The 444,124-nt window shown below is 71.4% G+C and carries 432 protein-coding genes, 1 tRNA gene and 11 pseudogenes (2 of these 444 cut by a window edge); 196 read left to right on the top strand and 248 right to left on the bottom strand.

Annotated elements, in window-relative coordinates:
* Together ACFYYJ_RS09115 and ACFYYJ_RS09110 are read right to left on the bottom strand one after the other, a co-directional pair.
* A protein-coding gene (locus tag ACFYYJ_RS09115; protein WP_389130219.1) for a class I SAM-dependent methyltransferase crosses the window boundary here: on the bottom strand, nt 1-373 show its 5' portion. It extends 347 nt beyond the left edge of the window; only the first 373 of its 720 coding nucleotides appear in the window; its start codon is at nt 371-373; its stop codon lies beyond the left edge, outside the window.
* 38 nt (nt 374-411) lie between these two features.
* On the bottom strand, nt 412-1,614 hold the full coding sequence (locus ACFYYJ_RS09110) for a lycopene cyclase family protein (RefSeq protein ID WP_389130216.1): 1,203 nt from the start codon (nt 1,612-1,614) through the stop codon (nt 412-414).
* A 204-nt stretch (nt 1,615-1,818) separates the two neighbouring features.
* On the opposite strand from ACFYYJ_RS09110, the gene ACFYYJ_RS09105 reads away from it, so the two are divergent.
* The 4 genes from ACFYYJ_RS09105 to ACFYYJ_RS09090 are packed head-to-tail and all read left to right on the top strand — an operon-like array spanning nt 1,819 to nt 6,693.
* Nucleotides 1,819-3,153, top strand: coding sequence for a polyprenyl synthetase family protein (locus ACFYYJ_RS09105; RefSeq protein WP_389130214.1), 1,335 nt, complete (start codon nt 1,819-1,821; stop codon nt 3,151-3,153).
* Nucleotides 3,150-4,670: a phytoene desaturase family protein gene (crtI, locus tag ACFYYJ_RS09100; protein WP_389130211.1), complete on the top strand. Its 1,521-nt coding sequence runs from the start codon at nt 3,150-3,152 to the stop codon at nt 4,668-4,670. The genes ACFYYJ_RS09105 and crtI overlap by 4 nt, the downstream gene beginning before the upstream one ends.
* Nucleotides 4,667-5,674: a phytoene/squalene synthase family protein gene (locus ACFYYJ_RS09095; RefSeq protein WP_389130209.1), complete on the top strand. Its 1,008-nt coding sequence runs from the start codon at nt 4,667-4,669 to the stop codon at nt 5,672-5,674. The genes crtI and ACFYYJ_RS09095 overlap by 4 nt, the downstream gene beginning before the upstream one ends.
* Nucleotides 5,671-6,693, top strand: a complete 1,023-nt coding sequence (locus tag ACFYYJ_RS09090; protein WP_385127257.1) for a DUF5914 domain-containing protein — start codon at nt 5,671-5,673, stop codon at nt 6,691-6,693. Before ACFYYJ_RS09095 ends, ACFYYJ_RS09090 begins: the two co-directional genes overlap by 4 nt.
* An 892-nt stretch (nt 6,694-7,585) precedes the next feature.
* Here ACFYYJ_RS09090 and ACFYYJ_RS09085 read toward each other — a convergent pair.
* The 3 genes from ACFYYJ_RS09085 to ACFYYJ_RS09075 all read right to left on the bottom strand — a co-directional run bounded on the left by ACFYYJ_RS09085 (nt 7,586) and on the right by ACFYYJ_RS09075 (nt 9,960).
* Nucleotides 7,586-8,122, bottom strand: a complete 537-nt coding sequence (locus ACFYYJ_RS09085; protein WP_389130206.1) for an RICIN domain-containing protein — start codon at nt 8,120-8,122, stop codon at nt 7,586-7,588.
* 641 nt (nt 8,123-8,763) lie between these two features.
* The gene (dmpI, locus tag ACFYYJ_RS09080; RefSeq protein WP_042811709.1) at nt 8,764-8,946 is read right to left on the bottom strand and encodes a 4-oxalocrotonate tautomerase DmpI; all 183 of its coding nucleotides are present in this window, start codon (nt 8,944-8,946) and stop codon (nt 8,764-8,766) included.
* A 114-nt stretch (nt 8,947-9,060) separates the two neighbouring features.
* A complete protein-coding gene (locus ACFYYJ_RS09075; protein WP_389130202.1) occupies nt 9,061-9,960 on the bottom strand; it encodes a LysR substrate-binding domain-containing protein in 900 nt (299 codons plus the stop codon).
* 347 nt (nt 9,961-10,307) lie between these two features.
* On the opposite strand from ACFYYJ_RS09075, the pseudogene ACFYYJ_RS09070 reads away from it, so the two are divergent.
* Nucleotides 10,308-10,688: pseudogene (locus tag ACFYYJ_RS09070) on the top strand (transposase); the annotation flags it as partial.
* Between the two features lie 39 nt (nt 10,689-10,727).
* On the opposite strand, the gene ACFYYJ_RS09065 reads toward ACFYYJ_RS09070, so the two are convergent.
* On the bottom strand, nt 10,728-11,063 hold the full coding sequence (locus tag ACFYYJ_RS09065; RefSeq protein WP_389130538.1) for a hypothetical protein: 336 nt from the start codon (nt 11,061-11,063) through the stop codon (nt 10,728-10,730).
* A gap of 374 nt (nt 11,064-11,437) precedes the next feature.
* On the opposite strand from ACFYYJ_RS09065, the pseudogene ACFYYJ_RS09060 reads away from it, so the two are divergent.
* Nucleotides 11,438-11,643: pseudogene (locus tag ACFYYJ_RS09060) on the top strand (leucine zipper domain-containing protein); the annotation flags it as partial.
* Here ACFYYJ_RS09060 and ACFYYJ_RS09055 read toward each other — a convergent pair.
* The 5 genes from ACFYYJ_RS09055 to ACFYYJ_RS09035 form a co-directional block, all read right to left on the bottom strand.
* A complete protein-coding gene (locus ACFYYJ_RS09055) occupies nt 11,565-11,831 on the bottom strand; it encodes a hypothetical protein (RefSeq protein WP_389130536.1) in 267 nt (88 codons plus the stop codon). The pseudogene ACFYYJ_RS09060 and the gene ACFYYJ_RS09055 sit on opposite strands and share 79 nt — an antisense overlap.
* Nucleotides 11,832-11,962: 131 nt before the next feature.
* The gene (locus ACFYYJ_RS09050) at nt 11,963-12,532 is read right to left on the bottom strand and encodes an SMI1/KNR4 family protein (RefSeq protein WP_389130200.1); all 570 of its coding nucleotides are present in this window, start codon (nt 12,530-12,532) and stop codon (nt 11,963-11,965) included.
* Nucleotides 12,533-12,854: 322 nt separating this feature from the next.
* Entirely contained in the window at nt 12,855-13,382 is a 528-nt protein-coding gene (locus ACFYYJ_RS09045; protein WP_389130197.1) for a hypothetical protein, read from the bottom strand.
* A gap of 460 nt (nt 13,383-13,842) precedes the next feature.
* Nucleotides 13,843-13,983, bottom strand: a complete 141-nt coding sequence (locus ACFYYJ_RS09040) for a hypothetical protein (RefSeq protein WP_389130195.1) — start codon at nt 13,981-13,983, stop codon at nt 13,843-13,845.
* 544 nt (nt 13,984-14,527) lie between these two features.
* On the bottom strand, nt 14,528-14,803 hold the full coding sequence (locus ACFYYJ_RS09035) for a winged helix-turn-helix transcriptional regulator (protein WP_389130193.1): 276 nt from the start codon (nt 14,801-14,803) through the stop codon (nt 14,528-14,530).
* A gap of 114 nt (nt 14,804-14,917) precedes the next feature.
* On the opposite strand from ACFYYJ_RS09035, the gene ACFYYJ_RS09030 reads away from it, so the two are divergent.
* A complete protein-coding gene (locus ACFYYJ_RS09030; RefSeq protein WP_389130190.1) occupies nt 14,918-15,481 on the top strand; it encodes a carboxymuconolactone decarboxylase family protein in 564 nt (187 codons plus the stop codon).
* 21 nt (nt 15,482-15,502) lie between these two features.
* On the opposite strand, the gene ACFYYJ_RS09025 is transcribed toward ACFYYJ_RS09030, so the two are convergent.
* Nucleotides 15,503-15,796, bottom strand: coding sequence for a transposase (locus tag ACFYYJ_RS09025; RefSeq protein ID WP_389130187.1), 294 nt, complete (start codon nt 15,794-15,796; stop codon nt 15,503-15,505).
* On the opposite strand from ACFYYJ_RS09025, the pseudogene ACFYYJ_RS09020 reads away from it, so the two are divergent.
* Nucleotides 15,787-16,315: pseudogene (locus ACFYYJ_RS09020) on the top strand (alpha/beta fold hydrolase); the annotation flags it as partial. The gene ACFYYJ_RS09025 and the pseudogene ACFYYJ_RS09020 sit on opposite strands and share 10 nt — an antisense overlap.
* A gap of 874 nt (nt 16,316-17,189) precedes the next feature.
* On the opposite strand, the gene ACFYYJ_RS09015 reads toward ACFYYJ_RS09020, so the two are convergent.
* A complete protein-coding gene (locus ACFYYJ_RS09015; protein ID WP_389130184.1) occupies nt 17,190-17,705 on the bottom strand; it encodes a TetR/AcrR family transcriptional regulator in 516 nt (171 codons plus the stop codon).
* A 154-nt stretch (nt 17,706-17,859) separates the two neighbouring features.
* Between ACFYYJ_RS09015 and ACFYYJ_RS09010 the strand changes: the two genes are divergently transcribed.
* From ACFYYJ_RS09010 to ACFYYJ_RS09000, 3 genes are all read left to right on the top strand, one after another.
* Nucleotides 17,860-19,032 (top strand): FAD-dependent monooxygenase, encoded by a 1,173-nt coding sequence (locus ACFYYJ_RS09010; protein ID WP_389130181.1) that lies wholly within the window; start codon nt 17,860-17,862, stop codon nt 19,030-19,032.
* A gap of 190 nt (nt 19,033-19,222) precedes the next feature.
* On the top strand, nt 19,223-19,780 hold the full coding sequence (locus tag ACFYYJ_RS09005) for a GNAT family N-acetyltransferase (RefSeq protein WP_389130178.1): 558 nt from the start codon (nt 19,223-19,225) through the stop codon (nt 19,778-19,780).
* Nucleotides 19,781-21,286: 1,506 nt separating this feature from the next.
* Nucleotides 21,287-21,727 (top strand): transposase, encoded by a 441-nt coding sequence (locus ACFYYJ_RS09000; protein WP_389130175.1) that lies wholly within the window; start codon nt 21,287-21,289, stop codon nt 21,725-21,727.
* 25 nt (nt 21,728-21,752) lie between these two features.
* Here the strand turns inward: ACFYYJ_RS09000 and ACFYYJ_RS08995 are convergent, their stop codons facing one another.
* Together ACFYYJ_RS08995 and ACFYYJ_RS08990 are read right to left on the bottom strand one after the other, a co-directional pair.
* Entirely contained in the window at nt 21,753-22,481 is a 729-nt protein-coding gene (locus ACFYYJ_RS08995; RefSeq protein WP_385365638.1) for an HAD family hydrolase, read from the bottom strand.
* Between the two features lie 91 nt (nt 22,482-22,572).
* The gene (locus ACFYYJ_RS08990) at nt 22,573-22,809 is read right to left on the bottom strand and encodes a hypothetical protein (RefSeq protein ID WP_389130172.1); all 237 of its coding nucleotides are present in this window, start codon (nt 22,807-22,809) and stop codon (nt 22,573-22,575) included.
* Nucleotides 22,810-23,265: 456 nt separating this feature from the next.
* Between ACFYYJ_RS08990 and ACFYYJ_RS08985 the strand changes: the two genes are divergently transcribed.
* The 5 genes from ACFYYJ_RS08985 (at nt 23,266) to ACFYYJ_RS08965 (ending at nt 27,117) form a co-directional block, all read left to right on the top strand.
* A complete protein-coding gene (locus ACFYYJ_RS08985; protein WP_389130169.1) occupies nt 23,266-23,772 on the top strand; it encodes a hypothetical protein in 507 nt (168 codons plus the stop codon).
* 608 nt (nt 23,773-24,380) lie between these two features.
* Nucleotides 24,381-24,779 (top strand): YybH family protein, encoded by a 399-nt coding sequence (locus tag ACFYYJ_RS08980; RefSeq protein WP_385127291.1) that lies wholly within the window; start codon nt 24,381-24,383, stop codon nt 24,777-24,779.
* Nucleotides 24,780-25,594: 815 nt separating this feature from the next.
* Nucleotides 25,595-25,993, top strand: a complete 399-nt coding sequence (locus tag ACFYYJ_RS08975) for an STAS domain-containing protein (RefSeq protein ID WP_385127336.1) — start codon at nt 25,595-25,597, stop codon at nt 25,991-25,993.
* A gap of 248 nt (nt 25,994-26,241) precedes the next feature.
* A complete protein-coding gene (locus ACFYYJ_RS08970) occupies nt 26,242-26,568 on the top strand; it encodes a DUF4288 domain-containing protein (protein ID WP_389130167.1) in 327 nt (108 codons plus the stop codon).
* Between the two features lie 141 nt (nt 26,569-26,709).
* Nucleotides 26,710-27,117 carry a hypothetical protein gene (locus ACFYYJ_RS08965; protein WP_389130165.1) on the top strand — a complete coding sequence of 136 codons (408 nt, stop codon included), beginning with the start codon at nt 26,710-26,712 and terminating at the stop codon, nt 27,115-27,117.
* Nucleotides 27,118-27,354: 237 nt separating this feature from the next.
* Here the strand turns inward: ACFYYJ_RS08965 and ACFYYJ_RS08960 are convergent, their stop codons facing one another.
* Nucleotides 27,355-27,879, bottom strand: coding sequence for a transposase (locus ACFYYJ_RS08960; protein WP_389130163.1), 525 nt, complete (start codon nt 27,877-27,879; stop codon nt 27,355-27,357).
* Between the two features lie 265 nt (nt 27,880-28,144).
* On the opposite strand from ACFYYJ_RS08960, the gene ACFYYJ_RS08955 reads away from it, so the two are divergent.
* Nucleotides 28,145-28,324, top strand: coding sequence for a hypothetical protein (locus ACFYYJ_RS08955; RefSeq protein ID WP_385127309.1), 180 nt, complete (start codon nt 28,145-28,147; stop codon nt 28,322-28,324).
* A 275-nt stretch (nt 28,325-28,599) separates the two neighbouring features.
* The gene (locus ACFYYJ_RS08950; protein WP_389130161.1) at nt 28,600-28,773 is read left to right on the top strand and encodes a CsbD family protein; all 174 of its coding nucleotides are present in this window, start codon (nt 28,600-28,602) and stop codon (nt 28,771-28,773) included.
* A gap of 72 nt (nt 28,774-28,845) precedes the next feature.
* On the opposite strand, the gene ACFYYJ_RS08945 is transcribed toward ACFYYJ_RS08950, so the two are convergent.
* From ACFYYJ_RS08945 to ACFYYJ_RS08935, 3 genes are all read right to left on the bottom strand, one after another.
* Nucleotides 28,846-29,250 (bottom strand): DUF2267 domain-containing protein, encoded by a 405-nt coding sequence (locus ACFYYJ_RS08945; protein WP_389130159.1) that lies wholly within the window; start codon nt 29,248-29,250, stop codon nt 28,846-28,848.
* A gap of 89 nt (nt 29,251-29,339) precedes the next feature.
* The gene (locus tag ACFYYJ_RS08940) at nt 29,340-29,735 is read right to left on the bottom strand and encodes a DUF2267 domain-containing protein (RefSeq protein ID WP_389130157.1); all 396 of its coding nucleotides are present in this window, start codon (nt 29,733-29,735) and stop codon (nt 29,340-29,342) included.
* A gap of 106 nt (nt 29,736-29,841) precedes the next feature.
* A complete protein-coding gene (locus tag ACFYYJ_RS08935) occupies nt 29,842-30,273 on the bottom strand; it encodes an Hsp20/alpha crystallin family protein (RefSeq protein ID WP_389130154.1) in 432 nt (143 codons plus the stop codon).
* A 129-nt stretch (nt 30,274-30,402) separates the two neighbouring features.
* Here ACFYYJ_RS08935 and ACFYYJ_RS08930 point away from each other — a divergent pair, with 129 nt between their 5' ends.
* Together ACFYYJ_RS08930 and ACFYYJ_RS08925 are read left to right on the top strand one after the other, a co-directional pair.
* Nucleotides 30,403-31,074 (top strand): HSP18 transcriptional regulator, encoded by a 672-nt coding sequence (locus ACFYYJ_RS08930; RefSeq protein ID WP_389130152.1) that lies wholly within the window; start codon nt 30,403-30,405, stop codon nt 31,072-31,074.
* A 1,052-nt stretch (nt 31,075-32,126) separates the two neighbouring features.
* Nucleotides 32,127-32,870: an SDR family NAD(P)-dependent oxidoreductase gene (locus ACFYYJ_RS08925; protein WP_389130150.1), complete on the top strand. Its 744-nt coding sequence runs from the start codon at nt 32,127-32,129 to the stop codon at nt 32,868-32,870.
* Nucleotides 32,871-33,418: 548 nt separating this feature from the next.
* On the opposite strand, the gene ACFYYJ_RS08920 is transcribed toward ACFYYJ_RS08925, so the two are convergent.
* The gene (locus ACFYYJ_RS08920) at nt 33,419-33,694 is read right to left on the bottom strand and encodes an isoamylase early set domain-containing protein (RefSeq protein ID WP_385127317.1); all 276 of its coding nucleotides are present in this window, start codon (nt 33,692-33,694) and stop codon (nt 33,419-33,421) included.
* Nucleotides 33,695-34,051: 357 nt separating this feature from the next.
* On the bottom strand, nt 34,052-34,657 hold the full coding sequence (locus tag ACFYYJ_RS08915; RefSeq protein WP_389130147.1) for a dihydrofolate reductase family protein: 606 nt from the start codon (nt 34,655-34,657) through the stop codon (nt 34,052-34,054).
* A gap of 722 nt (nt 34,658-35,379) precedes the next feature.
* Here ACFYYJ_RS08915 and ACFYYJ_RS08910 point away from each other — a divergent pair.
* Nucleotides 35,380-35,730, top strand: coding sequence for a hypothetical protein (locus ACFYYJ_RS08910; protein ID WP_389130144.1), 351 nt, complete (start codon nt 35,380-35,382; stop codon nt 35,728-35,730).
* 29 nt (nt 35,731-35,759) lie between these two features.
* Here ACFYYJ_RS08910 and ACFYYJ_RS08905 read toward each other — a convergent pair whose 3' ends face one another.
* Entirely contained in the window at nt 35,760-36,653 is an 894-nt protein-coding gene (locus ACFYYJ_RS08905) for a YihY/virulence factor BrkB family protein (RefSeq protein WP_389130510.1), read from the bottom strand.
* A 93-nt stretch (nt 36,654-36,746) separates the two neighbouring features.
* Here ACFYYJ_RS08905 and ACFYYJ_RS08900 point away from each other — a divergent pair, with 93 nt between their 5' ends.
* The 4 genes from ACFYYJ_RS08900 to ACFYYJ_RS08885 all read left to right on the top strand — a co-directional run bounded on the left by ACFYYJ_RS08900 (nt 36,747) and on the right by ACFYYJ_RS08885 (nt 38,957).
* Nucleotides 36,747-37,307 (top strand): VanZ family protein, encoded by a 561-nt coding sequence (locus ACFYYJ_RS08900; RefSeq protein WP_389130141.1) that lies wholly within the window; start codon nt 36,747-36,749, stop codon nt 37,305-37,307.
* Between the two features lie 193 nt (nt 37,308-37,500).
* Nucleotides 37,501-37,800, top strand: a complete 300-nt coding sequence (locus tag ACFYYJ_RS08895) for a serine hydrolase (protein WP_385365388.1) — start codon at nt 37,501-37,503, stop codon at nt 37,798-37,800.
* Nucleotides 37,721-38,248: a serine hydrolase gene (locus tag ACFYYJ_RS08890; protein WP_389130138.1), complete on the top strand. Its 528-nt coding sequence runs from the start codon at nt 37,721-37,723 to the stop codon at nt 38,246-38,248. Before ACFYYJ_RS08895 ends, ACFYYJ_RS08890 begins: the two co-directional genes overlap by 80 nt.
* 403 nt (nt 38,249-38,651) lie before the next feature.
* Nucleotides 38,652-38,957, top strand: coding sequence for an ATP-binding protein (locus ACFYYJ_RS08885; RefSeq protein ID WP_389130135.1), 306 nt, complete (start codon nt 38,652-38,654; stop codon nt 38,955-38,957).
* Between the two features lie 38 nt (nt 38,958-38,995).
* On the opposite strand, the gene ACFYYJ_RS08880 is transcribed toward ACFYYJ_RS08885, so the two are convergent.
* The 6 genes from ACFYYJ_RS08880 to ACFYYJ_RS08855 form a co-directional block, all read right to left on the bottom strand.
* Nucleotides 38,996-39,442 (bottom strand): hypothetical protein, encoded by a 447-nt coding sequence (locus ACFYYJ_RS08880; RefSeq protein WP_389130132.1) that lies wholly within the window; start codon nt 39,440-39,442, stop codon nt 38,996-38,998.
* Between the two features lie 166 nt (nt 39,443-39,608).
* On the bottom strand, nt 39,609-40,322 hold the full coding sequence (locus ACFYYJ_RS08875; RefSeq protein ID WP_389130507.1) for a phosphatase PAP2 family protein: 714 nt from the start codon (nt 40,320-40,322) through the stop codon (nt 39,609-39,611).
* A 157-nt stretch (nt 40,323-40,479) separates the two neighbouring features.
* Nucleotides 40,480-41,460 carry a YihY/virulence factor BrkB family protein gene (locus ACFYYJ_RS08870; RefSeq protein WP_389130129.1) on the bottom strand — a complete coding sequence of 327 codons (981 nt, stop codon included), beginning with the start codon at nt 41,458-41,460 and terminating at the stop codon, nt 40,480-40,482.
* Between the two features lie 5 nt (nt 41,461-41,465).
* Nucleotides 41,466-43,298, bottom strand: coding sequence for a diacylglycerol kinase family protein (locus tag ACFYYJ_RS08865; RefSeq protein ID WP_389130126.1), 1,833 nt, complete (start codon nt 43,296-43,298; stop codon nt 41,466-41,468).
* Between the two features lie 86 nt (nt 43,299-43,384).
* Nucleotides 43,385-43,525 (bottom strand): hypothetical protein, encoded by a 141-nt coding sequence (locus ACFYYJ_RS08860; RefSeq protein WP_389130123.1) that lies wholly within the window; start codon nt 43,523-43,525, stop codon nt 43,385-43,387.
* Nucleotides 43,526-43,706: 181 nt separating this feature from the next.
* The gene (locus ACFYYJ_RS08855) at nt 43,707-44,081 is read right to left on the bottom strand and encodes a carboxymuconolactone decarboxylase family protein (RefSeq protein WP_389130120.1); all 375 of its coding nucleotides are present in this window, start codon (nt 44,079-44,081) and stop codon (nt 43,707-43,709) included.
* Nucleotides 44,082-44,285: 204 nt separating this feature from the next.
* On the opposite strand from ACFYYJ_RS08855, the pseudogene ACFYYJ_RS08850 reads away from it, so the two are divergent.
* The 3 genes and pseudogenes from ACFYYJ_RS08850 to ACFYYJ_RS08840 all read left to right on the top strand — a co-directional run.
* Nucleotides 44,286-44,420: pseudogene (locus ACFYYJ_RS08850) on the top strand (LysR family transcriptional regulator); the annotation flags it as partial.
* Between the two features lie 366 nt (nt 44,421-44,786).
* Nucleotides 44,787-45,380 (top strand): GNAT family N-acetyltransferase, encoded by a 594-nt coding sequence (locus tag ACFYYJ_RS08845; RefSeq protein ID WP_389130117.1) that lies wholly within the window; start codon nt 44,787-44,789, stop codon nt 45,378-45,380.
* 516 nt (nt 45,381-45,896) lie between these two features.
* Entirely contained in the window at nt 45,897-46,259 is a 363-nt protein-coding gene (locus ACFYYJ_RS08840) for a PRC-barrel domain containing protein (RefSeq protein ID WP_384729578.1), read from the top strand.
* Between the two features lie 578 nt (nt 46,260-46,837).
* Here ACFYYJ_RS08840 and ACFYYJ_RS08835 read toward each other — a convergent pair.
* From ACFYYJ_RS08835 to ACFYYJ_RS08820, 4 genes are all read right to left on the bottom strand, one after another.
* Entirely contained in the window at nt 46,838-47,695 is an 858-nt protein-coding gene (locus ACFYYJ_RS08835) for a patatin-like phospholipase family protein (protein WP_389130113.1), read from the bottom strand.
* 270 nt (nt 47,696-47,965) lie between these two features.
* On the bottom strand, nt 47,966-48,376 hold the full coding sequence (locus ACFYYJ_RS08830) for an STAS domain-containing protein (RefSeq protein ID WP_389130110.1): 411 nt from the start codon (nt 48,374-48,376) through the stop codon (nt 47,966-47,968).
* The gene (locus tag ACFYYJ_RS08825; protein ID WP_389130107.1) at nt 48,373-49,458 is read right to left on the bottom strand and encodes a B12-binding domain-containing protein; all 1,086 of its coding nucleotides are present in this window, start codon (nt 49,456-49,458) and stop codon (nt 48,373-48,375) included. Before ACFYYJ_RS08825 ends, ACFYYJ_RS08830 begins: the two co-directional genes overlap by 4 nt.
* Nucleotides 49,455-51,101 (bottom strand): PP2C family protein-serine/threonine phosphatase, encoded by a 1,647-nt coding sequence (locus ACFYYJ_RS08820; RefSeq protein ID WP_389130104.1) that lies wholly within the window; start codon nt 51,099-51,101, stop codon nt 49,455-49,457. Before ACFYYJ_RS08820 ends, ACFYYJ_RS08825 begins: the two co-directional genes overlap by 4 nt.
* Nucleotides 51,102-51,338: 237 nt before the next feature.
* Here ACFYYJ_RS08820 and ACFYYJ_RS08815 point away from each other — a divergent pair, with 237 nt between their 5' ends.
* Complete coding sequence (locus tag ACFYYJ_RS08815) at nt 51,339-51,686, top strand: STAS domain-containing protein (RefSeq protein ID WP_389130101.1); 348 nt, start codon at nt 51,339-51,341, stop codon at nt 51,684-51,686.
* The gene (locus ACFYYJ_RS08810) at nt 51,683-52,108 is read left to right on the top strand and encodes an ATP-binding protein (protein ID WP_389130098.1); all 426 of its coding nucleotides are present in this window, start codon (nt 51,683-51,685) and stop codon (nt 52,106-52,108) included. Before ACFYYJ_RS08815 ends, ACFYYJ_RS08810 begins: the two co-directional genes overlap by 4 nt.
* A 12-nt stretch (nt 52,109-52,120) precedes the next feature.
* Here ACFYYJ_RS08810 and ACFYYJ_RS08805 read toward each other — a convergent pair whose 3' ends face one another.
* The 8 genes from ACFYYJ_RS08805 to ACFYYJ_RS08770 form a co-directional block, all read right to left on the bottom strand.
* Complete coding sequence (locus tag ACFYYJ_RS08805; RefSeq protein ID WP_389130095.1) at nt 52,121-53,359, bottom strand: phosphatidylserine/phosphatidylglycerophosphate/cardiolipin synthase family protein; 1,239 nt, start codon at nt 53,357-53,359, stop codon at nt 52,121-52,123.
* Between the two features lie 42 nt (nt 53,360-53,401).
* Nucleotides 53,402-54,145, bottom strand: coding sequence for a restriction endonuclease (locus ACFYYJ_RS08800; RefSeq protein ID WP_384591187.1), 744 nt, complete (start codon nt 54,143-54,145; stop codon nt 53,402-53,404).
* Nucleotides 54,146-54,280: 135 nt separating this feature from the next.
* The gene (locus tag ACFYYJ_RS08795) at nt 54,281-54,649 is read right to left on the bottom strand and encodes an STAS domain-containing protein (RefSeq protein WP_384591184.1); all 369 of its coding nucleotides are present in this window, start codon (nt 54,647-54,649) and stop codon (nt 54,281-54,283) included.
* Between the two features lie 58 nt (nt 54,650-54,707).
* Nucleotides 54,708-55,160, bottom strand: a complete 453-nt coding sequence (locus tag ACFYYJ_RS08790; protein ID WP_384591181.1) for a response regulator — start codon at nt 55,158-55,160, stop codon at nt 54,708-54,710.
* Nucleotides 55,157-56,683 (bottom strand): ATP-binding protein, encoded by a 1,527-nt coding sequence (locus ACFYYJ_RS08785; RefSeq protein WP_389130505.1) that lies wholly within the window; start codon nt 56,681-56,683, stop codon nt 55,157-55,159. Before ACFYYJ_RS08785 ends, ACFYYJ_RS08790 begins: the two co-directional genes overlap by 4 nt.
* 104 nt (nt 56,684-56,787) lie before the next feature.
* Nucleotides 56,788-58,083: a PP2C family protein-serine/threonine phosphatase gene (locus ACFYYJ_RS08780; protein WP_385364576.1), complete on the bottom strand. Its 1,296-nt coding sequence runs from the start codon at nt 58,081-58,083 to the stop codon at nt 56,788-56,790.
* Nucleotides 58,084-58,257: 174 nt separating this feature from the next.
* The gene (locus tag ACFYYJ_RS08775) at nt 58,258-58,878 is read right to left on the bottom strand and encodes a MarR family transcriptional regulator (protein ID WP_389130089.1); all 621 of its coding nucleotides are present in this window, start codon (nt 58,876-58,878) and stop codon (nt 58,258-58,260) included.
* Between the two features lie 34 nt (nt 58,879-58,912).
* A complete protein-coding gene (locus tag ACFYYJ_RS08770; protein ID WP_389130086.1) occupies nt 58,913-60,076 on the bottom strand; it encodes a PP2C family protein-serine/threonine phosphatase in 1,164 nt (387 codons plus the stop codon).
* Nucleotides 60,077-60,194: 118 nt separating this feature from the next.
* Here ACFYYJ_RS08770 and ACFYYJ_RS08765 point away from each other — a divergent pair, with 118 nt between their 5' ends.
* Entirely contained in the window at nt 60,195-60,692 is a 498-nt protein-coding gene (locus ACFYYJ_RS08765) for a MarR family winged helix-turn-helix transcriptional regulator (RefSeq protein ID WP_385125341.1), read from the top strand.
* A gap of 185 nt (nt 60,693-60,877) precedes the next feature.
* Nucleotides 60,878-61,192 carry a hypothetical protein gene (locus tag ACFYYJ_RS08760; protein WP_389130081.1) on the top strand — a complete coding sequence of 105 codons (315 nt, stop codon included), beginning with the start codon at nt 60,878-60,880 and terminating at the stop codon, nt 61,190-61,192.
* A 67-nt stretch (nt 61,193-61,259) separates the two neighbouring features.
* Here the strand turns inward: ACFYYJ_RS08760 and ACFYYJ_RS08755 are convergent, their stop codons facing one another.
* Nucleotides 61,260-61,736, bottom strand: a complete 477-nt coding sequence (locus ACFYYJ_RS08755; RefSeq protein WP_389130078.1) for a hypothetical protein — start codon at nt 61,734-61,736, stop codon at nt 61,260-61,262.
* 255 nt (nt 61,737-61,991) lie between these two features.
* Between ACFYYJ_RS08755 and ACFYYJ_RS08750 the strand changes: the two genes are divergently transcribed.
* A complete protein-coding gene (locus tag ACFYYJ_RS08750; protein WP_385360521.1) occupies nt 61,992-62,447 on the top strand; it encodes an ATP-binding protein in 456 nt (151 codons plus the stop codon).
* A 121-nt stretch (nt 62,448-62,568) separates the two neighbouring features.
* Here ACFYYJ_RS08750 and ACFYYJ_RS08745 read toward each other — a convergent pair.
* Nucleotides 62,569-62,820, bottom strand: a pseudogene (locus ACFYYJ_RS08745) (SsgA family sporulation/cell division regulator); the annotation flags it as partial.
* An 806-nt stretch (nt 62,821-63,626) separates the two neighbouring features.
* Between ACFYYJ_RS08745 and ACFYYJ_RS08740 the strand changes: the two are divergent.
* The gene (locus tag ACFYYJ_RS08740) at nt 63,627-64,085 is read left to right on the top strand and encodes an ATP-binding protein (RefSeq protein WP_389130073.1); all 459 of its coding nucleotides are present in this window, start codon (nt 63,627-63,629) and stop codon (nt 64,083-64,085) included.
* On the opposite strand, the gene ACFYYJ_RS08735 is transcribed toward ACFYYJ_RS08740, so the two are convergent.
* Nucleotides 64,080-64,427 carry an STAS domain-containing protein gene (locus tag ACFYYJ_RS08735; protein WP_389130070.1) on the bottom strand — a complete coding sequence of 116 codons (348 nt, stop codon included), beginning with the start codon at nt 64,425-64,427 and terminating at the stop codon, nt 64,080-64,082. The two genes, ACFYYJ_RS08740 and ACFYYJ_RS08735, sit on opposite strands and share 6 nt — an antisense overlap.
* A gap of 235 nt (nt 64,428-64,662) precedes the next feature.
* Here ACFYYJ_RS08735 and ACFYYJ_RS08730 point away from each other — a divergent pair, with 235 nt between their 5' ends.
* The 5 genes from ACFYYJ_RS08730 (at nt 64,663) to ACFYYJ_RS08710 (ending at nt 68,541) form a co-directional block, all read left to right on the top strand.
* Nucleotides 64,663-65,580 (top strand): SigB/SigF/SigG family RNA polymerase sigma factor, encoded by a 918-nt coding sequence (locus ACFYYJ_RS08730; RefSeq protein ID WP_389130067.1) that lies wholly within the window; start codon nt 64,663-64,665, stop codon nt 65,578-65,580.
* Between the two features lie 9 nt (nt 65,581-65,589).
* Entirely contained in the window at nt 65,590-66,018 is a 429-nt protein-coding gene (locus tag ACFYYJ_RS08725; RefSeq protein WP_389130064.1) for an STAS domain-containing protein, read from the top strand.
* Complete coding sequence (locus tag ACFYYJ_RS08720; protein WP_385360510.1) at nt 66,015-66,962, top strand: anti-sigma factor RsbA family regulatory protein; 948 nt, start codon at nt 66,015-66,017, stop codon at nt 66,960-66,962. The genes ACFYYJ_RS08725 and ACFYYJ_RS08720 overlap by 4 nt, the downstream gene beginning before the upstream one ends.
* A 94-nt stretch (nt 66,963-67,056) precedes the next feature.
* Entirely contained in the window at nt 67,057-67,500 is a 444-nt protein-coding gene (locus tag ACFYYJ_RS08715; RefSeq protein WP_389130059.1) for an ATP-binding protein, read from the top strand.
* A gap of 537 nt (nt 67,501-68,037) precedes the next feature.
* Entirely contained in the window at nt 68,038-68,541 is a 504-nt protein-coding gene (locus tag ACFYYJ_RS08710) for a GNAT family N-acetyltransferase (protein WP_389130056.1), read from the top strand.
* 189 nt (nt 68,542-68,730) lie between these two features.
* Here ACFYYJ_RS08710 and ACFYYJ_RS08705 read toward each other — a convergent pair whose 3' ends face one another.
* Nucleotides 68,731-69,915 (bottom strand): PP2C family protein-serine/threonine phosphatase, encoded by a 1,185-nt coding sequence (locus tag ACFYYJ_RS08705; RefSeq protein WP_389130053.1) that lies wholly within the window; start codon nt 69,913-69,915, stop codon nt 68,731-68,733.
* A 180-nt stretch (nt 69,916-70,095) separates the two neighbouring features.
* Here ACFYYJ_RS08705 and ACFYYJ_RS08700 point away from each other — a divergent pair.
* The 3 genes and pseudogenes from ACFYYJ_RS08700 to ACFYYJ_RS08690 all read left to right on the top strand — a co-directional run.
* Nucleotides 70,096-70,226: pseudogene (locus ACFYYJ_RS08700) on the top strand (phosphotyrosine protein phosphatase); the annotation flags it as partial.
* On the top strand, nt 70,209-70,484 hold the full coding sequence (locus tag ACFYYJ_RS08695) for a TOBE domain-containing protein (protein WP_389130503.1): 276 nt from the start codon (nt 70,209-70,211) through the stop codon (nt 70,482-70,484). The pseudogene ACFYYJ_RS08700 and the gene ACFYYJ_RS08695, both read left to right, overlap by 18 nt.
* 272 nt (nt 70,485-70,756) lie before the next feature.
* The gene (locus ACFYYJ_RS08690; protein ID WP_389130050.1) at nt 70,757-71,104 is read left to right on the top strand and encodes an STAS domain-containing protein; all 348 of its coding nucleotides are present in this window, start codon (nt 70,757-70,759) and stop codon (nt 71,102-71,104) included.
* A 259-nt stretch (nt 71,105-71,363) separates the two neighbouring features.
* Here the strand turns inward: ACFYYJ_RS08690 and ACFYYJ_RS08685 are convergent, their stop codons facing one another.
* On the bottom strand, nt 71,364-71,984 hold the full coding sequence (locus tag ACFYYJ_RS08685) for a TetR/AcrR family transcriptional regulator (protein ID WP_385125360.1): 621 nt from the start codon (nt 71,982-71,984) through the stop codon (nt 71,364-71,366).
* A 67-nt stretch (nt 71,985-72,051) separates the two neighbouring features.
* Between ACFYYJ_RS08685 and ACFYYJ_RS08680 the strand changes: the two genes are divergently transcribed.
* Nucleotides 72,052-73,272, top strand: a complete 1,221-nt coding sequence (locus ACFYYJ_RS08680; RefSeq protein ID WP_389130045.1) for an amidohydrolase family protein — start codon at nt 72,052-72,054, stop codon at nt 73,270-73,272.
* A 394-nt stretch (nt 73,273-73,666) separates the two neighbouring features.
* On the opposite strand, the gene ACFYYJ_RS08675 is transcribed toward ACFYYJ_RS08680, so the two are convergent.
* Nucleotides 73,667-74,431, bottom strand: a complete 765-nt coding sequence (locus tag ACFYYJ_RS08675) for a hypothetical protein (protein ID WP_389130042.1) — start codon at nt 74,429-74,431, stop codon at nt 73,667-73,669.
* A 432-nt stretch (nt 74,432-74,863) separates the two neighbouring features.
* Here ACFYYJ_RS08675 and ACFYYJ_RS08670 point away from each other — a divergent pair, with 432 nt between their 5' ends.
* Both ACFYYJ_RS08670 and ACFYYJ_RS08665 read left to right on the top strand, forming a co-directional pair.
* The gene (locus ACFYYJ_RS08670) at nt 74,864-75,076 is read left to right on the top strand and encodes a hypothetical protein (RefSeq protein WP_389130039.1); all 213 of its coding nucleotides are present in this window, start codon (nt 74,864-74,866) and stop codon (nt 75,074-75,076) included.
* 241 nt (nt 75,077-75,317) lie between these two features.
* Entirely contained in the window at nt 75,318-75,506 is a 189-nt protein-coding gene (locus ACFYYJ_RS08665; RefSeq protein ID WP_389130036.1) for a hypothetical protein, read from the top strand.
* A 352-nt stretch (nt 75,507-75,858) separates the two neighbouring features.
* On the opposite strand, the gene ACFYYJ_RS08660 is transcribed toward ACFYYJ_RS08665, so the two are convergent.
* From ACFYYJ_RS08660 to ACFYYJ_RS08625, 8 genes are all read right to left on the bottom strand, one after another.
* Nucleotides 75,859-79,023, bottom strand: a complete 3,165-nt coding sequence (locus ACFYYJ_RS08660) for an amidohydrolase family protein (RefSeq protein WP_389130032.1) — start codon at nt 79,021-79,023, stop codon at nt 75,859-75,861.
* Between the two features lie 46 nt (nt 79,024-79,069).
* Nucleotides 79,070-80,383: a PLP-dependent aminotransferase family protein gene (locus ACFYYJ_RS08655; protein ID WP_389130029.1), complete on the bottom strand. Its 1,314-nt coding sequence runs from the start codon at nt 80,381-80,383 to the stop codon at nt 79,070-79,072.
* Nucleotides 80,380-81,804, bottom strand: a complete 1,425-nt coding sequence (gene dpgC / locus ACFYYJ_RS08650) for a (3,5-dihydroxyphenyl)acetyl-CoA 1,2-dioxygenase DpgC (RefSeq protein ID WP_389130026.1) — start codon at nt 81,802-81,804, stop codon at nt 80,380-80,382. Before dpgC ends, ACFYYJ_RS08655 begins: the two co-directional genes overlap by 4 nt.
* Before the next feature lie 16 nt (nt 81,805-81,820).
* Nucleotides 81,821-82,546 carry an enoyl-CoA-hydratase DpgB gene (gene dpgB / locus ACFYYJ_RS08645; protein ID WP_389130023.1) on the bottom strand — a complete coding sequence of 242 codons (726 nt, stop codon included), beginning with the start codon at nt 82,544-82,546 and terminating at the stop codon, nt 81,821-81,823.
* Nucleotides 82,547-82,575: 29 nt separating this feature from the next.
* Nucleotides 82,576-83,676, bottom strand: coding sequence for a 3,5-dihydroxyphenylacetyl-CoA synthase DpgA (dpgA, locus tag ACFYYJ_RS08640; RefSeq protein WP_389130501.1), 1,101 nt, complete (start codon nt 83,674-83,676; stop codon nt 82,576-82,578).
* A 44-nt stretch (nt 83,677-83,720) separates the two neighbouring features.
* Nucleotides 83,721-84,965, bottom strand: a complete 1,245-nt coding sequence (locus ACFYYJ_RS08635) for an aminotransferase class I/II-fold pyridoxal phosphate-dependent enzyme (protein ID WP_389130020.1) — start codon at nt 84,963-84,965, stop codon at nt 83,721-83,723.
* 50 nt (nt 84,966-85,015) lie between these two features.
* Nucleotides 85,016-86,293 (bottom strand): phenylacetate--CoA ligase family protein, encoded by a 1,278-nt coding sequence (locus ACFYYJ_RS08630; protein ID WP_385360484.1) that lies wholly within the window; start codon nt 86,291-86,293, stop codon nt 85,016-85,018.
* A 104-nt stretch (nt 86,294-86,397) separates the two neighbouring features.
* On the bottom strand, nt 86,398-87,228 hold the full coding sequence (locus tag ACFYYJ_RS08625) for an enoyl-CoA hydratase/isomerase family protein (protein WP_389130016.1): 831 nt from the start codon (nt 87,226-87,228) through the stop codon (nt 86,398-86,400).
* Between the two features lie 348 nt (nt 87,229-87,576).
* Between ACFYYJ_RS08625 and ACFYYJ_RS08620 the strand changes: the two genes are divergently transcribed.
* Nucleotides 87,577-88,587 (top strand): LuxR C-terminal-related transcriptional regulator, encoded by a 1,011-nt coding sequence (locus ACFYYJ_RS08620; protein ID WP_385360477.1) that lies wholly within the window; start codon nt 87,577-87,579, stop codon nt 88,585-88,587.
* A gap of 38 nt (nt 88,588-88,625) precedes the next feature.
* On the opposite strand, the gene panD is transcribed toward ACFYYJ_RS08620, so the two are convergent.
* The 4 genes from panD to ACFYYJ_RS08600 form a co-directional block, all read right to left on the bottom strand.
* The gene (gene panD / locus ACFYYJ_RS08615) at nt 88,626-89,033 is read right to left on the bottom strand and encodes an aspartate 1-decarboxylase (RefSeq protein WP_384731468.1); all 408 of its coding nucleotides are present in this window, start codon (nt 89,031-89,033) and stop codon (nt 88,626-88,628) included.
* Nucleotides 89,034-89,049: 16 nt separating this feature from the next.
* Nucleotides 89,050-90,285 (bottom strand): hypothetical protein, encoded by a 1,236-nt coding sequence (locus ACFYYJ_RS08610; RefSeq protein WP_389130010.1) that lies wholly within the window; start codon nt 90,283-90,285, stop codon nt 89,050-89,052.
* Between the two features lie 2 nt (nt 90,286-90,287).
* Nucleotides 90,288-91,265: a RimK family alpha-L-glutamate ligase gene (locus tag ACFYYJ_RS08605; RefSeq protein ID WP_385125379.1), complete on the bottom strand. Its 978-nt coding sequence runs from the start codon at nt 91,263-91,265 to the stop codon at nt 90,288-90,290.
* A gap of 478 nt (nt 91,266-91,743) precedes the next feature.
* A complete protein-coding gene (locus ACFYYJ_RS08600; protein ID WP_389130006.1) occupies nt 91,744-92,670 on the bottom strand; it encodes a DMT family transporter in 927 nt (308 codons plus the stop codon).
* A gap of 83 nt (nt 92,671-92,753) precedes the next feature.
* Between ACFYYJ_RS08600 and ACFYYJ_RS08595 the strand changes: the two genes are divergently transcribed.
* Entirely contained in the window at nt 92,754-93,677 is a 924-nt protein-coding gene (locus ACFYYJ_RS08595) for a LysR substrate-binding domain-containing protein (RefSeq protein ID WP_385360470.1), read from the top strand.
* Between the two features lie 252 nt (nt 93,678-93,929).
* Here ACFYYJ_RS08595 and ACFYYJ_RS08590 read toward each other — a convergent pair whose 3' ends face one another.
* A complete protein-coding gene (locus ACFYYJ_RS08590; RefSeq protein ID WP_389130002.1) occupies nt 93,930-94,406 on the bottom strand; it encodes a tRNA adenosine deaminase-associated protein in 477 nt (158 codons plus the stop codon).
* Nucleotides 94,407-94,992: 586 nt separating this feature from the next.
* Between ACFYYJ_RS08590 and ppk2 the strand changes: the two genes are divergently transcribed.
* Nucleotides 94,993-95,787, top strand: a complete 795-nt coding sequence (gene ppk2 / locus ACFYYJ_RS08585; protein WP_389129999.1) for a polyphosphate kinase 2 — start codon at nt 94,993-94,995, stop codon at nt 95,785-95,787.
* Nucleotides 95,788-95,857: 70 nt separating this feature from the next.
* Nucleotides 95,858-96,223 (top strand): iron chaperone, encoded by a 366-nt coding sequence (locus tag ACFYYJ_RS08580; protein ID WP_389129996.1) that lies wholly within the window; start codon nt 95,858-95,860, stop codon nt 96,221-96,223.
* Between the two features lie 221 nt (nt 96,224-96,444).
* Here ACFYYJ_RS08580 and ACFYYJ_RS08575 read toward each other — a convergent pair whose 3' ends face one another.
* Nucleotides 96,445-97,569: a Kelch repeat-containing protein gene (locus tag ACFYYJ_RS08575; RefSeq protein ID WP_385360462.1), complete on the bottom strand. Its 1,125-nt coding sequence runs from the start codon at nt 97,567-97,569 to the stop codon at nt 96,445-96,447.
* Nucleotides 97,570-98,043: 474 nt separating this feature from the next.
* On the opposite strand from ACFYYJ_RS08575, the gene ACFYYJ_RS08570 reads away from it, so the two are divergent.
* A complete protein-coding gene (locus ACFYYJ_RS08570) occupies nt 98,044-98,334 on the top strand; it encodes a hypothetical protein (RefSeq protein WP_389129993.1) in 291 nt (96 codons plus the stop codon).
* Nucleotides 98,335-98,441: 107 nt separating this feature from the next.
* On the opposite strand, the gene ACFYYJ_RS08565 is transcribed toward ACFYYJ_RS08570, so the two are convergent.
* Complete coding sequence (locus ACFYYJ_RS08565; RefSeq protein WP_389129990.1) at nt 98,442-99,851, bottom strand: HEAT repeat domain-containing protein; 1,410 nt, start codon at nt 99,849-99,851, stop codon at nt 98,442-98,444.
* 268 nt (nt 99,852-100,119) lie between these two features.
* Between ACFYYJ_RS08565 and ACFYYJ_RS08560 the strand changes: the two genes are divergently transcribed.
* Both ACFYYJ_RS08560 and ACFYYJ_RS08555 read left to right on the top strand, forming a co-directional pair.
* Complete coding sequence (locus tag ACFYYJ_RS08560) at nt 100,120-100,461, top strand: hypothetical protein (protein WP_385125389.1); 342 nt, start codon at nt 100,120-100,122, stop codon at nt 100,459-100,461.
* Nucleotides 100,458-101,516 carry a zeta toxin family protein gene (locus ACFYYJ_RS08555; RefSeq protein ID WP_389129986.1) on the top strand — a complete coding sequence of 353 codons (1,059 nt, stop codon included), beginning with the start codon at nt 100,458-100,460 and terminating at the stop codon, nt 101,514-101,516. The genes ACFYYJ_RS08560 and ACFYYJ_RS08555 overlap by 4 nt, the downstream gene beginning before the upstream one ends.
* 691 nt (nt 101,517-102,207) lie before the next feature.
* Here ACFYYJ_RS08555 and ACFYYJ_RS08550 read toward each other — a convergent pair.
* Nucleotides 102,208-102,591, bottom strand: a complete 384-nt coding sequence (locus ACFYYJ_RS08550) for a peptidoglycan-binding protein (protein WP_385125391.1) — start codon at nt 102,589-102,591, stop codon at nt 102,208-102,210.
* Between the two features lie 605 nt (nt 102,592-103,196).
* Between ACFYYJ_RS08550 and ACFYYJ_RS08545 the strand changes: the two genes are divergently transcribed.
* Nucleotides 103,197-104,573, top strand: coding sequence for a S41 family peptidase (locus ACFYYJ_RS08545; protein WP_389129983.1), 1,377 nt, complete (start codon nt 103,197-103,199; stop codon nt 104,571-104,573).
* A gap of 56 nt (nt 104,574-104,629) precedes the next feature.
* On the opposite strand, the pseudogene ACFYYJ_RS08540 reads toward ACFYYJ_RS08545, so the two are convergent.
* Nucleotides 104,630-104,926, bottom strand: a pseudogene (locus ACFYYJ_RS08540) (oxidoreductase); the annotation flags it as partial.
* A 269-nt stretch (nt 104,927-105,195) separates the two neighbouring features.
* Here ACFYYJ_RS08540 and ACFYYJ_RS08535 point away from each other — a divergent pair.
* A complete protein-coding gene (locus tag ACFYYJ_RS08535) occupies nt 105,196-105,705 on the top strand; it encodes a hypothetical protein (protein ID WP_389129980.1) in 510 nt (169 codons plus the stop codon).
* 33 nt (nt 105,706-105,738) lie between these two features.
* Here ACFYYJ_RS08535 and ACFYYJ_RS08530 read toward each other — a convergent pair whose 3' ends face one another.
* Together ACFYYJ_RS08530 and ACFYYJ_RS08525 are read right to left on the bottom strand one after the other, a co-directional pair.
* A complete protein-coding gene (locus tag ACFYYJ_RS08530) occupies nt 105,739-105,870 on the bottom strand; it encodes a hypothetical protein (protein ID WP_385125399.1) in 132 nt (43 codons plus the stop codon).
* A gap of 245 nt (nt 105,871-106,115) precedes the next feature.
* Nucleotides 106,116-110,237: a hypothetical protein gene (locus ACFYYJ_RS08525; protein ID WP_389129976.1), complete on the bottom strand. Its 4,122-nt coding sequence runs from the start codon at nt 110,235-110,237 to the stop codon at nt 106,116-106,118.
* 360 nt (nt 110,238-110,597) lie between these two features.
* On the opposite strand from ACFYYJ_RS08525, the gene ACFYYJ_RS08520 reads away from it, so the two are divergent.
* Nucleotides 110,598-110,852 carry a hypothetical protein gene (locus ACFYYJ_RS08520; RefSeq protein ID WP_389129973.1) on the top strand — a complete coding sequence of 85 codons (255 nt, stop codon included), beginning with the start codon at nt 110,598-110,600 and terminating at the stop codon, nt 110,850-110,852.
* 88 nt (nt 110,853-110,940) lie between these two features.
* Here ACFYYJ_RS08520 and ACFYYJ_RS08515 read toward each other — a convergent pair whose 3' ends face one another.
* On the bottom strand, nt 110,941-111,393 hold the full coding sequence (locus ACFYYJ_RS08515) for a GNAT family N-acetyltransferase (RefSeq protein ID WP_385125402.1): 453 nt from the start codon (nt 111,391-111,393) through the stop codon (nt 110,941-110,943).
* A gap of 243 nt (nt 111,394-111,636) precedes the next feature.
* Between ACFYYJ_RS08515 and ACFYYJ_RS08510 the strand changes: the two genes are divergently transcribed.
* Nucleotides 111,637-112,050, top strand: coding sequence for a hypothetical protein (locus ACFYYJ_RS08510; protein ID WP_389129969.1), 414 nt, complete (start codon nt 111,637-111,639; stop codon nt 112,048-112,050).
* Nucleotides 112,051-112,164: 114 nt separating this feature from the next.
* Here ACFYYJ_RS08510 and ACFYYJ_RS08505 read toward each other — a convergent pair whose 3' ends face one another.
* The 3 genes from ACFYYJ_RS08505 to ACFYYJ_RS08495 all read right to left on the bottom strand — a co-directional run bounded on the left by ACFYYJ_RS08505 (nt 112,165) and on the right by ACFYYJ_RS08495 (nt 113,849).
* The gene (locus ACFYYJ_RS08505; RefSeq protein WP_389129967.1) at nt 112,165-112,716 is read right to left on the bottom strand and encodes a hypothetical protein; all 552 of its coding nucleotides are present in this window, start codon (nt 112,714-112,716) and stop codon (nt 112,165-112,167) included.
* A 360-nt stretch (nt 112,717-113,076) separates the two neighbouring features.
* Nucleotides 113,077-113,352, bottom strand: coding sequence for a hypothetical protein (locus tag ACFYYJ_RS08500; RefSeq protein WP_389129964.1), 276 nt, complete (start codon nt 113,350-113,352; stop codon nt 113,077-113,079).
* 8 nt (nt 113,353-113,360) lie between these two features.
* The gene (locus tag ACFYYJ_RS08495) at nt 113,361-113,849 is read right to left on the bottom strand and encodes a hypothetical protein (protein WP_385125408.1); all 489 of its coding nucleotides are present in this window, start codon (nt 113,847-113,849) and stop codon (nt 113,361-113,363) included.
* 205 nt (nt 113,850-114,054) lie between these two features.
* On the opposite strand from ACFYYJ_RS08495, the gene ACFYYJ_RS08490 reads away from it, so the two are divergent.
* Complete coding sequence (locus ACFYYJ_RS08490) at nt 114,055-115,617, top strand: serine/threonine-protein kinase (protein WP_389129961.1); 1,563 nt, start codon at nt 114,055-114,057, stop codon at nt 115,615-115,617.
* A 371-nt stretch (nt 115,618-115,988) separates the two neighbouring features.
* On the opposite strand, the gene ACFYYJ_RS08485 is transcribed toward ACFYYJ_RS08490, so the two are convergent.
* From ACFYYJ_RS08485 to ACFYYJ_RS08470, 4 genes are read right to left on the bottom strand one after another with little or no spacing between them, the layout of a single operon-like run.
* Nucleotides 115,989-116,990, bottom strand: a complete 1,002-nt coding sequence (locus ACFYYJ_RS08485; protein ID WP_389129958.1) for a GNAT family N-acetyltransferase — start codon at nt 116,988-116,990, stop codon at nt 115,989-115,991.
* A gap of 11 nt (nt 116,991-117,001) precedes the next feature.
* Entirely contained in the window at nt 117,002-118,246 is a 1,245-nt protein-coding gene (locus ACFYYJ_RS08480; protein WP_389129955.1) for an MFS transporter, read from the bottom strand.
* Nucleotides 118,243-119,532, bottom strand: coding sequence for an ATP-grasp domain-containing protein (locus ACFYYJ_RS08475; RefSeq protein WP_389129952.1), 1,290 nt, complete (start codon nt 119,530-119,532; stop codon nt 118,243-118,245). The genes ACFYYJ_RS08480 and ACFYYJ_RS08475 overlap by 4 nt, the downstream gene beginning before the upstream one ends.
* Nucleotides 119,533-119,535: 3 nt before the next feature.
* Nucleotides 119,536-120,783, bottom strand: coding sequence for an ATP-grasp domain-containing protein (locus ACFYYJ_RS08470; RefSeq protein ID WP_389129949.1), 1,248 nt, complete (start codon nt 120,781-120,783; stop codon nt 119,536-119,538).
* 218 nt (nt 120,784-121,001) lie between these two features.
* Here ACFYYJ_RS08470 and ACFYYJ_RS08465 point away from each other — a divergent pair, with 218 nt between their 5' ends.
* The 3 genes from ACFYYJ_RS08465 (at nt 121,002) to ACFYYJ_RS08455 (ending at nt 126,186) form a co-directional block, all read left to right on the top strand.
* On the top strand, nt 121,002-122,450 hold the full coding sequence (locus ACFYYJ_RS08465; RefSeq protein ID WP_389129946.1) for a coproporphyrinogen-III oxidase family protein: 1,449 nt from the start codon (nt 121,002-121,004) through the stop codon (nt 122,448-122,450).
* A complete protein-coding gene (locus ACFYYJ_RS08460) occupies nt 122,447-123,511 on the top strand; it encodes a DUF1152 domain-containing protein (protein WP_389129943.1) in 1,065 nt (354 codons plus the stop codon). Before ACFYYJ_RS08465 ends, ACFYYJ_RS08460 begins: the two co-directional genes overlap by 4 nt.
* A 1,046-nt stretch (nt 123,512-124,557) precedes the next feature.
* A complete protein-coding gene (locus ACFYYJ_RS08455; protein WP_389129940.1) occupies nt 124,558-126,186 on the top strand; it encodes an alpha/beta hydrolase in 1,629 nt (542 codons plus the stop codon).
* Between the two features lie 172 nt (nt 126,187-126,358).
* On the opposite strand, the gene ACFYYJ_RS08450 is transcribed toward ACFYYJ_RS08455, so the two are convergent.
* Nucleotides 126,359-126,973, bottom strand: coding sequence for a CGNR zinc finger domain-containing protein (locus tag ACFYYJ_RS08450; protein WP_385362865.1), 615 nt, complete (start codon nt 126,971-126,973; stop codon nt 126,359-126,361).
* A 103-nt stretch (nt 126,974-127,076) separates the two neighbouring features.
* Between ACFYYJ_RS08450 and ACFYYJ_RS08445 the strand changes: the two genes are divergently transcribed.
* Nucleotides 127,077-127,925, top strand: a complete 849-nt coding sequence (locus ACFYYJ_RS08445; RefSeq protein ID WP_389129936.1) for an SDR family NAD(P)-dependent oxidoreductase — start codon at nt 127,077-127,079, stop codon at nt 127,923-127,925.
* A 715-nt stretch (nt 127,926-128,640) separates the two neighbouring features.
* On the opposite strand, the gene ACFYYJ_RS08440 is transcribed toward ACFYYJ_RS08445, so the two are convergent.
* Nucleotides 128,641-128,883 carry a hypothetical protein gene (locus ACFYYJ_RS08440; RefSeq protein WP_385362869.1) on the bottom strand — a complete coding sequence of 81 codons (243 nt, stop codon included), beginning with the start codon at nt 128,881-128,883 and terminating at the stop codon, nt 128,641-128,643.
* 679 nt (nt 128,884-129,562) lie between these two features.
* A complete protein-coding gene (locus ACFYYJ_RS08435) occupies nt 129,563-130,087 on the bottom strand; it encodes a peptidylprolyl isomerase (RefSeq protein WP_385362873.1) in 525 nt (174 codons plus the stop codon).
* Nucleotides 130,088-130,872: 785 nt separating this feature from the next.
* On the opposite strand from ACFYYJ_RS08435, the gene ACFYYJ_RS08430 reads away from it, so the two are divergent.
* A complete protein-coding gene (locus ACFYYJ_RS08430) occupies nt 130,873-131,295 on the top strand; it encodes an ester cyclase (protein WP_389129931.1) in 423 nt (140 codons plus the stop codon).
* 19 nt (nt 131,296-131,314) lie between these two features.
* Here ACFYYJ_RS08430 and ACFYYJ_RS08425 read toward each other — a convergent pair whose 3' ends face one another.
* The 7 genes from ACFYYJ_RS08425 to ACFYYJ_RS08395 all read right to left on the bottom strand — a co-directional run bounded on the left by ACFYYJ_RS08425 (nt 131,315) and on the right by ACFYYJ_RS08395 (nt 141,850).
* On the bottom strand, nt 131,315-131,527 hold the full coding sequence (locus ACFYYJ_RS08425) for a hypothetical protein (RefSeq protein ID WP_389129928.1): 213 nt from the start codon (nt 131,525-131,527) through the stop codon (nt 131,315-131,317).
* Nucleotides 131,528-132,091: 564 nt separating this feature from the next.
* A complete protein-coding gene (locus ACFYYJ_RS08420; protein WP_389129925.1) occupies nt 132,092-132,631 on the bottom strand; it encodes a hypothetical protein in 540 nt (179 codons plus the stop codon).
* 206 nt (nt 132,632-132,837) lie between these two features.
* A complete protein-coding gene (locus ACFYYJ_RS08415) occupies nt 132,838-133,146 on the bottom strand; it encodes a hypothetical protein (protein ID WP_389129922.1) in 309 nt (102 codons plus the stop codon).
* Between the two features lie 824 nt (nt 133,147-133,970).
* Nucleotides 133,971-137,783 (bottom strand): CHAT domain-containing protein, encoded by a 3,813-nt coding sequence (locus ACFYYJ_RS08410; protein WP_389129919.1) that lies wholly within the window; start codon nt 137,781-137,783, stop codon nt 133,971-133,973.
* A gap of 12 nt (nt 137,784-137,795) precedes the next feature.
* Nucleotides 137,796-139,778 (bottom strand): caspase family protein, encoded by a 1,983-nt coding sequence (locus ACFYYJ_RS08405; protein WP_389129916.1) that lies wholly within the window; start codon nt 139,776-139,778, stop codon nt 137,796-137,798.
* 746 nt (nt 139,779-140,524) lie between these two features.
* Nucleotides 140,525-141,448 (bottom strand): class A beta-lactamase, encoded by a 924-nt coding sequence (gene bla / locus ACFYYJ_RS08400; RefSeq protein ID WP_389129913.1) that lies wholly within the window; start codon nt 141,446-141,448, stop codon nt 140,525-140,527.
* A gap of 237 nt (nt 141,449-141,685) precedes the next feature.
* Entirely contained in the window at nt 141,686-141,850 is a 165-nt protein-coding gene (locus ACFYYJ_RS08395) for a hypothetical protein (protein ID WP_389129910.1), read from the bottom strand.
* Nucleotides 141,851-141,940: 90 nt separating this feature from the next.
* Here ACFYYJ_RS08395 and ACFYYJ_RS08390 point away from each other — a divergent pair, with 90 nt between their 5' ends.
* Nucleotides 141,941-143,101 carry a copper resistance D family protein gene (locus ACFYYJ_RS08390; RefSeq protein ID WP_389129907.1) on the top strand — a complete coding sequence of 387 codons (1,161 nt, stop codon included), beginning with the start codon at nt 141,941-141,943 and terminating at the stop codon, nt 143,099-143,101.
* Between the two features lie 164 nt (nt 143,102-143,265).
* On the opposite strand, the gene ACFYYJ_RS08385 is transcribed toward ACFYYJ_RS08390, so the two are convergent.
* Nucleotides 143,266-143,727, bottom strand: a complete 462-nt coding sequence (locus ACFYYJ_RS08385) for an ArsI/CadI family heavy metal resistance metalloenzyme (protein WP_389129904.1) — start codon at nt 143,725-143,727, stop codon at nt 143,266-143,268.
* 83 nt (nt 143,728-143,810) lie between these two features.
* Here ACFYYJ_RS08385 and ACFYYJ_RS08380 point away from each other — a divergent pair, with 83 nt between their 5' ends.
* The 8 genes from ACFYYJ_RS08380 to ACFYYJ_RS08345 all read left to right on the top strand — a co-directional run bounded on the left by ACFYYJ_RS08380 (nt 143,811) and on the right by ACFYYJ_RS08345 (nt 150,323).
* A complete protein-coding gene (locus ACFYYJ_RS08380; RefSeq protein ID WP_389129901.1) occupies nt 143,811-144,197 on the top strand; it encodes an ArsR/SmtB family transcription factor in 387 nt (128 codons plus the stop codon).
* The gene (locus tag ACFYYJ_RS08375) at nt 144,194-144,970 is read left to right on the top strand and encodes an aquaporin (RefSeq protein ID WP_389129898.1); all 777 of its coding nucleotides are present in this window, start codon (nt 144,194-144,196) and stop codon (nt 144,968-144,970) included. The genes ACFYYJ_RS08380 and ACFYYJ_RS08375 overlap by 4 nt, the downstream gene beginning before the upstream one ends.
* Nucleotides 144,967-145,386, top strand: a complete 420-nt coding sequence (locus ACFYYJ_RS08370; protein ID WP_389129895.1) for an arsenate reductase ArsC — start codon at nt 144,967-144,969, stop codon at nt 145,384-145,386. The genes ACFYYJ_RS08375 and ACFYYJ_RS08370 overlap by 4 nt, the downstream gene beginning before the upstream one ends.
* Nucleotides 145,387-145,418: 32 nt before the next feature.
* The gene (locus ACFYYJ_RS08365) at nt 145,419-145,892 is read left to right on the top strand and encodes a GNAT family N-acetyltransferase (RefSeq protein ID WP_389130498.1); all 474 of its coding nucleotides are present in this window, start codon (nt 145,419-145,421) and stop codon (nt 145,890-145,892) included.
* A gap of 554 nt (nt 145,893-146,446) precedes the next feature.
* Complete coding sequence (locus ACFYYJ_RS08360; RefSeq protein WP_389129892.1) at nt 146,447-147,085, top strand: hypothetical protein; 639 nt, start codon at nt 146,447-146,449, stop codon at nt 147,083-147,085.
* 75 nt (nt 147,086-147,160) lie between these two features.
* Nucleotides 147,161-148,750, top strand: a complete 1,590-nt coding sequence (locus ACFYYJ_RS08355) for a molybdopterin-dependent oxidoreductase (protein WP_389129888.1) — start codon at nt 147,161-147,163, stop codon at nt 148,748-148,750.
* Between the two features lie 88 nt (nt 148,751-148,838).
* Nucleotides 148,839-149,489 (top strand): fasciclin domain-containing protein, encoded by a 651-nt coding sequence (locus ACFYYJ_RS08350; RefSeq protein WP_389129885.1) that lies wholly within the window; start codon nt 148,839-148,841, stop codon nt 149,487-149,489.
* Nucleotides 149,490-149,750: 261 nt separating this feature from the next.
* A complete protein-coding gene (locus ACFYYJ_RS08345; RefSeq protein ID WP_385129372.1) occupies nt 149,751-150,323 on the top strand; it encodes a GNAT family N-acetyltransferase in 573 nt (190 codons plus the stop codon).
* A 418-nt stretch (nt 150,324-150,741) separates the two neighbouring features.
* Here ACFYYJ_RS08345 and ACFYYJ_RS08340 read toward each other — a convergent pair whose 3' ends face one another.
* Nucleotides 150,742-151,881: a PucR family transcriptional regulator gene (locus ACFYYJ_RS08340; RefSeq protein WP_389129881.1), complete on the bottom strand. Its 1,140-nt coding sequence runs from the start codon at nt 151,879-151,881 to the stop codon at nt 150,742-150,744.
* Between the two features lie 87 nt (nt 151,882-151,968).
* Between ACFYYJ_RS08340 and ACFYYJ_RS08335 the strand changes: the two genes are divergently transcribed.
* Together ACFYYJ_RS08335 and ACFYYJ_RS08330 are read left to right on the top strand one after the other, a co-directional pair.
* Entirely contained in the window at nt 151,969-153,024 is a 1,056-nt protein-coding gene (locus ACFYYJ_RS08335; RefSeq protein ID WP_389129878.1) for a ferredoxin reductase, read from the top strand.
* A 7-nt stretch (nt 153,025-153,031) separates the two neighbouring features.
* The gene (locus ACFYYJ_RS08330) at nt 153,032-154,150 is read left to right on the top strand and encodes a fatty acid desaturase family protein (RefSeq protein ID WP_389129875.1); all 1,119 of its coding nucleotides are present in this window, start codon (nt 153,032-153,034) and stop codon (nt 154,148-154,150) included.
* A gap of 178 nt (nt 154,151-154,328) precedes the next feature.
* Here the strand turns inward: ACFYYJ_RS08330 and ACFYYJ_RS08325 are convergent, their stop codons facing one another.
* The gene (locus ACFYYJ_RS08325) at nt 154,329-155,849 is read right to left on the bottom strand and encodes a glutamate synthase subunit beta (RefSeq protein ID WP_389129872.1); all 1,521 of its coding nucleotides are present in this window, start codon (nt 155,847-155,849) and stop codon (nt 154,329-154,331) included.
* A 239-nt stretch (nt 155,850-156,088) separates the two neighbouring features.
* Here ACFYYJ_RS08325 and ACFYYJ_RS08320 point away from each other — a divergent pair, with 239 nt between their 5' ends.
* From ACFYYJ_RS08320 to ACFYYJ_RS08310, 3 genes are all read left to right on the top strand, one after another.
* Nucleotides 156,089-156,286, top strand: a complete 198-nt coding sequence (locus ACFYYJ_RS08320) for a hypothetical protein (protein ID WP_389129869.1) — start codon at nt 156,089-156,091, stop codon at nt 156,284-156,286.
* 358 nt (nt 156,287-156,644) lie between these two features.
* Nucleotides 156,645-156,968 (top strand): plasmid stabilization protein, encoded by a 324-nt coding sequence (locus ACFYYJ_RS08315; RefSeq protein WP_389129866.1) that lies wholly within the window; start codon nt 156,645-156,647, stop codon nt 156,966-156,968.
* 339 nt (nt 156,969-157,307) lie between these two features.
* A complete protein-coding gene (locus ACFYYJ_RS08310; protein ID WP_389129863.1) occupies nt 157,308-157,550 on the top strand; it encodes a hypothetical protein in 243 nt (80 codons plus the stop codon).
* 17 nt (nt 157,551-157,567) lie between these two features.
* Here the strand turns inward: ACFYYJ_RS08310 and ACFYYJ_RS08305 are convergent, their stop codons facing one another.
* Nucleotides 157,568-157,885: a hypothetical protein gene (locus tag ACFYYJ_RS08305; RefSeq protein ID WP_389129860.1), complete on the bottom strand. Its 318-nt coding sequence runs from the start codon at nt 157,883-157,885 to the stop codon at nt 157,568-157,570.
* Between the two features lie 269 nt (nt 157,886-158,154).
* On the opposite strand from ACFYYJ_RS08305, the gene ACFYYJ_RS08300 reads away from it, so the two are divergent.
* Complete coding sequence (locus ACFYYJ_RS08300; protein ID WP_385129362.1) at nt 158,155-158,661, top strand: DinB family protein; 507 nt, start codon at nt 158,155-158,157, stop codon at nt 158,659-158,661.
* 303 nt (nt 158,662-158,964) lie between these two features.
* On the opposite strand, the gene ACFYYJ_RS08295 is transcribed toward ACFYYJ_RS08300, so the two are convergent.
* On the bottom strand, nt 158,965-159,483 hold the full coding sequence (locus ACFYYJ_RS08295) for a cupin domain-containing protein (RefSeq protein ID WP_389129857.1): 519 nt from the start codon (nt 159,481-159,483) through the stop codon (nt 158,965-158,967).
* A gap of 81 nt (nt 159,484-159,564) precedes the next feature.
* Here ACFYYJ_RS08295 and ACFYYJ_RS08290 point away from each other — a divergent pair, with 81 nt between their 5' ends.
* Nucleotides 159,565-160,173: a TetR/AcrR family transcriptional regulator gene (locus ACFYYJ_RS08290; protein ID WP_389129854.1), complete on the top strand. Its 609-nt coding sequence runs from the start codon at nt 159,565-159,567 to the stop codon at nt 160,171-160,173.
* 34 nt (nt 160,174-160,207) lie between these two features.
* On the opposite strand, the gene ACFYYJ_RS08285 is transcribed toward ACFYYJ_RS08290, so the two are convergent.
* Complete coding sequence (locus ACFYYJ_RS08285) at nt 160,208-161,719, bottom strand: protein kinase (RefSeq protein ID WP_389129851.1); 1,512 nt, start codon at nt 161,717-161,719, stop codon at nt 160,208-160,210.
* A gap of 127 nt (nt 161,720-161,846) precedes the next feature.
* On the bottom strand, nt 161,847-162,398 hold the full coding sequence (locus tag ACFYYJ_RS08280; RefSeq protein WP_389129848.1) for a YciI family protein: 552 nt from the start codon (nt 162,396-162,398) through the stop codon (nt 161,847-161,849).
* A gap of 248 nt (nt 162,399-162,646) precedes the next feature.
* Between ACFYYJ_RS08280 and ACFYYJ_RS08275 the strand changes: the two genes are divergently transcribed.
* The gene (locus ACFYYJ_RS08275) at nt 162,647-163,348 is read left to right on the top strand and encodes a bleomycin resistance protein (RefSeq protein ID WP_389129845.1); all 702 of its coding nucleotides are present in this window, start codon (nt 162,647-162,649) and stop codon (nt 163,346-163,348) included.
* A gap of 39 nt (nt 163,349-163,387) precedes the next feature.
* On the opposite strand, the gene ACFYYJ_RS08270 is transcribed toward ACFYYJ_RS08275, so the two are convergent.
* Nucleotides 163,388-164,128 (bottom strand): SDR family oxidoreductase, encoded by a 741-nt coding sequence (locus ACFYYJ_RS08270; RefSeq protein WP_389129842.1) that lies wholly within the window; start codon nt 164,126-164,128, stop codon nt 163,388-163,390.
* A 93-nt stretch (nt 164,129-164,221) separates the two neighbouring features.
* Here ACFYYJ_RS08270 and ACFYYJ_RS08265 point away from each other — a divergent pair, with 93 nt between their 5' ends.
* Together ACFYYJ_RS08265 and ACFYYJ_RS08260 are read left to right on the top strand one after the other, a co-directional pair.
* Nucleotides 164,222-164,704, top strand: a complete 483-nt coding sequence (locus ACFYYJ_RS08265) for an RrF2 family transcriptional regulator (RefSeq protein ID WP_389129839.1) — start codon at nt 164,222-164,224, stop codon at nt 164,702-164,704.
* Nucleotides 164,705-165,052: 348 nt separating this feature from the next.
* Nucleotides 165,053-165,940 carry an aldo/keto reductase gene (locus tag ACFYYJ_RS08260; RefSeq protein WP_389129836.1) on the top strand — a complete coding sequence of 296 codons (888 nt, stop codon included), beginning with the start codon at nt 165,053-165,055 and terminating at the stop codon, nt 165,938-165,940.
* An 81-nt stretch (nt 165,941-166,021) separates the two neighbouring features.
* On the opposite strand, the gene ACFYYJ_RS08255 is transcribed toward ACFYYJ_RS08260, so the two are convergent.
* The 5 genes from ACFYYJ_RS08255 to ACFYYJ_RS08235 form a co-directional block, all read right to left on the bottom strand.
* Nucleotides 166,022-166,612, bottom strand: a complete 591-nt coding sequence (locus tag ACFYYJ_RS08255; protein ID WP_389129833.1) for a TetR/AcrR family transcriptional regulator — start codon at nt 166,610-166,612, stop codon at nt 166,022-166,024.
* A 102-nt stretch (nt 166,613-166,714) separates the two neighbouring features.
* Complete coding sequence (locus ACFYYJ_RS08250; protein ID WP_389129830.1) at nt 166,715-167,566, bottom strand: NmrA family NAD(P)-binding protein; 852 nt, start codon at nt 167,564-167,566, stop codon at nt 166,715-166,717.
* Nucleotides 167,566-167,997: a nuclear transport factor 2 family protein gene (locus ACFYYJ_RS08245; RefSeq protein WP_385129341.1), complete on the bottom strand. Its 432-nt coding sequence runs from the start codon at nt 167,995-167,997 to the stop codon at nt 167,566-167,568. The genes ACFYYJ_RS08250 and ACFYYJ_RS08245 overlap by 1 nt, the downstream gene beginning before the upstream one ends.
* 248 nt (nt 167,998-168,245) lie before the next feature.
* Complete coding sequence (locus ACFYYJ_RS08240; protein ID WP_389129826.1) at nt 168,246-168,686, bottom strand: nucleoside deaminase; 441 nt, start codon at nt 168,684-168,686, stop codon at nt 168,246-168,248.
* Nucleotides 168,683-169,501 (bottom strand): LLM class flavin-dependent oxidoreductase, encoded by an 819-nt coding sequence (locus ACFYYJ_RS08235; protein ID WP_389129823.1) that lies wholly within the window; start codon nt 169,499-169,501, stop codon nt 168,683-168,685. Before ACFYYJ_RS08235 ends, ACFYYJ_RS08240 begins: the two co-directional genes overlap by 4 nt.
* Nucleotides 169,502-169,594: 93 nt before the next feature.
* Here ACFYYJ_RS08235 and ACFYYJ_RS08230 point away from each other — a divergent pair, with 93 nt between their 5' ends.
* Nucleotides 169,595-170,041 (top strand): Lrp/AsnC family transcriptional regulator, encoded by a 447-nt coding sequence (locus ACFYYJ_RS08230; protein ID WP_385129335.1) that lies wholly within the window; start codon nt 169,595-169,597, stop codon nt 170,039-170,041.
* A 34-nt stretch (nt 170,042-170,075) separates the two neighbouring features.
* Here the strand turns inward: ACFYYJ_RS08230 and ACFYYJ_RS08225 are convergent, their stop codons facing one another.
* Together ACFYYJ_RS08225 and ACFYYJ_RS08220 are read right to left on the bottom strand one after the other, a co-directional pair.
* The gene (locus tag ACFYYJ_RS08225) at nt 170,076-170,729 is read right to left on the bottom strand and encodes a response regulator (RefSeq protein ID WP_385361892.1); all 654 of its coding nucleotides are present in this window, start codon (nt 170,727-170,729) and stop codon (nt 170,076-170,078) included.
* Nucleotides 170,726-171,919, bottom strand: coding sequence for a sensor histidine kinase (locus ACFYYJ_RS08220; RefSeq protein WP_389129818.1), 1,194 nt, complete (start codon nt 171,917-171,919; stop codon nt 170,726-170,728). The genes ACFYYJ_RS08225 and ACFYYJ_RS08220 overlap by 4 nt, the downstream gene beginning before the upstream one ends.
* Nucleotides 171,920-172,049: 130 nt before the next feature.
* Here ACFYYJ_RS08220 and ACFYYJ_RS08215 point away from each other — a divergent pair, with 130 nt between their 5' ends.
* The gene (locus ACFYYJ_RS08215) at nt 172,050-173,012 is read left to right on the top strand and encodes an SDR family NAD(P)-dependent oxidoreductase (RefSeq protein ID WP_389129814.1); all 963 of its coding nucleotides are present in this window, start codon (nt 172,050-172,052) and stop codon (nt 173,010-173,012) included.
* Between the two features lie 322 nt (nt 173,013-173,334).
* Here ACFYYJ_RS08215 and ACFYYJ_RS08210 read toward each other — a convergent pair whose 3' ends face one another.
* Nucleotides 173,335-174,672: a PLP-dependent aminotransferase family protein gene (locus ACFYYJ_RS08210; protein WP_389129811.1), complete on the bottom strand. Its 1,338-nt coding sequence runs from the start codon at nt 174,670-174,672 to the stop codon at nt 173,335-173,337.
* Between the two features lie 89 nt (nt 174,673-174,761).
* Here ACFYYJ_RS08210 and ACFYYJ_RS08205 point away from each other — a divergent pair, with 89 nt between their 5' ends.
* Both ACFYYJ_RS08205 and ACFYYJ_RS08200 read left to right on the top strand, forming a co-directional pair.
* A complete protein-coding gene (locus ACFYYJ_RS08205) occupies nt 174,762-175,385 on the top strand; it encodes a DJ-1/PfpI family protein (protein ID WP_389129807.1) in 624 nt (207 codons plus the stop codon).
* Nucleotides 175,386-175,591: 206 nt separating this feature from the next.
* The gene (locus tag ACFYYJ_RS08200) at nt 175,592-176,278 is read left to right on the top strand and encodes a hypothetical protein (protein ID WP_389129804.1); all 687 of its coding nucleotides are present in this window, start codon (nt 175,592-175,594) and stop codon (nt 176,276-176,278) included.
* Nucleotides 176,279-176,349: 71 nt separating this feature from the next.
* On the opposite strand, the gene ACFYYJ_RS08195 is transcribed toward ACFYYJ_RS08200, so the two are convergent.
* Both ACFYYJ_RS08195 and ACFYYJ_RS08190 read right to left on the bottom strand, forming a co-directional pair.
* Entirely contained in the window at nt 176,350-177,309 is a 960-nt protein-coding gene (locus tag ACFYYJ_RS08195; RefSeq protein WP_389129801.1) for a hypothetical protein, read from the bottom strand.
* A 249-nt stretch (nt 177,310-177,558) separates the two neighbouring features.
* The gene (locus ACFYYJ_RS08190; protein ID WP_389129798.1) at nt 177,559-178,953 is read right to left on the bottom strand and encodes a S8 family serine peptidase; all 1,395 of its coding nucleotides are present in this window, start codon (nt 178,951-178,953) and stop codon (nt 177,559-177,561) included.
* A gap of 396 nt (nt 178,954-179,349) precedes the next feature.
* On the opposite strand from ACFYYJ_RS08190, the gene ACFYYJ_RS08185 reads away from it, so the two are divergent.
* Together ACFYYJ_RS08185 and ACFYYJ_RS08180 are read left to right on the top strand one after the other, a co-directional pair.
* Entirely contained in the window at nt 179,350-181,389 is a 2,040-nt protein-coding gene (locus ACFYYJ_RS08185) for a M4 family metallopeptidase (RefSeq protein ID WP_389129795.1), read from the top strand.
* Nucleotides 181,390-181,650: 261 nt separating this feature from the next.
* The gene (locus ACFYYJ_RS08180) at nt 181,651-182,118 is read left to right on the top strand and encodes a hypothetical protein (RefSeq protein ID WP_385361874.1); all 468 of its coding nucleotides are present in this window, start codon (nt 181,651-181,653) and stop codon (nt 182,116-182,118) included.
* A gap of 86 nt (nt 182,119-182,204) precedes the next feature.
* On the opposite strand, the gene ACFYYJ_RS08175 is transcribed toward ACFYYJ_RS08180, so the two are convergent.
* From ACFYYJ_RS08175 to ACFYYJ_RS08145, 7 genes are all read right to left on the bottom strand, one after another.
* Nucleotides 182,205-182,348 (bottom strand): hypothetical protein, encoded by a 144-nt coding sequence (locus tag ACFYYJ_RS08175; protein ID WP_389129792.1) that lies wholly within the window; start codon nt 182,346-182,348, stop codon nt 182,205-182,207.
* Nucleotides 182,349-182,597: 249 nt separating this feature from the next.
* Nucleotides 182,598-183,560: a prolyl aminopeptidase gene (pip, locus tag ACFYYJ_RS08170; RefSeq protein WP_389129789.1), complete on the bottom strand. Its 963-nt coding sequence runs from the start codon at nt 183,558-183,560 to the stop codon at nt 182,598-182,600.
* Nucleotides 183,561-183,730: 170 nt separating this feature from the next.
* Nucleotides 183,731-184,951, bottom strand: coding sequence for an alpha/beta hydrolase family protein (locus tag ACFYYJ_RS08165; RefSeq protein WP_389129786.1), 1,221 nt, complete (start codon nt 184,949-184,951; stop codon nt 183,731-183,733).
* A gap of 278 nt (nt 184,952-185,229) precedes the next feature.
* Nucleotides 185,230-186,021 (bottom strand): DUF2785 domain-containing protein, encoded by a 792-nt coding sequence (locus ACFYYJ_RS08160; protein ID WP_389129783.1) that lies wholly within the window; start codon nt 186,019-186,021, stop codon nt 185,230-185,232.
* Between the two features lie 265 nt (nt 186,022-186,286).
* A complete protein-coding gene (locus ACFYYJ_RS08155) occupies nt 186,287-188,224 on the bottom strand; it encodes an amino acid transporter (RefSeq protein ID WP_385129307.1) in 1,938 nt (645 codons plus the stop codon).
* 228 nt (nt 188,225-188,452) lie between these two features.
* On the bottom strand, nt 188,453-188,923 hold the full coding sequence (locus tag ACFYYJ_RS08150) for a hypothetical protein (protein ID WP_389129779.1): 471 nt from the start codon (nt 188,921-188,923) through the stop codon (nt 188,453-188,455).
* A 151-nt stretch (nt 188,924-189,074) separates the two neighbouring features.
* On the bottom strand, nt 189,075-190,967 hold the full coding sequence (locus ACFYYJ_RS08145; RefSeq protein ID WP_389129776.1) for an APC family permease: 1,893 nt from the start codon (nt 190,965-190,967) through the stop codon (nt 189,075-189,077).
* A 344-nt stretch (nt 190,968-191,311) separates the two neighbouring features.
* Here ACFYYJ_RS08145 and ACFYYJ_RS08140 point away from each other — a divergent pair, with 344 nt between their 5' ends.
* The 6 genes from ACFYYJ_RS08140 (at nt 191,312) to ACFYYJ_RS08115 (ending at nt 196,845) form a co-directional block, all read left to right on the top strand.
* A complete protein-coding gene (locus ACFYYJ_RS08140) occupies nt 191,312-191,467 on the top strand; it encodes a hypothetical protein (protein ID WP_385129301.1) in 156 nt (51 codons plus the stop codon).
* On the top strand, nt 191,464-191,553 hold the full coding sequence (gene kdpF, locus ACFYYJ_RS08135; RefSeq protein ID WP_069744080.1) for a K(+)-transporting ATPase subunit F: 90 nt from the start codon (nt 191,464-191,466) through the stop codon (nt 191,551-191,553). Before ACFYYJ_RS08140 ends, kdpF begins: the two co-directional genes overlap by 4 nt.
* Nucleotides 191,554-191,559: 6 nt before the next feature.
* Nucleotides 191,560-193,224 carry a potassium-transporting ATPase subunit KdpA gene (kdpA, locus tag ACFYYJ_RS08130; RefSeq protein ID WP_389129771.1) on the top strand — a complete coding sequence of 555 codons (1,665 nt, stop codon included), beginning with the start codon at nt 191,560-191,562 and terminating at the stop codon, nt 193,222-193,224.
* Nucleotides 193,221-195,326: a potassium-transporting ATPase subunit KdpB gene (gene kdpB, locus ACFYYJ_RS08125; protein WP_389129769.1), complete on the top strand. Its 2,106-nt coding sequence runs from the start codon at nt 193,221-193,223 to the stop codon at nt 195,324-195,326. Before kdpA ends, kdpB begins: the two co-directional genes overlap by 4 nt.
* Nucleotides 195,327-195,332: 6 nt before the next feature.
* Entirely contained in the window at nt 195,333-196,049 is a 717-nt protein-coding gene (locus tag ACFYYJ_RS08120) for a potassium-transporting ATPase subunit C (protein WP_389129767.1), read from the top strand.
* Between the two features lie 106 nt (nt 196,050-196,155).
* Nucleotides 196,156-196,845 (top strand): response regulator, encoded by a 690-nt coding sequence (locus ACFYYJ_RS08115; protein WP_389129764.1) that lies wholly within the window; start codon nt 196,156-196,158, stop codon nt 196,843-196,845.
* Nucleotides 196,846-197,045: 200 nt separating this feature from the next.
* On the opposite strand, the gene ACFYYJ_RS08110 is transcribed toward ACFYYJ_RS08115, so the two are convergent.
* The 3 genes from ACFYYJ_RS08110 to ACFYYJ_RS08100 form a co-directional block, all read right to left on the bottom strand.
* On the bottom strand, nt 197,046-197,459 hold the full coding sequence (locus ACFYYJ_RS08110; protein WP_389129762.1) for a contact-dependent growth inhibition system immunity protein: 414 nt from the start codon (nt 197,457-197,459) through the stop codon (nt 197,046-197,048).
* Between the two features lie 98 nt (nt 197,460-197,557).
* Nucleotides 197,558-198,184: a class I SAM-dependent methyltransferase gene (locus ACFYYJ_RS08105; RefSeq protein ID WP_389129759.1), complete on the bottom strand. Its 627-nt coding sequence runs from the start codon at nt 198,182-198,184 to the stop codon at nt 197,558-197,560.
* 111 nt (nt 198,185-198,295) lie between these two features.
* Nucleotides 198,296-198,369, bottom strand: a tRNA-Met gene (locus tag ACFYYJ_RS08100).
* A gap of 405 nt (nt 198,370-198,774) precedes the next feature.
* Between ACFYYJ_RS08100 and ACFYYJ_RS08095 the strand changes: the two genes are divergently transcribed.
* A complete protein-coding gene (locus ACFYYJ_RS08095) occupies nt 198,775-200,322 on the top strand; it encodes an alpha/beta hydrolase (protein WP_389129756.1) in 1,548 nt (515 codons plus the stop codon).
* A gap of 109 nt (nt 200,323-200,431) precedes the next feature.
* On the opposite strand, the gene ACFYYJ_RS08090 is transcribed toward ACFYYJ_RS08095, so the two are convergent.
* On the bottom strand, nt 200,432-200,938 hold the full coding sequence (locus ACFYYJ_RS08090; protein WP_385125043.1) for a MarR family winged helix-turn-helix transcriptional regulator: 507 nt from the start codon (nt 200,936-200,938) through the stop codon (nt 200,432-200,434).
* Between the two features lie 117 nt (nt 200,939-201,055).
* Between ACFYYJ_RS08090 and ACFYYJ_RS08085 the strand changes: the two genes are divergently transcribed.
* Nucleotides 201,056-201,181: a hypothetical protein gene (locus ACFYYJ_RS08085; RefSeq protein ID WP_385125058.1), complete on the top strand. Its 126-nt coding sequence runs from the start codon at nt 201,056-201,058 to the stop codon at nt 201,179-201,181.
* Between the two features lie 74 nt (nt 201,182-201,255).
* Nucleotides 201,256-202,497 carry an MFS transporter gene (locus ACFYYJ_RS08080; RefSeq protein WP_389129753.1) on the top strand — a complete coding sequence of 414 codons (1,242 nt, stop codon included), beginning with the start codon at nt 201,256-201,258 and terminating at the stop codon, nt 202,495-202,497.
* A 101-nt stretch (nt 202,498-202,598) separates the two neighbouring features.
* Here the strand turns inward: ACFYYJ_RS08080 and ACFYYJ_RS08075 are convergent, their stop codons facing one another.
* Nucleotides 202,599-202,736 carry a hypothetical protein gene (locus ACFYYJ_RS08075; RefSeq protein WP_389130533.1) on the bottom strand — a complete coding sequence of 46 codons (138 nt, stop codon included), beginning with the start codon at nt 202,734-202,736 and terminating at the stop codon, nt 202,599-202,601.
* 7 nt (nt 202,737-202,743) lie between these two features.
* Between ACFYYJ_RS08075 and ACFYYJ_RS08070 the strand changes: the two are divergent.
* A pseudogene (locus tag ACFYYJ_RS08070) lies at nt 202,744-202,941 on the top strand (MerR family transcriptional regulator); the annotation flags it as partial.
* Between the two features lie 31 nt (nt 202,942-202,972).
* On the opposite strand, the gene ACFYYJ_RS08065 reads toward ACFYYJ_RS08070, so the two are convergent.
* The 3 genes from ACFYYJ_RS08065 to ACFYYJ_RS08055 all read right to left on the bottom strand — a co-directional run bounded on the left by ACFYYJ_RS08065 (nt 202,973) and on the right by ACFYYJ_RS08055 (nt 205,559).
* On the bottom strand, nt 202,973-203,608 hold the full coding sequence (locus tag ACFYYJ_RS08065; protein ID WP_385125040.1) for a VOC family protein: 636 nt from the start codon (nt 203,606-203,608) through the stop codon (nt 202,973-202,975).
* A gap of 103 nt (nt 203,609-203,711) precedes the next feature.
* Nucleotides 203,712-204,713 carry a DMT family transporter gene (locus tag ACFYYJ_RS08060; protein ID WP_385125038.1) on the bottom strand — a complete coding sequence of 334 codons (1,002 nt, stop codon included), beginning with the start codon at nt 204,711-204,713 and terminating at the stop codon, nt 203,712-203,714.
* A gap of 87 nt (nt 204,714-204,800) precedes the next feature.
* Entirely contained in the window at nt 204,801-205,559 is a 759-nt protein-coding gene (locus ACFYYJ_RS08055) for an ArsR/SmtB family transcription factor (protein ID WP_389129750.1), read from the bottom strand.
* A gap of 171 nt (nt 205,560-205,730) precedes the next feature.
* Between ACFYYJ_RS08055 and ACFYYJ_RS08050 the strand changes: the two genes are divergently transcribed.
* From ACFYYJ_RS08050 to ACFYYJ_RS08035, 4 genes are all read left to right on the top strand, one after another.
* Nucleotides 205,731-206,255: a hypothetical protein gene (locus ACFYYJ_RS08050; RefSeq protein WP_389129747.1), complete on the top strand. Its 525-nt coding sequence runs from the start codon at nt 205,731-205,733 to the stop codon at nt 206,253-206,255.
* A 164-nt stretch (nt 206,256-206,419) separates the two neighbouring features.
* Complete coding sequence (locus ACFYYJ_RS08045; protein ID WP_389130495.1) at nt 206,420-207,469, top strand: sensor histidine kinase; 1,050 nt, start codon at nt 206,420-206,422, stop codon at nt 207,467-207,469.
* Nucleotides 207,466-208,146 carry a response regulator gene (locus ACFYYJ_RS08040; protein ID WP_389129744.1) on the top strand — a complete coding sequence of 227 codons (681 nt, stop codon included), beginning with the start codon at nt 207,466-207,468 and terminating at the stop codon, nt 208,144-208,146. Before ACFYYJ_RS08045 ends, ACFYYJ_RS08040 begins: the two co-directional genes overlap by 4 nt.
* A gap of 113 nt (nt 208,147-208,259) precedes the next feature.
* Nucleotides 208,260-208,832 (top strand): GNAT family N-acetyltransferase, encoded by a 573-nt coding sequence (locus tag ACFYYJ_RS08035; RefSeq protein WP_389129741.1) that lies wholly within the window; start codon nt 208,260-208,262, stop codon nt 208,830-208,832.
* 47 nt (nt 208,833-208,879) lie between these two features.
* On the opposite strand, the gene ACFYYJ_RS08030 is transcribed toward ACFYYJ_RS08035, so the two are convergent.
* The 3 genes from ACFYYJ_RS08030 to ACFYYJ_RS08020 all read right to left on the bottom strand — a co-directional run bounded on the left by ACFYYJ_RS08030 (nt 208,880) and on the right by ACFYYJ_RS08020 (nt 214,706).
* Nucleotides 208,880-212,284, bottom strand: a complete 3,405-nt coding sequence (locus ACFYYJ_RS08030; protein ID WP_389129738.1) for a choice-of-anchor D domain-containing protein — start codon at nt 212,282-212,284, stop codon at nt 208,880-208,882.
* Nucleotides 212,281-212,532, bottom strand: a complete 252-nt coding sequence (locus tag ACFYYJ_RS08025; RefSeq protein ID WP_385125028.1) for an ABC transporter permease — start codon at nt 212,530-212,532, stop codon at nt 212,281-212,283. The genes ACFYYJ_RS08030 and ACFYYJ_RS08025 overlap by 4 nt, the downstream gene beginning before the upstream one ends.
* A 197-nt stretch (nt 212,533-212,729) precedes the next feature.
* Entirely contained in the window at nt 212,730-214,706 is a 1,977-nt protein-coding gene (locus ACFYYJ_RS08020; RefSeq protein ID WP_389129735.1) for an ATP-binding protein, read from the bottom strand.
* A 403-nt stretch (nt 214,707-215,109) separates the two neighbouring features.
* Between ACFYYJ_RS08020 and ACFYYJ_RS08015 the strand changes: the two genes are divergently transcribed.
* Complete coding sequence (locus ACFYYJ_RS08015; RefSeq protein ID WP_385125024.1) at nt 215,110-215,748, top strand: carbonic anhydrase; 639 nt, start codon at nt 215,110-215,112, stop codon at nt 215,746-215,748.
* Between the two features lie 42 nt (nt 215,749-215,790).
* Here the strand turns inward: ACFYYJ_RS08015 and ACFYYJ_RS08010 are convergent, their stop codons facing one another.
* The 7 genes from ACFYYJ_RS08010 to ACFYYJ_RS07980 all read right to left on the bottom strand — a co-directional run bounded on the left by ACFYYJ_RS08010 (nt 215,791) and on the right by ACFYYJ_RS07980 (nt 222,246).
* The gene (locus tag ACFYYJ_RS08010; RefSeq protein ID WP_389129732.1) at nt 215,791-216,435 is read right to left on the bottom strand and encodes an L-threonylcarbamoyladenylate synthase; all 645 of its coding nucleotides are present in this window, start codon (nt 216,433-216,435) and stop codon (nt 215,791-215,793) included.
* A gap of 299 nt (nt 216,436-216,734) precedes the next feature.
* Nucleotides 216,735-217,325, bottom strand: coding sequence for a hypothetical protein (locus ACFYYJ_RS08005; RefSeq protein ID WP_389129730.1), 591 nt, complete (start codon nt 217,323-217,325; stop codon nt 216,735-216,737).
* Nucleotides 217,289-218,662: a molybdopterin-dependent oxidoreductase gene (locus tag ACFYYJ_RS08000; protein ID WP_389129727.1), complete on the bottom strand. Its 1,374-nt coding sequence runs from the start codon at nt 218,660-218,662 to the stop codon at nt 217,289-217,291. The genes ACFYYJ_RS08005 and ACFYYJ_RS08000 overlap by 37 nt, the downstream gene beginning before the upstream one ends.
* Nucleotides 218,663-218,700: 38 nt before the next feature.
* Nucleotides 218,701-220,137, bottom strand: coding sequence for a glycosyltransferase 87 family protein (locus tag ACFYYJ_RS07995; RefSeq protein ID WP_389129723.1), 1,437 nt, complete (start codon nt 220,135-220,137; stop codon nt 218,701-218,703).
* On the bottom strand, nt 220,134-220,910 hold the full coding sequence (locus tag ACFYYJ_RS07990; protein ID WP_389129720.1) for a class I SAM-dependent methyltransferase: 777 nt from the start codon (nt 220,908-220,910) through the stop codon (nt 220,134-220,136). The genes ACFYYJ_RS07995 and ACFYYJ_RS07990 overlap by 4 nt, the downstream gene beginning before the upstream one ends.
* Nucleotides 220,907-221,536, bottom strand: coding sequence for a DUF2064 domain-containing protein (locus tag ACFYYJ_RS07985; RefSeq protein WP_389129718.1), 630 nt, complete (start codon nt 221,534-221,536; stop codon nt 220,907-220,909). The genes ACFYYJ_RS07990 and ACFYYJ_RS07985 overlap by 4 nt, the downstream gene beginning before the upstream one ends.
* Nucleotides 221,533-222,246 carry a glycosyltransferase family 2 protein gene (locus ACFYYJ_RS07980; RefSeq protein ID WP_389129715.1) on the bottom strand — a complete coding sequence of 238 codons (714 nt, stop codon included), beginning with the start codon at nt 222,244-222,246 and terminating at the stop codon, nt 221,533-221,535. Before ACFYYJ_RS07980 ends, ACFYYJ_RS07985 begins: the two co-directional genes overlap by 4 nt.
* A 125-nt stretch (nt 222,247-222,371) precedes the next feature.
* Between ACFYYJ_RS07980 and ACFYYJ_RS07975 the strand changes: the two genes are divergently transcribed.
* Entirely contained in the window at nt 222,372-223,136 is a 765-nt protein-coding gene (locus ACFYYJ_RS07975; protein ID WP_385125011.1) for a response regulator transcription factor, read from the top strand.
* Complete coding sequence (locus ACFYYJ_RS07970; protein ID WP_389129712.1) at nt 223,133-224,251, top strand: sensor histidine kinase; 1,119 nt, start codon at nt 223,133-223,135, stop codon at nt 224,249-224,251. The genes ACFYYJ_RS07975 and ACFYYJ_RS07970 overlap by 4 nt, the downstream gene beginning before the upstream one ends.
* A 56-nt stretch (nt 224,252-224,307) precedes the next feature.
* Here the strand turns inward: ACFYYJ_RS07970 and ACFYYJ_RS07965 are convergent, their stop codons facing one another.
* The gene (locus tag ACFYYJ_RS07965; protein ID WP_389129709.1) at nt 224,308-225,369 is read right to left on the bottom strand and encodes an NAD-dependent epimerase/dehydratase family protein; all 1,062 of its coding nucleotides are present in this window, start codon (nt 225,367-225,369) and stop codon (nt 224,308-224,310) included.
* A 198-nt stretch (nt 225,370-225,567) separates the two neighbouring features.
* On the opposite strand from ACFYYJ_RS07965, the gene ACFYYJ_RS07960 reads away from it, so the two are divergent.
* Both ACFYYJ_RS07960 and ACFYYJ_RS07955 read left to right on the top strand, forming a co-directional pair.
* A complete protein-coding gene (locus ACFYYJ_RS07960; protein ID WP_389129707.1) occupies nt 225,568-226,902 on the top strand; it encodes a HEAT repeat domain-containing protein in 1,335 nt (444 codons plus the stop codon).
* 9 nt (nt 226,903-226,911) lie between these two features.
* Entirely contained in the window at nt 226,912-227,754 is an 843-nt protein-coding gene (locus ACFYYJ_RS07955) for a hypothetical protein (RefSeq protein WP_389129704.1), read from the top strand.
* A 35-nt stretch (nt 227,755-227,789) separates the two neighbouring features.
* Here the strand turns inward: ACFYYJ_RS07955 and ACFYYJ_RS07950 are convergent, their stop codons facing one another.
* From ACFYYJ_RS07950 to ACFYYJ_RS07935, 4 genes are all read right to left on the bottom strand, one after another.
* The gene (locus ACFYYJ_RS07950) at nt 227,790-229,163 is read right to left on the bottom strand and encodes a carotenoid oxygenase family protein (protein WP_389129701.1); all 1,374 of its coding nucleotides are present in this window, start codon (nt 229,161-229,163) and stop codon (nt 227,790-227,792) included.
* Nucleotides 229,160-229,789: a TetR/AcrR family transcriptional regulator gene (locus ACFYYJ_RS07945; RefSeq protein WP_385362023.1), complete on the bottom strand. Its 630-nt coding sequence runs from the start codon at nt 229,787-229,789 to the stop codon at nt 229,160-229,162. Before ACFYYJ_RS07945 ends, ACFYYJ_RS07950 begins: the two co-directional genes overlap by 4 nt.
* 92 nt (nt 229,790-229,881) lie before the next feature.
* Complete coding sequence (locus ACFYYJ_RS07940) at nt 229,882-230,787, bottom strand: arginase family protein (RefSeq protein ID WP_389129697.1); 906 nt, start codon at nt 230,785-230,787, stop codon at nt 229,882-229,884.
* A gap of 66 nt (nt 230,788-230,853) precedes the next feature.
* Nucleotides 230,854-232,410, bottom strand: a complete 1,557-nt coding sequence (locus tag ACFYYJ_RS07935) for a putative glycoside hydrolase (protein ID WP_389129694.1) — start codon at nt 232,408-232,410, stop codon at nt 230,854-230,856.
* A 276-nt stretch (nt 232,411-232,686) separates the two neighbouring features.
* Here ACFYYJ_RS07935 and ACFYYJ_RS07930 point away from each other — a divergent pair, with 276 nt between their 5' ends.
* The 3 genes from ACFYYJ_RS07930 (at nt 232,687) to gap (ending at nt 236,035) form a co-directional block, all read left to right on the top strand.
* Complete coding sequence (locus ACFYYJ_RS07930; RefSeq protein WP_385362017.1) at nt 232,687-233,694, top strand: polysaccharide deacetylase family protein; 1,008 nt, start codon at nt 232,687-232,689, stop codon at nt 233,692-233,694.
* A 268-nt stretch (nt 233,695-233,962) separates the two neighbouring features.
* Complete coding sequence (locus ACFYYJ_RS07925) at nt 233,963-234,919, top strand: GlxA family transcriptional regulator (RefSeq protein ID WP_385125054.1); 957 nt, start codon at nt 233,963-233,965, stop codon at nt 234,917-234,919.
* A gap of 117 nt (nt 234,920-235,036) precedes the next feature.
* Nucleotides 235,037-236,035 carry a type I glyceraldehyde-3-phosphate dehydrogenase gene (gap, locus tag ACFYYJ_RS07920; RefSeq protein ID WP_385124995.1) on the top strand — a complete coding sequence of 333 codons (999 nt, stop codon included), beginning with the start codon at nt 235,037-235,039 and terminating at the stop codon, nt 236,033-236,035.
* 100 nt (nt 236,036-236,135) lie between these two features.
* Here gap and ACFYYJ_RS07915 read toward each other — a convergent pair whose 3' ends face one another.
* The 3 genes from ACFYYJ_RS07915 to ACFYYJ_RS07905 form a co-directional block, all read right to left on the bottom strand.
* Complete coding sequence (locus ACFYYJ_RS07915; RefSeq protein WP_385359949.1) at nt 236,136-238,607, bottom strand: hypothetical protein; 2,472 nt, start codon at nt 238,605-238,607, stop codon at nt 236,136-236,138.
* A 189-nt stretch (nt 238,608-238,796) separates the two neighbouring features.
* Nucleotides 238,797-239,513, bottom strand: coding sequence for a DUF6333 family protein (locus tag ACFYYJ_RS07910; protein WP_385359947.1), 717 nt, complete (start codon nt 239,511-239,513; stop codon nt 238,797-238,799).
* A 127-nt stretch (nt 239,514-239,640) separates the two neighbouring features.
* The gene (locus ACFYYJ_RS07905) at nt 239,641-240,507 is read right to left on the bottom strand and encodes a MurR/RpiR family transcriptional regulator (RefSeq protein ID WP_385359944.1); all 867 of its coding nucleotides are present in this window, start codon (nt 240,505-240,507) and stop codon (nt 239,641-239,643) included.
* Nucleotides 240,508-240,559: 52 nt separating this feature from the next.
* Here ACFYYJ_RS07905 and ACFYYJ_RS07900 point away from each other — a divergent pair, with 52 nt between their 5' ends.
* Entirely contained in the window at nt 240,560-241,438 is an 879-nt protein-coding gene (locus ACFYYJ_RS07900; protein ID WP_389129687.1) for an EamA family transporter, read from the top strand.
* Between the two features lie 201 nt (nt 241,439-241,639).
* On the opposite strand, the gene ACFYYJ_RS07895 is transcribed toward ACFYYJ_RS07900, so the two are convergent.
* Complete coding sequence (locus ACFYYJ_RS07895) at nt 241,640-242,164, bottom strand: DUF4240 domain-containing protein (RefSeq protein ID WP_389129684.1); 525 nt, start codon at nt 242,162-242,164, stop codon at nt 241,640-241,642.
* A gap of 174 nt (nt 242,165-242,338) precedes the next feature.
* Here ACFYYJ_RS07895 and ACFYYJ_RS07890 point away from each other — a divergent pair, with 174 nt between their 5' ends.
* Nucleotides 242,339-242,920 carry a hypothetical protein gene (locus tag ACFYYJ_RS07890; protein ID WP_389129681.1) on the top strand — a complete coding sequence of 194 codons (582 nt, stop codon included), beginning with the start codon at nt 242,339-242,341 and terminating at the stop codon, nt 242,918-242,920.
* A gap of 55 nt (nt 242,921-242,975) precedes the next feature.
* On the opposite strand, the gene ACFYYJ_RS07885 is transcribed toward ACFYYJ_RS07890, so the two are convergent.
* Together ACFYYJ_RS07885 and ACFYYJ_RS07880 are read right to left on the bottom strand one after the other, a co-directional pair.
* The gene (locus ACFYYJ_RS07885) at nt 242,976-244,022 is read right to left on the bottom strand and encodes a S66 peptidase family protein (RefSeq protein WP_389129678.1); all 1,047 of its coding nucleotides are present in this window, start codon (nt 244,020-244,022) and stop codon (nt 242,976-242,978) included.
* 153 nt (nt 244,023-244,175) lie between these two features.
* Nucleotides 244,176-244,751, bottom strand: a complete 576-nt coding sequence (locus ACFYYJ_RS07880) for a DUF6817 domain-containing protein (protein ID WP_385359935.1) — start codon at nt 244,749-244,751, stop codon at nt 244,176-244,178.
* A gap of 193 nt (nt 244,752-244,944) precedes the next feature.
* On the opposite strand from ACFYYJ_RS07880, the gene ACFYYJ_RS07875 reads away from it, so the two are divergent.
* From ACFYYJ_RS07875 to ACFYYJ_RS07860, 4 genes are all read left to right on the top strand, one after another.
* Complete coding sequence (locus ACFYYJ_RS07875) at nt 244,945-245,499, top strand: DM13 domain-containing protein (RefSeq protein WP_389129676.1); 555 nt, start codon at nt 244,945-244,947, stop codon at nt 245,497-245,499.
* Nucleotides 245,500-245,650: 151 nt separating this feature from the next.
* Nucleotides 245,651-246,541 carry an SDR family NAD(P)-dependent oxidoreductase gene (locus ACFYYJ_RS07870; protein WP_389129674.1) on the top strand — a complete coding sequence of 297 codons (891 nt, stop codon included), beginning with the start codon at nt 245,651-245,653 and terminating at the stop codon, nt 246,539-246,541.
* Nucleotides 246,542-246,609: 68 nt separating this feature from the next.
* Entirely contained in the window at nt 246,610-247,215 is a 606-nt protein-coding gene (locus tag ACFYYJ_RS07865) for a TetR/AcrR family transcriptional regulator (protein WP_385359929.1), read from the top strand.
* Nucleotides 247,216-247,762: 547 nt separating this feature from the next.
* Nucleotides 247,763-249,826, top strand: coding sequence for an ABC transporter ATP-binding protein (locus tag ACFYYJ_RS07860; RefSeq protein ID WP_389129671.1), 2,064 nt, complete (start codon nt 247,763-247,765; stop codon nt 249,824-249,826).
* A gap of 23 nt (nt 249,827-249,849) precedes the next feature.
* Here the strand turns inward: ACFYYJ_RS07860 and ACFYYJ_RS07855 are convergent, their stop codons facing one another.
* Nucleotides 249,850-250,956, bottom strand: coding sequence for a substrate-binding domain-containing protein (locus tag ACFYYJ_RS07855; RefSeq protein ID WP_389129668.1), 1,107 nt, complete (start codon nt 250,954-250,956; stop codon nt 249,850-249,852).
* A 353-nt stretch (nt 250,957-251,309) separates the two neighbouring features.
* On the opposite strand from ACFYYJ_RS07855, the gene ACFYYJ_RS07850 reads away from it, so the two are divergent.
* The 3 genes from ACFYYJ_RS07850 to ACFYYJ_RS07840 all read left to right on the top strand — a co-directional run bounded on the left by ACFYYJ_RS07850 (nt 251,310) and on the right by ACFYYJ_RS07840 (nt 253,937).
* Entirely contained in the window at nt 251,310-251,858 is a 549-nt protein-coding gene (locus ACFYYJ_RS07850; protein ID WP_389129665.1) for a hypothetical protein, read from the top strand.
* Nucleotides 251,859-251,938: 80 nt separating this feature from the next.
* Nucleotides 251,939-252,604 (top strand): hypothetical protein, encoded by a 666-nt coding sequence (locus tag ACFYYJ_RS07845; protein ID WP_389129662.1) that lies wholly within the window; start codon nt 251,939-251,941, stop codon nt 252,602-252,604.
* Nucleotides 252,605-252,767: 163 nt separating this feature from the next.
* Complete coding sequence (locus ACFYYJ_RS07840) at nt 252,768-253,937, top strand: aminotransferase class V-fold PLP-dependent enzyme (protein WP_385359919.1); 1,170 nt, start codon at nt 252,768-252,770, stop codon at nt 253,935-253,937.
* A gap of 102 nt (nt 253,938-254,039) precedes the next feature.
* On the opposite strand, the gene ACFYYJ_RS07835 is transcribed toward ACFYYJ_RS07840, so the two are convergent.
* Nucleotides 254,040-254,777 (bottom strand): VOC family protein, encoded by a 738-nt coding sequence (locus ACFYYJ_RS07835; RefSeq protein WP_389129659.1) that lies wholly within the window; start codon nt 254,775-254,777, stop codon nt 254,040-254,042.
* Nucleotides 254,778-254,832: 55 nt separating this feature from the next.
* A pseudogene (locus ACFYYJ_RS07830) lies at nt 254,833-255,159 on the bottom strand (helix-turn-helix transcriptional regulator); the annotation flags it as partial.
* Here ACFYYJ_RS07830 and ACFYYJ_RS07825 point away from each other — a divergent pair.
* Nucleotides 255,149-255,511: a hypothetical protein gene (locus tag ACFYYJ_RS07825; protein WP_389129656.1), complete on the top strand. Its 363-nt coding sequence runs from the start codon at nt 255,149-255,151 to the stop codon at nt 255,509-255,511. The pseudogene ACFYYJ_RS07830 and the gene ACFYYJ_RS07825 sit on opposite strands and share 11 nt — an antisense overlap.
* Before the next feature lie 154 nt (nt 255,512-255,665).
* Nucleotides 255,666-256,142 (top strand): hypothetical protein, encoded by a 477-nt coding sequence (locus ACFYYJ_RS07820; protein WP_385359958.1) that lies wholly within the window; start codon nt 255,666-255,668, stop codon nt 256,140-256,142.
* Nucleotides 256,143-256,296: 154 nt separating this feature from the next.
* Here ACFYYJ_RS07820 and ACFYYJ_RS07815 read toward each other — a convergent pair whose 3' ends face one another.
* The 3 genes from ACFYYJ_RS07815 to ACFYYJ_RS07805 all read right to left on the bottom strand — a co-directional run bounded on the left by ACFYYJ_RS07815 (nt 256,297) and on the right by ACFYYJ_RS07805 (nt 258,478).
* Nucleotides 256,297-257,430, bottom strand: a complete 1,134-nt coding sequence (locus ACFYYJ_RS07815) for an FAD-dependent oxidoreductase (RefSeq protein ID WP_389129653.1) — start codon at nt 257,428-257,430, stop codon at nt 256,297-256,299.
* Between the two features lie 191 nt (nt 257,431-257,621).
* Nucleotides 257,622-257,981, bottom strand: a complete 360-nt coding sequence (locus tag ACFYYJ_RS07810) for a DoxX family protein (protein WP_389129650.1) — start codon at nt 257,979-257,981, stop codon at nt 257,622-257,624.
* Entirely contained in the window at nt 257,978-258,478 is a 501-nt protein-coding gene (locus ACFYYJ_RS07805) for a cupin domain-containing protein (RefSeq protein WP_385359905.1), read from the bottom strand. The genes ACFYYJ_RS07810 and ACFYYJ_RS07805 overlap by 4 nt, the downstream gene beginning before the upstream one ends.
* Before the next feature lie 81 nt (nt 258,479-258,559).
* On the opposite strand from ACFYYJ_RS07805, the gene ACFYYJ_RS07800 reads away from it, so the two are divergent.
* Nucleotides 258,560-259,411, top strand: coding sequence for a LysR family transcriptional regulator (locus ACFYYJ_RS07800; RefSeq protein WP_389129647.1), 852 nt, complete (start codon nt 258,560-258,562; stop codon nt 259,409-259,411).
* A gap of 36 nt (nt 259,412-259,447) precedes the next feature.
* Here the strand turns inward: ACFYYJ_RS07800 and ACFYYJ_RS07795 are convergent, their stop codons facing one another.
* Entirely contained in the window at nt 259,448-260,149 is a 702-nt protein-coding gene (locus tag ACFYYJ_RS07795) for a DUF4232 domain-containing protein (protein ID WP_389129644.1), read from the bottom strand.
* Between the two features lie 389 nt (nt 260,150-260,538).
* Between ACFYYJ_RS07795 and ACFYYJ_RS07790 the strand changes: the two genes are divergently transcribed.
* Nucleotides 260,539-260,766 carry a hypothetical protein gene (locus ACFYYJ_RS07790; RefSeq protein WP_389129642.1) on the top strand — a complete coding sequence of 76 codons (228 nt, stop codon included), beginning with the start codon at nt 260,539-260,541 and terminating at the stop codon, nt 260,764-260,766.
* A 246-nt stretch (nt 260,767-261,012) separates the two neighbouring features.
* Nucleotides 261,013-261,474 (top strand): hemerythrin domain-containing protein, encoded by a 462-nt coding sequence (locus tag ACFYYJ_RS07785; RefSeq protein WP_389129640.1) that lies wholly within the window; start codon nt 261,013-261,015, stop codon nt 261,472-261,474.
* A 127-nt stretch (nt 261,475-261,601) separates the two neighbouring features.
* Here the strand turns inward: ACFYYJ_RS07785 and ACFYYJ_RS07780 are convergent, their stop codons facing one another.
* The 4 genes from ACFYYJ_RS07780 to ACFYYJ_RS07765 all read right to left on the bottom strand — a co-directional run bounded on the left by ACFYYJ_RS07780 (nt 261,602) and on the right by ACFYYJ_RS07765 (nt 264,772).
* Nucleotides 261,602-262,456, bottom strand: coding sequence for a C40 family peptidase (locus ACFYYJ_RS07780; RefSeq protein ID WP_389129637.1), 855 nt, complete (start codon nt 262,454-262,456; stop codon nt 261,602-261,604).
* 212 nt (nt 262,457-262,668) lie between these two features.
* Nucleotides 262,669-263,259: a DUF4291 domain-containing protein gene (locus ACFYYJ_RS07775; RefSeq protein ID WP_389129635.1), complete on the bottom strand. Its 591-nt coding sequence runs from the start codon at nt 263,257-263,259 to the stop codon at nt 262,669-262,671.
* An 86-nt stretch (nt 263,260-263,345) separates the two neighbouring features.
* Complete coding sequence (locus ACFYYJ_RS07770; RefSeq protein WP_389129632.1) at nt 263,346-263,924, bottom strand: O-methyltransferase; 579 nt, start codon at nt 263,922-263,924, stop codon at nt 263,346-263,348.
* 230 nt (nt 263,925-264,154) lie between these two features.
* The gene (locus ACFYYJ_RS07765) at nt 264,155-264,772 is read right to left on the bottom strand and encodes an SMI1/KNR4 family protein (RefSeq protein WP_389129629.1); all 618 of its coding nucleotides are present in this window, start codon (nt 264,770-264,772) and stop codon (nt 264,155-264,157) included.
* A 306-nt stretch (nt 264,773-265,078) separates the two neighbouring features.
* Between ACFYYJ_RS07765 and ACFYYJ_RS07760 the strand changes: the two genes are divergently transcribed.
* The 3 genes from ACFYYJ_RS07760 (at nt 265,079) to ACFYYJ_RS07750 (ending at nt 266,932) form a co-directional block, all read left to right on the top strand.
* Complete coding sequence (locus tag ACFYYJ_RS07760) at nt 265,079-265,657, top strand: hypothetical protein (RefSeq protein WP_385124950.1); 579 nt, start codon at nt 265,079-265,081, stop codon at nt 265,655-265,657.
* 368 nt (nt 265,658-266,025) lie between these two features.
* Nucleotides 266,026-266,412: a hypothetical protein gene (locus ACFYYJ_RS07755; protein ID WP_389129626.1), complete on the top strand. Its 387-nt coding sequence runs from the start codon at nt 266,026-266,028 to the stop codon at nt 266,410-266,412.
* 52 nt (nt 266,413-266,464) lie between these two features.
* Entirely contained in the window at nt 266,465-266,932 is a 468-nt protein-coding gene (locus ACFYYJ_RS07750; protein ID WP_389129623.1) for an HIT family protein, read from the top strand.
* Between the two features lie 81 nt (nt 266,933-267,013).
* On the opposite strand, the gene ACFYYJ_RS07745 is transcribed toward ACFYYJ_RS07750, so the two are convergent.
* The 5 genes from ACFYYJ_RS07745 to ACFYYJ_RS07725 all read right to left on the bottom strand — a co-directional run bounded on the left by ACFYYJ_RS07745 (nt 267,014) and on the right by ACFYYJ_RS07725 (nt 270,035).
* Nucleotides 267,014-267,757, bottom strand: a complete 744-nt coding sequence (locus tag ACFYYJ_RS07745) for a leucine-rich repeat domain-containing protein (RefSeq protein ID WP_389129621.1) — start codon at nt 267,755-267,757, stop codon at nt 267,014-267,016.
* An 81-nt stretch (nt 267,758-267,838) separates the two neighbouring features.
* Nucleotides 267,839-268,654 carry a hypothetical protein gene (locus tag ACFYYJ_RS07740; protein WP_389129619.1) on the bottom strand — a complete coding sequence of 272 codons (816 nt, stop codon included), beginning with the start codon at nt 268,652-268,654 and terminating at the stop codon, nt 267,839-267,841.
* A gap of 87 nt (nt 268,655-268,741) precedes the next feature.
* Nucleotides 268,742-268,942, bottom strand: a complete 201-nt coding sequence (locus ACFYYJ_RS07735) for a phosphodiester glycosidase family protein (protein WP_389129617.1) — start codon at nt 268,940-268,942, stop codon at nt 268,742-268,744.
* A gap of 16 nt (nt 268,943-268,958) precedes the next feature.
* Nucleotides 268,959-269,123, bottom strand: coding sequence for a hypothetical protein (locus ACFYYJ_RS07730; RefSeq protein ID WP_389129614.1), 165 nt, complete (start codon nt 269,121-269,123; stop codon nt 268,959-268,961).
* A gap of 93 nt (nt 269,124-269,216) precedes the next feature.
* Entirely contained in the window at nt 269,217-270,035 is an 819-nt protein-coding gene (locus ACFYYJ_RS07725; RefSeq protein ID WP_389129611.1) for a maleylpyruvate isomerase family mycothiol-dependent enzyme, read from the bottom strand.
* A gap of 287 nt (nt 270,036-270,322) precedes the next feature.
* Here ACFYYJ_RS07725 and ACFYYJ_RS07720 point away from each other — a divergent pair, with 287 nt between their 5' ends.
* Nucleotides 270,323-270,847 (top strand): VOC family protein, encoded by a 525-nt coding sequence (locus ACFYYJ_RS07720; RefSeq protein WP_389129608.1) that lies wholly within the window; start codon nt 270,323-270,325, stop codon nt 270,845-270,847.
* 40 nt (nt 270,848-270,887) lie between these two features.
* Here ACFYYJ_RS07720 and ACFYYJ_RS07715 read toward each other — a convergent pair whose 3' ends face one another.
* The 3 genes from ACFYYJ_RS07715 to ACFYYJ_RS07705 all read right to left on the bottom strand — a co-directional run bounded on the left by ACFYYJ_RS07715 (nt 270,888) and on the right by ACFYYJ_RS07705 (nt 272,468).
* Nucleotides 270,888-271,259 (bottom strand): VOC family protein, encoded by a 372-nt coding sequence (locus tag ACFYYJ_RS07715; RefSeq protein ID WP_389129606.1) that lies wholly within the window; start codon nt 271,257-271,259, stop codon nt 270,888-270,890.
* A 435-nt stretch (nt 271,260-271,694) separates the two neighbouring features.
* Nucleotides 271,695-272,093 carry a hypothetical protein gene (locus ACFYYJ_RS07710; RefSeq protein ID WP_385359861.1) on the bottom strand — a complete coding sequence of 133 codons (399 nt, stop codon included), beginning with the start codon at nt 272,091-272,093 and terminating at the stop codon, nt 271,695-271,697.
* Between the two features lie 96 nt (nt 272,094-272,189).
* On the bottom strand, nt 272,190-272,468 hold the full coding sequence (locus ACFYYJ_RS07705) for a DUF6959 family protein (RefSeq protein ID WP_389129603.1): 279 nt from the start codon (nt 272,466-272,468) through the stop codon (nt 272,190-272,192).
* Nucleotides 272,469-272,658: 190 nt separating this feature from the next.
* Between ACFYYJ_RS07705 and ACFYYJ_RS07700 the strand changes: the two genes are divergently transcribed.
* Entirely contained in the window at nt 272,659-273,528 is an 870-nt protein-coding gene (locus ACFYYJ_RS07700) for a hypothetical protein (protein WP_389129601.1), read from the top strand.
* Here ACFYYJ_RS07700 and ACFYYJ_RS07695 read toward each other — a convergent pair.
* Nucleotides 273,511-275,052 carry an FAD-dependent monooxygenase gene (locus ACFYYJ_RS07695; protein WP_389129599.1) on the bottom strand — a complete coding sequence of 514 codons (1,542 nt, stop codon included), beginning with the start codon at nt 275,050-275,052 and terminating at the stop codon, nt 273,511-273,513. The genes ACFYYJ_RS07700 and ACFYYJ_RS07695 overlap by 18 nt on opposite strands.
* Nucleotides 275,053-275,139: 87 nt before the next feature.
* Between ACFYYJ_RS07695 and ACFYYJ_RS07690 the strand changes: the two genes are divergently transcribed.
* Nucleotides 275,140-275,775, top strand: coding sequence for a TetR/AcrR family transcriptional regulator (locus ACFYYJ_RS07690; protein WP_385124929.1), 636 nt, complete (start codon nt 275,140-275,142; stop codon nt 275,773-275,775).
* A 100-nt stretch (nt 275,776-275,875) separates the two neighbouring features.
* Here the strand turns inward: ACFYYJ_RS07690 and ACFYYJ_RS07685 are convergent, their stop codons facing one another.
* Both ACFYYJ_RS07685 and ACFYYJ_RS07680 read right to left on the bottom strand, forming a co-directional pair.
* Nucleotides 275,876-276,109: a hypothetical protein gene (locus ACFYYJ_RS07685; protein ID WP_385124928.1), complete on the bottom strand. Its 234-nt coding sequence runs from the start codon at nt 276,107-276,109 to the stop codon at nt 275,876-275,878.
* Between the two features lie 223 nt (nt 276,110-276,332).
* Complete coding sequence (locus ACFYYJ_RS07680; protein ID WP_389129594.1) at nt 276,333-277,106, bottom strand: class I SAM-dependent methyltransferase; 774 nt, start codon at nt 277,104-277,106, stop codon at nt 276,333-276,335.
* A 133-nt stretch (nt 277,107-277,239) separates the two neighbouring features.
* On the opposite strand from ACFYYJ_RS07680, the gene ACFYYJ_RS07675 reads away from it, so the two are divergent.
* From ACFYYJ_RS07675 to ACFYYJ_RS07665, 3 genes are all read left to right on the top strand, one after another.
* The gene (locus ACFYYJ_RS07675; protein WP_389129592.1) at nt 277,240-278,058 is read left to right on the top strand and encodes a leucine-rich repeat domain-containing protein; all 819 of its coding nucleotides are present in this window, start codon (nt 277,240-277,242) and stop codon (nt 278,056-278,058) included.
* A gap of 140 nt (nt 278,059-278,198) precedes the next feature.
* Entirely contained in the window at nt 278,199-278,543 is a 345-nt protein-coding gene (locus ACFYYJ_RS07670; RefSeq protein WP_389129589.1) for a SpoIIE family protein phosphatase, read from the top strand.
* A 90-nt stretch (nt 278,544-278,633) separates the two neighbouring features.
* Entirely contained in the window at nt 278,634-279,098 is a 465-nt protein-coding gene (locus ACFYYJ_RS07665) for a DUF2199 domain-containing protein (protein ID WP_385359954.1), read from the top strand.
* A 111-nt stretch (nt 279,099-279,209) separates the two neighbouring features.
* On the opposite strand, the gene ACFYYJ_RS07660 is transcribed toward ACFYYJ_RS07665, so the two are convergent.
* The 4 genes from ACFYYJ_RS07660 to ACFYYJ_RS07645 all read right to left on the bottom strand — a co-directional run bounded on the left by ACFYYJ_RS07660 (nt 279,210) and on the right by ACFYYJ_RS07645 (nt 281,306).
* Nucleotides 279,210-279,698 carry an NUDIX hydrolase gene (locus ACFYYJ_RS07660; RefSeq protein WP_385124924.1) on the bottom strand — a complete coding sequence of 163 codons (489 nt, stop codon included), beginning with the start codon at nt 279,696-279,698 and terminating at the stop codon, nt 279,210-279,212.
* 169 nt (nt 279,699-279,867) lie between these two features.
* Entirely contained in the window at nt 279,868-280,665 is a 798-nt protein-coding gene (locus ACFYYJ_RS07655) for a hypothetical protein (RefSeq protein ID WP_389129585.1), read from the bottom strand.
* 106 nt (nt 280,666-280,771) lie between these two features.
* A complete protein-coding gene (locus tag ACFYYJ_RS07650) occupies nt 280,772-281,035 on the bottom strand; it encodes a hypothetical protein (RefSeq protein WP_385359841.1) in 264 nt (87 codons plus the stop codon).
* Nucleotides 281,022-281,306 carry a DUF6400 family protein gene (locus ACFYYJ_RS07645; RefSeq protein ID WP_385124921.1) on the bottom strand — a complete coding sequence of 95 codons (285 nt, stop codon included), beginning with the start codon at nt 281,304-281,306 and terminating at the stop codon, nt 281,022-281,024. Before ACFYYJ_RS07645 ends, ACFYYJ_RS07650 begins: the two co-directional genes overlap by 14 nt.
* A 376-nt stretch (nt 281,307-281,682) precedes the next feature.
* Here ACFYYJ_RS07645 and ACFYYJ_RS07640 point away from each other — a divergent pair, with 376 nt between their 5' ends.
* The gene (locus ACFYYJ_RS07640) at nt 281,683-282,138 is read left to right on the top strand and encodes an RpiB/LacA/LacB family sugar-phosphate isomerase (protein WP_385124920.1); all 456 of its coding nucleotides are present in this window, start codon (nt 281,683-281,685) and stop codon (nt 282,136-282,138) included.
* A 66-nt stretch (nt 282,139-282,204) separates the two neighbouring features.
* On the opposite strand, the gene ACFYYJ_RS07635 is transcribed toward ACFYYJ_RS07640, so the two are convergent.
* Nucleotides 282,205-282,777: a barstar family protein gene (locus ACFYYJ_RS07635; RefSeq protein WP_385124918.1), complete on the bottom strand. Its 573-nt coding sequence runs from the start codon at nt 282,775-282,777 to the stop codon at nt 282,205-282,207.
* A 358-nt stretch (nt 282,778-283,135) separates the two neighbouring features.
* Between ACFYYJ_RS07635 and ACFYYJ_RS07630 the strand changes: the two genes are divergently transcribed.
* From ACFYYJ_RS07630 to ACFYYJ_RS07605, 6 genes and pseudogenes are all read left to right on the top strand, one after another.
* Nucleotides 283,136-283,792 carry a hypothetical protein gene (locus tag ACFYYJ_RS07630; protein ID WP_389129580.1) on the top strand — a complete coding sequence of 219 codons (657 nt, stop codon included), beginning with the start codon at nt 283,136-283,138 and terminating at the stop codon, nt 283,790-283,792.
* A gap of 131 nt (nt 283,793-283,923) precedes the next feature.
* A complete protein-coding gene (locus ACFYYJ_RS07625; RefSeq protein ID WP_389129577.1) occupies nt 283,924-284,733 on the top strand; it encodes a MerR family transcriptional regulator in 810 nt (269 codons plus the stop codon).
* Nucleotides 284,730-285,734, top strand: a complete 1,005-nt coding sequence (locus ACFYYJ_RS07620; protein ID WP_389129574.1) for a BtrH N-terminal domain-containing protein — start codon at nt 284,730-284,732, stop codon at nt 285,732-285,734. Before ACFYYJ_RS07625 ends, ACFYYJ_RS07620 begins: the two co-directional genes overlap by 4 nt.
* 127 nt (nt 285,735-285,861) lie before the next feature.
* The gene (locus tag ACFYYJ_RS07615; protein ID WP_385359832.1) at nt 285,862-286,257 is read left to right on the top strand and encodes a DUF3224 domain-containing protein; all 396 of its coding nucleotides are present in this window, start codon (nt 285,862-285,864) and stop codon (nt 286,255-286,257) included.
* A 168-nt stretch (nt 286,258-286,425) separates the two neighbouring features.
* A complete protein-coding gene (locus ACFYYJ_RS07610) occupies nt 286,426-287,697 on the top strand; it encodes an MFS transporter (protein ID WP_389129572.1) in 1,272 nt (423 codons plus the stop codon).
* Between the two features lie 224 nt (nt 287,698-287,921).
* A pseudogene (locus tag ACFYYJ_RS07605) lies at nt 287,922-288,191 on the top strand (DUF1295 domain-containing protein); the annotation flags it as partial.
* Here ACFYYJ_RS07605 and ACFYYJ_RS07600 read toward each other — a convergent pair.
* Nucleotides 288,170-290,287 (bottom strand): MMPL family transporter, encoded by a 2,118-nt coding sequence (locus ACFYYJ_RS07600; RefSeq protein ID WP_389129569.1) that lies wholly within the window; start codon nt 290,285-290,287, stop codon nt 288,170-288,172. The pseudogene ACFYYJ_RS07605 and the gene ACFYYJ_RS07600 overlap by 22 nt on opposite strands.
* Nucleotides 290,288-290,457: 170 nt before the next feature.
* Between ACFYYJ_RS07600 and ACFYYJ_RS07595 the strand changes: the two genes are divergently transcribed.
* The gene (locus ACFYYJ_RS07595) at nt 290,458-290,868 is read left to right on the top strand and encodes a MarR family transcriptional regulator (RefSeq protein WP_389130492.1); all 411 of its coding nucleotides are present in this window, start codon (nt 290,458-290,460) and stop codon (nt 290,866-290,868) included.
* Nucleotides 290,869-290,945: 77 nt separating this feature from the next.
* Here ACFYYJ_RS07595 and ACFYYJ_RS07590 read toward each other — a convergent pair whose 3' ends face one another.
* Together ACFYYJ_RS07590 and ACFYYJ_RS07585 are read right to left on the bottom strand one after the other, a co-directional pair.
* Complete coding sequence (locus ACFYYJ_RS07590) at nt 290,946-291,509, bottom strand: hypothetical protein (protein ID WP_389129566.1); 564 nt, start codon at nt 291,507-291,509, stop codon at nt 290,946-290,948.
* 214 nt (nt 291,510-291,723) lie between these two features.
* The gene (locus tag ACFYYJ_RS07585) at nt 291,724-291,951 is read right to left on the bottom strand and encodes a hypothetical protein (protein ID WP_385124909.1); all 228 of its coding nucleotides are present in this window, start codon (nt 291,949-291,951) and stop codon (nt 291,724-291,726) included.
* A 222-nt stretch (nt 291,952-292,173) separates the two neighbouring features.
* Here ACFYYJ_RS07585 and ACFYYJ_RS07580 point away from each other — a divergent pair, with 222 nt between their 5' ends.
* From ACFYYJ_RS07580 to ACFYYJ_RS07560, 5 genes are all read left to right on the top strand, one after another.
* On the top strand, nt 292,174-293,244 hold the full coding sequence (locus ACFYYJ_RS07580; protein WP_389129564.1) for a PI-PLC domain-containing protein: 1,071 nt from the start codon (nt 292,174-292,176) through the stop codon (nt 293,242-293,244).
* Nucleotides 293,245-293,344: 100 nt separating this feature from the next.
* Nucleotides 293,345-294,358 carry an SPFH domain-containing protein gene (locus ACFYYJ_RS07575; protein ID WP_385124907.1) on the top strand — a complete coding sequence of 338 codons (1,014 nt, stop codon included), beginning with the start codon at nt 293,345-293,347 and terminating at the stop codon, nt 294,356-294,358.
* Nucleotides 294,355-295,251, top strand: a complete 897-nt coding sequence (locus ACFYYJ_RS07570) for a hypothetical protein (RefSeq protein ID WP_385364219.1) — start codon at nt 294,355-294,357, stop codon at nt 295,249-295,251. Before ACFYYJ_RS07575 ends, ACFYYJ_RS07570 begins: the two co-directional genes overlap by 4 nt.
* A gap of 453 nt (nt 295,252-295,704) precedes the next feature.
* Nucleotides 295,705-296,721 (top strand): trypsin-like serine peptidase, encoded by a 1,017-nt coding sequence (locus tag ACFYYJ_RS07565; protein WP_389129561.1) that lies wholly within the window; start codon nt 295,705-295,707, stop codon nt 296,719-296,721.
* Nucleotides 296,718-299,012, top strand: a complete 2,295-nt coding sequence (locus ACFYYJ_RS07560) for a TCP-1/cpn60 chaperonin family protein (protein WP_385364224.1) — start codon at nt 296,718-296,720, stop codon at nt 299,010-299,012. Before ACFYYJ_RS07565 ends, ACFYYJ_RS07560 begins: the two co-directional genes overlap by 4 nt.
* A gap of 15 nt (nt 299,013-299,027) precedes the next feature.
* Here the strand turns inward: ACFYYJ_RS07560 and ACFYYJ_RS07555 are convergent, their stop codons facing one another.
* Nucleotides 299,028-301,529: a hypothetical protein gene (locus ACFYYJ_RS07555; protein ID WP_389129559.1), complete on the bottom strand. Its 2,502-nt coding sequence runs from the start codon at nt 301,527-301,529 to the stop codon at nt 299,028-299,030.
* A 226-nt stretch (nt 301,530-301,755) separates the two neighbouring features.
* On the opposite strand from ACFYYJ_RS07555, the gene ACFYYJ_RS07550 reads away from it, so the two are divergent.
* Nucleotides 301,756-302,298, top strand: a complete 543-nt coding sequence (locus tag ACFYYJ_RS07550; RefSeq protein ID WP_385364227.1) for a DoxX family membrane protein — start codon at nt 301,756-301,758, stop codon at nt 302,296-302,298.
* Between the two features lie 55 nt (nt 302,299-302,353).
* Here ACFYYJ_RS07550 and ACFYYJ_RS07545 read toward each other — a convergent pair whose 3' ends face one another.
* The 3 genes from ACFYYJ_RS07545 to ACFYYJ_RS07535 form a co-directional block, all read right to left on the bottom strand.
* Complete coding sequence (locus ACFYYJ_RS07545) at nt 302,354-303,886, bottom strand: hypothetical protein (protein WP_385364229.1); 1,533 nt, start codon at nt 303,884-303,886, stop codon at nt 302,354-302,356.
* Nucleotides 303,887-304,029: 143 nt separating this feature from the next.
* On the bottom strand, nt 304,030-304,812 hold the full coding sequence (locus tag ACFYYJ_RS07540; RefSeq protein WP_385124899.1) for a polysaccharide deacetylase family protein: 783 nt from the start codon (nt 304,810-304,812) through the stop codon (nt 304,030-304,032).
* Between the two features lie 52 nt (nt 304,813-304,864).
* The gene (locus tag ACFYYJ_RS07535) at nt 304,865-305,431 is read right to left on the bottom strand and encodes a hypothetical protein (protein ID WP_389129557.1); all 567 of its coding nucleotides are present in this window, start codon (nt 305,429-305,431) and stop codon (nt 304,865-304,867) included.
* A 112-nt stretch (nt 305,432-305,543) separates the two neighbouring features.
* Between ACFYYJ_RS07535 and ACFYYJ_RS07530 the strand changes: the two genes are divergently transcribed.
* The gene (locus tag ACFYYJ_RS07530) at nt 305,544-305,984 is read left to right on the top strand and encodes a VOC family protein (RefSeq protein WP_389129555.1); all 441 of its coding nucleotides are present in this window, start codon (nt 305,544-305,546) and stop codon (nt 305,982-305,984) included.
* A 97-nt stretch (nt 305,985-306,081) separates the two neighbouring features.
* On the opposite strand, the gene ACFYYJ_RS07525 is transcribed toward ACFYYJ_RS07530, so the two are convergent.
* The gene (locus tag ACFYYJ_RS07525) at nt 306,082-306,507 is read right to left on the bottom strand and encodes a subtilase-type protease inhibitor (protein ID WP_389129553.1); all 426 of its coding nucleotides are present in this window, start codon (nt 306,505-306,507) and stop codon (nt 306,082-306,084) included.
* A gap of 466 nt (nt 306,508-306,973) precedes the next feature.
* Here ACFYYJ_RS07525 and lanKC point away from each other — a divergent pair, with 466 nt between their 5' ends.
* The 4 genes from lanKC (at nt 306,974) to ACFYYJ_RS07505 (ending at nt 313,514) form a co-directional block, all read left to right on the top strand.
* A complete protein-coding gene (lanKC, locus tag ACFYYJ_RS07520; RefSeq protein WP_389129550.1) occupies nt 306,974-309,580 on the top strand; it encodes a class III lanthionine synthetase LanKC in 2,607 nt (868 codons plus the stop codon).
* Nucleotides 309,581-309,642: 62 nt separating this feature from the next.
* The gene (locus ACFYYJ_RS07515; RefSeq protein ID WP_385364240.1) at nt 309,643-309,780 is read left to right on the top strand and encodes a SapB/AmfS family lanthipeptide; all 138 of its coding nucleotides are present in this window, start codon (nt 309,643-309,645) and stop codon (nt 309,778-309,780) included.
* Nucleotides 309,781-309,936: 156 nt separating this feature from the next.
* Nucleotides 309,937-311,727, top strand: coding sequence for an ATP-binding cassette domain-containing protein (locus tag ACFYYJ_RS07510; protein ID WP_389129546.1), 1,791 nt, complete (start codon nt 309,937-309,939; stop codon nt 311,725-311,727).
* Nucleotides 311,724-313,514: an ATP-binding cassette domain-containing protein gene (locus ACFYYJ_RS07505; protein WP_389129544.1), complete on the top strand. Its 1,791-nt coding sequence runs from the start codon at nt 311,724-311,726 to the stop codon at nt 313,512-313,514. Before ACFYYJ_RS07510 ends, ACFYYJ_RS07505 begins: the two co-directional genes overlap by 4 nt.
* A 30-nt stretch (nt 313,515-313,544) precedes the next feature.
* Here the strand turns inward: ACFYYJ_RS07505 and ACFYYJ_RS07500 are convergent, their stop codons facing one another.
* The 5 genes from ACFYYJ_RS07500 to ACFYYJ_RS07480 form a co-directional block, all read right to left on the bottom strand.
* Nucleotides 313,545-314,153, bottom strand: a complete 609-nt coding sequence (locus ACFYYJ_RS07500; RefSeq protein ID WP_385362767.1) for a DNA-binding response regulator — start codon at nt 314,151-314,153, stop codon at nt 313,545-313,547.
* A 260-nt stretch (nt 314,154-314,413) separates the two neighbouring features.
* Nucleotides 314,414-315,103: an esterase/lipase family protein gene (locus ACFYYJ_RS07495; RefSeq protein WP_385362769.1), complete on the bottom strand. Its 690-nt coding sequence runs from the start codon at nt 315,101-315,103 to the stop codon at nt 314,414-314,416.
* 151 nt (nt 315,104-315,254) lie between these two features.
* Nucleotides 315,255-317,936, bottom strand: coding sequence for a DUF6493 family protein (locus tag ACFYYJ_RS07490; RefSeq protein WP_389129541.1), 2,682 nt, complete (start codon nt 317,934-317,936; stop codon nt 315,255-315,257).
* Nucleotides 317,933-319,360 (bottom strand): SWIM zinc finger family protein, encoded by a 1,428-nt coding sequence (locus ACFYYJ_RS07485; protein WP_385124888.1) that lies wholly within the window; start codon nt 319,358-319,360, stop codon nt 317,933-317,935. The genes ACFYYJ_RS07490 and ACFYYJ_RS07485 overlap by 4 nt, the downstream gene beginning before the upstream one ends.
* Nucleotides 319,361-319,533: 173 nt before the next feature.
* The gene (locus tag ACFYYJ_RS07480; protein WP_389129537.1) at nt 319,534-320,445 is read right to left on the bottom strand and encodes an ADP-ribosylglycohydrolase family protein; all 912 of its coding nucleotides are present in this window, start codon (nt 320,443-320,445) and stop codon (nt 319,534-319,536) included.
* 256 nt (nt 320,446-320,701) lie between these two features.
* Between ACFYYJ_RS07480 and ACFYYJ_RS07475 the strand changes: the two genes are divergently transcribed.
* Complete coding sequence (locus ACFYYJ_RS07475; RefSeq protein WP_385124887.1) at nt 320,702-320,998, top strand: hypothetical protein; 297 nt, start codon at nt 320,702-320,704, stop codon at nt 320,996-320,998.
* Here ACFYYJ_RS07475 and ACFYYJ_RS07470 read toward each other — a convergent pair.
* Entirely contained in the window at nt 320,961-322,211 is a 1,251-nt protein-coding gene (locus ACFYYJ_RS07470) for a cation:proton antiporter (RefSeq protein ID WP_389129534.1), read from the bottom strand. The two genes, ACFYYJ_RS07475 and ACFYYJ_RS07470, sit on opposite strands and share 38 nt — an antisense overlap.
* 5 nt (nt 322,212-322,216) lie before the next feature.
* A complete protein-coding gene (locus ACFYYJ_RS07465; protein ID WP_384579528.1) occupies nt 322,217-322,687 on the bottom strand; it encodes a cation:proton antiporter regulatory subunit in 471 nt (156 codons plus the stop codon).
* Nucleotides 322,688-322,966: 279 nt separating this feature from the next.
* Between ACFYYJ_RS07465 and ACFYYJ_RS07460 the strand changes: the two genes are divergently transcribed.
* The 4 genes from ACFYYJ_RS07460 to ACFYYJ_RS07445 all read left to right on the top strand — a co-directional run bounded on the left by ACFYYJ_RS07460 (nt 322,967) and on the right by ACFYYJ_RS07445 (nt 327,370).
* Nucleotides 322,967-323,926, top strand: a complete 960-nt coding sequence (locus ACFYYJ_RS07460; RefSeq protein WP_389129530.1) for a sensor histidine kinase — start codon at nt 322,967-322,969, stop codon at nt 323,924-323,926.
* Complete coding sequence (locus tag ACFYYJ_RS07455) at nt 323,923-324,588, top strand: response regulator (RefSeq protein WP_385128231.1); 666 nt, start codon at nt 323,923-323,925, stop codon at nt 324,586-324,588. Before ACFYYJ_RS07460 ends, ACFYYJ_RS07455 begins: the two co-directional genes overlap by 4 nt.
* Before the next feature lie 531 nt (nt 324,589-325,119).
* Nucleotides 325,120-326,508, top strand: a complete 1,389-nt coding sequence (locus tag ACFYYJ_RS07450; RefSeq protein ID WP_389129527.1) for an oxygenase MpaB family protein — start codon at nt 325,120-325,122, stop codon at nt 326,506-326,508.
* A 256-nt stretch (nt 326,509-326,764) separates the two neighbouring features.
* Nucleotides 326,765-327,370, top strand: a complete 606-nt coding sequence (locus ACFYYJ_RS07445; RefSeq protein ID WP_389129524.1) for a hypothetical protein — start codon at nt 326,765-326,767, stop codon at nt 327,368-327,370.
* Between the two features lie 68 nt (nt 327,371-327,438).
* Here the strand turns inward: ACFYYJ_RS07445 and ACFYYJ_RS07440 are convergent, their stop codons facing one another.
* The 3 genes from ACFYYJ_RS07440 to ACFYYJ_RS07430 form a co-directional block, all read right to left on the bottom strand.
* Nucleotides 327,439-327,837 (bottom strand): Mth938-like domain-containing protein, encoded by a 399-nt coding sequence (locus ACFYYJ_RS07440; protein ID WP_385362787.1) that lies wholly within the window; start codon nt 327,835-327,837, stop codon nt 327,439-327,441.
* A gap of 12 nt (nt 327,838-327,849) precedes the next feature.
* Nucleotides 327,850-329,019, bottom strand: a complete 1,170-nt coding sequence (locus ACFYYJ_RS07435) for an amidase (protein ID WP_389129522.1) — start codon at nt 329,017-329,019, stop codon at nt 327,850-327,852.
* A gap of 140 nt (nt 329,020-329,159) precedes the next feature.
* Nucleotides 329,160-329,795 carry a TetR/AcrR family transcriptional regulator gene (locus ACFYYJ_RS07430; RefSeq protein ID WP_385128236.1) on the bottom strand — a complete coding sequence of 212 codons (636 nt, stop codon included), beginning with the start codon at nt 329,793-329,795 and terminating at the stop codon, nt 329,160-329,162.
* Between the two features lie 173 nt (nt 329,796-329,968).
* Here ACFYYJ_RS07430 and ACFYYJ_RS07425 point away from each other — a divergent pair, with 173 nt between their 5' ends.
* The 3 genes from ACFYYJ_RS07425 to ACFYYJ_RS07415 are packed head-to-tail and all read left to right on the top strand — an operon-like array spanning nt 329,969 to nt 333,572.
* On the top strand, nt 329,969-330,778 hold the full coding sequence (locus ACFYYJ_RS07425) for an SDR family NAD(P)-dependent oxidoreductase (protein WP_389129519.1): 810 nt from the start codon (nt 329,969-329,971) through the stop codon (nt 330,776-330,778).
* Nucleotides 330,779-330,786: 8 nt separating this feature from the next.
* Nucleotides 330,787-332,001: a DUF5938 domain-containing protein gene (locus ACFYYJ_RS07420; protein WP_389129516.1), complete on the top strand. Its 1,215-nt coding sequence runs from the start codon at nt 330,787-330,789 to the stop codon at nt 331,999-332,001.
* A gap of 26 nt (nt 332,002-332,027) precedes the next feature.
* Nucleotides 332,028-333,572, top strand: a complete 1,545-nt coding sequence (locus ACFYYJ_RS07415; protein WP_389129513.1) for an AMP-binding protein — start codon at nt 332,028-332,030, stop codon at nt 333,570-333,572.
* Between the two features lie 60 nt (nt 333,573-333,632).
* On the opposite strand, the gene ACFYYJ_RS07410 is transcribed toward ACFYYJ_RS07415, so the two are convergent.
* Nucleotides 333,633-334,214 (bottom strand): ferredoxin, encoded by a 582-nt coding sequence (locus ACFYYJ_RS07410; RefSeq protein ID WP_389129510.1) that lies wholly within the window; start codon nt 334,212-334,214, stop codon nt 333,633-333,635.
* Nucleotides 334,215-334,536: 322 nt separating this feature from the next.
* Between ACFYYJ_RS07410 and ACFYYJ_RS07405 the strand changes: the two genes are divergently transcribed.
* Nucleotides 334,537-336,633: a hypothetical protein gene (locus tag ACFYYJ_RS07405; RefSeq protein ID WP_389129507.1), complete on the top strand. Its 2,097-nt coding sequence runs from the start codon at nt 334,537-334,539 to the stop codon at nt 336,631-336,633.
* 109 nt (nt 336,634-336,742) lie between these two features.
* On the opposite strand, the gene ACFYYJ_RS07400 is transcribed toward ACFYYJ_RS07405, so the two are convergent.
* From ACFYYJ_RS07400 to ACFYYJ_RS07390, 3 genes are all read right to left on the bottom strand, one after another.
* A complete protein-coding gene (locus tag ACFYYJ_RS07400) occupies nt 336,743-337,360 on the bottom strand; it encodes a hypothetical protein (RefSeq protein WP_389129504.1) in 618 nt (205 codons plus the stop codon).
* Nucleotides 337,361-337,674: 314 nt separating this feature from the next.
* Nucleotides 337,675-338,916 carry an FAD-dependent oxidoreductase gene (locus ACFYYJ_RS07395; protein WP_385362800.1) on the bottom strand — a complete coding sequence of 414 codons (1,242 nt, stop codon included), beginning with the start codon at nt 338,914-338,916 and terminating at the stop codon, nt 337,675-337,677.
* Between the two features lie 116 nt (nt 338,917-339,032).
* Entirely contained in the window at nt 339,033-339,473 is a 441-nt protein-coding gene (locus tag ACFYYJ_RS07390; RefSeq protein WP_385128244.1) for a hypothetical protein, read from the bottom strand.
* Nucleotides 339,474-339,610: 137 nt separating this feature from the next.
* Between ACFYYJ_RS07390 and ACFYYJ_RS07385 the strand changes: the two genes are divergently transcribed.
* On the top strand, nt 339,611-342,100 hold the full coding sequence (locus tag ACFYYJ_RS07385; protein ID WP_389129501.1) for an MFS transporter: 2,490 nt from the start codon (nt 339,611-339,613) through the stop codon (nt 342,098-342,100).
* On the opposite strand, the gene ACFYYJ_RS07380 is transcribed toward ACFYYJ_RS07385, so the two are convergent.
* From ACFYYJ_RS07380 to ACFYYJ_RS07360, 5 genes are all read right to left on the bottom strand, one after another.
* Nucleotides 342,090-343,349 carry an anhydro-N-acetylmuramic acid kinase gene (locus ACFYYJ_RS07380; RefSeq protein WP_389129498.1) on the bottom strand — a complete coding sequence of 420 codons (1,260 nt, stop codon included), beginning with the start codon at nt 343,347-343,349 and terminating at the stop codon, nt 342,090-342,092. The two genes, ACFYYJ_RS07385 and ACFYYJ_RS07380, sit on opposite strands and share 11 nt — an antisense overlap.
* Nucleotides 343,346-344,659, bottom strand: coding sequence for an MFS transporter (locus tag ACFYYJ_RS07375; protein ID WP_389130489.1), 1,314 nt, complete (start codon nt 344,657-344,659; stop codon nt 343,346-343,348). Before ACFYYJ_RS07375 ends, ACFYYJ_RS07380 begins: the two co-directional genes overlap by 4 nt.
* A gap of 176 nt (nt 344,660-344,835) precedes the next feature.
* Nucleotides 344,836-346,845, bottom strand: coding sequence for a hypothetical protein (locus ACFYYJ_RS07370; RefSeq protein ID WP_389129496.1), 2,010 nt, complete (start codon nt 346,843-346,845; stop codon nt 344,836-344,838).
* Complete coding sequence (locus tag ACFYYJ_RS07365) at nt 346,845-347,771, bottom strand: DUF3626 domain-containing protein (RefSeq protein ID WP_389129494.1); 927 nt, start codon at nt 347,769-347,771, stop codon at nt 346,845-346,847. Before ACFYYJ_RS07365 ends, ACFYYJ_RS07370 begins: the two co-directional genes overlap by 1 nt.
* Nucleotides 347,772-347,859: 88 nt before the next feature.
* Nucleotides 347,860-348,432 (bottom strand): SMI1/KNR4 family protein, encoded by a 573-nt coding sequence (locus ACFYYJ_RS07360; RefSeq protein WP_389129491.1) that lies wholly within the window; start codon nt 348,430-348,432, stop codon nt 347,860-347,862.
* 52 nt (nt 348,433-348,484) lie between these two features.
* Here ACFYYJ_RS07360 and ACFYYJ_RS07355 point away from each other — a divergent pair, with 52 nt between their 5' ends.
* Nucleotides 348,485-349,477, top strand: coding sequence for a sigma-70 family RNA polymerase sigma factor (locus ACFYYJ_RS07355; protein ID WP_389129488.1), 993 nt, complete (start codon nt 348,485-348,487; stop codon nt 349,475-349,477).
* A gap of 25 nt (nt 349,478-349,502) precedes the next feature.
* On the opposite strand, the gene ACFYYJ_RS07350 is transcribed toward ACFYYJ_RS07355, so the two are convergent.
* From ACFYYJ_RS07350 to ACFYYJ_RS07335, 4 genes are all read right to left on the bottom strand, one after another.
* Nucleotides 349,503-349,778, bottom strand: coding sequence for an isoamylase early set domain-containing protein (locus ACFYYJ_RS07350; RefSeq protein WP_384755568.1), 276 nt, complete (start codon nt 349,776-349,778; stop codon nt 349,503-349,505).
* 95 nt (nt 349,779-349,873) lie between these two features.
* The gene (locus tag ACFYYJ_RS07345; protein ID WP_389129484.1) at nt 349,874-350,164 is read right to left on the bottom strand and encodes a helix-turn-helix domain-containing protein; all 291 of its coding nucleotides are present in this window, start codon (nt 350,162-350,164) and stop codon (nt 349,874-349,876) included.
* The gene (locus ACFYYJ_RS07340) at nt 350,164-350,655 is read right to left on the bottom strand and encodes a DUF2975 domain-containing protein (protein WP_385128252.1); all 492 of its coding nucleotides are present in this window, start codon (nt 350,653-350,655) and stop codon (nt 350,164-350,166) included. Before ACFYYJ_RS07340 ends, ACFYYJ_RS07345 begins: the two co-directional genes overlap by 1 nt.
* A gap of 208 nt (nt 350,656-350,863) precedes the next feature.
* On the bottom strand, nt 350,864-351,784 hold the full coding sequence (locus tag ACFYYJ_RS07335; protein ID WP_389129480.1) for a hypothetical protein: 921 nt from the start codon (nt 351,782-351,784) through the stop codon (nt 350,864-350,866).
* Nucleotides 351,785-352,072: 288 nt separating this feature from the next.
* On the opposite strand from ACFYYJ_RS07335, the gene ACFYYJ_RS07330 reads away from it, so the two are divergent.
* Nucleotides 352,073-352,654 (top strand): DUF6529 family protein, encoded by a 582-nt coding sequence (locus ACFYYJ_RS07330; RefSeq protein ID WP_389129477.1) that lies wholly within the window; start codon nt 352,073-352,075, stop codon nt 352,652-352,654.
* A 27-nt stretch (nt 352,655-352,681) separates the two neighbouring features.
* Here the strand turns inward: ACFYYJ_RS07330 and ACFYYJ_RS07325 are convergent, their stop codons facing one another.
* The 3 genes from ACFYYJ_RS07325 to ACFYYJ_RS07315 form a co-directional block, all read right to left on the bottom strand.
* Nucleotides 352,682-354,916 (bottom strand): choice-of-anchor J domain-containing protein, encoded by a 2,235-nt coding sequence (locus ACFYYJ_RS07325; RefSeq protein WP_389129474.1) that lies wholly within the window; start codon nt 354,914-354,916, stop codon nt 352,682-352,684.
* Between the two features lie 178 nt (nt 354,917-355,094).
* Nucleotides 355,095-356,030: a M56 family metallopeptidase gene (locus ACFYYJ_RS07320; RefSeq protein WP_389129471.1), complete on the bottom strand. Its 936-nt coding sequence runs from the start codon at nt 356,028-356,030 to the stop codon at nt 355,095-355,097.
* On the bottom strand, nt 356,027-356,401 hold the full coding sequence (locus tag ACFYYJ_RS07315) for a BlaI/MecI/CopY family transcriptional regulator (protein WP_389129468.1): 375 nt from the start codon (nt 356,399-356,401) through the stop codon (nt 356,027-356,029). The genes ACFYYJ_RS07320 and ACFYYJ_RS07315 overlap by 4 nt, the downstream gene beginning before the upstream one ends.
* 141 nt (nt 356,402-356,542) lie before the next feature.
* On the opposite strand from ACFYYJ_RS07315, the gene ACFYYJ_RS07310 reads away from it, so the two are divergent.
* On the top strand, nt 356,543-357,148 hold the full coding sequence (locus ACFYYJ_RS07310) for a phosphatase PAP2 family protein (protein ID WP_385128264.1): 606 nt from the start codon (nt 356,543-356,545) through the stop codon (nt 357,146-357,148).
* Between the two features lie 42 nt (nt 357,149-357,190).
* Here the strand turns inward: ACFYYJ_RS07310 and ACFYYJ_RS07305 are convergent, their stop codons facing one another.
* Nucleotides 357,191-357,400: a hypothetical protein gene (locus ACFYYJ_RS07305; protein ID WP_385128265.1), complete on the bottom strand. Its 210-nt coding sequence runs from the start codon at nt 357,398-357,400 to the stop codon at nt 357,191-357,193.
* 295 nt (nt 357,401-357,695) lie between these two features.
* On the opposite strand from ACFYYJ_RS07305, the gene ACFYYJ_RS07300 reads away from it, so the two are divergent.
* Nucleotides 357,696-357,974, top strand: coding sequence for a DUF6296 family protein (locus tag ACFYYJ_RS07300; RefSeq protein WP_385128266.1), 279 nt, complete (start codon nt 357,696-357,698; stop codon nt 357,972-357,974).
* An 85-nt stretch (nt 357,975-358,059) separates the two neighbouring features.
* Here the strand turns inward: ACFYYJ_RS07300 and ACFYYJ_RS07295 are convergent, their stop codons facing one another.
* The 6 genes from ACFYYJ_RS07295 to ACFYYJ_RS07270 form a co-directional block, all read right to left on the bottom strand.
* Complete coding sequence (locus tag ACFYYJ_RS07295) at nt 358,060-359,424, bottom strand: carotenoid oxygenase family protein (protein WP_385128267.1); 1,365 nt, start codon at nt 359,422-359,424, stop codon at nt 358,060-358,062.
* 33 nt (nt 359,425-359,457) lie between these two features.
* Complete coding sequence (locus tag ACFYYJ_RS07290) at nt 359,458-359,898, bottom strand: SRPBCC family protein (RefSeq protein ID WP_389129463.1); 441 nt, start codon at nt 359,896-359,898, stop codon at nt 359,458-359,460.
* A 53-nt stretch (nt 359,899-359,951) separates the two neighbouring features.
* The gene (locus ACFYYJ_RS07285; RefSeq protein WP_389129460.1) at nt 359,952-361,460 is read right to left on the bottom strand and encodes an MFS transporter; all 1,509 of its coding nucleotides are present in this window, start codon (nt 361,458-361,460) and stop codon (nt 359,952-359,954) included.
* 124 nt (nt 361,461-361,584) lie between these two features.
* Nucleotides 361,585-363,594, bottom strand: a complete 2,010-nt coding sequence (locus ACFYYJ_RS07280; RefSeq protein ID WP_385362645.1) for an ATP-binding protein — start codon at nt 363,592-363,594, stop codon at nt 361,585-361,587.
* A gap of 45 nt (nt 363,595-363,639) precedes the next feature.
* The gene (locus ACFYYJ_RS07275; RefSeq protein WP_385128271.1) at nt 363,640-364,032 is read right to left on the bottom strand and encodes a nuclear transport factor 2 family protein; all 393 of its coding nucleotides are present in this window, start codon (nt 364,030-364,032) and stop codon (nt 363,640-363,642) included.
* 64 nt (nt 364,033-364,096) lie between these two features.
* A complete protein-coding gene (locus ACFYYJ_RS07270; RefSeq protein ID WP_389129457.1) occupies nt 364,097-365,320 on the bottom strand; it encodes a cytochrome P450, cyclodipeptide synthase-associated in 1,224 nt (407 codons plus the stop codon).
* 217 nt (nt 365,321-365,537) lie between these two features.
* On the opposite strand from ACFYYJ_RS07270, the gene ACFYYJ_RS07265 reads away from it, so the two are divergent.
* The 4 genes from ACFYYJ_RS07265 (at nt 365,538) to ACFYYJ_RS07250 (ending at nt 369,658) form a co-directional block, all read left to right on the top strand.
* Entirely contained in the window at nt 365,538-366,293 is a 756-nt protein-coding gene (locus ACFYYJ_RS07265; protein ID WP_389129455.1) for a DUF1963 domain-containing protein, read from the top strand.
* A 455-nt stretch (nt 366,294-366,748) separates the two neighbouring features.
* Nucleotides 366,749-368,173: an FAD-binding oxidoreductase gene (locus tag ACFYYJ_RS07260; RefSeq protein WP_389129453.1), complete on the top strand. Its 1,425-nt coding sequence runs from the start codon at nt 366,749-366,751 to the stop codon at nt 368,171-368,173.
* A gap of 48 nt (nt 368,174-368,221) precedes the next feature.
* A complete protein-coding gene (locus ACFYYJ_RS07255; RefSeq protein ID WP_385128275.1) occupies nt 368,222-368,866 on the top strand; it encodes a hypothetical protein in 645 nt (214 codons plus the stop codon).
* 45 nt (nt 368,867-368,911) lie between these two features.
* Nucleotides 368,912-369,658, top strand: a complete 747-nt coding sequence (locus ACFYYJ_RS07250) for a hypothetical protein (RefSeq protein ID WP_389129451.1) — start codon at nt 368,912-368,914, stop codon at nt 369,656-369,658.
* 124 nt (nt 369,659-369,782) lie between these two features.
* On the opposite strand, the gene ACFYYJ_RS07245 is transcribed toward ACFYYJ_RS07250, so the two are convergent.
* Nucleotides 369,783-370,403, bottom strand: coding sequence for a hypothetical protein (locus ACFYYJ_RS07245; protein ID WP_389129449.1), 621 nt, complete (start codon nt 370,401-370,403; stop codon nt 369,783-369,785).
* Nucleotides 370,404-370,500: 97 nt separating this feature from the next.
* Nucleotides 370,501-370,620 (bottom strand): annotated as a pseudogene (locus ACFYYJ_RS07240) (IS5/IS1182 family transposase); the annotation flags it as partial.
* Between the two features lie 58 nt (nt 370,621-370,678).
* Between ACFYYJ_RS07240 and ACFYYJ_RS07235 the strand changes: the two are divergent.
* Nucleotides 370,679-371,194 (top strand): hypothetical protein, encoded by a 516-nt coding sequence (locus ACFYYJ_RS07235; RefSeq protein ID WP_389129447.1) that lies wholly within the window; start codon nt 370,679-370,681, stop codon nt 371,192-371,194.
* Here ACFYYJ_RS07235 and ACFYYJ_RS07230 read toward each other — a convergent pair.
* On the bottom strand, nt 371,171-371,764 hold the full coding sequence (locus tag ACFYYJ_RS07230; protein WP_389129444.1) for a hypothetical protein: 594 nt from the start codon (nt 371,762-371,764) through the stop codon (nt 371,171-371,173). The two genes, ACFYYJ_RS07235 and ACFYYJ_RS07230, sit on opposite strands and share 24 nt — an antisense overlap.
* A gap of 207 nt (nt 371,765-371,971) precedes the next feature.
* Here ACFYYJ_RS07230 and ACFYYJ_RS07225 point away from each other — a divergent pair, with 207 nt between their 5' ends.
* Complete coding sequence (locus tag ACFYYJ_RS07225; protein ID WP_389129442.1) at nt 371,972-374,308, top strand: collagenase; 2,337 nt, start codon at nt 371,972-371,974, stop codon at nt 374,306-374,308.
* A 105-nt stretch (nt 374,309-374,413) separates the two neighbouring features.
* Here the strand turns inward: ACFYYJ_RS07225 and ACFYYJ_RS07220 are convergent, their stop codons facing one another.
* The 3 genes from ACFYYJ_RS07220 to ACFYYJ_RS07210 all read right to left on the bottom strand — a co-directional run bounded on the left by ACFYYJ_RS07220 (nt 374,414) and on the right by ACFYYJ_RS07210 (nt 376,155).
* Nucleotides 374,414-374,818 carry a transglycosylase SLT domain-containing protein gene (locus tag ACFYYJ_RS07220; protein ID WP_389129439.1) on the bottom strand — a complete coding sequence of 135 codons (405 nt, stop codon included), beginning with the start codon at nt 374,816-374,818 and terminating at the stop codon, nt 374,414-374,416.
* A 349-nt stretch (nt 374,819-375,167) separates the two neighbouring features.
* Nucleotides 375,168-375,536 (bottom strand): hypothetical protein, encoded by a 369-nt coding sequence (locus tag ACFYYJ_RS07215; RefSeq protein ID WP_385132335.1) that lies wholly within the window; start codon nt 375,534-375,536, stop codon nt 375,168-375,170.
* Between the two features lie 88 nt (nt 375,537-375,624).
* A complete protein-coding gene (locus ACFYYJ_RS07210) occupies nt 375,625-376,155 on the bottom strand; it encodes a MarR family winged helix-turn-helix transcriptional regulator (RefSeq protein WP_385132333.1) in 531 nt (176 codons plus the stop codon).
* Between the two features lie 97 nt (nt 376,156-376,252).
* Between ACFYYJ_RS07210 and ACFYYJ_RS07205 the strand changes: the two genes are divergently transcribed.
* Complete coding sequence (locus tag ACFYYJ_RS07205; RefSeq protein WP_389129435.1) at nt 376,253-377,563, top strand: SgcJ/EcaC family oxidoreductase; 1,311 nt, start codon at nt 376,253-376,255, stop codon at nt 377,561-377,563.
* A 118-nt stretch (nt 377,564-377,681) separates the two neighbouring features.
* Here ACFYYJ_RS07205 and ACFYYJ_RS07200 read toward each other — a convergent pair whose 3' ends face one another.
* The gene (locus ACFYYJ_RS07200; protein ID WP_385132328.1) at nt 377,682-378,539 is read right to left on the bottom strand and encodes a hypothetical protein; all 858 of its coding nucleotides are present in this window, start codon (nt 378,537-378,539) and stop codon (nt 377,682-377,684) included.
* A gap of 249 nt (nt 378,540-378,788) precedes the next feature.
* Here ACFYYJ_RS07200 and ACFYYJ_RS07195 point away from each other — a divergent pair, with 249 nt between their 5' ends.
* The 4 genes from ACFYYJ_RS07195 to ACFYYJ_RS07180 all read left to right on the top strand — a co-directional run bounded on the left by ACFYYJ_RS07195 (nt 378,789) and on the right by ACFYYJ_RS07180 (nt 380,402).
* Nucleotides 378,789-379,154 carry a hypothetical protein gene (locus ACFYYJ_RS07195; protein WP_385364352.1) on the top strand — a complete coding sequence of 122 codons (366 nt, stop codon included), beginning with the start codon at nt 378,789-378,791 and terminating at the stop codon, nt 379,152-379,154.
* 149 nt (nt 379,155-379,303) lie between these two features.
* Nucleotides 379,304-379,603, top strand: coding sequence for a hypothetical protein (locus ACFYYJ_RS07190; RefSeq protein ID WP_385132323.1), 300 nt, complete (start codon nt 379,304-379,306; stop codon nt 379,601-379,603).
* Between the two features lie 77 nt (nt 379,604-379,680).
* On the top strand, nt 379,681-379,962 hold the full coding sequence (locus ACFYYJ_RS07185; protein WP_389129431.1) for a pyrimidine/purine nucleoside phosphorylase: 282 nt from the start codon (nt 379,681-379,683) through the stop codon (nt 379,960-379,962).
* Between the two features lie 74 nt (nt 379,963-380,036).
* Nucleotides 380,037-380,402: a hypothetical protein gene (locus ACFYYJ_RS07180; protein WP_389129428.1), complete on the top strand. Its 366-nt coding sequence runs from the start codon at nt 380,037-380,039 to the stop codon at nt 380,400-380,402.
* Here the strand turns inward: ACFYYJ_RS07180 and ACFYYJ_RS07175 are convergent.
* Entirely contained in the window at nt 380,387-381,598 is a 1,212-nt protein-coding gene (locus ACFYYJ_RS07175; RefSeq protein ID WP_389129426.1) for an FAD-dependent monooxygenase, read from the bottom strand. The genes ACFYYJ_RS07180 and ACFYYJ_RS07175 overlap by 16 nt on opposite strands.
* 74 nt (nt 381,599-381,672) lie before the next feature.
* Between ACFYYJ_RS07175 and ACFYYJ_RS07170 the strand changes: the two genes are divergently transcribed.
* Nucleotides 381,673-382,230 (top strand): TetR/AcrR family transcriptional regulator, encoded by a 558-nt coding sequence (locus ACFYYJ_RS07170; protein WP_389129423.1) that lies wholly within the window; start codon nt 381,673-381,675, stop codon nt 382,228-382,230.
* A 20-nt stretch (nt 382,231-382,250) separates the two neighbouring features.
* On the opposite strand, the gene ACFYYJ_RS07165 is transcribed toward ACFYYJ_RS07170, so the two are convergent.
* Nucleotides 382,251-383,810, bottom strand: a complete 1,560-nt coding sequence (locus ACFYYJ_RS07165) for a serine/threonine protein kinase (RefSeq protein WP_389129420.1) — start codon at nt 383,808-383,810, stop codon at nt 382,251-382,253.
* Nucleotides 383,811-384,173: 363 nt separating this feature from the next.
* Between ACFYYJ_RS07165 and ACFYYJ_RS07160 the strand changes: the two genes are divergently transcribed.
* Complete coding sequence (locus ACFYYJ_RS07160) at nt 384,174-385,010, top strand: SDR family oxidoreductase (RefSeq protein ID WP_389129417.1); 837 nt, start codon at nt 384,174-384,176, stop codon at nt 385,008-385,010.
* Between the two features lie 203 nt (nt 385,011-385,213).
* Nucleotides 385,214-386,458 (top strand): SUKH-4 family immunity protein, encoded by a 1,245-nt coding sequence (locus tag ACFYYJ_RS07155; protein WP_389129415.1) that lies wholly within the window; start codon nt 385,214-385,216, stop codon nt 386,456-386,458.
* A 64-nt stretch (nt 386,459-386,522) separates the two neighbouring features.
* Here the strand turns inward: ACFYYJ_RS07155 and ACFYYJ_RS07150 are convergent, their stop codons facing one another.
* The 3 genes from ACFYYJ_RS07150 to ACFYYJ_RS07140 all read right to left on the bottom strand — a co-directional run bounded on the left by ACFYYJ_RS07150 (nt 386,523) and on the right by ACFYYJ_RS07140 (nt 388,711).
* On the bottom strand, nt 386,523-387,407 hold the full coding sequence (locus ACFYYJ_RS07150) for a hypothetical protein (RefSeq protein ID WP_389129413.1): 885 nt from the start codon (nt 387,405-387,407) through the stop codon (nt 386,523-386,525).
* A 75-nt stretch (nt 387,408-387,482) separates the two neighbouring features.
* Complete coding sequence (locus ACFYYJ_RS07145; RefSeq protein WP_385132299.1) at nt 387,483-387,914, bottom strand: hypothetical protein; 432 nt, start codon at nt 387,912-387,914, stop codon at nt 387,483-387,485.
* 89 nt (nt 387,915-388,003) lie between these two features.
* Nucleotides 388,004-388,711, bottom strand: coding sequence for a helix-turn-helix transcriptional regulator (locus tag ACFYYJ_RS07140; protein ID WP_389129410.1), 708 nt, complete (start codon nt 388,709-388,711; stop codon nt 388,004-388,006).
* Between the two features lie 372 nt (nt 388,712-389,083).
* On the opposite strand from ACFYYJ_RS07140, the gene ACFYYJ_RS07135 reads away from it, so the two are divergent.
* The 3 genes from ACFYYJ_RS07135 (at nt 389,084) to ACFYYJ_RS07125 (ending at nt 393,225) form a co-directional block, all read left to right on the top strand.
* On the top strand, nt 389,084-389,749 hold the full coding sequence (locus ACFYYJ_RS07135; RefSeq protein ID WP_385132294.1) for a deoxynucleoside kinase: 666 nt from the start codon (nt 389,084-389,086) through the stop codon (nt 389,747-389,749).
* 313 nt (nt 389,750-390,062) lie between these two features.
* Complete coding sequence (locus tag ACFYYJ_RS07130) at nt 390,063-391,274, top strand: 4-hydroxybenzoate 3-monooxygenase (RefSeq protein ID WP_389129408.1); 1,212 nt, start codon at nt 390,063-390,065, stop codon at nt 391,272-391,274.
* 118 nt (nt 391,275-391,392) lie between these two features.
* Nucleotides 391,393-393,225: a methyltransferase gene (locus ACFYYJ_RS07125; RefSeq protein WP_389129406.1), complete on the top strand. Its 1,833-nt coding sequence runs from the start codon at nt 391,393-391,395 to the stop codon at nt 393,223-393,225.
* Nucleotides 393,226-393,320: 95 nt separating this feature from the next.
* Here ACFYYJ_RS07125 and ACFYYJ_RS07120 read toward each other — a convergent pair whose 3' ends face one another.
* A complete protein-coding gene (locus tag ACFYYJ_RS07120; RefSeq protein WP_389129403.1) occupies nt 393,321-396,521 on the bottom strand; it encodes a WD40 repeat domain-containing protein in 3,201 nt (1,066 codons plus the stop codon).
* A 14-nt stretch (nt 396,522-396,535) separates the two neighbouring features.
* Here ACFYYJ_RS07120 and ACFYYJ_RS07115 point away from each other — a divergent pair, with 14 nt between their 5' ends.
* On the top strand, nt 396,536-397,006 hold the full coding sequence (locus tag ACFYYJ_RS07115) for an RICIN domain-containing protein (protein ID WP_389129400.1): 471 nt from the start codon (nt 396,536-396,538) through the stop codon (nt 397,004-397,006).
* 84 nt (nt 397,007-397,090) lie between these two features.
* Here the strand turns inward: ACFYYJ_RS07115 and ACFYYJ_RS07110 are convergent, their stop codons facing one another.
* The 3 genes from ACFYYJ_RS07110 to ACFYYJ_RS07100 all read right to left on the bottom strand — a co-directional run bounded on the left by ACFYYJ_RS07110 (nt 397,091) and on the right by ACFYYJ_RS07100 (nt 399,970).
* A complete protein-coding gene (locus ACFYYJ_RS07110) occupies nt 397,091-397,735 on the bottom strand; it encodes a dihydrofolate reductase family protein (RefSeq protein ID WP_389129397.1) in 645 nt (214 codons plus the stop codon).
* Between the two features lie 83 nt (nt 397,736-397,818).
* On the bottom strand, nt 397,819-398,874 hold the full coding sequence (locus ACFYYJ_RS07105; RefSeq protein ID WP_385131894.1) for a PP2C family protein-serine/threonine phosphatase: 1,056 nt from the start codon (nt 398,872-398,874) through the stop codon (nt 397,819-397,821).
* 112 nt (nt 398,875-398,986) lie between these two features.
* The gene (locus ACFYYJ_RS07100; RefSeq protein ID WP_385363447.1) at nt 398,987-399,970 is read right to left on the bottom strand and encodes an aldo/keto reductase; all 984 of its coding nucleotides are present in this window, start codon (nt 399,968-399,970) and stop codon (nt 398,987-398,989) included.
* A gap of 107 nt (nt 399,971-400,077) precedes the next feature.
* Here ACFYYJ_RS07100 and ACFYYJ_RS07095 point away from each other — a divergent pair, with 107 nt between their 5' ends.
* A complete protein-coding gene (locus ACFYYJ_RS07095; RefSeq protein WP_389129394.1) occupies nt 400,078-400,659 on the top strand; it encodes a TetR family transcriptional regulator in 582 nt (193 codons plus the stop codon).
* 9 nt (nt 400,660-400,668) lie between these two features.
* Here the strand turns inward: ACFYYJ_RS07095 and ACFYYJ_RS07090 are convergent, their stop codons facing one another.
* The 6 genes from ACFYYJ_RS07090 to ACFYYJ_RS07065 form a co-directional block, all read right to left on the bottom strand.
* Nucleotides 400,669-401,568, bottom strand: coding sequence for an NAD-dependent protein deacetylase (locus ACFYYJ_RS07090; protein ID WP_389129391.1), 900 nt, complete (start codon nt 401,566-401,568; stop codon nt 400,669-400,671).
* Between the two features lie 45 nt (nt 401,569-401,613).
* Nucleotides 401,614-402,318: a respiratory nitrate reductase subunit gamma gene (narI, locus tag ACFYYJ_RS07085; RefSeq protein ID WP_389129388.1), complete on the bottom strand. Its 705-nt coding sequence runs from the start codon at nt 402,316-402,318 to the stop codon at nt 401,614-401,616.
* Nucleotides 402,315-402,944: a nitrate reductase molybdenum cofactor assembly chaperone gene (gene narJ / locus ACFYYJ_RS07080; RefSeq protein WP_389129386.1), complete on the bottom strand. Its 630-nt coding sequence runs from the start codon at nt 402,942-402,944 to the stop codon at nt 402,315-402,317. The genes narI and narJ overlap by 4 nt, the downstream gene beginning before the upstream one ends.
* Nucleotides 402,941-404,575, bottom strand: a complete 1,635-nt coding sequence (narH, locus tag ACFYYJ_RS07075) for a nitrate reductase subunit beta (RefSeq protein ID WP_385363452.1) — start codon at nt 404,573-404,575, stop codon at nt 402,941-402,943. The genes narJ and narH overlap by 4 nt, the downstream gene beginning before the upstream one ends.
* Nucleotides 404,575-408,249 carry a nitrate reductase subunit alpha gene (locus ACFYYJ_RS07070; RefSeq protein ID WP_389129382.1) on the bottom strand — a complete coding sequence of 1,225 codons (3,675 nt, stop codon included), beginning with the start codon at nt 408,247-408,249 and terminating at the stop codon, nt 404,575-404,577. Before ACFYYJ_RS07070 ends, narH begins: the two co-directional genes overlap by 1 nt.
* Before the next feature lie 163 nt (nt 408,250-408,412).
* Complete coding sequence (locus ACFYYJ_RS07065) at nt 408,413-409,216, bottom strand: dienelactone hydrolase family protein (protein WP_385131917.1); 804 nt, start codon at nt 409,214-409,216, stop codon at nt 408,413-408,415.
* A gap of 110 nt (nt 409,217-409,326) precedes the next feature.
* Between ACFYYJ_RS07065 and ACFYYJ_RS07060 the strand changes: the two genes are divergently transcribed.
* A complete protein-coding gene (locus ACFYYJ_RS07060; protein ID WP_389129378.1) occupies nt 409,327-410,496 on the top strand; it encodes a GlxA family transcriptional regulator in 1,170 nt (389 codons plus the stop codon).
* 48 nt (nt 410,497-410,544) lie between these two features.
* Here ACFYYJ_RS07060 and ACFYYJ_RS07055 read toward each other — a convergent pair whose 3' ends face one another.
* A complete protein-coding gene (locus ACFYYJ_RS07055; protein ID WP_389129375.1) occupies nt 410,545-411,030 on the bottom strand; it encodes a dihydrofolate reductase in 486 nt (161 codons plus the stop codon).
* Complete coding sequence (locus tag ACFYYJ_RS07050; protein ID WP_389129373.1) at nt 411,027-411,824, bottom strand: thymidylate synthase; 798 nt, start codon at nt 411,822-411,824, stop codon at nt 411,027-411,029. Before ACFYYJ_RS07050 ends, ACFYYJ_RS07055 begins: the two co-directional genes overlap by 4 nt.
* A 275-nt stretch (nt 411,825-412,099) precedes the next feature.
* Between ACFYYJ_RS07050 and ACFYYJ_RS07045 the strand changes: the two genes are divergently transcribed.
* Entirely contained in the window at nt 412,100-413,530 is a 1,431-nt protein-coding gene (locus ACFYYJ_RS07045; protein ID WP_385363458.1) for an amidohydrolase family protein, read from the top strand.
* 37 nt (nt 413,531-413,567) lie between these two features.
* Here ACFYYJ_RS07045 and ACFYYJ_RS07040 read toward each other — a convergent pair whose 3' ends face one another.
* From ACFYYJ_RS07040 to ACFYYJ_RS07015, 6 genes are all read right to left on the bottom strand, one after another.
* Nucleotides 413,568-414,212 carry a CatB-related O-acetyltransferase gene (locus ACFYYJ_RS07040; protein ID WP_385363460.1) on the bottom strand — a complete coding sequence of 215 codons (645 nt, stop codon included), beginning with the start codon at nt 414,210-414,212 and terminating at the stop codon, nt 413,568-413,570.
* Nucleotides 414,213-414,263: 51 nt separating this feature from the next.
* A complete protein-coding gene (locus ACFYYJ_RS07035; RefSeq protein ID WP_385131932.1) occupies nt 414,264-414,773 on the bottom strand; it encodes a hypothetical protein in 510 nt (169 codons plus the stop codon).
* A gap of 86 nt (nt 414,774-414,859) precedes the next feature.
* Nucleotides 414,860-415,525 carry a CE1759 family FMN reductase gene (locus tag ACFYYJ_RS07030; protein WP_385363461.1) on the bottom strand — a complete coding sequence of 222 codons (666 nt, stop codon included), beginning with the start codon at nt 415,523-415,525 and terminating at the stop codon, nt 414,860-414,862.
* Complete coding sequence (locus tag ACFYYJ_RS07025) at nt 415,522-416,631, bottom strand: LLM class flavin-dependent oxidoreductase (RefSeq protein ID WP_385131936.1); 1,110 nt, start codon at nt 416,629-416,631, stop codon at nt 415,522-415,524. Before ACFYYJ_RS07025 ends, ACFYYJ_RS07030 begins: the two co-directional genes overlap by 4 nt.
* 253 nt (nt 416,632-416,884) lie before the next feature.
* The gene (locus ACFYYJ_RS07020; RefSeq protein ID WP_389129369.1) at nt 416,885-417,583 is read right to left on the bottom strand and encodes an alpha/beta hydrolase; all 699 of its coding nucleotides are present in this window, start codon (nt 417,581-417,583) and stop codon (nt 416,885-416,887) included.
* A 167-nt stretch (nt 417,584-417,750) separates the two neighbouring features.
* Entirely contained in the window at nt 417,751-418,866 is a 1,116-nt protein-coding gene (locus ACFYYJ_RS07015; RefSeq protein ID WP_385131942.1) for a nucleotide disphospho-sugar-binding domain-containing protein, read from the bottom strand.
* A gap of 204 nt (nt 418,867-419,070) precedes the next feature.
* On the opposite strand from ACFYYJ_RS07015, the gene ACFYYJ_RS07010 reads away from it, so the two are divergent.
* On the top strand, nt 419,071-419,862 hold the full coding sequence (locus ACFYYJ_RS07010) for a PIG-L deacetylase family protein (RefSeq protein WP_389129365.1): 792 nt from the start codon (nt 419,071-419,073) through the stop codon (nt 419,860-419,862).
* Nucleotides 419,863-419,941: 79 nt separating this feature from the next.
* Here the strand turns inward: ACFYYJ_RS07010 and ACFYYJ_RS07005 are convergent, their stop codons facing one another.
* From ACFYYJ_RS07005 to ACFYYJ_RS06990, 4 genes are all read right to left on the bottom strand, one after another.
* Entirely contained in the window at nt 419,942-420,454 is a 513-nt protein-coding gene (locus ACFYYJ_RS07005) for a DUF3291 domain-containing protein (protein ID WP_389129363.1), read from the bottom strand.
* 32 nt (nt 420,455-420,486) lie between these two features.
* A complete protein-coding gene (locus ACFYYJ_RS07000) occupies nt 420,487-421,194 on the bottom strand; it encodes a helix-turn-helix transcriptional regulator (protein WP_389129361.1) in 708 nt (235 codons plus the stop codon).
* Nucleotides 421,195-421,284: 90 nt separating this feature from the next.
* Nucleotides 421,285-421,788 carry a nucleoside deaminase gene (locus ACFYYJ_RS06995; protein ID WP_389129359.1) on the bottom strand — a complete coding sequence of 168 codons (504 nt, stop codon included), beginning with the start codon at nt 421,786-421,788 and terminating at the stop codon, nt 421,285-421,287.
* On the bottom strand, nt 421,785-422,513 hold the full coding sequence (locus ACFYYJ_RS06990; protein ID WP_389129357.1) for a cytosine permease: 729 nt from the start codon (nt 422,511-422,513) through the stop codon (nt 421,785-421,787). Before ACFYYJ_RS06990 ends, ACFYYJ_RS06995 begins: the two co-directional genes overlap by 4 nt.
* Nucleotides 422,514-422,745: 232 nt before the next feature.
* Between ACFYYJ_RS06990 and ACFYYJ_RS06985 the strand changes: the two genes are divergently transcribed.
* Complete coding sequence (locus ACFYYJ_RS06985) at nt 422,746-424,272, top strand: PucR family transcriptional regulator (protein ID WP_389129354.1); 1,527 nt, start codon at nt 422,746-422,748, stop codon at nt 424,270-424,272.
* 19 nt (nt 424,273-424,291) lie between these two features.
* On the opposite strand, the gene ACFYYJ_RS06980 is transcribed toward ACFYYJ_RS06985, so the two are convergent.
* From ACFYYJ_RS06980 to ACFYYJ_RS06965, 4 genes are all read right to left on the bottom strand, one after another.
* Nucleotides 424,292-424,756 (bottom strand): hypothetical protein, encoded by a 465-nt coding sequence (locus tag ACFYYJ_RS06980; RefSeq protein WP_389129352.1) that lies wholly within the window; start codon nt 424,754-424,756, stop codon nt 424,292-424,294.
* Between the two features lie 3 nt (nt 424,757-424,759).
* Nucleotides 424,760-426,394, bottom strand: coding sequence for a hypothetical protein (locus tag ACFYYJ_RS06975; protein WP_389129349.1), 1,635 nt, complete (start codon nt 426,392-426,394; stop codon nt 424,760-424,762).
* Nucleotides 426,395-426,472: 78 nt separating this feature from the next.
* Nucleotides 426,473-427,639 (bottom strand): alanine--tRNA ligase-related protein, encoded by a 1,167-nt coding sequence (locus tag ACFYYJ_RS06970; protein ID WP_389129346.1) that lies wholly within the window; start codon nt 427,637-427,639, stop codon nt 426,473-426,475.
* A gap of 298 nt (nt 427,640-427,937) precedes the next feature.
* Nucleotides 427,938-429,185, bottom strand: coding sequence for an NAD(P)/FAD-dependent oxidoreductase (locus ACFYYJ_RS06965; RefSeq protein WP_389129343.1), 1,248 nt, complete (start codon nt 429,183-429,185; stop codon nt 427,938-427,940).
* Nucleotides 429,186-429,367: 182 nt separating this feature from the next.
* Between ACFYYJ_RS06965 and ACFYYJ_RS06960 the strand changes: the two genes are divergently transcribed.
* The gene (locus ACFYYJ_RS06960) at nt 429,368-430,132 is read left to right on the top strand and encodes an alpha/beta fold hydrolase (RefSeq protein ID WP_385366463.1); all 765 of its coding nucleotides are present in this window, start codon (nt 429,368-429,370) and stop codon (nt 430,130-430,132) included.
* Between the two features lie 69 nt (nt 430,133-430,201).
* Here ACFYYJ_RS06960 and ACFYYJ_RS06955 read toward each other — a convergent pair whose 3' ends face one another.
* A complete protein-coding gene (locus ACFYYJ_RS06955) occupies nt 430,202-431,383 on the bottom strand; it encodes an FAD-dependent monooxygenase (protein WP_389129340.1) in 1,182 nt (393 codons plus the stop codon).
* A gap of 100 nt (nt 431,384-431,483) precedes the next feature.
* The gene (locus tag ACFYYJ_RS06950) at nt 431,484-432,293 is read right to left on the bottom strand and encodes an NPP1 family protein (protein ID WP_385128467.1); all 810 of its coding nucleotides are present in this window, start codon (nt 432,291-432,293) and stop codon (nt 431,484-431,486) included.
* A 386-nt stretch (nt 432,294-432,679) separates the two neighbouring features.
* Between ACFYYJ_RS06950 and ACFYYJ_RS06945 the strand changes: the two genes are divergently transcribed.
* Nucleotides 432,680-432,922, top strand: coding sequence for a hypothetical protein (locus ACFYYJ_RS06945; protein ID WP_385128466.1), 243 nt, complete (start codon nt 432,680-432,682; stop codon nt 432,920-432,922).
* 246 nt (nt 432,923-433,168) lie between these two features.
* Here ACFYYJ_RS06945 and ACFYYJ_RS06940 read toward each other — a convergent pair whose 3' ends face one another.
* Nucleotides 433,169-434,044, bottom strand: a complete 876-nt coding sequence (locus ACFYYJ_RS06940) for an SDR family NAD(P)-dependent oxidoreductase (RefSeq protein ID WP_385128465.1) — start codon at nt 434,042-434,044, stop codon at nt 433,169-433,171.
* Between the two features lie 100 nt (nt 434,045-434,144).
* On the opposite strand from ACFYYJ_RS06940, the gene ACFYYJ_RS06935 reads away from it, so the two are divergent.
* On the top strand, nt 434,145-434,618 hold the full coding sequence (locus tag ACFYYJ_RS06935; protein WP_385128464.1) for a MarR family winged helix-turn-helix transcriptional regulator: 474 nt from the start codon (nt 434,145-434,147) through the stop codon (nt 434,616-434,618).
* 76 nt (nt 434,619-434,694) lie between these two features.
* On the opposite strand, the gene ACFYYJ_RS06930 is transcribed toward ACFYYJ_RS06935, so the two are convergent.
* Nucleotides 434,695-435,330: a TetR/AcrR family transcriptional regulator gene (locus ACFYYJ_RS06930; RefSeq protein ID WP_389129336.1), complete on the bottom strand. Its 636-nt coding sequence runs from the start codon at nt 435,328-435,330 to the stop codon at nt 434,695-434,697.
* 64 nt (nt 435,331-435,394) lie between these two features.
* Here ACFYYJ_RS06930 and ACFYYJ_RS06925 point away from each other — a divergent pair, with 64 nt between their 5' ends.
* The gene (locus ACFYYJ_RS06925) at nt 435,395-436,999 is read left to right on the top strand and encodes an FAD-binding oxidoreductase (protein ID WP_389129333.1); all 1,605 of its coding nucleotides are present in this window, start codon (nt 435,395-435,397) and stop codon (nt 436,997-436,999) included.
* 55 nt (nt 437,000-437,054) lie between these two features.
* Here the strand turns inward: ACFYYJ_RS06925 and ACFYYJ_RS06920 are convergent, their stop codons facing one another.
* Nucleotides 437,055-439,049: a hypothetical protein gene (locus ACFYYJ_RS06920; protein ID WP_389129331.1), complete on the bottom strand. Its 1,995-nt coding sequence runs from the start codon at nt 439,047-439,049 to the stop codon at nt 437,055-437,057.
* A 220-nt stretch (nt 439,050-439,269) separates the two neighbouring features.
* On the opposite strand from ACFYYJ_RS06920, the gene ACFYYJ_RS06915 reads away from it, so the two are divergent.
* The 4 genes from ACFYYJ_RS06915 to ACFYYJ_RS06900 form a co-directional block, all read left to right on the top strand.
* A complete protein-coding gene (locus ACFYYJ_RS06915) occupies nt 439,270-440,616 on the top strand; it encodes an ABC transporter substrate-binding protein (protein ID WP_385128459.1) in 1,347 nt (448 codons plus the stop codon).
* Between the two features lie 116 nt (nt 440,617-440,732).
* Nucleotides 440,733-441,545, top strand: a complete 813-nt coding sequence (locus ACFYYJ_RS06910; RefSeq protein WP_389130486.1) for a carbohydrate ABC transporter permease — start codon at nt 440,733-440,735, stop codon at nt 441,543-441,545.
* Nucleotides 441,542-442,375, top strand: a complete 834-nt coding sequence (locus ACFYYJ_RS06905; RefSeq protein ID WP_389129330.1) for a carbohydrate ABC transporter permease — start codon at nt 441,542-441,544, stop codon at nt 442,373-442,375. The genes ACFYYJ_RS06910 and ACFYYJ_RS06905 overlap by 4 nt, the downstream gene beginning before the upstream one ends.
* Before the next feature lie 2 nt (nt 442,376-442,377).
* Nucleotides 442,378-444,124, top strand: partial view of a glycoside hydrolase family 36 protein gene (locus ACFYYJ_RS06900; protein WP_389129328.1) — the 5' portion only. Its footprint extends 38 nt past the window's final position; only the first 1,747 of its 1,785 coding nucleotides appear in the window; its start codon is at nt 442,378-442,380; the stop codon falls past the right edge of the window.

The raw sequence follows: 444,124 nt of genomic DNA, 5'->3' as shown, positions 1-444,124 counted from the left end.
AGAGGTAGGCGGCGAACACCGCGTCGAACGGGCCGTGGACGTGAGCGCCCGCCAGATGCTCGGCCGGGGCGTGGACGAAGCGTACGCCGCCCGCCCACGGCTTGGCGGCGGCCCGCGCCAGCATGCCCGCCGAGGCGTCCACAGCCGTGATGTCGGCAGCCGGGAGAACGGTCCGGAGCGCGGCCGTCGAGGCGCCGGTGCCGCAACCGAGGTCCAGTACCCGCATCCCCTCCCCGTGTCCGGGCAGCCCGAGGCGGCGCACGGAGCGCCGCAGGTGCGCGTGATAGCCGGGATTCGCGGCCACCAGCGCGTCGTAACTGCGGGACGCATGGTCGAACGCGGCGGCGAGGTCCTCGTCGCGCAGCAGGGTCATACAGGTCTCCAAGGACGGGGGAACGGGGAACGGAGGGGTCAGGCGAAGGGACGGCGCTGCAGACGGGGCAGCTCCAGAGCGGTGCGCAGCATGGGGCCCACCGGGGCGTGGCGGCCGACCGCCAGGTCCTCCAGGAGGCTCGTGGGCCCGTCGAGGAAGCGCAGCAGGCGGTCTGCCGCGACGCGGGCGAACAGCCGACAGAAGAGGTCGGGGCCGTCGACCCGGCCGCTGTCCAGGGCGCGCAGGAGTACCGCGTCCATGGTGCGGGCACGCACCGAGTGGGCCGCGGGAGGCACCGGGCGTCGGCCCCGCCGCAGCGCGGCGGCCACTGCCCGTGTCTGACGCTGGATTCCGGCGAAGGTGTACCCGGTGGACGGGCGGGTCGCACCGCCTGCGGCCCCGATCCGGAACACCGACGCGCCGACCCGTCGCGGTATGGGGGCATCCGTCATGGGGATCAGACCCGTCTCGGTCGCGACAATGTCAAGGTCACCGAGGGCCAGGACGTCCTCGACGTAGCGCCGCAGCGCCGCCTCATATCCGCTTGCCGTCAGCACCCGCGGTGAGAATTGCGTGTACTCCACGAGGGCTTCGCACGGGCCGGTGGGCAGGACGTAGCCGAATGAGAGCCCGTCGCGAGGCTGTGCCGTCCGGAAGTCCATCAGGTCGGCCGTACCGCAGTCGAAGGCGGGCCGAGCCGTGCGGACGAACCAGCCGTGGAAGTGCTGCAGCAGGGTGGTACGGGCAGCCGGAATGCTGCCCAGGGGCCGCGAGTCGAACACCCAGCGGACCCGCAGGTCCCGGGGGCGGCCGTCGGCAGGGGACATCTGCACGCGTGCGCCGCCCAGGACCTCCTCCACAGTGTCCACGGTCGCCTCGACGCGCCGGACGTTGGGGCTGCGCGCGAGGTCCTGGGCGACCAGGTCTTCGAAGTCATCGGAGCGGATCATCTTGTAGCGCAGCGGTGCGATGTCCCGCTCGACCGCGGGGCCGGCGGGCGGCCGTACACGAAGGTGGCGCCACTGGGATCGCACCGCCGCATCGAAGCGGCCGCGGCCCGACTCCCAGAAGCACCAGGTGCGCGGGCCGGGGCGCAGCGGGCCGGGCGGTGCGTCGATGAGGAACACCGAGGGGGTTCGGGCCCCTGATGGGTGCCCGCTCAAGCGGTGGGCCAGTGACAGCCCGGCTGCTCCCGCTCCGATGACTGCCACGTCCGCCTTCAGCACGGCTGGTGCCTCCATCCCGAGTCCTCGTGTGCGTATCGGGACTGTTTTCCCTCGGTAGTGCGGGATCGGATGCGGTCTTTGCTTCAGTCACCCGGTCAGCCGCGTCTGGAAGAAGGCATTACTCCATTTTTCGGGCATTGGCTTCTCACCGCATCCGTATCGAGGGAAGAAGCCGAAGACCCGTTCACAGCGATCGACACCACCATGGGAGGAACCGGGATGCGCCCGACGCAGGCGAAGGACCACCCCGCGGCCGAGCCGTCGCACGGCCCCTGTCCGGCGGCTCCCGCGGGTTCCTCACCATGGCGGAGCCTGTCGATCCAGGCATCCACCGGAACCCCGCCGGGTTCCGAGGGCCCGCACGGCGACGTCCTCCCGGCATTCCGGCCCGGCGCCGTCGACGCGGACGTGCACACCGCGATCGGGAACGTGCTGGAGCGGGTGCTGGCCGACCGGCTCACCCGGGCCGGTGCCGTGGACGCGGTGTTCGCCCGTGAACTGGGCGAGCGTGTCGCACGTTTCACCAAGGAGGGCGGCAGACGTCTCCGGTCGCAGCTCGTCTGGTGGTCGATGCGGGCCTGCGGCGGGGACGATGGGGCGACCGCCGCGGCAGCGCTGCGCATAGGGGCGGCGATCGAGCTGCTCCAGTCCTGCGCCCTGGTCCACGACGACGTGATGGACGGCGCGACGCTACGACGCGGCCGACCGGCCCTGCACGCCGACGTGCGGGAACGGTACAGCCGTGCCGCCTCGCCCGACCGCGCCGCCCGTTTCGGTGTGGCCGCCGCGATCCTGGCCGGGGACCTGGCACTCGCGTGGGCGGACGACGTGGTGGCGGAGACGGCGCTCGACGCGAGGACAGCGGCCTCGGTGCGCCGGCTGTGGAGCGACATGCGCACCGAGATGGTGGCGGGCCAGTTCCTCGACCTCCGGGGTCAGCTGACCGGGACGCGCTCCCAGGTGGAGGCGCTGCGCGCAGCACACCTCAAGAGCGCGCTGTACTCGGTCGAACGGCCCCTCGCCTTGGGCGCGGTGGTCGCGAACGCGGACGCCCGGACGATACGCGCGCTGAGCTCGACGGGACGCTGCGTAGGCATGGCCTTCCAATTGCGCGACGACCTCGACGACCTCTTCGGCGACCCTCTGCAGACCGGCAAGAGCTGTGGCGGGGACATCCGCGAGGGAAAGCCGACCTATCTGGCAGCGCTCGCGATGGCAAGGGCCGAGGCCACGGGCGACCGGCCGGCCCAAGCGGTCCTCGAACGAGCCCTCGGCGACGAGAACCTGACCCCCGCCGGCCTCGACGAGGTGCGGGAGGTGCTGGTCCGGACGGGTGCCCGGCAGGCCGTCGAGACCAAGATCGCTCACCTGGCGGCCGAAGGGCTGCGCCACTTCGACGACGCTGCGTTCACGGCCGAGGCGAAGGGCCGCCTGCGCAGTCTGCTCACCGCGGCAACGGCTCCCCGCACCGTGGACGGCCCGCCCGCCCGCTCACGTCCGACGCCCCCTGCGGCCCCGGTGGGCCTCGTCACGCCGAAGGAGGCACAACAGTGACTCGTACGCTGAGCGGCCGCACGGACCACGTGGTGATCGTCGGGGCGGGCCTGGCCGGCCTGTCGGCAGCTCTGCACCTGCTGGGCGCGGGGCGCCGGGTCACCGTCGTCGAACGGGACGCCCTGCCCGGCGGCCGGGCAGGGCGCCTGCTCCTGAACGGCTACCGCATCGACACCGGTCCGACCGTGCTGACCATGCCCGACCTTGCCGACGAAGCCTTCGCGGCGGTCGGCGACAGCTTGGAACAGCGGGTGGAGCTGATCCCCCTGCACCCCGCCTACCGGGCGTCGTTCGCGGACGGCAGCACCCTGGACGTGCACACCGACGGCGAGGCGATGGCCGCGGCGGTCGAGCGGTTCGCCGGAACCGGTGAGGCGGCGGGCTACCGGCGGTTGCGCGGCTGGCTGGAACAGCTGTACCGGGTCCAGATGCGCCGTTTCATCGACGCGAACTTCGACTCCCCCCTCAACCTGCTCACCGGTGACCTCGCCCGGCTGGCGGCGCTCGGCGGCTTCGGGAGGCTGGAGCGGCGCATCGGCGGCTTCCTGAAGGACGAGCGGCTGCAGCGGGTCTTCTCCTTCCAGGCCCTGTACGCGGGCGTGCCACCTGCGAGGGCCCTCGCCGCCTACGCCGTCATCGCCTACATGGACACGGTCGCCGGCGTGTATTTCCCGCGCGGCGGCATGCATGCCCTGCCCCAGGCCATGGCGGACGCGGCAGCCGACGCGGGCGCCGAGCTGCGGTTCGGCGAGCCGGTGACCCGGCTGGAACGCTCCGGCGAGCGGATCACGGCCGTCGTCACCGGGTACGACCGCATCCCCTGCGACGCCGTCGTCCTCACGCCGGACCTTCCCGTCGCCTACCGGCTCCTCGGCCGTCGGCCCCGCAGGCCGGTGCGGCTGCGCCACTCCCCCTCCGCCGTCGTGCTGCACGCGGGGACGGAACGCACCTGGCCCCAGCTGGCCCACCACACGATCTCGTTCGGTGCCGCCTGGCGGACCACGTTCGACGAACTCACCCGGCAGGGACGGCTGATGAGCGATCCGTCCCTTCTCATCACCCGGCCCACGGCCACCGACCCGACTCTCGCCCCACCCGGGCGACACCTCCACTACATCCTCGCTCCCTGTCCCAACACGGAGATCGGGCCCGACGGCGCCGCATGGGGCGAGCTCGGCCCGCGCTACCGGGACGACCTGCTGCGCGAGCTGGAACGGCGCGGCCTGGGCGGAATCGAGGCGGCCATCGAAGACGAATCGCTCGTCACTCCGGCGGACTGGCTGAACCAAGGTCACGCCGCGGGCACCCCCTTCTCCGCAGCCCACACGTTCCTGCAGACGGGACCCTTCCGGCCCCGCAATCTGGTCCGGGGCACCCAGAACGCCGTCCTGGCCGGCTGTGGCACCACCCCTGGCGTCGGCGTACCCACCACCATGGTGTCGGGAAAGCTCGCGGCAGCCCGGATCACGGGCGGCACGCGGCGCTCCACCCGCCGCACCGAAGGGGCGGCCCGATGACCCGACGCGAACTCGACGCGGCAGGCATCACCGACCCGGTGCTGCGAGCGGCGTACCACCTGTGCCGCGAGCTCAACGCGACGCACGGCAAGACGTACTTCCTCGCCACCCGCCTGCTGCCGGCCGAACGCAGGCCGGCTGTGCACGCGCTGTACGGGTTCGCCCGGTGGGCCGACGACATCGTCGACTCGACGGACCCCGCGGACGACGGGCTGCGCGGTGCACGGCTGACCTCACTCCAGCGGCAGCTGGAAGAGGGGTGGCAGCAGGGCGGCGACGGCGAACCGGTAGTCGCGGCCCTCGCCGACACCGCACGCCGTTACGCCATCGATCACCGCCACTTCCGGGACTTCATGACCGCGATGCGCTCCGATCTGGTGGTGACGGACTACCCCTCCTACGCCGATCTGCTCGGCTACGTGCACGGCTCGGCCGCCGTGATCGGTCTGCAGATGCTGCCGGTACTGGGCACGGTGGTGCCGCGCGAGGAGGCCGAGCCGCACGCGGCAGCCCTCGGCATCGCCTTCCAGCTCACCAACTTCCTGCGGGACGTCGGCGAAGACCTCGACCGCGGGCGCGTGTACCTGCCGGCCGACCTGCTGGCCGCGCACGGTGTCGACCGCGAACTGTTGCGCCGCTGCCGGGAAGCGGGCAGGCAGGATCGCCGTGTGCGATCCGCTCTGCGGGAGTTCGAGGCACTCACCCGCCGCGTCTACCGGGAGGCGCAGCCCGGCCTCGCCATGCTCGATCCGGTGTCCCGGCCCTGCATCCGCACCGCGTACACCCTGTACGGGAACATCCTCGACGCCGTCGCCCGGGACGGTCATGCCGCGCTGCACCGCCGAGCCGTGGTGCCGCGCCGCAGGCGCGCGACGGTCGCGACGGGCGGTCTGGTCCGGGTGGTGGCAGCCAGACTGCGCCACCGCGGCCGACCCCGGCCGGTGCACACGCCGCCGCGCTCGACGGCGCCCGCAGCACCAGCCGCCTCCGAGGAGGTCATGTGAATCCCGAGCCGAATCCCGAGCCGTCCCGGCGCCGTGCCCGCCTGCCCTTCGCACTGCGCCGCAGGCCCGTCCCGTGGGACCGGCAGCGGCCGACCTGGCGCGATGCCAGGCCGACTCTCATCGCGGAAGCGTTGAAGCGGGCGCAGGCCCGCCCGTCCGGGAACTGGTACGTGGTGGGGGCGTCCGCCGCTCTGGGGGGCGACCGCCCCCTGGCCCGTGACGTATCGGGCCGCGAAGTGGTCGTCTGGCGCGGCACGGACGGGCGGTTGCACGCCGGCCCCGGCGTCTGTCCGCACCTCGGGGCACCGCTGGCGGACAGTCCCGTCCGGTGCGGAACCCTGGTGTGCCACTGGCACGGACTCGCCCTCGACGGAACCCCGTTCGCGGGCTGGGAGCCGCTGCCCGCCTTCGACGACGGCGTGCTCCTCTGGGTACGGCTCGACGAGATCGGCGCAGAGGAGCCGCTGGACGCCCCGGCAGTACCGGCGCGGCCGGACCTCGCTCGCGGGGTGACGGCGGTGTACGAGGGGACAGGGCTGTGTGAACCCGAGGACGTCGTGGCCAACCGTCTGGATCCGTGGCACGGGGCCTGGTTCCACCCGTACTCGTTCGTCGACCTGACGGTCGTCGACTCGCCCGGTGGGGACGAGACCGCGGACCGCTTCGCCGTCGACGTCTCCTTCAAAGTGGCCGGACGACTGGTGGTGCCGGTGAGGGCGGTCTTCACCGCTCCAGGACCACGCACCGTCGTCATGCACATCACGGAAGGGGAAGGCGCGGGCTCGGTGGTGGAGACTCACGCGACCCCTCTCGGGCCGGACGAGCGGGGCCGTCCGCGCACGGCCGTGACCGAGGCCGTGGTGGCCGCCTCCGACCGGCCGGGGTTCGCGTTCGCCCGCAAGGCCGCCCCGATCCTGCGCCCCGTGATGCGCGCCGCGGCGGCCCGGCTCTGGCGGGACGACCTGGCATACGCCGAACGTCGCTGGCACTTGCGCTCGACGGGCAGATTCCCTGGATGAACCGGCTCGGCCCATCCAGGGGAAGATCACTCCCTGCGTCCGGGGCCCCGGGGGCCACGCCCGGGCCGGCCTGCCCGCCGCACCCGTCTCTACCCGATCCAGATGACGTCCAGGTCGGACAGGTCGGACAGGTCGAACAGGTCGGACAGGTGCCAGGGAAAGCGATTGTCTACGTAGACGACGGAGAGCTGCCGGCTCCTCACCCGGCTCGGCGACGAGTGGGCCGCGACCGAGGCGCAGGACCAGGCTCTCGCCGAGCTCCTCGCGACCCTGCCCCGCTTCGCCACCCACCTGGAGCTCCACCGCGAGTTGATGCTTGCCCGCTCCCGGCGACAAGGCCGGGGGCATCGCGCACGCCACCACCGCGATGGACGCCCTGCCACCCGAAAAGCACAGCCTGACCGTGCGGATGCTCATCAACGAGATCCGGGCCTGACCCGGCGCCCGGCACACCCGAGGGTGCGCCGGGGCCCTCGCACCAGACAGCAGATACGCTCTTGCGCCCTGCCGTGCGCGAGCCGCACGCAGCGCAGGCCTCCGCCCGCATGCCACGCCAGCACGGGGGTGACCTCGCCGCCATGCTCGTCGCACGACAGGACCGGGTCCAAGCCGCCGCAGTCGTGTCCCGAACGGCCTGCTGCGCAGGCCTGGATGACCTCGTTTCACGGGGTCGTGGCGTTCGGCCCGTTGGGCGGCTCCGCTCCGCTCCCCCGCCCGTCGACGCCGACCTCGCCGACCCAGTCCGAGCTCGCACCAACCACTTCGCAAGACGTCGCCCCGCCGAGCAGCAGCTCGACAGGGCGACGTAGCGGGCACGACCCTCAATGAACCCAACAGCGTCCCGTCGTTGGGCGCGTGAGAGGGAAGCCCGAGAGGTAGTGGGTGTGGCGGGTCAGCTGGTAATCGAAGGGTAGGAGACGATGTCCTCTTCGACGCTGTGGGAGCAGGGGTACAGGCGCGCCTCAGCGCCCTGGTAGAGGCCGCCCCATGAGTTGATGCAGTTGGCGGAGGCGACGCGCGGCTGAAGCTGCCGGCCGTTGCCCGCATAGACGAAGTTGAACTGGGTGTCGCCTGCGGAGCCACTGGCGCAGGGGTAGAGGCGCATGTGGTTGCCGGTGACATCGCCGCCCTCCCAGTTGTTCACGCACAGGAGGCGGCCCTGGGGGTCGTAGGTTTGGGATGCCTGGATCTCGAAGTGGGTGGCATCCTTCGTCCGCAACCACCACTGCTGAGCGGAAGTGCCGTTGCAGCCCCAGATCTGGACCTTCTGACCGACAACGAAGTTGCCGCCGGAAACGTCAAGACAGAAACCGCCGTTGAACCGGATCTCCCCCGCGGCGTATCCGGCGTGAGCGGTTCCGGCGCCGAGCGTGATGGCGAGCAGCGGAGCCGCGGCGACAGCGGCGATCTTGGCTATGCGGGTGCGCAAGTGACTTCCCCCTATGATCAACATCCACAAATTTTGATGTTGATCATAGGGGGAAGTCACCGCCGAGCCGGCCAGGCCCCTGATGCACACGCCCCAGTGGCACGCGTCACACTCGCAGCGGAGCCCGGCCTCAACGCCCTCTGGGGCGACGCTGGGTGAAGACTTCAAGGTCCCTGTGAAGCCGCACCTCGGCAGTAGACGTCATGCCCGCACACTCCCTCAGACACGATCACGGACGACGTCATCCCTACCCACCCGCTGCTCCACCCCTGCACCTCACCACCGCACCCCCGCCAGCGGAGCACAAATGCTCCAGACACCCCCTGATCGCAAGCCCGGCTGTCGAGGATCAGTGAAACTGCGCAGTACTCAACCAACCTGCGCAACCAGGCCCCGAGCTCAAGACTCCGCAGGTCAGACGCCGGGCATCCCCGGACACTACGCAGATCCAGTGAGCGAACACAGCCGCCAACCCGCTCAGTCGACCTGCACAGCGCCAGGTCAGAAGCATGACGACTGCTCACATTCACTGACCAGCGACACGATCTGCGGTTGCGGGGGTGATTGACCACGAGGGGGCGGGAGGGAGCACCAAGCGGATCTGGTGAAGTCGGTTGCGTTGTGGGGCGTCCGCGCGGCCGCTACCGGTCGGCGGTGAGCTTGCCCGCGGCGGCCCAGCTGTCGGCGGGGACCTCGTGGATCCAGACCTGGACGGTCTCGGCGGGCAGCTGCAGGGTGTCCACGAAGGCATCGGTGATCCGTGCGACCAGCTCGCGCTTGAGCTCGATGCTGCGGGGGCCCTGCTGGACGGTGACGATCGGCATGGTCTGCTCCTCAAAGTGGTTGCGCTGTCCGGCTCCTGATGTCCGGTCTGCGCTCTGAGAACAGTCCACCGCAGAGCCCGGCGGCGAACCAGACGAGCTTCGCTCTGGCAGCGATCACGATTCGTGATCGTGCGCGGCCCGCCCCCGGCAGGCCGCGACCAGCAGCTCCGGGTGCGGCACGGTGCGGCGCACCCCGAGCGCCAGCGGCAGGGCCAGCACCTGGTCCCGCAGCGGCCGGAAGGCGATCCTCGGATGGCTGGTCAGGCGGGCGTTGGCCGCGTAGACCACCGTCCACATCGGGGCACCGGTGCCGATCGCGGCGAGCGTGTCCTGCAGGGTGCTGGACGCCGGGCCGGGGACGGGCTGGAAGCCGGCCCGGTGGCAGGCGGTGAGCACCAGGTCGACCAGCGCCGGATGGTTGCGGCGTTCGGTGAGCCGCAGCGGCAGTTCGGCGAGGTCCGCCAGATCGAGCTCTGAACGCTCAGCGAGCGGGTGGCGGGCGGGCAGCGCGACCATCAACTCGTCGGCCGTCAGCGGCAGGAAGCGCACGTCGTCGGTGCCCGCGGGAATCTCGCCGCGGACGAAGGCCGCGTCAAGGCGGCCGTCCGCGAGCCTGGCGAGCCGCTCCAGCACCGGGGCCGAGTGCAGTTCGACGCGGACCTCGGGCGCGTGCCTTTGGTAGGCGTCGAGGATCCGGTCGAGCCGCTCGCCGAGCCCGGTGATGGTACCGAGCCCGAACGCCCGGGCGCCGGGAGCCGCCAGTTCGGCGGCCAGCGCCGCGGCGGCGCGCTCGGCGGCCAGCACCTCCCGGGCGGCCGGCAGGAACCGTTCGCCGGCCGCGGTGAGCCGGACGTACCGCGGCGAGCGGTCGAACAGCTCCACCTTCAACTCCCGCTCCAGCCGGCGCACCTGCTGGCTCACCGCCGGCTGGCCGAGCATCAACCGGTCGGCGGCCCGTCCGAAGTGCAACTCCTCCGCGACGGCGACGAAGCACCGCAACTGGCGCAGCTCCACGTGATCCCCCAGTTCCGGTCCCTGTCCTGATCTGCGGCGGCCTGCGAAGGCCCCCTGGCAGCGTACGGCCGGGCCGGCCCGCTCCCACCACCCGGGGACGCCCCAGCCGCACGGGAGGCCCGGCCGAGGCGGACGCGAAGGGCCTGATCACATGGGAGGTCAACGTCGACTCCACCGTCTGCCGAGCCCACCAGCACGCCGCCGGGGCCGCGAAAAGGGGGACCTCGAAAAGGAGCCGCCCGGCGGAGTCACCGTCGAGCCGGCCGACCACGGACTCGGACGCTCCCGCGGCGGCCTGACCACCAAATCCACCTGGCGGTCGAGCAGGGCCAGAAGCATTGTCCGTTGTGATCACGGCCGGGCAACGAGGCGATTCCCCGCAGTTCGAGCCGGTGCTGGAAGCGATCCGGGTGCCTCGGATCGGGCTCGGCAGGCCGCGCAAACGCCCGGACCGCGTCCGGGCCGACAAGGCCTACGACTCCCGTAGCAACCGCTCCTACCTACGTAGACGCGGCATCAAAGCCACCATCCCCGTGCCCGCGGACCGGGTCCCCAACCGGCACAAGCGCGGTTCGCTCGGTGGCCGGCCGCCGAAGTTCGACAAGGACGACTACAAGCGGCGGCACGCGGTCGAGTGCGGGATTAACCGACTCAAGAGACACCGTGCGGTCGCCACGAGGTACGACAAGCTCGCCGTCCGCTACGAGGCGACGGTGCTGGTCGCAGCCATTAATGAATGGCTGCGACCAGCACCGTCGCAACAGACCCTAGGCCAACCAAGTCAGGAGGACGAGCAGGGCGAACAGGGCGGCGCTCGCCAGCAGGAGGAGGAGAATGGTGCCCCACTCCCGGATCCGGAGCTGTCTGCGCTCAGCGCGGGACAGCGGCGGGATGGTCGCGGTGCCCGCGCGGACCTTCGCGGCCAGCGCACGGACCACCTCGGCCGGGTACTTGTCCACCTTCTGCGTGCCTTGGAAGCCGCCATGGCCCGTGACCCGGTACGGACGCAGCGCCTTCTCCAGGGCGTCCCGCGAGGTCCCCCTGGGGAAGAGCTTCCGCACCTCGTACATATCGAGAAATCGACGCTCCGGCGTATCCGTCACGGTGTCCCCCTCCGGCGTACGGACCGCCATCGTGGGTAGGGCCCGGACCGCCGGTCAAGGCCGCGGGATGACCTCCGCAGGCGGTCGCCGGCTGGTTGGGGCGCGGAGCAACTACCGCTCCTACCCTAGTGACCACACGAACTTCATCTCCCAGGCCACCCTGCGGCAGCAACGGCTCAAGCCGGGCCCCGCCATTCGTCAGGTCCCCACGTCCCACAGCACGTGATCACCAACAAACGAGATCCGCTTCCGCAACAGGCCCTAGGTGTGTTGTCCCGGTACGTTGATGACACGCCTGCTGGGTTCTTGAAATGGGTGAGGGCCTTCTGGCTCGGTGTGGATTGCGACATCTCCGTCTACCTCAGGAGGCCCTCGTGGTCCACCGCAATGCCCCGCTGACCGAGACCGGACGACTCCGGCGGGCCCGCTGTGTCGTGGAGGACGGCTGGCCGCGGAACGTTTCCAGGTCAGCCACACCGCCGCGGCCCGCTGGGCGGGCCCCTACCGCACACTGGGCGTCGCCAACATGAGTGACCGTTCCAGCCGCCCCCACCACCGGCCTGCTCGCCCGGTCTCCCGCGAACCGGCCGCCGCCTCCGCGCTCGCCGTCCGCGCCGCGTCCAGCCGTCCCCGAGCTTCCCGTACCGCGTCCTCGGCCGCCGCCAGGGCGACCGCCGTACTGTCGGCCGGCTTCCGCGCCACAGCCTGCTCCGCCTGCAGCTTCTCCGTCTCGGCTGCGGCCTCGGCCGGCTCCGGACGGGCCCTCACCACAACACAGCGGACGATGGACCGAGCCCTGTCAGCGGCACGAGCACCAGGCGAACGAAGCATCGCGCGGCTCAAGTCCTGGCAGATCCTCCGCCCGGCCTGCTGCAGCCGTCATCCAGTTGAGAACCGTCTCACGACCAGACGAGTCGACCTTCGGTGAACTGACAGACCGGAGAGCTTCCAGCGGCGATCCTCGTCAGCGTCTCCGCCACGGAGTCGAAATACTCGGCGATCGACTCGTACTCGCCCGTGACCGTGATCTCACCCACGAACCAGCTGCCGACGCGCCCGTCCCGCACATCGATGAACTTTCCGCTCCAGCCGTCCCGGTCCGACAGGAACGGGATCCACTCGTTACGCCAGAACGGGTGGTCCGGCTGGTCCGGAGGATCGAATCCGCAGGACGTGGAGCGGTTCGCGTACAGCCTCTCGATCGCCCGGACACCCAGAAAGAAGCTTCCCTCGTCGGGGAACCCATCGAAGCCGCAGCACATCACGTCGTCGTCGAAATCTTCCTCCGGCAGATCCAGGTTGTTCTGCGACAGCCACGTCCGCAGGTCCTTATGCAGGGAGATCCCCATCCGCTCTTCGGCTGCTGCGAGCATCTGCTCCGTAGCGGGCCCCGGCAGATCCGCGTGATCGGCCGGCGCGTGCTCCCGAAGAAGACTCATCACACGCGACCAACTCTCGGCCACACTCATCGCCCTCTGACCTCTGTCCTCTCTACAGGGATGTCTCCGTCCGACTACGCCACTGCGGAGGTTGAGAAACACCGGCCGGAGAACCTTGCAGGGATGGTACTTCGAGCGTGTGTTCCATCCCTCCCCACGACCGCCTTCCGTCCCGAAGCACAGGGCCGGCCTCCCAGCGAAGTGCCCGCCCGCGACACTTCACAGACAACCGACGGTGCCCAGCGGGCCCAGCGGGCCCAGCCGAAGAGTCTCCAGGACTGGGGCGAGGGCAACGGCGTCACCCTGGGGTGGCGAAGCTGAAAACGCTCACCAATCGGGCAGGCGCATCCGATCAACCGATCAGCCCGTCAAAGAGAAGCTCGCTGGAGCGCTCGTACGCAGTGAAGGGGGGCGGCGGTGGCGCGTAGTCGCTCTGGTTGGCGCCGATGAGCAGGCCCTTGTACTCGAAGATGTTGCTCGGGGCGACGCTGTCGTGGAAGCTGCGGACGTCGCGCTCCTTGCCGGTGGCGGCGTCGAGGACGTGCAGCTCCTCGTTCGCGATCGCCGATGTCGCGCTGGTCCTGACGATCACCGTGACCTTGCCGTCCTGGAGGTTCAGGCCGACACCCGGGAAGTCGTCGAGGCCGGTCTTCCAGACCTGCTCGCCGGTGGCCAGGTCGAAGGCGACCGCGCGGTGGCGTGTGCCGCCCTTCAGGTAATAGCCGGCCAGGGCGTAGAGCCGGGTGCCGTCCGTCGTCGCCCCGAGTCGTCGTTTGGCGTCGAGCGTGCCGTGGGAGCCGTTGTAGTCGATGGGCGGGTTGGCACGGCCATCCTTGACACCCCGGTCCGCACCCCGCCTGCCGGCCACGGGCCCGGCCACGCACGGCAGACGCGGCGGTCTGCTGCCGGTGCGCAGGCACGGCCGACCCTGCGGACTCTGCAAAGACCCCGAACGCGCCGCACGGCGGGGCCGCTGCCTCACCGCGATCGAGCCCGACTGGAAACCGGGCACGCTCGGGTGGAGCGTCAACTGGCGGCCCCAGTACCCCTACTGCACCCAGCTCCCGGACGAAGGCGCCTGGCCGCCGTTACCCCCGGGGTCACCCGACACGGCGAAGAGACCGGCCGCCGGCTCGCCGCCCAACGACGAGGCCGGCCGGCGCCTCGTCGGGTCTGCCACCACGCGCTTCTTGATCCATTCGGGTGGAGCGGCCACCCCCGCCCGGTGCGACCACTCTCCACATCCGATTGCATGTGACACGTAAAATTCCGTGAGAAAGTCGCGGACGTTCAGAACGCAACACAGCCGGTGCGTCAGACCCCCGAGCCCCGGCCCAAGGTCAGCTCTCCTCGGCCTCCGGCGCGGGCTCGGCAGCCGGCGCAGACGGCTCGGCCCGCAGCGGCTTGACGACGGTGTGAGTGATCACCTGACCCTTGATGGTCTTCTGCTCCAAGCGCTGGATACCGGTTTCCTCCGCCATCAGACACACCCTGCCTCTCGATCGGTGCGCGGTCGCACCCACGATCCCGCTCCCGCCGCCCCGGCCGCCAGCAACCCGTACGCCAATCCACCCAACCAAAACCTGCCAAAACGGACCCAGTGGCATGCGATGCGGCCGGCCACCGCCCGGACGGGGGCGTCCGCGCCAGGCCTGCACCATCATGGCCTCACGGAAGATCGAACAGGCCCCGACCAGAGCATGTGAGTCGACGGCGACGGGAACTCGCCGAACCCCTTCAGTTCATCGTCGGTCATGGCCGTACTACTGACTTCGGCGCGCCAGGGTGATGCTGGGGTGTCGCGGGTCAGGTCGGTGCCGGCTGTGAAACCGTCGAGGGTGCCGGACCGGTACTGCAGGCGTTCGGGGCGCCGTCCCCGTCTCGCAGGAGCCCGATTGACCCACCTGACTCGTCCGCCCGGCCCGCGGGGCCTGCACCGGCGCCGCAGCCGGGGAGCCGCGCACCGGACCAGCCGTCGCCGGACGGCACTTGACCGGGATTCCCGGCCAAGATCAGGGATGGTCGTCAGTCCTCGACCTTGGGCCGCCAGTCAGCGGCCCACGTGTCGAGCTGGGCGAGACGTTCGAGAAGGGTCCTGCCCTGCCCGGTGAGCAGGTAGCCTTCGCCGGCGTGCTCGACGAGGTCGGCCTGCCCAAGCTCACGAAGCCGGTCTGCCAGGACGCTTGAGGAGATGCCGTCGCATCGCTGCTGGAGCTGCCGGAACGTCGGCGTCGAGTCGTCCCGTAGCTCCCACAGGACTCGCAAAACCCAGCGCCGACCCAGGAGGTCGAGCAGCGCCATGATCGGGCGCCCCGTCTGTGACCCGCGAACCCGTCGGCCCGGGAGGGGTGTTGGTCGCACCATTCGCTTCCCTCGCTGCTTCTCTTTCCGAAGCGTCAATGTTAGCGTGCCGCCATGCCTCTAAAATCGAAGCGCTCGCGAATCGAACCTCTCTCGCCGCCGTACGACGAGGAAGCCGGCGCAGCCCTCGCGCTCCTCGGGCATCCGCCTATCCAGCTGTTCCGGGTGTGGGCGCGTCGGCCCGAGCTCGCCCGCTCCATCGCGGGCTGGGGAAGCTACTACTTTTCTCAGCGCTCCGCTCTCACTCTCCGTCAGCGCGAGCTCGTCATCGACCGGACGACCGCGCTCTGTGGCGCCGACTACGAGTGGGCCGTGCACGTCGCGGGCTTCGCCGAGAAGGCGGGGCTCGACGCCGCGCAGCTCGCGTCCCTCGCGGATGGAAGGCCGGCGGACGGCTGCTGGGACGCAACTGATCGTGCGGTGCTTGAAGCCGTCGACGAGCTCCACGCGACCTTCGATCTCTCCGACGACACCTGGGCGAACCTGGTCGCCGTCGCCGATGAAGACGCCGCGCTCGAACTGGTCTTGATCTGCGGTTGGTACCACGCCGTCTCGTTCTCCGTCAGGGCGCTCCGTCTGCCTCTTGAGCCCGGCACCAAGCCAATCGGCTCGCTGTAATCCGCTGCCGGCTTTCGCGCGTCAGGGCGATGTTGGGGTGTCGAGGGTCAGGTTGGTGCCGGCTGTGAAGCCGTCTAGGGTGTCGGGCCGGTACTGCAGGCGTTTGAGCCGGTTGCGGACGAGGGCCTCGATTCGGTCGAGGGCGACCACGGCGAGGTTGGCCAGGCTGTGCTTGACGTGGGCCGAGACCCACTCCACGGGGTTGAGGTCGGGCGAGTGGGCGGGAAGCAGGAACACCGTCAGCCAGGCACGATCGGCGATCAACTCGCGCATGGCGTGGGAGAGGTGGGTGTTCAGGCGGTCCCAGACCAGCACGAGTCCGGCGCCTGGTCGTCATGGAGTCCCTTCTGGGCAGGCTGCCCGGTGCCGAGGACTTCCTCACGGACGGACAGCCGTGGTGGTTCGGCTTCCAGTCCGCCGCGCCCAGCCTCGCCGAGACCGTGCTGGAGGGCCACGAGGCCGCATACGTCGACTGGTTCCTGAGCGCCGGCACACGCGGCGACGGGGTGCGCCCCGCCCTCCGGGACGCGTTCGTGCGCGCATACACCGGCCGCCAGGCGCTGAGTTGCGCGTTCTCCTACTACCGGGCCCTACCCGAGAGCGCGGTACAGATCGAGCAGGCGGTCGCCACCACCCGCCTGACGGTGCCCACGATGGCACTGGGCGCGCGGCCCGTCGGTGCCGCGTTGGAACGCCAACTCCGCCCGGTCACCGACGATCTCACCGGACACGTCATCGAGGGCTGCCGGCCACATCATCCCGCTTCACCGGCCGCACGCCCTGCTCACGCTGCTGCATCCGTTCCTGGCCGGCGAGGACGCGAAAGCAGCCTGACCGGAACGGGGCCGACATTCGATACCCCGCAGCCCCACCCCTTGGGGCACGGCCCGGCGCCTTATTGGGCGGGTGCCTTCGGGGCCGGGCCGGCGGACGTTGGTGAGCCATTGCTGATGGCGACGGCGTGGAGGATCCCCCACCCGCAGGGCTGCCACGGTGCCGTGCGGAGCAGCAGGGAATGTTCTGCCCGCTGCGGCACGGTGCCACCCGCACGATGATCCTCTGGGCGGCGCGGTGTGCGCGGCGGACGGAGGCGGCGCTTCTACCGCCCGCACGCAGCGCGCTGACCTGGGCGCTCTGTCGGGTCGTGGGTCAGACGCGGCGACAAGGGTGAGGGTGTGGCGGAGTCGGCGGCTGGCTTCTTCGGCGTCGGCGTACCGCTGAAAGGTAGGCAGGACGGCGCCGAAGGTGGGGCCGTGGTCGTGGGGCAGCGCGCGCCGGTGCAGGACGGGTGCGAGGGCGGTGGTGGCTACGCCGAGCAACCACGCGAGGCGTCCGTGGACGCCTGCGCGTGCGAGGGCCAGGACGGCGAGTGCCTCCCGCAGGTGCGCCGGCCAGTCGATCGCGGGCAGGGCCTGCTGGCGTGGGGTGTGCCGATGGCGGCGTGGAGGTCGCCGGAGCTTTCGAGGCGATGGCGCGATCGGTGAGAGTCGGGATCCACACCTGGCCTCAAATCCGTTGTTCGGCTTGGGCGCCCAGGGCCTCGATAATCGTCCGTCCGTCCATACGGTCGGCCCAAGCCCCGGGGAGTACCGGGGCCGGCTGCTACTGCGTGAACGCAGTCGGCTGATCGCCGGGAGAGTGCCGGCTGTGGGAGCCGTCCTCTGAGCCGGTCGTTTCGGGGCGCCACTGGTCCACGTGCCGTGGTGCGTCAGCGGGAGGGATGGGGGGCGAGGCCGTCCAGCAGCACGGTGAGGTAGGCGTCGACGAGGTCGGGCGAGGACGGTTCGACGCGGGCGACGGCCAGGGCTGTGGCGCCGATGAGGGCGGTGGTGACCGCGGGGTCGAGGTCGGCGCGGACCAGACCGTCCCGGCGTGCGCCGTCGAGCATTTCCTCGACGGCGCCGACCAGGTCGGCGCGCAGTGCGGTGGTGGCGGGCAGGTTCAGGCCGGTGAGCTGGTCGTGGATGGCGTGGTGTGCGGTCTGGAAGGCGATCAGTTCGCGCAGGAAGGTGCGCAGGGCCTGGTACGGCGTGTCCTGGGCGAGCAGATCTCGCGCGCGTTGGATGACGGGCCCGAGCAGGCGCGCGACCGCGGCGTCCAGCAGTGCGTCCTTGCCGCCGAAGGCGCGCACGACGGTGGCGGCACCCAGTCCGGCGCGCTTCGCGATGGTCTCGACGGTGAGGGACACACCCGGTTCGGCAAGTAGCGCAGTGGCGGAGTCCAAGACGAGGTCCCGGTTGCGCACGGCATCGGCCCGGCGTTTCGGGGCGGTGGCCGTCGTGGGGCTCGGCTGTTCCGAAGGCGTTGACAACTGAAATGACCCTTCCACATAATCATATGGAACGCGTGTTTCAATTAAGTCTAGCGGGGGCGACTTCATGAACGAGCGGATCCTGATCTCTGGAGCCGGCATCGCCGGACTCACCTTGGCCCACTGGCTGGCCCGGCACGGCATGCGGCCCACCATCGTCGAGCGCGCCCGCGAACGGCGCACCGGTGGCAACGGGGTGGACGTACGCGACGACGCTGTCACCGTGGCCGAGCGGATGGGACTCATGGACCGCATCCGCGAACTGGCCACCGACGTGAACGGCATGAAGTTCGTCGACGCCGCCGACCGCGCCGTCGCCCGGCTCGGCACCCGCGACGACGCTTCGGTAGAGGTCATGCGTGGCGACCTGGTCGCCCTGCTGCACGAGGTCACCGAAGATGCGGAAATCCTCTTCGGTGACTCGATCCGGGCCCTGACGCAGGACGACCACGGCGTGACGGTCACCTTCGAACACGCTCCCGCCCGCCACTTCGACCTTGTGATCGGCGCCGATGGGATGCACTCCCACCTGCGGCGGCTCGCCTTCGGCCCTGAGGACCGGTACCTCCGACACAAGGACCACTACTTCGCCTTCGCCGATGCCGACGGCAGGCTGGGCGAGGACCGCTGGGTGACGATGTTCAACACGCCGGGAAAGATGATCGGGATCTACCGGTCGGGCAACCACGCCCAGGCCAAGGCGTACTTCATCTTCCGCTCCGAGCAGCTGAACTACGACCACCGCGACGTCGCCCAGCACAAGAGGCTGGTCACCGAAGCATTCGCCGACCAGCCCTGGCAGCCTGCCTGGGGCCTGCTCACGGCGGCCTTGACGGACCCCGACTTCTATTTCGACGCCCTTGGCCAAGTGCACATGGACTCCTGGTCGAGCGGCCGGATCGCTCTGGTCGGAGACGCGGCCTGGTGCGCCTCCCCAGCCTCGGGCGCAGGTGCCGAACTCGCCCTGGTCGGGGCGTACCGTCTGGCGGGGGAACTGGCCGCAGCGGGCGGGAACCATCGGCTCGCCTTCGCGCGCTATGAAACCGGTCATCGGTCTCTGGTCGACCGCAAACAGCAGATCAGCCCGAATGTGCGCCTCATGGTGCCCAAGACCGAGGGCGGCCGGTGCCTGCGCGACGCGCTGGTCCGGCTGCCACTCATGAAGGCCGCCGGAGCATTCGAGCGCCGCCTGCAGGCCCGTGCTGCCGAGCCCCTGCCGATCTACCACCGCGCCGCCTGACACACGACACGTCAGCGGTCACGGTGTCCGGGCCCTGCGGCTTCAGCCGGCCCGGTGCTGCGGGAGCGGATACCTGCCGGTTCTGAGACGAGACCCCCCTCAGGCGGTGCGCCGGGGTGGGGAATTGTTCCTCGATGTGAGTCTCGACGGTTAGGCTGTTGATCAGCAGCGGAGCTGATCGGGGAGTCGTATGAGCGTCCAACTGTCGGTGGGGTCCACTGCGTCCCTGCCTGCTGTATGCCTGCGCCCTTGGCAGCTCGATGACGTCGACGCTCTTGTGTCCGCGCATCGGGATCCTGCCTTGCGTCGTTGGCTGACGAGTGTGATCAGCAGTGACCTTGACGCTCGTCGCTGGATCGACAGTCAGCGTCAGGGCTGGGCCGCCGGTACCCGGTTCAGTTTCGCGATTCTGGAAGGCGGCGGTGAAGGTTTCGGCGCGGCCATCGGCCATGTGACCGTGAAGCTCGGGGATGAGGGCTCCGCGGAGGTGGGCTACTGGACAGCGGCCGAGGTGCGAGGGCGAGGACTGGCCTCCCGGGCCCTGGAGACGGTCGTGCAGTGGGTCTTCGGCAAGGAGTCTCCAGTTGCACCGGTGCGGCTGGGTCTGTTCCACGCGGTTGGCAACCATGCCTCGTGTCGTGTGGCCGAGAGATGCGGTTTCGAACTCGAAGCACTCCTGCCTGCTCAACCGCCCGCATTTCCAACCGAGGGCCATCTGCATGTTCGTCACAAGCCCACCCTGCACTGAGCGGGTTCGTGAGGCTCGCGATCACGTGGTGAGGTTCTTTGACGGATCCCGGCCGCCGCCTGAGCTCTGGGCCGGGCCTTGCAGTCTGTGTTGCCCCTTCTAGCAGCCGTCTGGCCGCTGGTCATTGGGAATGACCAGGACCGCTACGCGGTCTGAGTGCTCTTGGACGAGGTCGTGGTGAGTGCGCGCGGGTAGGCGGTTGGTGTTTGGGCAGGCTCGCGGTACCTCGTCGGGCTCGGAGCGGGCTCCCCACCCTCGTGCCATTCGGTGCGACCCACAGGCGCTGACCGAGCCAGTCAATGCCGATTCCGCGGACGCCCAGCAGTTCGGGGGCGCGCGCCCTGAGCTGACACGGCACGACAGCGGGGCCCTGTCGCGATCGCTTTCCCATCGTCCCAAACAGCTCGCCCCACGCCGCGTCGGACAATGACCGGGGCGCCGGGCGGGAGGACGTCCGGCGCGGTCGGTAGCAGTTCGCTGGACCGCGAGAACGGACGCTTCGCCGAACCGGGTTGGGCCAAACCCTTCCCGACCTCCCGGACCGCCCCCAGGGACGTCTCCTGGACCAGGGGTAACCTCCTCGGCGTGAACATCTCCGGTGGGGGATCAGGGCCGGCGCTGACGGCATGGCTGTCGTACCGGAGGCAGCCGCGCCGGCGCTGCTGACCGTGGTGACGGTGTCGTCCTGCACGGCGGGCAGGGATGACGAGGTCGGCACGTGCAAGATGCGCCACGAGCTCGATCAGATCACCTCACGGTTCCCGTCGTTCAAGCAGCTTGAATCCACGTCGTGGTGTGGGATCGACTCGGAGAAGCCGTCCCGGTCGCTGCCCTCGCAGAACTGCATCCGCCTCGTGGGCGTGCTCAATGCGGTGGACGACCAGGCTGCGCTGAAGGAGCTGGGGAACCCCGGTCTGGACTTCAAGCCCGTCGCGCCCGAGCGCGTGCCTCCGGAGATCGTGAAGCTCCTGCCGGAGGGTGCCGAGTGGATGATGAGCGACCTGCGGATCTCGCACCCCTGCGGCCTGGTCCAGGGCGTGTCCAGGCCGGTTCGGGGGCACGCGGATACGGGCCATCACGGTCTCGAAAGCCAGTGCGTCACCCGCCCGGCCTGGAGTAGGAAGCTGTTGTCATACCGATCATGGTGGACATCGGTTCGAGTGTGGCGACTCTGTCGGGTGTTCTCTCGCTCGTGCGCGCATGAAGGCAGGGCCTCCGGTTCAGCTCATGGTTGTCGAAGCCGGAGCGCACCAGGAGGCCCTGTTGTTGCAGTCTTACGCTCTCGTGTGGGTGGAGTCCAACTGGGCTGTCCCATCGCGTCTACGCCTTCGCGCGGCGGTGGCGTGTGAAGGGCTTGCTAGCGGAACTGCACGACCGGTTGCGCGGCCTGGTCCGCGAGGAGGCCGGCCGTGATCCGGAGCCGACCGCGGCGGTGATCGACGTGCAGTCACTGCGGGCGGTGGCCACGGTGCGGGCGGCCACCCGCGGCTACGACGGGCCAAGAAGGTGCCGGGGCGCAAGCGGCACATCGCGGTCGACTGCCTGGGGCTGCTGCCGGCCGTGATGGTCACCGCGGCGAACGTGACGGACCGGGACGCCGCGATGCCGCTGCTGGAACGTGTCCGGGCCCGCCATCGCAGGATCGTCCTGGTGTGGGCCGACGGCAGCTACGCTGGTCAGCTGGGCGAAGCAGCGACTGGGGCTCGCTCTGGAGATCGTCGAGCGCAGCGACGACGCCTCGGGGTTCGTGGTGCTGCCCAGACGCCGGGTGGTGGAACGCACGCTGAGCTGGCTGATGCGATCGCGGCGCCTGGTGCGCGACTACGAGACGCTGTCCGCCGTGCACGAGCAGATGGTGCTGTGGTCGATGACGATGCTCATGAGCCGCCGGCCGGCCCCGCGGCGAGCGCGAACCGTCCCGGGGTGGGTTCGGGCCTTCACCCGTGAAGGCCCGAACCCACGATCGAGGGGGTCATACAGCACGATCTGGTTCGCGGAACGGTTGAGGATCCACAGCACGCGATGCCCAAGTGGTGTCCCGGCTCCCCCCGGGCACATACGCGCCGAATACAGAGGTATCGAGATCCTTGAGGGACTCCAGTACCAGTGTGGCAATCGCATAGCGAGGATCGCAGCGATCAGCGGCCTCGGGAACGGCGACGACCGTCATCTGGGCTGACGCGCCAGCGAGGACGCCGTTGAGCGAGTCCTCGATCACAATGCATTCGTCGGGTGACGCGCCGAGGGCGGCGGCTGCGCGGAGATAGGCGCCCGGGTGGGGCTTGCCGTGTTCGTCGTCTTCGGCCGAAAACACGGCATCGAAAGATCGGTCAAGGCCGGTGCTCGCGAGCGCATGCCGAATCACCGACTCCGGCGAAGATGACACGACGGCCATCGCCCTCGATGCACGCGCGCACGCCGCGACGGCGTGTTCGGCGCCGAGTTTCAGCGCCACTCCCTCCAACCTCCGGCACACGGCGGCCACGATCTTCTGCTCGACGTCGTCGGGGTCGGCTTGAATGGTGGCCCGATCGAACCAATAGGCCACCATGTCCCTTTGCCGCAGCCCGCGCGTCGCCGCCTGCATCTCCGTTGTGAGGTGCAGGCCAAGTGGACCGAACACTTCACGCTTCGCCGCGTCCCAGATCGGCTCGGAGTCGATCAAAAGGCCGTCTAGGTCGAATAGGACAATCGGTTGCATCGGGTGCTCTTTCGTTGGCGATCACGCGAGGACGAGACGATTCGCTGCCCCGCCGTGCATGAGCAGATGGTGCCGTGGTCGATGACGATGCTCATGAGCCGCCGGCCGGCCCGGCGGCGAGCGCGAACCGTCCCGGGGTGGGCTCGTCGGCCCAGCCCCGGTCGGCCAGCCGCTTCATCTTTGATCGAACTCCTTCCACATTAGCCGGAACCGGCTCCAGTCCGAGTACGGCGGTGATCTCCTGACAGGACATCACTGGCTTCCCGCCGGATGCTTGTTCGGTGAGCGTGGCGAGGATGCGCTGGTAGTGGGGAGCGAGCGCGTCCACGGAAAGCGCCGGCCGCCACACCGGGACGATCGAGCCCGATCGCGCGGCCCTCGGCAGGGGAACCTCGGCAGGCGCGTTCGTCGGGGGCTCCGGCCGCCACACCGGGACGATCGAGCCCGATCGCGCGGCCCTCGGCAGGGGAACCTCGGCAGGCGCGTTCGTCGGGGGCTCCGGCCCGGAAGACTCACCGCCTTCCGGGCCGGCTTCACCTGCCTGTCCGGGCCGCGGCCCGGACAGAACCTCGCCAACGCGCTGCCGGGCGATCAGCCACTCGTACCAGGCCGTCTCCGCTCGGCGAGCTCAGCGAGTACCCGGTCCGCCACCTCCCGAAGCCCCTCCACGCGCTCACGCGCGGCCGGCTCTCGCTCCTCCAGGAGACCCACCACCGACGCCATCCCGGCACCTCCACCAACGAGACAACCCAACGGCCCGAGCATGCCTCGCCATGCCGACATCATGCCTGAACTGCGGAAACCCGCCGATCAAGTTCGGTACGACAACGGCTTCTCAGGGCGCCTGCTTGATAATCCAGCTGTGGACATATCCGATGAGGGACAGCCGCTCGATCCCGTCTGGCATGAGATCAACAACAACGTGTGTGGTGGCCTCGCAGATGCCCCGAGCCCTTCGTTGGTGGCCGACCGGTTCATCGGGGCAGGCTGGAGTTCCAGACCGGCGTCGTGGGAGTCGTATGAGGTCGAGACCGACTGGTGCCGCATCGAGGTGGACCCGACCGAGGGCGACACACTCCTGAACGGAGTCGTCGATCCGCAACGGTTCGACGATCTGGCAGCACTACTGACCCGGTTCGGTCTGCGGTTCAGTCTTGAGCTCTACGACGAGGAAGGGGAACTGCTGAGGAACATAGAAGCCCGAGCTCCATCAGCGTCTCACGCCGCAATTCCCCGGCCGCTCAGCTGGCTGCTCGCTCCGCTTGGGCTCTGGTCGCGGCGAGGCCGGTAGGATCCGTTCCGGTCTGGAGGGCCGATCCCGGGCCGGTTCGGGGCGGTACCCGGGCGCACCGAGGTGGCCTGTGGACGGCCCGAGCCCACGTCACACGGAAAGCGGTGACGGAGTTGGAGCCCGACGGGCCAGTCGGTCCTGTGGGGCCCGTCGCCCCGGTCGCCCCGGGAGCACCTGGAATACCGGCGTTCCCGGGCGCGCCAGTCGAACCCGTGGCACCGGTCGGCCTGGTGGCACCTTGCGGGCCTGTCGGCCCCCGTCGCCCCGGGAGGACCCGGAATGCCCTGGGAACCCGTAGCGCCCATGGGCCGGGGCCCGGTCGGCCGAGTAGGACCGACTGGCCGCCTGACCCGCCGTTATGGCTGGGCTTGTCGTGGCCGTACCAGTCGTCATGGTGCTGCCTGCACGGGTCGCCGCCCGCGGTCGCTGCGAGCCGGTCTGCTGCCGCGGTCTGGCCGACGGAGGCGGCAACCGAGCCGGCGGCGCCCGCGACACCGTGGGCTTCAGGCGACGGGTGGGGCCCAGGCCGCACCGGGCATCCCCTCTTTCCGAAGAGCGACTGGCGCCCTGCGTAGGCCGCAAGCGCCGGGCCGAGCCATGCTGAAGGAATGAATGATCGTGACGACTTCCTGACGTGGGTCAGGACCACGCTGCGCGAGGCGGAGATCGCGCTGCACAACGGCGACGCGGCTCCCAGACGTGCGCTCTGGTCCCGCACCGAGCCTGTGAGCGTCCTCGGCGCGTGGCGCAACGCCATCGGCCGCGAGGAACTCGACACCCTCTTCACCGATCTGGCGGAGGCCTTCTCCGACTGCACGTCGTACGAGTTCGAGCTGCAGGCGTACGACGTCAGCGACAACATGGCCTACACCGTCGGCCTGGAGCACACCTCCACCTCCGTCAACGGGCAGCCCCGCACCTACACCCTGCGAGCCACCCAGGTGTACCGCAGGGAAAACGGCGCCTGGAGAGTGGCTCACCGGCACGGGGACACCATGACCACCTGAATACCCCGGGCCCGACCCGCACTCCACGCACCGGGCCGGCCAACGATGCTCTGCCGCCGACCGCGGCAGAGGCCCTGCCAACCCGGTCCCCCCGCCCCGTCGTCGTCCGCAAGCCCCACCAACCCTCCAGGCGGACCGTCCGTGTGTGCGCCGCACCCCGTCCACCAGCCAACACTCCGGCCTCCTCCCCGTGGGGCACCTCTCCCGACGCGCTGCCGGCGCGAGCACATGCGCCTACGGGGCCCGGTCGCCGCCGCGGCCAGCGGGCGGATCCGCGCCGCCGCTCTCAGCGGCCTGGGGCCGCGGGATGGTCCACCCGGTGCCGACCTTCACCGGGAGGGTAGGTCGCGGTGCCGGTACACGTCGTCTCGGGATGCCGGGCGGGCCATCAGGTCGCCCCTTCTGTCGCCGTTGACGTCATTCGGGACGTATCGTTCGGTGCCGCTCCCGATCGCGGAAGATGCACCGATGAGCAGTGAGAACGCGTCCGAGGCCGAGCCCGGTGAGGAAGCCGAGCCGCAGCCGTCGAGGGTGGTGGATGACCGGCCGATCGACGAGTTGGTGTCCCGCCACGGGGAATGGTGTCCACCTCCTACGCAAGGCATCCCCCAGCAGCCGGCCAAGGCAGGTCCCGCCCCCGGTCCACCGCTGACAAGAACTCTCCGGCCAACAGGCCTGCCCCGTCCCGATCAAAACCCCTCCCAGCCTGGTACCGGCACTTCAGCGCGCCGCGCACCAGCACAACCCCATACCGCGCCAGGATGGGGCCCCGTGGGTACGGAGCCTGCGGGGACGGGAGCAGAACCTTGATCGACGTGGACGTCCAGCACTGCGGCAGCCAGATTCTGATCAGCGCCCAAGGAGAGCTCGACGAAGGGGCTGGAGAAGTACTCCAGCGCGCGCTGGACCACGTGACCCTGGTGGAGCACGACCTCCTGGTGGACCTGCACGCTGTCACGGCCATGGACGTCAACGGCCTGCTCCACCTCTTGGTCCTGCACCGGCGCGCAGAACACATGCACCTACGGGTCCGGGTCACCGGCTGGCAACCCCAGCCCCAGCAGTGCATGGCGACCGTCGCAGGCATCCCCGGGGCCAGAGCGGGCACCGCCGAGCGCTACACCCTCGCAGGGTTCCGCCGACTCCTCGAGCAGAAGGCACAACGCGCACAGGAACACTTCGACGCCGCCGACGACTGGCTCCCCCGCGTCTGAACTCCACCTGCCATGGCGGCTCAGCACCGAGCAACACGTCAGCCTGTCGTGCTCCCCGGGTACACGGAGCACGTATGTCGGCGACTGCTTCCGCCGGTAGAACCCCACATCGGCATCCAGAGGCAGTCGCGTCACCAGCCGGCCCGGGGGGCTTCGTCCAGGGTCTCGGCGACGGTGAAGACGTCCGTGGTCTCGGTCCCCTCCAGCAGGGCGCTGAACGACAACCGCTTCAAGAAATTGCCGGGACCATGACCACTTACATCGCTGTCCTGCCGTGTGAGACCTCGGCCGACAGCAACGATCACGCTCCGCTCTACCAGGAAAGCTTCGTCCTGCTGACCGCGGCCGACGAGGCGCGGGCCCGCGAGAAGGCCGAAGTGCACGGCAAGGGCCTGGAGACGAGCTACGAGAACGAAGCCGGCGAGTTGATCACCTGGCGGCCGCGGCATGTCGTCGACGTCGGTGAGGTGCTCGACGAGCGCCTCACCGACGGCTCGGAGCTGTACGCACGGCACTTCAGGAACTACGCCGCCTACTGCTGCTTCGAACCGCTCCTCTCGGGGGAGCAGCCCTGACGTACCCGCAGGGCTGGGCGCTCAGCGTCAACGTGCGTGTGTCTCCGGCTTTCCAGGGCATACGGGAAGCCATGGTGCGGGGTGCGACAGCAGCGCCCCAAACCCCTGGCAGTCGGCCGCACGCCGTGGGATCCTCCGCAGGTGACCGACGCAGCTGGTGGGGATACGACCTCTGGACGACCGGACGACCGCACCGCGTCCGCCTTGCGCTTCGCGACGGAACTCGTCGCGTGGGTGACCACCCCCTGGGCCCTGGCCGACCACTCATGGCTGCTCGCCGCCCTATCCGTGGTGGCCCTGATCGGCCTTCCGACGTTGTTCTCCACCCCAGGGGACAAGGCCAACGTAATCATCGCGGTGCCGGGCTGGGCCACGATCCTGCTGGTGCTGCTCCAGCTCGCCGCGGCCGTTGTCGCTTCGTGGCTGGTCTGGCCCGCCTGGGCGGCGGTTCCCGTGACCCTGCTCGCCGCTGCCACACTCGTCACGGAGCGTCCGCGCTGGCGGTGGCTGCTCTCCGCGAACCGACTGCATCGCTCAGCCGCCGGCTGAAGCGCTCATACTGTCCTGTGCCGGCGATTCCCGATGCGGTCTGTCAAGCCGCGAGGACGGTCGGCGGTGTGAGCTCGTAGCACCGTCCGTCGCGGAGGAGGGCCGGGCCCAGAGGACGTTGACGCGGCGACGGGCGAGCGCGAGGACGGCCTGCGCGTGCCGCTTGTCCTCGGCGCGCTTGCGGTCGTAGAACCGGCGGGATTCCTCGGACCGTCGGCTGCTGAACAACGCGGAGGTTCAGAGCACGCGCCGGAGCCGGCGGTTGTAGCGTTGCGGGCGTCGCAAGTCGCCGCTGATCTTGCCGGAGTCGCCTGGGACTGGGGCGACTCCGCCGAAGCCGGCGAGACGGTCGGGGGTGCCGAAGACGGCCATGTCGCCGCCGGTGGCGGCCGGGAACTCGGCGCCGAGGATGATGCCGAGGCCGGGCATGCTGGTGATCACTTCGAAGTGGCGGTGGTCGCGAAACCGGGCCTCGATGACCTTGTCGAGCTCGGCGACCTGCTCGTTGACGACCAGCACCACTTTCTCCGGAGTGAGCACCATCCGGGCGGTCAGCTTCTCCCCGGGCAGGCTGGTGTGCTGCCGTTCGGCGGCCTCGACCGCGGTCTCGGCGAGCCGTTCGGCGCGGAGAACCTTTCGGTTCCGCAGCCAGGTCTCCAGGCGCTTGGCGCCGGGCCGGCGGATGGGCGCGGAGGTCTGGTAGCCGGTCAGCTGGGCCCGGAGGCGGTTGACGGTGCGGGTGCGGTCGGCGACGAGATCCATGAGCCGACCGGTGAGGATCTCGAGGTCCGTGACGGTTCCATCGCCGGTGCGTCATGGGTGTGGGTCACGGCGGATGCGGACCTGGTCGGAGACGACGGCGGCGTCCTTCGCATCGGCCTTGCCTTCAACGCGTAGCTCTCGGAGGCGCGGTGGATGGCGCGGCCGGAGATGTAGTGGACCTGGTCGTGGTTGAGGCGGATCGGGATGGCCAGGACGGCTCCGCCGTCGGCCCTATCGATTCCCCAGGTCAGGTCCTGCCTTCTCCGTGACCGAGACCGGATACCGCGGCAGGCGCAGCGTCATCACCATCGTCCTGATCAAGGACCCCAAGGCCTTCCAGACCGCCTTCAAGGCCGAGACCGACGCCAAGTGCGGCGGGAACCCGAACCAAGGATCGTCGTCGGCCAGGACTTCGCCATGGGATCCGAGAGCTCGGACGCCATGAGCGCCCTGCTCCGGCCCGAAGCCGGCCTGCTCATGGTCAACTGCCACCCCGACTCCTCGCCGTCGAACCCTGGAGTGCACTCTGCTTGGCCCCAGTACAACGGAGCAGGGCAGGGGCGCGCGAGGACGCGATGGAAAGCGGCGCGTGTGGGCGGGGTCTGACCGGTCCCGGCCGCAATCGGGTGCCGGATGTGGTCCCCCGTGCGTTTAGCAGGGGACCCATCGGTCATACGGGGCTCTGCAAGTCCTTTCCGATCGAGCAGGGAGTGATCAGCTGTGTCTGGTGAGCAGAAGGCCAAGGCGAAGGGCGAGCAGGCCAAGGGCAAGCTGAAGGAGACCGCCGGCCGCCTGACGGGCAATGAGCGGAGGGCTGCCGAGGGCCGTACGGATCAGGCCAGGGGTGATGCGCGTGAGGCCAAGGAGAAGATCAAGGGCGTCTTCAAGCACTGACCCTCACGCCCTCAGGGCCGGGACCGCGGCGCGGTCCCGGCCCTGAGGCATGCCGGCGCGGCGTCGGCCGGGTCAGGTGGCGGGCTGGGGCTGGCGCAGTTCTGCCTGGCCGAAGAGGAGGGCGTAGCCGTCGGGGAGTTGGGTGAGGATGCGGGCGAGGAGGTCGGGGCCTGCCAGGCGGGTGACGACGGCGAGTACGGCGCCGGTGTCCCAGCGGGCGGTGGCCGGGGTGGCGCCGGTGCGGGCGGCCAGGTCCTTGACGAAGCCCCAGCCGGTGCGGTGTTCGGTGTCGGGGATCTGGGCGGTGAGGGTGAGGGCGGCTTCGAAGGGGAGGCATTGGGCGAGGCCGACGCGTTCGTCGCCGGTGACCTGGCGGCCGAGGGCGGCCAGGACCTGGTGGACGGCTTCTTCGGCGCGTTCGCGGGTGGGGTAGGCGCCCTCGTAGCGCACGCGTTCCAGCATCTGGTCGAACGTCATGACGGGCTGGGGCGGGTTCACTCGAGGCTGGTCGTACACGGCTGCGGTTGCCTTTCTGTGCGAAGGATCCGACCTCGGGCCGGGAGTGGTCAGGTGGGTTCGGGGTGGCCGAAGAGGAGGTCGTAGCCGGGCGGGAGCTGCAGCAGGATCTCGCGGGTGAGGGCGTCGCCCGCGGAGTCGGCCGCGGTGGACAGGACCGCACTGATGTCCCACAGAGCCGTCTTCTCGGTGGCGCCTTCGATCCAGGCCGCGGTCGCGCGGACGAACCGCTGCGGTGACAGAGGTTCCGCGGCCTGCAGCGGGTTCAGGAGGATCAGGGCGTAGGTCTCGGGGAGCCGGGCGGCGAGCTCGGCCCGCACGGTGCCGACCAGGTGTGCGCCCAGCAGGGCCAGGACGATGCGGGCGGCTCGTTCGGCTGCTTCGGCGGTTCGGTACTCGCCGCGTTCTTGGACACAAGCCAGGAACGACTCCCTGCGCATCGACATCGACATCACCTCCGCGACGGGGTGAGGAAGGTCAGGGGGGGCGGAGGGCGGGTGCCGGAGGGGGATCGGGGCGTCCCGCCCTCCGCGTCCGGCTGGTCCGGGTGGTTCAGCCGGAGATCTGCTTGCGGCCGGACTCGCCGATGCTGATCTTGCGGGGCTTGGCGCGCTCGGCGATCGGGATCCGCAGGGTGAGGACGCCCGCCTCGTAGTCGGCCTCGATGCGCTCGGTGTCGAGGGTGTCGGCCAGCACGACCTGGCGGGAGAAGACACCGAGGGGCCGCTCGGAGAGTTCCATCTGCACGCTGTCGGCCTTCGCAGCGGGCCGGCGCTCGGCCTTGACGGTCAGCATGTTCCGCTCGACGTCGATGTCGATCGCCTCGGTGCTCACGCCGGGAAGGTCGAAGGCGATCACGTACGCGTCGCCCTCGCGGTAGGCGTCCATCGGCATGACCGACGGCTTCGACCAGGTCCCCGACGTACCCGACAGCTGCTGGACGATCCGGTCCATCTCGCGGAACGGGTCGGTGCGCATCAACATCGCGAAACACCTCCAGTTGGTTCAGGCAGAAACTGCCAATGCGCTTCAACGTGCTCCCGTTGTAGCATGTCATCGAAACGATGACAAGCAAGACGTCATCTGGAGGATGACAAGACGACGGAGCGTGCCGTGACCCCAGCAGACCCACTGAACACACCCGTGCCCTTCCATGCCGCCGCAGCGGCACTGGTAGCCATCAACGAGTCCGTGAAGAACGCGCAGCAGTCGTCAACGGGAACGCCGCCGACTGCCACGCCGCCCACAGCCGAGGGCGGCCCGCACCCGGCCCTGGCCGCACTGATGGTGCTGCGGGAGGTCCGCGAACAGCTCGCCGGCTGGGAAAGCGCCCTCATCGAGACCGCCCGCGCACAGGGCGCGAGCTGGGCCGAGCTCGCAGGCCCCCTCGGCGTCGCCAGCCGCCAGGCCGCCGAGCGCCGCTACCTGCGCCTGCGCCCCGGCACTGCGGGAAGCACCGGCGAGGAACGCGTCCAGGCAACCCGCGACTCACGCGCCGCCGACCGGACCGTCACCACGTGGGCCCGGGACAACGCAGCCGACCTGCGCCGCCTCGCCGGACAGGTCACCTCTCTCGCCGGACTGCCCGCCACCGCACAAGGGGCCGTCGGCGACCTGAACACGGCCCTCACCGACAACGACGCCGCCCGCCTCGTCCAGCCCCTCACCGACAGCCGCCCCCACCTACAACGCCCCGAAGACGCCGAGCTCGCCGACCGCATCGACGCCATGACCCGCCACACCCAGCAGCTCCGCCAGGACACCCACGACCAGCGCAACAGGTAGTCCCAGCCCGACGAGAACCCCTCCGCGCCCACTAGTGCGCCACCAATGCTCTCTTCCCCGACCGGTACCTGACCCGCCCGGCGGCGGCCCGCTCCGGCGGGGTTGCCGGGCCGGCCTGCACCTGTAAGCCCTGACGAGCAGCACGGGCCGGTCCGTGCCACGGTGGCAGGACGACGAGAAGGTCCACGCACGCGGGGCCCGGCCGGTTCGTGAGCCCCGGCCGGGCCCCGCCCTGGAGCCGGTCCCCCCTCGCCGGCGTCACCGTTGCGGACCCCGGTCCGGGACCCCGGTCCACGTCGGCAGCCAGGTGTTCGAACACGGCGGAGCGGGTGCACCCAAATCTTCGGCACCTGCCCGTACCCGTCCTGTTCTGAGACCGGCCGTATCCAACCGCACAAGGGGGTGATCGCCTTGTTCCCAGTGCAAGGTCCCCGACTACCGCCCCGGCCACCGCGGCCGGCACTGGACCCCACCTCCGGTAACGCTTCCGAACCCCGCGGCTCCCGCCGCGTGGGGTGCCGGTCACCTGTCAGTGCCCGAGGGCTCGCTTGAGTTCCACCCTGTCCACTTCGAAGCGGCCCGTGATGTTGCCGACGCTCCGCACACCTCCTCCTACCATCGGCCCCACCGAGGACGGAGCGGAACCGTCCTCAGTCACCACTCGTCCCCGGCGATCCGCGCCGTCTGCGGCAACGCGGGATCCGGGCAGTGATCCCGCAGCCCGCCGACCGGGCCGCGAACCGCAAGCGGCTGGAGCGCCGTGGTGACCGTCCACCGGACTCCACGAACGGGACCCGCGCGATCGCCCCCGGCGGGGCCCGTCCCTCCTGTGTGTCAGGCCTTCCTGCGGGCCGTCCTGTACAGCTCGGCGGTCAGGCGGCGACCAGCAGCGCGGCGCGTCCTGACCGCCCCCTGAAGGCCACGGCCACTCGGGCGGAACTCGACGGCTCTCCGCTTCGTGCGAGGGCCGTCCGCCCCGCTCATGCCAGGATGCGGACCACACCCGCCCCACGGCGCACGCAATGGCAGCTCCTGCCTCCACGAGGAGACCCGTGACCCACACGACCCGCCGGATTCTGGTGACCGGTTCCGCCGACGGCTTGGGACGCGCCGCGGCGCAGTCGCTGCTGTCGGCGGGACACGAGGTGGTGGTACACGTCCGCAACCAGAAACGCGCGGCCGACATCGGGCCACTGCTGGACCAAGGAGCAGGGATCGTGGTGGGCGACTTCGCCGACCGCGACGCCGTACGCCGCATCGCCGCGGAGCTGAACGCCGCACAGCCCCTCCACGCCGTCATCCACAACGCCGGCGTGTGGAGCGGGCCGGCCGTCATGCCCGTCAACATCATCGCGCCGTACCTGCTCACAGCCCTGCTGCCCGCACCACGACGGCTGGTGTACCTGAGCAGTGGCTCGCATTTCGGCGGACACCCGCACTCCTCGCTGGCCGGCATCGACTGGCGCGGCGAACACGCGGGGTCGTACGCGGACAGCAAGCTGTTCGTCACGGCTCTCGCCGCCGCGGTGGCCCGTCTGCGCCCCGGTGTGATGAGCAATGCCGTGGATCCGGGCTGGGTGCCGACGAGAATGGGAGGCCCGAACGCGCCCGACGACCTCGAACTAGGCCACCGGACGCAGGAGTGGCTGGCGTCGAGCGACGATCCCCAGGCCCTGACGAGTGGCGGGTACTGGTACCACCGTCAGCGGCAGGAACCACATGAAGCAGTCCACGACCACGTGTTCCAGGACCGCCTGCTGCACGCACTGGCCCACGAGACGGGAGTTCATCTTTGAACCGACGCGCCCAACAGGGCGCCAGCAGAATCCGACCGCAGGGCCCGCCCGGCCCCTGCGGGCGGCGCGCGGGGCACCATGTGGCCTGGCCGCCCCGAAAGGAGCCCGAACCGGCATCCCCCCACCTTGCTGCACCTCGGCACGGAGCAGCCTTCCCGCCAACCCCCTCCCCGGGTGCAGGAAGCACTCAGGGAGAGGGTCCCGCCTCGGTCCGGCGCCTCGCCACTCCACGAAGTCGGGTTCGGTGAGGTCCACGTCCTCCGCGTTCTCCACCGGCCACCGTGAGGAGAACGAGGATGCCGGGCGGTGCGCGACGCCGTCGTAGCGCACCCGGCGCCATCCCTGCCCGTCGGGTGAGTGGACGATCAGTTTGGCGACCCGGCCGCGTCCGAACGGGTGACGCACGGCCCGTGAGGCAGATCGCGGCCTCTCACATACCCGCACTGAGGTCTTCGGCGGCCTTGGCCACTGGGGACGCGGCGGGGCCGTGCCCCGACATCGCGAGGGCGTCCGGCCGTGTGGTGCCGGCGGCGGGAGCCAGATTCCAGTCAGGTGTGGAGCCGGCTGTTGGGCCCCTCCAGATCGCCGGCGCCTTCGTCGTTGAACCAGTAGTCCCCGGCGGCCAGATACCGGAACAAGTGGACACTCTCCCTTGGCAGAGCCACCATGACCGCGCGCCGGCCGTCCTTACGGAGCTGGAGGGTGTGGACACCCGGCTGCCAGTCGTTGAAGTCACCCACCACACTGACCGGCCCTGCCGGAGTGTCCGCGGGAAGGATGAAGGTGACCTCGGTGCGGTCCTTCTTCAGCGTGCGCTCCAGCATGGGCAGGACTCCTGACGGCAGCGGATGGATGCTCTGCCCATCGTCCGGGGCAGACGCCCCGCCCGCACGCCGACCGACCTCCCTGTAGCGGAGCGTCAGTCGCCTAGGAGCCCCTCCCCACCGAAGTGGAACGCGCCGACCGCGACCGCGCCGACATCGGCTGGGCCGATCAATTCCTGCGCGTCATCGAGCAGGCGCGTGCCACGGACGCCACCGCCCTTTGGGCGTGTCCCGGTTTCCGGCTCACCGCGTCATGCGGGTTGCGACTCAGCACCGTAGTCGGCCGGTTCGGCCGTGTAGCGCGCTCGGCTCGCGAGGCTCTGCCCGAGTATGCGCCCAGCGGCGGACGGGGCGGCGTCAGGCACGGACGCCGAGTGGCGGGTGCTCGAGCACACTGGGCTTGTACTCGACCAGCTGGATGCGGCCGTCGAAGGTACGGTGCTCGATCATCTCAAGGGCAACGTCCGGATAGCCGTCATAGATGCGCTCTTCGCCCGTGGCCCCGGTGATCACCGGGAACATCACGACCCGGAAGCGGTCGACGAGCCCCGCTCGCAGCAGGGACCGGCACAGACTGAGGCTGCCGATCGTACTGAGGAGCCCCGCGCCACTCGACTTCATGGCGCGGACCGCCTTGACGGCATCGTCGCGGACGAGCGTGGAGTTGGCCCACGTCAGTGGCTCCTCGAGTGAGGATGAGAACACCACCTTGGACGCTTGCGTGAGCTCGTCGACGGACGCCTCTTCTTCGGGCCTGAACTCGTCTTGGCCAGGCGGGACCTCGCCTGCGGCGAACCCCGACATGAGGCGGTAGGTGTTCGCTCCCATCAGGTAGGTGGCCTCGGGCTGCTTGCTGAGCCATGCGAGGTACTCCGGGCCCTCGAGGCCCCAGAACCCAGGCCACCCCTCTCCCGATGCGTGGCCGTCGAGGGAGGTGATGAAGTCGACGAGAAGCTCCGACATGGCGTGTCCTTTCCTGGGGTGACACGAGCTTGGACCGGCCGGGAGCCACAGACTCATCGGCCGCGCTGTCGGGTAACGAGAAACCATGAGGCTGCAGCCGATCAGCTCAGCGGAGTACCACCCGCGAACGGCCTGGGCCAACCGTCACGCTCAGCCGGGCCAAGTACAAACGCTCAGGGGCCAACTGAATCGCTCAGTCACGGGTGTGACCGAGCGCGCTCGTCTCTGAGCGGCGCAGCCCACCGGCGGGCTACGGCCCTGGACAACCGGGACCAGGCCGTCCACCCCGAGGCCTTGGCCGCCGCGGTGGACTCCAACGCCGCCTACGACGCCGTCTTCACCTCCTGGACCGGCATGGCCACCCTCTGGCTCTCCCGCTGCGTCACCCTGCGCGGCGAGCGCCGCCTGACCGGCGTCCGCGTCACCGACCCCGACGACCTCCACGACGGCGTGCGCAAGGCGTTCAAGACCCCGGGGCCCGTCCTGCTCGACGTACTGACCAACCAAGACGAGGTCGCCGGTCCAGCGAAGCCGACCGTCGGCCAGGCCTGGGGGGCTTCGCCGTCGCCACGGCCACGGAGATCTTCCCCGGCGGAGCGGGCTGACGGGCCGTGTCGCGGCCCGGCGCGCGTGATCCGGGCATTGCCGGGTACCCGCGCATCACACAGCCGAACGCCGACAACTCGCTGTCGAGAAGGCGTACTTCAAGGAGAGGCATCGCCATGACGCTGATACCGCACGCCAACCACAAATCCGTCCCCGGTCCGGCGGAGCTCCGGGGGCGCTTCATACGCGCCACCGGCCGGCTCAGGGAAACGGCCGTGCACCTCGGGCGTCTCATGGAGGACAAGACACCCGATCCCGTCCGCGCCGGGGCGCTCCGGACGGCGACGCGCGTTCGGGACACCGCCGCCCGCGCCGGACGGCTCACCGGGCACCGCAACCTCGCCTCCGCCAAGGCCAGGGCCGGCCGCGCCGCGACCCTGGCACGGGCCAACCGCACCGCGCTGGCCACCGTCGCCGGCGTCCTGACGGCCGCCGTGCTCGCCCGCCGCGCCCGCCGGATGAAGTAACGGCCCCGGGGCGGCCGGGCCGCAGGGCCTCAAGCCCGCACCCCGGCCGCCGGCCGCCGCGCCCTTTCCGCGTTGAACTGGGCGCCGGTGACCAGCGCGAGATTGGCGAACCAGAGCCAGATCACGAAGACCACGATCCCGGCCAGCGACCCGTACAGCCGGCCGTACGTGTCCAGTTGCGTGTACAGCGTGAAGAGACCCGAGGCGGCCAGCCACAGCAGCGCCGCCAGCACCCCGCCGGGCAGCCCCCGCCGGGTGCCCCGGCTCTGGGCCGGCCCGGTCCGGAACAGGACCAGCACCAGAAGGGTCACCACCACCAGGAGCACCGGCCAGCGCAGGAACGCGACGGCCTCCGCACCGCCCGCCCCCACGGCCCGCGCGGCCCACCGGGCCGGCGGCCCGGACACGACCAGACCCACGGCGCCGACGACGAGCAGCACCAGCAGCAGCGCCGCGTGGACGACGAGGGTGTGCGCGGCACGCAGCGGCCGCCGCGTGTCCGGCACCCGGTGCATCGTGTGCAGGGCGCGGCGGAACACCGCCAGGTAACTGCACGCCGACCACAACGCGCTCACCACTCCGCCGAGCAGCAGGGCCCACATCGAGGAATGCCCCTCGGGGATGGCGCCCAGCGCCTCGCGGAGCACCTGCGCCGACTGCGGGGGCGCGTAGGCGGTCGGGTCGGCGATGAGCCGGTCCCGCCTCGCCCCGCCCAGCAACCCCACGACGGAGACGGCGATGACGAGCGCCGGCAGCAGCGCCAGCAGCGCGTAGTAGGTGAGGGCGGCCGCGTGATCGGCCAGGTTGTCCGTCCACACACGGACGGCCGTGCGCCGCAACTCGGCGCGGGTTCGCGCCGCGAGGCCGCAGGCGGTGGAAGCGGCGGCGGGCGGAGCGCCTCGCCGCGCAGTGGTGCGGGGGATGTCGGTCACCCCGTGCGCGTGCCCTCCCGGGCCCGCGCCCATGCGCCGGCGCGGCCCCGCGTACCGATCCGCCCACCGGGTAGACGCGCCCACATGACGTGGAGCCACGCGCGACGGCGCGACGAAAAGCCGCAGGAAGCGGTCCGACAGGACACCGGTACGAAGAGCAGCCGGGCCCACCCGGCCCACCCGGCCGTACGGGCCCTCGCCATGCTGGCCGCCTTCGCCGGAACCGTCCTGTTCAGCGTGGTCCTGGCCCGGCTGACCCTGGAACCCTCCGCCGCCTCGGCGGACCTGGTGCACGCCAACCTCCGGCCCGGCCGCTCGATCGGCGCCTACTTGGAAGGGGCGTCGACGGTCGAGGCGGCCCGCCAAGTGGGCGGCAACCTGCTGCTGGGCGTTCCGTTCGGCGTGCTCCTGCCCGTCCTGCTGCCGCCCGCCCGCGGGCTGCTGAGGGTCGCCGCGGTGACCGTGTGCCTGATGACGCTGGTGGAACTGATCCAGGGCGCCCTCGTCACCGGACGCGTCTTCGACATCGACGACGTCATCCTCAACACCATCGGGGCACTGCTCGGTTACCTCCTGATCGGCCTGCGGCTGGGCCGCGCCGTGCATCCGCGACGCAGGCACTGGTGGCACCGCCGCGCTTCATGACTCGTGAGTACTGCACAGGCGCGGCGCCCGCCCCGCGCCATGGCGCCCCTGGGGTCGGTTCCTTCGAAATACCCGACCTCGTCGGCAACTCTCCTTCGTATCGGGCTCGCTCCTTCTCAAGTCGCAATGCGCACGCCGGGAATCATCATCACGACGCTGTCGGCGGGTGTTCGTCCGTCCGCATGATTCGGGTATGGACAACGCTCAGAGACTCGGTGCACTCGCTCTGACGTCCGCGGAGCAGCTCGCCCGACGGCACGTCGGTGTCGTGGTCGCCGCCGTCGCCGACGGGCATGTGGGGTTCGCGGGTGCGGGGAACACCGCACGCGGCGGCACCGAAACACCGGGTACCGACACGCTGTTCGAGATCGGTTCGGTCACCAAGACCTTCACCTCGCTCGCCCTCGCCCCGGATGGCGGTCGCCGGCACGGTGGATCTCGACGAGCCGCTTGCCAGTCTCCTCCCCGAAGGCGCAGTCGTACCGTTCCTTGACGGCCAAGAGATCACCGTGCGGCACCTGGCCACCCACATGTCCGGGCTCCCCCGGCTGCCCAAGGGCATGGTGCTGCGGGCCCTGCTGCGCCCCGGTCGGCTCGCCCAGGGACACGACGGCCGGCTCCGCCCCACCCCTCCGTGGAACCTGGCAGATCTCGCCGGGGCGGGAGGCTTGTGGTCGACCGCGGCCGACCTGGCGGCCTACGTACGAGCCCAACTGGACTGTGGTGGTCCCGCCGAGCTCGCGGAAGCGATCCGGCTCTTCCGGCAGGTCGAGCACCGCAGCAACCGTTTCGCCTGGATGCACCTCGGCTGGACGGCCCACCGTCTGCATCCCCGGCAGGGCGCCCGTCTGCAGATCTGGCACAACGGAGGAACCGGCGGCCTCTCCTCCTTCGAACTGCTGCGCACCCTCCGGAACGAGGCCTCCTCCCGCGCGGTCTGAGGTGCACCGGCACCCCGGCCAACGAGCCCTGACCTGCGCGTCATCGAGCACCCGCCGGGGAGGGCCGTGATGCCGCGGACCGATCTGGTTGTTCTCGGGGTTTCGGGGGCGGCCCTGCGGAAACACGCGAAAGGGCCTGAGAAGTACCGATCGCGAGGAGACGAATCACCATGGGGACCATGATTCTGCTGATCGCACCAATGCTGCTCGCCCTCCTGTTGGTGACCCGCCGGGAAGGCCACCGTCCCCGTCACCGGGCCGGGCGTTCCTGACCGACGGAGGCATCGACCGCAGGTGAATCGAGGGTGAGGTGGCACCGTGAAGCTTCGAGCAGTGGATTGGGCGCGGTCGTTCCCCGTGGGCCGAGGACGCCCCTGACACCGTCCGTTCCGTCCTGCTCACGGTGTCCGAACTGGTCACCAACGCACACGTGCACGCTCCCAGTGCCGCCCGGCCCATCCCGACCTGGGACGGATGCTGTCTGCACGTCAGCGTCGCGGACCGCGACCCGCACCTCCCGGCCCCGAGCGACGCCTCGACGCAGGCGACCTCCGGACGGGGCCTCGCCATCGTCGACGCCCTCTCCGACCGGTGGGACGCCCACGCCTTTCGCGGCGGCAAGGCGATCACGGCCTGCTTCCTGCCGCCCGGGGAGCCTTCCCCCCACCCGACAGCGGATGGGGAAGGCTCCCCGCCTCCCGAGGCCTGAGCGGCGGCCCCGCTTCCGGCCGGTTCCCTCCCCCGAACTCAGGTCTGGCACTGCTTCGTGGATGCGGTGGACCAGCCGCTCCAGGACGCTCCGTCGGCGCGGGCATGTACGCGGATCTCGACCTTCACCGGGCCGCACACGCGCGTCGTCGCCCCCACCTCGACGGGGCCGAGGGCCTCGCCCGGCTGAAGGTAGGTGCGGCCGCTGCCTAGTTTCACCCAGTGGCCACCGTCGACGACACGGAAGAACGCTTCGTACGAGATGTTCAATCCCTTCTTTCCCGTGTTCCGTGCCTTGAGGTGTGCCGTGATCTCCCGGGTGATGACCTTTCCGAGGGACCCGCGCTGGGCGCTGATGCAGCCGTTGACGGCCACTCGGCCGGTGGACGTGCCTCCGCCACATGCGATTGCCGCTGCTTGCGCGTTGGCCGGCATGGTCAGCACGGCGAGCGCGGCTGCTGCCAGGATCGTTGCGGTGCGCCTCACGTCTGATGTCCCTTCGGTCCGGCGGTCTTCCTTCTGGAGAGACCATGGCCCGAACGGGCGCCACAAGGGCAGGTGGATTGCGGGCTTTTCACCCGAACAGGCGGCAATGCGATCACCGACATGTCCCCCACGACCTCCAGGCCGCCTTTCTCGTCGATCAGCCCGTTCAGGGACGCTCCGCGGCACCCACCGGCGGCTCCGGGCGTCCGGAGCGGATCTCCGGTTCCAAGCCCTGCGCGGGGGTGGTGCGGCGCCGTCCGACGTCCGCCCGCCAGGCCTCGAAGGCCGCCGTCGTCGCGGTCACCACGGCCAGACCGAGCAGCCAGCCACCCAGCACATCGCTCACCCAGTGCACGCCGAGCGCCACCCGCGTATAGCCGACGCCCACCACCGAGACGGCCGCGAGCGCCCACGGCAGCGGACGCCATGGCCGGGGCACCAGCGGCAGCAGCGCAAGCAGCAGCACCGCGCAGGACGTGGTGGCCGTCATGGCGTGCCCGGAGGGGAAGGAGAACCCGGGCGCCTGGGCGACCGGGTCGGGCAGATGGGGCCTGGCCCGTGCGACCACGTTCTTCAGCAGCAGGCCGAGGAGGCCCCCGACCGTCGCGGTGACGGCCGCCCACAACGCCAGCCGCACCGCACCACGCACGAGGAGCCACACCACCAGCGCCGCCACCAGCAGCCTCATGGCCAGGGGATCCCACACCACGTCGGTCAGGAACTCGAGTACCCGCACCCACGAGGGATGCTCCAATGCGGCCGCGTGCAGCCGCTCGGCCGCCCCCTGGTCAAGCCGGCGCAAGGGCGGCCATCGCGATTCGACCAGCATCAGGGCGAGCGTGAAGGGCACGGAAGCGAGCGTGGCCGCGGCCACCGTCATCAGCAGCCGAGCGCCGAAGCGGGCGTCCGGTCCCGGGCGGCCGGAGACGAGCCGGGCGAGCAGGTGCCCTGGGCGGGTGCGAAGTCGTCGGCGGGTGGAGAGTCGTGCCATGGTCGCCGTGCTCCTCTCGTGGTTTCCCCTGCCGCACGCTTCGCGCTCAGACGCCGGGATCCTCCTTGACCGGCTCCCTCACCCCGGCCCGCACGGCTTCCAGCTGGGCGGCGAAGGCCAGCCCCAGGAAAAGGGCCAACGCGGTCAGGTAGGACCACAGCAACAGCGAGACGAAGGCGCTGAGGGGGCCGTACACGGTGTCGAAGGAGCCACCGGCCCCGACGTACAGGCTCAGTCCCCACGTCGCCAGCAGCCACAACCCCAGGTACACCAGCGCTCCGAAGGCCAACCAGGTGTAACCGGGCTGGGCGCGGCGAGGGGAGAGCTTGAAGATGGCACTGGTGGCGAGGAGGGCCAGCACCACCCCCACGGGCCAGCGCAGTACGTCCCACGCGCGGAGGGTGCCCGCGCCGAGGTCGTACACATCCGCCACGGCGCGGCCCAAGTGGTCGCCGAGGACGGTGACCGCGAAGCTGAGGCCGAGCGGCAGGCCCGCCAGCACGGACATGACCAGACCACGCGTGTACTTGTACAGGAAGGGCCGGTCGCGTTCCGTTCCGTAGATGCGATTGGCGCCGCGCTCCACCTGGCACAGGGCGGTGGTCACGTTCATGACGGCGAACAGCAGGCCGAGCCAGAGGGCGAACTGACTGCCGTCCCCGGTCCGGTGCCTGCTCCGCGCGAGCGCGTCGTCCACCAACTCCCGGCTGGGCCCGCTCACCAGTCTGCGAATCGTCAGTTCCGCCACCCGGCCGATGTCCTCGGTGTGCAGCACGCCGGACAGTCCGATGACGGCGATGGCCATCGGTACGATCGACAGCACCGTCGGCAGGGCGAGCGCCCTGGAGTGACTGAAGCCGTCGGCGTAACGGAACCGGACGAAGGAGTCCCGTACGAGGCTCCAGCCTCCGTAGCGTGACAGTGTGGCCAAGGCCTCCTCCGCGGACAGTTCCTCGCCGTCCACCTCCGGTATTGCCGCCACCGCATCCACGTCACAGCGCTGCGGTACCCGGGTCGCGGTTCCCACGGCAGTCATCCCCCGTCCGAGTCGTGTGTCCGGCCGGCCGGTCCGGTCATGGAGGTCGTACGCGGCTCGTCGGCGCGCCCCGCTCCCCCGGTCACCTCCGTCGTCCGGGCCGTGGGCGTGCGTTGCCGCTCCTCCAGCGCACTTGGCGGCAGCCAGACGCACAGCACGCCGGGCTCCACCTGCGCGCTCAGGCGGGTGCCGGAGCCGATGACGTCACCGTCGAGTTCGCGGGGCTGGGGCCGGGCGAAGCGGATGTCGACGCGTGCGGCGCTGAAGTACTCCAGCGCGCCGCCGGCCACCCTGCCGTACCCCCTTAGGGGACCGGCCGCCGCCCGGCCGGGCAACATGCGCGCCCCGAGGTGTCCTGCGGTCGCGAGCCAGCCGCGGGCGCCCCGCGGGTCGAGCAGCACGACCTCCAGCCGGCCGCTGTCGGGCCGGGCGTCGGGCAGCAGCGGCACGCCTCCCTGCAGGGTGCCGACGTTGCCGATGACGACCATGCGGGCACGGCGCTCCCGTACAGGGCCCTCGTCGAGCCGGATCGACAGACGCATCCTGGGGTCCCGGAGGTGGCGGACGGCCGACAGGACGTACGCGACCCAGCCGGCGCGCTCCTTCACCCGCTCCGAGGCGTCGCCGACCATGGCGGCGTCGATACCTGCTCCCGCCATCACGGTGAACCGGGTGGTCCGCAGCCCGTCGCCGGCCACCCTGCCCATGTCGATCCGAGCCTTCTCCCCCGACAGGGCCGACTCCAGCGCCGCGGCCGGATCTGCGGGCAGCCGCAGGTTGCGGGCCAGCAGGTTGCCGGTGCCGCAGGGGACCACCACGAGCGGGGTCCCGGTGCCGGCCAGCAGCTCGGCGCAGGCGCGCACGGTACCGTCCCCACCGCAGACCACTACGAGCGCGGCGCCCGCGTCTGCCATCAGCTCGGCGAGACCGCCGGAGGCGTGCTCCGCGGAGGTCTCCGTCCACGCCTGTTCGCTGTAGCCGTGGCGACTCAGTACGCCCCTCACGCGACCGGCGAGTTCCGCCCCGCAGCCGTGCGGGTGACGCACCACCACGGCCCGTCGGGCCGCCGGGGCTTCGTCGACGGTGGCAGGAGTGGTGCGGGCGGCCGGAAGCCTGTCCTCGGCGACCGCGCCGAAGAAGCGAGCCGAGGACGGCCGGGGGCGCGGCAGCAGGAACACGTGCGCGACGACGAGCAGGGTGCAGGCCCCGTTGAGCAAGCCGCCCATCACGTCGGACGGGTGGTGCATCCCCCGGTAGAGCCGGGAGAACGCCACGGCAGACGGCACGAGGAGCAGGGAAACGATCACGAGGCACCGCGCCCAACGGCGGGTGCCGCGCAGGTGGAGCGCCGCGATCACGGCGAGACCGCCGAACAGGGCCACCGACGCCCCGACGTGCCCGGAGGGGAAGCTGGAAGTCGGCGGCGCGGCGTCCAGCTGAACGTCCGGACGCGGCCGCTCGACGACGAGGGTGACCAGCAGGAAGACGGCCGACTGCGCGGCCACTGCCACGGCCAGGAACAGCGCCTCCGGCAGCCACCGCCCCCGGGAGAACCCCAGGATCGCGGCGACGGCGACGACGGTCAGCCCGATGATGCTCCGGGTGCCGGCCAACAGGGACACCCAGTCCGAGAACGAGACGGCGAGGACGCCTCGGTGCGCGGCCAGGGCCCGGTTGACGGCGTCTTCTGCCGCCACCGGCCAGTGGTCCGCGAGCGGGCCGGTGACCATCAGCCCCACACCGATCATGAAGGCCGCCTGCACCGGCAGGAACAACAGGACGGACAGCCCGCCGGAACCTCGTCCGACTGTGCCGCTTTCAGGTCTCATTTGACCCCGTGTTACCCGTGCCGGCCGACTCATGCGCGTCCGCCCGTGATCGGAGGACGGAGGCGATGCGCCGAGTCCATGAAGGGTCAGCCGTCGTCACGGCCTACGCGGGTTCGCTCGCGCAGGGAGATGCGGTTGCCGTCCGGGTCCGTCGTCTCGATGCGGACGCCGAAGCCGTAGTCCACTTGCTCCGGCTCGTCGAAGGTCACGCCGCCGTCTCGGAACACCGTGAAGTCCGCGCGCAGATCGTCCCATTCGAGGATGACCGGTCCGGGCCTCGAGCCCGGCTCGGCCGGCTGCGCGTGTCCGCCGCACCCTGGACCACACGGGCCGCGGTGTCCGAACCCCGCTCCCGGCCGGAAGAGCGGGCGTGATGGTCGCCCTGGGTGCATGCGGCCCGACGGGCCGTCAGCAGGATGGGGCCGCCGCACTGGCCGACGTGACGGACGGGACGTGATGGCCGTGCTGTTCGAAGAGCCGGTCGGCGAGAAGGGCGTGGGCGAGGGTACCGCCGGCGCGCACGGAGGCCGTGACAAAAGCGGTCTCGGCGAGTTCCTCGGCCGTGACGCCGTGTCGGCGCGCAGCCGCGGTGTGAACGTCGAGGCAGTACGCGCACTGGGTGACGAGTGCCACCGCCACGGAGATCAGCTCGCGGTAGCGGCGTGGGACGGCGCCGTCCTCGCGGTCCACCGCCTTCTGGAGGGCGAGCCAGGCCTCGAACTCGGGCCTGGCGGCGGCGCCGACGGAGCGGGCGCGGTGGAGGTCGTCAGGATGCGCGTACATGGGTACTCCTTGCGGAAGGCCGTGGGGCGGAGGGGTATCGGGGGATGGACGGGGCAGTTTTGCCCTGGGCAGAGGGTTTGGTCCGGGAACGGCTCCACTTCACCCCGCATCCCGCGGCCGCGTCCAAGACCGATTCCGCAGGAGCGGGGCTGTTGTCGGTATCGTGCCTGCTCATGGACTTGAGGGCGTTGCGCTGTTTTTTTCGTGGCGGTGGCGGAGGAGGGGCACTTCGGCCGGGCCGCCACGCGGCTCCACCTCGCCCAACCGCCCCTCAGCCGCCGGATCCGCGACCTGGAGGCGGACCTGGGGTGCCGCCTGTTCGACCGGATCCCGACGGGTGGGCTACACGTCCTGAGAACGCCATCGGCGGTCTCCTCGCCGGTGCGGGCGTGACTCGTGGTCGCGCTCGCCGTCATCGGTAACGGGCCGTGTCCATGATTGCGGCCGATAGTGGTCGTCTGCGGGCGCACGTGCCTCGTCGAACAGCGCAACGCGAACCAGAGGCCGGCGGATCAGGGCGGCATCGAAAGGTCGGCTCTGCCACGGGACCGTCATCCCAACCAGAAACGGGCACCACGAGCACCCGCTCACACGGAGATCAGAGGTCGATCGGCAAGCTACGCACACGCGGGACGCGACGTCGTTCCTTGCGGGCGGTGCGCAAAATCGATGGTTGCCCGGCTCCGGAGGCCGTAGCATCCGCCCGTGATCGAGAACGAGTGGGAAACAGCGGCCGCGGCGACGGGCCGAGTGCCGTGCCAGCGGGGCAGGACGGTCAGCCTCGCACCGCTCGACGCCGAAGACGCAGAGTTGATGCACGCCTGGCGGTCCGATCCGGTGGCCGCTCACGAAATCGGTTTCTGGCCGCGCTCCCTCGCCTCACTCCGCGAGCGCATGGAGCGCGACAGCGAGGCTCACGACCGGGACGACTTCTTGGTGCTACTCCCTGACGGCACCCCGATCGGCCACATCGCCCTGGTGGACCAGGACGTGGTCGAGGGCACGGCGGAGGTTCACCTGATGTTGGATCCCCGGCACCGGGGGCAGGGCCACGGAACCGACGCGCTGGACGCGTTGACCGATCTCGCCTTCGGGGAACTGCCGATGCAGCGCGTCCAAGCCGTCACCCACACCACCAACACGGCCGCGCTCGCGGTATTGGCCAAGGCCGGATTCGTATCCGAGGGTGTGCGCCGCTCTGCGTGTCTGCACCGCGGGCGCCGCTTCGACGTCGCCGTCCTGTCCCTGCTCCGTGCGGAGTGGGAGGCACTGGAACGCCCGAGGTCCTGGGACCACTGACCGGCGCCCCCGGGACGTCTTGCGTCGACTCCGAGGACCACTCCAGGAGACTGTGTGGCCTCTGCGCGCCTCAACCACAACGGGTAGCGGCCCCCTGGGGCACAGCGCGGCCGCTGCCCCGATGCGCTCTCCGGCTTCGCCGGCGGCGCCACCTACCGGGAAAAGCGGCAGGTGGATCGGCCGCCAGGAACGAAAGAGTGCCCCGCCGGATCTCTGAAGCGGCGTACGGGGCGCGGTCCGTCCTCAAGGCGCGCGTCCACCACGAGATCGCCGTGCGCGCCGACCTCGCCACCCCCTGCCACCCTCGGCCCCGGGAACCGGTGTGCATCGTTCCGCCGATCCGGGGCAGGCGAGCCGCATGGCGACCCACCTGCCCGGCGCAAGCCGCTCACGCCGGCCGTCCGGATCCGGCACGATCCCGCGGCAACTGCACTGGCGCGCGCCCGTGTTGCCCGGCCGGTCCGCTCGGCCTGGGCGTCCGCATACCGACCAGCACCGAGAAGGGAACCCGCACCCGTGAACGACAACATCTGGGCCTACCACCTGACCGTCGCCCACTTCGAGGACAGGGACCTCACCGGTTACAGGGTGGAAGCCCTCGACGGCACCATCGGCAAGGTCGACAAGCATTCGTACGAAACCGACGCCTCCTGGATCGTCGTCGACACCGGCCCCTGGATCTTCGGCAGGGAAGTACTCCTGCCTGCCGGCACGATCACCCGTGTCGACACCACGGAGGAAAGGGTCTACGTCGACCGGACCAGGCAACAGGTCAAGGACGCCCCGGACTTCGTCCGGGAAGAACACCTCGATGACGCCGCATACCACCATGAGGTCGGCGGCTACTGGGGCGACACGGTACGCCGCCAGCAGCAGTGAACGCACCGCCCCCGGAGGGGCGGACCGTCCACGGGGCCGGTCCGCCCCTCCGCCGGTGCCGCGGTCACACGCCTGCGCCGAGGACGCCGCGGACCAGTTCCCGACGCTCTGCAGGTCGCCGACCCGCTCCACCTTGGCAGAGCCTGGGCCGGGCCCGACCAGCTTCCGGTCGGTCGCAGAACGGCTCCGCAGGAACGTCCGAACGCCCCAGCCGGGGCCGGTCGGTGGCGGGTGCCGTCGCGCGGAACAGTCGGTGCACCGCCGGGTGCAGGACAGGACGGAGAATCCCGCCGGCAGCCGCGGAGGCGCCTCATCGGCCGATACGGACCGGGTCGGCCGTGGGGCGCGAGGCACCGTCCGGCCGGGGCCTACTCGTCGCGGTCGAACCGGCGGCACACTCCAGTCTTGTCCGGCGCCTCGCACGCCACCCCGCGCGAGCTCATCCGCCTGTAGAACTGTCCGAGGTACGCGTAGCCTGGCGGGTCACTCCAGGGTGATGCGCAGGCCTGCCGACCCCGAACTGGATCATTCGGTCATCCGGGCCTCGGCGAGACGGCGAGCGGGCCTGCGCGGGGTGCTCACTCGCAGCCGCGGTCCGCGACGGGCCGCCAGTGCGCGCGTAGTTCCTCGGCTGCCGCGCGGGCCTGGGTCTCACCGGCTTGGTAGGCGGCTGCCCAGGCTTCGAGGTCGTGCCGCTCGGAATCGAGCAGGCGCACCATGGCCGCATCAGGAGCCACGAAGTGGGCGTCCTCCGTCACAGGGTGGGGATGGCGGTGGGCGAGCGGATCGATGACCACCACGCTGCGGGCCCCGGCCGCCAGGTCGATGTTGACGCCGTCTCGCAGAGCACCGTCCATGTAGCGGCGGCCGTCTACGGTGACGGGCGGCTCGATCCCGGGGAACGCGCTGGACGCGGCGACCGCGTGCACCAGTGCGACCCCCGCGGCGGCGTCCCACACGATCGGCTCGCCCGTTTCGGCGTCGACGGCCGGGATCAGCAAAGGACGCCGCGGCCAGCTCTCAGCGGTGATCAGTGCGGCGCGCTGGGCGATCGCACGCTTCTCGGCTACCGCGTCAACCGTCTTCAGGGCGATGCGGCCAACCCGCCGACGGGCTTCGGTCGGGTCCAGGGCCGGGTCTCCGAGGACGGCGAACACCGCGCCCATCACGGCCGGATCAGGGCGGCGCGGCACGGACGAGGCATCGGCGGGCCGTCGGGCCGGGAGGGTGGCGAGCCGGCTCGGATCCTGGCCAGTGGCGAGGACCGCGCCGACGATCGCCCCGGCGGAGGTCCCCACGACGAGGTCGGCCTCTCCCAGGTCCAGCCCGAACTCGCGTAACCCCGCTGCCAGTCCGGCCGTCCATGCGGTGCCCAGCCGCCCGCCGGGCCCCAGGACCAGTGCCTGGTCGACGGCTTGCTTGCGGTCGTTCTCCATGGCTGTCCCCCATTACCGAAGCCTTTTCCTCAGATACTGACACAGCGCTGTCAGCGCGGGCCGCTGACGGGGTGCCAGTGCATTTCGGCTGTACGTCGTCGGACCGGAAGGTCACGCCGAACTGAGGCACCGCTCGCAGCCGCCGGACCGGAGTGGCGGCCCCGGCCCGAGTTTCGGCACGGCCCTGCCCCGGCACTTCGGGCGAGCGCCGGGGCGGGGCCGGGACGTCGCGCGCGCGACGTCCGGGCGGGGGCGGCCGCCGAGGTGAGGTCAGGCCGTGGGGTTCGGGGTGGACGAGGGCGAGGGGGCGGGGGCCTCGGCCGGCCCGGTCAGCGGAGTGCGCGCACCGGCGCCCCCCGTGAAGTGCGCGAGGGTGCCGGTCTGTTCCAGCAGCCGCTCCATCTGCCGGGGGCGACCGTCGAGGTGCAGCGCCGCCCCGACCGCGTCGGTACGGCGGCGGACCATCAGCAGGGCCGACAGGCCGCTCGCGTCGACCCCGGTCACGCCCGAGCAGTCCAGCCGGACCTCGAGCGGCGCGCCGCCCTCCCCCAGCACACGGCTGACGTCGTGGACCAACAGGTCGGCGTACCGGTGGTCGAGGTCGCCCCGCAGCTCGATGCGGAGGGCGCCGTCGGCCCGGCGGCACGACAGGCGGAGCGGAGTGGAGGGCGAGCTGGTCATTCGGCGTTCCCGGCGACGGTCAGGAGGGTACGGGTGAGGCGGTCCGCGCCGGCGCGGAGCCCGGCGACGGCACGGGGGAAGTCCACGAGGCGGCGGCGCAGCAGCGTCAGGGCGGACAGCAGAGAAGCCGCCGGGACCCCTCGGGCGTGCAGGACGTCGGCGGTCCAGAGCAGGAAGCCGCCGAAGAGTTCCTCGTCGTCGGTGTAGAGGGCGGTGGCGAGGAACTCCACGATGTGGGAGAGGTCTTCGGCCGCGCGCTCGCGCTGCGCCTCGGTGTAGTCGCGCACCGCGGGGTAGGCGTCCTCCAGTTCGGCGAGCACCTCGCGGACCAGGCGGGGCCGGCTGCGCACGACGAGCGTGTACTCCTGGTCCTTCAGGTGGGGGAGGTCGTCGATGGCCTGGTGGCCGGGGCGGGGCCGGGGCAGCGGCCGACGGGCGAGCTCGTCCGCGGCGGTGCGGGCGTCGGGCGCCCACGCGTCCGCGCCCAGGAGCCGGGCGTAGCGGCCGCCGGGCCCGAAGGCGGCGCCGCCGGCGATCACAGGGGTACCGACGGCCTGGCAGGCGGTGATCGTCGCGTGTGCGACGGGCAGGCGCGTGGGGATGGAGCCGGAGAGGGCCACCGCGTCGGGGCCGGTGCGGTGCACGTGCGCGATGAGATGAGGGGCGGGTACCTGGGCGCCGAGGTAGTCGACGTGCCAGCCGCGGATCCGCAGGACCTCCGCGAGCAGGCGGGCCGGCAGGGCGTGCCATTCACCGTCCACACAGGCGACCGTGATCCGGCCGTGCCGGGGTTCCGTTCGTGCCGCGGGATGCAGGGCAAGCGCCGCCACGGCCCGCTCGTTCATGGCGGTGGCGGCGTGCTCCTGGGCCACGCTGATGCGGTTCGCGACCCACTCCTCGCCCACCCGGCCCTGGACCCGGCCGATCACCTCCAGCAGGACGGACTCCGGGTCGACGCCGTCGTCGAGCGCCCGTAGGACCGACCCCACCGCGGCGGGTTCGTCGAGGGCCGTGACGGATTCCCATACTTCTTCGGCAAGGGCGTCCGTGCTCGGGATCGGGGAGGTGCTCTGTGATCTCATGCGGTGAACCTGCCCCGGGTGCGGCCGTCCACCGCGCTGAGGTGGTTGGTGCGCGGCGCGGAGATCACCACGATGGCCATGTCGTCGTGACGGCCCTGGCCCACCCACTGGGCGGTGAGCATCTGCACGTGTTCGACGACGGCCTGGGCGGGCATCGCCGCGCACTCGGACAGGGCTCGCCGCAGCCGCTCCTCGCCGAACATCGCCCCGCCCAGTGGTCCGCCGCGGGCCTCGCTGATCCCGTCGGTGTACAGGACGCAGGCGTCCCCGGGTGCCAGCGTGACCGAGGCCGTCTCGGCGGAGACGGCGGGGAGCACCCCCACCAGGGTGCCCTGCGTGGCCGCCGCCTCGATCCGGCCGTCGGAGCGCAGGAGCAGCGGGGCGGGGTGGCCTGCGCTGGTGAGCCGCAGCCGCACGCTGTTGCCTTCGCGTGTGGCGGAGGCGAGCACCATGGTGGCGAAGCGGGTGCTCTCGGAGTTGAGGAGCGCGGAGTTGAGGAGGCTGAGCATCCGGTGGTGGTCGTCTGCCATGGGGAGCAGCGCGTGCAGCGTGTTGCGGATCTTCCCGGTCATGACGGCGGCTTCCAGGCCCTTGCCGCAGACGTCGCCGAGCACGACCAGCGACGCGTCGCCCTCGTCGACGGCCGGGTGGACGTCGTAGAAGTCGCCGCCGACCCGCTCGTGGTCCTTGGAAGGGCGGTAGCCCCCCGCGTACTCGACGCCGGCCACCTGGCCCAGCCGGGGCGGCAGCAGCTCACGCATCAGGGTCTCGGTGACCGACGCCTGCTCTGCGTAGAGGCGTGCGGCCGACATCGCCGCGCCGGCGCGGGCCGCGAACAGTCTCGCGAAGACCTCTTCTCCCTCCGTGAAGGCGGGGGCTCCGGTGCCGCGCAGCAGGACGAGTGCGCCGGCCGGCACCCCGTGGCCGGGCAGGGGGGTGACGACGATCGACCCGACACTGTCCAGGCCTTCGGGGAGCAGCCAGTCGGGCGCGGCCGCGGGATCGATCCAGCGGGAGGGAACGGGCGGGAAACCCTGGAGCGCCTCCGCCAGACCCGGGACTTCGTCGGGGTCGACGGCCCGCAGCGAGACCGAGGGCGTGCCGCCGCGCACGCAGGCCACCACCGGCAGGCCGGTGTCGCGCGCGGGTGCGATCACCAGGGCGGCGTCGGTGAGGTGCTCGGCGGCCAGCTGTGCCGTGACGTCCATGCAGCGGTCCAGATTCAGCGAGGACAGCAGCAGGTTGGACGAGCGGACGAGGAACGCCGTGCGTTCCTGTTCCGTCCGCAGGGCTTCCCGGGCCAGCCGGTGGTCCGTGTCGTCCACGAGCCACCACACCACGCTTCCGTCGTCCCTGCGGGTGGGGTGCGCCTCGAACGATCCCTCGCCCACCGGGCCCTGTACGAACCGGGCCGCGTCGGGCGCCGGCGGGGTCGCGGGGACGGGGTCGGCCCGGTGCCGCGCGTGCGCTGCGGCCAGCCAGGCGGGCACCACGTCGGCCAGGGCCGCGCCGGGTCGCGCCTGCGGGAAGACCAGCCGGGCCGCCTCGTTGGCGAAGACCACCTTGGCCTGGGGGTCGGCAGCGAGAACAGGGTACGGGGCCTCACTCCACGGGAGGGCCGCTGCCGGTGGACCGGACGTCATCTGCGGGAAAGGAACCACACATCCAAGGCCCGCTGCGCGAACCCCTCACCTCTTCCTCTTCAGGACGGAGACATAGTTGCCTTACGGCAACCATCCTCCACAGAGCACGTCGGCCGCAACCGGGCACCCTTCCGACATCATGACGAACCGTCACCCGCACGGGTGGGGGCGCCCGGCTCCCACGTACCCCCGTACCCCCCTTGCCCCCTCCGGCCTCCCATGTAGGAGGATGTCGGGGTGACCGGAGACGAAGCGGTCGTCACGACGACCACCGAACAGGGCGTCGCAGTCGTCCGCCTGCAGGGCGACATCGACGAGGTACAGGCACCCGCCCTGAACCGGGCCCTCGCGGCCACGCCTGCGAGCGGTCTCGCCCGTACAGTGGTCGACCTCTCCGGTACGTGCTTCGCGGACTCCTCGGTCCTGCACGCCCTGCTGGACGCCCAGCGTGCCCACCGGAGTGCCGGAGCGATCCTCGTGCTCGCCGGTCCTCTGCAGACCGCGGTGCAGCGGTTGTTCGAGGTCACCGGGGCCGCATCCGCCTTCACGATGGCGGACAGTCTGGAGGCAGCGCTGACGTCATGAACACCTCACCGGATTCGGGCGACGTCCTGGGCAACGGGCGGACGCGGGAGGACGCGCCGCGGTCCGCCCGCCCGCCCGCCTCCGCGGCGGCCGCCCGCGCCCGTGTCAGCGAGGTGCTGCTGCGCGCCGGGGTGGGGCTCGACACGGCCACCGCCGCGGACGCACTCCTCGTCACGTCGGAGCTCGTCACCAACGCGATCCGCCACGGCGGCGGGGTCACCGCCTTCCGTGCCGACGTCATCGAGGACCTCCTGAGCCTGTCCATCGGCGACGCCAGCCCCCTGGTCCCCGCCGCCCGGACCGGTACGGTCGAGCGTCCGGGCGGGTACGGGTGGCCACTCGTACAACGCCTCGCGGAGCACGTGGAGTGCCGGACGCACGCCGACGGCAAGACGATCAGCGCCGTCCTGCGCCTGTCCTGACCGCCCGGCCCCTCACAGATAGCGGCGCAGCGGGCGGACCGACAGCTCCCGGGCGCGCTGCAGCAGGGAGCGGCGCTTCCAGCGGCGCCGGACGATCCGTGTGCTGACCTCCAGGTCCTGGTCGTAGTGCTCGTCCAGGGTCCGGGTGAGGTCCGGGTCCATCACCGCCAGCATGACCTCCTCGTCGTGGTCGAGGGAGCGGCGGTTGAAGTTGGACGAGCCGATGAGGGAGACCACACCGTCCGTGGTGATGACCTTCGCGTGCATCATGGTCGGCTGGTACTGGTGGATGCGCACCCCCGCGGCGTTGAGCGCCTCGTAGTGGTGCTGTCCGGCCAGTTGGCAGACGCGTTTGTCCGTGTGCGGGCCGGGCAGCAGGATCTCGACCGTGACGCCCCGGCGGGCCGTGGCGGCGAGGAGGTCGACGAAATGGCTGTCGGGGGCGAAGTACGCGGTCGCCAGGCGCACACGCTCCTGCGCCGATTCGAGGATCACGCGCATCAGCGTCTGCATGTCCTGCCAGCCGAAGGCCGCCGAGCCGCGCACCACTTGGACGATGGCGGAGCCGGCCGGCTCGTGGGACACGAAGCGGTCCCGTTCGTCGAAGAGCTCCGGATGGCACTCCGCCCAGTTCTGCGCGAACGCCGCTGCGATCCCGTCGACAGCGGGTCCGCGGACCTCTGCGTGCGTGTCGCGCCACTCCCCCGGGTTGCGGGCGTCACCGCACCATTCCTCGGCGATGCCCACTCCACCGGTGAAGGCCGTCCGTTCGTCGACGACGAGGACCTTGCGGTGGCAGCGGTGGTTCTGCTTGAGCGGGGAGAGGTAGGCGGGCTTGCGGAACCAGGCGACCTCCACGCCGGCGGCGTCCATCTGCCGCAGGAGATCCTTCTCGATCAGGCGGCTGCCGAAGCCGTCCAGGAGCAGCCGTACCCGGACCCCGGCGCGGGCGCGTTCGGCCAGGGCCTCGGCGAACCGGCGGGCGATGGTGCCCTTCCAGTAGACGAACGTCATCATGTCGACGGTGTGGCGGGCGGAGCCTATGGCGTCCAGCATCGCGGCGAAGATCTCGTCCCCGTTGCGCAGGGGGCGTACGGAGTTCCCCTCGGTCGCCGCGATGCCGATCAGTCTCTCCAACCGGCGGCGGATGCGGTGAATGCGCTCCTGCTCCAAGTCCGCGCCGGGGGCGACGGGCCCGGGTCCGGGCAGCGGCGCGGTGCGGGCGGCGGGGGTGGTGTCGGTGTCGGTCATGGCGGTGCTCCTCGGTCGGGACGGGCGGAACGGCGGGGCGGGTCAGGCTGAGGCCTCCGCTCCGGGCTCCTGTCCGCCCGACTCCCACGGAGGCGGTGCCTCCATCTCCGTCCACGCCGCCAGGGCCTGGCCGTCGACGCAGACGATCCCGCAGGTTTCGGCGTACTCGGCAGCGGGAGCGGTGAGGGAACCGGTCGTGACGAGGACGGCGACATCCGCCTGGTGGACCGCGAAACAGGTCCCACCGAAGCGTTGGAGGTCCTGCGAGCCGACCCGGTTGTCCTCGGAGTAGTGCTTGCACTGCAGCACCACCCGCCTCCCGTCCGCCGTCGTGGCGAGGACGTCGGCACCCAGGTCGCCCGCGCCGCCGACGACCTCCACCGAGGCGCAGCCGTCCCGGGCACACAAGGCGGCGACCGTGTGCTCGAAGCCGTCCGCGTCCGCCCCGACATGGTCCAGGGCCTCGCTCCCCACATCGGGGAGCTCCGTCGCCGGTGACGCGCTCCCGTCGAGCGCGGCTGCCGGGCGCCGTCCTCGGGTGCCGGGCCGTCGGGGGACGCGGGGCCGACCGGGGGCGACCGTCCACTTCACCAGTCCCGCTCCGATCAGCAGCGCGGCCAAGGCGGCGATCGGCGCCACGAGTCCGGCGCCGCTCTCCGGCGCGGCCTTCACGAACGCGACCAGGCCGCCGATGCCGATGCCGAGCAGCCCGACCACCAGCACCACGTCACGCCCGAGGCCCGTGCCCCGCACGGACGCGGGCACGTCCTCGTCCGGTGTCGTCATACGAGGTCCCCTCCCCTTCGCGCGTCGAGGTCCCCGATCCGTGTCGGACCGGGGACCTCGACGGACGTCGAACGCTGTCGGACGCCCGTATGGCCGCGATTGCGGTTCTCAAACCGGGGAAGGGCCTCGCCCCCGTCACACCCGCCGGGGCACAACGGTCATGGTGGTGGCCTCGGTCACATCTGGCGCGGTGGCGAACGCGGTGTCGGCGCCGGTGAGTTCCAGGAGCCGGGCCAGGCGGGCGGGTACGCTCCCGGCCAGGACCACCGGCCGTTCCAGGGCCGGCAGCAGCAGGACGCCCAGTGCGGTCGAGTCGACGAACGTCACTGCGGCGACGTCCAGTACGTACCGGGACACACCCTGCGCCGCGGGGTCCATCGCGACCCGCAGCGCGGCCACGTTGTCCATGTCGAACTCGCCCGCCATCACCACGATCCGTACGTCCCCTTCGGACCGCGTCTCGACGTGGCTGCGTGATTCCGTGTCCTGCGTGTCCCTGTTCATGGCCGTCCTCTCCGAGTTCTTGCGCCGGATCGCGCTGCGCCCCGTATCCGTCCGGCCCTCACCGGCCGGCACGGGGCAGTTTGACGACTGTGATGAAGAAATCGTCGATCTGCTGGATCGCCCGCATGAACTGGTCGAGGTCGACCGGCTTCGTCACGTAGGCGTTGGCGTGCAACTTGTAGCTGCGCAGGATGTCCTCCTCGGCGGCCGAGGTGGTGAGCACGACCACGGGGATGTGGCTCAGCTCCGGATCCGTCTTGATCTGCTCGAGCACCTGCCGGCCGTCGTACTTCGGCAGGTTCAGGTCGAGGAGGATGAGGTCGGGGCGGGGCGCGTCCGCGTGCTCGCCCCGCCGGTAGAGGAAGTCCAGCGCCTCCAGGCCGTCCCGTACCACGTGAAGGACGTTCCCGATCTTGTTGTCGGCGAAGGCCTCACGGGTCATCAGCTCGTCGCCCGCGTCGTCCTCGACCAGCAGGACTTCGGCGGGGGCTGCCCGGGTGTGGTCGCTCATGAGGGGGTTCCTTCGGTGGGTACGGGGTCGGGTACGGCATCGGCATCCGGGGCGACGGGCAGGGTGAAGACGATCCGAGTGCCCTCTCGGTGGGCCGTGTCGATCCGGATCCGGCCGCCCGCGTGTTCGACGATCTTCTTGCACAGCGCGAGGCCGATGCCGGTCCCTCCGTACGCCTCACGGCCGTGCAGCCGCTGGAAGATGACGAACACCTTCTCGGCGAACTCGGCCGGGACGCCGATGCCGTTGTCCGTGACGGAGAAGGTGGCGAAACCCGGGTCCGCCACGGGCTCGTCGACCACCGCGACCTCCACCTTCGCGGTGCGGTCGGGCGAGCGGAACTTGACGGCGTTGCCGAGCAGGTTCTGCCACAGCATGGTCAGGAGCGTGGGGTCGCCCACCACGTCCGGGAGCCGCTCGGGCCGCGTGATCTCCGCGTCGCTCTCCTCGACGGCGGCGGCCAGGTTGCGCAGCGCCCGGTCCAGGGAATCGTCCAAGGCGACCGTCTCGCGGGCGTCCTGGATCCGTCCCACCCGCGAGAAGGTCAGCAGGTCGTTGATCAGCACCTGCATCCGCTTGGCGCCGTCGACGGCGAAGGCGATGTACTGGGTGCCTCGCTCGTCGAGCTTGTCCCCGTAGCGCTTCTCCAGGAGCTGGCAGAAGGAGGCCACCTTGCGCAGCGGCTCCTGGAGGTCGTGCGAGGCGACGTACGCGAACTGCTCCAGTTCCGCGTTGGAGCGGCGCAACTCGACCGCCTGGGCGTCGAGTTCCGCGGCGGTGCGGTCGAGGCGCTCGGCGTTGCGCCGCGACTCGTTCAGTTCGGCGACGGTGCGGTGCCGCATGGCTTCCACGGCCGCGGCCAGGTCCCGCAGCTCGGCCGGGCCGCGCAGCGGGATCTGCTCGTCGAAGGCCCCGTTCGCGACGCGCCGGGAGGCCGTGCGCACCAGGGCGAGGGGTCGGAGCACACCGATGTGCAGGAGGATCCCGAGGGCGGCGCCGGCCAGCAGGAAGGAGACGACGATCGCGAGGAGGATCTTGTCGCGCTGCGTACGCGCCTCGCCGAAGGTGGTGCGGGCGTCGGCCTGGATGCGGTCCAGGTGCGCCTGCTGCGCGGCGATCCGCCGACGGACCTCGTCGAAACGGTCCTTGCCGGCCTGGAGGGAGGGACGGGGGCCGCCGCCGTCCACGGAGGCGATGGCGGGCACCGCGAACTCCTGGCGCCAGGCGCGGGCGGCATCCTGCACGGCCGCCAGGTCGGCGCGTACCCGTGCGTCCCCTTCGAGGACGGTCGACAGGCGCTGCGCGGCGGTGGACTCGTTGGCCAGGCCGCGTTCGTACGGCTCCAACAGTGCGGGTGCGTCGGCCAGCAGGTAGCCCCGTATGCCGGTCTCCTGGTCCAGGAGGGCGGTCTCCAGCCGCAACGCGTCCCGCTGGGCGGGCAGGATCCCGTCGACGAGCCGGTTTCCGGCCGTCGTCGTGCGGGAGAGGAGGGTGGCGCCGAGGACGCCGGTGCCGACGACCATGAGGGCCAGGACGACAAGCACGGTGGTCAGCCATGTCTGCAGGTTGGGCCCGTGCCGATCGGCGGCCGCTCCCCGGCGCCGTGCCCGAGGTTGGGTGGTGGGGGTCACGTGGGGGTGTTCCATTCGAGGTGCAGTACGGCGACGTCGTCGGCCAGGCCGCCCCAGTCCGCGGCGAGGCCCTGCGCCGCCTGGATGAGGGAGTCGACGAACCGTTCGGCGGGCAGGTCGGCGTGGCGGCGGGCGATTTCCAGGAGACCGGCTTCGTCGAGCCGTTCGGACCCCGGACCGATGCGTCCCTCGATCAGCCCGTCGGTGAAGAGCATCACGGCGCTGTCCTTCTCCAGCGGGACCTCGGTGACGGGCCAACCGGCGCCCCAGCCGGGCATGATGCCGAGTGCGGGCCCTCCCGGGACGGTCCGCAGTTCCACGCCGGCCGTGGAGCGGATCAGGAATCCGGGATGGCCGGCCCTCTGCACGGACACGGCGGCGGCGCCTGGCGGGCGGGTGACGGAGACCAGGGTGGCGAAGATCTCGGGTCCGGAGCGCTCCGCGAGGAGGATGCGCTCCAGCAGCCCGAGCAACTCGGCGTCGCGCGCGCCGGCCATCACGAAGGACCGCCAGGCCACGCGCAGGCACACGCCGAGCGCCGCTTCGCTCGGGCCGTGCCCGGAGACATCGCCGACGACGGCGTGGGTGGCCCCGTCGAGGGTCTGGACGACGTCGTAGAAGTCACCGCCCAGCAGTGTCTGGGCCCGTCCGGGGTGATAGCGGGCGCAGACGCTGACGGCGTCGGCCGGGTCGTCGAGGAGCAGCGGGGTCGGCAGCAGACCACGTTCGAGGCGGGCGTTCTCCTCGGCGCGCAGCCGGCCCGCTTCGAGGGCGACCGCCGCCAGCTCGGTCCGCTTGCGTTGGATCGCGTACCGGATGGCCCGCATGAAGACGTCCGGCTCCACACGCCCCTTGATCAGGTAATCCTGGGCACCGGCCGCGACGGCGGTCAGTCCCGCACGTTCCTCGGAGAGGCCGGTGAGGACGACGACGGCGACCTCACCGGAGACGGCCAGGACCTTCTTCAGTCCGTCGAGCCCCTGGGCGTCGGGGAGATGGAGGTCGAGCAGCACGCAGGCTGGTGCCTCGTTCTCCAGGAGGTGCAGGGCGTCGGCGAGGGAGGAGGCACGGCCGAGGCGGACGTCGATGCCGCTGTCCGCGACCAGTTCCTCGACGAGCAGCGCGTCGCCCTCGTCGTCCTCGATGAGCAGGACATATGGCGGCGCCCCGTCCCACAGGGCCAGGGAGTCGTCCCCCTCGACGGAGGCGGCCTGCCCGGCCCGGTCTACCGCCTGCCGCGGTGGCGTACGGGCAGCGAGGTGCCGGTCCCCGAGCCCAAGAGTGCTCGCCATCGCGTCGCGCCTGTCCCTTCTCGCCGCCGGAAGCGGACGTCCGACGGACGCCTGGTCGTGCCGGATCAGCGTAGAGCGATCATTTGCCGTAGGGCAATGTTTTACGAACTCAATGATTATGCCGGGTGCGCACCGGAGGTCGCACCAGCCCCCCGCGAGGACCCCGCCCCACCCTCAGGCGGTGTCCGGAATCCCGCCGGCGCGGGGACCCGCCGGCGGGGTGGCCGCGGCCTGGGCGGCAGACGACGACGGCACGTCATCCACGCGAGGAGCGGCCGTCAGCACATCCGCGTTGGGATTCGCCGTGGCCGCCGGACCCGGGGTGCTCGCGGCGAGGTCGGCCGAGAAGAGCCCGGCGGCCGCTTCCTGGAACGCAACGAGACCCGTCACGAGCGCGTCCACGTCTTCCGGAGTCATCCGGGCGAGCACCGCCGTCAAGGCGCGCTCCCGGACCGTCCGCCGCTCGTCCAGCAGTGCTCGCGCCCGGGGCGTGAGGCGGAGCTCCACCTCACGCCGACTGCTCGGGTGCGGAGCGCGCGTGAGCAGACCCATGGCTTCCAGCCGGCCGCATAGCCGGGTGACCGACGGCGGGCGGGAATCGAGCAGGGAACCCAGGGCCCGCAGGTTGATGCCCTCGGCCGCCTCGACCGCCAGGAGCGCCCTCCATTGCGAGGGGGACACGGCCGGTGCTCCGGCGTCCTGGCCCCGGGCGTACAGGACCGCGAGGAGTTCCGCCGCGGCGCCGAGCACCGCGGCCGGCTCCTCTTGCGCTCCGGGCGGGCCGGGACGGGACATGCCACCACTGTGGCATCCTCCCGTCCCGGGCGCCCTACGGCTCGCCCGGCCCCTCACCGGGCCGTCCGTGCCAGTCGAGGCAAAGGACCATGGCGTCGTCGGTGGCCTCGCCGGCGCCGCGGTGTCCGGCCAGCTCCTCCAGGAACGCCCGGGGCACTTGCGAGGGCGGTAGCAGGCGGGTGTTCAGGACGGCCCGGCCCAGGGCGTTCAGGCTGTAGCGCTCTCCGGCCGGGGACACGACGTCGTACACGCCGTCGCTCAGGAAGAACAGCCGGTCCCCGGGCAGCAGGCGAAGGCGCTGACAGGTGTAGACGGTGTCCTCGAACATCCCGAGCGGCAGCTGGGCCTCCAGCTCGATCTGCTCCACCGTTCCCTCGCGCAGTCGCCAGAGACGGGGCGATCCCGCGTCGACGATCTCGGCCTCGCCGGTGTCCAGGCTGATGCGGAGCAGCAGCACCGCCAGGTGCGTCCGGCCCCGGTACTGGCCGTACAGGGCCTGGTCGGCCAGCGACGCCTGGTCGGCGATCCCGAGGCCGGCCCTGCGGGCGTTGCGCATGGCGCTCACGGCGAGGCTGGTCAGCAGGGCGGCGTCGATGCCCTCGCCCATGCCGTTGTTGACGGTCAGCGTCAGGTGGTCGGCGGAGGCCGACCAGTCGAAGCAGTCGCCGTAGATGGCGTAGGCGGGCTCCAACTGCGCTCCGAGGTCGTACTCCGGACGCGAGCAGGAGCGTCCGGGCAGCAACTGCCACTGCATCTCGGCGGCCAGGGTGAGCCGCTTGGCCCGACGGGCCTGGAGGAAGAAGTCGGTGTCCCGGTCGGCGACGAGGATCTCGTGGGCCAGCGCGTCCGCCACGTCCGTCAGCGGGCCGAGAGCCTCGGGCTCGTACGCGCCGGCCGCGTAGTGGACGCTCAGGACACCCAGCCGGTCACCGCGCACGCTCACCGGAAGGTGGGCGGTGACCCCGCCCTCCCGGGCGACGACGTGCGGCTCCTGGGCGCCGAAGGCCCGGCCCTCCGGGCTGTTGTACGCCGACACGGACTCAGCGGTGTACGGCTGGGCCGTGACGGGCTGGAGGCGGGCCGAGGCGTAGTCCGCCATCAGCAATTCCGCGCTCCGTGCTCCGTGGTCGCGGACCAGTGCCTCGCGGACCTTCTCGAACAGCTCGTGCGGTGCCGCGTCCCGCAGGGTGCGCGCCACTCCGTCGCCTCCAGCCACCGGTTCGATACCCGCCTCTCTCGCGACTGTCAAAATGGGGGACCACGAAGCCGCCGGTTCGCCGGGAAAGGCGGCTCGTACGCCCGGTAGGGAGTGTCACATGAGTCAGCCGCCGAGCGGCTCCCACCGCCCGGTCATGTCGGCAGTGGCGGAGATGAGCGAGCTGATCGAGCTGCTGGAGGTGGTCTGGGAGCGGGGGCGCGACACGGTCAGCGAGCCGCCCGTCTCCTCCGCCCAGGCCCGGGTGCTGTTCCTCGTCGACGGGAGCGAGATGAACCTGCGGGAACTGGGCCGGCTTCTGGAGGCGGCCCCGCCGTCGGTCACCCGGTTGTGCGACCGGCTCCAGGCGGTCGGCTTCCTCGAACGGCACCCCGGACCGGACGACCGGCGCGAAGTCCTGGTCCACCTCACGCCGGCCGGCCGGGCGTACCTCGACGGCCTGCGCGCGCGCAGGCAGGAGGCCCTGGCGAAGGCGATGGCGACGATGTCACCGGCCTCGCGGGAGGCCTTGGCGGCAGGGCTGGCCGATTTCTGCTCGGCGGTCGCGACCCCGCTCCGGCTGCCGCCCCGGCAGACGCTCGCCCCCCGGACGGCCTGACGCACCCGGCACGTGTCCGGACCGGAATAGGGGGCAAGCAGCCGACTTGAACGATACGGAGAAGACGCGCGAGCCCCGGACGGCCGAGCCGGAGCTGCCCGCCAGGGTCCCCACGAGCGCGGCGGCCCGCACTCCCGACCTTCCGCCGCTGGACCCCCCGGCGCCGGATCTGCCCCACGCACGTCATGAATTCATCGGAGAACACCGTCAACGCCGGCCGGAGCACGACGAACGGATCCGCCACAGGCGCCGCCGCGGAGGTGACCGGCAGCCTGACGGCTCTGCCCGCCCCGCCGGCCGAGAAGACACACGCGGCCTCGCAGGCCCTACGAGAGAGCGTCGGCGACCTCGGTCACGTCCGGACGACAGCTCCGGCCCGCAGCGCCGCCGCTACCGCCGCGGCTGCGGGGGTCCTCCTGACCGGCGCGTACGCCCTCGGTCGTCGCGCGGGACGGCGCGGGCTCGGCCCGATCACCCGCCTCACCGGCGGGCGTATCTGAAGATCCGTACATGAAGGCGGGGCCCAGCCGAGCCCGCCTCCAGCGGGTCGGCGGGGCCCCGGACGCTTCAGGACACCTCGACGGCTCGCCGAACCGCCATGAGCGCCTCGCCGGTTGAGCCGAAGACGCGGCCGCCCGCATCGAGGGCGTCCCGCAGGAGGGCGCGGCTCGACGCGTCCGGCACAACCACCGAAAGCACGGTGCCCCGCTTCCCACAGGCCCGCGAGGTGCGCAGAACCGCACTCAAGACGGCCGGAGCGCGGATGCCGGGAGCTTCCAGCACCAGGTGCGGGAGGGAGTACGCGGCAACGACTTCCTCCAACGCGAGCGTGGCCGCAGCCCGGTTGCGGATCGACAGCCGGGGCTCCAGGCGTACGAGCAGGGTGTCGTCCACCACACGGTGGGTGAGCAGCGCGTGCACGCCCCCGCACCGCCCGACCGAGTCCGCCGCCGGAGCGGGTCCGAGCGGAGCCGCTGCCTCCACGGTCTTCAAGGGACCAAGGCGGGTGGGGTCGGGGGTCACGATCTCGCGTGCGGTGGTCATCGTGGATGGTCTCCCAAGCTCTTCGGACGGACGGGCGCCGCGGCGGGCCCCGACTGGTCCCGCGCATGCCCCGTGACCAGGCGGGCATGCGTCCTCGGACACTGCCGCCTCCCCGATGTCGGGCCTGGGACGGCGGCTCTCCGCTCTCGCCCACGTGCCGGTGACGCGGCGCACGCACTCCGAGTGTCCGTTTCGACAGGGCGGGTACAAGCGCACCACGAGATGACGCGACAGAGAGAAACGGGTGAGAGGGCAGTGCAGACCATCGGACCGGAAGCCGGGGGCCCGGCGATCCGCCAACGCCGCCGACTCTCGCTGCGCGGTGCCCGCCGACAGGTGGCGCGAGGGCGCGAGTTCGCGCGCGAGGCGCTGGAGGACTGGGGGTGGGACCATCGCGCGACCGCCGAGGACGCGCTCCTGGTCGTGTCCGAGCTCGTCACCAACGCCGGCCTGCACGCCGACGGGTGCCACGAGCTCATGCTCCGCGCCGGGGACGTGTTCCGCGTCGAGGTCTACGACGGCTGCGGCGACCTGCCGCGGCTGCCGCCCTCGTCTCGTACCGGTACCCCGGGCGGGCACGGCCTGCAGATAGTGCGCCGCCTCGCCGACCGTTGGGGCGCCACACCCCATGCGCACGGCAAGGTGGTGTGGGCGGAGATCGACGCCGAACGTCTGCGGACGGGCCGGCCCCGACGCATCGCAAGCAGTTGAACCCGCCCCAGCACCGGCTCGACCACGGCGCACCGAAATCAGGGGGCCCGGCCGGGGTGATCCGCTCCAGGCCCGGCCTCTTGACCTCGGGCGGCAGCACCTGCCCCATCCGCCCGGGCCCGGCCATGGGCCGGATCCACACGTCGCCCTCTCCCGTCAGCGTGCGGACGCCACGGGCAAGGAGGTCCCGGCCCATCACCCAAACGACGTCGGACCGGTCCGCCCCCGTGTGGAAGGTGACCTCGGCTTCCAGCGGAGCGTCGGGGCACCACCGGAACGTGGCCCGCAGAGGGAAGCGCAACCGTGTCCGGAGGTGATGGATCTCGATCGTCCGGGTCAGGTCGTGTTCGCCGACGGAGGACCGGAAGGTCATGACGACTCGATTCTGCGAGAGGGCGGACCGACAGCCGGGCAGAGCGCGGCCCCCTGCTTCGACGGGCAGGGGAGTGCGCCCCCTCATTCCCGTCTGTTCACTCGCGCGGATCCCAAACGGTGATTCCCTCGGCTGGTGTCCGGCCGCCCCCGGGCCCGACGCCCGGTTCGTGGTGCGGCTGCCGACGACTCGGCCCCGCCGTGGCAGCCGTGCCCCTCCCCCACGCTGATCCGCACGTCCTCTGGGGTCGGCTGACCACGTGACGTCCGCTCCTGAGCCCCCGTGGAGTGCCGCGGAGGTGATGTTTCGTGGTGGAGTCAGCCGACCTGGATGCCGATCACGCAGGTGTCGTCGTCCGTGTCGGAACGGCTCTCGGCGAGGAGGCGGTCCAGCTGGGCGTCCAGCTCCCCGGCGCCCACGGCCGCCGCGTTCATCAGGTGCCCGAGTGAGTCCTACACCCTCCCGTTAGACGTACGCCACATCGGGAAGGGCACGGAATTCCCCGTCCCGTACGGCTGTCAAACCTGCCAGCAGCAGGCGCAGCTCCGATTCACCGATCCCGACCCCGGGCTGAAGCGCAGCCGACCCGCGCGGTGACTCCGCGTCCGTCCTCCCGGCCATCCCGCCCACCTCACTCCAGACATCCACCGCTCCGGCGCACGGACGGGCCGGCACCACCGAATGGACCATAAGGCACAAGCGATCACTCGGAGTCGCTGCTTCCGTGGACTGCCGCGCAAGCAGCGGGTGCTTGCCCAGGAGTCGGGTAGACGAACCGGTGACGAACGACACAACGATGAAGTGGGGTGACGACATTGGCCGTCAAGGCAGTGGGTTGGGCACGCGCGTTCCCGGTTTCGGAGGGAGTGCGGGCGGCGAGGCGGTGGACCGCCCGGCACCTGGCGTCGCTCCCGTGGAGCGATTCCGCCCCGGACACGGCGCACTCCGTGCTCCTGAGCGTCTCCGAGCTCATCACCAACGCCCACCTGCACGCGGCGAGCACCGCCGCGCTGGTACTGACGTGGGACGGCAACTGCCTCCACGTGAGCGTCGCGGACTCCGATCCCCGGCTGCCCGGACCGCGCACGCCCGAGTCCGATGCCACGGGCGGCCGGGGGCTGGGGATCGTCGCCACCCTGGCCGACTCGTGGGACGTCCACGCGGTCCACGGCGGCAAGGCGATCACCGCGTGCTTCCGCCCCGGAGGCGGGCCCGCCGCACACAGCGGCCGGCCTGCCGGACACGGCGGAACGCGCCCGTCATGACGCGCGGACCGCGTCCTCGACGGTCGGGTGCAGGGACAGCACCGTGTCGGCGCCGGTGAGGGCGAAGAGACGGCGCAGCTGATCGCCGGGAGCGGCGATGCGCAGGGTGGTCAGCTGGTGCAGCCGCAGCAGCAGGTTCAGGAACGACGAGTCGCCAAAGGTGACGGAGCCGACGTCCAGCACCACCATCCGATGCTGGTCCACGGCGGCGGCGAGCACCTCCTCCAGAGGGCCCAGCGTGTCCTGGTCGAGCTCGCCGCGCGCGGCCACCACCCACCCGGCACCCGCCAGGTAGCCGTGCCCGACCACGCCTTCGCGGTTCGCGTCCTCTGCTCCGGTCATCTCCGCGCCTCCCCGGATCGTCATCTGTGCGGCCTCCGCATGGGAGTATGCCTGCTCATCGACGGAACGGGGCGGCCCTGGCCGCGGCACACTGGCCGGAGTGGCCGACCCCCCCCTGTTCGACGGAACCGTACACAAGATCTTCCACACGATCTTCGACGAGAGTGTGTAAGACCGGATCGAGGGGGCAGAAGCGGCCGGGCAGCCGTCAGTCGATCGGGAGGGAACGGCCACCATGTCTCACTCGGCCACCGCCGTGAGCGCCACTCACGCAACAGACGAGCAGAACGCACCCGCCGCGCCCGGCACGACGGGGACCCCCACGCCGAACGTGGCACTGCCCGAGGTGAAGAACGCCGCGGAGATGGCTCCCGCCGACGCGCGCGAGCTCTCGAAGCTCTTCTTCAGGAGGCTTCGCGCCCTGGAAGAGGGCACGCGCGAATACCAGTACGCCCGCAACACCCTGATCGAGATGAACCTCTCGCTCGTCCAGTTCGCCGCGCGGCGATTCCGCGCCCGTGCACGGGGCGGCAACCTGGACATCGACGACATCGTCCAGGTGGGGACCATCGGCCTGATCAAGGCCATCGACCGCTACGACCCCGAGCGCGAGGTCGAGTTCTCCACGCTCGCCCTCCCCTACATCACCGGCGAGATCAAGCGGTACTTCCGCGACACCACCTGGGCCGTCCACGTACCGCGCCGGCTCCAGGAACTGCGCACGGAGCTCGCCAAGGCCCAGGAGGCCCTGACGAACGTCCTGGGCCGCGCACCGACGGTCAAGGAGGTCTCCGAGCACCTCGACCTGCCAGAAGAGCAGGTCATCGAGGGGCTGGTCGCCGCGAACGGCTACACGAGCGGGTCCCTGGACACCGCCGACAGCGACGAGCCTGCGGCAGCGAACCGGGTGACGCCACTGGCGGACCGGCTCGGCGCCGTCGACCCGGCCATGGAACTCTTCGAGCACTTCCACACCCTCGCGCCGCTGCTGGAGAAGCTGGACGAACGCGACCGGCTGATCCTGCACCTCCGCTTCGGCCGGGACAGGACCCAGGCCGAGATCGGCGCCGAACTCGGCATCTCACAGATGCAGGTCTCGCGCCTGCTGTCCCGAACCCTGGCCCGTCTGCGCACCGGAATGCTGTCGGAGTAGGAAGCGGCCATGGCATCCCCTCACCCGTACGACGGGGCCCTCCCGCCCGAAGGCGCGCAGGCGCTCTACGACGACGCGCGCTGGGCGGACGCGGTATCGCGGTGCATGCACGCCTGGCCCGGAACGGATACGGCGCTGACCGCCGAGCCGTTGCGCGACCGCCCCGGCGCCCTCCTGAGGGGCAGCTGCGACCTCGACACCCGGCCGCTCCTCTGCGCGGCGCTCGGTGTCGTGACCCGGATCCCCGGCCGGATCGTCCACCTGGATCTCTCCGCCGTGGCCTTCCTGGACACGGCGGCGGTCGCCGCCGTGGTGCGGGCCACGGCCACCGTCAACGGGCAGGGGCGTCGCCTGCTCCTCCACCACCCGCCGTACTCGCTCCGCAAGGTGGCGGAGATCTTCCCGGACGAATGCGCCGCGCTGGAGGTCGCAGCATGATCGACCATCATTCGTCCACCGTCCCCGCAGCCTTCGTCCACCCCGCCCTCTTCTACCGAGGCCAGGCGGAGTACCTGAAAGGGGTCGGCAGGTTCATACGCACTGCTCTCGCAGCCGACGAGCCCGTACTCGTGGCCGTACCCGGTCCGCGCCTGGACGCCCTGCGGGAAAGCCTCGACACGGGCGCGGCCGAGGTCATGTGGACGGACATGACGCGATTGGGCCGCAACCCCGGCCGGATCCTGGCCGCCCTGCGGGATTTCGCGGACCGGCACGACGGACGGCCCGCCCGGATCGTGGGCGAGCCGATCTGGCCCGGCCGTACCCGGGCCGAGGTACTGGAAGCCACGCGCCACGAGGCCCTCATCAACACCGCCTTCGCCGGGCGGCGGGCCACCATCCTGTGCCCGTACGACATCGTGGGCCTGCCGGAGGCGGTGGTGGCCGACGCCCGGCGCACCCACCCCACGCTGATCGAGAAGGGCGAGGACCGGCTCAGCGAGGACTACGCCGATGCCTCGGTGGTATGCGCCGACTGCGATCTCCCCCTGCCGGAACCCGCGGGCGCCGGCCCGGGGCTCGAGTACGCGCACGGGCAGCTGGGCGAGGTGCGCGAGTACACCGAGACCTGGGCCCGCGGCACGACCCTGAACGCGGCGCGGCGCGGCGATCTCGTCCTCGCGGTCAGCGAGGCCGCGGCCAACTCCCTCTCCCACGGGCCCGGAAAGGGCACGCTGCGACTGTGGGACTCCGCCGATTCCGGGGTCGTCGCCGAGATCCGTGACGGCGGCCACTTGGCCGATCCGCTGGCAGGGCGCGGCCGCCCCTCGCTGGCGTCGCCCCATGGAGGCAGGGGCCTGTGGATGATCCATCAGTTGTGCGACTTGGTGGAGATCCGCGCCTCGGCCGACAGCCTCACTCTGCGGCTGCACATGACTCCTTGAGAGCGGCGGTCGCCTAGACTGCACGGGCTTGCTCAACAGCGATCAGCGCCAACGGTGGGGGTGAGAGACCGCAGTGGAAACCAGCGGGCCGGAAATGGGTGATCCGCCGCGCGCCGGGCTGTCCGTCGCGGAACAGCGCCGCCGACTCTCCCTGTCCGGCGTCCGCGGCCACGTGGCCAAGGGCCGGCACTTCACGAACCAGGCCTTGCAGGATTGGGGTTGGGACGGGACCGAGACCTCCGAAGACGTCCTGCTCCTCGTGTCCGAATTGCTGACCAACGCATCACTGCACGCGGGTGGTTGCATCGAACTCGCGCTCACGGCCGGCGAGGTCCTGCGGATCGAGGTCTTCGACGGCACGACGACGCCGCCCCGCCCCAACCCGTCACCGCAGCGGGGAATCCCGGGCGGCCACGGGCTCTACGTCGTGGGGCGCATCTCCGACCGCTGGGGCACTCGCATCCATGAGCACGGCAAAGCCGTCTGGGCCGAGGTCGAGGCGTCCCGGCTGGTTTCGGGCAGGCCCACGGGCCGGTGACCTGCCCGGTCCACCCCACGCCCGGCCCCTGACCTTCCTGACGCGGACCCCCCGCGGCGCCCCCGGTGCGCGCGCCTCAGCGAGGCACCCCGCCGAGAGGAACCGTGATCCTGACGCGGGGCGAGCAGCCACGCGACGACGTCGACGGCCAGCTGCTCCCCCGTACTCGGGCCGGCGCCGGGTCGCCACTGGCATCGACCCGGACACCAGCAGCCTGCAGACCACCGAAAGCGGCGTTCTGCAGGCTGCTTCTTGCGACCCGCCGCAACGAGCGAACACGGACTGACTTCTCCCCCACCGGTCTTCGGCAACACGTTCCCCGTAATCCGGCGCGTCATTGCCACGGCACCGGCCGCAGCGTGATGGCGTGCCCCGACACATCGACGCCGGATCGCCGCACGACCTCCCACCAGGACTTGATCTGCCGGCATTGCCGGCGCCACGAGCGTGTCAGACCGCTGTGCCATCCTCATCGCGGGATACAGGCCTACCGCGGCCAGGGCGCGCGGACCGACGATCGGTGACGGGAGTGACGCGGTGATCGACATTCGTCTCGCGGTACCCGAGGACGGAGACGTCCTCGGTGAGATCCACGCCGCGGCCTGGGAGGCGGCGTACGCCCCCTTCTTCGCACCGGAATTCGCCGCGGAAGCCGTCCGGGACAGACGTGGGCGATGGCACGCGCGGCTCGCGGGTGGGCACGGCCGGGAAACGGTTCTCCTCGCTCTCCACGACGGGCGCCCCCTCGCCCTTTCCTTCTGTGGTCCCTCCGAGAACCGGCCGGGCCTTGCCGAGATCCACAGTTGCTACGCCCACCCCGATGGCTGGGGCAGTGGCGTCGCCACCGTCCTGATGACCGCGACCCTGCGTCACCTCGGCGAGACCGGCTTCACGCGGGTCCACCTCTGGACGCTGCGCGACACCCCGCGTTCCCGCCGCTTCTACACGAAGTGCGGATTCTCCGAGTCGGGCAGGGAACGCGCCTTCGACTTCGGCGACGGCAACCCGCTCACCCAGATCGAGTACGAGCAGTCCTGCTGACCGGCCCGTCCCGGGGAGAGATCAGCGAAGCCAGGGTGGCCTCAACTCAGACAAGGGACGCTGCTCCCGTCGGTCCGGAAGGTGAGTACGGACCTGCTCCGTACCGCATCCCACACGGTGGTGGAGCGGGAATCACGCGCGACGTTGGGCGCCTCGCCCGACGCCCAACGCGTGCTGGGCGCACCCCGGTCAGGGGGCCACGGGGTGCCAATCGACCAGCAGGAGGGTGGCGTCGTCGCGGAGCCGGTGGTCTTGGTGGACTCGGAGGCTCTGGACGAGGCGGCGCAGGGTTTCGGGGGCGGGATCGCCCGCCGCATCGGAACGGAGAACGGCGTCGATGAGGCGCTGCTCGCCAAACAGGTCTCCGTCGCGTGAGCGTGCCTCGGTGACGCCGTCGCTGTAGAGGAGGATCCGGTCGCCCGGCTGGAGTCGCTGCTGGTGCAAGACGGGTGGCTCTGAAATGTGGAACCCGAGACCCAGCGGGAGTTGAGGCTTCCGCTGCAGGGCATCGGGTACGACTCGGCCCTCACGGATGAGGAGCGGGGCCGGGTGGCCGCAGTTGATCCAGGAGAGCCTGCCGGTACGAATGTCGAGGTGGGTGATGACGGCGGTCATGAGACGGTCCGGGATCCACTCGCCCAGGACGCGGTCGATGGCGGTGGCGATGTCCGGCAGGGTGCCGCCGGAACGACGGATCGACCGGCAGGTGGCCAGTCCCGCGGCGCTGGCGCCGCCGGAGGCGAGGTCGTGCCCCATCGCGTCGAGCAGGGTCAGGTGGAGAGCGCTGTCGGTGAGGCTGTGGTCGAAGGCGTCCCCGCCGATCTCGTAGGCGGGCTCCAGCACGGCGGAGGAAGTGACATCGCGGGTGCCAATGGTCCGGGGCGGCAGGAAGGCCCAGACCAGCTCTGCCTGCACGCTCATCGGCTGAGCGCGCTCGCGAATGATCAGGGTGTCGCTGTGCAGGGATTTGGCAACGATCAGCAGCGCGGCCAAGTCGGCCAGGTGTTCACAGGCGCGCAGGACGTCGGCATCGAGCCGGGGCGCGGTGACTTTGAGGACTCCCACCCGTTCGACGCCGTCGATCATCGGCAGGTAGGCCGTCGACCCGTCCCGTGTCCGCCGGGCCGTCTGGGTACGGTAGGCGAGGCCACCGAGCGAGGAGTCGATGTCCAGAATCTCCTCGTCTCCCGGCATCCCTTCCTGCGGAAGCGCGACGAGCCGGATCTGCTGCAGGTCGGCGACGTACACGTAGGTCCCGTCGGCTCCTGCCGTACGGGCAGCGGCCTCGATGAGTCGCGGCAGTTCCCCGGCCTGGGCCAGATGTCCCTCGTGGAGGACGGGGCCCAGGCTGGAAGTGGTGTCGTCCGCCGCCACAGGTCTCCGATCGCGGCCACACACCCGGCGACCCAGCCGGCCGGGTTCGTCATCTCCATACTCGCCAAGATCCGCACGATCGGCATGACGGACACGGCCCCTCGTACGCGGCATGGCCCGCTTCGCCCGCCGGTCGGCGGGCGGAGCGGGCCATCGCCGCGATCAGCACGTGTTTTCACCGAGACCCCGAAGGTCCTGACCACCGGGGCGGTGCGGGCCTCGGACATCGTGATCACCATGGGCCGGGCGACGCCTGCCCCTACTTCCCCGGCAGGCAATACCTCGACTGGCAGCTGGAGGACCCCGCCGGGCACAGGCCGGCAGATGCCACGTCACCGACAGGCCGGCTCGACGACCACCACACTGCGCGCCTCACCGCCGTCCTCGTCCGCCCCACACACCCGGCACCGGCGCAGCGAGATGGGCAGCAACCCCAAGTCGACGCCTTCAACGGCGGCGGCCTGACCGCCGCGATCACCGCCGACGCCGTCAAGGACCTCGGCCTCGCAGCTGGTACATCCGTCGTCGCCCTGGTCGAGGCCACCGAGATCGCCCTCGCCGCCGCCTGATCCCCCCTCCGCCGGGCGCGGTTCCCCCGCCGACGCCTGGTGGCCCCGGCCGGGCGGCCGCTGTGCGTGCCCGGGACGAGCAAGCCCAAAGCGCGCCGCCGTCCTCAGCGGCGTTCCTGGCGGCAGATGCATGCCACCGGCCAGTACACGCCGCCGCCAGACTGGCGGGTCACGCGCCCGGCCGCCGGACTCCCGCTCCCGCACGCGGCGCGCCGCCCGACCACCGCCGGCAGGACATAGCGTGGCCGCCGCAGACCTGAGAGGAGAAAAGGGTGCAAACCCAAGACGGCGGCAGCGAGACGATCGAGGTCGAGGACATCGGCGGGGTCACCGTGGTCCGTCCGCACGGCGAGATGGACATCGTCCGCGCCGCCGACTTCCGCCAGGCACTCCTGACCGCCCTCCAAAGCGAGGCGCGCCCCCATGAAGTCTGCGTGGACCTCCAATACCTGACCTTCAGCGACTCCTCCGGCCTCAATGCCCTCCTCACCGCACGCACCATCGCCGAGGACACCGGCCGGCGTCTCTACCTCGCCGCCCCCAACCCCCAGTTCACCCGCCTGCTGCAGATCGCCGGCACCGACGACCTCTTCACCATCGAGCCCGCGCCCCCGTCCTGACCCCGTCCGGGTATCCAATGAAGAGGGAACCCGGCGAACAGCCCGATCCTCGTGCCGGAGGGCTGCCGCCTGTAGGCAGCCCCCATGACGTGTTCGGGCAGCGGCCGGCGATCCATCGCACACACTGCCGTGGCGATCGACAACGAAGACTCACAGGAGTCTTCCGCTTGCCGGCCGGCAGAGTGCCCCGGTCTCAGAGGAATCCGGATGCGGTGAAGGGCAGCACCCGTATGCGACGGGGCGCCGCCCCTCCGTTGCGTCAGCCCAGGAGCCCCGCCAGCACTGCCGCCGTAGAGGTCAGCAGCTGTTCAGCGGCCGGGCCGCCTGCGGCCGTACGGGCGAGCAGGCCCTCCCGTGCGGCCAGGACCACCTCGGCGGCCTGCTCGGCCGCGGCACCGTCCGGTACCAGCTCCGGCAGGACCCGCACCAGCAGAACCGCCACGGCCGCTGTCACCGTACGGTCGTGTGCGGCGACCCGCTCGGCGAGCCCTGGCGTACGGGCGGCCATCAGGCGGAACTCCAGGAAGAGCAGGATCCATCCGGTTTCGGCTTCCTCGACCCGCAGCAGCGCCTCGACCAGGCGCTGCGCCCGTTCCCCGGGCGCCAACTGCCCGGCCACGGCGGCCAGTCGCTCCAGCTCGGCCATCCGTTCGGCAGCCTGCTCGTCGAAGAGCGCCAGCAGCAGGTCCTCTTTGGTGGCGAAGTTCGAGTAGAAGGCTCCGCGGGTGTAGCCGGCCGCGGTGCAGATGTCCTCGATGCTCGTACGCGCGTACCCCGCGGACAGGAACAGCCCGCCCGCCGCCGACAGGATGCGGGCTCTCGTGTGGACGCGGCGCCGCGGAGGGCGGGGAGCGGCTGATTCGGCCGGCAAGGAATTCACAAGATCACGATACATGGTGTATTCAATACAGGTCGTATTGAAACGAGGTCGCGGAAGGACCACCGCCATGAGCCGGTTACTGATCACCGACGCCCACCTGCTCCACCCCGAGACCGGCACCCGTACCGACCTGGCCTGGATCGAGGTCGCTGACGGCAGGATCGCCGCCACCGGCACCGGGCGCCCGCCGGGTGCCGGAAAGGACGTGCGGGTGCTCAGGGCCGCCGGCGCCACCGTGCTGCCCGGCCTGATCGACGCCCACGTCCACTTGCTGGTCACCTCCCTCGACCTGCCCTCCATCGCCTCCTGGACGCCGGGATACCTGACCGTGCGGGCCCTCGCCGAGGCCGAACGGATGCTGCGCCGCGGCTTCACCACCGTCCGCGATGTCGGCGGCGCGGACCACGGCATGGCCCGGGCCTTGGCCGAAGGGCTGGCGCTCGGCCCCCGGCTCATCCACGGCGGAAAGGCACTCTCACAGACCGGAGGCCACGGCGACCTGCGCCCCCTGGGGGACGACTCGGCGCCCTGCTGCGAGAACCGGCCGAACTTCGCCCGCATCGCGGACGGCGTGGACGCCGTCCGCGCGGCGGCCCGTGACGAGTTCCGAAAGGGAGCCGCCCATCTGAAGGTGCTGCTCTCCGGCGGTGTGGCCTCGCCCCACGACGAGATAGCAGCCGTTCAATACAGCGAGGAGGAAGTCCGCACGGCCGTGGAAGAGGCGGACAACCACAACCGGTACGTCACCGTGCACGCCTACCACCCGCGCGCCATAGACCGGGCCCTGCGTGCCGGTGTGCGCTGCGTCGAACACGGCAACCTGATCGACGACGCAACCGTCGACCTTCTGCTGGAGCGGGACGCCTTCCTGGTGCCGACCCTGATCGCCTACGAGCGGACGGCGGAGCTCGGCCGGCAGGCCGGCCTGCCCGAGTCGTCCCATCGCAAGCTCACCGAAGTCCGCGACCACGGACTGGCCGCCCTGGAGAGAGCCCACCGGGCCGGAGTCAACCTGGTCTACGGCTCCGACCTCCTCGGACCGCTGCACTCGGCCCAGTTGGAGGAGTTCACGCTGCGCGCCCAGGTTCAGCCCGCCGCCGACGTGATCCGCTCCGCCACCAGCACGGCGGCCCGCTTGCTGCGGATGGAGGGCGAAATCGGCACCCTCGCACCGGGCGCACACGCCGACCTCCTCGTCATCGACGGCGACCCCCTGGCGGACCTGACCGCCCTCACCAACCCCCAGCGCCACCTCCGACACGTGGTCAAAGCCGGCACCGTCCTCTGAGAGGTCACTTTCGTCCGTTGTTCCATCCCCGGTCTGTCCGGTCGGTGGGCTTCCCCGGGGCACGCCGGTACATGGTGTTCTCGCCGGCCAGGCAGCGGGTCTCGGCGACGTCCACATGCACGCCCAGCTCGCCGCCGAGGCCGCCGAGGCCGCCGCCCGAGCCGCCCGAGCCGCCCGAGCCGCCCGAGAACGCGCGACACCACCCCCTGACCCCGACCCGGCGATTCGGCCGCCGCAGCGGGCGGGAAGGCGGAGTCGACACCAAGACCAGGGGCAGCGACGGAGGCGACGGCGCAGACTGCTCGGGTGAAGGCGGCACGAGCGCGGGCCCCGGACCGTGGTCCTTCCCGAGGGGACCCGCATCGCGCTCCGCGTCGGGCCCGCCGCACGACCCTTAGGCGCGGGGCGGGAGTTGGTCGTACGTCTTGAAGGTGTAGTACGCCGAGAGGTTGATCGAGTTCCCCGTCGTGGCCGGGAGGCCAAGGCGGTTGTTGACGAGTGCGCCGAGGGGGCCGCAGTCGGTTGCGGCCGGGGTGGTGAAGGTGTTGTCGTACGCGTCGAACTTGATGACCGGCGGGGTTTTCGAGATCCACTGAGCGCTGCCCGAGCGCTTGAGGCGGAACTCGATCGGGGTGTCGCCGCCGATGACGCAGCCGTCCGGCAGGGCGGGGCTGACTGCGCGGAAGCGCAGGGTGAACAGGCCCATGTTGTTGCCCACGGAGTAGAAGTCGGAGCGGCCGCCGTACTCCGGCTGGAGGGACAGGGCCATCCGCGGGTTGTGCGCGCCGGCGGGCCCCCCGAGGATCCCGCCGGGCACGGAGGTCGGTCCGCCGCGCAGGGCGCCCCAGACCTGGCCGTTCGTGCCGTCGGGGAGGGGGCCCTCGGCATGGGTGATGGTCATCGGGGCCAGCGCGGGGAGGGTGCGGTTGCCAAGGGTCAACGAGCCGGTGGCGGTGAGGACTTCGCACTTCCAGTGGGTCGCGTCGACGCCGGCGGGGATGGCGGGGCAGTCGCTGAAGTCGTACGCGGGTGTGGTGGGCGATGCCTCGGCGGACGCGGTGGCAGTGAAGGTGGCGGCGCCGAGCACGGCGGCGAAGGCGATCCCGGCGGCCATGCGGCGGAGGGCAGGCTGCGTGCGGTTGTTCGTGGCGATCTGCATGCCCTCAGCGTGCCGCCGTGCCTGTGCGGCGGGCTATCGGGGCGGCCCCTTGCCCCACCCTGAGGGCACCCTGACGTCGGATCAGGGTGCCGCCCATGCGGAAGCTGTCACCATGGAGGCCCGGGCCGCGTCCGGCGCCCGCCGCCACGAGAAAGACCTTCCTGATCTCCCCCCGGTCACGTGATCGCCCTCCACACCGGACGCACCGTCCAAAACCCTTGGCGGGTCCGGCGCGACCCCACGGCCCCGAGCCTGTGCCGGGTCCACCTGCTGCCCGCCGAACAGCGGTGTCCTGGCGGGAGCCCTTGCGCCGGCATTCGAGTGACGGCGTGCCGTGTCGACCCGTGGGCGTGGGGCCTGGTTCGTCATCCTGGGCCGGGCGCGGCGTCACGGTTGCTGCCGCTCCTCCCCCACGGCGAGAAGGAGTACCGCATGCCCACGGACGCGGTCGGACGATTCCTCGCGGCCTTGGACCCGCATCACCGGGAGGCCTTCACGAACCGACCTCGCGAGGATCAGGAGCGACTCGTGGCAGCCTGGGAGCGAGAGCTGGAATCGGACGACGAGCTCGACACGCTCGACGAGCTGTCTCCACCCGCGGCCGAGGCCGAGGCAGCGCGTCGCATCATGAAGCGCGAACGCTGACACGGCCGCGTACGCAGTGGGACGACAGCATCACGTCCTCCTGCCACACGGGCGCACCGACCCGCCCCTCGCTGCGACCATCGGCAGGCGCGCCGGCCATGGCGTCAGCCCCGCCGCGCAGCCGGGCCGTCCGGCCGGGCCGTCCGGCTGAGCCCCGGCCCGACGGCCCTGCCGGTCAGCTCAGTGGGCGACGGTGGCAGCGGTGCTTCCGGTGGTCGCCGGATCGAAGCACGGTCACCCCGTGACGGTGCGGAACCCGAGCCCGCGCAAGGCGGCCGAACTCGCCGAGCGCGGCGCCGTCGTGGCAGTCCGGCGCAGACGTCGTCTGCGCAGTGACCGCCGACGACGGCTCGTCCCGTGCGGTGTGGCTGGGACCGGGCGGCATCCGCCCCGCGAGATCCCGCTGGTCCTGGTCACCCGTACCGGCTGAGGTCCGCCGACCTTCGGGGTCGTGGGGAGCGCGGACAGGGCCGTGGCCGGCCGCCGCGGTCGTCGCGCCCAGCACCGTCTTCGTGTCCTTGACGGTATGGGTCGGGTGGTCGACGATCTCGCCGACGCGCTGGGTGATCGGAGGCCCTGGACGGCGGGCTCGTCGGCGGGGGCGGCGACGGGGGTGAGCACGAGGCCGGCGCCGCCGGTGCGGACCCGGGCGGAAAGGGTGCGCTTCATGGCATTCGTGCCCCGCCCAACGACCCCGCCACTGCCCGGGTCACCGGTGGCCGGCACGTTGAGGTGAGACCGCCCTCCGCCCGGGACGTGTCCGCACGCGGTGCCCGCGCGCCTCAGCAGAGGCAGCCCGTCGCGTTCGGCCGCGGGTCGTGCCAGCCGTGGGTGTCCTGGGCCTCCGCGGAGACCAGGGACCGGACGGTGCGGTTGGTGGGCGCGACGGCCGCGGCGCCGGCCGCCGTGGATGTGAAGGGCTCCATCAGGGTGGCGACGGTGCGGGCGACGCCGCCCACCACCACGCTGCGCACCCTGGCCGCCGCGTTGATGTCGCTGAGGGGGTCGCCCTCGACGCACACGAAGTCGGCGAGCGCTCCGACCGATACCGTGCCCAGCTGCGTGCCCAGCCCCATCCGCTGGGCAGGATTCGCGGTCGCGGTGCGCAGGGCCTCGTACGGGGTGAAGCCGCCCCGGACCATCGCCCGGAGGTTCTGGTGCAGTGAGATGGCCGGGTCGTCGAGGGGGGCGTCCGAGCCGGCGACCACGGTTCCGCCGCCCCGCTGGACGCGCAGCAGCATGTCGACGCCACCGGCGAGGAGCGCCCGGTTCAGCTCCGCTGTCGGGCCGCCCGCCGCATCGGCCTTCGCCACCAGCGCGCCGTAGTCCCACGCCGGGTAGAAGCACTTGGTGCGCTCGTCGTCGACCAGCGAGCGGTCGTCGGCGAGGAGCACCGAGGAGTTCATGAGCGTGGAGGTGACGGGCATCCCGGCGGTGGTCAGGACGCCGATGGCGTCCTCGTACGCCCGGCCCAGCCGGGTCTGTGTCTGGGAGTAGCCGACGCGGTTGCCGCCGCCGGTGTGCTCCATGGAGTCCATGCCGTACGTCGCCTGCGGATAGGCGTAGTGCGAGGTCACCGGCATGCCCCTGAGGTGGGCCTGCTTCGTCGCCGCGGCCTCCAGCGGGGCGGGCAGCCGGATGTAGGTCTTGATGAGGTCGTACGACAGGGCACGGGCCCGCTCCATCTCCAGCTGGAGCTGGGGGGCGCTGACCACCGGGCGGGCGAAGTTCCAGAAGACGCGGGCCCCGTCGAGGGCGTCGCCCGTCCCGAAGAACCGCGGCCCGGCCTTCGCGCCGGACTCCAGGGCCTCCCGGGTCTCCACCATCTGATAGGCGGGATCGCCCGGGGAGATGACGGTGGTGATTCCGTACGAGAGCAGCAGGCGTCCCGTGCGGTCGCCCCACTGCCTGCCGCGTATGTGCCAGTGCAGATGCGCGTCGATCAGGCCGGGCATGAGGGTCAGGCCCGAGGCGTCCACGACCTTGTCGCCGCGGCCCTGCCCGGCTGGGAGGATCTCGGCCACACGGCCCGCTTTGACCACGACGTCCACCTGCCGGCGCAGGCTGCTGCTCCGGCCGTCCCACAGGGCACCCGCCCGGAAGACCGTGGTGCCGGCGGCGACGGGCCGGCGGAAGGAGAGATCGAGGGGCACGGACTGCGGTGTCCCCCCGCTGACCGCCACCTTCCGCAGCCTGCCGTTGGAGAGGTAGAAGAGCGTGCCGGAGCCGTCCACGGACACGGAGTCGGTGACTTCGGTGGTGATCCGCTCGGGCCCTGCGGTGATCCGTCCGGTGGCGTCCACCGGAACCCGCCATGCCGTGCTCTCCATGACGCAGACGAAGTACTTGCCGTCCGGCGTCCACACGGGACCGTCGTCCCCGCGGGTGGCGATCGACCGGTGTGCGGCCACCGGCTCCGAGCGGGTGGTGCCCGTCTCCAGGTCGACCGACAGGATCTCGCTGAGGCCGGCCCGGTTCCGCTTGGAATACGGCTTGTTGGCGGCGAGCACGATCCGCTTGCCGTCCGGCGCCCACGAGGGGCGCCCGGGCTGGAAGACGGCCGGCAGTACCTGGCGGACCGCCCCGGAGCCGAGCTCCAGGACCCACGTTCCGCCGTTCTCGTCCTGGTAGGCGATCTTCGTGCCGTCGGGGGACCAGCGGGGGGTCAGCTGCGCGCCGCTGAGGTTGGTCAGCCGGACGGGCGCGCCGCCCTTCACGTCCTGGCGCCACAGCGCGGCGGTTCCCGAGCGGTCGCTCGCGTAGACGAGCGAGGAGCTGTCCGGGGACCAGTCCGGGTCGGAGTTGAAGTATCCGTCGTCGGTGATCCGGGTGGGGGCCTGACCGATCCGCATCACCCACAGGGCGTTGAGGGCGCGGAACGCGACCTGCCGGCCGTCGGGTGAGACCACGGGTCCGGCGATGCCCTTGACGGGCTGCGCGCCCGGGGCGGTGAAGTCCCTGACCGTGCGCCGCCAGCTCGGGCGCGCGATGGAGACCGTGGCCGTGAACGGCACCTTCTGCGGGACGTCGTTCAGGCGAAGGCGCCGGATCCCGCCGGCCGCCGTGTACAGCAGTTCGCCGGCCGACACCCAGGAGGTGCGCAGGGCGTGGACGTCCTCGCCCGAGGCGACGACCTGGTCGTCCACCATGACGTCGGCGCGCGTGCCGAGGATGCGGACGTAGCTGACGCGGGTGCCGTCCGGGCTCAGCGCGGGGCCGAAGAGTTTGGCGCCCGGGGTGGGGCCGACCAGGCGGGTGCGTTCGCCGGTGGCGACGTCCACGACGTCGATGGCGGAGTCGTCGACGGTGCACACGATGCGCTTGCCGTCGGAGGACCAGGCGGGAGTGCCCTCCTCGGAGTCACCGGACGTGACGCGGGTCTGCACTCCGGTGGCCACGTCCAGCAGCCACAGGTCGTTGCTGCCCGACTGGTCGGAGGAGAAGGCGATCCGCTTGCCGTCGGGGGAGAACTGCGGCTCGCGGTTGTCGTAGTCGCCCTTCGTCAGCTGCCTGAGCCCCTGACCGTCGCGACCGACCGTCCACAGCTGGTACGCGCCGTCGCGAAAGGACTGGAAGACGATCACGCTGCCGTCCGGCGACCAGTGCGGCTGTGTCGCGTCCTGGAGTTCGTCGGTGAGCCGCAGGGCGTTCCCCCCGGCCGAGGGGAGTACCCAGATCGCGCTCAGCACGTCGACGGCGAGCGTGGCCCGGTCCGCGGAGAGGGCTGCCGCGATGTTGGTCCCTTCCGAAACCGTGAGCTTCCTGTCGGCCGAGGCGTCCTCGCCGCTCTCCGGCGTCAGGTCGTCGGCCACCGCCTGCCCCGCGCCGGTCAGTGCACCGGCGGCCAGCACGCCGCCCCCTATCAGGATCCGGCGCCGACTGGGTCCCGCCGGGGTCCGCACCCCCTGGACTCGTACGTTCTTCGCGTCGGTGTTGCCTTGGTCCATCGGAATTCCCATCGGATCTGTTCGGTGAACTGGGCTGCTCAGGGGCTCAGGGACAGACAGCGCGCAGGAAACGAGCCAGGCGGCGGACGCCCTCCTCGATCTGCTCCGGGTCGAGATAGCTGCAGGCGAGCCTGAGCTGGCGGTCGCCGCCGGACCCGATGTAGAAGTGGGACATGGGTGTCCACAGCACACCGAACTCCTGGGCCGAGCGCTGGAGCAGCGGCTCGTCGGCCGGCACGGTGAGCTGCAGGCGGACGAAGAACCCTCCGCTGGGCCGGTTCCAGGACACTCCGGCCGGGGTGCCGGTGCCCGCCCCGAGGTGGCGGTCGAGGGCGTCCAGCAGCACCCGCAGATTCCTCTGGTAGAGCTCGCCCTTGGCGCGGGCGGCCTCGGCCACCGACCCCCGGTGCTCCAGCAGGATGCCGCCGATGACGGCCTGGGAGATCGGCGAGGTGTTGACCGTCACCATGCTTTTCACGGTGGCGAGTTCGTCGGCGAGCAGGCCGGTCCCGCCCGAGGCCCGCCGCACCGGCTGGTCGGCGACGACGTAGCCGACCCGGGCGCCGGGCATGCACGTCTTGGCGAAGGTGCCCAGGTGCACGACCCGCTCGCCACCGGGCAGCGCCTTCAGCGGTGGCAGGGATGCCTCGTCCGTGGTGGTGAAGGCGTACGCGTTGTCCTCCAGCAGCAGGAAGTCCTCCCGCTCAGCCGTGGCGAGGAGCCGGTGCCGTGCTTCCAGACCGAGGCGACTGCCCGACGGGTTGGAGAAGTCCGGTGCCACGTACATGGCCCGGATCGGGGAGCCGCTCTCGCGTGCCTGTCGACACACCTCGTCCAGCTGCGCGAAGTCCAGGCCCTCTTCGGTGTCGTCCACCGGGACCGTGTCGATGCCCAGGAGGTTCGCCGCCCCGGAGAGTCCGACGAAGCAGGGGTTGACCACGGCCAGCAGGTCCCGGGGGGAGGTGAAGAGGGCGCGCAGGACCAGCAGGATCGCCTCCTGGCAGCCCACCGTGACGACGACGGACTCCTCGGGGACGTCGATGCCTTGGTCGGCCCTCAGGGCCTGCGCCACCAGCTCGTTGATCAGGCCGCGGCTGGGGCCGTACTGGTAGAGCAGCCGGTCCACCTGCGCGGAGGCCAGTCCGCGCTCCTCTTCGAGGTAGCGCCGGTACCGGGCGAGGTGCCGCGGAATGTCGATCTCGTCGAAGAAGGCGGTGTGCGGGGCGCCGGGCGCGAACGAGATGGCGTCCGGGAAGCGGCCCATCACCTCGTTGAGGAAGTTGATCGACCCCATGACGGGCGAATCGAGGGAGGAGTGCAGGGACTCGCGTTCCAGCACCTTCCCGGTCACTGGTCTCATGCCTCTGCCTCTGCCTCTGCCTGTGCCTGTGCCTGTGCCTGTGCCTGTGCGTCTGCCTGTACGTGCCCGGCCTCGTTCGCCACGGCGGCGGACCTGGCCGAGAACTTGCCGACCTTGTCCAGCACGTCGTCCCCGTACAGCCGCAGTGCCTGGGCCAGCGAGAACTCGGCCATGTAGGCGCGGAACGCGTCCACCGGTTCCTCGGAGAGGTGGAGCATCCGCCGGTTGGCCAGCACCGCGGGCGCGGCCAGCTGTTCCACCGCGTCCTCCACGGCGCGGTCCATCGCCTTCGGGTCCACGACCTCGTCGATCAGCAGTCCCGATTGCGGGTCGCCGGCCCACAGCTTGCGCCCGCCCAGGACGATCTGGCGGGCGACCCGGGCACCGGAACGGCTGAGGCGGAAGTTCGCGGCGCCGGGGACGATGCCTTCCTGGGCAGCCGGAAGGCTGAGGTAGGAGTCCGCGGCGGCGATCACCTTGTCCATGACCAGCAGGAGTTGGGTCCCGCCGCCGATGGCGAAGCCGTCCACCGCGGCGGCCCACGGCTTCTCGATGCCGTGCGCCGGGTACGCGTCCCCCCGCCCGCGGGTCGACAGGCCGCGGAGCATCTTGCTGATGTAGCCCAGTTCGCGCTGGAGCAGGAATCCGACGAAGGAGATCCTGCCGTGGTGCAGGTCGGAGAGGTTGATGCCGGCGCTGAACACCCGGCGCCCCTGGTAGCGGGGATGCGTCATCGGCGCACCGCGCAGGACGCCGACCTTGATCCCGTCGTCCAGCAGGACGAGGTCGACGGCGACCTCCAGCTGGGCGATCAGTTCGTTGTCCTCGGCGTTGAGACAGGACTCGTTGTGGAACGTGACGTGCCCGCCCGCGTCACGGCGCTCCAGCCTGACCTTGCCGAGGTCGACGCGCCCCGTCGAACGGAAGCCGTCCAGCAGCGCCAGCGCCTCGGGGGTGGGGTCGCGCAGGACGTCCACCAGGTGTCCCCCGGCTCCGGGCAGCCTCAGGATCTCCCGGAAGAAGATCCCCTGGTCGATCTCCCGGCCTTCCTTGTCCTCCTGGACGTGGCGCAGTTCCTCCGCGAGCTGCCCGGTGGTGGGTACGAGTCCGGGAAAGGCCTGCGCCGCTGCCGCCACGAGCTCCGCGAGGCCGAGCCGCAGGGTCCGTCCCGCGGTCAGGTGGTCGTACACGTCCTGCGCGTGAGCGCGCAGGAAGCCCGCCCGCCGGGACCGGCACGCCTCGTGGATCCGGGCGGCCTGTTCCTGCTGCTCGGCCGAGCGGCCGGTCCGGGGCGGCAGGCCGGCCAGCGGGGCCTCGCGTTCACGGATGTCGGCCGCGAGGGCCGCGGCGGCCCCGGCGAACGCTCCGTCCGGCAGCGGACCGGGGGAAGGAGTGGGACGGGGGGATCCGATGGTCAGCACGGGATTCCTCTGGTGGTCACGGACGGGTGGACGGCATCGGCTGCTGCCGTCGCAGGCTTCGGTCGCAAGCGGCGAGGTGGGCGCCGAGTGCCTCTTCGTAGCTGAGGCCGGAGTCGAACAGCAGCCTGCGCCGGATCGACCACTCCTGGCCGGGCAGCGCGGACAGTACGCCCGCGAGGGCGGCGGCACGCTCCCGGATCTTCTGCGTGCTCCCGGCGGTCTCATCCACCAGCTCGCCGGCCGCGGCCTCGGCAGCGCTCAGCCAGGGGCGCAGCAGGAGCAGGCGGCGTGCCCGGGCCGTACCGATCTGGTTGGCCAGCCGGTGCACGGCCGTTCCCGGCCATGCCCCGTCCTCGGCACCCGCGAGCCGCAGCCGCGCGTCGGGGGCGGCGAGCCGGTAGTCGGCGATGAGGAGCACTTCGAGCGCGGGACCCGTGCAGTCGCCCTCGACCACGGCGAGGCTGGGACGGCCGGCGTTCTCCAGCCGTCGCAGGACGCGCTCCCAGGTGTTGACGAGGTGGATGCCGGTGCCGGAGGACGGGAAGTCGGCCGGGTCCTGCGCGGTCGGCGCGGCGTCGCCGCCCAGGAGCAGCAGGACGACTCCGTTGTCGGCGCTCTCGGCCTGTGCGACCACGGACGCGACTCGGGAGACGAGTTCGGGTGTGAGCCGCTCGTTGCCGCCGACCGTCAGGACGGCTGCTGCCCCGTCGGTGAGGCTCGGGGTGAGGGGAGTGGTGGGCACAGTCGTACTTCCTTCGGTCGGATTGGTTGTCACCACTGGACGAGCGCCGTCTCGATCGTGGAGCCGGGCCCCATCGTCATCAGCACGCCGTAGTCGCCCCGGCTCACTCGTCCTTCCTCGATCAGCCGCTCGTAGGAGAAGAGGAAGGAGCCGCTGGAGAGGTTTCCGTAGTCGCGCAGCACGCCGGTGGTGTGGCGCACCGCGTGCGGCGTCAGGCCGAGGTTGACCTTCACCGAGTCGACGACCTTCTTGCCGCCGGAGTGCACGAGCCAGTGGTCTATGTCGCCGCGCCGCAGGCCGGTGCCGTCGAGGAGGCGGTCGATGACGCCCTCGGCGTGCGCGCCGACGACGTACGGGACGTCGCGGTCGAGGTAGAAGCTGAACTTGCCCTGCTCGTCGTCCCAGTCGTACCGCATGGCGTCCACGGCCTCGGGAATGATGCGGCTGGCGAACTTGAGCACGGTGCCGGTCGGCAGGGGGTCGTCCCGGTCGTCCTCGGCGGAATCCTCCCGCGGCAGGCCGGTGACCATCGCGACGGCGGCGGCGCCGTCGCCGAAGAGGCTGTTCACGACGGCGGTGCGCATGGTCCCGTCGAAGACGTAGGCGGCCGAGCAGACCTCCGCGCACACCATGACGGCGAGGCGGCCGGGGTTGGCCATCGACCAACCCGCCACCGCGTTGAGCGCGTTGAGCCCGGCGTTGCAGCCCATGCCGACGACGTCGAGCCGGCTGGTGGAGGTGGGCAGTCCCAGTTCCTTGATCAGCAGGGCCGAGAAGCCGGGCGTCAGCAGGCCGGTGGTGGAAACGCAGCAGAGATAGCCGATGTCGGACAGTGCGAGACCTGCCCGCTTGAGCGCGGTCTCCAGCGCCTGCGCGCCGATGCGTATCCCGTGCGCCTTGTGCTTGGCGAGAAGTTCGCCCTGCGTCTCCATCGCACGCGTTCCGTCGGAGAGCTCGGGCGGCAGGGTGAGGTAACGGCGTTCGATGGCGCTGTTGAGGAAGACCGACCGGACCTTGGGGTCCTCGATGTGGAAGAGGTCCAGCATCTCGCGCTGGCTGTACGAGTTGGCGGGCGTGGCGGTGCCGAATCCGACGATCGCCGGCCTCGGGCCGGAGTTCGCCGTTGTCATCCGCTCCTGTCCGGTGACGGACAGGCCCCCCATGGCGGACATCGTCATGCCACGTTCCCCAGTTCGCTGGTGGCGAGCTCGATCTGCTCGGTGGTGTGGGCTGCGGAGACGGCCATCCGGATCAGGCCGCTGCCCTTCGCCACCGTCGGGAAGAACGCCGGGGTGACGATCACTCCGGCCTTGCGCAGCCGCGCGGCGGCGTCGAGCGCCTCCTCCTCCGCGGCGAAGAGCGCACCGCGGATCGGTGACCGGGTACCGGCGTTGAACAGGGCGTTGCCGGTACGGGAGTCGAAGAGTTCCGTGTTGCGCCACAGGTCTTCCTGAAGCCGCGCCACGGTGCCGTCGAGGTGGAGTTCGGCGGAGGCCCGGCAGGCGCTGACCACGGGCAGGGCGATCGGGCCACCGAAGATCAGCGGATTGCCGAACTTTCGCAGCTTGACCGTGTCCTCCTCGGTGTTCAGCACGACGAAGCCGCCGTTGCCGGCACCGAAGGCCTTCGCGAGGGAGCCGACCACGATGACGGACTCCGGCAGGTCGCCGTCGGCGCCGCCGAACTCCTCGTAGGCGAAGCCGGCGCCGCGCGGGCCGGTGATCGACACACCGTGGGCGTCGTCCACGTAGAGGTATCCCTCGACGGCCGCGCACAGCTCGGACAGCCCGCGGACGTTGATCAGACCGCCCATGGAGCCGACACCGTCCACGAGCACGATCGGCGTGCGTCCGGCGGCGCGCGCCCCGGCCATGGCCTCGGCGAGGCCGTCCGGGTCCTCGAAGTCGAACCGGGCTACGGTGCCTATTTGTTCGAGCACTCCGCGCAGTACCTGGATCGAGGCGTGCGCGGTGCGCTCCACGAAGAAGGCGACGCCGTCCGGAGAGACGGGGTAACTGGGCAGGACGCCGGTGCCCAGCAAAGGCAGCACCCCGAGGTGGACGCTGCCCACGGAGGTGAAGCAGGTGACGTGACGGCCGCCGTAGACGGTGCCGAGCATGTACTCAAGGGTTTCCAGGTCCTCGAACCGCATACGGGTCCGGGAGGAGGAGAACTGGACGCCGACCTGACGCACGGTGGCCGCCGCGGCCTCCACCAGGGCGGGGTGGGTGTCCAGTCCGAGGTAGGAGCAGGAGATGAACTCCACGGCGCGGTCGCCGCCGCTCAGAGTCACCTCCTTGCCTTCCCTCGCGGTGAAGACGTGACCGGTCAGGTCATCCGCGATGGCTCTGGTCAATGCGTCCGACGTCTTGCTGACACGGGCAGCGACCCAGTTGGCGGGTTCTGTGGTAAGAGGCATCGAAGCATCTCCTGAATGCGGATGTGTAGGTGGTGGAACCTGAGGTTCCGTCAGTCGGTGTGATGTTCGTGGAAGAACGGGACCTTTCCGCGGTCCGTGTGATGGAACCGCGAGCTGTCGACCCGCTCCACCGTCAGCCCCCGGTAGGAGGGAGCCGTGAAGACCCGTTGCATGTGGTAGGCGCCGCGCAGTGCGGCCACGGCGTCGTCCGCCGTCAGCCCGGACGGGGTCCGGTCGGAGACGAGGAGCCGAATCGAGAAGCCCGCCTCGTCCGTCAGCACCTGGAACTGGCAGTCCGCCGGGTCGGTGATGCCCAGTCCGGCGAGCCGGTCCATCACCAGTTCCTGGGAAATGGTGGTGCTGTCCACGTTGACGGACTGGCGGACCCGGCCGACGAGGGTCAGCTGGCGGGCGGCACTGCCGCACAGGCAGGCGCCGGTCTCGATGTACCCCTCGTCGCCCACCTGGTAGCGCAGGAGCGGCATCCCCGAGTCGGTCAGCGTGGTGACGACGACCTCGCCGACCCGGCCGTCGGGCTGGATGCGCTCGGCGGCCGTGTCGATGACCTCGACGACGAGGGCGTCCTCGTGCAGGTGGTGGGTCGAGCCGCTCTGGTACGCGCACTGGTAGCCGATGGGGCCGGTCTCACTGGTCGAGTAGGAGAGCGACCGCACCCGCAGGTCGGGGCGGACCTCGGCGAGCTGCCGCTCCCGGCTTTCCCCGAGGATCTCCCCGATGTAGAGGAAGTTCCGTACGGCCGCCAGGTCCCCGGCGGTGTCCTCGGTGAGCAGCTTGATGCCGGCGGACGGCGAGCAGATGACAGTGTCCACCGAGTGGTCGCGCAGGACCTCGGGGGTCTCCGGAGAGGCCAGGGCGCTACTGCCCATGGGGAAGGCCATGGCGTCGAGCAGCCGCGTCACGTCCTGGGCGAAGCTGAACGCACCGTTCAGCTCTGCCGGATAGAGGAAGTTGGCGATGCGGCGGGGGCTCGACCCCAGGGCGCTGAGCACGCCGCGGGCCCCGAGGAAGGCGACCCTCTCGGCGAATTCCCAGGAGTGGTAGAGGACCTTGCGCCGTCCGGACGTACCGCTGGAGCGGAGGGCCAGCCCGGAACCGCCGTCGCCCAGGACCAGGTCCTCCGTACCGGGCGGGCAGGTGCTCTGCAGGTCCGCCGGCGAGAAGAGCGGGAGCCTGGCCAGATCGCGGGCGACTCGGACATCGAGTGCTCCCGGCCACCTGGCGGCCGCAGCGGGGTTCTTCCCGAGGGCCTCTACGGTGCGCGCCAGATTACTCTGCTGGATTTCTTCCAGTTGCTTTCTGGTCAGCACATCGAGATCGGCGGCCAGGTGAATCCGGGACGCTTCGCCGAGCACCTTTTCCCGGAGTTTTGAGAACGATTCAGCTTCCCGCAACAAGTCTCTTCCAGCTTTCATCAGTGTTCCGTGACGATGGATTCCATATCGCGATAACCGGGCCAGTTCGGCTGCCGCTTCTCGTTGAACGCTTCGACCCCTTCGACCCAGTCGGCGGAGAAAGCCACGGCATGCCAGGCCGCGTCCTCGACCTCCAGGCCGGTCGCGAGGTCCCCGCCGTGTCCGAGCCTCAGCGCGCGCTTGGCCGCCCGCAGCGCCACCGGAGAGTTCGCGGCGTAGGTACGGGCGATTCCCAGAGCCGCCGCGCGCACTTCACCCGCCGGGGAGAGCGTGTCCACGAGGCCCAGTTCGAGTGCCTCGACCGCCGGGACCCGGCGGCCACTGAAGATCAGGTGGGCGGCACGCGCCGCGCCCACGCGACGCGGCAGCAGCTGGGTTCCCCCGCCGCCGGGGATGACGCCGACGGCGGTCTCGGGGAGCCCGATGACCGCGTCGGGATCGGCGACGATGACATCGCAGGAGAGCGCCAGCTCGTAGCCACCGCCCAGTGCGTAGCCGTGCACCGCGGCGATCACGGGCATCGGCAGCGCCAGCACCCCGGCGTACGCGGCCCGGCTGACCGGCCGGGCCCGGGCCCGGTCCGACTCGGTGTAGTTCCGGCGCTCCTTGAGGTCGGCGCCCACGCAGAAGGCACGCTCGGCAGTGGAGGTGATCACGGTGACGCCGACCGAAGGGTCACCCGCGAGGGCGGCGGTGGCAGCGGCCAGTGACGCGCCGAGCTCCATGGAGACCGCGTTCATCGCGTGCGGCCGGTCCAGCACCAGCTCCGCGATCCGCCCCCGCTCCAGCCTGCGAACGATGATCGAGTCGCCGAACCTCCCTTCGATCACCGACCCCATCCCAGATCGAGCTCGGGCGCCCCGGGTGCGGCCGGTAAGGAGTAGGAGACCTCCTGATTTCCACCGGCCGAGGTGGCGGTCGATTCGACCGGGGCGGTGGGGGCGGCGATGACGAGCAGCGCCGCAGAAAAAACGAGTCCGGCCGGCGCAGAGATTCTCACGAAGGAATTCGACATCACATTCCCATTTCCTGGAAGGAATTTCTCGGACAGGACTTACTTTGCCATTGCGGGGCCTCCACCTCCAGGGCCCAGGTACGTCGCATCACCGCCAGGCGCGGATATGATGGTCGGCAAAACGGGCCACCCGCCCACGCTTAATTTCCCAAAAGGATGCTAAATGGACATATTAGGCACCCCTGATGACGTCTCACCGCTTCCCTTGAACGGCAGGGCCCTGCAGGCGTACGAGTACGCCTGCGAACGGGAAAAGGTCACCCCGGCGGAAGTCGCCTCCGCCATCGGTACGGACCTCAAGGAAGCGGAGGGGCTGATGAGATCACTGTGTGATCTCCATCTCCTGTGGCCCACCCCCGGCGGCGGATATACCGCCAGCTCTCCGCGGATCTTCGGGGCCCAGCTCATCGCCCCGGCCGTCAGGGAGTTGGCGGAGAGGCAGCAGCACATCATGCACATGATGGAACGGCTGGATTCCCTCGCCGAGATCTACGAGCAGAGTCCCGCGAAACGGCTGCGTCGTCCCGAAATCGAGGTCCTTCCGGAAATCGACTCCGTGCGCAGCGCCCTGAACGGCCTGTCGGCACACGCCAGTCAGGAGATCCTGACCTCCCAGCCCGGCGGCGCGCGCCCGGCTGACGTGCTCAAAGAGGCACTCGAACGCACCGAACTGGTACTCAGGCGCCACGTCACCATGCGGACCATCTACCAGCACACCGCGCAGTTCAACCCGGCCACCAGGGCCTACGTCAAGTACGTGACCCCTCTCGGCGCCCAAGTCCGCATGCTCAGTGACGGCTTCATGCAGCTGATCGTCTTCGACCGGGAGACCGCGGTGCTGCCGCTGCACGGCAATCCGCAGGGCGCCGTGATCGTCAGCGACCAGAGCATCGTGGACTTCGTCGTCCAGGCCTTCGAGCGGGTGTGGCCCACGGCCAGCCCCTTCCCGGTCTCCTACGACCAGAACCAGGTGATGGGGGCCTCCGCGGAGATCAAGCTCGCCATATCCCAGCTGCTGGTGGAGGGAGTGGAGGACAAGGTGATCGCCCGCCGGCTGGGCATGTCACTGCGGACCTGCCAGCGTCACATCTCGGACGTCATGGCGCGGCTCGGAGCGCGCAACCGGCTGCACGCGGGCTACCTGCTCAGCAAGGTCGTCGACGCCCCTCGGTGAGCCGCCGTCCCGGCCCGGCCGAGCCGTCGGCCGAGGCGTCAGTTGCCGCGTACGAGTTCCGGGGAACCCGGCACCGGCTCGCCCAGATCCGTGCCCAGCGCGATCACCCGGTTCTGCCCGTCCACATGGACGACGCACGGTTCGAACGCCTTGGCGTCGGCCTCGGCCACCTGCGCGTAGCTGATGATGATCACGAGGTCGTCGGGGTGGACCAGATGGGCCGCGGCTCCGTTGATCCCGATCACTCCGGATCCGCGCTCCCCCTCGATGACGTAGGTCTCGAGGCGTGCGCCGTTGTCTATGTCGACGATCTGCACCTTCTCGCCGGGCAACAGGTCTGCCGCCTCCATGAGTTCCGCGTCGATCGTCAGCGAACCCACATAGTGCAGATCGGCCTGGGTCACCGTGGCACGGTGGATCTTGGACTTGAACATCGTGCGGTACATCGGTACGTCTCCTAGTTCAGTGTTGGGGGATGCCGGACGCACGGTCCGGGGCGATGGAACGGGTGACGGCGACGCCGGCGACCAGGAGCACGAGGCCCACGAGCAGGCCGACGACCATCCCGGAGTGGGCGGGCGCGGGCAGCCAGGAGGCGGGGCCGCCGACGAGGATCCCCGCCGTCATGTTCCCGACGATCTCGCCGACCGCGGTCACCACGCTCACCAGGGCGAATACTTGGGTCAGCTGGGCCGGGGGCACGGTGTCCGCGGCCTCCACCTGGATCTTGGGAAAGGCCAGGCACTCCGCGACCGCGAAGAGGGTGAGTCCGGCGAGGATCACGACCAGACCGCTCGTGAACGACAGCACCAGCCCGACGCCGCCCGCGCCGGCCACGGTCATGTAGAGCGCGCCCCGGGGCAGCCGCGCGAAGAAGGGGAGCAGGGCCAGCTGGATGGCGATGATGGCCAGCGGCTGGTAGCTCAGGAACAGTGTCCGGTGCTCGGCCTGCGCCGGGTTGACGACCTCGTAGAGCAGGACCATCGCGTACAGGAAGCCCATCGCGAAGTAGATCGCGAAGGTGTAGACGAGCACGACGGCCGCGGCGCGGTTCTTCAGTACGGCAAGACTCGACCCGAAGCCGCGCGTGCCGCGTGCGGGTACGTCGAAGGCGAGCCCGCGGCCGAGCAGACCGACCGTCAGGCCGACGCCGAGCTCGGCCACCATGAGGACGACCAGCGCGGGGACCCCGGCCCGGCCCACCGGTCCGGCCGCGACCGGTGCAAGGACGTAGGCCAGGTTCAGGAGAATGAAGAACACCTGGAACACCTGGCTGCGACGATCCTCGCCCGCCGCACCCGTCAGGAGCGACCGCACCGCCGGGCGGGACACGCCCACCCCGAGACCGGCCAGCACCGCGAAGAGGAAGAGGGCGGGGTCCCGCGTACTGACCACGACGGCGGCGAAACCGGCCGCCTTAAGTGTGGACGCGATCGTCAGCGTCCACGCGGGGTGGAGCCGACCGAACACGAGCGGGGTGCACACCGCGCCCACCAGCGCCGCACCGACATGGACCGACAGCGCGAGCGAGAAGACGGTCGGCTCGATCCGGCCGCCGTGCAGCACCGCCACGGGCAGCAGAGTGAGCACCATGGCCAGGCCGGCGTTCGACAGAAGGGTGAACCCCAGCCCCGCCGCGACGGCCGGCGGGTGCCCCGTCATCGGCCGGGCGCTCACCGCGGTCTTGCTGTCTTCCATGGTCAGCGGGTCTCGTCGGCCGCGGCGACAGCCTCGCCGTCGGAGAGCAGTCGGCCGACCCAGGTGAAGAACGCGTCGGCGAGCTGCGACCGGGCGGGCTCGGGCAGGCTGGAGAACTCGGCCATGGCCGTTCCCCATTCCCCGAGGACCGGGCCGTCATCGGTGAGCAGCCAGTCCACGCAGAGGTAGTCGGCCTGAAGGCTCGCAACGATCCGCTCGACGTCGTGCATGACCGCCGCCACGTCCGGGTTGGCGCTGGCGCTGCCGCCCTGGGAGATGTTGGAGAGGTACGAACCCTCGGCCGGGCTGCGCAGCATGCTCGCGACGAACTTGCCCTCCACCATCGCGACGCGCAGGTCGCCGCGGTTGGGCAGGTACTCCTGCACGATGTAGTTCTGGCCGGTCTGCGACACGATGTCGACGGCCGCACGGAGCTGCTCGAAGCTGTCCAGCTTCAGCACTCCGAAGCCGATGCCCATCTCACGCGCCTTGAGGATGTAGGGGCCTTCGCCTATCTCCGCGCGGACGACGTCCAGTCCCCTCCTCGCGTAGCGGCCGAAGGGCAGGGCCACCGTCTTCGGCGTCCTGACACCCAGTACGGACGCCCGCGCCAGGATGGCCAGCTTGTCGCGCTCCAGGCTCTCGGAGCCGACGAGGGAGCGGTTGAGCAGCACGGAGTCGCTCGCGTCGATGGCCCGGTAGATGCCCCGCAGGAAGTGCGTGGCCTGCGGATCGCCGCTGACGTCGTCGACGATGTACGCCTGGCGCGTCTCCAGCAGGTCCACGCCGTTGTGCCACAGCCGGGGCCGGTCGCCGCAGGCGGGCACCAGCTCATTGGCGGAGATGAAGCGGAAGGAGAAGCCGTGCTTCGCGCATGGCTGCGCCCAGCGCTCCTCCATCTGCGCAGAGATCTTGTCCACGTACTCCGGGAGGAAGTCGTCCGGATGGCAGATCCAGGTCACCACGTGTTCAGTCGCCACGATCCCATTCCCCTACGAAAGACCTTTGGTCAGGCCGGTCATCGACACTACGCCCGGTACGGGCGCGGCCTCGAACACCGCAACTCTTGCAGGGGACCGGCCGGTTCCGCTCGCTCCGGCAGGCTCGGGTTCCTGCCTGGCGCCGATACGACAGGGGTCCCTCGGGCGGCCCAACGCCCGCGGCCCCGGATCGGGGATCGATTCGGGGCCGCGCGGATGACTCGGCGGGAGGGGAGGGGGCGGGCGGGGTCAGCGATCGTCGTTGAGCCAGTCGCCTCGCCCATGGCCCCGCCGCCGATCTTCTGGTCGAGCACGTACCGCCCGCCGAACAGGACCCGCTCCCCCGGCCCCCGTATACCCCAGCCCCCTTGTGGAACGCCTGCTTGTCCTCCCAACCGCAGCCTTCCAGAGACCGGTTGAGCCTCCGGGCGTCGGGCTTACATGTTCCGCGATCAGCGGGTGCAGCAGGCAGAACCCGTCAACGGCCCGTTTCCCGGCGTGCCGCTCCGATCCCTGCCATGACGACGAGTACGGTGCCCGCCGCCTGCACGACGGTCGGGGTCTGGGCGATGAGGAGCACGCCGGCCAGCAGGCTTACGGCGGGCTCGAGGCCGGCCAGGGTGCCGTAGGTGGTCTTGGTCATGCGCTGGAGCGCTTTCATTTCCAGCAGGAAGGGGACCAGCGGCATGAGTACGGCGATGCCCGCCGCCGCGGCGGCCACCTTCCAGTCGAGGTTCACGACCGTCTCCGGCGCCCCGAACGGCGCGGCGACGACTGCGGCGACCGTGAGGGAGAGGGCCAGACCGTGCTGCGCCGAGAACCTGCTGCCGACGTGCGCGGTGCCGATGACGTACAACGCCCAGCAGACGGCCGACCCCAGCCCGAAGAGGACTCCTGCGGAATCGGTGACGCCGGTCCAGGGCGAGGTGAGGAGCAGGACGCCTGCCGCGGCCAGCGCCAGCCACGCCAGTTCCCTGGGGCGCCGGGACCCGGCGACGGCCACGGTCAGCGGTCCGAGGAACTCCAGTGCCGTCGCCGTACCCAGCGGCAGCCGCGCGGCGGACTCCGAGAACAGCAGCATCATGCCTGCGCTGACTGCTCCCAGGGCCACGGCGACGACCAGATCGGCCCGGGAGGCCGCACGTACCACTCGCCACAAGGACCGGCCGGTGAAGGCGAGCAGGAACACGGCAGCGAAGGAAAGGCGCAGCCAGGTCGTGCCGGCCGGGCCGAGGGAGTCGAACAACTCGGTCGCCAGGGCACCGCCGGTGTGCAGCACCGCCATGGCGACGAGGAGGAGCACCGCCCCGGGCAGACCGCGCGGCCGGTCTGCGGGGCGCATCGGGCCGTGGGAGGTGGCGGCAACCTGGTGAGGTGCCACGACGGGGGCGGCAGAGGCGTTCATCCCGCCATTTGAGCGGGCACCGTTCCCTGCTGTCCACGGGCTAATAGTGGCGTCAATGGCCACTATTAGTGGATGATTGCCGTATGGCACCCCAGGACACGCGCCCGCTTCCGGATCTCGGCCGACTTCGGCTGCTCGTAGAGCTGGGCCGCCTGGGCACCATGGCTGCGGTCGCCACGGCCACCGGATACGGGACCTCGGCCGTCTCCAAGCACCTGGCCGTGCTGGAGACGGAGGTCGGTGCACAGCTGCTGAGGCCGGTGGGGCGGCGGGTCCGGCTGACGCCTGCGGGCGAACGCCTGGCGGAGCACGCGGTCGCCATCCTCGCCGCGGTGGAGGAGGCGCGGGCCGAGCTGAGCGGCGGGGCCGAGCCGGCGGGGCGCGTGCGGCTCGCGAGCTTCTTCACCGCGGTCGAGCCGATGGTGCTGCCCATGCTCGCGCGGCTGGGGACGGCCTTTCCTCGGATCGAGGTCGAGACCTACGAGCACGAACCGGATCACACCATCGATCTCGTGCGCTCGGGCAGCATGGACCTCGGTGTGGTCTACCACTACAGCCTGGTGCCGCGTACGGTCCCACCGGAACTCGGCGTCCGGCAGATCGAGGAGCAACCGCTCTTCCTCGCGGTCCCCGCCCATCACGCGGACGCCGGACGGCCCGTCGCGCTGACCGAACTGCGCGACTTCGCAGGAGCGGGATGGATCGCCAATTCGCGCGGCACCGATGACGACGAACTCGTCCAGCGAGTGTGCGCGATCGCCGGTTTCGCGCCGCGCATCGCGCATCGCATGGACAGCCTGCACCTGGTGAACAGCCTCGTCGGGGCGGGCCTCGGAGTGGCCCTGCTCGCCGAGTCGGGAATCGAACGGGACCGCACCGATGTCGCCTTCCGGCCTCTCGACCCCTTGGCCGGCACCCGCCGCACCTCGCTCGTGGTGCGCGCCGGTCAATGGTCCTGGCCTCCCATCGCAGCCGTGACCTCCCTCATCACCGAGCACACGGCGTGAGCCCCGACGAGACGGCCGGGCTGCGGGCCTGTTCTCGCCGCGCCTGATGGCGGAGCAGGCTGCGGGTCCGCTGTTCAGACCGCGCCCAACCTCGATGCCACACGAGGTGCATAGCCGGGCACCGCCGGTGACCATCCAACGGGCCTCCTCTACGAGACCATGGCTTCGGTGGGGGTCCGCCCGGTGGCCGGCCAGGGCCTCACCGCGGCGATCGCCGCCGCCTGATCCACCAGCGAGGCCGCGGCTGCGCCCCTACTGCCGGGCGTCCTCGAACTGAGCGCCGAATCCGGCCTGCTCGGCCAGCGCACGCAGTTGTGCGTCAGGCTCGGCACCTGCTCGCAGGAGGGCGGCCATATCGGCCGAGCCGACGCCCACATCGGTCAGGATGCCCAGCGCCCCGGCCGGCGAGGGACCGAAAGCGCCTTCCCGCAATTCCTCGGCATGCAGGACGTCCACCACCTGGGCAGCGAGGGTGTGCTGCTCGGCAGCCCGCGTGTCCGAGAGCATCAGGTCCGTCCCGCCGGCGGTGGGACGCACGATCAGGAAGAACTCCTCGTCCGCATTGAAGAGTCCCAACACCACGTCGGCGTCGTCGGTGCCCGCCTCGCGCACGGTGGTGATCGCCTCGTCGAGGCCGGTGAGCGCGGCGCGCCCCAGCCGGGTGCACTGCCAAGAGTCGCCCCGGCGGACGACGGCGACGGCATAGCGGTGCTGCGCATGTTCTCTCACCCCTCCACACCTGCCCCGCCCGCCGCGCGGTCAGCCGTCATATTGCCGGTCATGCCCCGCTCGGAGCAGACTGCACCCCCGCCCCGGCCCGGTTCCCGGCCTCCGCGCGAGGGCTGGACGACGGCCTCGGCGTCGGCCCGGCACGCACTCAGGAAAGCGCAGTCGACTGGCGTGGGCACGTCAGCGAGCCCTCTCACAGCGGACCCGTTCCCGCCGCCGCGCTGCGCCGGAACCGATCCCATCGAGTCATCCAGCACCACCCAGCAACGGCGCGCCGCGCCCCGAACTGCTGCCCGTCGTCGTCCGGCTCTGCCAGAGCGTGGAAGGCGTCGTCACCGTCGACAGCCGGATCTCCTGTCCCGGCACCTCAGCCCCACCAACGAACCCTCCCCCGCAAGGAGCAGAACCACGTCGAACCACTGGCTTCTCGGTCGCCGGTGCGGCGGCCGCTCCCACCAAGACGACGCCAGGCCCGACCTCGCGCGGCCGGCGTATCGACACGCCGAGGCCCGAGGACGTGGTTGTGCGCGGATGTCTGCCATGCCTGACTTGACCGAAGCGCCCCCAGCGATGAGGAGGTACGGACGTGGGACTCCGCAAGGCGGCCTACGAGGCGGAACTGCTCCGACTGCAGACAGAGCTGATCAAGCTCCAGGAATGGGTACGCGTGAAGGGCGCCAGGCTCGTCATCGTCTTCGAAGGCCGTGACGCGGCGGGCAAAGGGGGCACCATCAAACGTGTCACCGAGCACCTCAACCCCCGCGTGGCACGCATCGCCGCCCTTCCGAAACCAACCGAGCGCGAGCGCACCCAGTGGTACTTCCAACGCTACGTGCAGCACTTGCCGGCCGCCGGAGAGATCGTCCTGTTCGACCGCAGCTGGTACAACCGTGCCGGCGTGGAGCACGTCATGGGTTTCTGCACGCCCGCGGAACACCAGCTCTTCCTGCGGCAGTGTCCCGTCTTCGAGCGGATGCTGGTGGAGGACGGGATCCTGCTCCGCAAATACTGGTTCTCCGTCAGCGACGCGGTGCAGGAAGAACGCTTTCGCCGCCGCACGCAGGACCCGCTGCGGCGCTGGAAGCTCTCACCGATGGACCTGGAGTCGCTCACGCGCTGGGAAGCCTATTCCCGGGCCAAGGACGAAATGCTCGTCCACACCGACACGGCAGACGCCACCTGGTACGTCGTCGAGAGCGACGACAAGCGCAGCGCGAGACTCAACATGATCGCCCACCTGCTCTCCTCGGTCGCATACGAGGACATGGACCTGCCACAGATCACCCTGCCGCCCCGACCCCCGTCCACGGGATACGAACGACCTCCCAAAGAACTCCAGACCGTCGTGCCCGACCACGCGGCCACGCTCCGAAAGGAATGAGCCGCATCAGACCGGCCGCGCACTCACGCGGCTGATGGGAAGGACCGCCGATCCGGCATACCCTCACGGAATGGTGCGGAGCGAGGCGAGTGACGTCGACGGCTACCTGGCCGAGGTTCCCGAGGAACGCAAGGCCGTGTTGGCCGAGGTACGTCGGTTGTGCCGGGCTGAGCTGTCGGGCTTCGACGAGGTCATGGCGCATGGGATGCCCGCGTACGAACGGGACGGGTCGTGCGAGTTCGCGTTCGCGAGCCAGAAGCAGTACCTGTCCTTCTACGTCATGCGCAGTGACGTACGCGAGGCGTTCGAGGAACGGCTGGCCGGTCACGACGTGGGGAAGGGATGCCTGCGCTTCCGCAGACCCGAGAAGGTCGACCTCGCCCTGCTGCGCGATCTCCTCAAGGCCACAGCGGCGCGGCCCGGCACGGTCTGCTGATCAAGCCGGCACCGGTCGGGGCGACCTCGCGGACGGGTCGTACCTGCACCTCGACGTCCTCGTGTTGGTCTCGGGCTCCGTACGCGCGCGGGTCGGCCGGCACCTGCTCCCACCGGCACCGAAACGCTCCGCGTAAGGCGACGGTGGGAGACCCACCGGGTCAGGCCTGCGCAGTCTGCCAGTACATCGGCGTATCGGCGGCGTTCGCCGCGGGCTCCCGCTCACGGGCTCGCGGCGCTCCCCACGGCCTGGTCATCGGCGGTCCTGTCCAGGGGCGGGTCCAGGGCGTCGACCGCGCTCAGGAGGCCGGTGCCCGCACTGCCGCCCGTGGCGTACACGCACATGGCGCCTTGGCCGGGCGGACACTGCATGACGGCGGCCGCCAGGTGCGACCGTGCCGTTGGAAGCGCGGGCAGCGTCGTCCACGCGTTGGAGACGGAGTTGTACGACTCCACCGTGCCCAGGGGATTCAAGCCGGGGCCTCCACGGCCCCCGACCGTGTACACACAGGTGCCACTCTGGCCCGGCGGGCAGGGCGCAGACGACGCCGCGAGCAGGTACCTGCCGGTAGGCAGCGGCTCCACCGGGCTCCACGCGTTGGTGGCCGGGTTGTAGGAGCGGACGCTCGACTGAACGGCGGCGCTGCTGTCGACGCCTCCCATGGCGTACACGCAGAGGCCGGTCTGGCCGGGCGGGCAGGTCGCGGCCGCAGCCGCGAGGCCGAACCGTGGGGTGGGGAGGGGAGTCGGCTGGCTCCAGGCGTTGGTGACGGGGTTGTAGGAGTTGACCTGGCCCAGGGCAGTGCCGGTGCCGTCCACCCCACCCACGGCGTACACGCAGGTGCCGGTCTGCCCCGGCGGGCAGGGCGCGGCAGCCGCTGCGAGCGATCCCCGCGGCGTGGGAAGTGTGCTGATGGTGCTCCAGGCGTTGGTGACGGGGTTGTACGACTCCACTGTGGCAACGGGCGTGTCCGGCCCCGTGAGAGTGAAGGCCGTGAACCCGCCGATGGTGTACACGCAGGTGCCGGTCTGCCCCGGCGGGCAGGGCGCGCTCGCCGTGCCGAACCCCCACCGGGGTGTGGGCATCGAACGGACGGTCGACCAGGCATTGGTGAGCCGGTTGTACGACTCAGCCCGGCCCGAGACCGTGCTGGGGGTTGTGGCGTTGCCGAGTGCGTCACGGCCGCCCATGGCGTACACGCAATTGCCGGTCTGGCCAGGGGGGCAGGGTGCGGTTGCCGCCCCCAGGAAGTCCCGGGCCGCAGGCAGCGGAGCCAGGGTCGTCCACACCGTTCCGTTGGTGGCTGCCGCCGGCAGTACGCAGGCCAGGACGGTGGCGACCGCCAACAGGGGGGCCCATCGAAGTCGGCTCCCAGGGCGCACCAGACTGCGCGGATTCTGGAGCCTCGTGAAGGGTGGGGGTGCTTCATCCGCTCGCGATCGTGGCAACGCCGGCCTCCTTGCTTGGACGTGTACGGCGATGCTTGCCCCGGACTGCCTCGCATCGCACGGGGAATGGGCCGGACGGCCTCCCGCTTCGACCGTGCAGCGTGGTCTTGCATGCCCCCTGCCGGTCCGGTTGCTGTCATGGAGTCGCTGCACGGAAGTCCCGGAAAGACGGTGCAGCGAAGCTCCGCACTTCGTGCGGGCCGCCTTCGGCACCTGATCTCCGGGACCGTGCCGGCCGCGTCGCCGAACGGCTGCGCGGCGGCGAAGCACCAGCACCTGGAGGGGTGGCGGGACTCCCGCACGCTGAGCTGCCGGTTCATCAGCCGCCGGTAGGTGTCGTATGCGCGAGACGTGCCCAGCCTTGTCTTCCCCGTGGCAACGGATCTGTTGCAGATCCTGTGGTGCCCGCTCGTTCACGAGGACGAGGACGACCAGTACGCGGCCAATCCCAGCCTCCACCGGCGCAGCACCGAGCTGACGGCGGCCGGCCCCGCCGCAGAGGAAGCCGCCGCGAACGAGGCCGGAACCGTGAACATCGACAATGCCCGGCTGCTCTGCGCAATGATCAGCTGGGGCGACGGCCACTCCCCCGTACTCGCCGACCTGGACGCCTCGGGCGCCACGGGCGCAGTGAGAGCGAGCTTCGCCAACACGACCCGGTAACGGTCCTCCCCGTGACGGCTTGGGACGTGAGGGAACGCTGACTGGCGACGCCGGCCCACGCCAACCCGATCTGCCGCAGGCTTGAAGGCCCGACGGGATCGGCCCGGTCAGACGGGGAGCGCACCAGCAGGGTGTCCGTGTTCTCTGCCGCATGCCGTCAGGGCAAGGAGGCCACGGCCGCTGACGGATGTGGCGGCCCCTATCGATCCGGGGTCGACTGACAGCCGCGCGGCTATGTCGACGGCGTAGCAGGTGTCGGGGATGTCGAGCTCTTCCTTCATCCGGTCATACCGGGCCCTGAAGGCCTCGGAATCCGAAAGGTTCACTCCGTCGAAGGCGTCGTCCGGGAAGCCATCCTCGTGCGGGAGCAAGTAGCCGGCTTCTGCCGGGTGTCCTGGTCCGTCATCGCCGGACTCTTCCGCGTCGAAGGCGTCGTAGAAGCGGACCACTTCACCGTTCTCGGCGATGCACCAGGCAGTCCATCCGTCCCCGCAGCTCATCCCGTACCACTGCGCGGCCCCAAACCGGCGGCTCAAGTCCGAACACCGCTCTCGCACCACACGCTCCATTGCCTCGTCCCGGCCGTCATCCCCGGCGTCCTCGATGCTGTGCGTGTCCTGGGACGAGCCGCCGAATACGAGCGTGAAACCGTCGAGCACAGGGCTGACGAACACCCGCGCGCACCCGTCATGACCGCGGCCGCTCCAGTTGTGGTGATCGTGGTTCCAAACGGCGGCTCCTGTACGTACGGTGATCGGCTCCCCCACGCCCAGGTCGAAGGCCTCCAGAACCGCGCCCTGGTCTGTTGTGGGCACCGCGTACCAGGAACCGCACAGATGCATGCCCTCCAGCACCTCGTCGAGCTGCTTGACCCGGGTCAGCCGGCGCACCGCTGCCCGGTCGAGTACATCCAGGACAGCCGGCCCGCCGATGGACGCGAGGGCCTCCAGGGCACCAGCCCTCAGCCGCGGGCCCGGAGCAGGCGCCCGGCGAAGGCGCCGCAACGCCGGAACCGCCGCAATGCCAATCGCCTCGAATACCCGGACAGCCCGTTGCCTGACCGCCGCGTCCGCATCGCCCAGCAACGGCATCAGCCGGTCCGCGAAAGCCAGCGCGTCCTCACCCAGGCGCTGGAACGCGAACAGCGCGTCGGCACGGACTGCCGGATGCGAGTGGGTGAGCAAGGGAAGGTAGACCGCCGAATCGTCCACCTGAAGCCGTCCCAGGCAGTAGCCGGTCCTGCGCGCGACCTCGGGCGAATCCGCTGACGCGATAGCCCCGGCCAGGGGCCAAAGGGCCGGATGCCCGATCCGGCACAGCACATCCGAAGAGACCGTCCACTCCACCGGCGACCCCTCATCGCACAGCACCTCAAGCACCGGCCCCACAACCTCGGCCCCACGCTCCACCAACGCGTCCCGCACCGCCCGCGTCGCATCCCACGAACCCGTGAGTTCCCCGACCAACCGATCCCTGTCCATGACGCGCACCATATCCAGCACCACCGACACACCCACCGACGACAAGGCCTCCACACCCGGGTGCGCTCGCGCCCGGCCCCGCTCCTCACCCGGCGGCCGTGGCGGACCCCCGCCCAACCGGGGCACGTCCTCCGTGCTCGCCTCCAGGCGCAGACACTACGAGTCCTGCTCCAACACCGAAGGGTGGGCTGATTGAACGCCACGGCCGGCGGGTGGCGACGAACTTCAGCGTCGGTGACCGTCCTCACGGAATGTGTGCCAGAACCTCCAAGATGTGAACGAGCCACACGTCCCGTTTACGACAATGATCGATACCTTCGAGAAGGGGGTCATCATGACCGCACCCCGCAACGGAATCTCCATCACGCACGAACTGGATGCGTATGAGTGGTCGAACGAAGAGACGGCTGCATACGAGGCGGCCATTGAGGCGGTGAACGGGGCGGTCGGCGCATACAGCGCCCTCATCGCCGCCGAGGAGGCCAAGGTAGAACCGGACCCGGAGGCGATCCAGGCCGCGCGCGCGGCGCAGACTCGCCTTGCCCGTGAGCGGGAGGCGCTGCGGCCCAGCGACCGTGAGCAGATCGCCGCGGCCCGGGCACGCTATGCCGAACTCGCCCGAGAGGTCCGGGGAGGGAGCGCGTGATCGACCCCGCGGAAGTCGAGCGTTACCGGTTGGCTGAGGCCGAGAACCGCCGCATCTTCCGTGAACGGATTGTCCCTGACCTCCTGGAGGGACGCGCGACGCAGGAAACACCGACGGTGATCGTCCTCATCGGACAGCCTGGCGCCGGCAAGAGCCGTCTCACCCACATGATCGCGACCGCGCTCAACCGGCATGGTGGGTTCGTGGACGTCGACAGCGACCTCTACAAGCCCTACCACCCCGCCTACGACGAGCTCATGGCTCGGGACGACACCCTCATGGCTGCCTACACCCGGGCTGACGGCCGCGCCTGGATGGCGCAGGCCGAGGAGTACGTCCGCTCCCACGGCCTCCACGCGATCATTCAGGAGACGTCACAGAACGCACCCGCAGTAGCAGACAAGATGCGGGCCTACCGGAAGTCCGGCGCCCGGCTCGAAGCACTGTTCATGGGTGTGTCGAAGGCGGAGAGCGACCAAGGCATCGCGAATCGTTACTTCGAGCAGCTCGCCGACCGAGGGCAGGGTCGCCTCACTGTCCAGGCCAACGCCAACGAGTCCTTCCATGGCATCCTCGACTTGGCCGACCTCATCGACCGCGGCCGCCTTGTCCACCTGGCAGGCGTCTACCGGAGAGGGGAGAGCAAGCCCCGGCACACCAACAGCTCCGACGACAACGGAGAACGGGTCGCTCCACCACGGCTGAGGGACGGGGTCGAAGTCGAGCGCGCGCGTCCTCTGTCGGCCGCCGAGAGCAGCGGCTTCGCCGACACCCAGCTCCGGCTCCGTGAAGCCGGCATGAGACTCGGAGGGGAATGGCCGGATCGGCTGGCCCGGATCGAGCAGAGCACAATCCCGATTCTGAAGCCCGTCGACGTTCAGCGTCTCGGCCTCCCGGTGCGCCCCTCCGCCGCATCCGCCCGGGCTCATAGCACCACCTCGGCCCGGATGCCGGACCAGCCGGGCCGCGGTCCCGTTCAGGGCACCGACTCCAAAGCGCGGCCGCCCCAGCGCAGGACCGACGGCCCAGATGCCAGTCGCGGCCGAAGCCGGTAGACCCACAGGGAGGGCTCGCGTCATCCAGCGCGGTGCCGCCGCCGACGTGGCGGCGCGGGCCTGGCATCCCCTCGTCGGGGACTGCCGGGCCCGCGTTTTCTCTGGCCTGACATCACATCCCAAGAGTCGTTCCGTCATTGATCTCCGGCGGATCGGAGCGGGGGGATCCGCGGCTGGGAGGGCTTCGCCTACACGGTTCTTACCGGCACCCACAGTCAGTGCTCAGGGCCGTCGGGTCGGCCTGCTATCCGAGGCTCGGCGCATCCACCGCCACGAACGGGGTTGTGCTCGCACGGCCCGTCCGCCGGGAAGGCGGTGCCCAGGGGCGCACCCAGGCCCGGGAAGAACTGCTGCCCGTCCTCGAGCTGCGGTGTGGTGGTCCATGCGTAGGACTCTCACCCGCGCATCGCCCGTAGCATCATGCGCGTGCCGTACCAAGGCGTTGCCACTCGTCCGTCACCCGGATCTTCATCACGTACTGCCTGGGCTCGGGCTTTGGCACCCCCCGGGATGCACCGAAAGCGGTAGGGGCGAAACCGCCCGGAGGCCAGCTCTTTGCCACCACCGGAGCCGCCCTGAATGGCCTTGGGGCTCGGTGGGCGAGCCGTTGACGGCTGGTCCACCGAGCCCAAAGGCCGCCGTCGCACACGCGGCCCGTCAGCAACGGGGGCTCAGCCGGAGAAGAGCGCCCTCAGCGATCCGACGGCTCCCCACGCAGCCCGCCCCACGTCTCCGCACTCACAATGCCGTCGGGCTTCAACCCGTGGACCCTCTGGAGTCGCTTCACCGCCGACTCCGTTCCCGCCCCGAAGTAGCCGTCCACACCCTTCGGGCCCACCGAGTAGCCGTGATGATGGATCAGCAGCGCCTGGATCTCCTTCACCTTGGCCCCCGCATCACCGCGATCGGTGTACGCCGACCCCGAGTAGTAGCCGCAGTACGTACCCTCCACCGACGACTTGCACACCCCCGCCCTGGCCCCAACGGCGAAAGCCTCATTCGCCAGACCAACCGGCACCACAGCCCCGGCAAGCACGACAGCCGCAGCCACCGACAGCCCCGCACGCTTCAGCAAACCAGCACTCCTTCCAGCCTGGCGGGCCCAGCCCGCCACTTGGGACATTTGGCAACGAACCTATCTCCGCACCGGCCGCAGACGCGGCATATCGAAGGGGCGCACAAGAGCGCACGCCGCATCACCCGGCGCACAACACACCACCGGTACAGCCGCCCATTGGCGGCGGCGGTATCGCGGCGGAGCAGTGCCAGGATCTGGGCGACCGTGTACACCGCCGTGGCGGAGGCCGGTGAGCGCCGCGCAGGGCGAGCGCGGTGGTTCCCATCGCCTGGACTGCCTCCTCGGCGGCGGCCGTGTTCCAGCTCCACACACGGTCCGGAGCGGCAGGCGGGTCGACCTGTCGTCGCGCCGCGCAACCCAAGGTGGGCTGGGTCGTCGGCCGTCCGATCACCAAGCGGAATACTCGCTACCGTGAATGGCTGTACCGATGTCCAGTAGAGGCCGGGACATGGATGTCTCTGAGAGACGGGAGGCCGGGGTCTACTCCTGGTAGTGGGGCTGGCACCACCCCCGATCAACCGGAGAGCTGGATGGCCGGGAGAACGCCGTGTCGGCGAGCGTGGAGTTGTCCCGAGCAAGTCGCCTACAGAGAAGGCAAGATCGTGCGTATTGTCACGGCCGCCGCCGTCGCGCTGGTCTTCACCGGCGGATCCGCGCCGGCCGCCACCGCCCAACAGCCGACCGCCGATGGAATCTGGCGCATGGACGGCTACGGCACAGTCCTGTCCATCCGGAACGGAACCCTCCAGGAATACCAGACCACAGCCGTCAGTTGCCTCAAGGGCGACACCGCGCAGCGGACCGGCCCCGGCACCTACACCATGCCCGACGGCACCGTCCTCACCGTGCGCACCCAAGGAGGCCGTGACCGCGCGTCCATGCGCGCGGACGGCTCCATCGGCGACCGGAACCTGCGCCGGATCCGGGAGTTGCCCGAAGCCTGCACGAGTCCGGCCCCCAAGGATCCGCTCGCTGCCTTTGACGTCTTCTGGCAGTCCTTCGAGGAGAACTACCCCTTCTTTTCCGCCAAGGGCATCGACTGGCACGCCGTACGTGACCAATACCGCCCCCGGGTACACGCCGAGACGACGAGGGCCGCGCTCTACGCCGTCTTCAGCGAGATGGTCAAGCCGCTCTACGACGCCCACGTTGCCGTCCAGGACGGTGATCGCGCCTTCGCACAGGTTCGCCCCGGCACCGTCGCGCCCAAGGAGGAGTTGGACACCGAGGTCAAGAAGTTCATCGTGGCGCGCGACCTCAAGGAGGCCCGGAACCTCCAGGACTTCGCCAACGGGCGGATCACCTACGCCGACCTCCCCGGCGGGCAGGGCTATCTGCGGATCTCCGGCTTCGGCGGATACGCGGGCGCCGGCGCCCCCTACGCCGCCCAGCTGGCCGAGCTCGACAGGGTGCTGGACACAGTCATCAGTCAGGAGCGCATCCAGCGACTGAAGGACCTGATCATCGACCTGCGGATCAACGGCGGTGGCTCCGACGCCCTGGGGATCCACGTCGCCGAGCGCCTCACCGACACCCCCTACCTCGCCTACTCCAAGCGGGCCCGGAACGACCCCGCCGACCCCACCCGGCACACCCGCCCCCAGCCCGTGTTTGTCACGCCGGCCCAGGGGCCCCGTTACACCGGGCCGGTCGCCGTGCTGACCGGCGGCTCGACCGTCAGCGCGGGAGAGACCTTCACCCAGGCCCTCATTGAACGGCCCGGCAAGACGGTCCGGGTCGGGCAGCCCACGCAGGGCGTCTTCTCGGACGTCATGCAGCGCAAGCTCCCCAACGGCATGTCGGCTTGGCTTCCGAACGAGGAGTTCCTGACCCGGTCGGGCAGGACCTTCGACGGCACAGGCATTCCGCCACACTTCAAAGAACCGGTCTTCACGAAGGAGGAGTTCGACAAGAGGAGGGACTCGGCCTTCGACACGGCTCTGAACGTCCTGCGTAACCACGGTGGTGCCACGGGCTGAGGCTTTCGATTCAAAGGCTTGATTGCGCAGACCGCCGATCTCACCGCGCGGGTTCGTCGCGGGATCGGCGTCGCGCCCGTTGCCTTGGCGGAGAGGTCCCAGAGCCGGGCGGAACCCTCGGGGGTCTACGGCGTACGCGCATACGCCGCCGTCGTCCAGAGCGTGTCGGGAGCGGGGACGCGGGCGACGTCGCAGTCCTCCAGGTGAAGCCCGCTGCGGCCGTCGAGGAGTGGGGAGGTGGCGGCCCACAGCCCGGTGGCGGCGCCCTGGGACGGGGTCTTGAAGCCGGCGCCGATCACGTTGCCGTGCTCGTCCACCCGGCCGCGGTCGATCTGTTCCCGAAGGCCACGTTCTCCACCCTCACACTCCCCACCAAGGTCACCCGCGGCGCCGGCAGCCCAGCCCGGCAGCGGCACTCGCGATGGTGTTCAAGCCCGTCGAGACCGCCCAGGGCCCGATGGCGCACGATCACCGGCGCCCACCTCGCCCCGCCGGTCCGCGCCGGTCCCGCTTCGAACGCGGTCAGCTCGTCGAACGCCCAAAAAGACCTCGCCGCATGAATGTGCTCGGCTGACACACTGAGGCCGAAGCGCAGAAAGCCGCACAGAGGACCCCGACGCCCATGCTGAACCCACTCGACGCTCCGGACGCAGTGACAGCCGCGGTCGAACTGCTCGAGGACCTGCTCGACGACTGCAACCCATTTGTGTCGTCCATAGAGCTGTCCCATGTAGTCCCAGTGGCTGGGACTGCACCCGGTCATGACCGGATGAAGGGTCTGGCCCAAGCCGTGTACAACGCGGGGGCCAGTGGACACCAGGTAGGAACGTCGGTCGTCCCGTTCGAGTCACCGCGAGCCTGGCGGGACATCCTCCGCCGAGAGGTCACCGACGGGTTCATGCAGCCCGCCAACAGGTGGCCAGACGCCAACGTGCGCAATCCCGTCGAGATCCGGCAGGCGGGCGAACTCGCCGACGGCATCGCCGACCTCATCGAAGCCCATCTGGGGCCCGTCCGAAGCTCCGGCGACGTCGACGGCCCCCGCATGGGCATGGGCGCCATATGGTCGCGCAACCTGCTGTTGGTCACCAGCGACTGGGCCACCATCCTCTTCCTCGGGATTGATGACTGACTGAACGCGTCCCCGTGAACAGCGGCCACCACCTCAGCGGCTCTCATCGCCCACGAAGCAGTAGCGGTTGCCGTCACGGTCGCGCAGAGTCCCGCCACGGAGGCTGATCGCGTCGCGGGTGGTGTTGGTGATCTCCACCCGCGACGCGATCAGGGAGCGATTCAAGCGGCCGTCGCGTCCGAGACTGTCAGCCTGAACCCAGCTGCTCTCCACCCCCGGCCGTGGTGGTGACGGTGACCGTCATGCGCGGCCGCCGGCAGCGCGGCAGCACCGACCACGGCGCCGGAAGCCAGGGCGGTGGCGGCGATACGACGCAACACGAACGCATCCGTCACCGCCGTCGGCCGCACGCGGCTCTCTCCCTCCGGCCTGATGCCTGACCACCCATCAGACCCCCACATCGGAAGGCATCACGCTTCGCTTCCGACCGTGCCCCACCTGTCCGCCCAGGCTCGGGTGAACCGCTCGTGCGCGGGTGCCGGGACCGCAGCGGGGGCTTCTGTCGGGGCGGCGGGTTGGGGGCGCGGGGCCTTCGCGGCGGTCAGCTCCTTGCGAACGGCTCGGTGGTGCTCGATGGACCAGGAGTTCCAGCGGCGGACGATGCGGTCGGCCGGGCGGTCGAAAGCGTGCAGCTGGAGCTGGAGAGCGGCCGCGTCACGGCTGACACCGAGAGCCGCCGCCACCTCGTCCACCAGGTCCGGGACGCTGAACAGCGGGTTGGTCTCGTACTGGCCGGGCGGAACGGGGGTAGTTGCGGACCGGTCCGCCAGCCTGCGCAGAGCGGTGAGCAGATCGGCGGGCAGGTCCGTGAGCTCGCCGAGCAGGACGCGGGCACCCTGCGCCGCAGGGTCTGCTACCGGGCGCTCGGCGAGAGCCCAGGCGACAGCGGTGGCGGCGGCCTGCACGTCGTCGGCCTCCAGAGGTTCCTCGAGGCGGCCGGTGAGCAGGGCCGCGGCCCAGATCTCCGGGAGTCCGTGGTCCGTGGCGAGGGCAGCGGCATGGCTGCCGTCATCGGTGTACGGGGCGCCACCGAGCAGCCGGGTCCAGGCCACGGCCATGCGTTCCGCGGCCGCGGTCATCCCGCCGGGGGCCCAGAGTTCCGCCGGGTCGCCGGGCAGAGCGGCGGCCAGCACGGTGCGCCGGCCGGCCGGCCCGAGCCGTCGCTGGAACTCGTCGTACGCGTAGAGGGTGTTCCGGTCGGCTTTGTACGGCTTGGAGCGGACCAGCTTGCGGTGCACACCGTAGTCGTCGCTGCCGGCGAATCCGTCGAGGACCAGGGCCGCGATCGGGCGCGACACCCCGGTGCGCCAGCGGAACAGGTCCACAGCCTCCTCGGGCACCGGCAGCGGGCCCTGTCCGGCGAGCAGGGCCAGCAGCTGGGGAAGCCGGTTGGCGTCATCGGCGACGATGGTGTGCGTGGCCCACTCTTCGGCATCGGCGGGCACCGGATCGGCTGCTCGCTGGAGGAAGGGGGCGAGGCCGCTGCGGTCCGGGCCGGAGGCCACGGCGAAACCGTCCGCGCGCAGTGCGGCGATCCGCTGCTCGGGGGCCCGGCCGGTCCGCCAGGAGCTGTCGGCCTCCGCGAACGGCTGCCGGCTCCACACCCCGAGCAGTGCCGCGAGCGCCCGTCGGTGCTCGTCGGGGGTGGCCGCGACGACGGTTCGCCAGGCCACGGCATCGATCCGGCCGGTCAGCGCCGCCCACTCGGCGGGCGGCGCGGGCAGGGCGAGCACCCGCACCTCGTCGTCTATCTCGCCGCGCAGGTACCGGCCGTCGGCGGCGACCGAGGTGAGGAGGGCGGGCTGTGGCTGTGGCTGCCGTTCCTCGTAGGCGCGCAGCTGGGGCAGCAGGCCGTGGAGGGCCGGGACGAGCCGGTTGTCCGGCGCCGGGTCGGGCAGGTCGACGACCGGCCCGGCCCGCATGACGGTGACCCGGTGGGACAGCTCCTGGCGGCGGCGCAGTACGTCAGCGGCGAGCCGGACGGCGCGGTCGACGCCCTCCTGGACCAACGGGTCGGTCACCCCGGGCAGGGCGCGCCCGATGCCCTGGTGCAGCAGCTCGCGCACCGCACTGTCCGTGACCGTCCGCAGGACACCGGACGAGGGCGCGTCGCGCGGGGTGAGGAAGTGCCAGAAGGCAGGTGGCGGCACCGGCCCGGCCAGTTCGCCCAGGGTGGCCCGGCTCCGGGTCCGGTGGCGGCTGCCGGGGAAGCCCTGGACCTGCCAGAGCAACGAGTTGTCGCCGGCGGCATGGCAGCGGATGGTGGTTCCTCCGGCCAGGACGGCGTCCTCACCGCCGAGCGGCAGGGCAAGGATTCCCCACGGGCGGCGGCCCCAGTTGTTGCTGCGGTAGGAGGCGGTGCGGCCGTCGATGGACTCCAGCACGAACTCGCGGGGCGAGGGACCCGCGTACGGGGTGCGGTAGTCGACCCGGCAACCGGTGAGTGTGCCGTCCTGGCCGAGCGGGGAGGGCGGGGCACCGGGCGGCAGTGCGGCGAGGATGCGGTGGTCGGGGAAGGGCTTCATGCCGGGCGGGGACCGGTCGGGGTCGTGGAAGGCGGGCAGGGTGCGGTCGGCGGTGGGAACGCCGGTGTCCGGGTCGATGCGGTTCCAGCCGCGGCGGTCCTCGCTGAACACCTCGGTGCTCCAGAAGGTGTGGCCGTCGTTCATCTGGTAGTCGCGGTGGCCGATGCCCTCGTGTCCACCGGCTCGCAGGACGCGCTCGCCGTCGAACCGGCCGTCCCCGTCCGGGGTTTCGAACTGGTAGCCGAGGCCGCCCTGGATGCTGCCACCGTAGGGGCGCAGTCCGTACGTCTGCTCCGGTTCGAACTTTTCGCCGGGATGGTCGGACCAGTAGGCGGTGTTGGAAGCGTTCTCCTCGTGCTCCTCGTTCCAGGCGACGAGGAACTGGCCGCCGACCCAGTGCACGGTGTGGCCGAGTGCGCCGTCGGGCAGTTCCAGGGTGTGGTCCGCGCGCAGCCCGGCGTGGTCGACGGCGAGGGCGCGGGTCTCGCCGTACACGGTGAGCACCGGCCAGGTACAGGTGACGTGCACGGTTTCGTCGGGACGGAACGTGGCGAGGGCCTGGTCCAGGGCGGGCCAGCCCAGCTCCTCGGGGAGCCCGGCACGCAGGGCGCGGGCCAGCGGGCCGGTGAGGTCGATGGCGTCGAGGGCCTCCTCGATGCCGTCCAGGGCGATGGCGGTGGGCCGGTCGAGGAGGCCGCGCAACTCGTCGACGGCCTCGTCGGCGGCGGCGAGTCCCCCGCCGCGCAGGGCGTCGAGCAGCTTCTCGACGCGGGCGTGCACCTCGGCCGTGATGCCCGGATTGTGCGGGAGCCGGCTGATGGCGGTGCCGCTGATCGCAGCGCCGCTGCGGGTGCGGAGCCCGGCGTGCACGGTGCCTTCCAGCCGGGGGCCGAACACCGGGTCGGTGGCGAGTGCCTTGAGGTCGCGCTGGGAGTGCTCACCCCAGAACTCCAGGCTGATCGCAGCACCGGGGTCGTGGACGGGTACGCCCTCGGCGAGGCAGAGGTCGAGGAGGTCGGCGTCCAGATGCGGCCACCGGTAGCGGTCCTCGTGCAGCCGGACAGGGGTGCCGTGCGCGCGCAGCAGCGGAGCGAACCGGCCCACCAGGTCCAAGAGTTCCGCGGGCATGGGCTGGCGGGTCACTCCCCCGCCGCCGACCGTGCGGTGCGAGTATCCGGCGGCGTACCGGCGCAGCCAGTCGCCGAGGCCGCCCTCCGGGGTGATCCGGCCGGCCGCGGCCGAGTCGGCGGCACCGCACGCGATGAGCAGCCGCAGCCAGGCGGCCGCGTCGTTCTTGGACTCGGGAAACAGGTCGAGGAGGGCGGTGGCCTGCTCGTCGGCGGGCGGGTGGTCGCCGAGCGGGCCGGCTGCCGCGTCGAGCAGCCGGTCGGGGATGGCCTTGCCGCGGGCCGCGGCCAGCACCCTGCCCAGCACTCGGGCCTCCTCCTCGCTGCCGAGCCCGGCCGCACGGGCCGAGTCCCGGACCCGGCGGGCCAGATCGGCGGGAAGCTCGCCGGGAGACGCCGCCCAGGCGTTCAGCAGGCGGACGAACTCGTCGTGCGCGTCATCCGTTTCGAGGACACCGGCCAACCAGGCCGCCGCTCCGCTGAGTTCACTGGCGGGCAGGGCGCCGAAGCGGGCGAACAGCAGCTGATTCGCCCGCCGCCAGCCGGGATCGACCGGCAGAGCGTGGGTGCGCTCGGCGGCGCGGGCCTGCGCGTAGGCGCGCGCGGCGGAGCGCCGGTGCGTCTCCAGCATCCAGTGACCGATGGTGTCCCAGAACCAGGGAAGGTGGGTGGCCGGCAGGCCCCGGGCCAGGCGCTCCGCGACGTCCACGAATTGGCCGGGCTTCTCCCAGGACCGGTGCCGGCTGCTGCCCGCCCGTTCCAGCATGTCGCGGGCGTCGGTTTCGACGCCCGGCCCCTGAGTACGTGCCCAGTCGACGTACGTCTCGGAGATGCGGTGATTGGCTGGGAGCGGGACGGGAGTTCCGGTGTTGCTGGTCATACGTGTGATCTTGCCAGGCGGGTCTGACAGCGGGTCCCGGGGATTCCGCGGCGTCAGGAAATGTCCGTCAGACCAGCCGGAGGCGGCTCTGCAGGACGGCCCGAAGTTTGACCGTCCGGTCCGGTGTTCGACGATGTCCGTGGAGTTGAGGTACCGGAAGGCGGCTCGGTGGCCAAGGCGACGGCGTCGCCCTGGCTTCGCCTGTCCTGACCAGCGACGGAACCAAGACGTGGTGGGCAGTTGTCTGCGTCAGCACGCACACTTGACGCTCCGTGCGTAGTGATCACACGTGGGGAGCCCCTGGCAGGCTGTGAAGCGGTCTGCCGGCCGGGGCTCCCCAGAAGATGGAGAGGGGAGACCATGACGACCATCCTGACAAGCGGTCAGGCAGCACACGGCGCGGTATCCGGCGTCCTGACGGCCGGTGAGTCACCGGCCCCAGGGGAGAACCCCGGCGGGTACGGGCTGGCGGGACTGCTCATCGAGGTCCTGGAGTGGGTGGGCCTGCCCGCCGGCATGTGCGTGCTGGGCGTGCTGATCACCCTTGCCGGGGCCTCGTGGATGTGGGGCCAGGCGCCGAAGGCCACCGGCAAGGAGAGGCGCCGGATGCGCTAGTGCGACGCCGTCCTCGGCAGGCCGAGATCCTGCTGCCGACGGACGACGCCACCGTGATCTACGACGACATGAAATCGACCTTCTGAGGCTACAGAGCCGTATCGCGCAGGTCGGGGCGGTTCCTCGGCAGCCCGAAGCCTGCCATCTCCTTTTCCTCGTAGGACAGGAATCCCAAGCTCCGATAGAACGCGTGGTTGCGCTTGCCCTCGGGTGACGACTCATGGTCCGTGGACAGGAGGAAGAACCGACAGTGGGAGTAGCGCCGCGTCAGGTGCTCGACCAGCGCCCGGCCAACCCCCTGCCGGTGGTTCGCCGGATTGACCACGACGTCCTGGACGTAACAGATGTGCTCGTCGTCGGAGACGGTCCGGGCCAGTCCGAGGAGCGCTCCCGTTCCATCTCGTGCCGTGATGACGAGGTGAGAGTTCACAAGACCACGGCAGAGCTTGTCGACGTCGCTGGTGTAGCCCTCCCAGCCGACCGAGTCGTAGAGGGTCAGCATCTCCGCAGGATCGAAAACGTCCTCTTCCGCAATGAACATGTCGATCCCCTATGCATGCGCTGCCGCTTCTCACCGTCAACTCGACACCACACACTCCGGGCCCGTCAACATCGACTGCCGCCGTGCCCGGCCGCCTCTCGCCGGCCACCGGGTCGTGGACGAGGACCGGGGAGACGGACAGACACTCGGCGGTCGTCATCAGCCGGCTCGCGGATGCTCACAAAAAAATGACGGCGGTGACGTGGCGCTGAGACGGACGGACGATGGTGCGATGATCTGTTCGTGGTGACGGATGTCGAGTGGGCTCGGATTCGGAAGGACCTGCGCTTCGGGCAGGTCTTCGAGGGCACCGTGGTGAAGGTCCCCCGGCCTGGCGCGATCGGGATCTTCGTGGACATCGGCCTGAACGTCGGAGGTTTTGTCGACGTTCTGCTGCTGCCGAGCGAGTGCGAAGACTGGCCGGCGGAGGGCACGGTTACCGATTTCGAGATCTGGTGGGCAGACGGCCGCCGGCAGATCCGGCTCAAGCCGTCCGACTCTCGGTATCTGCGGACCGACTTCACAGACTTCGTCGAACGCTTCCGTCCCGGTTGGCCTGCCGACGTCGGCCGGCCCGTTCGTGACCCAGCCCCTGTCACCCCCGACGAGCTGCGGGCCCTGCTCCGCTCCGATGGGTCGTCGGCCGGCTCCCCCTGAGACTGAAGAAGTGACCGACGCTCCCAGCGGAGCCTGGCCGGCTGGGGATTCGGCGCGATCGAAGCCACCAGGCACCGGCTTCCGGTCACACTGGGAACGCCCGGCGTCCCGGCCTCATCCCAAGGACGCGGTCCGTTTGACGGCCTTCGACGCGAAAAGGTGCATGTCTGAGGGGGTGAAGGGGCCGTACTTGGTGACACTGAGGCAGATGAGTAGGTTTCCGCGCCTGATGTAGAGAGTGTTCCAGTACGTCTGCTCGTAATGCTGTGTGAAGTAGCGCGCCTCGTCTCCGAGGTCACGAAATTGTGCCGAGTCCTGCTCCGTCGGGTCATGGGCCGGCATGTTGAGCTCGGCGATGACCTGCGGGAGTCGAGCGGCAGCTTCCTCGGCGCCGGCCTCGCGCTCGAGCTCCTCACTGACCATCTCCAAGCCGCCGTTCTGGCCTTCGAAGCCGGCGGACTGAAGCTTGGTGTCGTCATCGCAGGGAGCTGCCGTCGAAGGGGTGCTGAAGCCCGCCGGCAGGTCCTGCGCAGTAATGAGGGAACGACAAAGGGCCTCTGCGGGGTTGGAACTGCTGCCTACCGCAGTCGGCGTCGCGGTCCGGACGACGTTCTTCGAGCGGGTGCTGCTGCCGAGCGAGGCACAACCTGACACGAGGAGGGTCACAGCTCCTGCCAGGGCTGCCGCTCTGAGCGTGTGCGCGCGCCGGTGATCCATGTGTCCCCCAAGAGCCATCAGCGAATCGGTGGCGGATCCTAACAGCAGAGACGTGCAGCTAGTGCTGTGACCGGCAAGGTTCACCGGGTGGCGACGCCCGGCACGGGACTCGCCGCGTTGTCGGACCGCACAAGTACGTCCAGTACGAGCCGCGGCCCTCCGCCTTGCGAAGCACCGCACTGGATGCCGCGACCCCGGCAAACCCTTCCGAGCACGGCACTCGCTCCCACGGCAAGCCGGCACCGCAGCCCCCAGCGGCGCCCACGCCCAGCCCCAACCCGAGCCCGGACGCGCTGCCCTGAGCCCTTATCAGGTCCGTGTGGCACCGTGTCTTTGCCGCAGGTCCACGATGTCGACGAACCTGCCGTCCGCCAGGACCTGGTCGCCGACCCGCAGTTCGGTGGGCGGGCAGTCAACCGCCCTGCGCCCCGGCGCGACCGGGACCGCTTCCGGCTCCCGCACAGCGGGCCGCTTGCCCGCCGGGCGGGTATCCGCCGGCTCGCAGGCCACGGTGCGCGCGATCCACTGGAACCCGCCTGCGTCGACCAGGCGCACCGCGAGCGGGGACAGGTAGATGCCGACCATGCCGACCACTACTGCGCGTAGCGGAAGTCGTAGTAACTCTTCCCTGCGACGAGGACCGATGTGAAGGAGACGGGCAGGCCCTGCCCGTCGCGCGGTACTTCCTGGGAGGTCTGGCGGGTGAAGCCCAGCGAGACGCCGGGCACGAAGACGTGCTCCGGGTCCTCGGCGTCCACGGTCCACCCGCGCTCGCGCAGCTCCGCGAGGACTCTGTCGGCGGGGGTGGCGAAGACGTCGTGCCCGTCCAGGAGGACACGCGTGGTGCTCTGTCGGCCCTCGCCGGGCCACCACAGTTCCACGGCCGTCGTGCGGTCCTCCGCATCGAAGAAGACCGTGTAGCCGACCCGGTCGAAGTCGCCCATGAGCCGACGCGCCCGCCGGGAGGTGGGGCCGATCATCCGCGGCTCATCCCAGGGCCGGAGCACGGTCAGGACCTCCTCGTACGGGCTTCCCAGGTGTACGGGTCCGGCGGCGGTCGGTGGTGCCAGGAGCAGATCCATGCCGTTTCTCCGATTGTCGACTTGGGCACCCCAGTCTATTTCCCACCACGTTTCTCCAACGCCGTTGGGAATCCACCCCACCGCCAGCCGGTCGCACAGCCCGACCTTCACTCTGCCGCTCATGGCCACCGAGCGACACAGCCCCGGACCGTACGGCAGGACGAGCTGCCCTGTAGCGGTACTGGGTCGGCTATTGTGCGTGCCCATGTCCAAGCAGGGGGAGTTAGACCGGGGCCGTTACGTCCTTGACCGTGAGCCGATCGCGTCGGGCGGAATGGGGACCGTGTGGCGTGGCTATGACCAGAAGCTGAAGCGTGCCGTTGCCGTGAAAGAGCTACGGTTCGCCGAGGGGTTGAGCGCGTCTGAGCGTGACCGGCAGAGGGCACGGGTGATGGTCGAGGCGCGGACCGCTGCCCGCCTGGACCATCCGGGGATCGTCCCGGTGTACGACGTGATCGAGGACGACGGTCGGCCGTGGATCGTCATGCGCCTGGTGTCCGGGCGGTCTCTGGCGCAGGAGGTAGAGACGTCGGGGGCACTGAGTCCGCAGCGAACGGCCGAGATCGGGCTGGAGATCCTCGCGGCGCTGGAAGCCGCCCACAGCGAAGGGATCCTGCACCGGGACGTGAAGCCGCAGAACGTGCTTCTGGACGCTGAGGGCAAAGCGGTGCTGACCGACTTCGGCATCGCTTCCGTCATGGGTGCCACGCAGCCCCTGACCGCGACCGGGATGGTCGTGGGCACGGTGGGTTACATGGCCCCGGAGCGGTTGTCAGGGTCTGGGGCGGGGCCGAAAGCGGATCTGTGGTCGCTCGGCGCAACGTTGTACTTCACGGTCGAGGGCCGATCGGCCTACAACGCCGACGATGTTGTCGCCCTGATCGCCGCGGTCGCGTCCCGTGACCCCGAGCCGATGCGCCGGGCCGGTGCGCTCGCGCCCGCCATCGCGGGGCTGCTGGTCCGCGACGTCGGCGCGCGCTGGGACGCGGCGGCCGCCAAGGCGTACCTGCAAGCGGTCGTCACCGGCGACCCGGACCTCGAGACGATGGCACTTCTTCCACCGAGTCCGGAAACGCCGACCATGCCGGCCCCGCGCTTCTCGTGGAACCAGGATGTCCCGCCGGCCACGCCCGAAGCCGGCGACGTCCCCGCTCACCGGCTCCGCCCACGTGGACTGACGTGGCTGGTGGCCTCCACGGCAGCCGCGGTGCTCGTAGCCGGAGGAGTGGCCATCGGCATGCAGCTGACGGGGGGAGGTGGCTCCGCCGCGTCGCACGGAACGTCCCCGGTCTCGGCCTCGGCGTCGGCCCCTGCGCCCAACAGGTTCACGGCGGTGCCCAAGCTCTGCCAGTCCGGCCTGGTGAGCACGGACAACATCGGCAAACTGGTGTACAAGGCAAAGCCGAGCGGGGCTCCCGTCGACACCGTGGCGGTGAACCAGTGCGAGTTCGAAGACAGCTCCAACTCCACTCTGCACGTGAACCTCACGATGCACGGCAGCGTCAAGGCAGCCACGGACCTCCTGAAGGAACCCGCCTACTTCGCTCACGGATGGAGCGGCGATCTGCCCCCGCAAGACCTCGCGCTCGGAGACCAGGCGGACGTCACGTCGAGCTATTCGCTCGTCGAAGTCCGCGTCCGGATCAGCAATCTCACGATCGACATCCGCAACAGAACTGACAGCTTCGGCGTCAACCACAAAGACGCGGTCGCCTTCGCTCGCGAGATCGTGGCAGCGGCAGAAGCCGAGGCCCGGCCGGCCACCTAGCACGACCTGCCGGGATTTACGGCGGCGCGCTACCGCTCGAAGGACGAACCGCCCAGGGCTCGGGACCGGGCTCATCAGCACGCCGCCGGCGCGCGCAAAAAGATGCCGCGGACGAGGGACGGACCGGGACGAGGACCCTGCGGGCCCGCTCGGCGTGTGGCTGATCGATGACCAGTAGGCCGGCATCCGCGCGGGCGACTCGGGCCGCAGCGGGCGCGATGGACGGCTGCGCGCTGTTCACGGACCACATCGGGGCCACGAGCCGAACACCCGGAACGTCGCCCTGGAGTTCTCATTGCCCACCGGTCGGGTGCGTGGTGAGAGCTGGGTCCGGGACCTCCGTTCCTGCCGGGCCGCCGCCCTCTCGATCGTCAGCGGTCCACCAGGGCGTGCAGCGGGGAGACCGCTGCGCCGCGGCGGCGCTTGGCCTCGATCGTGGTCATGCCCGCGTGCAGGGCGGTCGTGCCGTGGGCGTAGGCGTCCTCGATGGGGAGGTAGTACATGAGGTTGAAGTAGAGGTGGGGCGCCGGGTGGTCGCGGTCGAGGGCGACCGCGCGGATCCAGGTGGTGGCGGCGTAGTGGTAGTACAGGCAGAAGCCGATCATGCGGTCGCCGTCGTGGGCGGCGACCACGCGCGCCCCGTCGCCCATGGTGGTGGCCTGGCGCTTCAGCAGGGCGGTCATCGCGTCGGTGCCGTCGCGGTCGTGGCCGTGGCCCTGCTGGTGTCCGGCGAGGAGGGCCCCGGCCTCCTCGAAGCAGTCCGCGAGCGCGTGGCGGCGTACGTCGAGCGCGGCCTCGGCGAACGCGCGGCGTTCGCGGCGGACGCCGACGCGGCGCCGCGAGGGCAGGGAGGCGAGGTAGTCGTCGAAGGAGGTGCCGGAGAGCGGGATGAGGGCGTCGTCCTCCAGGTGCCGGGGCGGGGCGGGGTAGAGCGGGGCGAGCAGCTCGGTGGCTTCCGCCGTGAGGTAGGGCCACCAGTGCGTGGTGCCGTGGTGGCCGGCGAACTGCCGTGCGGTGTCCCGGAGGAGGGTGAGGCAGGCGCTGCGGCGAGCGGGGTCGAGGCCGGGGGCGGTCAGGGGGGTGTTGTGGTAGCCGCGGCGAGCACCGGCGACCACCCGGGGCCGCAGGTGCGGGGGCAGGACGGTCTCGGGCTGGTAGCTGTCGTTCGGTTCCTCCCGCACCAGGTGGAGCGGTGTGGCGGCGAGGAGGGTGCCGTCGAGGTCCCGTACGAGTGCGTACGCGCTGGTGGCGGTGGGGTCTTGGGCCTCTCCGGCGAGCCACCGGTGGGAGAGGTAGAGCCCGGCCGGGCGGGCGAGGTGTTCCCACTCCGCGGCGGGGATCTCGTCGAGGGAATCGATGAAGCTCGTGATCAACGGGGGGTCCTTCAGCGGTCGCGGTGGCGGTTGGGGGCCTTGAGGGCCGGGGCGGCGCATACGGCGATCAGGCAGACGGCGGCCTCGACGACCCACGGGAGGACGGAACCGGCCTCCAGGAGCAGGGTGAACAGGGCCGGGGCGGCGACCATGCCGAGCGCCCAGGAGAACTGGTAGAGGCCCTGGGTGAAGCCTCCGGCCGCCTGGGGGGTGAGGGTCACCGACAGCTCGCTCAGCGCCGGGCCGAGCAGGATCTCCGCCACGCTGAACAGGACGATCGCCACGATGAGGGCCGTCCAGGCGGTGGCGGCGGCCCCGGTGAGCGCGGGCAGCGCGAACGCCGCCATGCCCCCGGTCATGATCAGGTATCCGCCGGAAACGGCGCGGCGGGGCACCTTGGGCGCCAGGTGTGCGGTGATGGCGGTCGAGCAGGCGGAGACGATGACGGTGTTGACGACGAACAACAGGCTCGCCGCCGAGGCCGGGAGGGCCAGGACACGGGTGGTGTACACGGCGACGAGGACGGACAGGACGGCTTGGGCGAGGACGTAGGGGATGTTCACGGCGACGAGGAGGAGGTAGCGGCGGGTGTGGTCCGCGCTGGTCACGTGGTCGTCGGGTGGTGCGTCGTCGGGCTGCGGCGGGCTGGTGGCGAGGGCGGCGAGGCAGGCGGCGGCCAACAGGTAGGTCGCGGCGTCGACCGCGATCAGCCAGCGCAGCGAGCCGTCACCGAACAGCGTCAGGGCTCCGGCCGCCGCGGCCGATCCGACGGCGAGCCCGATGTTGCGCAGCGAGCCGGTGAACGCGAACCAGGAGCGGCGTTCGGCGGCCGGGGTGACGTGCGTGATCAGGGTGCGTTGCGCGGTGAAGTACATGTTGATGCCGGCCTGGACGAGCACGTACACGCCGGCGATGTGCCAGGTCTCGCGGGCGAGCAGGAAGAGCGCGAATCCGACGGCGGAGAGGACGTTGGCCCACACCACGACGCGTTTGGGGCCGATGCGGTCCATGAGGCGTCCGGCGAGGAACGTGACCGGCAGGGCCAAGGCCTGTCCGACCGTCATGGCCGCCCCGACCTGCGCCAGGGGGACGTTCTGGACGTCGGTGAAGTAGAGGAGCCCGAGGGGCAGGAGCATGCCGTTGCCGACGGAGTCGATCAGGTTGCCGGTGATGAAGAGGCCGTGCCCGCGCAGCGCGGGCAGTCCGAGGCGGTCCGCGGTGCTCGGACGGCGGCGGGTGTCCGGGGCCGCGCTCACGGGTTCGGGCTCAGCAGGGCGCCGATCTTCCCCATGACCTCGGTCGCGGGGAAGCCGGTGGCCTCGTGCAGCTCCGTCAGGGCCTTGACCGTACGGTCCTCCTCGCCTTCGGGGAGGGTGATCACGACGATGTCTCCCTGCGAGACGCCGTCGATGAGCAGGTCGTGGGCGGTGACCAGCCGGACGCGCCGCGCCAGTTCCGTCCGTACGGCGGGTGGGAGGCCATCCCGGGCGAGGAACTCGATCGCCCAGCCGGTCCGCCGGGCCGGTCCCCCGGCAGGGGGAAGGCCGAGGGCCATGCGGGCGAGGGAGGTGAACGTGTTGGTGTCGGAGGCGGCGCACGAGAGGGTGGTGGCGCCGCCGATGCGCGGGTTGATCTCCAGGACCACGAACCGGCCGCCGGTGTAGATCATGTCGACGTTGACGGAGCCCTGGACCCCGAGGGACTCGCAGAGCCGTACGAGGGTGCGGGCCACGCCCGTGAACGCGGCGTCCGCCTCCTCGTGGGGGCCGCACCAGCGCAGGTCGGCGAAGGTGAAGACCGGTTCCGCCCCGGCGCGTCCGGTCCAGCACAGGGGGAGGACCTGGTACGAGCCGGGGCGGCCCACGATGTCCACGCTGCACAGGTCGCCTTCGACGACCTGCTCCACCACCGTCGAGACCACGGCCGGCGCCTGGCGCGGGCCGTGGTCGAGGTGGGCGTCGCGGTCGAGGTGGGCGTCGAGGTCGGCGGGCGAGTGCAGGGTGCGGATTCCCACGCTGGTCGACTCCCATACGGGCTTCGACATGAGCGGGTAGCCGATGCGCCCGGCCTGGACGCCCAGGGCGTCGCGGTAGCCGGGTACCGCGAGTCCGCGTCCGGTGAGCAGGTCGGAATCGATGCGGAAGCCGTCGGGTACGTCGAGTCCGGCCCGCCGGCAGAGCTGCTTGGTCTCCCACTTGTCCACCAGCAGCATCGTGGCCGTCAGGGGGCTCATCACCGTCGGGATGCCGGCCTCCTCCAGGAAGGCCTTGGCCGTGGCGTCGCGGAGCGCGTTCTCGCAGGGCAGGGAGATCGACACCGCGGCGTCCGCCCCCCAGCCGGCGACGGCGTCCGCGAGTTCCCGCGGGGTCACCCCCCGGTCGAGGCGTTGCCGGTGTCCGGGGAAGTCCTCGTCACCGGCGGTGCCGCTGGTGTGGAACAGTCCGGATTCGATGCCGTCGGCCGCGAGGGCGCGCACGGCCCGCTGGATGTAGGGGTCGGCGCGCTGGATCCGCACCGACCGCAGGAAGGCGATCTTCCGCACCTGTCAGCCCACTTCCACCAGGGACCGGGCGGCCGCCCGGCCGGCCAGCGCGCGTGCCCGGTCCGCGGTTTCCGCGCGGGCCACCACGTGTCCGATCCGGCAGGCCGAATCGGACGGCTCCGGCACGGTGTCCCCGGGCCTCAGGTGCAACTCGCTGTGGGTGCCGGGCAGGTCGGGGATCTCCACCCGCCGCAGCACCCCGCCGTGTTCGGGCAGCAGGAACCGGATCGACGCCGCGTCCGTACGGGTCGGGGCGGTGTCGGGGGCCAGGCCGAGCACGGCCTGGAGCTGGGCCACTGCTTCGTTCACGCCCGTCGCGGCCTCGACGACCTCGCACAGGTTGTCCCCCGGCAGCCGGGCACCGGTCTCGATGACGTACGGGCTCCCCGTGCCCGGGGGGATCTTCACCTCCGTGTGGGCGATGCCGTCGCGGACGCCGACGGCGAGCGCCGCCCGGGCCGCGATGTCCTGGACCTCCCTGACCAGCGGTGCGGGCAGGCCGGAGGGGCAGGTGTGCCCGGTCTCGATGCGGTAGCGGCCCTCCGTGGTGTCCTTCCCGACGACCGGCAGCGGGTGGGCCACCCCGCCCACGACCACCGTGTCGCAGGAGTACTCCCTTCCCGGGATGTACTCCTGGAGCAGGACGCGGGTGTCCAGTTCCAGGCCGTGCGGCCCGGCGTGCGTGAACCGCCGGGCGGCGGCGACCGCTTCGGCGAGCCCGTCGGGGCCGTCGACCACGGACACGCCCCACGAGCCGCCCTGCTCGGCGGGCTTCACCACCAACGGCCATCCGAGCGCCTCCGCCGCCTGCCGGGCTTCGGCGGCGTCGTGCGCGACCGCCCAGCGGGGGGCGGGGATTCCGGCGGCGGCGAACGCCTCCCCCATCAGGATCTTGTTCCTGGGCGCGTGGGCGAGCCGGGGGTCGTTTCCGGGCAGGCCGAGGCGTTCGGCGAGGAGGGCGGCGAGCGGGGTGAACAGCTCCCAGGCGGGCGCGATCCCGGTGACGGCATGCCGTCGGCAGAAGGCCTCCATGTCCTCCAGGGCCCGCGGGGTGTCCGTCAGGTCCGTCGCGCACACCCCGGCGAGGGCGGCCCGCAGCCACTGCGGGTAGCCGTCGTGGACGTCCTCGTGGGTGGCCGCGTACAGCCGCACCCCCAGCCGGCCGGCCGCTTCGACGAGGAACCGTCCCGCGTTCCCCATCGGCTCGATCACCAGCACTCCCGGCCCGTGCGGGCCCTCCCCGATCATCATGCCCCCAGCAAAGCCGTGGGGCGGGTGTGACGGCTATGGGCCTGACAGACGAAAACAACTCGCCTCACAGCATGGCCTTTTGGAGCAATTGCCAACGAACTGGCCAGTAGGCACTGGGTATTTGGTTCACCCACCCGATGGAATCGGACACGCGCCCCGTGATCGGATCGACACGCTAGGCAATCCGCGCCCGCTACCCGTTCCGGGAGACAGAAGCCGTGACCAGCAGTTTGCACCAGCAGCTCGCCGACCACATCGACCAGGGCGTCATCCCGCCCTACCAGTACTCCTACCCGCCGCGCTCCACCTACCGCCCGCTCACCGAGGGCAAGTGGAGCATCCCCGACGTGTGGGAGAGGGATCTCGCCAACTACCAGGTCCCCGAGCTGAACCTGTACCTGCACGTGCCGTTCTGCGACCGCAAATGCGGATTCTGCAACCTCTACACGATCATCAGTACGGACGAGGACGTCTACGACGCCTACACCGACGCGCTCTGTACGCAGATCCGCGATCACGCGGAGATCATCCAGGCCCGGCGGCTGCGCACCATCTACATAGGCGGCGGCACCCCCGCCCTGCTCAAGCCGCGTCACTTCGAGCAGATCTTCAGCACCATCGGCGAGATCTACCCCAACTGGCTCTCCACGGCCGAGGAGGTCGCCGTGGAGGCGACCCCGTCGTCGATCGCCGACGCGCCCCACGAGTTCAAGGCCCTCATCGACATGGGCCTGACCCGTGCGAACGTCGGCATCCAGTCCCTCGTGCCGCGCGAGATCCGGGAGGCCGGCCGCGGCGGCGAGGACGAGGACGTCATCCGGCGCGCCGTCCACACCGCGCACGAGCTGGGCCTGCCAGACCTCTCAACCGACCTGATCATGGGTTTCGCGGGACAGACCCCCGAGACCTGGCGGCAGAGCGTGGACGAGCTGGCTGCGCTCCAGCCCACCACCATCAGCACCTACTTCCTCACCGTGCGGCCGGACGCCTGGTTCTCCAAGACCGGCGCCTACCAGTACATGTGGCAGCCGGAGCTGTACGAGCGCTACGACTACGCCCGCCAGGTCTTCCTCGACCACGGCTACGTCCAGGAGGGCTCGGTCCGCTACAAGAAGCCCGGCCGCGGCGGCTACGCGCAGAAGGTGCTCACCTTCCACGGCGTCCCCTTGCTCGGCCTCGGCGTCGGCGCCCGCTCCTACACCAGCGTGCTCGACTACATGTGCGGCAGCGTGAAGCCCTCGACGGCCGAAGTCGCCGACTACATCAAGCGGGCGAAGGACCACGACCTCGGCCCGGTCACCGGCTTCGAGCTGACCGGCGAGGAGATCGTCCGCAAGCGGCTCGTCCTCGACACCTTCGACCTCGACCTCTCCGAGCTGGACCGCTTCGGCTACCAGGAGCACGCCGCCGAGTTCGAGCCCATCCTCGACGCGGCCGAGTCGAACGGGCTCGTCCACCGCCTCGGCCGCCGCGTGCAGCTGACCCCCAAGGGGTTCAAGTACCGCGACGTGCTGTCCTGGATGTTCTACTCCGGTGCCGTCAAGGACCTCGACCGCGAGTACTACGAGAACCTGCACGCGGCGAACAAGCGCGCCCAGAAGAACATGGGGGCGACCCCGGTACGCATCACCGGCGTCGACCTGCGCGTCCGCGAGACTGCTTCATGACCGACCTGTACGTCGCGGCGGGCGGCGGCGGGGATCCGGTCGGCACGCTCATCGCCGCCCGGGCCGTCTCCGTCGACCCGGACCCGCCGCTGATCGCCACCTACGCGTGGGAGCGCCCGGAGGTGGACCCGACCGCGAGCCCCCTGGGCGCGGCGGACTTCGACGCACTGGCCGACGGTGTCGGCGGGCTCCCGGCGTTCACGGCCACGACGCGGGCCAGGCCACCGGCCGGGTCCACCATGCCCACCCTCGCCGCCGACCTGCCGGCCCGGCTGTTGCTGCTCGACCCGGCCCGGGGGCTCGCTGCCCTCGCCGGGCGGCTCGCCTCCGCGGCCGCCGCCGCGGGCGGGCGGATCCGCGTCGTCGACATCGGCGGCGACATCCTGACCCACGGTGACGAGCCCACCCTGCGCAGCCCGTTCGGGGACGCCCTCACCCTCGCCGCCTGCCACCTGTCCGGCGTCCCCACCACCGTGCACGTGGCGGGTCCCGGGCTCGACGGGGAGATCGGGGAGGGCACCCTCCTCGACCGCCTCGACGGGGGCTCCTCCCTCGTCCCCGGCCGGGACGCTGCCGCGGCGGCCGCCCGGGCCCTGGCCTGGCACCCCTCCGAGGCCTCCGCACTGTGGGCCGCCGCCCTCCACGGCATCCGCGGCACCGTCCGGACCGTCGGCGGCACCCTCCGCCTGACCGCGGCCTCCGCGGGCCTGCACCACCTGACGCTCGCCGAGGCCCTCGGGCACAACCCCGTCGCACGGGCCCTCGTCGCCGAACTCCCGGACACCCTCCAGGAGGCGGCCGACATCTCGCAGCGCGTCACCGGCATCCCCGGGCTGGAGAGCGAGCGCGTCCCCCGGGCGGCGCCGCCGCAGGAACCGCCCGCCGGGGGCCTCGCCTCCCTCGACCGGGACTCCGCGGTGAAGACCCTGCGCCAGGCCGCCGACGGGGCCGAGCACGTCACCCTCCGGTACGCCGCCCGCACCCTGGGCCTCACCTGGCGGGACATCCCCGCCCTCCGGACCCTCCTCGGCAGCGACACTCCGGTGCTCACGATCGACTGAGGCGGGCGCGGCCGAGGGGGCGTGGTGCGGACGGGCGACGCGACGAACGGCGCCCGTCGAGCGGACCGCCTCGGCCCACCCGGCCCGGACGAAGCCCTCCGCGCCGCGCGGCCCGGGGAACCTCTGCAACGGCGGCCGGTCCGGGGTACGAAGCGGCCGGCCGCTCGCGCAGGCGGGCAGCCTCCTCGGCTGCCGCGGCCTGCCGGACCCGGACGACTACATGGTCGACCTGGTCACGCGCACCTCAACGCTCATCAAGGGGTGCTTCGGGGCGGAGGTCGACCGATTTGCAGCCACCCTTGTCATCCACCTTGGTCCCGACCCAAAGAGTCAGCACTCCCCCGTGATCACAAGACCGGAGTCTGTCGTACGCAGGGTCTTCGACATCGTCGGGGACGAGATTCCCATTCGAGCGCTTCCTCCACGTGAAGAACTCCGGCCTCGCCGCCGAGGGCCTGGTCGCCACCACCATGTTCATCTCCAGCTCCGTCCGCGACCTGGCTCGGATCGCCACCGAGATCGTCCTTTCCGGCTCCGAGTACGGGGAGTTCTTCGCCCGCGTCGTCCAGCCCGACCGGTTCCCGACCCTCGCGTCCCTGATGGCCCCGGGCGCCGTGGAGGACGACGGAGACGTCAAGCCCGCCCTCGACTTCGGCCTCGGCCTCGTCCTCGACGGCCTCCCACCGGAGCCGGCAGGGCTGCGGAAGCGGTCGGCTCCCCGGCCGTGCGCAGCCAGGCCGTCCCTTCCGCCGCACCAGTACGGCGTCCAGGACGTCGCGGGAACCCCGCACTCCTCGCCCGTCCTCGCATGCGGGACAGCAGTGAGTACCCACAGAGGTCACACACGGCGGAGGCCTCGCTTCCGGTGCTCAGAGCACCACTCTTCACCACAAGAGGGAAGGAATGATCTCGGCCAGGTGTCCGGATTTCAGGTGGTACGCGCGGCGGACACAAGATCATTCTTGCGGATGATCCGGTCTGATCCGCTCGCCCAACACAGTGGATGCGCAAGCGATTTCACCCGACGATCGAACGGGGCCACGCACTTGAAACGTCTCGCACGGCTGCTCGCCACCTCCGGACTCCTGGCCACTGCCCTTCCCGGACTGGCGGCGCCATCGGCCTCCGCCGCCCCGACCCCCGCGTACCAGCGACAGACGCCGGCCTGGCACCGCTGCAGCCCCGATCGGCCGGAGGCGTACGAGTGCGCCACCCTCAAGGTGCCGCTCGACTACCGACGCCCCGATGGGCGCACCCTGGACCTCGCGATATCCCGGATGAAGAGCGAGAATCCCGCCAAGCGGCGTGGCGTGCTCCTCCTCAACCCGGGCGGCCCCGGGACCTCGGGTCTCTACCGGCCGATGCGGGCGAATGCCGAGATGCCCAAGGACGTCCGCGACCGCTACGACCTTATCGGCTTCGACCCGCGCGGCGTCGGCGAGAGCAGCCCGATCGGCTGTGGTGATCTGAGCGAAGCGGAGGTGGGCGTCGGCGGGGCGTATCGGCCAGAGACCTTCGCCTCGGACGTGTCCTGGGCGCGCGGAATCGCCGACAAGTGCCGTGAGAAGTCGGGCGATGTGATTCCGTACATCACCACCCGCAACACGGCGCGCGACATGGATGTCATCCGCGCCGCACTGGGTGAGCGGACGGTCTCGTACCTGGGCTACTCGTACGGGACGTACCTCGGCGCGGTGTACTCCCAGATGTTCCCGGAGCGCACCGACCGGTTCGTCCTGGACAGCGGCGTGGACCCGGGGCGCGTCTGGCGCGGCATGATCCAGGCGTGGGGAACCGGAGCCGAGCCCGCCTTCGAGCGCTGGACGCGGTGGGCGGCGGAGCGCTCGGACGACTATGGGCTCGGCACCACGCCCGAGGCGGTCTCCGCCACCTTCTGGGCGCTGGTGGCGCGGGCCGACCGGGACCCGATCATCCACTACGGGGAGAAGATGACGGGTGACGACATCAGGGCCGACCCGTCGCTCTTCTTCGATCCCCACGCTGCCTCGGTCGTCGTCAGGTCCATCAAGGCATCGGCCGACAAGGCGCCCCAGCCGCCGGGTGGCGGCACCGCTCCGGGCGGCACCGGTCCGGGCGCGAGCGGGAAGGGCGTCGACAGGAAGGGGGCCGGCGCGCAGTCACCGCTCGGCGGCGTCCGAGCCGCCGGCCCGGGCGTCGACGCGGGAGGGGCGTCGGACGCTCCGGACGCCACTCCCGCCGGCAACGCCACCGCCGTGTACTGGGCCGTGGTGTGCGGGGACACGGACAGTTGGCCCCGCGATCCGGAGCAGTACGCGCGGGACGCGGCGCGGGACAAGGTGAAGCACCCGCTGTACGGGGACTTCGCGTCGAACATCAAACCGTGCGCCTTCTGGCAGCGGCCGCTCGAGCCCGCCACACCCATGAAGACCCGGGCCGATGTCCTGACCGTGCAGAACGAGTGGGATCCGATGACCCCGCTCGAAACCGGCCAGGGGCTGCACCAGGCACTCAAGGGGTCACGCATGGTGCTGGCGCTGGGGGGTGAGGGGCACGGTGTGTACCTCTCCAACCCCACAGCCTGCGCCAACACACCCGTCAACGCGTACCTGTCGACGGGACGACTGCCCGGAAAAGACGTGACCTGCCACAACCCGCCGCCCACCCCGGATCCGGAGGGTGCCGGAGCCCGCTGACGGAAGCGCCCGCCCCCCCTCGGAGTGACTGCCGAGGGTGGCGGCGATCCCGTGCGCACCGAAGGCGGTGGTGAACCCGGCGTCGCACAACGGCCACATCCTGCGACCTGGGGCGGGGTTCCGACCCTGGCCACTGCCGGGGCGCCCACCCTCCCTCCCGGGAGGGTGGGTCTCACGCCTCGGACGACGGCGTACCACCGCCGTCGCGCTGCCGCCGGCGGTGCTTGCGCATGGACACCTGAGAGCCGCAGCCGGTACTGCAGTACAGCCCTCCCCCGTTGCGGGTGCGGTCGAAGAAGCCGAAATGGCACGGGGGGTTCCGGCACGCCTTGATGCGCCCCCAGTCGCTGCTCTGGGCAAACGTCGTCACCGCGGCCAGTACGGTTCCGAACACGCGCGGCACCCCCGTCTGCGGCGAGGCCAACTCCACACCGCCGGCCGTGACGACCGTCGCCAGCGGGTAGAGCGAACCCACGCGCCGCAGGTGCCGCTCGGCACGCAGCAGCGGCTCACCCAGGCTTTCCTCGTCGCCCGAGTGCGCGAGGAGCACGGTCACCAGGGCATCGCGCAGCTCGCGCGCGACCGCGGCGTCAGCGTCGGTCGCCACGGTTTCGCCATTGAACTCCTCACGCTCCGCCAGCCATGCCGCGAACGACTCCCCGTCCCCGAACAGCTCTCGGCGACCCGATCCGTCCGCGCGCGTGTTCACGAACCCGAGAACCGTCTCCACTGTTGGCGTGACGGTGCGCGGGCCGGCTTTGGGTGATCCGGCCGGAGTAGCGATCATCCTCCAACACTACATCAGCATAGGGGGCTCTAACTCAGCTAGTAAGCAACCATCCAGTCACCCTCGCTTGACCTGTTGCGAGCTAACGGCTTACGGTCGCAACATGAACACGACAGCAAACCACCAGGCCCACCTCCGAACTTGGCTGATCACCGGCGCGACGTCCGGCATCGGCCGCGAGCTGACGCTCCAGGCACTTCAGAACGGCGACACCGTCGCGGCCGTCGCCCGCGACACCTCCCCTCTGGACGAACTGGCGCAGGCGCACGGTGAGCGCCTGCTCCTCCTCCGGGCAGACGTACGTGACGAGCAAGCCGTCCGGGATGCGGTGGAGGGCACGCTCGCGCGCTTCGGCCGTATCGACGTGGTGGCCAACAACGCGGGATACGGGCTGTTCGGAGCCGTCGAGGAGGCCTCCGACGCGCAGGCTCGCGCCGTGTTCGACACCAATGTCTTCGGCGTCCTCAACGTGCTCCGCGCGACGCTTCCGGTGCTCCGCGCCCAGAGCTCCGGGCACATCCTCCAGGGCTCGTCGGTCTATGGGCAGTACGCCCATCCCGGCGTGGGCCTGCTGGCTGCCACCAAGTACGCGGTCGAGGGGCTGTCGGACGCGCTCGCGGCCGAGGTCGCGCCGCTCGGCATCAAGGTCACCATCATCCAGCCCGGGATGACCGCGACCCCCTTCCTCGCCAACCTCGATGTCGCAGCCGGTCTGGTCGACTACGACCGGACCGTCCGCGAGGTCCAGAAGGGCATAGGAGAGCTGCCGCCGTCCGCGTTCTCCGCCGCGGCGCGCATCGCCGAAGGCATCCGGACCGCGGTCGACAGCCCCAACCCCCCGCTGCGCCTGGCCCTCGGGGCCTCCAGCGCGACGGCCATGCGCCCCGCCCTGGAGGCACGCATCGCAGACCTGGACAGCTGGCAGCACGCAACCGACGCCGTCGACAGGTAGCGAGCCACGAACCCCGCTGGCATCGACCACGGTCGCCCGACCGCCGGCCCGGGATGGGCACCGCCGGGTGGAGATCCCTGGGGGCAAGTCTCGGCGTCAACTCCGCCCGCAGGCAGTCGGAAAGCTCTTCCTCTTCCAGCTCCCGCGCGCCTCCCCCTCAGGGAAGGGGCCGCGATCGCGGTGCCAAGCGGCCTGTCGCCGGCCTCGCCGGCGCGGGCCGCGCACGCGTCCACACCACACCCCAGGCTGGTACCGCCGCGGACACCTCGCGTCGCCCTCCCCGGTCTTGCGTGAGCGGGGCGGCGACCGGGGGAAGTGCGACGCACACCCCCTCGCGTCCGCGGCTGCCGCCAAGGGGCGCCTGGGATCCAGCTTGGGGTGGTTGCCGATCAGGGACAACGGCCGCCCGCCGCCTCGCTGTTGTGAGCACCGCGTACGAGGACAACCCGCTGATGGGTGAGGTCTGCAGCGGTACTTCCGGTTACCTCCTCCTGGGGCTGGACCTGTGGGAGTCCCCCAGACCTCGCCGAAGGAGACGGTCCGTCCCGTGTCGGCGAACCCTAGCGCCGGACCATTGGAGCTTGATCGGCATACCGCTGGTCAAGACTTGCCGATCCCGTAAGAAATCCGGTCTTGCCGAGCCCCTTGCCAGAGGCGTGGCGCTTCGTAACTGCCGTACGGCCGGCCCCGTGTCGGCCCGGGGCGACCGGGTGGGTCAGTAGCGGACCCAGAGAGTGATGATGTCCGGGCGGCTAGGGCTGAAGGGCTCGCAGAAGAAGATGGGGCCCCAGATGTTGTAGCCGGCCCGGCCCGCGGCCACGCATTCGGTGTACGAGGCGTGGTTGCTGCGGGCGTAGAAGCCGGGGCCGGGGGCAGCCTCGGCGACGCCCGCGGCGCCGAGCGCGAGGGCTCCGGCGGTGACGGCGGTGGCGAGTGCGGCTGCTGTGCGGCGGTACATGTCATGTCCTCCTGAAAATGCCGGGGATGCCCGGCAGAGTGCCTGACGATGCGATGTGGTGCGGTACGTGCAGGCTGCGCAGCCGGACCTGAACGTACCGTCACGAACCAGGCCGCACAATAGGTCTAGGCCAATACGCCGCGTTCCCGTCTGCGCTCTCTCACATCCATGACGGTGAGCCCCGACTCCGGTACCAGACTCTGCCCCTGCGCCAACACACAGCACCTCACTGTCCCTCACCCCACTGTCACGGAACCGAGAGAGCGCAGCGGGCGGCGAGCGCGGTGGCTGTGCGGCCGCGGGCGACGGCTCGTCCGGTGGCCGTCGAGTTCCTGCTCCGCCGCGAGGCCACTCGCCAGGACGCCGGAGCCGGGGGCGTGCTCGGCTGCCTGGGCGAGCCCGGCTCGAACGGCGGGGTGAGGACCACTCGGGGTTGGCCTCCTCCACCGCCGCTCCGAGCCGGGCAACGACAGCCTCTCCCGGTCCGGTAGGCGGCGCCTGGCGGATACGGCCAGTGGGCCCTGCCGAATCAGGCGCCAGCAGATGACGACAACCGTGAAACGACAGACACCTGCACCGGACCGGCGGCACGCCGCCCGTTCGTCGCCGCCGCTCAGCGCCCCGGAGGTGGCTGCGCGTCCTTGGCGCCGGCCGATGCAGAGTCTGTGACGCCCATCAGTCAATCCCGGCAGGACGGCCGGACGCGGAGCAGCTCGGTCCGCAGCACAGGTGTGCCGTCGATCGGCGCCGGCTCCTCCGTGGTCGGCTTGATGCCTCCGGCGGCAACCTTGTCGAGTGTCGTGAGGCCGTCGGCGTCGACCGTGCCGAACACCGTGTAGTTCGGTCGCAGTGCGGAGTCGCCGTAGACGACGAAGAACTGTGAGCCGTTCGTGTCGGGACCTGCGTTGGCCATGGCCAGCAGGCCTCGTCCATAGAGACGGCGCGTGCCGGTCGGATCGGTCGGTGCCGGTGGCAGGTCGACCGGCAGCTCGTCCTTGTACTTGTAGCCGGGTCCGCCCTCACCGGTACCGGTCGGGTCGCCGCACTGCAGGACCTTGAGCGTCGGGTACGCCGTCAGGCGGTGGCAGACCGTACGGTCGTAGAACCCGTGCCGTGCCAGGTGCAGGAAACTCTGGACCGTGCACGGCGCCTTCGCCCGGTCCAAGTGCAGCGGGAGCGTGCCCTGACTGGTCGCAACGGCCATGTCGACCGTGCCACGACTGGGGGTGCGCCGCGGATCGGGCGGCAGCGGAACAGAGCGCGCCGGCGGCTCGTCCGGGGTCTGTGTGTACTGGCAAGGGCCGTGAGTGGTCCGCGGCGGAGCTCCGTCGGAAGCGGTGGCGACACTCCCCCCGGACACGACTAACGCCACGGCCGCGAATGCGCTGATCAGTGCTCGTTTCATCTCGCACGCCCTCTCGAAGAACGTCAGGTCCTCAAAACCGTCGCAGTCTAGGGCGCGGGTTAGGTCCGCGGGAATGGTCAACGGCAGGAGGCCGGCGCATCCGCCCTCGAGGTCCTCGCCCTCCAGTTCGACGTCCTCGCTCGACGGAGCCACTGGCGTGCATGTGGGCGTCGGCCGCACCACGGGCTCCACCCCGCCCACACGTGCCTCCGCCATCCACGTCCGGACCGCCCGCACCGTCACCCCCGCAGCCTCCGCCATCCGCGCATTAGCGACGACACGGACCCCGCACCCTGATCCACCGCCAACAACCCACGCCCCCGTCGGCAAGAAGGTCGCCCAGGGAAAGCACGACACCCAGGCCCTGCTCCGCCTCGCCAGGCGCCGGGCCGATGTCCTCCTCATCATGCTCGGGGACGGAACTTTCCACGAACCGCGGCCTGTTCGGGTGGTCGCTCCGCAGAGCTGGGGCCTGTTGCGAAAGTGCTGGTCACAACTGCTTGATCGGGGTGGGAACGGAGCCTTGCGGCATGCGAGTAGTCTCGCTCTGACCGTCAAACGATCAGAGGGGGGCGACCACCGTGGTGGACGACTACAAGAGAGTGATTGTGGGCTTCTTCGAGGCGGTGAGTGACCGTCGGCTGGGAGACCTGCCCCAGTTCATGGCGCATGATGTCGTGGACCACAACAAGATCATCCATGGTGAGGTCGACGAGCCGGGAGCCGCATTCGAAGGTCTGCGTCAGCAACTGGCCGCGTTCGACCCACTTACCATCCGGGTGGATGAACTGATTGGCGAGGGAGACCGGGTGGTCGCGCGGGTCACCCAGCGCGGCGTCCACGGTGGTGCCCATCCACGCATGCCTGAGCCGACCGGCCGGAGCTTCGAGAATGAGGCCATCTGGATCTTCACCGTGGCTGCGGGGAAGATCACCGAGATTCGGGCGGTAAGCGACCGTCTCGGCCTGTTCTTCCAGCTCGGCTGGCAGTGGCCACAGGCCGAATAGGGTCGTCCGAAAGTGCTGGTCACAGCCATTCGTTGATGGCTGCGACCAGCACTGTCGCTTCGTAGCGGACGGCGAGTTCGTCGTACCTGGTGGCGACGGCCCGGTGGCGCTTGAGCCGGTTGATCCCGCACTCGACCGCGTGCCGCTGCCTGTAGCCGTCCTTGTCGAACTTCGGCGGTCGCCCACCGCGCGAGCCGCGTTTCCCCCGGTTGCGGACCCGGTCTGCAGGCACCGGGATGGTGGCCTTGATTCCGCGTCTGCGCAGTTAGGAGCGGTTATCGCGGGAGTCGTGTGCCTTGTCGGCCCGCACCCGGTCCGGACGCTTACGCGGCCTGCCAAGCCCGAGCCGGGGAACCCGGATCGCTTCCATAACCGGCCCGAACTGCGGTGAATCGCCCCGCTGCCCGGCCGTGATCACCACGGACAAAGGCTTCTTCCCCCGGCTCGACCGCGAGGTGGATTTTGCTGGTCAGCCCGCCGCGGGAGCGTCCCAGGCCGTAGTCGGCAGGCTCGACCGCGATCCCGCCGGGCGGCTCCTTCGGGAGATCCCCTTTTCGCCGCCCCGGCGGCGTGCTGGTGAGCCCGGCAGACGGTGGAGTCGACGTTGACGTCCCAGGTCATGAGCGGCAGTTGGACCGGGATGGCATCAGTGCATGGGGACGGCCCGCAGCCCTTGGGGCCGCGGGCCGTCGCGTCAGGCAGCGGAGAGATCAGCCCGCCTCGGCTTCGGCGCCGGCCCGATTGTTGGCGCCGGTGGCCGATGACAACGGTTTCTGCGCCGCCCAGCCGACTCGGATCACTTACCCGCCTTGATCCAGAACGTCTCCATCGGCAGGCCACGACCCGTGGTGCCGATCTCCATGACCAGCCAGTTGTTCACGAAGAAACTGGGTCCCGGCAGCCAGCCGACGTTCCTGACGTAGGCATTGCCGTCCGGGCTGTTCGTGGTCGTGTCGAAGTAGACCCGCATGGCTTCCATCGGGTTGTACAGCCCGGTGGTTCCGGTGGTGCCGATCTGGATCTCGTGGTTGTTGCTGGCGCACTCGTAGTGGTCGTCCCAACCGTAGTTGGACCGGTGAGCCTTGGCGCAGACCTTGAAGACGTCGCTCGGGGCGTTGACGTGGATACGGACCGCTTCGATGTTCAGTGCCTGACCTCGGGTGCCCGCCCATTCACCGTCGCACTTCCAGTCCATCCAACCGATGTTTTGCACGTGTGCCTGGTAACAGATGAAGCCCGTGGGCGAGGACTGCGCGCCGGCCGGAGTGGCCCCGGCGCCGAGGGCGGCAGCCGTCATCGAAAGTGCGGCGAGTGTGCGTGTCGCGTGCTTGAGCATGGTCTTTTCCCGTGCGTGGTGTGTGGCCGGTGCGGATGGACGAACGCGGACCGGAGTCCTCACGGCTCCTTGATCACCCTAGCGCGCGGGCCGAAATGTGCGGCCAACTACCGCTGTCCGTAGCGCGTTTCCCACCCGCCCGAGCGGTTCTCTTGGTTACACGCGGAAAGACACCTCATGCGATTGACGGGTCAAGCCGATCTTGGTCATCCAGCTGCAAAGGCGGCCAGCAGGGTGTCCGCCCGGACTTCCAGTTCGGGCGTCAGAGTTCCCCGCACGGCCACCATGAGCTCATCACCGCCGACCGCGCGGGCAAGCCCCACCTCGACCTGTCGATGCTCGCCAACCAAGGAATACGAGTACCAGCCGTCGGGCCGCTCGTCGTCGGTCGCTTCGACCGCCAATGCCACCGTCTCCCAGTCGGTGGCATCGAACCCGTAACCCACGTACTGCGACAGCAACTCCAGGAACGACCGCAGGTTGCGCTCCCAAATCCATCCACCGACTTCTGCCATAGCTCCCCCTCCGCGCCCAGAAAGGACAGCCTGCCATGGGCCGATGCCGATGGCTCAGCGATCGCACTGCTGCGACAGGAGGGGGAACACGACCGCTTCATCGTATGGAGCGCGCGCACGGAGACAGTGGTGAGCTGGCCGAGCATCCGGGTCAACAGGTGCCTCAGGGCCTGCATGTGCCAGTCCTCTCCCTCACGGCGACGACCGTCGTCGGCGTCCGCGCCGGTGCAACCGCCGAGGCAGATGGAGCCTGTCTCTTGGAAGTGCGGTGGGCAGGGTCATGCAGGCTGGATCGACAACCTGTGTCGGCGTCGGCGGCATAGTGCGAAACGTCTCACCTCGCGGCGTCAAACGGACTGGCCTTGGCGGTCGGCCGCTGTACTGGGCTCTGGCCCTCGGTCAGGGCCGAGCCCCCATGAGAATCGCAGCGAGGTGCGGTGCGGCCTGGTAGGCGATGGCGAGCTTGTCGGCTGCATGGCCAGGCCACGCCACTGCCTGATGCGATTGATGCATCGCTCGAAACCAGCACCGACCCGAAACCTGACCCGCCTCGCCTGCCTCCTACGCCAAGCCGCCATCAACGCCATCACCGCCATCCTCGACAGCACCGACGCATCACCAGAACCAGAACCAGCCTGGAAGCCATCACTGGCCGCGTCCTTGAGCCGCCCCGCTCACAGTCGCGTACGGGCGGAGTCGTGATGGCCGTGGGATACGTACGGCGGGTCCCCTGCGGGCTGCCGGTCGTTTCGGGGCTCCGCCGCTCGCGGATGAGGAGCGGGCGGTGCGGCGCTTCGTCGTTCGCGTCGCTGGCGGCCGGAGGGTCAGCGTGCCGGGTCGTCGCTGACGCCGCCGAGGAAGCCGGCCGGCATCGGGCCCGGGTCGCCCTGGCAGATGAACGCGCCCCAGTAGTAGGGATCGGGCCTGCGGGCGCGCATCGCCAGTCGGGCCGCGCGGAACGCGGCCCCGCGCGGCTCACCCTCCTTCAGGCGGCTGTAGAAATCCTCCATCAGCTCCTGCGTCTCCCGGTCGGGGACCTGCCACAGGCTCATCACCAGGGTCCGTGCGCCGGCGATCCCCACCGAGCGGCGCAGTCCGTACACGCCCTGCCCGACGGAGACCTGGCCGCGCCCCGTGTCGCAGGCCGACAGGACGACGAGCTCGGTGCCCGACAGGTCCATGGTGGCGAGGTCGGCCGCGGTCAGCAGCCCGTCCTCCGCGAGTTCGGGCAGGCGGCCGCGGCGCAGCCAGGTGTTGGCGCCGGCGAGGGCGAGCCCGGAGTTGAGCAGGGGCGCGGGGAAGGCTCCGAGCGCGCGCCCGTCGCTCTGCCGGACGCGGCCCTCCGGCGGCCGGTCGTCGTCCAGGAAGTATCCATGCGAGGCGATGTGGAGGACGACCGGGGAGCGCTGCTGCTTGAGCGGCCCCTCGATGGCGTCGGCACCGAGCCACGCCTCCACGCCGAGCAGGGCGGCCACGTGCCGGCCCTCGTCGTGCGTTCCCGGCAGCCGGGCGAAGCGGAGGCCGGCAGCACGTCGCCGGTCCGTGTCGCCTTCCGGGGGATGCCGGTCGGTGGTCGCATCGAGGGCGAGGGCGAGGTCGTAGTCGGGGTCGGCGATCACGACCGGGGGCCCGGCCGGTTCGGGCGCGCTCCGTTGGGCGGGGGTCAGGTCGCGGCCGGTCGTCAGGTAGGCGATCTCCCTGGCGTCGATGACGAGGCGGCCGTCGTCGAGGGGCAGGACCTCGAAGGGCAGGGTGTACAACTGGCCGTCAGGAGCGACGTACCACTGCGTGAGGTCGTCGATCCCCAGCGGGTCCAGCAGGGCCTTGCGCAGGTCGGCGGCGGCCTTGTCGGCCGCCCCTGCCGCTTCCTCGTCCGCAGGGGTCCTTTCGGGGTCGATGTCGCGGGCCCGTCCGCCGCGGGTGATGGCGCGGCGCAGCACCGCGATGTCCGCGTCGACGCGGTCGGCCGGACCCAGGTCCATCAGGCGGACGTCCTCGTCGCCATCGGGCGTGACGACGAACGCGTAGTACCGGGTGGGTCCCCACCGCGATCCGCCTTCGGCCTCGACGGCCGTCCCGTCGAGGGTCGGGACGCACAGGAACTCGACGAGCGCCGCCCCTTCCGGGAGCCGGGACCGGACGGCCTCCAGGGTGACCCGCGGCAGCACCTCTGCCAACCATCCGTCGCCGGGGAAGAGGGTGCGGACCTCGGATTCGAGCTGGTCACGGATCCCCATGAGGGACCCGGCCCGGGCCACGTACGCGATGATCCGTTCCTTCCACTCCTCTTGGCTCAGGTCTCCCTGTTCTGGCCGCCCCTCCATCATGTGCGCGTGCAGTTCCCGATGAGCCTGCTGAAGTCTCGGATACATCCCGGACCGCATGTTCCGCGCGTAGGCGTCGGCCACTTCCCCGATTCGGGCCGGCTCGGGCATCTCGCCGCTCTCGATGGTCTGCGCGAGCGCGTCGAGCCTGCTCCGCACGTCATCGCCGTCGTGCTGTCCGGTGTGGATCTCCTCGCGCCTGCGGACGAATTCGGCCTCGGCGACGATGCCCTTGCGCCGCCAGACGATCTCCAGCAGCCGTGACAGCAGAGCGGGCGACTGAAGCCCGGGCCTGCCGAGGATGTTCAGCAGCGCGGCGGGCTGGTGGATCACGACGGCGTGGACTCCCGCCACCATGGACCTCTCCTGGAGGAGGCCGTCCCTGTGCCGCTCCGCCGTCAGCAGGACCTCGATCGCGTCGCGTTCGCGTCCCGTCGCCACGAGAGCCGAAGCGAGCCCCTCCAGCAGCTCGGCGTGCGCCGTCTGCCTCCGTTCCGTGCCGGTGTCCTCGCCCATCAGCTCGAGCGCCCGGCGGAAGAGGCGCTCCGCGCCGTCCCACTGGCCCTTCGCGAGCCGGACCTTCGCTCGCATGCCGACGATGGCCGCGACAGCGGGAGCGTGGTCGCCCAGCGCTTCCTCCGTCAAGCGCAGGCCGGTCTGCAAGAGCTCGTCGGCGTCGTCGTAGCGCCGCTGCTCGAAGCGGCAGTTCGCCAGTGCGGTGCAGGCCTGCGCGTAGTGCTCGTTGTCGCGACCCGCGTGGTGTTCGATGAGGTCCATCGCCTGGCGCAGGCTGCGCTCCGCGTCGTCGTACCGCTCGTCGTGGGCGTCGACCGAGGCCGCGGCGGTGAGCATCAGCGCGTGTTCGAGGGAGTCCTGCAGGCCGGCGGAGCAGTGCAGCTCGACCGCCTCCTGGGCGTAGCGACGGGCGAGGTGGGTGCTCCCGGTGTCGAGGAGGAGCTTGGCGTAGTTGAGCTTGGTGATCGCCAGATCGGCGCCCGACTGGCGGCCCACGAGGTACTGGTACCCGCGCAGCGCCTCCCCGAGCCGGCCGGCGAGCTTGTGGGAGACCGCAAGTTTGGCCGCGGTGTCGAGAGCGACGGGGTCGTCGAAGCCCAGCCTGTGGTGGTCGATCACGAGGGCCAAGCGGTACTGCTCGGCACTGTCGGAGTACCGGCCCAGCCGGTGGTACAGAGCACCGAGCTGTTTGAGGCGCGCGCCGTACTCCAGCGAATCGGCGCCTTTCATGCGGCTGACGATCTCGGCGATCTCGGTTACCAGTGGCTCGGCCGCATCGAGCCTTCCCCTGCCCTGGAAGAACTCGACGAGGCCGTCGACCATGGCGATGTACCGCGGGTCATCGGTTCCGAGGAGGCGGCGCCGGAGTTCCACGGCCTCTTGGTAGCACCGTTCCGCCTCTGCGTGCTTGCCGAGGTTCGCGCACACCAGCGCCAGATGGCCCAAGCAGGTCGCGTACGAGGGGTGCTCGGCTCCTACCGCCTCGGCGAAGGCCGCCAGCGCCTGGCGGAAGAGCCATTCGGCGCGTTCGTTCTGTTCCTGCCCCATCTTGGCCTGGCCGAGGTTGTCGAGGACGACGGCGTACGACTGGCCCGATGCCCCGTCGAACAGCAGCGCCTGATGCAGGGCGGAGGTCAGGAGCGGCTCGGCCCGCGCGAAGTCGCCGGTCGCCAGGTAGGCCGTGGCCAGGTCGTTCAGACTGCGGGCGGTCTCGGGGTGGTAGTCGCCGTGGTGGCCGACGACGAGGGCCAGCACGAGGTCGGCGATGTGGATCGACTGCTGGTGGCCGTCCGTGGACCGGAGGTAGTGGAAGGTGTTCCGCAGGCGCTCGACCTCTTGGTCTGCCTCGGGCGCCGCCCCGCTCCACTGGTCGACCAGGACCGTGTCCATCAACGCGATCTGGGTTTCCATGCACTCGACGTCCAGGTCGAGGCACTGGCGCAGAAGCCGGCGTCCGGCGTCCAGGTCACCCGTGGTGATCAGGTGTGCTCCGGCGTAGCACAGCGCCTGGCACTGCTGCAGGACACCGTCCGCTTCGGCCATGACCTCTGTGGGGTCCCGTCGGCCCATGGTGACGTCCATGAGGGCGCACTGCCAGGGTCCGGCGGCGGCCGCGTACACGGCCTGCGTGAGCGCCTCGCTGGGCGACATCCCCATCCGGCGCGTGCTGATGAGGAGGATCTGCGACATCCCCAGGCCGGCGCCCTCCTTCAGGATGCCCAACGCGCTCCTGGCCGCGGTGAGGTAGTCGCGTCGTACGAAGGCTTGCAGACACTGCTCGAACGGTTCGTGGTCCACGTCGTCTCCGGTCTATCGCTGAGGGGCTGCGGGGCCGGGGCCGCCCGGAATCCGCGTGGTGACCTCGAAGGCCTTGACCGCCCAGTCCAGGGCCACGGGCGGCGCCGGATCGGCGTCCCGCTGCACCGCGAGCAGGCCGAGCCGGTCCAGGACCCCGGTGACGCCGCGCCGCCCGGCCCGGGCCGACGCCCGGGGCGTCTCGCGGAGCCGGGGCAGCGCGAACAGGTCCGAGCCGAACGGCTCCTCCGCGACCAAGAGCACCAGCCAGTCGGTGCTGCGGGCGCCGGGCTCGACCGGCTCGTCGGGAGGCAGGGCCAGGGTGACGGGTGCGCCGTTGCCCGCCTGAGCCGTCCAGTGGGCCGCCACGTACTCCCCGGGGAAGAGGTCCGCGTGCATGCGGTACCGGTCGGTGAGGTCGAGCAGAACGCAGAACAGCTTCCGATCCGTGGTGTTGCGCAGCCGCATGAACACCGAGGGCGGCTTCCATCCCGTACCGGTCCAGGTGTAGGCGAAGTCGAGGTCCCGCACCGGTGCGGGGGCGCCTTCGTGGGGCAGGCGCCGGGAGCCGGGCGGCGCCGGGAACAGCTCGAGGCGGACCGCCTCCTCCAGCGCCGGAGAGGCGCTCTCCAGGTTGCGGACCTGGAGCCAGCGGGCGATGTGCTCCAGGTCGCCGGCGGTCTGCCGGACGCCGTGTTCGTCGGCGGGGACCGGGGAGGCCAACGGCCTGTCGTCGAGGCCGGTGACCTGGATCGAGCGGCCGTCGTCGGCCTGGCGCACCCGCAGCGCGAGCCGGGACGCGGAGCCGTCGTCGGTGGGCGGGATCAGGCGGATGTGGGGCGAGGGGCGGCCGCCGGGGCCGGTGGTGCGGACGGTCTCGGTCAGGCGCAGCAGGAGGTCGGGTTCGGCCCGGACCGACACGGCGACCGGGGGAAGCGGAACGTCGGTCAGGACCATCTCGTACTGCCGGTCCTTCTCGGGTGTCCAGCCGACAGGGGTCACGAGGCTGCACTGGGTGAGCACCTCGGCGACGTGTACCTCCCGGAAGGGCGCGGTGCGGTGCACCCCGAACCGCGAGCCGGTGACGATGCCGTGCACGGCACCGGCGTCCACCTCCCACTGCCCCCACAGGTACCGCAAGGTGATGCGGGTGGCACGCGGCCGCAGCGCCCCGCCGAAGACCTCGCGGTCGGGAAGGTCGCCGATCGCCTCCAGGTGCGGCACCTGCCTCAGGAGCCGGCCCTCGACCCGGCACCGGGCGTGGCCGAGCACCTGCCGGTAGGTGGCATCTGGGCCGAGTCGGGTCAGGGCGTGGCCGAGGGCCTCGGTGAACACACCGTGCCAGCCGTCGGGGAACTGCCCCTCGTTGGCCACTTCCCACTCGTCGCACGCGGAGAAGGCCACGTGCCCGGGTAACTGCGCGCCGGGAGCAGGACGGGACGGGTCCGCGACCGCGGCGGCCAGCTCGGGCAGCAGATCGCCGAGATGGGGCGGGGCCTCCTCCAACCGCGGCGCGCACCGCGGGGTCAGGCCCGGCGCCGGTGCTTCACGCATCGCGCTTCGGGAGTGGCAGGCGTCCATGACCGTCACGAGGGCGGCGCCGGTGGCGAGCACCTCTTGGGCCAGGACCGCGAGTTCCTTGTCGTACAGGTCCGGGGCGCCGGCGCGGCTGTCGTGGCACACCAGCGTCTGGCACATCCCGGCGCTCTCGGCGTAGGGCATACCTTCCGGCATCGGTGCCGTCGAGCCGTGCCCGCTGTACCAGAACAGAGCGGTGTCGCCGGGGCCGAGACCGCCGAGGTGGCCGCGGAACGCCTCGACCATCCCGGCCCGGGTGGCCTGCTCGTCGCAGAGCCTCTCGACGACGAGGTCTGCGGGCGCGATCCGGTCGCGCAGCAGCCGCTCGGCGAGCTCGACGTCGTTCACACAACCACGCAGGTTCAGGCGCGGAAGCCTGTAGGTGTCGATCCCGACCAGCAGGGCGTGGACCTTGGGCATCGAGCAACTCCTGTCCGGGCGGTCTCGTATCGCGGTGCCTGTCCTGGTCACGAACGGGCGCCGCCGTTCGTTCCCGGGCCCGGGGGCGCACGAGCGCACATCCACGGCGCACGCGCGCCGTCGCGCTCGGGGCGGCTCCTCGCCGAGCGCGGATTCGGCAGGGGCCAGGAGGTGCGGACGTTCCCGGCGGCACAGGTGTGGTCGCCGGACGGTTGGGGCGCTCGTCAATGGCGACACGAGCGCATCGGCTGCCCAACACAGAGCCGAGGAAGCCCTGCGCAAGGCGGGCCACCCCGTACTCGGCGTCATGGGCGACCTGGACCGCCGCACCCCCGAGGAACTCCTCGGGGGCACGACCTCGAAGCCGGCTTCCACGCGACGTCACCGTACGAAAGAGGCCCTGGTCGGGGAGCGGAGCGGGCAGCAGGACGCGCTCGCCGGACTCGGGGTCGAGTGGGCGAGACACGCCACCTCGCCCGTCGTTGAGGTGGGAGGTCGGCGAGGTGGAGGCCCCGGGACGTCGTAACCCCGGGGCTCCGTTCGTGCGTCTGTGAGGTGCGGCGCTCAGGCCGCCCCTCCACGCGAACACCCGGTGGCTTCGGCTGGTGGTGACCACTCTCGTCCCGGCTGCCCTCGTCCGCCTCCACCGCGGAGGCAAACCCATCGTCGTCACCTGCCCCGCCGAGACCGGCTACCCCTCCCACCCCGACTCGCGCCCGGACGGCCCGTCACGCAGCCGGAGCGGCTCAGCCCAGGACGGCCTCGCCGAGCAGACGAGCCGTGTCGGCGACGAGCTTGCTGTCGTTCGGCCCCTGCGGTGCCTCCGGCCTGGTCGTCAGCACCGCCATCACCACCGGCACACCGTCCGGGCTCCAGACCACGCCCACGTCGTTGGCGACGCCGTACGCGTTGCCGCCGCCGGTCTTGTCGGCCAGCCTCCAGCCCGGCAGGCCCTCCTTGAACCGCTGCGTGTTGGTGGTGTTGGCGAGAAGCCAGTCGGTGAGCCGGTCCCTGTCCGTGCGGGCCAGTGCGTCGCCGAGCACGAGCCGGGTGTAGGTCTCACCGATGGCGCGCGGGCTGGTGGTGTCCTCGGTGCGCCAGGGTTCGGCGGAGTTCAGGGCAGGTTCCCAGCGGTCGAGCCGGGTGACGCGGTCGCCCAGGGATCGGGCGAAGCGGGTGATCGCGGTCGGCCCGCCCAGCTCGCGCAGGAGCAGGTTGCCCGCGAGGTTGTCGCTCTGGCTCACTGCGGCCGCGCACAGGGCCTCGACCGTCATCCCGTCGGCCACGTGGTCCTTGGTGACCGGGGCCCACTCGGCCGCCTCTACCTCGGCCGCGGTGTAGTGGATCCGGCGGGCAAGGAACTCCCCGTCGCGGTCGAGGTCCCGCAGGACGGCCGCCGCGGCCAGCGGCTTGAACACCGAGCAGACCGGGAAGAGCTCCTGCGCCCGGTTGACCACCGTGCGGCCCGTTAACAGATTGCGGGCGTAGACGCCGATGCGGGCGCCGTGCTCCCGTTCCATGTCCCGCAGCCGGCGCAGGGTGCCCGGGCCGACGCCCGGCCGGCTGTCCGCGGACGCCCGGCCGGCGACACCGAGGCCGAGGGCGGCCAGGCCTCCGGTACCGAGGGCCAGGACCGTACGCCGGGACGGACCGCTTGCCACGCGCTTCACATCGTCTCCTCACTGTTGATCATCGCTACGGGAGGAAACACGCGAACCGCCCCAGGACGGTTGCACCCACCCGCAACGCCGAGACGGGACCGGCCCCGAGGCGTCCACGGAGGGCGGGTTCGGGGCTACGCGTGGCGGCGGTCGCCCGTTGCGGGCCAGGCGCGGACGGTGAGGGTTGGCGAGGGAGGCTCGGGTGCCCGAACTCCGGGCGAAGAGGGATGCCGGCAAGGCCACGCATCACATCTGGAAGGCGTCCTTCCACTCCGGACGCCCTTCAGCCCAGCCGTTCAAGGCGGCGATCACCCTCTCCTGAAAGATCGTCCGGGTCTGGTAGTGCTCCGCTGCGGTCCCATCACGAAATTCCAGCTGATAGGTGTTGTCATCCCTCAGCCACACCTGCACGTATCAGTCGCCGTCCGCCCCATCGTCGACGCGCTCGAAGAGGCAACCACCTGTCTTCACATTACCTTTATTTAGGTTAGCCTCACCTATATGATTCATGCTGACCTCGCTGCGGCTGCGGCCTACACCACCCCTCCCCTGTGGAGAGTCCTGACCAAGTCCGGCTACTTCATCGGCTTGTGCGGCGCCATCGGCTCCACCATCACCTACGCCGCAGCGGTCCGCCCGGCGCTGCGCGCGCCGCAGGCGCAGGAAACGGACGCGGCAGCGCTGCGACGACGCACCGCGCTCTACCTGGCCTGGGCCGGGATCGTGCTGCTGGTGGCCGGATACTTCCAACTCGCCGCCCGTGTTGCCCGCGCGGGCAAGGGCATGGCCTTCGGCGACGCGCTCGCCCCGGAACGTATCGCCGACTTCCTCCTGGCCCCTGCGGCCAAGGGTGCCTGGGTGGCGCAGGGCACCATCTACATCGCGCAGAACGTCGTCCTCGTACTGGCGTCCCTCGCGCTGGTCTCGCTCTTCACCGGCAGGGCCCGAAACCGGCTGGACGCCATCGCCCTGACCGCGCTGCCGCTGTCGGTCGCGATCTCGCTCGTCGGGGCGATCCCGGCCACCACCCCCGACGCGGACCGCGTGCTCGACCTCGTCTTCGCGCAAGCACACATCATCGGCGGCACGGTCTGGATCGGTGGCCTCGCCGTGCTGGTCGGCCTCGCCGGCGCCCGCCCGCAGCTGAGCGAGGACGCCGGCCTGCCCTGGGCGGACATTTGGAGACGCTTCAGCCTCGTCGCCCTGATCTGCGTCGCCGCCGTCATGATCTCCGGCTTGTGGATGTCCTGGAAGCACGTGGGCAGCATCGGGCAACTGTTCACGACGACGTACGGCGTCTTCCTCCTGATCAAGATCCTGTTGGTGCTCGGCATGGTCGCGGCCGGCGCCGCCAACCAGTTCTGGCTGATGCCCCGTATCACCCGGGCCCGCCAAGCGGACGAGAAGGCCTCGCTCCTCCACCTGACGCTGAGCCACTTCCCGAAGGTCGTCTGGGCGGAGGTCGCGCTCGGCGCCGGTGTACTGGCCATCGTCCCGTTCCTCACCGGATCGGCCCGCGAGCCCGGCAGCCCCGCCCCTGTGGCGACCGGGAGCATCCTCGCCGTCGGCGGGGCCCTGGCCCTCACGCTCATCGCGTCGCTCTACATCACCGCCAAGACCTCCGACGCCCTGGCCCGACGCCAGGCCCCACTCGCTCCCTGACCCGACACCCCATCGCCCCGCTCCACTGTGGCTGTGGTTGAGGTTGAGGTCGTTGTCCTGGTTGTGGTCGGTGGCTTTCATCGTGCGCCGACTTCGCGAGGGCGAGCCGGCGCTTACCCCTCCGGGCCCCCGAAAGCCCCAGGCAGTGGCGAGTCGCGGGGACGCTAGGCCGGGCTGATGGTCTGCGCGTCGGGGGTACAGCAGCCAGTACTGCCGCAGCAGGCATCCGGCGCGCTGTCAGCGCTCTTGCCGAGTGTGTCGGCGTCGGCCTTGACGACGTAGACCTCCCACGGCTCCTTGCCGGGGCCGGTGACCCACACCTTGTCCTGGATGGCGTAGCAGCAGGAGGTGTCGTTCTCCTCGAAGGTGGCCAGGCCCGCGTCCTTGAGCCGGGTGGTGGCTGCGGTGACGTCCTCGGTGGAGGCGACTTCGACGCCGAGGTGGTCCAGACGGGTGTCCGCGCCGGCCTCACCCTCGATGAGGACGAGCTTGAGCGGGGGCTCGGTGATCGCGAAGTTGGCGTACCCCTCACGACGCTTGGCCGGCTCGGTGTTGAAGAGTTTGGAGTAGAAGGCGATCGAGGCTTCGAGGTCGGCTACGCGCAGGGCGAGCTGAACACGGGACATGGCGGTCTCCCAACGACTTGCATCGATGTCTGTCGATACAAGTCGACCTTGCCCCCAGGATCGACGGCTGTCAATATTGAGGAATGTCGAAACACTCTGGTCTGCCGGTGCTCGGGCAGGACGACGAAGCCGCGGCCTGCTGCGCGCCCATGGTCCGCGAGCCGCTCGGCGAGGAGGCCGCGGCCGAGCTGTCGCGGATGTTCAAGGCGCTGTCGGACCCGATCCGGCTGCGGCTCCTGTCGCTGATCGCCTCCCACGAGGGCGGCGAGGCATGCGTGTGCGACCTCATCGGCCCCTTCGACGTCTCCCAGCCGACGATCTCCCACCACCTGAAGGTGCTGCGCGAGGCGGGGCTGGTCGGCTCCGAGCGGCGCGGAACGTGGGTGTACTACTGGGTGCTTCCCGAGGCGTTGGCGAAGCTGTCCGCGTTGCTCGAGATCCCCGCCGTGTCCGCGAAGACCCCAGTGTGAGCGCGCCCGCGCCGCTGCTGCGGCGGGCGGCAGTCGAGGGATTGGGGACGGCGGGGCTGGTCGCGGTGGTGGTCGGCTCGGGGATTCAGGCCACCGAACTGACCCAGGATGTCGCGACTCAGCTGCTGGCCAACTCGCTCGCCACCGTCTTCGGCTTGGGCGTGCTCATCGCGTTCCTGGGTCCGGTGTCGGGGGCTCACTTCAACCCCGCGGTCACCCTCGCGGCCTGGTTCGGCGGCCGCCGCGACGGCGACGGTCCCGCCCTGCCCGACGTTGGCGCGTACGTTCCCGCCCAGATCGCCGGGGCGATCCTCGGCGCGGTGTTGGCCGACGCCATGTGCGGCAAGCCACTGGTCGCCTTCTCCACCCATGAGCGATGGGCCGGGCACCTGTGGCTGGCGGAGGTCGTGGCCACCGCCGGGCTGGTCTGGCTCGTCTTCGGCCTGGCCCGCGCCGGCCGGGCGCACCTGGCGCCACTGCTGGTCGCCTCCTACATCGGGGCGGCGTACTGGTTCACCTCGTCCACCTCCTTCGCCAACCCCGCCGTCACGATCGGCCGGGTGTTCACCGACACCTTCGCCGGGATCTCCCCCGCCTCCGTGCTGCCGTTCCTCGCCGCCCAACTGGTCGGTGCCGCGGCCGGTCTGGGCCTGGTCACCGTCTGCTTCGGCCGCCCGCCCGCCGCGGACCAGGACGAGGTCGTCGTCTCCCAGACCGGGCAGCAGCCCGTCGCCCCCGCCCGTTCCACCGAAGAAAGCGCGCTGGCCCGATGAGCACCTCCGCCACCCCGTCCGTGCTGTTCGTCTGCGTGCACAACGCCGGCCGCTCCCAGATGGCCGCCGCCTTCCTCACCCACCTCGGCGGACCCCGCATCGAGGTCCGCTCCGCCGGATCCGCCCCCGCGGACACCGTGCACACGGCCGTCGTCGAGGCCTTGGCCGAGGTCGGCATCGACATCTCCACCGAGACCCCGAAGGTCCTGACCACCGAGGCGGTGCAGGCCTCGGACATCGTGATCACCATGGGCTGCGGCGACGCCTGTCCCTACTTCCCCGGCAAGCGCTACCTGGACTGGCAGCTGGAGGACCCCGCCGGACAAGGCGTCGCGGGCGTCCGACCCATCCGCGCCGAGATCGAGCAGCGCATCCGCGGCCTGCTCGCCGAACTCGGCATCGAGCCCACGGCGTGACGGCCACGGAGAACGGCGTGCGCACCGCGGCGATGAGGCCGGAGCACGCCGAGCAGGTCCTGGCGATCTACCAATTCGGCATCGACGAGGGGAACGCCACCTTCGAGACCACCACCCCGACCTGGCAGGCCTTCGACAGCGCCAAGTCGCCCGCCCACCGCATGGTCGCCCTCGACGAGGCGGGCCGGGTCCTGGGCTGGGCGGCCGTGGTGCCGGTCTCGGACCGGTGCGCGTACGCCGGAGTCGTCGAGCACTCCGTGTACGTCCACCCCGACGCCCGCGGCCTAGGCGTCGGACTGACCCTGCTGACCGTGCTGCTCGCCTCCACCGACGCGGCCGGCATCTGGACCGTGCAGTCCGGCGTCTTCCCCGAGAACACTGCCAGCCTCGCCGTGCACCAGCGCGCCGGCTTCCGCGTCATCGGCACCCGTGAACGCATCGGCCGACATCACGGCACCTGGCGCGACGTCACCCTCGTCGAACGCCGCAGCCCCACCATCACCTGACCACCCACACGTCCAGGCCAAAGCTCACCCGCGCTCCCATTCGGCGACGGCTCCGTCCGCCGGTTCCGGCGTGCACACCCTCGTCAAGACCCCGGTGACCGCCGACGGGCCCGGTCCCGGCTCCACGCGAAGCCGCCCGGGCCTCCTGCTCAGGATTCCTTGCCCGCCAGGATCCGGTCGGCAAGGTGGTGCGGACACATCGCCGCGTGCCACGTGACCGTCAGCTGTCCCTTGTGGGCCGCCAGCGTGGGCACAGCCCCAGCTCCGGGGCGTGCCTGGCAGTTGGAGCAGACGATAATGCGCGGTGGAAGTACAGACACCGACCGGCCCCCCTCTCCCGGATCGCCGGAATGCCGACCCGATCGGTCCACGTCTATCAAAACTGCGCCCGATGCGCGCCGATACCCGCGGGTAGAGGGAAGAGAACCGCCACTCGCCCCCCACTCGGCGCCGTACCGGCACAGTGCGTCCGGTGCCGGTGCGACAGCCGCTCGGCGGAATCCTCGAGGACACCGGCCTTCCGGCACCGTGAGCGGCCGCCCCTCACCCTTGACTTGAACCAAGCGCGCCTGCGCCAGGACCTGCTCGCACAGGAGGACAAGGTCCGGGCCTTCCGCGGCCTGCTGGAGGATTCGGCCACAGAGGCGACAGCCCTGCGGCAGGAACGGGACCGGCTCCGCGTGACGTCCGCCCGCCTGCGCGAGGACCTGGTGGGCCTCCAGGCGGAACTCGCGGCGGCCGAAGCCGGCCGGGATGATCACGCCGACGACGGGATGCCCGCCCCGGCACTGCTGTCCGTCGGCCAAGTCCTCGACCGGCACCCCGCCCCACCGGACGGCGGCGAAACCGCGGGCCGGCCACGGGTTGCCGGGGGCGCAATCCGGCACGGCGACCCGGTGACGCCGTCGGAGGCGGCCCGGCCGGAGCCGACTCCGACAGCCCCAGTCAACAGGACATCCGTCGGGTTCATCGCGGCCGGCATGGTGCTTTTGCTCATCGGTCCGTTCCTGCGCACCAACAGCCCGATGGCGGACTCCCACCCGACCACCGCCGGATGGTGGTGCATCGGCAGCGGCATCGTCCTGCTCGTGACCGGACTCATCCACATGACCGTGCGCGACGTGAAGAACACCCCCGCCGCCGACCCGGACGACTCGTTCTACTACACGTGCGGCTTCACTCCGTTGATGTGAGCCCGGTGACGGCAACCCAGCCGGACGGTTCACTCTTTCGAGGGTCTGACCAATCCGCCGGGTGGGTGCGGCCGAATGCCGGGTGTGAGCAGCTTCCGCAACATCCTCTCCCGCGCAGCACTGGGCGCGCCGGCCGGAGTTCTGGCCGCGTTCACGGCTCTGGCCGTGGCCGAGCTGGTGGCCGGACTGGTGCGTCCGGCGGCCGGGCCCGTGACGGTCGTCGGGGGCGCGGTGATCGACCGGACACCGGCTGCGGTGAAGGACTTCGCGATCCGCACGTTCGGGGTGAACGACAAGACCGTCCTGCAACTCGGGATCCTCGCGGTTCTCGCCGTCATCGCCGTTGGCCTGGGCATCCTGGCCCTGTCCCACCGGCGGGCCGGCGCCGCAGGCGTGCTGCTGTTCGGGATCGTCGGCACCGCAGCAGCTCTCAGCCGCCCGGACTCCACCGGCATCGTCGATGCACTGCCCTCGATCGCCGGAGCCCTCGCGGGAGCACTCGCCCTGTTCGTCCTCGCGTCCAAAGCCGTACCCGTCCCGGCCCCAGCCGGTGTGGACGGCGAGGACGTCGGGGTGTGGAGCAGGCGGGGTTTCCTTGCCGCGGCCGGTGTGACCGCAGGCGTGGCGGTGTCGGCCGGGGCACTGGGCCGGTTCTTGGCCGGTCGTCGGGGCCAGGGAGCCGTCGCCTCCCGCGAGGGCCTGGTCCTGCCGGCTCCCGCCTCCCCGGCTCCAGCCATTCCGGCCGGCGCCCGGCTGAAGGTAGCCGGTATCAGCCCCTTCACCACTCCCAACGCCGACTTCTACCGTGTCGACACCGCCCTGACCGTCCCCCAAGTCGACGCAGGCACCTGGCGGCTGCGGATCCACGGCAAAGGGGTGACCCGGCCGCGTACTTACACCCTCGACCAACTCCTCGCGCGCCCCCTGATCGAACGTGACATCACGCTGACCTGCGTCTCCAACGAGGTCGGCGGCCCCTACATCGGCAACGCCCGCTGGCTCGGCGTACGTCTCACCGACCTCCTCCGCGAAGCAGGAGTCCGGCCACCGTCCCAAGGAGGCGAGGCGGACCAACTGGTGGCCCGCTCGGTGGACGGGATGACGCTCGGCTCCCCGGTCGAGGACGTCATGGACGGCCGCGACGCGATGCTCGCGGTCGCCATGAACGGCGAACCACTGCCGTTCGACCACGGCTTCCCGGTCCGGATGCTCGTCCCCGGCCTGTACGGGTACGTGTCGGCCTGCAAGTGGATCACCGACATCGAACTCACCACGTTCGACGCCTACGACCCCTACTGGGTCAAGCGCAAATGGGCCCGGAAGGCGCCGATCAAGACGCAGGCCCGCATCGACACCCCCAAGCCCTTCGCCCGCCCCGCTGCCGGCACCGTCACGATCGCCGGAGTCGCCTGGGCCCAGCACCGCGGCATCACCCGCGTCGAAGTCCGCATCGACGACGGGCCCTGGCAAGACGCCGACCTCGCCGTCCAGGACACCGTCGACACCTGGCGCCAGTGGTCCCGTCCATGGCAGGCCACACCCGGCGGGCACACGATCACCGTCCGCGCCACCGACGGCACAGGAGCGGTGCAGACCGAAGAGCGCGCCCGCACCATCCCCGACGGAGCGAGCGGCCGGCACAGCGTCTTCGTCACCGTCCCCTAGACCACCGGACCGGCCGAAGGCCGGATCCGGCAGCACAACCAGCCAGTTCACACCCCTGTACATCCGAACCTTCACGGAGCAATCGATCATGAACAGCCTGAAGATCCGCCGTACCGCGATCGCCGTCACCGCAGCCACCCTGCTGCCCTTCTCCCTGGCCGCCTGCTCGGACTCCGGCAGCGACACCAAGGCCGCCCCCACCGCGGCAGCCGGCGACCAGGCCAATACGGGCGAGAGCACCCCCGCAAGCGACCCGATGACCGGCGACCAGCCCTTCGGCCCGGCCTGCGCCGGCGTTCCCAAGGAAGGCGCGGGTTCGTTCGACGGCATGGCCAAGGACCCGGTCGCCACCGCCGCCTCCAACAACCCCGCCCTCTCCACCCTGGTCGCCGCCGTCAAGAAGGCCGGGCTCGTCGACACCCTCAACAACGCCAAGGACATCACGGTGTTCGCGCCGACCAACGACGCCTTCGCGAAGATCCCGAAGGCCGACCTCGACAAGGTCCTCGCCGACAAGGCCACCCTCACCAAGATCCTCACCTACCACGTCGTCGGCCAGAAGCTCACCCCCGGGCAGCTGGAGAACGGCAGCTTCGCGACCCTCGAGAAGGGCATGGTCACCACGAAGGGCTCCGGCGAGGCCTACAAGGTCAACGACACCTCCAACGTGGTCTGCGGCAACGTCAAGACGGCCAACGCCAACGTGTACATCGTCGACACCGTCCTGATGCCCAAGTAGCACGCGCCGGAGAAACGAGCCCTCAACGGCCGGTGGCCCTGCGTCCTTCCCTCGAAGGGCGCAGGGCCACCCGCATGGCCGACCGCTTCCGGTGGATCGGCCGGTGAGGTCGGCCCGGCACGATGGTCCCCGTCGAGAGCGGGATCCCTCGGATTTCGTCCGGTCCATCGATTTCCGGGATCTGAAGAATGCCAGGTCAAAGGCCATCCGAAGCCGCCTGAAAGCCTGGACCTCGCGCGCCGAAACATGATCGAATAGGGGATGACATCGTTCTGGACTGGTCGACGAGTACGCCTGCGCGGTATCGAGCCTGACGATTGGAGCGCGTTCATGCGCTTCGCGGAGGACGAGGAACGGTTGGGAGACCTGCTCAACCCGCCCCGTTCCGCGGAAGAATTTCGCGCCTGGGCGAAAGAGCAGGCCGCCGCCAAGTCCGATGGCGACTGCTTCGGTTTGGCGATCGAAGCAGTCGACACGGGAGAGATAGTCGGTGCTGTCGGCTCGCACCACGCCGATCCACGTGCGGGCTGGTTCGAGTACGGCGTCACGATGGAAGCCGGTCATCGGCGCAAGGGCTACGCGTCGGAAGCCGTGGTGATGCTGCTGCGCTTCATGTTCGACGAGCGGCGCTTTCACAAGTGTGGAGCGCGGGTCTTCGCGGATAATGAGGGGTCGTTGGCATTCCAACGGCGTCTCGGTTTCGTGGAAGAAGGTCGCCTCCGCGACCAAGTCTTCTCTGCCGGCCAATATCTCGACGTCGTCATGATGGGCTTGCTCGCTGGCGAGTTCGCCCAACTCCACTCACCGAGCGAACGGTCTTTCAGCCAGGCTTGATGCCACCTGCCGGCGGACCAGCAGCGGCGACTGCACACAGGCTTGCTCCGATTGAGTTCGGAGCAAGCCCTGCGGCCTCCCCACGAAGCGCCTCACGATCAATCCGGACTGCTGCGGGTGCGATGGGTGCGGGTGGCCGTCGGTAGACGATCAGGGCCATCGCCTGTCCATCAGCGCCTCCGCTGCCGCCGGTCCCGCCCGCTCCGACCGTGGCGGGAACCACGTATCCGCTCGCCTCGCCGGGCAGCGCCACCGTCAGGGCTTCCAGACGTCCCGCGGCCCCCGCCTGCCGACCTGCCCCCGCGCCGGCCGGGAGGACGCGCCCCCGAAGCCACCCGGCTCGCCGATACCGTGGCGCGGTATCCGACGATCGCGAGGAAACCGATCTCGACGCGGTCGTGGACGGTCGCCGTACGCGTCAGACGGTCCGAAGGCCGACCGCCAGCGTCAGCTCCAGGACCCGGTGTGGCGATGCGAGGTCCGGAAACAGTTCTCGAAGTTGCGACATCCGGTACCGGACGGTCTGGGGATGGACGAACAGCGCCGCCGCCACCTCGTCCCGCCTGCCCTGGTGCAGCAGCCACGCCCGCAACGTCTCCTCCAGCCGCCGTGCGGTCGCGACGGACAAGGTCCGCAACGGTGCGAGGGCTCGGGCGCGCAGGTCCGCGAACGCGTCCACGTCGGCGCTCAGCACCAGCTCGGGCAGGTGGTCCTCGGTGTCGCGGATGTCGGAGGAGAGGGAGCGCGCGCGTGTGGCTCGTGCGTACGAGGCGGACGCGCGCATCCATGGCCGTGGCGGGCCGACCACGGCGATGCGGTCGGTCAGCTGCCGCAGGAGGTGTGACCGGTCGGCATCCGGGACGAGCAGCACACCGGTGGCGTCCGGCAGGTCGTCGAGGACGAGGGTGCCCGGGTCGAGCGTGCGGTAGGCGGGCCGGGCCTGGCCGGCGGGCAGCAGGACCGCGGTCAGTGAAACCGGGGGCTGCCACCCGGCCCGCTGGACGGAGGCCAGCAGTACGTCAGGGCTCGCGCCCGCGAGGAGGTCGCGGGCCAGGTGTTCCAGGTGGCGCTCGTGGTCACGGCCCTGGGCGGCCAGTTCGTCGGCGTGGCCCGCGGCGCTCGCGGCGGAGAGCTCGTCGATGTAGGCGAAGGTCAGCTCGGCGAACTTGGCGACCTCGGCGGCGGGCAGACCCGCGGGTACGGCACCCGCTGCCAGGCATCGCCAGGCCACGCGGGCGCCGACGCGGTAGGCGCTGAGCAGGGCGTCCATCGAACGGCCGTCGCGCACCTCGCCGCGGCCCAGCTCATAGGCCGCGTCACCGCCGTCGTCGCCGACGGCGTTCCCGCTCGCGAGATCCAGGTAGTGTCCCAGGGCGGTGCGTACGGCTCGGCGGATGGTGCCGCCCATGCGGCCCGAAAGTGCGTTGGCGTAGGGAGGGACCTCGTCGATGATCGCCTGGACGACCTCGTCCGCGGTGGTCTTCAGCGCGGCCCGAAGCGCGGTGACCGTCGTCTCGTCCAGGGCCAGTTCGCTGGCCCTCCGGATTGCATGGTTCACGTTTTTGTTTCCTGCGAACAATTCAGTCGACCAGATTTACGTCCTACGGTCAGGACTTTACGCCTTGAGGCGCATCAAGCTGGAGTCATGACGAGTGCAGCCCTCCGCAGTAGGGCGTGGAAACTGCTGGAGATGGTCACGACGCCGCTGCTGCCGTCGGACTACCTCGACCTGGTCAGCCCGCTGCGTGCGGGCGCTGACCTGCGGGGGCGCATCGAGGCCGTGCACCCGGAGACGGGTGACGCCGCGACTGTCGTGATCAGGCCGGGCCGGGGCTGGCGCGGTCACACGGCCGGTCAGTACGTACGGATCGGGGTCGACGTCGACGGGAGGCGCCTGTGGCGTGCCTACTCCATCACCTCGCCGACGAACCGCCGGGACGGCCGCGTCACGATCACCGTGAAGGCGATCCCGGACGGCAAGGTCAGCAACCACCTGGTCCGCCAGGCGAAGCCGGGCACGCTGGTCCAGCTCGACCAGGCAACCGGTGACTTCGTGCTGCCGGAGGCCAAGCCCGCCAAGGTGCTCTACCTGACGGCCGGCAGCGGCATCACGCCGGTGATGGGCATGCTGCGCGACATCGAGTTCGACGATGCCGTCATGGTCCACTGCGCGCCACAGCCGCAAGACGTGATCTTCCGCAAGGAGCTGCACGACTTGGTCGCGCGGAAGAAGCTGCGGCTCACCGAGGTGCACACCGACATCGACGGCATGCTCGACATCGCCCGTCTCGACGAACTGGTGCCCGACTGGGCCGAGCGCGAGACCTGGGCTTGTGGGCCCGCGGGCCTGCTCGACGCCGCCGAAGGGTTCTGGAGCGAACACGGCGTCCAAGAGCGACTGCACACCGAACGCTTCCGCCCCGGCATCGTCGTCGCCGGTGACGGCGGCGAGGTGACGTTCAGCGCCACCGGCAAGACCGTCGACGCGGACGGCGCCACGCCGTTGTTGGACGTCGGCGAGGAGGCCGGCGTGCTCATGCCGTCCGGATGCCGCATGGGCATCTGCTTCGGCTGCGTCACGCCCCTCAAAGCGGGCGCCGTCCGCGACCTGCGCACCGGCGAGATCACCGAGGCCGAGCCGGGCGTCCTCATCCAGACCTGTGTGTCCGCCGCGGCGGGCGCCTGCGACATCGAACGGTAGGAGCACCTTGACCGCCATCGACCCCACCGCCCACCTGACCGCGGAGCAGATCGAGGAGCTCGGCCGCGAGCTGGACGCGATCCGCGATGAGGTGATCGCCAGCCGGGGCGAGAAGGACGCCGCCTACATCCGCAAGGTCATCTCGGCGCAGCGCAAGCTCGAGCTGGTCAGCAGGGGGGTGCTGCTGTTCTCGTTCTTCCCGCCCGCCTGGCTGATCGGCACCGCCGGGCTCTCCGTGGCGAAGATCATGGACAACATGGAGATCGGCCACAACATCCTGCACGGCCAGTGGGACTGGATGCGGGACCCGAAGATCCACTCCACCACCTGGGAGTGGGATCACGTCTCGCCGTCCGACCAGTGGAAGCACTCGCACAACGAGCTGCACCACACGTACACCAACGTGATCGGCAAGGACAACGACCTCGGCTACGGCATCATGCGCGTCGACGAGGACCAGAGGTGGCACCCGTTCCACCTCGGCCAGCCGCTGTGGAACTTCATCAACGCCTGCTTCTTCGAGTACGGCATCGCGGCGTACGACCTGGAGCTCGGCAAGAACCTGCACAAGCGCCGCCGCAAGGACCCGGAGTTCCGCGCTCGGGCCAAGGCCGTGGGCCGCAAGATCCGCAAGCAGGTGCTCAAGGACTACGTGATCCACCCGCTGCTGTCGGGCCCGTCGTTCCTCACCACGCTCGCCGCCACGTTCACCGCGAACCTGGTCCGCAACATCTGGTCCCACTCGGTGATCATGTGCGGGCACTTCCCCGAGGGCGTGCAGGTCTTCGAGCGCCGGTCGATCAAGGGCGAGACGCGCGGCCAGTGGTACCTGCGCCAGATGATGGGCTCGGCGAACATCAGCGGCAGCAAGGCCATGCACTTCATGACCGGCAACCTGTCCCACCAGATCGAGCACCACCTGTTCCCGGACCTGCCGAGCAACCGGTACGCCGAGGTCGCGGTGAAGGTGCGCGCGCTGTTCGAAAAGTACGAGCTGGAGTACGTCACCGGGCCGCTGCCCAAGCAGGTGTTCTCGGCGTGGCGCAAGGTCTTCCGGCTCTCGCTGCCGAACAGGAAGCCGAGGGTCAAGACGCCGGACCGCGAGCGGGAGCTCGTCGCGGCCTGATCTCCGAATGGGTTCGGCTGTCCGGACGGGGGGCCGGGGCGGGCAGCGCTACGTCGAGGACGTGGCCGAGGCCGGGCCCGCCGTGTCACCGGCGCGGAACCGGCCCCCGCGAGGATCGACCCCGTCGCCGCCCGCCACCACCTCCGGTACGAGGAACGGCCCTGAATCCCGCCGGGCCTCAGGTCCCGTCCGGGTCGCTCCCGTACCGCAGGCGCCCCAGCGCCGTCATGGGCCGGTCGTGCGCCGCCACCGGGGCCGGCAGGACCGTGGAGCCGGTCAGGTAGCGGTCCACCGCCGAGGCCGCCGACCGGCCCTCGGCGATGGCCCACACCACCAGCGACTGGCCCCGGCCCGCGTCCCCGGCCACGAACACCCCCGGCGCCCGTCCGCCGGCGGCTGCGAAGTCCGCGTCCCGCGCGAAGTTGCCGCGCCCGTCGTACTCCAGCCCCAACTGCTCGCGCAGCCCGCCGGCCCGCTCGGGCCCGGAGAAGCCCAGCGCCAGCAGGACCAGTCCGGCCTCGATCACCCGTTCGGTGCCCTCCAGGGGCCGCCGCTCCCCCGCCTCGACGGCGGTCAGCCGCAGCGCCCGCACCCGGCCGCCGGCGTCCCCCTCGAAGCGCAACGTGGCACTGGAGAACAGCCGAGGGTCGGAGCCCGCCCGGCCGCGCGCCTCCTCGTGGGCGTGGGAGATCCGGTACACCCTCGGGCGCACCGGCCAGGGCTCGCCGTCGGCCCGGTCGGACCCCGGTTCGGGGTTGATGTCCAGCTGGACCACCGACAGCGCGCCCTGCCGCAGGGCCGTGCCCAGGCAGTCCGATCCGGTGTCGCCGCCGCCGACGACCACCACGTGGACGCCGTCCGCCGTTACCGGGGATGCGGGGCGGTCCCCGGCGCACACCCGGTTGGCCCAGGTCAGGTACTCCATCGCCTGGTGGATGCCGCCCAGGGAACGCCCCGCGACGGGGAGCTCCCGGGGCTCCCCGGCGCCGACAGCGACGATCAGGGCGTCGTGGCGGCCTCGCAGCGCGTCGGCCGGTTCGGCCCCGCCCACGTCCGAATCCGTCACGAAGGAGGTGCCCTCGTCCCGCATCTGCTCGATCCGGCGGTCGAGGTGCTCCTTCTCCATCTTGAACTCGGGGATGCCGTAGCGGAGCAGCCCCCCGAGCCGGTCGGCCCGCTCGTGGACCACGACCCGGTGCCCGGCCCGGGTCAGCTGCTGGGCCGCGGCGAGGCCCGCCGGGCCGGAGCCGATCACCCCCACGGACCTCGCGCCCCGTCGCTCCGGCGGGCGCGGGGTCATCCAGCCGCGCCGCGTGCCCTCGTCCGCGATCGTCTGCTCGACGTTCTTGATGGTCACCGGATCGGCGTTGATCGCGAGGACGCAGGCGTCCTCGCAGGGCGCCGGGCAGAGCCGGCCCGTGAATTCGGGGAAGTTGTTCGTCGCGTGCAGCCGCTCGTACGCGGCGCGCCAGTCGGAGCGGGCGGCGTAGGCGTTCCACTCGGGTATCAGGTTGCCGAGCGGACAGCCGGTGTGGCAGAAGGGGACGCCACAGTCCATGCAGCGGTCGGCCTGCTCGCGGACCAGCGGCAGCAGGGCCTGCCCGGCGTACACCTCGCGCCAGTCCCCGAGCCGCTCCTCGACGGGCCGCGCCGGAACGGCCCTGCGGGGGATCTTGAGGAAGCCGTACGGATCGGTCACGCGCCGCCTCCCTGGCCCGGGTGCGAGAGGTGAGAGGTGAGAGGCGCGGTACGGCGCGCCCGAAGCGCGCCGTACATCACCTTTTTCCCCAGATTACGCCGCCCGGACGAACCGGCACCCGGCCCGTCCTACCGGGCTCGACGACAGGTGATGACGTGGCGCCCCGTCGGAGTACGTCGCAGGATCCCGGGTTCAGGTCTGGCGAAACCGGAATCGCAAATCGCGGCCAGGAGCTGGTGGTGGCCCCGGAGAACGAGGACGGCTGTCGGCTGCTCGCCCCGGTCACCAACCGCGGCGACACCGTCGGCGTCCTGGAGCTGTTCCTCACCCAGATCACGGCGGACGTACGCGCCCAGGTACAAGAGGCCGCCTACGAAGGCAGGCCGCCGAAGGACGACGCGACCGTCCTGTGCCTGGACTGGCACGGCCCCCGATGAGACGCCCCGCCAGAAGCGGAGAAGAGCCGAGCCAGGACGCGCCTGCCTTCCGGAAACGTCGGCGGATCGCTCGACCGGCCTACGGGCACCAGGCCCGGCACGGCAGCACGGGCCCTTCCGTGCCACGGTGACAGAGCGGCCATACGGTCCACGCACGAGGAGCCCGGCCATGTGACGACATCCCCGCCCTGGCCCTCTCCTCCGCCCCCGCACCGGCCTCCTCCCGAGTGACGCCGGCTCTCGGCCGTACCGGCCAACCTTGACCCTGTCATGGCGGTCGCAGGACTCATACGCCGTCCCGTCCCGGGCAGACGACCCGGGACAGCCGGACCGGACGGAGAAGTGAAAGGGGACAGCCATGCCCCGGGGATCCTCCCCCAAGCGGGAACGGCAGTACGAGCACATCAAGGAGTCCGCGCAGGAGCGCGGCGAATCGGAATCGCGGGCGAAGGAGATCGCGGCCCGCACGGTGAACAAGGAACGTGCCCGGGCAGGCGAGTCGAAGACGGCCAGCCGGACCTCCCTCCAGGACATGTCCTCCTCCAAGCGCGGGGGACAGCACTCCCACAGCGGATCCCAAGGACCTACGAAGGAGCAGCTGTACAACGAGGCGAGGCAGAAGGGCCTCAAAGGACGCTCCGCCATGGACAAGGCCGAACTCAAGCGCGCCTTGGGCCACTGACTTCGACCGACTGACCCCGCCTCCCGGACGCCCGCCCGCCCGCCGGATTCGCTCGACTGAGGCGTCTCGCGGACTCGTGCAGGGCTGCACGGGTGACGGCAGCCCACGTGCGTGGGCAGCCACACGGTGGCGGGGCGTCTGGCGGTCGCCCATGGGCAGCATGAGCGGACGGAGGGTCGAGTGCGCGCGGGGATCGAGATCGCGGTGTGGGCCGTGCCGTCGCCCTGCTCGGCATCACGGTCGTGTCGATCGGCACGGTCTCCACGGCCGAGCTGCTGGTGGCCGGTGTCGCCGCGCTGGTCTCGGCGTTCGCGGCCCGACGGGTACGGCTGGCCGCGGGTGCCGACTTCCACGGCGTGCGCGGCGCGCTCCGGGCGACGCTGCCTGCTGTCCACCGGCCTGGCCCTGGCTCTCGCCATCGCCGCTGTCCACCGCGGCGCGCCACGGCCCGATGGCGGACATCCGGCGGCCCGCGCCGTCCGGGTGCCGCGTCGCCTGCACTCCGGCCATCTGGGCGACTACCTCGCCTGGCTCGCTCTGGGCATCGCCGTCCTGTGCACCGCGATCGCCACCCAGACCTGAATACGACCCGCCGCCGGCTACAGGCGTTCCTCCATCCGGATGGCGTCCTTCAGATCCTCGTGGGCCTTCCCTCGCGTGCCCTCCTGCTGCTCCAGCATGGCCCGGGCGATCGCGTCGAGCTTGCGCTGGATGGAGTGTTCCGCACACCGCTCGGAGGTCTTCGGCATCGCCGACAACAGCAGTGGCACCGCCCCCATCGCGTCCCCCGCCGGCAGGCGCCACTCAGTCGACAGGCCCGCCACGTTCACGGCGACGAACACCGCGACACGACGTCGTTCCCTCCAACCTTGGGGCAGCCGGCCGCACACCACCGAAGGCGATGCCCGGTCGGGCATGGACTCCCGCGAGGCCGTCCCGGCCCAGCGGACTCGGCAGGGAACCTGTGCGCGCCGAGCGGCAACCCGCGCCCCTCGCCCTGATCGATGGTCGTTGGTCGTCCGGCTGGTGTCGCGGAGGCGATCAGGATGGACGGGGCGACGAACGCCGACCCTCCGGCGTCGCGTACGGACTGGGCGAGGCGGGTGCGCACAAGACCCTTGACCGCCAGGTCTTCGACTGATAAGTCGCTCGACATGGGGCGCGGTGATCAGGGATGCTTCGCGCGATGACAAGAATCGATGACACACCCCCCGCGTGGGACGAGCGCACCCAGCTCACCACGTTCCTCGACTTCGCACGTGGCACCGCCCGCGCCAAGTGCGAAGGCGTCTCCGCGGAGAACGCCCGCAAGGTGCTCCTCCCGGGCTCACCGCTGATGACCATGAGCGGACTCATCAACCACCTTCGCTGGGTCGAGTACTACTGGTTCCAGGTGATCTTCCTCGGCGAGGAAGACCTGGCCCCCATGACCGACGAGGACCCCGACCGCGAGATGCGGATCGCCGTCGACTTCCCGCTCACGCAGCTGCTCGACGAATACGCCGAACAGAGCGCCCGCTACCGCGAACTGGTCGCCGGGAACGACCTGGACAAGCAGGCCCAGCGAACCATCCGTAACGGCCTCCACGTCGACCTGCGCTGGATCCTCCTCCACCTCACCGAGGAGACGGCCCGCCACAACGGCCACCTGGACATCCTGCGCGAGATGCTCGACGGCGCAACCGGCTACTAGGCCTGTTGCGACAGTGCTGGTCAAAGCCTCGCCTTGATGACGGCGGCCAGCGCTGTCGCTTCGTAGCGGAACAGGTGGGCCCTACCGGGTCGGGGACATCCCTCCACGGCGTGCCGGCCCGGGTTCGCCACCGTTCCCGTCGATCAGCCGGCAACGGGTCCATGCCCGCGGCCTCCCCGGCTCCTTCCGCAGCGGACACAGCGGTGAAAGCCGAGGGTGGTCGAGCACAGACATCCACGCCCCGCTGTCGGGCCGACCCGAGAAATCCGTGGATTCGAGCCGGCCCGGTCATACACCGGCGGCTCAGATGCCGGGCGGCGGCGTCAGATCGAAGCGAGAGATGACGTCGGGCAGCCAGGCGGGCCGCCCGAACTCCAGCCCGTACTTGGCGGCCAGCACCGGCACTGCGTCCTCCGTCGACGGCGGCCCGTCGGCGAGCATCTCGGCCAGCTCGCGGAAGAAGTTCTCGAATCCGGCCGGACTGATGATCTCGATCATTCGGGCCGGAACGGAGCCGGCGTTCCACATCGCGTGAAGCTCCCCGCGCGGCTTGGTGATGTACCCGCCGGCGCCCAGAACGGTTTCGCGGTCGCCCGAACGGAACCCGATCTCGCCCTCGGTGACGATCGAGTACTCGTCCTCTCGGGTGTGCAGGTGCGGCGGCACCAAGGCTCCGACCGGGAACGGGTGCTCGACGACCGAGACCGCACCACCGGTGTCGGCACCCCACAGCTTGAAGGCGACCCCGATCGAACCCAGGAAGCCCTCGGCGCCCTCGCCGGGGCGGACGATGGTGAGCGGCGGGGCCGACGGCTCGATCATGACGATCACTCCTCGACGCAATTTGGAGATACACTGGTGTTCTCTTAAAAGTCTCCACCGTAGGCCCTGGGGCGTCAAGATTTGAGCGAACAGCAGCGTTCACCGAAAACACGTGGCTACGAGATGCGCAAACGTGCCGAGGACGTGGGCCGTACTCGGCAGCGCATCGTCGAGGCCGCCGTGCATCTGCACGGCACCGCGGGCCCGGCTTCGACGAGCATCGCAGCGATCGCCGAGCACGCGGGGGTCACCCGGCTGACCGTCTACCGGCACTTCCCGGACGAGGCGGCTCTGTTCGAGGCGTGCTCGGGACACTGGCTGTCGTTGCAGACGCCGCCGCGGCCCGAGGAATGGGGCGCGATCGAGAACCCCCACGAGCGACTCACTGCCGGTCTCGCCGACATCTACCGCTTCTACCGCGCGGGCGAGCAGATGCTGACACTGGTCAACCGCGACCAACACGCCGTGCCCGAACGAATCCGCGAGCATCGGGCCCAGACCACCCGGCAGTACGTCGAAGTGCTGGCCAATGCGTGGCCGAAGGCCGACGACACGCTCCTGCCGGCGGTCATCGGCCACGCCTCGGCGTTCTCGACCTGGCGTTCACTGTGTCGGGAACAAGGGCTCACCGACCAGGAGGCAGTCGAGGTCATGGTCACGCTGGTGGAAGCGGTCGGCGTGAACTCCTGAAATCGGAGGACTGTCGCTTGATGGGGCGGCCGACTCACTCCCCGTTGAGCCAGCCGCATACGTAGTACTGCTGGTCCGCGGCCCGCTCGATGATCCATTGGTTGAGGACCTCGCCTGCGGGTTTCCCGGTCTCGGGGTCCCGCCGCGTGATCTTCGCTTCCACGCTGAGCTCGTCCGTGTTCGGGGGGATCTCGTACGGCTGGAGTTCCCAGCGGTCCACGAAGTAGCCGTTGAGGGCGAATCCGAGCAGGCTCGCGCGCAGTCGGGGGCAAGTGCCTCGGCGCAGCGAGGTCATGTCTTGCCGGGCCAGGCCGTTCATGTAGAGGGCGAAGACGCTCTCGACGCCTTGGCGATCGAGGGGGGCGTGCGTGACCTTGGACGTCGGGGTGGGGGTGGGAGTGGGGGTGGACGCGGCGGCCGTGGGCGGCGGTGCGGCAGGGGGAGGAGACGGGGAATGTGCGGTGGGCGCCGTGGAGTCGGTCGCGCGGCTACGGCCGGTGTCGTCGCCGGGAGATCCGGACTCCGGTAACCACCAGGGCATCGCGGTCAGGGCGGCCACGGCGACCGCCGCCAGGCCGCCCAGCAAGTACCGCCGCCGGCGGACAGGGCGGACGGGGCCATGCGCCGGAGGGTCCGGCCGTCCCGCTCCGGGGACGGGGCCCGGCGCCGCGCCCAGCCGCAGCGTGGACGTGGATGTCGGCGCGGGCGCCGGCCCTGAGCGCTGCGCTTCGCCCGCCGGTCCGGCGAGCAGGTCGTAGGCCTCCTCGGCAGTGAGACGCTGCGCCGGATCCTTGCGGAGCAGACCCGTCAAAACGGGGGCAAGGTCCCCCGCGCGGACGGCCGGGGCGGGTTCTTCGGTGGCGATGGCGACGAAGACCGCCCAGGAACCGGCACCGCTGAACGGGGCGTGACCCTCCACGGCCGTGAAGAGCGTCGCACCCAGGGACCACAGATCGGATTCGGCGGTCGCCTGGAGACCTCGCACCTGCTCGGGGGACATGTAGACGGGGGTCCCCATGAGGGCCCCCGATCGGGTCAGACCGGGCTCGCCCTCCACGGCGGCGATCCCGAAGTCGGTCAGCACCACCCGTTCACCTTCGAGCAGCACGTTGGCCGGCTTGATGTCCCGGTGGGTGACGCCCGTGGCGTGCACGGCGCGCAGCGCGTCCAGGACCTGCCGCCCGATCCCGGCCACTTTGCCCGGCGGAAGCGGGCCGCCCTCCTTGATCAGGTCGTCCAGAGAGCGTCCGCGGACCAGTTCCATCACGATCCACGGACGGCCGTCATCGCCTGCTATCCGGTCGTGGACGGTGATGACCCCCGGATGCTTCAGCCTGGCGGCCGCGCGCGCCTCACGGTCGAGGCGGGCGATCCAAGCCTCGCGCCGATTCGCGTCGAGGTCGTCGGGGAACCGGAGTTCCTTGAGGGCGACCTCCCGTCCGAGTTGCTCGTCGAGGGCCCGCCAGACGGTCCCCATGCCGCCCTGGCCGAGCAGTTCGGCCAGCCGGTACCGCCCGGCCAGCAGTCGTCCGAGATCGTGAGTCACGTCCCCGAACCCAACCCGACGCGCCCTCGTACCCGGGGCCGGCGGGCCGGGACCCCATGGGTACGGGGAACCGATGGCTGTTCATCGAGGGGTTTCCGCGGCGGCGACGCCGACGGACGTCGTCGGATCACGAAGGCCGCCCGCCGAACCGCCAGTTGTGCACCTCGATGTCGGCGTACCGGTCCTGGGTCAGGACGGCGCGCGCCGTCTCCCGGTCCGACGCGCGGAGCAACACCGCCGTGCCGAGCCAAGTGGCACCGTCGTCGGACAACAGCGGTCCGTAGGCGATCAGTTCGTCCCGGTCGGCCGGCACGGCGAGGTCGGCGGCCCGTCCCGTGCCGAGGCCGAGCACCAAGTACCGGTTGCCACCGGTCCGCCCGCCGGGGAAGTCCCACATCGTGCGTCCCAGCAGGTTGCGCCACCGCCGCAGCAGCACGTCCCGGTAGACGCCGGCCTGGTAACCCGGTTCCCCGAAGGCGAATGCGCGGGCGGCGGCGGGATCGGGCAGGTCGAGGATGTGCAGGCTGCCGGTGGGTGCGCTGCCGTCGCTGGTGAGGGTCGGGCCCCGGGCGACCATCTCCTTCGCGTACCGGTCCATGTAGGACCAGTGTTCTTCGAGCAACTCGTCACGCAGCGCCAGAGAGCCGGGCCGGTCACGGTGGTAGCAGAGGAACTCCATGCCCGTATGGTCGCTTCGAGGAGGTCACCCGGTCCAGTGCCTCTCGCCGTGCCGGCCACTCGGGGGCCTCGGCGCTCGGGGCGGCGGGATCGGTGGCCGGGTCGAGTCGTCTCTGCCGCCTGCACAGCGGGCAGGCCGTCACACACCAGTAGCCGTGCGTCCGCCGGTGCTGCGGACGCGCCGAGGATATCCAAGCAGATCGCCGACAATCCCTCAGCCTTCTAGTCAACTTTGACTAGAGTGGCGACATGGGTGAGAAAACCGTTCCGATCCTGCCGTGCCAGACCATCCAGCCCGTTCTCGACTTCTATACGACCCTCGGGTTCGAGGTGACCTTCCAACAGAAGAGCCCCAATCCGTACGCGGCCGTCCAACGCGGCGGCATACGGCTCCACTTCTTCGGGATGAAGCAGTACGAGCCGGCCGAGTCGTTCAGTACGTGCATCGTCCAGACCGATGACGTCGACGGGCTGCACGAGATCTTTCGCGCCAGACTGAAGGCGGCGTACGGGAGGGTGCCGAACCGCGGGCTGCCACGCCTCGGGCCGCTGAAGAACACGTCACACGGCGTGCGGCAGTTCCTCATGACCGATCCGGGCGGCAACTGCATCCGCGTCGGGCAGCAGACGAGCGACGACCAGCACCACCGGCCCGCCCCCAAGGAGACCTTCGCCCGGGCCCTGCACCACGCATCCCTCCTTGCGGACTCCAAGGAAGACGCGGCGGGCGCCGCGAAGATCATCGACCGGGCGCTGCGCCTTCAGGACGAACGGCCGACGCCTGTGCAACTGCTTCGCCTTCTCGTGCTGCGTGCGGACGTCGCCGCTCGCCTCGGCGAGACGGACACCGCGACGTCCGCGCTCGCCGCGGCCACCGCAGTCCACCTCACCCAGGAGGAACAGGAGTCCGTACACGACGACCTCGAACGCCTCGGGCAACTGCTGGGCTGAGGAGCTGGTCACAGCCGCTCGTTGATTGACGGACGCGCCTCAGGAACGGGCGCCGAGCCAGGCCTCGTACCGGGTGTGGGCGGTCCTCGCTCCGGGCCCGCCGGTCAGCGCGTCCCCCTCGACGAGTGCGAACGGGCCCGCCCCCTCGTCGGTCACGACGGTACGGGCGTCCCCGCGGGCCGACAGGGTGAGGCGGCCGAGCCCGTCGAGGGGCAGGACGTCGGGGCCCGCGATGTCGAGGGTCCCGTCCAGCGGGCGGCCGGTGGCGACCTCGGCCAGCGCCGCCACCACTTCGGCCGCCGCGATCGGCCGCAGGGGCGTGGAGGGCAGCCGCACGGTGGTGTCGTCGGCGGTCCAGGACAGGATCCCGTCGACGAACTCGAAGAACTGGGTGGCGCGGACGATCGAGTACGGGATCGACCCCTGCTTGAGCATGTCCTCCTGGAGCGTCTTGGCCCGGTAGTAGTCGAGCTGCGGCACCTGGTCGACGCCGACGATCGACAGGGCGACCTGGTGTCGGACCCCGGCCCGCTCCCCCGCCGCCAGCAGGTTCTCCGTGGCGGTGCGGAAGAAGTCGCTCGACGCGGAGTCGAAGGTGGGCGAGTTCGTCACGTCGACGACCGTGTGCGCGCCGTCGAGCGCCTCGTCCAGTCCCGTGCCGGTGGTCAGGTCCACGCCGCCCGACCGGGCGGCGGAGACGACCTCGTGCCCCGCGCCGCGCAGTGCGGTCACGAGCCGGGAGCCGATCAGTCCGGTGCCGCCGATGACCGTGATCTTCATGGCCGTGTCCTCCGTAAAGGGAATCGATAACTCGGACAAGTCTTGTCCGAGATCATACGCGGATAGAATGTGTCCGGGTAAACAGGAGGACGCGTGAAACTGTCCGGCGGCGTGGAGTGGGCGTTGCACTGCTGCGTGGTGCTGACCGCGGCATCCGAGCCGGTCCCGGCCGCTCGGCTGGCACTGCTGCACGACGTCTCCGCCAGCTACCTGGCCAAGCAGATGCAGGCCCTCTCCCGGGCGGAGCTGGTCACCTCCGTGCAGGGCAAGACCGGCGGGTACGTGCTGACCAGGCCGGCATCCGAGATCACCGTCCTCGACGTCGTGCTGGCGGTCGACGGGACGGACCCCGCGTTCGTGTGCACCGAGATCCGCCGGCGCGGCCCGCTGGGGGCGCCGCCCGAGAAGTGCACGAAACCCTGTGGGATCGCCCGCGTGATGGCAGAGGCCGAAACCGCGTGGCGCGCCTCGCTGCAGGGCGTGACCATCGCCGACCTGGTCGGCGCGGTGGACCGCGACAGCGGACCCGAGGTGTTGCCGACCATCGGCACCTGGCTCACGCCGCCCCGCGGTTGAGGCCGGTCCGCACTCGCCCGGGCCGGTCCACGCAGCACCAGGCGGACACACGTTCCGTCAAGCCCTGCCCGGCCGACGCGTCTCCCGGTCCGCCGGTGTGGGAGCTGCTCGACGAGGAGGTCCGGTTGCGGAGTTCCTCCTGACCATCGGTCAACAGTTCTTCTTAATACGCAACCAGTGGGTACGGGCTTCTGCTGATGGCGACCGGCCTCCAGGATGGGGGAAGCAGGCCGGGAAGGCGTCCACCATCCGGCAATGGAAGGGGAGTTGCCCTGCTCTCCAGCCACCGGACGGCCGCCCGGCACTGTCGCCCCGAGCCGTCACCGACCCCGAGGAAGTCGAGCCACCATGCGGTACCGCACCATCGGCCACAACACCGTCAGCGCCGTAGGTCTGGGCGCCATGCCCCTGTCCATCGAGCACCGCCCCGACGAAGCGCGGGCCGTCGCCACCATCCACGCCGCCCTCGATGCCGGCGTCACCCTCATCGACACCGCCGACAGCTACCACTGGCACGCCGGCGAGGCGGGCCACAACGAAGAGCTGATCGCCCGCGCCCTGGCCGGCTACGGCGGCGACACCTCGGACGTCCTGGTGGCGACCAAGGGCGGACGCGGCCGCCCCGGCGACGGCAGTTGGACCGTCACCGCCACGCCCGCACACCTCAAGCACGCCGCCGAGGCCTCCGCCAAGCGCCTCGGCGTCGACGCCATCGGCCTCTACCAGCTGCACAAGCCGGACCCCGCCGTGCCCTGGGCCGAGTCCGTCGGCGCGCTGCGCGGCCTGCTCGACGCGGGTACGATCCGCGCCGCGGGCATCTCCAACGTCACGTGTGACCAGATCCGCGAGGCGCATCGGATCCTCGGCGACGGACTCGTCTCCGTGCAGAACCAGTACTCGCCCGTCATGCGCGACAGCGAGCCCGAGTTGCGACTGAGCACGCGGCTGGGACTGGCCTTCCTGCCCTGGAGCCCGCTCGGCGGCATCTCGCGCAGCTCCCTCGACGGCCCTTCCGGCCCCGCCTCCACCGGCCCCGCCCCCACCGGCACCGCCTTCCACCGCATCGCAGCCGAGCGCGACGTCAGCCCCCAACAGGTCGCCTTGGCCTGGCTGCTCGCCCGCTCCCCCGCCGTCATCCCGGTACCGGGAGCCAGCCGTCCGGCCTCCGTCACGGACTCGGCCGGGGCGACGGAGCTCACGCTGAGCGCCGAGGAGCTGGCGCGGTTGGAGGCGTGAACCGACGGGTGGCCGATCGATGGGGGCCGGAACGGCGCACCGCCATGTCGGCAACACCGTCTTGGTGCCGCTCCGGCCGAGTCACCCCTCGTCGGTGGCCGGGGTGCCGAGCACGGTGTCGACGTACGACGCGAGCGCCGATCGGAGCCCCTCAGGGGTCATCTTCGCGTCGTCGACCAGGTGCGCCACGAGGTCGGCGCGGATGGCCGCCAGCAGGGCGTGGGCGGTGAAGTCCGCGTCGCGGGTGCCGGGCACGCCCTCCAGTTGGGCCCGGAGCATCTCGTGCCACCAGCCGTAGTGCTCCGCCTCGTAGGGGCTGCCGATCCCGGCGTCCTCCGCGGCGGCCATGAGGTTCCGGTTCTCGATCTTGAAGCGGAGAGAGGCGTCGAGGAGGTCCCGCACCCGCTGCCGCGGCGTGGACCCGGGGGCCTCCTGGGCTTCCCGTACGGCTTGGCGCAGGGGTTCGAGGCGGGAGGCGATGACGGCTCCGATCAGGCCGGCGCGGTCGCCGAAGCGTCGGAAGAGGGTGCCCTTGCCGACGCCTGCGGCCACGGCGATCTCGTCCATGGAGACGCTGTGGGGGCTGCTGCTGGCGGCGAACAGCGCGTCGGCGGCGGCCAGCACGGCCTCCCGATTGCGTACGGCGTCCGCGCGTTCCGCACGCTGAGCCACGGGTCCTCCTCGGTCTTCGGCCGGTCCCGGCCCCGGGGAATGATATGCGGCGGGTGCGCGCGTCAGCGCCGCCCGTCCCGCGCACGGACGGCACCGGGACCTTCAGCCGGCCCGTCCGACCTCCCGTTCCACGAAGGCGCGGAGCGTGCCTGCGGGGCGACCGGTGATCCGCTCGACGGTGTCCGAGGTGCGGTCCTCCGCTCCCTCCGCGATGGCGCGGTCCATGTCCGCCAGCATGGTGGCGAACTCCAGCGGGATCTCGGACGCCCAGCGGGCGCGCAGTTGGGCGAAGGTCAGGTGCCGGTGCTCGACGGGCCGGCCGGTGACCTCGGTGATGGTCGCGGCGACATCGTCGTACGTCAGGGCCTGCGGCCCGGTGAGGATCAGGTCCGTGTTGGGTGCCTGCTCGTCGGTCAGGGCGCGGACGGCGACGGCGGCGATGTCCTCGGCGTCGACGAAACCGATCCGACCCTTCCCCGTGGCCGTGAGGATCACGCCGTCCTCACGGATGCTGCGGGCGTGCGGGGCGGAGCCGGCGAAGTTCTGCATGAACCAGGAGGGCCGGAGGACCGCCCACTCCTCGAACAGGCCGGGCAGGGCCTCGTGGACCCGGCCCACCGCCGGACCGCCGGCCGGGATCGCCGAAGAGCCGAGAAGCACCGCGCGGCGCATCCCGGACGCGCGGGCCCGGTGGAGGAAGGGCAGCATGGCGGCGGCGGGGTCGAACGAGCCGATGGGCGGGACGAGATAGGCGCGGTCGATGCCGTCGAGGGCTCCGTCCCAGGTCGCGGGCTCGTTCCAGTCGAAGCGGACGGCCGGGGCTCCCTCCACCGGGACGGCGCTGCGGCTCGCGGCCTTGACGCGGCGGCCCCGGGCGACGAGCCCGGTGGTGACGCGGCGGCCGGTGGTGCCGGTGGCTCCGATGACGAGGGTGGCGGCGTCGAGGTGGTCCATCAGTGGGTGCTCCTCGTTGCGGTGAAGTCGGCGCCGGTCTGGACGGCGGCCAGGGGGTTCCAGTAGTCGCGGTAGGTGGTGATGAGCCCGTCCTTGACCGTGACGACGGCGATGTAGGTCATGTCGTACGGGGTGTCCGTCTCGACCAGGCGGCCGACGGCGCGCATCTCGACCACGATCGTCTCGGGCTCGGTGGTCCGGTGGATCGTCACGTCGGGAAAGTCGTGGATGTCGATGTGTTCGGGGTAGTGGCGCATGTACTCCAGCACGGCCTGGCGGCCTTCGAGCCGCTCGGGCCGGCCGGGGGGCGCGAAGGGGAATTCCAGGACGCCGTCCTCGTCCCACAGGTCCACCCAGCCGGGGATGTCCTTCTCGACGAGGAGTGTCAGACCGTGGCGGTACAGCTCCGCGGGGTCCATGGAGGTGCTCATGATCAAGGCTTCCGTTCTGCTCGAAGGCATGACGAAGCGGCGCTTCGGGGCCGACCGAGGTGAATCGGACCGACGGTCCGCATAGATGAGAGAATACGGACCGCCGGTCCGTTACGCCAACTCCGCACGTCGGCTTGGCAGGAGAGCGTGCGCCCCTCCCCTCCCGCCTCCGGGTGTCCAGAGGTACAGGGAGGCGGGAGCGGGGCCGCCGCTGTGCAGCGAGGCGGGGAAGGGCCGACGGGCGGTCTTCACGGTCGCGGCCGGTAGTAGTCGTCGATGGGGGTGCGCGCCTCGTCGAACAGGGCGGGACCGTTCTGTTCCACCGTCGGCCATGCGCCCGACTCCGGATTGAGTTCCACGAGTTGCTCGGTGGAGAGCGCGTAGACGACACGCCCGAGTCCGGAGCGGACGATACCGCCGGCGCACATGCCGCAGGGCTGGCAGCTGGTGTACAGAGTGGTGCGTGCGGCCGCGGCGCGGTCGAGTTCGCGGGCCGCCCAGCGCGCGAGTTTCAGTTCGGGGTGGGCGGTGATGTAGTCGTCCCGCCGTACCGTGTTGTGGGCTTCGACGAGGATCGTGCCGTCCGGGCCCGCCAGCAGGGAGCCATAGGGTGCGTCGCCCAGGGTGGTGGCACGGGCCGCGATGGCGATCGCGCGCCGCAGGAGCGCCTCGTCGGCAGTGGTGATCATGAGGATGTCCTCCAATGTGTGGCCACGGAAGTGAGAGCCCGCCAAGCCTCGTGGGGCCGGCGGGTTTCCTCGGGATCTCCGTGGTACGGGTCGAGCACGACGGTTTCGGCCCCGAGGCGGCGAAGCTCGTCGAGATCATCGAGGATCTGCTCCAGGGTGCCGGTGCCCGCGAGTCGCTCGGGGTCGCCGAGCGGTTCGGTGGTCAGCCGCAGGGCGATGCGCGGTGCGAATGCCGGCAGCGCGTGGCTCGCCACGACCGAGCGCATCCAGGGAAGGGTGCCCCTAAGCGGATGCCAGGCGTCACCGAACCTGACGGCCCGCCGGATTCCCGCCTCGCTGTTGCCGCCGACCCAGAGGGGAATCGGGGTGGCGTGTCCCTGGCCCTCTTCCTCCCAGGCCTTGCGCAGGGCGGCGAGGTTCGCGTCGGTCAGCCTGCCGCGAGCGGTGAACGGCACGCCGAGGGCGTCGAATTCCTGGCGCGCCCAGCCGACTCCCGCTCCGAGCACGAGCCTGCCACCGCTGAGCTGGTTCAGGTTGGTGGCCATGCGCGCCACCAACCGCGGATGCCGGTAGGGCATCACGAGAACCGTCGTGCCCAGCCGCACCCTGGTGGTGATGCCGGCGAGCCAGGACAGCGTGGTGAACGGCTCGTAGAACGGCGCCGGATAGCGCGCGGCCACGTCCGGGGTGATGGCCACGTGATCCGACACCATGAGGAGATCGAAGCCGAGCCCCTCCACCACCCGTGCCCACTCGTTCAGCACACCGGGATCGGTTCCGGGCCCGAAGTTCGGTACGTTCACGCCAAGTTGCATGCGTGGAGGCTATCTTGGCGATCAAGAAAAACGACAGATCCTTCTCCCGGTCAACTCGCCATCCCTCCATGACTTTCCCGGTAAAATCGTGGGATGGCCGGAAACCTTGATGACATCGACTGGGCGATCATCGATGAGCTGCAACGGGACGCGCGCATCTCCCTCAGCGAGTTGGGGCGGCGCGTGAGCCTCGGCTCCTCGGCCACCACGGAACGGGTGCGGCAACTGGAGGCGACGGGCGTCATCACCGGCTACCGCGCCGTGGTCGACCTGGCCAAGGTCGGCTACCCCGTCCTGGCCGTCGTCCGTTTGAAGTACCCGGGCAACCGCCACCAGCCGTTGCGCCGCCTGCTTGCCGATCGCCGCGAAATCCTGGAGTGCCTGCGCACCACCGGCGACGACTGCTACACCCTGAAGGTGGCCGCGACCTCCATGGAACACCTGGAGACGCTCATGGACGAGCTGGCCGGCTTCGGCAGCACGACCACGAGCGTCGTCTACAGCCAGACGCTGCCTTATCGCGGACCCGACCGGCCCTGACGCTCCCTGACGAGGAGACCGACCCCGGCGGTTCTCAGTTCGGCGTGATGCCGGTGAGGACGGCGAGAACAGCGAGACGGATGCGGTTGTCCCGGCCCGTCTTCGCCATCAGGCCGGCCACGTGGGTCTTCACCGTCGTGACCCCGACATGCAGCCGGTCGGCGATCTCCTTGTTGGACAGGCCCATGCCGAGCAGTCCGAGCACCTCTCGCTCGCGCGGGGTGATGGCCGCCACGGGGATGTCCGCAGGCGTGTCCGAGGAGGCACGCGTGTGGACAGCCTGGGCGACGAGGCGGTCGAGGACGTCCCGGCTGAAGGGCGCCTCCCCGTTGGCGGCCCGGCGTACGGCTTCGAGGAGTTCGGCCGGTGGGGTGTCCTTGACGAGGAAGCCACAGGCTCCGGCCGCGAGCACCGGATACAGATGGTCGTCGTCGTCAAACGTGGTGAGGGCGACGACGCGGGTGGCGGGCCGTGCGGTCAAGATGCGGCGGGTGGCCGTGATGCCGTCCATGCCGGGCATCCTCAAGTCCATGAGGACGACGTCGGGAGCCAGGTGTTCCACCAGTCGTACCGCCTGCGCGCCGTTGTCCGCCTCGCCCAGGATCTCGATGTCCTGGGCCTGCTCGAAGAGCATGCGCAGTCCCATGCGGACGAGTTGCTGGTCGTCGACGACGAGGATGCGGATCACAGCTGGGGCTCCATGTCTGATGTGAAGGCGGGAAGTTCGGCCGTGAGCCGCCAGCCCTGAGCGGCGGGGCCCGCATCCAGGCGGCCGCCGAGCAGGTCCACGCGTTCACGCATGCCGATCAGGCCGTGTCCGGAAGGGCCGGAAGCCGGTGGCCGGGACCTTCCTGCGCCGTCGTCGTGGATCACCACGTACACGGCGTCATCGACCACCCGAACGGCCAGCTCGGCGTGTGCGCCGGGCCCACCGTGCTTGGCCGCGTTGGCCAGGCCCTCTTGGGCCAGGCGGAGGACCGCGAGGCCGCGTACCACGTCGAGCCGTGCGACGCGGGGATCCACGTACGCGGTCACGGTCAGGCCGGTCCGTCGGCTGTGTTCCACCACCGACTCCAAAGCCGCCGGCAGAGCTCCGGGCTCGACCAGGGAGCCGGTGCCGGGACCGGTCCGGTCCGGGGCGCGCAGCACGGTGACCAGGCGCCGCAGATCGGTCAGTGCCGCGCCGGCACTGGCGTGCAGGTCGTCGAGGACGTCGGCGATCTGGGGGTCGGTGGTGCCGGTGGCCGCGGTGACGTGCCGGGCAACACCGACGCGCAGCACCATGGAGGAGACGTGGTGGGCCACGAGGTCGTGCAACTCGCGCGCGATGGTGGTACGTTCCGCCGCGCGGGCGGCCAGCAGCTGTTGTTCGGCACGCAGTTCCTGTTGTTCCGCGTGTTGACGGGCATGCACGGCGGCGTCGCGGGTCACGCGTACGTACGCGCCCAGGAGCAGCGGTACGCCCGCGACGATGCCCATCTTGTAGAGCACCGGCAGGAGTTCTCCGGGCAGGTCTTCGAAGCGGTTCACGGCGACGGCAAGCGCGAGTCCCGTAGCCCCGACGGCGAGGCGGCGTCCGGACTGCTGTACCGCCAGCTCGAAGAGAGTGACGGCGGCCGCCACCTTCAACGACGGAACGAGGCTCGCGCCCAGCGCGTGTGCGGCGACGAGCAGGACCGACTGCGCCAGGAGCGCGCCGAACACCCATTTTCCCGCGGCCAGGCACAGCATGAGCCCGGCTGCGGCGAGGCCCCGGTCCCGTGCTCCGGACGGCCGCTGCAGCAGCAGCAAATTGCCGACCATCAGACCGGCGAGCGCCAGGATCCGCATGGCGGCGAATCTTCTGTCGAACGCGGGCTCGATCCAGGCTCTGTTCACACCCTCACGATAGGCGGACGCCCGTGCGACCGGGTCCTGCCGTGGGAGGAGGCCACCTCCTCCCACCGGCCGCGATGTCCGACCCGTGGAGGGAGTCGGGAACCCGGGTCGAGCGGCGAGGGTGAGCGGCATGAACACCAACGCGCATACGGCCACGAGTGCCGACGCATACTCGGAATCCAGCATCATGGGGCGGCGGTCCGTCCTCGGCGGTGTGGCCGCTGCGGGGCTGGGGAGCGTGGCCTTCGGCACCCCCGCCCACGCGACCGACGCCCAGTCGAGGTCCCGTACCAAGGCCGGCCGCTTCCAGGGAAAGTCCGTACTCATCACGGGTGGCACATCCGGCATAGGCCGGGCGGCGGCGAAGGCTTTCGCCCTTGAGGGCGCCCATGTCGGATTCTGCGGCAGACGAGCCGAGTTGGGGCACCAGGTGGAACGCGAGATCAGGGACGCGGGCGGCGAAGCCACGTACGTCGAGGCCGATGTCCGCGTCGATGCCCAGGTCCGCGGCTTCGTGGACCGAGTCGCGAGCCGTTACGGCGGCATCGACGTCGCCTTCAACAACGCCGGCATCGGCGGCGGCAAAGCACCTCATGAGATGAGCGTCGAGGAATGGGATGACGTCCAGGCCACCAACGCCCGGGGAGTGTTCCTCGCGATCAAGTACGAGATTCCGCACATGCTCAAGGTGCAGCGCGGCGTCATCATCTGCACCTCGTCGTCGGCGGCGGAACAGGCGCGGCCGAACAGCGCCGCGTACACCGCGAGCAAGCGGGCGGTGCAGGGCATGGTGAAGGCCGCGGCCCTCGCGTACGGACCCAAGGGAATCAGGCTCAACGCGCTGCTGCCCGGTACCACCGACACCCCCTTCGTCCGCCCGCCGGGAATCCCGGACGCGGATTGGGCGAAGTACAAGCAGGCCTGGGGACCCCTCAACGTCGACGGTCTTGAACGGATGGCCGAAGCCGAGGAGATCGCGCGCGCGGTGCTCGGGCTCGCGTCCGACGACTTCCCCTACATGACGGGTGCGTCGATCGCGGTGGACGGCGGAAGCACCGCTGGCCGGAAGATGATCCAGCCGGGCGGTATGTGAGGCCGGCGTCCGGCTCACGGCCCGCCATGCGATGGCGGTGTGCCGTGCAGTGGCCGGCCGCGCCTGGGGCGGGCCGGCCGACGCGTCAGAAGAGGCGTTCCCCGTCCGGGTGGCCGTTGCCGATCTGGGTGCGCGGGCTGTGGGAGCCCGCGCCGTCGCCCTGGTGGAACCAGAGCCACCGCCCGCGTCGCGGCCGACCAGGTCCGCACGGCCGTTGGAGTACTGGGCGCCATCGCTCACGACGCCGGCGTCACGAACAGCGGTGATGCGCCGACCGCTTGAGCCGGCCGCCGTGTGCCGACGTGAGGGCTGAAGCGCGCGTTCAGGCGTAGGCGTCCTCGATGGCGACGTGCCGCACCGTGCGCAGCGTCGACCGGAGACTGTCCGGATCGGTCGAGCCCAGGGCGAGGCGGATCGCCTGTGGTGTGTGCGTCGAGGTGGTGAACGGCTCCGCCGTGGTGACCGAGATGTGTCGGCGTGCGAGGGTGGCGGTCAGGCGGTCGGCGCGTGCGTCGTCGGGCAGCGGCAGCCAGGTGAAGTAGGACGAGGGGTGACCGATGAGCCGGAGGCCGGCCAGTTCCTGCCTGGCGAGTTCCTGGCGCGTCTTGGCGTCGTCGCGTTTCTGCGCTTCCAGGTGCAGCACCGTGCCGTCGTCGAGCCAGCGGCAGGCGATGGCGGTGGTGAGGGCGGGGGTGTTCCAGGTGGTCGCCCGGATGGCGCGTTCGAGGGAGGGCACCGCATCCGCCGGGGCGAGGACGAAGCCGACCCGCAGGCCGGTGGCGATGCTCTTGGACAGTCCCGAGACGTAGACCGTGATGTCCGGCGCGGTTGCGACCAGAGGCGGTGGAGGGTCTTCGACCAGGTAGGCGTACGAGGCGTCCTCGATGATGAGCGGACCGTGCCGTCGAGCGATCCCGATCAGGCGGGTACGGTCGGTGGCCGACATGACCCAGCCCAGTGGGTTGTGCAGGGTGGGCATGGTGTAGATCGCGCGCACCGGGCGGGTCGCGCACAGTTTCTCCAGGGCGTCGAGGTCCGGTCCGTCGGTGGTGGTGGGTATGGGCTCCAGATCGAGGTGGAAGGCGTGCGCGAGCACCTTGAAACCCGGGTAGGTGAGTGCGTCGACCGCGACGACGTCGCCGGCGTTCAGGGTGGCCATGATGGTGATGGCCAGGCCGTGCTGGGCACCGTTGGCGATGAGGATCCGATCCGCGTCGGCGGTGATTCCCCGGCATCCGAGGTGTCGTGCGATGGAGGCTCTGTCCTGTGGACGCCCTCGGTGTGGTTGGTAGCGCAGCAGCGAGTCGAGATCACCGGAGCCGGCCACCTCTCGCAGGGCCTGTCGCAGGAGATCGGTCTGGCCGGGCAGCGACGGGTAGTTGAAGCTGAGGTCGACCGCGCCTGCGGCGACGGCTTGCTGGTCGATGCCATGACCGGCGGGGACCGCGATGTCACGCACGAACGTGCCGCGGCCCTGTTCACGACTCACCAGGCCCACCGCTTCCAACTCGGCGTAGACCCGGGTCGCGGTCACCACGGCGATGCCCTCGCGGGCGGCGAGAGCGCGGTGGGTCGGCAGCTGCGTCCCCGGGGCGAGGCCCCCGGTCCGGATGTCGGATGCGAGCGCGTCGACCAGCTTCTTGTATCGCGAGGCAGCCATTCACCGGATTGTATCCATGACAATTCTTTGGCTGTCCTGCTCGCGGGTCCTTACCGTCACATCCAACTCATCCGGAAGGGACACCTGTCGTGCACATCGCCATCCTCACCTTCGAGGGCTACAACGAACTCGACTCGCTGATCGCGCTCGGTGTACTCAACCGCCTCAAGTCCGACGACTGGCGCGTCACCATCGCGACCCCCAGCCCCAAGGTGACGTCGATGAACGGGGTGGCCATCGAACAGATGTCCACTCTTGAGGAGGCCTGCGCCGCCGACGCCGTCATCGTCGGCAGCGGCATCGCCACCCGCGAGGTCACCGAAGACCCGGCCATCATGAACGTCCTGCGCGGCCTGGACCCCTCGCGCCAGCTCATCGCGGCGCAATGCTCCGGCGCGCTCGTGCTGGCCAGGCTCGGCCTGCTGGGCGGCATCCCCGCCTGCACCGACCTCATCACCAAGCCATGGGTCGTCGCCGCCGGCGTCGAGGTCCTCAACCAGCCCTTCTACGCCAAGGACAACATCGCCACCGCCGGCGGCTGCCTGGCCTCGCCGTACCTCGCCGCCTGGGTCATCGCACGCCTCAAGGGCAACGACGCCGCCGAAGGTGCGCTGCACTATGTCGCCCCGGTCGGCGAGAAGGAGGAATACATCGAGCGCGCCTGGCGCAACATCGCCCCCTACCTGCCCGCTCCCACACCGGCACTCGTCTGACCGAGCGGCACTCGGAAGCTGCGACACGAGCCCCGCGCAACCTGCTGCGCCGGGAACACCAGGAGGCCGTCACGCCACCGGCCCACCTCTGTGACGTGCGTGCCCTACCCGGGTTGCCCGTCCTCATCCGAACGCCTGCGCGCGTCCGTCCGCGCTTGAGAAGATCCGCCTGGTAAAGGCGTCTCGATTCTCACCTGGAGGGACACATGCACCGCGCGCGTGCGCCGTTTGCACTGCCTGCCACCCTCGTGGCCGCGCTGCTGGCCGTCTCGGGGTGTTCGGGCGGCGGCGAGAATGCCGCCCGTACCCCGTCTCCCACACCCTCCGGACTCGTGCACTACACGCCCGCCACCGGCTCCGCCGCCCCGGCCGCGAGCCCGCCGCCGACCGCGCCCAAGGAGTGCGTGCAGACCGCCGGAATGAGCGTCGAGCAGCTGACCGACTACCTGAAGCAACTGCGCAGTACCAGCGGGAACTACCAGTCCAAGGGTCTGACGCTGGACTCCTCCGGCCTGAACTTCACCCCGGAGGACATCAAGCGGCCGTGCGAGGCGGTCACGGTCAAACTCGCCCACTACTGGGTCGACTTGAAGAAGACGCACGAGGCCAATGTCGTCAGCGGGGCCCGCTACGAATACTCGTACGCCTTGATCGGCGCCGCCTCACACCCGGCCGGCCCGCAGGACGGCCGGGTGCCCGACACCGCGCCGCCCGGGTCCTCCGCCTGCCGCGGCACGATCTCGGTGGCCTACCTCGGCGAGGACATCCCGCTGCGGTCCCTGCCGTACGACCTGAAGCTGGTGGACGGAACCGCCCCCGTCCCGGTCACGGTGGTCGGCGACGGGGTGCTGTCCGCGATCTACGTGTCGCCTCCCCACCCGGATTCGTGCTGACACCGACAGACCGTGGTGGCCGCCGTCGTCACCCGCGCCCCCTCACACGGGGACGGCAAGATGACACCCCGTCAGTTCGCCGGGTGCGAAGTGTGGAGCCGGCGGATGGGGTGGTCGTCGGGCCCGCCGGTGAGCCAGGAGCCGTCACCCAGTGGCTCCACTTCGTACGGGTTGGTCGCCTCGACGGCGATCTCGCCGCCGACCGTGCCCGAGACGACGTCGACCAGGTGGTGGCGGAACCACTCCTCCTCGTCCTCGCTCTCACCGCCCAGGGTGACGATGGCCGTGTCCGGGGTCAGATAGCCGCCGCACCACTCGACGAACGTGTCCTCCGGGTCGTATCCGAAGGCCTCGACGGAGAGGGTGAAGAGCGTGTCCCCGCTGGGGTGCCGGTGGAAGGAGACGTCCCGCTGCCCGTGATCGACGGTCATGAACTGCCGGCCGTCCGGCGCCAGGTCGATCAGGCAGCGGTCCCACCACGGGAAGGTCACGAACTCCGGCTCACCGTCGGCCACTGCTGTGCCCCGGAGAACGACGGCACCGTCCTGGCCCTCGCCGATGTCGAGGTAGACGCTGCCGTCCACGGGATGCACGTGGTGGCCGGCGCCGTGCCCGACCGTCTCCAACTCTCGGCGGGCGAGGACACGCCCGCTGTCGGCGTCGTGCAAGACCCACTGGTCTCCGCGGCCGCGTCCCGCCATCGCGTCCGGCCGGTAGACCCAGACGGTCCGCCCGTCCAGCGACAGCACGCACCCGGGCAGGTGACCATGGCGTACGTCGGAATGAGGCTCGAAGTCCGACGCCCACAACAGGTCACCGGCGCGCGTGAGGCAGACGACCCCGTGCAGGGTCGTGTACACCACGCGCTCCAGATCGGGCCGTACCACCGACGCCACGACCTCGTCTCCGGCCCGCGCATGGAAGACCGCCGCCGGCTCCAGCGTCCCGAAAACGCCGGGGTGCGTCAGATAGGCACGAATCCGCCCGTCGGGGTGGCGTGTGATGACCTTCGGAGGGGGTGCGGGAATCATCTGCCGAGGCTAACGCGCTGGTCGGACAATCGAGAGTCGGGAGTGGGTAGCGGGGATGACTCCGCCCCGACGGGACCGCAGGACCGTTTCCGTGGGAGATGACGCCGTCGATCAGGTGGTGGGCCGCGGCACCGCCGGGATCGCGCACGGGTCTCTTCCCCCCGAACGGCCCGGCCGCCCGGGGACCGGTGGCGCATCGCCCGCGCGGGGCGACGCACCGCCCGTCCCCGGGCCGACCGTGGCGGGGCGTCAGTCGCGGCGCCCCTCGCGCGCGAGGGCCGGCACGAAGCGGGCCGCGTCCAGGGTGCCGACGCCGGTGGCCATGTCGTAGCCGTTCACCGCGGTGTAGCCGGTGACGCCCTGGTAGCTGTTGTTCGTACCGTCGTTGACGTCGACGATGCCGGTGGAACGGTCGTACGCGGAACGCCCGTACAGGCAGTACAGCGCCTCGTGGATGTCGCCCAGTCGCTTGCCCGCGGCCTGGTCGGCCAGGGCCACGATGCCGGCGAACAGCGGACTGGACTCGCTGGTGCCGCCGGAGACGTCCCAGCCCGTGGCCGCCGGGTCGTAGCTGGAGTAGAGCCACGCGCCGCCGTCGACCGCGGCGGCCATGGAGATGTCCGGGGTGCCGCGGCGCGCACCGACGACGTTCTTGACGCCGTTCTGGAAGGAGGGGCGGTTGAAGACGTGGGACTGGCCGCCGCCGCCCGCGCCGTTGTCGTTGTAGACGCTCTCGGGGGCGGTCCGCCTGCCCGCGTCGTCCAGGTGCAGTTGGGTGCCGCCGACGGAGGTCACCAGCGGGTCGGAGGAGGGCCAGGAGTTGACGCGCTCGTGGTAATAGCCCGTTCCGTCGGCGGTGTTGTCGGTGGCGCCGCCGTCACCGGAGGACGCGAGCACGGTGACGTGGTTGCGGGCGGCGGCCTCGAAGGCGTAGCGCAGTTTCCCGATGCTGGAGAAGTCACCCTTGTCGAAGCCGGGGAAGGTGTTCTCGGTCGCGCCGAAGCTCTGGGTGATGACGTCGCCGATGCCGCGGTCGATCAGGGCCTTCTCGGCGTCCATCATCTCCGGCAGTCCGGTGGTGCCCTCGGTCTCCGCGACCGCGGTCTCCACCAGGACGATCTTCGCGTCCGGTGCCACGGCGTGCGCCATCTCCACGTCGAGGGTCGTCTCGCCGGCCCAGCCCAGCATGTCGGCGTTCTTCGGGTCCCACTTCGGGACGTTGCCCCACTTGACCACCTGCACCTTGGTGCTGGGTATCCCGAACTGCCTGCTGTAGACGTCCAGGTCGTGCTGGACGGTCGGCGAGCCGAAGGAGTCCACGATCACGATCGTGCGGCCCTTGCCGGTGATGCCCGCCTTGTGGAGCGGGTTGAGGTCGTACGCCTCGCGGTACTGCAGCGGGGTGTAGCACGCGATCTTCCACTTGGTCCGGCACTCCTCGATGGAGAGCGGGCTCCCGACGGCGCGGACCAGTTGGTGGCCGGCGACGGCGGGACGGGCCACGGTGCGCGGGACCGTCGGATCGTGCGCGAAGGCGGTCAGGTCCCCTGTCACCGGGGCGGCCGCGGCTGCGATGAGCGCGAGGCCGGCTGCCGCGGCCGTGGCGGCCACGGCGCGAGGCCACATTCGACGGGCTGGATGCATTGCGGACTCCCTTGGGGGGTGGCGCCGCTCGGAGCGACTTCTCCGCGATCAGACCCGTCAAGTCATGTTCAGAACAAGACTGTTTGACGCTTGATGCCGAACGCTTTACCTGTTTGCGAAATGCGCCATTCACTGTCTTGACTCAGACCGAGTCGCGCCGGAAATGAAGCGAGTTGGGCAGGTATCCACCCATTCATCCACGCCCCTGACGTCCGCTCAGCGGACGCGGTAGGGCGGAATCCGGACGTGTTTCGGCCAATACCTGACGTGTCCATGGCGATCATCGGAATCGCCGGCAACCTCTCCACATCCCCAGCAGGACGAGATCGACACGCTCCGCCCGGCCGGCCTCATCCAGGCCGCCGGTTCCACCCCCCACGCATCGAAGGAGTCCGCGTGAAGTCCACGCACCGGCGGAACACCACCGCCATGGGAGCCCTGTTCGCGGCAGCCGCCCTCCTCACCGTCGGCGTCCAGGCCGGCACCGCCAACGCGCAGCCCGACCCGTCCGCGAACGCGGCCGCCCCCAAGGGTCAGGTCCGCAACCCGGGCGCACTCCCCGCGCAGCTCACCCCCTCCCAGCGCGCCGAGCTCATAGCCAAGGCGCAGAGCACCACGGCCGCCACGGCCAAGGAACTCGGCCTCGGCCCGCAGGAGAAGCTCCTCGTCCACGACGTGGTCAAGGACCAGGACGGTACCACCCACACCCGGTACGAGCGCACGTACGAGGGACTCCCCGTCCTCGGCGGCGACCTGGTCGTCAACCGCACCGCGGCCGACCACACCCAGAGCGTCAGCAAGGCGTCCGAGGCCAAGCTCCAGGGCGTCTCCACCTCCGCCCCGGCCGACGCCCCGGCGGCCGCCTCCGCGAAGGCCCTCGACGCCGCGAAGGCGGTCGGCTCCAAGGCCGACAAGGCCGATGCCGCCCCCCGCAAGATCGTGTGGATGGCGAACGGCGTGCCCACCCTGGCCTACGAGACCGTCATCGGCGGACTCCAGGAGGACGGCACGCCCAACCAGCTCCACGTCGTCACCGACGCCAAGACGGGCGCGAAGCTCCACCAGTGGCAGGCCATCGAGACCGGTGTCGGCAACACCCACTACAGCGGCCAGGTCACCCTCGGCACCTCGTCGTCCGGTTCGAACTTCACGCTGAACGACGCGGCCCGCGGCGGCCACAAGACGTACAACCTCAACCACGGTACGTCCGGCACCGGCTCCCTCTTCACCCAGTCCACCGACACCTGGGGCAACGGCGCGAACTCCAACGCCGCCACCGCGGGCGCCGACGCCGCCTACGGTGCCGGAGTCACCTGGGACTTCTACAAGAACGTCTTCGGCCGCTCCGGGATCCGCGGCGACGGGGTCGCCGCCTACTCCCGCGTCCACTACGGCAACGCCTACGTCAACGCGTTCTGGGACGACGGCTGCTTCTGCATGACGTACGGCGACGGGACGAACAACAACGACCCGCTGACCTCGCTGGACGTCGCCGGCCACGAGATGTCGCACGGCGTCACCGCCGCCACCGCCGGCCTGGAGTACAGCAACGAGTCGGGCGGCCTGAACGAGGCCACCTCCGACATCATGGGCACGTCCGTCGAGTTCTACGCCAACAACACGAGCGACCCGGGCGACTACCTCATCGGCGAGAAGATCGACATCAACGGCGACGGCACCCCGCTCCGCTACATGGACAAGCCGAGCAAGGACGGCGGCTCCGCCGACGCCTGGTACTCCGGCGTCGGCAACCTCGACGTCCACTACTCCTCGGGCCCGGCCAACCACTGGTTCTACCTGGCCTCCGAGGGCTCGGGCGCCAAGGTCGTGGGCGGCGTGAGCTACAACTCGCCGACCTCCGACGGCCTGCCCGTCACCGCCATCGGCCGGGACAAGGCGCAGCTCATCTGGTACAAGGCGCTCACCACCAAGTTCAACTCCACCACGGACTACGCCGGTGCCCGCGCCGGCACGATCGCGGCGGCGACCGAGCTGTACGGGGCCGGCAGCCCCGAGGTCAACGGCGTCACCGACGCCTGGGCCGCGGTCAACGTGGGCGCGCGCTCCGGCGGCGGCAACCCGACCCCGGGCAAGGTCTTCGAGAGCACGACCCGGGTGGCCATCCCGGACTCCCCCGGCCCCGCGGTCACCTCGTCGGTCGCCGTCACCGGCATCACCGGCAACGCGCCGAGCACCCTCAAGGTCGGTGTGAAGATCACCCACACCTACATCGGTGACCTCCAGATCGACCTGGTGGCCCCCAACGGGACCTCGTTCCGCCTGCAGAACTCCTCCTCGGACTCCACGGCGAACCTGGACAAGACCTACACGGTGAACGCCTCGGCCGTGGCGGCCAACGGCACCTGGAAGCTGAAGGTCCAGGACAAGGGCGCCGCCGACGTCGGCACGATCACCGACTTCAAGCTCACCTTCTGACCGACCGGCTGACGGCTGACCGGCCGACCGGCCGACCGGCCATGGTCTGAAACAGGTAGGTGCCCGGAGCCCCACGGCTCCGGGCATTTTCCCCTGCCCGAGCGCACGCCTGGCGGCGTGGTCGCCGTGGCCTCTACCAGGGCCTCGCTCGGACCGGCTTTCGCAGGCGACTTGAACGGAGCCAGGTCGGTGCAGCGTCAGCACGCGCGATCGATAGCATCCCTTCGCGACGGTGCGGTGGCCTGACGAGGTGGGGAATCCATGAGCGATGACGTCCTGTCGATCATTCCGAGTGATCCGCGGTGGCAACCGGATCGCGATGCGGTCGACCGCGTCATCGCGCTCGTCGAGGAGCTGACGCCCGGAGTCGCCGACGGCGTGGACGTTGAGATCGACGTGACGTGGCACGACGTCGTGACCGCTGTCGACTGCGGTGGCAACCTGGAGAGGATCGGTTGCCCCTTGTGCGAGGCGGCCATCGACAGGGAGTGGTGGGGCGACCTCCTTGAGGCCCACTGCGACAACGGCTTCACCACGCTCGCGATCGAGGTCCCGTGCTGTGGCGGATCAACCACTCTGGACGCGCTGGATTACGACTGGCCGTGCGGATTCGCCCGCTTCGAGATCGCCATGTGGAACCCCGAACGCCTCTGGTTCAGCGAGGATGAGCTGGCGGCGTTGGCGGACCGACTGGGCCATCCTGTGAAACAGATCCGGGCCCACATCTGAAATACGCCGTCCGGTAGGCCTGCCGTCCCGGGTGGTCCCCTTCCAGGTGATTGTTTGGCATCGCGACTTTGCCGGCTGACGCCCGCTCAATCGGCTGTGCCGGCGCGCGCTGTCAGCCGTTGGCGCGTCCAGGTGACGAAGTCGCTTTGCCGGCCGGTCGACTGCACGTTGGCCAGCAAGGATTCGATCTCCTCCTTCGAAGCGTCATCGACCCGAAGGAGGATCTCCACTCTCGCGAGCGGCACGAGTCGTACGACTGGCAAGGCTGGGTGGCGGCACTCCTGCAGGAGATTGCTTCGATGTCTCCAGTGCCTCACCGCAGCTGAGGCCGTTGTCCTCGCGCAACGCCCAGCGCGCGCGAAACGGCATCGCGGCCTCTGGAGCGTGCGCTGCGCGGGGCGGCGGGATCACATTGCCGGCCAGCACCGCGGGCCCGATCGCGATGATGGTAGTCCGCTGGATCGCCGGGCTGTCCTGTCTCATCCCTCGTGAGCGAATTGATCGAGAGCCTTGAGTACATGGGCGCGCGTCGTCTCGCCGCCCAGGTGGCCCGCGCTGCCGACGATGGTCAGCTCGGCATCGGGCCAGGCGCGGGCAAGTTCCCATGCGGTGTCGAGCGGGCCGGCCAGGTCGAGCCTGCCGTGGACCAACACGCCCGGGATGCCGGCCAGGCGGTGCGCATCGCGCAGGAGTACGCCCTCCTCCAGCCAAGCGCCGTGGGAGAAGTAGTGCGAGCAGATGCGTACCAGGGCCAGTCGCGCGGCCGGCGGGCGGTCGCCGTACGGGTTGGCGGCGCCGTTCGTTTCGCCGGACAGGACCGCGTCCTCCCAGGCGCACCAGTCGGCCGTGGCCTTCTCCCGTACCGAGGGGTCCGGATCTTCCATCAGGCGTGCGTAGGCCGCGACGATGTCACCGTCCCGTGGTGTGCCGTCGGCTCCTTCGAGGAAGCGTTCCCACTGCTCGGGGAAGAACCGGCCCACACCTCGGTAGAGCCAGTCGATCTCGGAGCGCCGCGTGGTGGTGACGGCGGCGATGACGATCTCCGACACCCGCTCCGGGTGCGCCTCGGCGTAGGCCAGGATCAGTATCGATCCCCACGAGCCGCCATGGAGCAGCCAGCGGTCGACACCCAGGTGATTCCGAAGCCACTCCATGTCGGCGATCAGGTGCCCGGTGGTGTTGTGGCGCATGTCGGTCGTGGGTTCGCTCGCGTGGGGGGTGCTGCGGCCGCAGCCGCGCTGGTCGAACAGGACGACCCGGTAGCGGTCCGGGTCGAAGTACCGGCGCGCCCCGGTCCCGCATCCCGATCCCGGCCCGCCGTGGACGACGAGTGCCGGCTTGCCCTCCGGGTTTCCGCAGACCTCCCAGTACACGAGGTTTCCGTCACCGACGTCGAGCATCCCCTGCTCGTACGGCTCGACCGGCGGGTACGGCTCGCTCATCTTCCAGACCTCCCGGAATCCGGATGCGACAGGAACAAGGCCTTGTAGTACACAACATGGCTGAGGTGTCACCGTCGGCGACCCCAGCGCCCTCGTACCTGCACGCACGAGTCGCCCGGGAGGCGGTCGGAGCTCCGCTGCCCGCCGCCCGAGCATCACGCCCTTGGCGCTCAGGGGAGGAACGTCACCGCCGGGAATGCCGGGGACGGTCCATCGAGCAGGTGCCCCCGGCGGTGGCGCAGGTGCTCGTCGAAGAAGGCCAGCGGGTACGCCTGCTGGATCTTCACCGCCTGGTCGGGATCGAGGGTGCCGATCACGTCCTGGAGCTGCTGCCCGCTCCATCCGAACAGCTTCGCCACTTGTGGGAAGAGGGCCTCGTTGTCGCCGTAGGAGACGTGGGCGGCGCCCTCGGCCTGAATGTTCAGCCGCCGGCCGCGCAGGTGCGACCAGAATGCGGCGGCCGCGGGATCCGTGGCCCGGGTGAACTCGGCGGACATCATCATGAAGGGGCGGTCCAAGTCGCCGGCCAGTGGAGGGTTCATCTGCATCGGGCCGTCGAGGCTGAGCCCGGCCCGGATGCGCTGGTCCGCGAGCGTGGCGGCGGCGGTGGCCGTCCCGCCCTTCGACCAGCCGAAGGCTCCCATGCACCGTGGGTCGAGCGAGCCGAGCAGGCCGTCCGGCAGTGCCCTGTGGTCGACGTCAGGGTTGCACCCGGCGGCGAGCTGCTCGACGCAGTCGAGGACGAAGCGCAGGTCAGCGGCAAAGTCGCCGGGCAGCGTCGGCGCCTGCCTGTCGCGCACCGGGACGGCGATCCGGCCGTCGGGGAACTCGGTGTACGTGTCGTACTGGTGAGCCACCGTCACGACCGCGTATCCGTGGCTCGCGAGTTCTTGGACCACGACGGTGTGGTCGCCCTGGTGGCTGTGCGCGCCGTGCGAGAACACGACGACGGGGAGCCGTCGGCCCGACCGCCGCACCGGAGCGCCCACGTGGCCGGCGGTGACCGGTCCCCGGGAGGCCAGGGCGCTGAACCCCACGTCGGCGAGGAACGCCTCGAATGCGCCGGCCGGCATCCAGGGAGCCACGGGGTACCGCTCGACGTCCCGGGCGGGATACCAGACGGTGGCCATCAGCTCGCGGAAGTGCCCTGGGCCCGCGATGTCGTCCGGACGCGACCGGTCGACGAGGTGCAGCTGGACCGTGCCCACCGGGTACGGCCCGGTCGGCGCGGGCAGCGTGAGTCGCGCCGCATCGGGGCCGGTCTCGGTCGGGTCCGCCCACGCGGGGCCGGCAACGGCGGCCAGAGGTAAGGCGGCCCCGGCGACCAGCGCGGCCCCCAGCATGCTGCGGCGCGTGATGCCGCTCCGGCTGATTGACGATGTGGTGGTCATGTGCCCTCCTGTGGTGACGGGTCGCCAACTGTGCCGCGACGGCCGATCCGTGGGCACGGGGGAAAGTTGTCACGTGCCCCTCCCACGCAACATCGGCCCACCGATGTATTACTCGCGGGAGCATCGGCCCACGGATTTACACCCCGGGGCCGATGCGGTCGGCGGTGTCGTCCGGGCGCGGGCTCGGTGCGTGCCGGTCGTCGAGTCCAAAGGCGGGCGCTCAACAGCGGCGGCAACGGCTTGAACTGTCGCCGGTTCCCCGAAGCGCGTGCCGTCGGTCAGCGTTTGACGATCCGGTCCAGAACGGCGGCGATGCCGGACTTGACGGCAGCGCGGTGGTGCACGGGCTCCCTGGGCAGGTCGCTGGTGGGGCGCACGCCCCGATCGGCCAGAATGTAGAGCAGCCGCAGGGTGCGCAGGCAGTTGCTGACGTGGGCGGGCACCGGGGTGCTGATGCGGTCGGCCCCGAAGCGTTCGGAGATCGGGTCCAGCCAGCCGACGGCGTCGCGTTCGCTCAGGTCGGTGCGGGTGAGGACCCGGGCGATCGCCCGGGCCAGGCGGTCGTCCTCCAGCTGGTCGTAGACGTGTTCGGTGGGCGCGGTCAGGCGGGCCGCGGCGAGGTCCAGCATCCGCGTCGGCGGCACCGCGGGATGGCGACCGAATCCGGCAAGCAGGTCCGCGCCGTGCGCCACCGCGTGGAGCCAGCCCAGCGTCTCGTCGTGGCCCCGCAGATCCTGCTCCGCCGGGTACCAGTGCTCGAACGCGTCCACCCAGCCTGGCTTGAAGTCCCCCGCGGCCACCAGCATGTCGAGTACGAGGGGTGCGAAGGTGCGGGCCTCGATCCGCGGGTTCGTGAACCGGGTGGCCATCTCGTCCCCGAGCTCCAGCCGCCGGGACGTCCCGATCTCCCCGCGGGCGATCCAGGTCGCGAGGACGGTGTAGGGCGCACCGTCCCGGACCAGTGGATCGGGATCCGCCAGGGCGAGGGACAGCTCGCGAACGAGGTCGTCCATGGGCCGGTCAGCCGGCACCGCACAGTCCGCGGCCTCAACGCTCTTCCAGTCGATCATGACGGGCAGCGTACGTCCGAGCCATGACCGCGGGCCTGCGAATTGTTCCGGGCCCGGCGACCGTGGAGGACCTGCGGCGGCGCGACATCGGCGGGTGGGATCGGCTCGCCGATTCAGCCGAATCCGGGGTGGAGTGCTCGTCTACGGTCGGTAGACGAGCTCGATCACCATCGCGGCGATGACACCCCGGACTCCGATCCCGAGCAGCCACAGGGCGTCGAGGACGGCGCCGGCGGGATCCTTGTCGGCTTGCTTACGCCGCCCGTCAGCCGGCGTGGATGTGCGGGCGGCGGCTGCGGTCCGGTTCGGCTTCGCGGATGACCTCGCGGGTGACGGGGGCGACCTCGCCCTGGCCGAAGAGGAAGAACCGGAAGAAGTTGGCCATCGGGTTGCCTTCGGTCCACTCGAAGTAGATGTGGGGCCGCTGGCCGGTCTCGTCGCGGACGTGGAGCAGGAGGGCCGCGAGGGCGTTGGGGATGCTGGAGCTCTCCAGGGTCAGGACGCGGTAGCGGTCGTGGAGGACTTCGCCGCGTACGCGCATGCCGGATTCGAATTCGGAGGCGTCCAGGACGGTGACCTCGACGAACACGACGTCGTCCTCGGCCGGGATGTCGTTGTCCGCGCGGATCTGCGCCTTCTTCTGCCGGTACTCCTCCAGGTCCCGGTTGTCGGGCTCGTTGGCGATGAACCGGATCGTCCGGTTGGCGGTGTCGCGGATGAACCGCTGCGCCATGTCGTCGAACTCGATGTCCGTGACGCGCAGCTCGAAGACGCGGGCCAGGCGCGAGAGGAGGGAGAGCGCCATGATGCCGCCGATGAAGCAGGCGCCGATCTTCACGCCGTCGGGGCGCTCGGCAACGTTGATCGCGGTGGTGTAGATGAAGACGGCCGAGATGATCCCGAAGCCGATGGTCCAGCCGCGCTCCCCGGCCCGCCGGGCCGCGATGGTCACCGCGACCGCGGCCGAGGTGATGAGGACGAGGACGCCCGTGGCGTACGCGCCGCCCTGGGCGTCGACGTCGGCGTTGAAGATCCAGGTCACGAGGAACGCGACGAGGGTGAACACGATGACCATCGGGCGCAGGGCACGCGCCCAGTGCGGGGCCATGCCGTAGCGGGGCAGGTAGCGCGGCATCAGGTTGAGCAGGCCGGCCATCGCGGAGGCGCCGGCGAACCACAGGATGCAGATGGTGGAGATGTCGTAGACGGTGCCGAAGGCCGAGCCCAGGTACTCGTGGGCCAGGTAGGCGAGGGCGCGTCCGTTGGCTTCGCCGCCCGGCTGGAACTGGGCGGCCGGGATCAGCAGGGTCGTGATGAGGCTGGAGCAGATCAGGAAGACGCTCATGATCACGGCCGCCGTGGTCAGCAGCTTCTTCGCGCCGCGGATCCGGCCGGCGGGCTTGTCCTCGGTGTCCGCGGGGTCGCCCTTCACGTGCGGCATGACCGCCACACCGGTCTCGAAGCCGGACAGGCCCAGTGCGAGCTTGGGGAACACGACGAGCGCGATGGCGATCATCATGAACACGTTGCCGTGCTCGGCGGTCAGCGCGGTCGTCCAGTCCGTGATGACCTGCGGCTCCGTGAACACGTTCCACAGCCCGACCGCCACGACGACGACGTTCAGACCGAGATAGGTGACCACCAGGACCACGGCCACGCCGATGGCCTCGCTGAAGCCCTTCAGGAACACCCCGCCCAGGAGGGCGATCAGGATCAGGGTGATCAGCACCTCGTGGCCGTGCAGGGTGCTGGTGAGGTGTGGGTTCTCCACCATGTGCGCGGTCGCGTCGGCGGCGGAGAGGGTGATGGTGATGAGGAAGTCGGTCGCCGCGAAGCCGAGCAGGGTCAGGACGAACAGCTTCCCCTTCCAGAAGGAGAGCAGCTTCTCCAGCATCGCGATGGAGCCTTCGCCGTGCGGGCTCTCCTCGGCCACGCGCCGGTAGACGGGCAGCGCGCCGAAGAGGGTCAGCAGTACGAGCACGATGGTCGCCAGCGGCGACAGCAGGCCGGCCGCGAGGAACGCGATGCCGGGCTGGTAGCCGAGGGTGGAGAAGTAGTCGAGACCCGTCAGGCACATCACCCGCCACCACGGCCGGCCGTGCGGCTGGGCCGCCGCCTCCTTGGCTGCGGGCGAACTGGTCTGGGCGGTCAAGCCTTCCAGCATCCAAGCGCGCAGGCGCGAAGAGCGGGCAGGGGTGGCCATGATCGGGCGCTCCTGTCGTACGGCATGGGATTCGGCCATCGGAGTCGACGGCTGGGCCAGCGTACGCAGCGGAAACACAGCCAATACGTCTATAACCTCGCCTGACGGAATCCTGACGCGCTCTTAACGCCTTTCCTTCCGGTGGCGTACTGAACGCACTCCCCTAAGGGCGGAGACCCGTGTGGCAGGCTCCGGCCGGCCGGACCATGATCGCCGTCCCGGCAGGGATCACTGCGGCGAGAAGTCGGGGTTTGCCCGGAGCGCAGCCTGCAGCTCGGCGAAACGCCGGTTCTGAGTGGTCCCACCGGCAAAATCGCGCAGCGCATGGGCCGTGGTCTGGAAGCCGTCCCGGTGCTGGAACTCCGCACCCCACATACCGAGGCGCACCGACGCCACCTCACGCAGTTCGAGGCGGTGGGTCCCCCACGGGTTGACCGCCACGATCTCTTCAGGGCCGACCTCCAGCCGAGTTCTGAGAATCGCCCACCATGAGAACAGCGCGACGCCGATGGCCAGCCCAGTCCACAACCCGGCCGACCGTGCCGCCCCGGCTCCCGGAGCGGACAGCCACGCACCCCAGCCGGCGAGTGCCTTCACGCCCGCGAGAGCCGGGGTCACATAGCCCGCCGCAAGAGCCGCCCCGTCCATCCGCCACACCGAAACCGAAACCGACACCGAGTCCCCACCCTGGTCGTCCATTCCCACAGTGTGAACCGGTCGAAGCGGCCCTGGGCGGCTGATCGCAGAACACGACCGGGGACTGCGGAGGAGTGCCGGGACCTGGTGAGGGACGTGCGGGGCGAAGGGGCGCTGCCGGGGTCCGCGCAGGAGTCTCCCTCGGTCGTCGGTCTCAGCGGGGGTTGGCGGTGACACGGAAGCGCAATCGGCAGATCACCGCGTCCGTGTCTCGGCGTACCGCATGGGCGACCACCGAGCCGCGCTGGTTCTGCAGGATCCGCTGCCACAGCCGTTCCGGCTCGGTCTCGGGGATGAGGACGGTCACCTGGGTGTCCGGCCGCTGCTCCGTCAGCTCGCGGACGTAGCCGGATACGGGACGGCCCGGCGAACGTCTCGGCGAGGAGAGTTCGACGAGCTCGATGCCCGGGTTCCACAACTCCCAGTCCCGGCGCAGCGCCTCGGCCGCCCGCCGGTCCTCGGGGGCGGGGTGGGTGACGGTGACGGCGAGCACCTCGTCGCCGAGGGAGCGGGCGGTGGTCAGTGCCCGGCAGGTGAGCAGCGAGAGCCCGGACACCGGGACCACGACCAGGGAGCGGGAGCGCTGCGGGGGCTGCGGGACCCGGCCGAGTTCCAGGCGTTCGCCGATCTGCCCGTACGTACGGTGCACCTTCTCGAAGGCGAGGACGAGCAGCGGCAGGGTCACCACGATCAGCCAGGCCCCCTCGGTGAACTTGGTCGCCGTCACCACGACCGCGGACACACCGGTGAGCAGCGCGCCGAAGCCTCCCAGTACGGCCTTCGCCCGCCACCTGGCGGGGCGTTCCAGCGACCAGTGCCGGACCATCCCGACCTGGCAGATGGTGAAGCCTACGAAGACGCCGGTGGCGAAGAGCGGTACGAGGGTGTTGGTGTCGCCGCCGGAGAAGACGAGCAGGAGGGCGGATACGAGCGCCAGCCAGACGACGCCGTGCCGGTGGACCTGACGGTCTGCCTTGAGGGCGAAGACGTGGGGCAGGTGGTTGTCGCGGGCCAGCAGGCCCATCAGCACGGGCAGGCCGCCGAAGGAGGTGTTCGCGGCGAGCGCGAGGAGCACCATGGTGGCGAACTGGACGACGTAGAAGGCGAGGTTGTGGCCGAAGGAGGCGTCCGCGAGCTGCGCGAGGACGGTGACGCCCTCGACGGGCTGGAGGTGGAAGCGCCCGATGAGGATCGACAGGCCGATCAGCATCACGCCCAGGAGCGCGCCGAGCGCGACCTCGGTGCGCTGTGCCCGGCGGGCGGCAGGGACCCGGAACGACGGCACGGCATTGGCGACCGCCTCGACTCCGGTCAGGGCCGAACAGCCGGCGGCGAAGGCCTTCAGCAGCAGGAGCGCGCCGACGGTGGTCGCGCCCTCGCCGAGGGCGGAGGCGTGCCCGGCGGCGGACGCGGTACTGACGGGTCCGTCGCGGAAGAGCCCGACGGCGACCATCGTGAGGATCGACCCGACGAACACCGCGCTGGGCACGAGGAAGGCCTTGGCGGACTCCACGATCCCGCGCAGGTTCACCGCGGTGACCAGGACCAGGACGCCCAGGCAGGTCCACACCCGCTCCCCGTACAGCTCGGGGAACGCCGAGGTCAGGGCCGCGACACCGGCCGTGACGGATACGGCGACGTTCAGGACGTAGTCGAGGATGAGCGAGGCCGCGGCGACCAGACTCGTACGCCGTCCCAGATGGCGTTTGGCGACGGCGTAGGAGCCGCCGCCGTCCGGAAAGGCGGCGATGACCTGCCGGTACGAGGCGACGAGCACGGCCAGCAGTGCGGCGATCGCCAGGGTCACCGGGAGGGTGAAGCCGAGTCCGTACGCACCGGCCGCGGCGAGTACGAGCACGATCGACTCGGGCCCGTAGGCGACGGAGGCCATGGCGTCCAGCGAGAGGGCGGCGAGGCCCTGGAGCGCGGTCAGCCTGTGACGCTCCCCCGTCTCGACCGCCGCGCCGGCGCCGGCGCCGGTATCAGGGGGCTCTTCCCGGCCCGGCTCCCGATCGGCCGCGGTCGGTTCTCCTGTGTGCATGGCCATGTCGCCGTTCCTCCGGAGTGGGCGAAGTGAGCAAAGTGAGGACAGCGTCGAAGACGCTCCCTCCGGTCGCCGGCCACCTTGTCGAGATCCATACGCCGGCCGCGTCGCTCTTCACGCACTCCATACGCCGGATCCGGAAGGCCGTATGGGATGGTCCCGCCCCCAGGGAGCCGCCCGGCCGGCCGCGGACGGCATACCGGTTCCTCCTCGACCCGGTTCCGGGTCCGCTGCGCCCAAGGCGTGAAGAGCCGCACTTCACAGTAGGTCGGCGGCGGTCCGCGTATGGGCCGCGTCAAGGGTTCGCGTCTGTCCGTATGGAGGTCATCAAGACCTCTTAACGCGGGGTGCAGCTCACGGTTTGCTCGATCTCGGCCACTCCGGCCGATTCCATTTCATCACTTCATCAGGAGCTCACGATGGCCGATCTGGCCTTCGTCGTCACCACGGTCGCGGTCTTCGCGCTGGTGGCTCTCATCGCCCGAGGGGTGGCCAAGCTGTGACCGTCGAGAACATCGTCGGCCTCGTCGTGGCCGTCTCCCTGCTGGGCTACCTCGTCCTCGCCCTCCTGTACCCGGAGAGGTTCTGAGCCGACATGAGTCCCCAGATCGCCGGCGTCCTCCAGCTCCTCGCACTGATCGCCGCCCTGGCCCTGGCCTACCGCCCGCTGGGCGATTACATGGCCCGCGTCTACTCCTCCGAGAGGCACTACCGCCCGGAGAAGTGGATCTACAAGGCCATCGGCGCCAACCCGTCCGCGGAGATGCGCTGGCCCGCCTACCTGCGCGGCGTCCTCGCCTTCTCCGCGGTCAGCGTCCTCTTCCTCTACGCCCTGCAGCGCCTCCAGGGCGTCCTGCCCGGCTCGCTCGGCTTCCAGTCGATCGACCCGGACCAGGCCTTCAACACCGCCGCCTCCTTCGTGGCCAACACGAACTGGCAGTCGTACTACGGCGAACAGGCCATGGGCCACGTCGTACAGACCGGCGGCCTCGCGGTGCAGAACTTCGTCTCGGCCGCAGTCGGCATGGCCGTCGCCGTCGCCCTCGTACGGGGCTTCGCCCGCTCCCGCACCGGTGAACTCGGCAACTTCTGGGCCGACCTGGTCCGCGGTACCGTACGCGTCCTGCTGCCCATCGCGGTCATCGGAGCGATCGTCCTCGTCGCCTGCGGCGCGATCCAGAACTTCGCCGGGATCCACGAGGTGGGTCGGTTCATGGGCGGTACGCAGCAGTGGAACGGCGGGGCCGTGGCCTCGCAGGAGGTCATCAAGGAACTCGGCACGAACGGCGGCGGCTACTTCAACGCCAACTCCGCCCACCCCTTCGAGAACCCCACGCCGTTCTCCAACCTGTTCGAGATCTTCCTGATCCTCGTCATCCCCTTCGCGATGACCCGCACGTTCGGCCGCATGGTCGGGAACCTGCGTCAGGGCTACGCGATCCTCGCGACGATGGCGACGATCTGGATCGGTTTCACCGCGCTGATGATGTGGACCGAGTTCGCCCACCACGGCCCGGCGCTCCAGGCGGCGGGCGGTGCGATGGAGGGCAAGGAGAGCCGCTTCGGCGTCGGCGCCTCCGCGATCTTCTCGGTCGCCACCACGCTGACCTCGACGGGTGCGGTCAACTCCTTCCACTCCTCCTACACCGGTCTCGGCGGCGGCATCCAACTGCTGGGCATGCAGCTCGGCGAGATCGCGCCCGGCGGTGTCGGTTCCGGTCTCTACGGCATGCTGATCATGGCGATCATCGCGGTGTTCATCGCCGGCCTGATGGTCGGCCGGACGCCCGAGTACCTCGGCAAGAAGATCGGTACCCGCCAGATCAAGTTCGCTGCCTGCTACATCCTCATCACCCCGGCCCTCGTCCTCGGCTTCACGGCAGCGGCGATGGCGCTGCCCACTCCGCCCCACTCGATGCTCAACTCCGGGGCGCACGGCTTCTCCGAAGTGCTGTACGCCTACACCTCGGGCGCCAACAACAACGGTTCCGCGTTCGCGGGTCTGAACGCCGACACCCAGTGGTTCAACTCGACCATCGGCATCGCGATGCTGCTCGGCCGCTTCCTGCCCATGGTGTTCGTCCTCGCGCTGGCCGGCTCGCTCGCCGAGCAGAAGCCCGTCCCCGAGACCGCGGGCACCCTGCGTACCGACAAGCCGCTCTACACGGGCCTGCTCGTCGGCACGATCCTCATCGTCACCGGTCTGACCTACTTCCCCGCCCTGGCGCTGGGACCGCTCGCCGAAGGGCTCGCATCATGAGCACCGCCACTCCGACCCGTGCTCCGCACGAGGATCTGTCCACCGGCCACAAGCCGCCTGCCGGCCGTGTCGGCGGGGGTCTGTTCGACCCCGGGCAACTGCTGAAGTCCTTCCCTGACGCGGTGAGGAAGCTCGACCCCCGCGTCATGATCAAGTCTCCGGTCATGTTCGTGGTCCTGATCGGCTCGGTCGTGACGACCGTCCTCGCGTGTCTGGACCCGACGGACTGGTTCGGCTGGGCCATCACCGCCTGGCTGTGGCTCACCACGATCTTCGCCAACCTCGCCGAGGCCGTGGCCGAGGGCCGTGGCAAGGCGCAGGCGGACACCCTGCGCAAGGCGAAGACCGACTCCGTCGCCCGCCGCCTGACCAAGGGCGGCACGGGCGAGGAACGGGTGCCCGGCACCGATCTGCGCATCGGCGACCTGGTGGTCTGCGAGGCCGGCGACACCATCCCCGGCGACGGTGACGTCGTCGAGGGCGTCGCCTCGGTCGACGAGTCGGCGATCACGGGCGAGTCCGCCCCGGTCATCCGGGAGTCCGGCGGTGACCGCTCGGCCGTGACCGGCGGCACCAAGGTCCTCTCCGACCGGATCGTCGTCAAGATCACGACCAAGCCCGGCGAGACCTTCATCGACCGGATGATCGCGCTCGTGGAAGGCGCCGCACGGCAGAAGACGCCGAACGAGATCGCGCTGAACATCCTCCTGGCCTCCCTCACGATCGTCTTCCTGCTCGCCGTCGTCACGCTCCAGCCGTTCGCGATCTACGCGGGAGCCGAGCAGTCGATGATCGTGCTGACCGCGCTGCTGGTCTGCCTCATCCCCACCACCATCGGCGCCCTGCTGTCCGCCATCGGCATCGCCGGCATGGACCGCCTGGTCCAGCGCAACGTGCTCGCCATGTCGGGGCGTGCGGTCGAAGCGGCGGGCGATGTCTCGACGCTCCTGCTCGACAAGACCGGCACCATCACCCTCGGCAACCGCCAGGCCTCCGAGTTCGTACCCGTCAAGGGCACCACCGAGGCCGAACTGGCCGACGCCGCCCAGCTGTCCTCGCTCTCCGACGAGACCCCCGAGGGCCGTTCCATCGTCGTCCTGGCGAAGGAGAAGTACGGGCTGCGCGAGCGCCACCAGGGCGAGCTCGCAGACGCCGAGTGGATCGCCTTCACCGCCCAGACCCGTATGTCGGGCGTGGACGTCGACGGCCGCAAGGTCCGCAAGGGCGCCACGGGGTCGGTCATCGCCTGGGTGAACGAGCGAGGCGGCGGCGTCGCCGACGACGCGCAGGCGCTCACCGACTCGATCTCGCAGGCCGGCGGCACCCCTCTGCTCGTCGCCGTCGAGGACACGGACGGTGCCCGCGTCCTCGGGGTCATCCACCTCAAGGACGTCGTCAAGGAAGGCATGCGCGAGCGGTTCGACGAGCTGCGCCGCATGGGCATCAAGACCGTCATGATCACCGGCGACAACCCGCTGACGGCCAAGGCGATCGCGGAGGAGGCGGGGGTCGACGACTTCCTCGCCGAGGCCACTCCCGAGGACAAGATGGCCCTCATCAAGCGGGAGCAGGCCGGCGGCAAGCTCGTCGCGATGACCGGCGACGGTACGAACGACGCCCCCGCGCTCGCGCAGGCCGACGTCGGTGTCGCGATGAACACGGGCACGTCGGCCGCCAAGGAGGCCGGCAACATGGTCGACCTCGACTCCAACCCGACCAAGCTCATCGAGATCGTCGAGATCGGCAAGCAGCTCCTCATCACCCGAGGCGCTCTCACGACCTTCTCCATCGCCAACGACGTGGCGAAGTACTTCGCGATCATCCCGGCCATGTTCGCGGTGGTCTACCCGGGCCTGGACAAGCTCAACATCATGGGCCTGTCCTCGCCCGAATCGGCGATCCTGTCCGCGGTCGTCTTCAACGCCCTGATCATCATCGCGCTCGTCCCGCTCGCCCTCAAGGGCGTCCAGTACAAGCCGACCAGCGCCGACAAGATGCTCCGCCGCAACCTGGGGCTGTACGGCGTGGGCGGCCTGATCGCCCCGTTCATCGGCATCAAGCTCATCGACCTCCTCATCTCCCTCATCCCCGGAATCGGCTGATCGGTCATGAACAACTCTGTAGGCAACACCACGCGGTTGATTGGGGCGGGCCTGCGAGCCCTGCTCGTCCTGACGGTGATCTGCGGGGTCATCTACCCGCTGGCCGTCACCGGCATCGCCCAAGCCCTCTTCAACGACAAGGCCAACGGCTCCGAGATCAAGGACAAGAGCGGGCAGGTCGTCGGCTCCTCCCTCATCGGGCAGACCTACAACCTCCCGAAGCAGAATCCAGACGACGCCGAAGAGGCCGCGAAGCCGGACCTGAAGTGGTTCCAGCCCCGCCCCTCCAACGGCATCGGCAGCAACTCGGTCAACACCCAGTACTCGCTGATCCTCTCCGGCGCCACCAACCGCTCCGCGGACAACGGGGCCGTGAACGGCAAGTGCACCAAGGACGCCGAGGAAGGCACCCTCTGCGCGCAGGTCGTCGCCGCCAAGGAGGCGGTCATCGCGGACAACTCCACCGCCTCCTACAAGGTCAAGCCCGAGGACGTGCCGGCCGACGCCGTCACCTCCTCCGGCTCGGGCCTGGACCCGGACATCTCTCCGGAGTACGCCAAGCTCCAGGTGCACCGGATCGCCGAGCAGAACAAGCTAGACGTCAAGCAGGTCGAGAAGCTCGTCGCGGACCACACCACCGGCCGGACCCTCGGCTTCATGGGCGAACCCCGCGTCAACGTCCTCGAACTCAACACCGCCCTCAAGGCACTGACCACGGGCTGATGTCCTCCGTTGCACGGACCGGGAGCCGGCAGGGCGCGGAATGCTCGCGCCCTGCCGACTCCTTACCGTCCTGCTGTTCTCGACACGAAGGAAAGGCTGCACACCGATGACCCGGGTGCTGGTGGTGGAGGACGACCCTCAGCTCGTCCGCGCACTCAAGATCAATCTCCAGGCGCGCAAGTTCGAGGTCGAAGAGGCTCCGGACGGCGGCTCGGCCCTGCGGCTCGCGGCCGCGCGCAGACCGGACGTCATCGTGCTGGACCTCGGGCTGCCCGACATGGACGGCGTCGACGTGATCAGAGGTGTCCGCGGCTGGAGCCGCGTGCCCATCCTGGTGCTGTCCGCCCGCCACACCTCGGAAGACAAGATCCGGGCCCTGGACTCGGGCGCCGACGACTACGTGACGAAACCGTTCAGCATGAACGAACTCCTGGCACGGCTGCGGGCCGCCGCCCGCAGACACGAGCCGGCTCCCACATCCCGGGCGGACCAGGTGGACATCGTCACGACCGCCGGTTTCACGGTCGACCTGGTCGCGAAGAAGGTGCACCGGGGCGAACGCACGGTACGGCTGACCCCGACCGAGTGGCACCTGCTGGAAATCCTCATCACCCACCCGGGCCGCCTGATCACCCAGAGCCGACTGCTGCTGGAGGTCTGGGGTCCCAGCTACGGCGAGAACACCAACTACCTGCGCGTCTACATGGCCCAGCTCCGCCGCAAACTGGAGGCGGACCCCTCGCACCCCCGGTACCTGATCACCGAACCGGGCATGGGCTACCGCTTCGAACCCTGATCGCCCACCCGACCGCCACGCCGTCAAAACCGTCGGACCGTCGGACCGTCGGACCGTCGATAGAGAAGCCCCGGCTCGCGCAACGCCAAGCGGTGGCAGGGACCCCGACGTCCACATCGGCACCCCACGACGGGGCCGCCAAGGGCCGCAGCCGCGGCCCGCCGGTCACCGAGAGATCAGGGCGGGCTCCGTCGCTCAGGTCAGGCGGACGCCACGAAGCGAGCCAGATCCGCCGCCGCGCCCCTCGGCAGGTCCGTCACTGCGGCCTCGGGCAAGGCCTCGATGGCAACCCTGAGCTGCGCCGCGAGCTCCGGCAGAGCAACCCACGCCGAAGCCGGCGCGTTCACCGTCACGACGAGCAGGTCGCCCTCGTGGAAGTAGGCGTCCAGCAGCGGCTCGTCCAACAGCAGCTGAACCGCGAGCGGCAGTGCGTACGGCAGCCCCACCCGCTGCGAGATCAACGTGCGCAGATCCGCCGGCTGCAGCTTGCCCAACGGTACGCGCCGCAGCGCATGCACCTTCCTGACCAGGTGGGTCGCGTCTCCAGCCGGGTCTGCCCAGCGGGGCGGGTCCAATTCGTCGAGGGTGCGGTCGAGATGCAGGAGGTGGTCCATGCGCACCACACCAGGCCGCCCCTTGGCCTGGTCGCCCGGGCGGACCTGCCCGGACAGGGGGCCGGTGTTGCCGCCGTACCTCCTTCGGCCTGTCGCTGTCATGCCTCGGCGCGCCGGGCCCAGAACAGGACGTGACCGCTGTCGCCCTCGGGTACGAACTCCTCGTGGACCACGTCGAAGCCGGCTTGCACGAGCCATGCGCGGTTCGTGCCGGCGTCGGCGTGACTCCACCACATCGCGGCCCCGCCGCCGAGCCAGTTCTCATCGGTCCCGGTCCAGGCCCGATGCCCGGTGGTGCTCAGGAACCAGCCGCCGGGCCGCAGCCAGGAAGCGATCCGCTCCAGCAGGGCGGGCTGTTCCTCCACCGGGACATGGATGAGGGCGTACAGGCAGACGACGGCGTCGAAACTGCCCCGGGGGAGCCCCAAGGTCGTGGCATCGGCCCGGATGAAGTCGGCGTCGGGCACGAGCTCCCTGGCCCGGCGGATCTGGACCTCGCTGATGTCGACGCCCGTCACGCGGTGACCCGCCGCGACCAGGGACCGGGCCACGGGAACCCCGGTGCCGCACCCGACGTCCAAGACGGTGCCTGTATCGGGGAGCCGACGGAGCAACTCCTCGATCCACGAACCGTATTTCGTCTCGCTGCCAAATACCCGCCCGTAGTGGTCCGACAGCACGTCATACCCGCGCCGGACCATTTCCTTTGGATCGTCAACGTTCACGCGCGCACGCTACGGCGCACCTGTCGGGACCGCGACCGCTTTTCACTCCGGTCCCGTGGCCGACCGTCCGCCCGAAGGGAGCCGTGCCCACTTCGTGTTGGATCCGCTTAGTGGCCGGGGCGGGATTCGAACCCGCGACCTCTGGGTTATGAGCCCAGCGAGCTGCCGACCTGCTCCACCCGGCGACCTCCACCGTAAGACGGCGGAGCGTGCGCGTGCGAGCGAATATCCGGGCCCCTGGTGGGCCCTGCCCCTCTACCCGGCCGGCAGCGTCTTCGCCCCGGTGGCTGTCGTACTCCTCTTCGCCGGCGCACTCTCCTGGGGCCTGCCTCCACGTGCACGCCCGCGTTGATGCGCACGGCCGGGCGGCAGTTCTGCGGCTTCCGGCCAAGGACGACGGACCCCACCTCAGAAGCATGCTCGCGATCGGGCAGCCGACACCGGACCGACACCCGTGCACGAACTCATGGGGCCGGGAGGGGTGGTACTGGCACCACCCCGGATACGGGCAGTGGGGGGATCGTCCGGTGGGTCGGGTTCTCGGAGGATCGGGGTGTACCGAATCGTTCCGACCGGGGGGAACCACCCACATGCACCTGTTCAAGAAGCCCGCGCGGTGGGCCACGGCCGCCGCGTGCGGGCTGCTCGCCCTCGCCGCCCTGCCCGCGTCGCCGGCGAGCGCCGCCGTGGCGAAGGGCGGTGCGCCGGCCGTGCCCGCGCGGTACGCGCAGCAGCGCCTCGACTGGCAGCCGTGCCAGTCCGGTGCGCTGGAGTGCGCCTCCATGACGGTGCCGCGCGACTGGTACCACCCCGGCACCGGGGCGGACCTGACCGTCGCGGTCTCCCGGCACCGGGCCGCGGACCCCGCCGCGCGGCGGGGCGTGCTGATGATGGCGGCCGGCGGGCCGGGCGCCTCGGGGCTGGGCCGGCCGGCGGGGCTGTCGGCGTACTCGCCCAAGCTGGCGGCCGCGTACGACGTCGTCGGCTTCGACCAGCGAGGGGTCGGGGCCAGCACCCAGGTGGTCTGTTCCGACCAGGAAGCGGTGGACGCCCTGTTCACCAGCGGCGACCTGCGCGACCGCTCGCCGCGGGCCGTGGACGCCACCGTGGACCGGGCGCGGAACTTCGTACGGGACTGCGAGCGGCGGTCGGGCGATCTTCTCCCGTACATCACCACCGACCAGGCCGTGCACGACATGGACCTGTTCAGGGCGCTGCTCGGCGAGTCGAAGGTGTCCTACTACGGTCCCTCGTACGCCACCTTCCTCGGCGCCTACTACGCGACCGAGTTCCCGAGCCGGGTCGACCGGGTGGTGCTCGACAGCAACATCGGGTTCACGGGCAGTTGGCAGCAGTTCCTGACGGGCCAGCCGATGAGCTTCCAACGCCGGTTCGAACAGGACTTCCTGCCCTGGCTCGCCGCGAACGACGCGACGTACCACCGGGGCCGGACCCCCGAGGAGGCCAAGGCCTCGTACGAGCGGCTGCGGAGCGCGCTGGGCGAGCGTCCGCTGGACCTGGAGGGGACGACGGTCACCTCCAACCACCTCGATGCCGCCGCCACTTCCATCATCTACAGCGGCGACCGCTTCCCCGACCTGGCGATGCTGCTCGATGTCCTGGAGCACCCTCAGGCGGCTCCGCCGGCCGCCCGCAAGGCCCTGGCCGAGAAGCTGAAGCACCCGCTGGGGGCGCAGTTCGCGGCGGACTTCTTCTCCGTCATCTGCCAGGACACCCCGTGGAACCACGACAGCGCCTACTGGGTCCGCCGGAGCGCGGCCGACGGCGCCGCGTACCCGATGGCCGGTGCCCGTGAGCTGACCTTCGCCTCGGTCTGCGCCGCCTGGCCCCGCTCCCAGGCGCCCCGGGTGCGGGTCACCGGGCGGGGGCTGCCGCCGATCCTGATGCTCAACTCGCGCCACGACCCCGCCACTTACTACGAGGGCGCACTGCGGGCCCACCGGGAGACGGCCGGCTCGCGACTGATCACCGTCGGCGGCGGCGACCACGGCGTCTACCAGTCGCACAACGCCTGCGTGGACGCGTACGTCGAGGGCTTCCTCGTCGACGGCCGAATGCCGACCGAGGACGCCTCGTGCGAGGGCCGGCCACTGCCCGACCCGACCGCCGGCCGGTAGGTCGTCTTCTTCGGACCTCGCCGGTCAAGTCCCCGGATCGTCCGGTGCGAGACCCAGACGATCACCGGAGCCGCCCTCTGCGCATCCACCACGGCCGCCTACCCCTTCGTCACTTGATGGCGGTGTCGCCGAGGGCCTCCAGTACGTGGCGGAGGCCCTCGGCCGTCTTGTCGACCACGTCGCGGTCGACGTCGGCGAGCAGCTCCGCGTAGTTCGCCAGATGGTCGGCGAAGGCGGCCCTCGTGACCTCGTGCCCGTGTTCGGTGAGGCGGATCTTGATGGTGCGCCGGTCGTCGCCGTCGCGCACGCGCTCGACCAGCCCCTTGGCCTCCATCTTGTCGATGCGGTTGGTGATCGCACCGGAGGTCACCATGGACGCTTTGAGGAACGCGCCGGCGGTGAGGGTGTAGGGCGGCCCGGAGCGCTGCAGCGTAGTGAGCACGTCGAACTCGCCGTGCTCCACGCCGTGGGCCGCCGCCGCGGCCTTGGCGGACTTGTCGATCACCCGGGCCAGCCGCTGGATCCGCCCGAAGAGCTGAACGGGCCAGAGGTCCTCCGCCACGTCGGGCCGTTCCTTCACCCACTGGCCGATGATCGCGTCCACGGCATCGCTCATGACCGTCACTCCCCTCAATGGACATCTTCTCAACGTTAAGACACTTGACGTTGAGAGAGTCGACCGCTTTGATTGTCTCAACGTTGAGATTATCAAGGCTGAACGACAGGAGCACCCGTGTCCACCACGTACGAGCTCGCTCTCCACCCCGCCGCCCAGGACCTCCTCTTCCGCGAGGCCCGGACCGCGAACACCTTCACGGTGTGCAGAAGGAGTTCCCGGACGACGATCACGCGCCGCTGACGGTCGTGGACATCGGCCGGCTCCGAGCCGCCACTCCCCCTCCGCGCAGCCGCCCTCATCACCCGGAGACCGCCATGCCCCCGCTCACCCGAAGCCTCCCGCGCCAACCCCGCGTTGCCGCGCCCTCCGCTCCGACCTCGCCCGGACTCGTCCCTTCCGCGTGGCTGGCGCTGCTGGCCGCCCCGGTCGCCGCGAGCGCCAACAGCCCGGTCCTGATCCTGCCCGACATGGCCGACTCGCTCGGTATCCGTACCGCCACGGCGACTTGGCTCGTCACGGTCTTCGCCTGGGCCATGGCCGTCGGCACCCCGCTGATGGCAGGCCTGCTGCGCCGGCGCGGTCTGCGTACCACGCTCCGGCTGAGCGCCGTCCTGATCGCGGCCGGTACCGCCGTCGTCGCCGTTGCGCCCTGGCTGCCGCTGGCCATGACGGGTCGGGCGGCCCAGGCGGTGGGCGGCGCGGGCCTGGTCACCTCGGCGATGAGCCTGGCGGGTTCGGTCCGACGCATGGGCGTCATCACGGCGGGCTTCGGGACACTGGGCGCGGTCGGACCGCTGCTCGGCTCGGCGATCGCGGACGCGGCTTCCTGGCGGGTCTCCCTCGCCGTCGGAGCGGTCGCCCTCCTGGCCCTGCCGGCGGTCGTGCGCCGCGCCGACCTGTCCGCACCCGCGCGGACCACCCCCTTCGACGGCCGCGGCGCCACCCTGCTCGTCCTGACGTCGACGGCTCTGGTGCTCATCCCCCGCTACCCGCTCCCGGCGCTGGCGGCCTCGCTGCTCACCTCCGTACTGCTGGCCCTGCACATACGGTCCAACCCCACCGGCTTCGTCCCGGCGACGCTGCTGCGCACGCGGACCTTCGTCCTCTCCGCCCTGCTCGCCTGCGCCTTCGCCACCTCGTACTTCACGCTGCTGTTCACCATCCCTCAGCTGCTGCGCGACCGTACCGACTGGTCGACCTCCACGATCGGCGCCGGCCAGCTGGTCGCCCTCCTCGCGGGCTCCGTGCTCTCCATGGTCCTGGCCGCGGCCTCGGCCCGACTGGGTCGCCCGCGCGTCCTGACGATCCTGCTCACGGTCGGAGCGCTGGCCCCGCTCACCGCCGTACTGAGCCCCTGGGCGCCGCTGCTCCTCCCGGTCGCGACCCTGGCCGTGTTCACGACGAGCGCGGGCCAGGCAACCCTCGCCGTGTACGCCACCCAGGCCGCACCCGCCGCTCAACGCCCCACGGCAATCGGCCTGTTCAGCCTCTGCTACCAGCTGGGCGGCGCCTTCGGCCCCGCGATCGCGGCCCTGATCACGCTCGGCGCAGGGTGATTCCCATCCGGGGGGCACGCGCCGCCCGCCGGACCCACACCACCGTACGACGAGAGGACCCTGGCCCGGTGCCAGGGTCCTCTCGCCGTTCGCGTGCCGTGTCAGTGGCTGCCGGCGAGTTCGCCGGTGAGCCTGCCGTGGAGATCGGCGCTCGGGTCGTTCAGCCCGGTGATCTCGACGGTCTTGCCGCGTTGGGCGTACTTCGCCTCGATCGCGTCCAGCGCGGCAGATCCAGCCAACGTGCGCGACCTGCTGGACGCCGGCGCCGCCCTCGACGCCCACGAACGCGAAGCCCTGCTGGACCGCGTACGGATCTACCGGGAAGCCGCCACCGAACAGGTGGAGAAGCTGCGGGTCCATCTGACCCGCGCCGAGGACTTCGCCGCCACCCTGAGTGCCCGCCTGGAGCAGAACGCCCCCGCCGCCCCTGCCACCCCCGCCTGAAGAGAGTCGCGGCGGGGCAGTCGGGGCCTGGTCAGATCGTGACCGGGCCCTTGGCAGTGGCGAACTCGACCGCGACCAGGCCCGGTTCCTCGTCCTCGACCCAGGTGACGTCGATCTGGTCGAGGGGGTGGTCGGCCGGTTCGCCGAGGAATTCGGCGATGGAGGCGGCGTCGCCGGCGATGGAGACCCCGTGGATGGTGGTGGAGGTGCGCGGGTCGGCGCTGGGGCGCTCCTCCATGGGGACCGACCACTGGAGGAAGTAGGGCAGTTGCGGGTCCTCCATCAGTTCCAGCAGGCCGATCTGCTTCCACCTCAGGTCGAACCCGTCGGGGCGGACCCTGTGGCCCTCGGACGAGGTCCGGCCGAGGCGGGCCTCGACCGGGGCGATGTCGTCGACGGAGACCACCCACCCGAGCCAGCCGCCGCCCTCGGCGGCGCGGCGCGCGACCGCCTGGCCGAAGGGTGCTCGGTCGGCAGCCGGGTGGTCGAGCGTCGTGACGACCTCGACGTAGGTGCCGCCGCTCAGCGGGAGGATGAAGTTGCGGGTGCCGAATCGTGGGTGCACACCCCCGTCCACGAACCCGGCACCGAGGGCCGATCCGATCCACTGGACAGTGGATACGAAGCTGTCGCGGGCCACCGCATAGGACACGTGATCAAGTCGCACCGCGCCATCATCACCCGACGACCCGTAACGATCCCGACGCCACGCCCGCCGCCCCGGCCGAGTCCATCGTGGATTCAGCCGTGGAGCGGGCCGTCAGGCGCGATCACGCGACCGGCTGTGCGCTACCGCTCCCGCGCGGCGGGGGTTCGGGGGCGGGCTCTTCCACCCGGGCTTCGGACTCCTGCCGGGTGCGCGGGCGGTAGCGGGAGACGGCCACTCCGGCGAGGCAGAGGAGACCACCCAGCAAGGTGAGCCAGACCGGCGTTTCGCCGAGGAGTACCCAGCTCAGCAGGACGACGATGGCCGGCACCGCGTACGTGGTGGCGCCGAGCTTCCCGGCCGGCATCCGCGCGAGGGCGTACGTCCAGGTGGTGAAGGCGAGGGCGGTCGGGACCACGCCCAGGTAGACCATGTTCAGCGTCGCGGACAGCGGAGCCCTCGGGACCTCGGCCACGAGCTGCCCGGCGAACGGCAGGCAGGCCACGGTCCCGGCGAAGCAGCTGTAGGCGGTGACCTGGAGCGGCGTCGCGAAGGAGAGTGCGGGCTTCTGCGCGACGACGCCCGTCGCGTACGCCGCCGCCGCGATCAGGCACAGCGCCACCCCGAGCAGCGGGGTCGAACCGTTGCCGCCGGACGACATCGACAGGCCGACGACCACGGCGCCGGTGAAGGAGACCGCCATGCCCGTCAGCAGCCGCGGCGGCAGGGCCTCGCCGAGCAGGCGGGCGGCGAGGAGTGCCATCAGGATCGGACCGGTGTTCACGAGCAGGGACGCGGTGCCCGCGTCGACGAGGCGTTCGCCCCAGTTCAGCGCGACCGTGTAGCCGGCGAACCAGACGAGGCCGGACAGCAGGATGCCCCGGCGGGCCCCGCGCGGCGGCAGGCCCTCGCGGCGCACGAGGAGGAGCACACCGAGGACCAACGAGGCTGCGAGCAGCCTGCCGAGGGCGAGGGCCCCCGGCGAGTAGGCGGCTCCGGCGCTGCGGATGGACACGAAGGCGGACGCCCAGGCGAAGACCGTGCAGCAGACGGCGGCGGCCGTGAGAAGGCCTGGCGGGAGAGCGCGCGGGTGGGCGTTCGAGTGGGCGTGCGGGTGGGTCTTCATGTCCGCCGAGCCTACACCTAACACTTCGGTGAGTGCCGAAGTATTTTTGCCACCTTCCCGAGGGGCACCGGGCCTTCGGATCGCCCGCTAGCCCCACGCCCGCGGCGTGAGTCCCAACAGCTCGTCGAAGGCCTCCTCCCCCGCACCCGTCACCAGCAGCCCCCGGCCGCCCCCCTCCGGGCGCACCACCCATGCCTCGGACAGGGCCCGCGCACACAGCCGTGCCCCGACGAGGCCGCCCAGGTGGCGGCGGCGCTCGGTCCAGTCCAGACAGGAGCTCGCCAGTGGCCGGCGGCCCACGCCCGTCACGTCGACGCCCGCGCGGCGGCACCAGTCGATGCCGGCTTCGGTCAGCTCGAACACGCCCTCCGTGCGCAACAGGCCCCGGCCTTCCATCGCGTCCGTCACCGCCATGCCGAGCCGCCCCGCGAAGTGGTCGTAGCAGGTGCGGGCCCGCGCCAGCGGGTCGGGCGCGGCGACCACCGGCACCGCGTGTGCCGCGTCGCGGCCCGGGACGGCGTAGGAGGCCAGTTCGTCCACCAGGCGGGCCGTGGCGGCGTCGGCGATGCGCACGTAGCTGTGCCGCCCCTGCCGCTCCGTCACGCAGATCCCCGCGTCCAGGAGCCTGGCCAGGTGCCCGCTGACGGTGGAGGGGGCGACACCGGTGATCCGGGCCAGCTCGCCCGCGGTCCAGGCGCGCCCCTCCAGCAAGGTCATGCAGATCGCGGCCCGGGTCTCGTCGGCGAGGGCGGCGGCGAGAGCGGCGAGCCGTGCAGCCGGGGCTGAGGCTGGGTCCGGGGCTGAGGCCGGGGAATCCGCCGGTTCGGGAGCGAGTGCGTGGTCCATGACTCCAGAATGCCCGATCGTTTCGGTATAGGACGAATGATGGGGCGTGCCGTCTCAAAGAACGCGTCCGACCGCATCCCTCGTGCCGAGCCCGTCCGGCCGGCGATCTCCACCCCCGGTTCCACCCGTGGGTCCAGGTGCCGCGAGCCGCGTCACAGCAGTCTTGAGGGCATGACAGCAACCGAGTGGATCACCGACGCAGCCCTCATCCTGGTCGTCTTCCGGCAACTGCGGGAAGGCCGTCTCGACCGCAAGACCTTCCTCCTGCCGCTGATCATCGTGGCCTTCGTGGCGCACTCGTACCTGGATACCGTCCCCACCGACGGCAACGACCTCGTCCTGATCGCCGCGTTGATGGCCGTCGGCGCCGCGCTCGGCATCAGTGGCGGCATCTACACCCGGATCCGCGCCCTCGACGGGCACCTCCTGATCAAGGCGGGTGCGGTGTCGGCGGTCCTGTGGGTCGTGGGCATGGGAGCGCGGATGGGCTTCCAGGTGTGGGTCGAGCACGCCGGCGGCGCCGACGACGTGGCCCGGTTCAGCCTCGCGCACCACATCACCGGCGAGCAGGCGTGGGTCGCGGCCTTCGTCCTGATGGCGCTGACCGAGGTCGTGACGCGGGTGGCGACCATCTACGTACGCAGCCGGACGGTCAAGGCACTCCGCCCGGTGGCCGTCCTCGACCGTACGGCCTGATCGTGCAGTATGTTCGGCGCGTGCCCGCCGACCAGAGCGCCCCGCCCCCCAGCACGGACACCGGCCGGGAGGCGGGACCGCGCCCCGTTCCCGGCCAGGACCCACGGGTGCAGTGGGTGGCGAGCCTCGCGGTCGTCGTCGTGGGCGCCCTGACGATCCGGCCCATGGGCTTCAGCGGCCAGGGACTGGCCGTGGCCGTCCTCTTCGTGGTCAACGCCGCCGCGCTGCTGGCCAGGCGCCTGCCCGAGCACAGGGTCTCCCCGCGACTCGCGCTGATCTGGCTCGCCCTCGGCGTCGTCGCGGCAGCCGCCCTGATCGGTGTCAGCAGCAGCGGAACGGCTTACCTCTTCGCCTTCTTCCTCTCCGGTCACATCGGATACCGGCTGGAGACCAGGCCGGCCCTCGTGCTCGCGGGGCTCTGCAGTCTCCTGTGCGGCGCGGTCCTGTACTTCCGCCTCGGACCGGGGCACGAGGCGCTGCCGTGGGCGTTCGGGCTCCTGACCGGCCTGCCGGTCGTGATGGGCATCGTCAACCGCACCCAGCACCGGGCCGTACGGGCGGCCCTCGAGGCGGCGGAGTCGGCCGAACGCGCCGCCCGGGCCGAGGCCCGTACCGCCGTGCTGACCGAACGGAGCCGGATCGCCCGGGACGTTCACGACGTGCTGGCGCACTCGCTCGCCGGGATCAACATGCAGCTGGAACTGGCGGACGCGCTGATCGACACCGGCGACCTGGAGAAGGTCCGCGAGGCCCACGACAAGGCCCACGGGCTGGTCAAGGAGAGTCTGAGGCAGGCGCAGTGGACCGTGTACGCGCTGCGTGAGGACGGGCTGCCCCTGGTGGAGAGCCTTTCCGCGATGCTGGAGTCCTCGGGCCACCGCGACGCCCTCACCGTCACCGGGACGGTACGCGAAGTGCCGGCCCGGGCGACCCAGAACCTGCTGCGGATCGCCCAGGAGGCCCTCACCAACGCGGCCCGGTACGCTCCCGGCGGGCCGGTGGAGGTGGAGTTGACGTACGCCTCGGCCTCGATCACGTTGAGCGTCCGCAACGGCCCCGCCACGCGTGAGGTGAACGCGGGCGCGGGTAGTGGGATGGGACTGATCGGCATGCGTGAACGGGTCGCCCTGCTGGGCGGAACGGTCACCGCGGGCCCGGTCACCGAAGGACGGCACCGCAACGGCTGGCACGTGGAGGCAGTGATCCCGACATGAGTGAACCCGCTGAACAACAGCAGCAGTTGAGGGTGGTCGTCGCCGACGACCAGGCGGCAGTCCGGGAGCCACTCGCGGCGGTTCTCGCCCTGGCCGAGGACATCGACGTCGTCGCAGCCGCCTCGAACGGCCACGAGGTGCTGGAGGCGGTCGCCGCCGGGCCGGTGGACGTGGTGCTGATGGACCTGAGAATGCCCGTGATGGACGGGATCGAGACCACCCGGCGGCTGGCCGAGCGGTACCCGGAGGTGGCGGTGGTCGTCCTGACCACGTTCGCCGACGACGACTCCATCCTGGGCGCGCTGGGCGCCGGAGCGCGTGGATACCTGACGAAGAACGCCGGACGCCGCGACATCACCCGCGCGATCCGGGCAGCGGCGGCCGGCCAGTCCGTACTGGACCGCGCCGTCCAGGACCGTCTGCTCGCCACGGCACGGGCGGCCTCAGGGGCCAAGTCAGCCGCGTCGCCGGGGCGGGACCTGCCCGCGGACCTCACGCCGCGGGAACGCGAGGTACTCGCGCTCATCGGCCTCGGGCTGCCCAACAGGGGCATCGCCGAGAAGTTGTTCATCAGCGAGGCCACGGTGAAGACCCACATCAACAACCTGTTCGCCAAGGCGGACATCCGAGACCGGTCGGACGCCGTCCGCCGCGCCATCGAAGCGGGCCTCGCCTGACACGCCCTCCCCCAGCCCTCGGGAGCCGGCGGGCGCCGTACCGCCGGGTCGTTCGTCCGCACGGGCCGTAAAGCCGTGGACAACCCCCTGACCGGCGGGCGAGCATCTGCACGATGCACAGCGAACCTCTCTCCATCCCCCGCCGCGTCCGTTTCGTCGAGCTCGGCGAGAAGGCGCTGCGGGCGCTCGCCGACGGCGACCTCGCCGGCGGCAGCACCGAGGCCGGGGTCGCCCTCGACGAGCACTTCGTCGGCGACCGGGCCCGCTGGATCTTCGGCTATCGCGCCGCCCAGCTGGCCGAGGACCCGTCCGCCGCCCCCTGGATCACGCGGGCCGCCGTGTCCGAGCCGGCCGGGGTCGTCGTCGGCGACGCCGGGTTCCACGGACCGCCCGACGAGGCCGGCATGGTCGAGGTCGGCTTCACCGTCGTTCCCGCGTACCGCCGCCAGGGCTACGCCCGTGCCATGCTGACGGCCCTGCTCGTCAGGGCCGCCGCCGAACCCGAAGTCCGGACCGTGCGGGCCAGGATCAGCCCTGACAACACCACCTCCCTGGCCACCATCGCGGGCTTCGGCTTCACACGCGTCGGCGAGGAGGGCGACGAACACGACGGGCGCTTCATCGTCTTCGAGGTCCCGACGGACGCGATTCGGGCCGGGCGGCAACGCACGGCCCAGGACTTGTAGGTGGCGGGACCACCGGCGGATGATCGACGGGAGCCCAAGGCGGGTGCCTACTTCCCGGTGCCGCTCATCGGGACCGATACCGCGGGTGTGCCGGGATCGTTGCTGGTGAGGCGGAAGACCGCCGTGGCGATCCCGGCCGTGGTGGGCTGGAAGCGCACGGTGACGTCCTGCTCCTGACCCGGCTGCAGGGTGAACGGGAAGCCGGGTCCCCCACCGGTGAGGGCGAACGCCGGGCTGCCCGATGCCCGCGCGAAGCCGGTCACGGCCAGCGGCGTCGATCCCGCGTTGAACACCTTGGCCACCAGGTTGGCCGAGGTGTTCAACGCCACCTTCCCGAACGCGAGGTTGGAGACGACCGCCGCCCGGGGACCCACTGTGGTGACCAGCTCGAAGACGCTGCGACCGTTGGTGCCGACGCGCAGCAACGACGGCGTGCGCGACCAGTCGAGGGCGAGCGACACACAACTCGCCGTGGGCAGCCCTACACCGAGCACGCGCCAGGTCTCACCGTCGTCGATGGAGAACAGCACGCCGGTCTGGTTGCCGCAGATCAGTGTCGGCGGCACGACGGGCACACTGTGGTCGGTCCACGCCGTCCCGTCGGCGGAGGTGAGCACGGTGCCGAAGTCGCCGACGGCGATGAACTGCGAGCCCGTCCAGAGGATCGCGCTGAGCCGGTAGGCCGATCCCGTCGGCTGCAGCGTCCAGGTGACCCCGTCCGTCGAGGTGACGACCTTGCCGGAGTTGACCGCGCCGACGAAGCGCGCGCCGGACCACGCCACCCCGGTGATCTGGTCGGTGGTCGGCGACACGCGCGCCGTCCAGGTGCTGCCGTCCGGCGAGGTCAGGATGGTGCCGGTGCCGGTCGCCACGTACTGCGTGCCCGACCAGGTGACGGAATTGAGGTTGTCCGTCGTCGGGGTCGCGTGCGCGGTCCAGGTGAGGCCGTCAGGCGAGGTGACCACGGTGCCGGAATACCCGACCGCGACGAACACGCCGTTGCCCCAGGTGATGTCGAGCAGCGCCTGAGCGGCCGCGTCGTGGACCGAGATCCAGCTGACGCCGTCGGTCGATCGGTAGACCGTGCCGTACGACGCCGAGGTGACCACCAGCACCGCGCCGGACCAGGCCACGCCCTGCAGTGCCTCCGAGGACGGTCCCGCCTTGCGCGTGGTCCACACGATCCCGTCCGGCGAGGTGAGGATGGCCCCGCCCAGGCCGACCGCGACGAACTGGGAGCCCGTCCACACCACGTCGGCCAGCGTGTTGTAGGCGTCCGAGACCCGCGCCGTCCAGGTTTGTCCGTCGGGTGACGTCAGGACCGTCCCGAACAGGCCGACGGCGACGATCACGCTTCCGGACGTGGCGATGCCGCTCAGGCCGTTGCTGGAGCCCGGGTCCATGGCGACGCTGTAGACGGGCAGGTCGGGCAGGTTGGTGGTCGGGCTGCCGTCGGTTCCACTGGCGTCGACCCAGGTCAAACCGTTGTTGGTGGTCAGGTAGACGTGCCGGCTGCGGTTGGGCGGCGCGATCCCCGAAACGCCCCAGTAGCCCGCCATCACGCGCTGCGGGCTGAAGGGGTCGACCGCGATGCCGGTGACGCCGAGTCCCGGCAAACCGGTCGAGTACGAATTCCACGTCGACCCGGCGCCCATCAGCGCGTTGTCGGTCCGCCACATCGAGCCGTCGGTCAGACCCACCCACACGCCGGCGCCACCGCTCCCGCCAACGGGCGCGATGCTGAGGACACCGGCGGGGAAGGTGTGGATGCTGGTGAAGCTTGCGCCCTGGTCGGTGCTCTGCAACAACTGCGGGCCCCAGTCGCCCAGCGACCCGCCGGCGGCGTAGACCCGGCTGCCGTCGTCGGGATCGACGGCGATGGCGTTGACACCGGGCGTGATGCCCGCCGCGCTGGTCCACGTGGCGCCGCCGTCGGTGCTGTGCTGGTAGTAGTGGTTGACGGTGGCGTGGACGGAGAGCGGGGCGAAGGGGTCCACGGCCACCCAGCCGCCGTCGCCGCCGAGTCGGTGGCTCCAGTCGTCGCCGGGCATGCCGGGTGCGCGCTGCGCGGTGCCGTTGTCCTGCGAACCGACGTAGCCGTAGCCGTTGTTCACCGCCGAGTGCCGGCCGATGTCGAGACAGCCCATGCCGACGAGGATGGTGGAGACGCCCTCGTTGAGGTTGGTCCAGGTGCTGCCTCCGTCGCCGCTGACCGCGGTGCCGCCGTCGGTGCCGACGTACATTCGGGTGGGCGCGGCGCCCCAGTGGGACTGGGGGCTGAAGGTGATGGCGTGATGGTCGACGTGCACCTTGCCCCCGGTCACTGATCCCGGGGCGAAGCTGTCGCCGCCGTCGGCGGACAGGTGAAGCTCCAGGAAGCCCAGGTAGACCCGCCTGGCGTCCTGCGGGTCGACGCCGATGGTCTGGTCGAAGCCGAACTGTGCCCCGGTGGCCGCTGCCGCCGCGGCAGCGGGCTTGAGCTTCCAGTTCTTGCCGTCGTTGGTCGATTTGAACAGCCCCACCCAGGCGCTGCCGGTCGACGCCGTGGCGTACATGGTGTGGTCGGCGGGCTTCGTCGACTGCGCCATGGTGACGGTGAGGTAGGTACCGGCGGCCGGCGCACCCGGGTTGGCGAACAGGTTGTTGGGGAAGGTGGCGCCGGAGTCCGTGGACTCGAAGATGCCCTGCCCTCGCATGCACGCGTACACCGTGGTCGGCTTCGTGGTGTGGAGGTGCAGGTCCGTCACCAAGCCACCCAGGACGGGCGCGTTGTTGTCGTAGGCGCCCAGGTTGTTGCCGAAGTTCGCGCCGTCGTTGACGGAGCGGTACACCCCGTGGATGAAGGTGCCCACCAGGACCACTCCGGGGGCGGGGAGGACGATGCGCACCACCATCTGGCCGAGCATGGCGGCGCCGCCGATCGTGCTCCACGTCTCGCCGCCGTCGACCGATCGGAACAGCGACGGGCCGGGCGCGAAGGTGCCGCCCGCGTACACGATGTCCGGGTTGACGGGGTCGAGGGCCACCGCGCCCATCTGGGTCCACGGCAGGCGGTCGGTCTTCGGCGCCCAGGTGGCGCCGCTGTCGAGGCTCTTCCAGATGCCCCCGAGGGTGGCGGCGTAGAGGGTCTTGTCGCTGCTGCCGCGCGGGTCGACGGCTATGTCGTACACGCGACCCGCCACCGGGGCGGGCCCTCCTCCCAGGGGCTGCCGCATGGGCGCCGGCCCCACCTGCCGCCATTGGGCCGCGACCAACGGAGCACTGCCGGCGACCCCACCGCCGAAGCCCGCGATGCGCAGCTGCATGGCATCGCGCTCCAGTCCCTCGACCTGCCGCAACGCCTCCAACCAGGCTTCACGGTCGAACTTTCCGTCCGCCCGCGCCCGCGCCAGCCGGCGCGCCTCGTGCAGGTGCGCCCTGATCGCGATCTCGATGGCCGCATGCTGAGTCATGGCCGGCCCTCCGCCCCGCTCGCCCGGACCCTGCGCCACTCACCTCGCGCCAGCAGGGAGAACACAACGGTGGCGCACAGGGCGACGGCAACGATCGTCCACTCCATGGCCCCGCTGTGCTGATCGGGGTCGACCCCGAACACGCCCTCGATCCAGTCGGGCCAGACCAGGGTGAAGAGGAACAGGCAGCCGCTGATGGCGGCTGCGACCGTCTCGAACCAACCTCGTGTGCGCAGACGTGACTTCATGTCGTGCCCTTTGACGTACGGGCAAGCCGCGCGAGCGTCCCGGGCCCTCAGCGGGGCGCGGGGACGTCGTGCACTGTCTGGCTCTGATGTCACCTTCAGTAAGCTTCGCTGCCGGGGATCTGTCAAACGCACCCGGTGCAGAGTCCCGTCGATCACCTGCCCGTGGTCCCGTCACCTGCCACGACGCCGTTCGGCGGTCAGGTCCAAGTGCCGAGCATGCCCTCCTGGTAGGCGGCTTCGTAGGCGTCGTCGCCGAGCAGGGCTCGGGCGCGGCGCTCGGATTCGGCTCGCAGGGGCGCGAGTTCCGGCGTACCGCGCTGGGGATGGCCGACGGATTGCCAGAGCGTGTGGCCCGCCCCCGAGGTACGGGCTGCCTGTACGGGATCACCGTCGGCAGCGTGGGCGGCGGCGAGGAGGTCCAGGCCTAGGGCGGTGCCGAAGCTGTCGCCGAGGCGGTGTTTGGCGGCGAGCATGGACCGGGCGTGCCGGGCCGCGGAGGCGGGCCGGTCCTCGATCAGGGAGATGAGGGAGAGCTGGTAGTCGGCGTAGGAACGGGTCCAGTACTCGCCGAGTGCGACGCAGCCCTCGCGCAGTTCCTCGGCCGCGGCACGGGCCTCGTGGCGGAGCCCCGTCGCGGTGAGGGCGAAGGTCCGGGCGAGGTGGCAGCGCAGCCTGGCGGCGGAGTCGAAGGGCGTGCCCGGCAGACCGTCGAGGACGTTGTCGGTGACGATGCGCGCGGCGAGCGGCCGGCCTGCCATGAGGTGGCTGATTCCGAGCAGGTACGCGGCGTCCAGTCGCCTGTCCCGGTCGTCGTGTCCGTCCCCGGGAGCCATCGCGAAGGCCTGGCAGGCGAGGGCGATCCGGTGGGCGTGCTCGTGTTCGCCGCGCAGGAGGAGGACCACGCCCAGCGCCCAACGGGGCCTCGCGATGTCGGTGCCATCCGGCCTGGGGCTGTTCAGGGCGCGCTGGAGGTAGGTCTGCGCTTCGTGCAGGCGCCCGCAGCAGCTCCAGAAGAACGCGACCCGGGCGGCCATGTCCAGGGCCTGGGCGGGCTCGGTACGGAGCTGGAAGTCCAGGGCCGCGCAGAGGTCCCGGTGCCGGGCCCGGAGCCGCTGGTACCAGCTGCCCTGGTCGGACGAGAGCCATCCCTGGTCGGCCTGTCGGACCAGGTGGTGGAAGTGGGCGGCATGGCGTCGGCGGATGCCGTCGCGCTGCCCGAGCCGGCCGAGCCACATGCCGCCGTACTCCCGGACGGTGTCGAGCACGGTGTGCTCCTGACCTGCCTTCCGCACGACCGACTTGGCCACCAGCGCGTCCAGCGCTGCCGTGACCCCTGCCGCCGGCAGCGCCTCGTCGGAACAGACCGCCCGCGCGTCGGCCTCGTCGAACGGGCCGGCGAAGACCGACAGTCGCGCCCACAGGAGCCGCTCGGCCGGCTCGCACAGTTCGTGGCTCCAGCCGATCGTGGTGCGCAGGCTCTGGTGCCGACGGGGATCGCGAGGGGTGTCCGAGGCGAGGGGGTCGATGTGTCGGCGTAGCCGGGCCGCCAGGTCCTGGGGTGCGTGGAGTGTCAGCTGCGCGGCGGCGAGTTCCAGCGTCAGGGGGATGCCCTGGAGGTGTCGGCAGATGTCTCGCGCGACCTCCAGGAGTGCCGGCGGCCGGTTTCGCGGCAGCCATGCCGCGGCCACTGCGGCGCGGCTGAGGAACAGCTCCAGGGCTTCCTCGGACCTGAGCGGCGGCAGTTCGACGACGTGTTCACCGGGGACGCCCAGGGGCTCGCGGCTGGTGGCCAGTACCGACAGCCCCGGCGAGGCGGTCAGCAGCTGGGCGGCCAGAGCCCGCACTTCGGGCACCAGATGCTCACAGGAGTCGAGGACGAGCAGCGGGCCGCGGTGGGCCAGCCACGCGCACAGGGCCTCCGTCGGCTCGCGTGAGGTGTGGTCGGCGAGACCGCACGCGGCCGCGACGGCGTCGACCAGCCCGGACGCGTCCGGTAGTCGCGACAGCTCCACCCACACGAACGCGCGACCGGGGTCGGCCTGTTCCAGCAGGTGGCGGGCGGAGCGGCTCTTGCCCACGCCGCCCGGTCCGACGACCGTGACCACACGGCTGCCCGCCAGCGCGGTGCGCAGGGCGGCCAGCTCACGGCCACGCCCCACGAACACAGCGGCCACCCCGGGCACCCCGGACTCACGTCGATCTCCGCGCACGCGAGGAATTCTTGCCCACGGCACGCACCCGGCAGTGCCCACCTCGGCGCGTACGAGGGCGCCGTACGACATCGATGCCCGCCGGCCGGCACGCTCCGTCAACGGCCGCGGCTCCGCCGCCACGGGACGGTGATCTTCACGGCAGTCTCCTGCATTCCACCCGAACGACGGACGGGCCCGTCCGCGCCCACCCCTCACCCACCCGGCCGAGGGAACGCCCGCCCCGAGTCGCGCGAGCCCGACCGGACACGGACGACGACGGGCACGGACCGGGGCCTGGCGGTGCCAGGGGGCGCTCGTAGCCGCTCACCGCTCCGCCGGCCCCCTGAGTACGGCCGACCCCACCACCTGCGCGTAGTCTGCGGCCATGACCGACGACCGAATGAATGTCCAGGAGACCCTCACCACGCTCCTGGCCGGCAACGAGCGCTTCGTTGCCGGTGCGCCTGAGCACCCGAACCAGGACGCCGCCCGCCGCACCGAGATCGCCCCGGCGCAGACACCGTTCGCCGTCCTGTTCGGATGCTCCGACTCCCGCCTCGCCGCCGAGATCATCTTCGACCGTGGGCTGGGCGACCTGTTCGTGGTGCGGACGGCGGGCCACGTCGTGGGTACCGAGGTGCTCGGCAGCATCGAGTACGGCGTCAGCGTCCTGGGCTGCCCGCTCGTCGTCGTCCTGGGCCACGACGCGTGCGGCGCGGTCGCGGCCACCCGTGCCGCCGTGGAGGACGGAGCCACCGCGGGAGGCTTCGTGCGGGACGTGATCGAGCGTGTCACGCCGAGCGTGCTGGCGGCCCGGGCGGCCGGCCACACCGAGGACAGCGACTTCATCGCCGAGCACATACGCCACACCGTCGATCTGCTGCTGGACCGCTCCCGACTGCTCGCCGATCGTGTCGCGGCGGGTGAGGCCGCTGTCGTGGGCCTGGCCTACCGCCTCGCGGACGGCACCGCCCAGCTGGTCACCGCCCGCGGGCTGGACGTCCCGACCGCCACCGCGAAGTGACTGCCCCGGGCAGGCCGGCCGAGGCCGACCTGCCCGGTCCTTTCAGCCTTCGTGGAGGTCGGGTACGACGTCACGCAGTCGTTCGGCGCTGATCGCGCCGGCGCGCAGCAGCCGGGGGGCCGGCCCGGTCAGGTCCACGATCGACGAGGGCACGTCCGCCGCCGTCGGTCCGGCGTCCAGGTAGACCGCCACCGCCTTCCCGAGCATGTCCTGGGCGGCATCACAGTCCTGCGGCGAGGGCTTGCCCGTCAGGTTGGCGCTGGAGACGGCCAGCGGCCCGGTCTCCGTGAGCAGGGCGAGGGCCACCGGATGGTCGGGCATCCGCACCGCGACCGTGCCGTTCGTCTCGCCCAGGTCCCATCCGAGGTCCGACCGGTGACGGACGACGAGGGTCAGCCCGCCCGGCCAGAACTCGCTCATCAGTTCCCGGGCGCCCTGCGGCAGCTCGTCGACCAGGTCGTCCAGGGCCGGCGGGGAGCCGATCAGCACGGGTGAGGGCATGGCCCGGCCACGCCCCTTCGCGTCCAGGAGGCCCGCTACGGCCAGTGGCGCGAAGGCGTCCGCACCGATCCCGTACACCGTGTCGGTCGGCAGCACGACCAGCTCGCCGCGGCGAACCGCCGCCGCGGCCTCCGGCAGCCCCTCGGCCCATTCCGACTCGTTCGAACAGTCAAAACGACGCGACACAACGCTCACCCTCCGCGGGGGCTCTCGTCCCCCGCCTGTCGATCCACTCCGGCAGGCGGCCGAGATCGGTCCGCCCCGCCACCAGTTTCCTCCGGCCCCGGGCCCCACCCGAACCCGCACCCGCGTCCGGCCTGGGGAAGGCCTCGGGGCGGCCTCAGGACGGCTGCGCGCACCGGTCGCGGTGGAGGTCCAGGGTCGCGCTTCGGACAGACCCACCGAAGGCCTTTCCCCACCGGCCCACCGATCGGGTGATGGTCCTGTCGCATCCCACTCCCGGATGGCTTGGGCCGTGCGTGGGGTCAGTGGTCGTTCCGCCCTCGGGGCGCGCGCGCCGCTCTGCGGGCGCGGGCACGGGCACGGGCCTTGCGGGCGTCCCTGCCCCCGTTCCGGACATTCACGGCCAGGACGGCCGCCGAGGCTGCGAACAGGCAGGCGGTGATCAGTAGCCACCGCCCCAGGAACACGTCGGCCGGCAGGCCGGTGGTGATCGTGAAGTGGCCGACCCGGCCGAGTACGAGAGGCCAGTACACGAGCAGCAGGACGCCCGAGACGAAGGCGGGCACCCGGACGTGGTTGACGCCGATCAGCGGCTTGGCCGTCCCTTCCCGCGCACCGTGCCCGAGGAGCCTTTGGACGCCCAGGTCCGTGACCGCGTACAGGGGCAGGAGGACGAGGTCGTGCAGGAGCGCTGCCCCGACGAACCACACGGCCACGCCGAGGGCGTCCCCTCGGAGCAGGCGCAGCCCCGCGTAGCAGGCCAGGGCGAAGGAGGCCAGGACGAGGATCAGGTGGAGCGGGGAGGCTCCGTAGCGGTGCCGGAAGGAAGTCGTGACGGAGTCGGCGGTCGGCGGCTTCACGAAGGCTCCCCGAAGGTGAGGCGGGTGACCCATTTGGTGTTGTGGACGCCGGGGGCGCCGGGGACGATCACCCGGGCCGGGTATCCGTGGTCGAGGGAGAGGACGGCCCCGTTGACCCGGACGGCCAGCAGCGAGCGCGCGTCCCGGACCTGACCCTCGCTCAGGACGACGGAGCTGAACGAACCGCCCCGCTGGACGGACTCGACCAGGGCCTGCGGGGTGTGCGTGCCCAGTCCGACGAGCGCGGCCAGGTCGGTGAGGCGGACGCCGCCCCAGCGCTGGTCGGTGGTCGACCAGCCCTCCACGCAGGCGATGGGGAGCAACGCTTCGTTCTGCGGCAGGTCGAGGAGTCGGTCGTACGTGAGGTCGACCTGGCGACCGGCGCCGCGCACGGTCAGCCGCCAGGCCGGACCGGTGTCGCTGGGGCGGATGCCGACCGAGGCGGCCGTCTTGTTGATCTGGAATCCGTTGGGGCCGGAGCCCGGTTCCTGTCCGTGCGGGGCGAGGAGCGCCGTCCGGCGGAACCAGCCGCCCACGCTCTGCCCCGCCGTCACGGCGAACAGCGCGAGCGAGCCCAGCCCGACCATGCCCAGCGCGCCCCGCCGGGAGATGGTCGCGGCGGCCGGGCTCGGCGCGACGAGACCGGCCGCCTCCTCGCTGTCCGGGGCCGGCTGGTGCCGCGGCCCGTTCCGCAGGGCCCGGACGGCGCGCTTGAGCCGGAAGACCACGTGGACCGCGAAGGCGCCGATGAAGACCCAGGCACCGTAGAAGTGGAGCGTGTAGAAGGAGCCCGGGAAGATGTAGTGGAGCTGCACGTTGAGGATGCCGGTCACGAACTCGAAGCCGGCTCCTCCCACCAGCAGGAGCAGCGAGAGCCGTTCGGCGGCCTGGGCGGCCGACCGTACCGGGGGCCAGGCGAAGAGTTTCGGGATGACCGACCACAGCTTGGCCAGGAGCACGGGCACGAGCACGAGGCCGAGCGTGACGTGCACACCCTGGGTGACCCGGTAGAGCCAGTACGGGGAGGTCGGCCAGGAGAAGAGGTAGAAGCCGAGCCATCCCTTGTCCGGGGTCTGGTCGTTGACCGTCGCGAGGTCCGGTTCGTACGCGGCGTACGACAGCAGGCCCGTGACGAACAGGATCGTGATGCCGAAGAGCAGGACGATCCCGAACACCGCGGTCAGCCACGGGCCGCGCAGTGGGCTGCGCCAGAACTCGGGGCGGGACGGACCGCGCGGCGGGCCCGCCGCCCAGGCGGGTGCCAGGGCCGATCGGAGCCGGGCGAGGGGTGTCGGACCGCCGCCGTCGGGTTCCGTTCCGGCGCGCGCCGGTCCATCGGGGGTGGGCGGTCCGCCGCCGTTCGCGTCCATGGGGTGCCTCCGTGGTTTCCGTTCGCGGATGGGTGGGTTCACCGGGTCTCCCCCGCCCTGGAGCCGATGCCCGGTCCGGGCGTACGGGCCCGGATTCGGCGGGGTCCGCGGGCTCGTCTGCGTGCCGCCCAGCCGCAGAGGACGGCCAGTGCGGCGATGGCGTACGCGGTCGCCCCGGCGTACGGGACGGCACGGCCCGTCAGGTAGGCGGCCGCGCCCGCGCCCGCGACCCCGAGCCATTCCCAGCGGCCGTCGAGGGCCACGAGGGCGATCAACAGGAGGGCGTACCAGGAGTAGCCGGGAGTGGTCAGGAGGAACGCGGTCCCGGTGACCAGGAGGGCACCGCTCCAGGGGCGCTCGGGGTCGCCCCGCCGGATCACGTGGAGGCTGACGGCGAGCATGCCGGCGACGACGGCCGGTACGGCCCAGGAGTCGGGGAGCAGCAGGCGCAGGAGGGCGTAGCGGTCGCCGGCGGAGGCGTCCTGGTAGCCCTCTTCGTCGGCGTAGCCCCCGAGGTAGCCCAGGACGGAGGAGTGGGACAGCAGGACGTACGGCAGGTACAGGGCGGTGAGGACCGCGGCCGCCGGGAGCAGGGTGGCGGCGGCGTCCCGGGGGCGGCGTACGCCGGACAGGGCACCCGGGAGCAGGACGGCGGGCAGGAGTTTGACGGCGATGGCCAGGCCTAGGACCGCGCCGCCCCGGGCACGGTGGCGGACCGTCAGGCCCAGGGCGATGACGGACAGCAGGACGGCGAGGACGTCGGCGTGGGCGTTGTTGACGGCTTCGACGGCGATCGCCGGGCACCAGGCCCAGTAGGCGGCGGTGCGGGGGTCGCCGCGGCGGCGCAGGATGCGCAGCAGCACCGGGGTGGTGGTGACGGCGAGGACGGCGCCGCCCGTCTGGAGGGCCTTGTGACGAACTCCGTCGGGTGAGAGGGCGTGGACGAGGAGGAAGTACAGTTCGCCGGCCGGAGGGTAGATCGTGTGGACGCGGGGGCGGTTGATACGGGTGCAGACGCCTTCGGACACCGGGGAGAGGTCCGGCGCGCCGCACGCCTTCCCGGTGGGGAACAGCCAGTCGTCGCGGTACGGCAGGAGGGCGGTGTCGGCCGGGGCGTGGTCGTAGGGGGAGATGCCGGCCGCCTGCACGCGGCCGTCCCAGGCGTAGCGGTACGAGTCGGTGCTGGTGCGGGGTGGGGCGAGCAGGCCCGTCAGGGCGACGGCGACGCCACCGGCGAGGACGAGGGCGCCGACGTGCCGGGCGGGGACCCGGCGCAGGGACCACGCGGCAGCCGCGAACAGGGCCCAGCAGGCGGCGTACATCCAGGACAGGCCGGCCGGGTCCGCGAAGAAGCCGTCCTTGCGGATGGTGAGGGCGAGCACCGCGACCAGAGCCGTCACCAGGACCGCGGTGGTGGCGGTGGCCCGGGATCCGGCGGCCCGGAAACCGGAGTCGGCGCCTGGCGGTCGGATCACGACGCGGCTCCGAGCGGTGCGGGAGCGCCGACGGCGGGGCGGCGCCGTGTCCCCGGGACGAGTTCGGCGAAGTGCCGGCCGGCCACCGTCCAGTTGCCGACGGTGCGCCAGCCGGCGGCCTCCGCGTGGCGCAGCAGGGCCCGGCGGCCGACCCGGGCCCAGGGGAAGGGCGTGCCGAGGGTGCCTCGGCCGTCGTCGAGGCGTACCTCGCACCGCTCGTCCACGTCGACGGGCGCGGCCTCTGCGAGCAGGCGCCCGCCGGGGGCGAGCAGGTCCGCGGTCCGCCGCAGGAGGACGGCGGGATCTCCGCCGATGCCGATGTTGCCGTCCATCAGCAGGGCGGTGTCCCAGCGGCGTTCGCCGGGCAGGGGGTCGAAGACGGAGCGGCACAGGGCCGTTCCGCCACGGTGCACGGTCCGCGTCACGGCGGCCGGGGTCACGTCGATGCCGAGGGCGCGGTGGCCTCGTTCGGCCAGCGCCGCGACGAGCCGGCCGGGGCCGCAGCCGATGTCGAGAACGGTTCCACGGCAACGGGAGAGCACGCTCTCGTCGGCGACGTCCGCCCCCGCGCACCATCGTTCGACGTCCAGGGGCAGCAGCCGGCCGTCCGTGCGCCGCAGGAAGAGGGGGCCCTGTCCCGTGCGGAGGGCCAGGGCGTACGGGTCGGCCCGCCATGCCGGGCCGTGCGCGGCGGCCTGCTCGGAGGCGGTGGAAGTAGCGGAGCCGGTGGCGGAGCTGGTGACGGAGGTGGTGCGGGTGGCGGGGGCGATCATCGTGCCACCGGCGTACGGGCGCTGAGCTGTCGGTGGCGTGTGGCGAACCGGCCGGCCGGCGCCAGGGCGGCCACCTCCGCGGCGTCGGCGGCGGTGTCCACGTCCCGCAGCCGGGGCAGCGGCCCGATGCGCAGCCCGGCCGCCCGGAGCCGCTCGTACTGCACCATCCCGGTCTCGGGTACGGACATGGGTACGCCGAGCAGCAACGCCGGGTCGGGCGCCGCCAGGCCCAGGGCCCAGAATCCGCCGTCGGCGGCGGGCCCGAACCAGGCGTCGTACGCGTCGAAGGCCAGCGCGGGCGCCAGGAGCTCGGGGGTGACCTGTGGGGTGTCCATGCCGATCAGCAGCGCGGGGCCGGCGCAGGCGGCGAACGCGGCCGCGAGCCGTTCGTCGAGGCCCCCGGCGCTCTGCGGCACGACCTCGAAGCCGGGCGGCAGCCACGGCCCCGGGGCGCCGTCCAGGACCAGTACGTGCCGTTCGGCCGGGGTGGCCGCCACGGCTGCCAGGGTGTCGGCGAGCGCGGCCCCGGCCAGCACCGCCGCCTGCCGCGGGGTGAACGGCGGGGTGAGCCGGGTCTTTACCCGGCCGGGCACGGGCTCTTTGGCGATCACGAGCAGGGAGGTCACCGGGCGCCTCCCGACCGCTCGGCACGGCCGGGCGCGGCAGGGACGTACGTGGGTTCGGCGAGCACCGCGCGCATGTCGCGGACCGCGTGCCAGGTGCCCCGCCAGGTGCCGGTGACCTTGGACTTGCCGCTGCGCGGCAGGTAGGGCACGTCCTCCTCGCGCACCCGCCAGCCCGCGTCGGAGGCGCGTACGACCATCTGCAACGGATAGCCGGAGCGCCGGTCGGTCAGCTCCAGGCGAAGGAGTTCCTCCCTGCGCATGGCCCTCAGGGGGCCGAGGTCGTGCAGGCGCAGGCCGGTGCGACGGCGCAGCATCCGGGAGAGCGCGAAGTTGCCCGCCCGGGCGTGCGCCGGCCACGCGCCGCGAGCCTGGGGGCGACGGCGGCCGAGCACGAGATCGGCTTCGCCCGCCGCCACCGCGTCGACGAAACCGCTCAGCAGGCCGGGGTCGAGGGAGGCGTCGCAGTCGCAGAAGCAGACGTAATCGGCCTCGGCGGCCAGGAGTCCGGCATGGCACGCGGCGCCGAAGCCGCGCCGGGACTCCGGCACGACGGTGGCGCCCAGGGAGCGGGCGATGTCGGCGGATCCGTCGGTGGATCCGTTGTCCACGACCAGGGCCCGCCAGCCGGCGGGGATGCGGGCGAGGACCCAGGGCAGGGCCTCGGCCTCGTTCAGACAGGGCAGGACGACGTCCACGGAGTTTTCGGTCACGGCTGCCACCGTAGGAATTCCCGTGGGACATAGCGGACATCGACTCCTTACGAAACGCGGACGTCCGCCGTCCGGGGGCGGGACGCGGCAGACGGCTCAGGCCCGGCGGTGCGAGGCTTGGCGTCATGAGCACGGCCACGAACACGCCCCCGCCCGTCCCGCCGGCCCCGGCGGCCCCGCCCGCCCGGGTCCTCGTCGTCGACGACGACCCCACCGTCGCAGAGGTCGTCACCGGCTACCTGAGCCGGGCCGGCCACACCGTCCACCACGCCGCGGACGGGCCCGCCGCCCTCGAATCCGCCGCGCGGCACGACCCGGACCTGGTCGTCCTCGACCTCATGCTGCCCGGCATCGACGGGCTGGAGGTGTGCCGTCGGCTGCGCGCCGACCGACCCGTTCCGGTGATCATGCTGACGGCGCGCGGCGACGAGGACGACCGGATCGCCGGCCTGGAACTCGGCGCGGACGACTACGTCACCAAACCCTTCAGTCCCCGCGAGCTGGTCCTGCGCGTCGAGTCCGTCCTGCGCCGCAGCCGCGCCGCGGCGCAGCAGCCCCCTGGACGGGGGCTGCTGACCGGCGCCGGCATCCGGCTCGATCCGCAGACCCGCCGGGCCGTCAAGAACGGGCGGGAACTCACGCTCACCCTGAGGGAGTTCGACCTCCTCGCACACTTCCTGACCCGCCCCGGCCAGGCCCACGGACGTCAGGAGCTGATGCGGGACGTGTGGGGCTGGGACTTCGGCGACCTGTCGACCGTCACCGTCCACGTACGCCGCCTGCGCGCCAAGATCGAGGACGACCCGGCCGCCCCCCGGCTCATCCGGACCGTCTGGGGCGTGGGATACCGCTTCGAGGCGGGCGGAGACGGAGAGGAAGGCGCCCGGTGAAGGACATCCTGCTGATCACGGCGTTCGCCTTCGGCGGCGCGGCCTGCGCCGGACTGCTCGGCGCGGTGGCGCTGCGCCTGCTGCGGCACCGGTCGGTCGCCGTCTCCCTGACCGTGGTCGCCGCGGTCACCGTCACGGCCATGCTCTCCGGCACCCTCGCCGTCGCCTGGGCCATGTTCCTCTCCCCGCACGACCTGAGCGTGGTCACCCTCGTGGTCGCCATGGCCGCCGTCGTCTCCCTGGTCACCGCGGTGCTCCTCGGACGCTGGGTCGTGGCGCGCGGCCGCGACCTCGCCCGCGCGGCCCGCGACTTCGGCGAGGACGGCAGCTTCGCCGCGCCCCCGGCCCCGGCCACCGCGGAACTGGCGGCCGTCACCCGCGAACTGGCCGCCACCAGCGCCAAGTTGGCCGCTTCCCGGGAACGGGAGCGCGCCCTGGAGTCCTCGCGCCGCGAACTCGTCGCCTGGATCTCCCACGACCTGCGCACCCCGCTCGCCGGACTGCGGGCCATGGCCGAGGCCCTGGAGGACGGGGTGGCCGCCGACCCGTCCCGCTACCACCGGCAGATCCGCACCGAGGTCGAGCGCCTCGACACCATGGTCGGCGACCTCTTCGAACTGTCCCGCATCCACGCCGGGGCGCTCGAACTGACCCCCAGCCGCGTCTCCCTCCAGGACCTGGCGGCCGACGCCCTCCTCGGCGCCGACCCCCTCGCCCGGGAGCGCGGCGTACGGCTGCGCGGCGACGACATCGCCCACGTCCCGGTCGAGGTGGACGGCAAGGAGATGACCCGGGTCCTGGCCAACCTCCTCGTCAACGCCATCCGCCACACCCCGGCCGACGGCACTGTCGCCGTACGCGTCGACCGGCACCAGGACACCGCCGTACTGTCCGTCACCGACGGCTGCGGCGGCATCCCCGAGGAAGACCTGCCCAAGGTCTTCGACACCGGTTGGCGCGGCAACCCCGCCCGCACACCCCCCGCCGGGGCCGGCCTCGGGCTGGCGATCGTCCGCGGCATCGTCGAGGCCCACGCCGGGCGGGCCCGGGTCGCCAACGTCCCCGGCGGCTGCCGCTTCGAGGTAACCCTCCCCCTCGCCGGGGCGAACCCCTGACCCACGTGCCCACGGCTCCCACGGCGCCGTGCATGCCGGGGCCGGCCAGGCGGGCCCTAGCCGACGCGGGCCGAGGCCCGCTGCCCGGCGCGGGCGAACTCGGCCATGCCCTCAGCGAATCCCACCTCCGGGCGCCAGCCCAGCGCGCGCCGGAGCCGGGACGAGTCCGCGGTGATGTGCCGGACGTCGCCGAGTCGGAACTCCCCCGTCACCACCGGAGCCGGCCCACCGTGCTCCGCTGCGAGCGCGCCTGCCATCTCCCCCACGGTGTGCGGATCGCCGCTGCCCACGTTGTACGACGTGTGGCCGCCGGCCGGCAGGTTCCCGGCACCGGCCAGGACCACCGCGTTCGCCCGGGCCACGTCCCGTACGTGGACGAAGTCGCGGCGTTGCGCACCGTCCTCGAACACCCGCGGGGCCTCACCCCGGGCCAGCGAGGACCGGAAGAAGGAGGCGACACCCGCGTACGGGGTGTCCCGCGGCATGCCCGGCCCGTACACGTTGTGGTAGCGCAGCGAAACGGCCGTACCGCCGACGGACCGGGCCCAGGCGGCGGCCAGGTGCTCCTGCGCCAGCTTCGTCGTCGCGTAGACGTTCCGCGGATCCACCGGCGCGTCCTCGTCCACCAGCCCGGGGACCAGTGCGGCCCCGCAGCGCGGGCAGCGCGGCTCGAACCGGCCCTCCTCCAGGTCCGCGACCGCCCGCGGTCCGGGTCGCACCACCCCGTGCTCGTGGCACCCGTACCGCCCCTCGCCGTACACGACCATCGACCCCGCCTGTACGAACCGCCGCACTCCGGCCTCCGCCATGCCGGCCAGCAGCACCGCCGTCCCCAGGTCGTTGCAGGCGACGTACTCCGGCGCGTCCGCGAAGTCCTTGCCCAGGCCCACCATCGCGGCCTGGTGACACACGGCGTCCACGCCGCGCAGCACCCGCCCGACCGTCTCCGCGTCCCGTACGTCGCCCCGGACGAACTCGGCGTCCGGCGGCTCGGGGGCCTGCGGATGAGCGGCCGGCAGCAGCGCGTCGAGCACCACCGGCGTGTGTCCTTCGGCGGCCAGTACGGCCACCACGTGCGAGCCGATGAACCCGGCTCCTCCTGTTACGAGTACTCGCATGCCCGGCACGCTACGGAACCCCGCCCCTCGTCGACGGGTCCCGCACCGGTCCGTAAGACTTCCGTCACCCGTCTTCCGGGCCCCGGCCATGAACTCCGCCCCGGACGGGCGCCCGTGTGACAGGATCGGCAGCGTGATCGAATCTTCAATGCGGAAGGGCGGCATTCGCCCCGGCCTGTGAAGTGGCTGGACGGTTCCGTGGCGGACGGGACCGCCACGACACCAGCCCACCCTTCCCGTATCGCGCTCTTCGATGAGGTACGCGCCGACCGCACCGGGCCCCTCGCTCTCCGGCTGCTCCGGCTTGCCCGCGAAGCCGGAGAGCCGTTCGTACGGCGCGAGGCGATGGACCTCCTCGTGAGCCTGAACGGCGAACGGGCCTGGCCCGAGGCCGTCGAGGCCGCGCTGACCGGGCTCCGCGACCCCGACGACGAGGTACGACGCAGGGCTGCGTACCTGGTCGGGCGTAGCAGGCAGCCGGAGCTGATCCAAGCCGCCCTGGGTGACAGCACGGACCCGGTGGTGCGAACCGTCCTGGCCAGGTCACTCGGCCCCGCCGCCGCCCGACTCGGGAACGACCGCCACGCGGCAGTCCGCTTCCTCGCCCATCTGGAGACCCTGCGGGCGGCTCCGCCCGGACAGTGGCCCGCCCTGGACACGGCCCTCCACACCGATGCCCGCGAGGCCGCACTCCACCTGGCGGACGTCGGGCGGCTCTGGGGCCTCGTGCTGTGCGGCCTCAGCCGCGATCAGTACGCCCATGCCCTCGTGGCCCGGCTGCTCGCCGACCCCACCACCCGGAACATCGGGGCCGGGCTCGCCCGCGAAGCGTGCCACACCTTGCGGGCGGCCCCGGTCGCACTGCTGCCACTGCTCATCCGGTACCGCGACCAGGAGAACACCCCGGAGCTGGAGGACGCCCTCAGGACGGCCTTGATCTCCGAGGCGGCACGCCAGGTCCACGGGGCCGTCGTCGCACCGATGCCGTTCCCGCCACCGAAGCCGCGCCGGTCCCCGTTCGGGGATCAACCGACGTACGACGGCCCGTCCGCCGCCGCTCTCCTCGCCACCAAGCCGGTGGGCGTCACCCGCCTGAGGCACGCCACAGCGATCTTCGGCGCCCTGCTCGACGCCGGCCCGCTGACCTTCCGGCAGGCCGCCCAGCTGTACAACCTCACCTTCCGTCACCGCAACCGCATGCAGGCGGAATGCGCCCCGCTGTGGCTGCGGCACGCGGGGCCCGCCGTGTTGCCGCGGCTGCTCTCCCTGATGACACCGCACCTGGCGGACTACGTGGTCGGTGAGTTCTACCTGGCGGGACTCGCGCGCATGGGACGAGTCGCGCTGCCCGTGCTGCCGGCCGTGACGGCGTTGATCGACCGGCGTACCCGCATCCCCGTCAACGACTCCACAGCCGACGGCGAAATGGAACTCGACGAGCGTCTCCTGTCCGCAGCGCTCCGCACCCGCCACGCGATGCTGTCCATCACCCCCATCAGGCATGCGCAAAGGAGCGGCGAGTCCGCGGGCTAGGGTCGGCCCATGAGCACCGCAGACGACGACCGCATGGCCCTCGACCTTCTTGAAGCCCACCTGGAAGACCTGTGGCGGGCAGCCCGCGAACTCCAGCGGGGAAACCGGCCCGTCGTCCCCGAGACGCCCCGTGAGCCGGACGGCACCGCCGCGAACGGTGCGGCCGCGGAGCTCCTGCGGTGGGGGTACCGGGAGCTTGCCGGCACACCCCGCTCGCCGGCCGACGTGTTCGCCCGGAGCGTCGGCAGCACGATCATGGAGCTGCGGCGGCGGCGCAGCACCTGGAACGCGGCGGCCCTGCGCCTGCTGGAGGACCCGTACGTGTTCCTGGCCACGGGTCCGCGCCGGCACGAGGACTGGGCCGAAGACGTGCTCGCCCTGATGCACCGGGAGGTCCCGGACCCGCGCGGCTGGCTGCGGATCGACGGCGACCACGACAACGATGCCCGCTCCGCCGTCCCGACGTACCCCTTCGAACCGCCACCCGCCGCCGAATTCCTCGACCGCCTGCACGAGCTGGAGCCGGCCGGAGCCGTCACCGCGCTCGCCGTCATGGCCGAGGAATGGGGCGACAACCGGCCCGTGCGGGACCGGCCGGACCGCGACGCACTGCTGGCCGACGCGCGGTTCCTGCTGGACCGCTACGGCCCGGACGCCCGGTTCTGGACCAACGCCCGGGACGCGGCCTCGGGCCCCGCCCGGGACTTCGTCGGGGCCGGCCTCAAGGGCACCCGGGTCCACGGATTCATCACCAACGAGTACGTCAACGGCCTGGACCTCTTCGAAGAACTCGGCCTCATCGCCGTGTCCGGCGACGAGGTCGGGGTCTTCTGGTCCTTCGGCGCCTACTGACGGGCAGCACTGGGTGAGCCCGGGCGGCGCGCCGCTCAGGGGTGGTTGCTCCGCGGGTCGCCAGGGAGCCAGTTGCCGTGGAGGCCGAGAGGGACGCGCACGGGGAGGTGGATGCGGGCGAGCGGCTCGCCCGTGAAGTCCTGGGCCGACAGGATCACCAGATCCGCCGCGCCGCGCTCGGCGTCGTGGACGTACGCCATCACGTAGCCGTCGTCCTCGGCCACGGGCGACTCCGTGGGGACGAACACGCCCTCGCCCGCGGCCCCGAACCGGCCGAATTCGTGTGCCTCGGTCGTACCGCGCACCAGGTCGTGCTTGAGCAGTGCGCTGCTGAACCCCGCGTTCGGCCGCGGGTCCCCGGGGCCGGTGGGCGGTGCGTAGAGCTCGGTCGCGGTCGAGTACCCGTACCGGTGAGGGCGCGCGACGCGACGGGAGTCGACGCGGGGGAACTCCTGGACGCGGTCGTCCAGCCGGTCTTCGCGGACCTTGCCCGCGACCAGGTCGACCCGCCAGCGGTCCAGAGTGGGACGGCTTGCGCCGAAGTCCCTGATGTCGAAGCCCTCGGGGTGCCGGACGATGTCGACGACCACGTCCGTGCCGTCCTCGTAGGCGTTGAGCGTGTGACCGACCAGGCCGGGGGCGACCTCGAACCAGCGCACCTCGCCGCCCGTGCGTGGCATGACACCCACCCGTGCCCGGTGGGATCCGTCCCAGACGAAGGGGACTCCGGTCGGCAGTTGGGCGGCGCTGAAGACCACCGGGGCGTCGTAGAGGATCACATGGTGCTCGGTCAGCGCGAAGTCGTGCATGTAGGGGTTGCCGGGCGTATGGATCAGTGTGGTCCGCACCACCGTGCCGGATTCGTCCATCACGATGTGCTGGACGTGCTGCGAGCCGTACAGGAAGGCGAGCGAGTGCAGCTCCCGCGTGTGCGGGTCGAAGACGGAGTGGGCGTTGGCGCTGTAGCCCTCGGGAGTCGCTCCGAGATCGCAGGGGCCGACCGTGTCGAGTTCGTAGCCGAGTTCGTACGGGCGTATCCCGCCCTCCAGCAGGGCGAACGTGCGCCCGGCGAGGCCCGCGACCTGCACGTTCGGGGCCATGTCCAGGCGCTCGTCGACGGGAGTCCCGCGCCGCGGTTCCCCCAGCCGGTCGGCGACGGCGGACGAGCGCACCCAGCGGTTGCGGTACCACTCGGCACGGCCGTCGCGGATGCGGACGCCGTGCACCATGCCGGCGCCGAGCGTCCAGATGTGCGCGGCGGGGTCCTCGATGCCGAGCGGATTGGGACCGTTTCGCAGATAGCGCCCGTTGAGGTGGGCGGGGATCCGGCCGGTGACCGGCAGGTCTAATGCGGTGACCTCCTCGGTGACCGGCGCGAAACTCCCCGACAGATAGCGGTTGATCGTCATGAGGTCCGTCCTTGTCGCTGTTCGTCGGCGAGGAACGCCTTTCCCACCGCCGCCGTCAATGTGTGGAAGCGGTGGGCCGCGGTCTCCGGCGGGAAGTGGCCGGCGATCTCCAGGCTCACCGCCCCGTGAGCCGCCGCCCAGAGGAGCTTGGAGATCTCGTGCGCGTCTCCCGGCCCGAACGCTCCGGAGTCGATGCATGCCTGAACGGCTGCCACGGAGGCGTCGAAAGCGCTCTCGGCCACGCCCAGGGCCTCGACGCTCGGTCGGTAGCCGGGCACCGCCTGCTCGAACATCACCCGGTAGTAGGCCGGTTCGGCCAGCGCGTGTGCGCGGTAGGCGGTCGCGAGGTCGTCGAGTCGGGTCAACGGGTCTTCTGCCCGCGGGACGCGCTGCTGCGCCCGCCGCAGTCGGGCGAATCCCTCCCGGTAGAGGGCGTCGACCAGTCCTTCCTTGCCGCCGAACATGGTGTACAGGACCTTGGTCGAGGCGCCGATGCCGGAGGCGATCCGCCGCATCGTCAACGCGGCGGGCCCCTCCGTGACCAGCAGGTCGATGGCGTGGTCGAGGATCGTGGTGCGCACGGCGGCTTGTCCGGCGCGTTGGGCGTCCTGGTAGGGCGTGTTCACGGTAACACCGTATCCCATGGGTAACGGTGTTACCCGACTGGTCTGACGACCCGCCCGCGTACGGACGGGCGACATCGGTCCGTCACCGGACCTCAGCCGTCGGCGAGCGCCGTCACGACGAGGTCGGTGAGCAGGGCGCCGGCCGTGCCGTCGCGGTCGAGGTCCGGGTCGTAGATGGTGACGTTGAGACCGACGCAACGCGGCGACCGGACGAGAGGCCGGAGCAGTGCGGTGAGCTCGTCGGGCAGCAGTCCGTCCGGGTCGGGGCTGTCGACGGCCGGCATCACGGTGGGGTCGAGCACGTCGGCGTCCAGGTGTACCCAGAATCCGTCCAGGGCCTGGTTCTCCAGGCTGACGGCGGTCGCGGAGCCGAGCTCGCGCGGACCCCATGCGCGCAGTTCGGAGACGGTCACGACGGGGATCTTCAGCTGCCTCAGCTGCGCGATCTCGGGGTCGTCCGCGTACACGTCCCGGGTGCCGAGAGCGCGCACGTCTTCGTCCCGGAGGTAGGGGCGCAGACCCTCCAGGTCGGTCAGGTCGCTCTGGCCACGACCGGTCGCCAGGGCCAGCTCCTCGCCGCCTGCCGCACCGATCCGATCCGAGTTCTCCAGGTTGCGGAAGTCCGGGGAAGCGTCGACCGAGGCGAGGCCGTAGCGGCCGAGACGGCGCAGGGCGAGCGCGGCGCCCAGTTGGATGGAGCAGTCTCCGCCCAGGACCACGGCGAACTCCCCTGCCGACACGTGGTGTTCGATCCGGTCGGCGAGCCGCACGGTGTACGTGGCGAGCGCGGCCGCGTTGAAGACTCCGTCGCCCTCCTGCCAGTCACCGCGGTCGTACCTGGGGGGCACGACCACCCCGCCTTCGCGCGCCCCGAGCCGTCTCAGGATGCCGTTCTCGCGCAGTGCTCCGGCCAGTTTGTAGCAGCCGGGCACGGTGCCGGGGGCGGGCGGGCGCAGGCCGAGGTTGGACGGGGCGTCGATGATCACGGAGTTCCGCATGCGGCCCATCCTCACCCGGTCCGTTGCGCGAACACAACGGACCGGGCCCGGCTGCGATGGGCCGTGTCAGTGCGCGGAGATCTGCTGGAGCGCCGCACCCTGGTAGCGGGCGCCGGCGTTCCACAGGATGAAGGAGTTCATCTTGTTCGCCGCCGCGGCCTTGATCTGAGCGGCCACTTCCGTCGGCCCGTAGGTGCTGCCCATCGAGAAGTCCTGCAGCCACGGCACGACCTCTGCCTGGGTCCCCTTCACCTGCCGTGCGAAATCGGCGAGCGAGCGCTGCACGATCGCGTACGGCGCGGTGTCGGGCTGCGCGACGCCGTATTCGCCCGGTCCCCAGTGGGACGGGTAGACCATGGGCGCGATGTAGTCGGTGACCTTCGCCAGCGCCCCGATGTCCTGGGCGATCTCGGTGGGCCGGGTCGCGGCGATGCCGAACACGGAGACACCGAGGTACGTCGCGTGCGGACGAAGGGCTGTCCGCGTGTCGGCGACGAAGGAGGTGATGGACTGTTCCGGTGTGGCGGACCCGATGCCCGGGAAGCGCATGTGTCCCAGGGGCCCGTCGGGCCGGCGCACGTAGTCGTAGAGGACGTCGTCGAAGCCCAGCCGGGCCGCCTCGACCGCGAGGTCCTGGTTGTACTTGCGCACCGTCGGGTCGGCGAAGTTGGTGAAGGACAGGGCTCCGTAGTGACCGCCGTCGTAGGGCTGCCCCTCGGGGGTCAGCACGAGCTGGTCGCGCTTCCCGTCCTTCCAGGCGGCCGCGGCGAGCTTGGGGTCGCGGAAGGCGACGATGCGGCCGATGACCTGGGCGCCGGCCGCGTGGAGTTCGGCGATCGCCTTGCGGGCGTCGTAGTAGCCCTTGGCCGCGCCGATCCGCCGGGCCAGCGGCACCTGGGAGGCGTGTCCGACCTCGCCGTCCTCGTCCTTGACGTCGAGTTCTACGGCGTTGAGCTTGCCGCTGCGCACCAGGGACAGGACGTTGCCCCGCAGGGTGTCGTCGCCCCAGCCGATGGCGGTGATGTGCGCGGCGCGGATCATGGGGCGGCGGCCCCGGGCGGACACGGCCTTGGTGGTGGTGTTCCCCGCCCGGTCGACCGCGGTGACGGTGACCACGCGGGTGCCCTTGGGCACCGTGGTCTTGAAGGCCCCGGACCTGTCGACGGAAACCTTCTTCCCGTCGATGGTCACGCGGGAGTCGGGGGACGCGGTGCCGGTGATGGTCACGGGACCGGCGGCGTTCGTGACCGCGGGGTCGGCGACCTTCAGGTCGGGCGGTGTGGAGTCCACGGTGAAGCCGACGACCTTGCGGTACGAGGCGAAGGGGAGGCTCGCGTCGCCCGCCACCACCAGGGTGTGCCGTCCCTCGGTCAGGGGTGGCAGGCCCAGTCTCAGGCGGGCGTCCTGTTCCGCGGTGACGGGGACCTTGGCACCGTCCAGGGCGACGTTCACCTTGCCCCGTCGGGCGGCCGTCTCGGCGTCGAGGTACGCGCTGACCTGCGCGGCCTTGCGGGCGTCGAGGACGGCTCCGTCGGCGAGACCTTCCACGCCCGGACCCGACGCGAGGAACATCCAGGTCCCGCCGCCCGCCGCGGCCAACGCGAGCACTCCGGTCGTCGCCATGAGGGCGCGCCGACGGGCCGACCGGCGACGACCGTAGGAAGAGGAGAAGCGGGATATGTGCCTCGTGGCCATCATGACGTCCTTCGCGCAGTTACCGGATGGTGCCTCCATTGATTGCCGTACGGCCGCACGGATCCTCCGTTCCGAGCGGATTTCACGCGAACGGCCGGGTACCGCTCCGGCGTGGCGGCTGCGCCGTTCAGGGGACCGTGCGATAGGGGCGCCCTCGTCGCCGGTAGGTATGGCTCGTCCGGTCCACCTCGGGAGGGGTCCCGCATGCGCCATCCGTTCATTCCGCTCTGCGCCCTGGCCGGCGCCGCCCTGCTCGCCGCGGGCTGCTCCCCCGGGTCCTCACCGACCGCCGGGGCCCGCCAGATGGCTCCGTCCGCCGCGGCCGCCCATGGCGTCGTGAAATCAGCGGCGGAAGTGGGCGCCAACGAGCTCGGCGACGTGCCCGTTCTGATGTACCACCAGATCACGGCGAAACCGGCCGGCGTCTACGACCGGAGCCCGGCCGACTTCCGGGCCGAACTGGAGCGCCTGGCCCGGGAGAACTACGTCCCGGTCACCGCCCAGGCCTTCCAGACGGGCCGCATCGACATCCCCGCCGGAACCCACCCGGTGGTCCTCACGTTCGACGACTCGACCAACAGCCAGCTGCGCCTCGGCCCGGACGGCGCCCCGGCCGCGGACACGGCGGTCGCCATCCTGACGGAGACGGCGAAGAAATACCCCGCGTTCAAGCCGGTCGCGACCTTCTTCGTCAACGCGGACGGCTTCTCGGCCACCGGTTCCGCCAAGGCCCTGACCTGGCTTAAGACCCACGGATACGAGGTGGGGAACCACACCGACCGCCACCAGAACCTGCGCACCCTCGACGAGGCCGGCGCCGCGCAGGCCATCACCGCCGGACAGCGCGCGATCGAGACGGCCGCGCCCGGCACCCGCGTCACCTCTCTCGCCCTGCCCTTCGGCGCCATGCCCCAGTCCGACGGGGTCGCCGCACGGGGAACGGGCTACCGCTACGACGGGGTGTACCTCGTGGGGGCGAACCCCTCGGTCTCCCCGTACGCCAAGTCCTTCACCCCCGGCGCGATCCCGCGGATCCGTTCGGCGGGGCCGAAGGACGCGGACGCCGAGTTCGGTTCCTCGCGCTGGCTCGACAAGCTCGCCTCCGGCCCGAACCGGTACGTCTCCGACGGGGACCCGAACACCGTCGCCTTCCCCCGCGCCTCCCAGAACAACCTGGCCCCGGCCTTCACACCCCGGGCCCGGCCGTACTAGGCCGTCTCTTACGGATCTTGCCTGGCCCTCCTCCAGCCCCAGGGGGCTGGGAGGTGCCCCCCGCCGCCCGGCACCGCACCTCGCCTCCTTGGCGGGACACCCGAGTACGTCCAGTACAAGGGCGCCCCGCCAAGGCGCCGATGCACGGCACCGGACGAGAGTCTGGCTCCGGGGTACAGGGCGTGCCACTTCAGGAGATCGCCCGGACGAGTCCGAGGCCCTCGCCGCCCGTGCCGTCTCCACGGCCCCGCCGCGTACGCTCGTGCCCGTGCCGCCTCCCCCTCTTCGCCGTGTCGCCGTTCTCGTCCTCGAGGGCGCCAAGCCCCTCGATGTCGGGATCCCCGCTCAGGTGTTCACGACCCGTGCCAGCATGCCGTACGAGGTGCGGGTCTGCGGGGCCTCGCCCGGGCTCGTGACCGGGGGCGACGGGCTGTCGTACCACGTGACCCACGGGCTGGAGGCGCTGGCGTGGGCCGACATCGTCTTCGTCCCCGGCTATCGTGCCCCCGACCGCGACGACCCGCCGCAGGCCGTGCTCGACGCGCTGGTCGCCGCCCACGAACGGGGCGCGCGGCTCGCCGCCATCTCGACCGGCGCGTTCGCGCTCGCCGCCACCGGCCTGCTCGACGGCAAGCGCGCCACGACCCACTGGCATTACGCCCGGGCGTTCACCGCCCGGTATCCGCTCGTCCGGCTCGACGAGAACGTCCTGTTCGTCGACGAGGGCAGCGTACTGACGTCGGCCGGCGCCGCCTCCGGCATCGACCTGTGCCTGCACATCCTGCGGCGCGACCTCGGCGTGGCCTCCTCGAACCACGCGGCCCGGCGGCTGGTCGCGGCCCCGTACCGCAGCGGCGGCCAAGCCCAGTACGTGCCCCGCAGCGTGCCCGAACCCCTCGGCGAACGGTTCGCCGCCACCCGCGACTGGGCCCTGCACCGGCTCGGCGAGCCCCTCACCCTCGAAGCGCTCGCCGTGCACGCGGGGGTATCGCCCCGTACGTTCTCGCGGCGCTTCGCCGAGGACACCGGGTACACGCCGATGCAGTGGGTCATGCGGGCCCGGATCGACGTGGCCCGGGAGCTGCTGGAGCGTTCGGAGCGGAGCGTCGAGCAGATCGCCGCCGATGTCGGGCTCGGGACCGGGTCGAACCTGCGGCTGCACTTCCACCGCATCCTCGGGACCACCCCCACCGACTACCGGCGCACCTTCACCCGGGGTGAATAGGCGAAAACGACCGTCGACGCCCCCTGTGGCGGGATCCTTGCGAACCATGGCGATCTCGCCGCTGTCGCGGGCGGGCGACGCGAGCGAACCTGATGGCGAACGAAAGGGACATCGCTCATGACTCGCATCGCCATCAACGGATTCGGCCGCATCGGACGCAACGTGCTGCGCGCGCTGCTCGAACGCGACAGCGACCTCGAAGTCGTCGCCGTCAACGACCTCACCGAGCCCGCCACCCTCGCGCGACTGCTCGCGTACGACACCACCTCGGGTCGGCTCGGACGCCCGGTGACCGTCGATGGGAACACCCTGGTCGTCGACGGCCGCCGCATCACGGTGCTGGCCGAACGCGAGCCCGAGCAGCTGCCGTGGGCCGAGCTCGGCGTCGACATCGTGCTGGAGGCGACCGGCCGGTTCACCTCGGCCGAGGCCGCCCGCGGCCACATCAAGGCGGGCGCGCGCAAGGTGCTCGTCAGCGCACCGTCCGACGGCGCCGACGTCACGCTCGCGTACGGGGTCAACACCGACGCCTACGACCCGGCCGTGCACACGATCGTCTCGAACGCCTCGTGCACGACCAACGCGCTGGCCCCGCTGGCCTCCGTACTCGACGACCTCGCCGGCATCGAGCACGGTTTCATGACCACGGTGCACGCCTACACGCAGGAGCAGAACCTGCAGGACGGCCCGCACCGCGACGCCCGGCGCGCCCGCGCCGCGGCCGTCAACATCGTGCCGACCTCGACGGGCGCCGCCAAGGCGATCGGCCTCGTGCTGCCGAACCTCTCGGGCAAGCTGTCGGGCGACTCGATCCGCGTGCCGGTGCCGGTGGGCTCGATCGTCGAGCTCAACACCACCGTCGCGCGCGACGTGACGCGCGAGGAGGTCCTGGAGGCCTACCGTGCGGCGGCCGAGGGACCGCTGGCGGGGGTGCTGGAGTACTCCGAAGACCCTCTCGTCTCCTCCGACATCACGGGCAACCCCGCCTCGTCGATCTTCGACTCGGAGCTGACCCGCGTCGAAGGCCGTCACGTCAAGGTGGTCGCCTGGTACGACAACGAGTGGGGCTTCTCGAACCGTGTGATCGACACGCTCACGCTCCTCGCAGCCGGCTGACGGTCCTCCCTCCCGAGGCCTGCCCGAGCACCGAAAGGCCCCACCCGCCGCGTATGGACGGGTGGGGCCTGGTGCTGTGCGACGCGATGGCCCGGTGGGGCTACTCCCGCGCGGTGCGGCGGCGCCGCATCCACCACGTCAGGGTGACGCCGGCCGCCGCGAGGGCAGCGGCGACACCGGCGATGAGACCCACCGGTGTGTGGGAGCCGGTGTCGGCTAGGTCGCCGCCCGGGGCCCCGGGTGTGGGCCGCGTGTTGTCACCGCCGGGGTGACCGGGGGTCGGGCTCGGGGCCGGGGTCGTCGGCGGGTTGCTCGGCTTGCCGGTGCCCGACGGGGTCGGTGACGGAGTCGGGGTGGGGTCGTCGCCGGGGTCTTCGCCGCCCGGGTCCTCGTCGCTGCCGGCCACGGCCGGGCCCGCGCCGAGGTACAGGGTGTCGAGGTCCCGGTAGGAGGCGTCATCCGACGTGACGGAGTTGACGGTCGTCTTGTCCAGGTCCCGGTTCTCGGTGTCGAACTGGGCCTTGGGGATGTTCTGCTTGGGCTGCCTGGAGAAGTCGACGCCGCCGACGCCCTGCTTGTACAGCTTGCCGCCGTATTCGAGCTCGAACCACTCGATGCCATCCTTGATGGACTGCATGTACGCGTCCCAGACCTTTTCGCGGGTCCAGTCCTCGTGCGGAGCGCGGATCGGCCAGGCCGAGACGTCGTTGGAGTCGATGATCTCGTGGAAGTCCGTCGGGGACTTGGCGTCCTGCTGACGGATGTACTCGGCGGCGACGCGGGCGTTGTAAACGGCGCGCAGCTCGGCGTACTTGGGGTCCTTGTTCACCCGTTCCTGGATGACCGGGACGATGTTGGCGTTGACCGACCGTTCGATGGCCTTCTTCTCGGCGTCCGAGAGGTCGGTGCATTCGGTGGAGCCGGGGACGGTGTAGTCGACGTCCAGCCACTCGGCGGAGACGTCCATCGGCGATTCGAGGATGTAGATCCCGCCGTCCTGCTCGCGGACCTTGGCCTCGTCGGGCTCGATCCAGAAGCGGGTGCCGGGGAAGCAGGGGATGCCGTTGCGGCGCGGCGCGGTGTCCCAGTACAGCTTGCCCCCGGGATGCTTGGCGGGGTTCAGGGCCTCGGAGAAGTCGTGCTTCATGACCAGGTCGGCGTCGAGGAGGACGCGGCCGGCGTCCGTCTTGCCGAACTTGGCGTCCATGACCTTGTTCGGCTGGTCCGGGTTCAGGTTGACCCAGAACTTTTCGGGGGTCAGGGCGAGCCAGGTGAACAGGGCGTCGGAGGAGAGCTGCATCCGGGCCTCACCGCCGAAGCCGGGGTTGTTGTCCGGGTCGGGCATCTGGTCGGCGCGCATGGAGTAGGTCATGCCCTTGCCCTTTTCGAGGCCGCCCACGTACCGGAGTTCCATGGTGGTGAAGTCGATGCCGCCCGGGCCGCCCCTGGGGAGGGTGCCCCTCGGGTCGAGGCGGTTGGCGTCCCGCTGGAAGCGCTTCGCCTCTTCGAGGGTCTTCCCGGAGGACAGGGCCCGGTCGTTGGCGGGGCCGCGGGTGCCGCACGTGTTGGCGCCGGCCGCCGCGAGCTGCGTCGTGCCGGTCTGGCAGGCGGGCGCGAACCACCGCTGGTGGTCCGAATACCCCTTGATCGGGGTGGTCTTGGGCACCGGGTTGTACATGCGCTGGTTGCCGCGCACCTGTCCGGTCTTCCCGTTCCGCATGTCACGGACGTCGCGCTCCAGGTCGTCGATGAGCTTGACCTGGCCCTTGGTGAAGGGCTTCGCGCCGGTGAAGCGGAACTTGTGGTCGGGCAGCGACTTGGCGACGACCCGGTCGTTCGCGAGCTGCTTCGCAGTCAGCTTGGAGTTCGACTTGAACTCGTTGAACTCCTTGCTCTTCTGGTTGTAGGCGTCGTACCGGCGCTCGCCCACCTTGTCACCGTTCTTGTCGAACAGCTCGACGGTGACCTCGCACAGCCAGTCAGGGCCGATCAGCTTGTAGTCCTTGACCAACTGCCGTTCGAAGCCAGAGCCCTTGTGGTTGTTGACCTGGTTGCGGATGTACCGCTTGTCGAACCAGTGCTTGAACCCCAGGTTCTCCTTGTTCGCGAAGTACCGGGCGTAGATCTCCATCGCCCGGTCCGCGGGCTTGCCCGACGCGTTGGCGATTTTCTTCCATGCATCGACGTTCTTGTCCAGGTCGCCGGGGACCTTCGACAGGGCCTCGGTCTTCTGAGCGGCCGTCGGCGTCTGGAGGCCGTCGTACGCCTGTCCCGGAAGGTCGAATTCGAAGTTCTTGGGGAGGGCGGTGTCCTTGTGCAGATTGCCGGTCGGGTTGTCGGGGAACCCGGAGTCCGGCGGTGTGGTGGGGGCGGTCGGCAGGCCGTTGCGGGTGTCGCAGCGCTTCCCCGATCCCGCCTTCATCTTCGCCGAGACCGGCGGCAGCTTCGGTGGCGCGGCCTCGACGGCTTGGAGCCCGGATATGACGATCGCGGCCGTCAGGCCGACAGCGGCCGTGAACCTGGCCGCGAAGCGTAACTTGGACGGTATTCGGATGTGTTCGTTTTCGTTCAAGAGCTCGTCTTTCCCTCTCCGGTGGGGCCTTGAGGGGATGTGGGCGGCGCGTGGACCCCCGTGACATGTACGCGCCACACATCCACCATAGCCCTCACCCGTCACAAGTAAAGACGACTTAAAGCGTGTCGACGAAGCTTCGACACCCCTGCCCTCGGCCTCCGTTCACGCGTCGCACGGCACGGTCCCTCAGACGAAGTACAAGCCCTCCATGTCCCTGACCACGTCTTCGGAGTGCCGCACACGGAACGCCGTCGTCTCCATCTCCTCCCAACCCCACGGATCCGAATGCCCGAGCGCCAAGCCCCCCAGGCCCGGCCAGTAGACCTCGTTCGCGGGCGCGGCCAGGTCCACGCCGGCGTTGTCCAGCATCCACCCCTTGAGGTCCAGGGACGCGACGACCGCACGCGGATCGCCCGAGAGGACGAACGGCTCGTCCTCCGGCCATCCCGATGCGTGGAACATCGCGCCGTCCGGCAACCACACGATGTTCTCGGTGTGCTCCATCCCCCCGTGGTACGAGACCCGTCCCACGATCCGCGCATCCGGGAACCGCACCCGCAGCTCCTTCGCCGCCGACCGGAGCGGTTCGTCGTTGCCGTCGGTCGCGAACGCGGGAGTCACGATGCTCAACATGCCGCCCCACGCGGCAGCGTGCACGATGTCCAGATCAGACCGCACGGCCGATGGGAGCGGGGTCTGCGCGGAGCGCGGCCCCAGATCCTCCAGGACGGCTTCGACGCCCTCGAACGACTCGACGAACGCGCGTGCGCGCGCGGGGTCGTTGGGAGACAGGTCACGGGCGTCGACGTTGAACGGCGCCTCGAACACGGTCAGGTGACACAGGCTCATCGAGCCGCGTACGGTCCGGTCCGGCGCGGAGGTCCAGTAGGTGTTCTCGCTCATACGGGCAACCGTAACGGCCGGCGATGACAGAAGCGCCGCCTCCCGACTCCCGGCGGACACTCGCCCCGTGCGCCGGCGGAAAACGTTCCCACCCCCGCCCGTGACCCGCCGTACCGGGCGGTCCCCGTCAGTAGGAATGGTCGACCGTGACGTCCGCCGACAGGCGCAGCGCCGCTTCGGCCGGTGCCCCGCGGAGCTCCAGCAGCGTGAGGGTGAGGGCGTCGATCACGGTGAGGTGGGCCAGTCGGCTGGCGACCGTTTCGAGTCCGAAGACCAGGTCCTGGCCGCCCGCCACCAGCGTGCAGTGGCTCGACTCGCTCAGCGGTGAGCGGGCGTAGCTCGTGAGGGCCACGACCCGGGCGCCGCCCCGCCGGGCACCCCGGGCGGCGTCCACGGTGCTGCGGGTGGCGCCCGTGTGGCTGATGGCCAGGCAGGCATCGGCGGACGTCAGCTGCGAGGCGGCCAGTTGCGCGGTCAGGGGGTCCGCCGGCGCGTCGACCACGAAGCCCAGCGCGCGCAGCCGGTACGCGGTGTCCAGCACGACCGCGCCGGACAGCCCCGCGCCGACCACCAGCACGCGGGAGGCCGCGTCGATCAGTCCGGCCGCCGTTCGCAGGTGCTCCGGGGTCACCGTGGCCGCCACTCCGTCCAGGGCTTCCCGGGCGGCACGGACCGTGTCGGCCAGGGCGCGGGCGGCCGGGTCCCGGTCCTCGGAGGGCTCCTGGGCGGGTGCCTGCCGGGCGGCGGCGATCTTCAGCTCCTGGTACCCGCGGAACCCCAGTCTCTGGCAGGCCCGTACGACCGTCGACGGCGCGGTGCCCGCGAGTGCCGCGACGTCGCTGACGCTGAGGTGCACCAGTTCGGCGCCCTTGTCCAGGACGACCCGGGCCACCCGCGCCTCGGTCTCCCGCAGATCGGGCAGATGGGCCCGGACGTGCGCGGCGAGCCCGGCTCCCGATCCGACCGGCCCGTGCTCTACGGAATGAATTTCCATATGGTTATGCTAACAGGGAATTTCATTCCACAGCCTGTCGTGAGGAGCGAACGTGCCCGCCAGCCTGCCGTCCATATCGGGCTCCGCCGCCGTGCCCGTCGTCGTCCTCGGCTCGGCGGTGCTGCACGCCCTCTGGAACGGACTCACCCATGGGCTGCGCGACAAACTGGCCGGCTTCACGCTCATCAGCCTCGCCTCCGCCGGCTGCGGGGCCGTCCTCGTCTGCCTGGCCCCGCTGCCCGACCCGGCGGCCTGGCCGTACATAGCCGCCTCCGCCGCGCTTCAGGTCGCGTACCAACTCCTGCTCCTGCGCGCCTACCAGCTCGGCGACTTCGGCCAGATGTACCCCACCGCCCGGGGCACCTCTCCGCTCGTGGTGGCCCTGGTCTCCACCACCCTCCTCGGCCACTCCCTGCCCGCCGGGCAGGCCCTCGGCATCGCGGTGATCTCCTGCGGCCTGGCCGGTCTCGCCCTCGCCGACGGAATCCCGGGCCGGGCCCAACTGCCCGCGCTGGCCGCCGCGCTCGGCACCGGCGTGATGATCGCCTCGTACACCCTCGTCGACGGCAACGGCGTCCGCGCCTCCGGAACCGTCTTCGGCTACATCGCCTGGCTCTACCTCTGCCAGGGGCTCGTCCTCCCCCTCCTCGCCTGGGCCCGCCGGGGGCCCTCCCTGCTCACCACGCTGCGCCCGCTGTGGGGCCGTGGCCTGATCGGCGGACTGCTCTCGCTCCTGGCGTACGGGCTCGTCGTATGGGCGCAGTCCCGCGGCGACCTCTCCACCATCGCCGCCCTGCGGGAGACCAGCATCGTCTTCGGCGCCCTGATCGGCGCGGTCGTGTTCCGCGAACGCCTCGGCCACCGGCGCATCACCGCCAGTGTCACCGTCCTGGCGGGGATCGCGGTGCTCCAGTTCGCCGGCGGCGCGTGAGGCCGCTGCGGGCCCCGGCACTCCCCCACGTCACTGCCGACGAGCCGACGTCCTGCGCCCTGGTCTCGCCGGAGGTGCTTGCCCTCGACCTGACGGAATCGCGGGAATCGCGGGTCTCGTCCTGAAGCCTCTCCGTCGCCTGTGTCGGACGTGGAGCGGGCACAGTACCCAGTGGGCGCCCAGACCACCCTTGGGCAGCGGTCACTTGCGGAGATCGGGCCAGCCGTCGGCGTTCGAGCAGGTCTCGTAGTCGTAGCGAGTGAGACGGTCCCACTCCGTTCCGGTCACCTGCTCGAACACCTCCTCGTGCACGTAGAGGAGTTCCTCGCATCGCAGTGCGGTGTACGGAGCGAACCGCTCGGGACGGTCGAAGACGCTCTCGTACGCCTGGCGGCCGGCGGCCACGACGGCAGCACGCGAGTACAGGAAACCGTCGTCCGACTGCGGAAATGGCGCACCATCGGCAGCCTCCGTCCCCAGGACGGGGAGCGTGCCGAAAGCCGCCTGGTCCAGACGGTAGAGAGCTTCGGCGAGCCGCTCACCGAAGCCGATGATCTGACCCACCGGCTCGCGCGAGAGGATCCCGGCCAGACGGCGACAGGCATCCTCGAAGCCTTGGCAGGTCTCGATGCCGGCCTCACCCCCGAGCACCTCGACGAGTTGCCGGAACCGCTCCCAGGTCATCACCGGCAGACCGGGGTCGACGCCGCTGTTCAGCGGAGACACCGACTCGTTCCCGGCGTGATCGCTGCGTCTCTGCCGCGGTACCTCGGTGCCCGGAGTCTCACATGCCCCTCTGACGGGGCGGTCCGGGGGCGATCACCAGGGAATATGGCTGCCGGGCGTCGAACGGGATGTGTGAGACTCCCCTCTGATGATCATTCGGGGGGAGTTTCAACGTTGAACGCGTTTCTGAAGAGGGTGTGGATCGGGCTGGCCGCGACCTTGATCGTGAGTCTGGCCGCCGTGGTGATGCCGGACCAGGTTCAGATCGGAGACGACGGGCGCGTGCACCTGGGCGCGCCCGCGTCCACGCCGTCCGTATCCGCGCCGGCGCCGCACCCCGAACCCACGTCACCGCCCCTCACGCGGGAAGAGGTGGACGAAGCGATCGCGACGGCGGTGCGCGCGGCGGGTCTCGACGCGGAGCAGGGCAAGTCGACGGTCCCGGCCGGGTCCAACCTGAACAGGACAGGCTGGACGGCCATCCGGGAGAAGGCCGCCGCACAGTCCGAGATGAAGGCGATCTGCGCGGACCTGGAGCGCCAGGGCTGGGTCCTGAACCCGAACCCGAACGGCGACACCGCCGACCTCTCCCGCAGCTACAAGCGCGGGGGCTGGTACCTACTGGTGAGCACACGCGGGCAGAGCCAGGCACCGTCCAACACCCTGAGCGACTCGCAAACGTACCTGACCATGACCGGGCTCCAGCTCAACCTGTCCGACATACCGCTCCCCGCGGTCACCGTCCGCATACGCTGACCGCGCGCACCAGGGCGGATGCCTCGACGCCGGCTGCCCCGCACGCGCATCGCCGTCAGTACGTCACCGTGATCCGCTGCGCGGGGCCGTCCACCGTGACCGTTCCGCCGTAGGGAATCACCAGTTGGGGATCGGTGTGGCCCAAGTCGACGTCGAACACGGCCATGGTGTGCGGGGCGTACGCGGCCAGTGCGCGCAGTACCGCTTCGCGCTGCTCGGTGGCGTAGCGCAGTTTGTCCGCCGCTGTGTTCGGCTGCTGGAACGACCACGCTTTGGCGCGGCCCGTCAACAGGGCAGGGAAGCGGGCCAACAGTCCCCGCTCTCCCATGTTGCGCAAGATCCGGAAGACCTCCTCCCCGCTCGGCAGTTCCTCCGACGTCTCCAGGAACAGCACGCCGCCCTCGTAGACGGCCGGGTCGCGTGCGATCTCGCGGTCCGCCATCAGCAGCCACGACAGGATCTCCAGATTGCCGCCCCACGCCCGGCCTTCGACGATCCGGTCGGGCTGGTGCCAGATCCAGCCGTGGGCCGGCTGCGAGTCCGGTTCCCTGTCGAAGGTGGCCGGGTCGGCCCAGTCCCGGTCGGTGTCGCGGTAGCGCGTGGCGGGGCGGAGTTCGTACGGGCCCGAAGTGAAGAGCGCCGCGCGTACCGAGTCGGCGGTCATGGGGTGGAGTGCGTGGGGGCGGCCGAGCTCGGTCATCAGGCAGCCGCCGTGGTAGGAGACGATGCCCAGGTTGTACAGGAAGGCCAGCAGGTTGGTGTTGTCGCTCGTTCCGAAGAAGGGCTTGGGATTGGCGCGGATCAGCTCACGGTCCAGCAAGGGGAGCACGGTGATCTGGTCGTCGCCGCCGATGCTGGCGATCACCGCCCGTACCGAGGGATCGGCGAACGCGGCGTGGATGTCGTCGGCGCGTTCCTTGGGGGTGGATCCCATGGTGCGGGTGGAGGGGTACTCGACCGGTTCGAGGCCGAAGTCCTCACGCAGCCGCTTCAGTCCCAGCTCGTACGGAAGGGGGAACAGCTCGGGCAATCCGGAGGAAGGGGAGATGATCGCTACGCGGTCACCGGGCGCGGGCTTCGGGGGATATGCGGGCGAGGTCATGACCGTCAGGCTAGAGGTCTGATCGACGACTGATCATCTTCATTTCAGACGGTTCCCCGTTCGGTCGGCGGCACGGCGCCGGGGGAGGACGAAGCCGAGGGCGAGGAAGGGCGAACGGGCGTTGCCGTCGTCCGAGTTCGCCCTCGGTACGGTTCAGCCGAGTACCGCGGTCACGTCTCGGCGGGTCCCCTCCGACAGGAGCGGACTCCAGCGCGTGAAGAGTTCGAGCAGGTGCGCCCCGTTGCGTTCGCGGAAGGACTCGTTCACCTTGGCCAGGTCCAGTTCGTTGGCCACCGTCAGCTCGGCGAAGTCGCGGCGCTGCTGCAGGGTCGGGGTGAACTCCTCACCGGTGAAGCGGTCCCGGAAGGTCACCGACGCCTCGTCCGGGGAGGCGAGGCTGGGGTAGGAGGCCTTGCGGTCGCAGCTGGCATAGAAGTACACGAGCTCTTCCGCCTCCGTACCGATCGCCTCGGCGAGACGGGCGCGCTCGGAGAGTTCCAGGAGGCTCAAGGGCAGCCCGTCCGTACCGTAGAAGGCGTGGCACAGGGCCGCGGTCTGCAGGGCGGGCCGTCCGCCCCACTCGGCGAGCAGCGCCTCGACGCGCAGCAGATGGGCGAGCAGCGTACCGCCGGAGTGCTTGGTGGTCTCGGCTCCCAACTCCTTGAGCAGGGCAATCGCCGGAGAGTCGGTGGTCTTGTCGTCGCTGTTCTTGTCGTCGCTGCGCATCATGTGCACATCATGACGATGTCCCCGTGACCACGTCCGCCGGGACCGACATGCGGACACCGGGACCGCGCCGGCGTCCGGCCTTCCCGTGCCGGCCGTCCGGTCCCGCCGTAAGAACTTCGTCATCAGTGCCGCTCTGGGCTCCATGGTCACCGTGACGTTGAATGCGTCGTGAACGACGACGAAGGAGCGCGAAGTGGGACGTGAGGGCGGGCGGCGCAGGCCGCTGACGTTGGTGGCGGTCGCGGTGGCAACCGTGCTGGTGGCCGTGGGGCTCTACTGGTTCGAACCGTGGAAACTGTGGCAGGACGAGACGGTCAGCGAAGCGCTGCCCGCTTCGGCCCCGAGCAGGCCTGGCGGCGCGGGTTCCGCCTCCCCCGCACCGGCTCCGCCCGCGCCCCGCACCGTCGCCCAGGGAAGCCTGATCAGCCACGAGCACACCACCACCGGCACGGTGAAGATCGTCCGGCTCCCGGACGGCTCGCACACCCTGCGTCTGGAGGGGCTGGACACGAGCAACGGGCCGGACCTGCGGGTGTGGCTGGCCGACGCCCCGGTGAAGGAGGGTACGGCGGGCTGGCGGGTCTTCGACGACGGCAAGCACGTCAGCCTCGGCAAGCTCAAGGGCAACAAGGGTGACCAGAACTACCCGATCCCTGCGGACGTGAAGCTCTCCGAGTACAGCAGCGTCACCATCTGGTGCGACCGCTTCGACGTGTCCTTCGGCGCGGCCGCTCTGACCTCGACCTGAAGTCGGCTCACCCCGTACGACTCCGGCGCTCCGGGCAGCTCCCGGCCAAGCCCAGCCCTGCCCGGCTCGAAACGGATAGATCATCCGCTCATGCGTTACGATCACTCAAACGGATGACCTATCCGTATGCCTACCGAGAGTGGACGAGCCCATGAGGAAGACAGCCGTCGTCACGGCCGGCACGGCCGGCATCGGCTTGGAGACGGCGCTGGGCCTGGCTGCGGCCGGGTACGCGGTCACCGTGATCGGACGCGACCCCGACCGCGGCGCGCGGGCGGTCGAACGGATCAACGCGGCGAACCCCGCGCGCGCCGCCCGGTTCCTGGCCGCCGACCTCGCATCCCTCCAGGAGGTGCGCGCGCTGGCCGGCCGGCTGTCCGCCGACCACGCCGCCGCGGGAACGCCACTGACCGTACTGGTCAACAACGTCGGGGCGATGTTCTCCGACCGGCAGGACCTGGACGGCGTCGAGGCGTCCTTCGTCGTCAACCACCTCTCGCCCTACCTGTTGACCGAACTGCTCCTTCCCACGCTGACGGCCGGCGCTCCGAGCCGGGTCGTGAACGTCACCTCGGGCGCTGTCGGAGTCGCGAAGAGGGCGTTCGACGCCGTCGAGCCGCCCGGCGGCTACTACGGCTTCCACTGGTACGGCCGCGCCAAGCTCGCCAACCTCGCCTACACGCTCGACCTGGCGAAGCGGCTGGACGGTACGGGCGTGTCGGTCTTCGCCGCCGACCCCGGAGGCGCCGCGACCGACATGACCAACGGCACCATGTCCGACCCGAGGATCGTCTCCCCCGCGCTGCGGCTGCTGTGGCCACTGGTGCGCCGTACGTTCCGACGCTCGACCTCCGGCCCGGCGTCCCTGGCGGCCAGACCCTCGATCACGGCGGCCACCGACGACGCCCTGACCGGCCGCACCGGCCTCCTCATCGATGCCCGGGCACGCCCGGCGACCCCGCACCGCGCCGCGACCGATCCCCGGGTGACCGCGGGCGTGCGCCGACTCAGCGAACGGCACGCGCCCCTTACGGCCGCCTGACCTGCCCGCGCGTACGACAGGGGCCTCGACCGGGGCCCCCGGATGGGCTATCCGATTAGGATGTGCCCATGACGACGACCCCCCTGCGCAAGGACGCGGCCCGCAACTGGGACCGGATCGTCGCCGTCGCCCGCACACTGGTCGACGAGGGCACGCCGGTGCAGCTCAACGACGTGGCCCGGCGTACCGGACTCGGTGTGGGCACCGTCTACCGGCACTTCGCCACGCCCGAGGCACTGCTGGAGACCGTCGCGACGCCCTCCCTGGAGGCCTTGGTCGCCCACGGCGAGCAGGCGCTGGCCGGCAGCGACCCCTGGCCGGCGCTGGAGGGACTCCTCACCCGCACCGTCGAGGCGCAGGTGACGGACGCCTCGCTGGCCCCGGTCACCGCCGCGGCAGTGGACGCCTTGCCCCGCACCACGGAACTCAAGCAGTCCCTGTGGTCGGTCGGCGCCGCCCTCCTCGACCGGGCCAAGGAGGGCGGCGTCGTCCGCGCCGACCTGACCTCCGGTGATCTGGTCCCGCTCATGTGCGGGATCGCCCACGCCGTGGACGTCCACAGCGGCACCTCCGAAGACCGGATCGCCACCGCCCACCGCTACCTGGCCGCACTCCTCGAAGGCCTGCGGACCACGCCACAGCGGCGCCGCCCGGAGACTCGGCGGGTGGTGTAGCCGCCGTCGGCGAAGAGGGTCTGGCCCGTGATCCACCAGCCCCCGGTCGCCAGGCCTCCAGCACCGAGTAGACGATCCGACGGGACGCGTCCATCGCGAAGGCGATCGTCGTCCCTTGGTGCCGGGCCATCGTCACGTGCCGGTACGACCGGTCCCCGTACGTCTTGAGCAGGGATCCCTGAACCGCCACCGTTCCCCTCCCACGAGCCGTCAACGCCCGCCCGGGCTCCGTCGGCCCAGAGCGGCGCTGTTGCCGATCACGTGTGGCGGAGCATCAGCGAGTCTGACATGTGGGGTGGGGGTGGAGGGAAGGCACTGAAATTGCTTGAGCCGGACACGACTTGAACGCCACACTGCATGGCCGGACTTCGCCACCGGGCGACCGACATCACGGTCGCGTTGCCGACGACGGCCGGGACTCCGGCGATGGTGATCTCGCCCCGCCCCCGATCCGCCCTCGATCCGCCCCCGATCCGGCCGTGACTCGCCCGATCGGGAGCCGTTCCTGGAGCACCAGTACCAGCCGTGTACCCATCCGGAGGACCTCTTGGATCCGCTGCCGAACCACCCCGAAGCCCCTGCTGCCCCCACTACGACCGAACACCCCGAGTCCACCACGGCCGGGTCCGGCACCGCCGGTGTGTCGGAGTCCGAGCGGCTCCTCTTCGGCGGCGAACTCGCCTACGACATCGGCTGGGAACAGCACGAAGGCGCGTGGCTGAAGCTCGGGCTCTGGAAGATGGCCAAGGAGTTACCCCACCTGGTGAGGATGGGCGTGCGGCTCGCGCACCTGGCCGATGCCCGCGCGCTGCGTGTGGTCCTGGCCTCCGAGGTCGGTCGCGGCATCGTCCAGGCGGTCGGCCTGGTCGCCGTCAACGGCGTGCTCGGTCACGTCCTCGCCGGCGGCAGCACCAACGACCGCCTCACCCGGGCGGTGCCCGCCCTCGTGCTCGTGGCGGTCACCGCGTTCGTCGGGTCCCTGCTGCGTTCCGCGTCGACGGCCGCCACGGGCGCGTTGGAGCCGAAGGTGCAGCGGGTGGCCACGGAGCAGTACCTGGGGCTGGTGCACCGTACGGAGCTCTCGGCGATCGAGGACGACGAGTTCCACCGGCTCCTGGACGCTGCCCGGTACGGGGCGGACTCCGCCCGGCGGATGATCCGCTACTGCACCAACACCCTCAACGCGGCCGTGTCGTTGATCGCCGCGGCCGGGGTGCTGACCGTCCTGCACCCGGTGCTGCTGCCGCTGCTCGCGCTGATGACGCTGCCGAGCGCGTGGAGTTCGCTCACGATCTCCCGCCAGAGGTACATCTCCTTTCACGCGTTCGTGCAGCACGCCCGGGCCGGACACCTGCTCGGCCAGTTGCTGACCCAGAAGGAGGCGGCCGCGGAAGTCCGCGTGCACGGCGTCGGCCCGTTCCTGCTGGGCCACTTCCGGACCATGGCCGAGACCAGCGAACGCGAGCAGACCCGGCTGGCCCGCCGGGCCGCGCGGGTCGGCCTCGTGGCCGACGGCGCGGGCGGCATGGCCACCCTGCTCACCTACGGGGCGCTCGGGCTGCTGCTGTGGGGCGGGGCCATGGATCTCGCCGTCGCGGGCACGGCCGTCCTCGCCATCCGCAGCGGCGCCTCCAGCCTGGACACGCTCGTGCTGCAGATCACCGAGCTCCACCAGGAGAGCCTGTTCGTCGCCGACTTCGAGCGGCTGTGCCGGGAAGCGGAGCGGCGGGCGATCCCCACGGGTGGGCAGCCGCTGCCCGAGCGGCTGCGGGAGGTCCGGTTCGACAAGGTCACCTTCACCTACCCCGGCAGCGACGGCACGATGCCGGAGCCGACCCTGCGCGAGGTCAGTCTGACCTTCCCGACCGGGAAGATCGTGGCGCTGGTGGGCGAGAACGGCTCGGGCAAGTCCACGCTGGTCAAGCTGCTGTCAGGGCTGTACCTGCCCGACGAGGCCGGCGGGACGATCTGGTGGGACGACGTCGACGCCCGTGCCGCCGACCGCGACCAGGTCTTCGCCCGGGTCGCGCTGATGTCGCAGGACTTCTACCAGTGGCCGTTCACGTACCGGGTGAACGTCGGCATCGGCCAGCCCGGTCAGGCCATCGACGACGGCGCCGTCGAGGCCGCTTCCGCGTTCTCAGGAGCCGACCGGGTCCTCGCGGATCTGCCGCGCGGGCTCGGCACGCTGCTGGCGCGCGGCTACCGCGGTGGGCACCAGATCTCGGGTGGCCAGTGGCAGCGCATCGGCATCGCGCGGGCCAAGTACCGCCAGGCGGAGATCCTGATCGTGGACGAGCCCACCAGCGCCTTGGACGCGGTCGCCGAACAACGGGTCTTCGACCAGATCAGGGCCTTGGCCGCGACCACGGGCCAGACGATCGTGCTCATCACGCACCGCCTGCATTCCGTGCGCCACGCCGACCTGATCCACGTCCTCAAGGACGGCCGGGTCGCGGAGTCGGGCACCTTCGAGGAGCTGATGGACGACGCGACGGGCACCGGGGACTTCCGCGACGCCTACGTGCTCCAAGCCGCGGCCTTCGATGTCACGGTCCCGGCCCAGCCCGCCGGCGACCACGACGTCGTACGGGCCGAGGACCACGCGTAACGGCCGCGCCCAGGGGCGCGCCGCTACTTCAGGTCGGCCTCCTCGCACGCGGCCTTCAGCCTGTCGGTGCAGATCTCGGCGACCGTGTAGATCTCGTCCTGGATCACGGTGGTCTTGATGTTCCTTCGGTTCAGCTCGATGCCGGGGACGAGGACCGACGGCACCCGCTTGGTGGTCGGACTGTCGACGACCTGGTTGATGATGCCGTCGATCTTCTCGCCCTCGGCGAGGGCGACGGCCAACTCCGCCGCGGCCGCGGCTTCGGGGGCGTACGGCTTGTACACGGTCATGAGTTGTTCGCCCGTGACGATCCGCTGCACGGCGGCGAGTTCGGCGTCCTGACCGGTCACCGGCGGCAGCGGGGACACGCCGGCGGCCTTCAGGGCGGCGATGATGCCGCCCGCCAGGCCGTCGTTGGCCGAGTACACGCCCGCGATCCTGCCCTTGCCCAGCGCCGAGATCGCGGCCGTCATGTTGGCGGTGGCGTTCTCCGGCTTCCAGTCGGCCGTGTCGTACTCCTTGCCGATGTTCACCTCGCCATCGAGGGCGGAGTGCGCGCTCTGCTTGAACTGCCGCGCGTTCGGGTCGGTGACCGAGCCGTTCATCATCACGATCTGGCCGGACTTGGCCTTGTCGCCCAGCGCCTCCAGCAGCGCCTTGCCCTGAATCGTGCCGATGTCGCGGTTGTCGAAGGAGGTGTAGGCGTCGATCGGGCCCTCGGCCAGGCGGTCGTAGGCGACGACCGGGATGCCGGCGTCCTTGGCCTTCTTGACCGAACCGGCGATGGCCTTGGAGTCCACCGGGTCGATGATCAGGACGTTGACCTTCTTGACGATCATCGCCTCGACCTGCGCGCTCTGAACGGCCGGATCCTGCTTGGCATTGGCGTAGAGCACTTCGCCCTTGCCCCGGCTGAATTTGCGGACCTCCTTTTCGATGAGCGGCTTGTCGAACTTCTCGTAGCGCGCGGTCTCGTCCTCGGGAAGCAGGAGACCGACTTTGATCGTGTCGCCCTTGGCCGATCTTCCGGGTGTCCCGTCGCTTTCGTCCGCGCCGCCGCACGCGGCGAGCGAGACGGTGGCCGCGCAGGCGGCGACGGCAGCGGCGGCCCGCCCCAGATGTGTGTTCACTTCGTAAACCTCCCTGACGAGGCCGTGTCCGTCCGGCCGAGGTAGGCGAAGTCAACTCGGCGCTGACACCACCGTCAAGGAGTGAATTCTTAACGAGATCACAACGTTCCGCCAGGCCCTTTTTGCCCACAAACTTCATCTATGCGGGCATTTCCTGATGACAGCTCGGCGAGGTTCACTTCAATTCGTGAACTTAAGGGGCGACACGCCGCCGACCGGGACGGCAGCCGTAAATCGGCCCGCCACCTCCCCTCGGCGCGGTTAATCTTGCGATCATGGCCTTGCGACCCGATGAGTTCTACGACCACGCACGTGCGGCTGCGGATGAGGAGCTTCGGCTTCCGTTGGCACGGATGACCGGATGGGACGTCAGCCCCTTCGAGGCCGAAGGCCTACGCGTCTCCGCGCTCCGCCCGCCCGTTCTCCCGGAGGCGCCGCGGCACGGGGAAGACCCGGCGGACTGCGACGAGTGCCGCTCCCGCGACGAAGGCATCTGGCTCGACGAACGCTGGCGACTGGCCCGCATACCGGGCGTCGGCGTGCCGCTGGTTCTGATGCTCTACCCCCGCGACCACTACGACATGGCCGACCTGCCCGACGATCTGGCCGCCGAGCTGGGCGTGCTCACCACTCACATCGTCCGCCACGTGCAGGCGCTGCCCCACATCAGCCGAGCCCACGTCTACCGCATCGGGGACGGGGCGGCGCACCTGCACGTGTGGTTCTTCGCCCGGCCCGAGGGACAGGCCCAGTTGTACGGGTCGTGGCTGCCCGTCTGGGACGACCTCCTGCCCGAATACCCGGCCGACGCGGCCGACGCGGACGCAACCACCGTTGCCGACAAGCTGATTGCCTCGTACGGAGGCCACCGTCCGGACCCGGAAAGCCACATGAAGCCCTGACTCCACGCCCGCGCCCTTTACGCGCCCCGCGCCGTCGCGGTTACCTGGAAGGACACGGTACGAGGCACGGGGGGGCGGGCATGGCGCGCCGGCACGGAGGTTGGATACGCGGACTGGCACGCACCGCGACGGCACTGGCCGCGCCGCCGCTGGCGGCGGCCCTGGCGTTCGCGGTGGCCTGGGAGTCGGCGTACGGGTCACTGGCCACCTGGGAGTTGATCCTCGGCGGGCTGTTGCTCCCCCTGGTCCTGCTCGGCTGGCACGCGGCCCTCGCCTCGCGGCGCGGGGCCTCGGTCATCGCGCTGTCCGCCCTCCCCGCCGGCCTCGGCGCCATCCTCGCGCTCGCGTCCGTGGGGCACAGCGTGCTTGAGGACCGGGGCGTCGAGATCAGCTGCGTCGTACTGAAGGTCACCCAGCACACCGAGACGGATTCCTCCATGGACGCCGAGGGTCACTGGACCTCGACGACCCGGACCTCGTACGACCACCGCCTTGACTGCCCCGCAGGCGGCCCGGAGCACCTGGACACCCCCTCGCGGCTCGCCGAGGAGGGCGAGTCCCTGGCGGTGGTGCACGACCCGCAGGGCAAGGTGTCCCCGCGGGCCGCCGGGGACGTCCACGGCTGGGGCCTGCGCACCGCGGCCGAGGTCGCGGTCGGAACGGCGACGCTCCTGGGGCTGGCGGGCGGGATCCGAGAGGCGTACGAGAAGCGACGCAGAAGGCCACGGCGGCCGACGAGGCGGTGAACCGTCCGGTGCGCGAAGACCGCGGGGCAGCAGGGCCCGCCATCCCCGAGCGCGTCACTCCCCCGCGGCCGCCCCGTATCGGGACATGCTGACGGCAACGGCCATCTGCCCGCGGTCCCCGTCGGCCGGAGCTCTGCGGCGCCCCTCACCGGAAGGCTTCCTCATGTCGGCACCCCATCCCGCGGGCCCCCTCGCGCCGGCCCGTGCGCTGTTCGACGTTCCCGACGACATCGCCTACTTCAACACCGCCGGCCTGGCTCCCACCCTCCGTGCCGGCCTGAGCGCGGGCGGTGCGGCACTGCAATGGCGGGCGCAGCCCTGGCGGATCCGGGCCGGCGACTGGTTCGATGCGGCCGAGGAGCGGCGGGTGCTGTTCGCCGGGCTGATCGGGGCGGGCGCGGACGACATCGCGCTGGTACCGGCCACCAGTTACGGGATGGCGGTGGCCGCCGCCAACCTGGACGCGGCGCCCGGCAGCCGGGTGCTGGTCCTCGCGGACGAGTACCCGTCGGGGATCTACACCTGGTGGCGCTTCACCGAACGCACCGGCGCGAGCATGCTGACCGTGCGGCGCGAGGCCGGCCAGAGCTGGACCGAGGCGGTGCTGGACGTCCTCGACGAGACGGTGGCCGTGGTGTCGGTGCCGCAGGTGCACTGGACCGACGGGACATGGCTGGAGCTGGACCGCATCGCCCCGGCCGCGCGTGCCGCGGGTGCGGCGCTGGTCGTCGACGCGAGCCAGTCCGCCGGCGCGGTCCCGCTGGACGTGGCGGTGCTGCGTCCGGACTTCCTGGTCACCGTCGGCTACAAGTGGCTGCTGGGACCCTTCGGTCTGGGCTACCTCTACGTCGCTCCCGCCCGCCAGGACGGGCGGCCGCTGGAGGAGAACTGGATCCTGCGTCAGGACGCGCAGGACTTCGCCCGCCTCGTCGACTACCGCACCGCCTACCAGGGCGGGGCGCGGCGTTTCGACGCCGGGGCGCGCACCGCTTTCGAGCTGACCCCCATGGCCCTGGCCGCCCTGCGTCAACTCACCACCTGGACCGTCCCCCGCATCTCCGCGACGCTGAAGGACACCACGACCCTCATCGCACGGCACGCCCACCAACGCGGGCTGACCGTCCCCGCCCCTCACGGACCGCACATGCTCGGCATCACCGTCCCCGCCGACCTCCAGCAGGCCACCGCCCGCGCACTGGAAGAAGCCGGCGTGTTCGTCGGAGCCCGCGGCAACGCACTACGGATCAGCCCCCACCTCCACACCACCGCCCACGACATCGACCGGCTCTTCCACGGCCTGGACACCACCCTCGACCGCCCACCCACACCCTAGGCTCCGCGCCACACCTTCACGGGCCGATCGGGGCTGTCGGAGCTGTCGACGCTGTCGGGGCGTATCTCGACGGCCCTTTCCGACGGTCACGAGGTGCCGGGGTCAGCGGGGGGTGAGGAGGCAGAACTCGTTGCCTTCGGGGTCGACCAGAATCGTCCAGGAGATCGCGGACTGGTCGATGCCGGGGTCGGTGGCGCCCAGGGCGCGCAGTCGGGCTTCCTCTGCTTCCATGTCGTCACCGGAGTAGGGGCGGACGTCGAGATGGACGCGGTTCCACCCGCTCTTGGTGTCGGGGGCGCGCACGAACTCCAGGTAGGGGCCGACGCCTTGGGCGGAGCGCATGGTGGCCTGGTCGTCGGTGACCTCGTGAAGCGTCCAGTCCATCGCCTGGCCCCAGAACCGGGCCATCCCTCGCGGGTCGGCGCAGTCGACCACCACCGCGGCGATCGGTCCGGTGTCCCGGTAGATCGGGCGGGGCTCCAGGACACAGAACTCGTTGCCCTCCGGGTCGGCCATGACCGTCCAGGGGACGTCGCCCTGACCCACGTCGGCGAGGGTGGCGCCCAGACCCTTCAGGCGTGCGACCAACTCCTCCTGATGGGCCGTCGAACTGGTGGCCAGATCGAGGTGCACCCGGTTCTTCACCTTTTTGGGTTCCGGGTCGGCGACGATGTCGATGCAGACGGCCACGGGGTCGGGGTAGGTGAAGCCGACGGGTTCGAGGTTGGTCACTCCGGGTCCCTCACTGTCGACACCCCAACCGAGTGCCTCCGCCCAGAACCGACCGAGCGCGGAGTCGTCCTGGGCCTTCATGTTGATCTGCACGAGTCGCGTTGCCATGCCGCAGATCCTAGGAGCCGCGACCGTGCCCGGGCCACCGCGATCGGACACTCGGTCAAGCGCGGCGCGGCGGCGTCAGGCCCGCCTCGTGGGCGGCGACGGCCGCCTCCACTCGATTGCGGACGCCCAGTTCGGTCAGGACGGCGCTGACGTGGGCTTTGACGGTGCCCTCGACGAGGTGCGGTCGGTCCGCCATCTCCGCGTTGGACAGTCCTGTGGCGAGCGCTGCCAGGACGTCGCGCTCCCGTGGCGTGAGGCGGTCCAGGGAGCGGTGGGGGTGTGCGGTGCGGTGGGCACGCATTCCGGCGATGACCCGGCCGGCCACCCGGGGGGAGAGATAGGCGCCGCCGGCGCCGACCGCCCGTACACCGTTGAGGAGTTCCGGCGTCGGGACGACGGCCGGTCAGATCGTCGCGATCGGGGTCTACCAAGCCCTCGTGGCCGTGCTCACCGTCGATGTGGCGTTCGCCGCGCGGCACCCGGCCGGCACGCTGTCGGTGCTCGTCTCACTGCTGTGGGCGCTGCCGAGCGTTCTCCTGGGGCTCGGCGGCGACGCGCCCCACGCCTACCCGTACCCGCCCGACCACGCCCACTCCGCACCCCAGCCACGGGGTGCGACCTGCGAGTTCTACCGATCCGGCAGGGACCTGCTGGACCGGGTCGACCTCTACCGGCTCTGCTGGTCCGACCGCACTCTCCTGACCAAGGACACTCTGCGAGCACACCGGGACTGACCGTCCCGGCCGGCAGCGACAGTCCCCTGTGGAATGATCAAGTGATGACCGAAACGAGCCGCGCTGACGGCCCCAGGGTGTGTGTCGCAGGTGCTTCGGGTTGGCTGGCGTGACTGCGCGGGGGCAGAGTTACAGATATGTCGGACCGGTTGAACTGAAGGCTGCGGTCCGGCCTGGAAGCAGCGGGTGCGCGATCGGCTCGGCGGCCGACTTCGACGGCTGGATCGCTGAGCGATCGGCAACAGAGCTGACCGAACCGTTCACCTTCGTGGTCGGCACGGATGGTGTGCTTCGGCTGGCGCCGCGGCGAAGCGAGCACGTGGCCTGCGCCGGCGGGGACACGGTTCTGAGTGCCGGCGAGATCAGCTTCACGCGGGAGACAGACCGGTGGACCGTGGGCGAGGTCAGCAACCAGTCCACCGGATACTGCCCGGACGTCACCTCTTGGTCGGCAGTCGCTCGCGCTCTGGACGACGTAGAACTCGGGCGGCCCTCCGGCTTCACCCACGAGGTGGTGTTCCGGCGGTGCCCCGACTGCCAGGAGCACAACATCGTGCGCGAGGACGACTTCGTCTGCGTCTTCTGCGGCAGCGATCTACCGGAGACCTGGAACGTGGATCCCGTCGTATGACGGCCGGGGGCACAGCGACTCGCCGATGGCAGCGACGAGAGGTCGCCCCGACCCATGACCCATGACCCATGACCCATGACCATCTACAGTCCGAGATCCGCTTTCGGCACACGGCCCGGGTGGAGAACAGGGGGCGTCCGCCGACGGCTTCGGCTCATTGACGGTCCTTCTCCGCCATCATGTCGATCAGGCCCTGGGCCGTGTTGTGTTCGGAGTCGATCCCCGGGACCTCTCCCCCTTCGAAGGTGACGGGCTCGGCGCTGCGGGGGAACATGGCCTGCTCGTACTCGGTGAGCGCGGCTTCGACGTCGTCGGGGTGCGCGGCGAGGGCACTGCCGAGTTCGGCGCCGTCGTACATGGCCAGGTTGGCGCCTTCGCCGTTCGGGGGCTGGAGGTGGGCGGCGTCGCCGAGCAGGGTGACGCCCGGCACCCGGTCCCACCGGTGCCCGCTCGGCAGTGCGTAGTGGGGGCGCAGGACCGGGGGTGTGTCGCTGTCGGTGATCAGCGCGGTGAGTTCCGGCGCCCAGCCGTCGAACTCGGCCGCGATCCGTGCGGTGGCCGCGGCGGCATCGGTGAAGTCGATGGCCGCGAACCAGTCCCGCGGCCTGCTCAGCGCGATGTAGGCGTGCAGGGTGTCGCCGCTCTCCCGGTGCGCGAAGATCTCCCTGCCCGGGGCGGGCGCGATCAGCATCCCGCCACCGACCGCTTTCGCGGCCGCCGCGTGGCGGGAGTCGGCGTGGAACAGGTACGTCTCGACGAAGGACGTGCCGACGTACTCGGGCGTGGCGGTGGAGAGCAGCGGCCGTACCCGTGACCAGGCGCCGTCCGCGCCGACCAGCAGGCCGGTGACGATTGCGCCGCCGTCGGCGAACGTCACCTCGTGACGGCCCGGGCCGACGGTGCGGGTGCCTGCGACCTTGTGCCCCCATCGGACGGTGCCGGCCGGGAGCGAGTCAAGCAGGATCCGCCGTAACTCGCCGCGGTGCACCTCGGGGCGGCCGCCCGTACCGTCGTCGGGCTGGTCGAACAGGACGGTCCCGTCCTGGTCGAGGACCCGCATCGCCTGGCGGCCTTCGAGGACGATGGCCTGGAACTCGTCCATCAGGCCTGCCGCCTCGAGGGCGAGCTGTCCGTCGTGGTCGTGGATGTCGAGCAATCCGCCCTGCGTGCGCACCGTCGGGGAGGAATCCGCCTCGTAGACGGTGGCCGGGATTCCGTGGACGTGCAGGACACGGGCCAGAGTGAGTCCGCCGAGTCCGGCGCCGATGATCGTGACGGGCATGTGCATGCTTACTCCTGAAAATCAGGGCCGTTGATGGAGTTCAGGTCGGCCGTTCCTGGAACATTGCAGGAGCTCTCCGACAAGCCACCGACATCGGATCGCAGCCGCCGATGGATGACCGACACCACGTGTCGGTCCCGACATCTGCTCGGAAACGGGGTGCGGCCCGACATCCGGGGCGATCGTGCTCACGCGGTTCAGAGCCGGATTGCCGTCCAGATGGTGACGGCCGCGGCCACGGTGAGTACGGCGTTGAGTGCGATCCGGCGGTCTCCGCCGCTCAAGTGGACGGAGATCGCGCCGATTTGCAGGATTACGAAGCCGATGGCCGCGGCCGGCGCGAGCGAGGGAGCGATGCCGGTCAGCGGTGGCAGTACCAGGCCGGTCGCACCGAGTATTTCGACCGCTCCCAGCGCCCTGAGCGCGGGCAGGGGTACGCGGTCGACCCAGGCCATCATCGGTCGGAGTTCGTCTCTGCCGCGGATCACCTTCAGGGTTCCCGCGTAGAAGTAGAAGAGCGCGAGCATTCCCGCGACGATCCAATAGGCGATGTTCATCGGTCGGTGGCGGGCTCGGTCGCGTAGCGGCTCATCGCCTCGATGTTGGCCTGTGGTGTCAGCGGCCGGCCGCCGGCGAGCACCTCCTGGAGGTCTCGGAAGTACTGCACGTACAGGTCCGGCGTGAAGGTGCTGAGGATGACTGCGGGCTGGTCGGTCGGGTTGGCGAAGGTGTGCGGGGTGCCGGGCGGAACCATCACGAGCGTGCCCGTGGTCGCGTCGTGCTCCTGGTCCCCCACGGTGAACCGGACCGTGCCGGAGAGGACGTAGAAGCCCTCGTCGTGCAGGCCGTGGCGGTGCTGGGGCGGTCCCTGGGTGTGGGGGGCGAGGACGGACTCGGCGATCGCGAGGCGGTGCCCGGTGTGGCTGCCGTCCTCCAGGACGCGCATCCGCGTGGTGCCCAGGACGATCGTCTCGCCCTCGCCGGGACCCACCACCGACAGGGCCGGCCCGGTCCGCGGCTCTCCGTGCTCGCTGTTGCGTGCTTCTTCGGTCATGCGCACCAGTGCACCGCCCGAGCCGCTCAGGTGTCCAAGACCCGTTCCACGGTGCCGATACCCGGTGGGTATCGTTGCAGCGTGGAGCTACGTACCTTGCGCTATTTCGTCGCGGTCGCCGAGGAACTCCACTTCGGCCGGGCCGCCACCCGACTGCACATGAGTCAGCCGCCGCTGAGCCGGGCGGTCAAGCGGTTGGAAGCCGAGGTCGGGGCCCTGCTCTTCACCCGCTCGCCCACCGGCGTCACGCTCACTCCGGTGGGTACGGTGCTGCTCGACGAGGCGCGGGCCCTGCTCGACCATGCCGACCGCGTCCGGGTACGCGTGAGCGCGGCGGCCGGCACCGCGACGCTCACCATCGGCATCCTGGGCGACGGCACCGACCCGGGAGTGTCCAGGCTGGCCGCCGCCTACCGGCGTAGCCACCCGGGCGTCGACATCCGGATCCGCGACACCGACCTGACCGACCCCACCTGCGGGCTGCGGGCCGGACTGGTCGACGTCGCGCTGACGCGGGCGCCGTTCGACGAAACCGCCCTGGCGGTCCGTGTCCTGCGGGCGGACCCGGTCGGCGTGGTCCTGCGCGCCGACGATCCGCTGGCCCACCGCGAGGGCCTGCGCCTGGCCGAGCTGAGCGACCGCCGCTGGTTCCAGTTCCCGCAGGGCACCGACCCCGTCTGGCAGGCGTACTGGAACGGTGGCGAGCCGCGCGAGGGCCCGGTGGTGCGTGCCGTCCAGGAATGTCTCCAGGCGGTGCTGTGGAACGGCACGGTGGGCCTGGCCCCGCTCGGGCACGACCTCCCGGCGGAGCTGGCCGTGGTGCCGCTGATCGACATGCCGCCGAGCCGAGTGGTGGCGGCTTGGAACGAGGGCGACACCAACCCGTTGATCCGGTCCTTCATCGAGACCGCGACCACCGCCTACCGCCAGTGAGCACCGGGCCGGCCCCACACCCCCCCGTGCTTCCGGTCAGGACGGCTTGGTGGTGGCGAAGGCGGTGACCGTCGCCTTGTTGTCGCACTCGGCGAAGGAGCCGTCGGTCATGGCGATCTGGTGCGAGCCCGCGCCGGGCACACCGATGACGAGCGTCGGGAAGACGGCCGGAGTGGCCCCCGAGACGCAGTATCCGTCGGCCTCGCCCTGGACGTTGACGAAGGTCAGCTTCGTCCACGCGCGGGCTCCGGGAGCCAGCGTCACCGTCGACGCCGTACCGCTGTGGGTGGTGGCGAGCGGCAGGTTCTTCTCGGGTGAGCCGTTGCCCGCACCGGCCACCGTCGGGTATCCGGTGATCGTGCAGGCGTGCTTCGAGGTGTTGGTGACCGAGAGGACCGCCGCGCCGGTCCCGGTGCCGGGCGGTCGCACGGCGGCCTGCTGGGCATCGGAGACCTTGACCTCGTCGGCGGTGCAGGGCTTCGTACCGCCGCCCGGGGTGGCAGCCGAGGGGGTGGGCGCGGTCCCGCCCGAGCCGCCGGCGGAGGAAGCGCCCCCACCACCGGTCGAGGAACCGCCCGTGGGCGTGGGCGCGGCCGGCACGGAACCGGCCGGGGTGGACGGCGACGTGCCCGCGGCCCCGTCGTCGGTCGGGCCGCAGCCCGTCATCAGGACGGTGGCGGCCGCCGCCACGACGAGCGCGGCCGCCGAGCGGCGGAGGCCTGTTGAGTGGTACTGCATGGGATGCTCCTCGGTGTCTCGCCGCCGGCTCCGCACCGGCACGTGCGGACACGGCACCGAGGCCCGCCCGAGTTCCCGTGCTGCGGCGTTGTGGCACTCCTGTCACCCAACCATGACGTACGGGCTCTGCCGGTGATCACTCGAAGAACGCAAAGCCGCCTCCTGGTGGCTCTGAGTGAGGCCGTGGCGCGGAGCGGAACGGGACAGGACGCGGCGGGACGAGACGGGCCAGGACGGAGGGGTTCCGGGGCGGAGGGGTTCCGGGGCGGAGGGGTTCCGGGGCGGAGGGGTTCCGGGGCGGAGGGGTTCCGGGACGGAGGGGTTCCGGGACGGAGGGGTTCCGGGACGGAGGGGTTCCGGGACGCGGGAGCCACCCGGCATTCGGCCACGTGCACCCCTCGTCAAGGGCTCTTCAGGCGGCCTTCGTCCATCTGATCTACAACCTCTTCGCGATCGTCGTGATCTACGTGATCCCGTTCCTGCGCCCCGTACCGCTGTTCTGCGCCGAGACCCTCGCCCACGTCGCCTCCGAACGCCGGTGGGTCCTCGCGGTCTACCTCGGCACCGTCTTCATCGCACTGCCCGCCCTGGTCATCGTGCTGGTGGGCGTGCTCTGAGCCCGGACGGCCCGCTGCGGCGCGTCCGGTCGCGCATGCCCCGAAATGATCGGTCGTGGGTGGTGTGATCACGGCGCGCATATACTTCCGCGCAGCGTCGCGTGCCGGTGGCGAATGGATCGTCAGGCATGGAGGCGTCGTACCGGAAGGTGGCTGCGGCCATTCCCTCCCCCATTTCCCAGAAGATCAGGCTCCACCCGACCGGGGAACGATTCCCCGGCCCCCGACCGCGGCGGGAGGGCGATCGTGCTGCCTGATCGCGCCACCGCCTGGAGCGGGGAACTGCGGCAGGTCCACGGCAAACTGCGCAACGCGCTGGCTTTGGCGCGGGCAAGACTGGACGGCGGCGACCCGGCCGACGCCGCCACGGACCTGCTGTTGTTCTGCCACGGGTTCTGCACGGCCCTCTCCGGCCACCACCGGGCCGAGGACGGTTCCCTGTTCCCGGAATTGCTGCGGGCACGACCCGAACTCGCGCCGGTGGTCGCGAAACTGACGCAGGACCACAACGTGATCGAGCACCTCATCGGCGCACTGCGGAAGGCGGTGGCCGACTCCACCGACCCGGAGGTGGCACACCTCCACCTCGACGGCATCGAGGCGGTCATGGAGACCCACTTCAAGTACGAGGAGAAGCAACTCGGGCCGGTGCTGGACGGCATGAACGCCGACTTCGACCGCACCGAGGTCTTCGGACCGATCGGCTGAGCCGCGCCCCCGGTACCACCGCCGCCGCCTGCGGCGGCGTCGACGCGTACCCGGTGTCCTGTGGGCGGTCGGTGGGATCAGGAGTGCGGTGGTGCGGTGGTGCGATGGTTGCGTGCTGCGGTGGCGTTCAGGGGCAGGTGCGTACGCCGTCCAGCCAGGCGGGGCCCTTGATGTAGATGTTGGTGATCCACGCCCCGTACTCGGGCAGGTAGGACCAGGCGTCGTTCGTGTAGCCCTCCGCCGTCACGGACTCGGCGTGCTTCTGGCAATCGATGCGCACCGTGGTCGGGCCGGGGAACCTGTGCACCCTCGGGCTCCCGGTGGACGGTTCCGTGTGGGTCCACACATCGGTACCCCACGTGCTGAACGTACCGGAGGCCGGTGCCGCGGCGATGCGGACCGCTCCCGCGTAGTCCCCGCCCAACCGCACGTCGCTGACCATGATCCGGGTGCCCGATTCCCGGGCCTCGACCATCTTCCCCGCGCCCAGGTAGATCGCGATGTGGTGGATCGAACCCCCCGAACCCCAGGCCAGGAGGTCCCCCGGCAGCAGCGGCGCGGTTCCCTCGGCGGCCGCGAACCGCTGCTGCACCTGCGGCGAGTTGAACTGGTGGTACGCGTTGCCGGCCAGCGGGTCGCCGCCGGCGGCGCGGGCATAGGCGTACCGGACCAGCCCCGAGCAGTCGAAGCCGAGCCTCTCCGGGTCGTGCGCGCTGTCCGGGTCGCTCGGGTCGACCTGACCGTACGTCGGCCCCGGCTGCGGCCCGTGACCGCCGCCCCAGGTGTACCAGACGCCGATCTGTTCGCACGCGGCCCGTACCGCCCGCTCCGCCACCGCGGAAGCGCCGGGGGCGAGCACGTCGCACGACCCCGCCGCCTTCGGTGCGGGTGCCGCGGAGGCCGGGGTGAGGCACGTTCCCGCCCCCACGGCCAGAAGGGCCACCGCCGTCACTGCCGCCCCCGCCGTTCTCCGCATCGCCATGTCCGTTCCCCCGTTTCCGTCGCGGTCTCCCGCGGGTCGTCGCGTTCGCAGCGTTCGTCGTGTTCGCACCGGCCGACCGCCGGGCACTCCGAGACTGCGCCCCGTCACCCCTCCACGTCGAGGAGGCGCGAGTCGCCCAAACCGACGGGAAACGGGAAACCCCCGGGAAACCCCTTCTCACCAGGTGTTTTGAAAGCCCGTCACCACACCGCTCAGTGGCCCGGGACGGCGGCGCCGCGCCCCTCGTCGGCAAGGGCCCGTTCCAGTCGCCCCGGCATCGGGTACACCCGCTCCGCGGGCAACAGCCGCTGGGCCTTGGCCGCATGCCCTGCCTTGATCAGCGCCGCCGCCTTGCGGACCCGGGGTGTGAGGTCGGTGAGGCCGACGGTCCAGTCCTCGGCGAATGTCCGGATCAGGCCGCGGCCGATGCCGACCTGGATGCTGTAGTGGTTCAGTGCCGCTCCGCGCAGCGAGCGTTCCGGGTCCCACTGGACGTGCACGGCGGCTCGCGCCACGGCAGCGGGGTCGCCGGTCGTGAGCACCGCCTGCGACAGGGCTTCCTCCCAACCCCGACGGGTCATCCGCACGGCCAGAACACGCTCTTGACCGGCTTTGCGGGCCCAGTTGCTGCGGTGCATCAGCCACAGGAACGAGGGCTTGATCCACGTCATCCTGTGGAACGAGAACGGCGCGACGAAGCGACCCTCGCGCAGGGCGGCGTCGGCGATGGCGGGTGGGTACGCCTGGTAGAGCACGACCGTGTGGGCGTCGTAGTCGGCGCGGATCTCGTACTGGGGAGCCATGCGCCGCACCCTGCCACCCGCTCCGCTCGCATCGCGAACCGATTTCCCCGGTGCGGAGGAAGCCGTACGACTCGGTCGACTCCCGGTCAGGCCGCGCGCACCGCCATCAGCAGTCCGCTCGCCCATGCCATGCGGACGCATCGGAAGTCCTCGCGCTCGTCCAACTCGGCCAGGAGGCGTCTGACGGAGGCGTCGTGGCCCTCCGGCCGGCCGGGCTGGGGGAAGAGGTCGTCGATCAGGTAGGTCCCGCCGGGAGCGACGAGTTCCAGGGCACGTTCGAGGTGGGTGAACTTGCCCGGCCAGGTGTCCGCGAAGACGAGGTCGAAGGGAGCGCCGTCGAACTCCTCCAGCCATGCGCCGCCGTCCCCGGACACGAAGGTCACCCGCGGGTCGTCACCCAGCTCCTCCTCGGCGATGGCTTGGACGTCGGGGTCGAGCTCGACCGTGGTCAGGCGGGAAGCGGAGTCCATGCCACTGAGGAGCCAGGCGGTGCCCTCTCCGGCACCGGTGCCGAGTTCGAGGAACCGGCCCCCGGGCCGAGCGGCGGCGAGTGCTGCGAGAAGACTTCCCGTGCGGTCTTCGCTGGACATGACGAAGCCCGCGTCGCGTGCCTTGGAACGCAACGTGGGCAGGGCGGTCGGGATGCGGCTCGGTGTGTCGTCCATCCGCAGAGGATGTGAGGACCGCGCCATTGCAGGCAAGGGCATTTCGCGATGCGTGAGGCTTCCTGACAGCTCGACGGTCTCCTTCGGTCATCGGGGTGCAGGGGTGCCGGAAGGCCGGGCCCGGGTAGGGACAGTGCGGTGGCAGGTAGCGGGTGGCGGGGGCCGCCCCTCCGCACATGGACGCCGAGGCACGCTTGCCGACGGCAGCTGCCCTGCTCAGGGGCGGTCGGTCAACGCGCAGCGGGGCCGAAGTCCCAGTGCAGCATCCGCTCCTCGTTCACCCCGGGCGTGTGGCCGTTGAGGGGACGACCTGTTTCGAGCGATCCGGCGATCGCCTCCATGAGCGCCGGCAGGGAGCTCCACTTCTCGTGAGGAACGCGCAGGAGACCCTCCACGGGTTCAACGACGTGGACACGTCCCCGGTCGGGCTCGGGCCGGTGGTCCAGCACAAGATGACCTCCCGTGCCGTCCCGCGCGATGGGGATCAACCGCGGGTGTCCGTACAGGGCGGAGCTGAAGCCGGTCTTCATGAAGTCGTCCGCCGCATCGTCCTCTTCCTCCGTACTCACGTCGTAGAAGCCTTGGAGGCGCCGCCATTCGTCTGCGATCCCCCGTGCACCCATCGGCGCGTAGAACCCTGGTATCAGGGTGAACCCGTGGCCTCGAAGACCGTCGTGCCTCCGCAGCGAGGCCACCAACGCCCGCGGGAGCGGCCCGCCGATGACACGTTCCACCGCGGCGATGTCCGCCGAATCCGCCGGCGGCGCCAGCGCGGCATGAGCCGCCGGCGCGTGATCGGCCAACCACTTCTCGATCCTCGTCCACGACTCACTCACCGATGGGGTCATGGGACGACATCCTGACACTGGCCACTGACGCCCCCGGAACGGCCCTCGAATCCGCATGGTGCTCGGGGCACGTCTCCAGCTGGCATTCTTCATCGAAAAGTGCTGGTGAGCAGGCACGTCACTCGCTAGCGTCGATCTCTTGTCCACACGAGTCCCGGGAGATCCATGCAAGCCCGTACGCGATGGCTGCTGCCGACAGCTGCCGTCACAGCCCTGTTCACAGCATCGGGTTGCAGCACTGCGCCCTCCTCGGCGTCTTCGCATGGGAATGGGACACCGTCTGCCGTCCCTTCGAGCAAGACCGCGGTGGCGCCTCTGACGCCGGCCCAGTTGAAGGCTGTCGCCTTCAAGGACGGCGAAGTTCCGCAGGTACGCGACGGCTCCATCGAAGCGCGCGAACCCATGCCGGAAGGCAGCGGGTCTTCGTTCCCCCCGGTCTCGGTCCCCGCCTGCCAAACCCTCCGTGACGTCCACGATGGCAAGGGTTCACACGCTCACGTCTTCCAGACCTTCGACTGGAAGGACGACATCTGGCCCGGCAGCTCGACCCTCGCCTCCTATGAGGACGGCAGGGCCAAGCAGCGCTTCGCGGACCTCAGGCAGTCTCTCGCCTCCTGCCGGACCTACGACGGCGAGGGCTGGGTCGGAAAGTTCACCACCACGGTCGCACCGGCGCCGCCTCCATCCTTCGGGGACGAGGCAGTCAGCTACACGGAGACCATCGCCATGGGTGCCGAGCGCGGCGGAGACCGAAACGAGACGTTCGTCGTCGTACGGTCCGGCAACACCATCGCCACCTTCTCGGCGCTCAATGTGGGCGGAACCGCCTCTTTCCCGACCGACCTCATCACCAAGCAGGTCGAACGCCTCCGCGCGGTCCAGTAACTCGCCGTCGGCCCAGCCTCCGAAGCCAGACGTTCATCGGCACGTCCAGGGCCTGCTCCAACAAGGCGAGCAGAGAGCGCATAGTCTCTCGTCGCGTGAGCCGGAGCAGCCGGCGTGGTTTCGGAGGCGGCATGACAGTCCGGAGAGGGGCTCGGGAATTCGACGGAGCACCGCCGAGCGGAGCTTCGCCGGAGGAACTGGTTCGCGCGCTGGCCGCGCCGGTGGTCGACGGCACAACAGCCGCCGCTGAACAGGTCTGGGGGCTTTCCGAGCATGAGATCGGCAGGGTTGAGTGCGACCAGTCCGCGCCTCTCGCGGATGCCTATCGTTGCTTTCTGGCGCTGATGGGCGGAGGTGCCGGGCACTTCATGCAGGGCACGGATGTCTTCTACCCGGCGGTCATCGGCTTGGGGCAGGCGGCACGAGAACTGCTGGAGGAGAACAACGTCCCCTTCGTCCTGACCGATTCGGACCGGGTCATCCTCATGCACCAGGGCTACCAGTTCGACTTCCTGCGCGGCGCCGGGTCCGATCCCGAGGTGTGGTCGTACTGCGAGGGCGGTGGTCCCGACGACGTACCGAAGCCGAGCTTCGCCCGGTTCACCGACTGGCTGCAGACCCACGTCACCCAGCAGACCGAGGCGTGGGCTCGCCTCGTCCCGTGGTACGAGGCCGAGAAGCAGGAGGAACCGGGAGAGCGGCGCTTGTACTTCAGCCGTCGCCATCCGGACGGCAGCGCCACTGACGAGCTCTGACGCGACCCGGGCTCCACCTCTCGCGCAGCGGGACAGTCCTACGATCTGGTTCATGACGACTCCCGATTGCTACGCGTGCGGCCAGGAAGCCGGGTTCGACGACCTTCCGCCACGCGAGTGCGTGGCACATGACGAGCACTGGCGGGTGGCGCACGCCTTCAACACCGCCGTGCCCGGCTGGCTGGTGCTGCTCCCTCGGCGCCACGTTGCCGCAGTGCATGAACTCACCGATGCCGAGGCATCCGCCCTCGGGATGTGGCAGGTCACGCTCTCCCGGGCTCTCCGAAGCGTGACCGGTTGCACCAAGACCTACGTCGTCCAGTTCGCCGAGGCAGAAGGCTTCGCGCACGTGCACTTCCACATCGTTCCGCGCATGGCAGATCTGCAACCGGAGCATCGTGGGCCGGGAGTTTTCGAGCTGCTTCGGCGGCCCGAGCAGGAGCGGGTCTCGGCTGACGGAGCAGACCAAGTAGCCCGGTCTCTCCGAGCTCAGCTGCGGGGGCGTCCGAACGCGCAGTAGGCGGAACACGGATCGGAATGTGTGCCGGAAGCCGAGAAATGGTCGGGCGGTCGGGCCTGCGAATCGAGGGAGTCGTCCCGGTCACGTCAATACGACGCACCCTCGCCGCTCCAGCCGGCTGAGGAGCGGTAGGGATCGATCGATCTCGTTCCATCGGAGGTCCAGTTTCTCCAGCGATGGCATCTCGCCGAGCCAGTCGGGCAGGTGGCTGATGCGGTTGCTCCGCAGGTCGATCTGACGAAGTCGCGGGAGACCGGCCAGCGGCTCCGGCACGTCGGTCAGGGAGTTCTCGCGTAGGTCCAGGTGGCGCAGTTCCAGCAGCTCGCCCGTCGACGACGGAAGGCGCTCGATCGCGTTCCCTCGGAGCCACAGCTCACGCAGGCTGCGGAGTCCGCCGATGGCATCGGGCACGGTGGTGAGCCGGTTGTGTTGTGCCCTGAGCTCGATGAGGCCGGTCATGGCGCCGATGGCCTCAGGCAGGACGGTGAGTGAGTTCTCGCCGATGTTGAGGTAGCGCAAAAGGGTCAGGCTTCCCAGGGAGTCGGGAATCGACGACAGCTGGTTGTCGTGCAGGTAGAGGCAGTCCCTGAGCTCCGTCAGGTTGCCGAGTTCGTCCGGCAGCGACGTCAGCGCGTTGTGGCCCAGGTCCAGCGTGGTCAGCCGGTGGAGCTGCCCGATGTCCGACGGGAGGACCTTGAGCCCGTTGTCCGCGAGGATCAACACACGAAGTGCGGTCTGCTGCCAGACGGAGTCGGGCACTTCTCCGAGCTGTTGACGCCATAGGTTCAGTGCGTGCCTCACGGCGTTCTCCCTTTCGTCAGTCATGCGCCCATCTCCACCCACTGCGGCGGAGTCGCCGGGTCCCTCCTTCCGAGGAAGGCCGGACCATTTCACCGGCTCACCGGCTCACCGACGCCGTCCCGCGTCCTCGAGTCTCGCGAGGACTCCGAGGAGCGCCATGGCCCGGTCGGTGTCCGACGGAATGCGTGCGAGGCCCGTGCGCAGCGAACGGACCGTTCCCAGCGATACGTTGTCCGCGCCGAGTTCGTCGACGACGGTGCCGACGGCCCGGAACGCCCAGTACTGGTTGAAGGGAAGCCCCTCCTCGACGGCCGCCGCCACCAGCTCCCCAAGGCGGCCGGGTTCAGGTCGGGCGTGCAAGCGCGCGTAGGCGGTCAGCCGTGTGCCTCCGTCGCCCGAGGAGAGCGCCGCGCTGACGTCGAAGTCGTCCACGTACGGAGTGACCCTGACGAGTTCGGCGAAGATCCGTTCCTGGAGGAGGGTCCGTGCACTGCCGGAGGGCTGAATGCGGCGCAGCTCCGTGTACTGGTGCACGAGCTCGCGCACCTCGGCATCCGCCGAGCTCCCGGCTTCGCGTATCCCGCCTGACGTCACCAGGGCCACCCTGGCCTGGCGGGCGGCGTCCCCCACCGCCTGGCGGACCTCGTCGGTACGTTGTTCGGCCGCCTCGACGCGCTCCTCCAGTTGGCGGTACTGGAGTTTGGTCCCGCCGGGGAGCTCGATGCTCTCGAAGAGATCGCCGAGCCACGGCACCACCGCGATCGCGGCGAGTGCCAGCGTGACGCCGTCGATCTTCAGCTCCGGCTTGACGACATGGACGACTGCGGCCGCCACCGCGGCTAACGAGATGATGACGGCTATGAGCCGCTTGGCCCGTCGTGCGGGCGAGTTCGACCGGACATCCGGCCCCGATTCCGACATGGGGGCCAGCATCGCAAAACCCCGACCGCGCCGGGTCGGATTCAGTTGCAAACCCGTCGCTGTTCAGGATGGTCGGGAGCACGATCGTCATCGCGGGACGACCACGATCGCGTTGCCGACCTCGTGTTCGACCGGAGTGGGGCTCTGCCAGGTGTCCATGGGGCGGTTGTAGAGGGAACCCTTGATCAGCAGGGTGGTGTCACCCCCTGACCCGAGGCTCAGGGCGTCCGCCGCACCGAGCCACTTCATCACGGCCGCCGCTTCGTGGACGGCGCCGAGCGGCGGCACCGGCGGCGTTCGGCAATCACTGTCGACGGTCGTGCGCTTCGGGACCGCTGTTCCCCTCGAAGTCGCCCAGGTTGATGAAGCTCACCCGGTCTTCCCAGACGTCCCACGTCACATGCTTCTGAGCGCCCCAGTAGTAGGTCTCGTAGCTCATGAGGTCGCCGTACGTCTCGTTTTCGCGCATTCGGTCAGGGCGGCCGAACACGGCCAGGAATTCCTCGTACGACTTCAGGTCCGGCTGTCGTGCCCCCCATCCCGACTGGCAACCCGGCCGGCTTCAAGCCGGTGGGACGAGGGTGAACCAGTGCTTGAGGAGTGCGCTGTCACCGGTGACGTCCAACCCGGTGGCGGGGAGCCGTTGCCAGAGGAACAGCGTCAGGTCTGAAGCGGTACCCGCGGCCTCGACGCTCACCGGACCGGCGCCGTCTGGCTCCAGCCGTACCCCGGCGCCGTCGAACTCCAGCGTCCAGGATTCGGGGCCGTCCGTGCGGCGGAAGCGGTAGCGCTCCCCCGTCCCCGCCGGCGCGGGCTTCCAGCCGCGCCGGGCCGGGACCATGACCTCGAAGGTCTGGGCGACCGCGTCCGTGGCGAAGGCGGGGTCGAAGGGGGCCGGGTCGCCGGCGGCGGATTCCGCGTCCCAGCGGTGGACTGCCTGTTCGATGGTCTGCATGCGCAGCCAGAAACCACTGGTCCGCTCCGCCGACCAAGTCCACACCGGTACGTCCGGTCCGAGCTCGCTCAGCACCTGCGCCAGTTGCCGAGCGGCGGCGGTCGACCAGTCGAGGAGTTCCTCGGGCACGGGGCCCCGGTGCGGTGTCTGGTCGTGCCGGGGCCAGGCAGCCCGTACCGCCGGGTCCTCGGGCAGTGCGTAGAGAGCGAGGTCCGTGGGGTCCGGTGGCTCCGTGTGCCGCTCGCGGAGGATGTGCGTGAGGTAGCGCTGGACGCTGCCGAGGTGACCGACGAGGTCGGCGACCGACCAGCCGGGGCAGGAAGGCACCGGCGGGGCTTCGCGGCCGCCGTCGGCCGCCCGCCGTACGGCCTTGTCGAAGGCCTCCGCCTCAGTCCGGAAAACGCCGAGCCTGGTGAGGTGATCCATACGGTCCACCCTGCCCGGTACGGGGCGGTGCGTACCGGCTTGCGCCACGGGCGAACGCCATCACCCCGTGACAGCAGCCGGCCGGGCGGGCGCCGCCCGTCTCCTTCACCACCCCCGCCGCACGGACCGGAACGCGGGCCGCGGGCCGTTGGTGGGCCGCCGCGCATCGTGTGTGGACGCGCGACGGACCCGTGGATCGACACGGCTGGAAGGAACTAGGACAAGATCTGACCTGGTTCGGTCGTAATGTCGTCACGTCACCCGGAGTCGGCAGTGAGGACATGGCCATGAAGCACACCGCGCCCGAGGGCTACACCAGCGTCGCACCGTGGGTCGTCACCGACGACACCGGCGCGCTGCTCGACTTCATCACGGCCGCGTTCGAGGGCGAGGAGCTCGCCCGGGTGCCCGTGGCGGACGGCACCATCGGGCACGGCGAGATCCGCGTCGGCGACACGGTCGTCCTGGCCTTCGACCGCCGGCCCGACTGGCCCGCAATGCCCGCGCTGCTGCGCGTGTACGTCCCCGACGCCGACACCGCCATGGCCGCCGCCGTCGCACACGGGGCAACCGTCGTCACCGGGATCACCGACAGCGCGTGGGGCGACCGTGGAGGCCGGGTACGGGACCCGTTCGGCAACATCTGGTGGGTCATGAGCCGAGCCGAGGACGTCGCACCCGACCAGGCCTGGCAACGACTCTCCCAGCCGAAGTACGCGGACGCGATGCGCATCGCCCAGGAAACCCTCGACGCCGAACTCAGCGGACGGGAAACGGGAGTGGCCAGCACCCCACAACACCCGACCCGCTGACCACCCCGGCCAGGACGGTGCACGGGCGTCAGGAACCGGTCTAGGCTCGGTCGGACTCGCTGCGAAGCACACAGAATTCGTTGCCTTCAGGGTCTGCGAGCACTGCCCAGCCCGTGCCATCAGAATTCCGGTGATCGGTGACGAAGGTGGCACCGAGGCCGAGCAGCCGTTCCACCTCCTGCTCACGCGATGTCTCAGGGCGCAAACACAGGTGGATCCGGTTCTTGGTCGTCTTGGGCTCGGGCACCTGGTTGAAGTACAGCACTGGTCCTTCCGCCAGCAGCACCTGAGTCTCCCGGGCGCCAGGCTTGTCCTCCGGATGCAACGGACGACCGGTCACCTTGCTCCAGAAATGTGCCAGTTCATAAGCATCCGTACAGTCAATCGCAACGTTCTGCACTATCGAAACCATGCACGCGAGCCTGCCTCACTTCCACTCCGGACGCCACCGAGTGGCCGTCCCCCTTGGCACACACAGCTCAGGTGCACAGCAGCGCGTTCGATCGCCGGCCCTGCGACTTCGATCGCCGGCTGCCGGGGTCCACGGGACCCACATTCTGGCCCTGACCAGTGAGACGGGCGGGGGGGGGGGGGGGGGACGGAATGGCCGTGGAGGGTGTGGGACAGGCGTGGCAGCGTGTGGTCGACCGGCTGGAGGTGAATGCCCTGGTCACCGCGGCAGCGTTGTTCGGTCCGGCTCGCCCGGAAGAACGCGGCCGAGGCCGGCCTTGGTCGCCGCTGCCCGAAGACCGGGGGCTTCTGGTCGCCGTGTACCGGCGGACCAACTTGACCCTGCGCCGACTTGCCTCGCTGTTCGGCATCCCCAAGTCAGCCGACCGGTGGTTGCTCATGTATCCGGGCCGCAGACGGTGCCTCCGTGCTGATGACGGGAGTAGTCGACGATGGCGGCCTCCGAGGTCGAGGGCTCGCCACCGTTGGCGGGGGTGAGGGTGTACCAAACGAGGATGGAGCCCTCGGTGACCGCGTCCAGGACACCGGCCCAGGGGATCGTGTAGTCGACCGAGGCAGTGTCAGTGTTGATGCTCACGACTCCCTGGATCTCCGCGACCGGAGTCTGACCGCCGGCGTCGCTGCAGACCACGACGTCGAAGGTGACCTTGTCACCGGCCTTGAACGACTGCTGGTCCACCCTGACGAGAACGCCGTTCCAGGGCTTCTGTCGGCACGTGATCCAGCCAGGGGGATCCTCGTAGGGAAATTCCGGGAAGTCGAGTTCGATCGACATGCTTGCTCCTGGTGTGCACCGAAGGGTGGGGCGGCAGGTGAGCCTCTCCCCCGCGATCAGCGCGTGCCGCAGGTGCGAGAGGCTACAACTGGGCGGTCAGGGAGCCTGGTAGAAGGGGACGGGGATGTCGTGCGCCTTCAAAGCTTCTGTGTAGCGGGCCGGCAACTCGTCCAGATTGGACAGGAGGATGGCCGCCGCTTCGCGGGCTTCACCTAGGTCGCCCTGGTCGCAGGCTTCCACGATTTCGGCGACGTCCGCGCGGAGGATCGACAGGGAGTCTCCCTGGATCAGTACACCCGGAAAGTTACGCGGGGGCAGGCGGACCACCGCGTCGCTACCCGGGTCTGTGAGCAGCTCGACCTCGATGTGTTCCATCCGATCATCCAACCTCAGTCCTGCCGCCAACTCCAGGCGTAGCCATCTCGGGAGAACGGTCAGAACCCGGTAGCGCGCCGAGTCGGGGGCTCGACGGAGGTCCGTGGACGGGGTGCAGGGCTGTCTCGCCGAACAGTGATGATGGGTGGGAGCGCTGATGGGGTGTCGGCGGGTTGTGAGAGGTGAGGCGTTGATCAAGGTCGGGCTGGAAGGTGCTTTCAGCGTGAACAGTGTCGGCGTGGAGCGTCGGCCGTTCCCGTTGAGTTTCAGCGTCCAGCAGGCGCAGGGGGTGTGGACGGTGACCGCCAGCGCGGCTCGGGCGTGCGAGTTGGCCGACCTGCTCATGGCTGCGGCTTCCGGCCCCGTCGCGGTGGTGTCGCTGGAGACCAACTCCTACTTGGACGAGAACTGGCATTCGCTGCGACCTTCGCTGATCGCGGGTGAGCTCGGTGTGCCGTGTACGGTCCACCCACTCGGGCCCTGGGCATCGGGCACTCACGGGCTCGCCGAGGAGATCCTGGTGATGGACGGCGATCAGCTGCCCCGTTTTCTTGACGACACGTGGTCTCCGTACGAGTTGACGCTGATCGACCTGCCCATCGACGTGGCCCCGGAAGAGCTGGACGCACTTGCCCTCGCGCTCGGTACGGCGGGTGCCGACGAGGTGATTCTGGGGCGCCTGGGAGACTCCTCCCGGCTCTGGTTCTCCGGACACGATGACTGCTACGTGCTGTTGGAAACCCGGGATTCCGGCCTGCCGGCCGCCGTCCTGGCCCGTCTGCTGGCGCTGATGGCGGGCTCTGCCGTCGCAGCCCTCACCGGTGAGCCCGCCTCATGCGTGCCCGAGCCCGGGCGATGGCTGCCCGAGCGGCTGATGGCCACGGCACCTCACTGGATCGGAGCCCTGGACACGCTCACCGAGGACCTGGTGACGATCAGGCTGGCGGCCCTGCCGCGACCATGGCGGTTGAACGTGCCGTTTCCGCAGCGGGCCGACCTGACGGTGGCGCTCGACGTACGGGACGGCACCTGGCGGCAGTCTTCATGCCTCCTGCCCTGACTCCCCCACCGGCCCCTCGCCCACGAAGGCGGCCGGGCCGAACCAACGGGTGAGTGTCTCGGTGAGACCGGTGCCTCCGGCCCAGCAGACGTATCCGTCCGGGCGGACGAGTACGGCCTCGGCGGCGGACGTACCGGATTCCGCTCGGGCCCGGACTTGGATGACGCGGTCGCTCCACGGGGCCGCGGCGGCGAGAGGGGCGTCGGAGAGGGTGAGCAGGACGCCGCGTCCGGTGCGCATCAGGTCGCCGAACGTGACCCGTTCGCCCCCGTCGACGACCAGGTCGAGGTCCGGCATCCGCAGACCCAGCAGGGGATGGGCCTCGGCGTCGGGAGACGGGAGGCGGAGGTCGAGCCCGGACATCACTCCGGCCATGTACCGGTTGGCGTCGGGCAGGCGGAGCAGGTCGGTCAGCACGTCGCGCAGCTCGGCCAGACCTCCGTCGCGTTCCGGCCCCATGACCACACCCTGGGCCCGGGTGAGTGCGAGCACCCGTGCGGCGACGGGGTGCCGCTCGGTCTGATAGGTGTCCAACAACTCCTCGCCCGCCTCGCCCCGCAGGACGGCGGCGAGCTTCCAGCCGAGGTTGAACGCGTCCTGCACACCGAGGTTGAGCCCCTGGCCGCCGGCCGGGGAGTGGATGTGGGCGGAGTCCCCGGCGAAGAACACATGGCCGTGGCGGTAGTGCTCCAGCTGCCTGCTGGCGTTGCTGAACCGGGAGGAGTAGCGGATCTCCGCGACGTCGAGCGCCCCGCCGTGGGTGGCACGCAGCACCTCGCGGACCTCCTCCGGGGTCACGGGGGCATCGCGCTCGGCCGTCATGGTTCGCGGGCCACTGAAGATGAGCTTGTGCAGGCCCTCCGCCAGGGGGGTGATCATGGCGAAGTGGCCCTCGGGCGAGGTGCGGATCCGCGAGCTGATGTGTCCGCCGGGGCCGTCGTCGATGTCGCCGGTGAGCAGCAGGTCGGCGGTGCCCATGCGGATGGTGGCGGCCTGGCCGGGGAAAGCGGCTCCGATGAGCTTGCGCACGCTGCTGTGGGCACCGTCGCACGCGACGAGATGGCGGCCCCGCAGCGACCGGTCGCCGTCCGGTGTGGTCACGGTGATCGTGACGCCGTCGGCGTCCTGGTCGAGACCGGTCAGCCGGTGCTCCCTGAGCACCTCGCCGCCGAGCTTGGTCAGCCGGTCCTCGAGCACGGCCTCCAGCTGGTCCTGCGGGAGCAGGACGGGGTGCGGGTAGCGGGTGTCCCACGCCGTGTAGTCCAGCGGGACCGGCAGTCCCGCGAAGTGGCCGCCGACGAGCTGGTAGTCGATCGACCGTCCGAGGGCGTCGTCCAGCAGGCCGCGCAGCGCGAGCATCTCGGCGGTTCGAGGCTGGATCGCCCCGGCGCGGGACTGGAGGTTGCGGCCGGGCAGTCGGTCCAGCACGACGGCGGGGACGCCGGCGAGGGCGAGCTCGGTGGCGAGCGTGAGTCCGGCGCCGCCCGCCCCTACGACGATGACACCGGTGACCTGCGTGTTCATGGAGCCTCCCAGGAAGATTCCTTCACCTGGGAGAAAACTATACCAGGTGCAAGTTTCTCCTGGGTGTCGGATTGCTATCGTGGGCGCATGGCTGAGCAACTTGGACTGCGGGAACGCAAGAAGCAGCGCACCCGGCAGACGATCTTCGAGGCGGCGTTGCGCCTGTTCCTGAGCCGCGGCTTCGACGACGTGTCGATCGTGGAGATCGCGGAGGAGGCCGAGGTCTCGAAGCGCACGCTGTTCACGTACTTCCCGACCAAGGAAGACCTGGTCCTGCACGTGTTCGCGGACCACGAGGACGAATCCGCCCGCGTGGTCCGCGCCCGCCCGGCCGGTACGAGTCCCCTGGCCGCCCTGCACGCTCACGAGCTCGACGCCCTGGCCCGGCGCGACCCCGTCACCGGACTCACCTCCGACCCCGACGCCGTCGCCTTCGCCCGGCTGCTCAGCACGACGGCGAGCCTCAGCGAGCGGCTGCTCGGGTACGCGGGGCGCAGTATCGCGCGCCTCGCCGAGGCGCTGGAGGAGGCCGGCGCCGACGAGCTCACCGCGCGGCTCGCCGCAGTGCAGATCGTCACGGTGCTGCGCGTCCTCGCCGACCGCAACAGCGCCCAGATGCAGGCGGGCCGCCCGGCCGACGACGTGTACCCCGAGGCCGTCGCCGCCGCCGACCGGGCCTTCCGGTTGCTGGGCGTCGGCTTGGCCGACGCCTTGCCCGCCTAGCAGCCGCAGGCGTCGCAAAGAGGGACGTCAGAGCGGTCGATGGGGCCGCGCGGCGGCGGTGGCGGGGTGCGTCACGACTGTGCGCGGTCCGACGCGGGCATCAGGCGACGGCAGGGCGCTGGGCGGCCAGACGGGCCACGTGGGCCTCGCGAAGCTCCTCCCACGGCACGCAGTCCTCAACCGCGGGCAGGCCGTTGGTGGCGATGTCTTCCAGGACCGCGGCGAATTGGTCCGCGTCGGCCCGGGTCTTGGCCGCGAACGCGCGCAGGCCGTCGACAGCCGCGGCCTCCAGCGGCAGTCGGCGGGCGGCGGAGGGGGCCGGCTGTTCGCTCATCGAGGCCTCCAGGGTGCGGAACTGAACGTGTGTCACCACGGTATCGCCACTGCCGAGGCCCGGGGACCAGTCCCGGAAAGCCACCGCGCCCGGCTGGTCCGCGCATGCTCGGGCGGTTCGGTTCGGCCGTGTGCTTCGGCGGTCCGCTTCGGCGGCCCGTTTCGGGTGACGGTGCTCGGGCCGACCGTCGGCCGCCGGCACGCGCACCGGGCGATAACGCCCGCTATTTGCCGGCTCGGGCCACGAGCAGCGGTTGGAAGAAGCCCGTCTCCTGCGGCATCCGCCACTCGGGGTCGACGAACCCGGCCTCGGCCGCGAGGCCGGACAGTCGGTCCCGGCCGAGTGCCCAGTAGGTGGCCCGGCGGACCTGGACGCGCCAATCTCCGGCATCCGGAAGGAGTTGGAAGTGCTCCAAGTCGTAGCGCTCGCCGTCGTCGTGCCAGTGCCAGAGTTGGAAGGTGACGGTCCGCTCTCCCCCGCCGCCTTCGTCGGCCGCGTGGACTTGTGGAGGCGTCGAAGCCGGGCGATCGCGCAGCAACTCGTCGTAGGGCCGCGTACTGACCAGCAGCTGCCCGCCTGGGCGCAGGACGCGGAGCATCTCGGCCAGGGCGGCTCTCACGTCCTGCTCCGTCAGCAGGTGGGGCAGCGAGTTGTCGGCGCAGACGACGACGTCGAACCGGCCATCGGCGAACGGGAGGCGCCGCATGTCGGCGGCGGCCGTGCGCAGGCCGAGGCTCCGGTGGGCGGCCTCCCGCGCTGCGCGGGCGGCGGCGCGGGGGCTGATGTCGGTCCCGGTGACACGGTGCCCGTGCCGCGCCAGGCCGATGGCCTGGGTGCCGATGCCGCAGGAGCAGTCGAGCACCGCGGCGCGATCCTGGCCGATCAGTGCGTCCAGGGCGTCCCCCTGCCGACGGATGCTCGCTTCCCAGTCTGAGTAGATCAGGTGGTAGTCGTCGGCCAGATCGTCATAGAAGTCCGCCAGTGATGTCTCAGGCATGGCGTGAGGCTACCGTGCCGGATTCTTCTCTACGTGGGTCCACCGTTTCACTGTGCGAGGGCGCCAACACGGTGAAGTGTGATGCCCCGCATCGCCCTTACGACTCCCCGCCGGTGACGTCTAATGTGAGCCGATGAGTGAGGAACTGAATCCGCAGGTGTACTCGAACCGTTGGGCTGACGCCGTGGGGTCCGGCGACCAGGCTTCACCTCGCGATTTCTGCAGGTGCATCGAACAGGGCAGCAGCAGGACACAGCTGCCGACCGGCTTCCACCCGGAGCGTCAGGACACCACCGCACCGGGGTGGATCCGCCTTCTCGAACTGGTCGAGGAGGCGGCGGCCGACGGCCGGGAAGTCTTCAAGCCGCTGGTGGAGCTCACAGCGGAAGAACGGCGCCAGGTCATCACCCTCCCGCCGACGATCGCCAAACTCATATCGGTGAAACACCTCGTGCTGTACGCCTCCAACCTCGTGCGCATCCCGCCTGAGATCGGCGCGATGAAGAGCCTCGAGGAGTTCACCCCGTACACCTCCTACCGCTTGCACTGGTTCCCGTACGAGATCACCCGGTGCCCCAACCTGCGGGACAGCACGGTGAGCACCCGTGCCCTCTACGGCAACTACAAGCGGCGGCCGCCGTTTCCGCCGCTGTCGGCCGCGGCGACCGGGAGGCAAGGGATCGACTTCGAGGACCTCGACCCCGGCGTGTGGGGTGCCACGGCGATCCGCACGTGCAGCGTCTGCGACCGGCACATCCACGGTGCGGACCTCCACCAGGTCTGGATCTCCCTGAAGACGTCGGGCGCCGACGTGCTGCCCTTGCTGGTCAACGCCTGTTCGACAGCCTGCATCGATGCCCTGCCCACGCCGCCCGAAGGCTACGTGCAGGTACCTCACACCGGCGGGGAGGGTGTCAGCCGGCCGCCTGCCGGCAGGTGGCCTCGCCAATAGAGAGGAGGTTCGGAAGAACCCCGTGAGTCTGGCGTGGCCAACCTGGGCGACCGTGATCTCGCGAGGCGAGGTACGGGCCCCTGACCGGCCCGCCGGCGCTGCCGCTGGGCCCGGGCGGCCTGGCCGAGACCGGCCCGCCGGTGACGTGGCGCCACCGGTTCACCCGGGGCGACGTCCTGCTGCTGGTCACGGACGGACTGGTGGAGGCCCGCAGCCCCGACGGTGTCGTCTACCCCCCTCGTGAGCCGACTGCGCCACCACTTCGCGGACCATCCCGGTCCGGGACCCGCCGACGTCATCGACTTCCTCAACACCGACCTCCCCGCCACACCCGCAATCTCCACGACGATGTCGCGATGCTCGCGATCGCTCCCCAGGGGAGCCGTCTGACACATCACCGGCACATCCGACGGGGCCTGCCGTCGCCGACTGCCTCCCTGACTCACCAGCGGACTGCCGACGAAAAGCGGAGCCTCTCGTCGTGATGTCAGGGCGTGTCGTTAGGCTCCGGCCTCATGACCAGCGAAAACGGCTTCACCTGTCGGTGCTGCGGCACCCACCACTCCGAGCTCCCTATGAACTACACCGCCGAGGCACCGGCCGTGTGGGATCCGGCCTTCGCCGACGCCGACGACTGCGTGCTCTCTTCGGAGCAGTGCGTGGTGCGAGGGGAGCACTACTTCGTCAAGGGCCTGATCGAGATACCGGTCATCGGCAGCGACGAGGTGTTCTCCTGGGGTGTCTGGGTCTCGCTCAGTCGCGAGAACTTTTCCCGGGCCGCAGACCTTTGGGACCGGCCCGGTCGTGAGGCCGAGAACCCCTACTTCGGCTGGCTCACCACCGACCTGACGGTGTACCCGACCACGACGCTCAACCTGAAGACGCACGTCCACACGCGCCCGGTCGGTGAGCGTCCCTACGTCGAGCTGGAGCCCACCGACCACCCTCTCGCCGTCGAACAGCGCACGGGGATCACCTTGGAGCGCGTACGGGAGATCGCCGCGGCCGTACTGCACGCCGGCGACGGCGAGCAGCGCTGAGGCCGGCCACGGCGGGGCGGCGGCCACGTATCCGGCTGAGGTCAGTTGCCTCCGACGAGCAGGACGTGGCCGTCACGCCCACCAGGCCGGTCGCGGCGGTACGGATACGGCTCATACGGGCATCCCCTCCTGCAGGTACACGGCGCGGCCGGCCAGGGCGGCGGCATGAAGCGCGGTGAGCGTCCTTCGGTGCGCGGCGAGACGATCCGGAAGGTCGTCTGGGGCGTGGAAGGCATGCCGGTCGTGTTCGGCGCTGAGCCGGATCTGCCGGCCGGCGGGCCGCCGTGCGGCGAAGAAGTAGTCCACGACGGGGCCGGTGCCGAGGACGTCGACCCTGTGGTCGATGCCGATGAGGCAGGGCTCCGAGCCCAGCCGGATGCCCGTCTCCTCGTGCATCTCCCGGCGGGCCGCCGGCCACGGGTTCTCTCCGTCATCGACCATGCCGCCCGGCAGCCACCACGTCCGGCTGGCCGCCTCCTGGCCGGGGCCGTACCGGAGTAGAAGCATCCGGTCCTGGTCGTCCAGCAGCATGACGCACGATGCCACGAGCGCCTGGGGCTGCGTCTTCACCCACTCCTCGCGGGGAATCCAGTCACCCACTCGCGCCTCCTCTTCAGTGGTCGGCGGGCCGCAGGCCCGCCTTGGTGAGGAACAGTTCGGGCGGTCGTCCAACGATCGCAGAACAGAGACGGCACGGAAGGAGACCCCGCCGACCCGCTTCGGACCCAAGGACTTGGTTCACGGGTCACGGGTTCACGGGTTCACGGGTTCACGGGTTCACTCGATAGTTCATGAACCAGTGGGTGTCGAAGTAGCGGGCCATCGTGAACGGGTGGTCCGGTTCGAGGAGGATGTGGCAGACGAACTCCGCGGTCGGGCAGTCGAAGGGGACGATCCCGCCGTCGAACGTCTGCACCGTGACGGACCAACGGTCGGGGTCCCCGTCGTCGATCTGCCAGCAGTACAGGTCCTCGTGCTCGGTGCCCGCCCAGATGAGCAGGCCGTCGTCCTTGAGGTCGGTCCAGGGCTCCTGGTTCAGGTCGAGGTACGCGTCGAAGGCACCTTTCCCGAACGTCTCCACCATGCGTTTGTAGTCGCCCGGAAGACGCGTCCCCACCCGTTCCTCGATCGGCCCCCAGTCGATGTCCGGCCGCTGCGGGGGCAGGGTCCAGCCGGTGATGTCGATGAGCCGCTCGACCCAGTCTTCGGCCCGGCCGGTCACCCCTGGAGGCGGGATCCGTACCCGTCGCGGCGCGGTCGCCAGCACCGGGAGGACGTCCCCTTGCGCGTCCTCAGCGGTCCCTGCCCCGATCCACCGCTCCCCATGGGCCCACGCCAGTATCGTCTCGCCGCGTCCCCCGAGAAGGCCGAGGAGAGCCCCGCCACCTGCCTCGTCCACGCTCGGATCGGTGACGCCGTCCAGCACCAGGGTGCGCGGCGCCCCGTGACGGTCGGCCAACTTCTCGACGAGGGAATGCGGGTCGACGTCGAGGGACAGGTACAGGATCCCGCTTGGTTCGGCGAGCCGGGCCAGCAGGTCGTTGAGCGTCGAGTGCGTGATCTCCATGAAGGACAGAAAAGCGCACTCCGCTGACAACGCCCCGGGGGTGCCTTGTTCCGGACCGATACGGATGGTCTCCGGCTGAGGCGTCCGGGGAGGAGGAACGATGCGGTTACGCCGAGAAGCGCGGCAGCGTGCCGACCACGCGGTCCCACACGGAGCGGGTGGCGCCGAATCCGCTCTCGTGGACCCAGACGTGGGTGCACGCGGGGCACTGGAGGTGGAGCAGGCTCCCCGTGTTGGTGAGCAGGTAGCGCCAGTGCGTGGAGCAGGTCCGCCGCTGCCCGCAGGGCTCGCACCCCTGGGCGTCGTCGCACTTCGGGCAGGCCACCCAGGCGCGGCGCCCGGGGTCGGCCTGAGGATCAAGCGGCAGCACGGCCGTCTCCCCTCGCGGGCAGTACACCGGCCGCGACCAGGTCGTCGTAGAGGCGCTGCTGCTCCGCGTCGAGTCCGGAGTACAGCAGGTCGTACGCGGCCTCCTCGCCGAGCAGCACCTCGACCGGGTTCCAGTCCGGGCCGAGGGCTTCCATGACCTGGGCGCGCCGGAGCACTTCCTGCGCGGTGAGGTCCACCTCGAAGTCGACCAGCGCGGACGCGTCGGAGGCGTCGGGCTCGTCCGGGGAAGGGATGGGGTCGTGGGGGGCCATGCAGTCGAAGTTAGGTAACCCTTGTTTCTCTGGTCAAGGGAGGGTGTGCGGAGTCACAGATCAGGGCCTGGTGTGTCGTCCCGGGACATTGGGGACGCACGGGCCCGGTCCCTGAATTGCGAGGGGGCCTCCGGCCCGGTGGGCACTTCGAAATCCGCACCGGTCCGAGGAGGCCCTCGTGCCCCACCGTAATCACTCGGTGACGGAGGCGGGACGTTGGGCGGTCGGCCCTCTGCGTCACGGACCACGGATGGCTCCATCGCCCCGCGGCCAGGCCCCGCCCCCACCGTTCGGAGCACGCGTGCGGCCGGCGTACCGCGAGGAGCCGAACCGTAACGGCCCGACGACGACCGGAGAACCTCAGTAGGCTCGGGGCATGCGGATCTGCGTTTCCTCGGACATGGACGAACCGGTGGCGCGCGCCCTCCTCCGGCAACTGCGCGACCGCGGACACCATGTGGTGGCGTACGGGGCGCTGCGCCCCGGCGACGACCCACAGTGGGCCGCCTGCTCGCAGGCGGCGGCCCGCGAGGTGGCCGCCGGTAACGCCGACCAGGCCGTCGTGTGCTGCTGGACCGGCACGGGCGCGTCGATCGCCGCGAACAAGGTGCCCGGCGTACGCGCGGCCCTGTGTACGGACGCCTACACGGCCGACGGTGCGCGCCGCTGGAACGACGCCAACGTGCTCGCGCTCAGCCTGCGCCTGACATCGGAACCTCTGCTGGAGGAGATCCTCGACGCCTGGTTCGCCGCCGGGGCGAGCACGGACCCCGAGGACCGGCAGAACGTGGCGCGCCTCGAACAGCTCGGCGACCCCACGACCACGGCCTGAAACAGGGCGGTCATGCCGGCTGGTGGGGAACGGATCGGGTGGCCGGAGCTGGCGTACGGCCCGGAGTCACGAGGCCTTCGGGCGTCCGGCAGGATCGGGCCGCCAGGCATCGAGGTCCAGGGCGACCGTCAGGAAGTCGTCCTTCACACGGACGACGAGGTCGGGATCCTCGATCCGGGCGGCGAACTCCTCGGCACGGACCTTGTCGAGCAGGAAGACGAAGTGCTCGATCACCACGGGCTCGTCCCTGAGGTTGCCGTCCGGATCCACCTCGGTGTTCGCACGGTCCGCCGCCAGGCAGAGTGTCGTCATGAACACCTTGAGGTGTTCCGCCCCGAGGAGCACATCGGCCCCGTGGACGACCATGACGAGCCCCACACCGCCCGTGATGGCCTCGTGGGTGTCATCGAGGCGGTCGACCAGCGCATCCCAGTTCCAGCCGAAGTAGCCGGGAACTCCGACCACCCTGGCGAAGGCCTCGCACACACCCACCTCGCCCGTCAGATCGCGGGCGTCCAGCTCGTACACCCGGCCACCCGCAGCGCTCAGGGCTGCCGTCTGTTCTGTGAACTCGACGGCCTCGCGAGGCCCGAAGACGACCCAGGGCGTCTCCGGCTTGGCCAGATTGAACGTGGTCACGCCCGTCCCTTCTCGGCGACATCGCCGCCCCTCGGCACTGTGCGACCTGGCAGCGTCTCGCCTTGTTCGCGTCAGGACTGTACGTAACGACGAAGCTCCTGGTAAACGGGGTTTTGACCAAGATCGCCGCCGATCGGGTCCGATCCGGTCCGGCGCCGGACGGCAGCACCCCTGGGGACCGCGAGGCAGATCCCCCAGGGCCGGGGCGCACGGTCGCTCCGCACGGAATGTCGAAGGACTGTGCACGCATCGTGCGGCGCCGCCACACCGCGGTGAGGTCCAATCGGGCTGGGGAGGGATCAGGTCCGCCACCGGACCCGGCACTCCGCACCAACTCTGCACTGAGGAAAGGCCACTTGTGAACACACGTGACGATTCGCCGGCGGCGCCGACCCCGCAGCCTGATGACCTGGGGCGGCTGCTGCTGACGACAGCGGATCTCACCGACGCGGGCCTCGACGACTTCACCGAGTTGGCATCGCCCTCGTCTGACGAAGACCCTCCGCCGATGACCGGTCCGACGCCGGAGCTGACGGCCCTGCTGAACAAGGCGTTCAACGACAAGGCCACGAGGGAGGTCAGGACGTCCTTCATGAACGCCGACTCCTCGATCGTCGTCGACGAGGGGGTCTCGGAGCGGGCAACCGGGGCGGCCGTGGCCTGGATGGCCGACATGAGGCAGGTGTACGCCCAGTGCGCCGCATGGACGATGAACATCGGCGATCAGGAGTTCACCGTCCACGTGGTCGACCCTGTCGCCGATCCGAGCGAGCCTCTCAAGGTGGAGCAGAGGTTCGGTGACGAGTCCGTGATGCGCACGATGCTCGCCGGGCCGCTCGGGGAGCAGGCCCGGATCACCACCCTTCTGGTGCGCCACGGCGACCGGGCGCTGGAACTGACGTTCCGCAGCCTGGCGAGCGAGCCCGGTGGGCCCGAGGCGGCCCACCTCGCCACCGCCATGTCGAAGTTCCTCGCGCTGGCTCCGGCAAGGTTCCTGGACCTGCCGCTCGGCTGAAGTCCCACGGCTGAAGCACGCGTCAGGGGCATCCTTGGGCCGGTCCATCGGCTGGGGGCCGGGTCCGGCCTCCGGACTCTCTGGCTCTGGGCTGTGGACCCTCCCACCGTGGGAGGGTCCACCATGATGGCGTGCACGACGAACTTCTCACCATCGGGCGCTTCGCCCGCCTGTGCCGCCTCAGCGTGAAGCAGCTCCGGCACTACGACGACACGGGGCTTCTGGCTCCCACCCACGTGGCCGCCGGCTCCGGCTACCGCTATTACGCGCCCGAACAAGCGCGTGATGCCCTGACCATCGCCCTCCTGCGGGAGATGGACCTTCCCCTGGCCGTCATCGCCCGGACCCTGGCTGCCGGACCCGAGCGCAGGGCGGAGATCCTGCGCGCCGAGCGGGATCGGCTGGCCGAGCGGATCCGCAGGGACCAGGTCCGGCTGGGGATGCTGGAGCGGCTGGCAGAAGGCGGTCTGCCCGGGTACGAGGTGTCGCTGGGCCGGGAGCCGGATCGGCGGTTGATCGTGGTGCGAGCGGTCTGTACCCCCGCGGAGATCGGGAACGCGGTCGGGGAGTGCGTGAGCCGGCTGCTGCCCGCCCTCGGCGGAGTGGAGATCGCATGGGAGCCGCCGTTGTGGGGGCTGTACCCGCTGGACCTGGACGAGCGCATGGAGATCGCCGTCGGAGCGCAGACCCCGCACGGGGAAGGCGTGCCCGGCCTGGAGTGCGAGGTGCTGTCCGGTGGACTCGTTGCCGAGACCACGCACATCGGGCCCTACGCGCAACTGCCCCTGGCCTACAACGCGCTCTTCTCCGCCATCCACGAGCGCGGCCTGCGCCCGGCGAGCGCACCCGTGCGCGAGGCGTATCTCGTCGGCCCGGAGGAAGCGCCACAAGAAGAACTGATGACCCGGCTGATCATCCCCGTTCAGGAGGACACGCCATGAGCATGGTCATGGACATCGATGCCCGCGGCACGCGGCACTGCGAGACGTCAACCCTCGGGGTGCTGCTGCGGCACCACGGAGTCGACCTGTCCGAGCCCATGCTGTTCGGTCTCGGCGCCGGTTTGTCCTTCGTCTACTGGGACGGCAAGAACATGGGCTTCCCCTTCCTCGGGGGACGGGTCAAGCCGTTCGACCTCACGAGGAACCTCGCCGGCAGGCTCGGGCTGGAGCTCCTGGTACAGGAGACCACCTCCCCGCGCAAGGCATGGAACAGCGTGGCGGCCTCGGTCGACGCCGGCCGCCCCGTCGGACTCCAGCTCGACAGCCACTACCTTGACTACTTCGGCTCGAAGGTCCACTTCGGCGGCCACGTCGTCGCCCTGTACGGCTACGACGACCACGACGCCTACCTGGTGGACACCGAGCAGCAAGGCGGAGCGGTCTCCACCAGCCTGAGCGGCCTCGCCCGGGCCCGGGCCGCGCGCGGACCGATGACCGCCAGGCACCGCTCCTTCACCCTCGCCGCTCCGGAGGGCCTGCACGCCCCGCACGAACGGATCGTCCCGGCCATCACCGCCTGCGCCGACGCCTTCCTCAACCCGCCCATCGCCAACCTCGGTCACCGCGGCATCGAGAAGGCGGGCAAGCTGGTGCGCACGTGGCTCCGGCGCACCGACACCCCACAGCGGGACCTGCCACAGGCCGCCCTCCTGATGGAGAACGCCGGCACCGGCGGCGCCCTGTTCCGCAACCTCTACCGCGACTTCCTCGCCGAATGCACCGAGCTGCTCGACTGCGGCCACCTGCGCACCGGCCACGCCCTGTACACCGAGGCCGCCGCGCTGTGGACGGAAGTGGCCGGGCTGATCGGGAAAGCCGGCGAATCGGGTGACGCCTCGTACCTCGACCAGGCCGGCTCGATCCTCGAAGGTCTCTCACGCATCGAGCACGAGGCCATGCAGGCGCTGAGCCGCCTGGGGAGTGTGGGGCCCCGAGTATGAACCACCCTTGAACCGGCCTTGTGCCCCGGGCGGCCCGAAGCCCGGCCCGAGGCCTTCGGGGGGGATTGTCAGTGGCGTCTGCAAGGCTGCTGTGAGATACGGCCGATCAGGATCCGAGGAGTGCGCGATGAGCACGAAGACCAGCGGAACGTTCGATCTCACGTCCTTCGAACCGGAAGTACTGGACGAGGGCCCCGGTGCCGCCCTGGGCCGCGCGCGGATCACCAAGACCTTCGAGGGGGGCCTGACCGGCACCAGCACCGTGAACATGCTGACGGTGACCGAGATCGAGGGCGGTCCGGCGGCCTATGTCGCCGTGGAGCGGTTCACGGGCGAACTCGACGGCCTCAAGGGCTCCTTCGTCCTCCAGCACAGCGCGCCGGGCAGCCACGGTGAGCAGATCGCGATCCGCGTGGTCCCGGGCACCGGCTCCGGTGACCTCGCGGGGATCACGGGTTCCTTCGAGATCATCACGTCCGAGGACGGCAGCCACTCCTACGTATTGGAGTACGCACTGGGGTGACGCAAGCCCCGCGCGGCCGTGCCGACGTACGCGGGCCCCAGCCTCCGGGAGTTGGACGCGAGCCGGGATTTCAGTGGCTTCGCGCCCACCCCGGCTCCAAGATGTACGCAACCGTCGGCGGAGGCCGCGGACCGGTGATCACCGTCGTCGCCAGGGGGAGCCCGCAGCATGACCGGCATCACGGAGGCCCTCGGCGGGTCGGCGGCAGTCGACGATGCGGCACGTGGCGTCACGCGCCCGTTCTACGTGTACGCCGTGCTCGCCAACGCGCTGTTCCAGCGGGGCGTGTTCGTCCTCTTCCTTCAGCAGCGGGGCTTCTCCGCAGGTCAAGTGGCCCTGCTCCAGACACTGCTGTACCTGGTCAGCGGAGTTGCCGACCTGCCGACGGGAGTCATCGCCGACCGAATCGGCAGGCGTGCGAGCATCGTGATCGGCCAGGTGCTGATTGCCGGCTGTCTGCTCGGCCAGACGGCCTTCTCCGACTACTGGTTGTTCCTGACGCTGTTCATCGCGCAGGGCGTGGGCATGGCATGTGTGTCCGGTTCGGACACCGCCCTGCTGTACGACCTGCTCGTGCGTCGTGGTGCGACGGCCGGCTACGTCAAGATCAAATCGCGGTTCACCATGCTGGGGACGGTCACCTCGGGAGCCGCCATCGTCCTCGGCGGCCAACTGCAACGGGTTTCCTGGGGAATCGTCTACGCCGGTTCGGCGGCGTGCCTCGTCCTGGCCGTGGTGGTGCTCCTGTCACGGGTGCCCGAGATCCGCGGCGCGGACGCGGTGGACGAGCGGAACGGGGCCGAGGAGCAGCACGGCGACGCCACGCCATGGCGGGCGATGCTCCGGGTCGCGACGCCGGCGCTCGTGACGCTCGTCGTGGTCTCGGGCCTGATGCACGCGACTTTGACGCCGTACATCATCTTCACGCAGAAGACCCTTTCCGATCAGGGAGCGGGCACCGCATCGGTCAGCGTGGTCATATCGGCGGGATTCCTCGTCGGCGGACTCACTCCCTTGCTGTCGGACCGCGCGGACCGGCGCATCGGGTACCGGATCGTCGTCCCGTTGTCCCTGCTGACGCTCGCCGTGGCGCTCGGCCTGAGCGGCTTCGGCCTGGTCTGGGTCACGATCGCCGCGTTCCTGATCCTGGTCGGGATTCCCGAGATCACCGCCGTGATCGTGGACAACGTGTTCAACGAGGCAGTGCCGTCGCGCCACCGGGCGAGCCTGCTGTCGGTGATCGCGTTCGTGGAGTCGGCGCTCATCGGCATCGGCTACCTCGTCCTCGGCGCGCTCATGGACGGGTTCGGGTCCGGTGTGGGCATGGCCGCCTACGCCGTGGTGCCCCTGTCGGCATGCCTCCTGTGGCTCCCGGTGCTCTTCCGACGGGCACGGGTGACTACCGCGATCGAGAAGCCCGCAGACCAGAAGGCCTCCTGAAACGGGCCGGCTCGAACGGGGCAATTTCCGGTCGTGCCGGTGACGAAGCACCCTCCCGTCCGCCGGCCCGTCCGCTACGAAGGACTCTCGACCCACCGGCGGACTCCGCCGGCCGGACCGCCCGTGAACGGTGGTCCGGCGCCCGAGCGATCAGGACGAAGGACCGGCATCCGATGGAAGCCCCGCCCCCCGACGGCCGATTCCGGCCACCTGGTGGGCCGCCCCGGCACCCCGACTACTTCGGGGACAGCCTCGTCTGGTGGGGCCTGTACCTGCTCGCCTGCACCGCCTGGCAGCCCGCGCTCGCCGTCCTGGTCTCCCCCGTCCTCATGACGCTGCCGCTCACCGTCGGCAGCGACAAGCGCCTCCTGGAGAAGCACGTGGCGGACCGTCCCGGCTACCCCGCTTACGCGGCGCGCACCAGCGGCTTCCTGCCGCTGCCGCCGCGCCGGGACGGTCCTCGGGACGGAAGTCAGACCGTGGACAGGTCCTGAGGCGATCGGCCGGGGTCGGCCGGAGTACGGGCCAGCCTGCTGGGCCACCAGGCGCGCGGGCCGATGTCGATGACCAGTGCGGGCACCAGCAGGGACCGTACGACGAGGGTGTCCAGCAGGACGCCGAAGGCGACGATGAAGGCGATCTGGACGAGGAACGCCAACGGAATCACCATCAGCGCGGCGAAGGTCGCCGCGAGCACCACACCCGCGGAGGTGATCACTCCGCCCGTGGTGATCAGGCCGCGGAGCACGCCCCTGCGGGTGCCGAGGGCCAGGCTTTCCTCACGTACGCGTGACATGAGGAAGATGTTGTAGTCGACGCCGAGGGCGACCAGGAACACGAACCCGTACAGGGGGACGGAGGCGTCCGTGCCGCTGAAGCCCAGCAGGTGCTCGAAGACCAGCGCGGACACGCCCAGTGTCGCCAGGAAGTTGAGGGCGACGGTCGCCACCAGGAGGACCGGTACGACCACGGAACGCAGCAGTGCGACGAGGATCAGCAGGATGATGCCGAGGACGACCGGGACGATCACGGTGCGGTCGCGGGCGGCGGTCTCCTGGGTGTCGAACCGCTGGGCCGTGTACCCGCCGACCAGTGCCTCGGCGCCGGGAACCGCGTGGACCCGCTCGCGCAGCCGCCGGAGCGTCTCCTTCGCCGGGTCGCTGTCGGCGGCCGCGTCGAGCGTGGCGTCCAGCCGCACCCTGCCGTCCACCACCAGCGGCGTCCCCTCGCCGGGCCGGCCGCCCGCGGTGACGGGGACCACCGCGGCGACGCCGTCCGTGGCCTCGGCGGCGGCGCGCACCTCCGTTGCCCGCCCGGCGTCCGCGATGATGACGGCCGGATTGCCGGAACCGCCGGGGAAGTGCCGTGCGAGGGTCTGCTGCGCGCCGACCGAAGGGGCTTCGTTGACGAAGATCTCGTCGAGCGGCACGCCCTTCGAGGACAGGCCGGGCGCGAAGGCGGCCAGGACCAGGAGCAGCAGGGCCGAGGAGGCCCATACGCGCCGCGGTGACCGGTCGATGAGCCCGGCGACGCGGCGCCACACCGTGTGGCCCTCGACGGTGGCGTCGGCGGGCTTGGGGGTGGCGGGCCAGTAGGCCACCCGTCCGAGCAGGGCGAGCACGGCGGGCAGGAAGGTCAGGGCGCTGAGCGCGGCGCAGACGATGCCGATCGCGCCGACCGGCCCGAGGGCCCGGTTGTTGGTCAGGTCGCTCGCGAGCAGTGCCAGCAGGCCGAGGGCCACGGTCGCCGCGCTGGCGGTGACGGCGCCCGCCGAACGGCGTACGGCGGCCAGTGCCGCCGCCGCGCGGTCGCCGCGTACGGCGAGCTCCTCGCGGAAGCGTGCCGCGATGAGCAGGGCGTAGTCGGTCGCGGCGCCGATGACCAGGATCGACAGGATCCCCTGCACCTGGCCGTCCACGCGGACCGCTCCCCTGGCGGCGAGCGCGTAGACCACCGCGCAGGCGAGACCGAGGGCGAGCACCGCGCTGAAGATGATCACCAGGGGAAGCAGCACGCTGCGGTACACCAGCAGCAGGATCAGCAGCACCGCGCCGAGCGCGACCCCCAGCAGCAGTCCGTCGATGCCGGAGAACGCATCGAGGAGGTCCGCCTGGGCGGCGGCGGGACCGGCGATCTGCACGGTGGTGCCGGGCACCTGCCGCGCCGCACTCCGTACCTCGTCCAGGACCACCGGGAGCCCCTTGCCGAGATCGGGAGCGAGGGGCACCACGGCCTGCATCGACCGGCCGTCGACCGAGACGAAGGCGGGCGAGGGCGCGCCGGCGATTCCGGTCCGGCCGGCGAGGCTCCCGACCGCCCGGGTGGCGGCTTCCTGCTGCACGCCGGTCACCGGGCCGCCGTCCGCGGTCCACACGAGGACGGCCGGAACGGACGCCGAGGTCTCGAACGCCTTCTGCGCGTCGACGACCTTCGTCGACTCTGCGCTGCGCGGCAGGAAGGCGGCCTGGTCGTTGGTGGCGACCTCGCCCAGCCGGCCCGCGTAGGGGCCGAGGGTTCCGCCGATCCCGAGCCAGACGAGCAGGAGTACGAGCGGCACGGTCCAGAAGGCCCAGCGCGGTGTCTTCTTCAAGGTGGTTCCTCAGGCAGGACGGGAGATTAACTCAACGACAAAGAATGTCACTCATCGAGAGATCTTATGCTGATGTCATGCATGCGACCGAGCGCTCCGCACCCTCCGCACCCGTACTTCCGTCCGACGACCCGATCGGGTTGCAGTCGTTCGCCGTGCTCCTGCGCCGGATGAACGCGGAGTTCAATCGGATCTCTCAGGAGTTCGCCCACGAACAGGGACTCCATCTCACCGACGTCCAGGCACTGATCGCGGTCCTGGACGCGGACAGCGACGAAGTGGGCGGCCCCATGACGCCCGGGCGACTGCGCAAGCGGATGAACCTCACCTCGGGCGCGATGACGGCGTGCCTGGACCGGCTGGAGCGGACCGGCCACATCCGCCGCGTCCGGGCGGCCGACGACCGCCGCGTGGTCCACCTGCACTACGAGGAGCGGGCGAGGGAGGTGGCGCGCGCCTATTTCCGTCCGCTGGCCCACGGCACGGACGCCGCCCGCGCCCGGTTCACCGAGGACGAGCTACGCGTCGTGGTCCGCTTCCTCGCCGAAATGAATCACGAACTGGCCCTCCTCGGCCGCTGAGGAAGCCGCCCGACTCGACCGCGGACAGACGACGGCCCCGACGCTCGCACGCCGGGGCCGGACTCGGCCGGCCCCTTTCAGATGTGGGACGTGAGGCCGGTGACGGGGTCGTGGGAGATCAGCGTGGGCATCCCCGGGTCGTACTGGACGACCTCGCCGGTCAGCAGGGCCCGTCGTCGACCGACCGTCGCGATCTCGACCAGGAACCGCAGCACATCGGCCACCGCCGCGCCGTCGAGGACGTCCTCGGGCCAGAGGGAGAACTCGATCTCCTCCTCGAAGGCGGGCCAGGCCGTGAACCACACGGCGCCGAAGCGAGCACGGAAGCAGAAACCGCTCTCCTGCCCCTCCGGCTCGTCCGCCCAGACGCGGAAGAGTTCGGCGACGGGGGGACGCACGGGATCGAGCCGGGGGTAGGGGTGCACCACCTCGGTCTCGTCGGCCACGACACGCAGGCGCTCGAGGACCGCGATCCACTCGACGCGGGTCGTGTCGAGGATCCGAATGTCCCTCAGGCTGCCGTCGAGGTGGAAGACCCGGCACATCCACGGCTCGGGCAGACAATTCGCCCGGGCACCGTGCTCACCGGCGTGGACGTCCTCGTGCACCGACTCGACACCCCTCGCGTTCGCCTCTCCCATGACACCAAGTCGACATCCTCTCCACCCTGAAGGACGGAGATTCCCGCCTGTCTGCCGGTGCTCACCGGCCGGGGCTTCGGGTGGGTTCCCGTTTCTCCGCGATGCGCCGGAACGTGTCCCGGTCTTACCCGCGCTCCGCGGGCTGATACAGCCAGTCCGGCCGCCTTGGCGCGCCGGGTGCGGGCGGGAGGACTCCGCACGCCGGGCCGGCCGGTCAGGCGACCTCGTGGCGCTCGGGCGCCTTCCGTGTCCTGACCCCGCCGAGGACGAGCGCCAGTCCCACGGCGACGATGCCGAGGTAGGCGGTGGACGGCAGGTCGACGACCTTGTGCAACCAGCCCCACTCCGTGCCGAAGAAGGTCTGCGAAACGAAGCCGACGACCCCCTGCGCTCCCACGACGTAGCCGATGCTTTCGATGGTGTATCCGATGGTTGTTCGCACGGATCAACCCTCTCGCGGCGAGAGCCACAAGATCGTCCTCCACAGGGCGGAAATCACGGTAGGCCGAACGATGCAGTCGCCCGCGCAGAGCAGCCCGGGTTTGCCGGGGCGCGGGCGGCGGCTCACTGCGCCGCCCGGCGGCCGGCCGGCCGCGGCGGCGGGATTCGGCCGATGCCGGCCGAGGGGCGGCGCGTTGTCGCGGGGCGCGCTACCCTCCCGCCCATGATTGACATGAACACGACTTTCAGGGGCTCGGCCGGCGGGCGTTCCAGCAGCTCACCAGGGAGAAGAACCGGCCTCCGCCTCCTGGTGTGCCTCTTCCTACTGGCCCTGCTCGGCGCACCGGCCGCCGTCGCGGCCACGCCGCCTCCCCCCTCCCCCGCCGCAGCGCGGGCGGCCGAGGCCTCCGCCCGCTGGGGTGACCGCCGCCTCGACGAGGTCTCCTTCCTCGCCACCCACAACGCCTTCACCAACTACGAGGACTCGCGCTGGAGCTCGGTGAACCAGTCCGAGTCGGTGCGCGCCCAGCTCGACAACGGGGTCCGCGGCCTGAGCCTGGACACGCACTGGTACGAGCACAGCACCTGGCTGTGCGTCATCAGCTTCGGCAGCGACTGCTACCCGAGCGACGTGTACCTGTGCCACGGCGACTGCAAGACCTTCGCCGGAGCCACGTACGCGCTGCCGAGGCAGTCCTTCCACGGCACCATGCAGACCGTGGTGGACTTCCTGGCCTCCCACCCGCAGGAGGTGGTGACCGTCTTCCTCGAGGACTACGTCAGCGCCGATCAGCTCCGCCAGTCCCTCGGCAGGGTGCGCGGGATCGACGACGTGCTGTTCCGGCCGGACGAGTGGGGCGTCCGCCAGAAGGGATGGCCGAAGGTGGCCGACCTCGTCACCGCCGGCAAGCGTCTGCTGGTCTTCTCGGACAGGTCCGACCGCGAGCAGCTGGGCGTCATGTACGACAGGTCGTGGACGGTGAGCAACTACTGGAGCCTCGGCGACATGGGCAACGACCTCGCGTGCGTCACCCGCTGGCCGGATGTGCCCCTGGACCGACAGGAGCCCGGATTCCGGAGGCTGTTCACGATGAGCCACCACCGCAACGTGCCCACGGTCCTCACGGCGTCCCTGGACAACGGCGCCAAGCTCCGGAACCGCATCGCGGACCAGTGCCGGACCGCGACCGGGGGCCGCAGTCCCAACTTCGTCTCCGTCGACTTCCACCGCCTGTCCGACGGCAGCGGCCACACCCCGGCCTCGATCGTCGCGGAGCTCAACGCCAGGCCCTGAGCCGGCGCCACCACCGGCACCGAACCCCCTTCTTTTCGTCCCCTTGACGATATGACGGTCGGCGATTATCGTCATGATGACGAAATCAAGGGGGTTCACCATGGCCGACATCACCCGACGCTTCGGCTGGCGTCATCTTCGTTCCGCGCCCACCACCCACATCCGCCACCACAAGCGCGGCCGGCTCGTCCACGACGGCCGGGGCCTCAGCTTCTGGTACCGGTCGCTGTCGGCGGCGCTGTCCGAAGTGCCGGTCGACGACCGGGAGTTGGCCATGGCGTTCCACGCCCGTACGGCCGACTTCCAGGACGTCACCGTGCAGGCCACCGTCACGTACCGGATCAGCGACCCGGCCGCGGCGGCGGACCGGCTCGACTTCTCCGTGGACCCGGACAGCGGCAGCTGGCGCGGCGCGCCCTTGGAGCAGATATCCACCCTCCTCACGGAGACCGCGCAGCAGCACACGCTGGACGTGCTGGCCCGGACCACGCTGGCGGTCACCCTGGTGGACGGCGTCGCCTCCGTGCGGCAGAGCGTCACCGCAGGTCTCGCCGCCGAGCCCCGACTCCCGGACACCGGCATCGACGTGGTCGCCGTACGCGTCGTCGCGATCCGGCCCGAGGCCGAGGTGGAGCGCGCCCTGCGCACGCCGGCCCGTGAGCAGATCCAGCAGGAGGCGGACCGGGCCACGTACGAACGGCGGGCCGTCGCCGTCGAGCGCGAGCGCGCGATCGCCGAGAACGAGCTGGCCAGTCAGATCGAACTGGCCCGCCGCGAGGAGCAGTTGGTCGAGCAGCGGGGCATCAACTCCCGCCGTGAGGCGGAGGAGAAGGCCGCGGCCGACAGCGTACGGACCGAGGCCGAGGCGGCCCGCAAGGTCCGGCTGGCCCGCGCGGACGCCGCGGCGGAGCGCGAGACCGGCTCGGCCCGCGCCGAGGCCCAGGCCGCGTGGCTGCAGGTGCACGGCGAGGCGGGCCCCGGCACGCTGTACGCCCTGGCGGCGACCCGGATGGCGGAGAACCTGCCGCGGGTCGAGAGCATCACGCTCACCCCGGACGTCCTCACCGGCCTCCTCAGCCGGCTCGGCCGTCCGGACCCCGGGGCGGACGCGTGAGCCTGGCCCCCCGGGCGGTGCTCGTGCACCGCAGGACCGAGTACGAGGAACTGATCGCCCGTCACGGGACGCACGGGCAGGCCGCGTTCTTCCTGTCCAGTCGGGGCCGCTCGATCGACGAGGTGGTCACCCGGCACGACCGGACCCGGCAGGCGCTGCGCGAGGTGGCGGCGGCGGTGCCGCTCACCTGGCGCAGCTCCCAGGTGGAACGGGCGGACCTGGACCGCTTCCTGTTCGCGCCGGAGGACGTGGTGGTCGTGGTGGGGCAGGACGGCCTGGTCGCCAACACCGCGAAGTACCTCGCCGGGCAGCCGGTGGTCGGCATCGACACCGATCCGGGACGCAACCCCGGAGTCCTGGTCCGTCACCGCAGCACCGACACGGCCGCCCTCCTGCGTGCCGCGACCTCCGGGGGGCGGACGGAAGACCTGACCATGGTCGAGGCCGTCGCCGACGACACCCAGCGCCTCCTCGCGCTGAACGAGATCTACCTGGGCCCGCCGAGCCACCAGACGGCCCGCTACCGCCTCGGCACCGACGGCGAGGAGGGCCCGGGCGAGGCCCAGGCGTCCTCCGGCGTACTCGTCGGCACCGGCACCGGCGCCACGGGTTGGCTGCGCTCCCTGTGGCTGGAACGCGGCAGCACCGCACAGCTGCCCGCACCGTGCGACCGCCGGCTCCTGTGGTTCGTCCGCGAGGCCTGGCCGTCGCCGTCGACCGGAACCTCAAGGGTCTCGGGCCATCTGGAACAGCGGCAGGGACTACGACTGACCGTGGAGTCGGACCGGATCGTGGTCTTCGGCGACGGCATGGAGACCGACGCCCTCCAGCTGACCTGGGGCCAGAGCGTACGACTGGGCATCGCGGCGACATCACTGCGCCTGCTGACGTGAGGACCCCGCCCACCTGTGGTGCCCCGAACGGCCTTGCGGGCTCGGGGACCCACGGTTGGGCGGCTGCACCGGGGCGTGATCAGCGAACGTCGAGCCAGTCACCCGGGATCAGATCACGCACACGCTCTACAGGTCACCCACCCAGTGGGCAGCGAAGCCCTGGATGAACTCCATGCACCGCTCCGACCTGCGACGCTTGCGGCAAGAGCGGCATCGAGTTCGAACTCTTGTGTCATGTCGGGACGTTATCCGTCCCGGCGCCGGCCTACGGAAATCAGTGCTCCCTCGCGACCCCCCGGTCAGGAGCGACCTTCACCTTCGAAGAGTGTGCGTGGCGCACCTCGGGAGCAAGGGGCGGTTTTCCGTGCTTCGCCGGTGGGGAGTGAGCGGGTGCCGAGAGCGGCCGGCCGAGGGAAGGCTGCGGCTGCCCGGCGGTCCGTCTAGGAGTTGAGCATGGACTACACGCAGATTTTCGCCGACCCGGAACTGAAGGACGAGTTCCTCGACCGCTTCGAGGAGATCAGGGACGCCTCGGCGGGCGCAGGCGGCCTGGAGAGCGTGGGCGCACTCGAAGCGGTCCTGGACATCGACCACGCCGCCGACGCCGTGAAGCAGATGTCCGAGGGGACCTGGCAGGGCGACGACAGCGGCGTCGAGGCGATCATCCTGCGGTTCGGCCGCCCGGTACACCTGATCCGCGGCGGCACCTTCGACACCTCCGCCGACGCGCCCGACGGTTATCCGGAGAGCGAGGTCGTCGCCGCGCGGCTGAGGGCGGCACGGCCGCGCCTGGAGCGCGTCATTCCCAGTGTGGGTCGGGTCGACCTGCGCAACCACCGTGAACCCTGGGCGGGTACGGGCTGGATGGTGGCCGAGGAGATCGCCGTCACCAACCGCCACGTGGCGCGGGCCTTCGCCGAGCGGAAGGGGGGCCGCTTCCCGTTCCGCACGATCTCCGGACGGAACGTGCGCGCGGACATCGACTGGCGCCGCGAGTACCGGCGGCCGCAGGAGTCCCGCTTCCGGGTGACGGAGGTGATCTGGATCGCCCCGGACGCGGCGCACGAGGACGTCGCCCTGCTCAGGGTCGCCCCGACGGGCGAGGACGGCGAGCCCCTGCCGGCGCCCATCCCGCTGGCAACCGGCGAACGTGACGGCCTGAGCGTGGGCCGCTGGGTCGGCGTGATCGGCTACCCCGGTCAGGGCAAGGCCGACCCGGATGACCGCCAGCGCATCTTCGACGGCATCTACGACCACAAACGACTGGCCGCCGGCCGCCTGACCGCCATCGAGCGCGACCGCTGGGTGTTCCACGACGCGACGACCATCGCCGGCAACTCGGGTTCCGCGGTCATCGACCTGACCACCGGCCGGGCGCTGGCCCTGCACTTCGCGGGCTGGCCCGGGGAACGCAACCATGCCGTGCGGGCCTCGGACGTCGCCCGCATCGTCCGCGAGCACGCTTCGTGAGACCTGGGCCGGCCGCCCCGGACGAGGGACTCGAAACCGTCACCGCGCCCACCGAGGGCAAGCCGACGCTCGCGGAATCCCGCGCCGTCCTCGCCGCCGCCGAGCGCCGCGTGGCCCGGCTGGAGCGCTCCGGGGTGCCCGTGGCCACCGGTTTCCTCGTCCGCCCGGGGCTGCTGCTCACCGCGGGGCACGCCGTGCGGCTGGACCTCGGGGTGACCGGGACCGCGCCGGTCGCCGGGATGGTGGCCGTCTTCGACCACCGGGGCGGTCCGCACGTGCCCCCGGCGGAGGGCGGCGTCCGCGTCCCCCTGGCCGAACTGCTCGAATCCAGCCCGCCGGCCACCGACGACCCGCCGGCGCCCGGCCTGCCCAGGGCCCCGGACGGGCTGGACTTCGCGCTGGTCCGGCTCGCGCACCACCCCCCGGACGTGTGGACCGAGCAGGGTGGGCCCGTACCCCGGGACCACTACGAACTCCGGCCCCAGGAGTACGCGTTCACCGCCAAGCACCTGCACGTCTTCCACCACTCCCTGACCTGGGCACTGGGACACGGGCAGACGACGGCCGTCCAGGTCGCCGGGCAGCGTGTGCGGTACAGGGGCGTCAACACCGACGTCGGCGCGTCGGGCGGCCCCGTCGTCACCCGGGACGGTCTCCTCGTGGCCCTGCACCACGGTCACCGGAAGGGCATGAACGAGGCCGTCCCGACCAGCCTCATCCGTGCCCGGATCGACGCCGGTCCGCACGCACGGCTGTTCACCGCACCGGTCGAGGCACCCCGCCGTCACCCCGGCGGGGCGCGGGTCGGGGAGGCGGGCGAGGCGCGGGGCCCCTGGCTCGGGCCCCGGCGCTCGTACCCCGCGCCCACCGGCCCGACGGGTGAGGACCCGCGCGCCGTGACCGCCCGGGAGGTGGCCGCGCACTTCCGCCCCGACGATCCGGTCGCGTACGCAACGGGCGCCGCCCTGGTGGTCGAGGCGGCCCGTGCGATGGACGAGGCCGCCGGCGACGGGGCCGTCACCGCCGCGGTACTGGCCGCGGCCCTGATCCGTGAGGCGGCCCGTCGGCGCGCGGCGGGCGAGGCCGCCCACCTGCTCGCCCGGGGTGCCGTCGCGGCGGTGGACCGGGTACGGCAGGAGCTGGCCCGGTGCGCGGAGCCCTGCGCCGACCCGCTGCCCGTCGCCCGCGCGGCGACCGCGGACCTGCCCCTGGCGGAGGCCGTGTCGGCCGCCGCGCTCCTGGCGGGCGGCCACGGCATCCTGCTGTGCGAGCCCGGTGACACGCGTGGCGTCGAAGCACCCGTGCGGCAGCAGGGCCTGCGGCTGCCGGCCGGTCACGCCCTGCCGTACGACGCCGACGCCCACGGCACGGACCGCTGGACGCGCCGGACCCGGCTCGTGCAGCCGTACGTCCTGCTGCTCGGCCCCACCACCGGGGACGGCGAGACGTTCCGGCGGCTGCGCGGACAGATCGCCTCCGAGGGGCGGCAGTTGCTGATCGTGGCCATGGCGGAGGGCGCCGATCCGCGGGCGGGTCTGCTGCGGTCCCTGGCGGATCCGGCGGACGGTCCGGTCCCCGCGCTCGTCCGGCTCGACGCCGGCCCCGGGAGCCACCGGCTGCGGGCACTGGCGGTGCTGACCGGGGGGACGCCCCTCACCGAGGAGTCCGGGCTGCTGCCGGGCAACGCGTGGTTCGACGTCCTGGGACGGGCCGACCTGGCGGTGGTGTCACCGTCGCGCACCCTCCTCCTGGGCGGGCACCACGCCCCTCGGACCCTGGAGTGGTGGACCGCCTCGACGCGTACGAAACGCGCCATGGCCGGGTCGGACGCCGAGCGGTCGGCGCTGGACGAACTCCTCGGGTGGCTGACCTCGCGGTCGGTGACCCTGCGGGTCGGCGCGCACACGAGGGACGGGATCGCCCCGCGGGCGGCCGCCGCCCAGCGGGCCGCCGAAGCGGCCCGGGCGGCGCTGCGCTCGGGCACCCTGCCGGGTGGCGGGCTGGCGCTGCTCCGGGCCCGCGCCGTACTGCCCGCGGAGTCCGCGGAGCCGGGCGCGGACGTCGTGCGGGCCGCGCTCGCGGCCCCCTTCAGGCTGCTGGCGGCCGCGGCCGGGCTCGGCGAGGCCGAGATCGAGCGGTACTGCGCCGGGCCGCCCGCACCGGAACCGATCGAAGCGCCCGAGCCGTTCGTGGCACCGGACGGGAAGGAACCGAGGGACGCCGCGGAGCTCGTCCTGCCGGCCCTCGATACGGCGGCGGCCGCTCTGACGGCCTTCCTGGGTACCGCCTGACATGGGCCCGCGGCCTCAACGCGGCGCGCCCGTCACCCTCCCCCTCCGCGCCCCCGTCCCTGTCCCCGTCCCCGTCCCGCCGTCGGCCTGCACCCGGCTCAGGTGGTCCTGCACGTCCTTGTGGCGGAACTGGTAGACCCCGCCCACCTGACGCAGCGCCGAAACGCGGTGGGCGTCCTCCAGGAATCCCATGGGATCGCGTGGGAGGAGCCCGCGCAGCCTCAGCCAGTAGCAGGCGACCACGTACCGGGGCCAGGTACGGACGGCGAGGGGCACCCACAGGGTCATCGCCATGAAGAAGACGAAGCCCTCGACGACGTGCGTACCCCCCTCGTACGGGTAGGCCGCCATGACCGGGACGACGGCCGCGCCGAACAGCAGGGCCACGACCAGGCCCCATCCGGCCACCAGCTGGCGGTCCCCCCGCAGCAGGACCTGCGGCGAAGTGGAGTCGTCGGCGGGCGCCGGGGCCTGGAGCCAGCGCAGGACACCCGACAGCAGCCCCAGGAACGCGCCGAACAAGGCGAACGTGAGCGAGGCCACCACGGCGTATCCGGGCCGGCTCTGCTGCTCCCACTGCGCGGAGCCCGGGGAGGCGGCGGCCCGGTACGAAGCCCAGAACAGCAGTCCGAGGACGGCACCGGCCCCGGCACCGCCCCGCATCCCGGCCCACAACCGCCGCAGCAGCCCGGTGCCGGCCCGGAAGCGGGGGCCTCGTACCGGTCCGCCCGCGCCGAGCAGCCCGGCGGCGACGCCGAAGACGAGACCGAAGACCAGTCCGCCGAGCGCCCCGCCCGCAGGGCCCGCCGACAGGGCCGCCAGGACCGCGATCACCCCGCCCATCGGCACGCCGATCGCGAGCGCCGTCGACATCCGCCCGAAGCGGGGGTCCGCGGGCGCCCGGTCGGGGGCCTGGGAGCGCCGACCGCCGCGGCCGCCGCGGCCGGCACGCGCCCGGTCGCCCACCGCGCGGACCGAGCGGTCCAGCCAGGACGAGACCGGCTCGGGTCCCCACCACGACACGAGCATCCCCGTGACCAGCCCGGCCGTGCCGAGCTGCAACCCGGCGACGGCGCCGTCGTGCGCCCCGACCGCGGAGGTGGTGGTGACCCCTCCGGCGACGGCCGCGAGCGCTCCCAGGAGGACGCCGTAGACGGCGTGCGGCACCGCCTTGCTCAACTCCCACCACGCCAGGTCGGTCCGGTCGATGCGTTCCAGGTGCCGGGCGAGGAAGGAGAGGTGGCGCCGGGCGCCGGGCCAGTGGTCCGGGGTCAGCCGGTGGTCGAAGAGGACCCGGACCGTGTTGTCCAGGATCTCCGCCCGGACGTGGGCCGGGTCGGCCAGCACCAGGCGCCGGAACGGGTCCTCCTCGTCGGTGTCCGCATGCCCGTACAGGTCGGTGAACAGGGTGGCCGTGAGCGGGGACGTCAGCGCCGTCCCCAGCGCGGCCAGCAGCTCGGGGCCGACGGTTCCCGCCGCACCGTCGTCGGGCGCCACGGCCCGGACCTGGGCCGTCCACCGCTCCTTCAGCACGGCGGCCCCGACCTGCCCCGCGTTCGGCGCGAGCAGCGACCAGGACGGGGTCGCCACCGGCAGTCCGCGGGCCCGCCCGGCGCGCACCTCGTCCTCCAGTACCCCCCAGCCGTGCTCCAGCAGACCGAACAGGTCGGCCCACTCCGCGTGTCCGGGACCGCCCCGCCCCAGGCTGTCCCGCAGGTACGACAGGACGTGGGGGAAGGCCAGTTCGCGTGCCTCGGTGACGGCGGCCCCGTAGAGCACCGGGCCCTGCCGCAACGCCCGCGCGTACTCCTCGGTGCGGCAGGCCAGGATCACCGACAGGCTGGGGTGGAACGCCCTGCGGATGCGGACCAGCACCCGCGCGAGGTGCTGCTCCGGAATCTCGTCCAGGCCGTCGAGGCAGGGCAGTACGTGGCCCTCGCGCAGCAGTTGACCGGCCTGCGCCTGCGAGCCCACCTCGGGGTGGTCGACGACGAGGCGTCCGGCCAGCCAGTCCAGCAGCTCGTGGCGGCGCGGGTCGTAGGAGCTGAGCGAGAAGAGCACCGGAACGGGCGCCACCCCTTGCCCCGCCCCCGCACCGCCGGGAAGCCGGGCCCCGGCCCGGCACAGTTCGAGCAGCATCAGGATGAGCAGGGTGGACTTGCCGGAACCGGCGGGGCCGACGACCACCAGCCGGCGGGGGGTGAGCGCGCCGAAGGATTCCACGAGGCCCGCCATGTCGGCCGTGCTGCCGCCGATGCCGGGTACCCGGCCGTCCGCGAGCGTCGCCGGGGCGGGCGCCCACTGGGTGTGCAGGAGCCGGGGCCGCTCCGGGTCGGGGGTGAGTCCTCGCTTGTCGGCCTCCGCGGCCCAATCGCGCCGCACGGAGACCCGGAGCGACCGCAGCACCTCTTCGCGCTCGCCGTCGGTGAGCCGCGGGGCCCGGGCCCGACGGCGTTTCGCGAGGAGGGCGAGCGAGGCGCCGAGGACCATCAGCCCGAACAGCACGTACAGGTCCACCGGGCCCCCGTCCCGTCCCCCGAGCCGGTGCGCGGGAGACGCCCCGCAGACTAGTGAATCCGGCCGGACGCTGTCCGGTCTTTCACCCGACGCCTTCGGGCCCTCATCGCTTCGATCTGCGGCCGAACGGGTCGTCGACGTGGCCCGACGTCGTTGCGGTCCGGTCGTCGCGGGTGCGCGACGTAGGGTGGCCGTCGCTCGTCGGTGCCGGAAGAACGGGACGTCCATGGTGCAAGAACAATGGGGGCGCACGATGTTCGCCACCGCGCCGGCCCCCGGCACCACCGCGACCCATGACGTCGGCCTGCTCGTGCTGCGGCTCGTCGTCGGCCTCGCCATGGTCGGCCACGGCACGCAGAAGCTCTTCGGCTGGTTCGGCGGTCCGGGGCTCTCCGCGACCGGCAAGGGCTTCACGCAGGCCGGCTACCCCGCCGGCGACGCCATGGCCGTCATCGCCGGGCTCTCCGAGACCCTCGGCGGCCTCGGCCTCGCGCTCGGCCTGCTCACCCCGCTCGCCGGCGCGGCCCTGATCGGCGTCTTCGTCAACGTCCTCGACGTGCGGGGGCTGAGCGCCTTCTTCCCCCCGAAGGGCGTCGAACTCGAAGTGCTGCTGCTCGCCGGGGCGCTCACCCTCACGCTCACCGGGCCGGGCCGCTTCTCCGTCGACCACTTCCTTCCCGTACTGCGCGAGTCGCGACCCCGGTACTCCGTGCTCGCGGTGGTGTTGGGCGTCGTCCTGGGATTCGTCGTCCTGCTCATCCGGGACTGACGACGACCGGGTAGAGCGCCGATCAGCGGTCGCCCCGCTGGTCGGCGGCCCCTCGCTATCCGGCCTTCAGGCGGCGGCTGATCTCCTCGCTCATTCGGCGCTGGAGTTCGGCCAGTTGCTCGTTGGTGTACCCCTTCAGGTCGCCCGGATCCCCCGGGTTCTTCGCGCCCTGCTCCTGCTGTTTCTGCTGCTCCCGGCGTTTGAGTTCCTGCTCCTCGGGCGAGCCGGGAGCCGCGTACGCGCACCGGATGAGCGCTCCGTCGGCGGCCTTCAGGCAGGTCGCCTCGCGGCCTCCCACCTGGCCCTTGCCCTCCACCCGGTACCGGATGTTCTGCTCGCTGCCGACGGTGGCCGTCCACGTGCTGCCACCGGTGGGGACGACCTCGAACACCTGGTCGTCGTTGTAGCAGCAGACGTCCCGGTATTCGGCCTTGATGAGGGCGACGAGTGCCTTCGGGGACGACCACGCGGGATCGAGGCGGTGGATGGTCATCGGCGCGAGGCCGTTGCCCTGGTGGCGGGTGGGCACCGTCGACACGGCCACGATCGAGCTGGCCTCCCCCTGCGGAGTGAGCGGGGTCACGTACGCGCTGCGCCCGCCGCCCTCCTGGTAGCGCAGGGTGAACTCGGACTCGTTGCCCTCGTTGGCGCCGTCCTCCGAGGCGTCCCAGCCGCTGCGCTCGAACCACCAGTCACCGAATCCGCCCACGGCCGCGGTGCCCTCCCGCTGCCGGGCCGCGAGGCTGAGGGGATAGGACGGACCGGGAACGGCGGAGGTGTCGGAGGTGATGGTGAGCTTGCCGGTGCGCCCGTTGTAGAGCGCGACGCCGGCGGGACGCTCGGTGACGACGAGGAACCCGGTCTGGCGCTTGAGCGGTACGACCACGGTCGGCTCGCCGCCCGAGCAGGTCACGTAGGCGTCGTCGGCCTCGAAGCGGACCCAGCGCCGCTCGGCCGAGATCTTCCGGCCGAGGTTGTGGGAGAACCAGCCGCTGATCCGGGCGTCGGCAGCGGACACGTCGAACTGGCAGCGCTCCTGGCTGCGGCTCTCGCCGCCGAGCGGGATGTCCTGCACGAGCCCGACCTCGTACCCGGCCAGCCAGCCGCGCCGCTCCACCAGGGTGGCGAACCTGTCCGAGTCGGGCAGGTAGGTGATGTCGGAGATCTCGCCGGTGACGTCGCCCAGGTGCGGGGCGGCCTGCGCCTTGCCGACGACGTACGGCGCCCGGGCCGTGAGCCCGGGTACGGGTTCGGTCACCACCTGCGCGGTCGCCATGTACGCGCGGTCCTGGAGGTACGAGCCGTACACCAGCCAACCGACCGCGAGGGCCAGCCCGACGAGCGCCCCCAGACACCCGAGGGTGGCGGCCGCGCTTTCCGACGAGCCCACGGTGTGCCCAGCGCGCCGCCGCAGCCACCGCACCACGAGCCACACCACCGCGGCGCCCGCCGCGGCGAGCAGTGGCAGGGCGAACCAGGCGAAGAGCTTGCGCAACTCCCAGACCATGATCGTCGTGTAGTACGAGGCGTACCAGAGCACGAACCCCACCGGCAGTACGACGATCCCCACACGCAATGCCCGACCCACAGCGCCCCCCGCTCCTCGGCCCCACCCCGCCTCGCCCGATTCTGTACCCCGGGACCCCGCGGTGTCACCGGGTTACGGGAGCGGCCGGCAATCCCCGGTGCGGAGGACGGTCGACCCGGGAGCCCCGAGCCCCCTTCCGGCCCCTACCGGGTGGTGAGGGCGGGGAAGGTCATCGTGTAGCCCCGGGCGGTGAGCCAGGGCAGGTACTCCTTGAGCGCCGCGACGGTCTCGCTGCGGTCGCCACCCCCGTCGTGGAAGAGGACGGTCGGCTGCTGCGGCAGCGCCCCCTCCACGACGGAGACGATGGCCGGCAGTCCCGGCCTGCTCCAGTCCTTGGGGTCCACGCTCCAGCCCAGGGGCCGCATCCCGTTCGCGGCGGCTATCGCGCGGCTTTCGGGGGTGAAGGCGCCGCCCGGCGCGCGGTAGTAGTTCACGGCGACGCCCGGCACGGCCTTCTCGATCATGGCCTTGCCGTCGAGTATCTGCTGCTCCTGGTACGCGACCGGCTTGTGGTCCATGGTCACGTCGTGGTCGACGGAGTGGTCGCACAGCCGGTGTCCGTCGGCGGCGACCGCGCGCACCAGGTCCGGGTACTCCTGCGCGCGGGTCCCGATCATGCAGAAGGTGGCCTTGACGTGGTTCTCCCTGAGCACCTGGAGGACCTGGGGGGTCCAGCGGGGGTCCGGACCGTCGTCGATGGTGATGGCGATGTCGTGGCCCGGTCCCTGCGCCAGCCGGGATATGCCCAGGGGCATCCGGGTGGCTCCCTCGGCGGATCCCGCGGGGTTCGAGGCCGTGGAGCGGCCGGACGACCCGTCCGTGGCGGCGAGGGCGGGTGCGGCAACCGCCGCCACGAGGCCGAGGACGACCGCCGCGACGGTGGAGACCCTCGACCGACGGCGTGCGGAGCTGCTGGTGACGACCATGGGGGCGCTGTTCCTTTGCGCTCGACCCCCCGGCGTGCGTTACCGGTACAGGCTAGGTCAAGGGCTTACGAATCCCCATCATCCTTTCGGCCCCGGATTCAGGGTCTTCGTCACACACCGCGTGCGCGTCCCGCGTGGGCGGGAGGTGTCCACGACCGGTCGAGTCTCGCCGCTCCGGGCTCCAGTGCAATTCGTACACGGCGTCCGCCGCCTCCCGGCGCACCTCGGGGTGGGGGTGGCGGAGGTACCGCTCGACGACCGGCAGCGCCGCTCGGTCGTGGGTCGCGCCGAGGATGCCGAGGACGTACTCCAGGAGCAGGGGTTCGAAGGCATCCGCGCCGACGGCGAGGGGCTCGACCACCCGGTAGGGGAGCTCATGGTGCACGGAGGCGGTGCAGATCGCGTGCAGCGCGGACTCCCGCGCTCCGTGGCCCACGTCGGCCAGTGCGACCGCGACGAGGCGCTCGACGGTCCGCTCGGCGTCGTGCGGCGTCAGGAGACCCGTCTCCAAGACGTCGCCGATCGCGTCGAGGGAGAGGTCCCCGTTGCCCGCGTTCGCGCCGTTCCACTCCTCCCAGGCCGATTCGATCAATGTCGTCAGGCGCTCGTATCCGTCCACGGGCAGAGGATAGGAGACGGTCGGCGCCCGCCCCGAAGTGATGGATGACGGGGGCAGGTCAACGGAGATCGGCGGCCACCGCCGGACACCCGAGGAAGAAGGAGCGACCGGTATGGCGATTCAGCGGATGGACAACGTCGGCGTCGTCGTCGAGGACATGGATGCCGCCATCGCGTTCTTCGTGGAGCTCGGCATGGAGCTGGAGGGCAGGGGGGAGGTCGAGGGCCTCTTCGCCGACCAGTGCACCGGGCTCGACGGCGTCCGCTGTGACATCGCGATGCTCCGGACCCCGGACGGCCACAGCCGGCTCGAACTGGCGGAGTACCGCAGCCCGGCGATGATCAGTGCCGGGCCGCGGAACCGGCCGCACAACGTTCCGGGCACGCACCGCGTCATGTTCGCCGTCGACGACATCGAGGACACCGTTTCCCGGTTGCGTCCGCACGGCGCGGAACTCGTCGGCGAGATCGCCCGGTTCGAGGACAGCTACCTGCTCTGCTACCTGCGCGGCCCGGCGGGCATCATCGTCGGACTGGCCGAGCGGCTGCGCTGAGCAGGCGCCCGGGAGTCCACCGGCGCTCGGGCCGGGCCGATTCCCTCGGTGTGGAACGCCGGCGGGGGGAGGCGACAAGACCGGTCGGCGAAGCGCGTCAGAACGCGTAGAGCGCGTTGCCGCCCAGGGTCGCGTTCATCTGGCACGTGTTGGAGAAGGTGTGCTTCCACGCGATGCGGCTGCCGCGCCAGGCGCCGTCCGCCGTGACGGTGACGGGGTCGTAGTGCATGGGGCACGCCCGGCCCGGGTCCGACGCGGACAGCAGGCGGTTGAACTCCCCGCCGGTGGCGTTGAGGGCGTCGCACGCGGCCCTGGGGGCGGGGTGCGTTCCCTCGGCGGTGTAGGCGCAGCTGAGGACGGCCGCACGCAGGACGGTGCCCGTGTCCGCGTCGTCCCCCTGGGTGATGGTGAAGACCAGGGCGGACGGGGCGTACAGGCTCGCGGGCTGGGCCTCCGCGACGCCCGTTGCGCCGGCGAGGCAGAGGACGGCGGCGGCGGAGACTGCGGCCAAGCGGTGACGCATGACAACACTCGCTTTCGATTCGAAGGTTTTGACGGGGAGTCGAGCTTTCGTATGACGCTCAACTGATGTCGATGCTGACAGGTACGAAGGCCGACGGCACATCGGCGGTCGACTTACGGACAGGGAGTACGGATTCCGGATGGCGTACGGGAGTTCGTACAGGTCCCACGGCGTTGCCGGGCTCGGTGCGCTGCACGGCGTGGCGCGCCCTCCCGGGTTCCCGGCCTGGTGACGGGCGTACAAGGTTCGGCGGAGGGCCGTCCAGGGTGACCGGATCGATGCGGTTCCGGGCCGGGGCCGGTCCGGGGCCGGCCCCGGACCGGCGGTCGGCGCCGGCGGTCGGCGCGGCCGCTTCGGGCGTCAAGTGACCCGTGCGTACTGCACGTCGGGCCGGTGACAAACACGACTGTCGCGGGGTCTGCTCAGCGTGACACTTTTGATCGCGTCACCGACCGAGGGAGCAGGTGTGAACAAGGGCTACGCGGCCTTCTGCGACGCCGACCGATGGTTCTACGACGCGGCGTACCGGCGGACCGGCGAGAGCTTCCGGCCGGCCCTGGCCCCCGTGCCCGAAGGGTGGACCACGCACCGGAGCGGCGACTGGCTCGCCCTGCGGCCCCTCGACCTCCGACTGCCCTCCCAAGGCTGGAAGATCCACGTCTCGGCCGGTCTCGACAACGCCGAGGCGGTCCTCGACAAGGTCCACGCCTACTGCGTGGAGCGCCGGATCGCCTTCAAGTTCGTGCCCAGCCGCTACCTGTTGCACCTGCGCAACGCCAAGTACGCGGACCGCGCGGCGAGCGGGAAGTTCCTCACCGTCTACCCCGCCGGCGCGGACGAGTGCCGTCGCATCGCCGAGGGCCTGGACGCGCTGCTGGCCGGCGAGCCCGGCCCGTACATCCTCAGCGACCTCCGCTGGAACGACGGCCCGGTGCACCTGCGCTACGGCAGCTTCACCCTGCGGCACTGCCACGACGAGGACGGCGAGCTGGTCCCGGCGATCGAGGCACCCGACGGACGTCTGGTGCCGGACGCGCGGGGCCCGGTGTTCCAGCCGCCCGCCTGGGTCGAGCTGCCCGACTTCCTCCGGCCCCACCTGGACAGGCGCGCGGCCGTCACCTTCGAAGGCGTCCCGTACACCGTGGAGCGGGCCCTGCACTTCTCCAACGGCGGCGGGGTCTACGCGGGACGCGACACCCGTACGGGAGAGCCGGTCGTCCTCAAGGAAGGCCGCCCGTTCGCCGGGCTGGCCGCCGACGGAGCGGACGCGGTGACCCGGCTGCACCGCGAACGCAGGGCCCTGGAGCAGCTGGACGGGCTGGACTGCGTCCCCTCCGTCCATGGCGGCTTCACCGTCGGGGACCACCACTTCCTGGCGCTCCAGTACCTCGACGGCAAGCCCCTCAACACCTACTTCGCCCGCCGTCATCCCCTGATCGAGGCCGACCCCGACCCGGCCGAGCTGGCCGCCTACACGGACTGGGCCCTGAAGATCCACGCGCGGGTGACGGACGCCGTCGACGCCGTCCACTCCCGCGGCATCGTCTTCAACGACCTCCACCTCTTCAACATCATGGTCGCGGAGGACCCGGACACGGGCGAACCCTCCGTGGCCCTGGTCGACTTCGAGGCCGCCGCGCACGTCGACGAGGGCCTGCGCCAGACGGTCGCCAACCCGGCGTACGTGGCCCCGCCCGACCGACGCGGGTTCGCCGTCGACCGGTACGCCCTGGCCTGTCTGCGGCTCGCCCTGTTCCTGCCGCTGACCAGCCTGCTCGTCATGGACCGGGCCAAGGCGGCACACCTCGCGGACGTCGCCGCCGAGCAGTTCCCCGTACCCCGGTCGTTCCTCGACGAAGCGGTACGGGAGATCCTCTCCGAAGACGGGGACGGAGGCGGAGGCGGGACCGGAACCGCTGCCGCCGGCGCGCGGGCCCCCGTTCCGACCGGGCCCCTCCTGCCCTACCTGCCCGTCGAACCGGGAGACTGGCCGGCCGCCCGGGCCTCCATGGAGGCCGCCCTCCGCGCCAGTGCCACCCCCGACCGCGAGGACCGGCTCTTCCCCGGGGACCCGGCCCAGTTCGCCACCGCCGGTGGCGGAGCCGCCTTCGGCAACGGAGCCGCCGGCGTCCTGTACGCGCTCGCCGAAACGGGCTCCGCGCCCTGGCCCGAGGCCGAGGAATGGCTGCTCGCCCGTACGAAGGCCCCGGGCTCCGGCACTCCGCCGGGTTTCTACGACGGCCTCGCCGGACTGGCCTGGACCCACGCCCGGCTCGGTCACCGCGATCGCGCGATGGCACTCGTCGACCGTCTCCTGGATCAGCCGTGGCAGTCCGCCGGCCCCGACCTCCACAGCGGTCTGGCGGGCATCGGACTCGCCCTCGACGAACTCGGTACGGCCACCGGTGAGAGCGCCCTGCACACCGCGGCCCTGCACTGCGCGGACCTGGCCGCCGAGGCGGCCCCCGGGCTGAAGCGCACGGGGCTGCTCCACGGGCACAGCGGGATCGCGCTGCTCCACCTGCGTCTGTACGCGCGCACCGGCGACCCGGAACTGCTCCGGCGAGCCGCGCGCCTCCTGCACCGAGACCTGGACCACTGCGTGACCAGCGCCTTCGGCACCCTCCAGGTGGACGAAGGTTGGCGCACCATGCCCTACCTCGGCGCGGGCAGTGTCGGGATCGGCATGGTGCTCGACGACTGGCCGGCCCATGCGCCGGACGACCGGTTCGAGAAGTCGCGGACCCGGATCGTCCAGGCGGCCCAGGCCACCTTCTACGCGCAGCCCGGTCTCTTCCGCGGTGCCGCCGGCATGATCCTTTACCTGTCCCGGACCACCACGCCCGGCCCCGGCACCCGCTCCGAGGACATCGCCCGGCAGATCGAGGCGCTGGCCCGCCACGCGCTCCCGTACCAGGGGCGACTCGCCTTCCCCGGCGAGCAGATGATGCGCCTGTCCATGGACCTTTCCACCGGCACCGCCGGCGTGCTCCTCGCCCTCGGCAGTGCAGCGACCGGCGGGCGGATCTGCCTGCCGTTCCTCCCGCCGCCGCGCACCGCGGCGGCCCTCTGATCCGGTCCCCCATCGGGGAGCCGTAACCCATCGCGACACCCGGCGAATGAGAGGAAACAGCCATGACCCTTCTCGACCTGCAGTCGATGGAAACCCCCAAGGACGAGACCACCGAGGCCGCGAGCCTGCACGGTGGCGGCAGCCGCGCCAGCCTGCTCCTGTGCGGCGACAGCAGCCTCAGCATCACGACCTGTAACTGATCAGGTCCCTCGCGGGCCCGGGCGGAATCCGCCCGGGCCCGCACCTCATCCCGGGCGCACGCGTCCCGGGCAGACACGTCCCGGGCGCACGCGTCCAGTGCGAGTGCGCCCCATGTGCGCGCCCCGGAACTCCGGGCACGAGAGGAGCCGCCGCCGATGACCCCGACCGATGGCCCCGGTGAGGCGGCAGCCGGCAGTGGCGCCGACCGGGCGGTGAAGGCGTCCGCGCGGCACAGCGCCGGCCGCACCGCCGCCGTGTTCGGCTGCTCCCTGGCCGCCGCCTGCGCGGCACTCGCCGAACCCGCCGTCCTCGGTCACTGCCTGGACCTGCTCCTGCGCCGCGACCCCTCGGGCACCCGATGGGCCCTGTACTGCGCGGCGTTGACCGCCGCCGAGGTGCTCTTCGACGCCGCCACCACGCGGCTGACCGGCAGCGTCGACGCCCGCTCCGCCGCCTGGATGCGCCGGCGCGCACTCGGCGGCCTGCTGCGCACGGCACCACACCACGCGGCCCGCCACTCCCCCGGCGAGGTCGCGGCCCGTCTCACGGCCCACGCCACCGGCGCCGGCACCGTTCCGGCGGCCGTGGCCACGACCGCGACCGCGCTGCTGCCCCCGCTCGGCGGACTCGTGGCCCTGTTCCTCGTCGACGTCTGGACCGCCCTGGCCTTCCTGGCCGGACTTCCCGTGCTGGCAATGCTGTTGAAGACGTTCGCGCGCGCCTCGGGAGCCAGCGTCGGCCGGTACCAGCAGGTACAGCTCGCCATGGCCGGACGTCTCGCCGAGGCCCTGGCCGGCGCCCTCACCATCGCCGCCGCCGGCACCGCCGAGCGGGAGGCCTCGCGGATCCTCGCGCCGCTGCCCGAACTGGGCCGTGAGGGCCGGCGGATGTGGCGGATCTACGGCGCGACCGTCGCCCGCACCGGCACCCTGATGCCGCTCCTGCTCTACGTGGTCCTCGCCGTGGGCGGCATCCGCCTGGCAGCCGGGGCGCTCGGCGTCGGCGGCCTGCTCGCCGCCGTCCGGTACGCGGGCCTCGCGGCCGGCGCCGGCGCCGTCACGGGCCGACTGTCCGCGGTGGTGCGCGGCAGGGCCGCCGCCCGCCGCACGGCGGTCCTCCTCGACCTGCCGGAACTCCTCCAGGGGGCCCGGGAAATCGCTCCCGGCGGTCCCGGCGCGCTGGAGCTCCGCGGGGTCCGCGTCGAGCGTGCGGGCAAAGTCGTCCTGCACGACGTCGATCTGCGGATCCCCGGCGGCACAACCACCGCGGTCGTGGGACGCTCGGGCTCCGGCAAGACGGTGCTGGCCGCCGTCGCCGGACGCCTCACCGCCTGCGACGAGGGCCAGGTGCTGCTGGACGGCGTCCCGCTCGAAGAGCTCACCGCCGGCGCGCTGCGCCGGGAGGTGGGCCATGCGTTCGCCCGGCCGGCGCTGTTCGGGGAGAGCGTCGGGGCGGCCGTCTCCTTCGGGACGCGGCCGGAGCCCGGACGGGACGCCGTGCGCGCCGCGGCCCGGGCCGCCGGGGCCGACGGGTTCGTACGCCGCCTGCCCGAGGGCTACCGGACGCCGCTCGCCGAGGCCCCGATGTCGGGCGGTGAGCTCCAACGCCTGGGACTGGCCCGGGCGTTCTGTCACGGTGGGCGTCTGCTCGTGCTCGACGACGCCACCTCCAGCCTGGACACCGTGACCGCCCGCGAGGTGGAGCACGCCCTGGTCCACGAGGTGCCGGCCGGGACCCGACTCGTCGTCACGCACCGCGTCGCGACGGCCGCCCGTGCGGACCTCGTCGTATGGCTGGAGGAGGGCCGGGTACGGGCGACCGGGACCCACGCGGAACTGTGGCGGGACCCGGCCTACCGCTCGGTGTTCGCCACCGGCGGGGAATCCGTCACCGCCGGGCCGCCCGGGCCGGGCGGCGGACCGGCCGACCGGGAAGCGGTGCGGTGAGCGAGTACGACGCCTGGAGGCGGGTCGGCGCCGAGGGACGGCGGTTCCTGCGCGGCCGCGCCCGGACGCTGGGCACCCTCGCCCTGTGGTCCCTGCTGGAATCGGCCCACACCTTCCTCGGCGGGTACGCGGTGGCGCGAGCCCTCGACGACGGCTTCCTCGCCGCCCGGCCCGGCACCGGCGTCGGCTGGCTCGCCGTGGCGGCGGCCGGCGCCCTGTTGGGCGGACTGGCGCTGCGGGGGGTCTTCGCTGGTCTCGCGGACCTCGTCGAACCGCTGCGGGACGGTCTGGTCCGCCGCGCCGTGCGGCAGGCGCTGGAGCACGCCCAAGCCGACCCGGCGCGGGCCGCCCGCTCGGGGGCCGTCTCCCGGCTCACCCAGCAGACCGAGATGGCCCGGGACTCCTTCGCGGGGCTGGTCCTCGTCGCCCGGTCCTTCGTGTTCACGGCGGCCGGCGCCCTGGCCGGCATGGCCGCGCTGGCGCCGGTGCTGCTGCTGTTCGTCCTGCCGCCCCTGGTGCTGGGGACGGCGGGCTTCCTCCTGACCCTGCGCCCCATGGCCCGGGTGCAGCGGCGGGTACTGGACACCGACGAGGCCCTGGCGGCGCGGGCCGGAGAGCTCGCGGCGGGACTGCGGGACGTGGTCGCCTGCGGAGGCGGGGCCGAGGCCGGGGGGCGCCTGGAAGGGCTGATCGCCGGTCAGGAACGGCTGACCCGACAGCTCGCCCGGTGGGCCGCCCTGCGGACCCTGACGCTGGGAGTGGCCGGCCGACTGCCCGTTGTCGTCCTGCTGTTGGGGGCGCCCTGGCTGATCGGGCACGGACTGAGCGCGGGCGCCCTGGCCGCCGCGCTCACCTACCTGGTCCAGTCTCTGCTGCCCGCGCTCGACGCCCTCATGAGCGCCATGGGGAGCGCGGGCACCCGGCTCCTGGTGGTCCTGGACCGCTTCTGCCTCCCGCGCCCGGCCCAGGGCGCGGAGCCCGCTCCACACGCGCCTGCGGGGCGCCCTTCACTGCCGTCGGTCGAGGAACCGCCCGGGGCTCGACGGGTTCTCGTGACCCGAGGTCCCGTTCTCGCCGCCGAGTTGCGCGCGGTGTGCTTCGCCTACGGTCCCCATGCCCGGCCGGTGATCGACGACCTCGACCTCGACCTGCGCGAGGGGGAACACCTCGCCGTCGTGGGACCGAGCGGTATCGGCAAGTCCACGCTCACCGCGCTCTTGGCCGGGCTGCTCCCGCCCGACCGGGGCACCGTGCTGTTGGGCGGCGCCCCGGCCCGCGGCGGCCCCGCCCGCGGCCCCGATCCCCGGCGGACCCTGCTGCCGCAGCAGGCGTACGTGTTCACGGGCTCCGTCCGCGAGAACCTCGGCCACCTGTCGCCGGGGCCGGTGTCGGACGAACGGCTCCGACACGCCGTGGCCGCCCTCGGCATCGACGGCCTGGTGGACCGACTGGGGGGCCCGGACGCACCGATCGACCCGGCGGCGCTGTCCCAGGGAGAGCGCCAGCAACTGGCCCTCGCCGCCGCCTACCTCTCCCCGGCGCCGCTGCTGCTGCTCGACGAGGCCACCTGCCATCTCGATCCGCAGACCGAGGAGCGCGCGGAACGGGCGCTCGCCCGGCGCCCGGGCACCCTCGTGGTCGTGGCCCACCGCATCTCCTCCGCGGTCCGGGCCGATCGGGTCCTCGTACTCGACGGGACGCGCGCGGTCCACGGCACCCACGGCGACCTCCCGGCCCGGTCACCGCTCTACCGTGAACTCGTGGGCATGTGGACCGCCGAGGGCTGACCGGCCGGAGTCCGTCCGGTCGGCGACGTGTCAGACCCAGCCGGCCTTCCGCGAAATCCGTATGGCGTCTATCCGGTTGCGGGCACCGGTCTTGCGCGTGACGGCGGCCATGTAGTTGCGGACGGTACCGCTGGCGAGGTGCAGGGCGTGCGCGATCTCCGCGATGGAGTCGCCCTCCGCCGCCCGGGCCAGCACGCTCAGCTCGCGCGGGCTCAGCGGCATTGCGCGCGCGTCGAGGAGGGCCGGGGCCAAGGAGGCGTCGACGAACCGCTCGCCGGCCGCGACCTTGCGGACCGCCCGGACCAGCCCGCCCGGCGAGCCGTCCTTGTCCACGTAGCCGCGGGCCTCGGCCTGGACGCCTCGCCGCAGCGAGCCGGGCGCGCCCGGCCTGGCGAGCACCAGCAGCGGGGGTGAGGACTCGGGCAACCGGCGGGCGGAGCCGTCGCCCGCGCCGAGGGTGGCCGACGCGCCCGGACAGTCGAGGTCGACGACGGTCACGTCCGGTCGTAAGCGCTCGGCCTGGCGGGCGGCGGTCCGCCAGCCCGCGGAGGTGACGTCGAAGCCGCCTTCGCATCTCAGCAGAGCGGCGAGGGCCGACCTCAAGAGGCTGACGCTGTGCAGGACGAGGACCTTGGTCATCGGGGCTCTCCTCACGTGATGGTGGCCGGGCATCCAAGCGGGTGCCCAGCCACCATCCGGGAGGAACGTCTTTTCCGAGGGCGTACGGGAGCGCGTGGCCGAACGCCGTGCTCCCGGCGCTCGGCCCTTCCGGCCACCGCACCTGCGCCACGCTCTGCGGGTACCGCCTCCGCGGCCCGGCGCATGCGCCGTCCAGGCGTAGCGGCAGGGCCGATTCCGGGCGCATGGCGAGCGGACGGACCCCGTACCGAACGGACGTCCTAGCGTGGCGCCGCCCCGGTGATGTGGTCCCGCACCTCCCGGTAGACCCCCGCGTTCTCGGTGAAGGCCGTGTGCAGCAGGCACGGGGCCTGTGTGTTGACCGCACCGGTGAGGGCGACGCTGCCGGCGGGGTTGATGATCGCGTCGCAAGCGGACCACCAGGTGGCGTACCGGGTGGGTCCGGGCGTTTCGTCGCCCGTGTTGAGCGCGCGCAGGAAGGCGGAACCCGGACGCATCTCGACGCATGAGGCTCCGCCGCACCAACGGGCCGCCTCCGTACCGTGGTTGGGGCCCGCGAGGGAGACCCACGCGTCCACCTTCGAGTCGCCTCCCAGGTTCTTGAGGTAGTAGCGCGACGACAGGCCGCCCATCGAATGGGTGACGACGTCCACCTTGGCAGCACCGGTCGAGGCCAGGACACGGTCGATGACGGAGGCGAGCTGCGAGGCGGTGGTGGCGTTGGACTGCGAGGTCGGGTAGCTCCACTGGTGGAGGCGGTCGGCCGGCCAACCGTCCGCGCGGAACCGGCCCGCCATGGTGTTCCAGGCCGCCCCGTCGCTGTTCCAGCCGTGTACGAAGACGACCGGGTCGGGCGGGGCGGGGGCCGCGGGGACGGCCGCGGCCGGTGCGGCGCAGACGGCCAGAGCGATCAGGACGGCGGGGAGCGAGCGGAGCATCGGCGCGTTCACGGCCCGTTTGTAGCGGGCCCGCCCACCCCGCCCGGGCCCTGATCCGCGCTCCGTCACCCGTCCGGCCGCCACCGTTCACCCCAGGAACGTTTCGGCGGAGCCGTTCGACTCCGCCGACGGTCGTATCGGGGCGGCCGGGCCCGGCCGCGGGTCATGCGGCGACCGACTCCCCGTTCCGGTCGAGGGCCTTGCCCAGGCGGACGGCCTGCGTGACCAGCCGGGACCGGCCACCGCGGGCCGCCGCGGCGGCGAGGCCGTCCGGGTGCGGGGAGGTCACCAGGGACTGTTCCACGCAGTCGGCGGCGATCTCGAGGAGCTCGCCGGTGCCGCGCGGCTCGGCGGTGCCGGTGAGCAGCGCGGGCAGGGCGGCCGCCAGGACGGCCCACGTGGTCGTGCAGGCGCCGGTCGCGGCGGCGGTGCGCAGCGAGTCGGCGAGCCGGTTGGGCTTGACCGCGCCCAGGGCCAGTTGCTCCCCCAGGTCGGTGCCGAGGCGCACGGCGTCCAATTCGCCGCGGGCGGCGAGGGCCAGGAGCGCGTCGACGGCCCTGAGCCGGTCCTCGGCGTGCCGGGCGCCGAGCCCGGTGGCGACGGCGAGGTGGAGGGCGGGGCCGGCCGGGCCGCCGGCGGCCGCGAGCAGGGGCAGCACGGCGGTGCCGCCGCGGCCGTCGTGCAGTGCGCAGGAAGTGATGGCGGTGAGCGACCAGGCGGCCAGGGTCTCCCGGTCCTCGGGGAGGGCGGCGACCAGGGCGGCGTCGCCGACGCCGTCACCGTCCCAGCAGCGCCCGGTCGCCGTGCGACGCGCCTGTCCCAGCGCCCGGAAGGGCTCGGGGAAGCCGCGCAGGACCGTGGGGCGTTCCCCGGTGTCCAGGGTGAGGTGCTCCGGCCACACGTCGAAGTGGCGGGCCCTGGCCGGCGCGTTGCGACGGGTCACGGCCGCGGGCAGGCCGTCCTCGCCGAGCCACGCCGCGAGCCGGTCCCCTTCGGGTGTGCCCAGGGCCGAAGCCGCCGGGATGGCGGTGGGATCGCGGCGGGTCCGCAGCAGGGCCTGCGCGAAGTCCGCCGGGCCCGGGGTCGCGCCGAGCCGTGCGTACGCGGTGAGGCGCTCGATCAGCGTCCGCGGGTCCAGGGAACCGCTCGTGTGGGTCGGGAACGCGAGCAGGAAGGGCAGCGGCCCGTCCGCGACGTACCGTGCCGCTTCGGCCAGACGGGCGTGGGCGGCCACGTGGAACGCGGGGTGGTGGCACTCGCTGTGCCAGGACGCGAGCGCGCCGGACGGGCGGGCCTGCCTCCCCGGGCGTGCGTCCAGGACGGCGGCGGCGACGTGTTCGAGACCGGGCAGCTCACTGGTGTAGTGGCGGGACTGTACGGGGTCGAGCCACCAGCGACCGGCCAGCGCGGGGCGCAGTGCCGCCGCGAGGGCCGCCCGGTCCCGGTGGGCGTGCCGTACGAGGCCGTCGAGGGCGCGTTCGTACTCCTCGACGCTCGCGGAGCGGGAGTTGATCACGGCGGCGACCAGCTCCACGGTCTCCTCGACGCTCTCCGGGGCGGGTGCGAGCGGGACCTGGGCCGGGGGCGGCGGAAGGATCTCCCGGTAGGGGGTGGTGTCGGCGGCGGGGGCGGCGTCCGGGCCGAGGAGCTCCACGGCCCGCGACCGGTGCAGGGGACTCAGCAGGTGGGCCTGGAAGGCGAGTTCGGCGTGCACCTCCGGGTCGGGGACGAGGTGCGCGGCGGCGAGCTTGAGCGCCCGCTCCTGAATGTCGGTGTCGGGGTGCCCGAACGCCTCGCCGACGACGGGCAGCAGCTCGCGGGCGGCGGCCGGATCGCGGACCAGTTCCCGCCCCAGCAGGACCAGTTGGGCGCGGACCAGCTTCTTCTCGGGGCGGAAGAGGACGGTCGAGGACATCTCGGCGAGCAGGCCGGGGGTGAGGCCGCCGGCCGCGGCGAGCCGGGCCAGGACCTGCTGGGCGTGCCCGGCGACGGCGGAGGGGGCGTCGGCGGCCAGCGCGATCCAGTCCGCCGCCCGCTCCCGCTCCTCCTGCGCGGTCGGGTTCAGGGCCTGGAGGATCGTGAGGTACGGCTTGAGGTGGGGGGCCGTGCCGCCGCGCAGCAGACGGGCCGTGCACCCGTCGAGGAGGGCGGTGCGGTCGAGGAGGCCCTCCTCCGTGAGGGTGGAGAGCGCGGTCGGCCAGTGGTACGGGCCGGTGGGTTCGCCCAGCCAATTGAGCGCGGCGATCGGCTCGGCGGTCTCGAAGAGGCAGGGGACGAGTTGGGCGGTGTACGGGTCCTTGCGCAGGGCGTCGACGAGGGGGATGCGCTGGGAGGGCAGGGAGGAGGCCCAGCCCTCCAGGCAGCCGTCGGTGGTGGGCATCGCGCACCCGGCGAGCCCGACGAGCTCGCGGATCAGCCGGTAGTCCTGCTCGGCGGTCGCGGCACGCGCGGCGAGCCGGTGGGCGAGGTCGCCGAGCAGGCGGGGCTCTCTGTCGGACAGGACGTCGAGCAGGACTCCGGTCGGGAGCGCCTGCCAGCGGCGCAGGTCGCGGGCGGCCATCCAGGAGGCGGTGGCCGCCGCGCCGGTCGAGCACGCGGCGCCGGCCACGACCAGGCCCCGGCTCGCCAGGTCCCGTTCCCGCCAGTTGTCCCAGCCCTGGGAGCGCAGATCGGCGCGCAGCGTCTTCAACTCGGCGAGCAGTTCGCGGCGCTGCTGCCGGTCCAGGGGCTTCAGCAGCCCCGGCAGGGCGTTGACGCGTCCGGCCCGGACGGCGGCGAGGATCTCCGGAGCGGGAGCGTCCGGCTGCGGAGCGGGAGCGGGGGTCTGGTGGGCGGTGGCGTTCATCGTGCGGCTCCGGCGGGGGTGGCGGTCGTGGTGGCGGCGGTCTCGGTGGTCGGGTGCGTGGCGGCTCGGCGGGCCATGCGGGTGGCGAGGGCGTGCTTGCAGGGGCCCCGGCGGCCCCGGTAGTCGGCCCACCACTGGCAGGTGCAGCTGAGGGCGCCACCGGTTGCGCGGACCTGGTAGCGGCGTTCCCCGGAGGCGACGACCGCGGTGCCCGCGGCGGTGTCCAGGGTGACCGCGCCCGCCGCCAACAGGGCCCGGGCGGCGACCAGGCGCGGGTTGTGGCGTTCCGCGCGGCGGGCGTCGTAGGGCAGTTCGCGGTGGAAGTAGGCGGCTTCGGCGAGGTCGTAGCCGACGCGGCCGGCCGTACCCAGGTGCGTGAGGGCGGCCCGTACGCGCTCCACGGGAAGCCCGGACTGCTCGGCGAGGTCGGCCGGGTCGATGCGCGGTTCCCAGGCCAGCAGCACGGAGATCAGGTCGGCGTCCTCGGCCGCCGTGTCGGTGGCGAGGGCTTCGAGCACGCCGCCCTCGCCGGAGAACCCGCGGTCGGGCTCCGGGGAGAGGGTGAGGGTGAGCCGCATGCCGGGCAGCCCGACTTCCCAGGCGGAGGCGGTGGGCGCCGCCCCGTCGGGCACGGGGCCGTACACGCGCAGGCCGGTGGCGTTGCGCAGGACCCGCTGGAGGGCGGCGAGCCGGTCCGGGCCGGGCAGGCAGACCGCACCGGGCACGGGGCGGGTGGTGGGGCGCAGCGCACGGCCCGCGGGCACCACCCAGAGGGCGGCGCCGGCGGCGCTCCCGCCCGAAGGGGTGCGCGGGAGCGAGCGCAGGAAGCGTACGGCCTCGGCGGCGGTGAGTTCGGCGCGCAGGTCGAAGCCGGTGGTGATGGCCTGGGACTCGGCGAAGCCGCGCAGCCAGCGGTCGGGCAGCGGCACCTTCTTCTCGACGACCGGGCCTTCCAGGGTGGTGACGGTCAGCTCGTCGGGGCCGACGCGCAGGTGCAGCGGGTCGTCGCCGGTCAGCCGGGACAGCGCTTCGCGCAGCGGGTTGTTGACGTCGACGTTGGTGGTGCCGTGACCGGTGTCGGCGCCGCCCAGGCCTTCGGGGAGCACGTCGAGGCGGGCGTACACCCCGCAGCAGCCGGAGAAGGACTCGAACCGCAGCCGGTCGCCGTTGCCCGTGACGACCGGGTCGAGGGAGGCCCGCAGGGTCCGCCGGTAGTAGCGGGCGGCGGCCACGTCGGCGACCGCGAGCAGGGCGCGGGCGGCGGCCTGAGGGCTGTTCAGGAACCCGGTGAAGAACTGGGGGTGGGCCTCGGCACCGGCCGGCGTCAGGCCGCCCGCGGTCTCCAGGCCGAGGATCCGTCCCGTCCCGGCGGTGGTCAGCGAGGATGAGCCCGCGTAGGCGAAGGTGTGTGCGGTTCGCGTCATGTTCGGAACGCTAAGCGGGACCACTGACAACGACGTTCGGCCCGCCACGACCCTCAGCGGTACCGGGCGGCGCGCGTCGCGTGGTTGCCTGAGAACACGTCAGACAGTGGGTGCGCGCGGGCCGATGACCCGGGTGGCGGCGAACTCCGCGAAGTGGACCCCGGGCGGGTTTCCTACCCGTACACGGCTGCCGGCAGCGGCTCACGGGCCGCGTGCCAGGCCGGCGGGAGAGCGGCGACGCCCGTTCGGGCGGCGATCACCCCGCCCGCGATGGCGCACGTGGTGTCGATGTCCCCGCGCCCGGCGACGGTGGACCAGAGGCCCTCGTGCAGGTCGTCGAGGTGGGTCGCCGCGCACCAGAGCGCGTAGGGCACGGTGTCGGGCCCGGACATCCGGTAGCCGGATCCCAGGACTTCCGCCGCGTGCCGCACCGAGGTGTGGTCGGGCATCCGGGCCGCGATCCGCAGCCCGGACCGGACGTCGCCGACGGGGAGCCGGTCGGCGACGGCCAGGAGGAACTCCGGCCTCGCCGGGACGGCCCCGCCCCGGCTGCGGGTGGCCAGCGCCGCGGCCACGGCGACCGCCACCGCCCCGGCGACGGCTTCGGGGTGGTGGTGCGAGACCTCGCTCTGTCCGGCGGCCTGCTCGGCGACCGCGTCGAGGTCCTCGGCGAGCCAGGCGCCGAGGGGGGCCACTCGCATGGCGGCGCCGTTGCCCCAGGAGCCCTGGCCGCCGAACTGTCCGGCGACCACCTCGCGCCAGTCCTCGCCCGCGCCGATCCGGCGGAGCACGTCGTGCATCGAGGCTCCGTAGCCGCGGTGGGTGTCGTCGGCGTAGGCCTCGGCGAGGCGCCGGGCGAGGCGGTCCTGGTCGACGGTCCCGCCGCCCTCGGTGAGTTCCCGGACGAGCACGAGCGCCTGGGCGGTGTCGTCGCTCCACTGCCACAGCGGCTCCGGGGGCAGGATCCGCGCCTCCAGCGCTGCCGGACCCTCGCGGCGGAGTATGCCGAACCAGCGGTCGCCGAAGGCATCACCGAAGGCGAGTCCGGCCAACGAGTCCAACGCGGCGGGGGGTGTCTTGATCATCGCGCCAGTATCACAAGGCACCGGCGCACCCGGCACTGCGATTTACCGTGCCGGTCTCCTGAAGATGGGTGCCGCCCCCGATGTAGCGGGCGCGGTCGCCGGGTAATGGTGGAGTCAGGAGCACCCTGCGTTCGGGGCCCGCAGGGGGCGCGACCACTCACGGCAGCACCCGTGAGCGGAACCGCACCGCTGACGCCCCCGAGCGCGCCGGACCGGCATCTTCGTCCTCGCCCGACCGATGAACGGAGGCAAGGCCATGACGGAATCCGACGACGAGCGGCTCACCGACCTCGGGGCCGCGACGAGACCCGACGATCCCCGCTTGACCCGCGGGCAACGACAAGCCCTGGCCTGGACGGGCCTGTTGCCGGCGCTCGCCGCCATCGTCACCGGGGCGATGGTGCCCAACGGGATGCTGCTGGCGGCCGGCCTGATCATGGCCGCGCTGGCCGTGAACCTCTTCGACCCCGCCCGACCGCGCCGTTGGCCGACGCGGTCGGAACGCAACCGGAGACTCACGCGCGGCCGGCCGGATCCTGGGCCGGGTCCGTGAGCTCTTCCGGGGATCCCGGCTGGGACGGCACGGCGGTCAGGGCACGGGCCGGCGGAGTGCGGCGCCCCGCGACCCAGGCGGCCGCGGGTTCTGTGAAACGTGCGGTGAGCGGGCCGATCACCACGAGGATCAGGACGTACGCGGTGGCGAGCGGACCCATCGCGGGCTCGATGCCGGCGGTGACCGCGAGGCCCGCGATGACGATGGAGAACTCTCCGCGCGCGACCAGCGTGCCGCCCGCCCGCCAGCGCCCCTTGACCCCGATCCCGGCGCGCTTCGCGGCCCAGTACCCGGTCGCGATCTTCGTACCGGCGGTGACCACGGCCAGGGCGAACGCGGGCAGCAGGACCGGCGGGATGCTCGCGGGATCGGTGTGCAGGCCGAAGAAGACGAAGAACACGGCCGCGAACAGGTCCCGCAGCGGGCTGAGCAGGGTGTGGGTGCCCTCGGCGACCTCGCCGGAGAGCGCGATCCCGACGAGGAACGCGCCGACGGCGGCGGAGACTTGCAGCTGCTGGGCGATGCCCGCCACGAGCAGGGTCAGACCGAGGACCACGAGGAGGAGCTTCTCCGGGTCGTCGCTGGAGACGAAGCGGGAGATGTGGCGCCCGAAGCGGACCGCGACGAACAGGACGGCGCCGGCCACGCCGAGGGCGATGGCCAGTGTCGCGCTGCCCGCGGCCAGGCTCACGCCGGCGAGGAGGGCGGTGATGATCGGCAGGTAGACGGCCATCGCGAGGTCTTCGAGGACCAGGATGCTGAGGATGACGGGGGTCTCGCGGTTGCCGACCCGACCCAGGTCGCCCATGACCTTGGCGATGACTCCCGAGGAGGAGATCCAGGTGACTCCGGCCAGCACGACGGCGGCGACCGGGCTCCAGCCCATGAGCAGGGCTGCGACGGCGCCGGGGACCGCGTTGAGGCCGAAGTCGACCAATCCGGCCGGGTACTGGGTCTTGAGGTTGGAGACCAGATCCGACGCCGTGTACTCCAGGCCCAGCATGAGCAGCAGCAGGATGACGCCGATCTCCGCGCCGATCGCGACGAACTCCTCGCTCGCGCCCATGGGCAGCAGTCCGCCGGTGCCGAAGGCCAGGCCGGCCAGGAGGTAGAGCGGGATCGGGGAGAACTTCAGGCGTCCGGCGACCCGGCCGAGCAGGCCCAGGCCGAGGATGATCGCGCCGAACTCGATGAGGAAGACAGCGGAATGCACGGGCGTCACTCCCGTCCGAGTATGGAAGCGGCGGCGTCGACGCCCTCGCGGGTGCCGATCACGATGAGGGTGTCGCCGCCCGCGAGGCGGAAGTCCGGCGCGGGCGAGGGCCGGGCCTCCGCGCGGCGCAGTACGGCCACGATCGACACGCCGGTCTCCGTCCGCATCCGGGTCTCCCCCAGCAGCCGGCCGTTCCAGTACGAGTGGGCGGAGAGCTCGATCCGCTCGGCGACCAGCCCGAGGTCGGTGGTGTGCAGGACGTTCGGGCTGTGGTGGGCCGGCATCAGCGCGTCGATGAGCGAGGCCGTCTCGGCGCCCGTCAGGTGCAGCGACTGGGCGCAGGCGTCGGGGTCGTCGGCCCGGTAGAGGTTCACGGTCCGGGTGCCGTCGCGGTGCGCGACCACCGACAGGTGGCGGTGTTCGCGGGTGGTGAGGTCGTACTGGACCCCGATGCCGGGCAGTGGTGTGGTGCTCATCCGTGGAGCAGGCACAGCTGTCCCCCCTCGTGTTCGCTGTCGTACGTGATGCCGGTGTGGCGGCGCTCGATCCCGGGCAGGAGAAGCCACTCGGCGGGGCCATCGTGCCACTTTCCGCGTGCCGGAAATATGGGTGTCGGCACGGATGGACGGCAGCCTTCCGGCAGCATGAGGATGGGAGCGGAGAAGTGGGCTCCGTCGCAGTTCAGAGGGGGTGGGGACGAGGTGGCGGCAGGGCCGTGGCGGATGCCGGGAGACCGGTCGGAAAGGCGTGTGGCCGTGTCGTTGTACTGGCGGATCTTCCTCCTGAACGCCGGGGTCATCGCGATCGCGGTGGCCTTGCTGCTGGGCCCGGTCACGGTCTCCACGCCGGTCCGGTTCGGCGAGGCGATCGTCCTGCTGGCGGGGTTGGCCGCGATGCTGGTCATCAACGCGGTCCTCCTCCGGGTGGGTCTGGCCCCGCTCGCCCGGCTGAACCGGGCCATGGCCACGGCCGACCTCCTCAAACCCGGCACGCGTCCGGCCGTCACGGGGGGCGGTGAGATCGCCGCGCTCACCCGGTCCTTCAACGCCATGCTCGACCGGCTCGAAGCCGAGCGGGCCACCAGCAGCGGCCGGGTACTGACCGCCCTGGAGGCCGAGCGCAAACGCATCGCCCAGGAACTGCACGACGAGGTCGGCCAGACCCTCACCGCCGTCCTCCTGCAGATCAAGCACGCCGCCGACCGCGCCCCGGAACCCGTACGCACCGACCTCCACCAGGCGCAGGAGACCACCCGCGCCAGCCTGGACGAGATCCGCCGCATCGCCCGCCGTCTGCGTCCCGGGGTCCTGGAGGAACTCGGCCTGCACAGCGCCCTGCGTTCCCTGGCGGCCGAGTTCACCACGGCGCGCCTGGGCGTCACCGCCCACATCACCCCCGGGCTCCCCCACTTGGACCCCGCCGCCGAACTCGTCCTCTACCGGGTCGCCCAGGAGGGCCTGACCAACGCCGCCCGCCATTCGGGCGCCACCCGCGTCGAAGTCCACCTGCGTCCCCTCCCGGGCGGCGGCGTCGGCCTGCTCGTCCACGACAACGGACACGGCCTCGGGGACGCACCCGAGGGCGCCGGCATCCAGGGGATGCGCGAACGCGCCCTGCTCATCGGCGCCGACCTCTCCATCGGGCCCGGCCCGCACGGCGGCACCGAGGTCCGCCTCGAAATCCACGACACCGACATCCCTGGGGCAACACCATGAGTCAGCCGGACGCCGGACCCGCGCGCATCCTGCTCGCCGACGACCACACGCTCGTACGCCGCGGTGTACGGCTCATCCTCGACGCCGAACCGGACCTGACGGTGGTCGCCGAGGCCGCCGACGGGGCCGAGGCCGTCGCCCAGGCCCGCAGCCTCGACCTCGACCTCGCCGTCCTCGACATCGCCATGCCCCGCCAGACCGGCCTCCAGGCCGCCCGCGAACTCGCCCGCATCCGGCCGGGCCTGCGGATCCTGATGCTGACCATGTACGACAACGAGCAGTACTTCTTCGAAGCCCTGCGCGCCGGTGCCTCCGGCTACGTCCTGAAGTCCGTCGCCGACCGCGATCTCGTCGAAGCCTGCCGCGCCGCGCTGCGCGACGAGCCCTTCATCTACCCCGGCGCGGAGACCACCCTGATCCGCAGCTACCTCGATCGCGCGCGGAGCGGCGGCCCGCTGCCGGAGCGGGCCATCACCGAGCGCGAGGAGGAGATCCTCAAGCTGGTCGCCGAGGGCCACAGCTCGAAGGAGATCGGCGATCTCCTCGTCATCAGCCCCAAGACGGTGGAGCGCCACCGCGCGAACCTGCTGCAGAAACTGGGCCTGCGCGACCGCCTCGAACTCACTCGCTACGCCATCCGGGCCGGCCTGATCGAGCCGTAACCGAGGACACCCCGGATCCACGCCGCTGCCCGCTCGTCCCGTGCAGAAGAGGTCCCCGACCCAGAACCCGGTTCGGGTGGCGGTACTCGGATCGGTTCCCCAGGCGTCCCGTGCGTACGCCTCGGCCCGGCTCATGGACCGGTTGGAACCGCGGAGCGCCGTGACACCGCCCGCGACGAACTGATCGCGCTGTTGCCTCGCGGGTCTCCGGCTCCTGGGGATGGAGGGCGGGCCGCGCGTGAGCGAAAGCTTCGGCCTGTACGGGCTGATGGGGTGCAACCTGCTGGTCCTCTCCGCCGCCATCGTCCTGCGTACCGTCTTCGTCACCAGTCGGCCCATGGAATGACCGGTCTGCGCGGCTGAGCGGCTCAGAGACTCACCGGCGTTCGGACTTTCGGGGATTCGAGTGTTCGGACGTTCGGGTGTTCGGGCTGACGCACGTCAGAGTGGAGGGCGGGGCTCGGCTGGGACGGGCAGCGGGCGGGGGCGTTGTACGGGGTGTCGGTGTCCCTGTGAGAAAAGGAAGCTCCTGTGACCTCTGTGGCCTTACCCGCTGTCGAGACCCTGCTGCGGCGGACCCTCGGCGAGCGGCGCATGGGGCTCGTGGCATGGCGGTTGCTCGTGATGCAGATCGCCCATCCCGTCGTCGCCGCCGGCATGGACCGGTACTCCACCTACCGCGCCCACCCCTGGCGGCGGATCGAGCACACCATGGAGAGCGGCAGCCGGCTGTTCTTCGCGGGGCCCGAGGAGCGGCGCCTGGAAGTGGCCCGCCTCCAGCGGACGCACCGGCGCATCAGCGGGACCGACGCGGCCGGGCGGGCGTTCAGCGCCGAGGATCCCGAGGTCCGCGGCTGGGTGATGGTGACGCTGTACGAATCCATGACCGCCATGCGCGAGCTGTCCGGTGATCCGCTGTCGAACGCCGAACGCGACGTGCTGTACGCCGAGTTCCTGGACGTGTGCGCCGCCCTCGGCATTCCGGGCGAGGTGCTCCCGGCGAGCGCGGCCGAGGTCCCGGCGTACGTCGACCGGATGGTCCGGGAGGTCCTGGAATACGGGCCCGAGGTCCGCGACATGCTGTACGGGATGCTCCGCCAGGCCCCCGTCCCGCGTCGGTTGGGGCGGCTGGCACCCGCGTGGCCGCTGATGCGGGTGGTGATCGCCCGTGCGCTGGCCGCCCTCACCGTCAGTGATCTGCCGCCGGCCTGGCACGAGAGGTTCGGGACGTCGCGCGGGCCCGGCGGCGCCGCGCTGTCGTGGACGCTGCACCACGGGCTCCGCCATGCCATGAGCCTCGCTCCCGATCGGGTGCGCTACCGGCACAGGTCGGAGAGCGGTGCGCCCGCGCGGGTGGCGGTGCCCAAGGCCCGGAGCGGCGGCGATTCCCGGCCGGCGCGGCTGCGGGCGTTCTTCCGCCAGGTGCTGGACCAGACCGGCAACGGGCGCGTCGACTCCTCGGACCTCCAGGCCATGGTGCACGCCATGTGCTGGCGGCTCGAACTGCCGGCCGAGCGGGAGGACGAGATCTACTCCGCGTTCGAGGGCTGGTGGCGCCAGCTCCGGGAGGCGGCCGACTCCGACGGCGACGGGGGCGTGGACTGCGGCGAGTTCGTGTCCGCGATGCTGGCCGGGGTGGACCGTGACCCGGCGTACCTGGAGAAGGGCCTCGTACCGGCGGTGCGGGCACTGTTCCGTGCCGCCGATGCCGACGGCAGCGGCTGCCTGGGGGCCGACGAGTACCGGAAGCTGTTCGGGGGACCCCGGGTGCATCCTGCCGAACTGAACGACGGGTTCCGGCAGTTGGACTCGGACGGTGACGGACGGGTAGAGGAGGCGGAGTTCGTCGCCGCGTTCTGCGAGTTCTTCACCGCCCGCGCCGACAGCACCGCCGCGGCGGGTCTGCTCGGCCGGGCCTGAACCGCCGCCACCCGGCCCGGTCCACAGGTGGATCACCACCGGCGCGTCGTACGCATGTCCGGTATTCACTCGGCGGCCGGTCCGGGCCGAGCGGGGTGTGCCGGGCCGCTCGGCTCGCCGGTGTGCCACGGGTCCCGGATGGGGCGGGTGCCGCGTACGGTCGGGTGGTGGGTCGTGGCGTGCTGTCACGGATGTCCGCCTCACCCGGTTGGAGACCGGTCCCGCCCTTCGATGCCGCCGGAACAGGAGCACCCCGATGCGCCTCTACGCCCAGACCCGCGCACGTCGTTGCCGGCAGATCCTCGCCGACCTCATCGCGGTGCTCCTGATCGCGGCTGCCGTGCGGTTCGCGCTGGCCGTCCGCGACGGGATCATGCTGCTGGCCGAGCCGGGGCGGAAGGTGGAGGACGCGGGTGGCAGCCTGGCCTCCGGCCTCGACCATGCCGGGGAAGCGGCCTCGAACGTCCCGCTGGTCGGGGGCATCCTCAAGAAGCCCCTCCAGTCCGCCGCCGAGGCCGGCAACGGGCTCTCCGATGCCGGGCAGTCCATGCAGGACGTGGTGGGCCGTGTCGCCGACCTCACCGCGTTCGCACTGATCGTCACCTCGGTGCTGTTCGTGCTGGCGCTGTGGCTTCCCCCACGGGTGCGTTGGATCCGGCGCAGCGCTCTGGTCCAAGGCCTCCTCGACGCCCCCGGCGGTGCCGACCTGCTCGCCCTGCGCGCCCTGACCGGGCCGGTGAAGGCCCTCGCGGCGGTCTCCGTTCCGCCGGGGGGACTCGCCGATGCCTGGCGCCGAGGGGACGCGCACGTCATCGACGACCTGTCCCGGGTGGCGCTCGGGCAAGCCGGCCTGCGCCCCTGACCACCGCCCACGCCCGGGCCCTGCTCGACCGCCCTCCGGCGGAGGTTGGTACGCCTGCGCGGCCGGCGTCAGCAGGTCGAGTGGAACAGGCCGCCGACCCGTCGGCCCGCGCCGACCAGTTCGTTGTAACGCTCCACGGCGGCGGTCGTGCCCTCGACGTGCACCTCGACCCCGGCCTCTCGGAGCAGCAGCAGGGTCTCAGGGTCCGTGCCCAGCCGCAGCTCCATGCCTCGGCTGAGAACGATCACCTCGGCGCCGCGCTCCAGCAGCTCGCGCACGTCCCCCGGCTGGATCCCGGGCTGGTGCCGGGTGCCGTGCTCGGACCAGTCCCACGGGTGGCCCCCACCCGGGTACAGCACGAAGTCCTTGGCCGGGGCGAGTCCCTCGACCTCCATCCGCGCCCATTCCAACGCGGTGACCCGGGGAGAAGGCGGCACGGGAGGGACGGAGGAGCCGTGTTCTGTCATGCACCCAGCATCTCACCAGGCCGGCGCCTCGCCTTCGGCCGCCGTGGAGCGCCATCTTTCGGCGGCGTCGAGGAGCGCGGCATCCGCGTGGTGGCGGGCGATCAGGTGGAGGCCGACCGGCTCGCCGTTCGGTGTCCTCCCGGCGGGCAGGGAGATCGCGGGGTGGCCCGAGAGGTTGAAGGCCCAGGTGAGTGCCACGCTCATGCGCGGTCCCGGGCCGTCGTGGCCGTGCGGCGGGTGCGGAGTGGTGGGGGTGGCGATGAGGTCGGCTTCTTCGAAGGCCTCGGACAGGGCCCGCGCGTTGGCCCGGATCAGCGCATCGGTGTCCCGGTCGGAGGTGCCGGCGCGCAGGGCGGTCCAGGCCGGCGCCGGGTCGCACAGTCGGACCGTAGGTCGGACGAGGCCGCACAGTCCGGCGGATGCGATTCGGTCGAGCGTGCGGCGGGCGGTGTCGGCGATGTCCGGATCGGTGTCGGCGTACCCCAGGGTGGGTGTCCAGACGACCCGGGGCGTCCCGGTCGCCGGGGACGTGGCGAGGCCGCCGGGGATGACGGCGCGGAGGTAGGCGGCGGCGTCCACCGGGGTGCGGGTGAGCACGCCGGGGCTGTTGAGGCCGGCTCGATCGCGGGCGGGCAGGACGCCGTTGGTGGGCTTGAAGCCGACGACGCCGCACCAGGCGGCGGGGATGCGTACGGACCCGGCCCCGTCGGATCCGGTGGCGAGCGGCACGATACCGGCGGCGACCGCGACCGCGGACCCGGCCGACGATCCGCCCGGGGACCAGGCGGGGTCGAGGGGGTTGAGGGTCGGGCCGCGGTCGGTGGAGCCGTAGGTCTGGTGGGTGGTGCCGGCGCGCGGTACGGAGGTCGCTCCGATCGGCACGCAACCGGCGGCGACCAGCCGCCGGTTCTGTACGGAACGGGCGCCCTCGCTCGCCTTGACCGCGATCGGCACCCCGGCCAGGGGCAGGAGCGCCCCGCGGGCCACCGAGGCGTCGACCTCGGCGGCCAGCGCCCTGGCCGAGTCGGCCCACATCGCGGTGAAGGCGCGCAGGGCGCCGTCGCGTTCGGCGCACACGGCCAGCGCGGCGTCGACGACTTCGCCCGCCGTGACCTCGCCGCCGTTGACCAGGTCGGCGATGTCGGTGGCGGAGAGGCGTGCGTACGCGTGCGTGTCGAGCATGCGGACCCTTCCGGTCTCGGGGGGTCGGGGCGTGGGCGGCCGGGCGTGGGTGTCGGGGGTTCGGTGGTGGCGCGCATGCGTACCGGCCGGGCCGTGCGCCTCGCCGGTCCCCGTCACGGGCTGTTCCACCGGGCCTCGCCTCAGCCTCCCCCCGGCACCGCCAGCCCCAGCAGGCTCCCGGCGTCCTGCGCGAGCCGTGTCCTGGCGTGCTCGTCCCCGGCCAGGTGGTGGAGCAACTGCTGCTGGAAGAGGCCGTCCAGCATGGCGTACGTCGCGGCCGGTGACGGGGCGATCTCCGTCCCCGACAGCTCCGCGTAGCGGGTGACGATCCGCCAGATCATGTCCTGGAGCGTCCCGTCGATCTCCAGGACGTCCGCGCGGAACGACTCCTCGAACAGTGCCTGCGAGCGCAGGTCGTACCAGAGCCGGTGCATGGCGGCGTCCTCCACCAGCGTCTCGGCGAGGCCCGCGGCGAACCCCGCGCGCAGCTCTCCCGCCGTGTCGCTGTCGGTGACGATCCGGTCGTAGCGGCGCACGCAGTCGGCCTTGTACTGCCGCACGCAGTAGGTGATCAGGTCGACCTTGTCGCGGAAGTAGTAGTGCAGCACGCCGTGCGAGAACGACGAGTTCTGGGCGATCTCGCGCAGGCTCGTGCGGGCGTACCCCAGCTCGGAGAGCGTCTGGAGCGCGGCACCGGCGAGTTCGCGGCGGCGTTCCTCGTACTTGTCGACCTGGCGGCGCGCGATGCGCTCGCCCTGCCGATCGACCGTGGCCATCCGGCTGCTTCCCCCCTCGGAACGAGCTCTGTGCGATGGCAGTTTAACGAACCCCGTTTCCTTGACAAGCGTCCAAGAAACTTTGGGCAGTTGTCCAAGAATATCTTGACGACTGTCCAAACCCGGTCCTACGTTGTGCCGCGCATCACTTCCGAAGTGAAGGGACAGGCTCCATGGGGCAGTTGGATCTGGCGGGCAAGCGCGTACTCGTCACCGGAGGGGCACGAGGACTGGGCGCCGCAATGGCGCGGGCGATGGCGACGGCCGGGGCGAGCGTGATGCTCGGCGACGTGCTCAAGGACACCGTCGAGCAGACCGCCGTGGACATCGCCGCGGCCACCGGAGCACAGGTGGCCTCCACACCGATGGACGTGACCGACGACGGCGACTGGGCCATGGCCGTCGCCCACACGGTCTCCGAGTTCGGCGGCCTGGACGTGGTCGTCAACAACGCGGGCATCGAGGTGACCCAGCTCCTCGTCGACACCGACCCGGACGAGATCCGCCGGATGCTCGACGTGAACGTCATCGGCACCATGCTCGGCATCAAACACGGGCTCCGCGCCATGCGCCGGGGCGGCTCGGCCGGTGGCGACGGCGGGGCGATCGTCAACGTGGCGTCCGTCGCCGCCACCATCGCCTTCCCCGGCATCGCCGGGTACTCCGCCACGAAGTCCGGCGTCGACCGGCTCACCCGCGTCGCGGCCGCCGAGTCCGGCCGCCTCGGCTACGGCGTACGCGTCAACTGCGTGTATCCGGGCCTGGTCGCCACCGAGATGGGCACCAAGCTCGCCGTCGAAACCGCCCGGCTCGGCCTCTTCGACGGACCCGAGGCCGCCGTCGAGGCGGTCGTGGCACTCACCCCCTCGGGGCGCCTCGGAGAGGTCGCGGACATGGCCGACGCCGTGGTCTTCCTGGCCTCGGACGCCTCCCGGTTCGTGAACGGCGCCGGCCTGTCGGTCGACGGCGGCATGGGCATGTGACGACACCGATGACGCGAACCACCACCAGGCACACCCGAGGGGACGAGAACACCGACGTGACCGAGAACCGGCAGACCGACACCACCGCCACCGACGCCCAGGCCCCCAAGAAGCCCGTCGTCGTATACGGCGCCTCCGGCTACACCGGCCGCCTGATCTGCGAGTACCTGCGCGAGTACCGCGTCCCCTTCATCGCCGCCGGCCGCGACGCCAAGAGGGTCCAGGACGTGATGGACAAGATCCCCGGCATCGAGGCGGCCGACTACGAGGTCGTCGAGGTGTCCCACGACGTCGACGCGCTCACCGAACTGTTCGGCGGAGCGAAGGTCGTGTGCTCCACGGTCGGCCCGTTCGTCAAGTACGGCCCCGACACGGTCGAGGCCGCGCTGCGCGCCGGCTGCCACTTCCTGGACACGACCGGCGAGCAGGACTGGACGCTGCTGGCGCAGAAGGAGTACGGCCGCCGCTTCGCCGAAGCCGGACTGCTGCTCTCGCCCGGCATCGCGCAGATGTACACCACCGGCGAGATCGCCGCGAACATCGCCCTGGAGGCCGGCCCCGGCCTGGACACCCTCGACATGCTGGTGCTGTGGAAGGGCTTCCCCACCTACGCCTCCACCCAGACCATCTTCACCATCCTCAAGGCCGACTGGTACCACCTGGTCGACAACGAGTACGTCGCCTGGGACCACCGGGCCACCCGCGAGTGCGTGGTCCCCGGGCAGCACGGGACCGCGCTGACCGTGCCGTGGGGCGGCACCCTGCACCCCGTCTGGTTCAAGGACGACCCGCGCGTGGCGACCTGCACCGTCACCGGCGGCGTCATGGACCGCACGGTGATGGACGGCGTGATCGCCACCACCGCGATGTTCGAGGAGCGGATCCGGCCGCTGGACCCCGAAGCCCAGGAGGCTGCCCTCTCCGAGATCGCGTCCGGGTTGCAGGCCGACATGCCGCCTCGCGAGAACCCCCGTGTCAACACGTCCATCGACTCCGTGTACGCGTCCGGTCCGCTGGGCCGCGTGCACGTCGTACTGCACGGAAACTCCAACTACAAGCAGACGGGCCTGCTCCAGGCCTACAGCGCCTACTCGCTGCTCCAGCAGCCGCCACGGCGCGCCGGGTTCGCGTCGGCCTGCCAGGCGTTCGGGCACCGCGAACTGCTCGGCGTACTGAAGAACTTCGGCCTCGTGATGGACCCGATCGTGACGGCGCACACGTGATGCCGCCGATGTCGCCGGTGCCCGCGATGTCACCCGTCGACTACCTGGACAAGGGGGCTTCGCTGGGCCCCGACGAGGTGTGCCTCAGCGGACCCGACCGCACCATGACGTACGCGGAGGTCCAGGCCCACGCACACGCCGTCGCCGCGGCGCTCGCCCGTTCCGGCATCGAGCCGGGCGAGTCGGTCGCGGTCCTCTCCCACAACGACCTCTCCGCCTTCGCGACGGTGTTCGGCATCGCCCGGCGCGGCGCGGTGTGGTGTCCGGTCAACCCCCGCAACACGGCTCGCGAGATGCGGCAGTTGCTCGAACTCTTCGACTGCCGCGCCCTGGTCTTCCATCCGGCGTACGCCGCGCAGGTCGCCGAGATGGCCCCGCACCTGCCGGAGGTGACCACGTACGTCTGCCTGGACGACAGCGTCGAGGGGCACGTGTCGTTGGAGGCCTGGACGGCGGCCGAGACGGACCCGGCCCCGGACGCGGGCTCGGAAGCCGCGCAGCCGCTGCCCGACGGCCTGGCGATGCTCGTCGGCACGGGCGGGACGACCGGAGCGCCCAAGGGGGTGATGCTGACGGCGGGGAACCTGGAGGCGATGACCGCGCTCACCCTGATGGGATACCCCTTCGAGGGCCGCCCGACGTACCTCGCGCTCACGCCGCTCACCCACGCCGCCGGGGTGCTGTGCTTCCCGATCCTCGCCCTCGGCGGGCGGATCGTCGTCATGAGCGCTCCCGACGTGGGGGACTTCCTGCGGCTGATCGAGAGCGAGCGGGTCACCCACACGTTCCTGCCGCCCACCGTCATCTACGGGATGCTCGACCACGAGCGGGCCGCCACGACGGACTACTCGTCGCTCCAGTGCTTCTGGTACGGGGCGGCGCCCATGTCCCCCACCCGACTCGAAGAGGCCATCGAGCTGCTGGGGCCCGTGATGGGGCAGCTCTTCGGGCAGACCGAGGCCCCGATGATGGTCGCGTCGATGCACCCGCGCGACCACGTGGACGGGGACGGCAAGGTCGTGGCCCGCCGACTCTCGGCGGCGGGCCGGCCGGGCCCGCTGGTCACCGTGGCCGTCATGGACGACGAGGGACGGACGGTTCCCACCGGGGAGCGGGGCGAGATCGTGGTGCGCGGCTCGCTGGTCATGGCCGGGTACTACAAGAACCCGGAGGCCACGGCCGAGGCGTCCCGCTTCGGCTGGCACCACACCGGTGACATCGGTTTCCTGGACGAGGAGGGGTTCCTGCACGTGGTCGACCGGGCCAAGGACATGATCATCACGGGTGGTTTCAACGTGTACTCGGCCGAGGTCGAACAGGCCCTGATGCAGCATCCCGCCGTCGCCGACTGCGCGGTGGTGGGCCTGCCGGACGACAAGTGGGGCGAGCGCGTGACGGCGGTCCTCCGGTTACGGCCGGGCGCCGCGCTGGAGGCGGCCGAGGTGATCGGCTTCGCCAAGGAGCGCATCGGCTCGGTCAAGGCGCCGAAGCAGGTGGAGATCTGGCCGGACCTGCCGCGCTCGAAGGTCGGCAAGGTCCTCAAGAGCGAGGTCAAGCGGCGCCTCGTGTGAACGGACGCGATGGCAGACGTGGGGCCGCGTTCCCTCCCGCCCGCCCCTCCCCGTACGCCGTCAGTCCGCGCGGTCCAGGTCGGGCAGAGTCTCGGAGTCGGTCGGGGCGCGCCCCTCTTCCAGCCAGAAGAGATAGCCGCGGAGGTGGGCTTCCAGGTCACCGTCGAGGTACGACAGCAGGTCGACCAGCCCGTGCCGGAAGTGGTGGGAGCCGGACGGGGCGGTGGCGAAGTGCACGGCCCACTCCCGAAGTCGTGCGCGTTCCCGCCACCAGGCCCGAACGGACTGTGTGGTCCAGTGCCGGTCGCCGTCCATGCCGTACTGACGGAAAGGATCGTTCCAGGCCGCGAAGAGCACCCTGTCGACCTCGGCGGGCTCCCGGGGCTGACGAAAGACGAACTCCTGACCGTTCTCGTCGCACAAGACGTGCCGAGGTGCGACCTCGGGGCCCGTCTCGCAGGTGTCCGTCTCGCCGCCGTAGAACGGTCCGGGCACATTGCGCCAGTTCCGCTCGGCCCAGCGACCCATCAGGTAGGTCTCCGCCGGAGGAAGGACGGTGACCGCCTCCTTCCAGAGCAGTCTCGCTCCGGCTGACGCCCGCACGGCCGCGAGCGGATCCCAGTACCCCGCACGATCGTTCACACCCGCCTCCTTCGCGACCGAACCCTACGTCAGGGGCGACGACGAGATCGGGAGCGCCCTCAGCCCCGGTCGGCCCCGTTGCCGGGCGATTCCGAGCGCGTGTGCGCCACGGCCCCCGGTTACCGGCGCACACTTCCGGACACGGGGACCGTCGCGTGATGGACGTTTTGGGCTCGCGCGGGTTTTCTTTGCGCGCTCTGGCAGCGCGTCCCAGGACTTTTCGGGCGCCGGCCGAGGCGCTGATGGGGCAGCGCCCACGCGGCCCAGGGCGGACGGGGCGCGGACAGGCGGAACTGTCCGCGGACGACAGGGGGACGAGCTCATGGCCAAAGCAGGACGTCCGCAGGGAGCGCCGAGAGGCAGATCGCGCGCTGCGAACGAGCTGGCGGCGCTGCTGCGCGAGGTGACCGCCGGCTTGACGGTGCGGGAACTGGCCCAGCGGTTCGGAGGTGGCAAGACCGCCTGGAGCGAGTACCGGTCCGGGGCCCGGGTCATCCCGCTCGGGCGCCTCGGCCTCGTGATCAAGGAGTGCGTGCGCGATCCGCGGGGCCGTCAGGAGTCATTGGCCAGGGCCCGCCGGTTGCACGACCAGGCGCTGACCGCGAAAGCGGAGGCCGAGGCAAGTCCCGAGCCCGGCCTGGACGATGCGCTGCGCCGGGCCCAGGAGGACCTCGCCGCTTCCGGCCGGTTGGTGGAGGGGCTGCTGGCGCTGATGACGATGCTCCAGGAACAGGCCAAAGTCGAACGGCCGGGGACGACGGAACCCTCGGGGCCCGGTACCGGGACGGGGACGGGGAGCGGGACGGGAACGGGGACGGGAACGGGGACGGGGACGGGGACGGGGACGCCGGCGGTCGCCGATCCCGGGGACGCACCGTCGGCGGGACCGCGCATCCGGCTGGACGAGCTGCTCGACCAGCTCGTCGCCGCCCGGGCCGTCGAGGAGTCCGCGCGGCAGGCGGTCGCCGACGTCCGGGCCCAGTGCGACGGCGCCCACCGGCCGCCGCGGCTGCCGGTGCCGGCAACGGGCACCGGAGCGGGGACGGGAGACCGGGTGCTCCGCGCCGGGGACGACATGCCGGCGGCCACGGCGGTCGACCCGGCCCTGTCCACCGAACTCGCCCGCGTCCACCACCTCGTGGCGCAGCAGCGGGAGGACGCGCACTGGCTGTGGCAGCGGGCCCGGGGCGGCTGGGATCACTCCGACGTCGTCGAGGGCGTCGTACTCGAACGGCTCGACACCCTCCCCGCCGTGTACTCGTCGGTCCCGCCCGGGACCCACGGGGCACGGCCCGCCGGCCGGTTCTCCCCCGGCCGGGCCTCGCTCGCCGCCCTGGCGATCTCCCTCGTCCTGGCACTCGGCGCGGGCGCGGCTCTCCTCGGGGTCGTCCTCGGACGGCGGGACACCGTGGTCGGCGTCGAGGGCGGCCCGACACCGGCGCCGCTGCCGTCCGGGCCCGGCACACCGGGCGCGAAGCCCACGCCGCCCCCGACGCCGACCCCTTCTCCCTCGCCGTCGATCACGCCCGCGCCCTCGCCCACCGTGCCGCGCACCGCCCCCTCGCGCACACCGCGCGATCCGGATCCGGTCCGCCCCACCACCCCCGTGCGTCCGCCCTCAGCGCCGGCCCCGGATGGGCCCGGCACGGCCTACGCCGTCTCGCCGGACCGTCACAGCGTCCTCCGGTGGACGGGACGGGAAGGTGCGTGGAAGGTGATCGGTCCGGCGGCCGAGCGGGTGTACGCCGGGGCGGCGGGACTGTTCACCACCAATCCGGGCGACGGCCGCATCTTCAAGTACGACGAGCCGTCCAGCTCGTGGTCCCAGATCGGCTTCCCCGGGGAGCAGTTCGTGACCGCGGGCGACGGCCTGTACGCGATCACGGAGCACCGGAACGCCGTGATGCGGTGGACGGGTCAGGGCGCGGAGTGGGTCCCCATCGGCGGCGGCGCCGCCCGCCTGTACGCGGGCGGCGCGGGCCTCTTCGCGACCAGCCCGGCTTCGGGCGCCCTGTTCCGGTACGCGGGGTACGGCGATTCCTGGGTGGACGCCGGGGGCCCCGGCGCCGACTTCGCCGTGGGACCGGACTACGTGGCCCGCCTCTCACCGGACGGCAAGGAGATCTGGCAGGCCAACGCAAAGGGCAGCAACTGGCACCTCATAGGCGGCCCGGCGCGCAAGCTGTTCGCCGGCGGCGCCGGGCTCTTCGCCGTGGACGCCACCACCGGCCAGATCCTCAAGTACGACGGCGCGCCGGGATCCTGGACGCCGATCGGCGCGTCGGGGATCGACCTCGCCGTCGGCGAGCACTCCGTGTACCGCATCGCCGACGGCCTGGCCGTGTCCCGCTGGACGGGCAACGGAGCGCAGTGGACGCCGCTGGGCATCTCCGCCAGTTCCATCGCCACGGTCGGCTGAGGCAGGACACATCGAGCCGGGCGAGCGGCGGTGCGGAGAACCGGCTCCGCCCCGCCGCCCGCCCCAACCGTCGGTTACAGCCGTCGGTTACAGCCGTCGGTTACAGCCGTCAGTTCCAGACGGTGCAGGCGATGTTCCAGCCCCACTGGGGGTTGCCGTACGGGTCGCCGAAGTTCGGGTTGGCGCCGCAGGCACGGATCCGGTAGCCGGGCCCGTCGTAGTAGGCGGTACTGGTACTGGTGTGGACGCCGGACGGCACCTGATAGTCCTGCCAGGGGTCCCAGCTCGCCTGGCCGGGGCGCCAGACGTCGAGGTACAGGGCCTCCCCGTCACCGTAGAGCCAGGCCTCGCCCCAGGCCCAGTCGTGCCCGTCGTTGCCCGTGAAGACGTTCATCTGGACCTTGCTCGTGTGCCCGTTGATCGTGAACGAGGCACGGTAGGTCCCGGCGTTGGCGATGCCGGCGTGCGCCGTGCCGTCCGGCACCCGTTGCCGGCGGATGGCGACGTGGCGCGACCCGTCCGGCGTCCGCTCACCGGTGGCGGCTGCCGGTACGCGGATGCCGGTGGACGCCGCCGCGTCCGCCTCGGTGCCCACCGACGTGTGGTGGGCTCCCTGGGAACCGGCCGGACCGGTCTCGGTACCTGAAGCGTGCGCCGGGCCCGCCAGGGCGAACGCGCCGAGCAGCGCGGCCGCCCCGGCCAGCATGCGAATGCGTATGTGGGACACAAGTCCTCCTCGGACCGTGGTCTGCGGTCTGTGGTCTGTGGTCTGTGGTCTGCCGTCCGGCCGGACGCGGGCCCCTGTGTCCTCCCCCGTGGGTGTGCCGATGCGGCACGGACACAAGGGCCCCGACCGGACGACTGCCGTGATCGGGCAGTCGTCGCTGCCCCCGTCGGCACCGACCCTGACAGCCACGGGAATTGGCCGTGCGGGTCCGCTCCGTACCGCCCAGCTCACCGGGGGTGACGGCGTCGGACAACGCCGGGTTGTCCGCGGACAACCCCCGCGGCCCCGCGCGTGCGCCGCGTCCTTCGGCGCGGTCAGCCGCTCGCGCGGAGCGATTCCTTCGGGGGGCGCTCGCGCAGGGCCCCGTAGGCGAGGAAGTAGGCCGGCAGCCGGTTCAGCCAACGCGACTCGGTGACGAGCCCGGTGAGCCGCGCGGCCCGCCGGGGGTTGCCGAACGCGACCCGGCCGGCCAGCAGCGGTTCGATGACCTGGGCGTGGGCGACGCGCTGGAGGCCCTGGGTCGCCACCGTCGTGGGGAGTCGGCGGTACTGCACGCGGCGTACGTCGTGGAGTCCGACGGTGCCCTCGCGCAGCGGGCGCACCAGGTGGCGGGCCGCGGCGACGGCGTCCTGGACGGCGAGGTTGATGCCGATGCCGAACACCGGCGACATGGCGTGGGCGGCGTCACCGATGCAGAGCAGCCCGGGGCGGTGCCAGCGGCGCAGCCGGTCGAGTCGTACGTCGAGCAGTTTGACCTCGTCCCAGGAGGCGAGGGAGTGGGCCCGGTCGGCGAGCCAGGGGGCCGCCTCCGCGAACCGGGCGTTGAAGCGCTCCAGCCCCTCGGCGCGGCGTTGGACGTCGGTGCCCTTGGGGATGAGCGCCGCGCACTGCCAGTAGTCACCGCGGTCGATGAGCGCGGTGAAGAAGCGGTCTCCGAGGCCGCCCACGAGGCCGCTCGGGTCGTCCTCCCGGCGTGGCAGCCGGAACCACCACGCGTCCATGGGGCAGGGGAAGCCCTCCAGTCCGAGTTCGGGCAGGTCGCGTGCCAGTGAGCCCCGTCCGTCGCAGGCCACGGTCAGCGATGCGCGGAGCTCGCCGAGGGACCCGTCGGCCGTGCGGTAGCGCACGCCCGTGACCCGCCCGCCCTCGGTGAGGAAGGAGGTCGCCTCGGTGTTCATGCGCAGGGTGAAGGAGGGCTCGCGGCCGGCCTCGTCGGCGAGCAGGTCGAGCAGGTCCCACTGCGGCACCATCGCGATGTAGTTGTACTTCCCGTGGAGCGCCCCGATGTTCCCGACCGTGACGAGGGACCGGTCCGGGCCGATGGGCAGCTGCACCGAGGTCACCCGTCGCTGCGGCAGCGCGGCGAACCTGTCCGCGAGGCCGATGGCGTCCAGCAGGGACAGGGTGGAGGGGTGCACGGTGTCGCCGCGGAAGTCGCGGAGGAAGTCGCCGTGTTTCTCCAGTACGGTCACCTCGACGCCGGCGCGGGCCAGCAGCAGGGCCAGCACCATCCCGGCGGGCCCGCCGCCCACCACACAGCAGCCCGTACGCTCCACGGGAACCACTCCCTCTCACCGGCATCGGGTAGGCCTCACAGGACGTATACCGCACCTGCGGTGGTGGGGCGGGTAGCGCGACACCGCGCCGCGGCCGAGCGCGGGGGCTCGGCGGGTCAGCGGAGCTCGGGGCTCTCCAGGTCGAGCGGGAGCAGGTTTCCCCAGTCGTTGGTGAAGACGGCGCTCGTGCCTTCGTAGCGCACCCCGACGAACGGGTTGGAGTGGAACATCACGGCGATCCAGCGCAAGGAGCCGTCGGCGCCGAGGCGGGCGAGGTAACCGATGTTGCCCATGCCGCCGCCCCCGCCGGACATCCGCCCGGAGCCGTCCGGCAGCGGACTCTCGAAGTTGGTGTCCACCACCTCGACGCCGTCTTCCTCGATGGCACCGACCACGTCCAGAGGCCCGCCGACACGGAAGGGAATCGGCTGCCCGGCATCGGGGTGGTAGGCCCCCGGTCCGTCCACGTGCAGTTCCGAGCCGGTGTCGTCCCGGCGGTACAGCCCGTCGCGCAGCGGCATCTCTCCGGCCCGCCAGAGTTCCTCGACCGTTCCCACGACCCCTCCCGTCCTCGGCTGCCGTACGCGTCGGATCCGTGGTCCGGCCGCGCGCGGAAAGGCAGAGAGTACCTTCCGTGTACCGGCATTCGGGGGCGGGGTCCGCCGCCGCCGGACAGTTGGCATACTTCGCTCCCGTGGACCAGTTGATCGCAGCAGACCCGACCCGCATCGGCCCGTACCGTTTGATCGCCCGGTTGGGCGAGGGCGGCATGGGGCTGGTCTATCTGGGCCGTTCCGAGGGCGGGCGCACCGTCGCCGTGAAGGTCGTACAGGCCGAGCACGCCGGGCACCCCGAGTTCCGCAGGCGCTTCGCCCGCGAGGTGGCCGCGGCCCGGCGCGTGGGCGGGGACTGGACGGCGGCCGTGCTCGACGCCGATCCGGAGGCCGCCGTGCCGTGGGTGGCGACGCAGTACATCCCGGGGCCGGACCTGCGGACCGTGGTCGCCGAGGACTTCGGGCCGCTGCCCGAGTACTCGGTCCACACGCTCGCCAACCGGCTCGCCGTCGCCCTCCAGGCCGTGCACGGGGCGGGCCTGATCCACCGTGACCTGAAGCCGTCCAACGTGCTCGTCACCGTCGACGGCCCCCGTGTCATCGACTTCGGCATCGCGCGCGCGATGGACAGCCTCACCGGGGACAGCCTGCACACGCGCACCGGCATGCTCATCGGTTCCCCCGGCTTCATGTCCCCGGAACAGGTCCGCGGCCGCGAACTCACCCCGGCCAGCGACGTCTTCTGCCTCGGCGCCGTCCTCGTGTACGCCTCCACCGGAAGGCTCCTGTTCGGCGCCGCCGACTCCGGGCTGAACGCCCACCTCTTCCGGGTCGCGGAGGAGGAACCGGACCTCACCGGAGTCCCGCAGCCGCTGACCGGGCTCGTACGCGCCTGCCTGGAGAAGGACCCGGCCGCGCGGCCCACCCCTCAGGAGGTCGCCGACCGCACGGCGGTGGACCAGGCCGAGGAGTGGCTGCCGGGCACGGTACTGGCACAACTCGGCCGCCGCGCCGCCCGGTTGCTGGACTGGGCCCCCGAGACGCCCGCCGCGGAGCCGATTACGGAGCCCGCCGGCCGGCCCGACCCCCGCATCCCGTCCGTCCCGCGCCAGCACCAGCCGGTGCCGACGCCGCCCCCGTACGCGCCCACGCCCCCTGCCCAGGCGCCCCTCGTCCCCGCGCAGGGCTTCGGGCCTCCTCCGGCCGACCTGGCGGAACCCACGGCCCCGCACCCCAGGCGCTGGTGGGGCCTGGGGGTGGTCGCGCTGACGCAGCTCATCGTCCTGCTCGACGTGATGGGTTTCAACACTGTCCTGCCGAACGTCCAGTCCGATCTCGGGTTCGCGGGCGACGGCGTGAACCCGGTCACCGCCTACGTGCTCGCCTTCAGCGGGCTGCTGCTGCTCGGCGGGCAGCTCTCCGACCTCCTGGGGGCCAAGCGGGCCCTGATCATCGGACTGAGCGGCTTCGCGCTGGCCTCCGTACTGTGCGGCTCGGCCGGCGACCCCGTCCTGCTGATCACCGCGCGCGCCCTGCAGGGTGCCTTCACCGCGCTGCTGGCTCCGTCCGCGCTGTCCCTGGTGTCCACCGGATTCACCGACCCGAGGGAACGCGCCCGGGCCTTCGGGATCTACGGGGCGGTCTCGACGGGCGGCGGGGCGATCGGCCTGCTCGCGGGTGGCTGGCTCGCGGAGGTGGCGTCCTGGCGCGTGTCCCAGTACATCAGCGTCCCGCTCGCGGTCATCGCGCTGATCGGGGCGGCCACCCTGCTGCCGGGCCGCCCTCCCCGTGCCGGTGCCCGCTCCGACTGGCTCGGCGTGCTGCTCGGTTCCGTCGGACTCACCGCCCTGGTCTACGGCAAGGACGAGGCCGGACAGCTCGGCTGGGCGGCTCCCCTGGCCCTGGGTCCGTTCGCGGTGGGCGTCCTCCTGCTCGTGGCCTTCATGTGGCGGCAGACCGCGGCCTCCGGTGCCCTGTCGGCCGGGCCTCTCGGCGGGGACCGCGACCGCCTCGGCTCCATCCTGGTGTTGGCCCTGACCGGCGTGGGGTTCCTGTCCCTGCTCCCCGCGCTCTCCTCCTACATGCAGTACGTCTTCGGCTACGCCCCGGGCATGGTGGGCGTGATGGTCCTGCCGCTGCCCGCCGCGGCCGTGATCGCCGCCACGCAGGTCTCGGCCCGTCTTCAGCACCGCACCGCGCCCCGCGTGCTGATCGTGTCGGGCCTGGTGACCGCCGCGGTCGGACTGGTGATCCTCGGCTTCGTCGACTCCGGCAGCGCGTACGCCGCCCATCTGGTGCCCGGCATGCTGCTCGCCGGTTTCGGCAGCGGCCTGGCCTTCGGTCCGCTCTTCGCCACCGCCACGGCGGGCGTCTCCCCGCAGCGCGCCGGCGCGGCTTCGGCGATCGTCGGCGTGGCGCAGCAGGCGGGCGAGGCGATCGGTGTGGGGCTGCTCGTCGCCGTCATCCGTGCCAGTCTGAGCGCCTCCTCGGAGGACAGCCGGGCCGAGGATCTGATGCGCGGCTACACCGACACCCTCTGGTGGGCGGCCGGCGCCCTGCTGCTGGCGGCGCTGGCCGCCGGACTGCTGGTCAGGGCCCGGGCGCCGAGGGCGGCCGACGTCAACGTGTAGTGGGCGGCGCCGGTTCGAGCGGGTGGACCCGGTCGAACCGGTCGACCGTGAGGGTGCGGGGTGCCTCCGCGGGCGGGCCGGGGAGGCGGAGGGGCGCCCTGCCCGGGGTGATGCTGCCGAGGACCCGGGAGCCCGTGGCGCCCGTGCACTGCGGCAGGGTGCCCGGCAGGCCGTGCAGGGTGAGCCAGCCCAGCACCGCGAAGGCGTACGCCTCCTTGGCGGCGCCGGGCAGCCCGAGCGCGTCCGAGGTGCGCAGTCGTACCCCGGCTCCGAGTTCCTGCCCGAGCGCGGCCATCAGGGCGGGGTTGCGGGTGCCGCCCCCGGAGGCCAGTACCTCCGTGACGCCGAACGGGCGCAGCGCGTCGGCGATCGTACGGGCGGTGAGCCGGGTGAGGGTGGCCAGTACGTCGGGGGCGGGGAGCGGGCCGACCTCGTCCAGGGCCGTCCGTAGATAGCCGGAGTGGAACAGTTCCCGGCCGGTGGTCTTGGGCGCGGGCAGCCCGTAGTACGGCTCGGCGAGCAGCCGGTCGAGCAGCGGCCGGTGGACGGTGCCGCGGGCCGCGAGTCGGCCGTCGGTGTCGTGGTCGAGCCGCCCCTCGGTGAAGTGGCGGGCGGCGGCGTCGAGAAGGGCGTTGCCGGGCCCCGAGTCGAAGGCGGCCGGGGTGCCGTCGGGGGTGAGGACGGTGGCGTTGGCGATGCCGCCCACGTTCAACGCGGCCGGGACGCCCGGGCGTCCGCGCAGCAGCATGCGGTCGATCAGTGCGACGAGGGGTGCGCCCTGCCCGCCGGCGGCGACGTCCCTGGTCCGGAAGCCGGAGACGACGGGCAGGCCGGTCGCCTCCGCGATCCACGCGGGTTCGCCGATCTGGAGCGTGCCGTGCACGCGGCCCGCGTCCGCCCAGTGGAAGACGGTCTGGCCGTGGGAGGCGACCAGTTCGGCCCGCCCCGCGCAGAGCTCGCGATCGGCCCGGACGGCGAGCCGGGCGAAGGCCTGCCCGATGCGGGTGTCGAGGCGGCAGACGTCGGCGAGGGTGGTGCGGCCGGGTGGCAGCGCCGCGGCGAGCGCGGCGCGCGACTCGTCGTCGTACGGTTCGCTGACCATGCCGAGCGGGGTCAGGCGCAGTGCGGTGCCGTCGTGGGTGATGCGGGCGGCCGCGGCGTCGACGGCGTCGCAGGAGGTGCCGGACATCAGGCCGATGACGGTGGTCGGCGTGCCCTCCGGGGCGGGCGGCTCGGGCGGCGGGGTCATCTCAGGGGCCTCAGGTGGTCGTCGGGGCGCAGGGTGAGCAGGGCGGGTACGGCCAGGGCGCAGGCGCCCGCCGCGTAGAGGGCGGGGACGTCCGGGTTGCCGGTGTGCCGTACGAGCGCGGTGACGATGAGGCCCGCGCAGCCGGCGAAGACGGCGTTGGAGAGTGCGTAGGCCAGTCCGAGTCCGGTGCTGCGCACCCGGGTGGGGAACATCTCCGCGAGCAGGGCGGGACCGGGCCCGGCCAGCAGTCCGATCATCGCGCCGGCCGCCGCCAGCAGGAGTGCTTTGGCGGCGACGGGGGTGCCGGGGTCGCGCAGCAGGTGCAGCAGGGGCAGTGCGGTCAGGACGACGAGGAGGCTGCCGGTGAGCATCACGGCCCGGCGGCCCACGCGGTCGCTGAGCGCACCGGCGGGCAGGATCGTGGCGGCGAAGCCGAGGTTGGCGACGAAGCCGGCGGCCAGGGCCTGGCGGAAGCTCGTGCCGAGGGTGGCCTGGAGGTACGAGGGCAGGACGACGAGGAAGGTGTACCCGGCCGCGGACCAGCCCATGATCCGCCCGATGCCGAGCAGGACGGCGCCCGGCATCCCCTTAGGAGCCGGGCCCTCCACTCGGGTCGAGCGTTCCGTGGGCGGAGGCGGAGGCGGAGGCAGTGACGGTGGGGCGGTTTCCGGGAGGCGGAGTCGCAGCCAGAGGGCCACGGCGCCCAGGGGCAGGGCCAGCAGGAAGGGCACGCGCCAGCCCCACGCGTACAAGGCGCTCTCGGGGAGCAGGGTCGCCAGTCCGGCGGCGAGGCCCGCGCCCGTCAGGAGTCCGAGGGCGACGGTGAACGACTGCCAGGCGCCGTGCCGGCCCCGCCGGCCGGGTGGTGCGGTCTCGGTCAGCAGGCTCACGGCGCCGCCGAACTCGCCTCCGGCGGAGAGGCCTTGCAGGCAGCGCAGCAGGGTGAGCGACCAGGGGGCGAGGACGCCGATGGCGGAGTACGCGGGCAGTACGCCGATCAGGGTGGTCGCACCCGTCATGAGGGAGACGGCGAGGACGAGCGCCGGGCGGCGGCCCGCCCGGTCCGCGAGCCGGCCGAAGAGCAGGGCGCCCAGGGGGCGGAAGAAGAAGGCGATGGCGAAGGCGGCGTAGGCCGCGATGAGCGCCTGACCCCCGTCGCCGCCTTCCGGGGTGAAGAAGCGGGAGGCGATGACGGTGGCGAAGGAGCCGTAGACGCCGAACTCGTACCACTCCACGAAATTGCCGACGGATCCGGCGACGAGGGCGTGCCGGACGTTCGACGGTCGGACGTTCGACGGCCGGACGGGCACGGGGGCCGCCGCGGCGGACACCGCGGGCCGGCTGTTCGGGCGGGAAGCGGGACGGGCCACGGTGGCTGGCTGCCCGGGTCGGGCACCGGAGATGCCCGGCGCGGGCGGATTTCAGCGGATCGGCCGCACGGCCGCGCCCCGGGGCGCGCTCGCACCAGGGCGCGGCCGTGCGGCAGTCAGCGCGGGACGGAGCCGGTGATCGCGCGCAGTGCGGTGCGAGCGGCGGCGCACAGCTCGTCGTCCTCCGGTACGGAACGCCATGTCCCGTGCCGGACCGGCCGCTCGTCGGCGTCGAGGAACGCCTTGAGGAAGGGCTCGGCGGGGGCCGCGGGCGGGCCGATCTCGCCCAGGAGCCTCACCGTTTCGATGACCGCCCGGTAGGCGCCGCCGCTCTCGGTGAACGGGGCGACGGCCCGGACGAGCACGGGCACGATCTCGTCGGCCCGTCCGGTGATCCTCCACAGCGCTTCGGAGACGCAGAGCGGCAGCCATCCCTCCCGGTGCGCCGGGAGGAGTTCGCGCAGCCGGTCGACGTACGGGGCGCCCGCCGGCCCCAGTTCCCCCAGCAGGATGGCGGGGTTGTACTGGCCGTACGGCTCACCGAGGCGCGGGAGCAGCAGGGTGAGCGCGGGATCCCGGTCGCCGGTCAGCCGTCCGTACGCGAGCGCGAGGGCACGCGGTGCGAACGACTGGCCCTCGGGCGGGGCGTCCAGCAGTGCGCGCAGCCGTTGCATGGGCGCGGCCCGCGCGGCGGCGGGCCCGATCGCGGCGAGGGCGTCCAGCGCCCACACCGCGCTGTCGGTGTCCAGGAGAGCGATCAGTTCCGGAATGGCGGGGGCGGCGGCCTCACCCCACGACTGCAGGATCCGGCAGAGCGCTCGACGCTCGTCGAGGGTGGAGGCGGTGGCGAGCCGGGCCCGCAGCGCGGGCAGCAGCAGTTCGGCGTGGGCGCCGAGGCCTTCGGCGGTCTCGGTCAGGCTGAGGTCGTACGTCCACCAGCCGTCGGAGTGGGACGAGTTGTACGCGAACCCGAGCCGCTCCCCCGACAGGCGCCGCACCAACGGCGGCACGCACCGCGCGTCACCGAGCCGGGACAGAGCCCATATGGCATGGGTCTGAGCGGGCAGGAACGGCTCGCCCTCGTCCGTCACCATGTCCGCCAGCGAGTCCGCCCAGGGGCGGGCGGCGTGCCCGCACATACCGAGGACGCGGGCGGCGAAGAGCCGGTTGTCGGGCTCGGGGTCGCGGTCGGCGTCGGACAGGAGGCGGGCCACGGCCGGCAGCAGCAGCGGTACGGCGGAACGCCGGCGGCCGAGCATCTCGGCGGCGGCCTGGAGTGCGCCCGCGCGCACGGAGGGGTCCGGGTGCGCGAGCAGTCTCCCGGTCGCCTCCACCCGTCCCGCGTGGTCGTCCCCGAGCAGGCCGAGGGCCCAGACGGCCGTGGTTCTGATCGAGCGGCCACCCGGTGACCACGTGGCCGGATCGCTGCCGAACAGCACCTCGGACACCGTCCGCGCATACGTGTCCTCGCCGTCGTCCTGGCCCGGCAGCGCGCGCCGCAGGGCCTGAACGGTGGCGAGACGGATCGCCGGATCGGCATCGTGGACGAGCTGCCGCAGCCAGTCGAGGGAGCCGTCCCGCCGAGCGTCGGCGTGGGGGACCAACGAACCGACCGCGGCGATGAGTCGGATGCGGGCTTCCCGTTCGCGCTCCACGGTCCACCGTGCCCGCAGCGCCGCGATCACCTCGTCGGCGCGGTGGTGGGCTTCGGCGAGGGTGTCCGCGACGGCGATCCGGGGCGCCGTCGCCGGGTCGTCGAGCAGCGGCAGCAGGTCCGTCACCGCCCGGTCCCAGGCGAGGGGCCAGGTCCGGGTGACGAAGCGGGACGGCGAGGTGTTCGCCGCGTAGGCCAAGGCCCCCACGAACTCCAGGAGTTCACGGCGGACGACCGGCTCGACGGCCGGATCCGCCGCGGCCCGGAGCACGTACGGGAGGGCGGGCGGTGCCGCGGAGTAGACCCCGCCGCCTTGGTGGTGCACGTTGGAGAACAGTTCGTCGACCGCGTCGACGGCCTTTTCCGGCCGGTACAGGTCCCGCAGCAGTCCGGGTACGTCCGTGGCCGTCCCGTAGGCGTGCTCCAGCGCCGCCCAGTGGATGGCGTCGAGCCCCGCGAGAGCGTCGCTCATCAGTGTCCCTCCCCGACCTGCTGTGCACGGTGGCCGCGGCCGCTCCGCCCGGCCTCCGTCACGCCCGGGGGTTCCTCGGAGGAACACGGGGGTGCCCCGAAGCGCGCGAGGCAGTGCCACACCTTCTTGATCGCCTGCGGGTCGTGGGTGCCGGTGCGTGCCGCGTCTCCGACGACACGGGGATCGAGGACGCCGTCGACGGCGATCGTCCGGCCCAACTCGACGTATTCCGGGCCGCGGTAGTCGGGGTGGAGGCCGAGTTCCTCGGTGGTGAGTCGGAAGCCGGAGTGCCATTCCAGGGGGCAGGCCAGAGCCCGGGCGGCCGCTTCCACCTCCGTGCCCCGGTAGCAGGGGTCCAGGACCAGCGCCTCCACATCGTGCTCCAGCCGGACGCGCCCGTGGACCTGCGCCTCGATGTAGTCGTCGAGGGCGTCCTGGGTGTCGGCCCGCGCGAGCTCGACCAACCGCATGCGAGCGGCGACGCCGAAATCCGACGGTTCGAAGACGCTGTCCGGGTAGCAGAACGTCGTCCGCGCCAGGGTCCGCGCGGTCAGCCGGAAGTGCGCGGAGCCGAACCGCGGCGCCGCGCCGACGGGCTTGCGGCGGAAGTTCAGCGCACCGTACACGGGCCGCTCACGATCCGCCGCGTCGTCGTAGGCCCCGTCGAAGATCCGGCTCTCCCAACGCCACCGGTCGCCGCCCGGATACGCAGTCAGTCCTCCGTTGCTCGTCCCCGTCACGAACTGCGAGCGGTAGCCGCCGTCCTCGCCCAGGACCTCCAGGAGCGGCCTGCCGTGTGTCGCCAGGCGGTCCGGATGGAAGTTGAGGGTCACCCGCAACCCGGGGTCCATGGCAGGACCCGACGACAGCTCCGTGACATGACGAAGGGCCCGTTCCTGCGGTGTCCGGAAGACTTCGGCGTTCATCCGCGCAGTCTCCCCCAAGCCGATCACGCGGTGCACATGGATTCTCGCTTCACCGCGCCGGCAGGGGGACCTGAGGACCGCGCCCGCGTCAACGGCCGGACGTTCCACGGGCCTCGGCGGCCGTCATGAACCGGTGCCGCGTCGGTTTCGGTTCCTCGTACAGGGAGCCGAAGTACTCCGTCTGGGCCGTGCCCGTGAGCACGGCCAAGAGGAAGGCCGAGCACCCCGTCTCGTGGTGCTCCCACAGTGGACCGCGCCCCTCGTTGTAGAGCACGGTCCACTCGTGGGGCTGTCGGTCGGGCCTCACCCCCCAGTAGAGGAAGGCGCCCGTGCCCTCCTCGAACGCCCACGGCACGACGCGGGCCCCCGACTCCAGCAACACGGCGGGCTTCTCCTCGAACTCCCACAGTTCGGCGAGGATCTCGTCCCGTTCCGCCCACTGCGCGAGCAGGTCGCAGTCGCCGTCCGCGGAGTCGGGGACCAGCAGCCAGATCGTGTCGCCGAAGATCCCGTCACCGTAGGCCTCGACGAGCTGCTTGTAGTCGGCGGGCAGGGCGGTGCCGAGGGCGCGTTCGGTCTTCGCCCAGTCCACGGCGGGTGGCGGATCGGCGGGTGGCGGGCAGAGCCGGACGAGGGCGTCGACGGCATTGCGGGCGATCATGGAGCAGACACTACTGTCAGCTGCCGGGGATCGCTGTTCGAAGGGGTGCGGCATGGGGGACGACGGGACGGGCGCCGCCGCGGCGGAGCGGATCGAGGAGTTCCGGCGGGAGCTGATCGGCTACTGCTACCGGATGTTGGGGTCGTACGTCGAGGCCGAGGACGCCGTGCAGGAGACGATGGTCCGGGCGTGGCGGAGCATCGACCGTTTCGAAGGCCGGTCGGCTCTGCGGTCGTGGGTGTACCGGATCGCCGGCAACGTCTGCCTGGACGCTCTCGCCTCCGGTAGGCGGCGGGCGCTGCCGATGGATCTGTCGGGGCCGAGCGAGGGCGGCACGCCGCCCGCGCCCGTGGAGGAGTCCGCCCTGTGGGTGGAGCCCTGCCCCGGCGGCGATCCGGAGACGGCCGCGGCGACCGGCGAGTCCGTGCGGCTGGCGTTCGTCGCCGCGTTGCAGCACCTGCCGCCGCGGCAGCGGGCCACGCTGATCCTGCGGGACGTCCTGGGGTTCTCGGCCCAGGAGGTCGCCGACCTGCACGGCTCCACCGTCGCCTCCGCGAACAGCGCCCTGCAGCGGGCCCGCGCCACACTGGCCGTACGTCGCGGGGCGACGGACGCGCAGGCAGGCCGGCCGTACGACGACAGGGTCCGCCGGGTGCTCGCCGAGCGGTACGCGGCGGCCTTCTCCCGGCACGACATGGAGGAGCTGAACATGCTCCTCCACGTCGACGCCACCCTGTGCCTGCCCCCGTACGCGAAGTGGATGCGCGGCGTCCCCGACATCCGGGCCTGGCTGACCGGCCCCGCGATCGGCTGCCGCGGCTCGCGTCTCGTGCCGACGACGGCGAACGGCTCCCCCGCCTTCGGCCAGTACCGCCCCCAGCCGGACGGCGGCACCGGGTACGTGCCCTGGGCCCTTCAAGTCGTCGAGTTCTCGGGCGACCGGATCTCCGGCATCACGGCCTTCCGCGACACCGACCGGCTGTTCCCCCTGTTCGGCCTGCCGGACCGGCTGGGCGAGGACGTCAGGCTCGGCGTTCCCCGCTGAGCGGGAAGGGCTTCAAGCCTGCCCGTCAGGTGTGGACGCGGCTGTTGGCACCGTCGTGGGCGTCGGCGTGCTCGTCGTCGAACCAGTAGTCACCGGCCGCCAGGTAGCGGAACGAGTGCCCGCCGTGGTTGGGCAGCGCGACGGTGGCGGCCCGGGTGCCGTCGCCCCGGGAGGTGAGGGGGTGCGCGGCGGGGTTCCAGTGGTTGAAGTCCCCCACGACGCTGACCGGGCCGTCCGGGGTGTGCTCGGGGAGGACGAAGGTGACCTGGGTGCGACCCTTGAGCGATTTGCGTTCGAGCATCGAAAACTCCCGGCGGTGCAGCGGGACAGAGGAACCCGAACCCTCGCACAGGCATGACCGCCGCCTCCCCGTACACACCGCCGACAGCCCGGCCGTCACCCGCCTGGCCGCCGGATCTCCGCCACGTCCTCCGACTCCGACTCCGCCTCGGACTCGGACTCGGACTCGGAATCGAACCCCGACTCGGACTCCCAGCGCAGCAGATCGCCCGGCTGGCATTCGAGCACCTCGCACAGTGCCGCGAGCGTCGTGAAGCGGACCGCTTTGGCGCGGCCGTTCTTGAGTACCGCCAGGTTGGCGGGAGTGATCCCCACGCGCTCCGCGAGCTCGCCCACGGACATCTTCCGCCGGGCCAGCATCACGTCGATGTCGACGGCGATCGGCATCAGATCACCTCGTCCAGTTCGGCCTGCATCTGCGTCGCCTCGACATCGCGCGCGACGGCCTGGGCGAGCAGCATCCGCAGCACGAGCACGATGAGTGCCACCCCCAGGATGGCGACGCCGACCCCGCCCATGATGACGGTGACACCCGGGTCCTCCCGCTGGCCCGGCGCGTTGACGGCCGTGACGGCGAACCAGAGCAGGGCGGCCGCCACGATCGCGCCGATCACGCCGTCCACGTAGCGGAACGCGGCGTGGGAGAACACGGTTCCGCGTCGCACCATCGACACCAGCCGCCAGACGCAGACCCCGGTGACCTGGGCCGACAGCATGCCCAGGATCGTGATCACGCGCAGAGGTGTCAGCGGGACCGTCCCGTCCTCGGGGTCGTTCCCGCTGATCAACGTCCAGACCATCATCGCCTGTACGAACACGGTGCCGGTGAGCACCACCACCAGCACGGCGCGCAGTGCACCCACCGTCAGCTTGCCCATTGACCCAACCTTCCATCGAGTTACGATGGGAATCTATCGAATTTCGATAGGGGGAGCAAGGGATCCGTCACGTGACAGTGCCGTCCAGGCCGCGGTCAGCCGGGTGACACGGATCCACAGCGCGGAACCACCCTGCGGGGGCTCCCAATGCCAGTCCGGGAGGCGCTCGTCCAGCAGTCGGGTGAACGAGCCGTAGCCGCCGCCCCGCTCACGGGCGCCAGTCGGCCTCCAGGTCGTGGGAGGGGGTCTTGGTGAGCTGGGTCAGGGCCGTGCCGTCCGCACGTACCAGGAAGAGGTGTTCGGGGTCCGCGTCGTCGGCGCCGCCCCTGGTGAAGACCAAGCGGCGTCCGTCCGGAGACCAGGAGGGGTTCTTGTCGTTGAAGCCGTCCGAGGTGATGCCGTGGAGTCCGGTTCCGTCGGGGCGGACGAGGTAGAGGTGGGCGAAACCGGAGGCGTCCACGCGGCTGAAGGCGATCCGGTTGCCGTGTGACCAGTCGGGGGTCCCGTCATGGGAGTCGGGCCCCGTGACCGCCGTCTGCACCAGGGTGGACAGCCGGATCTTCATCACCCTGCTGTGCCCGGCCGCGTCCGCGCGGCTGAACGCCAGGTAGGTGCCGTCCGGGGACCAGGTCGGGTGGAGGTCGTCCGCGGCGTTGTGGGTGAGGCGGGTGGCGGGAGTGCCGTCGACGTCCGCCACGTAGATCTCGCGCTGGGCACCGACCGGCTTGGCGTAGGCGATCCGCTTGCCGTCCGGGGACCACGCCGGGTCGGAGGCGCCCTTCGTGCCGGGGACGGGCTTCGGATCGCCGCCCGTGGCGGTCATCGTCCAGATCCCGTCGACGGCGCCACCGGATCCGTAGCGGACGAACGCCACCCTCTTGCCGTCCGGGGACCAGCTGGGCATCACGTCGCTGACGGAGGGGGTGTGGGTGAGCTTCCCCGGCGTGCCGCCACTGGGGGAGATCGCGTAGAGGTCTTCCGTGGGCGCCGCCATCGTGTAGCGGGCGAAGACGATCGTGCGGTCCCCCGTCACCCCCGCCTCACCGGCGGCGCCGAGCGTCAGTGGAACGGTCAGGGAGACCGCCATGGCGCAGAGCGCCGCCCGGCGGTGGCGCGCGGTGCGGTTCACGCCGGTTCCGCGCGGCATTCCGGTGGCTCTGCCCTCGTCGGCGGCACCGTGCTGATGACGTGTCAGGTTGCCCATCCCGATCCCCCCTGCGGCCTGCGGCAGGCCGCTTCGACCCGCAAACATCCCACCGATGGGCCGTGGGGGGAAGCAAGCGCGTGCGCGCGGGGCGGATGGGGTTCGAATCCGATCGAGGCGGCTCCGCGGCCGCGTCGACCGTCATTGTTCGCACCGGACGAGTAGAAGGGATGACGAACCGCCAACCCCCGGCGTTCCGAGACGAGGAGCACCATGTCGCACGCCCGGCCCGCTCTGCGCCGCCCGGAGGGCGGGCTCGCTCTCGTCCTGGCATTGGTGGCTGCCGCCGCCGTCTTCGTCGCCGTGTTCCTGTTCGGCCGGACGAACACGCCGGACTACACCGCGACGCTGTTCGGCCGGGCGGACGCCGATGCCCTGCGCCTCAAGGCACGGCTCGCCACCGGCGTCCTGGTCCTGGCCGCCCTGCAACTGCTGCTGGCGCTGTGGATGTACGGGCGGCTGCCCGGGGCGCGTCGGGTGCCGGGCCCGGTGCCGATCACCCACCGGATCGTGGGTGTGCTGCTGTTCGCCCTGACCGTCCCGATCGCGGTGCACTGCGTCCGGGCGTACGGCGTACAGCTGACCGGCTCGCGCGCGGCGGTGCACTCGATCGCGGGGTGCTTCTTCTACGGGGCGTTCGCCGCGAAGGTCCTGCTGGTGCACAGCCGCCGCCTGCCGGGCTGGGCGCTGCCCCTGGCCGGGGGCGCGCTGGTGGTCGCCGTGGTGGTCCTCTGGTACTCGAGCGCACTGTGGCACTTCAACGGCGACAGCGTGCCGGTGCTGTCGGTCGGGTGACGGCACCGGCACGGCGGTGGCAGGGGGTCAGCTGCCGCCCGGTTGGAGGGAACCGTTGACGGTGAGCCGGTAGGGGGCCGGGGCCTTGATCGTCTCGGTGGGTTCGTAGTGGTCGACGATGGCGAAGACCGTTTCGGCCCTGGTGCCCAGCAGGCGGTGCAGTCGGCGTTCGTCGAGGGCCGCGTGGCGGTCGGCGTCGAGGGGGACGTCGGCGGTCCAGGCGCGCTTGTGGTCACCGGTGTAGGCGACGAGGCGCAGACCGATGCCGGGGATCTTGTGGATCTGGTGGTTGCTGATCGTCTGCCAGCCGTTGAGGCTCGTGCCGTCGGACACGAGGGTGGAGCCGGACCTGATGTTGTCGATCCACAGGCCGGCCTCGGCGAAGGAGGCGTCGGTGAGGTAGCGGAAGGCGACGAGCACGGTCTGGCCGGCGAGGTCGGAGAGGTCGATGCTCTGGTGGGTCCAGCCGCCGGAGTCGCCGTTGAAACCGGGCAGCAGGGCTGCGATCCCGGCTTCGGCGTCGCCGCTCAGGGTGGTCGTCATGCCGGCGCTGCGGCGCGAGGCGAAGGTGGCTCCCCCGTCGGTGGAGACCTGGACCGCGCCGAGGTCGTAGCCCTGTTCGATATCCCAGCGGGCGTCGAAGGAGAGGGTGGGGTCGGCCGGGTCGACGGTGATCGCGCGGACGATGCTGCGGTCGAGGCTGTTTTGCGCGGGGCCGGAGTAGAGGGCGGGGTCGCCGGACGCGTGACCGTCCGGGTCGACGGTCCACTCCACCGGGTTCGCCGGGTAGTCGGCGGGCGAGTCGAAGCTCAGCGATCGGAGCGCGGCCGCGGTCAGGGGACCGCCGGAGGCATCACGCAGGCGGACGAAATCGGCGCCGTTGGAGGGGGCTCCGGGGCGGTCGTAGGCGAAGGGGCTGTCGAGGTTGACCGTGGAGTGCAGGGGCTTCGCCCGGAAGCGGCGCGGGTCGGCGCCGGTGAGTTCGGCGCCGTCGTCGAGGATCCCGTCGAGGGCCACGGTGGTGGACCAGTCGCGCAGGAGGGCGAAGGGGTCCTCGTGGGCGCCGTGCCGAGCGAGGGTCTTGGCGAGGCGGTCGGAGCCGGAGCCGCCGCCTTCGAAGAGCAGGTCCCTGATGAAGGCGTGTCCGTAGCGTTCGGCGAGGGTGTGGATCATTGTCTCGGAGGCGCCGTAGTCGCACAGGAAGCTCTGGCCCGGGTCGCCCCAGACGCTGAGGGAGTTCTCGGGGCCTCCGTTGCGGTCGCTGTAGGCGTCGGTGTAGCCCGCCGGGAACATGGCCCGCTGGCGACCCTGGAAGCAGCCGATCTTGAGGTTCTTGAGGGCGTCCTGCCTCCGGTCGTCGTAGCCGACCAGCCATCTGGCCCATTCGGCCACGCCCTCGATGGTCCAGGCGGCACCCTGGGCGTCCTTCGCCCCGCTGTACCAGAGCACGTGGTTGTACTCGTGGGCCAGGAGGCCCTCGATGTAGTTCGGCATCGGGAAGCCCTCCCAGATGCGGCACGGGGCCGGACCCAGGTTGGCCGGCTCGGCGCCGAGCATGGTCTTCCAGCCCGCGGCCTCGATGATGAGGATGTTGCGGTCCACCGCCTCCACGTCGTCGCTGAGGAACTCCCCACCGGCCGAGATGTTGTCGACGAGTACGACGACCCGGTCGCCCTTGCCGCGCCAGGCGTCCGCCGGGATGGCCGGGTCGAGCAGTTCCGGTTTGGCGTGGCTCCCGTCGCGCGGCTTCGGGACCCCGAACACCTTGGCCTCGCGCGGGCGGATCACGCGCTCGAACTGTTCGCCCAGATGGCGCAGCTGCCGGTCGGTGACCACGAGGTCGTCGGCGTTGGAGGTACTGCAGTCGTCGGTGTCCACCCGCAGGTCACCGGTGGGTACCCAGAACTCGGCGTGCGGGCTGAGGGAGCGCAGCCGGAACTCCCGCAGCACGGTCTGACCCGAGAAGTCGATGGTGGGCCAGGAGCGGAGCGTACCGACGACCGCCTCACCGCCCCCGTACCGGCCGGCCTTCGCCTGCTCGGACAGCCGGGGGGAATGGCGCCGCTTGTGGTGCGCCGAGTGACCGTCGTGGCCCCCGCGCTCGCGCGCATCCGGGGCCGACCGGGACAGGGATTGGGGCTGGGGCTGATGTTGGGCCTGGGCCGGATCGGGTGGTGGCAACCACGCCACCAGGAGTGCGATCAGAACCAGGGACCACCATGCGGCTCGCGTGTTCGCCGTGGTCGGGGGAGGCCGGCGCATCTGTCTTCTTCCGGAGAAGTGGATGATGCGGAAAGCTAGCGAAACCCGATATTTCTCCCGGGCATGTCGCGCGGGGCGTGTCATGCGGGACATGTCGTGCGGGGCGTGCCATGCGGGCACTGGAGGAGGCGGGATCCGCAAGCGAGGCGCCGGCCGCGGCCCGACGGTTGACGTGCGGTCAGTCGCCGCGCGGCGCCTCGCCCTGTGCGATCTCGACCTTCTGGTGCAGGCTCACGAGCCCGGCCGTGGTTCCCGCGAGGGTCGCGGCCGAGACCGCGAGGAGAAGAAAGGCCGCGGCGACCGCCTGCCCACGTCGAGGAGCCGTCGGCTGGAGGAGGGCGCGCACGCGCTGCGGTACGGGGCCGCCCGCGGCTCCCGCGGCGAAGGAGGGGCGGGTCGCCCCGCCGGTGCTCCCGGCGAGGGCCGCGCGGCCGATGGCCCGGGCCGTCAGGGTGCGGTCGCCGACCGCGCTCGCCGCGGATTCGTCGGCGACGCGTTCGACCGCCAGCCCGATGGCGTCACGCAGTCCGCGCAGGGCGGGATGGCAGCGGGCGGCGAGATCGGCGGCGGCGAGGAAGTAGTGGTGACGGCCCGCCAGGTGGGCCCGTTCGTGGGCGAGGAGCGCCTCCCGCTCCGGTCCGTCCAGCGTGCGCAGCATGCCGGAGGTCACGACGACGCGCCCCGGGTTCCCCGGGAGGGCGTATGCGTCCGCATCGGGGCGGTCCAGGATGCTGAGGTCCCCGGCGGAGGACGCGTGCCGCAGTTGCGCGTGCGCGGCGCGGTACTGGCGGAGCTGGCGCGATGCCGACCGGGTGACGGCGCAGGCGCATACGGACAGCGCCCCGACGGCGAGGGCGGTGACCGGATAGGCGACCGCGGCCGGTTCGACGTTCCAGGGGTGGACCAGGTGGCCGAGACGGGCCACGGCGGGCACGGTGAGCGCGCCCGCGAGGAGCAGGCCTCCCAGGGCCGCGAGCCATCCGGCCGCCAGCACGCACGCCGTCGCGGTCAGCGCCCACATCGCGGCCACGGGCCCCATGCGGGGAGGGGCCTCGCGCACGAGCCCGGGCGCGGCGAACGGCATCAGCACCGGCACGAGGAGCGCGGCGATCACCGCCCGCTACCCCCCTCCAGGAGGTCGCGCAGTATGCGCTCGTCCTCGGGACCGAGGTCCGAGACGAACCGGGCCAGCACGGTCCGTCGGTCGCTGTCCTTGTCGAGCTCGTGGTGCATGCGACGGGCGGTCAGGCCGTGGGCGTCCCGCACGGGGAAGTACGCGAATCCGCGGCCGGAGCGCTCCCGGCCCACCGTCCCCTTCTCGTAGAGGCGGGAGAGGATCGTGGTCACCGTCGTACGGGCCAGCACGACGTCCAGGCCGCGCTGCACCTGTCCGGCGGTGCGGGGGCCGTCGGCCGCCCACAGCGCCGCGAGCACGCTCGCCTCCAGCTCCCCCGCCCCCCTGCGCTCGGCAGCACCCTCCACCACGGCGTCCCCCTCGTCTCCTGATCGTCTACAGTTCAGTAGACCGTCTACACGATTGTAGTCGATCCATGCATCGCCGCTGCCGCAGGCAGCCGGACCGATCCGCTCCCGGCGGGCCGCCACGCACCGGAATGAGGCCCCTCCATGAATCTCGCATACGACGGCTCGACCATCGACGGCCCCGCCTACCTGGAGGTCGTCGGCCTCGCCCACCGGACGCCCGGCTGGGTCGACGCGCTGATCACCGGCTGGTCCGCCTACGGGCTGGGGGTGTTCGCGCTGCTGATGCTCGTCGCGTGGTGGCGGGCCCGCCGTGCGGGGGCCCCGGCCGCGGTCACCGCCCTGGCGGTCCCGCTGGTCACCGTCCTCGCCTTCGGCGTCGACTCGCTGCTGAAACTGGCCGTCCGCGAGGACCGTCCCTGCGAGCGGTTGCACGCGCTCACCCTGGAGGCGTGCCCCGCACCCGGCGACTGGTCCTTCCCCAGCAACCACGCGGCCCTCGCTTCGGCGGCGGCCTTCGCGCTGCTGCTCGTATCGCGCCGGCTGGGCCTCGTCGCCATGGTCGCAGCGGTGCTGATGGCCGCCTCCCGGGTGTGGGTGGGCGTGCACTACCCGCACGACGTCCTCATCGGCTTCGCCGTCGGCGCCCTCGTCGCGCTCGTCGCCACCTGGGCCGTGTGGCGCCGGCAGACCGCACTCGCCGCCCGGTTGAAGGACGGCCCGCTGCGTCGGCTGGTGGCCGCGGCGTGACCCGCCGCCCTCCTCACCCGCCCCGCCGTCACGGGGTGCCGCTCAGCTCGCGGACGACTTCGGCAGCCGGCGCAGTTCGAGCATGACCATCGCGATCTTCACCGCGGTGGAGATCGTCAGGGCCTGGAGGAACGGCATTCCCATGAGCCACAGGGCCACCATCATGACCGTGAGGACCAGGAACGCGGGAAGGAGATTGGTGCGCGTGATCGCGGTCTTCAGGTTCCCCGCCCTGCTCCGGGGGTGATCCACGGCAGCGACCGGACCCACGGTGAGTCCGTCTTCCTCGGCTCGCGACATCGGCTCTTGCCCTTCCGTCGTGGCGGTCCCCGGCACCGAGCCTCGGGGGCGCCCCGGAGCACCGCCACCGCTTCCACCGGTCCGGCCGCCATCCGGCGTACAGGTTCACCTCACCGGGCCAGGCCGGGCCGTTTCGTCGCCGTGCCGCGTCGTGGCCCTGCGCAGCCACCGGGTGGGGCTTAGCGTGGCAGGTGGAGGGGTAACCGCCATGCGCACGGCGGACGCAATCACGGCAGGAGGGTCAGCCATGAGAACGCCGCACGAACCCGAGGGCCCCGCGTCTCCCGCCGGGGACACCGGCCCGGTGGACGCCTTCGAAGTGGTCTTCGCGGCCGTGGACGGCCTCGGGGAGGACGTCGTCCGCATGACCCGCATCAGCGGGACAGGGCCTGGCGGCCACCCCGTCTACGAGGACTCCACCGGCATCGTCAGGGCGGAGATCAGCGACAAGGCCGAGGTGCGCGTGCTGGCGACCGGGGGCGGACAGCAGCCCGCCCGCGTCCTGCGGGCCAGGGCCGTCGCCTGACGGCTGACGGCTGACGGCTGACGGCTGCCCGCGCGAATGCGCCCGCCCGGCGGGGAGCCGGACGGGCGCACCCGCGCGGGGATCCTCAGCCCGCCGAGTCCTCCAGGGCGCTGTCGGGGACCCAGGAGCCGTGGACCCCGGCCGGCACCCGGTGGGGCAGGTGGACGGTGGCGATCCGGTCGAGGCCCGAGGCGTCGAGGACCAGCAACTGGGAGGCGTTCTGCTTGAGGTCGGAGACGACGGTGAGCAGGTAGCCGTCGTCCTCGCGGGAGGCCTTCGCCGCCGGGACGAAGACCGCCTCGCTCGGCAGTCGGGCGTCGCCGACCTGGTGGATGCGGCGGGCGCCGGTGGTGCGGTCGTACTTGACGACGCCGTAGCCCCCGAATCCCTTCTCGTCGGGGAACGAGATGGCGTAGTGGTAGCGGTTCTCCGTGCCCATGTAGTCCTCATTGAGGGTCGGGAACTCCACCGGCAGGTCGTCGATGATCTGCTCGGCGACCGTGCCGTCGGCCGGGTCGAGGACCCAGCGCCGCGTGTACGAGCGGGAGGCGGGCTCGCTGCCGCGCCCGGGTGCGCCCGTCCACCAGTTCCAGGAGAGCTCGAAGCCCTCGCGGTCCACGGTCGGGCCCTCCAGGACGATGCGTCCCCGGCCGTCCTCGAACGCGTTGGCGACGTGCAGCATGCTGCCCGGCTCGATGGAGAACCAACGGACCTCCCGGGCCCCGTCGCCGCCGCGCGGCATGATCCCGATGCGGGCAGGCTGCCGCTCGCTCCACGCGTACGGGATGCCGGAGTGTTCGGTGGGATCGAAGGTGACGTTGCCCTCGACGAAGACCACGTAGCGGCGGGTGACGGCGAAGTCGTGCTTGAGCGCCGCCGTGGCCCCCGCGACCTCGCCGCTGTGGGTGACCTCGCCCTTGGCGTCGACGACGTAGTAGGTCAGGAAGGGCGGGAACGGCGACGAACCGAAGAAGTGGAGCTCCCCGGTCACCGGGTCCGCCTTGGGGTGCGCGGTCATCGCGCTGGTCAGCTTCCCGGAGAAGTCGTACGCGCCGACCGTGTCGAGGTCCCGGGTGAGCTCGAAGGGGAAGTTCGACTCGCACAGGGCCAGGAGCCGCCCGCCGTGTTCGATGACGTGCGTACCGGCGGTGCTGGCGGTCAGGTCGGGGCCTCGCTCGGTCATGTACGGGGCACCATCGAGGGCGGGGGTGCGCACCCAGCGGTTGCGGTACCACTCGGCGCGGCCGTCGCGCAGCCGGATGCCGTGGACCATGCCGCTGCCCTTGAACCAGTGGGTGGGGGTGACGCCGGGCTTCGGGTTGTGCCCGTTGCGGAGCAGCCTGCCGGTCAGCTCGGGGGGCAGGGAACCCTCCACGGTGAGCGCGGTGGCGGTGACCTCCTCGACGAGGGGGGTGTAGTGGCCGGTCAGGTACGGCTTGGAGACGGTCATGGCGAAACCTTTTCCTCGTGATGTGTTGGATGCTCAGGCGACGTGTTCGGCACGGGACTTGAGGTGCGCGAGCCAGGCCTCCAGGGAGGCGTGGAGGGCCTTGCCGAGTTCCTCGGCCGCGGCCTCGACCGGGGCTCCGCTCCACGACTCCTCGGTGCGGACGACGACCTGGTCGCCGTCCTGCTCGAACGTCCAGACGTGGATGCCGGTGATGCCCGCGGAGGGCCCGCCCCATACGATCCGCCGCTCGGGGGTCACTTCGTACACGGTGGAGGTGATCTCCATGCCGTGCGTGCGCCAGGCGAAGGTGCTGCCGGGTGCCGTGGGGCCGTCGGGCCGGGCCGCGTCGATGTCCGGGTTCCAGGTGGGCCAGGCGGCGATGTCGGTGTGCAGCTCCCACACCGTGGCGAGCGGGGCGTGGATGCGGGTGCTCAGGCGGGCGATGGCGGGAGCGGTCTCGTCGATGGTGACCATGGCTGTTCTTCCTTTCGAAGGGGCGTGCGTCGGCGGCGGGGCTGATCCGTGGCTCAGCCCGTGCCGGAGGGACCGGTGGCGGTCGGGGTCGGCTTTGCGGTGCCGGAAGGGGTTCCGGCGCGTCGGGTGAGCAGCACCGCGAGCGCCGCGGCCACGGCCGGCACCGCGGCCGAGACGGCGAAGGCGGTGCGGTAGCCGGCGGTGAGGGCCTCCGCAGCGTTTGCGGAGAGCGGGGCGTGGGCGGTGACCGAACCGGCCAGCGTCGTCAGGGCGGCCAGGCCGATCGCCCCGCCGACCTGCCGGGTGGTGTTCACCAGCCCGCCCGCCAGTCCGGCGTCCTGCGGGCGGACGCCCTCCACGGCGAACGCGGTGATCTGGACGAAGGCCGCGCCGAGGCCCAGACCGACCAGCGCGCTCGGGCCGAGCACGTCGGCCGCGTAACTCCCGTCCGCGCTCAGCCGGGACAGCCAGAGCAGTCCGGCCGCCTCCGTCAGCAGGGCCGCGGTCACGGCCGCCCGGGCGCCGATGCGCCGGGCGAGGAGCGGAGCGAGAACGGAGCCGAGCATGTTGGCCGCTGCGAAGGGCAGTTGCCCCGCTCCGATGGTCAACGGGCCTGATCCGAGGACCTGTTGCTGGTAGAGCGGCAGAAAGAAGAACAGCGCGATCCATACGGAGCCCAACAGGGCCATCAGCAGGTTGCCCGCGGCGACCCGACCGGCGCGCAACAACCGTGGCGGCACCAGCGCGTCCGGCGAGCGGACCTCGATCGCGGCGAAGGCCGCGAGCAGCACGGCGGAGGCGCCGAGGGCCCCCATCACCCGGGCATCGCTCCAGCCGGTGCCCCGTACGGTGGTCAGCCCCCAGACCAGGCAGGTCAGGGCGAGGGTCACGGTGGCCGTGCCCAGCACGTCGAACCGCCCGGACGGCCCGCCGGAACCCCGCCCGGACCCCGGCGGCACGAGCACCGTCACGGCAACGAGGACCAACGCCGTCCCGAGCACGACCGAGTGGAAGATCCACGGCCAGCCCCATGCCTGGGTGACCGCACCGCCCAGCAGGACCCCGGCCGCTCCTCCCGCCCCGGAAACCGCTCCCCACACGCCCAGGGCCCTGCCGCGCCCCGGGCCGGCCGGGAACAGCTCCATCGCCAGGGCGAGCGAGGCGGGAGCGATGGCGGCGGCGCCCAGGCCCTGCACGGCTCGTGCCGTGATCAGCACGCCGGAGGACGCGGCCAGTCCCGCCGCCGCCGAGGCGGCCGCGAAGAGCACGAGCCCCGCGATCAACACCCGGCGGCGGCCGAGGAGGTCGACGAGCCGCCCGCCCGCCAGGAGCAGCGCCCCGAACGCCAGGCCGTAGGCGTTGACCACCCAGGTGGTCCCGGCGTCCGACAGCCCCGCCCCGGAACGGATCTGCGGGAGGGCCACGTTGACGATCGAGGTGGCGAGCATGACGGTGAACTGGGCCGCGGCGAGCGCCGCGAGCACCGCGCCCGGCCGCGGAGCCCGGGAGGCCGTCCGGGCCATCCGGGCCGTCCGGGCCCTCTGTGTGCGTACTGCGTTCATGGCACGAAGACTCGCGCCGGACGCCGTCCACTCTCCAGGCCCCGGGACGCCGGGCCCTGTCCACTGCTGTCCACACCTGTCCACCCGGTCGAGCCGGGTCCCGCCGGGCCCCTCCCCCGTTCCGCTACCGGGGGTCGTGCAACTCCCGCTCCCACAGGGCGTCGCACAGCAGGTCCAGGCCCTGCCGCAGGTGGCGCCGGTAGGTGCCGTACGGGAGTCCGAGGCGGCGCGCGGCGGCCTCCTGGGTGGGCGCTCCGGAGAAGTGGCCCGCCGTGAGCGCCTCGCGGGCGCGGACCCCGCGCGGGTCACCGGCGAGGTCGTCGACGGCTCGGCGCAGCAGTGCCCGCAATTCGGTGACGGGCTCGGGGAGATCGGCCGCGAGTCGGGTGCGCAGCAGGGCGCAGGCGGCGAAGGCCCCCGGGGCGCGCCAGTGCGCCAGCGCCTCACGTACGGCTTGGTCGAACGCGGCGCGCGAGAGGGGCGAGGGCCCTTCCGGCACGGGCACGGCGGCGGCGTCGGCGGCCTCCGTGAACCGCAGGAGCCAGCTTTCCACGGGTAGTTGACGCCAGTCCACGCCGAACAACCCGTAGTCGTACGCACCCACGCGCGGACGCGCCCCGGTGTCCACGAGGGTCCCCCGTACCCGCTCGCCCCAGGTCTCGGCGTCCCGGAAGACGGCGAATCCGTAGGCGCGCCCCCGCGCCCGGGCGCTCTCGGCATGGGCCCGGGAACTGCTCAGGTCGATGACGCGCGACGGGACCTGGTAGCGCTCCGGATAGACCGAGAAGCGGCTGACGCCTATGTGTTCGCCGGGCCGCACCGGCGCGGTGGCATCGGCGTAAGCCCATGCGGCGGCCACGACCGGGTCGGTGGCCAGATCCCGGGGGTCGGGAGGGGCCGGCAGGGCCAGCCGGGCCGTGAACGCCACGATCCGGCCCGTGCTCACGAGGCGGTAGACGCTGAAGGCCTGCGGCTGGCGGTGCGCCCAGTAGCGGACCAGTTCCGCGGAGGCCGGCCCTTCCGTCTCCTCGGCCATGCGCAGGACGACATCGAGGTCGTCCGGGTGCAGGGGGCGGTCGTGCACCTCGTCCTCGCGGGACCAGGTGCGCAGCCGGGCCAGTTTCTCGCCCTCCCGGAAAAGATGGAAGAGCTCGTCGGTGACCGTCCACACCCGGTCCTCGGGCGCCTCGCGCAGCAGGCGCAGGTACTCGTCCGCCAGCCGCCGGCGCATCGCCCCGAACGCGTTGGGCGCCCGCCAGCGCAGATCGGCGGCGAGCGTCTCGCGGGCCGCGTCGTGCGGGTACAGGCCTCGGAGCGCGGACTCCATGAACGGCAGGTCCCGCAGCCATGAGAAGAGCAGATGGGCGTCCTCCTCGGGCAGCACCGCGGCGAGCAGTTCCTCGGACGTGGAGTGCGCCTGCGCCGCCACCTCCAGGGCGCGGCGGTGGGCCGCCGTGGGCACCTCTCCGATCAGCCCCGCCAGGAGGGTGCGCAGCACCCCCGCCGAGGGGGCCCAGATCTCCTCCCTGCCGCAGCCCTCCGATCCGGCCGCGGCCGCGAGCGACAGGGCCAGCGGGTTGCCCCCGGCGAAGCGGAGGACCCGGTCGCGCAGCTCGGGCCGGATCTCCGCCGCGATCAGCAGGCGCCGCGCCTGCTCCTCGGAGAACGGTTTCAGCTCGGTCACGTGCAGCAGCCCGGCCCAGGCGGGATCGGCGGCCCACTGCGGCTGCGGTGCGCGCCGCCCGGCCAGGACGACCAGGGTGTCGTCGGCGGCGCGGGGCAGGAAGTGCTGCCACAGCCAGTCCTCCAGCCACTGGCAGTGCTCGAAGGAGTCCACGAACAGGACCGCGCCCGGAACGTCCAGGAAGGGGCCGGCGGCACGCTCGAAGTCGGCCGGGTCCCTGCTGACGAACCGGCCGTCGAGTTCGACGAGCAGCCGGCCCGCGACGCGGGCGTGGTCCGCCATCCGCCGCAGCAGCGTCGACTTGCCGATGCCGCCCGGCCCGTACGCGTAGAACGCGAACGGGGCTTGCGGGTCGCCGGCCAATGCCGACTCGAAGTAACCGAGTTGCTCCTCCCGGCCGACGAAGGCCCGCACGCGCGCCCGGCTCAGCCTGTCACCGACGGATACCACGATCGCTCCCCGCCTCTCGTTCCCGCTGGCCCCGTTCTCCGGATCTCATCTGACGGAGCCGAGGTTGGCGTCCTCGGGGTGGCCGTCGACCAGCAGGGTGGTCTCGTCGACGCGCCGGAACCGGCCGTCGGGGGCCATCAGGGCGAAGAGGTGTACCTCGATGCGGGAGACCCGCCCGTTGTCCCGTTCGACGGTGACGGTGTGCCGGTCGGCGTAGCGCGGTCCGTCGCGGAGTTCCTCGTGGACCTCGATGTGTCCGCCGCGGACCAGTTCACGCAGACGCGCCATGTGTCGGACGAAGTCGGCCCGATCGCTCCACACTCCGTTGGTGCGCTGGCGGTAGTCGGGGGTGAAGTGCCGTTCTACGGCCTCTTCGAGGTCGAGGCCGGGGGTGAAGAGCAGGTCGTTGACGGCACGGGAGATGTCGGTGGCGCTCATGGATGCCTTCGCGGGGAGTGGGGGGTGGTGGACACGGCAGCAGGAGGTAGAGGAAGTACGGTCGTCAGCCGCGGACGGGCGTGAAGTCCAGCGGCAGGGCCACGGGACCCCGGGTGTACAGCCCGGCTTCCCGGTAGCGGGAGCCGGGGCTGTGCCGGACCTGGTCGAGCAGGGGCAGGAGCATCCCGGCGACGGTCTCGATCTCGGCGCGCGCGAAGGCCGCGCCGACGCACTGGTGCAGTCCGGCGCCGAAGGCCAGGTGCTGGGCGGCCGCGGTGAAGGAGCGGGCGGTGCCCAGGTCCGGGCGGTGGATGTCGAAGGTGTCCGGGGCGGTGAAGGCCATGGGATCGCGGTTGGCCGCGCCGATCATGCAGAAGACCGTGGCACCCGCCGGAACGGTGGCGCCGCCGAAGACGCTGTCCGCCTCGGCCTGACGCGGTACGAGCTGCACCGGCGGGGTGAAGCGCAGCGTCTCGGCGATCGCGGCGGGGAGCAGTTCGGGGTTCCGGCGTACCTCGGCCAGCTGCTCGGGGTGGTCGATCAGGTGCTTGAACAGCAGGGCGAGCGTCTTGTCCGCGGGCTCGGTGGCGGCGGCCAGAACGTTGACGACCAGTGCGGTGACGTCGCGGTCGCTCATCGCGAGGCCGTCGAACTCGGCGGCGCACAGCTGCGATATCAGGTCCTCGCCGGGTTCGCGGCGCCGCCGCTCGATGACGGGGCGCAGGTAGGCCTCCAGCTGTTCGGCGCAGTCCAGGCAGTGGCGGCGGCGTTCGGGGGAAAGGTCCAGGCCGGTGATGAACTCGACGACCCCGGAGTTCCAGGCGGCGACCCGCTCGCGGTCCTCCGGGTCCAGGCCGAGGACGGAGAGGGTCACCCGGACGGCGAGCGGCTTGCCGAAGTCGCCCACGAGGTCGATCCGTCCCTCGGGGAGGAAGGGTGCGATGAGTTCCGCCGCGTTGGCGCGGACGGCGTGGACGTGGTTCTGGAGCGCGCGGCCGGTGAGGGCCCGTACGACGATCTTCCGTTTGGCGGTGTGCTCGGCCCCGGTCATCTGCGCGAGGACCCGGCCGCGCATGACCGGTTCGGCACGCACCTGGAGCGTCTCGGTCGTGAAGGCCTCGTGGTCGGTCAGCACCCGCCTCACGTCCTCGTGGCGGGAGAGGAAGTAGCTGTCGATCCCCGGCTCGTAGTGCACCGGAGCCTGCTCCCTGAGCCGGGCGAACCAGCGGGAGGGGTCGGCGGCGAAGTCCTCTGACAGGACGCTGACATCGGGATCGGCCAAGGGCATGGGGGGAGACCTCTCGACGTGCACGGTGCGGAGGGGCCGGTCCGTCGATCGGACCCGCCCGGTGGGCAGGACGAGCGAACGAACCTCCAGGTTGCCTCCGTTGCGCGCTGCATTGTCAGGGGCACGACCACAACCGTGCCGTGAGCGGGTCGCTCCGATCGGTTGGACGGTTCCGGCGAGGGCGACCGTGTCGGAGCCCGGTGACAGACTCGGTGCCATGGATCCGACAAGCCACGATTCCGGCGACCGAGCAGCACTCGAAGAGGTCATCCGCACCGAGTTGGGCGCGGATGCCACCGAACGGTTCCTTGACCTGATCAGACCGTCCGTGGGCTTTTCCCCGTGCGCCGATTCCCCGGGGGCGGGCAGCACGATCGGGGGCCCGCCGCGCACCCCCGCGTCCTTCGAATGGCCCCGCTACGGAGGGCAGCCGATGGTGCTGCTGGCCCAGGTGGACTGCGGTCAGATGGCACGTCTACTGGGCGAGGAGTGGACGTTTCCCGACGACGGCCACCTGCTCTTCTTCCACGACGACGAGTTCACCGCCGAGTTGGACTTCGCTCTCGGTGATGACGGTTGCCGTGTCGTCCATGTTCCGGCTCGACCCGACGGGAGCCCGCATGAGGGCGACGGCCCCGCGCTGCCGGCCCTGCCACTGGAGGCCCGCGCACTGCTCTCGCTCCCGTACTGGGGATCCGCGGAGGCCGATCGGGCGGCGGACGGGGACACCCTCGCCCTGAGCAACCTGGGCATGGCCCTGTACGACGTCCTGCCGGCTCCGCGGCACCGCCTGCTCGGCTGGTGCGACAGCAGCGACACCCCTGCGCCGAAGGGGCACCGGCCGCTGCTGCAATTGGAGGCGGAGGACGGGACCGACTGGTTCGAAGTCGTCAACGTCTCCTTCTGGATCCGTGACGAGGATCTACGGGCCGGGGAGCTCGGTCACGTCCGCCGGTCCTACGAAGTCGCCTGATCCGCCGGCCCCCTGGCCACACCTGGCAGCCGGGGCGACCCCGGGAAATGCCCGGGGTCGGGGCCGGGGGTGGCCTCGGCCGTGCCGGTGAAGCCGAGCGCCAAGGCTCCGGCAGTGGCGACGGTGGCCAAAGCGGCTGCTGCGCCGCAGTAGGACTAGGATCCGCCCATGTCCGACATCCGGCACCGCCGGCGCGGCGACGCCCGCCACTCTTCCCCACCGCCGATTACGGGCCGGGGTCGACTTCCGGACAGCCCCGGCCGCGAGACCTTGTGCGCGGCGTCCGGGCCTGCCTACCCTCCCGGAGTTGCTGTTCTGTCATCCGGGACAACCGAAGGCCCTCCGCCCGAAACCCGCTCACCGGGAATCGGAGCCGACGTGCCCACTGGCGACACCCCCGCACCCCCGGCCCGCCCACTGGCCGCTCTCCGCCTCCGACGGCTGCGGTGGCTCCGGTGAGCGGGCCTTCCCCCTCGCCGGACGAGGTCGTCGGGCCGTTGCGATCCGCGCTCGGATCGAGCGTCCGCGCGCCCGGAAGCGCGGAGTACGAGAACGCCCTGGCACGCGTCTTCTTCCCCGAGGCCGCCCGCCGTCGACCCGCTTGCGTCGTGGCGCCCCGTACGGCCGAGGACGTCGCGACCGTCATGAAGGTCGCGGCGGAGGCCGGAGTCCGGGTGACGGTGCGCGGCGGCGGGCTGAGTTCCAACTGCGTCGCCGACGGGGCCGTCCTGTTGGACCTCTCGGAGCACCGGAACACCGCACGCCCCGACGGGGACCGGGTCGTCGTCGGCGGCGGGGCGACCATGGCCACCCTGCACGAGGTCCTCGCCCCGGCAGCCCGTGCGGTTCCGGTCGGCGTCGTCGGCCACACCGGCCTCGGGATGGCCACCCGAGGGGGCATCGGCTTCCTGACGAGGTCCCTGGGCCTCACCGTCGATCACCTCGTGGGGGTCGAACTGGTACTACCGTCAGGTGACATCGTGCGTGTCTCGGAGCGGAGCTCGGGCGAGGAAGCCGATCTGTGGTGGGCGGTCCGGGGCGGCGCGCCGTACGTCGGAGTGGTCGACTCCGCCGTGTTCCGGACCCACCGGATCGCCCCGGTCTGGGTCGACCGGGCCGTGGTGAGCCTGGACGCCCTCGCCACGTACTTCCGGGTCGCTCCCGAGCTGCCGCGACACACGTGCATGAGCGCGGTCCTCGGCCACACCGCCCTCTCGCCGGACGAGCCGGTCCTGTTCCTCTACACAGCTTGCGCGAGCCGGCAGGACAGTGCCATCGGGCAGGCCAGGGCCGCGGCCTCGGCGGTCGTCGCCGGCGCGGGCTCGTCACCCCTCCATCGCTCGGAGACCACCCACCTCCATCCGGCCGACCTGCCCGAGTTCGCCATCCCGGGCGCCGGCGGCGCAGAGCCCGAACCGCTCGGGCTGCCCGAGCCGGGCCGGCGTCAGCCCGGTTCGTTCTTCGGCAAGGCGACCTTCACCGGCCCCACGCTCGACGCCGCCGTCGCCGACGCACTCGCGGACCGGATCCGCGCCGCACCCACGAAGGCGTGCCGCATCGACTTCCAGCACACCGGCGGGGCACTGGCCGACGTCGCCGACACCGACACCGCGTTCTGGGGCAGAGAGGCCGAATGGAGCGTCCCGCTGAACGCGATCTGGGACGACGACGCCGACACGGGATCCTGCCTGACGTGGGCTCGCGACACGCAGCGGGCCTTGGCCGGGCACACCGTCGGGATCTACAACGTCGAACTGCGACCGGGTCTCCCCGAAACGGAGACCGAGACACGGGCGGCGTACGGCGGAAACCTGGCCCGGCTCCGGGCACTTCAGCACCGCCACGACAGCACGGGACTGCTCGGGCCGCTGCTCCCCTGACCCGACCCGGAACCCGCGCTGTCGGTGGGCCGTGGCACAGTGCACCGCATGAACGAGGACATGCACGGCGCCGCGCTGATCGACCGGGTGATCGAACGGGTCCGGGAGCAGGGCTGGCCCAGCTGCGACGCCCCGGACCTCGACGAACCGGTGCCGCTCGCGCCCGAGGTGCTGGACCGGCTGAGGCTGCCGGGCGGCCGTCCGCTGCCGCCCGGCCTGCGCCGCTGGTTGGCCTTCGACGGCTCCTGGCTCGCCGACGTCGGCTGGTACGAGGACCCGGCCGAGCCCGTCCTCGGCGACCGCGGGCTGGGGGCGACGGCGGAGTGGATGTACGGCTCCAGCGGCGGCATGGCCTCGATGTTCGGCGACTTCGAGGAACTCCTGCCCGCCGTGTGCCTGCCGCTCGTCGGCGGCTGCGACTCGCGCCGCCTGCTCTACCTGGGCTCGCCGGACTCCACGGGCGAGTACCCGGTGCTGGTGACCGACATCGACGACCTGCCGTACGTGGGCGTGATGTACCCCGGCCTCGACGTGTACCTCGCGGACCTCGCCGGGGTCCTGGACCTGGACTTCGACACCTACACCTCCCTCGCCGCGCACCCCGAGTACGCCGCACGGATGGCCGAACACGCGGAGAACACCGGACTCGGCCCGGACGGGTTGGAGTTCCACGAACTCGACCTCTTCGACTAGACCATGTCCGATGAGTCGGGAACAGGGGCGGCCACACCGGCTGCCGTGAGGCGCTTCGATGCCCAGGTGGTGAACTGGACGCGGATGCACGACTGCTACGGGGATGTCGATCGTGTCCCCGCGCTTCTGGAGCGGGTGGAGTGCGAGGACGACGCCCAAGCATGGGAGGAGCTGGAATACCGGCTGGTCCTCGAACACGACCTCGTCTTCCCGGCCGGGTTTGCCGCCCTGCCGCGCCTGATGCGTCTTGCTTCCAGGAGTGCACCGGCACGCAGCCTGGCGGGAACGATCCTGCGACGCGCGGCCGGACAGCACGGCTGCGATGATCTACTGGCGAGCTGCGCCGGCGAGATCTCCGAGTTCCGCAAGCTGCTCGACCGGCACCTGCAATCGCGGCCGGTCGATTACCTCGCGACCTTCCTCACTTCGCTCGCGGCCATGGAGGAGTACCACTGGGGTGCCGTCCTGGGGGACTTCACGGACGACTTCTACCACCTGGCGTGCCCCGACTGCGCCGTGGAAGTGACGATCGCCATCGGGGGCCACGGGCGCTATTCGGCGATCCGGGACTGGGACCTGGGCGACGTGGACCGCCGTGGCCTACGACCGACGCCCTCCGAGGCACTTTCCGGTACCGGTCGGTGGATGTACGAGACTGCCGTCCGAGACGGGCACGGGGCACTCGCCGTCGGAATCACCCACCTCTTCGGCAAGGCCGAATGCCCACACTGTGCCGCCGTGTTCGACATCGCGGACGAGTACACATCCGCCAACCGCCCCGTCGTACGGTAGGCCCGACCGGGGACGCGCGGAGGCTGCTCGCGTACACCGGCCGCGTAACGCCTGCGATGCCGGTCCGTTGCCGGAAGAGAATGGCATCGATCACCACCCGGTGGCTCTTCCACGGCCCCCCTGCTCAGTCGTCGAACCACACGACGAGGCGCACGTTCTCGTCACCGTGCTGTTCGGCGAGTTCCTTCATGGCTTTCCAAACGGGCTGCCACTCGCCGGTTTCGGTGATGGCGTTTCTGCGGCGGATGGTGACGGATCTGTAGAGCGTGTCCCCGACGAGCCACTCACTTCCTTCGGGCCACTCTCGAACCTCGCCGGCTGCGAGACCGACGGCCTCGGCGAATGCATCGCCGCTCCAGGCGGCCTTGCCCGTCAGCCTGAGCCCACTCGAGGTCTGGCGGAATTGGTGAAGCCGGCTGTCGGGCTTCTCCGCGGGCTCGTCCCAGTCGACGGCCTTCACCTCGGCCCACGTGATCCACGTGGTGCCGTGAAAGCCGTCTTCGCCGTACCACTCGGTCAGCTGGGCGAACCGCTCGGTCACGGTGGCCGAGGCATCGGCGGGAAGTCCCCTGCCTGCGGCCAAGGGACGGAAGTTCGCGTAGTTGCGGACCCCGAAGAGACAACCGAACGCGTCGTAGTCACGAACCTCCCCGAGGGAGCTGAGGCCGTGTGCGGCGTACCAGATCGAGTCCTGATCGTCTTGCGGCACCCGATACTCGAGGAAGCCGCTTATGTCCGTACCCATGCCGGACATTCTCCCGGCGCCGTCAAACGGTGCCCGGGTAGCCGCCGTCGGCGATCGTGGTCGTTCCGCTGACGGCGACCTTGGCACCGGACTCCTCGCGGGCCGTGTCCGCACCTGCGCGACGCAGCACCGTCACCAGCTTCCCGAAGGCGCGCGGGCTCAGCCCGGAGAACGGGGCTGTCCAAGACGGCTCCGACGCCGTGATCACACCAGCCATCGAGATCATCTCGCCCGTGCGACCACTTCGGCCCAGGCCCATGGTCGAGAATCCTGCCATGAGCGAAGGTGACCGCCGCGAGGCATCCACACGTACATTCCTTGCATGCGCAGCCGAAGTGGCTCGCCTGCTGGACCTTGACGCTGCGACCGACGTGCCCGAAGACCGACGTGCGCGGCACCTGGCCGGAGCCGCACGAAGGCCACTGATGGAACGCGCCACCCTGTCCGAGGAGTTCTTCGAACCGCTGATGGCTGCTGCTGTCTACGACCCGGACCCAAGCTTCTGCCGCTGGTTCGTCGAGCCCGCGCTCTACGTATTCGGGCGCCGCAGGGTCATGACAGCATTGCTCGGCTATCTCCGCACGGGCACAACCGCAGAGATGGCCGGTGCCCGGCGGGCCGAGTACTGCGCACATCTGTCACTACGCGCTGACCGGTCACCGGCCTACGCGCCGGGCGGAAGTCGCGATCCGGCACTGGACGAAGTGGACGACGTGGTGGACCAGTGGCTGCGGTCGTCCAGCACCCAGCAGTGTGATCGCAATGCCTCAGGGAGCCACGACCGAGCCTGAGACCCTCGTGGCCAGAGGCCCATGGCTCAACTCCTCGGGGTTACGGGACGACCCTTGGGAGTGCTGCGCAAAGGGCCGGTCGGCGATCTCCATGGCCCAGGCGCGGAAGGCGGCCCGGTCCTGCGGACGGATGCGCGGTTCGGGCGGTACGAGATCGGAGGCTGCCGCGTCGAGGAGGTCTGCGAGGCCGAGGTGGCACCAGTCCTCGTGTACGCCGTTGTAAGCCGCCACGAGGGGGCCGACGCGCTCGCGGATCCCGACCGCTTCGGCATGCCCGACCCCGTTGCGCGCGAGGCGGTCCAGGGTCTCCGCCTGATGTCGGGCGTCGAACCAGGTGTCGAGGAAGGGTTCGAGCAAGTCGCCCCAGACGTCCGGGCGATGGCGGATCGGGATGCGGTTCTCGGCGCAGAACCGTTCGAGCTCGGCGGTGTTCAGGGCGGACACGAAGACCGTGTCACCCGAGACGGTGCGCAGCTCAGGCGGGCTCGCGGCCGGGTCCGCGTCCCTGACGGCCGCCGCGGGCAGGGAGCACGGGAAATCAACCCAGTCGGCTCGGACATGGCTGCTCACCTGCCCATCCTGCCCTACGGCAGGCCGGGTTGGGCGGGGTGGTCGGCGGAGTTCCGGGGCCGGCGGTCGACAACGTTTCCGTTGCGGTGGCCGAGCAATCCGGCCAGAAGACTTCCGGCGCGATGCGACATGTGAAATTTTACATGTCACACATCAACGGCTCGTGTCCCCAACACGTGGCCACAACGGCCCCGGAGGCCCCCACAGATGCTTCCCTTCCGCATACCGAAGGCCGGCGCGCGCAGACTTCCTGCGCTCGGCGCAGCCGTCTTCATCGCGCTCGGTCTGCTCACGCCGCAGAGCCAGGCCGCCTCCGTCGGCGCCGCGGCCCCGACCCCGGCCCGCGCGAGCGGAACCTCGGCCTCGGCGCCGCGGTCGATCCCGGTCCCCAAGTCCCCCGACGCGACGGACAACGGCTCGCGCTTCCGGATCTCCTCACAGGACAGCGCCCGGGCGTCCGCCCCGGCCCTCGCCCCCACGCCCAAGCGCACTCCCACCGCCAAGGCCGACAAGCAGTCCTCGGCCGCCGCCGCGGACGACTGCAGCGACCTTTCCGGCGTGATCAACGCGACGGGCGGCGCGCTGGTCCAGCAACTCAAGGCCCTCCCCCGCATCGACTGCACCTACCCGCTGTTCGGCCTCACCGGGGACAACGCCCGCAAGGCCTTCCGTGAAGCCCAGATGGTGACCGTCGCGAACGCTCTGCGCGACGCCTCGGCCGGCTACGCGGGCAACAACAGCGCCTCCGTGGGCCAGTTGGTGCTGTTCCTGCGCGCCGGCTACTACGTGCAGGACAACCACGCGGACGTCGTCGGCGACTACGGCACGGCGCTGGACACCGCGGCGCGCGGCGCGCTGGACGCCTTCTTCGCCTCCCCGCACAGCAAGGACGTCACCGACGCCAACGGCGAGATCTTCAACGAGGTCGTCACGCTCATCGACAGCACCCACACGGCCGGCCGCTACGCCGGTGTGATCAAGTGGATGCTCGGCAGCTACGACGCCACGTGGCCCGGTCAGATGAGCCTCGCCATGCAGCACGTCGAATGGGTCGTCGAGAACGGCTTCAAGGCCAAGGACGACGCCCGTGGCTGGCGGGCCGCCCTCAAGGCCGACCCCGCCGTCCTCGACACCTGGGCCGGCTTCATCACGCGCAACGGCGCGCAGCTGAACCGCCTGGACGTCGTCAGCAACGTGGGCCGCTACCTGGGCTACGCCCTCGACGTCCCCGAACTCAAGGACAGGCTCCGGCCACTTCTGAAGGACCTCATCAACCGGTACCCGAACGTCGGCCCCACCGCCCCGATCACCATGAACCTGGGCTGGTACACGCGCCAGTACGACCGGGGCAACTGTGCGGCCTACGGCATCTGCGACCTCGGCGAGCGCGTCCTTCCGGCGATCCTGCCGATTCAGCACACCTGCAACCCGGGCCTGAAGATCCGCGCGCAGGACATGTCCCCCGGCCAGCTGGGAAGCACCTGCACCAGCCTGGTCAACCAGGACGCGTACTTCCACCGGGTCATCGGCGACAAGGGCGCGATCCCCGGTGACGTGAACACGAACCTCGAAGTCGTCGTCTTCGACGACTACACCCAGTACTCGCTGTACGCCTGGGCGATCTACAACATCGACGTCGACAACGGCGGGATGTACGAGGAGGGCAACCCGTCCGCGCCCGGAAACCAGGCCCGGTTCATCGCCCACGAGGCGAGCTGGCTGCGCCCGGACTTCCAGATCTGGAACCTCAACCACGAGTACACCCACTACCTCGACGGCCGCTTCAACATGGCCGGCGACTTCGAGGCGGGCATCACCACGCCGACCATCTGGTGGGTCGAGGGCATCGCCGAGAACATCTCGTTCGGCTACCGGGGCGAGCGGAACGCCGACGCCATCGCCGAGGCCCGCAAGAACACGTACAAGCTCAGCGACCTGTTCGACACCGTCTACGGCCAGGACGAGAACCCCGACGTCAACTCGAACCGGGTCTACCGCTGGGGCTGGCTCGCGGTCCGCTACATGCTCCAGGCGCACCCGGCCGACGTCCAGACGGTGCTGGGCAAGTACCGTGCCGGTGACTGGAACGGTGCCCGCACCTTCCTGAAGCAGACCATCGGCACCGGCTACGACGCCGGCTTCGCCACCTGGCTGTCGACGGCCTGCGCGACGAACGACTGCGGCCCGCTGCAGGAGGCCGCCCCGTCCATCCCGCAGTGCACCCTGGCCGACCCGCGCCAGTTCGACCAGAACTGCCGCCGGGACAACCTCGCGGCCGCCGCCGGCAACTACAGCTATCACTTCGTGTACCTGCCCGCCGGCGTCAAGCAGCTGACCATCACCAGCAGCGGCGGCACCGGCAACGCCGACCTGTACTACGGCGGCAGCAGCTGGGCCACCACCGGCAGCCACCAGGCGAAGTCCGCCAACGCCGGCAACGGCGAGACCCTGACGATCGACAACCCGCCGTCCGGCTGGGTGTACTTCAGCCTCGCCGCCGCGCAGGACTTCAGCGGCGTGAGCCTCTCCACCCAGTCCAAGTGACCCGGCCCCCCGGGTCGGGGGGCGGGCGGTCGCGCACGCGGAAGACGCTCGGCAGGGATTCCTGCCGAGCGTCTTCGTGCGTCTACTGCTGCCGGTGTCGCCGGTTTAGTACCAGTGGTTGGCGGACCAGAAGTTCCAGGCCCCGACCGGGCTGCCGTAGCGGGAGTTCATGTAGTCCAGGCCCCACTTGATCTGGGTGGCCGGGTTGGTCTTCCAGTCCGCGCCCGCGGAGGCCATCTTCGACGCCGGGAGGGCCTGGGCCAGGCCGTACGCGCCGGAGGAGGCGTTGGTCGCCGTGTAGTCCCAGCCGCTCTCGTGCGAGATGATCTTGTCGAAGGCGGCGAACTGGGCCGGGTCCTTGATCATCTGCTGCGCGATCGCCTTGGCGCTCATCGGGGCGGCCTGCGCCGGGACGGTGGCCAGCATGGAGCCGGCGACGCCCAGGGCGAGGACGGTACCCGCGAGGGTCTTCTTCGAAGCGGCGATGCGGCGGATGACGGCGTTGGACACGGAGCAACCTTCCGAAGGGAACAAGGGCGGTCGCGGCACGCCACAGGCATGCGTGAGCCACTCACGCGAAGGAGAGGGGATCGGTGGGCGGCGGGTGAAGCACCCGTGCCGCCCGGCGACTCATCCAGTTCTACCGACGGCTCCGGGCCCTGGCAACGACCCCGATTACTAACCGACCTCGCAGCACGGGCGCAACGACCCGGCAGCCGACCGGCCGGGACGGAGGCGTGCGGGGCGCTCCGGCACCACTAGCCCGGTTCGTATGTGACCTGGGTCCTGTGGGGCGCCTCACCGCCAGGGGCCCCGAATGTCACTGCATGCGACTGTTCGCACACCCTTGAGAGACCGATTACCTGGGGTCTTCGGTGTTCCAGGGATAGGAGAACCGGCGCGGACCGAGTTGCCACGCGATCAGCATGGCCATCAGCTCGTCTTCATCGGCTACCTCCGCGGAGGTGACGAGGACTGCCCCGATGTCGTAGTCGAAGCCGTCGATGAGCTCGCCGTCGTACTCCCAGTGCTCAAGCCGGAAAGCGCGGTCCGCATCGCTGTGGGCCCACCCTTGCTCGCGGGCCTCGGAATCGCGCACGGTCTGCCGTGGAGTGATGTCCACGAATGCCCGGCGGCCCGTCCGCGTCGCCGGGACTTCCGCCACCAATCTCCTCCCGAGGCGGAGCGCGGTCAGCTTGTCCGTGGGCCATTCCGATACGTCGTTCACGAGGCCCCATTCTGGCGTCGCCGGTCTGCGCCACCGCACCGGTCGCCTGACGGGTCCGATTCCGGCCCGGCTGTCACGCCGAGCGCGGTCACTTCTCGGTGGGGTCCTCCACGTGGTCGCCGAGGGTGAGGAGGACGCGGCGCAGCAGGCCGGTGAGCTGGTCGCGTTCGGCGGTGGTGAGCCCGGCGAGCTGGCGTTCCTCGCCGATGAGGTGGTGCTCGGCGAGGCGGTTGGTCAGTTCCCGGCCGGTGTCGGTGAGGGAGATCAGCACCCGGCGGCGGTGGGCGGGGTCAACGGCCCGGTCGACCAGGCCCTTCTGTACGAGGTGGTCGATGCGGTTCGTGAGCGCCGCGGAGCTGACCATCGCGGCCGAGCTGAGTTCGCCGGCGCTGAGGACGTGGGGCGGCCCGGAGCGCAGCAGGGTGGCCAGGACGTCGAACTCCCAGGGTTCGACGCCGTGCACGGCCAGGTTCTCCTTGATCCCGCGCTCCAGCAGGCGCGAGGCGCGGGAGAGACGACCGATCAGGGCCATCGGGGACGTGTCCAGGTCGGGCCGGACGGCGCGCCACTGGGCGGTGATGAAGTCGACGCCGTCGCGCTGCGGCTGCTGTTCGGTCATGCCCCGAGCTTAACATCTCGACGTCGAAATATTTGACATCGCTGATCATGGCTGCCTATAGTTTCGACATCGAAATTTTCGTCGTAGGGGGAATGTCATGAAGGTCCTGCTCACCGGCGCGACCGGATACATCGGCTCCGCCGTCACCGACCACCTCGTCGCGGCCGGTCACCAGGTCGTCGCGCTCACCCGCGGCGCAGAACCGCGGCCCGGTCGAGGCTGGCACGCCCAGTCGGTCGGGGACACGGCCGACCCCGCCTCGCTGGCCGGTGCGGTGACCCCGGACATCGAGGCCGTGATCCACCTCGCTCCCCCGAGCGGCGACGCCGACACCGACACCGCCGTCATCGAGGCGCTCACCACTCCGCTGCGCGGCACCGGCCGCCCCTTCGTCTACACCAGCGGCGTCTGGGTGCTCGGCGCCACCGGCGAGGCCCAGGAGGTCGACGAGGAGGCCCCGACCAACCCGATCGGCATCGTCGGCTACCGCCCGCGGATCGAGCGGCAGGTGCTGGCCGAGGCCGCCGAGGGCGTGCGCGCCGTCGTCGTCCGTCCCGGCATCGTGTACGGCCGCGGCGGCGGCATCCCGGCCATCCTGGTCGACCGGGCCCGCCGGCAGGAGGTGCCCGAGTACTACGGCGCGGAGGGCGTGCGGTGGCCGATGGTCCACGTGGACGACCTGGCCGAGCTGTTCGTGGCCGCCGCCGAGCGGGCCGAGGCCGGCACCGTCTGGCACGGCGTGGGCGAGTCGGCCGTCGCCGTACGCGACCTCGCCCGGGCCGCCGGCCGGGCCGCCGGAGTGCTCGCCGCCCCGCGGGCGGTTGCGGTGGAAGCCGCGGCCGAGGTCTTCGGGCCGCTCTTCGCGGACGCGCTCGCCCTCGACCAGAGCGTCGGCGGCGCCGCCGCCCGAACCGCCCTCGGGTGGCGCCCGGACCGGCCGGGCGCGGTGGCCGAGCTGGTCTCCGGCTCGTACCGGCCGGTCGAGGTGTTCGGCGCCCCCGACGGCCCGGAGACCGACGCCGAGGTGGCCGCCATCCGGCGCCTCGTCGCCGAGGTCGAGTACGCCCAGCAGCACGAGTTCGTCGACCGCTTCCTGAGCGTCTTCCGCCGCGAGGACCCAGTGTGGACCACGGGCCACGGCAAGCGGCTGTCGGGCTTCGAGGAGATCGAGGCCTTCACCCGGAAGGTGCTGCCCGGCGCCATGGCCGAGTCCACCGCCGTCTACGACGTCGAGCGCGTGCTGTTCCTGCGGCCCGACGTCGCCGCGGTGAACGTCCGTCAGCAGCCGGTCCATCACGACGGAACCCGGATCGCGGACCGGCCCGAGGGCCGCCCGTTCTACGTCCTGGTCAAGGAGGACGGAGCCTGGCGCGTCGGCGCCGCCCAGAACACCGTCGTGGTCGACTGACGCCCCTCCCCTCCCCCTTCCCCTCCCACACGGCCGCCCCGGGGCACACCCTCCCCGGGTCGGCGCGCCGGTGCGGGCCCGCACGCGGGGACGGGCCCGCACCGGCGGTTCCGGCGCGCTACGGCCGTTCGAAGGCCTGGAGCACGCCTCCGATCGAGAAGCACAGCGCGCCGGCCAGGGTCCCCCAGTTGGCGATGTCCGCGTTGACGAGGCTCCCGGTCGCCGGCCGGGTGAACGCGGCCAGTGCCGAGACCATGAAGAGCACCGAGCCGAGCTGGTTCACGGCCACGACCCACCAGCCGAGGCTGCGCGAGCGCAGGCAGGGCCGGGCCCGGTGACAGATCTCGGCGAACGCGAGGTGCCCCGAGATCAGGAACAGGACGCACCCGATCACGTCGGGGGTCCAGATCAGCCGGTTGGTCTGCTGGACGCTGAGCCCATGGAGGAAGGAGTCCAGCAGATTGACGCCGAACACGAGCGTCCCGACGAACAGGACGAACGCGCTCAGCCAGTCCAGCCGCATCGGCTCGTACCCCCACCACCTCCAGCGGGACGTGACCAGTCGGCCGCCCCCCGGGGTGTGGCGGGGTGCGTTCAGCACCTGGAGGAGCGAGGTGTAGCCGCCGGTGTTGAAGAACAATCCTCCCGCGAAGTAGACGCACGCGCTCTCGAACGCGTCGCCCGAGCCGAACTGGGCGATGGCCGCGCCGAGTGCGAAGAGCGCGCCGCCGATGACGAACGCGCCCGAGGCGACGGCGTTGAGCCTCCGGAGCCGGCCGAGGCCCTCGGTGTCGGCCGCGGCCGTGGCCGACACCGACCCCGAATCGACCGCGCCCGCGGGATCGCGTACGGCCAGTACCCCACGCCTGCGCGCGAGCCGTGACTCCCAGACCACCGTTCCCCCTTCGGGGCGGTGCCACGTGACTCGGGTGGTGAACGGTCCCGCACCTTCGGCGCGCTGCTCAGGCTGGCCCACGGCCCGAGCCTAAACGCGCGTGCGGTGTCCGGCGGACATTGAAACCTCCCCATTCCGTCTCGCGGGCGGCCGGCGCCCCCCTCCCGCCACAAAGCCCTGTCAAAAGTCCTGCCAAAAGTCCTGTCACAAGCAGGGCACAGCCCGTGCCCATGCCCTTGCCGGGGCGGTGGAACTCGTCGACGATGCTCCACGACCCCGGCCGCCGGCACCCCATCTGCCGGGTCGGGTCATGGGAGAACAGGAGAGACAGTGACGAAGAACAACAGGCCGAGAAGGCGCCCCGCGGCGGCACTCATACCGCTGCTCGTGCTCGCCGGGCTTCTGCTGGGCCCCGCGGCGACCAACGCGACGGCCGCGCCGGTGGTGCGGCAGGCCCCCGCCGCGGCGGCGGCGCTGCCGCACAACGCCCTCGCGCTCGGTGCGGACGCCGCGACCGGCCTGCGCGCGCCGATGTCGTCCAAGGAGCAGGCCGCCACCGGCGTCAAGAAGGGCAAGAAGAGCAAGAAGAAGAAGGGCGGGTTCCTCGGGAAACTCGTGATCATCCTGATCGTCGTCCTCGTGCTGCTCGTGGTCGTGTACGGGATCCGCATGGCCATGCGCCGCAGGTCCGACTGACGTTCGGGCCGGCCGGTCGCCACCGTCGTCCTGGCCCGTCCTCCTGCCCCGTCGCCCTGGCCCGTCAGCCGGTCCGGCGCCGGGCAGGTTGGAGGGCAGGACGGAGGGACGCTCCGCAGAACCACCGGTGCCGGCCTACTCTTTTGGCCGTGACATGGCACGAATGGAGCGAAGCGGAGTACCTCGACTGCCTGGAGGCCGAACGGCGCGGCTACGCGTGGGTCATGCGGCACCACGGCGGGATGTCTCCGGAGGAAGCCGTGGAGGCCGCCGCGGAGTGCTATCCGTACGAGCCGCCCGATGCCCCGTACCGCGGGCTGGTCTTCCACGACGACTCGTGGCACTGGGCGATGCGGGCGATCCACGGCGATCAGTACGCGGCGGACCACCCCCAACTGGCGCATCCGTCAGCCGGCTACCTGGCCCTCGAACAACCGATCAGCCTGTAACCTTCCCCTCGCCGGTAACGAGGGCGCGACGAGCCGGCCTTCCGTTCCCGCTCGTTCCCCAAGAGGACGCAACGCACATGTTCAAGGTCAACGAATACTTCGACGGTTCGGTCAAGTCGATCGCCTTCGCCCAGGAGCAGGGCCCGGCGACCATCGGCGTCATGGCTCCCGGCGAATACGATTTCGGCACCGACGCCCCGGAAACCATGCACGTGGTCAGCGGCGCCCTGACCGTCAGGCTCCCCGACGCGGCCGAGTGGGAGACCTTCTCCACCGGCAGCCGTTTCGACGTCCCGGGCAACAGCAAGTTCCAGCTGAAGGTCACGACCGACACCGCGTACCTCTGCGAATACCGCTAGAGCGCCCCATCACCACTGACAAGGGTCCCCGCCCGACGGCGGGGGCCCTTCGGCGTACGAGAGAAGGGCATGCCATGGGCACCTACGTGTCGGTCCGGGGATGGCTGGAGTGCGACGAACTACAACTGGCCGCCGCCCGGCAGATCATCTCGTCCCGGCAGGACGACCGCTACTCCGACGGATGGGGCACGCCTCGGCGGCACGTCAACTGGACGCACTACCTCTTCTACGGCGCCGACATCCGGGAGTCGGCCGTGGACTGGCTCGTCGACCAGATCGGGGAGATGGCGCGGATCCCGGCTTCCGATGCCGACGGAGACCGCGTGCGGGGGTTGTTCCTCGCCACCCACGAGACCGGCGGCACCGTTGAATGGCAGGTCCGCGAGGGCGGTCTCTTCATCTCGCAGGCCGGCTCCGGACACCGCTACCTGGACGAGTAGTCGGTCGTCAGGTGGGGCGGGGTCCAGTCGTGGTGTCGGAGGATCATGCGTACGGCGGCGCGGGAGGGGGTCAGGCGCATCGCCGTGTTGCGCAGGGCCACGGGCAGGGGGTGGGCGAGCTGATGGCCCATCCGTCCGGCCTGCCGGGCGGCGCGGGCCACGGCTTGGCTGCGCGGACGGCGCTCGGCGTCGTAGCGGGCGAGCGCGGCCTCCACCGTGGGCTCGGTCGTGAGCGCGGCGGCCAGCGTGACCGCGTCCTCCAGCGCCTGGCAGGCGCCCTGTCCCAGGTTCGGGGTCATCGCGTGCGCCGCGTCACCGAGCAACGCGATGCGGCCCACCGCGTACGAGGGCAGCGGCGTGCGCAGTTCGTGGACGTCGTGGTGGAGGACGGCGTCGGGCCGGGTCGCGTCGAGCAGGGCGGGGATCGGGTCGTGCCACGTGCGGAAACGTCGGCGCACTTCGGCCAGCGGGTCGGCGAACCGCGTTCCCGGGGGAAGGGCGAGGACCGCGTGCCACTCGGCGCGCCCGTCGGGGAAGGCGATGTGCCCGAACTCCGCCCCGCGACCCCAGGTCAGCTCGAAGTCCGTGCGCAGGTCGACGGGCTTCTCGGTGATGGCGCGCAGTACGGTCGAGCCGCTGTGCACCGGTCCGGGGTGGGACGGAAAGAGACGGCCGCGCACCCTGCTGCCGATGCCGTCGGCCGCCACGACCAGGTCGGCGCGCAGGTCCGTGTCGCCGCAGGCGACTCGAAGCGCGGTCGACCCGGTCCCCTCCACCGGCCCGGTCCCTTCCACCGGATCGGTCTCTTCCACCGGGCCGGCCTCCGCGCCGGTCCGCAGCGTCCCGGCGGGCAGGGCCTCGCGCAGCAGTCGGTGCAAGGTGGCTCGGGGGATCCCCATGATGGGCGTGCCGACCGCCTCCTCCAGGGCCGCGCCGTCCATGCGGGCCAGCCAGCCGCCCGCCGGCGTGCGGGTGCCGCCGCTGTACTGGCCGCGTGATGCTTCCCGCACCGCCTTGCCCACGCCGAGTTCGTCCAGGGCCCGAAGGCCGTTGGCGGCCAGCGAGATGCCCGCTCCCGCGTCGTCGAGCACCGGCGCGCGTTCGACGACCCTGACCTCCCAGCCGATGCGGCGCAGGCCGATCGCGGCGGCCAGTCCGCCGATGCCCCCTCCGATGATCACCGCTGTGCCGCCCATGGCGAAGCCCCCACTTCTTCTACACCTGTAGAAGAACGACCTTACCCGGACTTCTACAGGTGTAGAAAGGGAACATGGCTACGGATCGACGCACCCTGCTCGCGGACGCGGCTCTCGACGTACTCGCCGACGAAGGGATCCGCGGCCTGACGCACCGTGCGGTGGACCGGCGGGCGGGTCTGCCACCGGGCACCACCTCGGCGTACTTCCGCACCCGGGCCGCACTGCTCACAGGACTCGTCACGCGCCTGGTCCGGCTCGACCAGGCGGAACTGGAGACGACGGCCCTGCGGCTGCCGCCCCTGCGCACGGCGGAGGAAATGGTGGACGGCATGGCGTTGCTCGTCCGGCAGCGGCTCACCGGAGAAGGTCGGCGCCGCTCACTGGCCCGCTACGCCTGCGCCGTCGAGAGCGTCCGCGACCCGGAACTGCGGGAGATCCTCGTACCCCGCGAGAACGCCGGCCGGGAAGCCGTGCGGTCGTTCCTCGCCGGCCACGGCGTGACGGACGTCGAGGGCCGCACGTACACGCTGCTGACCTGCGTCGACGGGCTGGTCTTCGACCGTCTGGTGTCCGGGGGCGAAGTGCCGCGCGAGGCGCTCCGGGGCCTCGTGGCCGCCGCCCTGCGCTGATCGCCGGGCGGGCCGGCCGTTCACAGCCGCCAGCGCTGGCCGGTGTGGTTCCCGCAGGGGTTGAGCGTCAGGTCGAGGTTGAGGGTCGGTGCTCCGTTCGTGTCCAGGCACAGTCCGCTCGTCGGGTTGGTGAACCGGCCGCTGCCGGCGTCGTACTTCCATTGCTGGCCGCTGTAGTAGCCGCAGGTGTTGAGTACGACCGTGACGCCGGTGGCCGGGCTCCCGTTCGTGTCGAGACACAGGCCGCTGGGGGTGTTCGTGAGGTGCAGGTCCGTCGGGTCGTGGCGCCAGATCTGGCCGCTCCAGTTCCCGCAGGCGCGGAGCACCACGTCGAGCCCGGGTCTCTGCGGGCCGTTGGTGTCGATGCACAGTCCGCTGTGGGCGTTGGTGAGCGCGCCCGTGGACGCGGCGGGCGAGGCCGGGGGCGCCTGGGCCACCGCCGGAGTGGACGGCGCCGCCGCTTCGGGGGTGGGCGACCGAGGTGCCGCTTCAGGGGTGGTGGGCCGCACCGAGGGCGTCGGCGACGACAACGACGGCGGCGGCGTGCTCGCCGGACGGCTCGCGGGCCTGTTCCCGCCGGACTCCGTCGAATACCCCCGGCCCGGCAAGACCGTCCAGAGGATCCCGGCCGCCGAGAGCAGGAGCACCACCCCTGCCGCGGCGGCCGCCCGCACGCTTCGCCGCTTCGGCGCGGAATCCGGCGGCGCGGGGGTCGCGGGCATCCGCCACGCGCGCGCGAGCATCGTGGTGACCGCGTCGGCGTCGACCGTGGTCGCGGGGTCCTCGGCGCCGGTCAGTTCGGCGAGGACCCGGCCCGGTGTGGGGCGTTGCTCGGGCGACCGGTTCAGGGCCGAGGTCAGCAGCGCCTTGAGCGGGTCGGGAACACCGTCGAGATCGGGTTCGTCGCGCAGGACCCGGTAGAGCACCTCCTCGATCTGTCCGGTGCCGAACGGCGGCCGCCCGGTGGTGGCGTAGGCGACGGTCAGCGCCCACGCGTACACGTCGGACGGAGGTCCGGCCTGTCCGCGCAACTGCTCCGGCGCCATGTAGCCGACGGTTCCGACCGCGACGCCGGTACGGGTCACGGCGGTCGCGTCGCCGGCCCGTGCGATGCCGAAGTCGATGACCTTCGGGCCCTGGTCGGACAGCAGTACGTTGCCCGGCTTGAGGTCGCGGTGGACCAGGTCGGCCCGGTGGATCGCCACGAGCGCCTCCGCGAGCCCGACGGCGAAGCCGTGCGCCATCTCCCCGCGCAGCGGTCCGTGTTCGGCGACGTGCTCCGCCAGCGTCGGACCCGGTACGTACTCCATGACGACGTACGGACTGCTCGCTTCGACCTCGACCGTCAACACCCGTGCCGTGCAGGCGCCTTGGACGCGCGTCAGCGCCGCTGCCTCGCGGCGGAACCGTGCCCGGAACTCGGAGTCCGAGGCCAGTTCCTCGCGTAACCGCTTGAGGGCGACGAGTCGGCCGTCGGAACCCTGGGCGAGGTAGACGACGCCCATGCCGCCGGCGCCCAGCCGACCGACCAGCGTCAACTCGCCGATCCGCTGCGGGTCCCCCGCACGCAGCCCACTCAAACCCACCTGGCTCCTCCTGAGACGTACGTACGGTGATCGCTCGTCGCGGGTCCGGGGCACCGCTCCGGAGGCACGGTCCGCCCGCCGTGATCGCCCCCTCGATCCCCAGGCCCAGAATGCAGCACGCCGACACCGCCGGGCACGGGTTCCTCGATGCCGAGACCGAGCCGCGGCACAAGACACTTCTCGGCCCGTGCGCGCGGGCTCGCCTCGTGCGCCCATACGTGCGCCCGCGCGCCCCGTCCCGGGGGGTGGCCGCGGGGCGGGCTTCACCTGAACATGAACTGCCGCCGCCCTGATGGACGCGACGGCCCGTCGCGGACGTCGCGATCATTCGCAGCACTTCGGGAATGGCGGGGGGCCATGGGACGACGCTGGCTGATCACGGGATGCTCCTCCGGACTCGGGCACGCCCTCGCCACCGCCGCGGCACGGGCCGGCGACGAACTGGCGGTCACCGCCCGCAAGACCACAGATCTGGAGCAGTTGGCGGCCGCCTGGCCCGGCCGCGTGACCGCGGTCCCGCTCGAACTGCGGGACGCCTCCTCCTGCGAGGAGGCCGTGCGCACCGTGGTCGACCGCCTCGGGGGCGTCGACGTCCTCGTCAACAACGCGGGCGTCGGACTGTTCGGCGCGGTCGAGGAGGTCTCGGACGCCGAGCTGCGCGACCAGTTGGAGACCCTGGTCGTGGGGCCCTGGCGGCTCACGCGCCTCGTCCTGCCGTTGATGCGGGCCCAGGGACACGGCCACGTCGTCAACATCTCGTCAGTGGCGGGCCGGATGGCGTTTCCCGGTCTGGCGGCGTACGTCGCCGGGAAGCACGCCCTCGAAGGCATGAGCCAGGCCCTGGCCGCTGAGGCCGCCCCGCACAACATCCGCGTCACCGTGATCGAACCGGGCATGTTCGCCACGCGCTACGGCACGTCGTTGACCGAGGCCCGCCACCGGGTCCCGGCCTACGACGCGACCAACCGCGAGATGCTGGAGGGCACCCGCGGCATCGCGGACAATCCCGAGACCGGGCGCCCCGAGGACTTCGCGGAGCGGGTCCTCGACATCGTCTCCGCGGACGCCCCCGTACCCGTACGGATACCGGTCGGTGACGACGCGTACGGCTTCCTGGACCTGGCGGAGCAGGCGGCCCGCGCCGAACTCGCCGCTGCCCGGCTCCTCGTGCGGGGGCCGCACGCGGCCATGTGAAGCGGCACGCGGCATGGGCCTCGCCGACGGGGGAGGCGGCGAGGCCCATGCCGGAAGGGTACTTCCAAGGCCGTGCGAAGGTCCCACGATCCGCGAATTGCGAAAATCCGCCGCGTCACCCGTCCGCGGATCGCGGAACTGCCGCAGGTCGCCGCCCCGCACCTGCGAGCGGTGTCGTCGGCGGCGGATGGCAGCATGTGGCCATGACTCGCGACGATCTCGACATGCTGTTCGCCTCCCCCGCGGCCCTGCTCGACGCCGGGCCCGAAGTCTTCGAGGAGTTGCCTCCCGAGGGTGGCGGTGCGGGGCGTGAGGCCTGGGCCCAGGCCGTCGCGATACTCGACGGGGCCGAGGTGCCGCGGGCCGAGTTCGCCTCGTGGCTGCACTTCGGCGCGAAGGTGCTCGGGCACGACGCGTACGCCGATCTCGTCGCCGAAGCCGAGCCGGGCATGCCGTGGCGGACCGTCTGGGCCTGGTGGCGGCCGGTCGGCTCGTACCGGGCCAAGCCGAACCTGAGCGGGGACGCCAACGTCGAGGTGTACGAGGCCCCGGACGGCCGTCTCCTGCTCAAGGTGTGGTCGCAGTGGACCCAGGAGCGGTGGCTCGATCCGGCCACCGGCGAGCGGTTCCCCGCGCCCGCCGACGGCGAGTTCGCCGAGCGGCCGTACGACGCCCCCGTCGAGGGGCCCGTCCTCTTCGACCCGGACGACGACCACGGCCTCCACCAGCCCGCCGGCTGGGAGGAGCCCGCTCCGCTCGGAGGTGGCCGCGTCATGTTCTCCGAGCCGCGCGGCGTCGTGGTCCTGGAGCGGAACGGCGCGGCGGCCGACCGGTCGACGGACGCCGAGGCGGTCTCCCGGGGCGGCGGCGGGCCGTGGTTCGCGGGGCCGACGGCGGCCGAGGCCCCCCTGGACGCGGCCCGCATGGAGGAGGCGTTCGACGCCGACGGGATGGTGCTGCTGACGCGGGACCAGCTGCCCGCCGCGCTGATCCACGAGCCGACTCGGGAGCTCGCCGTGACGGCCGGGCTGCCGACGTGGTTCGCCGCCGGGGTCGCCACCTTCACCCTGGCCTGGTCCGAGGGGAAGGCGCACGCGCTGGAGCCCGGCGAGCACGGCCTGCTGCACCTGGGCACCTTCGACATGGCGTACGGCGACACGGGCCTGGTGCTCGTCCACCCCGAGACGGGCGCGGTGTCGATGATCCGCGAGGACGAGGGGCCGTTCCCCTTCGCCAGGGACACCGAGACCTTCGTGCGGCTGCTGGAGGCCCAGTACCGGTTCATGAGCGCCTGCTGGGACTCCTACCCGGGCGAGGACGGCGCGGGGGACTTCCTGCGCGAGGTCGCCGCCCTCGAACCCCTCGCGTTGGACGAGGATTCGCCCGCGGGGGACGCGTGGGGACACCTGTTCGCGGCCGTCGTCGAACTCAGCCCGTGGGGCTTCTGACGCCGGAGGGCGACGGACGGGGCTCCGGCCCCGTATTCGGGGCCGGAGCGGCGGGCAGCGGGTGTCAGATCTCCAGGGCGCCGGGGAACGGTCCGTGCCCGACTCCGGGTGCGGTGACGGCCAGCCAGCCGTGGCCGCTCATCGGGGTGTCCTCGTCGATCTCCTCCGGGTCGATGCTCAGCTTTTCCGCCGCGCAGTTGGAGCTCGTCTCGCACGAGGCGTTGGGCTCGTACAGGCCGGGCTCCCAGTGCTCGTCCTCCGTCTGCGGCGTCTCCCAGGCCATCGGCTCGCCCGTCCACGCCGGCTCGCGGTAGGTCTGGTACGAGCGGATCACCCGGCCCTGCTCGGCGATCGCCCAGCAGTGCTCGTCGTCGTAGGCGTCGCGGAAGTAGAAGTGGGCCTCTCCGCAGTACGCGCTGACCCGGGCCGCCGTCTCCTCCGCGGTCTTGAACACCATGACGCCGAACACCATCCGCCAGCCCGCGAACTCGGGCGTGACGAAGGCCCGGTGGACGGTCAGTTCCTCGCCGTCGGGGCCGGTCGTCACCGCCGTGTCGTGCAGCACGCCGGACATGCCCATCGCCATGGTCGCGGGGATGCGGTCGTGCAGCCCCAGGGCCTCGAAGACGCCCTCGTAGGTGGCGGCCGGCACCGCGATCCACATGAACGGGCAGTAGTCGTCCAGCAGTCGGTCGTCCAGCAGCTTGATCCGTACGAGGCGTTCCAGGGCCCGCCGGTCACGGTCGTCCAGTTCGTCGCCCGCACCGATCATCGCCAGGGCGTGCAGTGCGTGGCGGCGCAGGGCGCCCGGCCCGTCGCGGCGTATCTCCAGCAGGCCGGCGACCCCTTCGGATCCGAGCGCCTTCAGGTCCTTCTCGACCTGCCACAAGCCCTCTTGACGGGCGATCTGCGACAGAAGTGACTCAAGGGTCTGGTTCTGCGTGCTCATAACCCCGACCCTAGAACATGCGCACCACCCCGCGGCCGGTGGCGGGCCGCGGGAGGTGCGTGCGGTCCGTGCCGGTCAGCCGGCGAAGCGGCGGTTGCCGGTGAGCGACCACACGGCGGAGATCCTGCCGTCCGTGACCGCGAACATGTCGATGCCGCTCTTGACGACGACGTCTCCACCGTCGTCGGCGTTGCTCTCGCTCCACCGGCAGGCGATCTCGCCGCGCTCGGAGTCGACCAGCGGCGGGGCGTCGGCGGAGAACGTCACGCCCGTGAGGGCATGGCTGTTGACCGCGATGAATGCCGTTAGTTCCTCCTGGCCGAAGGTGGCGGCGGAGCCGGAGCCGCCGAAGTCGTCCGCGAAGTAGAGCCGGAAGCCGGGGGCGAGGATCTGCTCGGCGAGGTCGACGTCTCCGTTCCAGAGCGCCGCCCAGCCATCCACCAGCCGGGTGCCGGCCTCCCGGGTCAGCGGTGCGGAGTCGGTGGCGGGGGTCGTCGTAACAGACATGGGTGCCTTCCGTGGTCGGTTCCTGGTCACCCAGCCTCTGGGCCGTGAGCGACAACCCCCTGTCGGTGTTTAGGCCGCGGGGCGGTGGCTCAAGCGAAACCCCAGAGCTCGTCGAGCGATACGAAATCCCGCCCGGGGGTGTCGAATTGGGAAAGGTCCACCGGGCGCGGGTCTGCCGTCTCCTCCAGGGCCCGCGCCTCCCGGATGCGATCGAGGCGGAAGCCGTGCACGGCGGAGCGCGGCCGGCACCAGCCGATGAGGTACCAGTGCTCGCCGCCGAGGAAGCCGAGGGGTTCGACGACTCCGTCGGAGACCTCGCCCCGGGCGTCGGCGTAGTGCAGGTGCACCAGCCGTCCCGACGAGAGCGCCTCGCGCAGGGCGTGCGGGAGCGCGGACGGCCGGGCGGGCTCCACGGGGACCCGTACGCGGCCGGCGAGTTCGCGCGCGGCCTGGCGGTCCCGCTGCGGCATGACGGCGAGCACCTTGCGCAGCGCCGAGCGGGCGTCCTCGGCGAAGGGTGATCCGGACAGCCGGTGCAGGGCGACGGCCAGTGCCGCGGCCTCGGGCGCGGTGATCGTCAGGGGCGGCAGGGTGTGGTCCTTGTCCACGACGTACCCGCCGCTGCGGCCGGGCTCGGCGTAGAGCGGCACACCGGACTGTTGCAGCGCGCCCAGGTCCCGCTCGATGGTGCGGGTACTGACGCCGAAGCGCTCGGCGAGCCACCGGGCGCTGCGCGGCCGGGGCGAGACCGCGCGTAACTCCTCCACCAGGGCGTACAGACGCTCGGTACGGTTCACAGCCAAGGACCGTAGCCGATGCCCCGGGACTCGCGACAGCGGCTTCGTCACCGGTGACGGCCGCGATCGGTCCCCGGCGCCCGGTCGGACGCGAGGTGAATCGTCATTTAAGATTCAGGGCGGCCGCGGAGCTGCGGATTGTCGCCTTGAGCGGCGACCGCGCGACGGTCGGGCCGGCCGGTCGGGGAGAGCGGCCAGGACCACGGTCAGGGCTTGGGCCGGGACCTGGATCGGGCCCCGGTCCGGATGGGGACCACATCAAGCTGATCATGAAGATCCGGGGAGTCACGTGACCACCGGCGTGCGTCTCAGGGGTGTGGGGCGCCGGGCACACCCGCCCACGAACAGAAGACTCCCAGGGAGAAGTGAGGTATGCCAGTGATCTGCGTCGGAGGCATGATCGGAATCGGCAAGACGAGCGTGGCCGAACTCCTCGCCAAGGAGCTGGGCAGCGACGTCTTCTACGAGAGCGTGGACGACAACCCGATCCTTCCGCTCTTCTACACGTCGAGCCCCGAGGAGATCCAGGCGAGGCGCTACCCCTTCCTGCTCCAGCTCTACTTCCTCCAGACGCGGTTCGCCGCGATCAAGGAGGCTTACAAGCAGGACGACAACGTCCTCGACCGGTCCATCTACGAGGACTGGTACTTCGCCAAGGTCAACCACGACCTGGGGCGGATCAGCACCCTCGAGATGCAGGTGTACGAGGGGCTCCTGGGCGAGATGATGCGCGAGATCGACGGCCTGCCGTACCGCAAGGCGCCCGACCTCATGGTCTACCTCAAGGCGGACTTCGAGACGGTGATGCACCGCATCGGGCTGCGGGGTCGCGATTTCGAGCAGGACGAGAGCCTCGTCGAGTACTACCGGACGCTGTGGTCCGGCTACGACGAGTGGGTGCACCAGCACTACTCGGCCAGCGAGGTCTTCATCGTCGACATGAACAACACGGACGTCGTGAACAACCCCGAGGACGCGGCCCGCGTGGCCCGGGACGTCAAGGAAGCCCTGGCGGCGGCGGTCGCACGCCGGGGCTGAGGAGCCCACGCGCGGCCACGCGCGGCCACGCACCGCTTCCATGACGCGCACCACACACGCCGTACGGACGGCGGCCCGTACCGGGCGAGTCCGATGATCACGCCCCCGCCGGTTCCGATCCGGCGGGGGCGCTGTCGTTCCCGGGCGCGGGTGGAGAACCCCTCCCGGCGCTCACGGAGCAGTGGCCCCATCGTCCCCGTAAGACCCTCAAGTCCCATCCGTCCCCTAAAACCTCAGCAACCCCATCCGTCACTGTGGCATTCGGGTTATTCTCGTCAATCCACGATGTTTCCAGTGCCTATGATCCACCTTCATGACAGCAAGTCAGAAGGCCCTGAGAGCGCAGGACTCGGCCGATGTCGTCATCCTCGGAGCCGGGCCCGCGGGGCTGGTCCTCGGAAACCTCTTACTCTCGGCCGGCATCGACTGCGTGATCCTGGAACGCGCCGCCCGCGAGCACGTGCAGACCCGGGCGCGGGCCGGCTATCTCGCCGAGCACACCGTGCGGATCCTGGAGCGGCACGGCCTGGCCGAGGGGCTGCGCCGGCAGGGGCAGGAGCACCGTGTCTGCGAGTTCCGCACCGTGCACGAGAGCTTCCGACTGGACTACGGGCTCCTCGGCAGGGGCGAGCAGCACACCGTCTACCCACAGCACGAGCTGGTCACGGACCTGCTGGCGCGGTACCTGACCGGCGGCGGCCGGATCCTGTTCGAGGCCGAGGCACTGGCCGTGCTCGACGCCGACGGGCCGCGGCCGTCGGTCGACGTGCGCGACGCGGACGGCCGCCCGGGGCGGTGGCGGGCCCGGTACGTCGCCGGGTGCGACGGCCGACACGGCGCCGCCCGGCGCTCGCTCCCGGAGGGAACGATCCGCCACCACCGCGACCACGGGGTCACCTGGCTCGGACTCCTCGCCGAGGCACCGCCGAGCCTCGATGCCGTGGGCTACGCGATCCACCCGCGCGGCTTCGCCGGGCACATGGCCCGCTCCCCCGAGGTCACCCGCTACTACCTCCAGGTCGCCCGCGGGACCGCGGCAGACGACTGGTCCGAGGACCGGATCTGGGAGGAACTCGCGCTGCGCCTGCGGGCGGCCGACCACGGCCCGCTCACACGTGGCCCGATCTCCCAACGCGCCGTCGTGGACCTGGAGTCCGACGTACTGGAGCCGCTGCGGCACGGCTCGCTCTTCCTCGTGGGTGACGCCGCGAGCCTGATCAGCCCGTCCGCCGCGAAGGGGGCGAACCTCGCGGTGCTGGAGGCGGAGATCCTCGCCCACGCCCTCACCGCCGCCCTCCGGCACTCCGACCCCGCCCCGCTCGACCGCTACTCGGAGCGGTGCCTGGCGTACATCTGGCGTGCGCAGGAGTTCTCGCACTGGATGATCCGGCTGCTGCACGCGGACCCGGAGGGCGCGGGCGGCGATTCGATGTTCGCGGACCGGCTGCGCCACAGCCGCATCGAAACGCTGCGCACCTCGCGCACCCAGCAGGACTGGTTCGCGGAGAACTACGTCGGACTCTGAGGCGCCCCCCTCAACCCCTCACCACTTCCCCGGCTTCCCAGGCGCTTCGTGCCGCCCGGATGCCGGCCGCCCCCACCCCCGAGCACCGAAACGGACCGGAACCAAGGATGTCCTCCCCATGACGACACCGACCGCAGCACCCTCGGCACCCTCGACACCGACAGGACCCGCAGCACCCACAGGACCCGCGGGGGGCTCCTCGGGAATCCCCGCCACCCCGCACACCCCCGACGACACCGACCGGCTGAGCGCCGCGGTCGACTTCGTCCGGAACCAGGACACCGCCACCCTGCTCCGCCTCCTGCTGCCCGGGCTCGACGGCCTGGAGTTGCGGGCGCTGGCCGACCGCTGCCGCTTCGCGCACGCCGCGCTGCTCGTCTTCCCCGCCGACGGAACGTCCCTGCGGCGACAGTTCGCCGCCTGCGGACTCGACCCCGACGCGGTGGCGCAGCCGAGCGTCGTCGTACGGGAGCGGCTGGCCCTGCGGCATCGGCGCGATGCGGCGGCGCTGGACGTAAGGATTCTGCGGCCCGAGGTGCACTGCGCCGACGGCGAGCGCCGGGTGGTCGAGGTGTTCACGCTGACCCTCCCGCCCGGATCGGAACTCGGGGACGTCGCCGCGCACGAGCGCGCCCGGGACCACGAGGCGCACATCGCGTTCGAGGTCGAGCGGCCCGACCCGCTGGTGCTGCGCGGCCTGTGCGAGACCTTCGCGCAGCACGGCGCGGTCGCCGACGGCGGCGGCTACAACCCGCACGAGGACGGCACGGTGTTCTACTTCACCGCGCCCGCCGACTCGAAGGCCGGCTACCGGCGCGTCGAGCTCTACGCGAGCGGTGACCACCGCAGCGTGCTCACCCCCCACCTCGCCGACTACCAGGCCCGCCGACCGGCGGAAACGCTCCTGCGGCTGATGACGGGCGCGTGGACGACCCAGGCCCTCGCGACGTGCGCGCAGTTGCGGCTGCCCGAGGCGATGGACGCCCGGAACGACGGCGGCCCCCGTGCGGCCGTCGGCGTGGACGTCCTGGCCAGGGCCGTGGACGCCGACCCGGAGAACCTCGCCACCCTGCTGCGCTACCTCGCCATGCTGGGCGTGGTCGCGGCGGAGCCGGACGGCTTCCGCCTCACGGGGCTCGGGGCGCTGCTGCGTGCGGACTCTCCCGGGTCGATGCGGTCGCTGGCGCTGATGTACGGCGGCGCGTTCTACCAATCGTTCGCGCTGCTGGCGAGTGCCGTGCGCACCGGGCGGACCGGCTTCGAGCAGCTCTTCGGCGAGAACCACTTCGACTACTTCGCCCGCCGGCCCGCGCTCGCCGAGCGCTTCGACCAGTCCATGGCGGCGAGCGCGCGCATGTTCGATCCGCTCCCCTCGCACCCGGTCATCGCCGCGGCCGCCTCCGCACCCGACCGGCGGACGGTCGTCGACGTCGCGGGCGGCACCGGGGAACTGCTCGGCCGGATCCTGACCGCGCGCCCGGCCCTGCACGGTGTGCTGCTCGAACGCCCGCACGTGGTCGAGGCGGCCCGGCGGCACCTCGACACGGCCGGCGTCGGTGCCCGCTGCACCTACCGGGTGGGCGACTTCGCCGACGTGCCCGCGGGCGGGGACGTGTACGTACTGTCCCGGGTGCTGCACGACTGGGACGACGACCGCTGCCTGGAGATCCTGCGCGCCTGTGCCCGGGCGATGCCGGCCCACGCCGACCTGCTCGTCGTGGAGCGGTTGCTGCCGTCGGACGGTTCGCCGTCGCTGGCGACGGCCTGGGACCTCCACATGATGTGCAACGTCGGAGGTCGCGAGCGCCGGGCCGACCACTACGCGGCCCTGCTGGACGGGGCGGGGCTCCGACTGGTCGGCCATTCCCCACTGCCGCTGGGCGCGAGCGTCCTGCACGCCCGCAAGGCGGCCGCGGTGGCCGGCGCGTCGGAGCCTTCACACCGGGGCTGAACGGATCGGCCGTCCGCTCCCCCGGCCCGTCCGCTCCCCCCGGCTCATGGCGCCGTGGGGAGTGGACGGGCGTGCGCGGGGCGCGGGCCCTGACGTCATGTGCCGCGGCAGGGCGGGTCGAAGGCGATCGTCGGGAAGTGCTCCGCCCACTCGGCTCGGGTGATCCGGGGGTACGCGACGGCGCAGACGCGGGCGGCGACCGTGTCCCGGCCGGTGTCCCACAGTCGGACCGTGAAGTCGTTGCCGCCGGTGGCCAGGGTGTCGCCGTCCGGGCCGAAGGCCACGGCCGGAACCGGGTTCGAGTGGCCGGTGAGGACGGTGGGGCCGGTCGCACCGGCCACGTCCCAGAGCAGTGCCCTGCTGTCGGCGGCGCCGGCTGCCAGTCGGCGGCCGGTCGCGTCGAAGGTCAGCGTGTAGATCCAGGAGCCGGACGCCGGCAGCGGGGTCGGCTTCGACGGGCGGACGGTGGCGCCCTTGTTCCCTACCTCTCCGATGTCTCCGACGTCGATCAGCCAGACCGTACGGTCCTCGCGGTGGAAGGCGGCCAGTTTCCGGTTGTCCGGGCTGAACACTCCGCCGGTCAGGAGCTCGGACCGGAACGGGGACGCCAGTTCCCGGGGGCTGCGCGGGTCGTCGATGTTCCACAACCGCAGCGAACCGGACTCGCCGGTGCTCGTCACCAGCGTGCGGCCGTCCGGCCGGAACGAGGCCATCGTGACCTCAGGCCCGTCCTCGGCGATCCGACCGAGTGGCCGGGGAGCGGCGGGATCGGTCAGGTCCCAGAGTCCGGCGGTGCGTTGGGCCCAGACGGCCAGCAGGCGGCCGCCCGGGCCGAACGCGGCCCCGCCGACTTCGCCGCCGCCGGGGCGGATGACAGAGGTCTGCCGCGGTTTCCGTGGATCGGTCACGTCCCAGACACGGACGGTGGTGTCCTCACCGACGGTGACGAGGGTGCGTCCGCCCGGGCCGAACGCCACCGACCGGACGAACTTGGTGTGCCCGCGCAGGACCGACAGCGGCCTCAGGGCCCGGCCGCCGGTGACCTGCCAGAGCCGTGCGGTGCCGTCCCAGCCCGCGCTGGCCAGCAGGCGGCCGCCCGGACCGAAGGCCACGGAGGTGACGACGTCGTCGTGGTTCCCGAGTGACAGGTCCCGCAGGTCCAGCAGCCGGTCGGAGTCGGCCAGGACGCGGCCGTCCGAGCTGAACGCGGCCTGGTAGGCACCGCCCTGAACCGTGCCGGTCCGCTTCGGCTCCGCCGGGACGGTCACGTCCCAGAACAAGGTGGAGCCGCCGATCGAGACGAGCGTTTCGCCGTCCGGGCTGAACACCACCGACCAGACGATCGCCGGATGGCCGAGCAGGGCGACCGGGGGCCGTGTCCGCGGGCCGCCGCCCACGTCCCAGACCCGTACGGAGTGGTCCCAGCTCCCGGTCGCCACGGTCCGGCCGTCGGGGCTGAACGCGGCCGAGGTCACCGTGTCGGTGTGGCCCCGCAGGACGTCGAGGACGAGCGGGTTCGCGGGGTCGTCGACGTCCCACAGCCTGGCGGTGGTGTCGCCAGTGGTCGCGAGCGTGCGGCCGTCCGCGCTGAACGTCACCGAGGTGACCGCGTCGGTGTGACCCGGCAGGGTGGCGAGTAGCCCCGGGTGGCGGGGATCGCTCACGTTCCACAGCCGAACCACGCCGTCGGCGTGCCCGGTGGCGATGGTTCCGCCGTGCCCGTACGCCACCCACGTCGGCGCGGACGACCGGTCCGGCAGGGTGCCCGACTCGACGGGCGCGCGCCGGTCCGCCGCGTCCCACAACCGCACCGATCGGTCGCTCGCCGTGGCCAGATGGCGGCCGCCCTCGTCGAACGCCACCGCCCGCATCCGCCCCGGGTCGTTCAGGACGGCCAGCTGTACCGGGTGGTGGGCGTCGGCCGCGTCCCACAAGCGGACCGTACGGTCCCAGCTCGCGGTGGCCAGGACGGCGCTCTTCGGGGCGAAGGAGATCGCGACCACGTCCGAGGTGTGGCCGGTGAGCCGGCTCGTGTACGGCGTCGCGAAGGCGCTCATGAGCTGGTCGCGGACGTCGCCGGTGGGGGCCAGCCGGTACGCGGCCAGGTTCAGCTGCGCGGCGAGCGAGGGATTCGTCTGCCGTACCTCGGCCGCGTCGGCGGCGGCCTTCCGCGCGATGGCCACGTTGCGCTGCCGGATGGCCGAGTCGCGCGAGTCGACGGCCAGCCCGCCCGCGGTCGCCGCGATGACCACCAGCACCGTCAACAAGGTGACCAGCCGGCGCAGGCGCACCGCCCGCCGCCTGACGGCCGCCGTCTCGCCGGCCTGCGCTTCCCTGCTCTCGTCGAGGAAACGTCGTTCCTTCGAGGTCAACCGGCTGTCTTCCGCGGCGGCCAGGTCCAGCGCCGCGGTCAGGCGGGCACCCCGGTACAGGGCGTGCGGGTCCCGGTCCTGCGCTTCCCAGGCGGTGGTCGCCTCGGTGAGCCGCCGGTGCAGGTGGAGCCGGTCCCGGTCCTCGGTCAGCCAGCCGCGCAGCCTGGGCCAGCACCGGATGATCGCCTCATGGGTGATCTCGACGCACTCCTCGTCCAGCGTCACCAGCCGCTGCCGCGCGAGGGATTCGAGTACGAGGGCCGTGTCGGGGTTCGGGTCCAGCTCGTCCCTGCTGATCCGGCGTTTGGTGTCCTCCGTGCCGTCGCCCAGCGCGGTGAGCCTCAGGAACAGCGACCTCGCGAGGTCCTGCCGGGTCGGCGACAGCGCCCGGTAGGCGGCCTCGGCGGTGTGTGCGAGCGCGTGCTGGATGCCGCCGACCGCGAGGTAGCCGTCCAGGGTCAGGCGGTTGCCGCTGCGGCGCCGCCAGGTCTCGTCCATCGCGTGCGAGACCAGTGGCAAAGCGCCCGGCTGACCGGTCGCGTCCGCGACCACGGCCGCGAGCAGCGGGCCGGTCACCGTGCAGTCGGCGAGCACGGCCGGACGGGTGATGGCCTCGCGCAGCTCCTGGCTGCTCATGGGACCGACCGCGAACTGCGCGTCGCGCATCGCCTCGACGAGCCGGGGGTCCCGGACGCAGTGGCCGTAGAAATCGGCGCGCACGCCGAGCACCACGCGGGTCCGGCTGGTCGCCGCCGTGGTGGCCTCGATCAGCATGGTGACGAAGGCGTCCCGTTCGTTCCGGTCGCCGCCCTTTCCGCAGGTGATGGGAGGTGGTTGTCCAGCTCTTGATGTCCGGAACCCTCCTTCCGGCACCGGACAACGACCGGCGGCTAGAGATGGGGCTGCGCAACCGCGCAAGGTCATGCGAAGGAGAACCCATGAGGTCCGTACGACGACTGATGCTGCTGGCCGCGACCACCGCGGGGCTGATGGCCGGCGCCGCCCTGACGGGCGCGCCCGCGTTCGCCGCCGCGCCGCTGTTGAAGTCCAACCTGAACGGGAGGTGCGTCGACATCTTCATGTTCCATCAGGAGAACGGCGCCTCCACCGTGACGTGGGACTGCACCGGCAACACCAACCAGCAGTGGCGCTGGGACGGTGAGCAGATCCGTTCCGGCATGAACGGGAAGTGCCTGGAGATCTACGGTCCCCACCTGGGCGACCAGGGCTCGGTGGCCATGTGGGACTGCAACGGCGGCGCCCACCAGAAGTGGTTCCGCAACGGCGGCGAGATCCGCAACCGGGTCAACGGGAAGTGCCTGGACATCCTGGCCGGCCGGGCCGAGAACGGGCAGCTGCTGGTGAGCTGGAGCTGCAACGGCGCGCGCAGCCAGAGCTGGGACTTCTGAACACGGGCCCGGCCCGGCACGTCTCGTGCCGGGCCGGGCCCGGGCCCGCTTCCCTTTCCCGGACCGACCGGGTCCGGGCCGGCTTCAGGCGTTGTCGCCGAGGCCGCGATCGGGTGCGCTCATGTCGCCGGTGGCGGGTACGCCGTCGGCGAGGCCGTAGCGCAGGTAGACGGTGCCCTTGGGGCTGGTCGCCGGGGGTGCGAGGAGCGTGAGGTTGGTGGGCACCGCGCCCTCGTCGAAGACCTTCTTCCCGACGCCGAGCACGATCGGGTGCACCCAGAGGTCGAGCCGGTCGAAGAGCTTCTCGCGCAGGAGGGTCTGCACGAGGTCCAGGCTGCCGACGACCTTCACGTTCTCGTGGCGGTCGCGGATCTCACGGACCGCGCCGGCCAGGTCCGGGCCGAGCTGAGCGGATCCGGCCCAGGAGAGGTCGGGCCGGCCGCGGGAGGCCACGTACTTCGGGACGCTGTTGAACAGCTCGGCGATCTCGTTGTCCTCGCCGCCCTTCTGGTGGGGCCAGTAGGCGGCGAAGATGTCGTAGGTGCGCCGGCCGAGCAGGAGGGCGTCCGTGCCCTCGTAAGCGGCTCCGATCTGGGCCCCGGTGACTTCCTCCAGCAGGGGTGCCTGCCAGCCTCCGAACGGGAAGCCCTCCGGGTCCTCGTCCGGGCCGCCGGGCGCCTGCCCGACGAGGTCGAGGGTCGCGAACATCTCGATGTGGATGAGGCCCATGGTTTGCTCCCGCTGAGTCGATTGTCTCCGTCGAGGGATGGACCGGCGGGAGTCCCGAAACTCATCGGTTCGCCGGACATCGGTCACGGGGATTCCGTGTCTCCCGTTCCGTTCAGGCGTACGGCAAGGGCCGCGATGTCGTCGTCGAGGCGTCCTCTGCTGTAGCGCAGGAGGTCGCGGTGGAGGTCGGCGAGCAGTTCCCGGGGCGGTGTGGGCGACTGCCGGCTCATCCAGTCCGTCAGGGGGAAGAACTCGCCGTCGCGGGCGCGGGCCTCGGCGATCCCGTCGGTGTAGAGGAGCAGCAGGTCACCGGGGGCGACCTCGAAGGTGTCCACGCTGTAGTGGTCGCCGATCAGCTCCGCGAGACTGAGCAGCGGTGAGGGGGTGGCGGTCTCCAGGACACGGAGTTTCCCTCCGCCCAGGAGCAGTGGCGGAGGGTGTCCGCAGTTGAGGATGCCGATCCGTCCGCCCTCGTGCGGGATCTCCACCAGGAGTGCGGTGGCGAACCGCTCGGTTGGCCCCTCGGGGGGAAAGGCGGCGTTGTAGCGGGTGCTGCTGACGTCCAGCCTGCGGGCGATGTCGACCAGGTCCGGCTCGTCGTAGGCCGCCTCCCGGAAGGCGTTGACGATGGCCGCGGCCGCCCCCACCGCGGGCAGGCCCTTGCCCCGTACGTCGCCGATGAGCAGCCGGACCCCGTACGGCGTGTCGACGACCTCGTAGAAGTCCCCGCCGATACGGGCCTCCGCCGCGGCCGCCAGGTACAGCGCCTCGATCTCGATGCCGCCGAAGCGGCGCGGCATGGGGCTCAGCACCACCTGCTGCGCCGCGTCGGCGACGAGCCTGACCTGGAAGAGGGTGCGCTCGCGTTGGAGGCGTAGGTGGCTTCCGTACGCTGCGGCCACGGTGACCGCGATGATCCCGGCGGCCGTCCACCAGGTCCCCAGGTCCGGGAAGACGAGGCTGAGCCCGATCATCAGGAAGAGGCAGACCGTGCCGAGCAGGACGGTGGGGAGCACCGGCCACATGGCGGCGGCGAGGGCCGGCGCCGCGGGCAGGAGGCGACTGAAGGCCATGTCCGGCGGAGTGTTGTAAGCCAGGGCGGCGATGACGACGGTCAGGATGACCGGCGACAGCCGCACAAGTCTTCCCGGGCCGGGGCGCCGGCGGAGCCGCGGCCGTCCGGACTCGATCACACTTCACAGAATATCGATATACAGGGGGCATAGCGCCCTGACCCGTCAGAGCCGGGGGTCAGCCGTTCAGCGACTTCATGAGCTCGGGGGCGTAGCGGTCCCCCGCGACCACTCCGTACGGGGCGACCGCGTCGATGGAGGCGAGGTCGGCGTCGGTGAGGGTGACGGCGGTCGCGGCGACGTTCTCCTCCAGGTAGCGGCGGCGCTTGGTCCCGGGGATCGGGACGGCGCCCATGCGCAGGGTCCAGGCCAGTGCGAGCTGCGACGGGGTGACGCCCTTCTCCTCGGCGAGCCGGCGGACGCGGTCGACGACGGCCAGGTTGCGGTCGAAGTTCTCGCCCTGGAAGCGGGGGTCCGTACGCCGGAAGTCGTCGGCGGCGAAGTCGTCCGGGCTGGTCACGGCGCCGGAGAGGAAGCCGCGGCCGAGCGGCGAGTAGGCCACGAGGCCGATCCCGAGCTCGCGGAGCGTGTCCAGGACGCCGTCGTGCTCGATGCCGCGCTCGAAGAGGCTGTATTCGGTCTGTACGGCGGTCAGCGGGTGCACGGCGTGCGCGCGGGCGATCGTGGCCGCGGAGGCCTCGCTGATGCCGATGTGGCCGACCTTGCCCGCGGCGACCAGCTCGGCCATGGCGCCGACGCTCTCCTCGATGGGCACGTTCGGGTCGACCCGGTGGAGGTAGTACAGGTCGATGTGGTCGGTGCCGAGGTGGCGCAGGGAGCGGTCCGCGGCCCGGCGGATGTACTCCGGGGTGCCGTTGAAACCGCGGAGGGTGCCGTCGTCGGTGAACTCGACCCCGGTCTTGGTGGCGACGACCGCCGCGTCGCGGCGTCCGGCGAGGGCCTTGCCGAGGAGCTGCTCGTTGACGAAGGGGCCGTAGGCCTCGGCGGTGTCGAGCAGGGTCACGCCCAGTTCGAGGGCGCGGTCGATGGTGGCGAGGGACTCGGTCTCGTCGGTGGCTCCGTAGTGGGCGCTCATGCCCATCAGGCCGAGGCCTTCGGCTCCGACGTTCAGGCCCTGCGTGCCGAGTGCGCGGATCTCCATGGTGTTCTCCTCAGGGAGCGGGGGAAGTAACTAACTGGATAGTTTTAGTTTGGCGCACCCGGCGCCGAGATGTCAATAACCAGATAGTTACTTGCTAGGCTTCGGTCATGGCACGGGATTCCAGCGCAACGAAGGCACGGCTGCTGGACGCGGCGTTCGCCGAGTTCGCCGCGTACGGCATCGCCGGGGCGCGCGTCGACCGCATTGCGGCCACCGCCCAGGCGAACAAGCGGCTCATTTACGTCTATTACGGTAACAAGGAGCAGCTCTTCGACGCGGTTCTCCAGCGCGCCCTGGAGACCGGCTCGGAGTCGGTGCCCTTCGACGCGGAGGACCTGCCCCGGTACGTGGGCGCCGTCTTCGACCACCTCGTGGCCCGGCCCGACCTCATGCGGCTGGTGCAGTGGAAGCAGCTGGAGCGGCCCGGCAGCGCCGACACCGAGGCGGAGTCCTACCGGGTGAAGATCGCCGCGGTGGAGCGGGCGCAGGGGGCGGGGCTGATCGACCCGGCGCTCGATCCGGCGGACCTCCTCACGCTGGTCATGGGCCTGGCCCAGGCCTGGACCGGAGCCCCGGGCGGCCCGGCCGCCGGCGTCCCGGAGACCGCCTGGCCCGCCGAGCGGCTGGCCGGGCACCGTGAGGCCGTGGTCGAGTCCGTACGACGCCTGATCCGCCCGGCGGGGGCATAGGCCGCCCGGTCAGGCGGTCGGCGGGGGGTCGACGGGGATGCCCAGCCGGTCGGCCACCGCGGTGAGGGCATCGCCGAGAGGGAGTTCCACCCGGGTGAGCGCGTGCCGGTCGCCCCGGGTGGCGTCGCGGTTGACGATCAGCACCGGCTTCCCGGCGTCCGCCGCCAGCCGGACGAACCGCAGGCCGGACATCACCGTCAGCGAGGAGCCCAGGATCAGCAGCGAGGCCGCCGCTCCGACCAGCTCGCGGCACTGGTCGACGCGCGCCCGCGGAACGTTCTCGCCGAAGAACACCACGTCCGGTTTGAGGATGCCGCCGCACCGCGAGCACGGCACGACGCGGAAGTCCCCGACCTGTGCGTCGGTGAGGTCGGCGTCGCCGTCCGGGTTGAGGGCGGCGGCCACCGGTTCGAAGCCCGCGTTGGCCTCTTCCAGCCGCCGGGCGAGGTCGCGGCGCGGGCTGGATGCCCGGCAGGACAGGCAGACGACCCGGTCCAGGCCCCCGTGGAGTTCCACCACGCCCACGCTGCCCGCGGCCTGGTGCAGGCCGTCGACGTTCTGGGTGATCACGCCCGCGAGCAGGCCGTGCCGTTCGAACGCCGCCACGGCCCGGTGTCCGGCATTGGGCCTGGCGCGGCCGAAGGTGCGCCAGCCGAGGTGGCTGCGCGCCCAGTAGCGGCGCCGGGCCTGGGCGCTGCCGGTGAAGTCCTGGTACGTCATCGGAGTGTGGCGGCTCAGGCTCCCGCCCTCCCCGCGATAGTCGGGGATCCCCGACTCGGTGGAGATGCCGGCCCCGCTGAGCACCAGCACACCGCCGCCGTCGAGGGCCTCCACCACCGGCTCCAGGTCCGTGGTGCCGGGCGGCAGGCCCTCCGGCGGGGTCCAGCTCAGAGTGGGACGCACGCGCATGCCGCCCAGGGTACGGAACCCACACCGCGCACGCCCAGGCCCTGCCTAGCCCATGCGCTGCGGACGGGTGGTGGTGCCCCGCGAGCGGTAGACGACGTAGGGGCGGGTCAGGTAGCCGACGGGCGCGGTGAAGGCGTGGACGAGGCGGCTGAAGGGCCACAGGGCGAACAGGGTCAGGGCCAGCAGCGCGTGCACCTGGTAGACGAGGGGCGCCCCGGCCATGGCGGGGACGTCCGGGTCGAGGGCGAGTACGGAGCGGAACCAGACGGAGACGCCCAGGCGGTAGTCGTAGGGGTGCGGGACGAGGGTGGTGGCGGTGGCGGACAGGCCGGCGACCACGACGGCGGTCAGCAGGGGGAAGACGGCGCGGTCGCTGCGGCTGGTCCCGGCCCGCACGGCGGGTACCGTCAGCCGCCGGTGGACCAGCAGCGCCAGGCCGGTCAGGGTGGCCAGCCCGGCGGCTCCTCCGACGAGCAGCGCGTTGGCGTGGTAGAGCGGCTCCTTGATACCCACGCGTTGGGTGAGGGACTCGGGGACGATCAGCCCCACGACGTGTCCGGCGACGACGAACAGCAGCCCGTAGTGGAAGAGCGGGCCGCCGATGCTCAGCAGCCGGTGCTCGTGCATCTGGCTGGAGCGGGTGGTGAAGCCGAAGCGGTCGTAGTGGTAGCGCCAGGCGGTGCCCGCGACGAGTACGACGGCGACGAGGTAGGGCAGCACGCCCCACAGGGCGGTGTGCAGGTGGTTCATCGTCGGCTCTCCTCGGCTTCGGCCGCCCGTGGGCGCACGGTGGGGAAGGGCAGGAGGCCCACGGTCTCGGTGGGCGGGCCGCTGCGCATCAGGTGCAGCGCCGCCGCCCGGTCGGCCGGGGAGGGCCCCGGCAGGGTCAGGCAGACGGCTTCGAGGACGTCGGCGTACGGACTGTGGTGGTCGATCAGGGCCATGCGCAGCAGTTCGAGGGCGGCGCGGTGCTCCTGGAGGGCCGCGCGCCCGGGTCCGGGGCTACGGGCCGCGAATTCCAGGGCCAGCGGCAGGAAGTCGGGCAGCTCGTCGGCGCGTTCCCGCCAGCCGTGCTCGCGGTAGAGCCGGCGCCACCGTACGAGGGCCTCGCCCCGGCGGCGGGTGTCGCCGTCCGTGTAGTACGTGAGGTGCAGGGTGCGGCGGCGGCTGCGGTCGAAGGTGTCGACGTAGCGCGCGGACATCTCCAACTGGGGTACGCCGGCGACGGCCTCGCAGAAGCGGCGCAGCAGCGCGGGCTCCTCCCCCGGCAGGCCGTCGAGGGCGCCCCGGACGAGGTCCAGGCGCTGTTGCCAGTCCTCGTCGGGGTGGGTCAGCAGGAGCGAGGCGGCCTGGTGGAGGGCGGTGGTGCGGCTCACGGCCCCTCCTGACGGGGGAAGAGGCCGGCGGGGGTGCCCTGGCCGTTCCAGTTGAGGAGGTTGACGCGGCCGTGCAGCGGCCCGGGCGGCGCCGCCGCGCCGGCGGATCCGGCTTCGACGAGCGGGGCGTGGAAGGTGTCGGCCGTGTACATGCCGGGACCGCCGTCGCCGTCGAGGCTGCAGCCCCCTCCCCCGTCGACGCGGTCGGGGTCCCGGACGGTGTAGCCGGTGGGGATGACGTAACGGTCTTCGTACTTGGCGATGGCCAGCAGCCGGTACATGGCCTCGATGCCGTCGGCGTCCATGCCGACCGAGCGGGCGATGGCCGGGTCCTGTTCCTCGCCGAGGTTGACGCGGCGCATGTGCGCGCGCATCGCGGCGAGCCGGCACAGCGACGCTTCGACGGGTGCCGGATCGCCGGCCGTGAACAGTTCGGCGAGGTAGCCGACGGGGATCCGCATGGAGTCGATCGCGGCGAAGAGCTTCGCCGGGTCCTCGCCGTCGTGTCCGGTGGTGGTGAGGGACTCCACGATGGGCGACAGCGGGGGGATGTACCAGACCATCGGCATCGTGCGGTACTCCGGGTGCAGCGGCAGCGCCACCTTGTACTCGCTGATGAGGGCGCGCACCGGGGAGCGCTGCGCGGCGGTGATCCAGTCGTGCGGGATGCCGGCCCGTTCGGCGGCCGCCTGCACGGCGGGGTCGTGGGGGTCGAGGAAGCAGCCGAGTTGGGCTTCGTAGAGGTCCTTCTCGTCCGGGGTCGCGGCGGCGGCGCCGACCGCGTCGGCGTCGTAGAGGACCACGCCGAGGTAGCGCAGGCGTCCGACGCAGGTTTCCGAGCAGACGGTGGGCAGGCCCGCCTCGATGCGCGGATAGCAGAGGGTGCACTTCTCGGCCTTGCCGGTGCGGTGGTTGAAGTACACCTTCTTGTACGGGCATCCGGTCACGCACATCCGCCAGCCGCGGCAGCGGTCCTGGTCGACGAGGACGATCCCGTCCTCCATCCGCTTGTACAGGGCTCCCGAGGGGCACACGGCCACGCACGACGGGTTCAGGCAGTGTTCGCAGATCCTCGGCAGGTGGAACATGAACGCCTCCTCGTACTGGAGGCGGACCTGGTCGTTCATCTTCTTCAGGACGGGGTCGCCGGCCAGGTGCTCGGGGCCGCCGCCGAGGTCGTCGTCCCAGTTGGGGCCCCAGGTCACCTGGGTGGGGCGGCCGTCGATGAGGGAGCGGGGCGCGGCGGTGGGCACGTCGTCGCCCAGGGGCGCGCTGATCAGGTTCTCGTAGTCGTACGTCCACGGCTCGTAGTAGTCGGCGAGGGAGGGCAGGCGCGGGTTGGCGAAGAGGGTGGCGAGGCGGCGGGCGCGGCCGCCGCTGCGGGGCACGAGGCGGCCCCGCTTGAGCTGCCAGCCGCCCCGCCACTTCTCCTGGTCCTCGTAGGAGCGGGGGTATCCCTGCCCGGGGCGGGTCTCGACGTTGTTGAACCAGGCGTACTCGCTGCCGGAGCGGTTGGTCCAGGTCTGCTTGCAGGTGACCGAGCAGGTGTGGCAGCCGATGCACTTGTCGAGGTTCATGACCATCGCGACCTGTGCCATCACGCGTCCGATGGTCGCTTCGCTGCGGGACATCAGTAGGTGACCTCCTGGGAGCGACGGCGGATGACGGTGAGTGCGTCGCGCTGGTTGCCGGTGGGGCCGTAGTAGTTGGGGGCGAATGAGAGCTGGGCGTGGCCGCCGATCAGGTGGGTGGGTTTGATCAGCAGGCGGGTGAGGGAGTTGTGGACGCCGCCCCGGCGGCCCGTGGTCTCGGAGACGGGCACGTTCACCACGCGTTCCTGGACGTGGTACATGAACACCGTGCCGGTCGGCATGCGGTGGGAGACGACGGCGCGGGCGACGACGACGCCGTTGGCGTTGACCGCCTCGATCCAGTCGTTGTCCGCGACGCCGATGGCGTCGGCGTCCTCGGTGCCGAGCCAGATGACGGGGCCGCCGCGGGCGAGGGTCTGCATCAGGAGGTTCTCCTGGTACTCGGAGTGGATGGACCACTTCGAGTGCGGGGTGAGGTAGCGGACGGTCACCGACCGGCGGCCGTCGCCCTCCTCGGGGCGGGGCCGGTCGCCGAGGGCGGCGAGGTCCAGCGGGGGCCGGTAGACGGGGAGTTGTTCTCCGTACTCGGCGATCCACTCGTGGTCGAGGTAGAAGTGCTGGCGGCCGGTGAGGGTGTGCCAGGGCTTGAGGTGCTCGGTGTTGATGGTGAAGGGCGCGTAGCGGCGCTCCGGGCCCTCCTTGCCGGACCATTCGAAGCTGGCGCCGACCTGCACGGGGCGGGCCTGGGTGTCGGAGAAGACGATGCGCCGCTCGGCCACCGACGTGGCGAGTTCCTCCAGTCCGGCGGCCGGTCCGCAGCGCAGGCCGAGGAGACGGAACCCCTCCGCGGCGACGCGGCCGTTGGTGGTGCCGGACAGGGCGAGGATCGCCTCGCACAGCTTGACGTCGGAGTCGAGGAGCGGACGTCCCCGGGCGGCTCCCTCGCGGGCGGTGCCGCAGCGTTCGGCGAGCCAGTGCGATTCCTCGGTGGTGTGCACGGTGAGGCCGCGTACCCGCATGCCGTGTTCGTCGGCCATCGGCCCGAAGGCCGCGAGCTGGTCGGCGAGCGCGGTGTAGTCCCGTTTGACCAGGGTGTATTCGGGCCGGGTGGGTCCCTCGGGGGGTGCCTCGCCGGGGGTGTCGTGTTGGAGGGGCGTGGCGACGAGGTCCCAGGCCTCCTCCAGGCGGCCCGCCGCGAGTTCGGAGACCTTCGCGGCGAGGCCCTGGAAGATCTCGAAGTCGGTGCGGGCCTGCCAGGGCGGGTCGATCGCCGGGGAGAAGGCGTGGACGTAGGGGTGCATGTCCGTGCTGGACAGGTCGTGCTTCTCGTACCAGGTCGCCGCCGGCAGGACGAGGTCGGCGAACAGGGTGGTGGAGGTCATGCGGAAGTCGAGTGCGAGCAGCAGGTCGAGCTTGCCGCGGGGGGCCTCGTCGCGCCAGGTCACCTCGCGGGGTCGGTGCTCCTCGGGGGCTTCGGGGGCGGAGGCGTTGTCGTCGGCGCCGAGCAGGTGGCGCAGGAAGTACTCGTTGCCCTTGGCGGAGGAGCCGATGAGGTTGGCCCGCCACACGGTCAGTACGCGGGGCCAGTTCGCGGGGTCGTCGGGGTCCTCGCAGGCGAAGCCGAGCCGGCCGGCGTCGAGCTGCTGCTCCACCCACTGCGCCGGTTCCGCGCCCGATTCGCGTACGCGCCGGCCGAGGTCCAGGGGGTTGGCGGAGAAGGTGGGGGCGGACGGCATCCAGCCGCGGCGCGCCGAGCGGGCCACCAGGTCCGCCGTGTGGGCGCCGGAGAGGGTGCCCCGGGCGGTGGGTGCGGTGAGGGTGTCGGCGGCGAAGCCCTCGTAGCGCCACTGGTCGGTGTGCAGGTACCAGTACGGGGTGCCCGCCATCTGCCGGGAGGGGCGTACCCAGTCGGAGGCGGTGGCGAGTTGCTGCCAGCCGGCGAAGGGGCGGACCTTCTCCTGGCCGACGTAGTGGGCCCAGCCGCCTCCGTTGACGCCCTGGCAGCCGGTGAGCAGCAGGAGGGAGAGGAAGGAGCGGTAGATGGTGTCGGAGTGGAACCAGTGGTTGGTGCCGGCGCCCATGACGATCATGCAGCGGCCCCGCGTCTGCTCGGCGGTCCGCGCGAATTCGCGGGCCGCGCGCAGCACCGCGCTCGCCGACACCGAGGTGACGGCCTCCTGCCAGGCGGGGGTGCAGGGGACGGAGGCGTCCTCGTAGGAGGTCGGCCACTGTCCGTCCAGCCCGGGGCGGGAGACCCCGTACTGGGCGAGCATCAGGTCGAACACCGTCGTCACCAGGCGGTTGCCGATCCGCTGGGTGGGGACCCCGCGCACGAGGGTCGCCCCGGTCTCGTCGAAGCGCGGAAGCACCACCTGCGCGCTGCGGCCGCCCGCGCCTTCGTACAGGCTCAGGCGCGGCTCGACGACGCCGAGGTCGAGGTTCCAGCGGCCCTCGCCGGATTTGGACCAGCGGTCGCCGAGCGTTCCGTTCGGCACCACCGGCGCTCCGGTGAGGTCGTCCAGCAGGACGGGCATCCAGCGGCGTGTCGCCTCGTCCTGCGCGTCATGGGGCAGGCGCAGGTCTGCGGCGGTCACGAAGCCGCCCGGTACGTGTCGTCCGGGCTCGCGCTCCTCCAGCTCGACGAGGAACGGCAGGTCGGTGAAGCGCCGTACGTAGTCGGTGAAGTACGGGACCTGCCGGTCGACGAAGCACTCCTTGAGGATGACGTGGCCCATGGCCATGGCCATGGCCCCGTCGGTGCCGGGATGCGGATGGAGCCACTCGTCGGCGAACTTGGTGGCGTCCGCGTAGTCCGGGGAGACGACCACGACCTTCTGGCCGCGGTAGCGGGCCTCCGTCATCCAGTGGGCGTCGGGGGTGCGGGTGACGGGGACGTTGGAGCCCCACAGCATCAGGTAGGCGGCGTCCCACCAGTCGCCGGATTCGGGGACGTCGGTCTGGTCGCCGAAGACCTGCGGGGAGGCGATGGGCAGGTCGGCGTACCAGTCGTAGAAGGTGATCATCGGCGCGCCGAGGAGGGCGTGGAAGCGGGCGCCGACCGCGTGCGAGGCCATGGACATGGCGGGGATGGGCGAAAAGCCGGCGATGCGGTCGGGGCCGTGCTCCCGCAGGGTGTGCACGTGGGCGGCGGCCGCGATCTCCAGGGCCTCCTGCCAGCCGATGCGGACCAGGCCGCCCTTGCCTCGGGCCTTCTGGTAGCTGCGCCGCTTGTCGGGGTCGGTGGTGATCTCCGCCCAGGCGGCGACCGGGTCCCCGCCCAGGCGCTGCTTCGCCTCGCGGTACATCTCCACGAGCACTCCGCGGGCGTGCGGGTGGCGGACGCGGGTGGGCGAGTAGGTGTACCAGGAGAAGGAGGCCCCGCGCGGACAGCCCCGGGGCTCGTACTCGGGGCGGTCGGGGCCGGTGGAGGGGTAGTCGGTGGCCTGTGTCTCCCAGGTGATCAGGCCGTCCTTCACGTACACCTGCCAGGAGCATGAGCCGGTGCAGTTGACCCCGTGGGTGGAGCGCACCACCTTGTCGTGCGCCCAGCGTTCCCGGTACGGGGTGTCGTTGACGCCCTGGTCGGTGCGGAACACGGCCCGGTCGTCCGCCGTCCGGGGTGCCTTGCCGAGCAGGCGCCCGGCTTGCAGCAGCCGGTCCGTGATCGCGTCGGCCGCGTGTTCCGCGGTTGCCCTGGCCTTGCCGCGCTTCACCTGGTGGCCCCTTCCGGAGGCTGCCCAGCCGGCGCCCGGGAGGGGGCCGGCCGACCCGTGGGTGGGTCGGGGCCCAGGCTGCCGCGCGGGGCCCGCGCAGCTTCCATCACGCTCCGGGGTTGAATGTATCCAGAACGTAACTTGGCCTGCTCTTGAGGCGGGCTCAGCCGTGCAGGCGGGCTGCGAGGAAGGCGAGGATCTCGTCGCGGGCCCGAATCGTGGGGTGGCCCGCCTCGTCGACGAGATGTGCGGTGACGACGCTGTGCGGGGTGCCGACGACGTCGGCGAAGAAGGGCGGCGGGGCCGGGTTGGCGGCGCCGTCGGGCAGGACCCTCCCGTCGAAGGCGTCGCCGAGCAGGGCGCGGTAGGCGGCGAAACGCTGCCCCGTGCACCAGCGGTCGCCCTCGAAGCGGTGGGCGAGGACGGTGAGCCCGTCGCGGTGCAGCCGGTCGCGCACCGCGCGGGCGTCCGCCTCGTCGAGTTCGAGACCGCCCGGGTCGTCGAGCGGCAGCGACGGGTGGTTGACCACCGGCGCGATCACCGCGGGCTCCAGGGCCATGGTGAGGGCGAAGTTCCCGGTGAAGCACAGGCCGATCGCGCCCACTCCCGGCCCCCCGCACTCGGTGTGGGCCAGGCGCGCCAGGCCTCGCAGCCAGAGCGTCACCGGGCTGGTTCCGCCACCGGCGAAGGCGCGGAACTCCGCGCTGACACAGGCCCTGCGGACGACCTCCCGGCCGCCGTCGACCGTGGGGAAGGCGCCGTCGGTGCCGAACAGGGAAGGCACGTGGACGGTGAAGCCCGCGTCGCGCACCCAGCGTGCGAGCCTCAGCACGTCGGGGCTGATGCCCGGCATCTCGGGCAGCACCACGACCGCCGGCCCGTCGCCGGCCACGTACACCGTTTTCTCCACCCCCTCCACGGTCACGCTGCGGGGGCACAAGTCGGTGATCGGATCGTCGTCGCTCATGGGGTCAGCCTGGCCCCGGGACCGGGCGGCGGGTGAGGGGCGGGATCGCCGGAGACGGGGGTAATCTCGCCACGCGCGAGGACGGCGGGCGACACCGGGGGGCTGGGGCGATGGCGGAGGAAGCGGCTCGGCAGGGGGAGGACGCCGGGTGGCCGGGCGAGGACGGACCGGACGGCAGGTGGCCGGGCCACGGGCCGGGCGCCGGGCCCGGCGGACCTGGCGGCAGGCCGGGCGGCGGCTACGGGCCCGGCGGACCGGGCGGCTGCGGGCCGGGCGGGCCGGAGGCGCTGCGGGTCGGGGTCCTGGCGTATCCGGGCTGCTTCGCTTCCGAAGTGTTCGGCGTCCCCGACCTGTTGACGATGGCCGGGCACGTGGCCGGCCCGGACGCGCCCGGCTACCGGGTGTCGGTGCTCTCGCCCCGCCGCCGGGTCACCGCCTCCGGCGGGGCGGCGCTGGACGTGCGTCCCTTGCGCGAGGTCGACGTCCTCGTGGTGCCCGGCTTCGAACCGGACCCCGGCGGGGACCTCGGCGCCCGCCTCTCCCGCCTCTCCCCCGAGATCGCGGCGGTCCGGGCGCAGGCCGCCGCCGGAACCGCCGTCGTCTCCCTCTGCGTCGGCGCGTTCCTGCTCGCCGAGGCGGGGCTCCTCGACGGGCGCCGGGCGACCACCTCCTGGCTGTACGCCGATGAACTGGCCAGGCGTTGCCCGGGGGCCGACGTACGGCCCGAGCACCTGGTCGTCACCGACTCGGGGGTGACGACCACGGCCGCCTTCAGCGCCATGTACGACTTCGCGCTGGACCTGATCCGCCGGCACGACGGGGCGCGGGTGGCCCGGACCACCGCCCGGGTCGCACTGGTCGACGACGCGCGGGCCTCACAGACCCCGTACGTCGATCCGCGCCTGCTCCCGCAGCCCGGCCGGGAGTTCTCCCAGCGGGTCATGCGGCGGCTCGATCAGAACCTCGCCGAGCCCTACGACCTCGCCGCGCTCGCGGAGGCGTTCCGGGTCAGCACCCGCACGCTGCTGCGCCGCTTCGCGGAGGAGACCGGGAGCAGCCCGCTGGCGCATCTGCAGGCCGCCCGGGTCCGCCGGGCCCGCCACCTCCTGGAGACCACCGACCGCACCGTCGCCGCGGTCGCCGCGGCCGTCGGCTACCGCGACCCGGGGACGTTCGCCGCCCTCTTCGCCCGCCACACGGGCCTCCGTCCGAGCGCCCATCGGGCCGCCTTCCGCCGCGCGGACCGGCCCGCTCCGGGGCTCACGGGCGTACGGGCCTGAGGAACGGCGGCGGTGTGCCCGCCGGCGTCGCCACGACGCCGATCGCGGTCAGGGCCGGACGTACCGGCGGATGCGGTAGCGCGGGCCGGCGGTCGAGGACTGCCAGCCCGTGTCCTCGGCGGTCTTCCAGGCCGCGTCCAGTTCCGGGGCGTAGGTGTCGCCGTCGACCGCGGTGTCGACCTCCGTCACCGAAAGCTCCGTGGCGTACGGCAGGGCGGCACGGTAGATCTCGCCGCCCCCCATCACCCAGGCCGTCGCCGCGCCGGCGATGTCGAGGGCCTCGGCGATGGAGCCGGCACGGTCGGCGCCTTCGGCCGCCCACTGCGGATCGCGGGTCACCACGATGTTGCGCCTGCCGGGCAGCGGACGGAAGCGCGGGGGGAGCGAGTCCCAGGTCTTGCGCCCCATGACCACGGGATGGCCGAGGGTGGTCGCCTTGAAGTGCGCCATGTCCTCGGGCAGCCGCCACGGGATCGTGTTGTCCGCGCCGATCACGCCGTCGAGGGTCTGCGCCCAGATCAGTCCGGTGTTCACACGGCCACCGGGGCCTTGATCGCGGGGTGGTGCCGGTAGTCCAGTACCTCGACGTCCTCGTAGGCGTACTCGAACAGCGAGTCGGCCTTGTGCAGCTTCAGCTCGGGGAAGGCGTACGGCTCGCGCGAGAGCTGCTCCGTCACCTGCGCGACGTGGTTGTCGTAGATGTGGCAGTCGCCGCCGGTCCAGATGAAGTCGCCCGGTTCGAGCCCGGCCTGCTGCGCCACCATGTGGGTGAGCAGGGCGTAGCTGGCGATGTTGAAGGGGACGCCGAGGAACAGGTCGGCGCTGCGCTGGTAGAGCTGGCAGGAGAGCTTGCCGTCGGCGACGTAGAACTGGAACAGGGCGTGGCAGGGGGCGAGTGCCATCCGGTCCAGCTCGGCGACGTTCCAGGCGGAGACGATCATCCGGCGGGAGTCGGGGTCGCGGCGCAGGGTGTCCAGGATCTGGCCGATCTGGTCGACGTGGCTGCCGTCGGGGGTGGGCCAGGAGCGCCACTGCACGCCGTAGACCGGACCGAGGTCGCCCTTCTCGTCGGCCCATTCGTCCCAGATGCTGACGCCGTGCTCCTGGAGCCAGCCGACGTTGGAGTCACCGCGCAGGAACCACAGCAGTTCGTACACGACGGACTTGAGGTGCACCTTCTTCGTGGTGACCAACGGGAAGCCCTGGGACAGGTCGTAGCGGAGCTGGTGTCCGAAAACGCTCCGGGTACCGGTGCCGGTCCGGTCGGCCTTCGCCGTCCCGGAGGTGAGCACCATTCTCAACAGGTCTTCGTACTGCGTATCCGCCATGACCAGCGAGTCTACTGCCACCCGCGGAGCGCTTTGACGCGGGAGCGCGGGGCGGAGGGGCGACGAAGATGCGAAGGAGACGCCCCGGAGACGGCGCTCCACCTGCCATGCGATGACGGCCGCGGCGCGGGAATGGAAAGAGTTTTCCGTGAACATCTATCGAATGGTCGTTCGCTGGGCATGCTGCGTGTAATCTCCCGCCCCCGCTCGACGCTCCGTCTCAGCGTTCCGCCCGGGCGGGCCTTCCGTTCTCAGCCTTCGGGAGGTAACACGCCATGCAGGAACTCCCCACTCCGCCGTCGGCACCCCGCCGCCGCGATCTCCTCGCGGGTCTCGGCCTGGCCGCCGCCGCCCCACTCGTCCTCGGTGTCACCCCGGGCGCCGCCCTCCGCGACCGGCCCTTGCCCCGGCCCGCTCCGGGCGGCGGGACGGTCCTGCTCCGCGGGGCCTCCCTGGTGCTCACCATGGACCCCGCCATCGGCACCGGCCCCCTCGGTGCCCTCGCGAACGCCGACGTCCTGATGCGGAACGGCGCCATCGCCGCCGTCGGCACGGCACTGGGCACACCGCCCGGCGCCTGGGTGCTCGACGCCTCGGGCAAGCTCGTCATGCCAGGGTTCGTCGACACCCACAACCACCTCTGGCAGGCCGTGATCCGGGGCGGGTGCACCGACAAGGACCTGTTCGGCTGGTTCCAGCGATGTACCGACCCCCAGCGGGGCCGGCTGACACCCGCGGCCCTGCACAGCTTCGTACGGCTCGCCGCCCTCGACGCCGTCCAGTCGGGGGTTACGACGCTGGTGGACTGGGTGGACATCTTCTCGTACGACCTCATCGAGAGCTACGTACGGGCCCTGGCCGACACCGGGCTGCGGTTCACGTACGCGATGTACCCGCCGGCGCCCGACGGGGTGCTGGTCGGGAGGGTGAAGAAGGAACTCGTCGATCCTGTGCCGCTCGGTTCCTTCCAGGTGGCGACCCATGCGGCGCGGGCGGCACAGGACGACAACCGCGCCCACTGGGAGGTCGCCCAGGAGCTCGGGGTGATGCTCAACTCCCATGTCCTGGAACGCCCCGAGCAGCGCGCCGACGACCCCATCGGGGTCCTGACCGACATCGGGGCGATGGGGCCCCGGCTCATGATCAACCACGCGATCCACCTGACGGACGCCGAGATCGCCGCCATCGCCGAACACGACGTACGCGCGGCCCACTGCCCGCTCAGCAACATGCGGCTGGCCTCCGGCATCATGCGGCTGGGCGAGCTCGGGCGGCGGGGCGTGAAGGTCGGGCTCGGCCTCGACGGAGGCACGAACGACAGCTCCGACTTCCACGCGCTGATGAAGACGGCGATCGGCCTGCAACGGGCCCGTGCGACCGAGGTCGATGTCTTCCCGCAGGTCGACGACGTGTTGCGGATGGCCACGCTGGGGGGCGCCGAGGTCCTCGGCCTCGCCGACCGGGTGGGCTCCCTGACCCCCGGGAAGCGGGCCGACGTGGTGGTCGTCAACCCGGCGGCGTTGAACTTCGCGCCGCGCTTCGACTGGGTCGGCCAGATCGTCTTCAACGGGCGGCCCGAGAACATCGACGCCGTGTTCGTGGACGGGCGGGCGCTGAAGCTCGGCGGCCGCCTGGTCGACGTCGACCCGGACCGCGTCGTACGGGAGGCGGAGGCGGCCGCCACCCGCCTCCGCGCGGCCGGCTAGACGGCCCGGGGCCTCATCGGGTCCGCGAGGGGTCGGCTCAGGTCCGTGGTGCGATCGCTTCGAGGTCGTCGATCGTGCCGGACATGATGACCCGGACGTGCTCGGTGATGTGCTCCACGGGCCAGTCCCACCAGGCGAGGGCGAGCAGACGGGCGATCTCGTCGTCGCCGTAGCGGGTGCGGATGAGTCCGGCCGGGTTGCCGCCGACGATGCCGTAGTCGGGGACGTCGTCCACGACTACGGCGCCGGAGGCGATGATCGCGCCGTGCCCGATGCGGACTCCGGGCATGACCATGGTGTGGTGGCCGAACCAGACGTCGTTGCCGATGACGGTGTCACCCCTGTTGGGCAGGTCACCGAGCAAGTCGAAGTGCTCGGCCCAGGAGCCGCCCATGATGGGGAAGGGGAAGGTGGAGGGGCCGTCCATGCGGTGGTTGGCGCCGTTCATGATGAACCGCACTCCGGTGCCCAGCGCGCAGAACTTCCCGATGACCAGTTGTTCGGGTCCGTAGTGGTGGAGGACGTTGCGGGTCTCGAACGCGGTCGGGTCGTCGGGGTCGTCGTAGTAGGAGTACTCCCCGATCTTGATCAACGGTGAAGTCACCAGCGGCTTGAGCAGGACCACGCGCGGCTGGTCGGGAATCGGGTGAAGCACCGTCGGATCCGCGGGAAGGCGGTTCATGGCAGTCGCTTTCGGTACGGCATCGGTGGCGAACTCCACCATTGTGCTCGGTCAGCAGCCGCCGCAGTTGTAGAAGGTCACGTCCCAGTGGCTGCCCTCGTCGGCGTAGACGTTGCCGGCGCCGGACTTCCACTGGGGAGCTCCGTCGCCGCGCAGCCCGATGTAGGCGAACGTGTTCTTGATGTAGGAGCCGACGCAGGCGTACTTGGCGAGGTCGAGCTTGTAGCCGTTCCAGTGCGAGTACGTGCCGCTCGCGTGCCCGGTCTCGGTGCCCCCGGTGATGTTCAGTGCGCAGCCGCTGGCGCTCTTGAGGGTCTGCGCGCCTTGCGCCGTGGCGAGGTTGAGCTGCTCGAAGGAGGTGCAGCTCGCGTTGTTGCGGTCGGAACAGCCACCCGACGAGGACCAGGTGATGCCGGAGTTCCGGAACATCGAAGTCGCCGTCGCGTGGCTGATCTTGGTGGCGGCGTGGGCGTCCGTGGCCCCGCCGAGGATGCCGATGCCGGGGGTGAAGAGCACACCGGATAAGAGGACCAGTGCGCTGAGGACCGTGCGGATCTTCATCGGGGGTTTCCTCCTGCTGGTGACCGTGAGGGGTGGAGCAGGAAGATGGTGCCCCAGCTATCCGCACGCCCACCAGAGGGCCTCGGCTACTCGGCGGCCAGCGCGGCCAGCCGCTGCGCGAACGGCACCACCTCGAAGCCGTGTGCCGGATGCACCGAGGTGATCGCGCCCGTGAGGGAACGCGGTGCGATGGCGGCGGTGGTGTCGACGTCGGGCACCGCCTGCGGAGCGTCGTCCCGCGCGGCGGGTGCCATGAAGCGCGCCAGCTCCGCGCCCGCCCGGCCCATCCGCTGCGCGAGCCCTTCGTCGCCCCAGTCCTCCGAGGCCGCGTACACGGCGGTCGGCAGGACGAGCGCGCGCAGGTACGTGAACAGCGGTCGCAGGGCGTGCTCGGTGACCAGTGAGTGCCGTGCGGTTCCGCCGGTCGCGCCGACGAGGACCGGCTTGCCGGTGAGGGCGTCCTTGTCGATCAGGTCGAAGAACGACTTGAACAGGCCGCTGTACGAGGCCGCGAAGACCGGCGTCACGGCGATCAGGCCGTCCGCGGCCGCCACCGCGTCGAGCGCGGCGGCGAGCCGGGCGGGCGGGAACCCGGTGGTGAAGTGCTGGGCGATCTCCGTCGCCAGGTCCCGCAGTTCGATCACTTCGGTTCCGGCGTCCACGTGGCGCAGCGTCTCGGCCGCGAGGCGGTCGGCGAGCAGCCGGGTCGAGGAGGGCGAGCTCAATCCGGCCGATACGACGACGAGCTTCATGCGCGCGTCCCCTCCTTCGGGGTCTCCTGGGCGTGGGCCGCCCGCTCGACGCGGGCCGCGTGGGTCGGGGCGTCCGGTACGCCTGCCGGGCGGAGACTGGCGAACTCCTTGCGGAGGACCGGTACGACCTCCTCGCCGAGCAGGTCGAGCTGTTCCAGGACGGTCTTGAGGGGCAGGCCCGCGTGGTCCATCAGGAACAGCTGGCGCTGGTAGTCGCCGGCGTAGTCCCGGAAGGACAGGGTCCGCTCGATGACCTGCTGCGGCGAACCGACGGTCAGCGGGGTCTGGGAGGTGAATTCCTCGAGGGAGGGGCCGTGGCCGTACACGGGTGCGTTGTCGAAGTACGGGCGGAACTCGCGGACGGCGTCCTGGGAGTTCTTCCGCATGAACACCTGGCCGCCGAGGCCGACGATGGCCTGCTCGGGGGTGCCGTGGCCGTAGTGGGCGTAGCGCTCCCGGTACAGGTTCACCATCTGCTCGGTGTGGGAGGCGGGCCAGAAGATGTTGTTGTGGAAGAAGCCGTCGCCGTAGTACGCGGCCTGTTCGGCGATCTCCGGCGAGCGGATGGAGCCGTGCCAGACGAAGGGCGCGACGCCGTCCAGCGGGCGCGGGGTCGAGGTGAAGGACTGCAGCGGGGTGCGGAACTTGCCCTTCCAGGTGACGACGTCCTCGTCCCACAGACGGCGCAGCAGGGCGTAGTTCTCGATGGCGAGGTCTATGCCGTCGCGGATGTCCTTGCCGAACCAGGGGTACACCGGGCCGGTGTTGCCGCGGCCCATCATCACGTCGACACGGCCGTCCGCGACGTGCTGGAGCATCGCGAAGTCCTCGGCGATCTTCACCGGGTCGTTCGTGGTGATCAGCGTCGTCGACGTGGAGAGGACCAGGTTCTCGGTGCGCGCGGCGATGTAGCCGAGCATCGTCGTCGGCGAGGAGGGGACGAACGGCGGGTTGTGGTGCTCACCGGTGGCGAAGACGTCGAGGCCGACCTCCTCGGCCTTCTGCGCGATGGCGAGCATCGCCTTGATCCGCTCGTGCTCGCTCGGCGCGCGTCCCGTCGTCGGATCGGGCGTGACGTCACCGACGGTGAAGATCCCGAACTGCATGGCTCCCCTTCCCGAGGTTGTTGAGGATTCAACTATACCCCGGAACGAAGGGTGCTCCCGAGGTATTCCCGCAGCCCACGTGCGAGTGGGTGACGACGCCGCTCTCCCGCGGCCACCGCTCCGCTCCACCACGAACCGTCCCTCCCGCGGTCCGTCCGCCCTGGACGCGACGGAGCCCCGCCGGAGACTCCGGCGGGGCTCGTCGGGCAAGGGAACGGCGCGCGGCCCGCAGGCCGCACCCCGTCCGGGCGTCCTACCGGCCGCCCACGTCGTTCGCGGCGGCTTCGATCAGGTCGACCACCGGGCCCGGCTGTGAGGCAAGGGACGCGTGGGACGCGTCCAGCTCGATCGTCTTGCGGGGGTTCATCCGCTCGGCCATCCTGCGCTCGTTGTCCGGATGGATCATGCGGTCCCCGGTGGACACCTGATACCAGGAGGGCTTCTTGCGCCAGGCCGGGGCGGTGACGGCGTCGCCGAAGGTCGAGCCGAGCGGCGCCTTCTGCGTCACGGCCATGACCAGGGCCTCATCGGGCGTCAGGTCCTGCGCGAAGCTCTCGCGGAAGAGCTCGGGCTTGATCCACAGGTAGCCGTCCGAATCGGGCGCGATGTTCGGGAACGCCTGCGGGGGCATCTCCTCACTGAGCCCTCCCGGGCTCTCGCCCGCGTCGGGCGCGAACGCCGCGATGTAGACCAGGGCCTCCACGTTCGGCAGGTCGCCCGCCTCGGTGATCACCGCGCCGCCGTACGAGTGCCCTACGAGCACGACGGGGCCGCTGATCTGGCGGATCATCTTGCGGGTTCGTTCGGCGTCGTCCGCCAGGGAGGTCAGCGGATTCTCGACGGCGTGCAGATCGTGGAAGCCGCGGCGGTGGAGTTCGGTGATGACCTTGGACCAGTGGGCGGCGCCGCCCCAGAATCCGTGGACGAGGACGATGGCGGGCTTGTCGGCCATGAGGGGCCTTCCTGCGTGCGGGGGCTTTGTCACACTGCGTCGCCCACGCTAGGCAGGCCCCGTGGAGCCCGCCACCGGACGACTCGCACGCGGTGCGGGGTCACCCCTCCGGCCCGCTCCCCCGCCCCGCGGCATCCCGTCCGGCGGCGGAGCGGGCCGGAGACTCCCTAGGCCACCAGGGCTTCCAAGGCGGGGACCGTCTGCGCCGGGGTCGGCAGGGCCTCGTTCTCCGCGCGGAGGCTCGCGGCGGCCCCGCGCAGTGCCGGATCCGTGACGAGACGGGTGAGGAGGGAGGTGTCGACGTCCTCGGAGGCGGAGCGCAGGGCGGCGCCGGTCGCGGTGAGGGCGTCGGCGTTGGCGAAGTGGTCGGCGCCCTGGGGAAGCAGCAGCTGGGGCAGGCCGGCCTGCAGCGCGGTGAGCATGGTGCCGGAGCCGCCGTGGTGGATCAGCGCGTCGGAGACGGTCAGCAGCTCGGCGAGCGGCACCCAGGGCAGCGGGCGGACGTTGTCGGGCAGCGTGCCGAGCGGGGCGAGGTCGACGTCCCCGACGGCGAGCAGGAACTCGGCGTCCACCGAGGCCGCGGCCTCGGTCAGGCGGGTGATGGCCCGAACGCCGTCCATCTCGGTGAGCACGGTGCCCAGCGTGACGACGACGCGCGGGCGGGAGCCGCGTCCCAGCAGCTCGGCGGGGATGGTGCCGCCGCCGTTGTAGGGGATGTAGCGCATCCGCAGTCCGCTCGGGTCGCCGCCGAGCGAGGTGGGCACGATGTTGAGCGGCAGGGGTTCGGCGGGACCCGCCACGCCGTACGTCTCGTACGCCTCGGTGAAGTTGTCGGCGAACCGGCGGACCATGTCGAGGCCGGGGGTGGGGCCGAAGTTCTGGAGCACGGACGGGATCTTGAGCTTGGCCGCGACCAGCGGGGCCGACGCCTGGAACGAGTCGTAGACGAGCATGTCGGCGCCCCAGCTGCCGGCGATCTCCAGGAGGTGGTCCACGGTGGAGCGGGACACGCGGGCGAAGACGCGGGCGGCCATGTCGAGGATCTGATCCGTCGTCTTGTCGCGGTTCACGTAACTTATTTCGTCACTGGACTGCTCGAACACCTCACGGATGGTGCGGCCGTCGCCGATCTCGACGAGCGGGAATCCGGCCTCGCGGAGCCGGTCCAGCGGCCGGGCGCTCGCGAACAGCACCTCGTGCCCGGCGGCACGCAGGGCTTGCGCGGTCGGGATCATCGGGAAGAGGTGGCCGGCCGCGGCCGGTCCGGTGAAGAGTATGCGCACGGTTTCTCCTTGCGAAAGGCCTGCCGGTCAAGGGGCGGGGCGCCCGGGGGCGCCTCGATCCCTTTGGGTGAACTGACGTGCGGACAGGCTTCGTTCCCGCGAGGAGGGTCGAAAATCGGACGTTCTGTCGCGACGTCCGGTCGCGTAACGCCCCTCCCCCTCCCCCTCCCTCCCCCTCGCATTCGACAGGAAGGTGCGCATTCCATGCCCCCGCCCCAGCCCGCCGGTCCCCGGCCGTCGCTCCTCGGCGTCTTCGCCCACCCTGACGACGAGTCCCTCTTGGCGGGCGGCGTACTAGCGCAGCACGCCGCCTCGGGCGCGGCGACGGCGGTGGTCACCGCCACCTGGTCCGCCGACAGCCACCGGGCCCCCGAACTCGCCGACGCGCTCGCCGCTCTGGGCGCCGGTGAGCCGCGACTGCTCGGCTTCGCCGACGCCCGCGTCCCCGATTCCGCTCCCGGCCGGCCACGGCTGTGCGACGCCCCGATCGAGGAGGTGGTGGGGCTGATCGTCGGGCACATCCGCGCCGTACGACCGCGGATCGTGGTGACCCACGACGCGTATGGGCAGCTCACAGGGCATCCCGATCACGTACGCACCCACCAGGCGACCGTACTGGCCTTCCATGCGGCCGGGCTCGAACTCTTCCGCCCGCAGACCGGCGAGCCGTGGCAGCCCGAGGCCCTGTACGCGGCCACACATCCGCACTCGGGCGTCGGCGAGCTCGCCGCACTGCTCGAACGCGTCGGGAAGACGGTGTTGAGCGTGCCGGACGAGCACGTCACCGCGACGATCGACCTGACCGGCGACCCCCTGGAGCGGAAGTGGGCCGCGATCCTGGCCCACCGCAGCGAAGCCGCCCGGGAGCGCGCCCTTCCCGGCATCCTCGCCCGACTGCCCGCGCGGGCAAGGGAGTCGGTCATCGCCACGGAGCACTTCACCCGCCTGGGCACCGGGCGCGGGCCGGGCGGAAGGCTGCGGGAACTGGCCGTATGACGAGGGCAGTCAGTCCGTGACGATCCGGGGCCGGGGCGGCACGCCAGTCGCCTCGCCCCTCAGCCCGCCTCGTCGGCGGTCAGGCGGCCGTCGAAGGCTCCGCCTGCGTCGACGCGGCGGCGTGGGCGGCTTCCTCGGCCGTGTAGGAGGAGGTGAAGGTGAACGCCCGCGGGGTCGGTCCGTGGGTCTGGAGGTCCGCCAGTCGCTCCAGTGCTTCGCCGACGGTCGGGAGGTGGCCGGCGGGGACCCACCAGAGCACCAGGTGGGCCTCGACGTGTCGTTCGAACCATTCACGGCGTCGCCGCATCGCCTCCAGGTGCCCGCTGCGGTAGGCGAAGTCCCACAGGGCCTCCTGGTTCTCCCACACCGAGAGGTTGACGATCACGTCGTCCCCCGCCGGGCGCAGGCCGGTGGCGTCGGCCTCCCCCTCCTCCACCAGCCGCCACACGAAGCCGGGCGCGCCGTCGGCGGCGGCGTTGACCGGGTCGAGCAGTTCGACGAACGGGGTGATGCGCGGGTCGTCCAGGGGGTGGCGGAGAGCGGCGACGTTGAGCTGGGCGAGGTGGGTGGCGGCATGCGCGGATGGGGTCATGGCCCCATCCCAGCACGACGGCAGTTTCTATGTCAATGATCGTTGTTTTTAGAAGCCTCCACCACCACGCAGCACTCCCCCGGCCTGGCGTCCATGCGGGCACTGACGGGACCGTCGACGCCGAGCAGCCCCTCCAGCAGGGCGAGGTTCATGCCGCAGACGAGCGGCGGGAAGCGTTCGGCGACGACATGGAAGGGGCAGTTGCGCATCCGGACGGCGGGGCCGGCCGGCCCGGTCGGCCCTTCCGCGCCCGGAGCGCCACCCGAGCCCTCGGCGCCTTCCAGGTACGGTTCGTAGCCCCGCGCGGCCAGTACCTCCATGGCCTCCGCGAGTCCCGTACAGGGTTCCGCCGAGCCGCGCAGGGCCTCGCCCCGGCGGCGCGCGGCCGCGCAGAGACCGGCGTCCAGTCCGGCCTGCTCCGCGGTCTCCGCGAGCAGTTCGGCGGCGGTGCGGTAGTCGCGGGCGGGCAGCGACACCGACCGCTCGGTGCGCACCCGCGTGTACACCTTGGCGGGACGACCCGCTCCCGGACCCGAGCGGCCCGTCAGGCGGCGGCTGCCGCTTTCCAGCAGGCCGACTTCCGTCAGCTTGTCCAGATGGTGCGCGGCGAGCGTCCGCGCCACCCCGGCCGCCTCGGCGGCCTCGTTGCGGCCGACCTCGCGACCCTGCGCGGCCACGTATTCGTACAGGCGGCGCCGCACCGGATCCTGCAACGCCGCGATCACATCGATGTCCTCCATCCGACCATTCTAGGAACAACGCAGGTTGGAGATAGAAAGCGCAAAAGCGCCGGTCGGGCACGACGCACGCGCCCGACCGGCGGGGGTGGGTCAGCTCCAGAATCCGTGGTGCACCTCGCGGGCTTCCGCGAGGTCGACGGGGCCGGTGACGGGCAGGGGGCGCTGGCCGGCGGCGAAGACCTCGCGGCAGGGCAGGGCCATGGTGGGGTTCTCGTCGTTGGCGCCGGTCATGGCGAGGAGTTCGTCCTCGCCGAGGGCGTAGACCACCCCGCCGATGTTGCCCCAGTAGATGGCGCCGGAGCACATCGCGCAGGGCTCGGTGCTGGTGTAGAGGGTGCAGGTGCGCAGGAACGCGGCGTCGTACTTCGCGGTGGCGAGGCGCACGAGGTTGGTCTCGGCGTGGCCGGTGGCGTCGCGGTCGGTGGTGACGGTGTTCTGGGCCTCGATCAGGATCTCGCCGTCAGGGCCAGTGAGCAGCGCGCCGAAGGGGTGGTTGCCGGCCTCACGGGAGCGGCGGGCGACGGCGACCGCGGTGCGGAGCAGCTCGATGTCGGCGTCGGTCGCGGCGGGGGTGGAGGCGGGGTTGGTGGTCATGCCGGGATCTCCTTGGTGGGGTGGATGGTCGGGGTGGCGTGCGTGGTGTCGCCGGTGTCGGGCGTCGCCGGTCGGCGGCGCGTGCGGGTGAGTACGTACTGGGTGAGGCCGGCCGCCGCGAAGGCGACGGCCGCGGCGCAGGAGCCGAGGGCCGGGTGGTCCTCGGCGATCGGTCCGACGTAGACGCCGGGCTGACTCATGAACGGGACGGCCGCGGCCAGTCCGAGCAGCCAGGACGCGAAGCCGGCGCCGAAGCGCCGAACGGCGACGTGGTCGTCGTGGCGGCCGAGGAAGCGGTGGACGAGCATCACCGCGAGCCAGGGGGCGATCCAGTTGCCGAGGAGGATGAGGAAGTTCTCGAAGGACTTCCAGTAGTCGCCGTGGCCCGCGGCCCAGCCGATGGCGCCACCGATCGCCCCGACGACGAGGACGGCGCGCGGCCCGAAGGTGGACATGACGCCGATGGCGGCGGCGACGACGGCGCTGCCCAGGGCGATGGCGAGCAGGGCCTGGCTCCAGCCGAGCCCGAAGGCGGCCGTGGCGAGCATGCCGCTGGAGAGGCTGGAGAACTGGACGTTGGAACTGAACCAGAGTGTGAACGAGGAGCCCGGTCCGCCGCTGCGCCCGTCCTCCGGTATCGGTTCGACACCGGAGGTCTCGACGGCGGTCGCGGCGCGCAGGGAGTCTTTGATCTTCCGCGCGAGGGTGGTGCTGTGCCGAGCCATGCCAAGCCTCCTTCCGTCATTCGTAGGAATCAGGGAAAGCCGAGTGCTGCAGCAACGGCAGTACACACCTGTTGGGCGGCACATCGTCACCGTCCGTGCGGGGAAGCCGTGGCCGGAATCCGCCGGGGTTTCGTACGATCGTCGGATAACCGGATGTACGGAGACCGCGATAGGTGAAGGGGTGCGTACGTGAGTACGTGAGTACGTGCCGCATACGAGAGGAAGGCCCACCGTGCGGGTGAGGGATCTGCTGGACATGCCGGAGCTCCGGCTCACCGCGCTCGACGACGGTGGCGCGGCCGGCCTGGACCGCGAGCTGCGCTGGGTCTACACCACCGACCTGCTGGAGCCCGCCGACTTCCTCGCCGGCGGCGAGCTCGTCCTGACCAGCGAGGGCTGGTACCGCACCCCGGCCGACTGCGAGACCTTCGCCGCCGCCCTGGCCGAAGGCGCTGCCGCCGCGCTCGTCGCGGGCGACATCCTGCTCGGCGAGGTACCTCCCGCCCTCGTCGACGCCTGCCGCCGCCACGGCATCCCCATCCTCGCCGTGCCCGCCGACATCAGCTACAGCGCGTTGTCCCGCACGGTCATCGACCGCATCAACCGCGAGCGCGGCCGGGTGCTCGCCGACGTCCTCGGCCACCACCGCCGCCTGGTCACCGCCCTCGTCGACGGCGCGGACCTCGGCGGCCTCGTGGCCATGCTCTCCACCGAACTCGGCACTCCCTGCTGGGCCCTGTCAACGGCGGGCCGCCTCCTCGCCGGCCCGGGCGAAGAACTCTCCGCCGCCGTCCGCGGTCGACTCGCCGCCCACGCCCTGCGCGCCGAGCGCCTCCCCGCCACGGAGGAGGGACACACCCTGCTCCCGATCGGCCGCCGCAGCGCCGGAGGCGGGCTCCTCGTCATCCGCGGCACCCCCGACGACACGGGCACCGCCGCGCAGACCGCCGAGCTCCTCGCGCTGGGCGGCGCCCGCCGGGACGAACGCCGCCGCACGGAGCAGCGGTTCCACGCCCAGCTCGTCGAGCTCCTCGACCAGCAGGCCCCGCCCACTGCCGTCTCCGCCCGCCTGCGCACCGCCGGCCTGGCCACGGACCGGCCGCTCGTCGCCGTCACCGCTCTCACCCGGGGCGCGCTGCGTTCCTGGGACCTCGCCGCGGACCTGGTCGAAAGCACCCTCGACGAGGACCCCGACATCCGCGCGGTCGTCGCCGGCGGCGAGGCCGGACCGACCGTCCTGGCCTCACTCGGCACCCGGCTCGACGAGGGCGCCCTCGCGACCCGGCTCGGCGAACGCCTCGCGCAGTTCGAGCCCGCCGCCGACGGCGGGCGCATCGCATTCGGCCTAGGCACGTGTTCCGACCCGGCCGGGCTCGGCCGGGCCCTGGAGGAGTCCCGGCACGCCGCACGCCTGGCCGCGCTCCGCCCCCAGCGGCTGGCCCTGGTCACCGCCCGTGAACTCGACTCCCACCTGCTGCTCCTGGCAGGCGTGCCCGGCGACGTCCGGGCCGCCTACCGGCAACGCCTCCTCGGCCCCCTCCACGCCTACGACGCGGAACACGGCGCGGAGTTGACGCGCACCCTCGGCGTCTTCCTGGAGGCCAACGGAGCCTGGCGCGCGGCCGCGGAGGCCCTCCACGTGCACGTCAGCACGCTCCACTACCGCATCGGCCGCATCCAACACCTCACCGGCCGCGACCTGTCCACCGCCCGCGACCGCGTCGACCTCTACCTCGCCTGCGCCATCGGCGACGACTGAGCGGCGGCGCGCGGCGAGGCTATTCCTTCAGCGGTTCCAGGACCACGGTGCCGGGCAGCGCCGCGGCGATGTCGTGGGCGTAGACCCCGGGCCGGACCCAGACGTACCAGTTTCCGGCGGCGACGATGGTGTGCCGGTACGCGCGGCGCCCCACCGCGATCGAATCGCCGATCTCGTCCCTGCTGAAACGGGCCGTGCTCAGCACCGAGATTTCGTTCGTGACGGTCGTGCCGCGGTGCTGTACCTCGCAGGTGGCGTTCGACCCGTACGAGTACTCGTTGCGCACGGTCACCTTGCAGTCGAAGCCGCCCTTCGCCAGGGCGGCGACCACGTCGTCGACCGATCCGTACTCGGGGCCGGTGGGCACCTCGCTCGGCATCGGCGTGAGCGGCTTGCGACCGTCCTCCCGGAGGCCCAGGGCACCGCAGCCGCTCACCGTCAGGACCAGAGCCAGCAGCAGCGGCATGGACGTGCGTGTGCGCATGGCTCAGTTGCTCCTCGGCGGGGTGGGCGCCGGCCCCGGGCTGGGGGACGGGGTTCCGGGTTCCGCCGGGCCGGTGCCCGTTCCGGTGTGGGGCCCTCCACGCTCATCGTAGATCGGGTCGACGGAGACGTGGTGACCGGCCGGGGTCTGCGATTCCAATTGCCGGATGGCGGTGGCGCGCTGCTCGTCGGTCAGCGCGTGCCAGGCCATCGCGTCGTCCGGGTGCGGCTCCAGCCTGTCCCAGTTCTCACCCCGGGTCCTGATGTCGCCGCCGCGGCTGCCCGATTCGTCCCCGTACTGCTCGTTCAACTCCCGCACCCCGGGGGTGTCCGCGGCGTAGAGGGTGAAGAGCTGTTTGTCGGTCCTCGCCCCGTAGGGGTTCTCCTGAATGTCCTTGAGGTGGAAGGCACTCATGCGGATGTTCTCGTCCGGGTTCTCCTCGATGGATTTGGTGAGTTGGGCGTCGTCGAGATTCCCGAGGAAGGTGCCGTCCCGGAGGGTGAACGCCTCGGGGTTGCGCATCATCACCTCCCGCGCCGTGTCCGGCTTCATGTGTGTGATGCCGAGGGACTTGTCGGGCTTGATCGACTGCTGCAACGCCCAGTCGAAGATCCGGCCGGTCTCGGCCGGCGGGCCCGTCAGGCCGGGGCTGAAGTTCTGGTACCACTGCCGTTCCTGCCACAGGATCGCCAGGAGCAGCTTGCGGCTGATGCCCGTCTCCGCCGCGGCCCGGTTCACCGCGGCGTACTGGGCGGGTGAGGCGTTGATCGGGTGGAGCCCCTCCGTACCGCCCGCCAGCGCCAGCGCGATCGAGAGCGGCGAGCCGGGGGTCAGGGCCTCCTTGGCCGGCTTCGGGTCCGAGACGGCGGTGAGGCCCTCGATCGTGCGCAGGGCGCGTGCCGTGTCCACGTCGGCCTCGGTGGCCTTCCGCAGGGCGTCCGTGATGATGCCCTGCGCGTGGTTGACCGGTTCGAGGTGTTCGGTACTGCCCTGCGGCACCATGACGGGGCGCGACAGCTGGACCCGCCCGCTGTCGTCGACCTTCAGGTCACGGGTGCGGGCGTAGTCCAGGGCGCTGTTCAGGTCCCGCTGGGCCGCCGTGATCACCTCGGCCAGGTCGTCGTAGGCCTTGGCCCGCGCGCGGAGGGCCAGCGCGGACGTCTCGTAGTCGTCGGCGTGCTTGACGAAGCGTTCCGTGGCCGCACGCCCGGACTCGCCGACCCAGCACCGGTTGACCGTCCTGGCGACGTCCTGGCGCGCGTAGCCGGCGAGGCCTTCGCACTGCTTCGCGGCAGCCACCGCGTCGTCGACCAGGTCCGCGAGCTCCCTGAGCCTGCGCTGCCAGGTGCCCACGCAGTCGTTGCCGGCCGCCCCGGCCACCCACCCGGCGTGGCCGCGGCCCACGGCCTCGGCGTCGTCGAGCGTGGACTTGCCCCGGGCCTCCGCGTTCGCCGTACGGATGGCGGACGCCTTGGAGCGCACGGGCCCGTCCACGAGGCCGAGGTCGGGCTCCGCCGCGGACGGTGATGCGCCGGGGCTCGGCTGGGCAGTCGGTGCGGGCGAGGGCCCGGCGGAGGCGAGGCGCATAATGGCCTCTCCCTTCGCCCGGGTCCATTCCGCCTCGAATTCGAACGTCATTGCCCCACCCTTGGACACCCGATTGCCCCTGGTGCACCGTTTTCTGACGAAAGGTCAACTCCCGGCCGGAGAGGTTTCTCACTCGTGTCGCAGGCTCGTGATCAGTTCGCGCGGCAGGCCGTGGGTGTCGTGGAGGTAGTGGAAGTCCTCGTCGGTCAGGCGGCCTTGGAACCGGGGGCGGGCGAGTACCTGGCGGCCCCGGTCCAGGAGTTGGCGGAAGCGGTGTTCCTCCTCGCGCAGCACGCGCAGTACGTCGTCGGGGTGGATGTCCTGCCGGAAATGGTCGAGGGTGTGCCGGACCGGTTCCTCCGGGAGGTCTTCGAGACCGCGCGAGGGGTCGTCCCCCCACAACAGGGTCAGCACCCTTCGCACGAGGCGGCGCAGGACGTAGCCCCGTCCGGTGTTGGCCGGGCGCACGCCGTCGCCGAGTACGACGACGGCCGAACGCAGGTGGTCGCAGACCACGCGCAGCGAGGTCTCGTCCAGGCTCCAGAGGGACGGGACGAGGCGGCGCCACGGGTCGAAGACGTCGCACTCGAACACGGACCGCTTGCCCTGGAGCAGTGAGGCCAGCCGCTCCACGCCGAGTCCGGTGTCGACGTTGCGCCGGGGAAGCGGCACGAGCGAGCCGTCGTCGAGCCGGCGGTGGCTCATCGTCACGTGGTTCCACACCTCCACCCAACGGTCGTCCCGGGTGGGTGTCGACCGGGGCGGGCCCTCGCCGCTCCACAGGAAGATCTCGGAGTCGGGCCCGCACGGTCCGACGGGGCCGTTCGACCACCAGTTGTCGTCCACGGTGAGTTCGACGGGGACGCCCCGGTCCTGCCACAGGTGGAGGGAGTCGGTGTCCGGGCCGGTCTGCCCGTCGCCGGCGTGGACGGTGGCGTGGAGGAGCCCGGGGTCGATCCCCAGCCCCTCGGTGAGCAGCCCGTATCCCCAGTCGAGGCTGACCGGGCCGCCGTAGTCGCCCAATGACCAGGTGCCGAGCATCTCGAAGACGGTCAGGTGCGTGGAATCGCCGACCTCTTCCAGATCCGTGGTGCGCAGACAGCGCTGTACGTTGACCAGCCGTCGGCCCAGCGGATGGGGGCGGCCCTCCAGGTACGGGGTGAGCGGGTGCATGCCGGAGGTGGTGAAGAGCACGGGGTCGCCGGGCGGTGGCAGCAGCGTCGAGCCGACGACGCGGCGGTGGCCTCGCTCTTCGAAGTACTCGATGAACGTCTTGACCAGTTGTTCCGTGTTCACGGGATGGCTCCTTCGCGTGGAAGCGTGGGAGGCACCGGAGAACGGGACCATGCGACCTCCGACCGGGGCAGGGGTGCCACGGCACGACCGACGGACCGTTTCCGGTCGCCGGGGAGAGGGGGACGTCAGGCGGCGGCAACCGGCGAGCGGGGCGCTCGCGCGGTCGCGGTGGTGCTGGGGCCGGTGACGTTCATGCCCCCGACCGTAGCCCGGCCCGGCCTCCGCGGCACCCGGTTTTTCGTGTCCCTGGAGGTACGGGAGGTGTCCGGGTGATCGCGACGGCGGGCCGGGGCGCGGTTCAGCGCGCCGGCGGGACTCCCGCCCCGCGGTACCTGATGTTGACGGCCGCCGCCTTGGCCAGGGCCGCGGGGTTCAGGAAGCGCACCGGGCCGATCAGGCGGGCCGCGAACATGTACATGTGCCGTGCCATCGATTCGTCACGGGCCGCGGCCGAGAACACCAGCCGTTCCCCGGGGTTGAACGGACGGGCCTTGGCGAAGTCGACGGCCATGGCCTGGTGGCCGCGCAGCCGGCGCCGGTGCCGGCGCCCGTACCCGACGAGCGCGCGGTCGAGGTCGCCCCGGCCGGCCGCGGCTGGGGCGACCGCCTCCACGAGCCATTGCGCGGACTGGAAGGCCCATCCGCATCCCACGCCCCACAGGGGATCACCCGTCAGGGCGGCGTCGCCGACGAGGGCGATGCCGGGCGCCGTCGGGTCGCGCGTGACGAGCGGGTAGTCGACGGTCCCGATGAACTTGGTGATCCGCTCGGCGGAGTCGATGGGCGGCGCGTCGGGCAGGGCGCGGACGAACTCCAGGAAGCTGCCCTCCAGGTCTTCCCTGAAGGCCGGCAGCCGCTTCTTGTCCGGGAGCACCGCGAGGACCGTCACCCCGTCGTCGTTCGGGAAGGCGTAGGCCATGTCCGGTTCGAGGAACCAGGTCTGACCCACCCCGCCGCGCAGCGGAAGGTCGCGGAAGTGCGCGAGATAGCCGAACCTGGTGTTCTCGTGCACCTTGGTCGGCACCTCGGCGAACTTCGCCACGGCCGAGTCCTTGCCGTCGGCGCCCACCACCAGCCGGGCCCGGATCTCACGGTCGCCCTGCGGCGTCGACGTACGGACACCGACGGTGCGCCCGGCTTCCCGTACCAGACCGGTCACGCGGTGGCCGGTGAGCAGGTCGACGCCGGGGGTTCGCGCCGCGCGGGACCGGATCAGCGGATCGAGGGTGCTGCGCCGGATGTTGTACCCGTGCGGCAGCGCGGGGCCCTGCGGGGCGGACTTCGGCTCGATCCATCCCCAACGCGTGTACCAGCGGGCATCGTTGTGGAGGGCTCCCGCCTCCTCCAGCTCTGGTATGAGGCCGAGTTCGTCCAGGACCGGGTGGGCGTTGGCCGTGATCGAGTGGGTGCACAGCGGTTTGTACGCGTGGGGGTCCGAGCGGCGCTCCAACAGCGCGACGCGGACACCGCGTCGAGCGAAGAGGATCGCCGCGGTGCAGCCGGCGAGGCCGGCTCCGCTGATGACGACGTCGTAGTCGTTGGTCATGTGCTGATCGCTCCCTTTGGGGTGTGGTGCCGTTCGTGGGAGTGGTGCGGTGCCGGATCGGTCGGAGGTTACCCAATGGTAGGAGCGGAGCGTCGGATGACGGTCCGTCAGGACCGGGACTCGTGGCATCCCCGTACTCCCCGGTAGCGTCTTTTGATCACTCGCCGCCTAGAGTCGGCCCCATGACTCTCGCTCATGACACAACCGGGGACGGACCCGCGCTGGTACTGCTGCACTCGGCGGCCTGCGACCGCAGGATGTGGGATCCGCAGTGGTCCGCCCTGGCCGAGGCCGGATACCGCGTGGTGCGCCCCGACTTCAGGGGGTTCGGCGACTCCCCGCTGCCGGACCGGCGCCACAACGACGCGGAGGACGTACTGGACCTGCTGGACTCCCTGGGCGTCGATCGGGCGGCGCTGGTCGCCTCCTCGTACGGCGGACGCGTGGCCCTGGAGATCGCCGCACGCCGACCGGACCGGGTCTCCGCCATGGCGCTGCTGTGCTCCGGGCTGCCCGGGCACGAACCCGGCGTCGCGCTGGAGGCGTTCGGCGACCGGGAGGACGCGCTGCTCGAAGCCGGTGACGTCGCGGGGGCCGTGGAACTCAACCTGGACACCTGGCTGGGGCCGGACGCCGGGGAGGCCGTGCGGGAGCGGGTCCGCGAGATGCAGCGCCGTTCCTTCGAGGTGCAGTTGGCCGCCCCCGAGGGAGCCGGGCGGAGGCCGGTCGAGGTCGACCTGGCGGCGGTGAAGGCGCCCTGCCTCGCCGTTTCGGGCGGCCACGACGTGGCGGACTTCCGGCAGATCGCGGCCCGGCTGCCGGAGCTGCTCAGCGACGCCCGGCACCTCGAACTGCCCTGGGCCGGCCATCTCCCCAGTCTGGAGCGGCCCGAGGTCGTGACGGAGCTGCTGCTCGGCTTCCTGCGCGAGACGGTGTCCGCGGACTGAGCCGAACGGCCGGGCCGCGGTCGGGCCGGCCCTGGTCATCCCGCTCTCTCCCGGCAGGGAGCCAGGCGTCTAGCCGGGGAGGCGGAAGCCGTTGAAGAGGTCGTCCATCCCGCGCAGGGCCAGGCGCGTGGGGGTGGCCCGGACCGCGAGGTCGCGTGCGGCCGCCGCGAGCGGGTGGCCGATGGCTCCGAGGCGGCCGACCCGGCGGGCCCGGACGCGTACCGCGTCGGTGCGGTCGCGCCGGGCGGCGGTGTACGCGGCCAGGGCGGCCGGGACGGAGTCCGTGCCGTTCGCGCCGTCTCCCGTGGGGAGCAGATGGGCCAGGACCACCGCGTCCTCGATGGCCTGGCAGCCGCCCTGGCCGAGGTTGGGGGCCATGGCGTGGGCGGCGTCGCCGAGCCAGGCGATCCGGCCGTGGTGCAGGCGGGGAAGCGGGGCCGCGAGGTCGTACAGGTCGTTCTGCAGGACGTCGGCGGGAGCGAGGCGGGCGACCCGGTCCAGGAGGGCGGGGATCGGGTCGTGCCAGGCGCCGAAGCGGGCGCGGAGTTCGGCTCGGGCGTCGGCCGGTCGGGTGCCGGCCGGGACGACCGCGGTGGCGTAGAGGTAGTGGCGGCCGTCGGAGAGCGGGGTCACGCCGAACCGCTGCCCCCTCCCCCATGTCTCGCTCATGGCCGCTATCCCGAGGTCCGGGGCGTCCACGATGGTCCGCCAGGCGGTCTCGCCGATGTAGTTCAGGCCGGGGTGGGCGGGGAAGTACGCGCGCCGCAGCGGGCTGTGGATGCCGTCGGCGGCGACGACGAGATCGGCGGGCAGGTCCGGTCCGGCCTCCGTACGGACGATGGGGCGTCCCCGTGCGTCGTCGACGGCGGTCACCGCGGTCCCGTAGCGGACGGTCCCCGGCGGCAGGGCCGCGGCCAGGGCGGCCGTGAAGGCGGGACGCGGGACGGCCACGGGGGCGACGCCGTAGCGGGCGGCCATGTCCGCGGTGCCGGCTCGGGTGAGCCACTGGCCGGCGGAGCGGCGTACGCCCATCGTCTCGGGCACGGCGCTGCCGGTGGCGCGGGCCGCGTCGACGCCGATCGCGGCGAGTGCGCGCAGGGCGTTGGGCGCCAGGCCGATGCCTGCGCCGGTGACGGGCGGTTCGGGGGCGCGTTCGCAGACGGTGACGCGCCAACCGCGCCGGTGCAGGGCGATGGCGGCGGTGAGACCGCCGATGCCCGCCCCGGCGATCACCGCTTGGCGCTTCGGCATGACACACCTCACCGTTCGGTCCGGACCGCCCCTACGACTGCGGCTGGGTACGGCCACTGTAGAACGCGGCCCGGACAGGGCATCATGCCGCCCGTGACGGCTACTGGTACGGGTTGAAGGGGATGCCCGCCGGTTTGGCCTTCGCCAGGTGGTCGGCGAAGGCGCCGTCCTTCAGGCCGAAGTGCGCGCTGCCGAAGTCGGCCTGGCTCAGCTTGTCCCGCAGTCCGGCGGGGTAGCCCGACCATCCGACGAGTGCGGGGAACTGCCAGGTGTGGCGGTGGTTCTCCGGCGGTTCGTCATTGTTGTTCGCCGCGCGGAAGCAGTGCGTGCCGACGCCGTCCTTGTGGTAGACGATCTTCGGGTGGGTGCCGTCCCAGCGGATCTGGTCGCGGGCGTGGACGACGAAGTCCCCGTGCGCGGAGGTCGAGACGTACTTGGCCTCGTTGCCCTGGATCCACACCACGACGTGTTCCCAGTCGTGGCGGTGGCCGCCGAGACTGATGCCGGGGATCGCCTGGTCCTTCTCGAAGTACAGTCCGTAGATCACGGCGCACCAGCCGTTGTTGCAGGTCCAGCGGGAGTAGCCGTTGGTGTTGGCGAGGTCCGAGGCGTCGCGGCAGTTGCCGTTGAGGGCGCCGGTGGGGTTGAGCCCGCCGTTGAGCACTCCGGTCGGGCCGATGGCGGGGGTCGGGTAGCAGCCGTCGGTGTCGTAGTCGTAGGCCGGCTGGAACGTCAGCTCGATCGCCTCGGCCTGGCTGGGCAGGGCGGGCGGTGGCGCGGCGAAGGCGACCTGGGGAACGGCGACCACCAGCGCGAGGGCGGCGCCGACGACCCCTAACGATTTCCGGATGTGACGGTTCGTCCGCAAGGCGTGCCTCCTGGCCGGCCGGGTTCGGGATGGCGCGTGCATCACGACCACCGTCGGCCGACACGCCGGGCAGCATCATTCGCGAACCGGGGCGGCGCAGCAAGGGTGTGGGCGGCCTCTCTTTCCGGCATGAACAGCCACGAACTGCCGTGCTGCGGGCGCCCTTTGCCGTCGTTTCCGAGCGGGACTCGAGCCGGGACGGGACCGGAGTGCGGTGGGGCAACGCCTCGCCCTCGTCCCTGTCCGGGTTCGGCGATAGCCTGCACCGTGGACGTCGGTCGCCGGGAGACCGCCCGCCCGCGACGGACCGGGTACGGCGACGGCCGGCGGACTCACAGCATGGTCAGGGAGACACGCACCAGCCGGACAACGAGGGGCTCATGAACCTGAGGCGACGAGTGAGGGCAACCGACCGCACGACGGCAACCGTGAAGTTCGTCGTCCAGGCGGGGCCGGGGACCCCACTCACCGTCCAGTTCGAACCCCAGGGGACCGAGTTCGAACTCGCTCCCGGCGACCACCTGACCGTCGAATGGCCGGTCCGCGCGGAGGGACGCCTGCTCGGTGGGGTGATCCATGGGCCGGACCGACTCACCCTGAGCGAGCCGTCGGGGGGATCCGCCCGCCTCTGGAACTCGCGCGGCGAGGAGCTGTCGGTCTTCGGCCGTTAGAAGGCCTCGCGGGCCCGGAGCGTGACCGCCGCACGGCGATGGACTCGCTCCGAACTCGATCAGAGCGTGTTCATCAGGATGATGGCCGCGAGGTCCAGCAGGATCACGGTGATGACGCCGATGACCATGGCCCAGGCTTTGCGCGACTCGTCCATGCGTACGAGTCTCCCCCGGACCCGGGCCTGCCGCGAGACGGCGGCCCGGGTGCGCGACGGCCGGCCGGTGTGGTTGCGGTCGCCGTGGGTTTCAGGCGACCCAGGCGTTGGTCATGCCGAGGACCGCGGAGCCGTCCTGGTCCGCCAGCTTCGTCCCGGTGAAGCCGCGGGCCCATTCGGAGGTCTGGATGCGGAACGCGGGCGTTTCCGCGGTCAGCGCCTCCATGACGGCCTCGGCCGCGCCCGCCGGGGTCTGGGCCCCGTTCATGAACTGGGCGACGGTGCGGTCGATGTAGTGGCGCATCGCGTCGGCGTAGGGACCGGCCGCGGCGACGGTGGCGTCGATGTCGATTCCGATGTTGTTGACGAACTCCGTCGCCACCGCGCCGGGCTCGACGACGGACACGGCCACGCCGACGGCGGCCGCGACGGGGGCCAGGCTCTCCATGTACCCCTCCACGGCGAACTTCGCCGCGCAGTAGGCCTCATTGAAGGGCTGGCCGATGACCCCGCCGACGCTGGTGACCGTGATCAGACGGCCTCCGGTGGCGCGCAGGTGCGGCAGGGCCGCCTTCGACACGTTCAGCACGCCGAAGAAGTTGACCTCCATGACCTCGCGCACGTCGGCGACCGACTCGAGTTCGAGGGTGCCGACGTGCCCGGCGCCCGCGTTGTTCACGACGGCGTCCAGACGGCCGTAGTCGGCGACGATCCCGGCCACGGCGGCGGCCACGGAGTCCTCGTCGACGACGTCGAGCTGCCGGATGTCGAGTTCGACGCCCGCCTCGGCGGCGGCCTTGCGCAGGGCGTCGGCCCGACCGGTGTCACGGAGGGTGGCGACCGTGCGCCATCCGGCACGCGCGGCGGCGACCGCGGCCGCGAGGCCGATCCCGGACGAGGTACCGGTGATGAGGACCGTCCGGACGGACGTGTCGGGGGTGGTGGCGGCGGTGGGGTGCGTCGACATGGCGGTGCCTTTCGTTGGGCGTGTCACCGAACGTGATTTATGTGCGTGCACACACACTATAAATTTATGTGCGTGTGCACGCAAGCTCTACACTGCCGACATGGCGAAAAAGCTCACCGAAACCGAGATGCCGACGGCCGACTACGCCTTCTACGGGCTGGTCTGGGCGGGCACCACTCTGACCGATCGCGTCGACCGGGCCCTCGTCAAGGCCCACGACCTCCCGGTCTCCTGGTTCGAGGTGATGCTGTGGCTGGCTTCCAGCCCCGAGCCGGTGCCCGCCTCCACCCTCGGGAACAGCACGCTGCTCAGCCGCAGCCAGGTCTCCCGCGTCGTCGACGCCCTCCACAACCGGGGCCTGGTGACCCGTACGCCCTCGGCGCGCGACGCCCGGTCGGTGGAGGTCTCCCTCACGGATGCGGGTCGTACGGTGTTCGCCGCGGCCGACGCCACGCGGCGCGAAGCCCTGGGGCCGGTCTTCACCGGGCTGCTCGACGAGCAGGACCTGAAGGACCTGGAAAGGGTGTGGCGCAAGCTCAAGGCCGTCAAGGCCGCGCAGGCCGACAAGGCGTAGCGGACACGCGGCACCCGTCGGGCCATCGGCGGCCCGACGCGGGACCCCGACGGGTGACCCCGACGAGCGACCCGCTTCAGCCCGCGCTGCCGCCGCCGGAGGTGAGCGTGGCGGCGGCAGCGAAGAGGCGGGCGCAGCGGTCCGTCATCGCCGCCGGGGTCTGCTCGGGATGCTTGACCCACCAGCGGACGAGGGTGGCGACCAGGTCCCGCCAGACGTACTTGAGCGCGTCGGCGTCCAGCGGGTCGGCGGAACCGGCCGCGCGCAGCAGTTCGGCCGTGCCGCCCGCGGCGAGCGCGTCGATGGCCGACCAGTACTCCGAGGCCCGGCGCTCGGCCTCGCCGCCTGGCGGCAGCGTGGTGTCGTACAGCACGAACCACGCCTCCCGGCGACCCTCCAGGGCCTCGAAGATGCCGCGCAGCACGCGCAGCGGCGTGTCCGGTCCGGCGCCGTCGGCCCCCATTGCCGTCCGGACGGCCTCCAGGATCCGGTCCCCGACGGGCACCAGGCAGGCGACGTACAGCTCCTCCTTCGTGCCGAGGTACTGGTGGAGCAGCGTCTTGGTGACGCCCACGCGGGCGGCGATCGCGGGAAGCGAGGCGGCCGCGTAGCCGCGGGTGCCGAACTCCTCCGTGGCGGCCTCCAGCATCTGCCGCAGGCGGTGCTCGCGCGGGACTCCCTTGGTGCCGGCTCTGGTCGGGGGGGTTGCCATGCGTCGATATTATCAGTAGGTAATTTACCTATAGGTAAATTCCTGCGACCTCTGGAGCGCATCCATGGCCGGCACCACCCCGCAGTCGCAGTCCCGCACCCGCTCCTGGTGGGGCTGGGGCTGGACGGACGCGCATCCCGACGACGCCGAATGCGCCGCGATGGGAGCGATGATCCCCGGAACCCTCGCCCGCCCGCTCCCCGTCCCCCGCGTACGCGACCTGGGCATCGGAGGACCCTCGATCGAACCCCCGCGAAGCCTCGAACACCTGGTCACCGCCGACCCGGAGGACCGCGCCGCCCACGCCATGGGCAAGGCCTACCGCGACGTGATGCGGGCCCTGCGGGGGCGGCCCGGCCGGATACCCGACCTCGTCGCCCGCCCGACGGACGAGCGCGCGGTGGCCGACCTGCTGGAGTGGGCCGGCGACCGGCGGGTCGCGGTCGTCCCGTACGGCGGGGGCTCCTCGGTCTCCGGCGGCGTGGAGTACCGCGGTGACGCCCACGGGGCGGTGCTGTCCCTCGATCTGACGGCGATGCGCCGTGTGCTGGAAGTCGACACCGAGGGGCGGGCCGCTCGCATCCAGGCGGGCACCCTCGGACCGAGCCTGGAGGACCAGCTGCGGCCCCACGGACTCACCCTGCGGCACTTCCCGCAGAGCTTCGAGTTCTCCACCCTGGGCGGCTGGCTCGCCACCCGTGCGGGCGGCCACTACGCCACCGGCCGTACGCACATCGACGACTTCGTGCAGTCGATGCGCGTGGTCACCCCGGCCGGCACGAGCGGTTCCTGGCGGCTGCCCGCCTCGGGGGCCGGCCCCTCCCCCGACCGGCTGTTCCTCGGCTCCGAGGGCGCCCTCGGCGTCATCACCGAGGCCTGGGTCCGGCTACAGGAACGTCCCCGTCACAAGGCCTCCGCCTCGGTCGCCTTCACCCGCTTCGACGACGCGCTCCGGGCGGTGCGCGCCCTCGCGCAGTCCGACCTCTCCCCCGCCAACTGCCGTCTGCTGGACGCCGGCGAAGCGGCGTTGTCGGGTGCGGCGCGGGACGGCTCCTCCGTACTGGTCCTGGGCTTCGAGTCGGCGGACGAGCCGGTGACCGACCGACTCGAACGCGCCGTCGGCCTGGCCCGCTCGCACGGCGGGCGTCCCGGCGGTACGTCCGGCACGCAGGCGGGCCCCGGCGGCGACGCGGCGGTGAGCGCCTGGCGTTCGGCGTTCCTGCGGATGCCCTACCTCCGTGACGGTCTGGCCAGGATGGGGGCCGTCGCGGAGACCTTCGAGACGGCGGCCTGCTGGGACCGGATCCCCGGCCTGATCGAGGCGGTGCGCGGCGAGGTCGGCGCGGCCGCACTCAAGGCGACCGGCCACCCCGCCACCGTCAACTGCCGTCTGACGCACGTCTATCCGGATGGGGCGGCACCGTACTTCACCGTCCTGGCCGCCGGTCGGGACGGTGACGAGGACGCGCTCTGGGACGAGCTGAAGGCCGTCGCGGTCGAGGTCCTGCACCGGCACGGGGCGACCGTCACCCATCACCACGCCGTCGGCCGGGACCACCGTCCGGGCTACGACCGCCAGCGCCCCGAGCCCTTCGCCCTCGCACTGCGCGCCGCGAAGAACGCGCTCGATCCGCACGGCGTCCTCAACCCCGGCGTACTCGTGGACTGACCCGGGGGCGGGCCGGCCGGCCACGGCGGCGGCCGGCCCGCGCCCGTACCCGCTCTCAGCGCACCTCGACGGTGACCGTGCCGCCCGGCGACACCCGCTGCGTGACGTAGGTGTACGTGACTCCGTCGACCACCTTGGTGCGGGCCGGCCGGGCCACCCCGTTGACCGTGACCGTGGCGTGGCTGCCGGGGAAGCGGGCCTCCCAGGTGTAGGCGGAGCTGCCCGAGGTGTGGCCGAGCGTGGACTTCGTCGCCCCGTCGTGCCGCAGGGAGAAGGTCGAGTCGCCGATCCGAAGGTCGTCGATCCCCAGCCAGTCCATGCCCGACGGCAGCCGTGACAGGGTGCTCAGGGCGTGTGCGGGCGCGTCGGGGGTGACGCCCAGGAGACCCTCGACGGTCTGTCCGACCAGGGTGAAGGAGACCTCGGGATAGTCCCCGTTGGTGCCCTGCTTGGTGTTGACGTGCTGGACGTCCTTGCGGTCGTAGACCTGCTTCATCCACTTCCAGGCGGTGTCGTTGCGGTCGTTCCGGAAGAAGGTGTCCGGCAGGTACGTGAGGGCCTCGATGTTGGTGGGCCGGTCCGCGCCCGAGGCCTGCTGGTCGATGTAGTCCAGGTAGGCCTCACGACGGGCGCCCGGATCCACGATCTGCTTCATCGGCATGAACCAGCTGTTCTCCTTGCCCCAGCCGGTCAGCGCCCGCCCGTCCGTGGTGTAGCCGCGCACCATGTCCGCGCCGGAACCGGTGCCGCTCCAGGTCGTGTTGAAGTACGCCTTCAGGTCACGGGCCTTGGCCTCGTAGCGGCCCGCGAGCACGCAGTCGCCCTTCGCGCGGGCGAGCGAGGCCACCGCAAGGTACGCCTGGTACTGGGAGCCGATCGCGTCGCCCGCCTCGGCGAGCGGCTCGCCGCTCTGCTCGTTGTAGCTGGCGGTGCCCTGGAAGATGCCCTGGCCGGTGCCTTCGGCGACCTTGACCGCCCCGTTGTCCTTGAGCCCGTCGTGCAGGGTGACGAACTCGTCGGTGGTGTGCCGGTAGAAGTCCCACAGGACCGGGTCCTCGATGTAGGAGCGGTCGCCGCTCCAGCGGTACGCCTCCTCCGACTTCTGCACCAGCTCGAATCCGGCGGGGACCTCGCGGACGAAGTTCGAGGGGCTCTTGTAGTCGATCGAGAGGTAGGTCGTGGTGTCGAAGTTGAGGGCCCAGGCCGGGTAGTACTTGTGCGCGGGGGTGGCGGAGGCGGCGAAGGAGCGGAGCATCGCCTTGTTCTCCGCGTGCAGGCCGAGGACCCCCGCGCCGGCGAGCTGGTGGGCCATGTCGCGCGAGTAGTAGCCGCTGCGGTTGGCGTAGCCGGCCCAGTAGGAGGGGCCGTAGGTGCCGGTCCCGCTGCCACCGGTGCGGTTCTCGTCCACGTTGAGCGGGCCCTGGGTGCCCGGCAGGTGGACCCAGCTGTTGGCCTTGCGCTTGGACCAGTCGAACATCTCGACGATCTTCGGGTCGGAGGAGCTGATCCGCGGGTCCACGGGGGACGAGGGCGAGACCATCACGTCGTCGGCGTTGACCCAGGCGTCCCCCGACTCGAAGGCGATCTCCAGCCTGTCGCCGGGGGCGAGGGTGATCCGACCGAGCGTGTGGCGCCGGTAGCCGGAGGCGCTCGGCAGGGCCTGGGAGGCCGCGACCGCGCCGTTGACCCGGGCGACGTAGCGCCCGTTCGGGCCGCCCGTCGCGATCCAGGCGGATATGTCGTACGTTCCCCGGCCCGTCGCCGTCACGGTCTGGGACACCTTCATCCCGGGCCCGCCGTCGAGGTAGGCGAGCCGCGCCCCGCCGTGCGGGTAGTTCGTGGCGACGCCGGTGCCGGAGGTGAACTCCCAGCCCGTGCCGCCCTGTTCGAAGCCCGGATTGGTGACGGCGAGCAGGGCGGGCGCGGCGGGCGCCGGCGGCCGGGCCGCCGGGCCCGGCGACGCCGCGGCGGCCGGGCCGCCGAAGACGAGGGGGGCCAGGGGCGCGAGCAGGGCGAGGGCGGACAGCAACGGCACACGGGAACGCGACATCGGGTTCTCCCGGGGTGTGTGTGGTGGGGCGACCGGTCTGCACTGGACGGGGCGCGCGGCACGCTAGCAACCCTCCTTGCTGTTTTGCAATCAGTCCTGCCAATTTCCCTTGCGGGATCAGACTGGAAGTTTTCATCGATGTATTGCAAGTGGCGAGGGCATCTGGCTACAGTCCGGCCATTCGGCTTCCGCAACGGTGCGAGCAGGGGTGGGTCAAGGCATGGAACTGGAACGTCGCAGAGTGCTTCGGATGGGCGGCGCGCTCGCCGCGGGAGCCGGGCTCACCGGCCTGACCGCCTGCTCCGGCACGGGTGACACGGGTGGCGGCGGGACCGCCGGGGCGAAGGACAAGGGGAAGATCTCCGTCTGGTCCTGGCAGGGCCCGGCCGCCGAAATGAAGGCGCTCGTACCGGAGTTCAACCAGAAGTATCCGGACATCGAGGTGACGGTCGAGGACATCGGCAACCCGGCGATCTGGGACAAGATCACCACCGGGCTGGCGGCGGGCGGCCAGGGCCTCGCCGACGTCCTCCACATCGGGGTCGACTACCTGCCGGGCTACGTCGAGAAGTTCCCCGGCGGCCTCGCCGACCTCGCCCCGCTCGGCGCCAACGCCTACCGGGATGCCTTCGCCCAAGGCATGTGGCAGACCGTGTCCCCCGACGGCAAGCGGGTCAACGCCCTGCCCTGGGAGGCGAACTCGGCGGGCTTCTACTACCGCGCCGACCTCTTCGAGAAGGCCGGTGTGGACGCCGGCGCCCTCCAGACCTGGGAGGAGACCATCGAGGCCGGCAAGGAGATCAAGCAGAAGACCGGCGCCCATCTGCTCGGCATCGACAAACCCGCCTCACAGGCCGACGCCGCCAACTTCTTCCAGATGCTGCTCCAGCTGCAGGGCACCTTCTACTTCGACCTCTCCGGGAACATCACCCTCGACTCCCCCGAGGCCGTGAAGGCCATGACCCTCATCAAGACGATGAACGACGCCGGTCTGGTCAGCGATCTCGCGGGCGGCTGGAACACCCTGATGAGCTCCCTGAAGGAGGGGACCGCGGCCGTGCTGCCGATGCCCACCTGGTTCGGCGGCGTCATCGAGGAGCAGGTTCCCGGCGAGGCGGGCAAGTGGAAGGTCCGGCTGCCCCCGGCGGTCCGCCGCGGCGGATCCACCGCGGCCACGGTCAACTCCACCCACCTCGCCGTCGCGGGCAGCAGCAAGCACCAGGCCGCCGCCTGGTCCTTCGTCGAGTTCGTCCTCACCCGCCCCGCCTCCCAGGTGCGGACCTACCGGGGCAAGGGCATCGCCCCCGCGCTGATGGCGGCCTACGACGACGCCGTCTTCCACGAGCCCTCCGCCTTCTTCAGCGGGCAGAAGAAGGGCGAGGTCTTCCTGGAAGCCCTCAAGGCCCCCTCGTCCGCGTTCAATTACACCGCCGACTACGCCCGCGCCCTCAAGCTGGTCACCGACGCCCAGTCCAAGGTCCTGCTGGCGGGCGCCGACCCGGCGAAGGTCCTCAAGGAGGCCGCCGAGCAGCTCGGCCGGCAGACCGGGCGCAAGGTCTCCCGGTGACCGCGACGCTCACCGGCCGCGCCGCCCGCGTCGCCCCCGCCCCGGGGCCGGCCGGAACGGCCGGTCGGTCCCGGCCCCGCCGACGCGTCGCCCCGTACGTCTTCGTACTGCCCGCGCTGCTGCTCTTCGCCGCCTTCAAGGTCTACCCCATCGGCCGGTCCTTCGTGATCAGCCTCCACAAGACCGTCGGCGGGACCGAGCGGTTCGTCGGAGCCGACAACTACACCCGACTGCTGCACGATCCGCTGTTCTGGACCGCTCTGGAGAACACCGCGGTGATCCTCGCCGTCCAGGTGCCGGTGATGCTGACCCTCGCGACCGCGATCGCGGTGTCCCTGAACTCCGGCCTGCTGCGCGGGCGCGCGGTCTTCCGGCTCGGCTTCTTCCTGCCGATGATCACCGGACTGGTCGCCTACGGAATCATGTTCTCCGTCCTGCTGGGCAAGGACTACGGGCTGGTCAACTGGCTGCTCGGGCTCGTCGGCCTGGATCCCGTGCCGTGGCTGACCGACCCCCTGTGGGCGAAGGTCTCCCTCGGTCTGGCCCTGACCTGGCACTACACCGGATACAACGCGGTGATCCTGCTCGCCCGCCTCCAGTCCCTCCCCAGCGAGCTCTACGACGCGGCGGCCGTGGACGGGGCCGGCGCCTGGGGCGTCTTCCGCCACGTCACCCTCCCGGGACTGCGCCCCGCGCTGCTGCTCACCACGGTGCTCTCCACCATCGGCACCCTGCAGATCTTCGACGAGCCGTACGTGCTCACCGGCGGCGGCCCGGACAACGCCACCCTGACCATCGGCGTGTACCTGTACCAGAACGCCTTCAAGTACTTCGACTTCGGATACGCCTCCGCCATCGCCTACGCCCTCGCCGTCCTCATCGGCATCCTCGGCGTGGTCCAGTTCCGGCTCCTCGGGGAGAAGTCATGACCGCCGCCGCCCGGCACCGCGGCAGGAGCATCCTGCTGACCTCGGGACTGGCCATCGCGCTCGCCGCCGTCCTGGTCCCCTTCTACTGGCTCGTCGTCGCCGCCACGCACAGCTCCGGGGAGATCTTCGACAGCCCTCCCCCGCTGCTGCCCGGCGGCCACCTGGCCGACAACCTGCGAACGCTCCAGGACACCGCCTCCTTCGGCCGGGTGGTCCTCAACTCCGTGCTCATCGCCGCCGTCTACACCCTGTGCGCGGGCGCCGTCTGCACCCTGGCCGGGTACGGCTTCGCCAAGTTCCGCTTCCACGGCCGTGAGGCCCTCTTCGGACTGCTCATGCTCGGGCTCGTCGTCCCCGCGCAGGTCACCCTGGTACCGCTCTTCCAGATGATGGCCGAGCTGCACTGGCTGAACACGTACCAGGCCGTGATCATGCCCAATCTGGCCCTGCCGTTCGGCATCTTCCTGATGCGCCAGTCGATGGCCGCGCTCCCCGACGAGCTCCTCGACTCCGGGCGGATGGACGGCTGCGGCGAACTGCGGCTGTTCTGGCGGGTGGTGGTCCCACCGATGAGACCCGCCCTGGCCGCCCTGGCGATCTTCCTCTTCCTGTACCAGTGGAACGACTTCGTCTGGCCGCTGATCGTCCTGCGCGACAGTGCCTCGTTCACCGTGCCGGTGGCCCTGGCCTCGCTGCAGGGCCTCGACGAGACCGACTACGGCGCGATCCTCGCCGGAACCGCCGCCGCGGCGATCCCGATGGCCATCGTATTCCTGGCCCTCCAGCGCCAGTTCGTGTCCGGCCTGCTCGCCGGCGCCGTGAAGGAGTGAGCGTGCACACCACCAGCGCCCCGGCGCAGACCCCCGAGCCCGTGACCACGGCCGGTCTGGCGCCCACGCGCCACGAGCCGCTGCTCGACGGCGTCTCGATCTCCGTCCTGGCCCACGGCCCCGGCATCGAACCCGTCTGGTCCCTGGGCGAACCCGTCGACGGACTGCGCATGCTGGAGGTGCGGGCCGACGGCGCGCCCGTCGAGGTCCGCTTCTCCGTTCCGCTCGGCGACGCCGCCGGGTACTGGCATCCCCAGGGCGGCTGGCGGCGCACCCTGCTCGCCGACTGGGAGGGCCGCTCGCGGGTCTCGCTGGTCGACGGACACGCCGCCGGATGCCTCTTCGACCACTCCGGGGCCACCCTGCTGGCCTTCGCCGCGGCCGACCCGGTCCCCGAGGCGACCCTGCGCTTCGGCGTCTCCGAGGAGAACGACACCCACGTCGTCCACCTGCGCCTGCCCGCCTCGCGGGGCCCGCACCGCATCCTGCTGGTGCCCCGCTCGCCGTCCGTGGCCCGGGCCATGCGGGCCGTGCGGACCTGGTTCGCCGCCGCGCTCGCCCCCATGCCGGTGCCGGACGCCGCGCGCACCCCCGTCTACTCCACCTGGTACGCCTTCAACCAAAACGTCAGCGCGGCCGCCGTCGAGACACAGGCCGAGCTGGCCGCGGGCCTCGGCTGCGGCGCGCTGATCCTCGACGACGGCTGGCAGGAGCTGGGCCACGGGCGCGGTTACGCCGGCTGCGGGGACTGGCTGCCGGACCGGGCCAAGTTCCCGGACTTCGCGGCGCACGTGGCCAGGGTCCGGGCCACCGGTCTGCGCTACCTGGCCTGGGTGGCGCCCCTGCTGCTCGGCCCGGGAGCCGCCTGCCACGCCCGGTGGGCGGCCTGCGCGCCCGCCGCCGCCACCGTGCCCGGCGCGTACGTGCTCGACCCGAGGCGTCCCGAGGTCCGCGCGCACGTCGTCGGGGTCTGTGTGCGGCTGGTCGAGGAATACGGGCTCGACGGGCTCAAGCTCGACTTCCTCGACCAGGCCATGGTGTACGCGGGCGACGGTGCGGGGGACCTCGGACAGGCCATGGTGGCCCTGCTGACGGAGCTGCGGGCCGCGCTGCACGCCGTAAGACCCGATCTGCTGCTGGAGCTGCGCCAGCCCTACACGGGTCCCGGCATGGCTCCGTTCGGGAACATGCTGCGCTCCTTCGACTGCCCGGCGGACGCGACCGCGAACCGGGTGCGCACCCTGGACACCGCGCTGCTCGCCGTCGGCGGCGCCGTCCACTCGGACATGCTGCTGTGGTCCCGGGACGCGCCCGTGGCTGCGGTGGCCCGGCAGCTGATCGGGGCCCTGCACGCGGTACCGCAGATCTCCGTACGACTGGACCGGGTACCGGCGGCGCACCTGGAGACCATCGGCTTCTGGCTGCGGCAGTGGCGGCAGCTGCGCGGGCTGCTGCTGGACGGGGAGGTGGAACCGGGACGCCCCGACGAGCTGTACCCGCTGGTGCGGGCGAGCGCCGGGGACCACTGCCTGCTCGGCGTGCACGGCGACCGGGTCGTCCCGCTGGACTTCACCGCGCACCGGCGCTTCCACCTGGTCAACGGCTCGGACCGGGACCGGGTGATGGTCGAGGTGCGGGGCGGCGGGGGCCGTATCCGGGGCGTGGTCCACGGACCCGACGGCCGTATGATGGACGGTCCGCCGCCGTTCCTGCCCGAGGGGGCGCACTCGCTGGCGGTGCCGCGCGGAG

It is taken from the genome of Streptomyces sp. NPDC002467 (genome assembly GCF_042889825.1).
GTDB lineage: Bacteria > Actinomycetota > Actinomycetes > Streptomycetales > Streptomycetaceae > Streptomyces.
The sequence above is the reverse complement of the archived record's forward strand: the minus strand, read 5'-3'. Positions and strand labels throughout refer to the sequence as shown.

Coding starts and splice junctions, on each gene's coding strand:
- ACFYYJ_RS08305 (WP_389129860.1), bottom strand. CDS start 157,885: ATGCCCGACCGGGCATCGCCTTCGGTGGTGTGCGGCCGGCTGCCCCAA.
- ACFYYJ_RS07810 (WP_389129650.1), bottom strand. CDS start 257,981: ATGAACATCGCCTATTGGATCGTCGCGGGAATGCTCGCGCTCTTCTAC.
- ACFYYJ_RS08725 (WP_389130064.1), top strand. CDS start 65,590: ATGGCATCCCCTCACCCGTACGACGGGGCCCTCCCGCCCGAAGGCGCG.
- ACFYYJ_RS08730 (WP_389130067.1), top strand. CDS start 64,663: ATGTCTCACTCGGCCACCGCCGTGAGCGCCACTCACGCAACAGACGAG.
- ACFYYJ_RS08445 (WP_389129936.1), top strand. CDS start 127,077: ATGAACACGACAGCAAACCACCAGGCCCACCTCCGAACTTGGCTGATC.
- ACFYYJ_RS08030 (WP_389129738.1), bottom strand. CDS start 212,284: ATGACTCAGCATGCGGCCATCGAGATCGCGATCAGGGCGCACCTGCAC.
- ACFYYJ_RS07160 (WP_389129417.1), top strand. CDS start 384,174: ATGGGACGACGCTGGCTGATCACGGGATGCTCCTCCGGACTCGGGCAC.
- narH (WP_385363452.1), bottom strand. CDS start 404,575: ATGTCCCGCAGCGAAGCGACCATCGGACGCGTGATGGCACAGGTCGCG.
- ACFYYJ_RS07275 (WP_385128271.1), bottom strand. CDS start 364,032: ATGAGCGCCACCGACATCTCCCGTGCCGTCAACGACCTGCTCTTCACC.
- ACFYYJ_RS08635 (WP_389130020.1), bottom strand. CDS start 84,965: ATGCCTCTTACCACAGAACCCGCCAACTGGGTCGCTGCCCGTGTCAGC.
- ACFYYJ_RS06960 (WP_385366463.1), top strand. CDS start 429,368: ATGACTCTCGCTCATGACACAACCGGGGACGGACCCGCGCTGGTACTG.
- ACFYYJ_RS07405 (WP_389129507.1), top strand. CDS start 334,537: ATGGCCAAAGCAGGACGTCCGCAGGGAGCGCCGAGAGGCAGATCGCGC.
- ACFYYJ_RS08460 (WP_389129943.1), top strand. CDS start 122,447: ATGACCGACCTGTACGTCGCGGCGGGCGGCGGCGGGGATCCGGTCGGC.
- ACFYYJ_RS08050 (WP_389129747.1), top strand. CDS start 205,731: ATGACAGCAACCGAGTGGATCACCGACGCAGCCCTCATCCTGGTCGTC.
- ACFYYJ_RS07640 (WP_385124920.1), top strand. CDS start 281,683: ATGCGGATCTGCGTTTCCTCGGACATGGACGAACCGGTGGCGCGCGCC.
- ACFYYJ_RS07030 (WP_385363461.1), bottom strand. CDS start 415,525: ATGAAGCTCGTCGTCGTATCGGCCGGATTGAGCTCGCCCTCCTCGACC.
- ACFYYJ_RS08380 (WP_389129901.1), top strand. CDS start 143,811: ATGTCGAAACACTCTGGTCTGCCGGTGCTCGGGCAGGACGACGAAGCC.
- ACFYYJ_RS08805 (WP_389130095.1), bottom strand. CDS start 53,359: ATGACCGACACCGACACCACCCCCGCCGCCCGCACCGCGCCGCTGCCC.
- ACFYYJ_RS07035 (WP_385131932.1), bottom strand. CDS start 414,773: ATGAAGATCCGCACGGTCCTCAGCGCACTGGTCCTCTTATCCGGTGTG.
- ACFYYJ_RS07225 (WP_389129442.1), top strand. CDS start 371,972: ATGCTTCCCTTCCGCATACCGAAGGCCGGCGCGCGCAGACTTCCTGCG.
- ACFYYJ_RS08450 (WP_385362865.1), bottom strand. CDS start 126,973: ATGATCGCTACTCCGGCCGGATCACCCAAAGCCGGCCCGCGCACCGTC.
- ACFYYJ_RS07580 (WP_389129564.1), top strand. CDS start 292,174: ATGATTGACATGAACACGACTTTCAGGGGCTCGGCCGGCGGGCGTTCC.
- ACFYYJ_RS07935 (WP_389129694.1), bottom strand. CDS start 232,410: ATGGCGACGACCGGAGTGCTCGCGTTGGCCGCGGCGGGCGGCGGGACC.
- ACFYYJ_RS08775 (WP_389130089.1), bottom strand. CDS start 58,878: ATGTCCCGTCCCGGCCCGCCCGGAGCGCAAGAGGAGCCGGCCGCGGTG.
- ACFYYJ_RS07500 (WP_385362767.1), bottom strand. CDS start 314,153: ATGACCAAGGTCCTCGTCCTGCACAGCGTCAGCCTCTTGAGGTCGGCC.
- ACFYYJ_RS07975 (WP_385125011.1), top strand. CDS start 222,372: ATGAGCACGGCCACGAACACGCCCCCGCCCGTCCCGCCGGCCCCGGCG.
- ACFYYJ_RS08245 (WP_385129341.1), bottom strand. CDS start 167,997: ATGAGCACCTCCATGGACCCCGCGGAGCTGTACCGCCACGGTCTGACA.
- ACFYYJ_RS07455 (WP_385128231.1), top strand. CDS start 323,923: ATGAGTCAGCCGGACGCCGGACCCGCGCGCATCCTGCTCGCCGACGAC.
- ACFYYJ_RS08900 (WP_389130141.1), top strand. CDS start 36,747: ATGACGTGGAGCCACGCGCGACGGCGCGACGAAAAGCCGCAGGAAGCG.
- ACFYYJ_RS08420 (WP_389129925.1), bottom strand. CDS start 132,631: ATGCTCAAGCACGCGACACGCACACTCGCCGCACTTTCGATGACGGCT.
- ACFYYJ_RS06990 (WP_389129357.1), bottom strand. CDS start 422,513: ATGGCTCGGCACAGCACCACCCTCGCGCGGAAGATCAAAGACTCCCTG.
- ACFYYJ_RS07930 (WP_385362017.1), top strand. CDS start 232,687: ATGCGCCATCCGTTCATTCCGCTCTGCGCCCTGGCCGGCGCCGCCCTG.
- ACFYYJ_RS08525 (WP_389129976.1), bottom strand. CDS start 110,237: ATGACCAGCAACACCGGAACTCCCGTCCCGCTCCCAGCCAATCACCGC.
- ACFYYJ_RS07905 (WP_385359944.1), bottom strand. CDS start 240,507: ATGGAAATTCATTCCGTAGAGCACGGGCCGGTCGGATCGGGAGCCGGG.
- ACFYYJ_RS07680 (WP_389129594.1), bottom strand. CDS start 277,106: ATGCCTGAGACATCACTGGCGGACTTCTATGACGATCTGGCCGACGAC.
- ACFYYJ_RS07835 (WP_389129659.1), bottom strand. CDS start 254,777: ATGGCAACGCGACTCGTGCAGATCAACATGAAGGCCCAGGACGACTCC.
- dpgA (WP_389130501.1), bottom strand. CDS start 83,676: ATGACAACGGCGAACTCCGGCCCGAGGCCGGCGATCGTCGGATTCGGC.
- ACFYYJ_RS07750 (WP_389129623.1), top strand. CDS start 266,465: ATGACGACTCCCGATTGCTACGCGTGCGGCCAGGAAGCCGGGTTCGAC.
- ACFYYJ_RS07850 (WP_389129665.1), top strand. CDS start 251,310: ATGACCGGATGGGACGTCAGCCCCTTCGAGGCCGAAGGCCTACGCGTC.
- ACFYYJ_RS07745 (WP_389129621.1), bottom strand. CDS start 267,757: ATGACTGACGAAAGGGAGAACGCCGTGAGGCACGCACTGAACCTATGG.
- ACFYYJ_RS08180 (WP_385361874.1), top strand. CDS start 181,651: ATGAGCGATGACGTCCTGTCGATCATTCCGAGTGATCCGCGGTGGCAA.
- ACFYYJ_RS08080 (WP_389129753.1), top strand. CDS start 201,256: ATGCCCCCGCTCACCCGAAGCCTCCCGCGCCAACCCCGCGTTGCCGCG.
- ACFYYJ_RS07170 (WP_389129423.1), top strand. CDS start 381,673: ATGGCTACGGATCGACGCACCCTGCTCGCGGACGCGGCTCTCGACGTA.
- ACFYYJ_RS07050 (WP_389129373.1), bottom strand. CDS start 411,824: ATGGCGGATACGCAGTACGAAGACCTGTTGAGAATGGTGCTCACCTCC.
- ACFYYJ_RS06925 (WP_389129333.1), top strand. CDS start 435,395: ATGGCCGGCACCACCCCGCAGTCGCAGTCCCGCACCCGCTCCTGGTGG.
- ACFYYJ_RS08060 (WP_385125038.1), bottom strand. CDS start 204,713: ATGAAGACCCACCCGCACGCCCACTCGAACGCCCACCCGCGCGCTCTC.
- ACFYYJ_RS08790 (WP_384591181.1), bottom strand. CDS start 55,160: ATGAGCGACCACACCCGGGCAGCCCCCGCCGAAGTCCTGCTGGTCGAG.
- ACFYYJ_RS07725 (WP_389129611.1), bottom strand. CDS start 270,035: ATGGATCACCTCACCAGGCTCGGCGTTTTCCGGACTGAGGCGGAGGCC.
- ACFYYJ_RS07730 (WP_389129614.1), bottom strand. CDS start 269,123: ATGCGCGAAAACGAGACGTACGGCGACCTCATGAGCTACGAGACCTAC.
- ACFYYJ_RS08150 (WP_389129779.1), bottom strand. CDS start 188,923: ATGGACGACCAGGGTGGGGACTCGGTGTCGGTTTCGGTTTCGGTGTGG.
- ACFYYJ_RS07115 (WP_389129400.1), top strand. CDS start 396,536: ATGAGGTCCGTACGACGACTGATGCTGCTGGCCGCGACCACCGCGGGG.
- ACFYYJ_RS08440 (WP_385362869.1), bottom strand. CDS start 128,883: ATGTACCGCCGCACAGCAGCCGCACTCGCCACCGCCGTCACCGCCGGA.
- ACFYYJ_RS08240 (WP_389129826.1), bottom strand. CDS start 168,686: ATGATCACCACTGCCGACGAGGCGCTCCTGCGGCGCGCGATCGCCATC.
- ACFYYJ_RS08490 (WP_389129961.1), top strand. CDS start 114,055: ATGTCCAAGCAGGGGGAGTTAGACCGGGGCCGTTACGTCCTTGACCGT.
- ACFYYJ_RS07150 (WP_389129413.1), bottom strand. CDS start 387,407: ATGAGCACGCAGAACCAGACCCTTGAGTCACTTCTGTCGCAGATCGCC.
- ACFYYJ_RS08715 (WP_389130059.1), top strand. CDS start 67,057: ATGGGTGATCCGCCGCGCGCCGGGCTGTCCGTCGCGGAACAGCGCCGC.
- ACFYYJ_RS07380 (WP_389129498.1), bottom strand. CDS start 343,349: ATGACCCCGCCGCCCGAGCCGCCCGCCCCGGAGGGCACGCCGACCACC.
- ACFYYJ_RS07530 (WP_389129555.1), top strand. CDS start 305,544: ATGGCGATTCAGCGGATGGACAACGTCGGCGTCGTCGTCGAGGACATG.
- ACFYYJ_RS09030 (WP_389130190.1), top strand. CDS start 14,918: ATGCCTCTAAAATCGAAGCGCTCGCGAATCGAACCTCTCTCGCCGCCG.
- ACFYYJ_RS08190 (WP_389129798.1), bottom strand. CDS start 178,953: ATGCATCCAGCCCGTCGAATGTGGCCTCGCGCCGTGGCCGCCACGGCC.
- ACFYYJ_RS08115 (WP_389129764.1), top strand. CDS start 196,156: ATGACCCGGGTGCTGGTGGTGGAGGACGACCCTCAGCTCGTCCGCGCA.
- ACFYYJ_RS08995 (WP_385365638.1), bottom strand. CDS start 22,481: ATGCAACCGATTGTCCTATTCGACCTAGACGGCCTTTTGATCGACTCC.
- ACFYYJ_RS08895 (WP_385365388.1), top strand. CDS start 37,501: ATGGACAACGCTCAGAGACTCGGTGCACTCGCTCTGACGTCCGCGGAG.
- ACFYYJ_RS07575 (WP_385124907.1), top strand. CDS start 293,345: ATGGCCGACATCACCCGACGCTTCGGCTGGCGTCATCTTCGTTCCGCG.
- ACFYYJ_RS07255 (WP_385128275.1), top strand. CDS start 368,222: ATGAACGAGGACATGCACGGCGCCGCGCTGATCGACCGGGTGATCGAA.
- ACFYYJ_RS08875 (WP_389130507.1), bottom strand. CDS start 40,322: ATGACGGTGGCCGCGGCCACGCTCGCTTCCGTGCCCTTCACGCTCGCC.
- ACFYYJ_RS07645 (WP_385124921.1), bottom strand. CDS start 281,306: ATGGCCCCCCACGACCCCATCCCTTCCCCGGACGAGCCCGACGCCTCC.
- ACFYYJ_RS08825 (WP_389130107.1), bottom strand. CDS start 49,458: ATGAGATCACAGAGCACCTCCCCGATCCCGAGCACGGACGCCCTTGCC.
- ACFYYJ_RS08300 (WP_385129362.1), top strand. CDS start 158,155: ATGACAAGAATCGATGACACACCCCCCGCGTGGGACGAGCGCACCCAG.
- ACFYYJ_RS06955 (WP_389129340.1), bottom strand. CDS start 431,383: ATGCCGAAGCGCCAAGCGGTGATCGCCGGGGCGGGCATCGGCGGTCTC.
- ACFYYJ_RS07045 (WP_385363458.1), top strand. CDS start 412,100: ATGCAGGAACTCCCCACTCCGCCGTCGGCACCCCGCCGCCGCGATCTC.
- ACFYYJ_RS07325 (WP_389129474.1), bottom strand. CDS start 354,916: ATGCGCCGGCCTCCCCCGACCACGGCGAACACGCGAGCCGCATGGTGG.
- ACFYYJ_RS08600 (WP_389130006.1), bottom strand. CDS start 92,670: ATGAACGCCTCTGCCGCCCCCGTCGTGGCACCTCACCAGGTTGCCGCC.
- ACFYYJ_RS08580 (WP_389129996.1), top strand. CDS start 95,858: ATGGTGCGGAGCGAGGCGAGTGACGTCGACGGCTACCTGGCCGAGGTT.
- ACFYYJ_RS07245 (WP_389129449.1), bottom strand. CDS start 370,403: ATGGGTACGGACATAAGCGGCTTCCTCGAGTATCGGGTGCCGCAAGAC.
- ACFYYJ_RS08145 (WP_389129776.1), bottom strand. CDS start 190,967: ATGGCCATGCACACAGGAGAACCGACCGCGGCCGATCGGGAGCCGGGC.
- ACFYYJ_RS08985 (WP_389130169.1), top strand. CDS start 23,266: ATGCCTGAACTGCGGAAACCCGCCGATCAAGTTCGGTACGACAACGGC.
- ACFYYJ_RS06930 (WP_389129336.1), bottom strand. CDS start 435,330: ATGGCAACCCCCCCGACCAGAGCCGGCACCAAGGGAGTCCCGCGCGAG.
- ACFYYJ_RS07705 (WP_389129603.1), bottom strand. CDS start 272,468: ATGGAACACATCGAGGTCGAGCTGCTCACAGACCCGGGTAGCGACGCG.
- ACFYYJ_RS08295 (WP_389129857.1), bottom strand. CDS start 159,483: ATGATCGAGCCGTCGGCCCCGCCGCTCACCATCGTCCGCCCCGGCGAG.
- ACFYYJ_RS08385 (WP_389129904.1), bottom strand. CDS start 143,727: ATGTCCCGTGTTCAGCTCGCCCTGCGCGTAGCCGACCTCGAAGCCTCG.
- panD (WP_384731468.1), bottom strand. CDS start 89,033: ATGTACCGCACGATGTTCAAGTCCAAGATCCACCGTGCCACGGTGACC.
- ACFYYJ_RS07480 (WP_389129537.1), bottom strand. CDS start 320,445: ATGATCAAGACACCCCCCGCCGCGTTGGACTCGTTGGCCGGACTCGCC.
- ACFYYJ_RS07330 (WP_389129477.1), top strand. CDS start 352,073: ATGTCGCACGCCCGGCCCGCTCTGCGCCGCCCGGAGGGCGGGCTCGCT.
- ACFYYJ_RS07950 (WP_389129701.1), bottom strand. CDS start 229,163: ATGACGATCAACCGCTATCTGTCGGGGAGTTTCGCGCCGGTCACCGAG.
- ACFYYJ_RS08025 (WP_385125028.1), bottom strand. CDS start 212,532: ATGAAGTCACGTCTGCGCACACGAGGTTGGTTCGAGACGGTCGCAGCC.
- ACFYYJ_RS07755 (WP_389129626.1), top strand. CDS start 266,026: ATGCAGGGCACGGATGTCTTCTACCCGGCGGTCATCGGCTTGGGGCAG.
- ACFYYJ_RS08260 (WP_389129836.1), top strand. CDS start 165,053: ATGCGGTACCGCACCATCGGCCACAACACCGTCAGCGCCGTAGGTCTG.
- ACFYYJ_RS08090 (WP_385125043.1), bottom strand. CDS start 200,938: ATGAGCGATGCCGTGGACGCGATCATCGGCCAGTGGGTGAAGGAACGG.
- ACFYYJ_RS07515 (WP_385364240.1), top strand. CDS start 309,643: ATGACCCTTCTCGACCTGCAGTCGATGGAAACCCCCAAGGACGAGACC.
- ACFYYJ_RS09050 (WP_389130200.1), bottom strand. CDS start 12,532: ATGAGTGTGGCCGAGAGTTGGTCGCGTGTGATGAGTCTTCTTCGGGAG.
- ACFYYJ_RS07525 (WP_389129553.1), bottom strand. CDS start 306,507: ATGCGTCACCGCTTGGCCGCAGTCTCCGCCGCCGCCGTCCTCTGCCTC.
- ACFYYJ_RS09035 (WP_389130193.1), bottom strand. CDS start 14,803: ATGGCGCTGCTCGACCTCCTGGGTCGGCGCTGGGTTTTGCGAGTCCTG.
- ACFYYJ_RS07840 (WP_385359919.1), top strand. CDS start 252,768: ATGTCGGCACCCCATCCCGCGGGCCCCCTCGCGCCGGCCCGTGCGCTG.
- ACFYYJ_RS08515 (WP_385125402.1), bottom strand. CDS start 111,393: ATGTTCATTGCGGAAGAGGACGTTTTCGATCCTGCGGAGATGCTGACC.
- ACFYYJ_RS07475 (WP_385124887.1), top strand. CDS start 320,702: ATGACGGAATCCGACGACGAGCGGCTCACCGACCTCGGGGCCGCGACG.
- ACFYYJ_RS07780 (WP_389129637.1), bottom strand. CDS start 262,456: ATGGCGATGCGGAGAACGGCGGGGGCGGCAGTGACGGCGGTGGCCCTT.
- ACFYYJ_RS08270 (WP_389129842.1), bottom strand. CDS start 164,128: ATGAAGATCACGGTCATCGGCGGCACCGGACTGATCGGCTCCCGGCTC.
- ACFYYJ_RS07130 (WP_389129408.1), top strand. CDS start 390,063: ATGACAGCAAGTCAGAAGGCCCTGAGAGCGCAGGACTCGGCCGATGTC.
- ACFYYJ_RS07340 (WP_385128252.1), bottom strand. CDS start 350,655: ATGGGCAAGCTGACGGTGGGTGCACTGCGCGCCGTGCTGGTGGTGGTG.
- ACFYYJ_RS08820 (WP_389130104.1), bottom strand. CDS start 51,101: ATGACGTCCGGTCCACCGGCAGCGGCCCTCCCGTGGAGTGAGGCCCCG.
- ACFYYJ_RS08165 (WP_389129786.1), bottom strand. CDS start 184,951: ATGACCACCACATCGTCAATCAGCCGGAGCGGCATCACGCGCCGCAGC.
- ACFYYJ_RS06940 (WP_385128465.1), bottom strand. CDS start 434,044: ATGTCGACGCACCCCACCGCCGCCACCACCCCCGACACGTCCGTCCGG.
- ACFYYJ_RS08910 (WP_389130144.1), top strand. CDS start 35,380: ATGACGCTGATACCGCACGCCAACCACAAATCCGTCCCCGGTCCGGCG.
- ACFYYJ_RS07350 (WP_384755568.1), bottom strand. CDS start 349,778: ATGCTCGAACGCAAATCGCTCAAGGGTCGCACCCAGGTCACCTTCGTC.
- ACFYYJ_RS06980 (WP_389129352.1), bottom strand. CDS start 424,756: ATGCGCACACGCACGTCCATGCCGCTGCTGCTGGCTCTGGTCCTGACG.
- ACFYYJ_RS07370 (WP_389129496.1), bottom strand. CDS start 346,845: ATGAGCGACGCTCTCGCGGGGCTCGACGCCATCCACTGGGCGGCGCTG.
- ACFYYJ_RS07940 (WP_389129697.1), bottom strand. CDS start 230,787: ATGCGGAACTCCGTGATCATCGACGCCCCGTCCAACCTCGGCCTGCGC.
- ACFYYJ_RS07100 (WP_385363447.1), bottom strand. CDS start 399,970: ATGGAGATCCGCGCACTCGGCACGCAGGGCCTGAACGTCGGAGCCGAA.
- ACFYYJ_RS08675 (WP_389130042.1), bottom strand. CDS start 74,431: ATGCAGATCGCCACGAACAACCGCACGCAGCCTGCCCTCCGCCGCATG.
- ACFYYJ_RS08095 (WP_389129756.1), top strand. CDS start 198,775: ATGCACCTGTTCAAGAAGCCCGCGCGGTGGGCCACGGCCGCCGCGTGC.
- ACFYYJ_RS07490 (WP_389129541.1), bottom strand. CDS start 317,936: ATGAACGCCACCGCCCACCAGACCCCCGCTCCCGCTCCGCAGCCGGAC.
- ACFYYJ_RS07775 (WP_389129635.1), bottom strand. CDS start 263,259: ATGGCTCCCCAGTACGAGATCCGCGCCGACTACGACGCCCACACGGTC.
- ACFYYJ_RS07695 (WP_389129599.1), bottom strand. CDS start 275,052: ATGAACACGCAGGTCACCGGTGTCATCGTCGTAGGGGCGGGCGGCGCC.
- ACFYYJ_RS08620 (WP_385360477.1), top strand. CDS start 87,577: ATGGACATATTAGGCACCCCTGATGACGTCTCACCGCTTCCCTTGAAC.
- ACFYYJ_RS09010 (WP_389130181.1), top strand. CDS start 17,860: ATGAACGAGCGGATCCTGATCTCTGGAGCCGGCATCGCCGGACTCACC.
- ACFYYJ_RS07065 (WP_385131917.1), bottom strand. CDS start 409,216: ATGAGCGACGACGATCCGATCACCGACTTGTGCCCCCGCAGCGTGACC.
- ACFYYJ_RS08040 (WP_389129744.1), top strand. CDS start 207,466: ATGAGTGAACCCGCTGAACAACAGCAGCAGTTGAGGGTGGTCGTCGCC.
- ACFYYJ_RS07420 (WP_389129516.1), top strand. CDS start 330,787: ATGACGCGAACCACCACCAGGCACACCCGAGGGGACGAGAACACCGAC.
- pip (WP_389129789.1), bottom strand. CDS start 183,560: ATGAGCGAGCCGTACCCGCCGGTCGAGCCGTACGAGCAGGGGATGCTC.
- ACFYYJ_RS08970 (WP_389130167.1), top strand. CDS start 26,242: ATGACCACTTACATCGCTGTCCTGCCGTGTGAGACCTCGGCCGACAGC.
- ACFYYJ_RS07610 (WP_389129572.1), top strand. CDS start 286,426: ATGACCGGCATCACGGAGGCCCTCGGCGGGTCGGCGGCAGTCGACGAT.
- ACFYYJ_RS07965 (WP_389129709.1), bottom strand. CDS start 225,369: ATGCGAGTACTCGTAACAGGAGGAGCCGGGTTCATCGGCTCGCACGTG.
- ACFYYJ_RS07910 (WP_385359947.1), bottom strand. CDS start 239,513: ATGAGCGAGAACACCTACTGGACCTCCGCGCCGGACCGGACCGTACGC.
- ACFYYJ_RS06965 (WP_389129343.1), bottom strand. CDS start 429,185: ATGACCAACGACTACGACGTCGTCATCAGCGGAGCCGGCCTCGCCGGC.
- ACFYYJ_RS08015 (WP_385125024.1), top strand. CDS start 215,110: ATGACCGACGACCGAATGAATGTCCAGGAGACCCTCACCACGCTCCTG.
- ACFYYJ_RS07865 (WP_385359929.1), top strand. CDS start 246,610: ATGACGACGACCCCCCTGCGCAAGGACGCGGCCCGCAACTGGGACCGG.
- ACFYYJ_RS08235 (WP_389129823.1), bottom strand. CDS start 169,501: ATGCAACTTGGCGTGAACGTACCGAACTTCGGGCCCGGAACCGATCCC.
- ACFYYJ_RS08005 (WP_389129730.1), bottom strand. CDS start 217,325: ATGGGTCACCCGCCTCACCTTCGGGGAGCCTTCGTGAAGCCGCCGACC.
- ACFYYJ_RS07365 (WP_389129494.1), bottom strand. CDS start 347,771: ATGAACGCCGAAGTCTTCCGGACACCGCAGGAACGGGCCCTTCGTCAT.
- ACFYYJ_RS07345 (WP_389129484.1), bottom strand. CDS start 350,164: ATGCCGATCGCCGTCGACATCGACGTGATGCTGGCCCGGCGGAAGATG.
- ACFYYJ_RS07880 (WP_385359935.1), bottom strand. CDS start 244,751: ATGATGCGCAGCGACGACAAGAACAGCGACGACAAGACCACCGACTCT.
- ACFYYJ_RS07175 (WP_389129426.1), bottom strand. CDS start 381,598: ATGGGCGGCACAGCGGTGATCATCGGAGGGGGCATCGGCGGACTGGCC.
- ACFYYJ_RS07180 (WP_389129428.1), top strand. CDS start 380,037: ATGGGCACCTACGTGTCGGTCCGGGGATGGCTGGAGTGCGACGAACTA.
- ACFYYJ_RS08890 (WP_389130138.1), top strand. CDS start 37,721: ATGGCGGTCGCCGGCACGGTGGATCTCGACGAGCCGCTTGCCAGTCTC.
- ACFYYJ_RS07235 (WP_389129447.1), top strand. CDS start 370,679: ATGAGCGAAGGTGACCGCCGCGAGGCATCCACACGTACATTCCTTGCA.
- dmpI (WP_042811709.1), bottom strand. CDS start 8,946: ATGCCGATCGTCACCGTCCAGCAGGGCCCCCGCAGCATCGAGCTCAAG.
- ACFYYJ_RS07095 (WP_389129394.1), top strand. CDS start 400,078: ATGGCACGGGATTCCAGCGCAACGAAGGCACGGCTGCTGGACGCGGCG.
- ACFYYJ_RS07885 (WP_389129678.1), bottom strand. CDS start 244,022: ATGACCTCGCCCGCATATCCCCCGAAGCCCGCGCCCGGTGACCGCGTA.
- ACFYYJ_RS07590 (WP_389129566.1), bottom strand. CDS start 291,509: ATGGGAGAGGCGAACGCGAGGGGTGTCGAGTCGGTGCACGAGGACGTC.
- ACFYYJ_RS08315 (WP_389129866.1), top strand. CDS start 156,645: ATGCCCCGGGGATCCTCCCCCAAGCGGGAACGGCAGTACGAGCACATC.
- ACFYYJ_RS07425 (WP_389129519.1), top strand. CDS start 329,969: ATGGGGCAGTTGGATCTGGCGGGCAAGCGCGTACTCGTCACCGGAGGG.
- ACFYYJ_RS08160 (WP_389129783.1), bottom strand. CDS start 186,021: ATGATCGACTGGAAGAGCGTTGAGGCCGCGGACTGTGCGGTGCCGGCT.
- ACFYYJ_RS07445 (WP_389129524.1), top strand. CDS start 326,765: ATGCGCCTCTACGCCCAGACCCGCGCACGTCGTTGCCGGCAGATCCTC.
- ACFYYJ_RS08495 (WP_385125408.1), bottom strand. CDS start 113,849: ATGGATCTGCTCCTGGCACCACCGACCGCCGCCGGACCCGTACACCTG.
- ACFYYJ_RS07430 (WP_385128236.1), bottom strand. CDS start 329,795: ATGGCCACGGTCGATCGGCAGGGCGAGCGCATCGCGCGCCGCCAGGTC.
- ACFYYJ_RS08200 (WP_389129804.1), top strand. CDS start 175,592: ATGCACCGCGCGCGTGCGCCGTTTGCACTGCCTGCCACCCTCGTGGCC.
- ACFYYJ_RS07285 (WP_389129460.1), bottom strand. CDS start 361,460: ATGAACGCAGTACGCACACAGAGGGCCCGGACGGCCCGGATGGCCCGG.
- ACFYYJ_RS09110 (WP_389130216.1), bottom strand. CDS start 1,614: ATGGAGGCACCAGCCGTGCTGAAGGCGGACGTGGCAGTCATCGGAGCG.
- ACFYYJ_RS07415 (WP_389129513.1), top strand. CDS start 332,028: ATGTCACCCGTCGACTACCTGGACAAGGGGGCTTCGCTGGGCCCCGAC.
- ACFYYJ_RS08735 (WP_389130070.1), bottom strand. CDS start 64,427: ATGACCGGAGCAGAGGACGCGAACCGCGAAGGCGTGGTCGGGCACGGC.
- ACFYYJ_RS08335 (WP_389129878.1), top strand. CDS start 151,969: ATGACGAGTGCAGCCCTCCGCAGTAGGGCGTGGAAACTGCTGGAGATG.
- ACFYYJ_RS08945 (WP_389130159.1), bottom strand. CDS start 29,250: ATGACGTTCGACCAGATGCTGGAACGCGTGCGCTACGAGGGCGCCTAC.
- ACFYYJ_RS08350 (WP_389129885.1), top strand. CDS start 148,839: ATGAACAGCCTGAAGATCCGCCGTACCGCGATCGCCGTCACCGCAGCC.
- ACFYYJ_RS06995 (WP_389129359.1), bottom strand. CDS start 421,788: ATGACCACCAACCCCGCCTCCACCCCCGCCGCGACCGACGCCGACATC.
- ACFYYJ_RS07060 (WP_389129378.1), top strand. CDS start 409,327: ATGGCGGAGGAAGCGGCTCGGCAGGGGGAGGACGCCGGGTGGCCGGGC.
- ACFYYJ_RS07005 (WP_389129363.1), bottom strand. CDS start 420,454: ATGACCCCATCCGCGCATGCCGCCACCCACCTCGCCCAGCTCAACGTC.
- ACFYYJ_RS08610 (WP_389130010.1), bottom strand. CDS start 90,285: ATGGAAGACAGCAAGACCGCGGTGAGCGCCCGGCCGATGACGGGGCAC.
- ACFYYJ_RS08535 (WP_389129980.1), top strand. CDS start 105,196: ATGCTGAACCCACTCGACGCTCCGGACGCAGTGACAGCCGCGGTCGAA.
- ACFYYJ_RS08935 (WP_389130154.1), bottom strand. CDS start 30,273: ATGTTGATGCGCACCGACCCGTTCCGCGAGATGGACCGGATCGTCCAG.
- ACFYYJ_RS07765 (WP_389129629.1), bottom strand. CDS start 264,772: ATGACCCCATCGGTGAGTGAGTCGTGGACGAGGATCGAGAAGTGGTTG.
- ACFYYJ_RS08345 (WP_385129372.1), top strand. CDS start 149,751: ATGACATCGTTCTGGACTGGTCGACGAGTACGCCTGCGCGGTATCGAG.
- ACFYYJ_RS08800 (WP_384591187.1), bottom strand. CDS start 54,145: ATGACGACACCGGACGAGGACGTGCCCGCGTCCGTGCGGGGCACGGGC.
- ACFYYJ_RS08230 (WP_385129335.1), top strand. CDS start 169,595: ATGGCCGGAAACCTTGATGACATCGACTGGGCGATCATCGATGAGCTG.
- ACFYYJ_RS07465 (WP_384579528.1), bottom strand. CDS start 322,687: ATGAGCACCACACCACTGCCCGGCATCGGGGTCCAGTACGACCTCACC.
- ACFYYJ_RS08045 (WP_389130495.1), top strand. CDS start 206,420: ATGGGCTTCAGCGGCCAGGGACTGGCCGTGGCCGTCCTCTTCGTGGTC.
- ACFYYJ_RS08280 (WP_389129848.1), bottom strand. CDS start 162,398: ATGGAGTTCCTCTGCTACCACCGTGACCGGCCCGGCTCTCTGGCGCTG.
- ACFYYJ_RS08035 (WP_389129741.1), top strand. CDS start 208,260: ATGCACAGCGAACCTCTCTCCATCCCCCGCCGCGTCCGTTTCGTCGAG.
- ACFYYJ_RS07720 (WP_389129608.1), top strand. CDS start 270,323: ATGAAGCACACCGCGCCCGAGGGCTACACCAGCGTCGCACCGTGGGTC.
- ACFYYJ_RS08195 (WP_389129801.1), bottom strand. CDS start 177,309: ATGATTCCCGCACCCCCTCCGAAGGTCATCACACGCCACCCCGACGGG.
- ACFYYJ_RS07565 (WP_389129561.1), top strand. CDS start 295,705: ATGGACTACACGCAGATTTTCGCCGACCCGGAACTGAAGGACGAGTTC.
- ACFYYJ_RS08830 (WP_389130110.1), bottom strand. CDS start 48,376: ATGACCAGCTCGCCCTCCACTCCGCTCCGCCTGTCGTGCCGCCGGGCC.
- ACFYYJ_RS08810 (WP_389130098.1), top strand. CDS start 51,683: ATGAACACCTCACCGGATTCGGGCGACGTCCTGGGCAACGGGCGGACG.
- ACFYYJ_RS07355 (WP_389129488.1), top strand. CDS start 348,485: ATGGGGGACGACGGGACGGGCGCCGCCGCGGCGGAGCGGATCGAGGAG.
- ACFYYJ_RS07615 (WP_385359832.1), top strand. CDS start 285,862: ATGAGCACGAAGACCAGCGGAACGTTCGATCTCACGTCCTTCGAACCG.
- ACFYYJ_RS08755 (WP_389130078.1), bottom strand. CDS start 61,736: ATGACCACCGCACGCGAGATCGTGACCCCCGACCCCACCCGCCTTGGT.
- ACFYYJ_RS07120 (WP_389129403.1), bottom strand. CDS start 396,521: ATGACCTTGCGCGGTTGCGCAGCCCCATCTCTAGCCGCCGGTCGTTGT.
- ACFYYJ_RS08355 (WP_389129888.1), top strand. CDS start 147,161: ATGCCGGGTGTGAGCAGCTTCCGCAACATCCTCTCCCGCGCAGCACTG.
- ACFYYJ_RS08980 (WP_385127291.1), top strand. CDS start 24,381: ATGAATGATCGTGACGACTTCCTGACGTGGGTCAGGACCACGCTGCGC.
- ACFYYJ_RS08000 (WP_389129727.1), bottom strand. CDS start 218,662: ATGGACGCGAACGGCGGCGGACCGCCCACCCCCGATGGACCGGCGCGC.
- ACFYYJ_RS08960 (WP_389130163.1), bottom strand. CDS start 27,879: ATGGATCTCGTCGCCGACCGCACCCGCACCGTCAACCGCCTCCGGGCC.
- ACFYYJ_RS07290 (WP_389129463.1), bottom strand. CDS start 359,898: ATGGTCACCATCGACGAGACCGCTCCCGCCATCGCCCGCCTGAGCACC.
- ACFYYJ_RS08780 (WP_385364576.1), bottom strand. CDS start 58,083: ATGGCGAGCACTCTTGGGCTCGGGGACCGGCACCTCGCTGCCCGTACG.
- ACFYYJ_RS07310 (WP_385128264.1), top strand. CDS start 356,543: ATGAATCTCGCATACGACGGCTCGACCATCGACGGCCCCGCCTACCTG.
- ACFYYJ_RS07595 (WP_389130492.1), top strand. CDS start 290,458: ATGAACGCGGAGTTCAATCGGATCTCTCAGGAGTTCGCCCACGAACAG.
- ACFYYJ_RS07710 (WP_385359861.1), bottom strand. CDS start 272,093: ATGTCGATCGAACTCGACTTCCCGGAATTTCCCTACGAGGATCCCCCT.
- ACFYYJ_RS07440 (WP_385362787.1), bottom strand. CDS start 327,837: ATGACAGAACACGGCTCCTCCGTCCCTCCCGTGCCGCCTTCTCCCCGG.
- ACFYYJ_RS08110 (WP_389129762.1), bottom strand. CDS start 197,459: ATGGACCACCTCCTGCATCTCGACCGCACCCTCGACGAATTGGACCCG.
- ACFYYJ_RS07805 (WP_385359905.1), bottom strand. CDS start 258,478: ATGACCGAAGAAGCACGCAACAGCGAGCACGGAGAGCCGCGGACCGGG.
- ACFYYJ_RS07485 (WP_385124888.1), bottom strand. CDS start 319,360: ATGACGCGAACCGCACACACCTTCGCCTACGCGGGCTCATCCTCGCTG.
- ACFYYJ_RS07270 (WP_389129457.1), bottom strand. CDS start 365,320: ATGCCCTTGGCCGATCCCGATGTCAGCGTCCTGTCAGAGGACTTCGCC.
- ACFYYJ_RS07010 (WP_389129365.1), top strand. CDS start 419,071: ATGCCCCCGCCCCAGCCCGCCGGTCCCCGGCCGTCGCTCCTCGGCGTC.
- ACFYYJ_RS07300 (WP_385128266.1), top strand. CDS start 357,696: ATGAGAACGCCGCACGAACCCGAGGGCCCCGCGTCTCCCGCCGGGGAC.
- ACFYYJ_RS08760 (WP_389130081.1), top strand. CDS start 60,878: ATGAATTCATCGGAGAACACCGTCAACGCCGGCCGGAGCACGACGAAC.
- ACFYYJ_RS08670 (WP_389130039.1), top strand. CDS start 74,864: ATGCCCACGGACGCGGTCGGACGATTCCTCGCGGCCTTGGACCCGCAT.
- ACFYYJ_RS06975 (WP_389129349.1), bottom strand. CDS start 426,394: ATGACGTTCGAATTCGAGGCGGAATGGACCCGGGCGAAGGGAGAGGCC.
- ACFYYJ_RS08210 (WP_389129811.1), bottom strand. CDS start 174,672: ATGGCTGCCTCGCGATACAAGAAGCTGGTCGACGCGCTCGCATCCGAC.
- ACFYYJ_RS08470 (WP_389129949.1), bottom strand. CDS start 120,783: ATGATGATCGGGGAGGGCCCGCACGGGCCGGGAGTGCTGGTGATCGAG.
- ACFYYJ_RS06915 (WP_385128459.1), top strand. CDS start 439,270: ATGGAACTGGAACGTCGCAGAGTGCTTCGGATGGGCGGCGCGCTCGCC.
- ACFYYJ_RS07145 (WP_385132299.1), bottom strand. CDS start 387,914: ATGTCTGTTACGACGACCCCCGCCACCGACTCCGCACCGCTGACCCGG.
- ACFYYJ_RS08920 (WP_385127317.1), bottom strand. CDS start 33,694: ATGCTGGAGCGCACGCTGAAGAAGGACCGCACCGAGGTCACCTTCATC.
- ACFYYJ_RS07770 (WP_389129632.1), bottom strand. CDS start 263,924: ATGGACGACACACCGAGCCGCATCCCGACCGCCCTGCCCACGTTGCGT.
- kdpA (WP_389129771.1), top strand. CDS start 191,560: ATGAGTCCCCAGATCGCCGGCGTCCTCCAGCTCCTCGCACTGATCGCC.
- ACFYYJ_RS08250 (WP_389129830.1), bottom strand. CDS start 167,566: ATGGACCACCTCGACGCCGCCACCCTCGTCATCGGAGCCACCGGCACC.
- ACFYYJ_RS09105 (WP_389130214.1), top strand. CDS start 1,819: ATGCGCCCGACGCAGGCGAAGGACCACCCCGCGGCCGAGCCGTCGCAC.
- ACFYYJ_RS07550 (WP_385364227.1), top strand. CDS start 301,756: ATGGTGCAAGAACAATGGGGGCGCACGATGTTCGCCACCGCGCCGGCC.
- ACFYYJ_RS08215 (WP_389129814.1), top strand. CDS start 172,050: ATGAACACCAACGCGCATACGGCCACGAGTGCCGACGCATACTCGGAA.
- ACFYYJ_RS08520 (WP_389129973.1), top strand. CDS start 110,598: ATGACGACCATCCTGACAAGCGGTCAGGCAGCACACGGCGCGGTATCC.
- ACFYYJ_RS08435 (WP_385362873.1), bottom strand. CDS start 130,087: ATGGCCGTTGCGACCAGTCAGGGCACGCTCCCGCTGCACTTGGACCGG.
- ACFYYJ_RS08795 (WP_384591184.1), bottom strand. CDS start 54,649: ATGAACAGGGACACGCAGGACACGGAATCACGCAGCCACGTCGAGACG.
- ACFYYJ_RS07685 (WP_385124928.1), bottom strand. CDS start 276,109: ATGAGCGAACAGCCGGCCCCCTCCGCCGCCCGCCGACTGCCGCTGGAG.
- ACFYYJ_RS07295 (WP_385128267.1), bottom strand. CDS start 359,424: ATGACCGTCTCCAAGCCGTACCTGACCGGCCACTACACCCCCCTCGTC.
- ACFYYJ_RS07000 (WP_389129361.1), bottom strand. CDS start 421,194: ATGGAGGACATCGATGTGATCGCGGCGTTGCAGGATCCGGTGCGGCGC.
- ACFYYJ_RS07655 (WP_389129585.1), bottom strand. CDS start 280,665: ATGGAGATCACGCACTCGACGCTCAACGACCTGCTGGCCCGGCTCGCC.
- ACFYYJ_RS07025 (WP_385131936.1), bottom strand. CDS start 416,631: ATGCAGTTCGGGATCTTCACCGTCGGTGACGTCACGCCCGATCCGACG.
- ACFYYJ_RS07795 (WP_389129644.1), bottom strand. CDS start 260,149: ATGCAGTACCACTCAACAGGCCTCCGCCGCTCGGCGGCCGCGCTCGTC.
- ACFYYJ_RS07815 (WP_389129653.1), bottom strand. CDS start 257,430: ATGCACATGCCCGTCACGATCATCGGCGCCGGACTCGGCGGACTCACT.
- ACFYYJ_RS07040 (WP_385363460.1), bottom strand. CDS start 414,212: ATGAACCGCCTTCCCGCGGATCCGACGGTGCTTCACCCGATTCCCGAC.
- ACFYYJ_RS08720 (WP_385360510.1), top strand. CDS start 66,015: ATGATCGACCATCATTCGTCCACCGTCCCCGCAGCCTTCGTCCACCCC.
- ACFYYJ_RS09005 (WP_389130178.1), top strand. CDS start 19,223: ATGAGCGTCCAACTGTCGGTGGGGTCCACTGCGTCCCTGCCTGCTGTA.
- ACFYYJ_RS07020 (WP_389129369.1), bottom strand. CDS start 417,583: ATGGCCGACAAGCCCGCCATCGTCCTCGTCCACGGATTCTGGGGCGGC.
- ACFYYJ_RS08405 (WP_389129916.1), bottom strand. CDS start 139,778: ATGCCCAAGGTCCACGCCCTGCTGGTCGGGATCGACACCTACAGGCTT.
- ACFYYJ_RS07510 (WP_389129546.1), top strand. CDS start 309,937: ATGACCCCGACCGATGGCCCCGGTGAGGCGGCAGCCGGCAGTGGCGCC.
- ACFYYJ_RS08680 (WP_389130045.1), top strand. CDS start 72,052: ATGAGCCGGTTACTGATCACCGACGCCCACCTGCTCCACCCCGAGACC.
- ACFYYJ_RS08865 (WP_389130126.1), bottom strand. CDS start 43,298: ATGAGACCTGAAAGCGGCACAGTCGGACGAGGTTCCGGCGGGCTGTCC.
- ACFYYJ_RS06935 (WP_385128464.1), top strand. CDS start 434,145: ATGGCGAAAAAGCTCACCGAAACCGAGATGCCGACGGCCGACTACGCC.
- ACFYYJ_RS06905 (WP_389129330.1), top strand. CDS start 441,542: ATGACCGCCGCCGCCCGGCACCGCGGCAGGAGCATCCTGCTGACCTCG.
- ACFYYJ_RS07125 (WP_389129406.1), top strand. CDS start 391,393: ATGACGACACCGACCGCAGCACCCTCGGCACCCTCGACACCGACAGGA.
- ACFYYJ_RS08940 (WP_389130157.1), bottom strand. CDS start 29,735: ATGTCGATGCGCAGGGAGTCGTTCCTGGCTTGTGTCCAAGAACGCGGC.
- ACFYYJ_RS08765 (WP_385125341.1), top strand. CDS start 60,195: ATGAGTCAGCCGCCGAGCGGCTCCCACCGCCCGGTCATGTCGGCAGTG.
- ACFYYJ_RS08855 (WP_389130120.1), bottom strand. CDS start 44,081: ATGTACGCGCATCCTGACGACCTCCACCGCGCCCGCTCCGTCGGCGCC.
- ACFYYJ_RS08835 (WP_389130113.1), bottom strand. CDS start 47,695: ATGGAGAACGACCGCAAGCAAGCCGTCGACCAGGCACTGGTCCTGGGG.
- ACFYYJ_RS08390 (WP_389129907.1), top strand. CDS start 141,941: ATGATTCATGCTGACCTCGCTGCGGCTGCGGCCTACACCACCCCTCCC.
- ACFYYJ_RS07845 (WP_389129662.1), top strand. CDS start 251,939: ATGGCGCGCCGGCACGGAGGTTGGATACGCGGACTGGCACGCACCGCG.
- ACFYYJ_RS07990 (WP_389129720.1), bottom strand. CDS start 220,910: ATGATCGCCCCCGCCACCCGCACCACCTCCGTCACCAGCTCCGCCACC.
- ACFYYJ_RS07675 (WP_389129592.1), top strand. CDS start 277,240: ATGAGTGAGGAACTGAATCCGCAGGTGTACTCGAACCGTTGGGCTGAC.
- ACFYYJ_RS07155 (WP_389129415.1), top strand. CDS start 385,214: ATGACTCGCGACGATCTCGACATGCTGTTCGCCTCCCCCGCGGCCCTG.
- ACFYYJ_RS08785 (WP_389130505.1), bottom strand. CDS start 56,683: ATGGTCGTCGGCACCGGCGTCCTCGGCGCCACCCTCCTCTCCCGCACG.
- ACFYYJ_RS07435 (WP_389129522.1), bottom strand. CDS start 329,019: ATGCTCGACACGCACGCGTACGCACGCCTCTCCGCCACCGACATCGCC.
- ACFYYJ_RS08055 (WP_389129750.1), bottom strand. CDS start 205,559: ATGGACCACGCACTCGCTCCCGAACCGGCGGATTCCCCGGCCTCAGCC.
- ACFYYJ_RS07135 (WP_385132294.1), top strand. CDS start 389,084: ATGCCAGTGATCTGCGTCGGAGGCATGATCGGAATCGGCAAGACGAGC.
- kdpB (WP_389129769.1), top strand. CDS start 193,221: ATGAGCACCGCCACTCCGACCCGTGCTCCGCACGAGGATCTGTCCACC.
- ACFYYJ_RS07205 (WP_389129435.1), top strand. CDS start 376,253: ATGAAGGTCCTGCTCACCGGCGCGACCGGATACATCGGCTCCGCCGTC.
- ACFYYJ_RS08120 (WP_389129767.1), top strand. CDS start 195,333: ATGAACAACTCTGTAGGCAACACCACGCGGTTGATTGGGGCGGGCCTG.
- ACFYYJ_RS07740 (WP_389129619.1), bottom strand. CDS start 268,654: ATGTCGGAATCGGGGCCGGATGTCCGGTCGAACTCGCCCGCACGACGG.
- ACFYYJ_RS06920 (WP_389129331.1), bottom strand. CDS start 439,049: ATGTCGCGTTCCCGTGTGCCGTTGCTGTCCGCCCTCGCCCTGCTCGCG.
- ACFYYJ_RS07265 (WP_389129455.1), top strand. CDS start 365,538: ATGGATCCGACAAGCCACGATTCCGGCGACCGAGCAGCACTCGAAGAG.
- ACFYYJ_RS07665 (WP_385359954.1), top strand. CDS start 278,634: ATGAACTACACCGCCGAGGCACCGGCCGTGTGGGATCCGGCCTTCGCC.
- ACFYYJ_RS08155 (WP_385129307.1), bottom strand. CDS start 188,224: ATGGCCACCCCTGCCCGCTCTTCGCGCCTGCGCGCTTGGATGCTGGAA.
- ACFYYJ_RS09095 (WP_389130209.1), top strand. CDS start 4,667: ATGACCCGACGCGAACTCGACGCGGCAGGCATCACCGACCCGGTGCTG.
- ACFYYJ_RS08915 (WP_389130147.1), bottom strand. CDS start 34,657: ATGTCGGAGCTTCTCGTCGACTTCATCACCTCCCTCGACGGCCACGCA.
- ACFYYJ_RS07360 (WP_389129491.1), bottom strand. CDS start 348,432: ATGATCGCCCGCAATGCCGTCGACGCCCTCGTCCGGCTCTGCCCGCCA.
- gap (WP_385124995.1), top strand. CDS start 235,037: ATGACTCGCATCGCCATCAACGGATTCGGCCGCATCGGACGCAACGTG.
- ACFYYJ_RS08660 (WP_389130032.1), bottom strand. CDS start 79,023: ATGGACCAAGGCAACACCGACGCGAAGAACGTACGAGTCCAGGGGGTG.
- ACFYYJ_RS07870 (WP_389129674.1), top strand. CDS start 245,651: ATGAGGAAGACAGCCGTCGTCACGGCCGGCACGGCCGGCATCGGCTTG.
- ACFYYJ_RS08655 (WP_389130029.1), bottom strand. CDS start 80,383: ATGAGACCAGTGACCGGGAAGGTGCTGGAACGCGAGTCCCTGCACTCC.
- ACFYYJ_RS08415 (WP_389129922.1), bottom strand. CDS start 133,146: ATGGCAGAAGTCGGTGGATGGATTTGGGAGCGCAACCTGCGGTCGTTC.
- ACFYYJ_RS07185 (WP_389129431.1), top strand. CDS start 379,681: ATGTTCAAGGTCAACGAATACTTCGACGGTTCGGTCAAGTCGATCGCC.
- ACFYYJ_RS07620 (WP_389129574.1), top strand. CDS start 284,730: ATGAGCATGGTCATGGACATCGATGCCCGCGGCACGCGGCACTGCGAG.
- narI (WP_389129388.1), bottom strand. CDS start 402,318: ATGAACCACCTGCACACCGCCCTGTGGGGCGTGCTGCCCTACCTCGTC.
- ACFYYJ_RS08500 (WP_389129964.1), bottom strand. CDS start 113,352: ATGGTCGGCATCTACCTGTCCCCGCTCGCGGTGCGCCTGGTCGACGCA.
- ACFYYJ_RS08560 (WP_385125389.1), top strand. CDS start 100,120: ATGATCGATACCTTCGAGAAGGGGGTCATCATGACCGCACCCCGCAAC.
- ACFYYJ_RS06950 (WP_385128467.1), bottom strand. CDS start 432,293: ATGCACGCGCCATCCCGAACCCGGCCGGCCAGGAGGCACGCCTTGCGG.
- ACFYYJ_RS08595 (WP_385360470.1), top strand. CDS start 92,754: ATGGCACCCCAGGACACGCGCCCGCTTCCGGATCTCGGCCGACTTCGG.
- ACFYYJ_RS08365 (WP_389130498.1), top strand. CDS start 145,419: ATGAGGCCGGAGCACGCCGAGCAGGTCCTGGCGATCTACCAATTCGGC.
- ACFYYJ_RS07540 (WP_385124899.1), bottom strand. CDS start 304,812: ATGGTCGTCACCAGCAGCTCCGCACGCCGTCGGTCGAGGGTCTCCACC.
- ACFYYJ_RS07090 (WP_389129391.1), bottom strand. CDS start 401,568: ATGCGCGTGCGTCCCACTCTGAGCTGGACCCCGCCGGAGGGCCTGCCG.
- ACFYYJ_RS08370 (WP_389129895.1), top strand. CDS start 144,967: ATGAGCACCTCCGCCACCCCGTCCGTGCTGTTCGTCTGCGTGCACAAC.
- ACFYYJ_RS07110 (WP_389129397.1), bottom strand. CDS start 397,735: ATGGGCCTCATCCACATCGAGATGTTCGCGACCCTCGACCTCGTCGGG.
- ACFYYJ_RS07955 (WP_389129704.1), top strand. CDS start 226,912: ATGAGCACCGCAGACGACGACCGCATGGCCCTCGACCTTCTTGAAGCC.
- ACFYYJ_RS09040 (WP_389130195.1), bottom strand. CDS start 13,983: ATGGCGGAGGAAACCGGTATCCAGCGCTTGGAGCAGAAGACCATCAAG.
- ACFYYJ_RS07715 (WP_389129606.1), bottom strand. CDS start 271,259: ATGGTTTCGATAGTGCAGAACGTTGCGATTGACTGTACGGATGCTTAT.
- ACFYYJ_RS08275 (WP_389129845.1), top strand. CDS start 162,647: ATGGGTGAGAAAACCGTTCCGATCCTGCCGTGCCAGACCATCCAGCCC.
- ACFYYJ_RS07210 (WP_385132333.1), bottom strand. CDS start 376,155: ATGACCGAACAGCAGCCGCAGCGCGACGGCGTCGACTTCATCACCGCC.
- ACFYYJ_RS07690 (WP_385124929.1), top strand. CDS start 275,140: ATGGCTGAGCAACTTGGACTGCGGGAACGCAAGAAGCAGCGCACCCGG.